The organism is Arthrobacter sp. UYCu723 (assembly GCF_054059215.1).
The window spans coordinates 4,029,018-4,489,043 of sequence record NZ_JBSSBW010000001.1 but is presented as its reverse complement, the minus strand read 5'-3'; the positions used below and the strand labels follow the sequence as shown (position 1 = coordinate 4,489,043).

The following is a 460,026-nucleotide window of genomic DNA, read 5'->3' as shown; positions in this document are numbered from 1 at the left end:
ACGACGGCGGTCCGCCAGTACCCGGCGCTGCGCACCGTGCTGCGGCGGATCAGCGAGGCCGGCGTCCTGGACAAGCCCGACCGCGCTGCCGACGGAGCCAGCGGGCTCGTGCCGGTACCGGCGCGGCCTGGCGCCACACCGGGGGTCGAACTCCAGGAGCTCTCCGCTGCCTGGCCCGGCGGAGGTGCCGTCTTCACCGGGCTCAGTGCCACCGCGGAACCCGGACGCTGGCTCACAGTGACCGGGGCATCAGGCTCGGGTAAATCCACCCTGCTGGCCGTGCTCCTGGGCTTCCTGCCGCCGCGGAGCGGGCAGATCTTCGTCAGCGGCCGTGCCGCCTGGTGCCCGCAGGAAGCGCACCTTTTCGACTCCACGATCCGCGGCAACCTCATGCTCGGACTTCCGGACAGCCGGTCGGACAGCCGGTCGGACAGCCGGCGGGACGGGCAGCTTGGGCAGCTGGAGCAGCAATTGCAGGAGGCTCTCGCCGCGGTGGGCCTCGGGCCCCTCGTTGCCCGGCTCGGCAGTGGCCTGGACGGTGGCCTGGACGGTGGCCTGGACGGTGGCCTGGACACCAGGATCGGTCCGGGCGGCGCCTACCTCAGCGGCGGCGAGCGGCAGCGCCTGGCCGTCGCCCGCACGCTGCTGACTGGCGCGGACGTGATCCTGCTCGATGAGCCCACTGCCCACCTGGACGCGGAGTCCGGCCGGGCCCTGCTGGCCGAGCTCCGGAAAGGCCTCAAGGACCGCACCGTGGTCCTCGTCACGCACAACCCTGAGGATATCGACGCCGGCGACAGCCGCCTGGATCTGGACAACACGGCTGCCACCGCCCTCGGCGCGGCTGCAGCCACGGCCGGCGCGGTGCTGGCGCGGCGCTGAGCCGGAGGCTAGCCTGTCCCCATGATTGGACAAGCATGATTGGACAAGCATGATTGGACAAGCATGATTGGACACGCATGATTGGACACGCATGATTGGACACGCATGATTGGACACGCATGATTGGACACGCATGATTGGACAAAGGGGGACCGACGCCCGCGCCTGCCTCAACCCCAGGCTTACGTGGCGGTCCGCAGGGACCGCGGACCTTGACGGCTGGGCCGCCCTGATCGCCCGGGCGGCCGCCGTCGAACAGCCTGTCTGGTTCGAGCGGCGCGCCGACCTGGCGCAGATCCTCGACTCGACGAACAACCCGGCCGCCGCGAACACCATCCTCGGCGTCGACGGTGACGGCGTTGCCCGCGCCTACGGCCGGATCACCAAGAACCGCGACGGTGACAAAGCGCTCGGCTTCGGCTGCGTCGATCCCGGGTGGCAGGGCCAGGGGATCGGGAGCGGGCTGCTGGGCTGGATGGAACAGCGGACCCGCGAACGGTTTGCCGGGGATGCCGCGTCCGGGCAGCCGGAGGCGGGCCCCGCACCCAGGCTGCGACTCCACATGGAGCAGCAGCACAGGCACCAGGCGGCGCTCTTTGAGGGCGCGGGCTACCGGATGGTCCGCTACTACAACGAGATGCACCGGCCGTTAGCCATCGGGATCCCCGAGGCCGAGCTGGAGGCGGGGCTGGAGCTGGTGGCGTTCGGCCCGGAACTGCACGAGGCGGTCCGCCTGGCCCACAACGACGCCTTCCGGGACCACTGGGGCAGCGAACCCCGCGACGAGGAAGCCTGGGGCTTTGTGGTGCATGATCCGCTGGCCCGCCCGGACCTGAGCGCGGTGGTCCTGGAGCGGTCCAGCGGCACAGTGGCCGGCTACCAGCTCGCCAGCCACGACGCCGAGGGCGCAGCGTCCCGCGGCTTCAGCGAGGGCTACACGGACCTGCTGGGCGTACCGCGGGAGTTCCGCGGCCGCGGGATAGCGCAGGCGCTGCTCGCCGATGCGATGCGCCGCTTCGCCGCGGCCGGGATGGACAAGGCCTCGCTCGACGTCGACTCGGAGAACCCGACCGGAGCCCTGGCGCTCTACACCAAGATGGGCTACGTCACCGTCAACCGCAGCATGGCCTGGGACAAGGAACTGTAGCTACTCATCCACGCGCTATCCGCACGCGCTAGCCATCCACGCGCTATCCGCACGCGCTAGCCATCCACGCGCTATCCGCACGCGCTAGCCATCCACGCGCTAATGGGCATTTTCGTTGGTTCGTCGGGGGGTTAGGTCCAGGCGGTGGGGTCGTTGGGGTAGAGGCCGCGGGCGGTGTCGCGCCAGGCCATCACCGGCGGCGGTTTCAAGGGCCTCGGCCAGCCGGCCGGGTCGACCGGAATGCACCAACGGCCTCAGCGACTAGCTGCTACGCCTGAGCAGCCACGGGCACGCACCGGCAGCCTGACCCCGACGTCCTCAGCGAAAATGAGCACCGGACAGGACATGCCCCGCGCCGGGGCCGGCCGATGGACATATTCCGGTTATGCCCGGTCCCCGGGGCGAAGACTGGGCATGTCCTCCGGGGGAAGTGGCCCGACGCCCCCAGCGGAGCCACTGCACGTGCTCCCGGGTCAGGACATGCCCCGCGCCGGGGCCGGCGCATGGACATATTCCGGTCATGCCCTGTCCCGGGCGCGAACACTGGACATGTCCTCCCCAGGGGTGGCACGATGCCACGCGCTATCCATCCGCGCGCTGATATGTAGGCCCGGTTGTCAAGAGGCAGAGGTGAGCGGCTCCTGGCTTTGTGGTTCCGGGGGCCGCTCATCGTGTGCCGGCCGATTGTGGTGACAGGTGTTGGCGAGTCTTTTCTCGACTGCAGTGTCAGGCTGATATTCGCGGGGTTGGTTACCGCATGACGATTTGTTCGGCTGGAGCGTATCGGTGTCTAGTATCGGGCGTCGACGGTTTGACCCGTCTGCTCATAGCGCGGTCTCGAGTTAGCTCCGTGTGCTGCCATCGCACTTGCACCACGTCCCGGGGGCACGTTCGGGTCAGGCCGCGTTCATGCGTTCTCCTTGCTGGAGCGGGGCGGCCAGTGACCAGCACCAGCCCGCGAGTTCGCGGGCGATCGCGGTGTTGGCCTTGACTGACATTTTGTGCCGTTCATCGAAGTGTTCCCACTTGTGGTGGAGCCTGTGGTTTCCTTCCAGGGCGCGGATGCGGGTGGCCGGGGCGACGAGATCGAGTTGGCGCAGCAGCCGTTCCCCGGGCCGGGCGTAGGGGCGCCGGTGCTGCCAGGCGGCTTCGATGAGGAGTTTGCGGGCATAGGTGTTTCCGGCCTTGGTGATCGGTCCCTGGTGCCGGGATTGGCCGGAGGATTCCTCGCTGGGGACCAGCCCGAGATAGGAGCCGATGGACGAGCCGGTGAAGCGGGTCCAATCCCCGATCTCCACGGCCAGCCCGAACCCGGTCGTGATCTGGATGCCGCGCAGACACATCAACGCGTCAATCACCGGGCCGTAGCGGCAGGCAGCGGCCGTGGCGGCGACGTGCTTGTCGATCCGTGCCAGTTGCCCGGCGAGGAGTTCGGCCTGCTCGACATCGGCTTCGTAGGTGAACTGCAGCGGCGGTTCGTCAAAGCGTTGGCGGTGCAGCCACAGCCCGTGTTCTTTCGTCCATCTTGCGTCTTTGGGGTAGCGGATGCCGTGGCGCAGCAGGATGCCGTTCACGTGCTGGCGGGCGTGCGCGAGGTCCTTGGCCGTGCCGGAGCGCAGCCGGGACAGGTCCCGCAGGGCTTCTTCCTCCGGGTCCGGGATCCGCACCTCGGTGACCGAGCCGACCGCGAGCATCTCGGCCAACACCCGGGCGTCGCGCCGGTCGGTTTTAATCCGGTCCCCAGGGGCGCGGAGCAGCTTCGAGGACGCCGTGATCACGCAGTTGATGCCCGCGGCCCGCAGGTAGCGGGCCAGGACGAACCCGGTCGGGCCCGATTCGTAGACGACCTTGACCGGCGGCTCGAACCGCCGGACCCACTCCAGCACCATGGCCGGGTCAGCGACCATGGTGTGGGCGGTGATTTCCCCGGTGGCCGGATTCAGCGCATGGCCCACGACGTTGACCGCGTGAACATCCAGACCAATGAAAGTATGCTCAAACATAGCCGGGACCTCCCAAACCTCACATGTGGCACTACCATTGCACCCCCGACGAGCCGGCAGGCCAAGGGGAGCCGCCAATGGCAACCCACGGACCCTGTGAAACAGAAGGCCCCGGCCTCTTGCCGTTACCTGGCCCGTCCGGGATAAAGGACATCACCGCCGGGATCAGGCCCCGCAGCGCCGCCCACCACACAGAGGCACGGATTACACCCCAGCCGGCGCAGCGGGACCGCCCCGGCGATAATGGCTGACCCCGGAGGGGCCAGGACCTGCCACCCCTCATTTCATATCGTCTAGCCATCCACGCGCTACCCATCCACATCGTGGAGGTGATGCACGACGTCGTGCAGGAAGTACTGCGCCAAGGTCAGCACGGTGAACTCCGAACCGTTGCTGCGGGTCCCTTTGCGGCCCCAGCGCTCCTCCGGAACCCCGGCGAAGGCCGCGGCGATCTGCTCGCCCCCGGCGGTCAGTTCGGCGCTGACCCCGGCCGGATCGGCGTTGGCGTAGTCCTTCTCGATCGCAGTGAGGTCCTGGTCCCAGTCGTCGAAGCGTGCCTCGTCCCCGGCAAGCATGAGCGACAGCCGGTGGTCGAACAAGGTGAAGACATCGCGGACATGGCAGGCGTACTCGAGCACGGACCAGGTGTCCTCACCGGGACGGTCTGCGACGTCCGGACGCCGCAGGGCGGCCCGCCACCGTGGCAGCATGCTGGTCACGATTCCTGGCGCCGTCGCGGGGGTGGCCGTGGCGGCGTCGAAACCGCACTCCGGGCAGGGCCGCTGCAGCACCCAGGTCCAGTCCTTGTGATCGGGGATGATAGGCATTCCGGCAGTCTATGTGCCTTTCTGCCCGGCCCGCTGAAGGACGTTGATCCGCCGCCGGCATCGCCTGGGAAACCGGGCACTGTTTGGCGGGTACGTGCCCTTCCCAAAGGAGTAAGATTCCTTCCGGGGGGCGGGCCTGGAAAGGGAATAGCCATGCTCAAGGATAAGCAAGTCGGCGCTGTGCTGCCGGCGGCGGACATCGCCCGTGCGCGTGATTTCTACCGTGACAAGCTCGGGCTCGAACCCGAGAACCCGGATGCCGAGGACAACCTGCAGTACAAATGCGGCTCCGGAACCGGGTTCCTCCTCTACCAGACGCCCAATGCCGGGACTGCGAAGAATACGCAGATCGGCTGGATGGTCGATGACCTTCCCGCTGCCATGGCCGAGCTCCGGGCCAGGGGAATCACCTTTGAGGAGTACGATTTCCCGGGCCTGAAAACCGAAGACGGCATTGCCACCGAGCCGGACGGGAGCTCGGCTGCGTGGTTCCTGGACACCGAGGGCAACATTTTGAGCCTTAACCACATGTCCTAGGGTGCCAGCCCGAAGAGTGCCGGGACACCAAGCCCGGGCGCCCGCGGAAGCGCGGCCCGCCCGGGCTCCGTGCGTCCCGGGGGAGCCTGACCTTCCTTAGGGGGCGGCAGCCCCGTCGGCGTCTTCCGCGGTCCAGGCCATGCTGGGCCCGATCGCGTCTATGGCCTGCGAGAGCGGAATCCCGGAACCGTCGCGGCGGCCGTGCTCCCCGGGCAGGGAACGTGCCACCCCGGCCAGCGAGGATGCCTTCGCCGGACCATGCCCGGCCCACGCAAGCAGGAGGGTGTCCTCGCCCTTCAGGAAGCGGTGCGCCCGGACCCCGGCCGTGGCGCGGCCCTTCGCCGGATACTCGGACAGTGCGGTGACCTTGGCGGCCCCGGGAGCGGTGCCGGGGAGGGCCCCCTCCGTGCCGGCGACGGTCACGACGACGGCGGCCGCGTCGGCCGCGTCGGCGGCGCCGAAGAATTGCACCTTGTCCCCGGCGGCCAGCTTGATCCCGGCCATGCCGCCGGCCGTGCGGCCCTGCGGACGGACCGCCGAGGCGCCGAAACGCAGCAACTGGGCCTGCTGCGTCACGAAGACGAGGTCGACGTCGTCGGACCCCGCGGGAGCCACGCCGATCACGGTGTCCTGGTCCTTGAGCACGATGACTTCCCAGTCCTCGCGGTTCAGCGGGTAGTCCGGCTGGACCCGCTTGACCACGCCCTGCGCCGTGCCGACCGCCAGTACCTCGTCCAACGGGGCGAAGGCGACGAGTGATTCGTTCTTCAGCAGCGTGATGAAGTCCTTGGCCGGCACCCCGCCTGCCATATTCGGGGTGCCCGAGGTCGGCGGCAGCACCGGCATATCCATCACCTGCAGGCGCAGCATGCGCCCCTGGGAGGTGACGGCGGCGATCTCGCCGCGCGCCGAGGTCCTGATCGCGGACTGGAACACATCGTGCCGCGTCCGCGGGCCGGACTCGGCGAGGCTGTCCTGGTTCGCGGTGCGGGCGATCTGCCCGGACACGGTGAGAATGGCCCAGCACGGGTCGTCGGCGATCTCGAGCACCAGCGGGGCGGCCTTGCCCTTGACTCCCGGGGCTGCGGCAAGGGCAGCGGCGACGGTGGGCGAGACGGCCTCGGACTCGAGCAGCACGGTCCGTCGCGGGGTGCCAAACTTCTCGGCGATCTCGGCGAGTTCGGAAGACACGAGGGCGCGGAGCCGCTCGCTGGAACCGAGGATGGCCTCAAGTTCGGCGATTTCCCGGCGCAGCTCGTCCTGCTCCTTTTCGAGCTCGATCCGGGAGTACTTGGTCAGCTGCCGGAGCCGGAGCTCCAGGATGTAGTTGGCCTGGATCTCGGAGAGGTCGTAGATGGACATCAGGCGGGTCCTGGCGGCGGCTGCCTCGTCCGAGGAACGGATGATCTGAATGACCTCGTCGATGTCAACGATGGCGATGAGGAGGCCCTCGACCAGGTGCAGCCGGTCCTTTTTCTTGCCCAGGCGGTAGGCCGTGCGGCGCCGGACGACGGTGATGCGGTGCTCGACGTAGACGGAAAGCAGCTGCAGCAAGCCCAGGGTCTGCGGCTGGCCGTCCACGAGCGTGACGTTGTTGATGCCGAAGGAGTCCTCCATCGGCGAGTAGCGGTAGAGCTGCTGCAGCACGGCGGTCGGGTTGAAGCCGTTCTTCAGCTCGATCACGAGGCGCAGGCCGTGTTTGCGGTCCGTCAGGTCCACGATGTCGCTGATGCCGGTCAGCTTCTTGCCGTTGACCGCGTCCTTGATCTTCTCGATCACCTTCTCCGGGCCCACCATGTACGGCAGTTCCGTGACCACCAGGCCGGTGCGGCGGGCCGAGAGCTGCTCGATCTCCACCTTGGCCCGGGTCCTGAAGGAGCCGCGGCCGGTGGCGTAGGCGTCCCGGATGCCGTCCAGGCCCACGATCCGGCCGCCGGTGGGCAGATCCGGGCCCGGGACGAACTTCATGATGTCCTCGAGCGTGGCGTCCGGGTTGTCGATCAGGTGCCGGGCGGCGGCGATCACTTCCACCAGGTTGTGCGGGGCCATGTTCGTGGCCATGCCGACGGCGATTCCGGTGGCGCCGTTGACCAAAAGGTTCGGGAACGCGGCCGGCAGCACATCCGGCTGGGTCAGCTGGTTGTCGTAGTTGGGCACGAAGTCGACGACGTCCTCGTCGAGGTGGTCCGTCATTGTCAGCGCCGCCGCCGCAAGGCGTGCCTCGGTGTACCGCGGGGCCGCCGGGCCGTCGTCGAGCGAGCCGAAGTTGCCGTGCCCGTCGATCAGCGGCAGCCGCAGCGAGAAGTCCTGCGCCATGCGCACCATGGCGTCGTAGATCGCTGTGTCGCCGTGCGGGTGCAGCTTGCCCATCACCTCGCCCACCACACGCGCGCTCTTGACGTGGCCGCGGTCCGGGCGCAGGCCCATGTCGCTCATCATGTACAGGATGCGCCGCTGGACCGGCTTCAGGCCGTCGCGGGCGTCCGGAAGGGCCCTCGAGTAGATCACCGAATAGGCGTACTCGAGGAACGATCCCTCCATCTCGGAAGTGACGTCGATATCGACGATGTTCTCGACGAATTTCCCTGCGGAATCAGTGTTGGCTTCCCCTGCCGGGGGCGTGGTTTGGCGGCGTGCCATGAGGCTGGTGGGTCCTTCTGAGGGGTGCTGGGCGGGTGCTGCGGAGGTTTATGACTAGGCTAAGCCTATGGTGGATCAGCCCGCGGACGGCGTATATCCGGAATATTGGGAAGCCGATGTTGTCCTGCGCGACGGCGGGACCGCCCACCTTCGCCCGATCCATCCGGCCGATGCCGACGCCGTGCAGGCCTTCCACGTGGGCCAGTCGCAGACGTCCATCTATATGCGGTTCTTCGCGTTCAAGTCCAGACTCTCCAGCAAAGAACTCAAGCGTTTCACCGAAGTGGACTACCGGGACCGGGTGGCCCTGGTGATCACGATCGGCGGGGAGATCATGGGCATCGGCCGCTACGACCGGCTGGACGATCCGGAAGAAGCGGAAGTGGCCTTCAACATCGCCGACGCCCACCAGGGCCGCGGCATCGGGTCCATCCTGCTGGAACACCTGGCCGCCGCCGCCCGCGAAAACGGCATCCGCAAATTCAGCGCCGAGGTGCTCCCGGAGAACCGCAAGATGTTGATGGTTTTCTCGGACGCCGGGTACGACGTCAAGCGCCACTTCGACGACGGCGTGGTCAGCCTCGAGTTCAACATCGACCCCACCGAGAAGTCCCGCGCCGTGATGGAATCCCGCGAGCACCGCGCGGAGGCGCGCAGCATCCAGGAACTGCTCGCTCCGTCCTCCGTGGCCGTGATCGGGGCCAGCCGCAGGTGGGGCACCGTGGGCTACCAGCTGCTCGAACACGTCATCGAAGGCGGTTTCACCGGCCCGGTCTACGCCATCAACCCGGAGGCCCTGGAGCTCGCCGGGATGCTGTCTTTCGCCAGGCTCGCCGAGGTCCCGGGCCCCGTGAAGCTCGCCGTCATCGCCGTCCCGTACGACGAGGTGCCCAAGGTGGTCGAGGAGTGCGGTGCCGCCGGCGTCAAGGGGATCGTCGTCGCGACGGCCGGCTACGCGGACGACGGCGAACGCGGACTGGCCAGGCAGCGCGAGCTCGTGCGGCAGGCCCGCGCCAACGGCATGCGCGTGATCGGCCCGGCATCGCTGGGCATCGTCAACACCAGCCCGGCGGTCTCGCTCAACGCCTCGATGGCACCCTCGCTGGCCCGCCGCGGCGGCCTGGGGCTGTTCAGCCAGTCGGCCGCGATCGGGGTCTCCCTCTACGCCGCCTCGAGCCGCCGCCGCGTCGGCATCTCCACTTTCCTCTCGGCCGGGAACCGCGCCGACGTCTCCGGCAACGACATGATGCAGTTCTGGGAAGACAACGCCGACACCACTGCGGTGGGCCTATACCTCGAATCGATCGGCAACCCGCGCAAGTTCTCCCGCCTGGCCCGGCGGCTGGCCCGGACAAAGCCCGTCATCGTGGCCAAGTCCGACGCGATGGGACTGCATCTGCCCCCTGGCCACGCCGTCCGGACCACCCAGGCCCCGCCCGAGGCGGTCGACGCGATGATGCGCCAGGCCGGAGTGATCCGGGTCGAGACCATCGAACAGCTCATGGACGTCGCCCAGATCGTCTCGAGCCAGGCCTTGCCAACGGGCCCCGGCGTTGCCGTCTTCAGTAACTCCCGGGCCCTTGGAAAGGTCGTCGCGGACAGCGCCGCCGTCCAGGGGCTCGGCGTGGAACGCATCGTCACCGACGTCGACCTCGACGCCGGGATGTCGCGGGCGCTGCCGGCGCTGCGGCGCAGCCTGCAGGAAACGCTCACGATCGACGCTGTCCACGCCGTCGTCGTGGCACTGCTCCCGGCCCGCGGGCTGACCGTGGAGAAGATCGCCGCAGTGCTGGCCGAATGCTCGGCGGCCGCCGGGAAGCCGGTGGTCGCCGCCTTCAGCGGCATCCTGGATCCCTCCGTGTATGTGGAGGGCATGGTCGGCGCAGATGCCGGAGATGCCGCAGCGCCAGCGGCCAGGACCACGGTGCCGTGTTATTCCAACCCCGGGGCCGCCGTCGCAGCCCTCGGCGCCGTCGTCCGCTACGCCCAATGGCTGGACCGGGACCAGGGACTCTTCGTGGAACCCGCGGGCTGCGACCCGGAGGGCACCCGCGCGGAGCTGGAAGAGCTGCTCCGCAGCGTGGGCGGCGAGCACCTGCGCAGACTCGACCAGTCGACGGCTGCCGGGCTCCTGGCGCGCTACGGCATCCAGGTGGTGCCCTCCGTGGGCTTCGAGACCGCCGAGGAAGCCGTGGCCGCGGCGGACAAGCTCGGCTGGCCGGTGGCCCTGAAGACCACGGACCCGGCGCTGCGGCACCGGCTGGACCTCGGCGGGGTGCGGCTGGACATCCAGGACGCCGCATCGCTGCGGCTGAACGTGTTGCAGATGCGCAAGTCGCTGGAACGTTATGGCTCGCCTTCGCTTGAAGTGCAAACCATGGCGCCGGTGGGGCAGGCCTGCACCTTCCGCGCCGTCGAGGACCCGCTGCTGGGCCCGGTGATCTCCTTCGGCCTGGCCGGGGATGCGGTCAATTTGCTCGATGACTGGGCGCACCGGGTCCCGCCGCTGTCCGGCTCCGACGTCCACGACTTCATCCGGGGTCCGCGCGCCTCGCGGAAACTGTTCGGCTACCAGGGGCTGCCGCCCGTGGACGTTCCAGCCCTCGAGGATCTGGCCGCCCGGCTGACCAGGCTCAAGGACAACCATCCGGAGATCGCCCTCGTGGAGTTCAATCCCGTCCTGGCCGGACCCGACGGCGCCTCGATCCTCGCCGCGGACGTCCGGATCGCCAATGCCGCTCAGCGCACCGACAGCGCGCGCCGGGCGATGCGCAGCTGAGCGCTGCGGACGGTCCGCCGCCCAGTCACTGCCGGCTGGCCGCTTCCGCGCGGCTGGCCCTGCCGGCTGGCCGCTTCCGCGCGGCTGGCCGGTGCGTGCCGCCGTGCAGTTAGCATGTCCCCAGCCGATCTGTGAAAATGGAGACCATGAGCTCCCAGTCTCCGACACCCAAGTCCCCGGCGCCCGTCTCCGGACGCCAGGGCGCACCGCACCACGGCCTGCATGACCACAGTGAGCAGGGTCAAAGCCTCGAGGGGGCCCTTCAGCAGTCCGGTTTCTACCCCCGGCTCGTGGCCGACGTGGTCGCTGACGCCCTGGACGGCCGCGACTGCGTGGCGCACCTGGTCCATCTCGAGACGCATTTCGACCGGGCCGAGGTCCGCCGCCACATCACCGTGCTGGTGCTGACCGATGACATGCTGGTCATCACCCACGTGGATGACCAGCAGCTCGATGACGCCGGCGAACAGACCGTCGCGCAGGTCTCCACGGAATCCGTCCCCGTGACCCAGATCCGCTCCGTCGTGCTCAGCTACGTGTACGCCCAGCCGCAGGACTACAAGTCCTCGGACCCGGTCCGCGAGCTGACCCTGTCCATCGCCTGGTCCGGCGGGCAGCGGCTCGACATGGGCCCGGCCAGCTGCGGCGATCCGCAATGCGAAGCGGACCACGGCTACAGCGGCACCATCGCCCAGGAGGACATTGTGCTCCGGATCAGCGCCGAAGCCGACGGGCTACAGGCCGTCCAGGACGCCAAACTCTTCGCCCGCGCCCTCCGGGCCGTGAACACCGGGTCCTCGGCCCCCACACCGCACACCGGCCCCGGTCTGCCGCCCCGCGCCCGCATGGGTGTCTTCGGAAACCGCCTCAGCCGCGGCCACCAGCGCTGAGATGGCGCCGGTCCGCGTGCCCGAGCCGCTCTCTGTGCCTTCCGCACCGTCCCTGCCCCTGACGCTCCCCACCGCACTGCCGGCCGCGCCGGCGTTCGGCCACCGCTCCATCGCCGAGGTGCTCAGCAGCGCCGCGGCCAGCATCGGGGTCCCCGGATTCGAAAACCGGCTGGATCTGCCCGCTGGCAAGCGGATCTGCGTCGTGCTGGCCGACGGGCTGGGACGGAACCTGCTGAAGCAGAAGTCGGCGCACACTCCGTTCCTGCGCTCCGTCATGCAGGCAGGCCAGGGGCGGGTGCCGGTGTCGCTGGATTCCGCCTTCCCCTCGACCACGGCAGCCTCGCTGGCCAGCTTCGGCACGGGTCTGGCCGCAGGGCAGCACGGCATGGTGGGCTACGACGTGCTGGACCCGGACCAGGACCGCGTGGTCAACATGCTGGGTAACTGGGACGCCGGGGTGGATCCGCAGAAATGGCAGCCCTTCCCCACGGTGTTTGAGCGGGCCGCGGAGCACGCGGACGTCACCACCCTGGGCCTGCCCCAGTTCAGCAACTCCGCCATGACCCGGGCGTCGCTCCGGGGCGGCCGCTACGTCACGGCCACCACCTCGCACGCCAGGACCGCCGCTGCCGCCGAGGCCATGGCCGGTGCGGGGAACTCGCTGATGTACTTCTACATTAACGAGCTGGACAAGGCCGGGCACCGGCACGGCTGCCAGTCACCGCAGTGGGAGTACCAGCTCGAAGAACTTGACGCCACCGTGCGCCGGCTCAGCTCCACCCTTCCGGCCGGCACCACGGTATTGCTCACGGCAGACCACGGCATGCTTGACGTCCCGGAATCCCAGCGGATCGACTATTCGGCGGAACCGGCCCTCATCGCCGGCGTCCGGCACACCGCGGGGGAGCCGCGGATGGTCCATCTCTATCTGGAGGACGGGACGGACGACGCCGGTCGCGCCCGGCTGCTGGCGGCCTGGCGTGCCCGCTTCGGCGACCGGATCTGGGCGTTCACCCGTGAAGAGGCCGTCGCCGCGGGGCTGTTCGGTGAGGTCCGCGCCGAGGTTGCCCCGCGGATCGGCGACGTCATGATCGCCGCCCGGGACGCCCTGGCACTCTATGACACCCGGCGGGTGCGGCCGACTGCCCTGGAGGTGGTGGGCCAGCACGGTTCCCTGACCAAGGCGGAACGCGACGTCCCGCTGCTGTGCTTCACGGCCGACGGGGCCAAGGCGCCACGCCGCTGAAAGAGTGCCGCTGGGACAGTGCCGCTGTCGACTCGCGGTTAGTCGCCGCGGGTGCCGAAGACTATTTCGTCCCAGCTGGGGACGCTGGAACGCTTGGGTTTGGCGGGCTGGCGCTCCGGCTGCTCGGACTCCCGTTCGGTGCGGACGTCGGCTCCGGCGTCACGGTGCTGGCGGCGCGGGCTCCCGCCGCCGAGGAGTTCGTCCAGGCCTTTGCTCTGGGTGGGGCCCTGCTGGCCGGCCGGACGGAGCTGGGACGCCGCAAGGGTGATCTCCCGGGTCTCCGTGCTCACACCGTCGTGCAGTTTGAGGGCGTCGTCGTCCGCGTCGTCATGCCGGGGGGCCAAGGTGAGCCGGGACATGATGGAGGGCCGGCCGTCGCGGCGGCGTCCCCAGGTGTCCGCGCCGGGCTGCTCTGTGTCCGCACCGGGCTGTTCTGCCGCTTCCGCCGCTGCTACTGCTTCCGCCGGTGCGTCCGGGCGGTCCGCTTCCGGGGCCGCGGGCAGCTCCTCGGCGGAATCCGTTTCCGGCTCAGCTTCGGCTTCGGCCGGAACTTCGGACGGCCGCGGGTGGGCCGCCGGGACTCCGTTGGTCAGGAGCAAGGCGAGGGCGTCGTCGGCGTCTTCGTCGACGCCGAGGCGCTGGCCCCGGCGGGAGCGCAGCATGTCGAGCAGCCCGTCCGCTTCCTGATCCTGCTGGAGCTGGAGTTGCTGGATGGCGTTGTGCTGGGCAGTCGCTGTCCGGGCCGCCGCATCGGCGTCGGTCTCAAAGTCAAAGGGCCGGTCCGAAACGGCCGAGAGCCGGCGTGCCGGGACGGGCCCGTCGAGCGGTTCCAGTTCGCTGAGCTGCTGCGCCCAGCGGTTGGCGTTCTGCAGGGATTTGCGGGCGGGATTGAACGTCCACATCGCCGGCGGCTCCTCGCCGATGCCGGAATGGCCGGGCTTCGGTTCGAAGCGGGCCACCACGTTCCAGCTGCCGTCCGTGCGCCGCCAGGAGTCCCACTCGACCGTCGAAGGATCGATGCCGTGCGCCGGCAGGCGGTGCGTCACCATGTCGCTCAGGGAGGCCGGGTTGTCACCGAACACCGAGCGGTATATGTCCTGGCCGGGGGCGGGGGAGGCAACTTCCACCTTGCGGGCCTGCAGCGCGATGTACTCGCGCTCGGCAAGTACCGGACCCTCATAGCGCTGGACTTTGGCGAGCGGGATGCCCGAGAGCTCCGCCACCTCCGCCGCCGTCGACCCACTGCGGATCCGGGCCTGGATATCGCGCGGAGACATGGCAATAGGCGTGGTGCCTGCGCCGGAAGCGGCCTTCGCCGACGCCCGGCTGGCCGCCACCCGAAGTGCTTCATCGATTGGCAGCTGGAACATCTCGCCGCCGGCGCCGCTCAACAGGAGATGCTCCCCGTCGTCGTGGACGCCTACAAGCCGTAGATCCTGCATACAAATCCTCCACCCTGGCATTACTAACAATCGAAACTCTGCCACCCGGAGGGGACTTTTCGGGTGAGGACAGAGGGCGCGCCGCGAATTTCCGCGACTTTCCGGCACTTTTCGGCCCGTCAAGGACCGTCCGGCGGGCCGTGTACCACTCGCCTCTGGTTTTCACCAGACGCTTAAGCAAAAATGACCCGACATCGGGCACAAAAACCGCGTGCCCGGCGTTGTCATCGGTGAACCGGGCCCGGAGGGGTCCCGGGCTTCAAGCCCGGTAGGACCAGCCGGGGCTCGGCGAACCAATCGAACCAGCGGAGTGTGAGCAACAAATAATGGCGACAGACTACGATGCGCCACGCAAGTCCGAAGAGGACCTCAACGAGGACTCAATCGAGGAGCTGAAAGCGCGGCGTACGGACAAGCCTTCCGCAGTGGTGGATGAAGATGAATCCGAGCTGGCTGAAGGCTACGAACTCCCCGGGGCAGACCTGTCCGGGGAGGAGCTCCTGGTCCGGGTGATGCCGGCCCAGGCGGATGAATTCACCTGTGCCTCCTGTTTCCTCGTCCGCCACCGTTCCCAGATCGCCCGCGAAAAGGATGGGCTCAAGTACTGCAAGGAGTGCGAGGGCTAGGCTGCGAGGGCTAAAAAAGCGGCCGGAGAGCCTCAGTTCCGTGACTGCAGGGCGGCGAGCAGCTGATCCGGGTGCCTGGTGGACGTCAGCCAGTACGGCGTGCGGTCCGAGGGGTCCGTGATCTCGATCCGGACCACCGGATCCACCCAGCCCCGGATGCACATGAACGCCAGGCCGTTGAGCCGGGTGCCGCGCTCCGCCGTCGCTTCCTTTCCCCGGTAGGCCTCCGCGGTCCCGAGGAAGCGGCGTTCGATCGTGGCCCGGCCGACGCGCAGGGTCGAACCCGTCACCGTGATGGCCGGCGTGGAGACTATCAGCAGTACGGAGATGATGACGAAGAGCACGACGGCGGCCGTGATCCCGGCGGCGATGCTGATGGGTGCGAAGACCAGGATCCCGGCGCTGGACAGTCCCGCCGACACCAGCCAGATCCAAAAATTCGGCCAGATCTTCTCCCGATAAAGAACGGCGGCGTCACTGGGGGTGTTGGAGGCAGGCACAGCTGCACTGGATTCGGGCATGAGCCCAGCCTTCCACTTTTCCCGGGCTATTTCATCTTGCCCGCCGGGCTTGGTCCGGTCCGGCACACCCACTGCCCGTTGCTGTGCCGGCCGAAGGCCGCTGCGGATAGGCCGAAACCACCGCCGGGCGTTAGAGTGAGGGATTGTGACTGAAGAAAAAACCGCCGTGACCACCCGCCCGGACGAGCCAGCGGAAACCGGCGCCGGGGAGTACGGAAACCCCACCCTGACCGTGCAGTTGAAGATGCTCGACGCCGGGCTGGAACCGCCGTCGTACGCGCACCCGGGGGACGCCGGCGCGGACCTGCGCGCCCGCGAGGACGTCGTGCTGAAGCCGGGGGAGCGCAGACTGGTGCCGACCGGCGTGTCCATCGCCCTCCCGGACGGCGTCGTGGCCCTGATCCACCCGCGGTCCGGCCTGGCCACCAAGCACGGGCTGACGGTCGTGAACGCGCCCGGAACCGTTGATGCGGGCTACCGGGGCGAAATTGCCGTGACACTGCTGAATACTGACCGGCATGAGGCGATCGAACTCAAGCGCGGCGATAGAATTGCACAAATGGTTATCCAGCGCGTCGAGTACGCACGGTTCCTCGCCGTCGAGGAACTGGGCGACTCGGTTCGCGGCGGCGGTGGCTTCGGATCCACTGGTGGCTTCGGCGCCGCCACGGCCTGAACCAGAGAAGAGCGACCCGCAGCACTGCGCAGCGGGCATTGCACAGGGGGCCTTGGGCAGTGGACCTTCGGCAACGGGCCTTGGGCAGCGGGCATTGGATAGTGGCAAAGATCCGTGGCATACGGTTCTGCGGCACGAATTCAGGATTTTGAGCAGGTACCCTAAACCGGCGGTGCCGAGGGAACGGGCAGACGCCACGCGGACGCAAAGCGTCGCGGCGGCACATCACAACGAAGGAGACAACCCGATGGTTTTTGGGCGTGGCAGGAAAGCCAAACAGGAACAGCTGAGCGAGACCGGGGACACCCTGGAGAGCGCAGCTGAAGGCTCCGCCGCGGATTCCGCGGACGGTGCAGCCCGCGGCGCCACCGGTCCCTTCGACGTCTCGGAAATCGAGAACCACGACGGGTATGTGGACCTCGGTGCGCTCCTGATCGCCCCCCAGGAAGGCCTTCAGCTCCGGCTCGAGGTCGAGGAGGCCACCCAGCGCGTCGTCGCTGTCACCATGGACCTGGACGGCTCAAGCCTTCAGCTGCAGGCGTTTGCCGCGCCCCGGTCCGAAGGTCTCTGGGACGAAATCCGCGAACAGATCGGACAGTCCGTCGGAAGCCAGGGTGGCCAGGTCGAGGAGATCCAGGGCAACTTCGGCACCGAACTCGTCGCCAAGCTTCCCGCCAGCGGCTCGGACGAAAGCCAGGGTTACCGCGTGGCACGCTTCATCGGCGTCGACGGTCCGCGCTGGTTCCTCAGGGGCGTCCTGGGCGGAGAGGCTGCAGTGGACCGCGACGCCGCCGCCGGACTTGAAGGGCTGTTCCGTCGGATCGTCGTCGTCCGGGGCGAGAACCCCATGCCGCCGCGCGACCTGCTGCAGCTGCGCCTCCCCAAGGACTCCGCCGCCCCGTCACCCAAGGCTGCTCCGGACCTCGAACAGCCTGAGCGTGGACCGGAGATCACCCAGATTGGCTGATGCCGCCCGCAAGGGAACCGCCGCCTCGCTCTCCATCAGGGGACTGCCGAACCGCGGCCGCGTGCTGTGCCACGGCTTTATCGAGGCGGTAACCTACGCGCCGGCAAGCCAGGTGGCGGCCTTCACCGCCATCGTTGCCGATCACGACGCTCCGCCGGCGAAGTCCAAGTCCACCCGCAAAGGCGCCCCGGCCCGTTTGCGGGTCATCTGGCTGGGGCGGCGGCGGATCTCCGGGGTCGCCGCCGGCACGGAGCTGCGGCTCGAAGGCATGGTCACCATGCGTGACGGCATGCCCACCATGTTCAATCCCCGCTACGAGATACTCTCCCGCCAGGAGGAGCAATGACCTTGCCCGAGAAGTCCGAGCCCCCTGCTGAACAGAACACTGCTGACCAGCCCCCTGCTGACCAGGGCACTGCTGAACAGGGCACTGCTGAACAGAACACTGCTGACCAGCCCACCATGGCACAGCTTGCCGAGGGATACGCGAGCAAGGCCGGCCTGCACCGTTCCGGGAACGGCAACATCGACGTGCTCAAGAGCGCCGGCGGCATCCAGGGCATTGCCGAAAGCATCCTGCCCGGACTGGTCTTCCTCATCGCCTTCACCATCACCCGGGAACTGCCGCCGGCACTCATCTCCTCGCTGGCCGCCGCCGCAGCCTTCACCGTCGCCCGGCTGGTGCAGCGGAAGCCGCTGACGCAGGCCCTGGCGGGGATCGTCGGCGTCGGCCTCTCTGCGTGGATAGCCAACTCCACCGGCAAGGCGGAAGACTTCTACGTCCTCGGTTTCTTCACCAACATCGCGTACATCCTGGCGATGTCCCTCTCGATTGCCTTCCGCTGGCCCTTCGCCGGGCTGCTTTTCGGGTTCATCCGGAACGAGGGCCTGGAGTGGCGCAAGCACCCTGCCCGGGTGAAGGCGTACCAGATCGGTACCTGGGTGATCGTCTCCGTGCTCGTGCTGCGGCTGCTGGTCCAGGTTCCGCTGTACTTCATGGGGGAGCAGGGCCTTGCAGGCTTGGCCACGACCCGGCTCCTGATGGGGGCGCCGCTCTACGTCCTCGGCGTCTGGGTGGCCTGGCTCCTGACCCGGCCCGCCCGATGAGCTATCAGCAAACGTCGTTCCCAGCCTTCAGAACGATGCTTGCTGATAGCGCAACCGTGGACTAGCCGTCGAAGCCCTCGTTCTCTGTCGGCTGGTTCCCGGCGCCGTGCCGTTCAGAGGTGACCGGGTGCTGTTCCTCGAGCGTTGATTCCGGCGAGAGCAGGGCACGCAGCTGGTCCTCGGCGGCGATCGTGGTCACGAAGAACAGTTCATCTCCGCCGTCAATCACGTCGTCACGGCTCGGGGTGATCGGCGCCTGGTCCCGCAGGATCGCCACGAGGGTGGCGTCCTCAGGCCACTCGATGTCGCCGACGGTCAGTCCGATGACGTGCGAGTCGTGCGGGACGGTGAACTCGACCAGCGATGACACCCCCGTGTGGAGGGTGAGGAGCCGGACAAGGTCGCCGATCTCCACCGCCTCCTCGACAAGGGCCGTCATCAGCTGCGGCGTGTTGACTGCGACGTCGACACCCCAGGAATCGTCGAACATCCAGTCGTTCTTGGGATTGTTGACCCGCCCCACCGTCCTGCCCACGCCGAACTCCGTCTTTGCCAGCAGCGAGACCACGAGGTTGACCTTGTCGTCACCGGTGGCGGACACCACGACGTCGGCGTCCTCCAGTTTCGCGTCCTTGAGCGTGCTCAGTTCGCAGGCGTCGCCGACAAGCCAGTGGGCGCCCCGCAGGCCGCTGCGTCCGATCACCTCGGGCTTGAGATCGATCAGCAGGATTTCATGTTTGTGGGCCAGCAGCTCGCGGGCGATCGACGAACCGACACTTCCCGCCCCGACGATGACAACTTTCACTTAGGACTCCTTGGCGGGGGACTTGGCAAGAATATGGGCGACTTCGGTGCTGCGGTCCACATCCAGCATCGCGTGGACCGTGTCGCCGTCCTGGTAAGAGGTGCCGGCCCCGGGCAGCATTCCCTCGCCGAAACGGGTCAGGTAGGCCACCCGGATGCCCGCAGCCTTCTCGATCGCGCTCACGGGGTGCCCGATCCAGCCGGCTTCCAGGTCCACCTCGGCGAGCACGAGCCGGCCGGAGGGGTCGCGGAAATCGCCGGCGATGTGCTGCTCCGGCAGGATCCGGCGGAGCACCTGGTCGGCGCTCCAGCGAACGGCCGCGACCGTGGGGATGCCGAGCCGCTGGTAGATCTCCGCGCGGCCCGGATCGTAAATCCTGGCCACGACGTGCGGGACGTGGAAGGTCTCCCGGGCCACCCGGGTGGCCAGGATGTTGGAATTGTCGCCGCTGGAGACGGCGGCGAAGGCGTAGGCCTCCTCGACGCCGGCCTGCTTCATCGTTTCCCGGTCAAAGCCGACGCCCGTGACTTTGCGCCCGGTGAAACCGGGGCGGAGCCGCCGGAAGGCACGGTCGTCCTGGTCGATGATGGCCACCGAATGACCGGCGTCCTCGAGAGTGTGCGCCAGGGTTGCCCCCACCCGGCCACAACCCATGATGACGAAGTGCGCCACACGTGCCTCCTAATGCTTCGCGGTCTGCTGCTGCGTAAAACTCTACCGGCCATGCGGCGCCCCGCAGCCAGTGCCGCAGCCAGTGCCGCGCCCCGCCGCCGGGCGGGGGAGGCTTGCCGCCACGACTCAGCGGACGAAGCCGTCATGACATCGCGTGCGAATGCGACTAGCTTTGTCTGGTGCTGACAATTTTCAATGCCGTGAAGCGGGTGCTGGTAGGCAAGCCCTTCCGGAACGAGAGTCTGGCCCACACCCTGCTCCCGAAGCGGATCGCGCTGCCCATTTTCGCCTCCGATGCGTTGTCCTCCGTGGCATACGCGCCGGACGAAATCCTCCTGACGCTGGCCCTGGCCGGGGTCAGCGCCGTGGCGTTTTCACCCTGGGTGGGGCTGGCCGTCATGGTGGTGCTGCTGACGGTCGTCGCCTCCTACCGCCAGAACGTCCACGCCTACCCGTCCGGCGGCGGCGACTACGAGATCGCCAACGTAAACCTGGGCAAGTACGCCGGCCTCACTGTCGCCGCAGCGCTGCTCGTTGACTACGTGCTGACAGTGGCCGTGTCGATGTCCTCCGCCGCCGCGTACCTGACCACCGCCGTCCCCTCGCTGCACGGCCAGCAGGCCGCCATCGCCACCATCGGCGTCGTGATCCTGGCCCTCGTCAACCTGCGCGGCATCCGCGAAGCCGGCAGCGTCTTCGCCGTCCCCACCTACATCTTCATGGCCTCCATCCTCGGCATGACGGCCGTCGGCATCTTCCAGGCCGCCACCGGGCAGCTGGGCGAGGCGCCCTCGGCGGCCTTCACCATCGTGCCGGAGCAGGGCTTCGACGAAGGACTCGTCGGGCTGGCGGGCGCCTTCCTGCTGCTGCGCGCGTTCTCCTCCGGCGCCGCCGCCCTGACCGGCGTCGAGGCGATCAGCAACGGCGTGCCGAACTTCCAGAAGCCCAAGAGCAAGAACGCGGCTACCACGCTGCTGCTGCTTGGCGTGATTGCCGCCTCCATGCTGGCCGGCATCATCTACCTCGCCAACGCCACCAAGGTGCACATCGTGCTGGACCCGGCAAAGGAATTCCTGCTGGACGGCAAGCCGGTGGCGGAGGACTATATCCAGAGCCCCGCGATCAGCCAGATCGCGCAGACCATCTTCGGCGCCGGATCGATCCCGTTCTACCTCGTGGTCGCCGCGACCGGCGTGATCCTGGTGTTCGCCTCCAACACGGCCTTCAACGGGTTCCCGGTCCTCGGCTCGATCCTGGCCCAGGACGGCTATCTGCCCCGCCAGCTGCGCACCCGCGGGGACCGCCTGGCCTTCAGCAACGGTGTGCTGGCGCTGGCCGCCGGCGCCCTGGTGCTGATCATCGCCTTCAACGCGGACGTCACAAAACTCATCCAGCTCTACATCGTGGGCGTCTTCATCTCCTTCACCATGAGCCAGCTCGGCATGATCCGGCACTGGGGCCGGGAACTGAAGCTTGCCAAGGACCCGGCGGCGAAGCTGCGGATGGTCAAGTCCCGGACCATCAACACGATCGGCTTCGGCATGACCGCCCTGGTCCTGGTGATTGTGCTGATCACGAAGTTCGAACAGGGCGCCTGGATCGCGCTGCTGGCGATGTTTGTGCTGTTCCTCATCATGTGGAGCATCCGGGCGCACTACGACAACGTGGCCAAGGAACTCGCCGTGGATGAGGACTCCTCGCCGCGCGCCCTGCCCACCCGCGTGCACGCCGTCCTGCTCGTCTCGCACGTCCGCAAGCCTGTGCTGCGTGCGCTGGCCTACGCCCGGGCCTCGCGCCCCTCCCGGCTCGACGCCATCACCGTGGACATCAGCCCGGAGGAGACCGAGCAGACCGTCGCCGACTGGGAGAAACTGGAAATCCCGGTACCGTTGACGGTGCTGGCCAGCCCGTTCCGCGAAACGGTGACGCCCATCATGGAGTACGTCAAGAACATGCGGCGCGACTCCCCCCGGGACCTGATCGTCGTGTACATCCCGGAGTACGTCGTCGGCAAATGGTGGGAGCAGCTGGTCCACAACCAGACCGCGCTGCGCATCAAGACCCGGCTCCACTTCGAGCCGGGAGTCATGGTTGCCAGCGTGCCCTGGCAGCTGAAATCGTCCGAAGAAGCCAAGAAACTGCAGGATATCCAATGAGCCCCGAAACAGCCACGCAATCCCACACCGACCTCGTGGTCGACGTCGGGCCGGTGGCCCATGGCGGTCACTGCGTTGCCCGGCATGAGGGACGCGTGGTGTTCGTCCGGCACGGGATCCCGGGCGAGAAGGTCCGGGTCCGCCTGACCGAGTCGGCTCCGGACGCCAAGTTCTGGCGCGGCGACGTGGTGGAGGTCCTGGCGGCATCCCCGGACCGGGTGGAGCACTTCTGGGACTTTGCCGACTCCCGCCGCTCCTGGTCCCACCGCCACCCGCCCCTCGGCGGGGCGGAGCTGGGCCACATTTCACTGGCACGCCAGCGCAGCCTCAAGGCCGAGGTGCTGGCCGAACAGCTCAAGCGCCTGGCCGGCGTCGAGCGCGTGACCGAAGTCGAGGCCGTGGACGGCCCCGCGGCGGCAGGAACGGCCGACGGCCTGGCCTGGCGGACCCGGGCCGGCTTCGCCGTAACACCCGGCGGGAAACTCGGCATGCACGCACACCGCTCCGACACTGTCCTGCCGGTCCGGGAGATGCCGCTGGCGGTGGACGGCATCAACGCCCTCCGGCTCTGGGAGATCGATCTGCAGGGCATCGAACGTGTGGAGGTCGCGGCCCCGGCCAACGGTTCCCGCCCGCTCGTACTCCTGGTCCCGGCCCCGGGTACCCGGGCCAAGCGCCTCAGCGCCATCCTTGCGCAGCTTCCCGAGGACGTCTCGGTGGCCAGCTTTGACCCGGCCAAGGGCGAGGCCCTGCAGCTGCGCGGGCGGACCTACGTCCAGGAGACCGCGGCCGGCCATGACTACCGTGTCACGGGCGACGGGTTCTGGCAGATCCACCGCGCCGGCCCGGACACCCTCGTCGGGGCCATGACCGGCTTCCTGCGCGACGGCGGTTTCCTGGACGCGGGGGCGGTGGTCGCGGACCTCTATGCCGGGGCCGGACTCTTCACGGCGCCCCTCGCCGACGCCGTGGGCGTGACCGGATCGGTGCTGTCCGTGGAAGGATCACCCGGCACCAGCCGGGACGCCCGCAAGAACCTGCACGGCGCCTCCCAGGTCGAAATTGTCCAGGGCCGGGTGGAACGGGTGCTGCGCCAGAGCCAGCGCAATTTCGACGCCATCCTGCTGGACCCGCCCCGGGCCGGCGCCGGCAAAGCCGTCGTGAACCAGCTGATCGGCACGGGCCCCCGCGCCGTCGCCTACGTCTCGTGCGATCCGGCGTCGTTCGCACGCGACCTTGGCTACTTCCAGCAGGGCGGCTGGGAACTCTCCGGGCTGCGGGCCTTCGACCTGTATCCGCACACCCACCACATGGAGACTGTGGCGCTGCTGACTCCCCGGCGCTGATCCCACTAGGATGGGCGGAGTAGTCCGACGTCGCGCTCCGTAATCACGGCTGACCTCATGCAATACATGCTGATCCTTGTCCTGACGACTTGTCCTGACGAGTCTCAGTACCAGTTAGGTTGACCTAACTAGCATGGGGTCTGCGGCGCGACAAAGATGAAACTGTTGCGAGAGGAGTCCTGCGATGAGCATTGTGGACAGCTTCGGTTCAAAAGGCAAACTTAATGTAGCCGGTACCGAATACGAAATTTTCCGGTTGAACTCCGTTGAAGGTGCAGAAAACCTTCCGTTCAGCCTCAAGGTATTGCTTGAAAACCTGTTGAGGACCGAGGACGGCGCCAACATCACGGCCGACCACGTCCGAGCACTGGCCGGCTGGGACCCCAGCGCGGAGCCCGACACTGAAATCCAGTTCACGCCGGCGCGCGTGATCATGCAGGACTTCACTGGCGTGCCCTGCGTTGTGGACCTTGCCACCATGCGCGAGGCCGTCAAGGAACTCGGTGGAGACCCCAAGCGGGTCAACCCGCTGGCACCGGCGGAAATGGTGATCGACCACTCCGTGCAGATCGATGCCTTCGGCAACTCCGGCGCGCTGGAGCGCAACATGGAGATCGAGTACCAGCGCAACGGCGAGCGGTACCAGTTCCTGCGGTGGGGCCAGACCGCGTTTGACGACTTCAAGGTCGTCCCGCCGGGAACCGGCATCGTGCACCAGGTCAACATCGAGTACCTGGCCCGCACCGTCATGACCCGCGAGGTGGACACCGAGACAGGCACAGTCGTCCGGGCCTACCCGGACACCTGCGTCGGCACCGACTCACACACCACCATGGTCAACGGCCTGGGCGTGCTGGGCTGGGGCGTGGGCGGCATCGAGGCCGAGGCCGCCATGCTCGGCCAGCCCGTCTCCATGCTGATCCCGCGCGTCGTGGGCTTCAAGCTGACCGGATCCATTCCGGCCGGCGCCACCGCCACCGACGTCGTCCTGACCATCACCGAACAGCTGCGCAAGCACGGTGTGGTCGGCAAGTTCGTCGAGTTCTACGGCGAAGGCGTCGCGGCTGTGCCGCTGGCCAACCGCGCCACGATCGGCAACATGAGCCCGGAGTTCGGTTCCACCGCCGCCATGTTCCCGATCGACGACGTCACGCTCGAGTACCTGCGCCTCACCGGCCGGTCCGACGAGAACGTGGCCCTCGTTGAGTCCTACGCGAAGGAACAGGGCCTCTGGCACGATCCCTCCCGCGAGATCAAGTTCTCCGAGTACCTCGAGCTGGACCTGTCCACGGTTGTTCCCTCCATCTCCGGCCCGAAGCGTCCCCAGGACCGCATCGAGCTCACGGATGCCAAGGAACAGTTCCGCAAGGACATCCACAACTACGTGTCGCTCGAAGACGGCAGCGTGGACGAGTCCCTGGACGAGTCCTTCCCCGCCTCGGACCCGCCCTCGTTCACCCACGCCGATTCCCACCCCACGGAAATCGCCCGCGTGGAGTCCGCGGCGAACGGCGCCCACGGGCGTCCGAGCAACCCGGTGCACATCAAGACCGAAGACGGCCGCGAGTTCGAGCTGGACCACGGAGCGGTCTCCATCGCCTCGATCACGTCCTGCACCAACACGTCCAACCCTTCGGTGATGCTGGCCGCCGCACTGCTGGCCCGCAACGCCGTCGACAAGGGCCTGATGTCCAAGCCCTGGGTCAAGACGTCCGTGGCCCCCGGTTCCAAGGTCGTCACCGACTACTACAACAAGTCGGGCCTGACGCCGTACCTGGAGAAGCTTGGCTTCTACATCGTCGGCTACGGCTGCGCTACCTGCATCGGCAACTCCGGTCCGCTCGACGCCGAAATCTCCGAGGCCATCCAGGCCAACGACCTTTCGGTCACTGCGGTGCTGTCCGGTAACCGCAACTTCGAAGGCCGGATCAACCCGGACGTGAAGATGAACTATCTGGCCTCCCCGCCGCTGGTCATCGCCTACGCCTTGGCCGGTTCCATGGACTTCGACTTTGACACCGATTCACTCGGCAAGGACGAGGCCGGAAACGACGTTTTCCTGAAGGACATCTGGCCGAACCCGGTCGAGGTCCAGCAGGTCATCGATTCCTCCATCGACAAGGACATGTTCGCCCGCGGCTACGAGGGCGTCTTCGACGGCGACGCACGCTGGAAGGCGCTCGACACCCCGGCCGGCGACACCTTCGCCTGGGACCCGAAGTCCACCTACGTGCGGAAGCCCCCGTACTTCGACGGCATGAAGGCTGAGCCGGATGCTGTCACCGACATCACCGGCGCCCGTGTGCTGCTGAAGCTCGGCGATTCGGTGACCACCGACCACATCTCCCCGGCCGGCTCCTTCAAGTCGGACACCCCGGCCGGCCAGTACCTGCTGGCCAACGGCGTGGAGCGCAAGGACTTCAACTCCTACGGCTCACGCCGTGGCAACCACGAGGTCATGATCCGCGGCACCTTCGCCAATATCCGGATCAAGAACCAGCTGCTCGCTGACTTCAACGATGGCGCGGGCGTCGAGGGTGGCTTCACCCGGGACTTCACGCAGGCAGACGGGGCGCAGGCCTACGTCTACGACGCCGCGCAGAACTACCAGGCAGCCGGCACCCCGCTGGTGGTCCTGGCGGGTAAGGAGTACGGCTCCGGCTCGTCACGTGACTGGGCAGCCAAGGGCACGGCTCTGCTGGGCGTAAAGGCTGTGGTGGCCGAAAGCTACGAGCGGATCCACCGCTCCAACCTGATCGGCATGGGTGTCCTGCCCCTGCAGTACCCGGCTGGCGAATCCGCTGCCACCCTGGGCCTGACCGGTACGGAAGCCTTCGCCGTCGAGGGCGTCACCGCCCTCAACGAAGGCACCACGCCGAAGACGCTCAAGGTCACGGCAACGGCCGAAGACGGCTCAGTCAAGTCCTTCGATGCCGTCCTGCGCATCGATACTCCGGGCGAGGCGGACTACTACCGCAACGGCGGCATCCTGCAGTACGTGCTGCGCCAGATCTCCGCCAACTAGGGGAGAATCCCTCTCCCTGCGGGAGGAACAGCACCAGTGAAGGCCCCGGCCGGTCAATGACCGGCCGGGGCCTTCACGTTCCGGCACCCGGGCACCTCCGGAGGCGTTAGAGTTAAAAGGTATGTCTACCACTCGAAGGAGGGGCCGTTGGGAATCTTGGAGACCATCCGGAATCCGCAGGACCTGAGCAAGTTGTCCGAGGCGCAGCTGGATAAGCTGGCAGCGGAGGTCAGGGACTTCCTGATCGGCAACGTCTCCCAGACCGGAGGCCACCTCGGCCCGAACCTCGGCGTCGTTGAGCTGACCATCGCGGTGCACCGGATCTTCGACTCGCCCCGCGACAGCATCGTCTTCGACACCGGCCACCAGTCCTACGTCCACAAACTCCTGACAGGCCGGCAGGACTTCAGCACCCTCCGCCAGCAGGGCGGACTGTCCGGCTACCCGGACCGCGCCGAGTCCGAGCACGACATCGTCGAAAGCTCGCACGCCTCCTCCTCCCTGTCCTGGGCTGACGGGATCTCCCGGGCCCGGGCGCTGACTGGCGACGGCGACCGCTACGTCATCGCCGTCGTGGGCGACGGTGCCCTGACCGGGGGCATGGCCTGGGAGGCCATCAACAACATTGCCGCGGACAAGAAGCGCCGCGTCGTGATCGTCGTCAACGACAACGGCCGCTCCTACGCCCCGACGGTCGGCGGCTTCGCGGACTATCTTGCCTCGCTGCGCCCCACCATCGATTCCTTCCGCGCCGCGCCCGCCTACGAAGGCACCCTGGACTGGTGGCGTCGGAAGCTGCAGAGCGGCGGACCCGCGGGCCAGTTCACCTACCGCAGCCTCCATGCCATGAAGAAGGGCATCAAGGACTGGTGGGCGCCTCAGGGCATGTTCGAGGACCTCGGGATGAAGTACATCGGCCCGGTGGACGGCCACAACCTCCAGGCCATGGAACATGCCCTCTCCACCGCGAAGAACTACGCCGGACCCGTGATTGTCCACGCCATGACGGAGAAGGGCCACGGCTACGCGCCGGCCCGGGCGCACGAGGCGGACCAGTTCCACGCCGTCGGCATCATCGACCCGGAGACGGGCGAGCCCACCGAGGCCGGCGGCGCGAAATCCTGGACTTCCGTCTTCGCGGACGAGATCGCGGACATCGCGGACGAACGCAAGGACATCGTCGGCATCACCGGCGCCATGCTGATCCCGGTCGGGCTGCACAAGTTCGCCGCACGTCACCCCGAGCGGGTGTTCGACGTCGGCATCGCCGAACAGCACGCGCTCACCTCCGCCGCCGGCATGGCTTTTGGGGGACTGCACCCGGTGGTCAGCCTTTACGCGACTTTCCTCAACCGCGCCTTCGACCAGCTGCTCATGGATGTGGCCTTGCACAAAGCCGGTGTGACAATGGTCCTGGACCGCGCCGGGGTCACGGGGCCCGACGGCGCCAGCCATCACGGCATGTGGGACATGGCCATGGTCCAGATCGTCCCGGGACTGCACCTTGCTGCCCCGCGCGACGCCAGCCGGCTGCGCGAGGAACTCCGCGAGGCCGTCGCGATCGAGAACGCGCCCAGCGTGATCCGCTATTCCAAGGGCAGCGTCGGGGCCGAGGTGGAAGCCATCGAGCGGCTCAGCGACGGCGTGGACGTACTGGCACGCCGCCCCGCCGGTTCGACCGAAAACGACGTGCTGATTGTCAGCGTCGGGGCGATGTCCGAACTCGCCCTGGACGTCTCCAACCGGCTCGGCGCCCAGGGCATCAGCTCCACCGTGGTGGACCCCCGCTGGCTGCTGCCCGTCCGCAAGTCCATCATCGCCCTCGCCTCGCACCACCGCCTGGTCATCTGCATCGAGGACGGGGTGCGCGCCGGCGGCGTTGGCTCCCGGATCCGGCAGGAGATGCGGGCCGCCGGGGTGGACACCGCACTGAACGAGGTGGGGCTTCCGGTGGAATTCCTGGACCACGGAACCCGCAGCCAGGTGCTGGAGCGGGTTGGATTGACCGCCCAGAGGGTCACGCACGACGTCGTCGCCCAGGTCCTTGGGACCAAGGTGCCGTTCGCCCGCCCCCTGCCCGGGCAGGAACACCCCAGCACCGGCAGCCTGCCGCTGCTTTAACCAGCATGTCTGAACAGCAACCGTCCGAACAGCAACACCGTCCGACGGCGCCCCAGTGGTGCCGTTGCGGCACGGTCCAGGAAGGAACTGGCACATGAGCGGAATTATCCGGGTCTACAAACGCAACGAAGAAGGGGTCCTTGAGTTCAGGGAAGCCTGGTTTGACGAGGACTACAGCCAGTTTGTGATGAATCACGGCGTCGTCGGGCACCAAAGCAAAACCGATGAGACCGACTTCGCCGACGCCGCCGCTGCCGAGGGGCTCATGGACGCCTTCGCGGTGCAGTGCGCCGAGGACGGCTACGCCGAAATCCCCGAGGAGGAGCAGTTCTGGGTGGTGGCCCAGTACGCACTGAAGACCAAGGACGGCACCGACCGCGACCGTTACCTGGAAGAAAAAGCCAAGGACGCGCTCATCAGCCATCTGGCCTGGCGCGGGCTGGGGATCGTGGACCGCTCCGAATTTTCCGACGCCAAACTCAACATCTTCTGTCTCACCCCGGACGTCAACAAGGCCGTCAACGCCATTAAGGTGTGCATCCGCGGCGAGGATCTCGACTTCACCAAGCTGAGCATCGGCGCCGCGCCGTTCGGTGAGACGTCCTTCAAGCTCAAGCACTCACCGAAGCCCGCCAACGGTTTCAGCCTGTAGTCCACTCCACTAGTCCACACCTGTAGTCCACACCCGTAGTCCACTCCACTGGTTCGCACCGCTCGTCAGTTCACACCGTAAGGGTCACATCAGTTTGGGGGCAACCAACTGGAAGGTAACCGCAATGACGCCCAAATCCTTTGAATCGAAATCCTTTGAACCGGGCCGCACCCCGCTTCCACGCGGGATTGCGGCACCGGCCCGCAGATCCCTTGCGCACGCCGGGGTGGAAACCCTGGAGCAACTGGTGCAGCTGGGCGAACGCCAACTCGCCGGCATGGCAGGGGTCTGCCCGCGCACCATGGCCCAGCTGCAGGACGCCCTGGACGACCACGGACTGGAACTCTCGGCCGGCTGAGGCGGGGCGGCGCCGGGCCGTTATAGGCTGAATCCCATGACTGAATACCGCCGAGTGGGAAATTCCGGACTGACCGTCTCCGTCGTAGGGCTTGGCTGTAACAACCTTGGCCGGTCCAATACGGCCACCGAGTCGCAGGAGGGGACCGACGCCGTCGTGCATGCCGCGCTGGACGCCGGCATCACCTTCTTCGACGTCGCCGACAGCTACGGCCGGGAACCCGGCCTCAGCGAGACGATGCTGGGCAAGGCCCTCGCCGGCCGCCGCGACGACGCCGTCATCGGCACCAAGTTCGGCATGGACATGCGCGGAACGAACGGCAACGACTTCGGCGCCCGCGGATCCCGCCGCTACATCATCAAGGCCGCCGAGGCCTCCCTGCGCCGGCTGGACACGGACTGGATCGACCTATACCAGTTCCACACGCCGGACCCGCTGACACCCATCGACGAGACGCTCGCAGCCCTGGACGAGCTGGTGACGAGCGGCAAGGTCCGCTACGTCGGCCACTCGAACCGGGCCGGCTGGCAGATCGCCGAGGCCGAATTCGTGGCGCGGGCCCGCGGGGGAGCACGCTTCATCTCCAGCCAGAACCACTACAACCTGCTGGACCGCCGCGCCGAACTTGAGGTCACCCCCGCAGCGGTTGCCTACGGACTGGGGGTGCTGCCGTACTTCCCGCTGGCCAACGGCCTGCTGACCGGCAAGTACGCCCCGGGCAAGGCGCCGGCCGGCTCGCGGCTGAGCCACACCCGGACCAACCTCGTCCACGACGCCGACTGGGAGCAGCTGGACAGCTTCAGCGCCTTCGCCCTTGAGCGGGGCTTCAACGAGATCCAGGTCGCGTTCTCCTGGCTTGCGGCCCAGCCGTCCGTCAGCAGCATCATCGCCGGCGCCACCCGGCCCGAGCAGGTCCGGCAGAACGCCGCGGCCGTGGCCTGGATCCCGAGTGCCGCGGAACTGGCAGAACTCGACGACCTCTTCCCGCGGACGCCGAAGGTCGCCCTGTTCTAAGTGGGATTGCTCTGGGTGGGACTGTTCTTACTGGTGAAACCCTTACTGGTGAATCCGTGCTGACGCATTCCGTGCTGATGGACGTCGACACCGGAATCGACGACGCGCTGGCCCTCGTGTACCTGCTGTCCCGCCCGGAGGTGCACGTCCAGGCCGTCACCTGCACCGCCGGCAATGTGGGCGCCCGCCAGGTGGCGCTGAATAACCTGGCCCTGCTGGAGCTGTGCGGCCGCCCCGGCGTGGAGGTCGCCATCGGTGCCGAGGTGCCCCTGGAGATCCCGCTGGTGACCACCGAGGAAACGCACGGGCCGCAGGGGATCGGCTACGCCGAACTGCCGCCGGCCGCCCAGCAGATCTCGGCCCGGCACGCCGTCGACGTCTGGGTACAGGAAGCCCGGGCACACCCGGGGGAGCTGACCGGGCTCATCACCGGGCCGTTGACCAACTTCGCCCTGGCCCTGCGCCGGGAACCGGAACTGCCGCGGCTGCTCAAGGGACTCGTCATCATGGGCGGGAGCTTCTACTACCAGGGCAACACCACCCCGACGGCCGAGTGGAACGTCTCGGTGGACCCGCACGCCGCCCGGGAAGTCTTCGCGGCCTACCGCGGCCTGCCCGAGGACAAGCTCCCGCTGGTGTGCGCGCTGGAAACCACGGAGCGGATCGAAATGCGGCCGGAGCACCTGCGCCGGCTCGCCGAAGCCGCCGGCGCCGACGGCCCGGAACTGGTCCTGCCGGGCCAGCCTGAGGGGCTCCGCAGCACCTCCAGCAGCCCGCTCGTCGCCTGCCTGTCCGACGCGATCCGGTTCTACATGGAGTTCCACCGCCTCTACGATCAGGGCTACGTGGCGCACATGCATGACGCCTTCGCGGCCTGCGCCGCCGTCGGCCGCACCGAGCTCACGGCGCGGCTGGCAACGGTCGACGTCGAAACCTCCTCGCCGCTGCTCATCGGCACCACGGTGGCCGACTACCGGGGACTCTGGGGACTGCCGCCAAACGCACGGATCGTGGCCTCCAACGATCCGGAGCAATGTTTTGCCGAGCTGATCTCCTCGGTCGGCGCCCTGGCCCGCCGGCTCGGCGGCCGGTAGCGGGCACTCCGCCGCGACACCCGTTCACAGCACGGTCCGCTGCTCGCTAGGATGGTAGCTGCGCCGAGGTGACATAGGCGGATGTTGCAGCTACCCAGCCGAAGGACCATCCCCATGTCACCGCAGTCCCTGACCATCCCCGGCTCCGGCCCCGGATCTGACCCCTACTCCGGGCACCCGGCCGGCCGACGCCGCCTGCTGGAACTGGCCGGGGCTGCCGCCATCGCGGCCACGTACATCTTCCTTGTCCTCACCCAGCCGGCGGACATCGCCAACGGCCCGGCGAGCTTCTCCGCGCTCGTGGCGCTCGGCGGATTCCTGCTCGGCGCCGTGCTGCTGATCGTCGCCGTGCTGCCGGTCCTCCCTACCTCCACCGTGGTCCTGATGCCCGTGGCGCTGATCTTGAACGTGGTCCTCGGCCAGCTCATGGGCAGCACCGGGCTGCCGTTCTACTTCGACGCGATCGGCACGGTCCTGATCGCCGTCCTGGCCGGTCCCGCTGCCGGTGCCGCCACCGGAGCGCTCAGCAGCGTCGTGTGGTCCTTCTTCAACCCCACTGTCCTGCCCTTCGCCGCCGGCGCGGCCCTGATCGGCTTCCTGGCCGGCGTGGCCGCGCGCAGCGGACTGTTCCGCCGCTTCTACCTGGCACCGGTCGCGGGGTTCATTACCGGCATCCTCGCCGGCGTCGTCTCCGCACCGATCGCCGCCTTCGTCTTCGGCGGCACCTCCGGCGTGGGCACCGGTGCGATCGTCAGCGCCTTCCGCGCCATGGGCGACACCCTGCTCGCGGCCATCACCAAGCAGGCGCTGATCTCGGACCCGATGGACAAGGCGATCGTCTTCGTCATCGCCGCGCTGCTCGTCTATGCCCTGCCGCGACGCACCGCCTTCCAGTTCCCCTTCGTCCGGCGCTTCCGCGTGCTTGCCGGCAAGGCCCCGGGAACGCCCGAAGCCTGAGCCGTGCCCGCCGGAAGAATGCGCTCCACCCTGCACCCGCTCACCGCACTGACTGCGGCCGGCTGCACCGCGGTCATCACGACGGCGGCAGCAAGCTGGCCGCTGTCCGTCGCCGTCGCCCTCGGGGCGGCGCTGCTGGCCGTCCGCGCCGGGGTCGGGACCCGGGTGCTGACGGCGGCAGCCGTGATCCTGGCCCCCCTGTGGCTGTCCCTCCTGGTCCTGCACGGGCTGTTCTTTCCCGAAGGGCACACCGTCCTTGCCGCCTGGGGTCCGGCACGGGTGACGGCGGAAGGGCTGAGCTTCGCCCTGGAGCTGGGTACGCGCACGGCCGCCTGCGTGCTGGTCCTGCTGCTGTTCTCTTGCACGGTCAGTATTCCTGACCTCGTTGCCGCACTCTCGGCGCGGCGGGTGCCGCCGCAGCTTAACTTCGTCCTGGCATCCACCCTGACGCTGCTGCCGGCCATCGCAGGCCGGCTCGACCGCATCCGGCAGGCGCAGGAAGCCCGCGGGCTGGTCCTCCGCGGCGGGGTGCTGTCCCGGCTCGGGGCCGTGCGGCTGCAGATGGTTCCGCTGGTCCTGGGGCTGATCGAGGATGCCGGCACCCGTTCCCAGGCCCTCGACGCCCGGGGCTTCGGCAGCACCGGTCCGCGGACCAGCTACCGCGAGGTCGCGGACCCGCCCGGCCAACGGCTGGTCCGGGCGGCGGCCCTGCTGCTCGCTGCCGCCGCCGTCGCCCTGCGGTTCGCCGCCTCATGGCCGGCCGGGTGGACGTCGTGACTGCCGCCGCCTGGCCGGCCCTGGGCGCGAGCCTCGAATCGTTCACTTTCCACGGGGACACCGCCCCCGTGCTCCGCGGGATCGGGCTGGTTGCCACCCCGGGTACGCTGACAGCGGTCCTGGGCGGCTCCGGCAGCGGAAAGACGACGCTGGGAAAGCTGCTGGCCGGCTGGCTGCGGCCTGGCCCTGCGGGCAGCCTCCGGGGCAGCCTGCAGCTCGGTGCGACGTGCCTGGAGTTCCGCGGCGCCGGGGACGATCCCCGGATCGATTCCTGCGCGTGGGCACGGCGGGTGGGCTTCGTTCCGCAGGACGCCGCCGCCATGCTGTCCTCGGTGCGCTCCACCGTGGCGGAGGAACTCGCCTTCGGGCTTGAGAACCACGGCACGCCGCGGGACGAGATGCTCCGCGGGGTGGCCAGCACGGCCGCGCGCACCGGCCTGGCAGGTCTGCTGGACCGGGACCCCGCCACGCTCTCCGGCGGGGAACTGCGGCGCCTTGCCCTGGGCTGCGCCGTGATTGCCGGCCCGGAAGTGCTGGTGCTCGACGAGCCGCTGGCCTCCCTCGATCCGTCAGGCGAGGCCCAGATCCAGGAGCTCATCAGGGGACTGCTCGACGCCGGCACCGCCGTCGTGCTGCTGAGCCAGACCGCTGACTGGCTGGCCCGTACCGCAGCACACTGGATCATCCTCGACGGCGGCACCATCACGGCCCAGGGCGCACCGGTGGCGCTGCAGGAAGCGCCCGTGCTGGCCCTGGCAGGCATCGTTGTAGCGGACATGCCCTCCCCGAAGGCGCCCCGGAGGGACATGTCCAGCCGCGGGCCCCGCAACACCACCCCGGCTTTGGAGCTGCGCGGCATCGGCTTCGGCTACGCGGACCCCCACGGATCGTCGGGAACCGAGCCGCGGACGGCTGTGCTGCGGGACCTCGAGCTGACGGTCCGGCCGGGGGAGATCGTTGCCATCACCGGCCCGAACGGCGCAGGAAAGTCAACCCTGCTGCGCCATTTCAACGGTCTGCTGAGCCCGGAGGCCGGGGAGGTCCGGGTTTCCGGGAGCAGCATCGCCGGCATCCCGACCGGCCGGGTTGCCGCGTCCGTCGGGCTGCTGTTCCAGCAGCCGCGGGACCAGCTCTTTGAACGGACGGTTCGCCGGGAGGTGAGCTTCGGGCTCCGCAAGCTGTTCGGAGCGGAGCGGGCCGCAACCCGCGCGGAAGCGGCGCTGGCCGCCGTCGGACTGGCCGATGCCGCGGAGACCCACCCGGCGGAGCTGCCGGCCTCACAACAGCGCTTGCTTGCCCTGGCCACGGTGCTGGCCCGCGAACCGGCCGTACTGGCCCTGGACGAGCCAACCGTGGGGCTGGACCGGTACGGGCTTGAGCGGCTGCGGCAGGCCCTCGAGGACACGACGGCCCGGGGCGGCGCGGTTGTGCTGGTCACTCACGACCTCAGCTACGCGCGAGCCGGCGCACACCGCATCCTGCGGCTCGACGGCGGCCGGCTGCGCGAGATCTGACGCACGACGGCGACGCCCGGCGCCAGGACAGTGACTCCGGCGCTGGCGCCAGGACAGTAACTGCGGCGCCACCAAACGCGGCGGCACCCCCGTCCGCACTGGCAATCAACAGTGCGGACGGGGGTGCTGGCGGGCAACGCCGGGGGCTGATCAGGCAGCGGGCCCGGACGCCACGCCGGCGGCCAGGAACTTCCTGCCGTTGACCCGCTCCGATGCCCCCACCCGGTCCAGGTAAGGGGTGATACCGCCAAGGAACATCGGCCAGCCGGCGCCGAGGATCATGCACAGGTCGATGTCTTCGGGGCCGGCCACGACGCCCTCGTCCAGCATCAGGCCGATTTCCTCTGCCAGCGCGTCCTGTGTCCGGCGCAGCACGTCCTCGCCGGTGGACGGGCTGGTGCCGAAGGACAGCAGCGCCAGGGTTTCGGCCGGAATGAACGGATTGCCGTCGGGACCTTTTTCGGGCGCCCAGATGGACTTCACGCCGTTGTCGATCAGCGTCTGCAGGTTTTGGGACACCGGGAAACGGTCGCCGAAGGCGGTGTGCAGGGATTCCTGGACATGCTGCGCCACCGGCAGGCCAACCATGGCGCCAAGGACGAACGGCGTCATCGGCAGGCCCATCGGGCGCAGCGCATTGTCCGCCATCCCGGCGGGCGTGCCCTCGTCGAAGGCCGCCGTCACTTCGCCCATCAGGCGCAGCAGGATGCGGTTGACCACGAACGCCGGGGCGTCCTTGACCAGCACGGCGGACTTCTTGAGGCCCTTCGCGAGCTCAAACGCCGTGGCCAGCACGGCGTCGTCGGTCTTGGGCGCCCGGACGATCTCCAGCAGCGGCATGACGGCCACCGGGTTAAAGAAGTGGAAACCCACGAGACGTTCCGGGTGCTCGAGGTCTTCGGCCATCGCGGTGACGGACAGTGAGGAGGTGTTGGTGGCGAGGATGCACTCGGGGGAGACGATCGCCTCCACCTCCTTGAAGACCTGCTTCTTCACGTTGAGTTCTTCAAAGACCGCCTCGATGACGAAGTCGGCGTCGGCGAAGGCCTCCTTGGACACGGAGCCGGTCACGAGTGCCCGGGTCCGGTTGGCGGCGTCGGGGCTGATCCGTTGCTTTGCCAGGAGCTTGTCCACCTCGGCGTGGACGTAACCCACGCCCTTGTCCACGCGGGCCTGGTCAATGTCCGTCAGCACAACAGGAACCTTGAACTGGCGGGCGAAGAGCAGGGCCAGCTGGCTCGCCATCAGCCCGGCGCCCACGACGCCGATCTTCGTCACCGGGCGGGCGAGCTTGCGGTCCGGGGCGCCGGCTGGACGCTTGGAGCGCCGCTGCACGAGGTCCAGGAACGCGTAGACGGTGGAGCGGAACTCGTCGGTCTGCATGAGATCCGCGAGCGTCTCGCATTCGAGCTCCGCGGATTCCGCCTGCGTCAGGGTGCGGTTGGCTTCCATGACGTCCAGGACCTTCGCCGGTGCCGGGGAGGCGTTGGAGGTCTTGCCTTCCACGAACTCGCGGCCGGCGGCGACGGCGTCCGCCCAGCGGGCGGCGACCTCCGGAGCGGCGGGGTCGACGGCATTGGCCCGCTCCGGCGTCACGGCACCGGAGATGACCTTGGCGGCCCAGGCGACGGACTGCTCGATGAAGTCTGCGGGCTCAAACATCGCGTCGGCCATGCCCAGCTGGTAGGCCTGCGGCCCGGTGAGGGTGCGGTTGTTGCTCAGCGGGTTCTCAATCATCACCTTAAGGGCGTTCTCGGGGCCGATGAGCCGCGGCAGGAGGTAGACGCCGCCCCAGCCGGGGATCAGGCCGATGAAGGCCTCGGGCAACGCCAGTGCGCCGGCGCCGGTGGACACCGTGCGGTAGGTGGACTGGAGCGCGATCTCCAGCCCACCGCCCAGGGCGAGGCCGTTGATGAAGGCGAAGCTGGGGACGCCGAGGTTCGCCAGGGTGGAGTAGACCTCGTGGCCCAGCTGGGCCATCCAGAGCCCGTGTTCGCGGCCGCTGATGGACTTGACCGTGGACAGGTCCGCCCCGGCTACCAGGAAGTACGGCTTGCCGGTGACGCCCACGCCCATGATCTCGCCGCGGGCGGCGCGTTCCTTCAGCCCCTCCAGGACGAGGCCGAGTTCGATCAGGGTGTTGGGGCCCAGGGTGGTCGGCTTGGAGTGGTCCAGCCCGTTGTCCAGGGTGACCAGCGCGAAGGTGCCGGGGCCGGTGCCGTCCACGGCGGGCAGCTGGATGTCCTGGACGTAGGAGTGGGTGACCGTCTCGTTCGGGAAGAGATCGGCAAGCTTGCGGAAATCTGCGGCACTCATGCTGCGGCTCCAGTCTTGGTGGTGGTGTCTGCCTGAATTGCATCTGTGTCAACGGCTTCTGTGTCAACGGCTCTGCCGTATTCGGCGTGGTGCGGGTTTTCCCAGATCACGCTGGCGCCCATCCCCAGCCCGATACACATCGTGGTCATGCCGAAGCGGACCGAGGGGTCCTCCTCGAACTGCCGCGCCAGCTGGTTCATCAGGCGGACGCCGGAGGAGGCGAGCGGGTGTCCGACGGCGATCGCGCCGCCGTAGCGGTTGACCCGGGGGTCGTCGTCGGCGATGCCGAAGTGGTCCAGGAAGCTGAGCACCTGGACGGCGAAGGCCTCGTTGATTTCGAAGAGCCCGATGTCCCCGATGCCGAGTCCGGCGTTCTTCAGGGCCTTTTCGGTGGCGGGAACCGGGCCGATGCCCATCACCTCGGGTTCCACGCCGGCGAAGGCGTAGCTGACCAGGCGCATCTTGACCGCCAGGCCGAGCTCCTCGGCGGCTTCCGCGGAGGCAAGCAGGGCGGCCGTGGCGCCGTCGTTCAATCCCGCCGCATTGCCCGCGGTGACCCGGCCGTGGGCACGGAACGGGGTCTTGAGAGTGGCGAGGTCCTCAACCGAGGTGCCCGGGCGCGGGGGCTCGTCCACGGTGTTGACGGTCCAGCCCCGGCCCGGCTTCATGGTGGCCACGGGTACCAGGTCCGGCTGGATCTGGCCGTTGGCGTAGGCGGCGGCCAGCTTGTCCTGGGACGCGACGGCGTACGCGTCGGTGCGGTCCCTGGTGACGGCGGGGAAGCGGTCGTGCAGGTTCTCGGCGGTGTTTCCCATGTTCAGGGCGGCAGGGTCCACGATCCGTTCGGACATGAAGCGCGGGTTGGGGTCCGCGCCGACGCCCATCGGGTGGTTGCCCATGTGTTCGACGCCTCCCGCGATCACGACGTCGTACGCGCCGAAGCCGATGCCGCTCGCCGTCGTGGTCACGGCGGTCATGGCGCCGGCGCACATCCGGTCGATCGCGAAGCCGGGCACCGTGAGGGGCAGGCCGGCCAGCAGCGCCGCGGTGCGGCCGATGGTCAGGCCCTGGTCGCCGGTCTGCGTGGTGGCCGCGATGGCGACCTCGTCGATCCGTTCGGCGGGCAGGGACGGGTTGCGGCGCATCAGTTCGCGGATGCACTTGACCACGAGGTCGTCGGCGCGGGTTCCGGCATAGATGCCCTTCTCGCCGGCGCGGCCGAACGGGGTGCGGACGCCGTCGACGAAGACGACCTCGCGTACGGTGCGGGGATTCGCGCTGCTGGGTTTTCCGCTGCTGTGTTTTCCGCTGCTCGGGGCTTGGCTCACGTGGTACTCCTCATTGAGACATGGATGCCGGATCCACGCCGCTGGCGAAACAGCCACAGGCAGCGTGGATCCGGGCGACAACAATCAACATGTTACTCGTCAGTAACATTGCTGGCAAGGAGCGTGGGGAATGCCCGTCAGGGGGCCGAGTCGGCCGCCGATTCGGGAACGGCCTTGGCTTCCTTGACCGGCAGCGGCTCGGGGTGCAGGAAGGCCTCGGTGATCAGCGGGGCGGTGATTTCGATCTGCCACTGCCTCGCGCCGAGGTTCTGGAGTTCCTCGGCCACGCCTTCCTCGCTGAGCTCGGCCGGCGGACGCCAGGTCACCCGCCGCAGGTAGTCGGGGGTCAGCAGGTTCTCCACTGGCAGGTTCAGTTCCTCGGCCTTCGCCTGCAGCTTCGGCCGGGCGGTGGCAAGCCGTGCGGCAGCCTCCGGGTCCCGGTCGGCCCAGACGCGCGGCGGCGGGGGAGCGTTGGTGGGCAGGTGCAGGGGAGGAAGATCCTCGAGGCTCCTGGCGGTGCTGATGCAACGCAGCCAGCGCGGCGCCTCGCGCTGGGCCGCGCGGCCATGGAATCCCTTCGTGCCGAGCAGTTGCGGCACGGTGGTCGGCATCGCCTTGGCCGCCGCCACGAGGGAGGAGTCGGGGATGAGCCGGCCCGGGGCGACGTCGCGCTTCTGCGCCAGCGAGTCGCGTTCCAGCCAGAGTTCCCGGACGGCGGCCAGCTGGCGCCGGTCCCGGATCTGGTGGAGGCCGGACGTCTTGCGCCAGGGGTCGACGCGGGGCAGGGCCTGGCCGCCCTCGAGGATGGCGGCGAACTCCTGTTCGGCGAAGTCCAGTTTGCCGTCAGCCACGAGCAGTTCGATGAGTTCCTCGCGCAGTTCGGTAAGGACCTCGACGTCGAGGGCCGCGTAGCGCAGCCAGGGCTCAGGGAGCGGGCGGGTGGACCAGTCGGCGGCGGAGTGTTCCTTCGCCAGGCCGAAGCCCAGGAGCTGTTCGATCACGGCGGCGAGGCCGACGCGCGGCAGGCCGGCGAGCCGGGCGGCGAGTTCGGTGTCAAAGAGCTTGTCCGGCCACATGCCGAGCTCGGATAGGCAGGGCAGGTCCTGGCTGGCCGCGTGCAGGATCCATTCGACCCCCTTGAGGGCCTCGTTGACGATTCGCAGGTCCCCGAAGGCTTCCGGGTCGATCAGCCAAGTGCCCGAGCCTTCACGGCGGATCTGCACAAGGAAGGCGCGCTGGCCGTAGCGGAAGCCGGAGGCACGTTCGGCATCCACTCCCGCGGGGCCGTGGCCTGCGGCAAGAGCCGCAGCGCAGCGTTCCAGGCCGGACTGGGTTTCGATCACCAGCGGCACGCCGTCGCGGGGGGCATCGAGGTCGATTACCTCGGGGACCAGGCTGTCGAAGCCCTCCACGGTGATATGGGCTGTGATGTCAGCGGCCTCTGTCTTACTTTGAACGGCGCCGGCCGTGGTCATTTCCGGTATTTGAGAGGTCATGGTGACTTCAGTTTACCGACAAGTTAGCGACAACACGGCGTAGCGGACCGCGCATTCGGCAAAACCGGGCCGATTCGGCGCGGACTCATGACTGCTCCCGCCGTCGGTGCGGCAGCAGGGTGACGCCGTCGGGCAGCGGTGGAAGCCCCGCGAAGGTGCAGACCATGTCAGACCATGCTTCCAGGTGTGAGGTGATGTCCGGGCTGGCCGGGGTCCAGGAGGCGCGGAGTTCGATGTCGATCGAATTGGGCCGGTCGGAGAGCGTGCCAAAGCTTTCAGACAGCACCCTCGTTGCGGTGCCGCCGGCCGAACGGTAGGGCGCGGCGTGGTTGTCGAGTGCTTCCACGAGCCAGGTCCAGGCGACCGAGCCCAGCATTTCGTCGTTGCCCATCTCGGCCTCGAGCTGGGCGCGGATATAGGTCACCACCCTGAACTCCCCGTCCCAGACAGCGGAGCCGTCGGGATCGTGGAGCAGGATGAAGCGGCCGGTGGCCAGTTCGGCGTCGTCACTCCCGGAAGCGGGTTCCAGCCCCGCCGCTGCCGGACCGTGTACGGCGCCTGCCGCGTCACCAGGGGCAATGACTTCTGCTCCGAGTGCCACGGCGAAGGGTGCCAGCCGTGAGGGCGCCGGAATCTCCTCCAGGTGCAGCTCACTGCGGCACCGTGCTTGGCGAAGGGTCCCCAAAGCGAAGAGAAAATCTGCCGGAACCTGGTCGAGTGCGTTCACAATGGAAGATTATGCAACGCGGGCTCCGAAGCCCGGCAGGCTCGCCGCCTGCCGGGCGGAAACGGGCCTGGCCCCGGGCGGGCCGGACTAGCCGGCAGCGAGTTCGCGCTTGATGGCTGCGATGAAGGAGTCAACGTCGTCCTCGGTGGTGTCGAAGGAGCACATCCAGCGGACCTCGCGGGCCGCCTCATTCCAGTCGTAGAAGCGGAAGGACGTGCGCAGCCGGTCAGCCACACCGGCAGGCAGGATCGCGAAGACTCCGTTGGATTCGGTCTTCTGGCTCAGCTCGACGCCCGGGATCGACTCGACGCCGGCGCGCAGCCGGGCTGCCATCGCGTTGGCGTGCGAGGCCGAGCGCAGCCACAGGTCACCTTCGAGCAGGGCGATGAACTGTGCGGACATGAACCGCATCTTGGAAGCCAGCTGCATGTTCATCTTGCGCAGGTAGATCAGGCCGTGGGCGGCTTCCGGGTTCAGCGCCACCACGACCTCGCCGAAGAGGAGCCCGTTCTTGGTGCCGCCGAAGGAGAGGATGTCCACGCCCGCGTCGCGGGTGAAGGCCCGCAGCGGCACCTGAAGGTGCGCGGCGGCGTTGGCCAGCCGGGCGCCGTCCATGTGCAGCTTCATGCCCTTGGCGTGGACGTGCTCGGCGATGGCCCGGACTTCCTCCGGCGTGTAGCAGGTGCCGAGTTCGGTGGTCTGCGTGATGGAAGCGGCCAGCGGCTGGGCGCGGTGCTCGTCGCCCCACCCCCAGGCTTCCTTGTCGATCAGCTCGGGGGTGAGCTTGCCGTCCTCCGTGTGCACCTGGAGCAGCTTGATGCCGCCGATGCGCTCCGGGGCGCCGTTCTCGTCCATGTTGATGTGGGCCGTGGAGGCGCAGATGACCGCCCCCCAGCGCGGCAGCAGGGACTGCAGTGAGAGCACGTTGGCGCCGGTGCCGTTGAAGACCGGGAAGCATTCGATCCCCTCGCCGAAGTGCCCCTCCATCAGCTGCTGCAGCCGGGCGGTGTAGTCGTCCTCGCCGTACGAGACCTGGTGTCCCTCGTTGGCGGCGGCGAGGGCCGCCAGCACCTCGGGGTGGACGCCGGAGTAGTTGTCCGAGGCGAAGCCCCGGACGGACGGATCATGGAGCCGCCCCGCGGTGCCGGCAGGGGAAGTCTCAACTGTGCTTGTCATCGATTTGCTCACGCTTTCAGTCTAGGGAGGTCCGGGCCCAGGGGCTAAGTCCAGGGTTTGGGTTCAACGGCTCAGGAGCAGCCGTTGCCCGTTCAGCTTCGCCGCAGGGGTGGTGAAGAGCCCGACGGCGGCGGCGGCCAGCTCCTCCACATCGGTGAAGCCCGGGAACTTCCGCTCGGGGGACTTGGCCCGCATGGCCGGGTCGACGAGCGCCTTGACCACGAGCACGACGGCGGCGCTGCGCTGCTCCACCGGATTGCCGGAACTGCCCGGATCTTTTGTACCCCCGGAGTAGGCGGTCGCCGACTGGTCCCGCCGGAAGCCGTCAGCCACCGCGAGGGTCCACGCCTCGGCCGCGGCCTTGGCCGCCACATAACTGGCGGTGGCCGCCGTCGGGCTGCCGACGGCGGTGGAGGAGACCATGGCGAAGCGGCCACTGTCCGAGGCTGCGAGGTCGTCATAGAAGACCCGGGTGACGTTCCGCACCGTGGTGATGGCGCCGCGTTCCAAAAAGTCCCAGTCCTCGTCGCTCTGGTCGGTGATGCCCTTCGCGCCGCGCCAGCCGCCGACCAGGTGCACGACGCCGTCGACGGCCCCCACCTTCGCGGCGATCGTGGCGTGCAGCGCCCGGACGTCGGCAAGGGACGCGAGGTCGCACACGAGCGGCGTGACGCCGGTGCCGGCCGCCGCGGCGGCGGCCCCGATCCGGGGCCCGTCGGAGCCGACCGTGAAGACCGTATGCCCGGCGTCGTGCAGGGCGCGCGCCGTGGCGATCCCGGACGGCCCGCTGCCGCCCGTGACCACCACGTTCAGGGCGCGTCGAGCGCTCATCCGGCGTTAAGGGCTGTGGTTGCCGTGCCGGTGTCCGAGGACCCGATGATCCCCGCCGTCGATTCGATGACCGGCCGCATCTTCTTCTCCAGCGCCTCGTAGAACATGGACAGCGGGAACTCGTCGTCGAGCACCTGGTCCGTGAGGCCGCGCGGCGGGCCGTCCAGCGGGAGCGCGCCGGGGCCCTTGGCCCAGACGGAGGCCGGGTTGGGGGTGACGGTCCCGGAGATCAGCTCGTAAGCGGCGAGCCAGTGCGCCATCTTGGGGCGGTCGATCGAGCGCCAGTACAGTTCCTCGATCCGGGCGCCGAGTTCCACGACGACGCCGGCAGCCTCGTCCCAGTCGATGCTGAGCTTGCTGTCGGTCCAGTGCAGGACGTGGTGCTGGTGCATCCAGGCGAAGAGCAGTTGCCCGCCGAGGCCGTCGTAGTTGCGGACGCGGCTGCCGGTGATGGCGAAGCGGAAGATCCGGTCGAAGATGACGGCGTACTGGACGAGCTTGGCGTGCCGCCGTGCCTCCGGGTCCGCGTCCTCGTCCTTTTCGATTTTCACGGATTCGCGGAAGGCGGTCAGGTCGCAGCGCAGTTCCTCGAGGGAGTAGAGGAAGAACGGCATGCGCTGCTTGATCATGAAGGGATCGAACGGCAGGTCGCCGCGCATGTGGGTGCGGTCGTGGATGAGGTCCCACATGACGAAGGTTTTCTGGCTCAGCTCCTGGTCCTCGAGCAGGCCGGCGGCGTCCTCGGGCAGCTGCAGGGAAGTGATGTCCGCGGCGGCCCGCAGCACGCGGCGGAAGCGGGCCGCCTCACGGTCGGCGAAGATCGCGCCCCAGGTGAAGGTGGGGGTCTCGCGGACAGCGACGGATTCCGGGAAAAGGACGGCGGAGTTGGTGTTGTAGCCGGGGGTGAAGTCGAGGAATCGGATCGGGACGAAGAGTTTGTTGGAGTACTCGCCCTGTTCCAGCCCGGCGATGAACTCGGGCCAGATGACCTCGATCAGCACGGCTTCGACCAGGCGGTTGCTGCTGCCGTTCTGCGTGTACATCGGGAAGACCACGAGGTGCTGCAGCCCGTTGGCCCGGTGCTGCTGCGGCTGGAAGGCCTGCAGGGAGTCCAGGAAGTCGGGGACGCCGAAGCCGGCGTCGGCCCAGCGGCCGAAGTCGGTGACGAGGAGGCCGAGGTATTCCGCGTCGTGCGGGAAGGCGGGGGAGAGGGCACCGATCGCTGCAGTGATGGTTTCGACATGACCGGCCGCGGCCGCATGGTCGGCAGCCTCGGGCACGGATCCGTCCTGCACCTGGAGGCCCTGCAGCGCGGTGGCCGCAGCCTTGAGCCGCAGCCAGTCCGGGGAGTTGGAGGTGATGGGGGCGGGGGCGGTGATAGCGGTGGTAGTCATCGTCAGGCGCCTTTCTGTTTGCCGGGAGCATCGCTCGTCAGTATCTATGGCGAGCGTAGCAAGCAAACAGCATCCCTAATGCAAAATTGCATCGAGCATAAGAAACTCTGTGGCAATCGGGCCGAGGAGCCCGTCCCAGCCAAAGCCCGGACGGGGCTGCCCGGCGGGGCTGCCCGGACCAGGCGTGAGGCTACTTGCCGGCGTCGTCCGCCGAGACGAGCTTCAGCGAAACGGAATTGATGCAGAAGCGCTGGTCGGTGGGGGTTCCGTAGCCCTCGCCGTCGAACACATGGCCCAGATGGGAATCGCAGGTGGCGCAGCGGACTTCCACACGTTCCATGCCCAGCGTGCGGTCGTGGATGTAGCGGACGGTGCCCTCCGCGAGCGGCGCCCAGAAGGAGGGCCAGCCGCAGTGGGAGTCGAACTTCTCGTTGCTCGTGAAGAGTTCGGTGCCGCAGGCCCGGCACTGGTAGACGCCCGCGGTATGGGTGTCCCAGTACTCTCCGGTGTACGGGCGCTCGGTTCCGGCCTGGCGCAGCACCCGGTACTCTCCCGGCGTCAGCTCCTGGCGCCACTGCTCATCTGACTTTTCAACCGCTGTGCTGGCCGTTTCTGCGGCAGCCCCGGCGGCGGGAGCTGCTACGGGCGTGACTTTGGGCCTGTGGTTAAAGATGCTCATAGCCTCAATAACGCTCAGGAGTCCCCGATAAATCCCGATCCGGCGTACAGATGCAGGACCGGCAGGCCCAGCTTGTCCTGTGCCTTGTTGGCCCAGTCGGTGTGGAAGGTGTCGGCGACGGCGTGCGGGCGGGTGATCACCACAGCCTGTCCGGCGCCGAGTTCTTTGACCTTGGCGACGAGGCCGTCGACGGCCCTGCCTTCGACGATTTCGCCCGAGACGCCACCGCCCAGCCCGGCCAGGGCCGCGAGCGAGACCGCCAGCGTTTCGGCGGCTTCAGCCCGTTCCCCGGCAGGGTCGGAGTGTGCCGTCAGTTCACGGAAGGCCTTGGAGATTTCCAGCAGGGAAAGGTTTTCCAGGAAGTCCACCAGCAGGTGCCGCTCGGTATTGGCCGGAACCAGGACTACCAGGGGAGCGTCACCGCCGGCAACCAGGGATTTGATGTTGACGCGGTCATCCGCGCCGAGGGGCTCTTCTGTCAAAATGACGATTGGATCACTCATGCCCCCAGCCTAGTCGGGCCCCGCTGGCCCCGCACGAATTTGCCCGTGTCCGAGCCTGCCTCGCCTGGCGCGGCCCACGCAGCCGGGTCTCGGAACGGCCCGGATGCCGCTGTGAGCGTCGCGTTCGGTAAGAATGGTGGCATGGCTTCCTCCCAGCGCCTCCTGCCGGACCCGCCCCGGATACCCACCGCCCGCGTCCCCACCGCCCGCGGCAAGGCGGTCACCGCCGCGGCAGCACCCCGGACCGAGGCATCTTTGCCCGGCAGTGCAAAGTGGGTCGTGGGGGGCATCATCGGCGGGAGCGCCGCGGCCGGACTGCTCGCCGCCGGATCCTCCGCCCTGGCCTTGTACTTCGCCCGCCGGGTGATTACCCCGGACCGGGTCCGCGAGGAGGACCAGGAAATCCTCGCCGTGATCCGCGGCGGGCACGGGCTGCAGGTCATCCTCGCGGCCACCCCCGATAACACCGTTGAGGGCGTCTACGGCTTCTTTTTCGACGGCGGCCGGGGGCATGCGCGGATCGGCCGGATCGTGTCCTACTCGCCGGCGGAGCGCACGGTGCTGCGGGAAGTCGAGGCGGTCTACAGCGGCGACCTCACCACGGCGCGGCGCGGCTGGTGGAGCGGCGCCGCGCACCCGGACGCCGCCAGCATCGGCCTCGCCTCGGAAGAGGTGCAGATCGACGTCGACGGCGGGACCGCACCGGCGTGGCTCATCCGGGCACCCGAGGCGGAAACCTGGGCGATCATGGTCCACGGTCGCGGGGCGAATCGGCTGGAAGGCCTGCGGGCCGTCCCCACGGCACACGAACTGGGCATGTCCAGCCTGCTGATCTCCTACCGCAATGACGGGCTCGCGCCATCAGCCCTGGACGGACGCTACGGCCTCGGTTCCACCGAATGGCGGGACGTCGAGGCGGCCATCGGCTACGCCCTGGAGCAGGGCGCCCGCGAGGTGGTGTTGTTCGGCTGGTCGATGGGCGGCGCCATCTGCCTGCAGACTGCGGACCTCTCCCGCTATCACCACCTGATCCGGGCCATGGTGCTCGACGCCCCGGTGATCAACTGGGTGAACGTGCTGGCGCACCATGCGGAGCTCAACCGGATCCCGTCGGCCGTCGGCCGCTACGGGCAGCTGATGATGAGCCACAAACTGGGCCGCCGGCTGACCGGCCTCGCCGCGCCGGTGGACCTGAAGACGATGGATTGGGTCTCGCGGGCCGTGGAACTAAGGACGCCGACGCTGATCCTCCACAGCGTCGACGACGAGTACGTCCCGTATGGCCCGTCGGCGGTCCTGGCCGAGAAGAACCCTGAGATGGTCACCTTCGAGAAGTTCGACCGCGCCCTGCATACCAAGGAATGGAACGTGGACCCGGGGCGCTGGGAAGGGCTCGTGTCGGCCTGGCTGGGGCGGCAGCTCGCTCCGCGGCCCAACCCGGGCCAGTCCAGCCCGGACTAGCTCATGCTGGTTCCGATCCGGGCCGTGCGGGCGCCGGTGAGCCGGATCAGTTCGGCCGGGCTGAGCTCGATGTCCAGGCCGCGCCGTCCGCCCGAGACCAGGATCGTGTCCAGGCCCAGGGCGCTGTCGTCCACCACCGTGGGGGAGGACTGCCGCTGCCCCAGCGGCGAGATCCCGCCGAGCACATAGCCTGTCCGGCGTTCGGCGGCGGCGGGGTCCGCCATCGCGGCTCTCTTGGCGCCCAGGGCCGCGGCCATCGCCTTGAGGTCCAGGTTGCCGCTCACCGGAACCACCCCGACGGCGAGCCGGCCGTCGACGTCGACCATCAGGGTCTTGAACACCCGGGCGGGATCAACGCCAAGGACCTCCGCGGCCTCCAGCCCGTAGCTGGCCGCGGCGGGGTCATGGCTGTACGGGTGCGAGACAAAAGGAACCCCGGCCGCCGCGAGGGCCGCGGTGGCCGGAGTTCCCTGTGACGCCTGTTTGCGGGCCATCAGCAGTTGCCGGACGTCAGGAGTGCTGCGGAAGCGCGGCAACCTTGCGCTTGATCCGGCCCAGCATCGCCGTCATGCCGCGCATGCGCAGGGGGGTGATGGCGCGGGTGAGGCCCAGCAGCTCCGGCATGTCGTCCGGGACGGCCAGGATCTCGGCCGGGCTGAGCCCGTCGAGTCCTTCGTGCAGCACACTGGCGAAGCCCCGGGTGGTCGGAGCCTCCGGTGGCGCCTGGAAGAAAAGGCGCACGCTTTCCGGGGCGCCGCCGTCGTGCTGTTCCGTCTCGATGGTGAGGAACAGCGGCGACTGGCACTCGACCACCTGTTCCATCAGCTCGGGGTGGTCCTTGAGCCGGTCCGGCAGTTCCGGCAGTCCGCGCGAGAACTCGAGCAGCAGCTGCAGCCGGTCGGGTTCCGTCAGGGCCTGGAAGTCGTCAACAATTTCCGCCAGCGCGGCGGGGAGGGCAGAAGTATTCATCACTCCCAGCTTACGCACGGCAGCCGATTGTGTCCCGGTCCGGCCATACTGAGCTTCAGTTGGCAGCCGGAACCGTGCCGCGTTCGGTGCCCTTGGTGATCGGGACGCGCACGGCGTTGCCCCACTCGGTCCAGGAGCCGTCGTAGTTGCGGACGGTGTCGAAGCCCAGGAGGTACTTCAGCGCAAACCAGGTGTGGCTGGAACGCTCGCCGATGCGGCAGTAGGCCACGACGTCGTCGCCGGCCTTCAGGCCCGCTTCGCCGAGGTAGAGCGCCTCAAGTTCGGGGCGGTTGCGGTAGGTGCCGTCGCCGGCGGCCGCGCGGGCCCACGGGATGGAGGCAGCCGTCGGGATGTGGCCGCCGCGCAGGGCACCTTCCTCAGGGTAGGCGGGCATGTGCGTGCGCTGGCCGGTGTATTCCTCGGGGGAGCGGACATCGATCAGCGGCTTGCCGAAGTGCGCCAGGACATCGTCCTTGAAGGCCCGGATCGGGGCGTCGTTGCGCTCAACGACGGGGTACTCGCCGGGAACCGGCACGGTGGTCTCGGTGGTGAGGGCACGGTCCTCGGCGATCCACTTGTCGCGGCCGCCGTCCAGGAGCCGGACGTCCTCGTGGCCGAAGAGCGTGAACACCCACAGGGCGTAGGCTGCCCACCAGTTCGATTTGTCGCCGTAGATCACCACGGTGCTGTCGCGGGAGATCCCCTTGGCCGCTGCCAGGGCGGCAAACGCCTGGCCGTCCACGTAGTCGCGGGTGACCTCATCGTTCAGGTCGGTGTGCCAGTCGACTTTCACCGCACCGGGGATGTGGCCGGTCTCGTAGACCAACACATCCTCGTCGGATTCCACCACCACCAGCTTGCCGCCGTCGAGGGCGCCAGCTTCGATTTCAGTGGCCAGCCACTCGGTGGAGACCAGCCGCTCCGGGTGGGCGTAGGCGGCAAACTTTTCGTTCTGCTCAACGGGATAGGGCATGGTGATGGCCTTTCACTGAAACGGTCAGGGCCGGGCCACGGACGGATCGATGGCGGCGCCGGGTCTCCTACAACACTAGCCACGCACCGCCGGGAATGTCCCGCCCCCGTTCACACTCGGAAATATGGCCTTCGTCACGTGGGCCGGCCCCTCCCGCGTCCGCTCGCGGGCAGGACCTGCAGTGCCGGTATTCTTGCTGGGGACAAGTGACCAGCAGAACGGACCACCTTGGTACAGATCGAACAGCTCGCCGCCCGCACCCCGGCAGTTTCAGTGGATGAACTCCTCCACGGTTTTTATCCCTCGCCGCGCTTCGGTGAGGTGTCGTTTTCCAGCTACCGGCCGGATCATTCCCAGCCCAGCCAGGCCGCGGCGGTCCGGGCGCTCGAGGGTTTCGCTGCGGGCGTTGGCGCGCGCGACGGCGACGGACTCTTCAAGCGGCTCTTCGGGAAGAAGGACACCTCGCGCGCCGGGATCTACCTCGACGGCGGATTCGGCGTCGGCAAGACCCACCTGCTTGCCTCCCTGTGGCACGCCGCCCCCGGGCCCAAGGCCTTCGGCACCTTCGTCGAATACACCAACCTGGTCGGCGCGTTGTCCTTCCGCAAGACGGTGGAGGCGCTGAGCCACTACAAGCTTGTCTGCATCGACGAATTCGAGCTCGACGATCCGGGCGACACGGTGCTGATGTCCCGGCTGATGCGCGAACTGGCCGACGCCGGCGTCAAGCTGGCGGCCACTTCCAACACCCTGCCGGGCTCCCTGGGCGACGGCCGCTTTGCGGCCGTCGACTTTGCCCGTGAAATCCAGGTGCTGGCGGACCAGTTCGACGTCGTCCGGATCGACGGCGAGGACTTCAGGCACCGCGGCCTGCCGGCCGCTCCGTTGCCGCTGCGCAACGATGACCTGACGCACCACATGCATGCAGAATTCGACGGCAAGACGGTGGCTCGCGACGAATTCAGCACCCTGATTAACCACCTGGCGGGTGTCCACCCGAGCCGCTACCGCCAGCTGCTGGACGGCATCGAGGGCGTGGTGTGGAAGAACGTCCACACCATCACGGAACAGGCTGTCGCGCTGCGCTTTGTGGTGCTGGCGGACCGGCTTTATGACAAGGATGTCCCGATCCTCGCCAGCGGTGTGCCGTTCGATCAGCTGTTCACCGAGGAAATGATGACCGGCGGGTACACGAAAAAGTATTTCCGGGCGGTGTCCCGGCTCACCGCGCTGGCCCGCGAGGGCCAGAACCACGAACCCTCCTAGACGCCCGGAGCAACGCGGCGTCACTTGGCGCCCATCCTGAGGCCTCGGATGGGCGCCAAGTGTGTCAGCGTCGTGTGTTAAGGCGCCGTTAAACGCCGAAGGTGCCGGCGCCGCCTCTCGGCGGGACCGGCACCTCGCTGACGTACCTGGGTCAGAGGCCCTGCTGCCGGGGTTCCCCGGCGACAGGGGGCTCAACGTTGACGGGAGGCTGTCCGGCCACAGGAGGCTCTCCGGCCGCCGGCGCAGTGCCTGGCGTGCCGTTCTGCTTGTCCACGAAGTCGGAAGCGCCCCGCTGGACGGAATCGATCTTGTCGGCGTGCTTTCCGCCGGTCTTGGAGTCGACGAAGTCGCCTGCCTTTTCGATGCCGTCCTTGATGGCCTGTTGATTGCCACCAATTACTTTCTGAGCCTTGCCCTTCAGATCGTCAAGAATACCCACGGGCACCTCCCTTCGGTCGCGGAGCCAGATCGCTCCTAGCGATTTCTACCCTAGCCGCCGCTGGGGGGAGTGCCAAGGATGTCCGCCCACAGGGGAATAGGGCCACAGGGCAATAGGGCCACGGACACGGCACAAAAAAAGCAGCTCCGGGGAGCTGCTTTCATGGTGGGCGATACTGGGATCGAACCAGTGACCTCTTCCGTGTCAGGGAAGCGCGCTACCGCTGCGCCAATCGCCCGCAACCGGAAGGATCCGGAGTGGAGTCATAAACAGAGAGCGGACGACGAGATTCGAACTCGCGACATCCACCTTGGCAAGGTGGTGCTCTACCAGCTGAGCTACGTCCGCAGTTGTAGTACGTTCCGGTATGACCGGGTGGTTCCTACGTCAAGCAAGTTGCCTTGCCTTGGTGGGCGATACTGGGATCGAACCAGTGACCTCTTCCGTGTCAGGGAAGCGCGCTACCGCTGCGCCAATCGCCCCTTGCATCCGGCCGGAACCGGAAACCAGGGTTTTCACCGAGGTGGGTACGGGATTCGAACCCGTGTATACGGCTTTGCAGGCCGCTGCCTCGCCTCTCGGCCAACCCACCGTGTAGACAGGATTCCGAAGAACCTTTGCCGTGACAGTGTCCTGCGAGCGGACGACGAGATTCGAACTCGCGACATCCACCTTGGCAAGGTGGTGCTCTACCAGCTGAGCTACGTCCGCATTATTGTCTGCAATTCCGCGCCGCAATTCGGCATTTCCTCGCGTTCCAACGAGTAAGAACTCTATAGGAGGTTCAGGGAATCTACAAATCGCGACGTCGCGTGGGGCCGCGGAGCCCCGCGCATCCTTGGATTCTAGGGCTTTTTGCTAATTACAGTCGTGTAATTCGTCCCTGTCAGGCGGATGACTTTGGTGGCGGGCAGACGTTCGACGGCGGCTGGCCGTCGGATCCGCGATCGACGCATTCCGGCGGACGAGAGGCCGATTTCTAAAATCCGCCGGGGTGGGCTAGCATTCAATGGCATTGGGGCGATTGGCGCAGTGGTAGCGCGCTTCGTTCACACCGAAGAGGTCACTGGTTCGAACCCAGTATCGCCCACCCAATAGATGGTCCGTTCCGCTCACTGAGTGGGGCGGACCATTTTGTTTCCAGCCCGCTGATCCGGCAGCTTGTTGGGCCCGCTCTTGTACTTCCACTGTCAGTCCCTTGTGAAAGAGTCTTTCCATGACCGCTCCACTTCTTGCCCACGCCACGGACCATGGCCGGATGTACGCACGTTCCACGTCCGAGCAGTTTTCGGTGCCCTCCATCACCACCGTGATCGGGCAGCAGCCCCACGGCCTGGACGGCTGGTTCGGGTACATGGGCGCCAACAGCCTTGCCCAGGACCCCACGCTGCCCGGCATCCTCGGCAGCCCGGCCAAGGTGCGCCAGGCCGTCAGCCGCGCCGCCAAGGCGGCCGAGACTTACCGCGACGACGCCGCGAAGCGCGGGGACCGGGTCCACAACTACTGCGAGCAGGTGGCCCTGCGTGCCCTCGGCCGGCCGCACCAGATGAAGGAAACCAGGGAGTTGCTGGCCGCCAACGGAGAGGAAGCCTTCGCGGCCCGCTTCGACGAGTGGTGGGAGCTCTTCCAGGTGGAGCCGATCGCGCCCGAGATCACGGTCTGGAACAAGACGGTCGGCTACGCCGGAACCTTGGACCTCGTCGCTAAGATCAACGGCCGCATCTGCCTCATCGACTACAAGACCAAGGGCACCAGCAGGGACGGCACGGTCAAGCCCCTCGATGACAAAGTGGTCATGCAGCTCGTGGCCGGCATGAAGGCCGAAGAAAGCCTTGTGGATCCGGCGGCCGGGGAATGGGAGGCCTGGAAACACGGCGAATCCCCGATCCTGCTGGCCGTTGCCGTCGGCGAGACGGAAGTGCGTCCCCTGCGGGCCAACCCGGACGTCCTGAAACACCACTGGTGGAAGTTTTGCGCCCTGCGTCGTGTCTGGGAGATGTCCGCCGACACCGCTGTCGCCGGAACGGCTCTGCTCCCGCTTGCCCCGCCTCCGCAGCGCTGAACCTGCTGCGCTGAACCCGCAGCGCTGAACCTGCTGCGCTGAACCCGCACCGTGCCGAAGGGCCACAGTATTCCGATAACAACGGTGGCCGAGAGCAGCGTGGGCCGAGTGGGTGGCCGCCAGGACGGCACCGGTGACGAGCAGAATCCAGAGCGGAACCGTGATCGGCGCTCTGCCCTGAGGGCACCGCTCGTGTGTGTGGGACGGCGGAGTTCAAGGCTGCCTACCTCAGGACGGTTGACACCGGCGACGGGGGCTGCGGACCTCGGCGACGGTGGATTCAGCGGCTCTTCTGCGCCGGCTTGGGGCTCGGGACCTGGGGCTTCCATCGGGACATCAGGGTGGACGGCAGCTGTCGGGTTATCGAGACCGAACGGCATCGCGTCGGTCACAACGCGATCAGATCTCCGCCATGGAGATATCTGGGCCATCGGAGCAGCGCTTTGATGGAATTCACGCAATCACACGCCGGCGCGGTTACTCCGCACCGCCCTCACCCGCGGCCGCCGTCATGCGGGCGTTACGTGACCGTGCCGAGATCTGAGGGTCGGAAGTAGTGGTTGCGGCGGGGTCTTTGGCTCGGGTCGAGGTGTGGTGGCGGGATGAACCAGGGGATCCCGGTTTTGACCTGGATGGTCCATTGTTCCTTGTGGATTACGTGGTGGTGGTGCGAGCAGAGCAGGGTTCCGTTGTCCGTTCCGGAGGTTCCGCCGCGGGACCAGTAGGTGATGTGGTGGGCTTCGCACCATGGTGCCGGGATGGTGCAGGCGGGGAAGGCGCAGCCCTGGTCGCGTGCGGTGAGGGCTTTGCGGATGTGGGGCGGGAAGACCCTTGAGGCCCGGCCGATGTCCAGAATCCTGCCCTCGCCGCCGAGGAGGACCGGGATGATGTCTGCGTCGCACGCGATCTTCCGGACGGTGGAGGCCGTGACCGGGCCGGTGAACAGCAGCGTTCCGGTCCGGGCCGCCGGCCGGCCGGGGAATCCGGGACCTTCTGCCGGGCCGTCCGGGCCGTCTCCGAGCCGGGAAAGCAGGTCCCGGTAGTCGATGGTGACCATGACCTGCGGGCGGAGTCCGCCGGCGGCGGGCAGGGAGCCCGCGGCGAGGGCGATTCGACAGGCACCGATGAGGCCGTCGAGCAGCTTCTGCGGCCGCGAGCGGAGATCCAGGACCGGCAGCGCCGGGTCCTCCACCGGACCGGCCGCAGCGGCAGCGGCACTCGAAACACCGGCAGCAGCCGGAACACCCGCAGCACTCGCAGCGGCGGCAACACTCGTGACGCCCGCAGCACTCGCAACGGTGGCGGACACTCCGGCGGCAGGGCTGTCCCCAGCGGCGGGGCGGTCGACGGAACCCTCACCCGCTGACGCGGCTCCCGCTGCCGTGGCTCCGGGTGTCTGCGTGACGGTGGTGCGGGGGTTGGTGGCGGTGTTCATGACGGTGAGGAGGTGTTCGAACTGTTCGGTGGTCGCGAAGATTTCGAGGTGCTGGAGTCCGTGGCGCGGCCGGCGGATGAAGGCGCCCGGGAGCTGGCGTAGCAGTTCCTCCGAGGGCTCGGCGCCGTCCTGGTCCAGCGCGTCGGTCCAGCTCCGTGCGACGCGGGCCAGGAAGTCCGGGTCGTTCTCGGCGGCGGTGCGCGTCAGGGCGTGCTCCATCTGGGCGGCTGACTCGGCGTCGCAGGTGTGCCGGACGCGGTCCAGCGCGGCGGTGATGATCGTCGCGGCCCGGGACGCGACGTCTCCAGAGGCCACGGCGGCGCCGAGTTCCTCGTGCGCGGGAGGCACTTGCCGTCCGGCAAGGCCCAGCCGTGGCAGGAGGTTCCCGGCCAGGGAGAGCCGGTTCCGGGCCTCGGAGGCGCTGATCCGCAGCCGCGCCCGCAGGAACTCCGTGGTGTTCCGGTAGCCGTCGTCCACGGCAACCGAGGGATCCACCGCCCCGGGCATACCGTCCACCGCGCCGTACGTTGCCACGGCACCGGTCGCATCGACGGCCCCGGGTGCGCCGACCGGGCCGTCGTCGCCGCCGGAGGTGTCGCGCCAGCCGGTGGTCCAGGTGGTGCTGCCCCTCGCAGGAGCCGCGGCGGACTGTTTCCGGGTCCGGTCCACGGCGGCGGCGGCCACGAGCTGCAGGTACTCCACCGTCCGCGAGAGTTCCTCCACCCGGCCGGCGAAGTCAGACGCAGTCCGGAATCCCCAGTCCGCCGGCGTCCCCTGCCGCCGTCGAGCCCACCTCTTGGAGCCCGGCGAGAGCGCTGTCCAGACCAGGCTGCAGGGCCCGGGCTGGACCACGGCCTGTGACCCGGCCCGCATCCTGCTCTGTGTCCTGGAAGGGAATGAAATCCCCGATGGCTTCCATAGCTACACTCTTCCAGAGGGCTCCGACATTATTGGCCACTCCGCGTCCCGCGGCGCCGGAGTCCCCGCCGTCAGGCGTTCCGCGCTTCGTGAACCGGCGCACCGCATACTCGCCGGTCGGGCCAGTCGCGTCTGCGGGATCCCAACGCACCCCGCCAGGGCGACAGCACGCGTTCCGTAGGCCAGCCGGGAGCCGAGATGCCCGTTGATCTCGTTGAAGCTCCCGAAAACGGGATGTCCGCCCCCACTGCGGCATCCCTCAGCCGAACCGCCCCACCGAGGCGGATCCGGCGAAGACGTTCGGGACGCGGGCCGGGGCAACTAAACTGGATTGGATCCCGTAGCCGCCCATCGTAAGGACAGATTGCACATGGCCATTTTGAATATCCGCATCATCGGTGATCCTGTGCTGCGCACAGTTGCCGATCCCGTGACGGAATTCGGGCCTGAACTGGCGAAGCTCGTGGCGGACATGACAGAGACCATGGAGGACGTCGACGGCGCAGGCCTGGCCGCGCCCCAGGTCGGTGTGAGCCGGCGCGTCTTCACCTACCGCATCGGCGGCGTCGAGGGACACATCATCAACCCGGTGCTGGAAAACAGCGATGACTTCCAGCCGGACGAGGGCGAGGGCTGCCTCTCCATCCCCGGCCTGGGCTTCCCGGTCCGGCGCCGCCGGCACACCCGTGTCACCGGCGTCGACCTCCACGGCAACCCCGTCGCGGTGGAGGGTGAGGGCATGCTGGCCCGCTGCTTCCAGCACGAGACCGACCACCTGGACGGCATCCTCTTCACCGACCGGCTCGAAGGCGAAGACCGCAAGGCCGCGCTGCGGGCGATCCGGAACGCCAACTACGACTCGATCGCCGAGCAGACGACGGCGAAGCGCGCCAGGACGGTCGGCTCCAGTTTCGGCGCCGGCAGCTTCGGAACTGGAGCCGGCGCAACCGGCTCCTTCGGAAACCCCCAGTGAGGGTACTCTTCGCGGGGACGCCTGCCGTCGCCGTGCCGTCCCTGGACGCGCTCGTCGAGGCCGGGTTCGACGTCGTCGCCGTTCTCACCCGCCCGGACGCGCCGCTGGGACGCAAGCGCGTTCTGACGCCGTCACCGGTGGCCGCCCGGGCCGCCGAACTCGGCATCGAGGTCATCCATGCGGCCAAGGTCGACGCCGACGTCACCGCCCGGATTGCCGCCGCCGCCCCCGACGTCGCCGCGATCGTGGCATACGGCGGGCTCATTCCGCGGGCCGCCCTGGACATCCCCCGCCACGGCTGGATCAACCTGCACTTCTCCCTGCTGCCGGCCTGGCGCGGAGCCGCACCGGTGCAGCGGGCCCTCATCGCCGGCGACGACGTCACCGGCGCCGTCACCTTCCTCCTTGAAGAGGGGCTGGACACCGGTCCGGTGTTCGGCACGCTGACCGAAGCCGTCCGCCCCGATGACACGGCCGGGGTCCTGCTCGAGCGGCTCTCCCACAGCGGCTCCGTGCTGCTCACCCAGACGCTGTCCGCCGTCGACGCCGGCAAGGCAGCGGCCGTGCCGCAGCAGGGAGACGTCAGTCTGGCCCCCAAGCTGACCCTCGACGACGGCCGGCTCGACTGGCTGCAACCTGCCCTCGCGATCGGGCGGCGGGCGCGAGGCGTCACGCCCGAGCCGGGCGCTTGGACCACCCTGGATGGGCAGCGGGTCAAGGTGGAACCGGTGCTGCTCCGGCCCGAAGCCGCGGCGCTGCAGCCCGGACAGTTGGCCGTGGACGGCAGGAGCGTGCTGGTGGGAACCGGCTCACACCCGGTTGAACTCACCCGGGTCCAGCCTTCGGGCAAGAAAATGATGACCGCCGCCGATTGGGCGCGCGGGCAGGCAACACTTGAAAGCGTGGTATTCGAATGAGCGAGTCCGGGACTAGCGGCAGCGGCCGTGGCAGGGGCCCCCAGCGCGGCGGAGCGGATGGCGGCGGCCAGCGCGGCGGGGCGGGTGGCGGTGGCCAGCGCGGTACCGGGCAGAGTGGGGGCCCGGGCGGCCGGGGACGCGACGGCAGCCAGCGCGACGCGCAGGGCCGGGAACGCAACCGCGGCCCCCAGCGCGGCTTCACCGAGAACGCCCCCTCCCAGCGCACCCGCCGTGCGGATCCGGCAAGGTTGGTCGCCTTCGAGGTGCTGCGCGCCGTCGCGTCCGAGGACGCGTATGCGAACCTCGTGCTGCCTGCCCGGATCCGGCACCACGGACTGGACAAGCGCGACGCCGGCTTCGCCACCGAGCTGAGCTACGGCGCGCTGCGCGGCCAGGGCACCTACGACGCGATCCTGTCCCGCTGCGTGGACCGGCCGCTGGACCAGCTGGATCCGGCCATCCTCGATGCGCTGCGGATCGGCGTCCATCAGCTGGTGGCCATGCGCGTCCCCGCGCACGCCGCCCTGGACCAGACGGTCGGCCTCGCCCGCGCCGTCATCGGCGCCGGGCCATCGGCCCTCATCAACGCCGTCCTGCGGAAGGTCTCCGCGCACACCCTTGAGGAGTGGCTGGAGCTGCTGCTCAGCGATGAGACGGACGAAACCAGGATCGCCTCGATCCGCTACGCCCACCCGGAATGGATCGTCCGTGCGTTGCGGCAGTCCCTCGTGGCCCACGGCCGTCCGGTCACTGAAATCAGTGAGCTCCTCGAGGCGGACAACGCCGCCCCGGTGGTCAACCTCGTGGCGCTGCCCGGGCTGGGAAGCCTGGACGAGGCCCTCGAAGGCGGCGCGACGCCCGGCGAACTCGTCGAAGGCTCGGCCCTTTCCAGTGGAGGTGACCTCGGCCGGCTCGCCTCGGTGCGCGAGGGCAGCACCCGGGTCCAGGACGTCGGCTCGCAACTCGTGGCCCGCGCCATGGCCGCCGTCGATCTTGGGACTGGCGGTACCGGCCGCCTCGCCGCCGGCGGCACCGCCGGCGATGGGACTGGTACTGACAGAACCGGCACTGACAGAAACGGTGAACGCTGGCTTGATCTGTGTGCCGGTCCCGGCGGCAAGGCGGCGCTGCTCGGTGCCCTCGCCCGTCAGCAGGGCGCCACTCTGCTGGCCAACGAGCCCGCACCGCACCGCGCGAAGCTGGTCCGGCAGGCCCTTGCGGCGGTTCCGCACGAGGTCTGGCAGGTCCGGACCGGCGACGGCCGTGAGGTCGGCTCGGAAATGGCGGAAACTTTCGACCGCGTCCTGGTCGATGCGCCCTGCACCGGGCTCGGCGCCCTGCGCCGCCGCCCGGAATCACGCTGGCGGCGCACGCCCAAGGACCTGACGGACCTCGGCCCGCTGCAGCGCGAACTGCTCAAGTCCGCGCTGGCAGCCGTCAAGCCCGGCGGCGTCGTGGCCTATGTGACGTGCTCGCCGCACCCGGCGGAGACCACCGCCGTCGTCAGCGATGTGCTGCGCAAACGTGACGACCTCGAACTGCTCGACGCCGGTGCCGCACTGGACAGCGTCAGCCTCACCGGCCATCTTGGGGCCGGGCACGAACTCACCGCCCAGCTCTGGCCGCATGTGCACCGGACGGACGCCATGTTCCTGGCGCTCATCCACAAAAAGGCCTGAGTTTCAGGACACACTTGGTCACTGGAAACCATGCCCAGCAGACCACCCAGCAGAAACGTAAAGGAATTTCATGGCCCAGTGCTGCATCAACCCGAGCATCCTTTCAGCCGACTTCGCGAACCTGGAAGCCGAACTTCGCAGAATCAGTAACGCGGATGCCGTGCACGTCGACGTCATGGACAACCACTTCGTGCCCAACCTGACGATCGGGCTGCCCGTTGTCCAGCGGATCCAGGCCGTCAGCCCGGTGCCGTTGGATGCCCACCTCATGATCGCCGACGCCGACCGCTGGGCTCCGGGCTACGCCGACGCCGGCGTTGCCTCCGTGACTTTCCACGCGGAAGCCTCGATTGCGCCGATCAAACTGGCCCGCGAGCTACGCGCCCGCGGGGCGAAGGCAGGAATGGCACTCCGGCCCGGTACTCCGGTGGAACCCTATCTGGACATGCTTTCCGAACTGGACCTGCTGCTGATCATGACGGTGGAGCCGGGCTTCGGCGGACAGTCCTTCCTTGACCTCACGCTGCCGAAGATCCGGCGGGCCCGGGCAGCGATTGACGGCTCCGGCGTCGGAGTGGCGCTGCAGGTCGACGGCGGCATCACCGAGGAGACGATCGTGCGTGCCGCCGAGGCGGGAGCGAATGTCTTCGTGGCGGGGTCCGCCGTCTACGGGGCCGCGGATCCCGCGGAGGCCATCGAACGGCTCCGCGCCGCCGGCAGCCGCTGACGCTCCGGCCGCCGCCGAGCCGCCGGCCGGGACGAAAATGACGCCCTACGTAACATCGGCTGTGGGGAATAGCCGGAGCTACCCGGCAGTTGTGTCAGAATAACAACACACATACGTGCTCCGGGGTCGGTGTAAGTCCGAACCGGCGGTTATAGTCCGCGACCCGCGAGCCGGCGTTTTCCTTCGGGAAGGAGCCGGCGGACGGTTGAACCGGTGGAACTCCGGTACCGACAGTTAAAGTCTGGATGAGAGAAGCACGTACAGCTGTTACTGCGGCGCCTTTTGGTGCCGCGGAATTGCGCTGTCGTATACCCCCGGAGCCATCGCGGTTCTTGAGGGAAGGAACGACACACGCATGGACCTCTTGCGATGGCTCTTCGAAGCGCAGATCCCGGTTGGTGGATCTGTCCTGATTCTTCGTGAAGTGCTAGGCAACATTTTTGGGCTCGCCAGCGCCCTGGGCGGCATGCGCCGCCGGGTCTGGGCCTGGCCGGTGGGCATCGCCGGCAACCTCCTGCTCTTGACGGTCTTTCTGGGCAACGTCTTCGGCTCTGCCATTCCAGCCACGCTCTGGGGCCAGGCCGGACGCCAGGTCATGTTCGTCGGCGTCGCTGTTTATGGCTGGTACCGCTGGCAGCAGAGCCGGCAGTCCTCCGCCGGTGGCGCAGCTATCGCGCCACGCTGGGCCAGTAACAAGACCCGGGTCATCCTGGCTCTTAGCCTCGTGGCCGGAACCGCTGCCCTCACCCCGGTATTCGACTCGCTCGGCTCCTACCCACCGGTGTGGGCCGACGCGTGGACATTCATGGGCTCGCTGCTGGCGACCTACGGCATGGCCCGCGGCTGGACCGAATTCTGGCTGATCTGGGTGGCGGTGGACATCGTCGGTGTACCGCTGCTGTTCAGCGCCGGCTACTACGCCAGCGCCTTTATGTACCTGTTCTACGGCTTCTTCACGCTCGCCGGATTCTTCGTCTGGTGGCGCGCCTCGAAGCAGCTGGACAATCCCGTGACGGTGGAAACGGCCTTCCCTGACCCGTTGGTGGCCAAATGAGCGCCCCCGACGTTGCGAGGCTGACTGCCGGTTTCAGCGCTGCCGGCTTCAGCGCTGCCGAGATCGCCGCCATGGACTCGGCCGTCGAAGCGGCTCTGCAGGGGCCGCGGGGGGCGAACCCACTGGTGGGCGCCGTCGTCATCGCTGCCGACGGAACCCGGCTGGTCACCGGCTACCACCGCGGCGCCGGCACGGCCCACGCGGAAGCGGACGCGATCGCCCAGGCTGCCGCGGCCGGCCACGACCTCGGCGGCACCACCATGCTGGTCACTCTGGAGCCCTGCAACCACTGCGGACGGACGGGCCCCTGTGCGCAGGCGATCATCGACGCCGGTATCACCGACGTCGTCTACGCCGTCGATGACCCGCACGACCCGGCCGCCGGCGGCGCGGCCACACTGCGTGCGGCGGGGGTCCGGGTCCGTTCCGGGCTCGGGGCAGTCCCCGCGCTGGACATGAACCGTCGCTGGTTCGACGCCGTCGCCTCCCAGCGGCCCTTCGTCACCCTCCACATCGCGCAGACCCTCGACAGCCGGATCGCCGCCGGCGACGGCACCAGCCAGTGGATTTCCAGCCCGGAATCCCTCGCCGACAACCACGACCTGCGCGGCCGCATCGACGCCATCCTGGTCGGAACCCAGACGGTCCTCGTCGATAATCCGCGCCTCACAGCCCGCAACCCAGACGGCGAGCCGGCCGGCAAGCAGCCGCTGCGCGCCGTGATGGGTTACCGCGGGATTCCCGACGGCGCGGCCATCAACGGCGACGACGGCAAGGTGCTGCACCTGCCGACGCGCGATCCGCGTGAGGCTCTCGACGAGCTGTTCGCGGCCGGCGTGCGCCACCTCATGGTCGAAGGCGGCTCCCGGATCCTGAGCGCCTTCCTCGCCGCAGGGCTCGTGGATGAACTCATCGTCTACCTCGCCCCGACGCTCCTCGGCTCAGGTACCCCGGCGCTGGAGGACCTCGGCATCACCACCCTGGCCGACGCACAGCCTTGGGAATGGGACCCCGCGTCCGGAGGGGCGGTCCGGATGCTCGGCCGCGACCTGCGGCTGCATCTGCGCCCCGCCCCGGCGACCGGTTCTGCACCGGCCGCCCCCACCACTTCATCCGATTCCACCCCGCGCCGCACCGGCGCGGACACCGCCGCAGGAGGCAATTGATGTTCACCGGAATTATCGCCGAGCAGGGGAAGGTGTTGTCCGTTGAGCGCAACGGGGACATCAGCGCCACCGTCCGGCTCCGCGCACCCGGCACCACCGAGGGACTCGCCCTGGGCGGCTCGATCGCCGTCAACGGCGTCTGCCTCACCGCCACCGAGATCGACGGCAAGGATTTCAGCGTCGATGTCATGGGGGAGACGCTGACCCGCAGCACCATTGGCGAACTCACCGCGGGGGACCCTGTCAACCTGGAGCGTTGCGTTCCGGCGGGCGGCCGCCTCGACGGCCACGTCGTCCAGGGCCACGTCGACGGCGTCGGCGAACTGCGGGAGCGCGAGGCGCTCGGTAATTGGGACCGCCTCCGCTTTGGCGTGCCGGCCGGGCTGGCCCGCTACATTGCGGAAAAAGGATCAATCGCCGTCGACGGCGTGTCCCTCACCGTAACGGCCGTGAGCCCGGCACCGGAGCCTGCGCCGTGGTTCGAGGTGGGGCTGATCCCCACCACGCTGGCCGAAACCGGGCTGGGTGCAAAACGCCCCGGCGGCCGGGTCAACCTCGAAGTGGACGTACTGGCGAAGTACACTGAGCGCCTGCTCGCATTTTCCAGCGGAGCAGCCGGGGGAGCAGTACGCGGGGAGGTGGCGGGACAGTGAATCACCTCAAGGACCTGTCCGCCGCAACGGACAACGCCACGCGCTCTGGCCTCGATCCGATCGAAGACGCGGTCCGCGCCATGGCGGCCGGCCGTCCCGTCCTCGTGGTCGACAACGAGGACCGCGAAAACGAAGGCGACATCATTTTCGCCGCCCAGCATGCCACGCCCGCCCTGATGGGCTGGACGGTGCGCTACAGCTCCGGAGTGATCTGTGTGCCGCTCGACGCCGGCCGGGCCGACGCGCTGGCGCTCCCACCGATGGTGGAAATCAACCAGGACTCCAAAGGCACGGCCTACACGGTGTCCTGCGACGCCGCGGCGGGCGTCAGCACCGGAATATCCGCAACCGACCGGGCCCTGACGGCCCGGATCCTCGCGGACCCGGGCAGCACGCCGTCGGCCCTGACCCGGCCCGGGCATGTTTTTCCCCTCCGCGCCGTTAACGGTGGAGTGCGGGAACGTCCCGGCCACACAGAGGCGGCAGTGGACCTGTGCCGGCTGGCCGGCCTGGAGCCCGTGGGTGTGATTGCAGAGCTGGTGTACGACGACGGGGAAATGATGCGGCTGGACGGACTTCGTGGTTTCGCCCTGGAGCACGGTTGCCCCCTGATCTCGATTGCGGACCTGGTGGCCTACCTGGACGCCGGGCAGCCTGCCGGCCGCGCAGCGGACACCATCTGATAGCCGTTTGATGAAGGAGAGACGATGACGACGTCGGAAGCACAAGAGATCAGCACGGGACGCCAGCCGCATCCGGTCAGCGCGGGACCCATCGTGCAGCTGCCCACGGGCTTCGGCGACTTTGTGGCGCAGGCCTGGACCGATCTGGCCACCGGAGCCGAACACCTCGCGGTCAGTTCGCCGCTGCCTCCTGTTGACGGCAAGGCACCGCTGGTGCGCCTCCATTCGGAGTGCCTCACCGGCGATGTGTTCGGCTCCTACCGCTGCGACTGCGGCGAACAGCTGGCCTACGCCCTCGAGATGATCAACGAATTCGGCGGCACGCTGCTGTACTTGCGCGGGCAGGAAGGCCGCGGGATCGGCCTGGCGAACAAGATGAAGGCCTACGCCCTACAGGAAGCCGGCTTCGACACGGTGGAGGCCAACGAGCAGCTGGGCCTGCCGGTGGACGCTCGCTGCTACAAGGCCGCGGCCCAGATCCTCGCCGAGATGGGACTACACGAGGTCCGCCTGCTGAGCAACAACCCAGATAAGCAGGACCGCCTCGCCCAGGCCGGTGTCCGCGTGGTGGAGATGGTTCCCACCGAGGTCCCCTCCCGGGAGCAGAACATCCGCTACCTGCAGACCAAGAAGGACCGGATGGACCACCGGCTGGTCCTGGACATGGAGCCGGCAGCGCCGGCAGCGGGCCTGCGCGGATTCGAATACGAACAAGACTGACCAAGTACCACCCCATTAGACACCGCAAAAGACTTAGCAGAACAAGGAATCCCAGATGAGCGGACACGGCGCACCACAGATTGACCTCAGCACCTTCAAACCGGAGGAGACCTCCCGGCTGAAACTGGCCATCGTGGCAGCCAGCTGGCATACCCAGATCATGGACGGGCTGCTTGACGGCGCCCTCCGTGCGGCCAAGGACGCCGGCATCAGCGAACCCACCGTGCTGCGCGTTCCCGGCACCTTCGAACTTCCCGTCGCCGCCGCCCGGCTGGCGCCGCACTTCGACGCCGTCGTGGCGCTCGGCGTCGTGATCCGCGGCGGAACCCCGCACTTCGAGTACGTCTGTGAGGCCGCCACCCTGGGCCTCACCGAAGTCTCGGTGCGCACCGGCGTGCCGGTCGGCTTCGGCGTGCTGACCTGCGACACCGAACAGCAGGGCATCGACCGGGCGGGGCTGCCCGGCTCCACAGAGGACAAGGGCCACGAGGCGGCCACCGCTGCCCTCGCCACCGCCGTGACCCTCCAGCAGTACAGCTGACGGGGAGGGCCTCGGCGCCGGTCATGGTGGAATCGGAGTCGCGGAATCGGCGTGGTGGAATCGCCGTCGTGGAATGGGCACTGTGGAATCGCTCACATCCCGGCCGTCATGCAAGGGCCCCGCAGGCGCTGCCCGGCAGCGAGCAAGTAGGCTGGAGGGTGTGAAGAATTTCGAGTCGCTGTTCGCAGAACTGAGTGAGAAGGCAGCCGTCCGCCCGGAGGGCTCCCGCACCGTCGCCGAACTGGATTCCGGAGTCCACGGCATCGGTAAGAAAGTCGTGGAAGAAGCGGCCGAGGTCTGGATGGCTGCCGAGTATGAATCCGATGAAGCCGCCGCGGAAGAAATTTCCCAGCTCCTCTATCACCTGCAGGTTCTGATGCTCGCCAAAGGACTCAGCCTGGAGGACGTCTACAAGCATCTCTAGCCACGTCCGCGCCGGAGCCCGCCTGAATATTTCACGCGGATCCGGTGCATTGCGTGGCCCGCTGTGCCTGAACCGACTGTTCCTGAACGGACTGTTCCTGAACGGACTTCGTCCTGACCAAGAAAGACCTCCCCAATGCTGAGAGTTGCCGTCCCGAACAAGGGATCCCTGTCCGAAGCCGCCTCCGCCATGCTTGCCGAGGCAGGCTACCGCCAGCGCCGCGACACCCGCGAGCTCGTGATGGTGGACCAGGACAACGACATTGAATTCTTCTTCCTCCGCCCGCGCGACATCGCCGTGTACGTCGGCCAGGGCACGCTCGACGTCGGCATCACCGGCCGCGACCTGCTGCTCGACGCCGAGGTTGAAGCCGAAGAACTGCTGCCGCTGGGCTTCGCCGCCTCCACGTTCCGCTTCGCCGGCCCGGTGGGCGACTTCAGCTCAGTCGAACAGCTCGAGGGCAAGCGCCTCGCCACCAGCTACGACGGCCTGCTCCGCGGCTACCTCGCCGAGCGCGGCATCAAGGCCAAGGTCGTCCGGCTCGACGGCGCCGTCGAATCCTCGGTCCGGCTCGGTGTCGCGGACGCGATCGCCGACGTCGTCGAAACCGGCAGCACTCTCAAGGCCGCCGGCATGGAGATCTTCGGGGAACCGATCCTCAAGTCCGAGGCCGTGCTGATCCGCCGCACCGGCCAGGGCGGCGCCGCGAACGGAACCGTCAAGGAAATCGAGGTGCTGATCCGCCGCCTCCAGGGTGTCCTCGTGGCGCGGCAGTACGTGTTGATGGACTACGACATCCGCAAGGAACTCGTCGAAGAGGCCGCCGCACTGACGCCGGGCCTCGAGTCACCCACGGTCTCCCCGTTGCGCGATTCGGACTGGGTTGCCGTCCGTTCCATGGTGCCCAAAAGGGAAACCAACCGGATCATGGACGAGCTGTACGACCTGGGCGCCCGGGCCATCCTGGTCAGCACAATCCACGCCTGCCGCATCTGACAAACGGCGCGTCCGTGACTCAATTTTCCGTGAGTGAATCTTTCGTGAGCGAATACCAGGAGAAGCCATGACTGTAGCCGTGCGCGTCATCCCGTGCCTCGACGTCGACGCCGGCCGCGTGGTCAAGGGCATCAACTTCGAAGGACTGCGCGACGCCGGTGACCCGGTGGAACTCGCGCACCGCTATGACAACGGCGGCGCCGACGAACTGACGTTCCTCGACGTCACCGCGTCCTCCGGCAACCGGGAGACGACCTTCGACGTCGTCCGCCGCACCGCCGAGGAAGTCTTCATCCCGCTGACGGTGGGCGGCGGTGTCCGCTGTGTGGCCGAGGTGGACAAGCTCCTGCGCTTCGGCGCGGACAAGGCTGCCATCAACACCGCGGCCGTGGCCCGGCCGGACGTGATCGATGAGATCACCCGGCACTTCGGCTCCCAGGTCCTCGTGCTGTCCCTCGACGCGCGCCGCACCCGCCCGGGATCGCAGCCCACCGCCTCCGGCTTCGAGGTCACCACCCATGGCGGACGCCAGGGGACCGGGATCGACGCCATCGCCTGGGCGCGTGAAGCGGCGGACCGGGGCGTGGGCGAAATCCTGCTCAACTCGATCGACGCCGACGGCACCAAGGACGGCTTCGACCTGGAACTGATCCGCCTCGCGCGGGCGGCGGTCAAAGTGCCGCTGATTGCCTCCGGCGGCGCCGGCAAACCCGAGCACTTCCCCCCGGCGGTGGCGGCGGGCGCCGACGCCGTCCTTGCGGCCTCGGTCTTCCACTTCGGTCCGCTCGACATGATCGCCCAGGTCAAGGCCGCCATCCGCGAGGCAGGCTTCGAGGTCCGCTAGGCCCACTAGTTGGCATTTTCGTTGGTTCGTCGGGGGGTTAGGTCCAGGCGGTGGGGTTGTTGGGGTAGAGGCCGCAGGCGGTGTCGCGCCAGGCCATCGCCGGCGGCGGTTTCAAGGGCCTCGGCCAGCCGGCCGGGTCGACCGGAATGCACCACCGGCCTCAACGACCAGCTGCTCTACGCGTGAGCAGCCACGTGCACGCACCGGCAGCCTGACCCCGACGGCCTCAGCGAAAATGAGCACCGGACAGGACATGCCCCGCGCCGGGGCCAGCGGATGGACATATTCGGGTCATGCCCGGTCCCCGGGGCGAAGACTGGGCGGTGTCCTCCCGGGGAAGTGGCCCGACGCCCCCAGCGGAGCCACTGCACGTGCTCCCGGGTCAGGACATGCCCCGCGCCGGGGCCGGCGCATGGACATATTCCGGTTATGCCCGGTCCCCGGGGCGAAGGCTGGGCATGTCCTCCCGGGGAAGTGGCCCGACGCCCCCCAGCGGAGCCACGGCACGTGCCCCCGGGTCAGGACATGCCCCGCGCCGGGGCCGGCGCATGGACATATTCCGGTCATGCCCTGTCCCGGGCGCGAAGAATGGGCCTCAACCCCCGACGAATTAACGAAAATGACCGCTAGGCCCACTGGGTCCGCTGCACAGCAACGCGGGGTCACTTACCGCCCATCCCGCCGGGAATTATGGGCGGTAAGTGACCCCGCGTTGCTTGGCTTTGGGTGGTGCCTTAGAGGCCGACTTCGGCGGACTGCAGCAGCGCGACGGCGTCCGGCTGTCCCTCGAAGGTCACGAGGGCGTGGCGGGTGCGGCCATGGGCGTGCATCAACAGTTCGCCCGGTTCGCCCACGATGGCCACGGACACCGGAGCACGTTTGGCCACGTGGCGGGGCCCGGAGGGACGCACCAGTACGATGCCCAGATCCACGCCGCGGTACAGGATCGCGGCGCGCTTGATCAGCTCATCCCAGAGCGCGTCCGAGTACTCCTCGTCCAGGGCGCGCGGCGCCCAGCGGTCCACCGCCCGGCGGACATCCTCGGTGTGGACGAAGTACTCGATCAGGTTGGAGCTCTCATCCAGGGCCTTGATCTTCATCGGCGAGAGCGCGGGCGGGCCGGCGCGGAAGGCGGTGACCAGCTTGTTGTAGTCCTCCGGCGTCTTCAGCTTGGCCGCCAGTTTGGCCGTGGCCTGGTCCGAGGCCTTGGACAGCCGCTTGATCAGGAGCCCCAGTCCGACGGCGGCTTTACGCTCGCGCAGGTACAGGTGGGCGGCAAGGTGGCGGGTGAGCCAGCCCTTGCAGAGCGTGGGGGAGTCAGGGCCGGCCGCCAGCAGGGTTTCGGCCAAGACTTCTCGGGACGGATCGGCGAAATGCATCACTTGTGAAACTAGCACGAGACGGCGCGGCGTGTGCACTGGAACCGCCGCCGTTTGGATGCCCGCAGGCTTTCCACGGCTCGTTGGCTCCGATGTTAAGCGCCGGTGCTGAGGAGAAAGCCCCCGCCCCCTTGGAGGCACTAGACTTGATCTGATGTCTGAGCAGCCCGCCCCCGCCCCTTTCCCGAGTTCGACGGCCCCGAATGTGACGGCCCCGGGCCCGACGCCGCCGGGCAGCCCCCTCCCCGCCGGTCTTGCTGAGGCTCTCAAGCGGGATAGTGCAGGCCTGGTCGCGGCGATCGTCCAGCAGTTCGACACCCATGAGGTGCTCATGCTGGGCTGGATGGACGACGAGGCGCTGCACCGCACTATGACAACCGGACGCGTGACGTTCTATTCGCGCTCCCGCCAGGAATACTGGCGCAAGGGTGACACCTCCGGCCACGTGCAGTGGGTCAAGTCCCTCGCGATGGATTGCGACGGCGATGCCTTGCTGGTCCGCGTCGACCAGGTCGGCGCGGCCTGCCACACCGGGACCCGGACCTGCTTCGACGGCCGCGAGCTCGACGCCGTGACCGGCCACGCGGACTGACCCCGCGGCCCCGGCACACACCGCGCATACACCAGCCGCACTTCCGGGCACAGCCCGGCACTTGAATCTCCGGGCAGAAATTGAACCTTCAGGACCACCGAAAGAACAGGCGGAAATCACAGCCATGCAGGACCTTGGAATCATCAGCCCGGGCCTGGAGGAGTTCCGCGAACTCGCAGGCCACAGCCGCGTCATTCCCGTCCGGCTGAAGGTGCTGGCCGACGCCGAAACCCCGATCGGGCTGTACCGCAAGCTCGCGCAGGGCCAGCCCGGCACCTTCCTGATGGAATCCGCCGCTGTCGGCGGCGCCTGGTCCCGCTACTCCTTCATCGGCGCCCGTTCCCGGGCCACCTTGACCACCAAGGACGGGCAGGCGCACTGGCTCGGCGAGCCGCCCGTCGGCGTGCCGCTGGACGGCAGCCCGGTGGACGCGATCCGTGACACCATCGAGGCGCTCCGCACCGAACGGTTCGAAGGACTGCCGCCGTTCACCTCCGGCCTCGTCGGATTCCTCGGCTGGGAAACAGTCCGGCACTGGGAGAAGCTCACCAGCCCGCCGGACGACGACCTGGACCTGCCGGAGATGGCCCTGAACCTGGTCACGGACATGGCGGTGCACGACAACATGGACGGCACCGTCCTGCTGATCGCCAACGCCATCAACTTCGACAACAGCTCCGAACGGGTCGATGAGGCCTGGCACGACGCCGTCGCCCGCGTGAAGGCGCTGCTGGCCAAGGTCAGTACCCCCGTGGAGCAGCCCGTCTCGGTGCTGGAGACCGCCGCCCTGGACTTCGCCTCGAGCGTGCAGGAACGCTGGGACGAGACGGAGTACCTGGCCGCCCTGGACCGCGGCAAGGAGGCGATCGTCGACGGCGAAGTCTTCCAGGTGGTGATCTCCCGCCGTTTCGAAATGGAATGCGGCGCCGACCCGCTGGACGTCTACCGGGTGCTCCGGAACACGAACCCCAGCCCCTACATGTACATCTTCAGCCTCGAGGACGCCGCCGGCCGCCAGTACTCGATCGTCGGCTCCTCCCCGGAGGCGCTGGTGACCGTGACCGGCGAGGAAGTCATCACGCACCCCATCGCCGGCTCCAGGCCGCGCGGCAAGACCATCGAGGCGGACAAGGCCCTGGCCGAGGAACTGCTGGCGGACCAGAAGGAACGCGCCGAGCACCTGATGCTGGTCGATCTCTCCCGCAACGATCTGTCCAAGGTCTGCGTGGCCGGGACGGTGGACGTCACCCAGTTCATGGAAGTGGAGCGCTTCAGCCACATCATGCACCTCGTCTCCACCGTCGTCGGCAAGCTCGCCCCGGACGCCAAGGCCTACGACGTCCTGAAGGCCACTTTCCCGGCCGGGACGCTCTCCGGAGCCCCCAAGCCGCGGGCGCTGCGCCTCCTGGACGAGCTGGAACCCCACCGCCGCGGCATCTACGGCGGCGTGGTGGGCTATCTGGACTTCGCCGGTGACATGGACATGGCGATCGCGATCCGTTCGGCACTGCTCCGGGAAGGCCGCGCCTATGTGCAGGCCGGCGGCGGGATCGTGGCGGACTCGGTCAACCCCACCGAAGCCCAGGAAACCGTCAACAAGGCCGCCGCCCCGCTCCGCGCCGTCCACACCGCGGGCTCCCTGCACAACATCACTGCCGATTCCATCCAGGCTTCCGGGACGGAGAAGTCATGAGCAACGGGACCGCGCCCCAGGAACCCGCGCCCCAAAAACCCGCACCTCGGGAACCAACGGTCAAGAGCACCAGCCCGGTGGTCCCGCGCTGGGCGCGGAAATCCACCCTGGTCCTGGTCATGGCCGCCGTGTCCCTGGCGGTCTTCGGCACCACCACGCAGACCTGGCTCACGGTCCACCTCGACCCCACGCAGCTGGGCCAGGCCGTCAGCAGCCAGGACGGCCTGCAGGTGCAGGGCAGCAAGGCCGCCACCACCGTGACGGCACTGGCGCTCGTGGCCCTCGCCGGCGGACTCGCCGCCTCGATTGCGGGACGGGTGGCGCGCTGGATCATCACAGCGATCATCCTGCTCGCGGCCGCCGGCATTGTCAGCGCGGCCGCCGTCGTACTGGCGGATCCGCTGGCGGCAGCCCAGGGCTCCATCGCCGCCGCCACCGGGATCAGCGGCAGCAGCGTCCAGGTGGGCGTCACCGCCTTCCCCGCCCTCGCCGTCGTCGCCGGCGCCCTGCTGGGGCTCAGCGCGCTGGCGATCGTCCCGGCGGGACGCTACTGGAAAGCACGCACGAAATACGACACCGCCGCCGGCGCGGGCGCGGCGCCGACCGGGCCCGCGGACGAGATCGACAGCTGGGACCGGCTGTCACGCGGCGACGACCCCACCTGAGCCGATGCCCGCGGCACGGCCAATAAATGGCAGAATGTAACAAGTATTCATCCTGAGGAGATTTCAATGAGCAAAGCCACCGTTTCCGCCCCCAAGCCTGCCGCCGGAACGTACAACTACGACGACGTCGACCACAGAGAACCCACCGGCCACGGCAACAGCCCCGCCGCCTGGACCACCGTGTTTGTCATGCTCCTCGGCGGCCTCGTCATGTCCATCGCCTTTGTCATCGCCAACACCCCGATCTTCATTGCGGGCGGCGCCGTGATGGTGCTCGGCCTGCTGATCGGCTTCGGCATGCGCAAGGCCGGCTACGGCGTCGGCGGCAGCAAGCTGAAGAACTCCGGCCACTAAGCGTGACTGTTCTCGATGACATCAACGCCGGTGTCAAGGAGGATATGGAGGCCCGCCAGCGCCTCGTCACGCTTGCGGAACTGAAGGAACGTGCCGCCGCAGCCTCGCCCGCACGTGACGCCTGGGCCGCTCTCGGCGGCGCCTCCGCCGCGCGCGACGAGCTGAAGGTGATCGCCGAAATCAAGCGGCGCAGCCCGTCCAAGGGCGACCTCGCCAGCATCGCGGACCCCGCTTCCCTCGCCGTGCAGTACGCCGACGGCGGCGCGGCTGCGATCAGCGTCCTGACCGAACAGCGCCGCTTTAACGGCTCGCTGGCCGATTTCGATGCCGTCCGGGCAGCCGTGGACATCCCGCTGCTGCGCAAGGACTTCATGATCGACGAGTACCAGATCTGGGAAGCCCGCGCACACGGCGCCGACCTCATCCTGCTGATCGTGGCCTCCCTTTCCGACGCGCAACTGCGCGAGTTCAGCGACCTCAGCCGCGGACTCGGCATGAACGTGCTGGTAGAGACGCATACGGCGGAGGAAATCGAGAGGGCAGTCGCCGCCGAGGCCCGGATCATCGGCGTCAACGTGCGCAACCTCAAGACACTCGACGTCGACCGCTCCGTCTTCGCGGAACTCGCCGGGGGCATCCCCGCGGGCGCGCTTGTGATCGCGGAGTCCGGTGTGCGCGGCGTCGACGACGTCCGGCACTACGCGGCGAACGGCGCCAACGCCGTCCTGGTGGGCGAAGCCCTGGTCAGCGATGCCACCCCGCGCGAGCGGATCGCCGAATTCATGGCGGCCGGAGCGGAAGAAATCGCCGCCCGCTCCTGAGGGGCGTGCCGGACGGTCGCGTACCCTACGGGGCCGTCCCGGCACCCAGGGTCGGGTGCCGGGCGCGCGGCGCCTGCAAAACTTTTGAGGCTTTACTAGCTAGCAGTGGAACAGGATGGTGAGATTGATGGTCGATGCGCCAGCAGCCGGCTCAGACGAAAGCGCCGTGGACGCGTTCCTGCAGGGTGGAGAATCCCTGCGGCACGCCCCCGGGCCCTACTTCGGCTCCTACGGCGGCCGATGGATGCCGGAGTCGCTCATCGCGGCCCTGGATGAGCTCGAGGAGACCTTCGAGAAGGCCAAGGCCGATCCTGACTTCACCGCGCAGATCGCCGAGCTGAACAAAAACTACTCCGGCCGGCCCTCGCTGCTGACCGAGGCGAAGCGCTTCGCCGAGCACGCCGGGGGAGTGCGCATCTTCCTCAAGCGCGAGGACCTGAACCACACCGGCTCGCACAAGATCAACAACGTCCTGGGCCAGGCGCTGCTCGCCAAGCGGATGGGCAAGACCCGCGTCATCGCCGAAACCGGCGCCGGACAGCACGGCGTTGCCAGCGCCACGGCCGCCGCCCTGATGGGCCTGGAATGCGTCGTCTACATGGGCGCCGAGGACTGCCGCCGGCAGGCCCTCAACGTGGCCCGGATGGAGCTTCTCGGGGCCAAGGTCATCCCGGTGACCAACGGTTCCCAGACGCTCAAGGACGCCATTAACGAGGCGCTCCGCGACTGGGTCGCCAATGTGGACAACACCCACTACCTGCTGGGCACCGCCGCCGGCGCCCACCCCTTCCCGGCGATGGTCCGCTACTTCCACGAGGTCATCGGCGAGGAGGCCCGCGCCCAGATCCTGGACCAGGCCGGCCGCCTGCCCGACGCCGTGTGCGCCTGCATCGGCGGCGGCTCCAACGCCATCGGCATTTTCCACGGCTTCCTGGATGATCCGTCCGTGAAGATCTATGGCTTCGAAGCCGGCGGCGAGGGCGTCGAAACCGGACGCCACGCGGCGACCATCACGCTCGGCAAGCCCGGCGTGCTGCACGGGGCCCGCTCCTACCTGATGCAGGACGACGACGGCCAGACCATCGAGTCGCACTCCATCTCGGCAGGCCTGGACTACCCGGGCGTTGGCCCGGAGCACTCCTACCTTGCAGACATCGGACGGGTCAGCTATGAGCCCATCACGGACAGCGAGGCCATGGACGCGTTCCGGCTGCTCTGCCGCACCGAGGGCATCATCCCGGCCATCGAGTCCGCACACGCTCTCGCCGGCGCGATCAAGGTGGGCCAGCGGCTCGCCGCCGCGGGCAAAACATCAGGCAGCGCCGCAGGCCAGGCCGCAGGTAAGACTTCAGAAAAGATCGTGATCGTGAACCTGTCCGGCCGCGGCGACAAGGACGTGGCCACCGCCGCGGAATGGTTCGACCTACTGGACAAGGACTCACCCGAGTCGGAGATCGCCAAAGAGGGGGAGCAACTGTGAGCAGCGTCGAATCGTCCAGCAGCCGGGACATCACCAGCACCAGCAAGTCGGCGGCCGCGATTGACCGCGCCAAGGCGCAGGGCCGCGCGGCCCTCATCGGCTACCTGCCCGCCGGCTACCCCAGCGTTGCGGACACCATCGCAGCAGGGATCGCCCTTGCGGAGAACGGCGCCGACCTGATCGAGATCGGCGTCCCGTATTCCGACCCCGTCATGGACGGCCAGGTCATCCAGGCCGCCACCGTGGAGGCCCTCGACAACGGGTTCCGCGTCCAAGAGGTGTTCGACGTCGTCCGTGGCATCACGAGCAAGACCGACGCTGCCGTACTGGTCATGACCTACTGGAATCCCGTGGTGCGGATGGGCGTGGACGAGTTCTCCCGCCGCCTGACCGAGGCCGGCGGAGCCGGGCTCATCACCCCCGACCTGATCCCGGACGAAGCCTCCGAATGGATGGCGGCCTCGGACAAGTACGGCCTGGACCGGGTGTTCCTTGTGGCGCCCTCGTCCTCCCCGGAACGGATGAAGCGGACCGTGGACGCGAGCCGCGGCTTCGTCTACGCCGTCTCCATCATGGGCGTCACGGGCGCCCGGTCCTCCGTCAGTTCGGCAGCCGAGGGCGTCGTCGCCGCCGCGCATGCCGCCGGCGCCGAACGCGTCTGCGTCGGCCTCGGAGTGTCCAACGCGGACCAGGTCCGCGAGATCGCCGCCTACGCCGACGGCGTGATCGTGGGCACCGCCCTCGTCGCGGCGATCCGCGACGGCGGGGTGGATGCGGTAGCGTCCTTGACGAAAGACCTCAGCACCGGCCTCACCAAGGAAGAAGTGTAAGCAATGCAGTCAGTCCTCCACATGGCGGCGATGGTTCCCGCGAGCATTCCGAGCCCGGACTGGTCCGGATTCGACATCCCGCTCCCGTGGGGTTCCCTGCGCATCCACGCTTACGCGCTGTGCATCCTGGCCGGCATCATCGCCGGCCTCTGGCTCACGTCCGTCCGCTGGGCGCGGCGCGGCGCACCTGAGGGGAGCGTCTGGGACATCGCCATCTGGGCCATTCCCTTCGGCATCATCGGCGGCCGGCTCTACCATGTGGTGTCCTCACCGGACGCGTATTTCGGCCCGGGCTTCGACGGCACCGGTGACCTCTCGCTGATCCCGCAGATCCAGCGCGGTGGCCTGGGCATCTGGGGTGCCGTGCTGCTCGGGGCGGTGGGCGCCTGGATCGGCTGCCGCCGTGCCGGCGTCAAACTCACCGTCTTCGTGGACGCCGCCGCGCCTGGACTGCTGCTGGCCCAGGCGATCGGCCGCTGGGGCAATTACTTCAACCAGGAACTCTTCGGCGGCCCCACCACGCTGCCGTGGGGACTGCAGATTGACGCTGACAACCCGAACTTCCCGCCCGGCATGCCGGCGGACACGCTCTTCCACCCGACGTTCCTCTACGAGTCGCTCTGGAACCTGGCCGGCGTCGCCATCCTGCTGGTGCTGGACCGGCGCTTCTCCTTCCGCCGCGGGCGCCTGTTCTGGCTCTACGCGGTCTATTACACGCTGGGCCGGGTCTGGATCGAAGCGATGCGGATCGACGACGCCGAGCAGATCAACCTCTTCGGCATCACCACCAGGCTCAACGTGTGGACCAGCATCTTCGTCCTTCTTGCAGCGCTGGTCGCCTTCATCGTCCTGGGGCGGCGCAAGCCCGAGGTACCCGACACGCCGTTCCTGCCGGGCCGCGCACCCAAGGACTGGGTGGCCGACGCCGGCGACGGCGGGAAGGCTGCCGCCGTCGCGGTGACGGCTGACGCTGACGCCGGGGACGCCGCCATCGAGAAGTCCAACGCGAAAAAGACGGACGTCGAGAAGTCCGACGGCGACCATGCCGCCGTCGTCCAGGCCAGCGTCGACACCTCAGCCGCCGAGGCCAGGAGCGACGCCGAAAGCAAGGAACCCGCGACGGTTCCGGCCGGCACTGTTCCGGCCTACAGCGGACCCGTCCGCCATTCGGACTCTGCTGTCTCAGATAGTGAATCGCGTGGTAATCTCCCTGATAACCAAAGCGGTCCCGGTGACGCGTCTGCCCCAGCTGCTGCATCAAAGGAATCCACCGGCGGCACCACCGCCACCGGAGCACCGGCCACGGGAGCACCGGCGGCCGGAGCACCCGGCCACCATGCCCCCGGATCCGCGCCGGAAGCTGGCGGCACCAAGTAGCCCAGCAGCGGCACACCGGGCCGCAGAGCCACCGCTCGCCGGGCCCGTGTCCACAACGTCGTGGCAGCAGGGAATGCTGCGGACTGCAGACCGTTGCCGTCCGCGCAAGCCCGGGCCAGCAGGCCGCGTAACTGTTCGTACAGGACGCCGGGCTGGCCTACAATTCCAGTTAGAAACTCTTTGTTGTGCCCGTCACACCGGCGCACCGATCCGGGCCAATGTTGTCCCTCCCATACGCACGATCAGGAGGAAGGACGTCTCCCATGACCCAAACCCTGCACAGCCCCAGTTGGTCCGAGCCGAACCAGGCGCCGGCCGCCATGTCGCCGTTCAAGCGGTTCGCGGCACTGCCGGAAGCCGCCGGTTTGTACAACCCGGAGAACGAAAAGGACGCCTGCGGCCTCGCCATCATCGCCACGCTCCGCGGGGAGCCAGGCTACGACATCGTTGAAGCCGCCCTGACCGCCCTGCGCAACCTCGAGCACCGCGGCGCCGTGGGCGCCGATGAGGGGACCGGCGACGGCGCCGGGCTGCTCATGCAGGTGCCGGACGAATTCTTCCGCGCCGTCAGCGACTTCGAACTCCCCGCTCCCGGCCAGTACGTCGTGGGCACGGCCTTCCTGCCGGCCGAGCAGCGCGAAGCCGAGGCAGCCAAGGCCGGGATCGAGGGCCTCGCCGCCGACGAGGGCCTGACCGTCCTGGGCTGGCGCGAAGTCCCGGTCATGGCAGACCTCGTCGGCGCCATGGCCCGGGCCTGCATGCCGTATTTCTCGCAGCCGTTCTTCGCCTCCAGCACCGGGGAAACCCTCGAGCGGAACGAACTCGACTCGCGCGCCTGGCGGCTCCGCAAGCGCGCGCAGAACAAGTTCGGCGTGTACTTCCCGTCGCTGTCCTCCCGGACCATCGTCTACAAGGGCATGCTGACCACGGCCCAGCTGGAGCCGTTCTACCCGGACCTGTCGGACAAGCGCTTCAAGACCAAGCTTGCGATCGTCCACTCGCGCTTCTCCACCAACACCTTCCCGTCCTGGCCGCTGGCCCAGCCCTTCCGCACCATCGCGCACAACGGCGAGATCAACACCGTCAAGGGCAACCGCAACTGGATGCGCGCCCGGCAGTCCCAGCTGGCCAACCCGCTGCTGGGGGACTCGCCCGAAGAGCTGTACCCGATCTGCACCCCGGGCGCCTCGGACTCCGCGTCCTTCGACGAGGTCGCGGAGCTGCTCTGGCTTTCCGGACGGCCCATCACGCACTCGATCATGATGATGATCCCCGAGGCCTGGGAAAACCACGCCACGATGGATCCTGCCCGCCGGGCCTTCTACGAGTACCACTCGCTGCTGATGGAACCGTGGGACGGCCCCGCGGCCGTCTCCTTCACCGACGGCAACCTGGTCGGCGCCACCCTGGACCGCAATGGTCTGCGCCCGGGCCGGTACTGGATCACCGAAGACGGCCTGGTCGTCTTCGCCTCCGAGGTCGGCGTGATCGACGTCGAACCCTCCAAAGTGGTCAAGAAGGGCCGCGTCTCGCCGGGCAAGATGTTCCTGGTGGACACCGAGGCCGGCCGGATCATCGATGACGCCGAGGTCAAGGCCGAGGTGGCGGCGGCCAACCCGTGGGCCGAGTGGGTCAAGGACAACCTGATCGACCTCAATGACCTGCCCGAACGTGAGCACGTCGTGCACACCGCGGCCTCGGTCAACATCCGCCAGCGGACCTTCGGCTACACCACGGAGGAACTGAAGATCCTGCTGGGCCCGATGGCCCGCACCGGCGCCGAACCGCTCGGCGCGATGGGATCGGACACCCCCGTCGCGGTGCTCTCCAAGCGCCCGCGGCTGCTCTTCGACTACTTCGTGCAGTCCTTCGCGCAGGTCACCAACCCGCCGCTGGACGCCATCCGCGAGGAGCTCGTCACCTCCCTGATGTGCGCGATCGGCCCCAACGGCAACCTGCTGGACACCAAGCAGGTCCGCCAGCCGCAGGTCGCGCTGCCGTTCCCCGTGATCAACAATGACCAGCTCGCCAAGATCGCCAACATCGAGAACGCCGACGGCGACAGGGTCGCCATGAAGGTCCGCGGCCTCTACCGCCCCGAAGGCGGCGAGAACGCCCTGCGCGCCCGGCTCACCGAAATCTGCGAGCAGGTCTCCGGCGCCATCAACCGCGGTGTCCAGTACGTCGTGCTCTCGGACCGTGATTCGAACGCCCAGTGGGCGCCGATCCCGTCCCTGCTGCTCGTCAGCGCCGTGCACCACCACCTGCTCCGCAGCGCCAACCGCACCAAGACCGCGCTTGTGGTCGAGGCCGGCGACGTCCGCGAGACCCACCACGTGGCCGTGCTGATCGGCTACGGCGCCTCCGCCGTGAACCCGTACCTGGCGATGGAATCCGTGGAACAGCTCATCAGTTCCGGCGACGTCCTCGGGGTCACCCCGCAGGACGGTGTCTACAACCTGATCAAGGGCCTGGGCAAGGGCGTCCTGAAGATCATGTCGAAGATGGGCATCTCCACTGTGGCCTCCTACACGGGCGCCCAGACCTTCGAGGCCCTTGGCCTGGGCCAGGACCTCGTGGACGAGTACTTCGCCGGCACGCACTCGCAGCTCGGCGGCGTCGGCCTCGACGTCATTGCCGCCGAAGTGGCGGCACGCCACCAGATGGCGTACCCCGAGAATGGCATCGAGCAGCCGCACCGTCCGCTCCTGGGCGGCGGCGAGTACCAGTGGCGCCGCGACGGCGAGCCGCACCTGTTCAACCCGGAGACCGTTTTCCGGCTGCAGCACGCCACCCGTGAGCGCCGCTACGACATCTTCAAGGAGTACACCCGCGGCGTCGACGACCAGTCCGAGAACCTGATGACCCTGCGCGGGCTGCTGAAGTTCAAGTCAGGGCTGCGCCCCGCGGTGCCGCTGGAGGAAGTGGAGTCCGTCTCCAGCGTCGTCAAGCGCTTCTCCACCGGCGCCATGAGCTACGGCTCCATCTCGCAGGAAGCCCACGAGACCCTCGCGATCGCCATGAACCGGCTGGGCGGCAAGTCCAATACCGGTGAGGGCGGCGAGGACGTGGACCGGCTGCTGGATCCCGAGCGCCGCTCCGCGGTCAAGCAGATCGCCTCCGGCCGCTTCGGCGTCACGAGCCTGTACCTGAGCAACGCCGATGACATCCAGATCAAGATGGCGCAGGGCGCCAAGCCCGGCGAAGGCGGCCAGTTGATGGCGCAGAAGGTCTACCCCTGGGTGGCCCGGACACGGCACTCGACGCCCGGCGTCGGACTGATCTCCCCGCCGCCGCACCACGACATCTACTCGATCGAGGATCTCGCGCAGCTGATCTACGACGCCAAGCGGGCCAACCCGTCGGCCCGGGTGCACGTCAAGCTCGTCTCCGAGGTCGGGATCGGCACGGTGGCCGCCGGTGTCACGAAGGCGAAGGCCGACGTCGTGCTGGTCTCCGGCCACGACGGCGGTACCGGCGCCTCGCCGCTGAACTCGCTGAAGCACGCCGGTGTTCCGTGGGAGCTGGGCCTCGCCGAGACGCAGCAGACCCTGATGCTCAACGGCCTGCGCGACCGTGTGGTGGTGCAGGTGGACGGCCAGCTCAAGACCGGCCGCGACGTCGTCATCGCGGCGCTGCTGGGCGGTGAAGAGTTCGGATTCGCCACCGCCCCGCTGGTGGTCTCCGGCTGCATCATGATGCGCGTCTGCCACCTGGACACCTGCCCGGTGGGCGTCGCCACGCAGAACCCGGAGCTGCGCTCCCGCTTCAACGGCAAGCCCGAGTTCGTGGTCAACTTCTTCGAATTCCTTGCCGAGGAAGTCCGCGAGATCCTTGCCGAGCTTGGCTTCCGGACCATCGAGGAAGCGATCGGCCACGCCGAAATGCTCGACACCCGTGAGGCGATCAACCACTGGAAGGCCGAAGGGCTGGACCTGGACCCCATCCTGCACGGACTCGAGTTCGACGACGACGCCCCGCTGCGCAACCTGACCGGCCAGAACCACGAGCTGGACAAGCACTTCGACCAACGCCTGATCGCCATGGCCGCGGAAGCCCTGAGCGACCGCAGCCCGGTCAAGATCGCCGTCGACGTCATCAACACGGACCGCTCCGTCGGCACGATGCTGGGCCACGTGGTCACCAAGACCTTCAGCACGGACGTGCTGGCGACGGACACCATCGACATCACACTGACCGGCACCGCCGGCCAGTCGCTCGGTGCGTTCCTGCCGGCCGGCATCACCCTGCGGATGTTCGGTGACTCCAACGACTACGTCGGCAAGGGCCTGTCCGGCGGGCGCATCATCGTCCGGCCGGACCGCACCAACGTCTTCCCGGCGGAACGCAACGTGATCGCCGGAAACGTGATCGGCTACGGCGCCACGAGCGGGGAGATGTTCCTGCGCGGCCAGGTCGGCGAACGCTTTATGGTCCGCAACTCCGGAGCCACCGCGGTGGTCGAAGGAATCGGCGACCACGGCTGCGAGTACATGACCGGTGGCCAGGCGCTCATCATCGGGCGCACCGGCCGCAACTTCGGTGCCGGCATGTCCGGCGGCACGGCCTACGTGCTGGACCTGCAGACCGAACGCGTCAACAAGCAGGCCCTGGAGTCCGGCGAGCTGCAGCTGCGCGAACTGGACGCCGAGGACCGCGACATTGTCCACGGACTGCTCGTCAGGCACCTCGAGGAAACGGAATCGCTGCTCGCGGCCCGGCTGCTCGAGAACTTCGACGACACCGCGGCCCGCATAACCAAGGTGCTGCCGCGGGACTACGCGGCCGTACTGCAAACCCGTCTTGACGCCATCGAAGAGGGCCTGGACCCCGACGGCGAAGAAGTTTGGTCTCGAATCCTGGAGGTGACCGGTGGCTGATCCACGCGGATTTCTGAAAGTACGTCAGCGCGAAACCCAGCCCCGCCGTCCCGTTCCGGTCCGCATCATGGACTGGAAGGAAGTCTATGAGGCCCAGGAAAAGGGTGTCCTCAAGTCCCAGGCCGGCCGCTGCATGGACTGCGGCGTGCCGTTCTGCCACCAGGGCTGCCCGCTGGGCAACCTCATTCCGGAGTGGAATGACCTCATCTGGCGGGACAAGGGTGAGGAAGCGATGGAGCGGCTGCACGCCACCAACAACTTCCCCGAATTCACCGGGCGCCTCTGCCCGGCCCCCTGCGAGGCGTCCTGCGTTCTGGGTATCAACCAGCCCGCGGTGACCATCAAGCAGGTCGAGGTTTCGATCGTGGACCAGGCGTTCGAGAACGGCTGGGTCAACCCGCTGCCGCCTGCCCGCCTCAGCGGCAAGACGGTCGCCGTCGTCGGCTCCGGCCCCGCCGGGCTCGCCGTCGCGCAGCAGCTGACCCGGGTGGGCCACACGGTTGCCGTCTACGAGCGCGATGACAAGATCGGCGGCCTCCTGCGGTACGGGATCCCCGACTTCAAGATGGAAAAGGAGCACGTGGACCGCCGGCTGGAGCAGATGAAGGCCGAGGGCACCCGCTTCCGGACCGGAGTCGCCGTCGGCACCGACGTGACGTGGGAGCAGCTGCGCCGCCGGTACGACGCCGTCGTGGTCGCCACCGGCGCCACCGTCCCGCGTGACCTGCCCATTCCGGGCCGTGAACTCGAGGGCGTCCACTTTGCGATGGACTACCTCGTCCCGTCCAACCGCGTCGTCGCGGGGGAGACTGTCGAGAACCAGATCAATGCCGCCGGCAAGCACGTCGTCATCCTCGGCGGCGGCGACACTGGCGCGGACTGCCTCGGCACCGCGCACCGCCACCAGGCCGCCTCCGTGACCACCCTGGCGATCGGCAAGCAGCCCCCGGCGGAGCGCGCCGGCCACCAGCCCTGGCCGACGTTCCCCACCCTGTTCGAGGTTGCCAGCGCCCACGAGGAAGGCGGCGAACGCACCTACCTCGCCTCCACCGTGGAATTCGTCGGCGAAAAGGGCAAACTGACCGGCGTGAAGGTTGCCGAGACGGAGTTCGTGGACGGCAAGCGCCTTCCGAAGGCCGGCACCGAGCGGATCATCCCCGCTGACCTGGTGTTCCTGTCGCTCGGTTTCACCGGCGCCGAGCCCGCCGGGATCACCGAGCAGGTCAGCGCCGAGTTCGACGGCCGCGGCAACGTGGCCCGTGACGGCTACTACATGACCAACACGGAAGGCATCTTCGTGGCCGGAGACGCCGGCCGCGGACAGTCGCTCATCGTCTGGGCCATCGCCGAGGGCCGCGCGTGCGCGGCCGCGGTGGACAAGTTCCTGATGGGCAGCACCATTCTTCCGGCCCCCGTGGCGCCGACCGACCGGGCGATGGCCGTCCTGTAGCCCGCAGCTCCTGCACCCCCAGGGACTGCTCCCGCCGGACCCCGACCGTTCACTTCCGCAACAACTTAATCCATGCAATCGACTACTAGGGTAGGTATATGAGACGCGCTAAGATAGTGGCCACGTTCGGACCGGCAATCGCGAGCTTTGAGAACACGCTCGCCGTGCTGGAAGCCGGCGTCGACGTCGCCCGCATGAACATGAGCCACGGCGATTACGCCGTGCATGACACCACATACGAGAACGTCCGCAAGGCCGCAGGCCAGCTCGGCAAGCCCGTCGCCATCATGGCGGACCTGCAGGGGCCGAAGATCCGCCTCGGCCGCTTCGTTGACGGACCGCACCTCCTGGCCGTCGGTGACACCTTCACCATCACCACCGAGGACGTCCCGGGCACCAAGGACATCGCCTCCACGACGCTCAAGAGCCTCACCGATGACGTCAATCCCGGCGACGCCCTGCTGATCGACGACGGCAAGGTGGCCCTCCGGGCGATCGACGTCGACGACGTCAAGGTGGTCGCCCAGGTGATTGTCGGCGGGTACGTCTCGAACAACAAGGGCATCAACCTGCCCGGCGTTGCGGTCAACGTTCCGGCGCTGAGCGAGAAGGACGAGGACGATCTCCGCTGGGCCATGCGCCGCGGTGTGGACATGGTTGCCCTCTCCTTCGTCCGCGACGCCTCGGACATCAAGCGCGTCCACGAGATCATGGACGAGGAAGGCCGCCGCGTGCCGGTGATCGCCAAGATCGAAAAGCCGCAGGCCGTGGAGCAGCTCTCCGAGATCATCGACGCCTTCGACGCCATCATGGTGGCCCGTGGCGACCTCGGTGTGGAACTTCCCCTCGAGGAAGTGCCGATCGTGCAGAAGCGAGCCATTGAACTGGCACGCCGCTGGGCCAAGCCGGTCATCGTGGCCACCCAGGTGCTTGAGTCCATGATCGACAACCCCCGCCCGACGCGGGCCGAGGCCTCCGACTGCGCCAACGCCGTGCTCGACGGCGCCGACGCCGTCATGCTCTCCGGCGAGACCAGCGTGGGCAAGTTCCCGATCGAGACCGTCAAGGTCATGGCCCGGATCATTGAATCCACCGAGGTCCACGGCCTGGAGCGCGTCCCCCCGCTGGGCACCAAGCCCAAGACCCGCGGCGGCGCCATCACCCGCGCCGCCGTCGAGATCGCCGACCAGCTGGATGCGAAGTACATCTGTACCTTCACCCAGTCCGGCGACTCCGCGCGGCGCCTGTCCCGGCTGCGGCCGATCCGTCCGGTCTTCGCGTTCACCCCGGTGGAGCACGTCTGGAACCAGCTGGCACTGACCTGGGGCATCATGCCGGTGCTCGTCCCGATGGTGGGCCACACCGACGAGATGACCGCCCAGGTCGACCGCAGCCTGCTGGACATGGACGTCGTCGCGGACGGCGACCTGGTGGTTATCGCCGCCGGTTCGCCTCCCGGAAAAGCCGGTTCCACGAACATGCTGAAGGTCCACAAGGTGGGCGACCTGGCAGACGCCGGCAGCCACGGCGAGGCAGCGGTGGCCAGGGACAAGCTTGGCCCGTGGCCGGAAAATAAGAAAAACGGGGCCCAGGACTAGTTCCTGTGCACCACGCAAAAGGGAGGGTCCCCGCCACGCGGTTTACGCGGCGGGGACCCTCCCTTTTTTGGCTTCTTTGTTTGCATCTAACCTGCCGGGGCTAGTTGACCTGGTTGATGATGGTCTCGGCAACCTCGCGCATGCTAAGGCGGCGGTCCATGGAGGTTTTCTGGATCCAGCGGAAGGCTTCCGGCTCGGTGAGGCCCATCTTGGTGGTCAGGAGGCTCTTGGCGCGCTCCACGAGCTTGCGGGTGGCGAACTGCTCCTGCAGGTCCGTCACTTCGCTTTCGAGGGCCTTGATTTCCTCGTGGCGGGAGAGCGCGATTTCGAGGGCGGGGATGAGGTCCGCCGGGGTGAAGGGCTTGACGACGTAGGCCATGGCACCGGCGTCGCGGGCCCGCTCCACCAGTTCCTTCTGGCTGAAGGCGGTCAGCAGGACCACAGGGGCGATCCGGGCCTTGACGATCTTCTCGGCGGCGGTGATGCCGTCCATGACCGGCATCTTGACGTCCATCAGGACCAGGTCCGGCTTCAGTTCTTCGGCGAGCTGCACGGCCTTTTCGCCGTTGTCCGCCTCGCCGACGACGTCGTAGCCCTCGCCCCGCAGGATCTCGATGATGTCCAGGCGGATGAGGGTCTCATCCTCGGCGACGACAACGCGGCGCGCAGGCTTGGAAGTGGGGGTTGACTCCGTCTGTTCTGACACGGGAACTCCTTGGAAAGGTACGGCGGGAACTAAACCATCATAGGTTTTATCGGCTGGTGTACTGGGGACCGGTTTGGGTTCGATGCGGCGTCACTGGCGCGATTCTGGAATTCAGCCTATCTGCATGTAGAGTAATTTCGCGCACTGGAAGCGATCGCGTTGCTCACAGCACTGTGGTTCAGCGATTGTTACACCGGTGCACTCCGCGCCCGAGTGGCGGAATTGGCAGACGCGCCGCACTCAAAATGCGGTATCGAAAGGTGTGTGGGTTCGAGTCCCACCTCGGGCACAGTGTTTCCGCAGGTCAGATGCGTTTTTCTCTGAAACTGGTGCTTTTCCGTGTGGACAGTGTCCACACTCCGGCCTCTGACCTGGTTCTCCGGGGTGTGTGGGTGAACCGTCCCGGGAATCATGCCGCCTGTTTGTTGGCGGCGTCGTCGGGTAACGAGCCGATTTCTCGAGCATAGTATGCCTGCTCGAATTCCTCCGGCGGCTGGTGATCCAGGGCGGAATGTAATCTGTTCTCTGGGGGTCGTTGACTTTTTAGCTGCCTTATTCCGGTATCGTCGCAGTTCAGGGGCGTATTGGGTTGCGCCGTCGTGCACCGTTGATGTGGTGCACGTGGGCCGGTGGACGCTTATTTTGCCGTGTTGAGCCGGGTCATGAGTTCCCTGTTCGCCGCGCGGGATGCGTTCAGGTCCTGGTTGCGTTCCTCGAGTTGCAGCCTCAGATCGAGGCTTTGCTGTTCCAGCGCGGTGATGCGGTGGTTCAGCTCGTCGAGGTCTTGGGGCGCTCCGAGTCCGGATTCGCGCCAGACGTGTTCGCCGAGCGTTTGGGATAAGCGCCGTTCCAGTGTCCGGATGTGGGTTGCGAGGCGGTTGCCGCGCTCGTGGGCCGCGAGGAAGTCCGTGTGCAGGGAGGCCAGGCTGACTGCTGCACCCTGTGTGGAATCGTGGGACGGCTGCGCCTGAATTGTGTGCAGTTGCGCCAGGAGGTCGCGGTGGCGGTATAGGAAGGTGCGGTCAACGCAGGCGGTGCGGGCGATGGTGGCGACGCTGATCTCCAGGCCGGAGGAATGTGCCTGGGAGAGGGCGGCAAGGACGCGTTCGCGGCGCCGGGCGGTGTCGGCGCGGCGGCCTTCAATGGCGGCGGCTGTTTTCCTGGCCGCGGGGGTCTCGGGCAGGGTCATGTCGCGGGCTGTGGATGGATATCGGGTACGGGCTGTCGGATCCGGGGCATACCCAGAGCGGTCGTGCGGTGACGGCGCACGAGGGCTACGGCCTGCTCGATCTCTGTCCGGTCGGCGGGTGCCAACTGGTCCAGCCCGGCTTCGACTTTGGAGATCAGCCGGCGGATGCGGGTGATCTCATTCTCTGACGGCAGGGCTTCAGCGCGGGCCCATTCCTCCAGGTCCTGGGTGGCGAGGAGTTTCTCGCGGTTGCGGAGCAGGTCATCGAGGTGGGCCTGCAGGTCGGGCAGGTAGGAGACATCGGTGCGGAAGTGGTCACAGCCGGCGCAGCGGAACCGGTAGGGGCAGGCCTTTCCGCCGGCCTGGACGTTGGACGGTTCGGTGCAGAGGCCGAATGGAACGACGACCTCCCCGACAGCCCGGCGGGCGTGGTCGGAGTCCAGCAGTTCCTGGGTCTGGCGCCAGATGCGTTCGCCGTGCCGGTTGAACTGCATTGCTGTGACCCGGTCCACGGCCTCGCGGCGGCGGCCCTGGCCGACCTGGTAGTAGCCGCCGGTGGTATCGAGTTTGCGGTGGTCCATGAGCTCGCGCAGCACATCGATGGGCACGCCGGCGTCGGCGTGCCGTTGGGCGTATGTGTGCCGGTAGGCATAAAGAACGATGAGTGCCTTGTCGAATTCGGTGTCATCAGCGGTTCTCAGCACCGGCATGTTCGTAATCCAGGTGCGGTGGTGGAACGCGAGACTGAACGCGGTGAGCGACCTGTCACCACGGGGATTGCGCCGGTCGGTGGGCAGCAGTTTCAGCTCACCGACCGGGGTGTGGGGGTAGCGGGCCCGCACCCACTGCTGCTGGGCGGTAATCACGTCGGCGGTGTTCGCGCTGATGGGAAGCCGGCGGCCGAGACGGCCGGCCTTGTGATTATCGAAGACCAGCACCGCAGATTCGTCGGCATCACGGGCCAGGCAGTCGAACGCCAGGGCCGCGATCTCCTCGGGCCTTCGGCCGGTGTCGATGGCCAACTCGATTCCGGCCCTCATGGGCGGCGATGTCAGCCGGTCGAGGTGGGAACAGATCTGCCGCATGATTTCCGGCGGCAGGTCCCGTCCGGATTCGGCGGCTTCGGGTTCATCGGGGATGTCGGCGGCGCCGATGGTGAAGTCCTCACCGAGGCCGGCGGCCAGGGTGCCGGCACGGGTCAGGCCCAGGGCCCGGATCGTGGAGAGCACCTGCCTGACCTCACGGACGGTACGGAGCCGGGCATCGGTGCTGATCTGGCCCGTCGAGGCCAGATAGGCGAGCCGGTTCAGGAATGTCTCGATGTCGGCGCGGCCAAGGCCGGAGGGGATCCGGCCCTGGTCCGGGCGCATCCGCAAGGTCTCCGAGAGCCGCACCAGGGCGTTCACGTGGTGGCGCACCGACAGGCCCGTGGTGCTCCGCCGGCCGGGGCGGATCCGTCTTCTGGGCAGGTCATCGATGGCCCAGCGCTTGGCGGCGTCGCGCAGCCACGGCTGGCTCAGGCCGGTGAATGAAACTGTGCCGCTGTTGCCGAAGACCGCCAGGTCCCACTGGTCAAGCATGGCCTCGGCGGCCGGAGTGCTTAACGCGCGCCGGGCATGTCTTGCCAGGGCGTTAAATACCCCGGCGAACGCCAGGGAACGGGTGGCTGAAAGGTGGTAATCATTGATCGTGCGGACCTGTTGGCGTCGCAGGTCATCACATACCGAACGCAGGTCTGCCTCCTTGGTCCGCACCTGGTCCAGGCGGCACCGTTGCTGCAGTCCGAGAAGCACCTCGATCACCACCAACGGTGCCAGCCCGCGCAGGCTCACCTGCCCGCCGGTCCCGATCGGCGGCTCGACCTGCCGCCACCGGCCCTCATCGGTCCCGGGGTTCCTGGCCATGAGAACCCGCAGGCGCATCTGGTGGGCCTCGCAGTAGCGGCCCTGAAGGCGGCGGCGCTGTCTCGGGCAGGCAGCCACCGCGCAGGGCGGGCAGGCCTCCAGCGCCCGTGCCCGCGGACCGGTGAGGAACTCTGCCAGACCCAAACCCAGGCTCTGCTGCTGATCGAGGTGCCGGCGGCATAACCGGGCCGGTCCCGAGGCCCATTCCCGGGCGCACCCTGCCACCAGGCATGTGCCGATGCCGCGGTCGGGGCGGTCCCTGGCCGGAAGCAGGGCGATGTCCTCAAGGCCCAGCCCGAGCCGGACGAGCCTGTGGCGGCAGCCGGCGCAGATTCTGCCGCGGTTCGGGGCCGTGACCGCGCAGCCGGCTGCCACGCAGACCGGACGCCCCAGCAGCCGGTGCGCCGGTGGAAGGAACATGACCAGGGAAACCGGATCCCAGCCGATCTCAGCCAGGAATTCCGGTGTGATCAGATGTGCGAGTTCAACGGCGGACTGCCCCAACCGGTACGGGCCGGTGAACACATGCCCGGTGCCGCCGGAAATGTCCTGCGGGCCAGGCGTCGTTGCCACCCTGATTGCAGCCGTCACTTGTTTTTCCCTGTCTGTGTCCCGCGGGGGCCGGGCACCCGGTCTACTGCTTCGCGTAGCCTGGCCGGATCCGGATGCAGGTAGACCTGTGAGGAGCTCATCGAAGCATGCCCGAGCAGTGCGGCGATCTCATCCAGGGTGCCGCCGGCATCGGCCAGATTGCTGCCGAAGGCGTGCCGCAGCTGGTGCGGGGTAACGTGACGGCGCAGGCCGGCGCGCCGTCCTGCGGCAGTGACCAGCACATTGACTGCATCCGGCGGCATCGGAGCACCGATCGGGGCGCGGAACAGGTTGACCAGCAGGAAATCGCTGCCGGACGCCTCGCTGACGGCCAGCCGCTCGAATACATAGGCATCAACAGCCCGGACGACCAAAGAATCCAACGGCACCACACGTGTCCGGCGGGACTTCGCCCAGGCCCCGTTCACGTTGTCGCGGCGCAGCACGTGCAGATGCGCCTTCGGAACCGGGCAGCCCAGAAGCCTTGAATCAGCGAGCATGTGCGCATCCGAACGGCGCAGCCCGCAGAGCTCGCCGCGGCGCAGGCCCGCCCGCGCCATCAGCAGCACGACCAGCCGGTCCCGGGCCGAGAGGCAGGCCCCGATCAGTGCCACAATCTCCGCGTCGCTGGCCCGGTCCACACCGGCATCGGGCTCATGGAGGCGGTGACGGGCGCGCATCCGCCAGGCCATGGCCCGATCCTCGCCCCGCGCCTGTCCGGGCAGGTCACGGTCATCGGCAAGTTCGTAGATCAGAGGCAACAAGGAGCCAGGGGCATCGCCACTGGTCACCGCATGCACCACGAACCCGCGGACCGCGGTCAATAGCGTATTGATCCGGCGTTCCCCGCGGACCGGACGGTGGCCCGGACCGGCCAGCACCACCGCGTTCCGCCCGCCATCCCCGCAAACCGCAACACCGGCATGCGCCCCGGAATGACGCAGCCAGATGATGAACAAACCAAGCTGCCCGACGCCGGCATGCCAATGAAGGCCTCTGGCCAGGCACCAACGCAGGAACAGCGCGATCCCTCCCGCATACGAACGGGTGGTCAGCTCCGAGCCGTCACGACCCAGGCGCAGATACCGCAAGAACGCGTCCGCCTCCGGCACGGCAACCAGATCATCATCGAGGACAGTCCAGTATCGAATACCCGAAGGCAGAAGCACCGCGAAGGCCCGCACGATTGTCCTTCCAGAGAACTGGAATACCTAAACGCGACTATGCGCCACGTGCACCGCACCCCCGGGGATCTGTGGCGCCACGGCGCGGCGTATCCCTCTATGCAACGTCCTGCAACACATCAATGACCCGCTGAGAAAAGCGTTGGTTGTTGTACGAGTGGACCCACTCGAAAACGATCTCCACAACGTCGGTTTCGGTTTTCAGCGCCCCGGCGCGGAACGGTGAATCCTTCGCGACGGCCTCGTTCTTGAACAGCCCCATTACGGTCTCGGCGGCGGCATTGTCATAAGCGTCACCCACGCTGCCGATGGATGGCTGCAGGCCCTCCAGTGCAAGGGTGTCGGTGTAACGGATGGAGGTGTACTGGGCGGTTTCAAGTGGTCGTCGCAACACCTCTATCTGGCGGTGCTGAAATGGGACGACCATTGGGATGGGTGGCTGCTGCGACGGGGAGGCCGGCGATGCGTTCGCCAGGCCGGCCCGCCAGTTTCGCGGAGCGAGCATCGGCAGCGTTTCTGGGAGGCGATCGCTCGAGGTGTCACGAGCGAGGAGGCCGGCGTCGTGGCGGGCGTGTCATCAGCGGTGGGAACGCGCTGGTTCCGTGACGCTGGGGGATGCCACCGTCGAAGTTCGAGCCTGCCACAGGCCGCTATTTGTCCTTCCTTGAGCGCGAGGAGATCGCGATCTGTCGCGCTTACGGGCACGGCGTACGGGAGATCGCCCGGCACCTGGGGCGTTCTCCGTCAGCAGTCTCTCGAGAGTTACGCCGGAACGCTGCGACCCGAGGCGGGCAAATAGAATATCGCGCAGTGACCGCGCAGTGGCATCGGGATCGTCGCGCTACCCGCCCGAAGATTGCGAAGCTGGCTGCCAACGACCGGCTGCGACAGTATGTTCAGGACCGTCTCGCTGGGACGATCACAGATGCCGATGGCAGGCCGATTCCTGGACCGAATGTGCCGTGGGCAGGGCGTCGTCACGGCCGTCGCAAGGACCGGCGCTGGGGAACTGCTTGGAGCCCCGAACAGATCAGCAACCGGCTCCGCCTCGACTTCCCCAACGATGGTTCCATGCGGATCTCACACGAGGCCATCTACCAAGCCCTCTACATCAAGGGCCGTGGTGGGCTGCATCGGGAGTTGTCGGCGTGTCTGCGGAGCGGACGAGCGCTGCGGGTGCCGCAGGCGCGTACCCGCGGCCGCGGTAAGAAGTTCATCACGGCCGAGGTGATGATCGGTATCCGACCGGCCGAGGTTGACGACCGGGTTGAGGCCGGCCACTGGGAACGGGACCTGATAATCGGGCTTGAGAGCTCGGCGATCGGCACGCTCGTCGAACGCACGACGAGATTCACGAAGCTGCTACATCTACCCCGAATGACCACTCACGGAGAAGAGGCTCAGGTCAAGAATGGTCCGCCATTAGCCGGCCATGGTGCCGAAGCTGTTCGCAAAGCGATTGCCTTCCAGCTCGGCACCCTGCCCGAGCAGTTGCGTCGGACTTTGACGTGGGATCAGGGTGCCGAGTTGGCCCAGCACGTCCAGCTACGGGCCGATGTTGGACTCCCGATCTACTTCTGCGAGCCGCACAGCCCTTGGCAGCGAGGCACCAACGAGAACACGAACGGGTTGCTCCGCCAGTACTTTCCCAAAGGCACTGACCTCGCCAGACACAGCAGTATCGATCTCGAAGCCGTCGCCGCCACGCTCAACAACCGGCCCCGGTGGTCCCTTGGATGGAAAACACCAGCCGAGGCAATGCACGATCAGCTAGTCTCGGTCACACAAGCCGGTGTTGCGACGACCCCTTGAACCTAAGCTGGCTGCCAGCATCTGAATGATGGATCAGTCCCGCCTGTGCCGGCCGGCCGGCCGGTGTGTTGGCGTCGCCACAGGGCCATTCTCAGGCAATGTTCGACGAACGCGGTGTCCTTGACAGTTGAGGTTTCCCAGCCGACGATCGCGCGGGAGTACAGGTCGATGACCAAGGCAACTTAGACGAATCCCGAGTAGACCGGGACATAGGTGAAATCCGTCGTCCGCCGCGTCGGAGAGGTCGACGGCGACCGCCTCGTCCCCTTGGCCGCACTCACCGAAATCGGGGCCGGCACGCCCACCAATGTGCTCGCCGAGTCCACACGCCTGCCTGACGAATCCGTCGAGATCGCCGCGGTGACGCTGCGCCCGATCTCCCCGGCCGCTGGCAAGATCATCTGCGTGGGCTTGAATTACAAGGCCCACATCGAAGAGTCCCATCGGGAGCTGCCCACCTATCCCGTGCTGTTCCCCAAGTACGCCTCCAGCCTCATCGGGCCCACCGACGACATCCTCCTGCCCCCCGAAGCCACCCAAGCCGATTACGAGGGCGAGCTGGCCGTCATCATCGGCCGGTCCGGCCGGCGCATCAGCGAAGAGGACGCCCTGGATCACGTTCTGGGGTATTCGGTCTGCAACGACGTGACCATGCGCGACTACCAGTACAAAACCCACCAATGGATGCAGGGCAAGGCCTGGGACAATTCCACTCCCATCGGTCCCTACGTCATCACCCCCGACGAAGTGGACCTGGCCAGCGCAGGCATCCGAACCATCCTCAACGGCGAGGTCGTCCAGGACTCAGACCTGTCCTACCTGATCTTCAGCATCCCGAAACTGATCGCGACTATCTCGGAATTCACCACTCTGCAGCCCGGCGACGTCATCCTGACCGGAACCCCCGCCGGCATCGGTTACCGCCGAACCCCGCAACTGTTCCTCAATGACGGTGACACTGTCACCGTCGAGATCGATGGTGTCGGGTCCATCACCAACAAAGTGACCACAGAAGCCGCCTGACAGGCTTCCATACGTGAAGCGGGCGCCTCGACCATCTGGATCCAGGCGCCTGCTTCACCACCAAACACGGGGTCCCGTCCTGCGGCCGGGGAGTGTCTGAATAACGGTGGATCCGTGGTTGGCCTGACACGCCGGGCTGTGGCTGGCGGGAAGGACCGATCATGAGCGAAACACTGGATCCCATGGCGACTGATGAGGATCAGCAAGAGTTGGCGCAGCAGCTCCTGGCCCAGGCCAGAGAACAGGGTACCGACCTCGTGGGCCCGGGTGGGTTGTTGAACCGACTCACGAAGAACGTTTCGGAGACCGCTCTGGAAGCGGAAATGGACGAGCATCTCGGTTATGGAAAGCACGACGTGGCCGGGCGCGGAAGCGGGAATTCCCGTAACGGCACCCGCACGAAAACCGTGTTGACGGAGATCGGGCCGGTGGAGATTGATGTGCCGCGGGACACCGGCTCCACGTTCGACCCGCAGACGGTCAAGATGCGGCAGCGAAGGCTGACCGGCGTGGATGAGATTGTGTTGTCGCTGAGCGCGAAGGGCCTCACGACCGGCGAGATCGCCGCCCATTTCGGGGAGGTGCTCGGTGCCAGGGTATCGAAAGACACGATCTCCCGGATCACCGAAAAGGTGATCGGTGAAATGACCGAGTGGCAGAACCGGCCCCTTGACCGGGTGTTCCCGGTGGTGTTCATCGATGCAATCCACGTCAAGGTCCGCGACGGGCAGGTCACGAACCGGCCGGTCTACGTCGCGATCGGCGTCAGCGTCAACGGCGAACGCGACATCCTCGGGCTGTGGGCCGGGGACGGCGGGGAAGGCGCGAAGCTCTGGCTCTCCGTCCTGACGGAAATCAAGAACGGCGGCGTGGAGTACGTCTGCATCACCGTCTGCGACGGGCTCAAGGGCCTACCGGAGGCCATCAACACGGCCTGGACCGCGCCGTGGTCCAGGCCTGCATCGTCCACCTGATCCGGAACACCTTCCGGTTCGCGGCCCTGCAGTACTGGGACGAAATGTCCCGGGACCTGCGCCCGGTCTACACCGCTCCGTCCGAGGCCGCGGCGAAGGAACGGTTCGTCGACTTCTCGGGCAAATGGGGCCAACGGTACCCGGCGATCACGCGGCTCTGGGAGAACGCGTGGAGCGAGTTCGTGCCCTTCCTGGACTACGACGTGGAAATCCGGCGGGTCATCTGCAGTACCAACGCCATTGAATCCGTCAATGCCCGCTACCGGCGCGCGATCCGCGCCCGGGGACATTTCCCCACCGACCAAGCCGCACTGAAATGCCTCTACCTCGCCACCCGGGCACTGGACCCGACCGGCAAAGGCAGGGCACGATGGGCAACAAGGTGGAAGCCGGCCCTGAACGCCTTCGCCATCCCCTTCGAAGGAAGAATCAACTAAATGCCAGCCACGGTTCCGCCGTTAAACGGATACTCCCTTCGGCCATGAATGTCGAGCAATGGTTGCCCGACAGCTGAAGCAATTTACACGGGAACGGCTCATTGAAACAAGGGCGACGAGGTGCACCGCCCCCGGTTTTGTTGAACCTTGACCTTGCGAGCTGGTGCTAGTAGAAGAATGTTCACCATATGGGGCGGAGTTCCGCCACGATGTTATTGATGTGGGTGTGGAGTCCAAGTCGATGTGGGCATAAGGACGCGGTACCGCCTTGGTACCATGTTGATATGGCTATGAATTTGCGCGTTCCCGAAGATCTCGACCGTCGGCTCGATGAGCTTGCTGCCGAGGAACATACGTCCAAGTCCGCGCTGCTGCTTCAGGGAGCCGAGCTGGTTCTCCAGCGCCACCGCCGTAGCCGCGACGTTAGCGCTGGGATGGCGTTCGTCATGAATCACGATGCGGAGCTGCTGAAGCGACTTGAGGATGCATGAGTACCTCGAAATAGAAGATGCTCTGCACGTCGTTGATCGGTATGGATTTCATGTTCGGGACATTGGGCTTCTTGCCTCGGCCCTGGTCCGCCCGGCCACAACCGTTATGGGTGTCGAAGCCTATCCTGAATTGGACATGAAGGCGGCTGCCTTGATGGAGTCGGTGGCCCGTTTTCATCCTCTTATTGACGGCAACAAGCGCACAGCCTGGACGCTCATGGTGCTGATGCTGTGGATCAACGGATATCGCCATGACTTCACGACTGATGAGGGTTTTGACCTGGTAGTGGGTGTTGCTGCCGGCAGCGTGGAAATTCAGGATGCTGCGTCCTTGATTTCCCGGCACATGATCCCACGCTAGCCTCGGCCTTTCATGAGGGTGTGCCGCTGGCCGCGTGGTTAAACGACGAAAAGTGCTCCTGAACTGGGAAAATGATGGTGTCTAAGCCGCACTATACCCAGTTCAAAGGAGCACCTTTCTGGTGAGTAACTCTACCGGGTTCTACCCTTCTGTCCGCGTTGATTCTGCTGGTGGGGGTGTGGTGTCCCAGGCTGGCGGGCTGGTATTGGCCCGGACGGTGCACGTATCCGGTCTCGGCGCCGGGCTTTCGGAAGTTTTGGGGCCGTGGCGGAAGCCTTTTGCTCGCCATGATCCGGGCAAGATCCTCACGGACGTGGCTTTGTCGCTGGCTACCGGCGGGGACTGTGTCTCTGATGTTGACCGGCTTCGTTCCCAGCCCCAGGTCTATGGATTGGTGGCGTCGGACCCCACGATCAGCCGGCTGATCAGGACCCTCTCCACGGCCGGTCCGGGCAAGGCCCTGGCAGCAATCAATACCGCCCGGGCCGCTGCCCGCGCCCACGTCTGGGCTGCGGCCGGGGACGACTCGCCCCTGCACGGTGTCACCGGTAAGAGCCCGCTCATCGTGGATCTTGACGCGACACTCATCGCCTCTCATTCGGAGAAAGAGGACGCCCGGCCGACATGGAAGAAAGGCTTCGGGTTCCACCCGCTGGCCGCGTTCATCGACCACGGGGCCACCGGGACAGGGGAACCTCTGGCCATGTTACTGCGCCCGGGTAACGCCGGGTCGAACACCGCCGCCGACCACATCAGCGTGGTCAGGGACGCACTGAAGCAACTGCCCGCAGGGTACCGTTCGGGCCGGAAAGTCATGATCCGCACCGATTCGGCCGGCGGCACCCAGGGTTTCCTGCGCTGGCTCACCGCCCCGTCCCGGAACCTGGGCTACTCGGTGGTGTGTTTCGTCAACTTTAAGTAGGCCATTTCGGGCTCTCCTGACGTACGTGTGGGTCAGGGTTTGTGTGCTATGAGGGCATGGGTAGCCCGGTAGATTTGGGAGTTCTCACACTGTCCAAATTTCGGAGCTACCCATGCGTGCTACTACTCTACTCAACCGCGTCTTGAACCTGACGGGGGTCCGGGTTGTTGATGTTGATCCCGGCTCCGGTGGTCCCATGCTGGTGCGGGTGGCGTTGAAGGCCCGCAAGCGCCTTGACTGCCCGCACTGCAGTTACTCAACGATGGCGGGATATGACACCCGCTGGGCGGAATCCACGTGGCGGCATCTGGATTTCTCCGGCAGGGTCCTGGTGCTCACAATGCTCCGCCGGCGCCTGGTCTGCCCCGGCCACGGCGTCGTGGTGCAGGGCGTGCCGTTCGCCCGGCCCGGCTCCCGGTTCAGCACGGACTTTGAGGACATGATCGCCTGGCTGGTCATCCGGGCGGACAAGACCACCGTCTCCCAGTTCGCCCGGATAGCGTGGCGGACCGTCGGGGCGATCTGTGAACGCGTCGTGGCCGAACAGCTCGACGAGGGCCGCTTCGAAGGCCTGCTCAATATCGGGGTGGATGAGATTTCCTGGCGCAAACACCACCGCTACCTCACCCTCGTCTCCGACCACTCCACCTCGAAGATCGTCTGGGGTGCACCGGGGAAAAACGCGGCGACACTGGATGGATTCTTCAAAGAAATCGGACCGGTGAACACGACGGCCATCGAGGCCGTCAGCATGGACATGGGGCCCGCTTTTGCCAAGTCCGTGAAGACCAACGCCCCGGACGCGGTCATCTGCTACGACCCGTTCCACGTCATCCAGCTAGCCACGAACGCGCTGGAATCCTTCCGCCGTTCCATCTGGCAACGCGCCCGTGAACTGCCCGATCAGCACATCGCGAAGAAGTTCAAGGGAACCCGCTGGGTGCTGCTGAAAAACCCGCAGAACCTGACCGAAAAGCAACAAGTCACCTTGGCCGGGCTCGAACGCACCGGAGGGCTGCTCTGGGACGCCTACCAGCTCAAGGAATCCCTCCGGGAAGTCTTCGCCGGCGACCTCAACCCCAATGACGTGATGGAGATGATCACCACCTGGTGCGACCTCGCCGCCAAATCCAACATCCGCGAGTTCGCCAGGGCCGCCGCCACGATCCGATCCCACACCGAAGGGATCTACGCCGCCGTCACCAGGAAACTCTCCAACGGCCGCCACGAAGGACTGAACAACAAGATCCGCACCATGACCCGCCGCTCCTACGGATTCCACACACCCGAAGCCGCCCTCGCCCTGATAATGCTCGCCTGCGGCCCCGTCGAGATCGAACTCCCATACCAGAAATAACCGAACCCACATTCACGTCAGGAGAGCCCCATTTCGGCGCTAAGGATTAGGCCACCGCGGCACGTTTTTAGTCCATTTCAGCAGTTGGCTATTTCATGAGGGCGTTCTTGACCCGGTAGGACTCTCCGCGGAATTGCAGGAGGCGTCCGTGGTGGACCAAGCGGTCGATGACAGCGGCGGCCATGTTGTCATCTCCGAACACCGTTCCCCAGCGGGAAAACTCCAGGTTGGTGGTGATGATGAGGCTGCGTTTTTCATACCCGTCCGCGATCACCTGGAACAACAGCCGGGCCCCTTCGGTGTCGATCGGCAGGTAGCCCAGTTCGTCAATCGCGATCAGCTGGTTCTTGGCCAGGGATGCCAGCTCCTTGTCCAGCCGGTCCTCGTCCTTGGCCCTGCGCAGCATCATGACCAGGGCGGAGGTGGTGAAGAACCTTGCTTGGATGCCCTGCCGGCAGGCGGCTGCCACCAGGGCGGATGCCATGTGGGTTTTACCGGTGCCTACGTCCCCGTAGAGGACCAGGTCCTGGGCCCGGTTGATGAACTCCAGGGATGCCAGGGCCTCCCGTCCGTAGTCCTCGGGGAACCTGACGCTGGTGTAATCGAATCCCGTGAGTGTTTTCATGGCCGGGAGCCTCGCGGATTTCAACAGCCGCTGGCGTCGTGATTCGAGCCGGGATTCGTGTTCGGCGAGCAGTACCCCGTGCAGGTATTCGCGTTGTTTCGGGGTGCCTTTCTCGGCCCATTCGGTCAGCACGCTGCCGGTCAGGGAGGCGTGCTTGCCCGCTTCGATGATGTCCTGGACGGTGATCGGGTTCATGCGACTTCTCCCGTGCTGGTGTTCAGGGTGGTGAAGGTGTCATAGACACTCAAATCCACGTTGGCGGGCGCCGGTTCGGTGCCGTGGGCCAGTCGGCGTGCCAGCATTCCCAGGGCGGCCATGTCCGGGGTATCCCCGCGCCGGATCAGGGTGTCGGCGGCCTGGACTGCGGCATCGAAACCGGCGGATCCGGACGCGGCATCCACCGCGTTGAGCAGGCGGCGCCGATCGGTGGCAGTGGCTTTATCCAGCCAGTCGCGCACCGGATCGGTGACCAGGGCCCGCAGCGGGGAATGGGACCACGCACCGGGCTTGGTCACCAGCAGCGGCAACAAGGAAGCTGGTTCAAAGATCGTCTCGGTTTGCCGGCCGAAAGCCCGCGGGAAGGACCGGACCGGTTCGGAATGCTCGTCAAGGATCTGGATGACGTCGTGGCGCAATCCCACGGTGAGGTTCCGACTATGGAAGGCGGACCCGGCAGCGTAGGTGTTCCCGTCAATGAGCAGGTTCCCGGTCTTATCAGCCTTCCGGGATTCGTAGCGCACCGGGTCGAACCCGGCCCCCGGCAACTCCAGGGACGCCGCCACGTCTTGGGTGAACAGCTCACCCAACGGGAGGCCCTTGCGGTAATGGGTGGTGCTGGCCAAGGCATCGCACCGCGCCAACAAAACCTCGTTGAGGCCGGCCAACGTGGCAGCCTCCGGTTCGGGGACCATGAAATTGCGGCGCAGGAATCCAACCGCGTTCTCCACGTTGCCTTTCTCGTGTCCCGAGTACGGGTTGCAGTAGCGGGACTCGGCGCGGTAGTGCAGCTTGAACGCACCAAACAGCTTCGTCTCCACGACCTTGGTCCCTACCCGGCGTCCAATGCCCGTGGCATTGTCAAAGACCATGTGCCGGGGCACGGCCCCGATATGTTCAAACACCCTCCGCAGCCCGTGGCAGACACATTCGGCGGTCTCGCCACGATACGCCTGCACGAAGCGCATGTTCGAGAACGGGAAGGTCACCACCAGGATGTGCAGGATCTGCCGGATCCCGGCGATGATGGCCTCGGCCTGCCCGAAGTCGACCTGCACCGTGCCGGCCGGCCACACCAGCTCGGTGAAACCCTCCCCAGCCTGCCGGTTCCGGGCCGTCCACTTCTTCACATGGCGTTGCACCGGTGAATACGTCCCGGTGAAACCATGCTCGGCCACCAGCCGATCGAAGACGCGTTTGGCCGTATGCCGCTGCTTGCGCGGCCTACGCTGGTCCTCGCCCAGCCACCGCTCAATGATGTGCTCAAACCCGGTCAACACCGAGGCCCCAGGCCGCACCAAGGGTGTTGGCGGTGACGGGGAATAGTCCTCCTGCTCGGCGTACTTGGCCACCGAGGCCCGGCTGACACCCAGCCTGCGGGCGATCTCACGCACTGGGACTCCCTGGGAGTCCAGTCTTCTGATATTTTCTTGAACGGACATGGGTACCGTCATCTGCTTTCCAGCCCTCCCGGCGCACACGCTTCGCAATGGCAGCGCCGTAAGGAACCTATCTGGGGGGTGACGGGCCCATGTCCCTGACACTCTGGGCAGGGCCCCGAACCACCGGGTGATCTCTATCTCCAGGCCAGCCCCCGAAACCACGATTTCGGGAGGAAAGGACTGGCCTGATTCTTACCGCTCTTTTGGCCTGAAACGAGCCACCAACTTGGCTGAATTCCTAGGCTGAAACGGCCTACAGATAGTCGATCACACACAGGTGGGGTTCCCGATCCACGGCGCCGTTGAAGTGGCCCTGCCACGGATCCCGAAGAAGGCCTGGACCCGTGCCTACAACAGTGACGGCATTGAACGCGACGGTGCCTGGGTCGCGGAAATCACCGGCATGCTGGACCTTGCGCCCTGGCCTGCAGGAATGCGGGTCATCGTCCGGAAGGAAGAACCCCACCCCGGCGCGCAGTTGCGTATTACGGACATCGACGGGATGCGCTACACAGCGTTCGCCACCAACGAGAAAGGCGGCCAACTCGCCGACCTCGAAGTACGGCACCGGCTCCGTGCCCGGTGTGAGGACCGGATCCGTAACGCCAAGGACACCGGGCTGGCCAACCTGCCCCTGCATTCCTTCGCAGCGAACACGCTCTGGTGCCACCTGGTCATGATGGCCGCCGAGCTCATGGCCTGGACCCAGATGCTCGCGTTCACCGGCACCAAAGCACGCAGGTGGGAACCCAAGAAACTCCGTGCCCGGATCTTTGAAATCGCCGCCAAGATCAGCCGTCACGCCCGCGCAGTCACCGTTCACCTGGCAGCGAAAGCACCCGAAACGGGACTGCTCCTCAAGGCCCTGACACGGCTCGCGGCGCTCAGCCCACCATAGCCGCGCACATCCGGCACCCACCAAAGGAAGAACCATAAGAACGATGGACGTGGAACCATCACGCCCAGCCGCCACCGGTCAGCGGTCAAATTGTCATACCCACCCGCAAAAATCAGCAGCGTCAGGCAGCCGGTAAGCCCTGAAACCTCAGAAACCAGCCCTCATGAAAGATCGAGGCTAGGTGTGCTCGGAGGGCCAAAAAAAAGGGCTCTCCTGACGTGAATGTGGGTTCGGTTATTTCTGGTATGGGAGTTTGATCTCGACGGGGCCGCAGGCGAGCATTATCAGGGCGAGGGCGGCTTCGGGTGTGTGGAATCCGTAGGAGCGGCGGGTCATGGTGCGGATCTTGTTGTTCAGTCCTTCGTGGCGGCCGTTGGAGAGTTTCCTGGTGACGGCGGCGTAGATCCCTTCGGTGTGGGATCGGATCGTGGCGGCGGCCCTGGCGAACTCGCGGATGTTGGATTTGGCGGCGAGGTCGCACCAGGTGGTGATCATCTCCATCACGTCATTGGGGTTGAGGTCGCCGGCGAAGACTTCCCGGAGGGATTCCTTGAGCTGGTAGGCGTCCCAGAGCAGCCCTCCGGTGCGTTCGAGCCCGGCCAAGGTGACTTGTTGCTTTTCGGTGAGGTTCTGCGGGTTTTTCAGCAGCACCCAGCGGGTTCCCTTGAACTTCTTCGCGATGTGCTGATCGGGCAGTTCACGGGTGCGTTGCCAGATGGAACGGCGGAAGGATTCCAGCGCGTTCGTGGCTAGCTGGATGACGTGGAACGGGTCGTAGCAGATGACCGCGTCCGGGGCGTTGGTCTTCACGGACTTGGCAAAAGCGGGCCCCATGTCCATGCTGACGGCCTCGATGGCCGTCGTGTTCACCGGTCCGATTTCTTTGAAGAATCCATCCAGTGTCGCCGCGTTTTTCCCCGGTGCACCCCAGACGATCTTCGAGGTGGAGTGGTCGGAGACGAGGGTGAGGTAGCGGTGGTGTTTGCGCCAGGAAATCTCATCCACCCCGATATTGAGCAGGCCTTCGAAGCGGCTCTCGTCGAGCTGTTCGGCCACGACGCGTTCACAGATCGCCCCGACGGTCCGCCACGCTATCCGGGCGAACTGGGAGACGGTGGTCTTGTCCGCCCGGATGACCAGCCAGGCGATCATGTCCTCAAAGTCTGTGCTGAACCGGGAGCCGGGCCGGGCGAACGGCACGCCCTGCACCACGACGCCGTGGCCGGGGCAGACCAGGCGCCGGCGGAGCATTGTGAGCACCAGGACCCTGCCGGAGAAATCCAGATGCCGCCACGTGGATTCCGCCCAGCGGGTGTCATATCCCGCCATCGTTGAGTAACTGCAGTGCGGGCAGTCAAGGCGCTTGCGGGCCTTCAACGCCACCCGCACCAGCATGGGACCACCGGAGCCGGGATCAACATCAACAACCCGGACCCCCGTCAGGTTCAAGACGCGGTTGAGTAGAGTAGTAGCACGCATGGGTAGCTCCGAAATTTGGACAGTGTGAGAACTCCCAAATCTACCGGGCTACCCATGCCCTCATAGCACACAAACCCTGACCCACACGTACGTCAGGAGAGCCTCCTTCTGGCATGTTCTGGTGGCCGTGGTTGGTCTTGTACCTATTCATGCTCTGGGGTCCGGTTGACGACATGACCTGCGAGGATTTCTTGAAGTTTTTGTATCCCGGTTCGCTGCTTCCTATGGGCTTGGGGGGAGGGGCTGGTTCCCGTTTGTCCGGCCAAGAGGGGTGTGCACATTGTCCACACCGGAGTGAGTGTTCTGCCGTTGATCCTTTGTGGCTCCCTCCTTGCATACTTCTGCTGACACGCATTCATGGGGCCGCGAGTTCTGTGTGACCTGACCGCCAAACCCCGCCATCTGCTCACCGAGGCGGGCATCGGATACCGGTTCATGCCTTAGAGACACGCGGGCGCGGACGCCCGGATCAGCATCTCAAATCCTTTGGGACAGGCGCCGGATATGGTGGGTTCTACGGCCAGGAGGGACCGTTGCCCGCATTTGGTCCGGCACCCGGCGGGAATTTTCGGTCGGGGCCGGCGTTGGGTCTGAGTATGAAAGCAATCGTGTACCGTGCCACCGGCGATCCGTCTGTTCTCGAGCTCGTCGACCGCGAGATCCGCGACCCGGGGCGCGGGGAGGCGCGCGTGCGGATCATGGTCTCCGCGGTGAACCCCACCGACTGGAAGTCGCGCCGCGGCGCCAAACCGGGCGAGCCCTTGCCCTTCGCGGAGGTCGTGCCGAACCAAGACGGCGCCGGAGTGGTGGACGCCGTCGGACCCGGCGTCGAGCATCTCCACGTCGGTGACAGGGTCTGGCTGGCCTTGGCCGCCCACCAGCGCGCCGACGGCGGGACAGCGCAGGAGTTCGCCGTCCTGCCGGCCGAGCGGGTCTTTCCGCTGCCGGAGAACGCCGGGTTCGACCTCGGCGCAAGCCTGGGCGTTCCCGCGATCACCGCCCACCGGGCCCTGACCATCGCCGAGGACGGCCCGCGGCGGCTGCACCCGGGAACCTTGGACGGCAAAGTAGTTCTCGTCGCTGGAGGGGCCGGCGCCGTGGGCCATGCGGCGATCCAGCTCGCCAAGTGGGCCGGCGCCGTTGTGATCACGACCGTGAGCGGACCGGCGAAGGCTGCGCTGGTCACGGCTGCCGGCGCCGATCACGTCGTCAATTACCGGGAAACCCACGCGGCCGCGGAGATCCGCCGGATCGCTCCCAACGGCGTCGACCAGATCGTGGAGGTGGCACCCGCGCAGAACGAGGAACTCGACCTGGCAGTGATCCGCAACCGCGGCTCCGTCGCCGTCTACGCCAACAACGGCGGCGATCAGGTGAGCCTGGACGTGCGCAGGCATTTCAGCCTCAACGTCCGCTACCAGTTCGTGCTGCTCTACACCGTTGGCATGGCGGCGGTGCAAGCCGCCGCCGAGGACATCAATGCGGCCATCGCCGACGGCGCCCTTCCGGTGGGAGAAGCCGCAGGCCTGCCGCTGCATCGCTTTGACCTGGCTGACACGGCTGGGGCCCACGCGGCGGTGGAAGAGAGCATCGTCGGCAAGGTGCTGATCGATGTGTCAGCGGGCTAGCCGATAACGCGTCGGGAGCCTCGCGGGGATCATCACGCGGTGCAGCCGCGGGACTGAGCGGGCCGAGCAGTCCGGACTGCGCACCGTGATGGATCAATATGGCGCTACTTTTGGGCCAACTCAGCGGACGGTCAGATATCGCGGCTTCACCCCGTGGATCATCAACGACAGTGAGAGGCAACCGTGCCGGGACCAACAGGCCAGCACACCCCAATCCTGCACCAGAACGAGGGTCCAGAAAACGGTAACGAGGGAGGGCCCGAATTGGGCTGGGCGTAGGGTGGAAGTTAGACGAAAGGAACACGTCATGAAGAAAATCCTCATGTTACTGACCAGCGTTTCCGAGATCGGCGATACCGGCGAGAAGACCGGCTACAACGTGGCCGAAGCTGCACATCCCTGGAAGGTCTTCAAGGATTCCGGGCACTTCGTCGACTTCGCGTCGATCCAGGGCGGCCAGCCCCCGCGCGACGAGGTGGACTCAGAAGATCCCATCCAGGTCGCCTTCACGGAGGACGAGACCACGCGCGCCGGTCTCTACAACACTGCCCGCGTCGACGTCGTTGATCCCGAACAGTACGACGCCGTCTTCCTCGTGGGAGGCCACGGCACCATGTGGGACTTCCCGGACAGCGAAGGCTTGCAGAATCTGGTGGCCAGCGTCTACAACGCCGGCGGCTTGGTGGGCGCGGTCTGCCACGGACCGGCCGGCCTGCTGAACGTGGAATTGGAGAACGGGCTTCGCCTCGTCGAGGGCCGGAAGGTGGCCGCCTTCACCAACGACGAGGAGGTTGCCGCAGGGAAGGACAAGGTCATCCCGTTCTTTTTGGCAGACCGACTTGAGGAACAGGGCGCCACCCACGTCTCCGCTGGTGTCTTTGAGGAGAAGGTCGTGGTTGACGACCGGCTGGTGACCGGCCAGAACCCGGCCTCAGCCGCCGGCGTGGCCAAGGAGATGGAGAAGCTCTTCGCAGAGGTCATCCACAAGGAAAAAGCCGAGGAACAGCACGAGACGGAGGCTCTGCGCGCCGAGAAGGACGCCGAGAAGAACGCCAAGAAGGCTGCTGCGGCAGGCACCGAGCACTAACGCCCGCAGCGCACTGAAACTGGCGGCCGCCCCGACGACGGGGCTGTCGCCAGCCCGCGTACGTGCGCCGGCAACCACACTGTCCAACGCATCGCCGACCTGCTTCAGGTTCCGCGCTCCACGATCTACGGCCACCTCAACAAATCAAGCATCGGACGACGAATCACGCACCACCGGCCAGCTGGCCATCACCCTGTCGGGCATTCTGCTCAGTGCTGCGGCCTGCGCCGTCCCGCAGGGGCACATTGAGCCGAACGCTACGCCACTGACGGCGTCGGCCACACCCGTGAATCCTTTGCCCAGTGCCACAACCACGGCAACCGCAGCCCCGGCACCGGCAGCCAGTGAGACGGCGGCGGCACCTGCTCCGGAGACCCGCCAATCTGCACCGATGGAGACGTTCACGTTCCCGGACGCCCACATTTTCCTTCGCCCGCCCGGCCGGCTGGACCGTCACGGTCAAGCCCGGTCCGGTAAACAACGCTGAAGAGCAGAAAATCTCCTTCGAGGCGACCATCTCGGACGAGTAGTGCTGCCTCATAGCGCTGCCGCCCTCAGGCTGTTAGTGGGCTTGAGCCTAGCAGGCGGCGTCGACGCTGCACGGCTGGCAGAGGCGCAGTCGCCAGGCCGCGCTTGTCGTTACTCCAGCCCGGCACGGCCGCGTAGCGAACCGGCATGCCTTCAGTCCCCGGACTTCCGTTTCCGGGCACGGCGCACAGCCCGGACGGCCAGGACGATGAAGACCGCGAAGAACGCGACCGGCAGGAGCGACAGCGGGTTCCAGCCCTCAATGCTCATCGAATTCCCCTTCCAGTTCGGATGCTTTTGAGCCGACTCTACCGGGCCGGACGTGCAGCCGCCCGTAGCCGCTAGGACCATGCGGGGCCTGGTTGACTCCCATCGTAAGAATCAGGGCATGGGCGCCAGAGATAGGAAGCAGCCGACCAAAGCCCAAGCCTTCTTTATGGGCGTTCTGGCTTTGTTCCTTTTGATCGACATCTTATGGCGGTGCTGGTGGAGGGTCGCCTTGCGACGGTCTTCTATTGGCTTGTCGTGGCAATGGACGTAGCCCTCCTTGTAGTGAGCGCGTGGTTGTACCGTCGAGCCGTGAAGAGCCCACCCACACGCGACTAGCACGCACGATACTGCCGGTTATCGCGCAGCGGGCAACGGAGGAGATCTGCCCCTTCTTCTCACTGCTCGCCGCTGAGCCTTCCGGATCGTCTTGGCGGGCTGGTCCATTGGCTACGTCGTGGCGCCTGGGCTGATGTTCACCTGGCACGTGCCCAAATCCTCTGGCGCGGACCCTGGATGTGCCGGATCGTTAGGTCTATGCATTCGTTGAGGCCAAAGCGCTGATCAACGCCCGAAGTTCCACTGTCTGGGACATCATCACCGATGCCGGCAATTTCGGTGGGGCCGGACGCCCGCCATGGGTTGCGCGGACTGCGTGAGAAGCGTCTGCTGCAGGGCGTTGTGCGGGACCGGAGCGTTAGACCGGGGCCTGAACGTGTGTGCAACGTCTGATATTCATTGCCGGGGTCCGCGCAACCGATCGACAAACGTATCGGAACCCTTTGGTTCATGCCATTCTTATCAGCGCTCGGATGCCTTCGCGGCTTTGATGGCGGCCTTGGCAGCCTGCTTGCTGGCGCGCACTTTTTTCAGCGACTCGGGATCCACGATGTCGGCGACAGAAAGAAACGCACTCTCGTGGCCATAGGGGTCAGCAGCCTCACGCCAGCCTTGTGCCTGGAGTCCGCACTGCTTGCCGAGTAGTGCGAGGAAGATTTTTGCCTTTTGCTCTCCGAAGCCGGGCAGTCCCTTCAGCCTGCGTAGCACTTCCTGGCCGTCCGGGTCGTCCTGGTTCCAGATGGCAGTTGCATCCCCTTTCCAATCGCGCTGTACGGTCGCGGCGAGGTCCTGGACGCGGCTGGCCATCGAGCTAGGGAAGCGGTGGATGGACGGACGCTCCTTGAAGATCTCAACGAAGCCTGCCGGGTCATGTTCGGCGATTGCGGCAGGGGCCATGGACCCGATGCGCCTCCGGATTTTTTCGGGTCCGGCAAACGCAGACTCCATGGTCACCTGCTGGTCAAGCAGCATGCCGATTAGGAGTGCGAACTCGTCATTGCTGAGCAGTTGGTCGGCGGCGGGGTCGCCAGTGATGTGCAGTTCCATGCGCCCATCCTCCCACCTGCTCCGAGTCGCGTCATGCCACCTACGACAGCAGGGCGTTGCCGTCCGCGCCGCCACGTCCCACGAACTCGGCAAGCGGGATGCTGAAGCTCCGTCCCACCGAACGCATCGGACTTTGACGCCTTGGTGCTCCCCGGTGGAGTGGATAAACGCCGACCACCTCCGTGTGGATAAGGACTCGCAGACGTTCGCACGCATCTGGTTTGAGCAGGACAAAACCGGTGGCCGCGATCTGCCGCGGACCGTGGGGGCTGATGAATGCCGGTGTTGGTCAGCGGTCGAAAAGTTGCCTCCGACCACACGCTCCAGAAGGAAGTATAGAACGCAGGCGCCAACTGGATCGATGAGGAGGTGGCGGTCGACCAAGGCTTGGTGACCAGCCGTAACCCGGATGATCTTCGGACCTTTAAGCAAACTGTTGGAGGAAATCTCGGAGGGCATTCCGACGGCACCCGAGAGGAAGCGAATGGACCAAAGTCTGATGCCGGTGGCTCTTGAAGGCACCGGGCTATTCGCCGGGTTCGGGATTGAGAGTTGTTGCTGCGTCGAGGGCGTCGTCGACCACGATGAGGTAGTTGTCCCGGCCCGCGGAGAGCGGGATGGAGTGTTCGCCGTACTTGCGGTAGGCGAGATTCACGGCGTCGTCGGCGTTAGTGATGTTGAGGCGGCGCAGGAGGCGGGCGATATCGAGCATATCCTTGTCCCGCTCGGCGGCGATTTTCATGGCCAGGAGTGTTTCTGTGTCCGCTGCGCGGATGGTGAGCCCGTCCAGTTGCTCCAGTTCGACCCAGGTGGCGTTGTCCGGAACGAAGGCCGCTGCGTTGGAGTTTAGCCATTCGGGCGCAAGGTCATAGTCCGCGGCCATCTCGGTGACAACGGCGTTGACCGTGGCCTGGTCGGCGTAGCTGGCGTCGATGTCGGCGGTGGGGCGGTTGCCGATTCCTTGCAGGATGAGCGCGGCACCGCCCACGAGTTTGACGTCGCCGTGTATGCCGCGGGCCTTTAGGCGTCGGCCGAGTTCTTGGAGGAGGGCGCGGATTTGTGCGGCGGTGAGTTCTCCGCCGGTCATATGGTGGCCAGGCTGCGTTCGCGGATGAAGACGTTCATGGCGGCGAGTTCCGGTGGTGTTTCGGACATGGCGAGTTTCTTCATGGGTTCCCGGACGCTCCGGTAGGACTCTGCCGGCATCCATGCCTCATTGAGGGGCCTGATGCGTCTGGTCCAGGGCGGGGCGGGTTGCCCGAGCCGGTGTGCGGTGTAGTTCGTGATGCCGGCCAGGGCTGCGGACCAGTGTGGTTCCTTGAGCCGGGGGCTGCGCTGGAGTAGTGGCCTTCCCGCTTTGAGGGATGCGGTGGCGTAGTCGGCGAGCATCTTGATGGCGAACTCGAAGTCTCGTGAGTCAATCAGTTGTGTGAAGGTTTCGGCGTAGTCGCGCCTTGCAGGGTCGTAGTCACTGCCGCGGGGGATGGGCTCGGTGGCGGTCAGCGACAGCCCAAGGGTGTGGAGGACGGCCATAGTCTTTCCGAGCTCGGCTCGTTCGTGACCGGCCTCGAGATCGACGATGAACTTACGTGAGACACCGGTGGCCTCTGCGAGGGACTGCTGCGAGAGCCCGCGCTCTTGGCGTCGGGCGCGGATAATGGCGCCGGCTGCCGCGGGCGTGTCGATGCTGGTCGTACGTGTCAATAGTCCCTCCTTCGCCGGTTCCATTATGTCACCGAACGGTGACAGTCGCACTTTGTCTCTTGCGCGCCCGATTCTGATGGTGGCGATCAGCTAGGTGCGCCTGTCTCAGGGGTGCGATAGCTGATGAAGGGGAATGTGGGGTGTGTACTGCGGCCGTATGGTTTTGTGAGACAGCTTGTTAGGAGCCCTTTCTCGCATGACCGATCGTAAGAAGTACACGCAGCAGTTCAAGGACGAAGCCGTTGAGCTGGTGATCTCCTCGGGCCGTCCGATCGCACAGGTGTGCCTCGATATAGGCGTCCTGGAAGGCACGCTGGGGAACTGGGTGCGCAAGTACCGGGAGGATCATCCGGAACGGTTCACCGCTGGCGAGGAGAAGGCGCCGGTGTCCTGGGAAGAGCACCAGAAGGCGCTGGCTGAGATTGCCAAGCTGAAGCAGGACGTCGATTTTTTGGGAAAAGTCAGCGCCTTCTTTGCAGCGAAGCAACGGTAGAGGATTTCTACGAGTTCATCGAAGCAGAGAAGGCGAACCACCCGATCGTCTGGTTGTGCCGGGCCCTGAAGGTCTCCCGGGCCTCGTTCTACCGGTGGCGCAGCCCCGAGGGCCCGTCTCCGCGGGCCCTCCGGCACCAGCGCCTGGTTGCCGAGGTGACTGACCTGTTCGAGCAGGAAAAGGGCCGTGCCGGCCGTGACCAGCTGACCCTGATGCTCAATGCCAAGGGCGTGCAGGTCGCCATCGAAGGACGGAGACATCAAAATGACGGCAACCCCTCCAGGCACTTCTCCGCAACCCTGGATCTTCTCCGCAAACGGGGTCCTCGAAGCACTCACCTGGCCCCAGGCCGTTGACGCGCTCGAATCAACACTGGCCGCTGGCTTCGATCCGGAAACCGATCCCGACCGGCACTCCATCGGCGCTGCCGGCGGCCACATGCTCCTCATGCCGTCGTCGACAGGACAACGGGTTGGCGTCAAAGTCCTTACAGTCCGCAACGGGCCGGACGCCACCGGTGCACTGCCCATGATCCAAGGCGCATACGTCCTGTTCGACGGCGATTCCATGGCACCGCTCGCCATTCTGGACGGAGCCGCGCTGACCAAGGTGCGCACAGCCGCGACCTCCGCCCTGGCCATCCGACACCTCACAGACCACCCGCTCCCGCGCCTCGTGGTATTCGGCACCGGCAGCCAGGCCCACGGGCACGCCTCGGCGCTGCACGCTACCGCCGGGGTTGAACACGTCGACGTAGTCGCCCGCGACCCCGCCAGAGGCGAAGCCTTCGTCCGGAAACTGCGCTCCGAAGGCATCCCTGCTTCCGTGGCCACTCCAGCCGCGGTGTCCTCAGTGGAGATCATCGCCTGCACCTCCAGCACGGGCGCCCCGCTCTTTTCAGGTGACGCTGTAAGGACCATGCCCTTGTCCTCGCCATCGGAAGTCACACCCCAACAACGACCAGGGACATCGACTCCGCGCTGGTCTCTCGCGGCATCGTCGTCGTCGAATCACACCGAAGCGCACAACGCGAAGCCGGCACAGTCCTTATCCCTCAGGGCGAGAACCTCTTGTACGTCCAGGATCTTCCGACCCTCTCCGATCTCGTCCAAGGCCGATTCATCCCCGCAGGAACAGGACCACGGACATTCGTCGGCACCGGCATGGCGTGGCAAGACCTCGCCATTGCCGGAGCCGTATTGGCTGCAGCCCAAGAGCAGATACCCCGGCACGGAAAACATCTGCGGGACAACCCGGAACTGAACGCATCCCGCGATAGCCCACCTCGGAATGGCCCGCCGGACCGAAGATGGGGGGGGGGGGTGGCTGTGGACAACTACGGCCAGCCGGTAGCCACAATTTGGTCACCCTATCTTGGGCGCCCAGACACCTTCCGCTGCGATCCGCTGCCCCACGCGCGCTACGTCGACGCCATAGAGGCAGACGACTTCACAGCGGTCCTCGACTACGCACTAAACAACTTCAGCCCGGCACATTGACCCTGTCGAGGGACGGTCCGTGAAACCCTGGCGGACGGGACAGCGCACGGTGCAGGGAACGCATCGCAGCCACCGTGACACATCAAAGGATCTTGCTCTGCCTGGGTTGACCCAATATCCGCTATCGGTTGATGTATTCCGATGGCAAACCAGTCGCACACCATTCACGTTAGGTTGCTGAGCAAACGGCGGCGCCGCAGCGGGCTAGCACCGTTGCCTGTCGCTAAGGACTGAATGCCGAAGAACTGGTTTCGGCGGAGCTCCCTCCAGTGTGCTTCTTTGGCACTGAATTCACTGGCTTCGTAGTCGGTGCCGTCGGCCAGGCTCAGGGCGCGTTTCACAGTTGCTCCTGTCTGCGGGGGTCTGCCGCTTCAGCGCGGCAGCGTCCCGGGGGCGATCTTGGTTGTGCTAGCGGGAGACAGGTTCTTTTGTCTCCAGCAGTGGCAGTTCGCTGCGGCGCGGGAACCCTTCCCAGTCTCCGGCGACGAGGCATGCGAAGGCTCCGGTTGCCGCTGCTGTCCTGAGACGGGTGGTTGGACTGTTTCCGCCCACGAATTCGGCCAGGTAGCCGGCGACGAAGGCGTCGCCGGCCCCGACGGTGTCCACCGCGTCCACGGGGACCGCCTGCTGTCGGTAGAGTTCGCCGTCGATCAGGGCGAGGGCGCCGTCCGGGCCGAGCTTGATAACCGCCTGCTTCGGGCCCATGGCCGCTATGCGCCTTGCGAGCTCCTCCGGTTCGGCGTCGCCGACCGCAGTGGCTGCTTCGTCCTCGCCGGCGAACACGATGTCCGCCAGGGGGATGATGCTTCGGTAGATGTTTCCGGCCCCTTCGGGGGACCAGAGATTGCTCCGGTAGTTCAAGTCGAAGGACACCGGCACGTCCGCGGCCCGGGCCACGCCGATGGCGTACGTGAGGGTCGCTGCGGCCTGCTCCGAAAGTGCCGCGGTGATTCCGCTGACGTGGAGCACCGCGGCGCCGGACAGGAGTTGCTCGTCGACGTCGGCCGGAGCGATCCGGGAGCCTGCGCTGCCGGCGCGGTAGTAGCTGACGCGTTGCGTGGCGGGGGTCCGTCGTTCTTTGATCATGAGGCCCGTGGGCGCCGCACGGTCCACGGCGGCGCGCACGTCGACGCCTTCGGCCCGGATTTCGCGTTCCACCAGTTGGCCGAGCGAGTCCTCACCGATCCGGCCGCACCAGACGGCCTGCACGCCGAGCCGCTGGAGGCCGATGGCGACGTTGGACTCGGAGCCGCCGATGCCCAGGCTGAGGGTGGAGGCGTGGGCCAGCGGGCCGGTCTGGTCTGCCCGCATCAGCGCCATGGTCTCACCAAAAGTCAGTACGTATGGTGCCACGCTCACTTGTTTTCACCGATCTGGTCTGCTGTTTGGTCGGCCAGGCTGCGGACGCGCCGTGCCCTGGCCGTGAGTTCATGCAGGTTTCCGCCTTTGAAGGCGTCACCGAGCAGCGGTCCGCCGAGGCTGACAGCCAGGGCTCCTGCCTTGATCCAGCCGGGAACGTCCTCGACGTCTACTCCACCGGAAGGAATCACCTGGAGGTCCGGGAACGGGCCGCGTAGCTGGGACACATAGCCCGCGCCGACGGTGGACGCAGGGAAGACCTTGACGGCGGTGGCGCCCAGCTTCCAGCCGGCGTGCAGTTCGGTGGGAGTGAGTCCGCCCGGGAAGACGGGCGTGCCTCGCCGGACGCAGGCGGCGATGACCTCCGGCTCGGTGATGGGGGTGACGATGTAGGCGGCCCCCAGGTCCAGGGCTGTTTCTGCTTCCTCAGCTGTGGTCACCGTACCGACCCCGATTTCCAGGGCATTGCCGAATCGTTCCTGGAGCCGGGGGAGTTCGTCCCACGCTCCCGGCGTGCTCAGCGTCAGTTCGATGCTGAGCACGCCTCCCCGCTGCAGCGCCTCGATGACCGGAGCATATTCCGTGGCGTGCCTGGCCCGGAGGACGGCCACCACCCGGGTTTCGCGGAGGACGGCGGACGGAGCCGGGCGGGAAAGGGTGCCCTGTTGATCGAGGCGCAGCATGGAGTTCCTTCTTCGGAGTAGTTGGCCGGGCGGGTTTTACTTGGCGACGCGGGCGTCGAACAGTTCGCCGGCGACGACTGAATCCCTGACCTGCAATCGGGTGGTGACGGCGTCGTTGGGATCTGTCAGGTCCCTGTTGAGGGTCTCCGGCGAAAGCCGGGTTGCGATGAAGCTAACGAGCATGACGAAGGACATATAGATGGCCACCGGGATCCACGAGTTGCTGAAAAGTGCCAGGAGGCCGGCGCAGACCATCGGTGCGATGCCGCCGCCGATGATGGAGGAGAATTCACGTCCCAGTGTCACGCCGGCGTAGCGGTAGCGGCTGCCGAAGATTTCCGGGAAGTAGCTCATGTGGACGCCCACGACTCCCTGGCAGGCCAGCATGAATCCGACGATGATCACGAGCAGGATGGCGATGGGTGAACCTGTGGTGAGCAGCATGAAGGCGGGGGCCGGGAAAAGGACCAGCGCTCCAGTGATGATGGAAACCACCCGGCGTCGTCCGATCTTGTCGGAGAGCATGCCGAAACCGACTGCTGCACAGCCGCCGCAGATTGCGCCAATGAGAAGTACCTGCGGGATGAACTTGGGGTCGGTGCCCACCACCGTGATCAGGTATGAGGCCATGAAGACCTGGATGGTGTAGGACTGCGTGCTGACGCCGAAATTCATCAGGATGACGCGCAGGACGTTGGCCTTGCCGAACTTCGCGACTTCCCGGAGGGGCGCTGGGGGCTCAGTGCGGGCCTGCTTGATTTCTTCAAAGACGGGTGATTCGTCCAGCTTGCGGCGGATGATCAGCGCTGCGATGGTGACGAAGATGCTGGAGAGGAACACGAGGCGCCAACCCCACGTCATCATGTCGTTTGGAGCCAGGGACTGTGCGGCGATCCACACGAGGGCTCCCAGTGCGGTGCCTGCCGCGGCGCCAACCATGATCAGGGAGGCAAGCTTGCCGCGGGTGCCCGGTGCTGCCGATTCGGTCAGCAGAGTGGCGCCGCCCGACTGCTCAGCGCCTGCCCCGAAACCCTGGGCCGCACGGCAGACGCACAGCAGGACCGGGGCGAGGACGCCCACCTGATCGAATGTTGGCAGAAGGCCGATGACGAGTGTGGCGCCGCCCATCAGCAGGAGTGTCACCACGAGGATCCACTTGCGGCCGAGACGGTCGCCGAAGTGGGAGAAGAAGATTCCGCCGAGGGGTCGGAAGAGGAAGCCGACGGCGAAAGTGCTGAAGCTGGCCAGCAGAGCGGCGGCCGGTGAGATGTTGGGGAAGAACAGGTGGCTGAAGACCAGCGCCGAAGCCGTCCCGTAGATGACGAAGTCGTAGAGCTCAAGCGTGGTGCCGATGAGTCCGGCCAGGGCCGCCTTCCGCACCTTTTTCTGGTCGACTGCTGTGGGCTGGGGGTGTGCTGCTGTCATTTCCATACTCCTTTGAATGGATGTGCTGCGTGGACGGTCTCTCGGGCCGCGGGGCGGTCGGGACCGGGTGGATCGGTGGGGCGTGGATCAGTAGGTGATGAGGACTTTGAGGTTGGTGGGGTCGGTCACGGGGGCGGTCAGGGCGGTCGCGGCCTCCGCCAGCGGATAGGTGCTGGTGATGATGGATCGGAGGTCCACGTTCCCGGAGGAGGCGAGTTCGATCGCAGTCGGGAACGCGTGGGCGTACCGGAAGGCGGTCACGAGGTCGATTTCGTAGCGCTGGAGGAAGCCGAGCGGGAGGCCGTCGACGGTGGGCCGGGCCTGGCCCACCACGGTGGCACGGGCTGCCGGTGCCAGGGTCTGGATGCCGTCGGCAAGAGCCCTCGTGTTGCCGGAGCATTCGATCAGCCGGTCCATGTTTGTCAGGTCCAGGGCCGTGGCTGCGGTGTTGATGGTGCGGGTGGCCCCGAACTTCGCTGCGGCCGCCAGGCGGTCGCCGTTGACGTCCGTGACCACTATTTCGGACGCGCCGCGTGCGGCCGCTACCTGGGCGACCAGCAGCCCGATGGGCCCTGCGCCGGTGATCAGCACGCGCTGGCCCTTTTCCACCTGGGCGCGTTCGACGGCCCAGACGGCGACGGCGAGGGGCTCGATTGCGGCCCCGATTTCGGCCGGGATGGTGTCCGGCAGCTGATGGAGGGCCGCTTCGGGAACCACTACGTGGCGGGCAAACAGGCCGTCCGTGGGCGGGGAGCCGAAGCATGTACCTGAGGGGCAAAGGTTGTAGCGCCCGGAAAGGCAGGTGGGGCACGTCCGGCAGGGGAGGGCCGGTTCGATGACGACGGCGGTGCCCGCGGCAATTCTTGCCCCGGTGCCGGCGGCGATGACTATTCCGGCGCCTTCGTGCCCGAGGACCGTGGGCTGGCGGAGGACGTTGGTGCCGTTGCGTCCGTCGGCGAAGTAGTGCATGTCCGAGCCGCAAATGCCGCCGGAGCGCATCTCGACCAGGACGTCGTTCGGGCCGAGGGCCTTGAGGGGTTTCTGCTCAATGCGGATGTCACGTGCGCCGTGCAGGACGGCGGCTTCGGTGGTGTGCGGCAGCGCCGGTAGATCCGGGCGGTGCATGGATTGCGCGGTCATTGGATGCTCCGGCTCTGTGCGGGAAGAAGGGCGGTTGACCCGGCCGCCGCCTGGGCGGCGGCCATGGGTCCTTGCTGGTGGATGATGTCGATCAGTTCACCCGTTCGGTGGATGAAGGCGTCGCGGGTGGCGAGTTCATCACCCAGGAGATGGAGCTGGCCGATGACCATACGGGCGAGCTCCCTGCCGGAGGCCGACCCTGCAGCGAGACTTTGCAGTGATTCCCTGGCGGAGTCTTGCATCTCATGGGCGTGAATGCCCGGGTTGAAGCCGTGCAGCGGCGCGATGCACGAAAGGTACGCCGCGGTGGTGAGGGCAAGATAGTGGGGCATGACACCGCCGTCCAGCAGTTGCAGCGCGGGGAGCGGTATCCGCTGGCGGAGCTTGACGGATCCGTCAGAGCCGACCTGGCTGGTCCGGTGCCCCAACGCCGAATTCCGCCACCGCGAGAAGAGCTGGGCTTCGTAGGCATCGACGTCGACGGCGGCCGGCACCGTCACGCTGGGCAGGTATTCCTGCCGCAGGATGGTCCGGGCCGCCGTCTCGATGTAGTCCAAAGCCGTGGAATCCGGAATCGTGGCAGCACCGGACAGCGCGCCGAGGTAGGCGATCAGTGAATGGGTGCCGTTCAGGAGCCTGACCTTGAGCTGCTCGTAGCCCGCGACGTCATCGGTGAAGATGGCGCCGCCTGCTTCCCAGGCCGGGCGGCCTGCAATGAAGTTGTCCTCAAGGATCCACATTGTGAACGGCTCCGCGGGGACGGGGATCCGGTCTGTGTAGCCGCGCCGCTGCGCCACGAGGTTGCGGTAGTGGTCGGTGGTGGCGGGCACGATTCTGTCCACCATGGAGGAAGGAAACGTCACGTTAGCGTCGATCCATTGAAGTGTCTCGGAGGCTTCGGCGGCCGGCAGCAGTGAGGTGAATTCGCGGACAAGCCGGCGGGTGTGGTGCCCGTTGTCGGCGAGGTTGTCGCAGCTAAGGATGGTGACCGGTTCGCCGTGCGTCCGGCAGCGCTGCTGGAGGCCGCGCACGATCTGGCCGATCGGCGTGCGGGGGGCCGCGGCTTGGGCCAGGTCGTGCTGTACATCGGCGTCAGCAACATTCAGCGAGCCGGTTGCGGGGCTGTAGGTGTAGCCGTTTTCCGTGACAGTGAGGGACACGATGCGGGTTGTAGCTGCGCCGATTTCCGCGACAACGCGTCCGGGGTTTTGCGCCGCGACGAAAGCATCCGAATGCACGCGCGGCGTGGAGAAGGTCGAGCCTTCGGGGGATATCTCCACGACCGTGTAGGTCATGTCCTGGGCGTGCATGGCGTCCGTGACCGCACTTGAGCGACTGGATACTCCGATGATGCCCCAGTCGCCGCCATGGGCGGTGATGGCGGCGTCAGTGTAGACGGCCTGGTGGGCGCGGTGGAAGTTGCCAAGGCCGAGGTGGACGATGCCGGGGGCAGGGGCTGAGGGTCGGCGCAGGATACCGGGGGTCCTCGCCGACAGTGGGGGAACAGGGGAGGAGGCCACGGTTACCAGTCCTTCATGGAGCCGTCGAGCTCCCGGGCGATGGGCAGGTACGCCTGTTTGTACGGGAACCGGGCGGCGGCCTGTTCGTCCACCTGCACGCCGAGGCCGGGTTCGTCGCCGGGGTGCAGGTAGCCGTCCTCGAAGCGGAAGCTGGACCGGAAGACCTCGGAGACCAGCGGGTCGTAGCCCATGTATTCCTGGATGGCGAAGTTGCTCGTGGCCAGGCCGAGGTGCAGCGAGGCGGAGAGGTTGATCGGGGAGACATCCGAGGGCCCGTGCGGGGCGCCCTTGATCTGGTAGACCTCGGCCAGGGCCAGGATCTTGCGGACGTGGGAGATGCCTCCGGCGTGGACCACGGCGGTGCGGATGAAGTCGATGAGCCGTTCGGTGATGAGCTGCTCACAGTCCCAGACGGTGTTGAAGACCTCGCCGATGGCCAGCGGGATGGTGGTCTGCTGCCGCAGCGTGCGGAGCAGCCGCTGGTTTTCGGCCGGGGTCACGTCTTCGAGCCAGAGCAGGTCCACGTCCTCCAAGGACCTGGCAAGGCGGGCCGCTTCGGTGGGGTTGAGCCGGTGATGGACGTCGTGGAGCAGTTTCAGCTCCGGGCCCACGTGCTCGCGCACAGCGGAGAGGATTTTCGGGGCGTGACGCAGGTAGGCAGAGGTGTCCCAGTCCTCTTCGACCGGTCCGGCGCCGCGCCCGGCCGGTTCGTAGCTGGCGGCACCCTTGGTGACGCCGTAGACCTTGTCCAGGCCGGGAACGCCCGACTGGGCGCGGACTGCTCGGAATCCCTGTTCGCGGCGCTGTTCCACGGAGTCCAGGAGTTCGGGGAGGTCCCAGCCGGTGGCGTGCGTGTAGGTGAGGATCTTGTCGCGGGCGGCGCCGCCGAGGAGCTGGTAAACGGGGACGCCCAGGGCCTTGCCCTTGATGTCCCACAGCGCCAGGTCGATGGCGCCGATAGCTGCCATGGTCACCGGCCCGCGCCGCCAGTAGGCGCCGCGGTAGAAGTACTGCCAGGTGTCTTCGATGCGGTCCGCATCGCGGCCAAGCAGGGCGGGGGCGAGATGATCGCGAAGGTAGCTGGCGACGGAGAGTTCGCGGCCGTTCAGCGTCGCGTCTCCCCAGCCGACGATGCCGTCGTCCGTGGTGATCTTGAGCGTGACGAAGTTGCGGCTGGGGCTGGTTACGAGGACGTCGACGTCGACGATTTTGCGGGTCATCTGGAAATCACTACATTCTTCAGCGGTTCGTTCGTGGACAGGCGCGTGATGTTGTCGGCGATCTCCAGGGCACGGCCGCGGAAGGTCTCTGCCGTGACACCGGAGGAGTGCGGGGTCATGATGATGTTGTCCAGGCGGCCGAACGGGAGCGCGGAGGGTTCGCCCCGCCCGTCGGATGCCGGATATTGGTACCAGACATCGACGGCGGCGCCGGCGATCCGCCGGTCCTTCAAGGCTTCGTAGAGCGCAGCTTCGTCGACCACGGGACCCCGGGCGACGTTGACGAGCTGTCCGTCCGGGCCCAGGTCATCTAGTTCGGAGGCGCCGACCAGTGCCGTGGTTTCGGCGGTGAGGGGGATGCTGATGACCAGGATGTCCGATTCGCTGAGTGCATCGCCGAGCCGGTCTGTGGTCCCGGCCCAGCGCAGCGAGTTCGCCCGGGCGTCCACGGTGCCGCTGCGGGTGATGGCGATGCCTTCGGAGCCGAAGGCCTGCAGCAGGTTCCAGGCGGCGCTGCCGATGTGGCCAAATCCGAGGAAAGTCACCACGGCTCCGCGGAGCGTTTCCGGCTGGCGGATCTCCGGGGAGTAGACCGAGGAGGCCCAGACCCCGGAGCGGAGGGCGGCGTCCTGGCCGAGCAGGTTTCGGCGGAGGGCCACGAGGACCGTGGCGATGTGTTCGGCGATGGAGCCTTCATGATGGAACGTATTGGCGCACGACGCTCCGGCCGGCAGTGCGTCGGCGTCGATGCCGTCGTAGCCTGCGCCGGCAACGTGCACGAGGCGGAGGTTGCGGGCCGCGGCTCCCATGGCGCCGGTGAAACGGGGGCCCACGTAGACGTCGGCGTCCTTGAGGTCGGTCAGGACGGCATGTTCATTCCAGCTGTCGTGCCAGGACGTGGCGGCGCCGGCGGGAAGGGCCGCCTCAAGTGTGGCCCGCTGAGGCATCAGGTTGGGGTCTGCGATAACGATTCTCATGGTTACTTTCCCTGGAGGGCTTGATCTGCGGTACGGGCGGCAAAGGTAGAGCCGCGCACTATGAGCTGTGAACTGAGGTGGACGGCCTCGGTGGCCGTGGGCTTTCCCGCCACCTGTTCGAGGAGGAGTTCGAGTGCGAGTGCGCCGCTTCGTTGGATCGGCACCCTCACCGACGTGAGGCCGGGCTCTGCCGCGGCTGCGATGTCCAGGTCATCGATACCCACGACGCTGATGTCCTCGGGGCAGTGGTAGCCGAGCGTCCGGGCGCCGGCGAGCATTCCAATTGCCACGAGGTCGTTGTAGGTAATCACCGCGGTGGCGCCGCTTGCGACGACGGATGCCGCCGCAGCAAGGCCGCCGTCGACCGTTGCGTTCTGGTTTCCCACGGTGACGAGTTCGATGCCCCACTCCTGGCAGAAGGTGCTGATGGCAGCGATGCGCTGACCATTCGCCCACGACGAAGCGGGGCCTGGGATGTAGGCAAGCTTGCGGTGGCCCAAGGCGTAGAGGTGCTCGACGGCCTGGCGCAGTCCTTCGCCCGCTTCCATCAGCACGCGGGCTGCGTGGTCCGCTTCCCCGTTGATCACGACCAGCGGTGCATTGCCCGCAAGCTGGTGGATCTGATCGGGGGGAAGACGCGGTGAGCAGAGGATGATGCCGTCCACACCGGTAGTCAGTGACGCAAGATGCTCGCGCTCCCGGGAGGAGGACTCGGCGGTGTCGGCCAGCACCATGCGGTGGCGGCCGTGCCACGCCTGATCCTGGATAGCCTTGATGAGGGCCGCGAAAACGGCGTTGGAGATATCCGGAACAATGACGCCGAACGTCCGGCTGCCCGTGAGTCCCGGGACGTCGTAGCCCAGCTGTTCAGCCGCCGCCATGACTCTCTGGCGGGTATCGGATGCCAGCCGGCCGGGATCGCTGAACGCCCGCGAGGCCGTTGCCAGGGACACGCCCGCCAGCTTCGCGACGTCCGTGAGTTTTGCCGACATCAGTCCTCCAGTTGCTTGGTTGAAACTCTTCCACCCCAGTATGGAAAAACTTGTACAAGTTTGTCAAGGACTTTCCATGAGTTGCGTCACAGATGGCCGGATTGCCCAGACGACACCGAGGGCCGCATCGTCGAAGAGAACACGCCGCAGGAGTTCGTCACAGAATGCAGGGCCGACCGGGCCCGGTCCTGAGCACGGCCCTGTGGGCGGCAGCCTCTAAACGCACGTTGGCGGAGTCGATCGATCTCGTGTGCCCGGGTGCCGTTGTGTCACCTCACCGACTGACCCATGCCGCCAGGAGCTCCATGATTCACGCTTCGCACTCCCACCGGGGGCCGATGATGCCCACCGTTCGGGCGTCAACCGAGCGGGCAGGAAGCGGTCAGCGCCTTCAACGAAAACCCTGGCGCCGCGCCTCCGGTCCGATCTCGGAAATGGCTCTCGAAAAGCATTGGCCGAATGAGGTCTGCGGACATGAGTATTGAATTAGGGTCAGCGAAGTCACGAGGGTGACAGGATGGCCATGCCAAGGGCCTGTCATTTTCAGCAGACCATTGTGCTGGTTGACAGAAGCCTGCGGCACGGCTGACGTTAGTTGGTGCGCACGACCCCATAAGCTGGTCCGCAGGCATAATCTACGAGAGAACGCTTTCTTCCAACGCCGGGGAGCTCATCATGGACACCGAATTCGCTGATGTCATCGATCATGACGTCACCACCATCACCTGCGTATGCGGCAATACCGTCAGCAAGGAGGGATTGATTCAGGCCAACTCACAAGGCACCCCCGTTCACATCGGCGGAAACACGCCAGTGCCCGCGGGGCTGGCTACGTGGCCTGAGGACGAGGATCTCTACACCCTGTGTCCCTCATGCGGCCGTGTTTACCATGACATGGTCATCGAAGAGACAGGGACCGCGCCCGTTGCTTTCCGAGTCGATATCACTGCTGGACCGATTGCAGAGGCAATCCGTGTCCACTGGGACCTCAACACGTAGCCCTGTGACCGTGTCCAGGATCAGTAACGGTATGCCGGGCACCGGTGCGGGGAACCTGGAGACCACCGCCTCCCAGGATCTGTACACGTTTCACCGTTCCGGCCGGCGGGCAGTCGCTGTATCTGGATCTTGGGACCTGCCCGCGCACGGTCTGCGGGAAGTTTGCGGTCCTTGACGGCTTGCCTCGAGCTTGGCATGGTGGAAATCGGATCGAGGAGGCGAGCACCATGCAAGAGAAGAGCTGGTCGGTGAACATCGTTATCGACGAACATGAAAACCAAACGCGGGCCACGGCGCGTTTGAGGGCCGAGAACCGGGCCGAACTGGAAGGTGTCGGGTTGGCCAGGCTGAATCCGGTAGATTCCGATGTCCCCGAGATCGGGGACGAGCTGGCGACCGCACGCGCCTTGGCGGACTTGGCGCATCAGCTGATCGAAGTCACCGCGGCCGATATCGAGAAAGTCACTAAAGAACCTCCGCATCTCCGCGCTTAGCCCTGCCATGCTGAGCGTTAGTCCTGCTGGCCGGCTGGAATCCCCGTGATGAACTCGGCGGCGCACTCGGCGATCATGATGGCCGGAGCGTTAGTGTTCCCGGTGGGCGCCAGCATGCCCACACGAGCCCTCGCACCTTCGCTCGACGTTTCCGCGACGAAACAGGCCTTCCGCCTCGGCAGTGGCTCATCAAGCAGCGCATTGACCGTGCCCACCACCTGCTCGAATCCAGCGAACTAACCGTCGACCAGATCGGGGTGACGTCGGCTTCGCCACCGCCGCCTCACTGCGCCAGCACTTCGCGACTGAACTCGGCGTCTCACCGGTCGCCTACCGCCGAACCTTCCAAGCCGCCCACGCATCCCCGATCGGCAAGTAGGAGTAAGAGATTGCGCCGATAGGCGGCCACCGACCTGAGGTAATCGCGGCGTGGCGGTGCTTTTAAAGCAGGCACAAGCCCTGTTAAACATGTGTTTGTCGAGAACGCATCGTTGAACAGGAAACTTGTGCCTGCCGTTAAATCTTGCATCATTGAACCCCTCTGGAGCCAATTCGAGGCGCTGATCCCGCCCGTGGCCGACGCCCACCCACTGGGGTGCCACCGGCCCCGGGTGCCGGACCGGATCGTCTTCGACAAACTTGTCCAGGTCCTCGTCCTCGGTGCCGCCTACGAGAAAGTCGCCGACACCAGCTGCTCGGCGACCACGATCCGCCGGCGCAGGGATGAATGGATGCAAGCCGGCATCTTTGAACAGCTCGAACAGATATGTCTGGACTCCTATGACCGGGTGGTCGGCATTGATTTCGATGACCTCGCCGTGGACGGGTGCATCGTCAAGGCACCCTGTGGCGGCGAAGCCGCCGGAAGGTCCCCGGTGGACCGCGGCAAACAGGGCACCAAACGCTCCCTGCTCGTTGATGGGAAAGGCATCCCGCTCCATACGGAAGTTGCACCAGCGAACCGCCATGACTCGCCCCTGCTGCGCCCCACCCTGGAGGGACTGTCCCGGTTCGGTTTTCACCTTCCCGAAGACATCACCGTGCACCTGGACGCCGGCTACGACTCGGCGAAAACCCGCGACCTGCTCACGGAACTTGGCTGCGACGCAGAGGTCGCTACCAAGGGAATCCCATCCCCGATCCAGGTCGGAAAACGGTGGGTCGTGGAGAGAACCAACTCCTGGCACAACCGCGGCTTCCGGAAGCTGGCCATCTGTACCGAGAAACGCGGAACAGTCATCCGGGCGTTCATCGCCCTGGCCAACGCCGTCATCATCCCGCGGCGACTCCTACGAGAAGCCTGGACCACGCACCGTTGGGACAGCCGCCCCAACCGCCGCCCCTGACCTATTGGCGCAATCTCTAAGCCTGAATCCACCGGTTGGGTTTGGGCCGGTCCGGCGTTTTAAACCGGAAATGCCCTTCTGATCAGGGAAAATAGGACTTGTCTAGAGTTCCGTTTTCGCCTTGCAGAGGAGCATTCCGTAGATGCAACTTTTCCATACCCCGTCGGCTATTTCCAGCGCTTTTGATGATCCGAATCTCGTGTCGGCCGCGGGGCTGGTCCCGGTCATGGGTCTGGCCGGGAAAACCGGGCTCGGGGAACTGGTCGATGAGCATCTGAAACTGCCGGACTATTTCGGTGCCAACGCGGGGTTGAAGGTCACGGCCCTGGTCGCCGGGATGGTTGCCGGCGCCGATTCCATCGATGATATGGGACTGCTGCGCCACGGTGGGATGGGGAAACTGTTCAAGGGCGCCTACGCGCCTTCGACGCTGGGCTCGTTTCTGCGGACGTTCACTTTCGGCCATGTCCGCCAGCTCGACGCGGGTCGCCTCCCGCTGGCTGCCCGCATTGGCCAGGGCCGCCCCGGTCACGGCCGGGATCGACGCTCTGGCACTGGTCGATATCGACGACACGGTCAAGGCGACCTACGGCTATCAGAAGCAGGGCGCCGGTTACGGGTACAACGGCGTCAAGGGCCTGAACGCGCTGATCGGGACCGTCACCACCAACGAGGCCGCACCGGTCATCACCGGGGCGCGGCTGCGCAAAGGCGCCACCAGTTCGGCGCGCGGGGCCGGCAAATTCGTGGCCGACACCCTCGCCACCGTGAATCGGCTGCGTTCGGCGGACGCGGACGGCATGGTGCTGCTGCGCGCGGACAGCGCGTTCTACAACCACGCGGTTGTCACCGCCGCGGCACGGGCCGGCGCGAAAGTCTCGATCACGGCCCGGATGGACCCGCACGTGAAGAAAGCCATCGCGAAGATCCCGGACTCCGCGTGGGAGAAGATCAAATACACCAATGCGATCTTCGACGAGGAATCCAACACCTGGATCTCCGATGCCGAGGTCGCCGAAATCGGGTTCACCGCGTTCATTTCCAAGAAAAAGGAAGACCGCGTTGCCGGCAGGCTGGTGGTCCGCAGGGTTCCGGAACTGAACCCCAAGGCCGTCACGGGTCAGGAAACCCTGTTCGACACCCACCGGTTTCACGCGTTCTTCACCACCGTCGCCGCAGACGTCCTGGACACCGTCAAGGCGGATAAGACCCACCGCGCCCACGCGGTGATCGAGCAGGTCCATTCCGATCTGCGCGCCGGTCCGCTGGCCCACCTACCCTCAGGAAAGTTCAACGCCAACGCCGCCTGGCTCGCCGCCGCGGCCATGGCGTTCAACCTCACCCGCGCCGCGGGCACCCTCGCCGGAGGGCATTTCGCCAAAGCCACCACCGTGACGATCCGGACCAAAATCATCAACGTCGCCGCCCGGACCGCATCTTCGGCCCGGCGTATCAGACTGCATCTGCCCGAAAACTGGCCGTGGCAGGACGGTTGGGAAAAGCTCTTCGACACGATCTTCCCGCCGCCCAAACCGGCCTGAACCCTGTCAATCCAGCCGATACGGCGCAACCGAAAGAAACAGTGGAACACCACCGGACAGCGAGGTCCTGCCATCCACCCTGCCCCCGGCCCGAAAACAAGACTGAATCAGAATCCGGCCATCAGCGACAGCCGACCGGTGGATTCAGGCTAAGGCGTCAGGGCACGCTGACGGCCAACGAGCAGTGGAGCCAAACCCCGGCCGGGTGAATCAGCAGACGACAAACCCCGGGCGTCCGGTCATGCGAGTTTCCGCGTTTCAGCCATGAGATGTCTGAAGGGCCCCCGTGGAGGCCGCGAACAAGGCCCTCGCGAAGGCCGGCATGGGCTGGGACCAGGTAGGCGCCGTCGACTCAACGAGGCGTTTGCCGAACCGCTGCTGCGTGGAACCAGCTGGCCGGCTTCGCCCTGGCGTCAGAGATTGAATGGCCCGTTTCGATGGGGTTGGGAGCCGTTGTGCTAAGTGCGGGATTGGCTGCGGCCCTGGCCTTCCTCAGCTCTTGGAACTCCAAGAGCGTCCCGGGGACGACAGCGCTGCGATGACAGTTATACGGGACAGCGACCAGGTGACGATGCCATATGCCAGATGGGGGATGATGTCGCTGGCCCGGTCAGTGTGAGACCAATGACCCTTTGCGCGAGTCTTCGGGAACGTCAAAACGCCACCCGAGTCAGACCTAGCAGTGGGGGCTAAATATGCGTATGCGCGGTCGAAGAGCTCCCCCAGGGGTTAGCTTGCTGAAGACTTTCCGCACCTCGACCCGCTCCAGTCAGTCGCCTTGTTGGACGGATGGCCGACCAACCTTCGTGCCGGGCCTCCCTCACCATGGAATCGAAGTCCGCGACCACCTGGCGTCGGCAGGCTGCGTGCGCGGCGGATCAAGCGCAGTGGACAAAAACTTTGTCGTTGGCGATTCTCTCCTGTCAGGAACCCGGGGGCGAGAGGGTCTGGCCAAGCGACATTGCTGACAGTGTCGCCCGTATCCTTGATAGATGAGTGACATCGCGCATTCAACCGTCACATTTGATGGCCGCTTCGCCCGGGAGTTCAAGGAGATGGCCATTCCTTGGCGCGCGGAGGAGGCTCCCGACCCGCACCTTCTGGTGCTCAACGAGCACCTCGCCACCGAGCTAGGTCTCGATCCGGCCTTTCTCCGGAGCCCTGAGGGTCTGCTTCTGCTGATCGGCAATGCCATCCCTGCGGAGGCCAGTCCGGTGGCGCAGGCCTACGCCGGCCACCAGTTTGGCTGGTACGCACCCCGTCTCGGCGACGGGCGCGCACTCCTGCTCGGCGAGATCGGGCACGCGGACGGGCAGCTCCGCGACATCCACCTCAAGGGATCAGGACGCACGCCGTTTGCGCGAAACGGCGACGGCCAGGCAGTGGTCGGTCCTATGCTGCGCGAATACATCGTGAGCGAGTCGATGCACGCGCTGAACATCCCCACCACACGATCCCTCGCCGTCGTCGCGACGGGGCGTTCCGTGCAGCGCGAGACGCTCCTGCCTGGCGCCGTTCTTACCCGGGTTGCCAGCAGCCACCTGCGTGTGGGCAGCTTCCAGTACGCCCGGTCCAAGGGCGACATCGGCCTCCTTCGCCGCCTCGCCGAATACGCACTAACCCGTCACCACCGGGCCGCCGCGGAGGCCGAGAACCGTTATCTCGCACTATTCCAAGCGGTCATATCAGCCCAGGCTTCACTGGTGGCCCAGTGGATGCTCGTAGGGTTCGTTCACGGGGTCATGAACACCGACAACATGACGATCTCGGGCGAAACCCTCGACTACGGGCCGTGTGCCTTCATGGAAGGCTTCGACCCCGCCGCCGTCTACAGTTCGATCGACGAGACCGGACGCTACGCCTACCGCAATCAGCCGGTGGTGGCGGAGTGGAACCTTGCCCGGCTCGCGGAGTCTCTCCTGCCTCTGCTCCACGATGACCAGGAGCAGGCGGTGGACCTCGCGGTGGAAGCACTCAGCGAGTTCCGCCGGCAGTACAGTGAAGCCTGGTCGGCAGGCATGAGGGCCAAACTGGGGTTCCGTGAAGGGCTCGACGATGAAGTGACCTCGCCTCTTGTGGACGAGCTTGTGGCTCTGATTCAGGAGTCACGGGCGGACTGCACATCGTTTTTCCGGCACCTCGGCAAAGCCGCCCGCGGCCAGGCTGAACCTGCGCGGGGCCAGGTTCTGGACCCGGCAGGGTTCGATGCCTGGGTAAGGCGCTGGCGCGCCTTGGCGCCGGATGCTGACGCCATGGACGGGGTCAACCCCGTCTACATCCCGCGGAACCACCTGGTGGAGGAGGCCCTGACTGCCGCTACCGCCGGGAACACGGGTCCGCTGGAACGGTTGATGGACGCGGTAGCCTCACCCTTCGACGAGCGGCCCGGTCTCGAGCATTACGCCGCTGCCGCCCCGGAAAGCTTCGGCCCTTACCGGACCTTCTGCGGAACCTGAGCCGCTGAGGCAGGTTGCGGCGGGAGTGCTCGAGCACATAGACGCGCTACAACCACGACTTTCCCCTCGCCCGGCTCCTCCAGGACGCGCTCGGGCTGCCCATTTTCGACGGCGGCAACATGGGTGTCCGGCGGCGCCAACTCCACAAACTGCTCGCGGCCCCCGGCTACGACCCGCTCGCGGCACCGTACGAATAACCCATGAATGCACGTCCGGGACAACTCAGCGAGACCGGCCGCCGTCGCAAACGGTCAATTCAGCCACATGCGGGAGTTGTCGCATCAAACGGAACTCCCGTATTTTCAACGCCGATAGCGGAACGTTTCGTCGCCCTGTCATCTAGGCAAGTCCAAGACGGTTTGCCTTCTGGCACCCCTCCAAGCCGCTCAGTGGTTTGGTGGTCGCGGAGGCCGACTGGAGACGAAGGGGTCGAAAAGGGGGTGTGTACACTGATGCTCCTATTGTTGTCAATGGTCACTGAGCCACGTGCAGCACAGGCTACCGGGGCCGGCTTCTCCAGCCTCAAGGGTCTGCGATCGCTGCGCGACGGCCTGCGGCCGCCTTTGACCCCGGAGCCTCCGCGGCCCCGGTCTTGTAGTCAGCGCACGGGGCGCGCCAAGGCCGCCCCCTGGCGCGCGGCGCTACGCCAAGATTCGGGCCGACCCGCAATGCGGAGTTTCTACGCTTTCAGGGGATTGAGAGTTGAGCCACGTTTCGTAGCGTTTGTGGAAGTCGTTGTCGTGGGTGAGTCCGCGTTCGAGGCGGGACAGTGCGGTGGGCCAGACGTGGAGGGCGTCTGCGGCTTGTTGAAGGGTCAGTTGCTTGGCTGTGCGTACCGTCCGGAGGGTTCCGGCGTCGGGGCCGGGGCGCGGGTGGAGAAGCTGGTCGTAGATTTCCCGGGCGACGTAGCGCTTGAGGCAGCGCATGATTTCCTTGGTGCTCTTGCCCTCCTGGTGTCGCCTGGCCACATAGTCCTTGGTCCTGCTGTCGTACCTCATTCGCACGAGGACCACGCGGTGGATGGCTTTGTTGGCCTGCCGGTCGCCTGCCCGGCTGAGCCGGTGCCGGGAGGTCTTTCCCGATGATGCGGGGATCGGGGCGACGCGGACCAGTGCGGCGAACTTCGCTTCGGTGGTGACGCGCTCGGGGTTGTCTCCCACGGTCACGAGGAGCTGGCTGGCGACGTCGGTGCCCACGCCCTGCAGATCGCGCAGCATGGGTGCGTGGAGGGCGAGGATGGCGTCGAGTTCGGCATCGATCAGTGCCAGCTCCTGGTGCAGGTGCCGGTAGCGGACGGCGAGCCGTTTCAGCACGGTCGCGGTGCTGGTCAGCGGCTCGGACGGCGCTCCGGCGGGCCGTGTCTTCTCCAGTGCGGCCATCAAAGCGGGACTGGTCATGGCCCGGTATCTGGCGCGGATGGTCTCCGGTGCTGTTACCAGGATCGCCCTGACCTGGGCCATCACGGCGACCCGGGCCCGCATTGCCGTGGCGCGCTCCGCGCGCAGCACCCGCAACGATTCCACCGCCCCGTCCCGGGATTTCGGGGTGGCGCCGGCGCGGCCGGCCAGCACCGATTCGGCGGCCTGATAGGCATCGATCGGATCGGATTTTCCCTGCAGCCGACGGGCCTGCCGGTTCGGGCGCATCACCTCCACGACGTGAATGCCCTCACGGACGAGCACGCGGGAGAGCTCGGCACCGTAGCTGCCGGTCCCTTCCACGCCCGCGGCGAGGACCGGACCGAACTCTGCGATGAACTCGATGATGCCCTGGTAGCCGGAGCCCGCGGCAGGGAATTCCCGGTCGGCCACGTGCCGGCCGGTATCGGTGATGAGGGCGACGTGGTGGGTATCGGCGTGGGTATCGATCCCGGCGATGACTTTCACATGTTCCTTTGCCATGATGAAACTGCCCTGACCTTTGCATGCGATGAGAAAAGGGCACGCCGGCCGGGTGGGCAGACAAGACAGTAATGGGACTCTTCGGAACAGGCTCCTATAAGGTCATGTCCACCTGGCCGCCGTTACTGCGGTCGTGCCGCGGCGGACAGATCAATGTCAAGACAAACCCCTCACAGGGCGTCAGCCACACTTGGAGCCACGCCGCGACACAACCAATTCCATCATTACTGTCCACGCTTTGGGCTTCGTATCGGGCCGGGTCGGAGCTACATGACTTGGTTGGATTGGGAGAGCGGGCCTGCCGGAACTTCAGTCACATGTTCTGAGAAGCCCGGGGCCGAAGAAAGCTACTGCCAGCCCGCCGATTAGTGTCGAGGCTGACGTCCAAGGACCATGGCCTCGGGTGCGTCGTCGACGCTCTGCTACGGCCGATCCATGTCGCACAGATGAACCGCAGTCGCCGGCAGGGAGAATCAACATTGTCGGTGCCGCTTGCGACCATGGGAAGTGACAAATTAGCGGCCGGTGCATGAAGGAGTTGGCAAGGATCGTGATCGATTTCATCAGGTCCTGGATGGAACTGGGGAAGGGGTGGCGCTCGAAAGCCGACGCCCCCTATCAGGTGACTGCATCGGTGCTGGCCGTGCTGACCATTGCGGCCATCGCTGCGGACAAGACTCCGGCAGCGATTGTGTCGGTGCTGTTTGCCGCAACCGGGTGGCGGAGTGGGTCCGAATGGCTGATCACGTCGGCGCCACCATTCCTCGAGTTCCATGATCAGGGACTTTCGCACGCAGCTGCGTATGCGTTCTTCTTCGCCGTTGGAATCCTTTGGGTGCTGCCGGTGATCCGAAACCGCCTTGATGTCGTCGACACTTTCTATGATTCGGCGCGGTTGGTGTGGAGCCGGGCGGCAGCATCGTGCTGGCTCATCCTTCTGTTCGCGGCGCAGACCGGGAACGTCCAAGTCTTCTTGGGCAGGATCGTCTCCGAAACAGGTACGACGGTGGCGAGCGTTCTGGGCTGGGCGCTGGGCTCTGTCGCCGTGGTTTGGCTGTTCGGCTTGCGGTTCGCTTTTCTCGCCTCACTCGGATCGCTGCTCGCGCAAGTGTTGACCGCTGGCTTCAATGCCGGCGCCAATGTCGGCCTTGCCATACTCGCCGTGCCGGTCTCTGTGCCATGGGCGGTGTGCTCATGGCTGTTCACCACCGAATCCCAGGCTTCCATCGAAGCCGAGGAAGAATCCGCAAGGATCCGACCGGAGAACTCCTTGGTGGCGAGTGGCGCCATCCCAATCACCAGGGCGACGGCCCCGAATTTTGGCCAACGCTAATACCTCTTGAGGAACTGCCGTGAACGACAAGCAATCTGTGCACGGGATTTCGTTCGTTCCCGTGGGTCAAAGCGGCACCTAAGTACTTGACGTACGTGGTGTACGTGGGATGATAGGAGACATGAGCACCCCCACGCACGAGACCCTCGGCGGCCGCACCTACGGGTTTACGCAGGCGCGGGATTCGTTGAAGGCAATCCTTGATTCCAGCGAGCGGGGAGGGCTGTCCACGATCCGCCGCCCCGACCGCGCCCCGGCCGCCGTCGTCAACGGTGAGAGCCTGCGCCGGTATCTGGAATTGACGGTCGTGGCGAATGTTCAGGTCGTGCACGAGGACGGCGCCTGGGCGGTCTTCATGCCGGGGCGGCCATTTGCCGCCGAGGCCACGGAGCTAGGGGAGGCCCTGGCGGACTTTGTGGATGCGTTGCGCGACTACGCCGCGGATTGGGAAGACCACTTGCATGCCGCGCCCAACCACCGCGAGAACTGGGCGCTGGTCCAGCTCATCGACCTGTCCACCGATGAGCAGTTGACCGCCTGGCTCACCGGCTCCGTCGCGTGAGCGTCCGCCGCCTGGGTGGACGGGACGACCACGAGAAGTTCTGTCTGACCGAGCACTGGGAGTTGGTGGTCAATGCCCGGGGGAAGCCGGTGCAGCACCACGCAACCTACCGGCTGGTTCTGCCCGACGGGAGGATCCTCCGGACCCGGATTTCACGGCCGGTGAACCGGACCACGTATTCGCCCTCGATTTGGAACCACATTCTCCAAGACCAGCTCGTGGTCGGCGACGATGAGTTCCGGTCCTGCGTAGATGACGGTGTACTGCCGGCCCGCGGAACGGCACGTGTGCCCGCCACGGCCCTTCCCCTGGCACTGGTCTGGCAGCTCACCCACACCGTCGGGCTTGACGAGAGAGAGGTTGCGCGGATGACGAAGGAGCAGGCCGTGCAGGCCATCAATGACTACTGGATGTCCCAAGGGAGCGGAACGGGCGGCTGACGCCTCGGCCTGGTCGGGCGGTCGGGCCTGCTCTGCGTCCGCTACCCATCCACTGGGTGCCATTGCAATTCTGCGATGGGGCAGAGCTGCATACGGGAATTTCGCCATCACCCAGCGGTCACGCTTAGCCTCACCACCGTTCAGTTAAGGTTTTTGAATTTTGATTTTGGGATCGTGTTCGGGCTGCTGATGGTGGGCGTGGCGGGAACGTTTGCGGAGCCGACCCTGTTGGGCGTGCCGTGAAAGCCCCAACGCTGCTGAAGGCCGCCGCTTTCCGTGCGGTGGCACATAAAAAACGCACGCCGGAGCTTCCGCATGCACGTTGGGCTACGTGGGCAAGGCGCAAGTCGCTGAACGGCACCAAGATTTGCGCAAAGATTCGGAAATATGAGGTTCTGCCGACCACAATGGTAGCTGGGACCGGACGTTGGATTGGCCCGGGGACTAACCGGATTGCTGCCAACACTGCTCGTCGCGGCAGGACAAAGCGCGCCGTCGTTCACTGGCCGGTCCGCTCGAGATTCCAGACCGTCGACAGCTGTAGTGTTGCTGGATGGAAAGAACAGGGATTGCCCGGCCATGCCAGATTGCCAAAGGCCGGCGGAGGTGAAGGACGTCTCGTATCCGCACCTGCGGCTCGACCGAGATGCACTCGATCACAACATCGCAGTCATGGCCGACTGGTGTGAGAGCAGGAATGTGCTGCTCGCCCCGCACGTCAAAACGACCATGTCTGCCCCGATTGTTAGACGCCAAGCGGACGCGGGCGCGGAAGGGGTCACCGTTGCCACCGTTGACCAGGCCGGCACGCTTCTCGACTGGGGTTATCGCAACATCCTCATCGCCAATCAGGTGGTTGACCGCCACGGGCTCAACCGTATTCAAGCGTGGCTCACGGAGGATCCGGCTCGGCAGATCCGTATTTTCGTGGATTCCAAGGAAGGAGTCACCGCTGCCGCCAGCGTCTTCGGCACTTCTGCCGTTGCCCTGGAAGTTCTCCTGGACGTAGGCGCCCAGGGAGGCCGGACCGGGGTAAGAAGCCTCCGCGCGGCCCGGTCTCTTGCCGAACTGGTCGGCTCAACTGACGGACTGCGCCTCATCGGTGTAGCAGGCTACGAAGGTGTGGTTGCCAACAGCCGTGACAAAGAGATCGTGGCCGCCGTCGATGATCACTGCCGGAAGGTGCGAGACGTATACCTCTCCGTCGCGGACTTGTTCGACACGCCGACGCCGGTCTACTCCATGGGCGGTTCCGCGTTCCCCGACCGCGTTATCGAGTTCCTTCCCACAGACTCCGACGTGCCCGGCACTGTCCGGTTGCTGCGCTCGGGCTGCTATGCGACGCACGACCACGGCACCTACGCGGGCGTCAGCCCCGTCCCCGGGCTCATCCCCGCACTCGCGGTCCGGGCGGTGGTGCTGTCCGCCCCGGAGGACGGCATGGTCATCGTTGGTGCAGGCAAACGCGACCTGCCCTACGACGCCGGCCTACCACCCCTGCTGACAGTTCGGACCGCGGACGGCGCCATCAAACCAGACGCGACCGGCTGCGTCGCAAAACTCTTTGACCACCATGCCGTCCTGACCGGGGCCACGGGAATCAACGTGACCGATATCGTGGAGTTTGGCATCTCTCATCCCTGCTCCGCGTTCGATCGGTGGCCCGAATACATCGTCACTGACAACACTGGTAAGACGGACGTGTGGCACACCGACTTCCACCGGGAATCGATACAGCAAACCATAATCGAGAACTAGAGCCAGCGGGCCCTCCATGCGGTCCTCCGCCAAGCTGCGGGAGTATCATGCGTAGAACAGCGCCAACGGCGGATGCTGCCATGGCGCATCGGACCCGCAGAACGGTGGTGGTGTTGTGTCCTGGACACACGTAACTGATGTTGTGCAGCTCAATGAGGCGCTGGCGTCGGGCGCCACGGAAATAGAAATCTCCGGCACGCTGAAGGGAATGGCCTCGGTGACCCTGCCGCCCGGGGTGGCTCTGCGCGGCGGCGAGCTGGTCTTCGGGGCCAAGGGCCTGCGGCTGACCAGCAACAACACCCTGGAGAACGTCACGGTGCGAACCTCGGCGCACGAACTCGCCATCTACAACGACCACACCGTGGCGGACCTGGGCACGCTGCGGCTGGCCAACGTCACCAGCTACGGCCAGGTCTACCTCAGCGCGGAGGGCAGCATCCGCGCCGGCCGCATCGAGGCCGACGGCGTGCACGTGGCCGAGGCGGACACCCGGGGGCGGGCGGACCGGCCCACCGGGTTCGGCGTCGAGGCGCTGCAGGGCGCCTTCACCCTCTGGAACCGGCAGCCGGACACCGCCGTCGTGCTCACCGCACGGCTGGAGAACATCTCCGCGGGCAGCGCCGGGGCCCCGGTGCGCGGCGGCGGCGTGTTTGTCGGCGGGCACGGGGATAAAGCCGGCAAGGCCGACGGCGGCGCCGTCACGCTCGAGCTGCTCTCCACCGGGAACGTCTTCTCCGACGGCGGCGCGTCACCCTCGAGCTGCTCTCCACCGGGAACGTCTTCTCCGACGGCGGCATCGCCCCGGGCACCCCGGACCTGATCAGCGGCGGCGTCTTCATCATCAGCGGCGCCAATGCCGCGGAGGTGGTGAACCTGGGCACCACCACCACGTTCGGCCAGAACGACATGGTGCTGGACAACTGGGGTGCGGTGGAGAACTGGACGGCCAAGGCGAAGGTCACCTCGCACGGCCCCAGCGGCATAGGCTTCGTCAACTTTGGCGACATCGGCGTGCTCACGGTGGAGGCACCCATCGAAACCACCGGCCTGGGTGCCCGCGGATTCAACGTCTATGACGGCTCCTTGAACGAGGCCGTCTTCGACTCGATCACCACCCACGGGGACGGGTCCGTGGGGGTGCAGGTCAGCCGCGAACTGCCCAAGCTGACCGTCAAGGGCTCCCTGTCCACCTCCGGGGGCAGCGGCGAAAGCCTGGTCAAGGGCGTCCTGATGCCGCTGGCGGCCATCGCCCTGAGCGTGAAGCCCACCGGGCGCATCGGCTCCGTGGACATCGGGGCGGACATCTCCACCGACGGCGACGGGCTGGCCACTGTGGATCTGGAGGGGCCAGTCGGATCGCTGGCCGTGGGCGGCAAGATCATCGCCAACGGCGCCGGCGCCACTGCGGTGCGGATTGCCGGCGTGGCGGGGCCAAGCCTGGACGGCCTGGTGCTGCAGGCCCCCAACGGCCGGGACCTGGCCACCGGATGAGGCACGGGAACGGCAAAGGCGGCGCGTGCCCTTCCAGCTGGAAGGGCACGGGCCGCGACACTTTTGCGCCTCAGCTGTTGAGAGCTAGAAGAGCGTAAGCCTGCCGGGGTACCAGCAGATCGAAGCTCAAGGTTTCGGCGTAGTCGGGCCGTGCCTCTTCGGTGTGGCTGCGCCTGCCACCCGTCCATGTGGAGGGAGCTGGCTGACCACGGTGCGGGGCACGCCTGGCGCCTCCGTCAGCTCTGTGACGGTCAGGGGCCCGCGCACAGTTGTCACAGCAGGTGAAAGCGGGTGGTTCGGCGAGCATCCGCAGTGGTTCGCTGGCGGCCGCCAAAGCTCGGAAGGCAGCCGCGAGGGAAGCCGCGTAGGCCCGGAGTGTGGGAGTGGTCAGGGGTTGGCGCCCGGGGTGAAGTAATTGTGGGTGTCCAGGTACCTTATCTTGGGTGGGCCGGGGAACCCTGCCTCGGCGGTGAAGGGTCCGATCTGCTCTTTCGCGAAGGTGTCGTAGAGCTCCCTCGTCTGCCAGAGGTCCGTGACGAGGATCCCGTCGTCGGTAGCCGCCACCCAGTGTCCGAGGGCGCCGGCGGGCGCCGGCCCTCCCGGGGTGAGGCCCATTTTGCCGATTACCTGGTCGTATTGCTCCAAAGTGGCTCCGGCAAATTCCATGATGACTGCGACGGCCATGTCCCTCTCCTTACAGGAGGCAGGCCGCAGGGCAGCGGCCCGCAATTGATTTGATACGGCATGGTCTACGCTCAACCACTGGGTTCGTCAACAGATGCCGGAATGCCAGCTGTGAGAGGGCCAGGCCCCGCTGTCCCGAATGCAGCTGCCGGAGATGCCCCACACGAACGGTGAATGATGGACGGTTGGGACCAGAGCGGCCCCGTTCCATCTTGCGTGCAGCTGCGAGCGCCCCATCGCGTGTCGCCTGCCGGCAGGCCAGTCGCTTCCCTGCATGCAGCGGACGGAGAAGTCCTCGGATCGGGTCTTCACAGTGTGGCCAGGAGTCCGGACGCCCGTTCCAGCGCGCCCGGCACCAGGGAGTAGTAGGCCCAGGTGCCGCGCTTTTCACGGTGAAGCAACCCCGCCTCGACCAAAATCTTGAGATGGTGGGACACCGTCGGCTGGCCCAGATCCAAGGGCTCGGTGAGGTCGCATACGCATGCCTCCCCGGACTCGCCGGCCTTGACGATGGAAAGCAGGCGCAGGCGGTTCGGGTCGGCCAGTGCCTTGAAAACCAGAGCTCTCCGCTGGGCTTCTTCTGCGCTCATTGCCCGTGTGTCCGAGGGCGCGCAGCACGAAGGGTCGGCCAGCGGCTCGAGAGCTTGCAGAGAATTCATGAACCCATTATGCACACAGATTGACATTCATCGATATAGGTGATGATACTTCACATATCGACATTCATCAATCTTGACTGAAGCACAGGAGCACCGTGAGTACCCAGACTCAATCAACGCCGCCCGCCACCGGAGAGGCTGCCGTGATCGGCAAACTCTCCGCCCTGGACCGGTTCCTCCCGGTCTGGATCGTGGCGGCCATGCTGCTGGGACTGGCCTTGGGCAGCCTGATCCCCGGTCTGAACACCGCGCTGGAAGCGGTGAAGATCGGCGAAGTCTCCCTGCCCATCGCTATCGGCTTGCTGGTGATGATGTACCCGGTGCTGGCCAAAGTCCGCTATGACCAGGCGCACCGGGCCATCGCGGACCGCAAACTCATGATCACCTCGCTGGTCCTGAACTGGGTCCTGGCCCCGGCTTTCATGTTCGCACTGGCCTGGATCTTCATCCCTGACCTCCCGGAGTACCGCACGGGGCTGATCATCGTGGGCCTGGCCCGTTGTATTGCGATGGTGCTGATCTGGAACGACCTCGCCTGCGGCGACCGCGAAGCAGCGGCGGTGCTCGTGGCCATCAACTCCGTCTTCCAGGTCATTGCGTTCGGCGCCCTCGGCTGGTTCTACCTCCAGCTCCTGCCTTCGATGCTGGGCCTGCCGACCACCAGCGCGGACTTCTCCTTCTGGGCTATCACGCTCTCCGTGCTCATCTTCTTGGGCATCCCGCTGTTGGCAGGCTTCCTCACCCGGACCATCGGCGAAAAGGCCAAGGGCCGCGACTGGTACGAAGGCGCGCTCCTTCCGAAGCTCGGGCCGTGGGCGCTGTACGGCCTGCTTTTCACCATCACGCTGCTGTTCGCACTCCAGGGCGGCAGCATCACGGCCCGGCCGCTGGACGTCGCCCGGATCACCCTGCCCCTGCTGGTGTACTTCCTGGTGGTGTTCAGCGCCGGTATGCTGATCGGAAAATGGCTGGACCTTGGCTACGCCAAAACCACCACGCTTGCCTTCACCGCGGCGGGCAACAACTTCGAACTGGCCATCGCCGTGGCGATCGGAACCTTCGGGGTCACCTCCGGTCAGGCGCTGGCCGGCGTCGTCGGACCCCTGATCGAAGTCCCCGCCCTGGTTGCCCTTGTCTACGCGGCACTGTGGGCCCGCAAACGCTACTTCACCGCCGTCCCCGCTGCCCTCTGATCACCACTACACCCCCAGGAGAACATCATGACCACCGAAACGACGAAGAAGCCGTCCGTCCTGTTCGCCTGCGTGCACAACGCGGGACGCTCCCAGATGGCCGCCGCGTTCCTCACCACCCTCGGCGAAGGCCGCATCGAGGTCCGCTCCGCTGGCTCCCAGCCCGCGGACAAGATCAACCCCGCCGCCGTCGAGGCCATGGCCGAACTCGGCATCGACATGTCCGCGGAGATCCCCAAGGTCCTGACCACGGAAGCCGTGAAGGAATCCGACGTTGTCATCACGATGGGCTGCGGCGATGAGTGCCCGTACTTCCCCGGCAAGCGCTACGAGGACTGGGTGCTCGAGGATCCCGCAGGCCAGGGCGTGGACGCGGTCCGACCGATCCGCGACGAGATCAGGACCCGCATCGAGGGCCTGATCAATTCCCTCGCCCCCTCCGACAAGTAACCACCACGGACCAGGAGAGTTCCATGAGCACTGAACAACTGATCATCATCGGGTCCGGCCCCGCCGGCTACACCGCGGCTATCTACGCCGCCCGGGCGGGGCTGAAGCCTCTGGTCCTGGCCGGCTCCGTCACGGCCGGCGGCGCCCTGATGAACACCACCGAGGTGGAAAACTTCCCCGGCTTCCCCTCCGGGATCCAGGGGCCCGAGCTCATGGACGGCCTGCAGCAGCAGGCAGAAAAGTTCGGCGCGCAGGTGGTGTTCGACGACGCCACTGAAGTCACGCTGACCGGGCACCTGAAGCGTGTGGTCACCGGCGCCGGCGAGACCCATGAGGCGCCGGCCGTCATTCTGGCCACCGGCTCCGCCTACAAGGAACTGGGCCTGCCGGAGGAGAAGAAGTTCAGCGGCCACGGCGTCTCCTGGTGCGCCACCTGCGACGGCTTCTTCTTCCGCGACCAGGACATCATCGTCGTCGGCGGCGGCGACTCCGCCATGGAGGAAGCCACCTTCCTGACCCGCTTCGGGAAAACCGTGACCGTGGTGGTCCGCAAGGGCGAACTTCGGGCTTCCCGGATCATGGCTCAGCGCGCCAAGGACAACCCGAAGATCCGCTTCGCGTGGAACTCGGCCATCACCGCGATCCACGGCGACGCCAAGGTGACCGGCGTGACCCTGAAGGACACCGTCACCGGCCAGACCCGCGAGCAGGCCGCCACCGGCCTCTTCGTAGCCATCGGGCATGTGCCGCGCACCGAACTCGTGGCCGGCCAGGTGGAGCTGGACGCCGAGGGCTACATCCAGGTGGACTCGCCCGCCACGGTCACCAACCTCTCCGGCGTGTTCGCCTGCGGCGACGCCGTGGACCACCGGTACCGCCAGGCCATCACCGCCGCCGGCACCGGCTGCGCCGCCGCGCTCGACGCTGAACGCTACCTCGCCGCGTTAGATGATGCGGACAGCATTGCCACCGCGCTGGTGGAGGAACCCACCCACGCCTGACTTCGAACGGAGAGGGGGTGAGCTGAATGAATACAGGATGCTGCGGCGACGGTTGCTGCGACGACGATCAGGACTGCTGCTGACACCCTCCCGCCTGCCGGCCCCACAGGGACCGGCAGGCGCGTCCAAACAGAACCGCCACACGTACGGATGAAACAGAGGACACCTTGGATTCAGCGAAGAACCTTCCCGTTGCCGTGATCGGCGCCGGCCCGGTGGGCCTGGCCGCCGCGGCCCACCTGATCGAACGCGGCCTGGAACCGCTGATCTTTGAGGCAGGCCCGACGGCGGGCGCTGCCATCGAGCAGTGGCGCCACATCCGGCTGTTCTCACCGTGGCGGTACAACATCGATGCCGCCGCCGTCCGCCTGCTCGAAGCCGACGGATGGAAAGCGCCCCGGCCCACGGCCCTTCCCTACGGCGGGGAACTCATCGACAATTACCTGGCCCCGCTGGCCGCAATTCCGGCCATCAGTTCCCGGCTGCAGACCGGCGCCAGGGTTGTCTCCGTGACTCGCGCCGGCATGGACAAGACCCACACCCGCAACCGCGAGACCACACCGTTCGTCGTCCGGGTCGAGCACGAGGGCGGCGAAACCCGCGACCACACGGTTGCAAGTGTCATTGATGCCTCCGGCACCTGGTCCACCCGCAACCCGCTGGGCACCTCGGGCCTGCCCGCCATCGGCGAAGGCGCCGCCGCGGAGCGGATATCCTCGCCTCTTCCCGACGTCACAGGCCGGGACCGCACGTCACTCGCAGGACGCCGCGTACTGGTCGTTGGCGCCGGCCACTCCGCAGCCAACACCCTGATCAGCCTCGCGGACCTCGCCAAGGACGCCCCGGACACCCGGATCCTGTGGGCCGTCCGTGGCGCCTCCGCGGAGAAGGTCTACGGCGGCGGCGACGCCGACGGGCTGCCCGCCCGCGGCCAGCTCGGCTCCCGCCTGCGCCGCCTCGTCGAGGCAGGCACCATCGAACTGCACACCGGCTTCGGCATCAGCTCGCTGAAATCCCTCGACTCGCAGGTGACCATCGAAGCCGTGGACGGCCGGACCCTGGAGGCCGACATCGTTGTCCCCTGCACCGGCTTCCGGCCGGACCTGAAGATCCTGCGCGAACTCCGCCTCAACCTCGATCCCGCCGTCGAAGCACCCCGGGAACTGGGCCCGCTGATCGACCCCGAATTCCACTCCTGCGGCACCGTCCCCCCGCACGGCGCGAAGCTGCTGGCCCACCCGGACAAGGACTTCTACATTGTGGGCATGAAGTCCTACGGCCGGGCACCGACCTTCCTGCTCGCTACCGGCTACGAACAAGTCCGCTCCGTCGTGGCCGCCCTGGCCGGGGACCGTGCCGCCGCTGACACCGTCCAGCTTGAACTCCCTGAGACCGGAGTCTGCTCCAGCGACGCCGGTACTAGCTGCGACGTTCCTGCGGCAGCCGTCGTCGCGTCCGAGTCTTCGTGCTGTGGCACTCCGGAGCCCGTGCTGGTCGGCCTCCCCACTGGGCTGTCCCATGGCCGCTCCCGCGAGTACTAAGCCTGTGTTCCACTAACCACACGCCTTGAGCACTGATGACTGAATCCGGCGAAAATGACCGGAGCGAAAGTCCTCGACAGGGTCAGGACCCTGGCCGCTTCACACCGTCACGGTTCACTCGGCAGGGACCGGACCCGGTAAATCGCTGAACCCCCAGTTTGTAGAGTCCCTGGCCGAACTCGGCATCGACATCACCGGCGAGCACCCCAAGCCGTCACCGACGAAGTGCTGGACGCAGTCGACGTCGTCATCGTCCTGGGGAACGATGCAAAACTCGAGTCCCGCGAGGGCACGTGGTTCGAAGTCTGGGACACGGACGAGCCCTCCACGCGCGGCATCGAAGGCACGGAGCGCATGCGCCTGGTCAGGGATGACCTCAAGGCCCGTGTCCAGAAGCTGTATACGGAGCTGACCAGGAACTAAGCCCCCACTTCGGGACTCTCCGACCCCGGCTCTGCGCCGCCATCATGGACCGTCCAACGTTCGGCGGGATCACCCTCGAAACCGGCACCGTGTGCTACCGCCCCCATATCCGGACGCACCACCAGCCGGACTGAATCGGCTTCCAAGCGTCCCGGAACCGTTGTGGATCAGGGACGAAGTGGATTAGCATAAGACGTGCACACGTAAGCACCTATTGATGCATTCTGATGGTTCCGAGGAGTCCCGTTGATTGAAGTCTTGGCCGTTCCGGCATACCGGAAGCTTTTTTCGGCCCAGATCGTTGCACTGCTGGGCACCGGCCTGTTGACGGTGGCACTGGGACTGCTGGCCTTTGACCTGGCCGGCGGTCAGGCTGGGGCCGTTCTGGGGACCGCGCTGACGGTCAAGATGCTCGCCTACGTGTTCGTTGCCCCGCTGATGGCGGCCGTGGTCGAGCGGCTGCCGAAGAAAGCTGTACTTGTCGGAGCGGACCTGATCCGCGCGGGTATCGCACTGATGCTGCCGATGGTGGACCAGAGCTGGCAAATCTATGTCCTGGTTTTCGTGCTGCAGAGTGCTTCGGCAACTTTCACTCCGGCGTTCCAGGCACTGATCCCCGTGGTGCTGCCTGCAGAACGGCACTACACGCGGGCACTCTCACTCTCGCGGCTGGCCTACGACCTGGAATCCCTGGTCAGCCCGGCGCTGGCGGCGGCGCTCCTGACGGTGCTGTCCTTCCATGAGCTGTTCCTCGGGACCGTGGCCGGTTTCCTGTTCTCAGCCGCTCTGGTGATCACGACCAGACTGCCCGCAGCCCCTGCGGCCCGGCAGGAAGGGACGCTGTGGCACCGGACCACCCTGGGCTCCCGGATCTTCGTGAAAACACCTGAGCTGCGCGGGCTGATGGCCCTGAACGTGGCCGTCGCCGCAGCCACGGCACTGGTGCTGGTGAATACTGTCGTCTACGCCCGAGACCTGTTCGGCGGGTCCAACGCCGACGTCGCGATCGCTCTGGCCTGCTACGGCGCCGGATCCATGGCCGTGGCCCTCACGGCACCCGGAATCCTGGACCGGCTACCGGACCGGGTCTTCATGAGGGCAGGGGCAGTGCTGCTTTCGCTCGGGCTCGCCGGGGCGTTCGCGCTGCTCGCCGTTCCCGGGACCTGGCCGGTCCTGCTGGGACTGTGGGTGCTGCTCGGCGTCGGGACCTCTATGATCGACACACCCTCGGCGCGGCTGCTGCGCCGCGCCGCGACCGACAGTACCCGGTCCTACATTTTCACCGCCCAGTTCTCTCTCTCCCATGCCTGTTTCATCGTCACCTATCCCGTCGCTGGCTGGATCGGAGCGTCTGCCGGCCAGCCCGCGGCCGCCGCCGTGCTGGCCGTGGTGGCTACAATCAGTACAGCAGCGGCCTTCAAGTTCTGGCCCGCGGCCTCCAGTTCCGGCTCCGTGCCGGCGAGCATGAAAGGGTAAGCCGGTGGAAAACGCACAGCACATCCCGGCCGCCAGCCTCCACCACCCGGATGCCCCGGACGCCCGCCGTCTGGACGCGGCCACGGCCACGTTCCGGATGCTCTCGGACACGACACGGCTGCAGATCCTCTGGCTCCTGGCCCAGGAGCCCTCGGACGTGGGCTCCCTGGTGGAGCGGACCGGAGCCTCCCGGACCTCGGTCAGCCAGCATCTGGCCAAGCTGCGCTTCAGCGGACTCGTCACCACCCGTAAAAACAGCCGGCACGTTGTCTACAGCATCTCTGACGGTCACCTGACCCGCCTCGTCATGGAAGGCCTGAACCACGCGGACCACAAAGTCACCGGTGAGCCCGCCCATGACTGACCCTCGGGCCCGAAACTCCTTGGGGCACCCCCCAGAAGAAGCCACGGCGTGAACTGGTGGGATGCGGCGATCGCGGTCGCGGGTGGGGTCGTCCTCATCTATGCCGTACTGCTGGTTCTATTGGCCCTGTACGCCCGCCGTCACCCGGAAACGGTGGGCATGAAGGAAGCGCTGCTGCTGCTGCCGGACCTGCTGACCCTGCTGCGCCGGCTGGCCGCGGATCGGACCCTGCCGCGCGGGATCCGGGTCCGCCTGGTCCTGCTGCTGGTCTACCTTGCCTCGCCCATTGATCTGGTCCCGGACTTTCTTCCGGTCATCGGATACGCCGATGACGTCGTCATCGTGGCCCTGGTTCTTCGCTCGGTCATCCGTAAGGCGGGCAACGGACCATTGGAACAGCACTGGCCCGGGACACCCGCCGGCCTCGCGCTGATCCAACGCCTGGCCGGGACTGCGACAACCACCCCATGAGTGGCCCACGGCTCACCAGCACCCTGGCATGTCCGGCCTGCGGCAGCCAGTAATTACGGGACATGCCGACAGACGTGGCGTCTACCCACCGGTGCCGCCTGCGGTGGGACCGCAACCGCGGCCCGGGAACTGCTGCGTCTTCTGCTCCTGCGGAGACACTCGGTGCTCGCCGATGAAGTCTCTGGCCAGCTTGTAGGTTCCGGGGCTCCGGTCAGCGACGTGCGTAGAAAGCGTCGAGCCGTAGACGGCCACCTTGCCGTCACTGACGGGTTGCCGGCGCCATCTGTGACGTTGACGGTACTGAGGTTCAGGTTCTTGGGATCGGCTGGCGGCGCCGACGGCGCCAGGGACACAGTTTGGGGCCCTTATCGCGACCGCGTCCGGGGCCGGGCCGGTGGACGACAGGGAGTCAGGCGTGTCCGCTCATAGGTGCTTTTCCGGAGCCGCGCCGGTCAAGCTCACCGTCTGCCCTCCGGGCACGGAACCGCACCCCTGGCAGCAGCCGACGGCGGAGCTCGGCTCCGGGCGGGATTTTCCGGCGCCGGTCGCCTCAACGGTGTGCGGGACGGTGCAGCAGACATCGCCGCGCCATGCGCTGATGCCTTCACGGGCGGCGACCACGGCGATGACCAAGCCTGCCCCGGCGTCGGCCCACCACCAACCTAGCGTGCTGTTGAGGACCAGGCCGATAAGGAGGACCGCGGAGAGGTAGGTACACAAAAGGGTCTGCTTGGAGTCGGCAACCGCGGTCTTGGAACCGAGTTCCCGGCCGGCACGGCGCTGCAGCCAGGACAGGACGGGCATGATGGCCAGGCTCAGTGCCGCAATCACGATGCCCGGGGTGGAGTGCTGGGCTTCGCCGCCCCCGGTCAGCGACCGGATGGCATCGGCGGCTACGAACGCTGCCAGGGCGAAAAAGGAGACCGCGATGATCCGTAGGGTCAGGTGCTCACGCCGCTCAGGATCCTTGGCCGAAAACTGCCAGGACAATGCGAGGGCGGAAGCCACCTCGATCACTGAATCCAGTCCGAACCCGATCAGTGCCGAAGAGTCCGCGACGCCGCCGGCCCAGAGAGCCACGATGGCTTCAATGACGTTGTAGGTGATGGTCGCCACGGCGAACAACCGGATCCTGCGGCTCAGAACCGCGCGTCGGGCGGGCGTCGGTGCGAGCTGGCGCGCGGTCATGCCAGGCACGTCCCGTCCGGTGCGCAGCAGGACGGATCCACCGCGAGCACAACGCCGATCAGGTCCCCGATCGCATGGCCCAGCCGGGCATCCGCGAGCTCATACCGGCTCCGACGCCCGTCCGGAACAGCCACCACGAGGCCGCAGCCGCGAAGACACGTCAGATGGTTGGAGATGCTCTGCCGCGACACTTCAAGAAAATCCGCAAGGTCGGACGGGTACGCGGGCGCATCCGCGAGGGCCAAAAGGATGCGCGCGCGGGTGGGGTCAGAGACGGCGTAGCCGAACCGTGCCAGCACAGGCGCGTGGGTGAGGGCTTCCATGCCTTCAAAGTACATGGTCGGATGTATCCATGCAATTCTGTACTCTCAGGACGCGGCCGGTCACCGCCTGTCTATCAACATTCACGGTCCGAGGCAGGCAGGGCACTTGCGTTCCTGAGCTACCAAAATGGAATGGCGATGGTCAGGGCGCCGGAGGTCACCGGATGCGAAGAATCCGGTGATGTCCATCGGTTCAGTCCGCGTCGGAGGGCCGGAACGTGGCCCCGCCGTCGGTGGAAACCACCAGGCCGGTGGAGGTGGCGGCCCAGATCCAGGGGTTCCCGTCCGCGCCTTCGGTTGCGGCGACGGCCTGGACCTCCCCGGTGACTTGACCCTTCCGGGCCCACGTGGCGCCACTGTCAGCGGAGTAGTGAACCACGCCGTCGGGTGCGACGCCGACGGCTTCCTTGGCGCTGGCGAAGGCGGCGAACTGGATCACCGGGGAGGATTTGTCCAGCGTCCAGGTGGCGCCGCCGTCGGTCGAGCGCTGCACGCCGTCCCGGGTGGTGGCGAGAACGGTGTCGCTGTAGGGGCTCCCGGCCAGAACTGCCGGGATGAACCCTGTGGCGACGGTTTTCCAGGTCCTACCCGTCGGTGCTGGTGCGCAGGGTCCCGTCGAAGGCCACGATCCCGGACTTCGTCGTCGTGAGCGCATGGAAGTCGGATTCGTTCTGCCGGGAGAGCTGTTCCCAGGATTTGCCGCCGTCGCTGGTTTTGATCAGCCCGAGCGGGTTGGGCAGCGAAGAGTCTTTGCCCGGGTGGCCGGAGGCGTAGAAGACCCCTTCGTCCATGGCGGCGGTGAAGCCCATCAAGTCGTTAGTGGGGCCGATTTTGACGGCTGGGTTTTTGGACACGTCGAACAGGCCATCGTGCGTGGCCAAGAGCACGCGGCCGGTTTCGCCGTTGACGCTGAGGCCATGGATATGCGCACTGGGAAGACCGTTGCTGGCGCTTTGGCGTGGGGCAGGGTCGGCCGGGACCGAGGCCGGAATGCAGGCAGACAAGCTCAGGACAAGGCCGGCGGCCGCGGTGAGGGCGGCAATTCGCGGACGCGGGAAGGATGGGAAGGGCATGGATAACTCCAGGTATCGGGGCGGAAGGAAAGGGTGGGACGGCACCGGCCCGCAGAGGACCGGTGCCGCTGGCCGCAGGCCGCAGGCTACAGGGCGCCCAGCAGGTCCTGCATTTCCCGGATTTCCGCTTGCTGGGAAATCACGATGTTCTTGCTGAGTGCGACGGCATCGGTGTTCTGCCCTCCGGCTTCCTCTGACTTGGCCATCATCACGGCCCCCTGATGGTGGGCGATCATCTGGGTCAGGAATAACCTGGCCGCTACGGCGCCCTGCGCCGACTGGAGCTTGCCCATGTCATCGGCGCCCATCATCCCGGACATGCTGTGGCCGGCGGACACCTGCGCCGATTCGTTCCAGGTCTTGAGCCAGCCGGTCATGGTGCTGATCTCAGGGGCCTGTTCCGCTTTGATCCTGGTGGCCAGGGCAGCCACCTTCGGGTCGATGCCCTGTTTGGTGAGCATCAGCTCGCTCATCTCCACCGCCTGGGTGTGGTGGGGGATCATTCCTTGGACGAACATCGTGTCGGCTGCGTTGTGGTCCCCGGCAGCAACCGGGGCGGAGCTCGGGGACATTCCGGTGCTGTCGTGGTTCATACCGGGCGTGCTACCGCCGCTGGAATCGGTGGAGCCGGCGGAGCATCCGGCCAGGGCAATCGCGGCGGCGATGGCTGCGGTGGAGAGGGTTAGAATTTTTTTCATGGGAATCGGGGTCCTTCAATCATCAACCGGCGCCGGGCGCCGTGGCTGGTGACGCGCATGACTATGAAGTCGGCGGAGACGCGTCAGGGTAAGGGCTTGTGCGCCGGGCAGGACACGGCGCAGCTCAGCCGTTTACGTCCGGCTGATGCAGAGTTGGCCCGGTGAAGGACTTTCCGGAAGGTAGGAGTATGTGGCGGCCGGGGTCGGCGCGTCGGCATCGTTGTGGGCCGCAAAAGGGGTGCTGCCGGGCAGCGGCGCTGCCAGCGATGTGTTGCCGGAGGACGGGATGCAGGACGCATCCATGGCGGACATTGCCGCGCACCCGCCCGGGTGAGCGCACGACGGCCCGGGCATCGACGTCGTGTCCGGTGCTGGTGGACTGTCCGCGGCCGAGACGGCCCCGGCGGCATGGGCTGTGTGTCCCGTCGCTGGTGGCTGCATCACCTGCATCATGTCCGCGGCCGGGGCGGCGGGGGAATTATGCATGCTGTGGGAACCGGTGATGATGTGCATCCCAAGAATCCCGGCGATGACGGCCAGCATTCCGGCCAGCAGGGCCGTCCGGAGGAGGAAGGCCATGGCACGCCCGGACAGGGTTGCGGTCATGGTGTTCCTCCTTTCCTGCGGAGCATGTTCGTTCAAGAGTACCGGCCCGGGATGCTCCGGGTGTCTGCCGGGTTCACTGGACCTGCGAAGGGTTCAGTTTCAGCCGGCGCAGCAGCTGCGCGTTCAGGGCAACAACGATCGTGGAGACGGACATCAGCACGGCACCCGCAGCGGGGGACAGCACGACGCCGGCGAAGGCCAGCACTCCGGCGGCCAGTGGGACGGAGATGATGTTGTAGCCCGTGGCCCAGATCAGGTTCTGCCACATTTTCCGGTAGCTGGCCCGCGACAGGTCCAGCATGGACAGCACGGCCCGCGGGTCGTTTCCGGCCAGGACGACACCGGCGGATTCCATCGCCACGTCGGTGCCGGCGCCGATTGCGATGCCGACTTCGGCCCTGGCCAGGGCGGGGGAGTCGTTGACGCCGTCACCGACCATGGCCACCTTCAGGCCGCGTCTCTGCAGCTCGGCGACCTTCTTGTCCTTGTCCGCCGGCAGGACCTCGGCGAACACCTCGTCGATGTTGAGGTCTTCGGCCACGGCGCGGGCGACCTGTTTGGCGTCGCCGGTGATCATGGCCACCTTGATGCCGCGCTTCTGCAGGGCGGCGACGGCCTGGCCGGACTCCGGGCGTACCGCGTCCTCGAGGCTCACGGCACCGAGGATCCGGTGCCCGTCAATGATGTGCAGGACGGCTGCGCCGCGGTCCAGCCAGGCCTTTGTGGTCGCGGCCAGTGCCGGCGGTTCTTCTGTTCCGAGGTCACGGAGCATCGCGGGTCCGCCGACCTGTAAGGTTCTGCCGTCGACCGTGGCGCGGACGCCGCGGCCAGTCAGCGATGTGAAGCCGCCGGCCGGCGGAATGGTCAGGCCCTGCTCCCGGGCCGCCCGGACGATGGCGCGGGCCACCGGGTGTTCGCTGTCCGCTTCGACGGCTGCTGCCAGCGCCAGGAGTTCGTCCCGGTCCACACCCTCGGCGCCTGCGACGTCCTTGAGTTCGGGTTCGCCCTTGGTGAGGGTCCCGGTCTTGTCGAAGAGCACGACGTCGATGGTCCGCATGCGCTCCAGGGCCATCCGGTTCTTGATCAGCACACCGGCCCGGGCTGCCTGTTCCGTGGAGATGGCAATCACCAGCGGGATGGCCAGGCCCAGGGCATGCGGGCAGGCGATCACGAGCACGGTGACGGTCCGGGTGACGGCGTCTGGGACGCTGCCCAGCAGCGACCAGACGATGAACGTGATGACTCCCGCGCCGGCGGCGAAGTAGAACAGGAACGCGGCCGCCCGGTCGGCCAGGGCCTGGGCCCTGGAGGACGAGGCCTGCGCTTCGGCGACCAGGCGCTGGATCCCGGCGAGGGCGGTGTCTTCCCCGACGGCGGTGACCTGGACGCGGACGGTGTTGTCCGTCGCGACCGTTCCGGCGATGACCCGGTCGCCGGGTGAGCGGAGCACAGTCTTGGATTCACCGGTGATCATCGATTCATCGAACTCCGCCTGCCCGTCGACAACCGTGCCGTCGGCTGGCATCCGGGACCCGGAGCGGACCAGCACCGTGTCCCCTGCCACGAGCTCGCTGACTTTGACCGTTTCCGTGCCCGCACCGGATATCCGCTCCGCCTCGTCTGGCAACAGGGCGGCCAGAGCGTCGAGGGCCCCTCGGGCGGAGCCGAGGGCGCGCATCTCGATCCAGTGCCCCAGCAGCATGATCGCCACCAACAGGGCCAGTTCCCACCAGAAGTCCAGGTCAAAACCGCCGATCCGGAGGCTCGTGACCCAGGATGCGACGAAAGCGACACTGATCGCCATGGCGATCAGCAGCATCATCGCCGGTTTCCTGCTCTTCAGCTCGTCCAGGCCACCTCTGAGGAAGGGCTGCCCGCCGTGAAGGAAGATGATGGTGCCCAGGACCGGAGGGATCCAGGCCGAGCCGGGGAATACCGGGGGCATGTAGCCGAGCAGATGCCCGAACATCGGGCTGAAGTAGACCACCGGTACGGACAGGGCCAGCGTCAGCCAGAACCTGTTTTTGAACATTGCGGTGCTGTGCCGGGCGTGCTGGCCGTGGGTGTGAACCATGTGATCGTCGTCGCCCCCGGCGCCGTGGGCATGGCCGGCGTGGGGGTCTGGTGCATTTGCTATTGCGGACCCGCTGCGGGGGGCGCTTGGCGCGTTCTGCTGGGCGGCCGGTCCGTTGTGGTGGTTGTTGTCCATTGGTGCGCTCCTTGGGAAATTCCTCCGGTGACCGGTGACCGGTGACCGGCCTGTCATTATGTGTGCCGCGGGACTACCTGCTGGCCGCGACGCTGTACCCGGCGAAGGTTACAGCGTCCCGGACCGCTTCGACGCTGGCTGTTCCGGCTACCGTCAGGCGGGACGTCCCGCCGGCAACGAGCTCGACGGTCGCGGATTCCACCCCGTCAACTAAGGTGGCGGCTTTTTCAACGGTCTGAACGCAGTGCGCGCAGGCGAGGCCCTCGAGCGAGTACTCGAAGCCCTCGACGAGGGACGCCGGGTGTGTCCGGGCGCCGGTCGAACAGCAGCTGCAGCCGGACGTGTTCGGGGCGGTGAGGGGAAGTTCGGTCCGGCAGTTGTATCGCACATGTCAGTCTTCCTTTATGAGAAGGAGCTATGGGGTGCTGGGGTTGAACGGCTGTGACGGCTCGATGAACTACTGGGCCTGGACAAACCACTTCACTGACAACACCACCAACATACCCCTAGGGGGTATTTCGTGCAAGCATGGTGCCGTGGGAGGCCCGTTCCAACAGGCCGTCGGCGTCACGCCTCCGGTCTGACATCTGCTCTGGCGCGCGCCGGCAGGGGAGACGAGAATGGGCTCGTGCTCCCTCCTCGCCCCGGCGGGGACGGCGACGCGATGAACGCCGCCGCCCGAAAGATTCAGCGCATCTATCTCACGTTGACGCTGGGCAATACCCTTGCGGCCTCGTTCATCTGGGGGATCAACACCCTCTTCCTGCTGGATGCCGGACTCAGTAACCTCGAGGCGTTTGCCGCGAACGCCTTCTTCACGGCCGGTATGGTGCTGTTCGAGGTGCCCACCGGGGTGGTTGCCGACAGTTGGGGGCGGCGCGTATCGTTCCTGCTCGGCACCGTGACCCTCGCCGTATCCACCTACCTCTACTACCTGCTCTGGCAGTTTTCCGCCCCGTTCTGGTGGTGGGCAGTGGTGTCGGTCCTGCTCGGCCTGGGCTTCACCTTCTTCTCTGGAGCGGTCGAGGCCTGGCTCGTGGATGCGTTGCGCTTCGCGGGGTATGAAGGCGGGATGGAGACGGTGCTGGGGCGGGGCCAGATGGTGTCCGGCGTCGCGATGCTTGCCGGCTCTGCGGCCGGCGGCGTGATCGCGCAGGCCACCAACCTGGGCGTGCCGTTTCTGCTGCGCGTGGGTGTGCTGCTGGCCATGTTCGCGGTGGCCTTTGGGCTCATGCGCGACGTCGGATTCACCCCCGAACGCTCGACCCATCCTCTTCAGGCGACCCGAGCGGTGCTCGCCGCCTCGATCGAGAACGGCTTGAAGAATCCGCCCGTTCGTTACGTGATGCTGGCCGCGCCGTTCAGCGCCGGCGTCGTGATCTATGTGTTTTACGCTCTGCAGCCGTACCTGCTTGATCTTTTCGGGGATCCTCACGCGTATTCCGTCGCGGGCCTGGCGGCGGCAATCGTGGCCGGAGCGCAGGTGCTCGGCGGCTGGATGGCACCCCGCGTCCGGCGCCTCGTCCGCAGACGCACCACCGTGTTGATCCTGAGCAGCATCATGGGCGCAGTGGTCCTGGTGGTGCTCGGGTTCACCCAGGTGTTCTGGGTGGCCCTGGTGCTTTTGGCGCTCTGGGCATTGGTATCGTCGGCGGGAATCCCGGTCCGGCAGGCGTACTTGAACGACATGATCGCCTCGAAGCAACGGGCAACAGTGCTCAGCTTCGATTCACTCATGGGCTCAAGCGGTGGCGTGGTAGTGCAGCCGCTGCTCGGTCGGGCGGCCGATGTGTACAGTTACCCGGCCTCGCTGGCGATCGGCGGCGTGATTGAGTTGATCGCGGTGCCTTTCCTGCTGGCGAGCCGCCGGCAACGCCACCAGGCCGATCAGGCCAACGCCCCGACCAGCACCTCGGACGCCGAATCCCAGCCGTAGTAGACGATGTCGTCACCCGTTGACGGGTGATGGCCTGCCGACTTCCGCAAGCGGCGTGAAAAAGATTCTTCGGCCACCCATCCGTGACACGGATCACAACGAACCTTCAGTGTCACCATTGTGAGCACGCCCATAGCCAGCGGTTTGGGCTGGCTCTTCTGGCTGGCGACCCGGCGGGAGCACCCTCCGGATGTCATGGTCTCAAAAACGCACTCATGACAGGAGCACACCCATGTTCGACCAGAAATTCATCACCGATGCAATGAGCCGCAGCGCGGAAGACCCGATGGACCGGCGTCTGTTGTTCCGGGCCGCAGGGATCGCGGGGATCGGCGGCGCTGCGGCTTTGCTCGCCAGTTCGCCGGCCCAGGCATCATCCGAATCGGAAAAATCCGGCCACGGACCCAGCGACGGGGCCATCTTGAACTTCGCCCTCAACCTGGAATACCTCGAGGCGGAGTTCTACCTGCGTGCCGTCACGGGCCGGGGCCTGAGCGACGGGCTCACGGACGGCAAGGGACGCAAGGGCGGCGTCACTGGCGGCGCGCAGGTCCCGTTCAAGTCCGGCAGCCTGATCGAAAAATACGCCAAGGAAATAGCCGCCGACGAGGAATCCCACGTCAAGTTCCTCCGCACCGCGCTGGGCAAAGCCGCGGTTTCCCGGCCCCAGATTGATCTGGAAGCTAGCTTCACCGCCGCGGCAAAGGCCGCCGGCCTGATCAAGGCAGGCCAGACATTCAACCCTTTCGCCGATGAAACCAGCTTCCTCCTGGGCGCCTTCATCTTCGAGGACGTCGGTGTCACCGCCTACAAAGGAGCCGCCCCGCTGATCGACAACAAAACCTACCTCGAAGCCGCCGCCGGCATCCTGGCCGTCGAGGCCTACCACGCCGGCATCATCAGAACCACCCTCTACGCCCGCGACCTGCAGATGCCCGCCCAGGCCATCTCCGATGCCCGGGACAGCCTCGACGGATCCGCCGACCTCGACCAGGGAATCGGCACCAAAGGCACCGCCAACCTCGTGCCCACCGACGGGAACGGCATCGCCTTCAGCCGCAGCGCCGGACAGGTCCTCAACATCGCCTACCTCACCCCCAAGGCAGTACGCGAAGGCGGGTTCTTCCCCAAGGGCGTCAACGGCGACATCAACACCAGCGCCGCCAACTCATAACACCACGCCAACCGCAGAGAGGGCGCGGGTCCACGGGAGCCGCACCCTCTCTTGCAGCGTGGACATTGTCCACACCTGGGGCTTCGAACCGATTGTGGACCCATATGGGCCATGCCGCAGTCCCAGCTAAACGCTTGTTCGCGGCCGAGCGAACGGTTCATCCCGAACCCTGATGAGCGTATCGTCGAATCCATCGGCACGTGGGTGGCCCGTAATGGGGGCTCGCGCACCTGTGGACAATAAGAGGGGCGTTTCGGTGGCTCAGTTCGTTGAAGGAATCCTTAACGTCCCGCCGCTCCTTGCCTACGTGTTCGTAGTGACCCTGGTCTTGCCGAAGATGCACTGTTCGTCGGTTTTCTTCTGCCAGGAGAAACAGCGGCCGTTCTGGGCGGGGTTGTTGCCAGCCGCGGCAACGTGCAGCTGTGGCTCATGATCGTGCTGGTCGTTTTGGCCGCGGTCCTGGGGGATTCGGTCGGTTACGAAGTTGGCAAGCATCTCGGCCCACGATTCCTTGATCTCGGGGTCTTCCGGAAGAGGCGAACGAAGCTGGAGGAGGCACAGGACTTTCTCCGCCGCAAAGGCGGCGCCGCCGTCTTCCTCGGACGCTTCGTAGCGTTCTTCCGTGCCCCCGTCATGCCTGCCTTAGCGGGCTCAGCACACATGCCGTACCGGCGGTTTCTGGCCTTCAACGTCGCTGGGGGCGCCACCTGGGGTGCAGGTTTCGTCCTCCTGGGCTTCCTGGCGGGCAACTCCTATGACACCGTCGCCAAGGCTGCCGGGCGCGATATCGCCGCCATCGCCGGAGCTGTCACGGTGGTCGGCCTCATCATCTGGAGGGTCGGGACGGCCCGCAGAGAGCCCCGCCGCCGGGAAGCGTCGAACGCCGAATGACACTTACGGACGGCGGTGCCTTGTCGGCGTCTGAGTTGCAATTCCGTTCTGACGAGGCGGACGTGACCCGAAGGGCCGATTGGCTACCAGGTGAGGTCCTGTGCCTTGATCTCGTAGTGGCCGTCACGTTGGGTGAAGGTCGCCAGGTACCCTCGTTTGACCCCGTTGACAACCATCTGGCAATCGGTATGCGTGGCAACCTTGATATCGGGAAAGTTCTTGCACTCCACGGCGGAAATAGTTACTTCGGGTGTCTTAGGCCGCGCTCGGGCCAAGATTCGGTCTGCCAGGAATTTGCCACTGGTCTGGGGGTCAAATACGACTAAGGACGGCGGGCTGGTGGCCGTGACGGTGGCCGTGGCTATCGGCGTGGCGGTCGTGGAAGCGCATCCTGTGAGTATCAGGAGTCCAACAAGGGACGAACCCAGACCACCTCTCATCCAGGGCCCCGCGGGCCGATTCTCGCCGACGCCCCGGCGCCAAATGGCATGAATGTTAATCCTTGGACGGTGAATATGATCGGTGGCCATGAAAATGTCCCCTCAAACAGTTGCCCTGACCGGACCGCGGGTTTCAGAGCTGAGTTGGAACCCTCGTGGACCCGATGCCCCTTCCCAGATGGTGCCCTCCTGAGCTTGGGGAATCCTTGGCTGCAGGCGAAGGCCGATCGCCGGACGTATTGCCTTTGCGATAGGCGGAGCTGTGGTCCGCAGCCCGAGGGTGGCCGGTCACCTAAAGATCCTCGACGACCTCCGCGACGACGGCGAGACGTTCTCCCGCAAGTCCGTCGCCAAGCCATGCGCAGGCTCGGCCTGGTCCGTATCTGCCTGAAGCGGTGGAAGACGACCACGGTCATCGACCATGCCGACGCCCACCACCAGGCCAGCGAGGTGAAACGGCAGTGGGGCACTCGCGGCACCGGCGAGACCGCCCGTATTCCGTGCAGCGCCCCGGTTCATCGAGGGCGGCGACGCAAGCAAAGCTGGAGCCGCTCATCACTGCCTCTTGACAAACGAACCTACATATCAGTCATCGGGCGGCCACGGCGGAAGCGTCGTCGTCGGGATACTGTCTGGCACTCGTGCCGGGGGGACATTCGCTTCCCGCGGAGTGGGTATGTACTGCTCGCGATCCCAGAGGTGTTGCAACAAGACCGTCTCCGGTTCCCAGGGATGCTCTTTGACACGCCGCCGCAGACGGGCCCGGAGCTCTTCCAGTTGAGGCCCGGTACTGTTGAGGAGGCTGTCTATGATTTCAAGTACCTGTAGCCGCAGGGACGTGCCTGCATACTCGTCGGACCCGGTCTCAGGGGACGGTGACGGCGGCGCCGCACCGTTGCCACAGGCGGGGAGCGGGCCGGGTTCGCGGGACGCGTCTTCCCCCCGGATCATGTCGCTTCTCCGTGTCCCCGCGAACGGCCGGCGGTCCGAGCGGTAGACAACGGCGCCCCTGCGACCGCTGTTCGTGCTCCGTTCATCGAGAATCACCGGTCTCCTATCCGGGCCAGGACGTCAGGGGCGCGTGCCCGACCAGACAAAATTGACGGTCGCTGTCCAGCCGGGCCGGAAGCCAGAGCGTGAACCTGTTTCCGCCCCTGGGCGCAGAATGCACATGGACACTTCCCGCGTGCGCCTCAGCGATTGCCTTGACGATCGGCAACCCGAGACGCTGTCTCCCGCTCACGGAGTTCGGACTGGAGACCGCGAACCGTTCAAATATTCGCTGATGCTCCTCGGCAGGAATCCCCGAACCAGTGTCAGAGACAAACAGTTCCAATCCTCCGATCAGGGCAGACGCACGCCCTGCGGCAGACGGGCTGTTGCGCATCGCTGCGGCGGGCGGATCAGCCCAGACGCCGCCGAGCGAGATCACGTCTAGTTCAGAGGTGGATTGCACGGCATTGGCGGCGAGCTGATCGACTGCCTGGGCCAAGCGCTCGGGATCGGCAAGGACCCAGCCGCCCGGCTTGACGCTGAGGATCCAGCGCCGGCGGCCCAGGCTGCTGGCCCGCTGCATGGCGTCATGCAGGAATTGATCTACGTCGATCCATTCGGCGTGGATGAAGTCCGGGCGTCCGCTTCCGGCCAGAACCTGGAAGCCGCTGACCAGGAGCTGCATGCGGTCCAGCTCCTTGAGGACCAGATGTCGCGTTCGCGCGACGTAGGCGACGTCGCCGCCGTCGTGGGCACTGAGTAGCTCGATGTGCCTTCTGACGACAGCAACGGGAATCCCCAGCTGATGACTGGCATCGTCGAGAATTTGGCGGATGTCGGCGCCGCCACGTTCGAGCCGATCGATCATAACGTTGAAGCTGGCGGCGAGCATGGCTACGTCGTCGTCAGCGGAGGAAGGCAACGGGACTCGTTGACCACAATCAGCGAGCGACAGACGTTCTGCGGCGTATCGGAGACTCCGGAGGGGGCGGAGCAGCCGAGCTACAACCACATACGCAACGAGGCTTGCCGCAAGGAGGGCCAGGAGGGAAATGGCGCCGTACGCGCCGAGCGACTGTAGGATCTCGCCCCGTTGAAGACCGGCGTCGCCCCTCGCTAGGACCGGGCCTCCTGGGCCGGACGTGGCGAGCTCGCCGGTGGAGACGGCGAGCCGCACGGCCCGGTCGTCCACGGTGAACGGCTCTCGGTTGGCGCGGTTGTCCAGCAGCCCCAACTGGACGGCGTGGGTGGCGACCCCGGAGACCAGCATTCCGGAGGCCATGAGGGTTACCAGGGTTGTCACCATGCGCGCCTTGACGGACCCTAGCGCACCTTTGAGTGCACCAGGCCACGCACCGGCAGTTTGCCTGGCGCCGGGGTCCCGGGGAGCGGCCGGCCTGACGGCCGCCCCCCGGGGTCCAGCGCCAGGATAGTTACTGGACACGGACGGCAAAGCCGGTTGCGGTGCCGCCCAGCGCAGACTCAACGCTCACGCTCTGACCCGCCCGGCCGACAACAGTCGATGTAACTCGTATGGCAAACGATCCCGCAGGGTCCACCACGGCCGTACCCAGGACGGTTCCCTCCAAGCCGCCGAGGTGTACGGTGACCGCCTGACCGGCCGGGATGGAGCTGGTGCCGTCAACCCGCCATTCGCGCTTGCTGGCCGTATAGCGGGCGGACGTAACCGCCACGGTGTCCGCCCGCGGGGTGACAGTCACCTGGGCGTCGCTGGAGGACCCGTCCGGGCTTCCGACCGTCAGTTTGAAGGTCAGCGCGCCCGGACTTGCAGGGAACTTGTAATGCGGGAAGGTGAACGTGGGACGGGCGGAATTGGCGCCGGTGAGGATGACCGTAGGATCACCCGGGCCCACAATCTGCGTCCAGGAATAGGTGGCCGCGCCGGTGGAGCCGCTGCCATCCAAGGTGACCTTGGTTCCGCGTTGCACGTTTTGCTGGTTTGGTCCGGCGTTGGCTGCTGCCGGGGCGGTGGCTGTGACCGTCACCGTGACAGTTGCCGTGCTCGGACCGCCCGGCCCGTTGACCGTCAGGGAGAAGACATATTCACCCGGTGCGGGTGCAGTGAAGCTGGGCCGGACCGCGTTGGGGTCGCTGAGGATCACTCCGGCAGGACTGCTCCACGAGTAGGTGGACACCGGACCGCTGGAGGCGGATCCGTCCAGTTGTACGTTCTGGCCTTCCGTGACCGTTTGATCTGCGCCGGCCTGGGCGGCCACCGGGATCGGAGCGCGGGCGTTGCCCGTCACCTCGACAGGCAACACGACTTCGCCCTTGGCATCTGACCTCACGGTGACAGAAACCGGAGGAGCCGCGAGGGGGCCCGATGCCAGGGAGCCCGATGCGAGCTCGCCGAACCCCACGGCGGTCAGGGTCCGCGCACCTGCTGTGTCGCTGGACACCGCTTCAACCGAGAGGACACCGGTGTCGGTGTTGAAGGTGGCCTTGCCGCTGACCTTGTCAACGACGTCGATCTTCTTCGCTGACGCCGGAACGTCGCTCGAGTTCGTGACAGTGACCGTGGCTGGCGGCTGGGGCCCCTCAAAGGCGATCCTGGCGAAGTAGTGGCCGCCGGATCCCTCCAGTGCCGTGGGGCTGAAGACCGCGTTGCCGGCTAAAGCATCAGAGAGCTGAATTGACTGCGGTCCGGATTCGCTTGACGCGAAGACGTCCACCGTCCCTGAGCCGAGCGATGACCTTGAATACGTCGCCCGCTCGGCGGCCACCCCGCTGTTGGTCGCGAGTTTTCCCTGCACGGTAAAGAGATCGGTCTCTACGCAGTCCGCCACGGGGCCTGGAACGGAAGGGCATGCATCCGCCGTGGCGCTCGGATTGATCCCCGGACCCTCGATGCGGAAGATATTGGACCCGTACGGGCTGCCGGTGATCTTGTGGGGGGTGGTGCCATCGCCGACGTAGGTGTTCTTGCCGGTCGCGTCCGGCTTGAGCGCGGGGTCGGTGGGGTAGGTGTCCCAGGTCAGGAACGGTCCGACCCTTCCTCCCAAGGCGCCCGAGAAGTCCCCCTTTCCGCCGATGCCGATGTCCTCGGTATCGAAGACGATGCCCGGCTTGGATGTCCGGACGGTCTTGGTGCCGGCCGGTGTGGTGAATTTGTAGTCGACGCCGTCCCTGACATTCGTGATTTTCAGTCGAAGCCGCGCAAAGGTGACCTGGTCGCCGTCGGCAACGGGCCCGCTGCCGAACGCCTGCTCCAAGGCGATGACGGCGAGCGCTTTTCCTCCGCCGGCCGTGTCCATCGTGCCGCTGGTGAGGGAATAGAAGCCTTCATCCGGGTAGTTCCCGGGGAAGGAAACCGGCTCTCCAGCTCGCCCAGCTGCCGCCGGCTGTCAGGCTGGCCCGTGGGATTCAGGACCATCAGGTGACCCGGAACCGGCTGCTCAAGCGTGCTGTTGAAGCCTCCGATCTGGAGCGCCGAAGAATCGCCCGTGATCTGCACGATGAGGTTATCCAGGACCTCTCGGGGCTGGGCTACGCCCTTGAGTCCGAAGAGCTCCACGGACCACCCGAGCAACGGCCTGTGCTTGGCGGGGCCCGCAAGATTCTTCAGCAGACCGTCCACTCTTTGCGGGCCATGACAAGGGAACTATATCCGCCCGACCTTGAACGACTGGGGCTCAAGACTTCCCTGGAACGGCTCGTGGAACCACATCAGGAACGCGGCCTCACCGTGCGCCTCTTGATCCCGGACGATGGAGGGATGGACCGCGGATTGTCGGCTTTGCTCTTCCGTGTGGTCAGGGAAGCGCTGTCAAACAGTGCCAAACATTCCGGTGCAACGATGGTGGTGGTTTCGCTGCGGACAGACCAGCGAGGCTCGGAAATAAGCATCTCGAACAACGGCAAGGGATTCGACACGGCACGGGGCGCCGGCGACGGCCATCTGGGCCTGCGGATACTCAAGGACACCATCCGTGAAGCCGGCGGAGACCTGGAAATTCTCAGCGTCCCAGGCGCGGGCACGACGGTGACAGCGCGGTTGCAGTCCCGCCTCGCGGCGACTCACTGACTCGTACGGGGATACTCAGGTTTCCTCCAAGGTCCGTGACTCCGGCGCAGGATATCTCCAAGCTGGGTGCGGCAAAGTCGGGTTACCGAACAAAAGGAGACCGGCTATGTCCCTATCACGTCGTCAGGTCCTGTTGATCGGGGGATTGGGCGTTCTCGGAGCCGGTGGCGCCATGTTGCCGGTCGGCTCGGTCGAGGCCAAGTCGGCCAGCCGGCTCAGCTCCAGCGAGATGCCGCGGCCATTCCAGTCAGCCTTTGTCCAGGCTCCGATCCTTCAGCCCTACGCCAGCGGTATCGATTCCGCGGACGGCTTGCCCGTCAATTACTACAGGCTGACTCAGAAGGCCGCCATGGCAAACATACTGCCACGGCTGCGCACACCCATCCTTGGTTACAACGGCTTGTTCCCCGGACCGACGCTCAGCGTGGATCAGGGCACAAAAGCCGTGCTGAGGATGCGGAACCAGCTGCCGGCCGCGCATGCGCTGGACGGGCACGCATTGTCCACGTCCACCCACCTGCATGGTTCTGCTTCGAAGCCGCAATTCGACGGGTACGCCAGCGACATCACCCACCCGGGGTTCTACAAGGACTACCACTACCCCAACTTCCAGCCGGCCCGCACGCTCTGGTACCACGACCACGGCGTCCACTTCACGGCCCTGAACGCCTATTCCGGGCTCGCCGCGCAGTACCACATGCACGATCCCATAGAACGGAAGCTCCTCCCGCAGGGCAACTTCGACGTCGCGCTGACGGTCAGCGATGCCATGTTCGCCGCGGACGGATCGCTGGGTTATGACGACAACAGCCACTCGGGACTCTGGGGGGACGTGATCCTGGTCAACGGCAAGCCCTGGCCTGTCATGAAGGTGCAGAAACGCGTCTACCGGTTTCGGATCCTGAACGGTTCCATCTCCCGTTCTTTGCGGCCCACGCTCAGCACCGGTGATCCAGTCGTGGTGGTGGCTACCGACGGCGGCCTGGTCCCTGTGGCGCAGGCCGTGGCCAGCTGGCGCCATGGTGGAGCGGAGCGGTACGAGATCCTCATCGACTTCCGGAGGTACAAGACGGGGCAGCGGATTGAAATCCGCAACTTGTCCAACAAGAACAACGTGGACTACGACTTCACCAGCAAGATCATGGCCTTTGACGTCACGGACGAGCCGGTGGACACCTCGGACCCCACCTGGAACCGGATTCCGACCACGCTCGTCAACAGCGAGGCCATGTCGCTGCAGAGCGGGCAGTCCGTGAAGACGCGTAAATTCCGGGTCAAGAGGAACGACAGTACCCAAATGTGGACCATCAACGACGACAGCTGGCAGGATGTGATCGCGAGCGGTTACAAGAAAGTCGTTGCCGACCCCGAACTCAACTCGGTGGAGATCTGGGAAATCGAGAATAAGTCCGGCGGCTGGTTCCACCCCCTCCACATCCACCTGGTGGATTTCCAGGTCCTCAGCCGCAACGGCCGGCCGCCCTTGGCCCACGAGCGCGGGCCCAAGGACGTCGTGTACGTCGGTGAAGGCGAGACTGTCCGGCTCCTCATGAAGTTCACCCCGCACAAGGGCCTCTATATGATGCACTGCCACAACTTGCCGCACGAGGACCACGACATGATGACCCAGTTCAGGGTGGGCCTGAAGGAAAACGACTTGGATGTCGATGATCCCATGACCGCTGCGAAAGCGGCCTGGGACGATGATCCGGAGTGAACACGGGAGAACGGACCGGCCATGGCAGGCGGTCGCGCCCGCGCCGCCGTCCGCCACGGCCAACCGTCGGGACGAACAGCGTCAGCGGGCGGACCCGGCTGCTCGTGGCGGCGTTGATTCCGGTCCTGGCTGTTCTGGCCATTCGCACCTGGCTGGTGGAACCTGTCGCAGTCTCCTCGGACAGCATGGCGCCGACTGTTCCCTCGGGCGCCGTCGTGTTCCTGTACAAGCCGGCAGCAGCTACGGGCTGGATCCGGAATGGCGTCGTCGTCGCGTTTGCCAGCCCGGTCGATGGCCGGACGGCCATCAAGCGCGTCATCGCGGGGGAGGGGCAAATCGTAGCCATCCGGGACTCGGAACTGTTCGTCGATGAAGTTGCCGTCCCGGAGCCATTTATCGACCACAGCCGGATAGACGGCACCTACTTCGGGCCCACGACGGTGCCCGCCGGCAGTGTCTTCGTTCTTGGGGACAACCGCGGCGTGTCAATCGATTCCAGGGACTTCGGGGCCGTGCCCTTGACGGCGATTCAAGGCACCCTGTTGACCGGCCAGAAATAGACGCCGTCCATAACGCCGCACGTGCGGCGTTGGCTCCAAGTTTTCCCGAGGTCGTATGTGGAGGATGGGCTTACCGATTTGCCAATTTGGGGGAACGATTTTGAATCCGATTCCGCGCATTGTTTCCAGCCCGGTTCTCAGCCGTCGCCAGTTCGGACTAGTGGTGGGTGGCGGGGCCTTCCTGCTGGTGGCCGGCGGGACTTACGGGGTCATATCCCGCAGTCTGCCTGGCAACGGGACGGGTCTGGCTACGGCCTTCGGAGCACTGTCCGTGGTCAAGGCGGGCCGCCTGACCAGACTTGATGCGCAGGGAAGGCCCGCCTCCAAGTCACTGTCAGCCGCGGTTGCACAGGTCAGCGCCGGAGCGGGAGCAGTCGCTGCGGCCGCCAGCGTGCCCCGATCCCAGCGGGAAGACAAGGCCCAGCGCGCCTCCGTCGCCACCCATTCGCACGACGGCGGCGAACTACCGGATTCGGACTGGCCGCAACCTGGAAACTTCACGTGGGGCGACGTCGTCGTGCTGGAAGTGGCCTTGAAGAATGACCGGCAGGTACCTGTGCTTTTCGGCCCAGGACAGCTCCGTTTGAAGCTGATCCCGAGTGGCATCACCGTCACCCCGCAGGACTTCGACAGGGTCCCGGGAACCATCGCCGCCGGCGCAACAGAGCATGTCTGGATCAGCTACCTGGCACCCCGCGATGCGGGTGATATGGAGCTGGAGTACTCGGAGCCCGAACGCGACGGACTGCTGAGCCTTGCGCTGCCACATTTGACCGTTAGCCAGGTGAAGTCATGAGCACTCTGGACATTCACATCAACGAGGGATTCCTCCCCATGGTGGACGGCTCGTTTGTATACCACCGGGGCTTCGGCGACCGGCCGACATTGGCCAGTGATCCCAAGCCGAGCCTCGCGGTGAGCCCCCGGGTGTTCCTCCGCAACGGGTCCGTGGTGGCGAGCCGCACCTACCCCCTGAGAGCCGCCGTCCCGCCGCGGGGACGTCCGGCGCCCGCTGCCAAGGATCCGGCCAAAGCCGGGGAATTCCTGGTCCGCCGGGCGTACTGGGCCAGCTTCTTCCCGGATCGGACCCTCATCGCCGAAACCGGCAGCACCATCAGCATCCGCGTGACCAACCACTTGGCCCAAGATCATTCGCTGCAGTTCCTCAACGCCGGGCCGCGAAACGGGAATGTTGGTACCGGCGTGATCAAGCCGGGCCAGAGCAAAATTCTGGAATTCAAGGCCCCCAAGGAGGGTACCTACCTCTATTGCGATCCCGGGGCTGATCCGGCTGATCCCACGGCCGACCCGGTCCAGCGGGTTCTTGGCCTCTTCGGGGCTCTGCTGGTGACGGATCCTGCCTCACCGTGGCGTCCCATGCCGAGCGGGCCGGAATTCGAGCGCCAATGGTTGTGGTTGCTCCACAACGTAGACCCTGTGTGGGCGGCCATCGCGTCCCGCAACGGAACCGTGGATCCGGACAAGACTCCCGTGTATCCCAGGTATTTCACCCTCAACGGTCGCAGCGGATTCCAGTCTCTGGCCGCTTCCACGGATGTGGCCCTCAACAGGCTCCGTGAAGAAGATACGCTGATGTCCGGTTCCGCCCGACAGGTCGATGTCCGCGATTTCAGCCGGGGGGCTACGGTTGGCACCGTCGGGACGGGCCAGCTCATGCGCTTCCTCAACGCCGGGATCGTGCATCACCAGCTCCATTTTCACGGAAACCATCTCTGGACCGCAGGCCGCAACGGCGAGATGTTCCCCCGCTCAGGCGGGAGGGTGGATGCCGATGGCCACGTTGTGCTCCAGCATTGGGAAGACGTGGTGGAGATGCACCCCCTTGACCGGAAGGACTCGCTGCTTCCGCTGTATCGCCCCCCGGAGGCAATTGATGAGGTGTGGAATGCCCGGAACGAGGACTGGGGGTACCCGATGCATTGCCACGCCGAACCGTCCCAGGTGGCCAGGGGTGGAATGTATCCAGGCGGACTGGTGGGCCACTGGTCAGTCGCTGCCCCCGGCCCAGCCACGGGTGGCTCGGACGCGCACCAGCTGTACCGCAGCCAGGTCGACTTCAGCTCGGATCAGATGAATGAGGGAAGCCCGGCGACGGAGTTCCGCCAGAAGCCGGATGTTGCCCATGAGTTTAAGTTCTTTAACCGCAAGATGAAATTCGACGACGGCGGCGAATTCGAGATGTGGACGTTCGAGACCGAGGACTCAGGACGGGTCTTCCCCGCCCCTCTAGTGCGGCTCACGGAGGGGCAGCTGTTCCAGGGCACGATCCACCCGAGCAAGAGGGTCCATACGATCCACTGGCACGGCATCGAACCGGATCCACGGAACGACGGCGTCGGCCACACCTCATTTGAGGTCTCCGGCTCTTACACCTACCAGTGGCGGCCGGATCGCGGACAACCAGGGAATCCGAATGTGGGGTCGGCAGGCACGTACTTCTACCACTGCCACGTTAATACCACCCTGCACGTACAGATGGGGATGTTCGGTGCGCTGATCGTCGACCCGGCGATCCATCCGGACTTCCCGGTGACTAAAGGGGCCCGCAGAGCCTTCGTCGACGGGCCCGAATATGACATCGATACTGAAACTATCCTGGTCCCGTACTCGGTGGATCCCCGCTGGCACGAACTCAACCATGCCGCCGGGCTCTCGGGCGACGACGCGGGGCTGGACAAATTCGAGCCGAAACACTTTTATCTGTTGGGCGGAGAGCTGGCACGTTCCTCCGGCAAAGAGGGCCCAGCCTTCCTCACCCGGATCCGCGCTCGCGTGACCACCGGAGGCACTGCCAAGCCCACACTGCTCCGCCTGCTCAACGCAAACTACTTCCCGGTGAACGCCTATTTCACCGATGCTGCCGGAAAGCGGGTTGCCATGGCTGAACTGATAGGGCACGACGGACGGCCCTTCCGCGACACGTCAAGTCCCTCAGGACCCGCGAAGCCGATTTCCGCCACGGGTCCCCTGCGGACAGCCATCATCAATTTCGGTGCCGCCGAGCGGTTTGACATCCTCCTCTACCCGCCTGCGGCCGGAACCTACAAGCTCACCGTCGACCTGCTGGACTGGATCACCGGAAAGGTCGTTGCAACCCGTCAGATTCCGGTCGTCGCCAGCTGACCTGGAGTCACTGCGCCGTTGCAGCTTTCCGGGAAGACATCCGATCCGCTCTGCTGTTCAGTCCGAAGGCCGCGGACGCGTGTCCTGGCTGGTCCCGCGCAGCGGGAAGGGTGACGGTCGCGGCATCAGACGGCGAACTCGCAGTCGAATACCGCGGCAGACACCCGGAACCGGCGACAACCCTGAACAACTCCAACCGGTGTGCCCCTCCTGCCCGTAGCCTTACTTGGGGCGGCCTACAGGGCCTATGGTTGGGCGTATAGAACCGTCGACAGGAGCACCGCATGATTACCCTGCAGATCGAACACCAGGTCCGGGACTTCGGCATGTGGAGGAGGGCATTCGACAGTGACCCGCTGGACCGCGCCGCTTCGGGAGTACGGTCCTACCGGATCTCTCGTCCGCTCGACCAGGAGGACTACGTGATGCTGGAGATGGATTTCGATACGCAGGAGGCCGCCGTGGACTTTCTGGGCCGGCTGCAGAACGACACGTGGAAAACCGGTGTGACGGCGCCGGTGCTGGTCGGTGAGCCATCGACCAGGATCATCGAGACGGTCGCCATCGAGAAGGTGGCAACCTAATAGCTCCTGCACTCCGCTGTTGGGTCGCGATCTCCGGATTCAGTCGGGCAAGGTCCACAGCCACGAAGTTCCATCGCGAGCAGTGCGCGGGGAGTTGCGCCAATCATCTGCCGCTGTCCCGGAGGTGCTGGATGAGCGCGTCGAGGATCGGCAGTTGTCCACGTACCAGCTTGGTGCGGGCTTCGGCCTCTCTGGCCCAAGCGGCGTCGTCGATCTCGGGGTAGCTTCTGACTGTTCCGGATCCCCTCGGCCATTCCAGTGAAAAGGTGTTGCTCACGATTCGGTCGGGTTCAAAGTCCGACTCCGCCATGAAGACCGTGATGATCTTGCCCGAGGGTTGCCGGAAAATGCCCAGCGGGATGTAGTCCGCGGAAGGTGGTGCAGGAGTGCCCATTTCCTCTGCGAACTCACGCTGCGCGGCCACCAGCGGGTCCTCGTCTTCCAGGTATTCACCCTTGGGAATGGACCAGGAGCGAGCATCCTTATGGGCCCAGAACGGTCCGCCCATATGGGCTATCCAAACTTCCAACTCCGATGTAGGGCTCCGCCGGTGAAGCAGAATACCTGCGCTCCGAACCGTCATTTGACCTCCACTTCCCTAGATTATCCCTGCGCCGGCTGACGTGGGGAGACGGGGATTTCGTGATTAAAACGCCGAGGACGATCCAAATCTCATCGGTGATCACGGCTCAGCCTATGCCCGCTGCCAAGACCTCTCGTCGGACCCGGGCAGTCCGCCCGGACATGCGGCGCTCCAGGTAACGCGCCAAATGGGAGATGAGGACGTTGGTGACCACGTACACCGCGGCGATGATCAAGTACGTCTGGATCAGGTGGTTGGTGTAGGCCGTGAGATTGTTGGAGGTCTTCATCAGCTCCGGATAGCTGACGGCGTACCCCAGGGTGGTGTCTTTGAGCAGAACCACCAGTTGGGCCACCATGGACGGCACCACGATCCTGATCGCCTGTGGAAGCACGACGCTGCGCATGACCTGGCCCTGGGACAGGCCCAGGCTCAGCCCGGCCTCGCTCTGACCGGCCGGAAGGGCCTTGATGCCGGCCCGGAAGATTTCGGCCATCACGGCCGAACTGCACAGGATGATGGGGATGACCAGCTTCCAGAAGATGTCGGGGTTAATCCCGTATTGGGGGAGTCCGCTGACGAAGATATAGACCACCAGCAGAAGCGGAACGGAGCGGAAGAACTCGATCCAGCCCGTGGCGATCCGCCGCAGGTTCGGGCGCACCGACAGCCGGCCGAGGGCGAGGACAAGTCCCAGCGGCAAAGCAAAAACCGCGGACGCCGCCGCCGCTGCGACCGTGTTGCCCAGGCCGGCAAGCAGGAAGAGCAGGTACGGCACCTGGGTGAATTCAACCCAGCGGTCGGCCGCGAGTTGGCCTGCCTGCCCGAACCGCAGGAGTGTCACGGCCGCGAGGCCGGCTATGCCGAGCAGGCTGAGCACGGTGAGGACCCGGATCCGACGTCGCGCCCTGGGCCCGGCGGCGTCGAAGAGACTGTCCTGTGTACTCACGGCTGGAACCCCTTCATCGTTGGACCCTCAGCCGTTCTTCCAGCCGGGCTCCCAGTCCGCCAGCCAGCAGTGAAATGACCACATAGGCGACGGCGGCCATCAGATAGGTGGTCAGGCCAAGGGCCGCTTCGTTATTGATCTCCGAAACCTGCAGGGTGAGGTCCTTCACGCCGATGACGCCGGCCAGCGAGGAGCTGAGCAGTATGCCGATGAACACGTTGACGATCGGCTGGATCACGCTGCGGAAGGCCTGGGGGAAAAGCACAAAGCGCAGCACTCCGAAGAAGTCCAGGCCGATGGAGCGGGCGGCCTCAACCTGGCCCACCGACACCGCATTGACCCCTGTTCTGATGGCCTCGCACGTGAACGCGCCGCCCAGCAGGATCATGGAGATGGCGGCGCAGGTGAACAGGTCGAACGTGATGCCGATGTCCGGGAGTCCGAAGGTCACCACCACCAACAGGCTGATCAGCGGGATGTTGACGAAGAGTTCCACGTACAGCCGCCCCACAGCGCGCAACGGCAGTATGGGGCTGACCCGGCAGGCGGCGATAACGGTCCCGACAGCGAGCGACCCGAAAAAGGCGACGGCGGTCAGCCGCACCGTCATCCAGAGGCCCGCCAGCAGTTCGTCGAGGTAGGTGGTGAATAGTTGGTCCATAGGCCCGGCCTCAGGCTTCGATGGCGGGCGGCTTCGGCGGGTCGGTCTTGAGCACCTGACCCACGGTGGCTTTCCACAGTGCGTCCCAGGAGCCGTCTGATTCAACGATATTCAGCCATGCATTGACGAAGGCCAGTGCGTCCGTGCCTTTGTGGAGTCCGATTCCGTATTTGTCACTGTTGCCAAAAGTTTCGCCGACGATCTTCACGTCCTTGTTCCTGGCCGCATTGGACAACAGGATGGACTGATCAATTACGTAGGCCTCCACCCGGCCCTGCTGGACTGCGGCGAGGCACTTGGGGTTGTCATCGAATGTTTGCACGTTCGCTTCCGGGGCCACCTCCTTCAGGAGGGTGACGCCGGTGGACGCGCTCTGCGTTGCCACCGTTTTGCCTGCGAGATCAGCGACGGACTTGATGGAGGTGTTGTCTGCCTTCACCAGGATGGCCGATTTGGACTCATAGTAGGGGCCGCCGAAATCCACTTTTTCGGCGCGCTTGGGGGTGATGGAGTAGGTGGCAAAGATGACATCCACCGAGTTGTTCTGCAGCAATGTCTCACGCGTATCCACGGTGACCTGAGAAAGGTTCTCCTTCGGCTCGCCGATGATGTACTTGGCGAGGAGCTGTGACAGGCCGGCATCGAACCCCGACACTTTGCCGGTGCCAGGATCCCGCAGTGAAAAGAGCGTGGAGGTGTCAGTGCCGCCGCGCACCAACTGGCCCTTGGCCTTGATCGCCTGGGCCCAGGCGCTGGCCTGCACGATTGAGTCCTGGGCCACGGCGCCCTTGGCCAGCACAGCGTCGAACGCGGCCAGGTCGATGACCGAACCGGCTGCCGCCCCGCTGGCGCTGGCAGAACCGGATGCGACCGGCAGCGTCGGTGAGCCGCCACAGCCCGCGAGTGCACCGGCACCCAAGGCACCAAGCCCCAGCGCAAGCGCTCCCCGCCGGCTTAACAGCCGGGACGAAAACCTCTTAAGTTCTGACATAAGTTGGTCCTCTCGTGGCCGGCGACACCCAACCGATCGCCGTCGTCGGTTCCAACCTATGACTGAATCCCGATCGAATTGGCGAATGCCACAGAAAACAGTCCCGGATCGTAACAATGGTAGTGGGTATCCGGTTAGCTCAGGTTGTGCTTTTCGATCCCGGACCGTGGGCGACGATTTGGCGATAGGTGGCTGGCGCCTGCTGTGCGCCGAGACCGAGCAGGGATTGGAAGGCCGCCATGGGTGTGCTGCGCCGGTTGTAGCGGAACGTTAACTCGTCGAGGTACACCTGCAGGTGTTCATTGCCCACGGAGCGGTGGGTTCCCCGCAGCCATGTCTTGAAGTTGCTGATGGCGCGCGGTGCACGCGGGGAAGGACAGGGTCGGGGTCGCCGGCTCTTTTGGCGGCCCGCTGGGATCGCGGGCGGTGGTCGTAGCCTTTGTTCCTCAACGGGACGTACCCCATCCAGCCGTCGGTGTGCACGATGGCGCCGGGAGCCACAGTGTCTGTCACGAAAGTGCCCAACGTGTCGCCGGACGCGTTGGGGATCACCTTCATCCGGACGCGTCCGGAGCCCTGACCACGCACCTCCACCGCCACGACTATCTGCGCGGCCCGGGCCGTGAGATTTCTGCCGCCGCGCCGGCCCACCTCCGGGCCGCCGACTTCGCATTCGTCCACCTCTACCTCGCCGGTCAGCAGGGTGCGTTCGGGGTTGACCATGGCGCGGCGCAGTTTGTGGAGCATGGTCCAGGCCGTCTCGTAGCGGCTGAGTCCGAGCTGGCGCTGCAGCTGCCTGGCCGAGATCCCCGGAGTTCCCGTCGTCATCAGGTAGGCCGCCCAGAACCACAAATGCAGTGCAGTGTGGGTCTTGTGGAGCACGGTACCGGCTGTCAGCGAAACCTGGTAACGGCATGCGGCGCATTCCCACAGCCCCCGCGCCGCCACGGGCCAGGCGGACTCGCCCTTGCACCGGGGACACGAATAGCCATCCGGCCAGCGGCACTCAAACAGATAGCCCAGGCAAGCCTGCTCGTCGCCGAATCTCGCCTGGAACTCCAGAATCGTCTTCGGAAAGTCCGGTCTCGACATTTACGCAGTCTACCTGAGCTAACCGGATACCCACTACAATGGTTTTGCGCTGGCGTGACGGGCCTATGCGCTCTCAGCAGCGACCTGAAGGCCCAACTCCGCCTTGAGTGCGGCCACATGGCCCTTGGCGGTGACGTGGTACTTCGCCAAGGTGACCGCGCCGTCGGGATCGAGAACGACGGTTGAGCGCACAATCCCCTCCTCGATTTGCCCGTCGACGAGCTTTTCGCCCCAGGCGCCGTATGCGAGGGCCACGGAATGGTCCTCGTCAGAGAGGAGGGGGAAGGTGAGGGTGAAGTCGCCGGTGAAGTCCTTGAGGGACTGGGGTGCGTCGGGGGAGATGCCGAGCACTTCGTAGCCGGAGGCTTTCAGTGAGGCAAGGTTGTCGCGGAAATCGCACGCCTCTGTGGTGCAGCCGGGCGTCGCAGCCTGCGGGTAGAAGTACACGATGACGTTCTTGCCGCGATAGTCGGCAACGGAAACCTGCTTGCCAGCGGCGTCCGGCAGGGTGAACTCCGGCGCCTGCGTGCCGGGCTGGAGCTTGGTGGTCAGCTGGGGGCTCATGGGGTTCCTTTTGGGTCTGTGGGGGTCTGTTTACTGACAATGGTTACTGACAATGAGAGTCTGCGGTTGCACTATTGCGGACTCAGATACTGTACTCCGCGGGTCCTCGCACCTTGGCATAGTGCCCGGGAACGAACCGGTAGCCTCCGCCGCGCACCGTGGCGATGGCGTGCCGCGCCCGCCGCAGCTTGCGCCGCACCCGGCCGACATAGACGTCGATGGAGCGCGATGCCGCCGCCGGGGAATCGAACGATTCCAGGAAACGTCGGAGCTCATCGCGGCCGACGGTGCGGGAGCAATTCTCCACCAGGTACCGCAGCAGCTTGAACTCGATGCCGGTCAGTGGCACGGGCTTCCCGTCCAGCAAGACCTGAGCGGCGGCAAGATCCACGCACACCAGACTGGGGTGACCCGCCGTCGGCGGGAGGTGGGGGGCGCCGTCGTCGTCCTCTTGCGGGGAGTCCTCCGAAGCGGACGACGACGGTACCGGGTTTCCGCCGTCGGCGGAAGTTGCAGCCCCGGGGGCAGGCCAAACCTGGGCTTCCGCCTCCGGGGCAATGCTCCAAACATGTTCCAGCAGCAGTTGTGCGGCGCGGGCCATCACTGCGTCCTCTATCTCCTGCCCGCGGCCCGGGGTGACCCAGACGGCCACGCCATGTGCCCTGAGCCGCGGACCGGATTCCGGAACCGGGGCCGGATGCGCATACATGCCTCGCGGGGAATGGATTTCGGCTGCCATGGAGGCCGTCATATGCCGCCGCGGCGGAGGAGGTTGCCGGTGGGGGTGTGGTCGTTGATCAGGGTGCCGCGGAGGTAGGTTTTGCGGACCACGCCGGAGAGGGCCTTGCCGTCGTAGGGGGTGATGGGGTTTTTGTGCTTGAGTTTGGTGACGTCGACGACATAGGCCTGGTCGGGGGCGAAGACGGAGAAGTCGGCGTCGTAGCCGAGCGCGAGCTGGCCCTTGTTGGTCAGGCGGGCCAGTTCTGCGGGTTTGGCGGCCATCCAGGACAGGACCTGTTCCAGGGTGATGCCGCGGTGCCGGGCCTCGGTCCAGATCAGGGACAGGCCCAGCTGGAGCGAGGACACCCCGCCCCAGGCGACGGCGAAGTCGCCGTTTTCCAGGTCCTTCAGATCCAGGGTGGACGGGGAGTGGTCCGAGACGATGCAGTCGATGGTGCCCTCCTGCAGGCCCTTCCAGAGCAGTTCCCGGTTGGAGGCCTCGCGGATCGGCGGGCAGCACTTGTAGGCGGTGGCGCCGTTGGGGATTTCCTCGGCCATCAGGGTGAGGTAGTGCGGGCAGGTTTCCACGGTGAGGTGGACGCCGTCGCGCTTGGCGGTGGCGATCATGGGCAGGGCGTCCGAGGAGGAGAGGTGCAGGATGTGGGCGCGGGCGCCGGTCCAGCGGGCGCGTTCGATGACCTCGGCGATGGCCTTGTTCTCGGCCCCGCGCGGGCGGGAGGCCAGGAACTTCCCGTACTGGTCGCCCTCGGCGGACGGTGCGTGGTCGATCGCGTGGGAGTCCTCGGCGTGGACGATCATGAGCGAATCGAAGGACTTCAGCGCGGCCATGTCCTCCTCCATCTCGTCCGCCTCCAGGTGCGGGAACTCGTCCACGCCGGAGTGCAGCAGGAAGCACTTGAACCCGAACACGCCCTCGTCGTGCAGGGGGCGCAGGTCCGCCTGGTTTCCCGGGATGGCGCCGCCCCAGAAGCCGACGTCCACGAACGCCTGGTCCGCGGCGACTTCCCGCTTGAGTTTGAGGTTTGCCACCGTGGTGGTGGGCGGGATGCTGTTCAGCGGCATGTCGATGATGGTGGTCACCCCGCCGGCCGCGGCGGCCCGTGTCGCGGAGGCGAACCCCTCCCACTCGGTCCGGCCGGGCTCGTTGACATGGACATGGGTGTCCACCAGCCCGGGGATCAGGGTCTCGTCGTCCGCGAGCTCGATGGTCTCGGCGCCGGCCAGGCCGTTGCCCAGCGGCTCGATCGCCACGATCTTCCCGCCCCGGACCCCGACCTCCCGGGCCGCGATGCCGGCGGTGGTGAGGATGTGCCGGCCGCGGATGACCAGGTCAAATGTCTCTTCAGGCATGGATGGCCTCCTTCGTGTCGGCGTTCGTTGCCGGAGCCAGGGCCGCCAGCTGCTCGCCGATGCGCCGCCCGAGGCGTTCCAGCAGCGATCCCGCTTCCGCTATACATGTGTCTACATTGCTTTCCAGCTCCGTCAAAGCATGAACGTCCCGGAAGCCGGACCGCCGGAGCTGTTCCGCGCCCAGCGTGGTGCGTCCGCAGACCGCGATGACGGGGACTCCGGCGCGTCCGGCTGCCCGGGCAACACCCATGGGAGTCTTGCCGAGCAGGCTTTGTTCATCCAGGCTGCCTTCGCCGGTGATCACCAGATCCGCACCGGCAAGCCGCTGCCCGAGTTCGGTGAATTCAAGCACGACGTCGATGCCCGGCCTGCGCGTCGCGGCCAGGACCGCGATGGCGGCGTAGCCCGCGCCTCCCGCGGCCCCGGCGCCCGGGGCTTCCGCTGCCTTTACGGCGCGGGGGCCGATCTCCTTCGCGAGCACGTCGACAAAGCGGGACAGCGCGGCGTCGAGCGCGGCGACGTCCGAAGGGGTGGCGCCCTTCTGGGGACCGAAGATGGCGGGGGCGCCTTCGGGGCCGAGCAGCGGGTTGTCCACGTCGCTGGCCAGGATGAAGCGGGCCTCGTCCAGGCGGGTGTCGAACCCGGAGAAATCGATCTGGTGTAGCCCGGCCAGGGCGCCGCCGCCGGGCGGGAGTTCCCGTCCGTCGGCGGCGAGGAGTTTGGCGCCGAGTCCCTGGAGGATCCCGGCGCCGCCGTCGGTGTTGGCGCTCCCGCCGACGCCCAAAATGATCTGCCGGCACCCGGCGTCGAGCGCTGCGCGGATCAGTTCACCGGTGCCCAGGCTGGTGGCCCCGGTGGCGTCCTTGATGCCGTCCGGCAGTACGGCGAGCCCGGACGCGGCGGCCATTTCAATCACGGCTTCGCGTCCGCGGACCGCGAACTCGGCCCGGAGCGGCTGCCCGGTAGGGCCGCTGACCAGGGCGCTCCGGCGGGTGAAGCCGGAGCCGACGGCGGCATCGAGGGTGCCCTCGCCGCCGTCGGCCACGGGAATCCGGAGGACATCCAGCTCACCGCGGGAGCCTGCGGTTCCCCATGCTGCCCGCAGCCCTGCTTCCAGGTGACGGGCGACGTCGGGGGCGGACAGGGAGCCCTTGAACTTGTCGGGGGCGATGACCACGCGCATGCTGGTTCCTCCTTCCATTGTTTGCGTTAGGCCAGCGAGGAGAGGATGGCGGTAGGAGCGTCCTCGCGGGTTTCGGCCAGGTCCTCGAACTCGTTGACGGCGTTGATTTCGGTGCCCATGGAGATGTTGGTGATTTTTTCCAGGATCACTTCGACCACGACGGGGACGTTGAACTCGCCCATGAGTGCCTTGGCCTTGCCGAATGCCGCGGGCAGGTCGTCCGGGTTTTGCACCCGGATGGCCTTGCAGCCCAGGCCCTCGGCGACCTTGATGTGGTCCACGCCGTAGCCGTTGGTCTCGGGGGAGTTGATGTTCTCGAAGGCCAGGGACACGTTCTGTTCCATCTTGAAGCCGCGCTGGGACTGCCGGATCAGGCCCAGGTAGGAGTTGTTCACCACCACGTGGATGTAGGGGAGGTTGAACTGTGCGCCGACGGCCAGTTCCTCGATCATGAACTGGAAGTCGTAGTCGCCGGACAGGGCCACGACGGTCTCGTCCGGCTTGCCGCGGACCACGCCCAGGGCGGCCGGGCCGGTCCAGCCCAGGGGACCGGCCTGGCCGGCGTTGATCCACTTCCGCGGGCCGAAGACGTGCAGCATCTGGGCGCCGGCGATCTGGGACAGGCCGATGGTGGACACGTAGGTGGTGTCCTTCCCGAAGGAGCGGTTCATTTCCTCGTAGACGCGCTGCGGCTTGATGGGGATGTTCTCGAAGTGGGTCTTGCGCTGCAGGGAACCCTTGCGTTCGGTGCATTCGGCGACCCAGCCGGAGTAGTCCGGCAGTGTGTCTGCCGTCTTGCGTTCCCGGGCCAGCTCAATCAGGCCCTCCAGTGCCGCGCCGGCGTCGGAGGCGATGCCCAGGTCCGGGGAGAATACCCGGCCGATCTGGGTGGGTTCGATGTCGATGTGCACGAACGTGCGGCCGGCAGTGTAGGTGTCCAGGCCGCCGGTGTGGCGGTTGGCCCAGCGGTTGCCGATCCCGATCACGAAGTCCGCGGCCAGCATGGTCTCGTTGCCGTAGCGGTGCGAGGTCTGCAGGCCCACCATGCCGGCCATCAGCGGGTGGTCATCCGCGATGGCGCCCCAGCCCATCAGGGTCGGGATGACCGGGACGTTCAGCAGCTCGGCGAGCTCCACCAGCTGCGCGGACGCGCCGGCGTTGATGATGCCGCCACCGGCGACGATCAGCGGGTGCTTCGCTGCGGTCAGCATGTCCAGGGCCTTTTCCAGCTGCTTGCGGCTGGCCTTGGGCTTCTCGACGGCCAGCGGCTCGTAGGTGTCGATGTCGAATTCGATCTCGGCCATCTGCACGTCGATGGGCAGGTCCAGCAGCACGGGGCCGGGGCGGCCGGAGCGCATCAGCTGGAAGGCCTTCTGGAAGGCGCCCGGAACCTGGCCCGGTTCCAGGACGGTCATGGCCATCTTGGTGACCGGCTTGGCGATGGTTTCGATGTCCACGGCCTGGAAGTCTTCCTTGTGCAGCTTGGCCACGGGAGCCTGGCCGGTGATGCAGAGCATCGGGATGGAGTCCGCCCAGGCGGCGTACAGTCCGGTGATCATGTCGGTGCCGGCGGGCCCGGAGGTGCCGACGCAGATGCCGATGTTGCCGTCCTTGGCCCGGGAGTAGCCGTCAGCCATGTGGCTGGCGCCTTCCACGTGCCGGGCGAGGGTGTGGCGGATCCCGCCGTGCTCCCGCATGGCCGAGTAGAACGGGTTGATCGCCGCGCCTGGCAGGCCGAACGCCTCGGTGGCGCCCTCCTTTTCCAGGATGGCGACGGCTGCGTCTACGGTGCGCATCTTCGTCATGGTGTACTCCTTGAAAGTCAGTGGGAAAGTCTGTTTTTGGGTGTGCTGATGGAGGCCCGCGAACCGTCGCGGGGCACTTTGGGGGAGTCGCCGTCGTAAATCACGACGGCGGCCGGCATGTTCGTGTCGAAGTGCCCCTTGGCGGGGCGGCCTGGCCGCTTAGTTGCGGCCGCTGAGCTTCAGGACCTGCTTGAAGAGTCCGGAGTGGTCCAGTCCGCCGTCGCCCTGGTTGACGGTCGCGGCGACGAGCTGGGCTGCGATGGCGCCGAGGGGGATGGAGACGTTGGCTTCGCGGGCTGCGGAGGTGACGATGCCCATGTCCTTGTGGTGCAGGGCAAGGCGGAAGCCGGGCTCGAAGTCGCGGTCGAGCATCTTCTGGCCCTTCTGGTCCAGGACCTTGGAGCCGGCAAGCCCGCCGCCGAGGACCTTGAGGGCGGCGTCGGTGTCGACGCCGTAGGCCTCGAGGAAGGCGATGGCCTCGCCCAGGACCTGGATGTTGACGGCCACGATGAGCTGGTTGGCTGCCTTGACGGTCTGGCCGGAGCCGGACGGGCCGACGTGGACGATCGTTTTGCCGACAGCGTTGAGGACGTCCTGTGCTGCCTCGAAGTCGGCTGCCTCGCCGCCCACCATGATGGAGAGTGCGGCGTTGATGGCGCCCTGCTCGCCGCCGGACACGGGGGCGTCGAGGGCGCGGAGGCCGGCTGCCTTGGCGTCGTCGGCCAGCCGCTTGGCGACGTCCGGGCGGATGCTGCTGGCATCGATCCACAAGGTGCCCTGCTTGGCGTTGACGAACAGTCCGTCCGGGCCGCCGACTACGCCTTCGACGTCCGGGGAGTCCGGCACCATGGTGATGACGACGTCGGCGTCCTTGACGGCGTCCGCGATGCTCGTGGCGCCCTGGCCGCCTTCGGAGACCAGCTTGTCGATCTTGTCCTGGCTGCGGTTGAAGCCGGTGACGGTGTGGCCGGCCTTGACGAGGTTGATGGCCATGGGCAGGCCCATGATTCCGAGTCCGATGACTGCAACGTTGCTCACGATGGTTCCTTATCTGAAGTCTGGTGGTGGTGCGTAGGGCGGGATCGAGGGGTTAGCTGGCGACGCGCTGGCGGATCGCCCAGTTGAAGGCGGTCTCGGCCGGTTCCTTGTATTCGAGGCCGATGTAGCCTTCGTAGCCGAGTTGGCGGCTGCGGGTGATCCATTGGCCGAGGGGGAGCTCACCGGTTCCGGGAGCCCCGCGGCCGGGGTTGTCGGCGATCTGGATGTGGCCGAAGTCCTTGGCGTGGTTCTCGATGACGGCCGCGACGTCGTCCCCGTTGACCGCCAGATGGTAGAAGTCGGCGAGCAGCTTGATGTTCTCCACGCCGGATTCGGCCTTGACCCGGGAGATGACCCGGAGGGCATCGTCGGCGGTCAGGAGCGGGTACTTGGGGGCGCCGCTGACCGGCTCGAGCAGGACGGTGCCGCCGATCCGGGCGACGCCGGCGGCCGCGGTCGCGAGGTTTTCGGCGCCGATGGCGTCCTGCTTGTCGGCGGACTCGCCGTCGATCCGGTTGCCGTAGAGGGCATTGAACGCCTTGCAGCCCAGGCGTTCGCCGATGCCGGCGACAACATCGATGTTGTCCAGGAACTCGGCCGAGCGGGCAGGCCAGGACACCAGGCCCCGGTCCCCTCCCGGCATGTTGCCGGCATTGAAGTTCAGGCCGGTGAGCTGGACTCCGGCGTCGGTGATGGCCCGCTCGAAGCCGGTGATCTCGGCGTCGCCGGGGACGGAGGTCTCAAAGGGCCACCAGAATTCGACGGCGTCAAAGCCGGCAGCCTTCGCCGCGGCGGGACGCTCCAGCAGGGGCAGCTCCGTCAGCAGAATGGAGCAGTTCACGGAATACGTCATTGTGGGTTCCTTCGGGCTCTGCACCGGATCGGGTCCGGTGTTTTCTTGCTTATTTCGTATGATGGAAACTATATCTTGCTCTGTGAAAAGTTTAGGTTGTCACGGGGGAGCAGTCAACCCCCGGAACGTCGAACAGCCGTTAAACACCTGCGCCCCGGCCAGGGGCCGGGGCGCAGGGGAGGCAACAACGGGCTCAGGTGAGGCGGATCTGCCTGTTCATGTCCTTGTACAGCAAGTAACGGAACTGGCCGGGACCACCGGCGTAGCAGGCCTGCGGGCAGAAGGCGCGCAGCCACATGAAGTCGCCTGCCTCCACCTCAACCCAGTCGTTGTTGAGCAGGTACATGGCCTTGCCCTCCAGGACGTACAGGCCGTGCTCCATGACGTGGGTCTCCGGGAACGGGATGACCCCGCCCGGCTGGAACGTCACAATGTTCACCTGCATGTCGTGGGCCAGGTCGCTGGAATCCGTGAAGCGGGTGGTCTTCCAGGCGCCGTCGGTATCCGGCATCGCGGTGGGTTCCACCTCGGCATCACTGGTGACGAAGGACTTTGCCTCGTAACCCTCGAGCCGCTCGTAGGCCTTGCGGATCCATTGGAAGGAGACAATGTCATCCGAGACGTTCTCCAGGCCCCAGGTGGCACCGGCGGCCATGTAGGCGTAGCCGCCTTCCTCAAGCTGGTGCAGTTCGCCGTCGAGGGTCAGGTTGACCTTGCCCTTAGTGACGAAGACAACGCCCTCAACACCGGGCTCAAACTCGGCCTTCGGAGCGCCGCCGCCGGGGCCGATCTCCACGATCAGCTGCGAGAACGTGGTGGCAAACCCGGAGATCGGGCGGGCCAGGATCCAGGAGCGGGTGTTGGAGAAACCCGGCAGGGTGCTGGTCACAATGTCGGTCATGACGCCCTTGGGGATGACCGTGTAGGCCTCCGTGACGATGGCCCGCTCCGTGGTGAGGTGGGTCTGCGGCGGCAGTCCGCCCTGGGGGTAGTAGTACTTGCCCATCATTGGATCCTTACTTCGAAGTGGAGTGTGCCAGCCGCGGGTGCGCCAGTGCGGTCAGCTGGGAAAGTTCGACGCCGGCAAGCGCCTGGACCTCTTCGGTCCCCACGGCGCCGCACTGGACGCCGCGCAGGACGAAGGCGGCCAGGGCCCGGGCGGTGGCGGGTTCGTCCATGACCCCGCCTTCGGTGCGCTCAACGTAGTTGCGCAGGCGCGCCGCTGCGGCGGGAAGGCCCTCACGGTAGAACGCGTAGGTGGCGGCGAAGCGGCTGGGCAGCTGGGCCGGGTGCAGGTCCCAGCCCTGGTAGTAGCCACGCTCAAGCGAGCGGCGGACCAGCCGGCCGTGGATCCGCCAGGCATCCTCGACACCATCGCCCACCGGGATGATGTTCGTGGAACCGTCGGAGAGCCGGATCCCGGTGCCGGCCACGGCGAGCTGCATGACCTCCTTGGCGAAGTCCGCCACAGGGTGCTCCATGGACTGGTATTCCGCCGAGATCTGCAGGGACGCCGAGTAGTCGTAGGTGCCGTAGTGCAGGGCGCTGATCCGGCCGGGAACAGCGTGTGGCAGCTGCGCCACAGGGGAGGTGCCGTCTGGGCCCAGGATGAGCTGCGGCGTTTCCACCTGGACCTCAAAACGGAGCCGGCCGGCGGGAAGCCCGTGGACTTCCTCCAGCCGGGACACTGCGAAGTCCATCGCCTGCACCTGGGCCACCGTGGTGACCTTGGGCAGTGTCAGGATGAGCCCGGCAGGTAGTTCCCCGGCGGCCGCGAGGGTGGAGACGAACAGGTCCAGGGTCCGCAGGCCGCGGGCCCGGGTGGCTGCCTCGAAGCACTTGAAGCGGATACCGATGAACGGCGGGGCGGTGCCGGCGGCAACTGCCGCGGCCACCGCGTTGGCGGCAGCAACGGCGTCGGCGTCCTCCGCGTCGTCGCCGCGGTCACCGTAGCCATCCTCGAAGTCCAGGCGCAGGTCCTCGATCGGCTCGCTGGCGAGCTTCGCGGCAACCCGCTCCGCAACGGCGGAAGCGAGTCCGCTGTCCTGGCCGAGCAGGGAACCCAGGCGGGCCAGCCCACCGTGGGCTTCCGCCGTCGCGAGCGCCTGCGCGCCCCATTCGGCGGCGAGGGACGGCGTGAAACGGTCCGCCGGCACGTACACGGTGTGCACGGGCTGGCGGCTGCCGTCGTCGCCGGGGTAGCTCTGGTCAAGGAGCTGGTCGGTGGCGGCCAGCTGTTCCTCGATCCGAGCAAGATCGGCCGTGCTGAAGGATGACTCTGCCATGCCTCAGCCCACCAGTTCGTAGGCCGGGGTGGTGAGGAAATCGGTGTATTCCTCGGAGAGGCAGATCTCCCCGATCAGCTTGCTGGCCGGCTCGTAGTAGCGGCGGAAGGCTTCGTCGCCGAACTCGGTCCGCAGGCGCTCGGTTTCCTCGCCCAGAATGCGTTCCACCAGTTCGCGGGTCGCGGTATTGCCCGTGTCCGCGAGCACCGACTTGTTGCGGATCTGCTGCCAGACCTGGGAGCGGGAGATCTCGGCCGTAGCGGCGTCCTCCATGAGGTTGTGGATGGCTACCGCGCCGGTTCCCGACAGCCACACCGCGGTGTAAGCGACAGCGACATACAGGTTCAGGCGCATTCCGCCTTCGGTGACCTGGCCTTTGGCCGAGGCAATGTCCAGCAGCTGGCGTGCGGTCACGGAGACCTCGGGGCGCTGTTTGTCCAGCTGGTTCGGGCGTTCGCCGAGGACTGCGTCGAACGCTTCCCGGCACGTGGATACAAGGTCAGGGTGGGCCACCCACGAGCCGTCGAAGCCGTCGTTGGCCTCGCGGGTCTTGTCCGCGCGGACCTTCTCGAAGGCCGCCTCGGTGACCTCGGGGTGGCGCCGGTTGGGGATGACCGCGGCCATGCCTCCCATGGCAAAAGCGCCTCGGCGGTGGCACGTCTTGACGAGCAGCTCCGTGTAGGCACGCATGAACGGTGCAGTCATGGCCACCGTGGCACGGTCCGGCAGTACAAATTCCTCGCCGGCGTCGCGGAAGTACTTGATGATGCTGAACAGGTAGTCCCAGCGGCCGGCGTTCAGGCCCGCCGCATGGTCGCGCAGCTCGTAGAGGATCTCGTCCATCTCAAAAGCGGCCGGGATAGTCTCGATCAGCACCGTGGCGCGGACCATGCCCTGCCCGAGGCCCAGGAAATCCTGCGCGAACACAAACACGTCGTTCCAGAGACGCGCTTCAAGGTGGCTCTCCAACTTGGGCAGGTAGTAGTACGGGCCCTGGCCATTCATGACCAGCTGCTTGGCGGTATGGAAGAAGTGCAGGCCGAAGTCCACCAGCGCCCCTACGGCGGGTTCGCCGTCGATCAGCAGGTGGGTTTCCGGCATGTGCCAGCCGCGGGGACGGGCCACCACAACGGCCAGCGGAGCGTCTGTGCGGAGCGTGTACTCCTTACCTTCCGGTGAGGTGTAGCTGAGTCTGCCCGTAGCGGCGTCACGAAGGTTCAGGAGGGCGTCGATGACGTTGGCCCACGTGGGGGTGCTGGCATCCTCCAGGTCGGCGAGCCAGACCTTGGCGCCAGAGTTCAGCGCGTTGATGGCCATCTTGGCCGGAGTGGCCGGGCCGGTCATTTCGACCCGGCGGTCCTGCAAAGCTGCCGGTGCCGGCGCAACTTTCCAGTCCCCGTTGCGCACGTCCTGCGTTTCCGGCAGGAAATCGAGCTTGCCGGTATCGGCGGCCCGCTGGCGTTTGACGACCCGGGCGGCCAGCAGCTCGTTGCGGGTGCCGGCGAAACGCTTGTGGAGTTCCTCCACAAAGGCCAGTGCCTTGGGGGTAAGTATCTCCTCCGCACGATCGATCGGCCGGGGGTCTGTGACGGTGATAGCCATTTTGAATCCTTTTCTTGGCTGCGGATCAGGCGGTGGCGCGGGCGGCGACTGCGGGCTCTGGGTTCGTTGCGCTCGCGCTAGCGGTAGCCGCGTGGGCTGCAGCAGCCACTGCGGATGCGACGTCGGCTGCAACATGCGGATCGAAGACGCTGGGGATAATGTAACTGGCATTGAGCTCGTCGTCACCTACCCGGTTGGCAATTGCCTCGGCAGCGGCCACCAGCATCTCGGGCGTGATGTCGGATGCACCGGCATCCAGGAGCCCGCGGAAGAAGCCCGGGAACGCCAGCACATTGTTGATCTGGTTCGGGAAGTCGCTGCGGCCGGTGGCCACCACCGCTGCGTGCTTGGACGCGATGGACGGATCGATTTCCGGCGTCGGGTTGGCCATGGCAAACACAATCGCTTTGTCTGCCATGGAGGCAACCTGCTCCTCGCCGATCACATTCGGGGCACTGACACCGATAAACACGTCTGCGCCCTTGAGCGCCTCGTGCAGCGTCCCGGAGAAACCCTCTTCATTGGTGTTCGCGGCGATCCAGCTGCGGTGCTCATCGGTGTATTCCTCGCCGGAGTGGATGGCGCCGGAGCGGCCGGCGGCCACGATGTGCCGTGCACCCTGGGCCTTGAGCAGCTGGATGATGGCCGAGCCTGCCGCGCCCACGCCGGACACCACAATGCGGACCTCGGAGAGCTTCTTGCCCACCACACGCAGGGCATTGACGAGGGCCGCGAGGGTGACGATCGCCGTGCCGTGCTGGTCATCGTGGAATACCGGGATGTCGAGTTCCGCACGGAGCCGGTTCTCGATTTCGAAGCAGCGCGGGGCCGCAATGTCCTCGAGGTTCACGCCGCCGTAGACGGGCGCCAGTGCCTTGACGATCATGATGATCTCCTCGGTGTCCTGCGTATCAAGGCAGACCGGCCAGGCATCGACGTTGGCGAACTGCTTGAACAGGGCAGCCTTGCCTTCCATCACGGGAAGCGCGGCAGCCGGGCCGATGTTGCCCAGGCCCAGGACCGCTGAACCGTCGGTGACGACGGCGATGGTGTTCCGCTTGACGGTCAGGTTCCGGGCGGCTGCCGGGTCCTCGGCGATGGCCATGCAGACACGGGCGACGCCGGGAGTGTAGGCGCGGGAGAGGTCGTCGCGGTTGCGCAGGGCTACTTTGGGGACCACCTCAAGCTTGCCGCCAAGGTGCATCAGGAAGGTGCGGTCCGAAACGTGCTGGACCTTGACGCCGTCAAGCGCATTGAGGGCGTCCTTGACGCGGACGGCGTGCTCGTCGTCGGTGGTGTTGCAGGTGACGTCCACAACCAGGGTTTCGTGGTGGGACTCGGTGACGTCCAGCGCGGTGATCGCCGCGCCGGCAGCTCCCACGGCAGCGGCAAGCTCGCTGGTGGCGGAGAAGCTGGACGGCGCCTCCACGCGCAAAGTGATCGAATTTCCGGGGCTCGGGTTCGCCATTGAATATTCCTCCTGGTAGGGCCCGTCCCCGGGCCTTCGGTCAAACCGAATGTTTTCGTATTATGGATATTATTATCTACGTTGTGGAAACACAACCCCTCGCTGGTCATCGCACCCAGGCCAGTTGTGCTGTATCTTGAGAGTTCTAAGCAATTCTTTCACGATGTGGATAAGAGTTGTCGGAATCTGAGTCATTGGAGACAACGGAATGGCTGAAAAGCCCTCGGGAGGCGTGCAGTCCGTCGAGCGCGTGTTCGAACTGCTGGAACTCATCACGGATGCCGGCGGAGACGTCACGCTGAGCGAGCTGTCGTCGTCGACCGATCTGCCGCTACCCACCATCCACCGGCTCCTGCGCACCCTGGTCACGCTGGGCTACATCCGCCAGTTGCCCAACCGCCGGTACGCTCTGGGACCCCGGCTGATTCGGCTTGGCGAAGGCGCCAACAAGCAGCTCGGTGCCTTGGCCCGGCCGCAGCTCAAGTCACTGGTGGACCGGCTGGGGGAGACCGCCAACATGGCGGTGCTGGACTCGGACATGGTCATCTATGTCGCGCAGGTGCCCTCCCTGCACTCCATGCGGATGTTCACCGAGGTGGGGCGCCGCGCCCACACCCATGCCACTGGCGTCGGCAAAGCCATCCTGGCGCAGCTGGACGACGAGACCGTCCGCGGGATCGTCAACCGCAGCGGGATGCCCGTCGCCACGCCCAAGAGCATCGGCGACATCGACTCCCTCCTGGCTGACCTGAAGCTGATCCGGGAACGCGGCTACTCCATTGACGAGGAAGAGCAGGAGATCGGCGTCCGCTGCTTCGCCATGGCGGTTCCCAATGCACCTACACCCTCGGCCATTTCCGTGTCCGGGCCGGTGTCCCGCGTGGACCAGTCCTTCGCGGACCGCGCTGTGCCGCTGCTGCGCGCAGCAGCGCTGGCGATTTCCGCGGAGCTGAACCAGAACTAGTAGTGCCCTATCCCTGCGCGAGCTGGCAGTTGTTGCCCCTTTTTCCGCGGAAATAGGGGCAACAACTGCCGGTTCGGTGGGGGATCAGCTCGGCGGTGAGATCAGTGGCTCAGCGTGCCGTCGTTGGCCTCGACGCCGTTCGGTTCCAGGTTGATCATCGGGGAGCTCTTCTCCAGGTACCAGAAGGTCGCCAGACCCAGCGCGCAGCCGAGGAACCAGCTGTAGTTGCCGATCCAGGTGGCGTTTACGTCGGTGGCGCCGGAATCCAGCAGCACCTTGGGGATCAGGACCGAAGCGATCGAGATGGCGCCGCTGATGGCCACGGCCTTGACCGCGTTGGGGTTGTAGCCGTTCCGGAACCAGTACTTTCCGGTGGTCTTCATGGTGTACATGTCCTCCACCCACACCTTCTGCTTGCCCACAAGGTAGTACCCGGCGATCAGGATGCCGAACAGCGGGCCGATCAGGGCGCCCAGCACTCCGAGGGTGTAGTGGATGGCGTCGTTGTTGGAGTACCAGTTCCACGGGGTCAGGATGACAGAGCCGACGGCGGCGATCATGCCGCCCATGCGCCAGCTGATCTTCTGCGGGCTGACGTTGGAGAAATCGAAAGCCGGCGAGATGAAGTTGGCCACGATGTTGATGCCCACGGTGGCGATGACGAAGGTCATCCCGCCCAGCAGCACCGCGAACACCGAGTCGATCTCCTGGACCGTCTTCACCGGGTCCGTGATGAGGTGCCCGAACACCGGGATGGTGGCCGACGCGGTGATGACGGTCAGCAGGGAGAAGAACAGGAAGTTGACTGGCAGGCCGAGCAGGTTTCCCTTCTTGACCGCCTTGAAGCTCTTGCCGTAGCGGGCGAAGTCGCCGAAGTTGAGCATGGGGCCGGAGAAGTAGGACACCACAAGGGCGATCGCCGAGATCATGACCGGGATGGAGGCACCAAAGTCGAGTGGTTCACCGGCGGACAGGTTGAGGCTGATGTTGCCGATGCCGGCCTTGGAGACCAGGTAGATGGCCAGTACAAGCATCACAACGTAGACGGCGGGGCCGGCGAAGTCGATGAACTTGCGGATGCTTTCCATGCCGTTCCAGAAGAGCGCGGCCTGGGCCACCCAGAGGATGCCGTAGCAGATCCAGCCCAACGCAGACAGGCCCAGGAATCCGTATTGCTGGACGTCGTAGAGCGGCGCCATGGCCGGGAAGAACTTGAGGAACACGATCACGAGGGCTTCGGAGGCCAGGAAGGTCTGCACCCCGTACCAGGCGACGGCAATCAGGCCGCGGATGATGGCGGGGATGTTGGCGCCCTTGACGCCGAAGACTGCGCGGTTGATCACAGGATACGGAACGCCCGTCTGCTGGCTGGGCTTGGCCACGAGATTGCAGAAAACCTGCACGATCACGATGCCCACCAGCAGCGCCACGAGCACCTGCCAGCTGGCCAGGCCAAGGGCGAAAAGACTGCCCGCCGTGACGTAGCCGCCGATGCTGTGCACGTCCGACATCCAGAAGGCGAACAGGTTGTAGCTACTCCAACGCTGGTTCTTCAGCGGTTCCAGGTCCTCGTTGCTCAGCCGTGGATCACGTTCGACGGCTGTGCTGACGACGGCAGTCTGCCTCACGGCGCTGGCTTGAATCTCGCCCATGATTTTCCTCACTTCGGTTCGCGTCCACGGCCGGTCCAGCCGTTTCATGACCCTAAATGAATGGAACGTGTGTTTCAAGACTTTTTCGGCGGCGAGAAATTCTGGTTCAGGGTTTCGAATTTGACTCGGGGCTTAGCCTTGATCCACCGATGTTGATTGGGGCTACGTCGGCGTTTTAAACCGAGAATGGCCGCCTTTTCAAGGAAAATGAAGTTTGTCTAGAACTCATTTTTCACCGAAAAGAGGCCATCTCGTAGATGCAAGTTTCCCACAAACCATCCGCGGTGTCGGTTTCCTTTGACGAGCCCAATCTCGTGTCGGCTGCCGGGCTGCTGCCGGTCATGACGCTGGCCCGGGACGCCGGGCTGCACGAGCTCGCCCAGGACTGGCTGACGGTGCCGACGGATAAGGGCGCGAACGCCGGGCTGAAAGTCGCTTCCCTGGTCGCCGGGATGGTCGCCGGGGCAGACTCGATTGATGACATGACCCTGTTGCGCCACGGCGGGATGAAGCGGCTCTTCACCGCCTGCTACGCGCCCTCGACCCTGGGCTCGTTCCTGCGGTCCTTCACGTTCGGGCACGTGCGCCAACTGGACGCTGTCGCCTCCCGTTTCCTGGCCGGCCTGGGGACCCGGGCCCCGCTGCTCGGGAGCCCCGGGGCGGAGGACTTCGTGTTCGTCGATGTTGACGACACGATCATCGAGGTCCACGGCTACGCCAAGCAGGGTTCCGGCTACGGGTACTCCGGGGTCCGCGGCCTGAACGCCCTGCTGGCCACGGTCTCCACCAAAGACACCGCCCCGGTAATCGCGGCCCAGCGGCTGCGCAAGGGCGCGGCGAACTCGGCCCGCGGAGCCAAACGCCTGATCACCGATGCCCTGTCCACGCTCAAAGGCCTCCAGACCGGAGGGCAGAGTCGCGGGCGGGTGCTCTGCCGGTTCGATTCGGCCTTCTATGGCCATGCAGCGGTTTCCGCCGCGCTGGCCGGCGGGGCCGAGGTCTCGGTGACCGTGCGCATGGACCCGGCCGTCAAACGGGCTATCGCCGGGATCCCGGAGACGGCATGGGAAATGATCGAATACACCGACGCGGTCTTCGACGAGACCACCAACACCTGGGTCTCGAAGGCTGAGGTCGCCGAAACCGTGTTCACCGCGTTCTCCTCCCGGAAAAAGGCCGAGCAGGTCACCGGCCGGCTGGTGGTGCGCCGCATCCCGGAACTGAACAAGAAAGCCAGCGACGGACAACCCACCTTGTTTGAAACCCATCGGCACCACGCGTTCTTCACCACCGTGGACGCCAAGGTTCTGGACACTGTCGCCGCGGACCAAACCCACCGCAAACACGCTCAGATCGAGCAGGTGAACGCCGATCTGAAGGACAGTGCGCTGGCTCATATGCCCTCAGGTGTTTTCGCGGCGAACTCCGCCTGGCTGGTTGCCGCGGTCATGGCCTATAACCTCACCCGCGCCGCCGGGCTCCTCGCCGCAGGCCCCTTCGGCAAGGCCCGGACCGGCACGATCCGCCGCAAACTCATCCACGTCCCGGCCCGCATCGCCACCAGCGCCCGGAAAATCCGGCTTCATCTCCCCGAAGCCTGGCCCTGGCAAACAGCATGGCAGGGCCTCTTCGAGCACCTCTACCCGCCGCCACAACCGGCCTGAACCCACACCAACCAGCCACACGGCGCAACCAGGACCACCAGTGGAACACCCCGACAGCGAGGCCGGATGATCCACCATGCCCAAACACCTCACCGCAGCCAGCCCGGAATTACGCCCGGGACCGGCTGCCGATCGGTGGATCAAGGCTTAGGCTTCGATCTCTCCCAGTGCGTCGAAGACGCCCGTGATTTTCCTGATGCGGTCCCGTCCCGGCCGGCCCCGCTCGGCGAGCACCCCGTTGGCCAGGACACTCATGAGGCTCATCGCGCAGGCGTAGCTATCGAACGCTGCACTTCCCTCCACCGGGCATTCAATCCACGTTGAGGCCCCTGCAGCGAGCCAACGGGCGCTTGGATCGCCGATCAGGATTGTGGTTGCGCCGGTGGCCGTCGCGGCTTTGAGGACGTTATGGAAACCGTTGGGCCGACGGCGGAAGCCAAGCAGGACGACGACGTCGCCTTCTCCCAGCCCCGCGAGTTCTTCCCCCACGCTTTGCCCTGGCTGGGGCGCCAGATTGACCGCGGCACGGCACTGGACGAGTTGTTGCCTGAGGTGCAAAGCTACGGGGAAGCTGTTGCGGAAGCCGATCAGGAGGACATTCCGGGCGTCGGCCAGCTGCTGGGTAGCCTTCCGAAGCCGCGCGTCGTCGAGCGTCTCGAAGAGCCGCTGCAGGTTCTGCTGCTCCACTGCCAGGTGCAGCGGCAGGCCGCCGTCGGCATCCTGGGTGGCGAGCGGCACCCCGCTGGATCTCAAGGACCTGGTGTGTTCCTTGACCTCGTTGAAATCGGCGAATCCCAGGCGGCGGAAGAGCCTGCTCATGGTGGCCTTGGAGACGCCGCTCAGCTGGGCGAGTTCGGCGGCGTTGTACACGGCCAGGTCGCCCAGACGATCCAGCAAGGTGTCGGCGGCCTTCTGTTCCTGGGGCCCCAGCTCCGGATAGTGCCGTTCGATTCGTTCATCGATCCTCATGAAACAACCGTCTCACGCCGGGACCGGTGGAAAACACATTGGCGGCGCCCCGCCGCAGTACAAAGGCGCCGGACCCATGGTCCGGCGCCTTTGTGATCCAAGGGACGACGACGGCGTCAGTGGCCGTCCATCGTCAGTGCTCCATGGCTGCCTTGAGCGGCACTTCCTTGCCGTCGGCGTCGATCAGCTTGCCGTTCTCGAAGCGGTCGCCGTGTGCGAGGCAGGCGATGTCCGTCTCGCTGACAACACGGGCCGTGCCGGCCACGAACACCGACTGGTTGTCCGAGTTGCCCGCCTTGAAGTGGTTGAAGAGCACGTTCAGCACGATCGCCATGAGAGCGGCCGAGCTGATGCCCGAGTGGAAGATGGTGGAGAACCAGGCCGGGAACTGGTTGTAGAACGCCGGGGCGGCAATCGGAATCATGCCGAAGCCGATGGACGCTGCCACGATGATCAGGTTCATGTTGTTGCGGTATTCCACCTTGGACAGCGTCCGGATGCCGCTGGCAGCCACCGTTCCAAAGAGTACGACGCCGGCGCCGCCCAGGACGGGTGTCGGCACCGCTGCGACAACGCGGCCAAGCACGGGCAGCAGGCCCAGGACCACCAGGATGAGGCCGCCGGCACTGACCACGAAGCGGCTCTTGATCCCGGTGATGGCCACCAGACCGACGTTCTGGGCGAAGGCGCTCTGGGTGAAGGAGTTGAAGATGGGGGAGATCGCACTGGAGAGCATGTCCGCGCGGAGGCCGTCACCGATGCGGCGGGAGTCCACCTTGGTGTCGACGATCTCGCCGACGGCGATGATGTCAGCGGAGGTCTCGGTAAGCGTGACCAGGATGACGATCAGCATGGAGATGATCGAGGCAATCTCAAAGGTGGGCATGCCGAACGCGAAAGGAGTGGGGAAGGCCAGGATGTCTCCCTGGCCCACTTTGGAGAAGTCTGCCATGCCGGCGACGAGGGCGATGACGGTGCCAACCACCATGGCGAGCAGGATGGACAGGCGCGAGATTGCGGCGTTGCCGACCTTGCTGAGCAGCAGAACCACCACAAACGTGGCTGCGGCCAGGCCGATGTTGGCCATGCTCCCGTAGTTGGGCGCCTTCGCGTTGCCGCCCATGGCCCAGTTGGCCGCGACGGGCATGAGGGTCAGGCCGATGGTGGTGATGACCGTTCCGGTGACCACCGGCGGGAAGAACCTGATGATCTTGGAGAAGAGCGGCGTGATGGCCAGCCCGATCAGCGATGCCACCATGACCGATCCGAAGACCGCCTGGATGCCTCCGCCGCCGTTGACGATCGCCACCATGGTGGAGACCCCGGCGAACGAGACGCCCTGGACCAGCGGGAGCTGCGATCCGAAGAACGGGATGCCGACGGTCTGCAGGATCGTGGCGAGGCCGCCGACGAACAGACACGCGGCGATCAGCAGGCCGATGTCCTGGGGCTTCATTCCTGCAGCGGCCCCGATGATGAGCGGCGGGGCGATGATGCCGCCGTACATGGTCAGGACGTGCTGGAACCCGTAGGCGAACGTGCTTCCGATCGAGAGTCGCTTGTCCTCGGGGCGGGTAGAGGGCTGGCGGCTTGCCCTGGCTTCCGAAGTGCGGGATTTTTTCTTAATGTTCATGGCAGACTTTCTTGGTTCATGGCAGACGCCTTCGTCTGGCTAACAATGTCTGGCTAACAATTTGAGGCTTTTGGGTACTTTGAGGGTGCCCCGGAGTTGCTGCGCCTGTGGGTGCAGCAACTCCGGGGTGTTGCGGTGTTGATTTATTCGAGGATGCGGCGGTCTAGCAGAAACCGGCGATGCCGCTCCAGGCGATGTCCGCCGGGGTGGCGTCATCACGCTGGACGGTGGCCTCGATCAGGCCATAGGGGCGGTCCGCAGCGAAGAAGACCTCGTTCGGGTTGTCGAGGCCGAACGGCGAGAGGTCCACCAGGAAGTGATGCTTGTTGGGCATGGAGAACTTGATTTCGTCGATCTCCGTGTGTGCTTCGAGGACCTTGGTGCCCATGTCGAACAGGGTCTGCTGCAGGGCGTGGGAGTAGTTCTCTGTGAAGCCTTCGAGCAGGAGGCCCTTGACGTCTTCGTAGCTCTTGTTGAAGTCCAGCGAGCTGAAGTCAGTGCCGGCGTTGAAGCGCCAGCGCGCCGTGACGTCGGTGGCCAGGATGCGGTCCGTGGTCTCCGGGAGAGTGGTGTACTTGTCCTTGGGGTAGCCCACGAAGCCGGACTGGGTGGACTTCAGGACAGTAAGGTCGGTCAGCCCGGAGATGACGTGGGTGGCTGCGCCGTCCCGGACCACCACCGCGGTGCGGACTTCCTGGCCGCTGCGGACGAACGAGTGATTGTGCGCGCTGCCGTGGGCCTGGATCCGGTCCCAGCTATAGGACTCGGCTTCCCAGCGGCCGCCGGTCACCCAGTCAAAGCTGGACGTGAAGTGCTCGCCGAGACGCAGCAGGAAGGCTTCGGGAGACCCGATACCTTCCCGGGCGAAGGCGTAGACGGTGTTCTTCTGGGTGTCCGTGGCCACCACGTGGGCGTTATCGCCTTCGAGGTGGGCGGCGGCGAAATCGCCGCGCAGCTGCGAGGTGACGTTCAGGTCTTCGATCTCGTGGCGCTCCGTGTCGCGGGTGATCTTGACGACGCGGACCTCCGCTTTGCCGTACTGGTTGTGTCCAAGGACGATCTTGTTGCTCATGGTAGGTTCCCAACTTCCGGTATGTGGAATCAAACTCCCACATAGAAATTTCGTACGCGTTCCGCGTGCGTTTTCTTTTACCGTCGACCCAACAAAAAATGAGCCGACGTCGATTGACGCCAGCTCATTACGACCCTGCCTGCTGCTCCCAGGTTACGTGACCTGCGCCACGAGTTGTGTTAAAGCGTAGCGCGGGAATCCGGTGGTGTACATCACATTTCTGAAAAATCCGATTGTGACTGACGCGGAGCCTGTGCCGGCGCCCGCTCCAGAACAGACCCTTGACGACGCCAGCACAGGCGAACTATGATTTCCACACAACAATATTTCTTTTCCGCATAGCGAAAATATACACTGCGAAAAGATTCACTCCGAAAATTTGAAGTACCCGCGAAAGTCCAGATGAGGAGGATCAGATGACCCCGCAGGAGCAGGAACATGTCACGCCGGCCCGAGCCGCAGCACCAGCCCAGGAGTTCTACCTCCCCATCGGCGGCGGGACGGACCCGGACTTCTTCATCCCGGCCGACCGCGGGCATGGCCCCGGTCCGTTCTCGCGCTGGATGCACCGCCTCCCGCTTGTGGGCCGGCTGCGTTCCTAGGGCGCACCCCTTCCTGGCGTGACCCCTGGCGCGACACCGGAGCGGCGCGGGGTCACTTTGAGCCCATCCCACCGGGTTGGGCTCAAAGTGACACCGCGTTGCTTTGGTTACCCGGAGATCAGTTTCCTGGCCGCGGCCGAGTGTTCCGCGATCAGCCCGGCAACATCGAGGCCCGGGATCTGGCCATCCACGACGCGCCACGCCCCGCCCACCATGACCCGGTCGGCGCGGTCGGCAGCGCACAGGAGCAGCGCAGCAATGGGATCGTGGCTTCCGGAGAACCGCAAGTCATCGAGTTTGAACAGGGCCAGATCCGCCTGCATCCCCGGTGCCAGCTGGCCAAGATCTGGCCGGCCCAGCACGGCGGCGGAGCCGCGTGTTGCCCAGCCCAGCGCCCGCTCCACCGGGACCTGCGCCCCGTAGCGCAGCCGCTGCAGGTACAGCGCCTGCCGTGCCTCGAGGATCATGTTGGAGGCATCGTTCGACGCCGATCCGTCCACTCCCAGCCCCACCGGCACGCCTGCATCCTCCAGCTCCAGGATCCGCGCGGTGCCGGATCCCAGCCGCATGTTTGAGGTGGGGCAATGTGCGACGGCGGTGCCGGCGGCTCCCAGCCGGGCGATCTCGTCATCGCTGAAGTGAATGCCGTGGCCCAGCCAGGTCCGGTCCGTCAGCCAGCCGACGCTCTCCAGATAGTCCACGGTGCGCAGCCCGAACATTTCCCGGCAGAAATCTTCCTCGTCCAGGGTCTCGGCGAGGTGGGTGTGCAGCCTGACGTCCAGACGCCCTGCCATCAAAGCGCTCTCGGCCATGATCTCCTTGGTCACGGAAAAAGGCGAGCACGGGGCCAGTGCAATCTGGATCGTGGCCCCGTCGCCGCGCTCGTGGTATTCGCCGATCAGCCTCTCGCTGTCCGCCAGAATCACCTCAGGCGCCTGCACTGTGGACTGCGGCGGCAGGCCGCCGTCGTCCTCTCCCAGGGTCATGGAACCGCGGGTGAGTGTTGCCCGCATTCCCAGTCTGCGGACCGCCTCCACCTCGATGTCGATGGCATCTTCCATGCCGTCCGGGAAGAGGTAGTGGTGGTCAGCGGCGGTGGTGCAGCCGGACAACAGAAGTTCGGCCAGGGCCACCGTGGTGGCCAGCTCGAGACCGCGCGGCGTGAGCCTGGCCCACACGGGGTACAGGTTCTGCAGCCAGGGGAACAGCGGCGCGTTGGCCACCGGCCCCCAGGCCCGGGTGAGCGTCTGGTAAAAGTGGTGGTGGGTGTTGATCAGGCCGGGGAGCAGGACGTGATTTCCGGCGTCGAACGTCTCCTCACAGGGTGCGGAAGGCCGCTGTCCGGCGGCCAGCACCTCCGCTATTTTGCCGCCGCTGACCACGATGCCGCCCGAGGCGTCGAGGCCATTCGCGGTGAATGCCGCCTGTGGATTTCTGATCCAGAGCCGGGTTGCGGAGCGATGCGGATGAGTGGGGGCCATGTCTGGTTCCTTGTCTGATGGTTCCGGGTCTGCTCGTTCCGGTGACCCGGTGGCAAATGTTCCAGCTCAGTGAGGCCCTGTCTGCTGATCCAGGTTGGCCGGCACTGCGAACAGCGGCGGCCCGGGATCAGCGTAAGGTAGCCGGCAAATGCCCGTCAACGCCCGCGGAATGCGACCATGCGGAAAATCAGATTTCATACTGCGGTATTAAAATTCCAGAAAACTATGGCGCGCGCCACATCCCGGTGCTAGTCTCGATCTTGCCAAAGGCGGGCACCCGGACTCCGGGGAAGCTATCTACCAGGCGCAACTTAACCTTCAAAAGCACATGCTGAAGCCTGGTAACCGTCGCATCTGGCCCTTCCGTCTCACCTCGGTATACCGGCTTCCCAGCAAAGGGAGTCGCATCATGAGCAGCACCGTCACGGCCGAACACTTTCTGGCCAGATCCATCCAGTTGGCCACGGCCAACGTCCTGAACAGCGGCGGGCCGTTCGGCGCCGTCGTTGTCACCGCGGACGGTCAAGCGTTCGACGGCGTCAACCGCGTCACCGCTACGAACGATCCCACGGCCCACGCCGAGGTCACGGCCATCCGGCGGGCCTGCGCCGAACTCGCAACGTTCGACCTGCGCGGATCCACCCTCTACAGCAGCTGCGAGCCATGCCCCATGTGCCTTGCTTCCGCGCTCTGGGCCCGCATTGACCGCGTGGTTTTCGCCGCAGACCGGCACGACGCCGCTTCGGTAGGCTTCGACGACGCCGTCTTCTACGAGTACTTCGAGAACGAGAACCGGGATGTCCTGATGCCGGTGTCCAAGCTGGAGCTGGGTGATCCCCAGGCCCCCGCAGTACTGGAACCGTTCAACACCTGGAACACGCTCGACTCCAGGATTGACTACTAGGGCCGGTGGCTGACATGACAATCCTCGATCAGTCCCACGAAGGACCGCAACCGGCAATGAAGCCGGCCCCCAACGCCGCAGCCCACGCCAAGCGACAGGCCCGCAACACCCGGCCACCGGCGTCGAACGCTTTCCTGGACCGCTTCTTCCAGATCACCGAGCGTGGTTCAACACTTGCCCGCGAATTCCGCGGCGGCCTGGTCACGTTCTTCACCATGGCCTACATCGTCATCCTGAATCCGCTGATCCTGGGCGGCTTCAGCGCGGACAACGCCCCCACCGATGTGGCCGGTGGCTGGCTGTCGGCCGCGCAGGTCGGCGCGGTCACCGGACTCACCGCCGGTGTGATGACCATTCTTTTCGGGCTGGTGGCCAATCTGCCGTTCGGCCTGGCAGCGGGGCTGGGCATCAACTCCTTCCTCGCGGTCTCAGTGATCCACGAGGTCACGTGGCCCGAGGCCATGGGCCTGGTGGTCGTCAACGGCATCCTGATCGTCCTGTTCGGCATCACCGGAGCCCGGACCGCGATTTTCCGGGCCGTCCCCAAGGAACTCAAGGCTGCCATCACCGTGGGCATCGGCCTGTTTATCGCATTCATCGGCTTTGTGGATTCCGGCTTCGTCCGTGCCACCAAGGGCGGCCCGCCGGTGCAGCTCGGCAATGACGGCTCCATTACGTCGATCCCGACTCTCGTCTTTGTTGTGGGCCTGCTGGCCATGGGCATCCTCGTGGCACGCAAGGTCCAGGGCGGTCTGCTGATCGGCATCGTGGCCACCACCGTGCTGGCAGCTGTTGTGGAAGCCATCCTGCACATCGGTCCTTCGAGCGCCACCAACCCCGGCGGCTGGCACCTGAACACGCCCGTGCTGTCGGGCCAGCTGGTCTCCGCACCGGATCTGGGCCTCGTGGGTCAGTTCGACATGTTCGGCGCCTTCGGCCGGATCGGCGGACTCGCGGCAACCATGCTGGTGTTCACACTGGTGTTCACGAACTTCTTCGACGCCATGGGTACCATGACCGGCCTCGCCAAGAGCGCCGGCCTGGCGCACAAGGACGGCACCTTCCCGCGGCTGAAATCCGCATTCATCGTTGAGGGCTTCGGTGCAATTGCCGGCGGGGCCACCTCGGGATCCTCGAACACCGTATATATCGATTCCGCGGCAGGCATCGGCGAAGGTGCCCGCACCGGGCTGGCCTCCGTGGTCACCGGTGTCCTGTTCCTTGGCTCCATGTTCCTTACCCCGCTCACCAGCGTGGTTCCGCTGGAAGTGGCCGCCGCCGCCCTGGTGGTGGTGGGCGCCATGATGATGGCACAGATCCGCGAGATCAAGTTCACCAAGTTTGCCGTAGCCCTGCCGGCATTCCTGACCATCGTCACGATGCCGCTGAGCTACTCGATCGCCAACGGCATCGGCGTCGGCTTTGTCTCCTGGTCAATCATCGGGGCAGCGTCCGGCAAGGCCAAGAAGATCCATCCGCTGATGTGGGTGGTGAGCGTGGGATTCCTGGTGTACTTCGCGCGCGGACCGATCAGCCTGCTGCTGGGCGGTTAGCCCGGTTCTCCGGGACGGAGTGCGGGCCCGGCGTGCGGCGGCCGGATCCGCTCAGGACGCGGGCAGGAGCGTGAAGCCTGCCCGCGTCCATCACGCTGAAACGAAATTGACACGGGAAACCGAATTGACGCAGGTGCCACCCCTGCTGATGCTTCCCACTGCTCACGATAGGAACGAGAATATGGGCACGAGAGCACTCGGCCCGGACCTGGAAATCCGGCTGAAGAGTCAGAAGGACTGCCTCCCTGAAACCAGGGACAGGACCCCGCGGGAAAGGGCTGTGCCGCCATGCTGGACCTGATGCCTTCACTGAACGAATGGCGCCCCGCGGATTCCGGGCAGCAGTGCGCCGTGGCCACCATCGTTTCGGCGAGCGGGTCCGTGCCGCGGCCGTTGGGCACGTCCATGGTGGTGTCCGAATCCGGCGAGGTGCTGGGCAGCTTGTCCGGCGGCTGTGTTGAAGGCGCCGTGGTGGGGGCGGCGCTGGAAGCCATGCGCGACGGCGGTTCGCGCCTTGAAACTTTCGGGTACAGCGCCGAGGACGCATTCGCCGTCGGACTCAGCTGCGGGGGAGAGATTGTTGTGCACATCCAGCCACTCGGGTCCCGCTCCGGCGCCCTGCAGCTGGGGGCGCTCCGGGGTTTCCCGGCCAACGCTGACGGCGCGCTGGCGCTGATCCGGAGGGTGGATGCGCACGGCGGAGGCGCCATGGTAGTTCCCGATCCGGCCGCCTTTTCCGCGGCGCACTCCACCGAACTCGCGGCGCTGCTGGGACTCAGCGTGCACGGCGACGCTTCCGCAATGTTGGCTGCAGCGGCTCAGCTTGAACCCCTCCTGCGGGGAGGGGACACGGGCCTGGTGTGGCTGGCGCCTGCGGATGGTTGCGCCAGCCGGGTAGTTGGCATGGGGGAGCCGGATGCGGTGGCCCCGGTGTTCACCCTGCCGCACACCGAGCCCGTCACGTTACTGGTGGAAAGCCGTCTGCCGCCTGCGCGCCTGCTGGTTTTCGGCGCCAACGACTTCGGCGCCGCGTTGCTTCCCGCCGCGAAGCTGTTGGGCTACCGCGTGACCCTGTGCGATGCCCGGCCAGCCTTCGCGGCGCAGCAGCGGTTCAGTGTGGCAGACGAGGTGGTCACCGACTGGCCACACCGCTACCTTGCCGCCGAAGCTGCGGCCGGCCGGGTGGACGGCAGATCCGTGGTATGCGTCCTCACCCACGACCCCAAGTTCGACGTCCCCTTGCTCAGGACCGCCCTCGGCCTGGAGCTGGCGTACGTGGGGGCCATGGGATCCCGGCGGAGCCACCGCCAGCGGGTCGACTCGCTGCTCGAAGCGGGGGTTGTGCCGGAGCGGCTGGCACGGCTGCATTCGCCGATCGGCCTTGATCTCGGAGCCGTCACCCCCGCTGAAGTCGCCGTCTCCATCACGGCCGAGCTGATAGCCGGCCGCAACCAGAGGGCCGGCGGTTCACCTTCCGCCGCCTGCGCTCCGCTGAAAGACGGGAGCGGCCCCATCCACCGCTCCGCCGGACGCAGCACCGCTGCCAAGCACAAAGAAGCCAAGCGCAAAGAAGCCGGGCACTCAGAAGCCGGGCACTCAGAAACAGCACATCAGGAGATCGCATGGACATGAACACCATTGAGGCCGTTGTCCCCACCGCGGACCCGGCCGAATGGCGCGACGGCGATGCCTGGCTCGCCGGCGGCACGGTCCTGTTCTCCTACGGCAGCTACGCGTTCGGCCAGCAACCGCTGAAGCGCCTGCTGGACCTGGGCTCCACCGGATGGCCTGCCGTCACGGTCACCGGGGAGGGCCTCGAGCTCGCGGCAACGTGCACCGTCGCGGAACTGTATGCAATCCCGGATGATCCCGGGCTAGGGATTTACACCGGATCCTGGCCCGCCCTTGCCCTCATCCGCCCCTGCTGCGACTCGTTCGTGGCCTCCTTCAAGGTCTGGAACATGTCCACCGTCGGCGGCAACCTCTGCACCGCACTGCCCGCCGGACCCATGATTTCACTGTGCGCCGCGCTGGACGGCCGGGCCACCGTCCTGGGCCCGGGCGGCGCCAGCCGCACTGTTCCGGTGACGGAGTTCGTGACGGGGGACGGGCGGAACGCACTGGCTCCCGGCGAGCTGCTGCGCAGCGTGCACCTTCCGGCGTCGGCCCTCGCCTCGCGGGCGGCGTTCCGCCGGCTCTCCCTCAGCAACCTGGGACGGTCCGGGGTGCTGCTGATCGGAAGGCTCGACGCCGACGGAAACCTGACGCTCACCGTCACCGCAGCGACCAAGCGGCCGATTCAGCTGCGGTTCGATGCGCAACCGGACGCCGCCGCATTGGCCTCTGCCCTCGATACCGCGATCCCGGAGGCGCTCTATCACGACGACATCCACGGGCTCCCTGCCTGGCGGCGGGACATGACGTACCGGCTGGCCGAAGAAATCCGCGCCGAACTTTCAGCCCCGGCCGGCGACACGCCTCTGCACGTTTCCGGCGACTTCTGGCCTCCGCAGGCATCAATCCCTCAGGCTCCTGCCCTGAATTCGTTTGTGAATCCGACCCTGAATGCGTCCCCGGCCGCATCCCCGAAGGAAAGGGCCTGAGCATGGCCATCGAAATCAACGGCGCCCCGGCCCAGGCCGAACCCCGCCCGGGCCAATGCCTGCGCACGTTCCTGCGGGAGCAGGGCAACTTCGGCGTCAAAAAGGGCTGCGACGGCGGCGACTGCGGGGCGTGCACCGTCCACGTGGACGGCACCCCTGTGCACAGCTGCATCTATCCGGCCGTCCGGGCGGAAGGCCATGCCGTCACCACCGTGGAGGGACTGGCCAACACTGAAGCAGCCGCCGGTGCCGACCTCCATCCGATGCAGCAGCAGTTCCTGGACCGGCAAGGCTTCCAGTGCGGTTTCTGCACCGCGGGCATGGTGATGACGGTGGCCACCTTCGATGACGAACAGATGGCGAACCTGCCGCGGAACCTCAAGGGGAATCTGTGCCGCTGCACCGGCTACCGGGCTATCGAGGACGCCGTCTGCGGGGACTCCGTCTGCGGTCGTGAAGGGCACGGCGATTCCAGCCACCCGGACCCCAGGGGGCCGGGATCCAGGATCGTGGGTGGTGGGCAGCCCGATCCGCGTCCCGGCCAGCTCGGCGACGACGTCCAGGCTCCCGCCAGCCGGGCGATCGTCACCGGCACGGCGCGCTACACGCTCGACGTTCCCGCGGACGAGCTCCCCGGGCTTCTTCATCTGAAGCTGCTGCGCTCGCCGCACGCCCACGCCCGGGTGGTCTCCATCGACGCAACGGCTGCCCTGCAGATTCCCGGAGTGGAAGCCGTCTTCACCCACGAGGATGCCCCGGCTCAGCTCTTCTCCACGGCCCAGCACGAGCTCTACACGGACGACCCGGACGATACCCGCGTGCTGGATAACGTGGTGCGGTTCATCGGACAGCGGGTTGCCGCCGTCGTCGCCCAATCCGTGAGCGCAGCGGAAGCCGGCGTCCGCGCGCTGGCCGTTGAGTACGAGGTGCTGGACGCCGTCTTCACGCCGGAAGAGGCCCTGCGGCCCGGAGCCCCGGCCATTCACGGGGACAAGGATGCGGCAATGGCGCGCATCGGCCGGCCGGAGCGGAACGTCGTGGCGGAGCTGCATTCCGAGCTGGGGGACGTGGCCGCCGGCTTTGCCGGGTCGGATTTCGTCCACGAGCAGACGTACCGTACCCAGCGCGTGCAGCATGTGGCGCTGGAGACGCACGCCTCCATCGCGTCGATCGACGACGACGGCCGGCTGCAGGTCCGTACCTCCAGCCAGGTGCCGTTCCTGGTCCGCCGGACGCTGTGCAGGGTTTTTGGGCTGTCCGAGAACCAGGTCCACGTTGTGGCCGGCAGGGTTGGCGGCGGCTTCGGCGGCAAACAGGAGGTGCTCACAGAGGACATCGTGGCGCTCGCCGCGTTGAAACTGCGCCGTCCCGTGCAGCTGGAGTTCACCCGGACCGAACAGTTCACGGCGGCCACCACGCGGCATCCGTTCACCATCCGGCTCAAGGCCGGTGCCAGCCGGGACGGCCGGCTCACTGCCCTGCAGCTGGACGTGCTGACCAACACCGGCGCCTACGGCAACCACGCTGTGGGAGTGATGTTCCACGGCTGCGGCGAATCCCTGAGTGTGTATAAATGTGCCAACAAAAAGGTGGACGCCCATGCCGTCTACACCAACACTGTGCCGTCCGGGGCCTTCCGTGGCTACGGGCTGAGTCAGATGATCTTTGCCATCGAGTCAGCCATCGATGAGCTGGCTGCCGGACTCGGCCTTGACCCGATGGAGTTCCGGCGCCGCAACATGGTCCGCGAAGGCGATGACATGCTGTCCACGCATCCGGAACCCGAGGAGGACGTGCACTACGGCAGCTACGGGCTGGACCAGTGCCTGCGGCTCGTCGCGGACGCCCTGGACCGGGGCCGCGAACGCTACCGCGCGGCAGGTCTGGACGACCTTGGCCCGGACTGGGTCACCGGGGAGGGCTCGGCGCTGTCCATGATCGACACCGTCCCGCCGCGAGGTCATTTCGCCCATTCGAAGCTCCGGCTCCTGCCGGACGGCACGTATGCGGCCGACGTCGGGACCGCCGAATTCGGCAACGGCACCACCACGGTGCACGCCCAGCTCGCGGCGACGGCCCTGGCCACGACGGCCGGCCGGATCCGTGTCCGGCAGTCGGACACGGATCTGGTCGAGCACGATACCGGAGCCTTCGGCTCCGCCGGTACCGTGGTGGCCGGTAAGGCCACACTCGCTGCCGCCGAGGAACTTGCGGTGCGGATCCGGGCGTTCGCCGCCGGCGTCCGCAAGATCCAGGCTTCCGGCTGCACGCTGGACGGCGACGCGGTCCTCTGCGAGGGGACCAGGGTGCCGCTGCCCGAAATCCATGACGCCGCCGCCCGCGCCGGCGTCGAACTCGCCGCCGAAGGGCGCTGGGGCGGGACGCCGCGTTCGGTGGCGTTCAACGTCCACGGTTTCCGGGTGGCCGTGAACACCGGGACGGGCGAGCTGCGGATCCTGCAGAGCGTCCAGGCTGCCGACGCCGGGGTGGTGGTCAACCCGCGGCAGTGCCGCGGGCAGATCGAAGGCGGCATCGCGCAGGCGCTGGGCGCCGCGCTGTATGAGGAGGTCAGGGTGGACGACGGCGGACGGGTCACCACGGACATCCTCCGGCAGTACCACATCCCGTCCTTCGCGGACGTGCCGCGCAGCGAGGTGTACTTCGCCGATACCAGCGACAAACTGGGCCCGCTGGGTGCGAAGTCCATGAGCGAAAGCCCGTTCAATCCGGTGGCGCCGGCACTGGCCAACGCCATCCGCAACGCCACGGGGGTCCGGTTCGCGGAGCTGCCGATCGCCCGGGACAAGATCTATCTGGGCCTGAAGGAGGCAGGGCTGGTCCGCTCCCGCTAAGGTGCTGCTGTCCCGGCAGGGATTCTTTGTGGGGCAGACAACGGGCTGCCTGGGGGTCGACCCAACCGTTTGTGACAGGCCGTGATCCGGCGATCCTTGACTGAGGCGTGACCCAGGTCATACCGTGATTTCACTACTCGATATCCATCTTCCGCATTGTGGAATAAATGCAATGACGCTCCTGCCGGTAGTTTCCGGCATGGATCCCAATGCGGAATGCATGGAAGACATCTTCAAGAAGCGAGATCACGATGCAGATGACCCCGTTGACCGAGGTCGACCCGGCTACCGAGACCGCAGTTGACTTGACCAAAGCAGCCCACCCCTCCATGGGTGTGGACGCGCTTTGCGATGCAGCCAGCGCCGCCTCCGGCCGAACGATCAGCCCCACCCTTTACAACATCGACCTTGCCCCGACGAGGCGGGAAGGTCGCCGCTGGACCAGTTACAGCATTTTCACCCTCTGGGCCAACGACGTCCACAGCCTCGGAAACTACGCCTTTGCCATCGGACTCTTCGCCCTCGGGCTGGGCGGCTGGCAGATCCTTCTCGCCCTGGGAGTCGGAGCCGTCCTCCTGTTTGCGCTTCTCAGCCTCTCCGGCTTCATGGGCGTAAAGACCGGCGTCCCGTTCCCTGTCATGAGCCGGATCAGCTTCGGCATCAGGGGAGCCCAGATCGCCAGCCTCCTGCGCGGGGCAGTGGCCGTGGCATGGTTCGGCATCCAGACCTACCTGGCGTCGGTTGTGCTCCGCGTCATGCTCGTGGCCATGGTTCCCTCGCTGCGGGAGCTGGACGCCGACTCCATCCTCGGCCTCTCCACGTTGGGCTGGGCCTCGTTCGTGTCCCTGTGGATCGTGCAGCTGGTCATCGTCAGTTTCGGCATGGAAATGATCCGCAAGTACGAGGCCTTCGCCGGGCCCATCATCCTGGTGACCATGGCGGCAATCGCCATCTGGATCTTCGTGGAAGCCGGGGGCTCCATCGCCTGGGCCGCGGACAACGCCCTCGAAGGCGCCGAAATGTGGCGCACCATCTTTGCCGGCGGTGCGCTGTGGGTGGCCATTTACGGAACGTTCGTGTTGAACTTCTGTGACTTCACCCGGTCCGCTGTTTCCAAGAAGGCCGTGGTGCGCGGCAACTTCTGGGGCATCCCCATCAACATGCTCCTCTTCGGCGCGATCGTGGTGGTGATGGCCGGTGGCCAGTTCAAGATCAACGGCACGGTCATCCAGAGCCCGTCGGATATTGTCCAGACCATCCCGAACACGCTGTTCCTTGTCCTGGCCTGCCTTGCGCTGTTGATCCTGACCGTCGCCGTGAACCTGATGGCCAACTTTGTGGCCCCCGTCTATGCCCTGACCAACCTCTTCCCGAAGCACCTGAATTTCCGCAAGGCGGCCTGGGTCAGCGGCACGATCGGCCTCATCATCCTGCCGTGGAACCTGTACAACAACCCGCTGGTGATCGTGTACTTCCTGGGTGGACTCGGAGCGCTGCTCGGCCCGCTGTTCGGCGTCGTGATGGCCGATTACTGGCTGCTGCGCCGCGGCAAAGTCAACGTGATTGAGCTCTACACCGAGGACCCGGCGGGAGCCTACTACTACAAGAAGGGCGTCAACCCCCGGGCGATCATCGCCATGGTGCCTGCCGCCTGCGTCGCGCTGCTGATCGCCTTTGTTCCGGCGCTGGAAGCCGCCGCCCCATTCGCGTGGTTCGTCGCGGCCGGCATCGCCGCAGTGGTCTACTACGTCGTCTCGGACCGGTCCCAGCGGCTCGACGACGTCGACGGCGAGGCAATCGCCGTCGCCAGCACGCACTGACCTACCCGTCCCGAAATACGTGTCCCGAAAGGGCAAGCACCATGCGCATCCTTGTAGCCAACGTCAACACCACGCAGTCCATGACCGACTCCATTGCCGCGCAGGCACGCCAGGTTGCGCTTCCGGATACGGAGATCGTGGGACTCACTCCGCGCTTCGGCGCGGACTCCTGCGAGGGAAGCTTTGAAAGTTACCTCGCGGCGATCGCCGTTATGGACAAGGTCCTGTCCTATCCGGAGCCGTTCGATGCAGTGATCCAGGCCGGCTATGGCGAGCACGGCCGCGAAGGGCTCCAGGAGCTCCTCGACGTTCCGGTGGTGGACATCACCGAGGCGGCCGCGAGCACCGCGATGTTCCTGGGCCACAAGTACTCCGTGATCACCACCCTGGACCGTGCCGTTCCGCTGATCGAGGACCGGCTGAAGCTGGCCGGCCTCGACGCCCGGTGCGCCTCGGTCCGGGCCAGTGGAATGGCGGTCCTGGAACTGGAGGAGGAGCCGGAGCGCGCAGTGGAAGCCATCATCGAACAGGCGCTGCTGGCTGTCCGCGAGGACAAGGCGGAAGTCATTGTCCTTGGGTGCGGCGGCATGGCCGGTCTGGACGAGGAGATCCGGAAGCGTGCCGGCGTCCCCGTGGTGGACGGTGTGGCGGCTGCCGTCACCATCGCTGAAGCGCTGGTCCGGCTGCGGCTGAGCACCTCAAAGGTCCGGACCTATGCCACCCCGCGCCCCAAGACGGTCATCGGCTGGCCGCTGGCTGCTGCCCCCGCACCGGCCACCCCGTGAGCCGGACCTAACGGTTCCCGACGGCGTCGAGCGGCTTTCGTGTCCACCCTCCCACTGGGGAGGGTGGACATGCTCTTTGGCAGGGCACCCGGCCACGATTTCAGGCACACACCGGATGCTGGAAGGAGCGCCCTGAATGGCCGATCCAGCGATCCGGGCCTTCGTCGATCGGCTGGCGTCCGTGGAGACCGGGCCGGGTGCCACAACTTCTTTGATTCTGCCGTTGCCGGAAATGCCCAGCGCCGCCGGAACCTGGAGCTCTATCTGCAGGAAATGCTGGACTGGCGCCCGAAGGTGCTGCTGCTCGGCGAAGCGCCCGGTTTCCGGGGCATGGGCATCACCGTGATTCCCTTCACCAACCGCTCCATTCTCGAAGGCCCCGCCAACGAGTTTGGGTTGTTCGGGCCGGGGAAGGGCTACGTGCTTCCGCCCGGGTCCGAAGACATAGAGCGTCGGAACCGACGGCCACCGTGATGTGGCAGGTCCTGGCGGAGCTTGACTTCCTGCCGCTGCTGTGGAACGCCTGCCCCTTCCACACCCATGCCCCCGGGAACTCTTCGATATCCGGACGGTGGTGGCGGTGGAAAACGTGGCGCACCGGAGCCTGCAGAGAACCGGCCTGGCGGCGCCGAAAATCAGGCATCCCGCTCACGGCGGCAGGGCCGGGTTCAAGCCCGGCCTGCAGGAGCTGTTGGCCCCCGGCCTGGAGCATTAGGCCGCGGCCCCGGACGCGGGCGAACCGGCGGGGCGGCTAAGCTTGACCCTAATCGAGGAGGTGCAGCTGTTCGGGGGAGTCGAGGTCCTCGCCGCCGGAGAGGTCGCTGCAGTCCACGAAGACGATCGGTCCCGGGTGGGCCCGGAGGAAAAGCGCGCTCCGGCGTCGCCCGTTGCCCTGGCGCGGACCGTTGCCGCGTCCGCGCCGGGCACCGTCACGACTTCCCGGCAGCCGCCCGCGAGCAGCACGTCTGCCAGCACTTCAACGAGTGTGCGGCCGTGGAACCGGAGCAAGGCCTTGGGCCCGAGCCCCAGCCGCGCCCCGGCGCCGGCAGCAAGGAGCACCGCCGTCGTGCGTCATGCTCCCGTATCGCTCCGGTCAGGAGTCGCCTCCCGCGCCGCCGGTGGTCCCGGCATTGACGTCCAGGAGCTTGTAGCGGTCCATCGCGTAGGCGGGCACTCCGCCGTCCACCTCTCCGCGCGAGGCCAGCAGCTGAAGGGTCTTCACCACAATCGAGTGGGTGTCGTTCTTGAAGAAGCGGCGGGCCGCGGCGCGGGTGTCGGAGAAGCCGAAGCCGTCGGCGCCGAGCGAGGCGAACTGGTGCGGGAGGAACTGGCGGATCTGGTCCGGCACGGCCTTCATGTAGTCGGTGACTGCCACGATCGGACCGGTCGCGGCGGAGAGCTGCTGGGTGACGAAGGGCACGCGGGCGGGCTGGCCCGGGTTCAGGAAGGCGTCCTCCTCTGCGGCGAGCCCGTCGCGTCGCAGTTCGTTCCAGGACGTCACGGACCAGACGTCGGCGGAGACGCCCCAGTCCTCGGCGAGGATCCGCTGGGCATCGAGGGCCCAGGGGACGGAGACGCCGGAGGCCAGGATCTGGCTCTTGGGCCCTTCAATGTCCGACGCCGACACCCGGTAGATGCCTTTCAGCACACCGTTGACGTCGAGGTTCTCAGGTTCGGCCGGCTGGAAGATCGGCTCGTTGTAGACCGTGAGGTAGTACATCAGGTTCCGGTCGGTGGAGTCCGGGCCGTACATCCGCTCCAGGCCGTCCCGGATGATGTGGCCGATCTCGTACCCAAACGCCGGGTCGTAGGTGAGGACGGCCGGGTTGGTGGAGGCCAGGATGGGCGAGTGGCCGTCGGCGTGCTGCAGGCCTTCGCCGGTCAGTGTGGTGCGGCCGGCGGTGGCGCCGATGATGAAGCCGCGGGTCATCTGGTCCGCCGCGGCCCAGAAGGAATCGCCGGTGCGCTGGAACCCGAACATGGAGTAGAAGACGTAGATCGGGATCAGCGGTTCGCCGTGCGTGGCGTAGGAGGTGCCCGCGGCGGTGAAGGCCGCTACCGCTCCGGCCTCATTGATGCCCGGGTGGATCAGTTGACCCTGCGCCGATTCCTTATAGGCGAGGACCAGGTCCCGGTCCACGGAGAGATAGCCCTGGCCGTCCGGGTTGTAGATCTTCGCCGAGGGGAAGAACGCGTCCATCCCGAAGGTGCGGGATTCATCCGGAACGATCGGGACAATGCGGTGTCCGAACTTCTTATCCCGGAGCAGGTCCTTGAGCAGGCGCACGAAAGTCATGGTGGTGGCTGCCTGCTGCTTCCCGGAACCGCGCTTGGCCACCTCATAGGTTTTGGGGTCTGGCAGCTCCACCGGAGCGTGGTCCGGCCGGCGCTCGGGGACGAAGCCGCCGAGTTCCTTCCGGCGGCCCATCAGGTACTGGATCTCCGGGGAGTCCATGCCGGGGTGGTAGTACGGCGGCCGGTAGAGGTCGGCTTCGAGCTGTTCGTCGGTGACCGGGATGCGCAGGTGGTCGCGGAAGGCCTTGAGGTCCGCGAGGGTGAGCTTCTTCATCTGGTGGGTCGCGTTGCGGCCCTCGAAGTGGGTGCCCAGGCCGTAGCCCTTGACCGTGTGGGCCAGGATGACGGTGGGCTTGCCCTTGAACTCGGTGGCGGCCTTGTACGCGGCGTAGACCTTGTTGTAGTCGTGGCCGCCGCGCTTGAGGTTCCAGATCTCGTCGTCGGTGAGGTCCTGGACCATTTCCTTGGTCTGCGGGGTCTGGCCGAAGAAGTGCTCGCGGACGAACGCGCCGGATTCGGCCTTGTACGTCTGGTAGTCGCCGTCGACGGTCTCGTTCATGATCTTCACGAGCGAGCCGTCCTCGTCCTTGGCCAGGAGCGTGTCCCACTCCCGGCCCCAGACGACCTTGATGACGTTCCAGCCGGCGCCGCGGAAGAAGGCCTCGAGTTCCTGCATGATCTTGCCGTTGCCGCGGACCGGTCCGTCGAGGCGCTGGAGGTTGCAGTTGATGACGAAGTTGAGGTTGTCCAGTTTGTCGTTCGCGGCGAGCTGGAGCAGGCCGCGGGACTCGGGCTCGTCCATTTCGCCGTCGCCCAGGAACGCCCAGACCTGCTGGTCCGAGGTGTCCTTGATGCCGCGGTTCTGCAGGTAGCGGTTGGACTGCGCCTGGTAGATCGCGTTCATCGGGCCGATGCCCATGGACACGGTGGGGAATTCCCAGAACTCCGGCATGAGGCGCGGGTGCGGGTAGGAGGAGAGGGCATGTCCTGCCTTGGACTTCTCCTGCCGGAAGCCGTCCAGGTCCTCCTCGGAGAGCCGGCCCTCCATGAAGGCCCGCGCGTACATGCCGGGGGAGGCGTGGCCCTGGAAGAAGACCTGGTCCCCGCCGCCGGGGTGGTCCTTGCCGCGGAAGAAGTGGTTGAAGCCGACCTCGTAGAGGGTCGCCGCGCCCGCGTAGGTCGAGATGTGGCCGCCGACGCCGATATCCGCGCGCTGCGCCCGGTGCACCATGACCGCGGCGTTCCAGCGCAGCCAGGCCCGGTACTTCCGCTCGATCTCCTCGTCGCCGGGGAACGGGGCTTCCTGGTCCACCGGGATCGTGTTGACGTAGTCCGTGGTGGTGACCATCGGAACGCCCACACTCTGTGCGCCGGCCCGCTGGAGCAGACTGCGCATGATGTACTGGGCACGCTCGGTGCCCTGTTCCTGAATCAGGTCATCCAGGGACTCCAGCCATTCGGCGGTCTCTTCCGGATCACGATCAGGCAGCTGGTTTGTCAACCCGCTGAGGATATGGGAGGTATCTTCTCCTGCAGCCACGTCCAACCTCGTTTCATCTTTGAATGTCTGGGCCAGTTGTTTTCATATTGTGAGAAAACATTCTTGCAGTTCGAGATTATCTGGGTGACGATCCGCACGTCAAGGCGGGCGGACGGTCACAATCGGCTGCCAGGTCCTCCGGGACCCGGCAGCCGACGGGGACTGCCTGAAGCGCCGGCTCAGGCAGAGGTGAGGAGCCTGCCCCAGCGCGGGTCCAGCCCCGGGGCGCCCGCCATCTTGAGGCAATGCCACAGCGTGACGGCCACCGAGTCCAGAACGGGAACGCCCGTCTCGGCCTCAATTTCCGCGGTGATGTTGGCGCCGTAGAGGTTGGTGCAGAGGTAGATGATGGCGTCCGGCCTGGACGCCGCAAGCTCCAGCGATCCCGGACGCATCTCGTCATCTGCCACGCGGGCGAACGACTCGTTGTCGCTCAGGCCCAGGAACCGGTGGTCGAGGGTCTTGATGCCGTCACGTTGGTAGGACGCCACGATCTGTTCGTTGACGTCCCCGGTGTACGGAGTGAAGAGCCCGATGCGTTCGGTGCCGAAGGTCTTGAACGCCTCCATGTACGCCAGGGTGGACGTGGTGGCCGGGATGCCCGTGGCGTTGGTGATTTCCTCGACGAGCTGGCGGTCATGATCGGCGCCGAGCCAGGAGCCTGAGGTGCCGTTCCAGGCGATGACGTCCACATCGGCGGTGGCGAGGAGTTCGGCGGCCGAGCGCATAACGGCGGCATCGAATTGCTTGTCCGAGGACTTGTCCAGGGCAATCCGCGTGACCGGTATCCGGGCGAAGTGGATGGTGACGTCGTCCCGGTCGCCAAGGATCCGGTAACTTTGCGGTTCGAGGCAGGTGTTGGAGGACGGCACGATCATGCCGATGCGGGTGGCGCGGGTTACGGAAGGCATGCTGGCTCCTAGCTGGTGGCCTGGGCGGCGGGGGTGAAGACAGTCGTGGTGCCGGGCGCGGCGGCTTGGTGCTCGCGGAAACCGTCGCGCGGCACGAACCGGCCAACGGGGCCGGGGTCGTGGAAGCCGTCGCTGTCCAGCACCACGCGTCCGGCGGAGACGACGACGGCGGGCCAGCCCGTGAGTTTGCGGCCGTCGAACGGGGAGAAATCCGTGCCCATGTGCAGTGCGTTGCCTGCCACGGTGCGTGCCTCGGCCGGATCGAAGATGACCAGATCGGCGTCGAACCCGGGGGTGATGCTTCCCTTGCGGGGAAGGGCGTTGATGCGGGCCGGGCCGGCCGCGAACACCTCCACGAAGTCCTCCACCCGGGCCTCGCCGCCGCTGGCAGCATCCATCATGGCCGTGAACGTGACCGGCATGCGGGTTTCCACCCCCGGCAGGCCGTGGGGCATGGCGCGGATGTCATCGGACCGTTCGCGCTTCTGCGAGAGGTCGTAGCAGGAATGGTCCGAGGCGACGGTGTGGATGGCGCCGTTGGCCAGCCGTTCCCGGAGCGCGGCCACCGTTTGTGGGCTCCGCATGGGCGGGCAGCAGGCATACCACTCCGGCATCGCCGAGCCGTAGACCGTGTCGTCAAGAGTGATGTAGTGGGGGCAGGTCTCGGAGTAGGCCTCCTGGCCTTGGCGGCGGGCCTCGGTGACCAGATCCACGGCTCCCGGCGTCGACTGATGCACAAAGTAGACCGGCGCATTGGTGTATGCCGCCATGGCCAGAGTTTCCTTGACGGAGATTTCCTCGGCCAGCTCCGGCCGGGTCTGGTGCAGGTGCTCAATCCCGATCCGGCCGTCGTCGGCGTGCTGCTGGGTGCAGTCCGCGATGATGGGGTCGTGCTCGGCGTGGATGTAGGTGAGGCCGTCCAGCCGGACCATTTCGCGCATGACCTTCAGGATAGTGTCCCCGTCCGCCATGGTGCTGCCGCGGTTGGTGGTGTACATCTTCACGGACCGGACACCCTCGGCGGCGAGCTGTTCCAGCTGCCAGGGAACGGTTTCATCCCAGCTGACCACGGACCCGTGCAGTGCCACGTCGCAGCGTGAGTCCTGGGCGAGTTCCTTCTTATGGAGGACTGCCTCCAGCGGCGTTTCCTGGGCGTCGCGGGGGATGCCGAAATCGATGATGGTGGTGGTACCGCCCCAAAGGGCGGCAGTGGAAGTGGTCCGGTAGTCGTCCAGGGTGCGGAAGCGCCCGGTTACCTGGGCCACGTGGCAGTGTCCGTCGACGCCGCCGGGGATGACCAGCTTGCCGGCGGCATCGATGACGCGAGTGGCGGGGGGAACCGGTTCGGAGGCGTCAACAAGCTGGTCGATACGGCCCTCCCGGACCACAACGTGGGCGTGCCGCCGGCCGAAGCTGTTGACCACGGTGCCGTAGGTGATGACGAGTTCTGGGGTGTCGGACATCGGTGTCCTCCTCAAGTAGAAGTAATTAGTTGGACGGCGCGGGCGAGACAGGCTGGCCGGCGGCGCCGCGGGTTGCGTCCTGAGCGGCCGTCAGGGCGGCGTCGAGGTTCGCGGAGAGGCCGCGCCGGGCCTTGAGCGGCGGCGGCGCGAAGCCGCCGGCGCGGTGCCGGCCGGATTGGAGCCCGACCACGGCTTCTGCCATCCGGATGCCGGCGGAGATGCCGTCCACCACGGGGACCGGGATCTGCCCTCGAAGTTCGCGCGCCAGCCCGGCGAGGGGTGCGCCGGCGAGGATCACGACGTCGGCCCCGTCCTCGGTGACGGCCTGCTGGCTGAGTGCCAGCAGGGTTGCCTTGAAGTCCTGCTGCACGGAGGCGATGCCGTTGAGGCTCTCGTTGATGGAACGGATGGAAGCCAGCCGGCCGCCGAGGCCGAACCTCTCGACGCAGTCCTGGTACCAGGGCCGGATCCCGTCCGAGATCGCGATGATGGAGAACCGGTGGCCCTGCAGGGCAGCTGCGCAGAGGGCCGCCTCGGTGATGCCGATGATGGGGACGTCGGTGAGTTCCTTCAGTGCGGGCATTCCGGGGTCGCCGAATGCGGCCACCACAACGCCGTCGACGCTGGCGCCGTCGCGGGTATACTCGGCGACGATTTCGGCGACGGCTCCCGCCGCGATCAGGGACTCAAAGCGGGTTTCGATGTACTCGACGCCATACCCGGCGGTCCGGACCGCGAGTTCGGTTCCGGGGGAAGCGGAGCGGAGCGCCTCCGCTTCGATCATGGCTGTAACCTCGTCGCTGATATTGGGGTTGATGACAAGAAGTTTCATGACTTCTTCCGATGAAGGGCGGGTTCTGTCCGGCTGAAATCCTCCGGAAACTGTTCGCGGTATTTGCCGATGTGCGACGCCGACTGGGCGGCTGCCCGTTCCGGGTCGCCGCTGGCGATCGCGGCGTAGAGGGCGCGGTGTTCTTCGATGAGCTCCGGCAGGTCGCTGACGTGGCGGAAGAGCCAGTGCATGCGGCCCTGGAGCGGTTCCAGCGCGGACTTGAGGAAACCGTTGTCCGCGATCCGGGTGATGGCATCGTGGAATTCGCTGTTGGCCCGGTGGGCTTCCATGACGGCACCCTTGGCCAGGCACCGGTCTGCCTCGTCCAGCAGCCCTTTGAGGCTGCTGCGGTCTGCAGGGGTGGCGCGGGTGGCGGCCAGGCGGCAGGCAAGCACCTCGAGGGACTGCCTGACGTCGAACAGATCCTCGACGTCTTTCGGACTCAGTGTGCTGACCTCGGCTCCGCGGGCGCCGCGGTCGCTGATGAGGTCTTCCTGGCGTAGCCTGCGGAGCGCTTCGCGGACGGGAAGGCGGGACACATTGAATTCAGCGGCGAGGTCGCGTTCCACCAGCCTGGTGCCGGGAACGTAGTGCCCTTCAAAGATCCTGTTGCGGAGGGTGTCCCGGACAGCCTCCCGAAGGGGGCGTTCCTTGTCCTGGGTCTCTTCTGCGTTATGAATGGTTCTCCACTTTCGGTTCTTGTCTGGCATTGCGTTCCCGGCTTCAGGAACAGGTGCGTGGCTAGCTTAGACAGGTAGCCGCTTGTTGTAGTTCAGGGTCAGCACGGATACGCCCATGATGACGGCGGATCCGACGAAGTACAGCAGCGCCCAGGTGTAGGAGCCGGTGGCACCCACGATCAGGCCGACAGCAATCGGGGTGACGAAGCCGGAGATGTTGCCGCTGAAGTTCATCGCGCCGCCCAGGACGCCGGCATTGGTCCGGCCGCCCAGGATGGAGGGGATGCTCCAGAAGAGGCCCACCCAGCGGAGGAAGAACATGACCACGGACAGGAGCACCACGGCGGTGGTGGGATCGGCCACGACCGTGACGCCGATCAGGCCGCCGATCACAACAACACTGGACGTGCCCAGGAGCGTGCGCATCACGCGGTTGGCGGAGGCGCCGGTGGACTGCCACTTGTCGGCGATCGTGCCGCCGAGGATTTCCCCGACAAAGCCGGCGCCGAAGATGACGAACGTGGACCAGCCGATGGTCTTGAGGTCGAAGCCCTTGGCCTGGGCCAGGTAGAGCGGGCCCCAGGTCAGCAGTCCGTAGAAGACGCCGTTGAAGCCCAGCCAGCCGAAGCACATGGCCCAGAAGGAACGGAATTTCAGGTAGGGCAGGAGGGCGCGCTTGCCCTTGCTGCCGTCGAGCTTCGCCTCGGCGTCTTCTGCAGCGTGGGAGGCTTCGATGTAATCGGCCTCGGCATCGTTGACGCCGCGGTGCTGGCGGGGGTTGTCGCGGACGTACCACCAGACGGCAAGGCCCATCAGTACTGTGGCGGCCCCGGCGATCATGAACGAGAGGCGCCAGCTGCCGGTGGAAGCGATGAGACCGGCGATGAGGATGCCGCCCAGGCCGGCGCCCAGCGGTGCCCCGGCGTCGAGGATGGTGGCACCGCGTCCGCGCTCTGACTTGTGCATCCAGATCGCGTTGAGCTTGCCGCCGGCCGGCATGACGCCGGCTTCCGTGACGCCGATGCCCAGGCGGGCGATGAACATGCTGAGGAAGCCGCCTGCCAGGCCGGAGGCTGCCGTGGCAGCGCCCCAGCCGACGCAGGAGGCCGTCATGACCTTGCGGGGACCGAACTTATCGATCAGGAGGCCCACCGGGACCTGCATCAGCGCGTAGGTCCAGAAGAACGCGGAGAGCAGCAGGCCCACGAGCTCGGGGGCGAGGTTGAATTCTTTCTGGATGATCGGGAGGGCCACCGAGATGGAGCCCCTGTCGATGTAGTTGACGGCGACGAGGACCAGCAGGAGCAGGAACATTTTCCAGCGGACGTTGGTGCGACGTTGCACGCCGTCCTTGCCGGTCTTGTCGTCGGGGAGCGGTACTGCGGTTTCAGTATTTTGAAGAGACACAACTTCTCCTTTACAGAGAGGAAGATTGCAGACGGGGAAAAGACGTGGGTGTTCGCGGGGCAGGAGGCCGGCTGGTGGGGCGAAGCGCCCCCAGGAACCAATCCGGAGGAGCCGGGCAATGAACTACGGCGGCCGAATCCGTAACGCGGACTTTTGGGATCCCAAGTTGGGATCCCAAAATTGAGAATAGAAGTGACCCGTGCCACTGTCAATAGGTTTCCGCGCGTTGTGGCTCTCGAGCGTCAAAAAACCGATTGTGACTGCTTCGCGATGTGGTTAATACACCGGGAGACATGGCTGCGGGCCCCGGCTATCCCGCCGGAACTGCTGACAGGCACAGGAAAGGCCCGCGGGTTTGAACCGCGAGCCCTGGCCTGTCTATTCAGTTCTTGGCGGCTTAGCTGCCCCGGTAGGTCGAGTAGGCGAAGGGGCTCAGCAGCAGCGGAACATGGTAGTGCGCCTGCGCCGCGTCCACCAGGAACGTGAGAGTCACCTCGGGAAAGAAGGTCCCGGTTTCGGTCGCAGCGAAGTATGCCCCGGTGTTAAAGCCCAGCCGGTAGGTTCCGGAGGGAAGCCTGTCGGGGCCGAGTTCTTTGATCCGCCCGTCAGCATCCGTGGAGCCGGTGGCGATCCGGACCCATTGCTCGCCGTCCAGGAGGTGAAGTGTTACGGCGATTCCGGCGGCAGGCTTACCGGAGCCGGTATCCAGTACATGGGTGGTTACGTGGGAGACGCTCACTTCAGCAGTCCTTCGAGTCGGAGCACTGCGATCTCGCGCAGTTGCTCGCCGATGATTAGTTCTTCCTGCTCGGGCGTGTGGTCGAGCCTGGAGTTGAGGGCCGCCAGGATCTCCTCCCGGCTGCGGCCCGCCGCGCGGATCAGGAACACCTGGCCGAACTTCGCCTCGTAGGCGCGGTTACCGTCTGCCAGGGCTTTGTCAACGGCTACGTCCGGTGCACCGAGTCCCGCCTGTTCCGACTGGGATAGCCGGGCCTCCGTACTGTTGCCCGCCGCGCGTTCCCCGATCCGGGGGTGGTGGGCCAGGGCAGATTCCAGCTCCGCTGACGTGAACGGGGCGGCTGCCCGGCGGCCGGCATCGAGGAGGGAGCCGACGTCGGAATACGGGCGCGCGTTGGCGAGGCTGTCAATCCAGCGCTGGATGTCCAGGCAAGGCCGCAGTAGCGCAACAGCCTCCGGTCGCTTGGCCGCGTTAAACTGTTCGATTTGCATGGGACGGGTCCTCATGTGTCAATGCTGGCATCCACGGTGTAGGGCTATACGGAGCATGTTACAGAGCACTGTTCCGTATCGTGGAACTGTTATTTCAGCATGTGCAAAAGTCAACCCTACGGTCTTGCGGGTGTCAACTACCCGCCGGTAGGCGACAGCTCTTACAGTTCCTGTACAAGGAAGGCCAACCATTGGAGCCTACGAAACGGGGAACGCCACATCTGTCAGGTTAACCGACGATCGCGGCCAAGCGCGCGATTTCTTCGACGAACGCTGAACAACAGTGGCCGGCGTGGAGCTGCGGGGCCCTATGTGACTAGGGCGTGCAGATCGACCCCAAAGATGGCCACAAGCGGCCATAGCACAATCGCCGCGAGGCCTTCCAGAATGTTGCCGGGAACGTTCCACGCCACGAGATAGCCGTGGGTGGCTGCGACAACTATGCCGATCGCCAGATACACGGCCCCGATCAGACCAATTCCGCGCCTGCCCGTTTGGCGCCTGTCAAATCCGCGTATCATCGCTCATCTCCCGATGTGGGGTGTGAACCACATTATAGTAGCGTCCGGGCCATTCGGGGAGGCATACACTCCGTTCAGTTGGTTGCCCCGGGGACGGCTCGAGCCGGCCCGGTCCATGGGAAGCAGCGGCCGTGCGGGAGCGTTTAACCAGGTAGGGAGCCTTATTCATAAGGGGAGGCGCGGCTTCATGCTTAATATCGCTGTCGTGCTCGGAAGCACTCGACCGGGCCGCAGAGGGAAGGCCGTCGCAGACTGGGTCTTTGAGCAGGCGGCAAATCGTACCGATGCGACGTTCGAACTTGTCGATGTGGCCGACTTCGATCTCCCGCTGCTCGATGAACCCCTCCCGCGGTCACTGGGGCACTACCGTCACGAACACACGAAGGCCTGGGCGAAAGCCATCGGGTCCTTCGACGGATACATCATTGTCACCGCAGAGTACAACCACTCCGTGCCCGGAGCACTGAAAAATGCCCTGGATTTTCTCTACGGGGAGTGGAACAACAAAGCGGTGGGCTTCGTCAGTTACGGCAGCACCGGCGGGACCCGTGCGGTGGAACATCTACGGCTCATCGCCGCGGAACTGCAGATGGCCGACGTCCGTGCGCAGGTCACCTTGCCTTGGGCCACGGAGTTTGAAAATTACACCACCTTCACACCGTCGGACCGGGCCGTGAAGGGCCTGGGTACGGTCTTCGATCAAGTCATCGCCTGGGCCGGGGCCCTCAGACCACTGCGCCAGTGACACGGCGCAGCGCGTCGTCAATCCGGCCCGACGACGGGCCGCCGGAGCCGGCGCGGGCGGGAGGCGCCATCAAGCCTGACCGTTTTCATCGGCGGCCGGCAGGAGCTGGCGGTTCCTGATCCGTGATTCGCCGAAAACGACCGGCAGCGCTCCAATCTCCCAGGGTCCGCGGTCCCTGGTCTTCGGGCGACCCACGGCAATGTGGGGTGTCCAGCGGGGGTAGCGGAAGCCGAGGGCGCGTGAGCCGAGAATGAAGTCGTCGACGTTGTCCACGAGGAGCTCGTCGAGCAGTTCGTGCAACGACTGCACGAGGCCGACCTGAAAGTCGTGAACCCGCTGCGGGACGTCCACTTCAAGTCCGCACACGCTTCCGCCGCCCAGCACGATCAGCCTTTCGGCGCTTCCGGAAAAGCCTTCCAGCACTGGCAGCGCCTGAAGCCAGGCAACCGTCGTGCGGGAGGCTTCCGCGGTACCGGTGATGCCTTTGGTCCAATCCGCGACGTCCCGGGAGAAGTCCTCCAAGACGCCGATGTGCAGCAGGGTCAGGTGCAGTCCTTGTCGCCTGCGCAGCGCATGGGCGTAGCTGCCCAGTTCCTCGTAGTCCGTGGGCTCTGATCCGATGCTGAGGACCGGCACTTCCACCGTGATGCGCGGAAGCGTATGCATCCGGACCCCCTCTTGTTGCCGAACCTTGAGGCCGGAGACCCTATTTCGCGTGACGCGAATACGCCTGGGCGCTGTCACGGGGCACGCCGGACGGCCAAACCCGACCTCCTGTCAGCCCTCGGGCTTGGGCTCAGTGGTCCCTTCACCCACCCAGACGACCTGAACCCACCGTTGGCCCTCGTCATCCCACGACTCGGAGTGCCCCAGCCGGGCGATGTCTTCAAAGGCGACGTCGATGCCCTGGCTCTGCAGGGTTTCGCTCAGCTCTTTGGTGGCGGCCCGGACTGCGGCGGCGATGTCATCGGGAGTATCGGACGAGACGGGACGGGATGCTTCATATGTTGAACTCATGGGCACCATACTTCACGTTCGGTCCGTCGATTGGAACAGCCCGTGGTCCAATTTCGCCTGCCTCGATGATCCGGGCTGGCGAATCCAGGTTCACCGGCAGCCGCCGGCGGCCGGCGGTCACGGCGCCGGACGGGGCGGCAGGTTCTTGGTGGCCGGGCCCTGGATGACGGCGCCGTCGGGCGCGAAGCGGGAACCGTGACAGGGGCAATCCCAGGTGAGGTCGGCGGGATTGAAGCCGACGGTGCAGCCAAGGTGGGTGCAGACGGCAGAGACGGCGTGGACCTGACCATCTGCGTCTTTGTAGACGGCAGTGCTCTCCCCGTTCACGTCGATGACCGTTCCGTCTCCCGGGGCCAGGGCCGGGGCCACATGGCCGGGGCGGCCGCCGAGCTTGCCGGCCAGAAGGGTTGCCGCAGTTTTCATGTTCTCCTGTACGAACCGCCGGGCGCTGGCTACGGGAGTGATCCTGTTGCTGTTGAAGACGGGGGCCCAGCGGTTCGGCCGGCCGTTGAGGGTGTCGGTCAGAATGAGGGCGGCGGCGGTTCCGTTGGACAGGCCCCATTTGCGCAGGCCGGTGATCACGAAGACATGCTTGGCGGCGGGGGACATGCGTCCGACGTAAGGTAGCCCGTCAAGCGGGATGCCGTCCTGCGTTGACCAGCGGTAGGCGACCTCGCCGACGCCGAGGCGGTCTTGGGCGAAGGCGGCGAGTCTGCGGTAACGTCCCGCTGTGTCGAAGGCCTCGGACGCGCGATGGCCTTCGCCGCCGACAAGCACGTAACTCGCGCCGCCGGCGTCCGCGGTCAGGATGGAGCGCACGGGTTCATCGGCGCTGATAAACGTGGCGTCCAGCGGCTGGGTGCCCACCCGTCCGGCCACGAGGTAGGAGCGGTGCGGATGACACCGCAGCTCGAACAGGCCCTGACCGCCGAAGGGTACATTCGTGGCGACGATGATGTCCCGGGCACGGACTGTTCCACTCCCGGCGTCGACCACGCACGGTGAGCCGTCGTGGATCCTTTGGGCACGCGTCTCCTCGTACACAAAACTACCGTTGCCATCGACCGCCCGGGCGAGGCCCTGCAGGTATTTCACGGTATGAATTTGGGCCTGTCCGTCGAACCGGACGGCTCCTTTGACGGCGAATGGAAGCGGCACATCGGTGGTGAAGGCGGCGGGAAGACCGAGCCGGGAGGCAAGAGCGGCTTCAGCGCGGACGAGGCCCAGCGCGTCGTCGCTCTCGGCGTAGGTGTAGTTGTCCACGCGGCGGAAATCACAGTCGATGCCTTCCCGAGCCACCACTTCCGCAACGTGTTCGAGCCCGGCCTGGTTGGCCTGCCCGTAGGCGCGGGCAGTGTCGGCGTTGTGGCGGCCTTGGAGTTCGGTATAGGCGAGGCGGTGCAGGGATGTGACCTTTCCTGTCGTGTGGCCGGTGACGCCGGTTCCGACGCGTCCGGTCTCGATCACCGCGACGGTTCGGCCCGCGCGTTTGAGTGCCAGTGCGGCGGTCAGCCCGGCAATGCCGCCGCCGACGACGGCGACGTCCACCTCCACATCCCCGCGCAGAGCCGGGTAGCCTGTGGTCCCGGCGCTGGCCACCCAGAGGGACATGGGCTCGCCCTCGAGCCGTCCACCCGGCGGCCCGGCCGTCACGGCGTCACCTCAGCACCCCGCAGTTGCATGCGGGCGCTCCCGCCGGTACGTCCGAATGGCGCCGTCTAGTCGCAAGCATGTGCTGATCATCCCGCCTTGTGGGTGGTTTATCAACGCCCCCGAGGTTGTTCCAGGGCCCTCGGCATCCCACAAATACACGTCACGACCCAGGTTGCGAGTTGGACGGCGACCGTGCTGTCGGCAGCGACAGGACACGTCTTAGTGCCCTGCTGTAGGGTCGGTTGGCCGCGGGGCGTTGGGCCGCCTGGCGCTGCGACGGACCGCCGACGACTGCCGTAACGAATCCGGCCGGGGCAGGCCGCCGTCGGGTTTCTTGTCCGAAGTTCCGGTGTTCCTCGAGGGTCAGGCCGAAAGCCCCGACGAATTCCGCGGCGCGCGCCCGGGCCGGGGGAGTGTTGTCGATCCCGAAGGTGAGCGGCTCGCCGGCGAATTTCGTCGCGGCCCGGGCGTAGCGCATATACGGCGACCGGGACGCGATGATCTCCGCGGAGAAGTAGTCGAAGGCGACGACGCTGCCGGGGGCCGTCCCCGCGATCCGCCGAAGCGTTCTCTCGACCGAATCGCGGTCCAGGTACATGGTCACCGCTTCCCAGAGGAAGAACGCGGGCCGGGCCGGGTCGAAGCCAGAGGCCACGAGCTTCTCGAACCAGTCTTCCGCCTGGAAATCGGCGGCCACGTACGTGGCGAGATGCGCGGCGAGACCTGCGTCCCTCAACATCCGGAGCTTGAAGGCCTGGGTCCGGGGCTGATCGATCTCGAAGCACCGCACGTTCGCTTCCGGGGGCAGCCGGTAGGCGCGGGTGTCGAACCCGGCGCCGAGGATCACCAGCTGCTCGATGCCGGGGAGGTGCCGGTGGAGGGCGGCGTCGTAGAAGCTTGTCCGTGCGGTCTGCTGATGGCGCATCGGGGGCACGCCCTCGTACGGATAGCGGTAGATCCAGGGAACACGGCCCGTCACGAGATGGGCCGTCATCGTCGGGATGGTCTCCAGGCGGAACCCCTCCCGGGAGACATTGGGCATAACCATCATGAGCCGCGCAGCGGACTCATCGGGCCGGGTCCCCAGCCGGTGCTGCATGTAGCGGGTGTAGAGCGAAGCGAGCAGGGTCGCCGATATGCCTGTCCGCCGGCTGTAGAGGAGCAGCTGCGGTACGGCCCGCAGATAACCGACCATTCCCACCGGGAGGAGCGCCACCTGGATCACGCGAAACAAACCAGCCGCCGCCATTCCTCGCATTCGCCGCATCTCGCCCGACTCCTCCTGCCACGCCCTTGCCCGTCCATGCTCCTCCGGCGGGTACCGGGGGTCAACACGTCTCCGGCCGGCAGCGGGGAAGCCTCTCCGATGAGGGCCCGGGGCTGGTGCCTGGCCGCCAGCCGATGCGCCACGGGGCGCCCTGCCATGGAACCGTCATGTCCTTGACCGCGGGGCCCGTGGCGATCATGCTGGGTTCCTGTTCGCTCCGCCCGACGGGAAGGCCGGCCATGTCCGCCATCAACTCAGCCACCCCCGCTGCGCGTTTCCGGCATGTGTTGGCCGCAGCCGCCGCAGCAGCCGTTGCCCTGCTGATGCTCCTTGCCCCAGCGGCTGAGGCAGCCACCACTGCCGCCCCCGGCAACGATGTGTCTTGGCCCCAGTGCGGTCAGGCCTTGCCGAAAGGCCAGACCTTCGCCATCATCGGCGTGAACAACGGCCTGGCGAACGCCACAAACCCCTGTCTGGACACCCAGCTGACGTGGGCCCGCACATCCAAGGGCGGGACGGGCCAGGCGCCGGTCGCCCTGTATGTGAACACCGCCAACCCGGGCAAAGCCGGATCGTGGTGGCCCACCAGCAACACATACGGCGGGACTACCGTGCACTCCCCGTATGGCGAGTGCACCAGTGGTTCCTACGGCGCGGCCTGCTCATACATGTACGGGTACGCCAAGGCTTATGACGATGCGAACATCCGCGGCGTGAGCAACCCCGCGTCCTACACCTGGTGGCTTGATGTGGAGACCGGCAACAGCTGGTCAACGGACACGGTGGCGAACAGGGCCGATCTCGAGGGCATGACAGCCTACTTCGCGAGCATCGGAGCCCGCACGGGCCTTTACTCCACCAGAACGCAGTGGGCCCAGATAGTGGGGACTGTGCCGTCTTCAAGCAATCTGTACTCGCTGCCCAGCTGGTTGGCCGGAGCAAACTCTCTCGCCCTGGCGAAACGCAAATGCTCGGACGCCGCACTGACCGGCGGCGGCAAGGTCACGCTGGGCCAGTACGTTTCGGGCGGATTCGACTACGACTATTCCTGCATCTGAGGCACGCGCCCCGTCAACCGCAACGGGTTCCGCGCTGGCGTCAGCGACACCCTGACACGTTGGCCGGAGGTCCCAGGTGTAGGGTTTGCCTCAACTGACGAAGGGGTCAACATGAGCTACAAATATCGCACCGTCCGGGTTCGCGGCACCGAGCTGATCGGAACCATTGCGCGCAAACACGGCGGTGCTCCGGAGATCTACGAAACCTCGAAGGACCCAAGCACCTCAGTGGTTCCGGTGTTCTTCCAGGCAACGGGCGAGCTCCGGTTTTTCGATAGGGCAATGCTGGAAGACGTCGTGGCACCCGCCGGTTAGCCGCGATGACGCATCCTCGGACCTGACACGAGGACGGGTCAGGGCCGCTTTGCCCCACCCCGGACAGCTGCTCATTCTGTACCGCGCTGGAGGTCTGGCATGGACAATAGATTCATGAGGATTGAATTGCTCCATATCGATGATTGTCCAAACTCGGCCGTAGCACGTGAGCGTCTGGAAGCAGCCCTGATCGCCCGGGGGCACAACGACATGGAAGTACACATGCGGCTTCTGAAGTCCGCATCCGATACAAAAGACACCGGATTCGCCGGATCTCCGACGATCACCGTCAACGGAACCGATATCTTCCCAACCGGAGCGCCGGCGGGCGAGCTGGCGTGCCGGATCTACATGACTCCCAGCGGTCTTTCGGGCCTGCCTACCGTTGATCAGTTGACGGAAGCACTCAAGAGCAATGGACTCTGACGCCGACTACACCTGCTGGAACACCTCCTCGGCGATGAGGCCGCCCAGGTTGCGGTACTTAGCCAGCCGACGCGGCAGCAGTTCGTTGATCCCGGCGCAGGACAGGGTGGCCAGTTCGTATTCGATGGCCTGCCCCATGCGCTGGCAGAAGGCCTTTGCCTCCCGGGCGGCGTCGCCGCGTTCGTCCACGATGTGTTCCACAAGTCCGTTGGCGTAGAGCGAGGCCACGTTGACGCCTTGGGCCTCGGACATGGCCGGTGCAAGGTCGGTGCTTCGGTGGACGATGGCACTGGCGCCCTCCGGCGGCAGCGGGGACAGCCATGCATGCTGAGCGGCGATCGTGCGGTCCGCGGGCAGAAGGGCCAGCGCCCCGCCGCCGGCGCCCTGTCCGAGCAATACGGACACTGTGGGCGAGTTCAGCCCGATCAGGTCGTGCAGCGACCGGGCGATCTCGCCGGCCAGTCCGCCTTCCTCGGCCTCTTTGGAGAGGGCGGCGCCGCCTGTGTCGATGACGGTGAGCAGCGGCAGGCCAAGTTCCTCGGCCAGGCGCATGCCGCGCCGGGCCTCGCGGAGCGACGCGGGGCCCATTGCCGTCTGCTGCGAGGGCCGGGGACGGGTGTGGCCGATGACCACGCAGGATTCCTGCCCGAAGCGGGCCAGGGCAAGCTGAAGGCCGGGGTCTTTTTCCCCCTGGCCGGTGCCGTTGAGCGGCAGCACGTCCCGGGCCCCGTGCGCCAGCAGTTGGCGCAGGTCCGGCCGGCGCGGATTGCGGGACATTCCGATCGATTCCCAGGCGCCGGCGTCGGACGGTCTGACGGAAAGTGTCCTGGGCGGGTCGAGCCGGGAATGCGGACCGGTGACCAGGATGCTGAGGGCGCGGTCGACGACGCCGGACAGTTGCCAGGGCGGCACCACGGCGTCCACGAGCCCCTTGTCGAAGAGGTTTTCGGCCACCTGGACGTTCTCGGGGAACTGGGTGCCGTGGAGGGCCTCGAAGACCCGTGGTCCGAGGAATCCGAGCAGGGCGCCGGGCTCGGCCACAGTGATATGGCCCAGTGAACCCCAGGACGCCATCACTCCGCCCGTGGTGGGATGCCGCAGGTAGACGAGGTAGGGCAGCCCGGCCTGGCGGTGTGCCCGGACGGCCGCGGTGATTTTCACCATGGACAGGAACGCGATGGTCCCCTCCTGCATCCGGGTGCCACCCGACGCCGGGCCCGCGAGGAGGGGAAGTCCTTCCCGGGTGGCCCGCTCGACGGCGCTGACGATGCGTTCCGCTGCCGCGAGCCCGATGGAACCGGCCAGGAAGCGGAACTCGCTGACGACCACCGCAACGCGGCGGCCGCGGATAAGGCCCTCGCCGGTGAGGACGGATTCGTCCGCACCGGTTTTTGCGCGGGCCGCCGCCAGTTCCTGCCGGTACTCGGGTCCCGGATCTGGGTCCACCACCGGGGCGTCCCAGCTCCGGTACGATCCGGGATCGAGCACGGCGTCGAGGAGTTCGGTAGCGTCCAGGTGCCGGACTTTCTGCTCCGTCAGCATGCCTGGTGACCTTCCGGGTCCGTAACTGCCTGCTCTGTGCCGCCTCGACCGGCGGGCACCAGCCCAAGCCACTGCCGGATCTGGTCCCCGTCCTGGTCCAGCAGCGGCGGGGCGGTGTGCGCCTTCAGCGTCGTTTCTGCGGTGTCGGCCGGGCTGAAGAACCGCAGCGGCGGACCCGGGAGGCTCACGTTGCCGAGGATTTTGTGGTCGACGTCGATCACGAGCCCCTGCGAGTGGACCTGTTCCCATTCGTACACCTCGTCCAAGGTTCTGACCTTGCCGGCCGGGATGCCGGCCTCGTTCAGTTTGGCGAGCAGCGGTTCGGCCTCGAAATCGGAGAACACCCGCTCCACTTCCTCGATGACTTTCTCGCGGTTGCGTACGCGGTCCGCGTTGCTGGCGAATTCCGGCCGCGTGGTGTCGATCCCGAATGTGGAGGCGAACGTGCCCCAGAGCTTCTCGCTCCCCACGCTGATCTGTACCCGGCCCCGCTGGCAGTGGAACAGGCCGTAGGGGGCGATGGAGGGATGGTGGTTGCCCTGGGCCTTCGGAACCTCGCCGGCGACCGTGGCCCTGGTGCCCTGGAAGGCGTGGACGCCGATAATCGCCGCGAGCAGTGACGTGCGGACGATCTGTCCCTGACCGGTCCGCTCACGCTGCAGCAAGGCGGCGAGGGTGCCGAACGCCCCGTACATGCCGGAGAGGAGGTCCGCGATGGGCACGCCCACCCGCTGCGGATCGTCCGGCCCGGAACCGGTCAGGGACATCAGCCCGGCCTCACCCTGCAGGATCTGGTCGTAACCGCTCCGCTGGGATTCCGGCCCGTCGTGTCCGAAACCCGTGATTGACAGGACCACGAGTGCCGGATTGAGGGCATGCATCTCCGCGGCCGGGAATCCCAGACGGTCCAGTACCCCGGGGCGGAAGTTCTCGATCACGACGTCGGCGCGCCCCAGCAGTTCGCGCAGAACTGTCCGCCCGTCGTCGCTCTTCAGGTCCAGGGCAATGGATTCCTTGTTGCGGTTGCAGGACAGGAAGTAGGTGGCCTGGGGATCGTCCTCGGGGCCCACGAAGGGGGGACCCCAGCCGCGGGTATCGTCTCCGGTGCCGGGGTTCTCTATCTTGATCACCCGCGCGCCCAGGTCAGCGAGCATCATCCCGGCGTGCGGGCCGGCGAGGGCACGGCTCAGGTCCACCACGAGGTAGCCCGTGAGGGGACCCTCGGTTTGCGGCGTGGATTCAGTGCTCATCGTGATGTTCCTTCTCTTGCTTGTCGTTGCTGCTGCACGTTGGTGATGCGGCTGTTCGCCGCCTTGCCGGCTACATCCAGCCCGGGACCACCATGACCAGCCAGGCGATGGCGGGTCCGACGGCGACGACGATGCCGCTGTAGGCGAGGATCTGTTTGTAGAACCTTTCCTTGTCCACGTCTTCCGGCGCGTTGGCCAGCACCAGGGCGCCGTTGGTGGAGAAGGGGGAAACATCCACGATCGTGGAGGCCACGGCCAGGGCGGCGATAACCCCGACGGCGCCGATCTCTCCGGTGGCCAGGAACGGCACCGCCAGGGGAATGAGGGCCGCGAGAATTGCGGTGGAGGAGGCGAAGGCCGAGACGATGGCGCCGATGTAGCAGATCAGCAGGGCGGCCAGCAGCGGCATGCCCAGGTGGGCCACGCCGTCGGACACGAACTTGATGGTGCCGGCTTCCTCGAGGACGCCCACGAACGTGAGCATGCCGCAGATGAGCAGGACAGTGGACCAGCTGATCTTGTTGACGGCGCCCTTCTGGGCTGCCGGGGACACGAGGGCCAGGACGATGGCGATGGTGATGGAGACGAAGCCGACGTCCACCTTGAAGCCCAGCGAGATGACGGCGAGGGCGATCAGGCCCAGGATGGTCACGACCTGGGGCACGGAGGCGCGGGCACCGTTGCCTGCCTGCCCTCCGGCCGCGGAGGAACCGGTTGCCGATGCCCCGGAGGCGGCCGAGGTGCCTTTCGAGGAGACGCCGGCGGAGGAAAGGTCGGATCCGGAGCCCTGCAGCGTCACGCCGGCCACGCGGGCACCCACACTGACGGACATGCGCTTTTCAGCGGCCTGCTCCACCAGGCGCCCGCCCGGGGTGGACAGCAGCTTGCTGCCGCCGAGGACGATGAACAGCACCAGCGCAATGGCGAGGTTGAAGAAGAAGCTGGCCAGGAAGATCGCCATGGGGCTGGCTTCCAGTTCCGTCTTGGCGATGATGCCGTTGACGGTGACGCCGTAGACGGCGATGGGGGAGAAGCCGCCGGCCTGCGCGCCGTGGACCACCATCATGCCCATCATGAGCGGATTGATCTTGTGCTTGGCGGCGAAGCTCAGCGCGATCGGCGCGATGATGGCGACGGCGGCCGGGGAGAGGGCGCCGACGGCGGTAATCACCGCAGTGATGGCGAACATGACCCAGGGGATGAGGGCCACCTTGCTGCCCACCATCCGGACGGCACCCCGGACCAGGAGGTCAATGGTGCCGTTGTTCTGCGCGATGGCGAACAGGTAGGTGACCCCGACGATCGTCAGGAACAGGCCGCCGGGGAAGTTGGCGAGGATGTCGTTGGTGGACATTCCCAGCACGACCGAGCCCAGCAGGAATGCACCCACGAAGGCCAGGGCTCCCATGTTGAGGGGCAGCACCGTGGCCAGCAGGAACATCACCGCCAGGATGACGATTGACAGGACAGGAGCGGACATCTTTGTTCCTCCGGAATAGAAGTAGGGTGATGAACTGGCTTAGTGGCCTAGCCTCCTAGACACTAGGTGACTTTGTCAATAGTTCTCCGGTAGGCTGACTGCCAAGGACGTCGCCGGAAGGACGCGCATGGCAAAGCAGGCAGCAACGCATCAGATTTCCCGCGTCTCGCGGCCCCGGCTCTATGAGCAGCTCGTGGAGCAGCTCATGGACTTCATCGAGTCCGCCCAGCTGGGCCCGGGAGACACTTTGCCGGCTGAACGGGAACTTGCCGAACGGCTGGGAGTTTCGCGGGCAACCCTTGCCCAGGCCCTCGTGGCCCTAGAAGTGCTCGGCGTGATAGACGTCCAGCACGGCACCGGCGCGGTGCTGGTCTACCGGCCCAACGTTCCGTCCGTGATCAAGGGCCTCCGCGAGTACCGCAGCCGGCTGCCCGAGATCGTGGAGGCGCGAAGCACGCTCGAGGTAAAACTTGCCGAGCTCGCTGCCGCCCGGCGCACCGACGACGACATGAAAGCCATCGACAAGGCACTCGACGCGATGGCTGAAGAGGTTGCCTCGGGAGCCAGGGGAGCACGCGGCGACGAGCTGTTCCACCAGGCCGTGACGGCCGCGGCGCACTCGGCGGTACTGGCCCAGCTGATGACGTTCATTGCCGGCATGGTCCTGGAAACGCGTTTGGAATCGCTGGGGCAGCCCGGCCGCCCGGAGCAGTCGCTCGCTTCGCACCGCAAGATCGCCGCCGCGATCCGGGCCCAGGATTCCGTGGCGGCAGCCTCGGCAATGCTGGAGCACATCGACCTTGTCTCCGACGTCGCCCTCCTGAAGAACGGCTGATTAGAAGGTCCAGCTACGCCGGTCCTGCCAGCCGGACGCTCCTGCGCTCGGGCGTTGTTGATCGGGGAGCGGGGTGTGTCCCGCCGGAATAACAACGGCGACGGATGCCCGCCAGCTAGAATTCAGGTGTGAAAGCAGACGTGTTGGCGGTGGCGGCGTGAGCGAGAACGCCGCGAAAGAGTTTAGGCGCCCTCCCACCGCCCAGGCTTTCGTCCTTACCGAGCTGCGGCGCGGAATTATCGCAGGGGAGTTCCTGCCCGGCCAGCCGCTTCGTCAAAACACTCTCGCCGAGCGGTTCGGCGTCAGCCGCGTTCCAGTCCGCGAAGCATTCAAGGTCCTCGAAAGCGAGGGCCAGGTGGTCTACGAGCCTCACCGTGGGCACAAAGTCGCCACCCTATCGCTCACGGACCTCTTGGAGGTCTACCGGCTCAGGCAGCTGCTGGAAGCCGAAGCCGCCCGGGTTGCGGTCGGGAAACGGAGCGAGGGTGTCCTCGCCGCGATGAGGGCGGCCGCCAGGGACGTTGAAACGGCCAGTGCCGCCGGTGATCTGCTCAAGATGACCGAGGCGAACCGGCGGTTCCACTTCGCACTGTTGACAGCGGCCCGCATGCCGCGCCTGGAACGGATCGTGCAGGTCCTGTGGGACGCGACTGAGGCCTACCGGTTCGTGTACTACGGCGCGGAGGACAACCGGGCCAGAGTGGAGCGGGAACATACCCGCATCATCGAGGCCTACGCGGAGGGGGACGCGGAGCTGCTGATCACCCTGCTGGACGAGCACCGGGAGCATGCCGTGGATGCCCTGCGAACCTTCCTGGACGTCCCCTAACCGCCGGATAACATAACGATTGTGTGACACGGGTTACTGCGGGCCACAATATTGGATACATTATCCAAATGGTCTTCCCAGCAACCCGCAATGATGCGGCCTTCAACACAGGCGTGGCACAACCGCCCACCGGAACGTCGTGGCGCCCGTGAACGACTGGCTCGGGTTGAGCGGTGCCCGAGTACTGGTTGCAGGCGCCGGAGGAATCGGGAGCGCCTGCATTGAGGAAATCGTGGCAGCCGGGGCGAGGGTGCTCGCGGTTGACCGCGATGACTCCCGGCTGGCTGCCCTTGGTCAGGGGGTGGCCACCGAACAGGCCGACCTCACGTCGACCCAGGGCTGCGAGGATGCCGTTGCCGCAGCCCAGGAAGGGCTCGGCGGGCTGGACGTTCTGGTGCACTCCATTGGCGTGAACCACCGGGTGCCGATTCTCGAAACTGCGGATGAGGACTGGAACCGCATCCTGGAGCTCAACCTCACCAGCGCCTTCCGGCTGGGCCGCGCAGCCGGTCGCGTCATGGTGGAAGCCGGCTTCGGGCGCCAGATCTACTGCTCGTCGGTCTCCGGCATCCTGGCCCATCCTGACCACGGTCCCTACGCAGCCAGCAAAGGCGGCATCAACCAGCTGGTCCGGGTCATGGCCCGCGAGTGGGCCTCCCGCGGAGTAACGGTTAACGCCATCGCCCCCGGCTACGTGGATACGGACCTGACCAGGACGCACCTGGACCGCCCCGGAGTGCGCGACCACTACACCTCGATGGTCCCGGCCGGACGGCTCGGTACAGTCAACGACCTGACCGGCCCAGTTCTCTACCTGGCCTCCCGCCAGGCGGCCTTCGTCACCGGACATGTCATGTATGTGGACGGGGGCAGGACCCTTGTCTAGGACCTCCCACGGAGAAGCGGGGCCCGCAGGAGCCCCCCGGGGAGGCCGCTTTCCGCTCCTCGCTCCGGACGAGCTCTCGGATCAGCAGCATGATCTGTATGGCGCCATCGCAGGCCCGCCGCGGGGAAACGGGCCGTTTTCCATTGTCGACGGATCCGGCCGCCTGGCCGGCCCCTTCAATGCGCTGCTGCACTCGCCCGCGATCGGCAACGCGGTGCAGGCCTTGGGAGCCGTCCTGCGCTTTGGCGGATCGCTGCCGGACCGCACGCGGGAACTGGTCATCTGCGCCGTCGCCGCGGAACTGGAGTCCGCCTACGAGTGGTACGCGCACAGCCGGGTCGCCACGAGCATGGGCATCAGCGGCACCGAGCTGAAGAAGCTGCACGACGGCGAAATCCCGGACACCCTGACCGCGGACGAGAGCGCGGCGCTGGGCCTGACGCGTGCCCTGCTGCGCGGCACCGTTGTCGGCCAGGAAATACATGCGACCGCCCTTGAACACTTTGGACACGGAGGGATTACGGAGCTTTCGGTGCTGGTGGGCTACTACCGCCTGCTGGCAGGCATCCTCGCCGCCGGAGATGTTCCCGTTCCCCCAACCGCCACCGGAGAACCCGCACACCGGGCCGACTGACGCCCAACCAGCCATCGCTACACCATCATCACCACTTAGGGAGATTAACCATGACCGCTATGACCATCCCTGCCCGGAGGCGCATGCAGCGTCTGTGTGCAGCAGCAATCCTTGTACCGGCCGTTTTTCTTTCCGCGTGCGGCAGCCCCGCTGTCAGCGGCAGTGACGGGGCCGGGAGTGCGGCAGGCCAGGGCGGCACGTTGTCTATCGCCACGGGCGGCACCGGCGGGGTCTACTATCCGCTGGGCGGAGGCTTCTCCACCGTGATCCGGGACAACGTCAAGGGCTATGACGCCACCGTCCAGGAAACGAACGCGTCCGTGGACAACATGCTGCTGCTCGAAAACGGGTCGGCCCAGATCGCCTTCGGTGTGGGCGACGTGGTTTCCGATGCTGTCGAAGGCGCAGGCGAATTCAAGGGAAAGCCCCTGGCTCTCTGCTCCCTCGGCAACATCTACAACAATTTCATGCAGGCAGTCACCGTCGACGGCCCGGGGATCCACAATGTGAAGGACATGGCGGGCAAAGTCATCTCGGTCGGCGCGCCCAGCTCCGCCACCGAGGTCGCGGCGCTGCGCATCCTCGAGGCCGCCGGAATTGACCCGAAGACGGGCATCGAGCGCCGCCAGCTCGGCGCGGCGGAGACCGTCGCAGCGCTGCGCGACGGAACGATCGACGCCGGATTCTGGTCCGGAGGGCTGCCCACCGGCGCGTTGATTGACCTGGCGAGCGACGGCGACATGAAGCTGCTTTCGATCGGCGAGTACGCGGACCCGCTCGCGCAGAAATACGGCGCGTACTACGTGAAGCAGGACATCCCGGCCAACACCTACGAAGGGCAGGGCGAGGCCGTCTCCGCGATCGCTTCGCCGAACATCCTGGTTGCCAGCAAGAAGATGGGAACACAGCTTCAGCAGGACATCACCACCGCCCTCTTTGACCACAAGGACGCCTTGGTCAAGGTGCATCCCGCAGCCGGCGAGATGGATCGGGCCACCGCCGGTGACGTTTCCTTCGTGGAGACGTGCCCCGGGTCGAAGGCCTACTTCGACAAGTCCGGAAGCTAGGCCCCCATGCCTAGGCCAGCCGCCGCCGTCGTCGGCCTCGTATGCCTCGGCATGCTGGGAGCGGGTGGAATTGCCGTGGCCGGCGCGCCGGCGGAATCTCACCGTAGCCGCGCCATTGTGATCAGCAATGACGGCGGCGAACTGGCGAGCGTTCCCCTTGCCGGGGACACGTTCGCGGTGAGCTACCGCAACTCGATTTACGGCACTGTCGCTGAAGAGCGGTACACCGCCCAGGACGATGGAAGCTACCGCCTGGCGCAGCTGGCCGCCGACCAGCTGGCGGTGCTTGAAGAGTACTACGCCGTTCCCGGACCGCCGTCCGCGGCCGGGGACACCGACCGCAGGGAATGGGTGACCGACCCTGATCCGGGGCACCCTGCGGAGTTTAGCCGGCTGTCGCTGGCAGCAACGGATCTAGGCCGCCGCACCGTGTACGTCCCGGGTGCCCCGCCGCTTGAACTATGGAAGTTAGTCGAAGACAGCGACCCGTTCGTTGTGCTATCCCTCAAGGAGACCCCATGACCGAGATACCCAACGGCAACGGCGCCGTTCAGGCACGTACCTCACCTGTTTCCCCGGGACGCTCCGTGCGGACGGACGCGGACGGTGATGTCGCCGTCAACCCCACGGATAAGGACGGGGTGATTGATGAAGAGGCGCTGATCGCGGAGTTCGAGGCGGAGAAACCTGCCCGCCACTTGAGCGGGATCCCCGGCACCGTGGTGAAGGCCATCGGTGTGGCATTGTCCCTGTTTGCGCTGTATTGGGTCCTCAACCCGATGCCCACCCAGTTCTACCTGCCCGCGTTCCTGATGATCGGGCTGTCCATGACGTTCCTGGTCTACCGGGGGTGGGGCCGCTCGGCCGGGGCCAAGGAGTCCGGACGCTCGGACAACCCGCACATACTGGACTGGCTGCTCGCCGCAATTGCCGTGGTTCCGTTCGCCTACATCATCTCGGACTGGGACGGCTTTTTCCGCCGCGCGATCACGCCGACCTACCTTGACCTGATCATGGGCGTGATCGCGATCCTGGTCACGCTTGAGGCATCCCGCCGGACGGTGGGCATCCTCGTCCCGCTGGTGGTGATGGGCTTCTTCGCGTATGCGGCGTTCGGTTCCTTCGTCCCTGCTCCGTTCAACACGTCGTCCTTTAACTGGATCCGGCTCGTTGGCCACAACGTCATGGGGACGCAAGGGCTGTTTGGAGTTCCCACCGACGTCGCGGCGTCGTACATCATTCTTTTCACCATCTACGGCGCCGTTCTGGGCGCCTCCGGCGCCACCAAGTTCTTCATCGACCTCTCGTTCTCCGCCTTCGGACAGTCGAAGTCGGGTCCCGGCCGTACCGTGACCCTTGCCGGCTTCCTGCTGGGCACCGTGTCGGGTTCCGGCGTAGCCACCACCGTGACCCTGGGCGGCATCTCCTGGCCGCTGCTGCGCAAGGCAGGCTACCCGAAGGAACACGGCGGCGCCATCCTGGCGGCTGCCGGTATCGGCGCCATCATGTCCCCGCCCACGCTCGGTGCCGCAGCCTTCATCATCGCCGCGCTGCTTGGAGTCTCGTACCTTCAGGTGCTCATCTGGGCCACCATCCCCACGGTCCTGTACTACTTCGGCATCATCCTCGCGATCGAAATGGATGCCCGGCGGTTCAAGACCAAGGCCGTGGACTTCGACGTCAAGCCGGTCGGGAAACTGCTGCTGCGGTTCGGGTACCACTTCAGTTCCCTCATCGCGATCGTGGTGTTCATGGCCATGGGTATGACACCTTTCCGCGCCGTGGTGTTCGCCACCGGTCTCGCATTTGTGTTCAGTTTCCTGGACCGCCAGTCCTGGCTGACGCCCAAGCGCATCTGGGACGCGCTTGCCACCGGCGCCATGGGCGCCCTGTCCGTGATCCCCGTCATGGCGGCCGCCGGGCTCATCGTCGGAATCATGACCCTCACCGGCCTGGGCCTGAAGCTAGCGAACATCATCGTGGACTTTGCCGGCGGGAACCTGCTGCTGACCGCCATCTTCTCCGCCATCTCCGTCACCCTCCTGGGACTTGCGGTGCCGGTAACGGCAAGCTTCATCATTTCGTGGGTGATTATCGGACCCGCCCTGCAGGATGTCGGTGTTCCGGCATTCGCGGCCGCGATGTTCATCTTCTACTACTCGGTGCTCAGCGAGGTGTCACCGCCGACCGCACTGTCGCCGTTCGCGGCGTCGGCCATTACCGGCGGAAAACCCATCAAGACGATGTGGCTGACCTGGCGGTACACGCTGTCGGCCTTCCTGGTCCCGTTCATCTTTGTGCTGTCCGATGACGGCGTCGGGCTGCTCCTGCAGGGCGGTCCAGGGTCGATCGCACTGGCGTTCACCGTCTCGCTCCTGGCTGTGGCCTCCCTTGCCGTGGCAACCGGGGCTTGGCTCTTCGGCCCGGCCCGCTGGCCCGAACGGGTTCTGCTGGGCGCCGGGTCACTGCCCATGCTGGTCATGGAGCCCCTCTACATCGGCATCGGGGCAGTCATCATTGCCCTGGGCGTCCTGGTACATGTCCTCGGGCTGCGCCGGTATCGCCGGGACGAAGCGGTGGGAGCCCCCGCCGTGTCCGCGTCCCGGGAGAAGAGGGCAGCGCGGACGTGACCTCCGCAGGCGCCGGACCCGGCGTCCGCAAAGCCCCGGCCGCAACATCGTCGCTGGCCAGCGCTGAACACGTAGTTTCCATGGCCCTTGGCCGAATTGGCCCTTGACCGAAAGGACAGCATCACTATGACGACACCGATCCCGCACCTCGCCGCCGGCCTCTGGGGAGTTCTGGCCACACCGTTCAGCGGAACGCATTTTGCCGTGGACACCGATTCCCTGCGCCGCGAAGTGCAGCTTTACACCGCAATACCGGCCACCGGAATGGTGGTGCTTGGCGTCTTCGGCGAGGGGGCATCCCTGGATGCCGGGGAGCAGGCCCTGATTGTGCGGACCGTCTCAGAGGAGGGGGAAGACGCACCTCTCGTGGTGGGCCTTTCGGCCCGGTCAACGGCAGTGGCGCTGGAACAAGCCCGTGCCGCGGTTAAAGCGGCGGGCAGCAACCTTGCAGCCCTCATGGTGCAGGCCAACAGCTCCGATCCGGAGGTGCTCGCGGCCCACCTGACCGCCGTGCACCGGGCAACGGGCGCGGGAATCGTGCTGCAGGACTACCCCGTGGCGTCCGGCGTGAACATCAGTGCGGTGCAGATCCTTGAGGTGCTGGCGCGGTGCCCGTTCATCGTGGCCGTCAAGTCGGAGGCACCGCCGACCGCCTCCGCCATTGCCAGGCTGACGGGCGCCACGTCCGTGCCCGTGTACGGCGGACTCGGGGGAGTGGGGCTGCTGGATGAGCTGGCCGCCGGCGCGGCCGGTGCCATGACCGGATTCTCGCATCCCGAGGGTCTTCAGGCCGCGTTGACAGCATGGGCCGACGGCGGCTTCCGCGCCGCCCGCGAGGCCTTCGCCCCGTGGCTGCCCCTGGTGAACTTCGAGGCCCAGCCCGGCGTAGGACTGGCCCTGCGCAAGGAAGTGCTGCGCCGCCGCGGCATCATCTCTGAATCCATCGTGAGGCCGCCCGCTCCGAAACTGCCGCCAGCGCTGGCGGACCTGATCGATGCCCACCTCGAAGCTGTTCGGATGGTGATTGCCTGATGGAGACCGGTTTGAAGGGAAAGAACGTTCTGGTTCCGGGCGCAAGCTCGGGGATAGGCCTCGCCATCGCCCGGGCGTTGGCCGAGGAAGGCGCCAACGTGGTGCTGGCTGCGCGACGCGGGGACCTGGTCCGGGCGGAAGCTGCGCGTCTGGATTCCGCCGTCGGCATCGGCATCGACCTCACGGACGGCGGCGCCCCGTCGGCCCTGGTGGAGGCGGCGGTGGAGGCCTTTGGCCCCATCGATGTGCTCATCCTCAACAGCGGCGGACCGCCTCCCGGTGGCGCCGCGGATGTCTCGGATGAACAGGCCCTTGACGCCGTGCACCAGCTGCTGCTGCAACACATTCGACTCACCGCCCTGGTGCTTCCCGGCATGCGGGACCGCGGCTGGGGGCGCGTAGTGGCAGTGGGCTCCAGCGGGGTGCAGCAGCCGCTGCCCAACCTGGCGTTGTCCAACATCGGGCGGGCCGGGCTCGCCGGTTACCTCAAGACCCTGGCGGCGGAGGTGGCAAAGGACGGCGTGACCGTCAATATGGTGCTCCCAGGCCGCATCGACACCGACCGCGTCGGATCACTTGACGCAGCGGCGGCCAAACGCACCGGCCGCTCGCCGGAGGAAACGAGGGCGGACTCGGAAGCCTCGATCCCTGCCGGCCGGTACGGCAAGCCCGAGGAATTCGCCGCAGTCGTGGCCTTCCTGGCGAGCGGACCTGCATCCTACGTGACCGGGGAACAGATCCGCTGCGACGGCGGACTCGTCCGTTCCTACTAACCGAAAGAACAATTCCATGACTTCCCGAATCCTTCATCTCTGCTCCATCCGCGACGGTTCCGTTCCCGCCGGAGCCAACCCCGACGGATCCGTTCCCGGGCAGGCCCGCGAAGAGGCGGCCGTCGTCCACCCGCGACGCGGAGCCGCGCTGGTCCGCGACTTGCTCCCGGGCTTTACCGGCGACATCCTCGACGTCCTCACCGGGGACCTGCTCGGGGAACTGGAAACGGCCGCAGCCAACGCCGACGACGCCGTCTTCCGCGATCCGGAGCACGTCACCTACGGCGCCCCGTACCGTCGCCCCCGCATGCTGTGGGGGATCGGCCTGAACTACGTGGAGCACGCCTCCGACCTCACCGAGGCGGTGCCCGACGAGCCGGCCTCGTTCATCAAAGGCGACCACACGGTCATCGGCCCGGACGAGAACATTCCGATCCCGGAACAGAGCCAGCGCACCACCACCGAAGCGGAGATCGCCGTCGGGATCGGCCGATACTGCCGCAATGTCGAACCTGAGGATGCGCTGTCCTATCTGGCCGGAGTTGTACCGGTACTGGACCAGACGGCGGAGGACATCCTGCAGCGCAATCCGCGGTTCCTCACCCGCTCCAAGAACTTTCCGGGATTCTTTTCCTTCGGCCCCCGGATCGTGCCCCTCGCCGAGGTGGAGGATGCCGCCGGCTCCCTGGCCGAGGTCACGGTATCCACCGTGGTCAATGGGGAGGTGCGCCGCAGCAATACGGTGTCGCACATGCGCTACGACCCGGCATACCTGATCAGTTTCCACAGCAAGGTAATGCCGCTCTTCCCCGGTGACATTATCTCCACGGGAACGCCCGGAGCAGTGCATATCGAACCGGGGGACATCGCCGAATGCCGCGTGACGGGGCTCGGAACCCTCAGTAATCCCGTGACCTCCTCCAGCTGAGACTGCAGAACCATAACCAAAGGAGGCTGACTCTCGTTGAACAGCACACAATCTTTCCCTACTGGCCCTCCCGCCGCCGCACCCTTGGACGGAATCAAGGTGGCGGATTTCTCCCGGGTCCTCGCCGGACCCTTTGCAACCATGATGCTCGCTGATTTCGGCGCCGATGTGATCAAGGTGGAGAGCCCGGCCGGCGACGACACCCGAGCCTGGGTGCCGCCCGTGGACGAACACGGCGCGGGCACGTACTTCTCCAGCGTCAACCGGAACAAGCGCTCGGTGGTGTGCGACCTGCGCACCGAGGAAGGGCTCGCGCGGGCGCTGGACATAGCGCTGACCGCCGACGTCGTTATTGAAAATTTCCGGCCCGGCGTCATGCAGCGGTTCGGCCTGGACTATGAAACGCTCCGGGCGGAGCGCCCGGACCTGGTCTACTGCTCCATCACGGGATTCGGAAGCAAGGGTGGGGCGCACCTGCCCGGATACGACCTCCTGGTCCAGGCCGTGGGGGGACTGATGAGCGTCACCGGATCCCCGGAGTCGGAACCGAGCAAGGTGGGGGTGGCACTGGTGGACGTGGTGACCGGCCAAAACGCGGTGGTAGGCATCCTTGCCGCGCTGCGAAGCCGCGACCATACCGGCAGGGGCCAGCGGGTTGACGTCAACCTGCTGTCCTCGCTGCTTGCCGGGCTCGTCAACCAGGCATCCAGCACCCTGGCCACCGGCGAATCCCCGCAGCGCATGGGCAACGCTCATCCCAGCATTGCGCCGTACGAGACGCTGCACACCGCGGACGGGCCCCTAGCCCTGGCGGTCGGAACGGACAAGCAGTTTGCCGCCCTGACACGGGTGCTGGGCGTTCCCGAACTGTCGGACGACAGCAGGTTCCGCGGCAACGCGAACAGGGTAGCCCACCGGGTCGAGCTGAAGACGTTGCTTGAGGAGCAGCTTCGGAAAAAGCCGGCGTTGGAATGGTCGGGCCGGCTGAGCGAGGCGGGCGTACCCGCCGGCAAGGTCAACTCCATCGTGGAAGCGATCCAGCTGGCCGCCGATCTGGGGCTGGAGCCCGTGGTGGAGATTGCGGACGGGTCCAGCCCCCGAACCTCCCGACAGGTCGCCAACCCCATCCAGCTCTCGGAAACGCCCGCCACGTACCGGCGGCTGCCGCCGCTGCTCGGCGAACACAGCGGCGCGACCTTCCCGGAGCGGAACAACCGGGCAGCCCTCCAACCCACACCCACCGGAAAGTAGAACCATGACTGACACTTCAGACCTCATCGGCATCGACACACTGCTCACGCCGGAGGAACTCACCCTGCGGGAGAAAGTCCGCGGATTCGTGGACTCCGTCATCAAACCAAATATCGCCGACTGGTACGAGCGCGCGGAGTTCCCGCTGGAGATTGTGCCGCGCATGGCGGAACTGGGCCTGCTCGGCATGCACATCAAGGGCTACGGATGCCCCGGCCGGACCTCGGTGGAGTATGGTCTGGCCGCCCTGGAGCTGGAAGCCGGCGACTCGGGTCTGCGGACGTTTGTCAGCGTCCAGGGTTCGCTGGCCATGAGCGCCATAGCCAAGCACGGATCGGAAGAGCAGAAGAACGAGTGGCTTCCGCGCATGGCCGCCGGAACAGCCATCGGCTGCTTCGGCCTCACCGAGCCCTCCGCCGGGTCCGACCCCGGAAACATGCTGACCTTCGCAAAGCGCGACGGCGACGACTGGATCCTCAACGGCAGCAAGCGCTGGATCGGGCTGGCCTCGGTGGCGCAGGTGGCCATCATCTGGGCCATGACCGACGACGGCGTCCGCGGATTCGTCGTCCCCACCGGCACTCCCGGCTTCAAGGCCACGCCCATCCAGCAGAAACTCTCCATGCGCGCGTCCATTCAGTGCGATATCGAACTGACGGACATCCGGTTGCCGGCGAGTGCCATGCTGCCCAACGCCAAGGGCCTCCGCGGCCCGTTCGAGTGCCTCAATGAGGCCCGGTACGGCATCATCTGGGGCGCCATGGGAGCGGCACGTGACAGTTACCTCACCGTCCGGGACTATTCGCAGCAGCGCCTGCAGTTCGGCAAGCCGCTCGCCGGCTACCAGCTGACCCAGGAGAAGCTGGTCAACATGGCACTGGAAATCAACAAGGGCACGCTCCTGGCACTGCAGCTGGGCCGGCTGAAGGACGCCGGAGTCCTCCAGCCGCACCAAATCTCCGTGGGCAAGCTGAACAACTGCCGCGAAGCGATCAAGATCTGCCGCGATGCCCGCGCCATGCTCGGCGGCAACGGCATCACCCTGGACTATTCCCCGCTGCGCCACGCCGACAACCTCGAGAGCGTGCGCACCTACGAGGGAACGGATGAGGTGCACACGCTGATACTGGGCAACCACATCACCGGGATTCCGGCCTTCCGATGAGTAGCTTGTGACTGAACCGGCGGCCGAGCCGACGCGCGGCATCCGGCGGGGGCTGACGGACTACGGAGATGCGGGATTCTCCCTGTTTCTGCGGAAGCCCTTCGTCATCGGGATCATCAACACCGGCAGCGGCCACTGGATACGGTGCCGTTGCCGGTGCTGGGCGAGCTCCCGGGCCCGGGATCTGGCCCAAGGGCGCCTGCACAGGCCGCGGACAGGTCAGAGGATACCCACTACGACCGCTATTGCATTCAGCGCGGTTCAAAGCCGACGATGGCTGTTCATTCGCGGAATATCCGGGCGGTTTCTTTCTGCCGTGGATCAGCGTACGGGAGTGGCTAACCGTGCAGCGAATCGAATGAGATACCCATCGGGGTCCTGGACCAGGAATTGTGAAACTCCGGCCTCTGTGTCGCCCGTTTGGTACCACGTGTTTTCCGGGGCCATGAAGAGCGGCCAGCCGGCCGCCGAAAGACGTTCCACCAAGGTGTTATCGCAGGTACACCGACTTGGAAATTAACACCGCGGCCCAGCGGACTCTCAAGAGTGCCAGGGACCCAATTTCGACCGACCCCGATCTGCTCGAGCATGACGTGCGCCGTTCCCGAGTGAAGATACGCGAACCCCTCCTCCGGTCGGTCGTAGAGAATCTCGAAACCGCAGAGTGTGACCCAAAAGTGGAGGCTCGTGACGAGATCGGTGATCAGGAGTTCTGGCACAAGGCCTGGGGCTATGGGGGCTCCTTCGCCCGATGCGGATGTCATGTCCCCCATTATGGTGCCGTTCCGTCCCTCGGTCCGGCCCGCAAGGGTGTGACTATTCGCGGACGATTGGGGTTATATATCGCAGGATTGGTTGGCCGTTTAGGCGCCCGCAGGGAACCCCTGTCGGGCACCTAGCTGGACTCCGAGCACCGTACGGACGGCGATAGCGCCGCCGTGGTCGTCCGCGATACGTTGCATGCCGATCTTTTCGGCCACCCGACGTGAAGAAACGTTTTCTGGATGGATGATTGCGATGAGCCGTTGAACGTGCAGTTCATCGCGCGCAAAATCCTTGCAGGCTGCGGCGGCTTCGGTCGCGTATCCGCGTCCCTGGACGTCGGTGCGCATGTGGTAGCCGACCTCCAGCTCGGAGCGGCCGTTGACTTCCTGCCACGTCAGGCCACAGTCACCCAGAAACATGCCGTCGTGGGTTTCCACGATCCATAGCCCGTAGCCGTGCTCGGCGTAGTTGGATTCATTCCACGCTATCCACAACGCAGCTTCGTCCCTGGACTTGGGCGCGGGGTAATACGTCATCACCGCCGGATCACCCAGCAGCTCGCTCATGCTGTCGAGGTCCGCTGAAGTCATCTGACGGAATCGTAGTCGAGCAGTCTCGGTGGGAAGCACTCACAAAGCTTACAGATTCCCGTAAGCCGGTCCCTTCAACAGGCATCCCGGCGAGGCCTTTGAGTGGAACAACCGGTATCAATGACCGTAAGGAAGGGGACCGGGCCGCGTGTTTGCGGCGCGAACCATGGCTTGCGGGTCGGCCAGCCGTTCACCACCCGAAGCAGCGTTGTGCGTCAGACGGCGGCCCGTTCAGGGGTTCGGAGGAAACAGCTGACCAGAACGGCGGCGACAAGGCAGAGGGCTGCGTTGACGCCGATGGCCGGAAGAACGCCGTCGAGAACCTGTGCCGGGGAGTGTTCGGCAGTCCGGTGGGAGAGGGATGCGGCGATGATGCTGCTCATGGCGGGGATGCCCATGGTGATGCCGACCTGTTGGCTCATGGTGGTGAGTCCGGTGGCGAGGCCTTGTTCGGTGTCGGGAAGCCCGGTGGTGGCGGTGACCATGAAGCCGACGATGGCGGCGAGGTTGGCCACCCCGCCGATGAAGGTTCCAATCAGCACGATGATGAGCGAGGCCGGGCTGGTGTTGATGAAGAGCAGGGACCCGGTGGCTGCTGCCTGGATGCCGAGTCCGGTGATGATGGTGGTCTTGGCGCCGAGCCTGCCGATGAGTTTCGGCGCGATGAGGCCGCCGACGACGGTGCCGACGCCGAGCACGGCAAACGCCAGTCCTGCCCCCAGCGGGGTGTAGCCGAGGACCTGCTGGAGGTAGAGGGTGAGGACAAAGACCAGTGAGGTTCCCCGCCGCACATCTCGTTGGAGTGTCGACTCACAAACTTTCAATGGGCGGTGGCCTGATAATTTGTGGCGGCCAGAATACCGTTGAAGCTATGATGGAGTGCTGCTTCAGCGCTCCGCCCCGTTCCGGAAGCTGGCCGCCAGTTCGCTGCGGGAACGGATCCCGAGTTTTGAGTAGATCCTGGTGAGGTGGTACTGCACGGTTTTGACGGACACATAGAGTTCCGAGGCGGCCTCTTTGTTGCTTAAGCCGCCGGATACCAGTTTGGCCACGGCCTGTTCCTGGGCCGTGAGCCCGCTGAAGTCCAAACCTTCGCGCCGGGCGGAACTCAGGCCGCCGGCCCGCAGCTCGCGTTCACAGCGTTCAACATAGGCGTGTGCCCCTAGGAGCCCGCTGATTTAGGCGGATCTTTAGGGTCCGGGTTTTGCGGAGGGCCGTTTTTTGCATCGGTGCCGGGCGTTGGTTGTGGCGTTGTGGGGCTGAAATCCTGTTCGGTGGTCAGTCTTAAACGCTTCGTGGGGCTTCTGTCGGCCGTTCAGGCTGGTCTCTATGTGGCGGTCCTGGTCCGGGGTGTTATCCAAGTGCCCAGGCCCCCTCGTGGTTGGTGAGTCCGAGGTTGAGGAGTCGTTTGAGGTTGATTGCGGCGGCGCGGGTGAGCCACCAGGCATGATTTTTGGTCACGCCGCGGTAAGGGACGCGTCTTGCTCCGCGGGTCATCCACGCGATTGAGCGTTCGACCATCGGCCGGTGCCGGCGGTAGTCGGCCTGGAAGCCCGGGTCAGTAGCCTTGGCCCGGTGTTCGCGGCGGAGCCGGTCGTGCGGGTGGATCAGCATTTTCCGCCCGTTCCTGGCCGTCGTGCACCGGCTCATCAGCGGGCAACCCCCGCAGGCACTGCCGAAACTGGCCCGTCCTTTCGCGCTGATCGGGCGGCTGATTTTCGCCGGACAGGTCACGGTGTTCGCGGCATCGTCGATGCTGAAGTCATCGATGGTGAACCCGTCGGGGACGGCACGGCCCAGCGGCATCGGTTTGATGACCGGGGTGTGCCCGGCGGCCGTGAGCGCGGCCAGCAGTTCGCCGCTGCCATAGGCTGAATCGCCCAGCACCTGGACCTGTTGCGTTCCGATGCTGGTGTCAGCGGCAACGAGTTCGGCACCGCGGGCCGCGTCGCTGTTCTCCGGCCCGGCCGCTTTCGTCAGGGCCGCGGCGGTGACCAGGCCGGTCTCGGGCTCGATCACGACGTGGCTTTTGAATCCGTCGATCTTCTTCTGCCGGCTCTTATGCGCGTGCCGGGCTTCCGGGTCAACGGTGGAGATCACCCGGTCCGGGGCGACCTTGCGGGCGATCCTCCACCGACCGTCCGTGCCATCGGAGCCCTCGGCGGGCTCGACGTCCTGCCCGGCAACCAACGCCAGGAGTGCAAGTATTTCCTGCTGCCCATCATCCAGGGATTCGGCATCGATACTGCCCAGCAGGGTCAGGGCGTCGGTAACCAGCGCGGACACGAGATCATCCCGGGCACCCTTGTCATCCCAGGCGATATCCGGCTTCCCGGGCTTGGCATAATCATGGCCCCTCAGACCCGCGACCACCCCGTCCGCGCCGGGGATGTCCCGACCGACCCGGCGGATCTGCGCGATCAGCTGGGTGACCGTGTCCTGCCGGGCCACCGCGTCCTCAAGGATCGTCGAATCAACCGCCCGGCGCCTGCGCCCGGAGAGCGCACCCGAGCCGGCGATGACCTCGGTGACGGCCTCGAAAATCCGGTGCGGACGGTCACTTTTGGCCAGGCGCCGACGCCAATACGTCAACACCGTCGGATGGAACGCGCCCTGGTCCAGGCCGAACCCGCACGCCGCCTTCCACCGCAGATCAAACGTCAACGCCTCAGCAGTTTCGCGGTCCGAGAGATTATGCAGGGTCTGCAGGACCATGACCGAAGCGATCACGTCCGCCGGGGTCGACGGGCGGCCGCGCCCGGAAGGAAACAGGTCCTCGAACGCATCGTCAGGGAACAGCTCGTGCCGGTGCTCGGCAAGGAACCTGAACACCGACCCGACCGGGAGCATATGCCCGGCCAGGGCACCGACATCCAAAAGCTGACGCTGACCATCATCACGACCCTGCATACACCAAGTCTTAACCAGACCCACGAATCCGCAAGGAGGCGCGCCTTAAGGTGCCGGATTAATCAGCGCCGTCCTAGAACGGTGAACGCGTCTTTGGCATCCTGCATCTGTGCGGAAGCTTCGCGGCGTTTGCCGGCCCGCCGAAGTGTCTGCCCGTAGGCGAATTTCACCCTTGCCCGGCAGTAGGGCATGGGGAGTCCGTCCAGCTGCGCCAAACCGTGCTCGAAGGACATCTTCGCAGCCTCGATGTCCCCTTCGGCGCCGAATATGCGACCCCGGACATACGCGAGACGGGCGATGGTCGAGCGGTGTCCGCGGAGCAGCGCGAGTTTCTCGTGCGGCACCAGGAACTCGTGCGCGTCCTGCATCCGGTCCGTCATGACCAGCGCATTGGCATACACATCGTGCCATTGCCAGAAGCCGGGTTCATCTATCCCCTGGCGTGGCTGGAGAAGCTCCAGCGGTTGCAGGGCGCGGACCACTGCTTCGTAGTCGCCCTGGACTTGGGCAAACTGGGCCCGCGCCAGGCAGGCCGGAATGAACATCATCTCGTAGTTGCCGGAGGTGGCCGATGCTCTGCGCAGATGTTCCGAGGCCGCTTCCCAGTCCCCCCGGAGGGCGTAGATTTCGGTGGCGGTCCAAGGCGCCAGGGGGCGCAGGAGTTCAATCCCCGAACTCTCCGCGAGGGAGGCTGCACGGGTGGACATGTGCAGCGCCGCGTCCCAGTTGCCGAGCACAAATTCTGTTCGGGCAAGCCAGGACCGGGCAAAGAGGGAGATCCGCGCGGATCCCATCTGATACTCGGTGGGAACGGCGCTTTCCAGCTCTACTCGGGCGGATTCAGGCCGATCGAGTGCCAGGAGCAGCCAGCCTCTGCCCATCCTGACGCGTTGGGACTGGGCGCCCGGATTGTCCTGGGAACAGTACCGGTCATACGTGTCCAGGGCCTCCTGGGTCTCGCCGGCGGCGCCCAGTCCAAGCCCCACGATGGCCTGGGACTCGGTCCTTGACGGATCGCCCGGTTTGGCCAGCTCCGTTGCCTGCTCCGCCCAGCGGACCATGGCCGGTCCGCGCCATTGAGCGAGGGAATGGAGCACGCGGCGCTGGGCAATGCGGGCGGAAACCTCCGGAGGGTCTGTTGGGCTGCGCAGCTGCCAGGCGCTGGTCAACAGCTGCTCGGCTTCGTTGGGGCGTCCGCGCAGAATAGCGAGATAGCCCAGCACGGCGTCGCGTAGCGGACTGGGATCGAAGCTTTCCACCTCCGGAATCAACGCACTGGCCGAGTCCAGGTCCCCGGCTCCAATCAAGGCATCGACGGCCAGCAGCAAGCGGGACTGACGGTCCTCTTTGGACAAGCTGAGCCGGCTGGCTTTGATGAGGGCATCGGCGACGGCGGACCACGCGCCGGAAGCTGCCTGCCGGGCAGCAAAAGCATCAAGGTCGCCGGCTAACCCCTGATCCGGTAGTGGAGTTGCGGCCACGCGATGCAAGAGCCTTTGGCCTTCGTCGTCCATGATGTCCGCAGCCCGGCGATGCAACAGCGCGCGCCGAAGCGGTCCCAGGCTCTCATAGATGGCCGCCCGCACCAGGGGATGCGGGAAACTCAGCGTGTAGAGGCCTCCGCTCTGTGAGCGGGCCAACAGACCCGCGGTGCAGGCCTCTTCGAACGCGCCCAGAGGCTCGTCGAGGTCCGCTAGGGCGGCAGCATCAGCAAGGCGTGCCGTCAGACCCAAGGTCGCCACGGCCTCAGTGAAGGCCCTCGTCGAGGGGCTGCAGGAGGCCAGGTTCTGCAGGACCGTCGCTGCGAACGCGCGGGGCGCCGGCAGCCCGGCCTGCCATTGCAGCCACATTGAGGCCGGACACTCCTGAAGAAGTTGCCGGATATACAGCGGATTGCCCTGGGTATGCTCCAGCAATTGCCGGGCGGCCGGCAGGGACAGGACGGGACCTGCGGTTGCCGCCATGCGCTGTATATCCGGCGCAGTGAGAGGGCCCAGCGTCATGACCTCTCCACCGAAGTCGGCCATGAACTCCGGAACTCCTGCGGGCAGTTCCCCGGGATGGTTTGTGTTGCCAAGGAGAATGAGCAGAACACGGCCGGTGGTCATCCGCCGCAGTGCCGAAGATACGGCCTGCAGGGATTCGATGTCCGCCCAGTGCACGTCGTCGACGATGATCACGAGCGGCGCCGTCTGCTGAACTTCGCCCAGCAGTTGCATGAAGTCGATGCCGGCGGTGAGCGGATCCTGCCAGGGTTCCGACGGCCCATCCGGTGCGAGCGGCGTCCCCTGCCCTGCGCTGGAGCGCAGCTGCTGCAGGACGCCGTACGCCTCGCCGGATTCCCAGTGGACCCCGCTGGCGCGCAGAACCAGTAGCTCGGGGTGCCGGGACAGGAAACCACTGATCAGGGCGGATTTTCCTATTCCGGATGGTCCGTCAACGAGCGCCGTCATGCGGCGCCCGGCCAGAGCCGCAGACAGGAACGTCTCCAGTGATGCGAGCTCCCGGCTGCGGCCTACGAGGCTTCGTTGCGGCTCCCAGTCATTCATTCCCATTGATGCTAGTGGATTTCTCGGCTACGGCTGCCGTCTGCCCGCTCCACGGTTCGCTAACGAAGCCTTCAGTAACTGCGCGGGATGGCGCAGCGTCACTTTCGGGAGTGGGTTCCATGGCCGCATCCGTGGGCTTCCCGGGTACGAAGAACGTCACCAGGCCCCCGAGGACGGCGATGCTGCCGAAGACGTAGAACGCGACGTGGGTTTCCACGCCGGCGCTGATCAGCAAGCCACCAATGAGCGGTCCGAAGATTCCACCCAGCCGTCCGAATCCGGCACACCAGGCCACGCCTGCAGCACGTGCCGAGGTGACGTAGTAATTGGATACGAATCCGTAAATGAGTACCTGGGTGCCCAGCGTGCCCACACCGGCGATGGCGACGCAGAGCAGAAGCACGGGCAGCGGGAAACCGAGCGTGAGCAGGACCAGGCTCAGTGCTGCCAGCCCGAACGTTGTGGCGATGACCCGCTGGGCGCCCAGTCTGTCCGCGCCCCGCGAGGCCAGGAGCCCGCCGATGATCGCCCCAAAATTGAGTGTCAGGAGGAACATCAGCGAGTAGGTCTTGTCATAGCCGTATTGCGCCATGATCTGCGGCAGCCAGGTGTTCAGGCCATAGGTCAGCAGCAGTCCGCAGAAGCTCATCATCCCCAGCAGTGTGGTGGGGAGCCGGTAGCGTTTGCCGGCCAGGGCCCGGAAGCCAACTCGTTCGCCCGCTGCCGGACGTCCGCGGGACAAGAGCCACAGCGGGGATTCGGGGAGCTTCACCAGGGCCGGGGGGAAGAGGAACAGGATGGGGAGCGCGCCGATCCAGAAGAGCCCGCGCCAGGTCACCGCGTCACTGAGGATGATGGCCAGGACAGACGCCAGCACGCCGCCGGCCGGCACGCCGCTGTAGACGACGGCGTTGTAGAAGTTGCGTTTGCCCGCCGGGGCGAACTCCGCGATCATTGCGCCGGCTGTCGCCACCAGCGCGCCGACGCCGAGGCCGGTCACAAAGCGCCAGACGCCGAACGTCGCAGCATCGTGGGCCATCGCCGTGGCGGCCATGCCGACGGAAAACCAGACGATGTTGATGAGCATCATGCGCCTGCGGCCCAGGCGGTCCCCGATGGCGCCCGCGGTGAGGGCTCCCACCATCACACCCATCAGGGCGTAGCTGCCGAGTGCGCCGAGCTGCGCCGCGGAGAGCTGGCCGAGCTGGCTCGGATCCTGCATAAAGGTCGAGACGACCGTCCCGTAGACCACAAGATCGTAACCATCGAAAAGCAGTGCCAGGGCCGCAATGGCCACAACCCACCGGACGGTCCGTCGCTGCCGGTCAGGGGCGTCGCCGTTTTGTAAAGTGCTGTTCTGTAGGATGCTGTTCGGGAAAGTTGGCATAGCTGTACTCCATTGCTTCGTCGAAATGGGAGGTGGTGCGTTCAAGCAGGATTGTCAGCCGAGATCTCCGCCAGCCACCGGCAGGATGGTGCCGGTGATGTAGGATGCCTCATCCGAGGCGAGGAATACGATGGCGGCGGCCTGTTCATCGAGGGTTCCGTACCGCTTCAGCAGCGAGGATTCGACCGTCTGATCGACGACGCCCTGATACCACGCTTCCTCCTGCGCGTCCTGGGCGGCCGGTCCCCTGGCAACTTTGCGCTGGGGTGCCTCTGTTCCGCCTGGTGCGGTGCCGACCACACGGATGCCGTGTGGAGCCGCTTCCATGGCCAACGCAGCGGTCAGCGCGTTCACCCCACCCTTGGAAGCGGAGTACGGTACCCGGTGGACGCCGCGCGTGGCCACCGAGGAGACGTTGACAATCACGCCGTGCTGCTGTTCCACCAGGTACGGGAGAACCGCTCGGCAGCACCACAGGGTGGGGAACAACGACCGCTGCACCTCTGCCTGGATCTGTTCCGGTTCGAAATATTGGAAGGGCTTGGCCCAGATCGTGCCGCCCACGTTGTTGATCAGGACGTCGATCCGGCCAAAATGCTGCTTGGCTTCGGCCATCACAGCGTCGCAGTCCGCGTACTGTTCTAGGTCCGCCACGACGCCGTGGGCGTTGCCGCCGCCGTCGTTCAGATCCTTGGCCACCTCGTACACCAGCTCGGAGCGGTCCACCAGGACGACGGCGGCCGACTCGGCTACCAGCCGTTTGGCGACGGTGAGGCCGATCCCCTGCACTGCTCCGGTGACCACAACATTTTTCCCGGCGAAACGGCCGGCCAGCACTGTTCCGCTCATCCTTCGTGGCTCGCTTCGATGGAGGAGCGCATGGTGGCCTTGGCGCGCGCGGAGTGCGAGACGACGATGTTGCGCGCTGCGGACAGATCCTTGCGCTCGAAGGCCTGGACCAGCTCGAGGTGATCCGAGGGCACACTCTCGTCCACCCACTGGCCACTGCGCAGAACCCGGGTCATGTAGCTCTTCACATCGAGGCGCTGGTACGCCTGAAGCAGGAACTCATTGCCGGTGCAGTTGAACAGGTATTCGTGGAAGGCGGCGTTGGTGTCGGTGAATGCCGCCGCGTCGAGAAACCGGTCGGCGCTGATCGTGGCGGAGGACAATTCGGCCAGGATCCGGTACTCGGTCAGCTGCTCCGGAGTCAGGCGCCCCATGGTCAGTTCGACGGCGCCCAGTTCCAGTGCCATCCGGGCGTCAAACTGTGCGTCCGAATCGGCCAGGGAAAGGTGTTCCTCACCGATCTCATAGGTGCCGGAGGCGGCTGCTTCCGCAGGCTCGGCGGCGGCAGGCTCGGCGGCGGGCTCGGCGGCGGCGGGAACGGCCAGCGCAAACTTCTCGTAGTAGAAATTCGTCGGTGTGATGTCCTCGGTCTTCAGCCACTGGCGCACTGCCTCCACCATGGCGGGCGGCCCGCAGAGATAGACATCGACGTCGCCCTCGTTGACATGCTCCGGCCCGATCAGCCCGGTGACGTAACCCTTGTTCGGTGCGCTGCTGGCCTGGTCCGCCACGCAGTAATCGAAGGTGAACCGGTCGATCACGGAAGCATAGTGTTCTAGCTTGTCCAGCTCCACCAGATCCGTGTCCGTTGAGACGCCGTAGACCAGGTGCACCGGGTGCTCGAGCTCCACGGTGGTCAGTCTCTCCAGGATGGACAGCAGCGGGGCGAGCCCGGTGCCGCCGGCCAGAAGCAGTGCCGGCCGTTTCGGTTCGCGCAGGAAGAAGCTCCCCATGGGGCCGGTGAAATCGAGTTGGTCGCCCACCCGGGCGGTGTCCCGCAGGTAGGAGGACATGGCTCCCTGGTCCGTGATCCGGATCAGGAAGGAGACATCCTGGTCAGCGGGCCCTGAACTGAATGAGTAGGAGCGTGCGACCTCGGTGCCCGGTACGGCGATGTTGACGTACTGGCCGGGCAGAAACGCCAGCGCATCCCGGTCCGCCAGCTTCAGGGTGAAACGGAACGTGGTCCCGGAATGGCGCCGGATCTCCGTGATGGTGGAGGCATGGGTGCCGGCTTCGGTCTTGGCCACGTCCGAGGTCGTCGGGATCTGCAGGACCAGGTCGCTGAGCGGACGCATCTGGCAGGGCAGCGCGAAGCCGGCCGCGGCCTCGTCCTCGGTCAGCGCTTCGTCAATGTAGTCGCCCCCGTCGAACGTCCCGGACTCGCACAAGGACTTGCAGGTGCCGCACGCGCCGTCGCGGCAGTCCAGCGGAATGTTGATGCGGGCCCGGTAGGACGCGTCGGCAACCGTTTCATCGGGGGAGCACTTGATGAACCGGGTGACCCCGTCCTCAAAACTCAGGGCAATCTGATGACTCATGGAAACTCTCTTTTCAGGCTCAGGGCCGGACAAATCAGATGTGGTAGATGTCCACGATGTGGTGAATGTAGTCGTTCTTCAGAACGACCTTCTTTTTGGTGATCACCGGCTGAGTTCCGGAGTAATCGATGGTGTAGAACGACGTGCCGAAATACGGGTCGATGTTCTGATAGCGGTAGTACAACGTGAACCAGTTGAAGCGGATATCAACAACGTCACCGCGCTGCCCGATGATTTCCACGTTGGTGATGTTGTGCCCGGTGCGGGGTTCGGGCAGGCTGGTGGCGCTGGAGCGGTCCGTCTTGATGCGGAAGACGCGGTCCTCGAGGCCTCCGCGGTTGGAGTAGTAGATCAGCGAGATCTCGCGCTGCGGGTCCCCGGTGAGCCTGTCATCGTCTGCCCATGCCGGCATCCAGAATTCGGCGTCCGGGTGGTAGCAGTCCAGCCATTTGTCGAATTCCCTGTCATCCAGGAAACGGGCTTCGCGGTACAGGAAGTCTTCAACGGCGTGCCGGGTGATGACGGCGCTGATGGTGGCGGTGTTCATGGTCTTCTCCCGCTAGCCGCAGTTGCTGTGGTTGTGGTGGTCCGGGGCGTGGCCGTCTCCGGGCTGTCCGCTGGTGTTTGCCTGCTCGGCGGCGGCGCGCATGGTTTGCAGCCAGTAGCCGTGCTGGATGGGGTACAGACCCTCGTCCTCGGTCTTGGTGCCGCTGGAGATCGGCTTGAGGCCGATCTTGTCGGCGTTCTCGTCCGGGCCGGTCAGCTGATGGGTTGCACCGCGGCTCAGATCGTTCCACGGGGAGCCCGTAGCCAGGTAGGTCTTTTGGCAGGAACGGAATTCCTCCAGATCATCCGGGGTGGCCATGCCCGAGGCGTTGAAGAAGTCCTCGTACTGGCGGATGCGGTTGGTGCGGTTCGCGTCGCTTTCACCCTTGGGCGCGATGCAGTAGATGGTGACCTCCGTCTTGTCCACCGAGATGGGGCGGAAGTGGCGGATCTGGGAGCCGAACTGGTCCATTAGGTAGACATTGGGGTAGAGGCAGAGGTTGCGGGAGATATTGATCATCCAGTCCGCCTTGGCCTCGCCGTTCGACCAGCTCGTCGCGGCGGTCGAACAGGGGGCGATTGGACGGGTCCAGCCATTCCGTCCACAGCAGCAGGTGGCCGTGGTCGAACGAGTAGTAGCCGCCCTTCTGCTTGGCCCAGCCGCCGGCATCCATGGCCTTGGTCTCGTTGGTGGACTCGCCGGTGGTGCGCCGGGCGGTGGTGGCCGCATAGTTCCAGTGCGTCGCCGATACATGGTAGCCGTCCGCGCCGTTCTCGGCCTGCAGCTTCCAGTTGCCGTCATAGGTGTAGGTGGAGGCGCCGCGCAGGACTTCGAGTCCGTCCGGGGACTGGTCCACGATCATGTCGATGATCTTGGTGGTTTCGCCCAGGTGCTCTTCAAGCGTTTTGACGTCCGGGTTGATGCTGCCGAAGAGGAAGCCCCGGTAGCTCTCGAACCGGGCCACCTTGGTCAGGTCGTGGGAGCCGTCCTTGTTGAACTGTTCCGGGTAGCCGGCATCGCGGGGGTCCTTGACCTTGAGCAGTTTCCCGGAGTTGTTGAAGGTCCAGCCGTGGAAGGGGCAGGTGAAGGTGGTGCGGTTGTCCGTCTTGCGGCGGCACAGCATGGCGCCGCGGTGGCTGCACGCGTTGATGAGGGCGTTAAGGTCGCCTTCCTTGTTGCGGGAGATGACGATCGGCTGGCGGCCGATGTACGTGGTGAAGTAGTCGCCCACATTGGGGATCTGGCTGTCGTGCGCCAGGTACACCCAGTTGCCTTCGAAAATGTGCTTCATTTCGAGTTCGAAAATATCTTCGTCGGTGAAGATGCCCCTGTCTACACGGTAAATGCCGTTGATTTCGTCTTCCACCAGCGCGCCTTCGAGCCTGGTGTGGACGTTGTCCAGAGTTTTACTCACGGTTCCTCCAATAAGGGTTGAAATAGGCGCCGAATAGGATCGGCAATTCACGGGTCTCGTTTCAGTGTCACAGGGGGTGGCGTGCATCACACTGGGGTTATGCCTAGGGTCGACCAAGGGTTTTATTGAGATGCAGGAAGTATCAATTCTGCATTTATGAGTATTTGTTTAACCTCAATGACTGCTCGTACGCTGGGAGCCGGGCATGAGTGTGTCCCGTAGCACACAAGATTTGGGAGTGAGGCAATGGAGCTAAGGCATCTGCGTTATTTTGTTGCTGTCGCCGAGCTGCTCCACTTCGGCCAGGCCGCCGAGCGCCTGCACATGGCCCAGCCCCCGCTGTCACAGCAAATCCGGGCCCTTGAGGCGGAAATCGGTGTTGAGCTTCTGGCCCGCACCACCCGCAATGTCAGCCTCACCCCCGCCGGCGCCGTGTTTTACGACGACGCCCTGCGGATCCTGAAGTCCGTGGATGAGGCGGTAGACCGAGTCAAGAGGTTCGGCGACGGCCAGCTGGGCGGGCTCCGGGTCGGATTCACCGGCTCGGCGTCGTACCGGCAGCTGCCGGAGTTCGTCCGCATCGTCAAGGCCGAAATGCCGGGTGTTTCCCTGGACATCCACACCGAGATGCTCACACCGGAGCAGGAGGAGGCGCTGGCCAATTCCGAGCTGGACGTAGCCTTCCTCCGGCCGCCAACGCGGACCCCGGGGATTTCCTCCCGGCTCGTCGGCCGGGAGCCGCTGGTGCTGATCGTCTCTGCTCAGCACCGGTTGTCCCGGCGGGAATCCGTGAGCATGGCGGAGCTGAGGGACGAAGGTTTCATCATGTACCCCGCCGGTTCGGGGTCCGTGGTCAATGACGCGGTGGTGCACGCCTGCCTCAAAGCAGGGTTCGTTGTCCGCAGTGAGCATGAGGCGACCAAGACTTCCACTGTCCTGTCCCTGGTTGCCGGCGGTCTTGGGGTGGCGCTCGTGCCGGATTCCGTCCGCTCGTTCCGGCTCGACGGCGTCGCGTTCGTAGCTGTGGATGATGCACCCATGATTGACCTCGCGCTGGCCTGGCGGGAAAACGACCCCTTGCCGCTGCTGGCCAGACTCCTGGAAGTCCTGGCGTCAAGCAATGTTTTTATGTCCAACCACAGCATCGGGGAAACCGCGTGAAAATCACCAAAATTGAGGCGATTCCGTTCGCCATCCCATACAAGAAGCCGCTGCGCTTTGCCAGCGGTGAGGTCCGCGTAGCGGAGCATGTTCTGGTCCGCGTGCACACGGAGGACGGTCTGGTCGGCGAGGCCGAGGCACCGCCGAGGCCCTTCACCTACGGCGAAACACAGGCCTCCATCATCGACGTCGTCGGCAATATCATTGCGCCCGCCATCATCGGCTTGTCCTGCCTGCAGCGTGAAGTCATTCACGAGCGGATGAACCGCACGGTGGGCAACCCGACGGCAAAGTCCGCGGTAGACATGGCCATCTGGGACATCCTGGGCAAGTCCCTGAACCGTCCGGTCACGGAACTGCTGGGCGGTTACACGGACCACATGAGGGTTGCGCACATGGTCGGCTTTGCCCCGCCGGCGGAGATGGTGGCCGAAGCCGAGCGGATCCGCTCCGAGTACGGCATCACCACCTTCAAGGTCAAGGTCGGCCGCAAGCCGTTCATGCTCGACGTCGAGGTCTGCCGGGCGCTGCGTGCGGGGCTCGGGGACGACGTCGAACTGTATGTCGACGGCAACCGCGGCTGGACGGCATCCGAGGCTGCCCGGGCACTGCGGGCGATGGATGATCTGGACCTGACCCTGGCAGAGGAATTGTGCCCCGCCGATGATGTTCTGGGACGCCGCTGGCTGGTCACCCAGAGCCGTATCCCGTTTGTGGCCGATGAGAGCGCAGTGCGGCCGGGGGAGGTCACCAAGGAACTGCTGGGCGGATCCGCAACCGCGATCAGCATCAAAACGGCACGGACGGGATTCACCTATTCCCAGCGCGTCCTGTACCAGTGCGAGGGACTCGGCGTAGAAGTGGTTATCGGCAACCAGATTGACAGCCAGATCGGCACTGCGTGCGCGGTGGCCTTCGGCTCTGCGTTCAAACTGACCACCCAGCGTGCCGGCGAACTGTCCAACTTCCTGGACATGCAGGACGATCTGCTGGCCGAACCGCTTCAGATCACGGACGGAATCCTGGCCATCAGTCAAAAGCCCGGTCTGGGCATCGAAATTGACCCGGAAAAACTCACCAAATACCGCCAGGACACTTAGCCCTGGCGCCACCCAAATAATCCCGTCCCGACGGAACCGCCGGGAACAGCACAGAAATTAGGAGCAATGAAATGACACAGGAACTCAGCGAGCAGCAGGCAACCGCCGCGGCTTCGGGCGCGTCGGCGACTGAACGATTCAGGGAAAACAAGAAGGTCGGCGTTCAGGCCAGCAAGGAGCGTGTCAACCTGCTCGCCTCCGGGGTGATCAACGCCGTCAATGACACGATCCGGCGCCACAAGGTGACGTACGACGAATACAACGCCTTGAAGGCGTGGCTAATCCAGGTCGGCCAGGACGGGGAATGGCCGCTGTTCCTTGACGTCTGGATAGAACACTCCGTCGAGGAAGTCGCCAACGAGAACCGCCACGGCAGCAAGGGAACCATCGAAGGCCCGTACTACGTGCCGAACGCCCCCGAGCTGCCCGCGGTGGCGACCCTGCCGATGCGCGGGGACGAGGCCGGCACACCGCTGTCCTTCCAAGGCCAGGTCACGAACCTGTCCGGTCAGCCGCTGGCCGGAGCGCACGTGGAGATCTGGCACGCCGACGACGCCGGTTTCTACTCCCAGTACGCCCCGGGTCTGCCCGAATGGAACCTCCGCGGGACCGTTGTCGCCGACGGTCAGGGCAGCTTCAACATCCGCACGATGCAGCCCGCGCCATACCAGATCCCCACCGACGGCGCCTGCGGGCAGCTCATCGCCGCGGCCGGGTGGCACGCCTGGCGCCCAGCGCACCTGCACCTGATCGTGTCCGCGCCCGGCCACCTGCCCATCACCACACAGCTCTATTTCAAGGGCGACGAGCACATCTCTGACGACATCGCTTCCGCGGTGAAGCCCGAGCTCATCCTTGATCCGACGCCCGCCGCCGGCGGCGGGGGCAACGAGGTCACGTACAACTTCGTCCTGGACCCCGCCTAATCAGGCTGGCTGGCCCTGTACATACGCAGGGCCAGCCGCCTGGCTCCTGCCAACAAGAAAGTAAAAGGTACTCAAGTGCTCTTCGCTGTGAAAATGGATGTAAACATACCCGTGGAGATGGATCCACAGGTCAAAACCGACACCCTTGCGCGCGAGAAGGCCTACTCACAGGAGCTGCAACGCTCCGGCGTCTGGGTGCACATCTGGCGCTGCGTCGGCCAATACTCCAACCTGAGCATCTTCGACGCCAAGGACAACGAGCACCTGCATGAAATCCTCTGGCGGCTGCCGCTCTTCCCATACATGAAGATCGAGGTAACACCCCTGGCCATGCATCCCTCGGATATCGCCCTCGTCTAACGCCCCGGCTGCCGCCTCCGCCCGGTCATCGACCTTCGGGGCCGACGTGGCGGGGGCGAGTTCATCGGGGCATGTCAGCGGCGGGCGGGCTTCGGCGCTCGTCCCTTGACGCCCTTGAAACTACGGTCGGGAAGCCCGTGAAGTGTGAGTCCCGCAGCAGCACGAGGCGAACGTGTGTCGATCAGCAGGAACATCGGGATGGCCCAGAGTGTTCAACAGAATGCGGCTTTCCCTAGCACCCTCCCATTGACAAGTGTACGCCGTACACCTACGGTTGGGCTCATAAGGTGTACGCCGTACATCACCGAAGCGGAGGGCCCGCCATGCCAACGGAATCCATCATCGTCCGCACGCCCGCAGGTCCTCGATCGAGGCGCCGGGCCCAGTGGCCGGTACCCACCGCGTTGATCCTCCTAAGCCTTATCCCGGTGATATTCGGGGCAATGCGTTTGACCGAGTTATCGGGCGGCGCCGCGATCACACCGCAGAACGCGCGGTTCTTCGCCTCTCCCGTCCCCGTGGTGACGCACATTGTCTGTGTCACCGTCTACAGCATGCTCGGGGCGTTCCAGTTCGTTCCCTCTCTTCGAGGCCGACGCGGCTGGCACCGCATCGCCGGAGGCATCCTCATCCCCGCCGGCCTGCTTGCCGCCCTCTCCGGCTTATGGATGGCGGTCTTCTACCCCCTCCCGGCCGGCGACGGCGTCATACTCCTGGTCCTGCGGCTGATCTTCGGTTCGGCAATGGTGGCGAGCATCGTTCTGGGGCTCGTTGCGATCCGGCGCCGGGACTTCGTGCGGCACAGCGCGTGGATGACCCGCGGCTATGCAATCGGCGTCGCGGCGGGGACGCAGGCCCTCGTGAGCATCCCCTGGCTGCTGCTTGTCGGCCCAACTGACGAGCTGACACGGGCTGTCCTCCTGGGCACGGCCTGGTTGATCAATCTGGCAGTGGCCGAGTATGTCATCTACCGGCGCTCCCACCCGGCTTCGAGGGCGTCCCGCACCCGCGGTCTCCAACCGGGACTTCAGTCCGCGGTGCCCGGCGTCGGACATCGCGGGCCCTAAAACATTGGGGAAACGGATCAGGGGGCGAGCGGGGGCTTCTTCCCTGAGTCAACGCGCCGCCCTTGAGTTCTTCGGCGACTGTTCATGGTTAGGGGCAGCCGAGAACCTGACCGCGGCTCTCCCCGGACACACGGCCGTCATTACTAACCGTGGTCATGGCGAAGGCCACGGGTCGCGCGGACTTTCAGGTAAACAAGGGAAAGCCTCCGCCCGCCGGAGGCGGCTGCGGGTGATCGACCGGAAACCGGCGCGGCACGAAATGCTGGACGCAACCAGCGGGATTGGCTATCGGCGACAGAGCCGGAACAGGAGGAGGCGGCCGAAGTGGACCGCAGATTCCAGCCGGCACGGACCGTTCCAGATGATGAAGTTGGAGAACCGGTGTGCGCCCGGCCGGTTGGCAACCGCGGCGGCCGCGTCCCTGATCGCGTGCAGATCCCGGACCGTCAGTGGCAGGGGAGCCTCGTCAGGGTGCCAGGTCGAGCCGAGCGGAAAGTCGCCGAACGGCTGGGTCGGCATTTCGATGTGTGCACCAAGGACAGCTTTCACCGGATGCTCCGCACTGAACGCGCAGAGGGTGTCGATGGAGGCCTCAAAGGACGGAAAGTCCCGGACATAGAGCCGGCCCGGGTAGACCGTGTCTCCGGTCAGTAGGGCTCCGGTTATCGCATCGTAGATGGTGACTGAGGAGGGATGGTGCCCCGGCGTCGGGATCACATCCAGTACGCGGCCGCCGAGGTCCAACTCCGCCGCCCCGTGCGGCCAGTCGTCCAGGCCGAAGAACCCGGCAACGTCCCCGACCGAATGGCCCACCACCCGGGTGCCATGCCGATCAGCGAACTGCCCGTCCCCGGCGACATGATCACCGTGGGCGTGCGAGTGGGCGACGATGAGTTCGAAGGCCGCGTTGGGTTGGTCCAGAAGCCACGCCTCGATGAGCGCGTCGACTGTCTCCCGCAGCGGAAACGTCGTGGCGTCCGCCGTCGCACCGGTGTCCAGAAGCAAGGCACGGTCCTTGCCGAACAACAGGTAGAGGAACGGCGCTTCGTAATTGTCCGTGATGCTCTGCCGGAGAATGACGGTATCCGGCGCCGCCCTGTGGACCTGGATCGGGGAGGCGCCCCTGCCCCGGCGGGACCGGGCGCCGGCAAACCAGCGGACATCAAGGTCAAGATCAGTCACAACGCGATTCTCTCATTCGGAAGTGCTGCGGAATCATTCTCTGGGATCGGACTCTACGGGACGTCGGACAGTGACGATTTCGGTGGCGTGCTCGGCTATCCAAGTGACCAGCGGGAGCAGCAGGGCGACAAGTTCGTGGCCACGGCCGGTGAGGCTGTAGTCAACCCTGGGAGGGATGACGGGCTGGGCATCGCGGCGGATGAACCCGTCACCTTCCAGAGTCTTAAGGGTCTGGGCCAGCATCTTCTCGCTGATGCCCTCGGCCCGGCGGCGAAGCTCGCTCCAGCGGTGTGGGCCTTTCGACAGCGCCACCAGGATCAGCACGCCCCATTTGCTGGAAACGTGGTCAAGGACCGTCCGGCTGGGACAACCAGCGGGAAAGATCTCATCTAACCCCGGGCCAGCTGATGGGGTGGGCGCTGTACTTACTTTCATATCAGTACCTTACCTGAAAGTGCGTACTCTCTTTTGGGAAGCAAAGGGCTTGCGGTGCAGTTGCCATGGGTATCAGCCTCCCATCGGTGAAAGGACCACCATGACTATCGTTATCACCGGCGCCACCGGACAGCTCGGCCGCCTTGTCGTTGAAGCACTCCTGAATCACAACGTCCCTGCCGGACAGCTCGTGGCCGCGGGCAGGAACGTCGCCAAGCTCGCCGACCTCGCAGACCGCGGCGTCCAGGTCTGGCCGATCGATTTCGACGACCCGGCTTCCCTGCGCCAGGCGTTCGCGGGCGCGGACAAGGTACTGCTCGTTTCCGGCACCGCGGTCGGCCAGCGCGTTGAGCAGCACCGGAATGCGATCGAGGCCGCAAAGCAGGCCAGCGTGGGCCTGATCGCCTACACCAGTATCGCGAACGCCGACCGGGCCGGGATGAAGCTGGCAGCCGAGCATCAGGACACGGAAATGGCCCTGCAGAATTCTGGTGTTCCGTTCACGTTGCTTCGCAACAGCTGGTACCTGGAGAACTACACCGGACAACTTGCCACCTACCTCCAGCACGGAGCCGTGCTCGGCAGCTCCGGGGACGGCCGGGTCAGTGCCGCTACCCGTGCCGACTACGCCCAGGCTGCCGCTTCTGTACTGCTGCTGGAGGACCAAGCCGGAAAGGTTTACGAGCTCGGAGGCGACCAGTCGTTCACCCTGACCGAGCTGGCCGCGGAAGTCAGTGCGGCCACCCAACGCCCAGTGCAGTACCAGGATCTGCCGGTGCAGCAGTATACGGAGGTGCTGGTGGGTGCCGGGCTGCCGGAGGCCTATGCAGCCATCCTGGCCGACAGCGACCTCGGCATCGCGCGCAGTGAGCTGCTGGTGACCAGTGGAGACCTCAGCAAGCTCATTGGCCGGCCAGCCACGCCTATGCGCGAAGCCGTGCGTGCGGCCGCCGCTGGGTGTTAAGTGTCCGGAGCGCCGGCCTATGGAGGGAGCGGGATCCTGGTATCAGCTCACCGGTCAGGCTGGTGGTTGCGCTCGGTGGTGCGTCCGAATGAGGTCAGTGCCTCGACGACAAGATCGTGGTCCGCTTTCTGCGGCAGCCCGGAAACCGTGACTGTTGCCACGGGTCCTGTTCCCCTCACATAGAGGGGGAATGCTCCACCGTGTGCGGCATAGCGCGACTGATCGAACCAGCCGTTGTCCTCGATTCTCCCGCCGCCGAGTCGTCCTCGCAGGCCGACCAGAAGCGATGGCTCTGCGTACTGTTCCGCTGTTCGGCTTTTTCGTTCGACCCAGATCTCGTTGTCCGGGGTTGCTCCGGCCAGGGAAGCGTGGAAGAGAATGTGTGCACTTCTGCGGATGTCGATCGCTATCGCGAGGTTTCGTGCGGTGCCTATCTCCACGAGGAGCAGTCCAAGGGCGAGCGCCTCGGTCTGGCTGAAGCTGCTGAACTGCAGGGTCGCCATTTCGTCTTCGATGCGGTCGATCAAGGGACCTGAGGGAGGATTCCGGCTGTTCCGCGGGGGAGTCCGGATCAAATTCTGATTCCGGTCCGGACCTCGGCCCGGGCTGTTCCTGGATCATGAGTGGCGACTTTCATGTTGGTGGATGGGACCGGTTGGGAGCGGCCGCGGGCAGCGGAGGGTCCTCCTGCCGGAGGGACCCCCCGCTGCCCGCGGCGGGTGCTACTTCATGCCGTATTCCTTGTCGCTGACATGCTCGCCCCATTGGGTTTCCTGCCCCTGGCCCTCACCCAGGGCTTCCCACATCGCCAGGTGGGTCATGAGGTGATCCGGTGCGGCGCCGTGCCAGTGCCATTCACCTGGCGGGGTGTAGATGGTGTCGCCGGGCTTCATCACGACGACGTCGCCGCCGCGGGACTGGACCAGTCCGACGCCCTCGGTGACGTGCAGGGTCTGGCCGACAGCATGGGAGTGCCAGGCGGTGCGTGCGCACGGGGCGAAGTGCACCGCGTTGACGCGCATACGGGACGGTTCGGGCTGCTGGGCGGCAATGACGTCGAACCAGACATCGCCGGTGAACATTGCGGCCGGGCCCTTGACACTCGGCTGCTTGGGCTCGATTTCCAATGTGTCTCCTTCTGGGTTGATATGCGGGCGGGTGTTTGCCGCTAGTTCAGCGTCGAGGCGTCGATCACGAAGCGGTACCGCACGTCGGAGGCCAGGACGCGTTCGTAGGCGTCGTTGATCTTGCTGGCCGGGATGACTTCGATTTCTGCGCCGAGGTGGTGTTCGGCGCAGAAATCAAGCATTTCCTGGGTTTCGCGGATGCCGCCGATCGCGGATCCGGCGAAGGACCGGCGGCCCATGATGAGGGAGAACACGTTCACCGGGAGTGGCTCCGCCGGCGCTCCCACGTTCACCAGGGCGCCGTCGAGGGTGAGCAGCTGCAGGTAGGAGCTGATGTCGATGGGGGCGCTGACGGTGTTCACGATGAGGTCGAAGGTTCCCGCGAGCGTCTCGAAGGTCCCGGCGTCGCTCGTGGCGTGGTAGTGGTCCGCGCCCAGGCGCAGTCCGTCTTCCTGCTTCTTCAGGGACTGGGACAGGACGGTGACCTCGGCGCCCATGGCGTGGGCGAGTTTGACGGCCATGTGCCCGAGGCCGCCGAGGCCGACGACGGCGACCTTCTTGCCGGGGCCGGCGCCCCAGTGGCGCAGCGGGGAGTAGGTGGTGATGCCCGCGCACAGCAGCGGCGCGGCGACGTCGAGCTCGATTCCGTCGGGGATGGCGACGACGAAATCTTCGGTCACGACGGCGTGGGTGGAGTAGCCGCCCTGGGTGATCGTTCCGTCACGGTCGACAGCACCATAGGTGCCGGTGTTCCCCGCGAGGCAGTACTGTTCCTCGCCGGCACGGCAGTTGACGCATTCACGGCAGGAATTGACCATGCAGCCGACGCCGACGCGGTCGCCGACCGCGTGCCTGGTGACCTTGGGGCCGGCCTCGGTGACGATGCCGGCGATCTCGTGGCCGGGAACGAGCGGGTAGGACTGGGGGCCCCAGTCGCCGCGGACGGTATGGATGTCCGAGTGGCAGATGCCGGCGAACTTGATCTCGATCAGGACGTCGTGCGGGCCGACGTCCCGGCGGTTGATGGTGGTCGGGATGAGGGCTTCAGTCGCGGAGGGGGCGGCGTAAGCGTTGACGGTAAACAATGATTCTCCAGTGTTGGTTGATTGGTTCATAGGTTAGGTGATTCGGGGGCGCGGCTATTCCGGAAGGGTCAGGGGCGAACGAGGACCTTGAGTGCCTCGCGGCTGGCCATGGCGCGGTAGCCGGGGTGCACGCCGTCGCCCGGTTCCTTGATGGCCGCGCCGGGCACATCTTCCACGCGCACGTCTCCGGCGCCGTACATGACTGTCACTCGCATGAGAATCCTTTGCAGTCGTCTGAGTGGGGATCGGCGGACGTTGGTTCCAGCTGCCGTCGGCGGCCCGCGTGGCTTCCTATCCAGTAAACAGGCACAAGAGCGCGGGCGGGAGTCCCTGCTGATACGGGTACTGGCAGTACCCCTCCCGAGCGGCAGCCGGTATCCGCCCCGCCGTCGTGGCCGGTTACCCGGCTTTCGCGGGATGCTGCCGGGCAGGAACGATGAGCACCATGACGGGCAGGGCGGCCAGGGCGAGCATGACGCTGCCAACGGTGCAGGCGGCCGATGTGCCCTGGGCCAGGGAAGCGGGGCCGTGGATGCCGAGCCGGCAGGTGCGGCGACGGCAACGAGGATGCCGAGGGTGCCGCCGAGTTGATGGGCGGCGTTCACCACGCCCGAGGCTGCACCGGCGTCGCGCGGCCCCACACGGACTATTCCGGAGGACGTGAGCGGTCCCAGCGCGGCGCCCTGTCCCATGCCGATGAGGATCATCGGGAGGGCGACGCCGGTGAGGTAGGGCGTGTCGGCGTTAAGGCGGCTGAGCCAGAACATGCCGATCAGGGCCACGGCAAGGCCACCGGCCAGCAGGGGCGCATTGCCGAACCGCCGTGTCAGCCGGGGGACACCGGTGGCCGCCGCGAAGTTCACCAGCGTTGTCGGCAGAAACGCGACCCCGGCGAGCAGCGGGCTGAATCCGCTCACGTTCTGGAGGAACTGCGAGGTGAAGAACCAGAAGGCGACCATCGCCCCCAGGAACAACACACGGACCGCGTAGGCTCCGGCCCGCTCGCGGTCGGCGACGAGCCACAGCGGCATGATCGGCTGTTTCGCCCGCCACTCGACCAGTACGAAGAGCGCGAGCAGGACGACGCCGGCAACTACCGCGGTGAGGGTCTCAGGCTCGGTCCATCCCGCCGTTGCGGACCGGACGATGCCGTAGACGAGCGCGCTCATGCCGAGGGTGGAGGTGACAGCGCCGCCGATATCAACTTTGCCGGACGCCCTTCGGTTTCAGGGAGGAAGCGCGGTCCGGCGATCAACAGGACGACGCCGATGGGCACGTTGATAAGAACCCGACGCGCCACGAGAGCAGATCGGTCAGCATTCCGCCGAGGACGAGGCCGAGGCTGGCACCGATGCCCGCGACGGAGGCACAAGCGGCGACGGCGCGGGTGCGTTCCGGTCCTTCGGCGAACTCCGTCGAGAGCAGGGCGAGCGTCGGGGGACGAGGGTGGCAGCGCCGACGCCTTGCAGCACACGGGCCGTCAGCAGCCAGGCGGGGGAGAGCGCAAGACCGACGGCCAGTGAGGCGACGGTAAACAGCGCCAGCCCGAGCACGAACATGCGGCGCCGCCCGAGGATGTCACCGGCCCGGGCCCCCAGCAGCAGCAATCCGCCGAAGGCGAGGGTGTAGGCGTTCTGGATCCAGGACAAGTCTGTGGTCGAGAACCCCAGCTCCGCGCGGATCTCCGGCAGTGCGGCAATGACGATCGAGATGTCGACGTCGATCATCAAGTAGCTGGCGAGGATGATGGCGAGGACCGGCTTCTGGCGTGCCTCGTTGAAGCGGCGGTTTGGGTGCTCATCGCGACACCACCGTGAGGGCCAGGGAGGGGGACACCTTGTCGGTCATGTGTTTCCAGATCCTTCGTTGGGGACGAATCGGCCCGCACTGCGCCGCTACTATGGGCGACTGCCTGGTTCAGGTACGGGCTGGCCTGTATCCGGAAAACCGAGAATTTTCCTTGCGCGGGAGATCCTGTTGATCCGGTTACGGGCAGTACCTCCCAGATGCAGTGTCAGTCGGCAGGCTGCGGACGGGGACTTGCTGCTCCTCCGTCTGTGCTCGTCGTACCGGAGGATACATCCCTCCGGAGCGCGGCGGCCTCATCGTCATCGGTCGCCGCCCAGCTGGCGAGGAGGCGCAACGCGTCCTGTGAGGCGGAACCCGGCTCGGTGCCGCCCACCGCGTGCGGAACTCCTCACTGCGGGTGGAGAGTTCGCCGACGAGGTCCGAGAGGGCGCGGCCGGGCGGGTTTCGGCCGGCCTCCGTGCGCAGGTTGGCCACGAGACCGTTTGCAGAGCCCTCCCAGTCCTGGAAGAAGTCACGCGAACGTGGGAGGCCCTGCCGGTACCTGTCTATCCCCACTGCTGCGCTAGGGCATGACCTTGTAGAGATCGATGACAGTCTCTTCGGGCGGAGAGGCGAAGCCGCCCTCGATGCCCTGCTGCATCCGGGGCATGAGGATCGTGTCGCGGAATTTCTCCCAGCTCTCCTTCGTTTCATGGACGGCCATGATCGTCCATCCACCCGCGGACGAGCCGCCGGCGTGAAAGATCTGGCCCTCCGGCAGGAGCCCCTCGCCTGGATGGACAGCGGCAAGTGACGCCTCGTACTGCTCCTTGGTGCCTCCCGGGAAGAAGTGCACAATTCCGTAGGCCGTGGTCTCCATGTCTGCTCCTAGGCTGGTGGTTGGACTCGAACAAGGCAAGTCCTAGCCTCTGCCAGCTGGGGTGTCAAGTGGCGGTGTAGTCGAAGCGTTCCAGGACGGCGCTGCCTCGGTTGACCGATACGCCGACCACCCGTCCGGTGAGCCCGCCTGCGACTTCGCTGAAGAGCTACCGGCCGTCCAGCCGGGCAATGCTAGCCAACTGTTGACCCTGCCGAAAACGGAGGGAGACTTCATCGGGCCCGGTGTTCTTTCCTGGCTGGGCGGTTTCCAACCATCGTCGCAACAGGTTCGATTTGAAGGTATCAGAATCCCCTGTTTAGCCTTCGAAGGCGCTGCCGGCGTGCGCCAAACGATCGAGGGGTTCAACCGAATGCTGCGTCATCGTCAGACGTTTCTAGAGCCCTGAAAGGTGTCCGCGGGATTCTGTTGATCGAAGCAACACCTTCTTTCAAGGTGGTTCGACATGTATCTCAGTTCCTCGTCAGCAGCAGGCATCCGGTTTCTTGCCTCGGTAAAGCACGGGCATGGTCTCAAACCGTCCGCCCGCCAAGCTGGCATTGATAAAGAGGTCGGCTACCGCTTGCTGCGCGAGGAATACTTGCAACGGCGTCGCGACGGCAAGACTCCTAGCGAGACGACAGCGGAGCTTGGGTTCACCACGTCCCGGCTCGTGGCGTGGGAAGCGGACGTCGGCCAGGTCAAAGACCGCCATCATCTTCGAGTTAACGTCGACGAGGAGGCCAGCTTTTGGGCGGCGTTTGATCGCGGGAAAAGCCCTGGGGAGGCAGCTAAGACAGCGGGAGTGAGCCGTTCAACGGCGTATCGGTGGATGCACAATCGCTTCGACCAGCTACGTCAGTCCAAAGTGACCGTTAGGCGGTGCCAGCGCCAATTGCGCCTGACGGACCGCCTCAGCCTGAACTTCGAACGCGAACGACTATCGCGACAATCGAAAGAGCGGAATGCGGCGACGGCGGCGCAGCACGCCGCTGTTCTCTCCTCCAGCCGTTATGCAGACCAGATGCTCGGTGCGGTGCTCTCAGAGGCGCAGCAACACCGCGCGGCACGGGCCGGGAAGTATTGGCAGCTGATGCGCAACGGGGTAAGCAACGCAGAAGCATGCAGACTTCTTGGTATGCACAGAAGAACGGGGACGCAGTTACGTCGAGCCAGCAATTTCCAGATCCCACCCATCAGAGTTCCATCCGTAACCGCGGGCCGCTACCTGGATGCGCGGGAGCGGTTGCGGATCGCGGACCTGCTGCGGCTGGGGCACTCGATGCGGCGCATCGCGGTGGAACTGGGCCGTCACGCCTCCACGATCAAACGGGAACTGGACCGTCATCGGGACGCTCAGGGCCTCTACCTGCCCCGCACTGCCGATCACGACGCCCGGCTGCAACGGGCCCGACCGAAAGTGCATAAGCTCGTTGCCAACGCCCGGCTGCGCACCCTCGTGCAACGCAAACTCAACCGTTTCTGGTCGCCGGACGAAATATGCGGGTGGATGAAGAAGACATACCCCGATGACCAGGCGATGCGGTTATGCCCAGAAACGATCTACCGGGCATTGCTGCTGCGTGAGGGCCACGGCCTGCACCAGCGGTATGCCACGAAGCTGCGCACCGGTCGTCGGATCCGCAAGACGCGCTGGCGCACCCGCACCGGGCAGGGATCACGGATCCGCAACATGACCATGATCGACCAACGGCCTGCCGAGGTCGAAACCCGTCTAGAGGCCGGCCACTGGGAAGGGGACCTCATCGTCGGTGTCGGGTCAGTCTCGGCGATGATGACACTCAGGGAAAGGAAAACCCAGTACGGCATCATCGTGAATCTGCCCCTGGATCACACCGCTGCGAGCGTCAACGCGGCCGCCATCAGCGCGTTCGCGACGCTGCCACCTCATCTGAAGCGAACACTCACTTGGGACCAGGGCGTGGAAATGGCCTGGCACGAGGAACTAACGAAGAAGACCGGGGTTGCGGTCTACTTTGCCGAACGCTCCAGCCCCTGGCAGCGCGGCGCGAACGAGAACTTCAACGGGCTGGCCCGCCAATATTTCCCCAAGGGCACCAACCTCGCCGTTCACAGCGTTGAGCACGTCTCTTACGTGATGCGTGAACTCAACGAACGGCCACGGAAGACCCTCGCCTACGACACCCCGGCAGCACGATTCAAAGCCGAACGTACCGCGCCGTCCGCCGCTTTGCGGTAGCCTCAAAACACCGGGAAAACGTCCCGATATCACGCATCTGTTGCGTCGACCTGCGGCCGTATGGTTTTGTGAGACAGCTTGTTAGGAGCCCTTTCTCGCATGACCGATCGTAAGAAGTACACGCAGCAGTTCAAGGACGAAGCCGTTGAGCTGGTGATCTCCTCGGGCCGTCCGATCGCACAGGTGTGCCTCGATATAGGCGTCCTGGAAGGCACGCTGGGGAACTGGGTGCGCAAGTACCGGGAGGATCATCCGGAACGGTTCACCGCTGGCGAGGAGAAGGCGCCGGTGTCCTGGGAAGAGCACCAGAAGGCGCTGGCTGAGATTGCCAAGCTGAAGCAGGACGTCGATTTTTTGGGAAAAGTCAGCGCCTTCTTTGCAGCGAAGCAACGGTAGAGGATTTCTACGAGTTCATCGAAGCAGAGAAGGCGAACCACCCGATCGTCTGGTTGTGCCGGGCCCTGAAGGTCTCCCGGGCCTCGTTCTACCGGTGGCGCAGCCCCGAGGGCCCGTCTCCGCGGGCCCTCCGGCACCAGCGCCTGGTTGCCGAGGTGACTGACCTGTTCGAGCAGGAAAAGGGCCGTGCCGGCCGTGACCAGCTGACCCTGATGCTCAATGCCAAGGGCGTGCAGGTCGCCGCTCCGACGGTCGGGGCGATCATGCGCGAGCAGGGCCTGCGGGCCGTACGCACCAGGGCGTGGAAGCAGACCACCGTGCAGGACCCACAGGCGAAGACCGCGCACATCCGCAATCACATGCTCGACCAAAAGGGGAAACGGGACTTCACCTCCTTGGTGCCCGGGACCCGGCTCTGCGGGGACATCACGTATCTGCGCACCGGCGAGGGCTGGCTCTACCTGGCCACCGTGATCGACCTGTGCACGGGCATGGTCATCGGCTGGGCCATGGCCGATCACATGCGCGCCAGGCTGTGTACCGACGCGCTGGGAATGGCCCGTGACCACGGGTACTTCGCCGGGGGAACAGTCGTTTTTCATTCAGATCGCGGCCCCCAATACTCCTCTGACGAATTCCAGAAATGGTGTGGAGGGAACCGTGTTACCCAGTCCATGGGAGCCGTCGGGGTGTGCTGGGACAACGCTGTCGCCGAAAATTTCTTCTCGCATCTGAAGACCGAGATGTACCACCAGCACACCTTCGGCAGCAGGCTTGCCGCGAGGACCGCTGTCATGGAATACATCGAGGGCTGGTACAACCGCCGTCGGCCAAACCGAAGGGCCGGCGGCATCCCTCCGACAGCGGCCCTTGCTACCCATCAAACCTGCGACCCGGAAACCCTGGCCGCGTAACCCGAATCAACTACGAAACTGTCTCAAAAACTTGACGACCGCAACCCTTAGAATCCGCCTCCCGTATAGGGCCCCTTCACCGGACGCGTCTTACGGGACGGGGTTGTAATTTCTACAGTATTTGGCGTGTATTTGGCGGCGTTATGTGGCGCGTTCAGGTGCCGATGAGCAGGGTTTCGCGGGCTGCTTCGACGACTTCTTTGGTGATGCTGTTGAGCTGGTTGATGTCTCGGATTCGCGTGATTTGGGTGAAGAGGCATTGGATGAGCCGGAAGTTGCCGTTGGTGATGTGGGCGACGGCAGCGATGGCTTCGGCTTCGGTGAAGTCGTGGGGGTCGATGGTCTGCGGCGAACTGCTCCGGGAGACACACGATGGTTCCCACGTTCACTGTTTACCGATTGGCAGGTGAGGCGCCCAGCTATGCCCCTGCGATATCGCCACGGCTACGCCGCAGGCCTTCACCGTGGCCTCGAATGCCAACGACCTTAACCGACATCCAAGTTCCCGCGCCGTAATGAGGGGGCGGTGCGCATCGCAGGCCAGCCCATATCCACCGAATTTGAGCTGGCGGGAGACTTGAGGAGCTTTAGCACTGGTTCCTCTCGTACACCTTCCTGCCTTGCTTGCCGGACCCGACCCATTCAGTAGTGCTGGTCCGTCCCGGCGTTGTCGGGGCTGCTTGCCACCCTTCCCGGTGTTTCCTCGGGTCAGGCTGCCCCCAGCTTCTTCATGCTGCTGCGACAGCACAAAGGCGAAGGTCTTCCACCTCCGCTCGGTAAAACAGCGCCTCGTGGCGCACGAGGTCCCCTTCCCAATGGCCCCCTTCCTCTCGTGTGGCAATATCGGCCGGCCGATCGCCGATCTTGAGGGCATCGCTGATGTAGTTGGGCGGCTTGACCTTGGTACGCGAGCGTGGCCGCCTATTGAACTTTCCGGAACGCAACAGCCGGGCGGAGCCGGACGGAACGGGCTGAATGCTCAGTTTGTCGAGCGCACGATAGATCGTTTCATGGGCCAGATGCCTGATCGGCTCACCGGGAAACCGCTTCTTCAGTGCTTGGCAGACTTGTTGCGGGCTCCACCGCTGCGCCAGGCGTTCTACAACAAACTCCCGCAGATCGCCGTCACCGGCCAATTTGGACAGTCGAGGTCTTGGGCGTCTGCCCTGGGCCATCTTCTGAGCACGAAAGGGGTGATAGCGTCTCGCGTCAGGGCGATTGCGGGCCAGCTCCCTGAGGACAGTTGATGGGGAGCGCCCCAGCTCCCGGGCAATGGACCGAAGGCTTGACCGTGCCAGCAAACGGTCCGCGATGAACACTCGTTCGTCTTCTGACAGGTAACGGCTGGACCCACTTGCTGCGGGAACAGGAAGCCGCCGCCGAGGATCCAGACCTTGCTGCCGCAAGCCGGCTACGCCGTCGCGTCCGTTCAGCCACCGACTCCCCGTGTTCCGGCTGATACCGAGGATCCTGCATGCCGCTAAGTTCGAATGCCCGTCTTTCATGAGCTGAACATATCCGGGCCGCTTATCAACCAAGCCTGCGGGCCCCATTTTTCGCAAACGACGCGCCGAACGTCCCATAAAAAGCACCTTTTTCAGTCGGGTGTTGCGACGTTGGTGAGAAACCGCGCTGTCCGGCAAGGGGTGCATCGGTGCGGGCAATCTCAAGCTGCAATGGGCCCGCGGACGGCTCCCAGGGCATCGTTCCCAGTTCCTGTTGCAGTTGTCCGATCCGCGCTACTGCCGGTACGTGGCGCTGGTCGGCCTCGACGGCATACCAGTGTGAGTCGTCGACCCGGAGCAAGAGCCGCACGATCGCGTCCGGCGAGGGGTTGATCGTCGCGCGGGCACTCCACAGAAAGTCAGGGACCCTGGTTGCCAGGATGGGGGCGGTATCAGTGCCGCCACCGGTGATGAGGGAGCCTTCGGGGCGTTTGGCGGGTGAGTTCGTTGCCCGGTGATATCCAGCGCACGTGGGGAAGTCCGGAGGCGAAGTCCTCGGAATATATGACGTGTCCGGGGGAGGGACTGCGTATCGGTTCCCATCGAACCGCGGCCAGCTATGCTCTCACGTGATGCCGGAGACAAACGTTTCCCGCCTCGCCCGGCAGCGCATTCGTGATCGATCAGGCGGGTGCCTCGCGGAGCCGGGACCGGCATCGCCTCAAGCAAGGGTGGATGCCCGGACTACCAGCTCCGGCGGGAACACCACCTGGCTGGGTTCAAACCCGGGCTCGGCGACGGCCTCCCGCAGCAGCAGCTCCAAAGCTGTGGAGCCAATCAGGGCGCTCGGCTGCCGGATGGACGAGAGCGGCACGACGGCGGCGGCCGCGAACTCGATGTCGTCGTAACCGATCAGGGCTATCTCCTCGGGCACGCGCACACCGCCCATGAGCATCAGGCCCTGGAGGACTCCTACGGCGAGGAGGTCGTTGGCCGCGAAGATCGCGTCCGGGCGGTCGGCCGCGGGCCGGTGGCGGATGGCCTCGCCCGCGGCCCGGCCCGAGAGCACCGTCAGCGATTCTGTTTCGACGACCTCCATGGTTGCATCGCTGACCATTTCCATGGCTTTAAGTGCCCCGGACAGGCGGTCCGTCACCTGTCGGATGCTGACCGGTCCGGCGACGAACGCGATCCGCCGGCGGCCGAGGGAGAGCAGGTGCGCAACGGCCATTTCTCCACCGGCCAGATCATCCACAGCGACGGAGGAAAAGCTCAGGTTGTCAGTCTGGCGGTCCACGAGCACTGTGGGGATGCCCCTCCTCCGCATCTGTTCCAGCCGAGGGATCACGTTCCCCACGGGTGAGAGCAGGACCCCGCGGACGCGTTGCTGTTCAAAGAGATCCAGATAGGCAGATTCCCGTTCCACGTCCTCATTGCTGTTGCCCACCAGTACGGTGAAATGCTCCTGGGCGGCGCGGTCCTCGGCGCCCCTGGCCAGGTCCGTGAAGAAGGGGTTTGCGGCGTCGAGCACCACCAAGCCGATGCTGTGGCTCATCCCGGCCCGGAGCTGGCGGGCGGCGTCGTTTCGTACGAAGCCCAGTTTGTCGATGGCTGACTGGACCCGGACCATGACGTCGGCAGAGACCTTTTCCGGCCGGTTCAGGACGTTGGAGACCGTCCCGACGGAGACGCCGGCCAGTGCCGCGACGTCCTTGACGCTGGCTGAAACCATTTCGTGAGCTCCTGAAAGTGGACCCCGCCGCCGCGAAAGAGGGACGGGCGGGGCGGAAGTGCGCAAAATACTCTCTTCAGGATACCGTCCGAAGCCAGTTTTGAACCCTTTCAAATGAAACGAATCAAAATGATGCGATGCGGACGGTTGAGCCCTGTTGACGACACCGGTCCGAACCCCTATGATTCAAATCACAGCACGTTATGAAACGATTCATTGCGTTGTTCACTAAGCCCCAAAGGTGCGGTTAATCTATGCAGCAGACAAACAGTTCCCGATCCGGTCCCGCTGGGGATTCATCCGGGCCGGTCCTCTCCCTCTCCCACGCCGCCAAGACCTTCGGCCCCGTGGTCGCCCTGGCCGACGGCACCATTGAAATCCAGGCCGGCGAAGTACACGCGCTGGTCGGGGAGAACGGCGCCGGGAAGTCCACCCTGGTCAAAATCCTGGCAGGCCTGCACCACCCGGACTCTGGGGACTTCCGGGTTGGCGGGGAGAGCGTCCAGTTCCGCAATGTCGGCGAGAGCAAGGCCGCCGGGATCTCCGTGATCTACCAGGAGCCCACGCTCTTTCCCGACCTCAGCGTCGCCGAGAACATTTTCATCGGCCGCCAGCCCAAGGGACGGTTTGGACTGATCAGCAAGGCCACCATGGTCAGGGAGGCGCACAAGCTGTTCGACCGGCTCGGTGTCCCCATCGACCCCAAACGCATCGCCGAGGGCCTGTCCATCGCGGACCAGCAGATCATCGAAATTGCCAAGGCCATCTCGCTGGACGCGAAAGTCCTGGTCATGGACGAACCCACCGCCGCCCTCAGCGGCGTGGAAGTGGAGCGGCTGTTTGCCGTAGCTCGCAGCCTCCGGGACAAGGGGACCGGGATCCTCTTCATCTCACACCGCTTCGACGAGGTTTTTGACTTGTGCGACCGGATCACCGTGATGCGGGACGGCCGGTACATCTCCACCCACCGGACCGCAGACGTGACGGTGGAGCAGATCGTCCGGGAGATGGTTGGCCGCGACATCGGAGCCCTGTTCCCCAAGACAGCGGCGGAGATCGGGGATGTGGTCCTGAAGGTGGACGGGCTCAGCCGTGCCGGTGTCTTCCGGGACATCAGCTTCGAGGTCCGTGCAGGAGAGATCGTCGCGCTGGCCGGCCTCGTCGGAGCCGGGCGCACCGAGGTGGCGCGCGCCGTGTTCGGCATCGATCCCTACGACGCCGGCGAGATCAGCTTCGAGGGCCGGAAACTCAAGCCACGGGATCCGCAGGCGGCGATCACCGCTGGGATGGGCTTCGTTCCCGAGGACCGCCGCAAGCAGGGCCTCGTCATGAACCTGTCCGTGGCCCGGAACGTCACCCTCACCCTGCGCAACAAGTTTGCGACGGCGGGCCTGATCAACGGCGCAGCGGAGCGCCGTGCAGCCCAGGACTGGAGCAAGCGGCTCCAGGTCAAGACCGGCTCGCAGGAGCACGCCGTTTCCACGCTCTCCGGCGGAAACCAGCAAAAGGTAGTGCTTGCCAAATGGCTGGCCACCGACCCCCGGCTGCTCATCATCGACGAACCCACCCGCGGGATCGACGTCGGGACCAAGAGCGAGGTCCACCGGCTCATATCCGACCTCGCCGGCCGGGGCATCGCCATTCTGATGATCTCGTCCGAACTGCCGGAGGTCCTCGGCATGGCGGACCGGGTCCTGGTCATGCGGGAGGGCCGCATCACCGCGGAACTTGACCGGGCAGGCGCGAATCCCGAGTCGGTCATGCACGCAGCAACGTCTTCCGCAGGAGGAACCCCGTGAGCTCAGCTCTGGACCATAAGAAAGCAACGACGACGGCGCCCGCCGCCGCCAGCGCGCGGGGCACCATGGCTTCGGTGCTGCGGCTGCGCGAACTGCCGGTGCTGATCGCGCTGGCGCTCCTGGTGCTCGTCACCTACCTGATCAACCCGCTGTTCCTCACGCCCCAGGGTGTGAAGGACCTCCTCCTGAACGCCACCATCATCATGATCCTGGCAGCGGGGCAGACCCTGCTCATCATCACGCGGAACATCGACCTCTCCGTCGGCTCCATGCTGGGCCTGGTGGCCTTCGGCACCGGCTTCGTTTTCTCGGCCATGCCTGATCTGCCGATCGTCGCCGTCTTCGGCATCGGGATGGCCTTCGGGGCACTGCTGGGCGCAGTGAACGGCCTGCTGGTGACGGTGGCCAAGGTCCCCGCCCTCGTCATCAGCCTCGGCACCCTCTACGTGTTCCGCGGTCTCAACAACGCCTGGGCCGGCGGCAAGCAGTTCTTCGCCGGCGACCGGCCGGACGCCTTCGGCGCCCTCTCGGTGGACACCGTGCTCGGGTTCCCCATCATCACGCTCCTCGCCATCGTCGTCGTCATCGCCGTGGCGGTCTACATGGCCGGCACCCGTCCGGGCCGGGACCTGTACGCCATCGGCTCGGAGAACCCGGATGCGGCTACCGCCTTCGGGATCAAGGTCTCCAAGCGGGTATTCCTGGCCTTCCTGGCCAACGGGGCGCTGGCCGGCCTGGCCGGCGTGCTGTACGCCAGCCGCTTCAACTCGGTCGGCGCCACCACTGGCACCGGCATGGAACTGACGGTAGTTGCCGCCGCCGTCGTCGGGGGCGTGGCCATCTTCGGCGGCAGCGGGTCCGTGGCGGGGGCCGCCCTCGGCGCCGTGCTCCTGACCACGATCACCAGCTCCCTGACCGCACTGCGGGTCGACAAGTTCTGGCAGCAGGCCATCGTCGGCGTGCTGATCCTCACCGCCATCATCATCGACCGCGTGGCCAGCCTGCGCACAGCCAGGAAACTGCGGATAAGCGAGGCTCGCAATGTCTGAGACCACATCGACCACCAGCGCGGCCCCGGCTCCCGTGGCTGACAGTACCAAGCCGCTGGCCAGCGAACCCAAGGGCCGGACAGGCGCCGCGCGGATCCTGACCGGCCGCGACGCCATCACCATCTACGCCCTGGCCGCGTTCCTGATCTACGCAGCTATCGCCATCCCGCGCTTCGCCTCACCGGTCACCACCGGATTCCTGCTCCTGGATGTGATCCCGGTCCTGCTGATAGCGATGCCCATGACGCTGGTCATCATTACCGGCGAAATCGACCTTTCCGTCGCCAGCACCGCTGGCCTGACCAGCGCCCTGATGGGTGTCCTCTGGGCCGGCGGCATGGACATCTGGCTGGTGCTCGCCATCAGCCTGCTGGCCGGAATAGCGGCCGGAATGTTCAACGGTTTCCTGATCGCCGTCCTTGGCTTGCCGTCGCTGGCGGTCACCATCGGCACCCTGGCCTTGTTCCGGGGCCTGGCTCTCGTGATCATCGGAGACAACGCCGTGGCCAACTTCCCGAAGCCCCTCACGACGTTCTTCACCTCCAAACTCGGCGGCACCGGCATCCCGACAGTCATGATCGGCGTCGTGCTGGTGATGATCTTCTTCGGGGTCCTGCTCCACTTCACGCCCTTCGGTCGCGGGCTCTTCGCGATGGGCTACAGCAAGGAAGCCGCCGGTTTTGTGGGCATCAACGTGGCCCGCAGCAAATTCTGGCTCTACGTAGCGTCCGGCGCCGTTTCGGCAATGGCGGGCATCTACTGGACGCTGCGCTACACCAGCGCGCGCAGCGACAACGCCTCCGGCCTGGAACTGGCAGTCATCGCCGCTGTGCTCCTTGGCGGCGTGTCGATCTTCGGCGGCAAGGGGTCCATCCCCGGTGTCATCGCCGGCGTTCTGCTGATCGGGACACTCAACTACGCCCTCCGGCTGGCCCGCGTGTCGGACGTTGTGCTGATCACCGTGACCGGGCTGCTCCTGATCCTCTCCGTGGTGGCCCCAAGCGTCGGCTCGGCCATCAAACAATGGCGGCACACCCGGCGGGTCCGCCGAAGTTTCGCCCGCAAGACCCCCTAAAAACCTGCCCACCCGCAACCGTGCCCACCCGGGACCGGATTTACCTACCGATCGAGGAAAAGGGAAGAACAATGATGTTGAACCGCAAGAACACAGGCCGGACCGGCCGTTTGGCGACCTTGGCGGCCATTACCGCCGTGGCCGCGCTGGCGCTGACAGCCTGCAACAGCGGCTCGGGATCTGCCGGTGGCAGCAGCCCGGCAGCGGGCGGGGACCTGAAAATCACGTTCATCCCCAAGCAGCTGAACAACCCGTACACCGACGTTGTCCTGGGCGGCGGGAAGAAGGGCGCCACCGATGCGGGCTTCGCCTCCTCCCAGGTCGTCGGACCGCTCGAAGCGTCCGCGTCCAGCCAGGTGTCCTTCATCAATGCCGAGACGCAGGCCGGCACCAACGTCATTGTGATCGCGGCGAATGACCCGGACGCCGTCTGCACGGCCCTGGGGGAAGCCCGGACACCCGGCGCCAAGATTGTCGCCTTCGACTCGGACGCCAACCCCGACTGCCGCGACGTGTTCATTAGCCAGGTGGTGGCCAAGGACGTGGCCCTGATCCAAACCAAACTGATTTCCGAGCAGATTGGCGGCAGCGGTGAAATCGCCATCCTGTCGGCTACTGCAAACGCCACGAATCAGAACGCGTGGATCAAGTTCATGGAGGAGGAGCTGGCATCCAACCCGGCGTACAAGGACATCAAACTCGTGGCCAAGGTCTACGGCGATGACAACGACACCAAGTCCTTCCAGGAGGCGCAGGGACTCATGCAGGCGCACCCGAACCTGAAGGGCATCATTTCCCCGACCACGGTCGGCATCGCGGCCACCGCCCGGTACCTCTCGACGTCCGCCTACAAGGGCAACGTAGCCCTCACCGGACTGGGCCTGCCCAATGAAATGCGCCCGTTCGTCAAGGACGGAACCGTCAAGGAATTCGCACTGTGGGATCCCGCCCAGCTCGGCTATGTTGCGGCGTTCGCCGGCAAGGCTCTGCAGGACGGCAAGATGACCGGCGCCGAAGGAGACACCTTCACGGCCGGCGAACTCGGCGAACGCAAAGTCGAAAAAGGCGGACTCGTGATCGTCGGTCCGCCGACCGTCTTCAACACGGAGAACATCGACAAGTACAACTTCTAACCGAAACCAGGCAGCCGGGCGGGCCGCTGAAAGTCCGCCCGGCACCTCCACTCCTTCACTCCCCGCTTCAGAGACCAGAGTTCCCTTTTTCATGCCGGAAGGCCCCCTCACATGAACGCGAAACAATCGGCCGCCCGGCTGCTGCAGCCGCACCGGCGCCGCCCTACCCGCATCGGACTGGTCTCCGGCGGCCTGGGCGCCTACTGGCCGCAGTTCCCTGAACTGCTGCCGCAGCTGCAGGACTCCGTCCGGTACGTCACCGGCCGGTTCCAGGGGCTCGACGCCGACGTCATCGACACCGGCTTTATCTCCGACGCCGAGGAAGCGGCCGCGGCAGGCGAAAAACTGCGCGTGGCCGACTGCGACCTGATCGTCATCTTCCTGACGACGTACCTGACATCGTCCATGGTGCTGCCCATCGCCCAGCGCGCCAAGACCCCGGTCCTGGTGATCGACCTGCAGCCGACCGAGGCGATGGACCACACCAACTTCGACACCGGCAAGTGGCTGGCTTACTGCGGCCAATGCCCCGTACCGGAGGTCGCCAACGTCTTCCGCCGCGCCGGAATCGACTTCCGCTCCGTGTCCGGACACCTTAAGCAGGAATCCGCGTGGGAACGGATCGCCCAGTGGGTCCACGCCGCCGGCGTCCGGGCCCGGCTGCGCAACGCCCGCCACGGGCTCATGGGCCACCTCTATCCCGGCATGCTGGATGTCGCCACTGACCTGACCACGGTCTCGACCACGTTCGGCTCCCATGTTGAGGTGCTGGAATTCGATGACCTGCGCGAACGCGTGAACGCGGTGACCGGGTCCGAGGTGGCCGAACGGCTTGACCTGGCCCGCGAACTGTTTGTGCTGGACGACTCCGTGAACGACGACGACTTCGCGTGGGGCGCAAAGGTCTCCGTCGGGCTGGACCGCCTGGTGGAGGACTTCGATCTCGATTCCGTGGCGTACTACCACCGAGGACTCGCCGGTGAACAGCACGAACGGCTCGGAGCCGGGATGATCCTGGGCTCCTCCATCCTCACGGCCCGGGGGATCCCGATGGCCGGGGAATTCGAACTGCGGACCTCCATCGCCATGCTGGCCTCGCAGGCCATCGGCGCCGGCGGGTCGTTCACCGAGATCCAGGCCCTGAACTTCTTCGACAACGTCGTCGAAATGGGCCACGACGGTCCGGCGCACCTGGCCGTCTCGGCGCAGGAACCCCTGCTGCGCGGGCTCGGAGTCTTCCACGGCAAACGCGGCTGGGGCGTCTCGGTGGAGTTCGATGTCCGGCAGGGGCCGGTCACCACGTTCGGCCTCGGCCAGGACCCGGACGGCAGCTACGTCTTCGTCACTTCCGAGGGCGCTGTGGTGCCCGGACCGCTCCTGGCGATCGGCAACACCACTTCCCGCGTGGACTTCGGCGGAGACCCGGGCGTCTGGGTGGACGAATGGAGCCAGACGGGCATCGGCCACCACTGGGCCCTGTGCATCGGCCACCGCGCCGCTGACATCAAAGCGGCAGCATCCCTGCTGGGCATCGAACACCGGCATGTGGTGCTGTCATGAGCACCCGGCGCGTCTGCTTCCAGCTCCAGGTGAAACCCGGCCTCATCCCGGAATACACCCGCCGGCACGCCGCCGTCTGGCCGGAGATGCTTCAGGCGTTGAAGTCCTCCGGCTGGTCCAACTACTCACTCTTCCTCCGCGCTGACGGCCTGCTGATCGGCTACTTCGAAACCGACAACCTGCCGGAAGCCCAGGCGCGGATGGCAGCCACGGACGTCAACGCCCGCTGGCAGAACGAAATGTCCGGCTTCTTCGAAGACCTCGACGGTGCCCCGGATACGGGCTTCCTCCAACTGACTGAAGTTTTCAACCTCGAGGACCAGCTGGCCGCCGCCGCGGCCGTCCTCACCCAGACCAACTCCAAAGGAGACTGACGTGTCCATCCCGACCGACGTTTTAACCACGCTCGAACATCAGAGCATCGAACTGCCTTCCTGGGCGTTCGGCAATTCCGGCACCCGCTTCAAGGTGTTCGCCACGCCGGGCACCCCGCGCACCATCGAGGAAAAACTCGGCGACGCCGCCAAGGTCAACGAACTGACCGGTCTGGCCCCTTCCGTGGCCCTGCACATCCCGTGGGACAAAGCCGATGACTACCAGGCACTGGCGGACTATGCGGCCGGGCTGGGCGTGAAACTCGGAACCATCAACAGCAATACCTTCCAGGACGATGACTACAAGTTCGGCAGCCTCACGCACAGCGACCCCGCCGTCCGCCAAAAGGCCGTGGACCACATGTATGAGTGCCTTGAAGTCATGAACATGACCGGCTCACAGGACCTGAAGATCTGGCTGGCTGACGGCACCAACTACCCGGGCCAGGGCAACATGCGTGCCCGCCAGGACTGGCTGGCGGAGTCTCTGCGCAAGGTCTACGACCGGCTCGGCGACGACCAGCGCCTGGTGCTCGAATACAAGTTCTTCGAACCGGCTTTTTACCACACAGACGTCCCGGACTGGGGCACCTCCTACGTGCACTGTGCGGCCCTGGGCGAGAAGGCCAAGGTCTGCCTGGACACCGGACACCACGCGCCCGGCACCAACATCGAGTTCATCGTTGCGCAGCTCCTGCGCCTCGGGAAGCTCGGCTCGTTCGACTTCAACTCCCGGTTCTACGCGGACGATGACCTGATTGTCGGCGCCGCGGACCCGTTCCAGTTGTTCCGGATCATGACCGAAGTGGTTCGGGGAGGCGGCCTGGAGCCGGCCGCCGGGGTGGCGTTCATGCTGGACCAGTGCCACAACATTGAGGGGAAGATCCCGGGCCAGATCCGCTCGGTGCTCAACGTCCAGGAAATGACGGCACGGGCGCTCCTTGTGGATACCGCGGCTTTGGACGCCGCGCAGAACGCCGGCGACGTTTTGGCAGCGAACGCGGTGCTGATGGACGCGTTCTATTCCGATGTCCGCCCCGGCCTGGCGGAATGGCGGGAATCCCGCGGACTGCCCGCGGATCCCATGGCCGCCTTCGCGGCCAGCGGATACCAGGAGAAAATCAATGCCGACCGCCAAGGCGGCCACCAGGCCGGATGGGGAGCCTAAGACCATGACAAACCCAACAGTTGAACAGCTCGTAGCCCGCTCCAACCGCCTCGGCGCGGACAAGCGGAACACCAACTACGCCGGCGGAAACACCTCCGCCAAAGGCACCGAACAAGATCCCGTCACGGGCGAGGACGTCCAGCTCCTGTGGGTCAAAGGCTCCGGGGGGGATCTCGGCACGCTGACCGAATCCGGGCTCGCGGTCCTCCGGCTGGACCGGCTGAACGCGCTGAAAAACGTCTACCCGGGCGTCGAGCGTGAAGACGAGATGGTGGCCGCCTTCGATTACTGCCTGCACGGGAAGGGCGGCGCCTCACCCTCGATCGACACCGCCTTGCACGGTCTGGTCGACGCAGCACACGTCGACCACCTGCACCCCGATTCCGGCATCGCGATCGCCACCGCCGCCGACGGTGAGGAACTGACGAGGAAGATTTTCGGCGGCAAGGTGGTCTGGGTCCCGTGGCGGCGCCCCGGCTTCCAGCTGGGCCTGGACATCGCCGCGATCAAGGACGCCAACCCGCACGCCATCGGCACTATCCTGGGCGGGCACGGCATCACCGCCTGGGGTGACACCAGTGAAGAAGCCGAGGCCAACTCGCTCTGGATCATCGAGGAAGCCGAGAAGTACATCGCCGAAAACGGCCGTCCGGAGCCTTTCGGCCCGAAGCTCCCGGGCTACGCCGCAATTCCGGAGGCAGAGCGGCTGGCGAAGGCCGCGGCCCTCGCCCCGGTGATCCGCGGTCTGGCGTCCTCGGACAAGCCGGTCGTCGGGCACTTTAGCGATGATGCCGTCGTCCTGGACTTCCTCGAAGGTGCCGAGCACCCGCGGCTCGGTGCGCTGGGCACGTCCTGTCCGGACCATTTCCTGCGCACCAAGGTCAAGCCTTTGGTCCTGGACCTGCCCGCGGACGCGTCCGTCGAGGACTCTATCACCCGGCTGAAGGAACTCCACGCCGCGTACCGGGAGGATTACCAGGCCTACTACGACCGCCACGCGGACGCGGACAGCCCGGCCCTGCGCGGCGCGGACCCGGCCATCATCCTCGTCCCGGGGGTGGGCATGTTCTCCTACGGCGCCACCAAGCAGACCGCCCGCGTAGCCGGGGAGTTCTACCTCAACGCCATCAACGTCATGCGCGGCGCCGAGGCCATCTCCAGCTACGCGCCGATCGAGGAATCCGAGAAATTCCGGATCGAATACTGGGCGCTCGAGGAAGCCAAGCTGGCCCGGCTGCCCAAGCCCAAGTCGCACGCCACCAGGATCGCCCTGGTGACCGGTGCCGCCTCCGGGATCGGCAAGGCCATTGCCACCCGGCTCGCCGCCGAAGGCGCGTGTGTTGTCATCGCAGACCTGAACCTCGGGAACGCCCAGGCCGTCGCCACTGAACTCGGCGGTAACGATGTCGCCCTCGGCGTCCAGGCCGACGTCACCGACGAGGCCCAGGTGCAGGCCGCCATCCAGGAAGCGGTGCTGGCTTTCGGCGGCCTGGACCTGGTGGTCAACAACGCCGGACTTTCCATCTCCAAACCGCTCCTGGAAACCACCGAGAAGGACTGGGACCTGCAGCACAACGTCATGGCCAAGGGCTCCTTCCTGGTCTCCAAGGCCGCCGCGAAGGTCATGATCGAACAGGAGATGGGCGGGGACATCGTGTACATCTCCTCCAAAAACTCCGTCTTCGCCGGACCGAACAACATCGCCTACTCCGCCACCAAGGCCGACCAGGCCCACCAGGTCCGGCTCCTCGCGGCCGAACTCGGCGAGTACGGCATCCGGGTCAACGGCATCAACCCCGACGGCGTGGTCCGCGGCTCCGGCATCTTCGCCGGCGGCTGGGGCGCCAAGCGCGCCGCCGTGTACGGCGTCGACGAGCAGGAGCTGGGCAAGTACTACGCCCAGCGCACCCTCCTCAAGCGCGAGGTCCTGCCGGAGAACGTGGCAAACGCCGCAGCCGTGCTCACCAGCGCCGAGCTCTCCCACACCACCGGCCTGCACATCCCCGTGGACGCCGGCGTCGCGGCGGCATTCCTGCGATGACCGGGGAAGCAGCATCGGCGCCTGCCGGGGATACGGCCGCCGCCAGTGTCTTCGCCGCGGTTGATATTGGCGCGTCCTCCGGCCGGGTCATCCTCGGCAGGATGACCCGCCGCGGTGAGGGCGGCATCGCCGGTGGTGTGGCGCTGGAGGTCATGCACCGCTTTCCGAATGGTGTGGTGGAGTCCGACGGCGGCCTGCGCTGGGACTTCGACGCCCTCTTCGCCGAAGTGCTCACCGGACTCGCGGCCGCCGCGGCGGCTGCCACGAGTCGGGGCGAGCGGATCGAGAGCATCGGGATTGACACCTGGGCCGTGGACTACGGGCTCGTCGACGCCGCCGGGGAGCTGGCAGGACAGCCTTACAGTTACCGGGATGACCGCAGCCGGGCCGCGGTTTCCAGGGTTCACGCGCTGCTGGATCCCGCCAGGCTCTACGCCACCTCCGGGCTGCAGTTCCTGCAGTTCAACACGATCTACCAGCTCGCCAGCGAACGGGACCTGGACGGCCTCCAGGCACTCCTGATTCCCGATCTGATCGCGTTCTTCCTGACCGGACATCGCCGCACGGAGGCCACCAATGCCTCCACCACGGGGCTGTTCGACGCTGTGGCGGGGGAGTGGGCAACCGAGTTCCTGGCGGTCCTGGGCCTGCCCGACACGTTGTTTCCGCCGCTGGTGCAGCCGGGTGAGACCGTGGGCACTCTGCTCCCGGCCGTTGCGGATCGGACCGGGCTGCCGGAGGCTACGAAGGTGGTCGCCGTCGGCTCGCATGACACCGCCTCGGCCGTCGTCGCCGTCCCGGCGGACCAGGAAAACTTCGCCTACATCTCCTCGGGCACCTGGTCCCTCGTCGGCGTCGAACTGAACCATCCCGTTCTCACCGAAGCCAGCCGGCAGGCCAACTTCACCAACGAACGCGGCGTGGACTCGACCATCCGCTACCTTCGCAATGCGGGCGGGCTGTGGCTGCTCAGCGAATGTCAGCGCGCCTGGGCCGAGCAAGGGTGGACGGTCTCCTTGGCCGAGTTGCTCGACGCAGCCGAGGCCTTGCCGGGCGGCGGACCGCGAATCAACGCCGATGACCCATCGTTCACGGCACCCGGGAACATGCCCGAACGGATCCGCGCCGCCGTGGGCAACACAGGTGAACTCCTCCCTGCCCAGCCCGCCGCAGTGGTCCGGTGCATCCTCGACAGCCTCGCTGCCGGGTATGCCCGCACCCTCGCCGACGCGGAGCGGCTCGCGGACCGAAGCATCGACGTTGTCCATATTGTGGGCGGCGGCTCGCAGAATCGGCTCCTGTGCCAGCTCACGGCGGATGCCACGGGCAGGCGCATCGTGGCCGGCCCGGTGGAGGCCACGGCCCTGGGCAATGTCCTGGTCCAGGCCCGCGCAGCAGGCACCGTCACGGGAACCCTTGCGGACCTGCGCCGGAACCTGGCGGCGAGCCAGGCAACCCGCAGCTACGTACCCGGGGCGCGTGTTCCGGCGCAGCCGGCGGGTTGAAAGGGCAGGTACCCGCGACCCATCGACAAGCACATTGGCCAGGAATACCCTTAGTTCGTTCGAGACTGACCCGACATCGATGACGGAGAGGTGGCCCAAATGGCAACCGTGGAGAATGCTGAACTGGTCCGCAGGGGATATGAGGCGTTCAGTGCGGGGGATATGGCGACCCTTAGCGAAATAATCGCTGAGGACGCGGTCTGGCATGTCGCAGGAAACGGCGTGCTTTCAGGCAGGAAACAGGGGCGCGACGCCATCCTGGCGTACTTCGGTGAACTGGCTACGCGCTCGGAAGGCACCTTGAAGGTGACCGTGCAGGAGATCGTCGGCGGCGAAAACCACACTGTCGCCCTGCAGCACAACAATGGTGAGAGCAACGGCAGGACCCTGGACTTGGACGGCGCCATCGCCTTCCAGGTTCGCGACGGAAAGATCACGGAGGGCCGCGAGTTCTTTGCCGACACGGCGCAGGGCGACGCGTTCTGGGCCTAGCCCGGCGGCTACTTTGACACGAGGAGTTCCGGGGCGCCCTCGTCAGCCGGAGCTTCGGATTCACGTCCGGTTCTTCCAAGGTTCTGGATCGACTCTCAGCGAACCATAGCGCCAGTCGGAGTTGTGCAGACGACTTCGTGTGATTGTTAGTTGGGAATGGCGTTTTTTCACTGTTCGAATGGCGGTTCACGAGGGACGATAACAGACGTCGGTCTATCCCTCTGACGTCCCCGGGACCCGCGCAGGCAGTCGGATCAACTGAAGGGACAGACACTTGACTATTTTAGTCAAGTGCCTGTGACCGATGAGTGATACAGTTCACGATACGTCCCCCAATATCTTGGGAGCGGGGTAAGACACGCAGATCAGCGCCACAAAATTGGGCTCTCCTGACGTACGTGTGGGTCAGGGTTTGTGTGCTATGAGGGCATGGGTAGCCCGGTAGATTTGGGAGTTCTCACACTGTCCAAATTTCGGAGCTACCCATGCGTGCTACTACTCTACTCAACCGCGTCTTGAACCTGACGGGGGTCCGGGTTGTTGATGTTGATCCCGGCTCCGGTGGTCCCATGCTGGTGCGGGTGGCGTTGAAGGCCCGCAAGCGCCTTGACTGCCCGCACTGCAGTTACTCAACGATGGCGGGATATGACACCCGCTGGGCGGAATCCACGTGGCGGCATCTGGATTTCTCCGGCAGGGTCCTGGTGCTCACAATGCTCCGCCGGCGCCTGGTCTGCCCCGGCCACGGCGTCGTGGTGCAGGGCGTGCCGTTCGCCCGGCCCGGCTCCCGGTTCAGCACGGACTTTGAGGACATGATCGCCTGGCTGGTCATCCGGGCGGACAAGACCACCGTCTCCCAGTTCGCCCGGATAGCGTGGCGGACCGTCGGGGCGATCTGTGAACGCGTCGTGGCCGAACAGCTCGACGAGAGCCGCTTCGAAGGCCTGCTCAATATCGGGGTGGATGAGATTTCCTGGCGCAAACACCACCGCTACCTCACCCTCGTCTCCGACCACTCCACCTCGAAGATCGTCTGGGGTGCACCGGGGAAAAACGCGGCGACACTGGATGGATTCTTCAAAGAAATCGGGCTCTCCTGACGTGAATGTGGGTTCGGTTATTTCTGGTATGGGAGTTCGATCTCGACGGGGCCGCAGGCGAGCATTATCAGGGCGAGGGCGGCTTCGGGTGTGTGGAATCCGTAGGAGCGGCGGGTCATGGTGCGGATCTTGTTGTTCAGTCCTTCGTGGCGGCCGTTGGAGAGTTTCCTGGTGACGGCGGCGTAGATCCCTTCGGTGTGGGATCGGATCGTGGCGGCGGCCCTGGCGAACTCGCGGATGTTGGATTTGGCGGCGAGGTCGCACCAGGTGGTGATCATCTCCATCACGTCATTGGGGTTGAGGTCGCCGGCGAAGACTTCCCGGAGGGATTCCTTGAGCTGGTAGGCGTCCCAGAGCAGCCCTCCGGTGCGTTCGAGCCCGGCCAAGGTGACTTGTTGCTTTTCGGTCAGGTTCTGCGGGTTTTTCAGCAGCACCCAGCGGGTTCCCTTGAACTTCTTCGCGATGTGCTGATCGGGCAGTTCACGGGCGCGTTGCCAGATGGAACGGCGGAAGGATTCCAGCGCGTTCGTGGCTAGCTGGATGACGTGGAACGGGTCGTAGCAGATGACCGCGTCCGGGGCGTTGGTCTTCACGGACTTGGCAAAAGCGGGCCCCATGTCCATGCTGACGGCCTCGATGGCCGTCGTGTTCACCGGTCCGATTTCTTTGAAGAATCCATCCAGTGTCGCCGCGTTTTTCCCCGGTGCACCCCAGACGATCTTCGAGGTGGAGTGGTCGGAGACGAGGGTGAGGTAGCGGTGGTGTTTGCGCCAGGAAATCTCATCCACCCCGATATTGAGCAGGCCTTCGAAGCGGCTCTCGTCGAGCTGTTCGGCCACGACGCGTTCACAGATCGCCCCGACGGTCCGCCACGCTATCCGGGCGAACTGGGAGACGGTGGTCTTGTCCGCCCGGATGACCAGCCAGGCGATCATGTCCTCAAAGTCCGTGCTGAACCGGGAGCCGGGCCGGGCGAACGGCACGCCCTGCACCACGACGCCGTGGCCGGGGCAGACCAGGCGCCGGCGGAGCATTGTGAGCACCAGGACCCTGCCGGAGAAATCCAGATGCCGCCACGTGGATTCCGCCCAGCGGGTGTCATATCCCGCCATCGTTGAGTAACTGCAGTGCGGGCAGTCAAGGCGCTTGCGGGCCTTCAACGCCACCCGCACCAGCATGGGACCACCGGAGCCGGGATCAACATCAACAACCCGGACCCCCGTCAGGTTCAAGACGCGGTTGAGTAGAGTAGTAGCACGCATGGGTAGCTCCGAAATTTGGACAGTGTGAGAACTCCCAAATCTACCGGGCTACCCATGCCCTCATAGCACACAAACCCTGACCCACACGTACGTCAGGAGAGCCAGAAATCGGACCGGTGAACACGACGGCCATCGAGGCCGTCAGCATGGACATGGGGCCCGCTTTTGCCAAGTCCGTGAAGACCAACGCCCCGGACGCGGTCATCTGCTACGACCCGTTCCACGTCATCCAGCTAGCCACGAACGCGCTGGAATCCTTCCGCCGTTCCATCTGGCAACGCGCCCGTGAACTGCCCGATCAGCACATCGCGAAGAAGTTCAAGGGAACCCGCTGGGTGCTGCTGAAAAACCCGCAGAACCTGACCGAAAAGCAACAAGTCACCTTGGCCGGGCTCGAACGCACCGGAGGGCTGCTCTGGGACGCCTACCAGCTCAAGGAATCCCTCCGGGAAGTCTTCGCCGGCGACCTCAACCCCAATGACGTGATGGAGATGATCACCACCTGGTGCGACCTCGCCGCCAAATCCAACATCCGCGAGTTCGCCAGGGCCGCCGCCACGATCCGATCCCACACCGAAGGGATCTACGCCGCCGTCACCAGGAAACTCTCCAACGGCCGCCACGAAGGACTGAACAACAAGATCCGCACCATGACCCGCCGCTCCTACGGATTCCACACACCCGAAGCCGCCCTCGCCCTGATAATGCTCGCCTGCGGCCCCGTCGAGATCGAACTCCCATACCAGAAATAACCGAACCCACATTCACGTCAGGAGAGCCCAAAATTGCCTCCAGCCCTCATACGGGACGGGTGGTCTCTCCGTTCTCTTATGCCCCCTGGACTAGGTCTCAAACCTAATGGGGTACATCGTGGCAAAGAAAAAGTTCAGCAAGAAGACAATTGCGTCCCTTACGGCCGCATTCCTCATCATCGGCGGCGGCGCATATGCGTTCTGGACCACCACCGGCGGGGGAACCGGAGCGGCCCCCAACGCCGCGTCCAACGGCACGGTCACCCTGACCGCCACGTTCGCCCCCGGGCTTACGCCCGGCGCCAGCGAAGTGGTGACCTACACGGCGACCAACGCCGGAACATCGGGCCTGCGGGTCGGGACCATCAGCCACGTCGTGAGCACGACCCCTACGGGCTGCCTCGCGGCAGACTTCACGATTGCCAATGTCGTCTCCAACACCACTGTGCCCGCGGCCAGCACCAACTTCCCGCTGGCAGGCACCGGAACGTTGACCTTCGCCGACACCGGCCTCAACCAGGACACCTGCAAGAGCGCCACCGTCACCCTGACACTGACGTCCAACTAGTGGTGTGTCTCCAAAATAATCTATGAGACTTCCGTTAAACTGAAGGTATGTCGAATCCAGCTCCTGCTTTGGTGGTCTCCGATGGTCAGCGTGCCGCGTTGGAGGTGCTGTCGAAATCGCAGACGGCGTCCCATCGTGAGGTGCAGCGGGCACAGGTCTTGTTGTTGGCCGCGGAGGGGCTGGCCAATGAATCGATCGCGAAGGTCGCCGGGACAAGCCCGGGGACGGTGCGTGCGTGGCGGGCCCGGTTCGAGGATGAGGGCCTGGCGAAGCTGGGGAAGGTCCGTGCCGGGCGGGGCCGTAAGCCCTCGATTCCGCAGTCGAAGATCGATGAGATCGTTGAGCTGACGCGGAACTCCAGGCCGGAAGGGCATACGCACTGGTCGGTGCGGACCATGGCCGCGAAGGTCGGGGTGTCCCCGGCGCAGGTGCAGCGGATCTGGGCCGCGCGGGGGCTGAAGCCGCACCGGGTGGAGGCGTTCAAGCTTTCCACCGATCCGCGGTTCGAGGAGAAACTCATCGATGTGGTGGGCCTGTATCTGAACCCGCCCGAGCAGGCGATCGTGTTGTGCATGGATGAGAAGTCCTCGATCCAGGCCCTGGACCGGACCCAGCCGTCACTGCCGATGAAGAAGGGCCGGGGCGAAACGATGACCCATGACTACAAGCGCAACGGCACGACCACCTTGTTCGCCGCCCTCGATGTGGCCACCGGCAAGGTCATCGGTTCCTGTCTGCCCAAACACCGGCACAACGAGTTCCTGACGTTCCTGAAGACACTCGAGAGGGAAGTCCCGGACGGACTGGAGGTGCACCTGATACTGGACAACTACGCGACACACAAACATGCCAACGTGAAGGCCTGGCTGGAGAAACATCCCCGGTTCCACCTGCATTTCACGCCCACCTCCTCGTCCTGGCTGAACCTGGTCGAGCGGTGGTTCCGGGAACTGACGGACAAGGCCCTGCGGCGCGGAGCGTTCCACTCAGTCCCGGACCTGATCACGGCGATCGAGGGATACCTCGCCGCCCACAACGATGAGCCCAAGCCCTTGGTGTGGACGGCGACAGCGGAATCCATCCTCGAAAAAGTCGCCCGCGGCCGCGTCGCACTCCAAGCCGTCAAGCAAAACTGAGACACACCACTAGCAGAACCGGCAGCGGCGATCCCCGCCGGGCAGGGAACCCGCCGGCTATTGGAGGACTGACGTGCAGTACCTGCACCCCCGCGCAGCGGGAGGGATCCACCGCGCGCAGCGAGCCATCACGGTCATCATCCTTGCCCTCGCGACCCTCCTCGCGCCGGGCGCAGGGGCCGCATGGCCGTACTCCACCGGTCCGGGTTCCGGCACCGGTTCCTCCGCGCTGGGCACGCTGCAGCCCCCCACGAACGTCATTGTCCCCGCCACGAGCACCGGAAAGGTGCATCTGAGCTGGACCGCGGCCACCGGAACACCCAAGCCCACCGGCTACTACGTACGTCACCCGCACGCTGACAAGCGACGGCTCCACCGCGGCAGCCTGCGGCACCAGCAAAACCGCCACCACGACCGGCCTCTCATGCGATGACCTCACCGTGCCGGTCGGGACCTACCGCTATACCGTCACCTCGGTCTACCGCACCTGGACCGCTTCGACCGCCCTGAGCACCAGCGTGGGAGTCACGCCGCCGGGCACCGCGACGAAACTGGTCTTCCTCACCCAGCCCGCAAACTCCACCACCGGCGTCGCGCTGCCGACCCAGCCCGTTGTCGCCGTGATCGACGTCAACGGCAGCATCGTCACCACCCAGTTACCCACGCTCGTAACCCTCACAGTCTCAGGCGGCGGCCTTACCGGCTGCCTGTCCGCCGCCGCCGCCGTGAATGGCGTGGCGACGTTCACCGGCTGCACCGTCACCGGCGCCGGCAGCTACATGCTGACCGCCACCTCGGCGCCGCTGACCAGCGCCGTCAGCACAACGTTCACCGTCGCCGGCCCGGCCGCCCAGCTTGCCTTCACCTCTTCACCGTCGAACGCCGGCGGCGGCGCGGTCTTCGACACCCAGCCGGCCGTGGTCGTGCAGGACAGTTCCGGGCGGACCGTCACCACCAGCACCAGCCCCGTCACCCTGACTATCCCCGGCTCCCCGGCCGACGCAGCACTGGCGTGCGCCGCGAACCCCGTGACGGCCACCTCCGGAAGAGCGGCCTTCACCGGCTGCAGCGTCAACAAGGCCGGAACCTACACCCTGACCGCCACAGGCGCCGGCTTCACCACGGCCAGCACCAGCTTCGCCATCAGCACCGGACCGGCCACCAAACTGGGCTTCACCACCCAGCCCTCCGGATCGACCGGCAGCGTACCGTTCGGCACCCAACCCGCCGTCAGCATCCAGGATGCGGGCGGGAACACCGTCACCACCTCCACCCACACCGTGGACCTGACACTCACCGGCAGCTCGGGTGCGGTCCTGAGCTGCGCCGCCTCCGCCGTGGCGGCCGTTAACGGCGTCGCCGCCTTCACGGGCTGCAGCATCGACAAAACCGGCACCTACACACTCACCGCCACCTCCGCCGGACTCATCTTCACGGTCAGTAACACCACCGTCATCGCCGCCGGCGCGGCCACCAAACTGGGATTCACCGCCCAGCCTTCCGGCTCCAACGGCGGCACACCCTTCGCCACCCAGCCCGTAGTGGCCGTCCAGGACGCCGGCGGCAACACCACCACCAGCACCGCCCCCGTCACCCTGAGCATCACCGGCTCCCCGGCCGGTGCGGTCCTGAGCTGCGCCGCGAACCCCGTCACCGCCGCCGCCGGCATCGCAGCCTTCTCCGGCTGCAGCATCAACACGACCGGAACGTACACCCTGACCGCCACCGGCGCCGGGTTTAACACGGCCAGCCTGAACTTCACCATCTCCCTGGGACCGGCCACAAAGCTGGGCTTCACCACCAACCCCTCAGGCTCCACCGGCGGCATCGCCTTCAGCGCCCAGCCGGTGGTGGCCGTCCAGGACGCCGGCGGCAACACCTCCACCAGCACCGCGACCGTCACCCTCACCATCACCACCCCCGCCGGCGCCGCGCTCACCTGCACCACGAACCCCGTCACCACCATCTCCGGTGTGGCCGCATTTTCCGGCTGCAGTATCAACAAATCCGGCACGTTCACCCTGACTGCGGCCACCGGTTCCCTCACCAGCGCCGTCAGCACCAGCATTACCGTCACGGCCGGACCGGCCGCCAAACTGGCCTTCACCACACAGCCTTCCGGCGCCGCGGCCAACAGTGTGTTCGCCGCCCAGCCCGTGGTGACCATCCAGGACGCCGGCGGAAACACCGTCACCACCAGCACCGCAGCAGTAACCCTGAGCATCACGCAACCACAAGGGGCCAATTTGATTTGCACTGCAAGCCCCAAAGCGCCGTCTCAAGAAGGATAAATAGCGCTGCGAAAATCAGGACATTTACCGCTGAAGTCACACCCCCCGGCGGTGCAACACCGCAGATCAGTCGGCGGTATGTCGGGTGAAGGACCGGCTTGCGGGCAGCTTGGCACCGGGTGCCGAGAACAAGACGTGTCCGCTGCCGACGTCCTCAAAGTCCGTCTCCCGCGCGTTCTCGAACCTCATGAACCGCTTCGGGTCCAGAGAACGGGCTGCATGACGGAAACTAACATCAACATGAAACCTTGCTCAGCCTTGCGGTATAGGTCTGGAGCGCAGTCGGCTCATCGGGTCAATCCGTTGGCCGGCGAGCCTGGTTCGCCTCACGGATGACCGCCCAGGCGTCCGCCACCGGGCCCAGGTGCCCGAGCTTGTCGGGGTTGATCACCGTGCGGATCGCCTGGATCCGCCCGTCGAGCACGTCAAGCGTCCAGGTGTTGAGCACGTTGTTGTTCCGATCGCGGAAGATCGCGCCCGGCTGACCGTTCACCACGTGTGGCTCTAACTTCCCCCCGATCCGGACGAACCAGGGGAAGGTCGAGGCAAGAACCTGGGCCACCTTCTCGGCGCCGATGACGCCCCCGCCCCACTGCGGGGCCTTGCCGCCGCTGTCCCCGACCATCTGGACGTCAGCGGCGAGCAGTTCCCGGAGGCCCTCGACGTCGCCTTCCCGGAGCGCATCCAAGAAACGTGCCGCCAGCTCATCCCGCTCCCTGCGGTCCGCCTCAAACCGAGGACGTCCCGCGTCCATGTGGCGCCGCGCCCGCACCGCGAGTTGGCGGCACGCCGCCTCTGACCGCCCCACCGCCGACGCGATCTCGGGGAAGTCGAACGCGAACACCTCGCGCAGCACGAAGACCGCTCGCTCGAGCGGGCTGAGCCGCTCGAGCAGCAACAGGGCTGCCATCGACACCGAGTCGGCCAGCTCCGCCGACCGTGCGGGATCCTCATAGGGGTCGGTGACCAGCGGCTCGGGGAACCATTGCCCGACGTACTGCTCCCGCCGGACGCGGGCCGAGCGCAGCACGTCGATCGAGATCCGGGTCACCACGGTCGAGAGGAAGGCCTTGGTCGATGTGGGTGGCGTCGAGGAGGAGTCGTAGCGCAGCCAGGTCTCCTGGACCGCGTCCTTGGCCTCGCTCACGCTGCCGAGGATCCGGTAGGCGATCGCGAACAGCAGCGGCCGAAGCTCCTCGAACTCCTCGGCGCGGGTCACGCCAGCTCTTCCTTGAAGCCCTGGCGCCATGAGGGGTAGCGCAGCTCCCAGCCGAGCTCCCGCTTGGCCTTGGCGTTGGAGAAGCCGCGTCCCTTGGTCATCATGATCACAGCCACGTCCCCGGCCAGCGGCCGCGCCAGCCACGTGGGAACGCGCATAGGTGGCTTTGCGCCCGCGCACTGTGCCAGATAGGGCAGCCACTCCTTGGCAGGGGCCGGCTCGTCGTCGACGATGTTGAAAACGCCCGTTGCCTTCTGCTCCACAGCCAAGACGGTAGCGCTTGCTGCGTCGTCGAGGTGCACCCATGAGCTGTGCCCGGCACCGTCCCCAACGAGGGGGTACTGCCGCTTGCGCACGAGCTCGACCTGATCGTCGATGGCACCCGGCCCGTAGAGCGCGCCAAATCGCAGAGCCGCGCCACCAGCCTTGACGACCACATCCTCGAGGTAGCGGATCGCCGCCATCCCTTTTTCCGCCGCCGTCCCCCGCGTGCAAGTCCAGCGGGTCCTCCTCGGTCTTCACCCATCCGCCCTCGCCGATCCCGTTCCAGCTGGCATAACTCTGCGTGACGAAGTGGGACACACCGGTCGCCTCGGCCGCAGCCAGCAGATGGTCCGTTCCCTCGGTGCGCAGCCGAATAGTCGGGGCGAACCACCGATCCATGTGCTTGATATCGGGCTTGCCAGCGTACGTCGGGGAAATTGCGGTCATCTGGTGCACGATCACATCCGGCTGCGCTGCGGCCAAAGCCTCACCGACCCACACCGCATCCAAGCCGTCCATCACGACCGCCTCAGCGCCCAACTGCTCCAGCAAGCCCAACTTGCCCGAGCCCGTCGTCGTAGCCGTCACCCGATGGCCTCGGGCCACGAGCTGCAGCACCACCCGCCGCCCCACAACCCCGGTCCCGCCTGCCACGAACACCCGCATAACCATCACCTTCCTGATTCCAGAGTCGGTCTCCTAAACCTGAGACGAGACAACCCGGCCGTCTGTGACATAGGAGGGAAATGAGCAAAACCCGGATCCGCCTGCCCGCTTGGGGGACCGGCTTACGACGCGTCCGACACACTGAATTTGAGTGTGTCTACCGCGACTAGCATTCAACCCTGGAACAACAATTGCACTTCATCACGTTCGCGACCGAAAATCTCGACCGCGCCCGCGCGTTCTACAAGGACGCGCTCGGCTGGGATCGGCTGGCAGATGTTCCCGGCGAAATCATATTCTTCCAAGTCGCGCCCGGACTGGTGCTTGGGTTGTTCGAGGCGAAGAAGTTCGACGAAGACCTGAATAACCAACACCGAACTTCTGGTGTGAGCGGCGTCACCCTCTCGCACAATGTCGCTAGTGTTCCGTGTTAATGGTTTGTTTGCGTTTCATCTTGCCCAGGAGATACTCCGCTGATTTGGTCCAGGTGAATGGTTTGGCGTCCTGGTTGTAGTTCTCGATGTAGCGTTCCAGGGTTTCTTCCAGCTCTTTCACGGAGCTGAATGCCCCGCGTTTGAGGCACTGGCGGGTGATGATCCCGAAGAAGATCTCCACCATGTTCAGCCAGGAACAGCTGGTCGGGGTGAAATGCAGGGTGACCCGCGGGTTGTTGGCCAGCCAGTCCTTGACGTTCTGGTGCTTATGGGTCGCGTAGTTGTCGCAGATGACATGCAGCTCAACCCCGGGGTGGGCGTCGGTTACCCGGCCCAGGAAATCGACGAACTCGATGTTGGTGTGCTTTGGGTAGAAGGCGTTCGCGGTGAGTTTGCCGGTGAGGACCTCCAGTGCGGCGAACAAGGTGGTGGTGCCGTTGCGCTTGTAGTCGTGGGTCTGCTGCAGCGGGTGCGTCGGGGACAACGGCTGGTCCGGGCCGGTGCGGGACAGGGCCTGGATTTGGGTTTTCTCATCGATGCTCACCACCACCGCGTTTTCCGGCGGGGACATGTACAGGCCCACCACGTCCCGGAGCTTGAACTCCAGGGCGGGGTCGGTGGAGAACTTGAACGTCTCGATCCGGTGCGGCTGGATTTTCCAACGGCGCCAGATGCGGGCCACAGAGGAAAAGGAGACTCCGTGGCGTTCGGCCATGATGCGGGCGGACCAGTGCGAGATCCCCAGCTCGGCCGGCGGCTTCCCGTCGTTGGTCAGGGTGTCCGCGATCAGTGCGAGCTCGTCGATTTCCCGCTCCCGACCCGGACGCTGGACATCGGACAGGGCCTCGATCCCGCCCTCGGCATAGCGGTTGCGCCACTTCAAAACAGTGGGTGCCGAAAACCCCGTGATCTTCTCGATCTGGATATTCGGCAGCCCGTCGGCAGCCAACAAGACCGTGCGCGCCCGCAGGGCCACTGTCGCGGTGGATGCTTTCCCACGAGTCAGCGCCTCCAGAGCTCCCCGGTCCCCGTCACGCAACTCCAATGCCCTTGCCAGATAAACCATGGATCAAGTCTGACAAACACTCAAACCAAAAGGAATCAACGACACGCTACACTAGCGCGGCCGAAGTGACCGTCACCATCGAGAAACTTGCGTCAGCCGGCGCCACCGTACTGAAGCCAGCACAGGCTGGTGCGTTCGGCGGCATCTTCCACGGTCACGTTGTCGATCCGAATGGCATTGTTTGGGAAATTGCGCACAATCCTGGCTGGCGTATCGATGAGGACGGCAAGGTGGCTTTCGGCTGAGTTGCCCTCCGGGCGTTCGCTGACAACAGCGCGGGCCAGGTGCCGCGCGACTCTGTTCCATCGCCTTCGTTCAAGATACCGTAGGGGCCAATGAGAGTGGACGCCACCGGATCCGGAAGGGAGAAAGCAATGACTGGGAAGTATGTCGCGACCTCGACGATCACGATCGATGCCCCAACAGATCGGGTGTGGGCCGTACTCACCGACCGTGACGCGATCAAGGAGTTCATGTTCGGCACGGATGTCGAAACCGATTGGACTATCGGCGCCCCGATCGTCTGGCGCGGCGTTTGGGACGGTAAGGAGTATGAGGACAAGGGTGTGGTCCTCGAGCTCGAACCCGGACGGCGACGCGTGAACACGCATTTCAGTCCGCTGAGCGGCCAGGATGACATGCCCGAGAATTACCACACGCTCACGTGGACGCTGGAGGGTGAGGCCGGCATGACAGAGCTGACGTTGTCGCAGGATAACAACGCGAGCGTTGAAGGAGCCGAGCACTCGAAGGGTATGTGGGACAGCCTTGTGAAGGGCGTGAAGGCGATCGCCGAGCGAGACTAGGCAATATGCCGGTTCCGGAAGTGACCGCTCAGGGTTCCTCTATCGGACAGGGCCTTGGCAACCCAGGCGCAGGCTCAACGTAGGAAATCGGGACGTCTACTGCTGAGAATTGCTCCCTAACGCGCAGCGCAGGCGACTTTGGACATTCCGTGCATTAGAGGAAAATGACACCGATGCCGCACGAATGTTGTAGCGGAAACGAAGGTTTTGGACACTTGTAGGAAACCCAAAGACATTGCCATTGGTCCGTCAAGGCTCTGCGGAGGCTTCCGGGGCGGTGAACCCGATGTTACGCAATTGTGACCTGCGTCATGGCGTGTCGGGTATTCTGAAAGCGGTCAGGCAGACGGCCATTCGTGCTTCACCGTGGGTTAGTGTCTATGAGCAGCAAACGCGGAACAACGGTCCCATGACCCGGCGTACAGAACCGGCTTCCGTGGCGCCAGCAGCCGCAAGGGTGACGCAGGAACGCCCGGCATGAGCTGGGAATTCGCCGTCGTCCATGCCAATGGGCTGCCCCGGATCTTAGATTCCTTCCGGCGATGGCCTTTGGTGCCCTAATCCCAGCTGCTGCGGCTGCGCTCGGCGCTGCTGCAGTGTATGGAACTGTCCGGCCCGGAGACGGGTCGCGAACTCTCCGACTCCGCACGACGGCTGTTGCGGCTCGTCACCGATGAATTGGAGCGCCGCCACCGCCCGCTGGAGCCTACCGGCACACGTAGGCGCCGTCATACGTAGACAGTCGGGATAGCGGGTTCGCCCCGCTGCAGCCTGTTCACGACGGGCGGCAGTTCCGCCATCGTATCGGCGTGCCTCCGGCGGCCCCGCGCCACGGCCTCCGGGCCGGTCCAGCCCGGCAGCAGCCCGCCATCCTTCATGAACTGGTGGAGCAGCGGCCGTCCGTTCGGCTCGGCGGGAAGCTGTCCGACCCCCACCACCTCGTGCGTGGCTACGCCGTTCCCGTCGAGCCTTCGCAGCGCGTATTTGCGGCCGCCCGGGTTGATCTTGTTCCTGGAGGCCTTGGCCACGGGAACGAATTCGCCTGCGTCGTTGGTCCGGCTCACCAGTTTGTAGACCATGCCGGCGGTTGGGGCGCCGGAACCGGTCACCAGGGAGGTGCCGATCCCGTACGAATCGGCCGGGGCGGAGCGGAGCGCGGCGAGGGAGTACTCGTCCAGATCGGAGGTCACCACGATCTTGGTATGGATGTTGCCCAGCTGGTCCAGCAGTTCCCGCACCTGCTTGGCCTGCGCCACGAGGTCGCCGGAATCGAGCCGGACCGCTCCCAACTTGTCGCCCGCCAGTTCGACGGCCGTCCGGACGGCCGCTTCGACGTCGTAAGTGTCCACGAGCAGTGTGGTGCCCGCCCCGAGCGAGTCCAGCTGCGCCCGGAACGCGTCGCGCTCGGAATCATGGAGGAGTGTGAAGGAATGTGCAGCCGTGCCGACGGTCTTCAGGCCGAAGCGCCGGCCGGCCGCCAGGTTCGACGTCGCTGCGAAGCCCGCGATGACGGCGGCCCGGGCGGCAGCCGGAGCCGCTTCCTCGTGCGCGCGGCGCGAGCCCATTTCGATGCAGGGCCTGCCGGCGGCGGCGCTGGTCATCCGGGATGCCGCCGAGGCAATGGCACTGTCGTGATTCAGGACGGACAGGACATACGTCTCCAGGATGCCGGCTTCGGCAAAGCTCGACTCCACCATGAGGACAGGGGAGTGTGGGAAGTACGCCTCGCCCTCGGGATAGCCCCAGATATCACCGGAAAACCGGTAGCCTTCGAGCTGGGTCAGCGTCGCGTCGTTGACAACCCCGGTGTCGGCGAGGAAGTCCAGCTCGGCCTGGCCGAAACGGAACTGCGCGATGCCCTCCAGCAGGCGGCCGGTCCCGGCCACGATGCCGTACCGCCGGCCCTCCGGCAGGGCCCGGGCGAAGGCCTCGAAGATGGTTCTGCGGTGCGCCGCGCCGGACTGCAGGGCGGCCTGGAACATGGTGAGTTCATAGTGGTCGGTGTAGAGGGATGTCCGTGGACGTTCCCAGCCGGCGGGGGTATCCATAATTCACTCTAGACCGCATCCGCTGCGCGGTACGGTGTGCGGTACGGTGCGCTTCCGGAGCCGCCTGCCCGGGGCGAATCGGCGGCCCCGGACGGTGCAGGCATGACTTTGTCGGCACAATGGAGTGGTGCCTTCTTCCCCGTTCGTCCCCCTTGACCCCGCCGTCGCCCGCGGGCCCTTCGATCTGGGTGCGATCGGAGCCGGGCTGACCTTTGCGGAGTCACTGGCGGAGCTCGCTGCCGCGCTGCTGGCTGCAGGCCCGGCGGGCACCGCGGTGGTGCAGGCCCCGCCGGGCACGGGCAAGACGACGCTGGTACCCCCGCTGCTCGCCAATATCGGCTCCGCCATGAAGGAAGGACGGGACAACGCCGCCGCACCGCGCGTGGTGGTGACCCAGCCGCGGCGCGTCGCCGCCCGCTCGGCAGCCCGCCGCCTGGCCGCCCTGGACGGCAGCCGGCTCGGGGACAGGGTCGGCTACACGGTCCGCGGGGAACGCCAGACGGGCCCCGGGACCCTGATCGAGTTCGTTACTCCGGGGATCCTGCTGCGCCGGCTGCTCGCGGACCCGGGGCTGGAGACCACCGGCGCTGTCATCCTCGACGAGGTGCACGAACGCGGGCTGGAGACCGATCTGCTCGTCGGCCTGCTCGGTGAAGTCCGGCAACTGCGCGGTGACCTTACCCTCGTCGCCATGTCCGCCACCCTGGATGCGCCGCGCTTCGCCGCCCTGATCGGGGGCGGGATCGGGGCCGGCGGGGAGCCCGACGGCGGCGGGCCGGCTCCCGTCGTCGACTGCCCGTCCGCGCTTTACCCGCTGGACGTCGAATGGGCGCCCGCGGCGGGGGCACGGCTGGATCATCGGGGAGTGACGCGGGCGTTCCTGGACCACGTGGCGGACACGGCCGCGGCGTCGCACGCCAAAGCCTGTGCATCCGGACAGGACCTCGACGCCCTGGTGTTCGTCCCGGGAGCGTGGGAAGTCTCCTACGTCGCGGCCCGAATACGCGGCCGGACCGGTGCGGAAGTATTGGAACTTCACGGCCAGATCGGCCCTGCGGAGCAGGACCGTGTGGTTTCGGGGCGGGAACCGGGCGGGCCCGCCCGGATCATTGTGTCCACGGGCCTGGCCGAATCCTCGCTGACGGTTCCGGGAGTCCGGCTCGTCATTGACTCCGGGCTGTCCCGTGAACCGCGCCGGGACGCCAGCCGCGGCATGTCCGGCCTGGTCACCGTGTCCTGCTCCCGGGCGTCGGCCGAACAGCGCGCCGGACGTGCGGCCCGCCAGGGGCCCGGGAAGGTGGTGCGCTGTTACGACCAGAAAACCTTCGGCGCCGCCCCGGCCCACCAAACCCCGGAGATCGTGGTGGCGGACTTGACGGCCGCCGCCCTGATCCTGGCGTGCTGGGGCTCGCCCGGCGGCCAGGGGCTGGCTCTTCCGGACGCTCCGCCCCGGGCGGCGATGGCGGAGGCCGTGGAGGTACTGCGGGAACTCGGCGCGGTCCAACCGGACGGCCTCGCCACGGATCTGGGCCGGACCCTTGCCCGGGTGCCCGCCGACCCGCGCCTGGCCCGCGCCCTGCTGGACGGCGCCGCGGCCGTCGGCCACCGCACCGCGGCGGAGGCCGTCGCCCTCGTGGCCGGGGACCAGCGTGCCCCCGGCGCCGATCTCACAAGACTTTTGGCCGGGCTGCGGACGGGCGGGGAACTGGCGTCCCGGCGCTGGAACGAGGACGTCCGGCGGATGGAGGCGATCGCGCGCCAGGAGAAGTCCGGCGTCGTGGCCGCTTCACTGGCTGCCCCGCCGGCGCCCGCGGCGGCGGTTGGTTTCGTCGTCGCCCTCGCGTTCCCGGACCGCGTGGCTCGCCGGGTCTCCGGTGAGGGGCCGGAGCGCTACCTCCTCTCGTCCGGTACCCGGGCAGGGCTGCCTGCCGGCAGCTCACTGTCCGGTCATGAGTGGCTGGCCGTCGCCGAAGTCTCCCGCGCCCAGGGGCGGGATGCGGCGGGGACCGGTGCCGTGATCCGTTCCGCGGCGCCACTGACGGCGGATACCGCGGAGGCCGCCGCCGGGCAGTTGCTGACTGACACTGTGGAGGCGCGGTTCAGCCAGGGCCGCGTCACGGCCCGGCGGGAACGGCGGCTGGGCGCGATCGTGCTGTCCTCCACACCCGTTCGGCCGTCCGCCGCGGAAGGACGTGCGGCGGTGGCCCTCGCGCTGGAGCAGGAAGGACTCGGGATGATCGGGTGGTCTCCGGCGGCGGACGCGTTGCGCCGGCGCCTTGCCCTGCTGCACCGGGAATTGGGCAGCCCCTGGCCGGATGTTTCCGATCCGGCGCTGCTGGCCCGCCTGCAAGAGTGGCTGGAACCCGAACTGGACCGCCTGGCCGGCGGCGCCGCGACGAGCGGCATCGACCTGGCGGATCCCTTGCGGAGGCTGCTGCCATGGCCCGAGGCGTCGCGGCTGGGTGAGCTGGTGCCGGAGCGACTGGAAGTACCCAGCGGTTCCTGGGTGAAAATCGATTACCCGGACGTGGATGACGACGGCGGCCGCCCGGTGGTGGCGGTCAAACTGCAGGAGTGCTTCGGCTGGGACCAGACGCCGCGGCTGGTGCGCGGAAGGGTTCCGGTGCTTTTCCATCTGCTCTCGCCGGCCCGCCGGCCGCTGGCCGTGACGGACGACCTGGCGTCCTTCTGGTCGGGACCCTATGCGCAGGTCCGTGCGGAGATGCGGGGCCGCTATCCCAGGCACCCGTGGCCGGAGGACCCGTGGACGGCACCGGCGACGGCGCGGACGAAGGGCAGGATGTGAGTCCGGTTGCCGGAGCCCTGGCCCGGAAGTCTTATTTCGACACGTTTATCTTCGACGATGCAGTCCCCTCCGTAACATTGAAGCAAGTACAGGCGCCAGCTTGCCAAGTTCACTGAAAAGGACTAAGACGTTGCCACTCGAATCATTGCCCATCCTTGACTTTTCCCGTTTGAACGCAGGTGCGGAAGAAGCGGCGCAATTCCGGAACGAGCTTCGTGAGGCGATGCATGAAGTCGGGTTCTTCTATCTGGCGGGGCACGGGGTTCCTGAGCAGCTGACCGAGGCGATTCTGGAGGTCTCACGCAGGTTCTTTGACCTGCCGGAGGAGCAGAAGCTCGCCGTCGAAAACGTTTTCAGCCCTCAGTTCCGGGGCTACACCCGGGTAGGCGGCGAACTCACGGACGGCGCCGTCGACTGGCGCGAGCAGATCGACGTCGGCGTCGAGCGCGGCGCTGTGCAGCCGGGCCCCGGAGTTGCGGATTACTGGCGCCTGGAGGGGCCCAACCTGTGGCCGGAGGCGTTGCCCGAGATGCGGGAGATTGTCTCGGAATGGACCGAGCAGCTGAGTGCCATCTCGCTCACACTCCTGCGGGCCGTGGCTGTGTCGCTGGGGGCGGCCGAGGACACCTTCGACGACGCATTCGCCGCACGCGCTTTCCCCTTGCTGAAGATCGTGCGGTATCCCGGGGAGTCCAACCCGGAACCCAGGCAGGGTGTGGGCTCCCACCGCGACGGCGGGGTGCTGACCCTGCTTCTGGTGGAGCCCGGAAAAGGCGGCCTCCAGGTTGAACATGAGGGCCGCTGGATCGACGCGCCGCAGGTACCGGGAACCTTCGTGGTCAACATCGGCGAGATGCTTGAACTGGCCACGAACGGTTACCTTAAAGCCACCCTGCACCGGGTGATCTCGCCGCTCCGCGGCACTGACCGGATCTCGCTGCCGTTCTTCTACAACCCGGCCTTGGATGCGACCATGCCACAGCTGGCCGTGGCCCCCGAATTCCAGGCGAAGGCCCGCGGCCTGTCGGTTGACCCAACGAACAGCCCCATCCTGGAAACCTATGGAGACAACGCCCTCCGCTACCGGCTGCGGGCGCACCCGAACGTCGTCGCGGAGCACCACGCGGACCTGCTGAAACGTTGACGCCGGCGGCCTGATCCGACGGGGGGCTGATCGGCCGGTGGGGGCCACGATTCCGCTACGCAAATAGCCGTATGACGCGGAAACGGCCCGGCGCTACGGGTATCCCATGCTCGGGCTGCATTTCTACTACCCGGCGCAATAGAGACACTCCGCTGGTCCCACCGGCCACACAGACATCTGGTTCGGTTGCAACCGGACAGCGCCGCAGACTGACTTCCTGGCCGGTGATCTCCTCGCCGCGCCCCCTGAGGGGTGTCCGTAGTACTCGCCGAAAATCGGGCGGATATGGCTGGGTAGACTTCTGAGCGGGGATCTGTGGGGCTGGTTGGAGGTCGTATTGGCGACGCGGGTGTTCGCGGACGGGGAGTTGGAGGGTCTGCGGGGGTTCCTGGAGATCGGCCGGGACGAGTTGTTCCGGTTCTTCACCCTGTCCCCGGCCGATGTCGCGTTCGTCGATCCTGGCCGGGGGCGTGGGCCGGCGGATCGGCTCGGCCTGGCGGTGGCGCTGTGCACGTTGCCGTGGTTGGGGTTCGTGCCGGACAAGGTGTCGGGGGCATTGTCGGTGGCGGTGGCCAGGCTGGCCGATCGGTTGGGCGTCGATCCGGGCGGGTTGCGGGGCACCGAGCCCAGGGGCCGGACACAGCACCACGAGTGTGCTGTGTCCGGCCCCTGGCCACCGTTAAGAGCAGGGCAGCTTGTTACTCGACCGGCTCGAGCTCGGCCTCCAGTTCTGCCGGGATAACGACGGGCTTTGTGGACCCACCCATTGCGAAGAAGTAGCCAACCCCCGCGGTCACCAGCCCTGCAGGCCAGGCAAACGCTGCCACCGATTCAAGTCCCGGCACAAGCGCCATGATGGCGGCGAGGATGGCTGTCGGGACAAAGACGGCGATGGCCTTAGGGTTGAATCCCTTCCGGAAGAAGTACTCACCCGTTTCATCTGAGCGGTACAGGTCCTTGATGTTGATGACTCCGCGGTTGATCAAGAAGTAGTCGGCGGCCATGATTCCGAACAGCGGGCCGAGGAAGGCTCCCAGGCCGCCCAGGAAGTAGTTGACCACGACGGGGTTCGAATACAGGTTCCAAGGCATGACGAGCAGTGCCAGCACAGCGCTGATGATGCCGCCGCGGCGGAAGTTTATGTGCTTGGGCCACACATTGGCGAGGTCGTATGCGGGTGAGACGAAGTTCAGGACCACGTTCACCCCAATGGTGGCGACGATGAACATGACTGCGCCGATGACAAGGACGGTGGTGTCGGGGACCCTGGCCAGGATCAGCGCGGGGTCGGTGATGGCTTCCCCGAACACGACAACGGTGCCGATGGTCATGGTGATGCTGATTGCGGCGAATGCCGCGAAGTTGACCGGGATGCCCCAGAAATTACCGCGCACCACGGACCGTGCCGACTTGGCGAAGCGTGTGAAGTCGCAGTAGTTCAGCAGCATGGTGGCGTAGGTGGCGACGAGGAGGAAAGCTCCAGTCAGCACGCCACGGAACGCATCTCCGCCGGCCATCGGCTTGATCGACAGGTCCATCGGGATGTTCCAGCCAGCCATGGCGAAGAGCCATACGGCCATCCCCAGCATGACGGCCCAGACAATGGGCCCGGCCCAGTCTTGGAAGCGGCGCACGGCTTCCATTCCACGGGTGATGACCAGAAGCTGCAGAATCCACAGCAGAATGAAGCAGGCCCAGCCCAGCAGGGACAAGCCCAGGAAACTCTGGTTCTGCCATTGCTGCAGGTCCGGGTCGATCCGCAGTAGGAGGACGACGACGGCCATCGAGGCGAGATAGGTCTGGATGCCGTACCAGCAAATGGCGATGACCGCGCGGATCAGGGCGGGGATGTTGGCTCCCCAGATGCCGAAGCTGATTCTGGCCATGACCGGGAAGGGAACGCCGGTGCGCTGGCCCATCTTGCCGGCCCAGTTCATGCCGAAGAAGAGAATCCCGGTACCGATCAATATCGCCGCAAGGACCTGCCAGCCCGTGAGGCCGATGACGAACAGGCCAGCAACGAAGGTGTAGGTGCCGATGTTGTGGATTGCCGACATCCATACGGCGAAGAAACTGTACGAGGTCCATTTCCGCTCCGTGGCGGGAGCTAGGTCTTCGTTGTAGAGCCGGCCCGTTGGGTCGAGCGCGGCCAAGGACTTATGGTCCGTATCCATGGTGACTCCTTTGTCATTCTTTCGGGGTGGGGTGGGGTGGAGCTGGGATCGAGGGTTGGGATGGCGTTAGGAACCAGGACTTGCTGCCTGCTGTCTCCAGCTCCGCAGGCAGGCCTGCTCCTTCCCGGAATCCGTGGCGCTCAATGAAGCGGCCAACTGGTCCCGGGTCGTGGAAGCCGTTTCCGTCCAGGACGATCCGGCCGGCGGAGACCACCAGCTGCGGCCATCCACGCAGGTTTTTGCCGTCGAACGGAGAGAAGTCCGTGCCCATGTGCAGCCCGGCACCGGACACCGTTCGAACCTCGGCCGGGTCCACAAGAACCAAGTCGGCGTCGTATCCGGGTGCGATGACGCCCTTCCCAGGAACGGCGTTGATTCGGGCAGGGCCTGCAGCGAAGACCTCCGCGAAACGTTCGGCACCGCGGCCGTCGGGCGAGACCATTTCCGTAAATGTGACCGGCATCCGGGTCTCAACACCGGGGAGCCCGTGCGGCATCTGGCGGATGTCGTCGCTCCGTTCGAGCTTTTGCGAAAGGTCATAGCAAGAGTGGTCCGAAGAAATGGTGTGAACTGCGCCGGAGAGCATGCGTTCCCGCAACGCTGAAACCGTCTCCGGGCTGCGCATCGGCGGACAGCAGGCGTACCATTCGGGGAACCGCTCGCCGTATACGGACTCATCCAGGGCCAGGTAGTGCGGGCACGTCTCCGAGTACGCAGCGATTCCCCTCAACCGGGCTGCAGTAACCAAGTCCACTGCGCCGGGGGTGGACTGATGGACGAAGTACACCGGAGCGCCTGTGTATTCGGCCATGGCCAGCGCTTCCTTGACCGAAACTTCTTCGGCAAGTTCAGGCCGGGTCTCGTGCAAGTGCCGGATGCCGATAGCTCCCGAAGTGGCGTGGTCCTCGGTGCAGTCGACGATGATCGCATCATGCTCGGCATGAATGTAGGTAAGTCCGTCCAGGCGGACCATCTGCTTCATCACCTGCAGGATTGTGTCGTTGTCCGCCAGGGTGGATCCACGATTGGTCGTGTACATCTTCACCGAGCGGATTCCCAGCGATGCGAGTTCCTCGAGCTGGGCGGGTATTGTCTCATCCCAGTTGACGACCGATCCGTGCAGTCCGACGCCGCAGCGCGATTCGCGTGCCAGCGCGATCATGTTATGGGCTGCCTCCAGCGGCGTTTCCGAGCTGTCCCTGGGGATGCCGAAGTCCAGGATTGTAGTGGTGCCGCCCCACAGCGCAGCCATCGACGTCACAGCGTAGTCATCAATGGTGCGGAACTTGCCGGTCACCTGCGCCACGTGGCAGTGACCGTCCACGCCGCCCGGAAGCAGCAGGCGCCCGCCGGCGTCGACGGTGACGTCCGCTGGCGGCACTGGGTGATCGACGTCAACCAGGTCCGCTATTTTGCCGTCATGGATGACCACATGGGCGTTGCGGCGGCCGTCTGCGTTGACGACCACGGCATTGGAGATAACAAGGTCTGGAAGATTCTCCATTGAAATTCCTGTTCCTGGTACACGGTTTCTCCTGCACCTATCGGATTTTGGGTGCACTGACGGAAGGGCTCCGTCCGCCGATGGCAGCAGACAGTCCCAGGCCGTTTGGCTGAGGTCAGTGCGTTTGGTAGTAGTCCTTGCGGTACTTCTGAATGTGGCTGCTGGACGCGAGTCCTGCGTGCTCCGGGTCACCACTGGCGATGGCCATGTATAGCCGGCGGTGTTCCCTGATCAGTTCCGGCAGATCGGACACATGACGAAAGAGCCAGTGCATCCTGCCCTGCAGCGGTTCCAAGGCCGCACGGAGGAAATCATTTCTCGCAATGGTTGTGATGGCGTCGTGGAATTCATTGTTGGCTGCGTGCGCCTCAAAGATCGACCCGTTCTCGAGGCAGCTCTGCGCCCGTTCCAGAAGGGCATCGAGGCCTTTGAGGTCGGCAGGCGTCGCCCTCGCCGCCGCCAGCTGGCTGGCAAGCACCTCCAGAGCCAGGCGCACATCGAAAAGGTCGGCAACGTCCTCCGGGGTCAGGCTACTGACAATCGTGCCCCGCGACTTCGCTTTGTCGCTGACCAGGCCTTCCTGCCGCAGCATGCGCAGTGCTTCCCGGACCGGCAATCTGGAAACGCCGAACTCGTCTGCGAGATCACGTTCCACCAGGCGGACACCTGGAGCATAGTGACCCTCGAAGATCCTGTTGCGGATCGTGTCGCGCACGCTCTCCCGCAGAGGACGGTCGTCGGTCTTCACTGAACTCTCCACGATGGGTCCTTTGTTTGGAGTCCGTTCAAAGTCTCGTTGGGGATACTTTGCGGGATCCCGGTTTGGGATCCCAAAAAGAGTGTGCGGGATCATACTGGCAAAAGTCAACAGTTTTTCGAGTCGCCACTTTATGGGTCCAGTCCGGGCCGCCGGAGGAGGTCTACAACCACCCGCTGACCGACTGGGTGGCCAGTTTCCTGGGCGACACCAACCTCATCCCCTGCAGCATTGTTGAGCGAAACGGGGACGAGGCTGTGGTGGATCTCGGCGGCCTGGGCCTGGCCAGGGTCCGGGACCGCGGAGCCGACGGCGAGAACTACGCCGTCTCCATCCGTCCGGAGCACCTCAAATTCAGCACACAGGCCGCGGGCAACGGCTGCGCCGCAACGCTGGTGTCCTCCACGAATCTGGGGGCCACGGCGCGTCACCGGCTCCGGGCCGGCGGCCATGAGCTCCAGCTGCGTGAGCTCAGTTCTGACCGGGCCGCCGGATTCCTGCCGGATGAGGAGCTGTGGGTGGGCTGGGACGCGGACAAGGCCCAGCTGCTGGTTCTCGAGTCCTGAGCGGCACCGCCGGGGGATAAGAGCCACACCTTGGCGTGGGGCAGGCTATTCTTTTGCGACTGCTGCGGAGTAGCTTGTCCCCATGGCCAAGGAAGAAGCCCACGTCACTGTCAGCTCCCCGCACGGCACCCGGGAGATCCGGATTTCGAGTCCCGGGAGGGTGCTGTGGCCGAAGCTCGGGCTGACGAAGCTTGATCTCGCCCACTATATGGTCGCCGTCGGGGATGCGTTCCTGGCCGCGAACGGGGACCGTCCGGTGACGCTCCAGCGGTTTTCGGACAACATCGACGGCGAACAGTTCTTCTCGAAGAATCCGCCCAAGGGCGCCCCGGACTATGTGCGGTCGGTGACCGTGGTCTATCCGAGCGGCCGTTCGCATCCGCAGCTGGTGTTTGACGAAATCGCGGCCGCGGTCTGGGCCGTCCAGATGAACACCATCGTGTTCCATCCCTGGCCGTCGCGGGCCGGCAATCCGGACAACCCGGACCAGCTGCGCATCGATCTGGACCCTCAGCCCGGCACCGGGTTCGAGGACGCCATCCCGGCAGCCCAGGAGCTGCGGTCCGTGCTGGCCGAGGCGGGGCTGACGCCGTTCATCAAGACGTCCGGAAACCGCGGGCTGCACGTTTTCGCCCCTATCGAGCCCGGCCACGAATTCCTGGAGGTCCGGCACGCCGTGATCGCCGCCGCCCGCGAACTTGAACGGCGGATGCCCGAGAAGGTCACCACGGCCTGGTGGAAGGAGGAACGCGGCGCGCGGATCTTCGTTGACTTCAACCAGGCCAACCGCGACCGCACCATGGCTGGGGCCTACAGCCCACGCGCCCTGGAGAACGCCACTGTGTGCTGCCCCATCGGCTGGGAAGAACTCGAGAGTACCGAGCCAACGGATTTCACCATCGCCACTGTGCCGGACCGGCTCAAGACCACCGGGGACCCGTGGGCGGAGATGCACGCCACGGCCGGCACCATCGACGTCCTCATGGGCTGGTGGGAACGGGACGTCGCCGCCGGACTGGGGGAGCTGCCCTTCCCGCCGGACTACCCGAAGATGCCGGGCGAACCGCCGCGGGTACAACCGAGCCGGGCCCGCAGCAAGGGCTAGGGACGCCCGTGCCGGCTACACGCCGAGCAGCCGTTCACCGTTGAACCAGCAGACGGCGCGCAACCAGTCGTCGTCGAGCCGCGGTTCCTTGTCGCGCAGGCGTTCGAGAGCCTCAAGCTGGTGGGCATAGGGATAGGGGATGTTGGGGAAGTCGCTGCCGAGCACAACCCGGTCTGCTAGATCCGCGAGCCGCGGCAGCAGCTCGGGCGGGAACGGGGCGGCCGCCTCAAAGAAGTCCGTGAAGGCCATCGTGGTGTCCAGGTGAACGCGAGGGTACGTCTCGGCCAGGGCCAGGAACTCCGCATACTCCGGTGCCCCCAGATGGGCGACGACGGCGGTCAGCCCGGGATGCCGGCGCATCACGCCCTCAAGCTACCGGGCCCGGTGAAGCCCGCCCGCGGAACCGGCCCGCTGCCCACGTGTAGGACCACCGGAACCTCTGCGTCCGCCAGCAGCCCCCAGACCGGGTCGAGGACCGGCTCGCGGAGGTCAAACCCGCCGACCTGCGCGTGGACCTTGAACACCCGGGCGCCGCGCTCGAGGGCTGATTGGACCTGGTCCAGGACGCCGTCCTCGGGGTAGAACGTCGCGCTGGGGACGCAGTCCGCTTCGGCTGCTGCCAGCTTCAGGGCGTAGTCGGTGAGGTCCGCCGCCATGCCCGGCCGGTGCGCATAAGTCAGCGCGGTGAAGCGCCGGATTCCCAGTTCACGCAGCCGGGCCAGCCGGCTCGCTTCGTCCCAGCGGTAGGTGATCGGCCACGGCCGGCCGACCAGCGGGCCGGCCTCGTCGAAGTGCGCCCAGACCCGCTTCATCATCCGTTCCGGCAGGAAATGTGTGTGGATATCGATCAGGCCCGGCAGACCCAGCCGTTCCCACCACCGGGGCACGTCACTATCGCTCAGCGGTTCCGCACGGCTTCTTCCGTGGCGTGCGTCCAGCTCGGGCGTCTCTTCATCCATCCCTGCAAACTACCATCACCGGATTCGCCGAGGAGGTGGCGGGCGGCTGAAGAGCAGCACCTCAAGGCGCGGGGATCCCGAGGGCAGTGACTCACAGGGAATACTGAGCAACTATGGGGGCAGCCCTGATCCGCGTGTGGGAGAGTTCCAGCACTGGGCTGTTTGCCCCCGCCGGGTCGGTCAACGAGAAAGCCGGAAACAATGAGCCGGAATGCCGCAAAAACTCTGGGGTTCAATGTCACGGGACGTGCCGCGTGGCTGACTTTCGCCGTGATCCTCGCCCTGGCAACAGCCGCCTGTACCCCGACACCGCCGGACGGTGGTGGCCCGCCCGGCACGGGCTCGGCGACGGCCGCCCCCAGTACCGGCGCTCCTAGTACCGGCACCCCCAGCAACGGCGCCTCCGCCCGGCCACAGTCCCCGACGGCGGCGCCAGGGACCGGGAAGCCCGGGCATGTGTTCGTGATCAACCTGGAGAACAAGGGCTACGAGAAGGTCTGGGGTGCGGGCTCGGAAGCGCCGTACCTTGCCAAGACTCTTCGCGCCAACGGCGTGCTGCTGTCCGATTACTACGGGATCGCCCACCACTCCAACGCGAACTACCTGGCGCAGATTTCGGGACAGGCATCAAACGCCATGACCCGGGACGATTGCCCGACGTACGCCCCGTTCACGCAGACCGGGAGCGCCGGCCAGGGGCAAGTGCAGGGCACGGGCTGCGTCTATCCGGCGTCGGTTCCCACCGTGGCGGGCCAACTCAGTTCGGCAGGAAAGACCTGGAAAGGCTACATGGAGGACATGAAAACCCCCTGCCGCCATCCCGAGCTCGGTGCCAAAGATGATGACCAGAAGGCGAAGGTGGATGACCAATACGCAACCCGCCACAACCCGTTTGTGTATTTTGAAGAGATCACGTCGTCCCCGGAGTGCCAGAACAATGTCGTCGACTTCACCGAGCTCGCCGGGGACCTGCAGTCCATCGCGACGACGCCGGCCCTGTCCTATATCACGCCCAACTTGTGTAACGACGGGCACGACGCCCCGTGCGTCGATGGAAGTCCTGGTGGCCTTGCCAGCGCCGACAGCTGGCTCCGACAGCAGATTCCGGCCATCCTGGAATCGCCCGCCTTCAAGAAAGACGGGGTGCTGGTCATCACGTTCGACGAATCTGAAGGCAACACCGGCGGGCCTTCGGGAATACCGGGTGGAACGGCAGGGGGCAAGATCGGCGCACTGGTGCTCTCGCCTTTCACCAAGGGGGGCACGACGTCGGATAAGCCCTACAACCACTTCAGTCTCCTCGGCAGCATAGAAGACATCTTTTCCCTGCCGCATCTCGGATATGCCGGGGCGCCGGGGCTGAACCGTTTCGGGGCCGACGTCTTCAACGCCCGGTCCTGATCGAACCTGAGCGAACCCTGAGGGAGGCTCCGAGCGGGACTCTTCTACTACCCGCCGCCATGCAATAAATTGGGACTCATACGCCGGTACGGCAGCCTACCTACCAGTCGAAGACTGCAGCGAGCACCGGCTGGAGTCCAGGATGACGACACCGCTTGCCCACACGAAGCGCACGACGCTCACGCGCCGCTCACTCACCACCCTCTGTACGGCCGCTGCGGCCCTGCTGCCGGCAACAGCGTGCGCCGCACTTGTCCCTCCCCAATCCGAATCAACGGCAACGGCAAGCGCGACGCCAAGCGCAACGGCGGCGGCAACCGTGAATTCCGCAGCTTCGACAGCTCTCCTGCCGCTGGACAAGGCAAGGTTGCGGGAGACCTTTGAAACCCAGGCGGACCAGTTGCTCGTGCCCGGCGCCGTGATGTTCTTGCGCACGCCCGAGGGGGACTTCAGCCTCAGCTATGGCGTCAAGAGACTGGGAGGAAGCAGCCCCGTATCGTTGGCCGACCACATCAGGATCGGTTCCATCACGAAGACCTGGACCGGCGCCGTCATCCTGCAGCTCGTGCAGGAAGGCCGGCTGAAGCTCGGTGACCCGGTGTCGAAATACCGGCCGGACGTTCCTAACGGGGACAGCATCACCATCGAACAAATGCTTAGCATGCGCAGCGGCCTGTACAACTACTCTGAATCGTACGAGCTCAACCTGGCCATGGACACGAGGCCGCAACGGGTCTGGACGCCCGAGGACCTGGTGGCAATCGCCCTTCCTCTTCCGGTGTACTTCGCCCCGGGTGAGGGATTCCACTACTCGAACACGAACACCGTTCTGCTGGGGCTCATAGCGGAGAAGCTCGAAGGCAAACCGCTGGGCGAGATCATCCGGAAGCGGATACTCCGGCCGCTGGGCCTGACGCAGACATCGTTCCCGCCGTCGGAATCGAATGAGCTGCCCGCGCCGCATCCGCGCGGCTACATGTTCATGAACAACGTCCTGACGATCGCCACGGCAAAGCTGCCGGCCGACTTGATCGCCCGGGCCCAGGCCGGAACCCTGTTGCCGAACGACTACACGAATTCGAACCCGTCGTGGACCTGGGCGGCCGGCCACGGCATCTCGACCGCCGGCGACCTCGCCAGCTGGGCCGAGGCCATCACCGCCGGCAAAGTCCTGAACCCGGAGATGCAGAAGATCTGGCTGGACAGCCCCCGGCCGGTCAACCCAGGCGACCCCGGCGGGGCGCTGTACGGACTGGCCCTGGCGAAGTTCGGAAACCTCTACGGACACACGGGCGAACTGCCCGGTTTCAACACTTTCATGGGCAGCGACCCGGTCAACAAGGTGACGCTCGTGGTGTGGACGAACCTCGCGCCCTCGGCCGACGGACGCGACCCCGCGGCGACGATCTCCAAGGCACTGCTTGGGGAGCTTTACGCCCCGGCGGCCGCACCACCGCCCACGCCGTCGCAATCTCCTGGGCCTGCGGCAATGGCGGAGAGCGGACCCTAAAGGTTTCCCCCTCGTGGGGTCAACGGCGCAGCGTGCGGATCACGCCGCGTACGGAGAAGCCAACGGCGCAGACCAAGGGCGCCAGCCCGGCGAGCAGCGCAATGGTGTTGGGCCGGAACACCACGTGTCCGCTCCCGCCACGGCAATAGACGCCGAGCGGGAGCACGAAGCCGCCGCCCCCGCCACCGGACGCGCCGCCGTCGGCAGCAGCAGTGCCGCCGGCTTCGGAACCGCCACCGAAACCGAAGGACACCAGCGCCACCGGGACCAGTTCCTCGCCGTCCACCTGCACGGCAGCCCCGTAGGCCCTGGCCACACCCACATTCTTGAACGTCTCTGCGAGAGACGGGAGAGCATCTGTCATGACAACCACCGTAGGCATCCCGCCGGGGGAGCACCAGAGGCGCCGGGATCCCGTCCCGGGCCGCGCCGAGGATTCAGGGCCGTCCGGCCCCTGTTCGAACGCGCGGACTGCGCATAGATTTGGCCAAGGAAACCACTGGACGAGAGGTTAGGGACATGACGACAACGACGGGTGTGGCAGCACGGCTGGCCGGAGCGCTGGCCATTATCCTTGGCACCCAGGAGATCCCGCTGCGGCTGCAGGCCTGGGACGGCTCGGAAGCGGGGCCAGCAGACGCCCCGCTGATTGTATTCCGGTCACGGCGGGCCTTGCGCCGGATGCTGTGGTCGCCCGGGCAGTTGGGCCTCAGCCGTGCGTACGTTTCCGGAGATATCGATGCTCCCGGCGATGTCTTTGCCAGCTTCGCCGCGCTGAGCTCCGGCGGCAAATTCGCCGAACCCGGCCCCTTCCGACGACCCGCTCTCGGCGAGCTCGGAACGATTCTCAGAACCGCCGTGCGGCTCGGCGCGCTCGGGCCGAATCCGGCGCCCCCGCCGGAGGAGGCAAAGATCGTCCGGGCCGGCCGCCGGCACTCGAAGAAGCGCGACGCCGCCGCGATCTCACACCACTACGACGTGGGCAACGACTTCTACGCCCTCGTCCTTGGCCCGTCGATGGTTTACTCCTGCGCGGTCTGGGATGACCAGCGCACCGGCCTGTACGCCGCCCAGGAAGCCAAGATCGACCTCGTCTGCCGCAAACTGGGACTCCAGCCGGGCATGAAGGTGCTGGATGTCGGCTGCGGCTGGGGCAGCTTTGCCCTGCATGCCGCCCAGCGTTACGGGGTCGACGTCGTCGGTGTCACCCTCTCCACGGAACAGGCGGCGCTCGCCGGCAAACGGGTGGCCGACGCCGGGCTGACCGAGCGGGTGGACATCCGGGTCCAGGACTACCGCGACGTCGGCGACGTCGGCGACGGGCCGTTCGACGCGATCAGCTCCATCGGGATGTCCGAGCATGTCGGCCGCGAGCAGATGCCAACATACGTCTCACAGCTGCATGGGCTCCTGCGTCCGGGCGGCCGGCTGCTCAACCACGCCATCTCCTGGAACGCCGGCCCCACGGACCCCGACCCGGATTCCTTCATTCCCCGCTACGTCTTTCCCGACGGCGAGATGCTCAGCCTCGCGGAGACAATCGGCGCGCTGGAAGCCGGCGGCCTTGAGGTGCTCGACGTGGAGGCGCTGCGCCGGCACTACGCGCTGACGCTGCGGGCGTGGGTCCGGAACCTGGAGGAACACTGGAGCGAGGCCGTGCAGTCCGCCGGCGAAGGGCGGGCCAGGGTGTGGCGCCTCTACATGGCCGCGAGCGCCTTGGGCTTCGAGGCCGGTATTACGGGCGTGAACCAGGTGCTCGTCCAGCGCCCAGGGGGCACCGAACCGCCACTGCGCCGGACTGCCTGGACCTAGGCTCGCCCTTTCATGAATGCCACGACCGGGCCCGCCAGCGATGCCCCCACCTCCTCCGTGCTGCGCTTCCTGCCCGCGACGTCGAAGGTGTGACCGCCGCCCTCGCACCACTCCAGGGTTGCGGACGGTCCGATCCGGGCAACCACGGCCTCGAGCAGCTCCGGGGTCGCAAACGGGTCGCGCGTGCCCTGCAGGAAGAGCATCGGCAGGGTCAGCCCGTAGAGGTGCTCATCGCGGAGCTTGTCCGGCTTCCCCGGCGGATGGAGCGGGTAGCCGAGGTAGACGAGCCCGGCGGCAGGCATTCCCTCAGCCACCGCCATCGAGGCCATGCGCCCGCCGAAGGATTTGCCGGCGGCCCATAGTGGTTCCCCGTCCGAGCGTGCAGCGGCCTCATCCAGGGCGGCCCGCCACGCAGCGGTGGCCGCCGGCGGCCTGTCCGGGAACTTCCGCCCGGCCTCGCGGTACGGGAAGTTGAAGCGCAGCGTCGCCACAGACTCCTCGTTCAGGGCCCGGGTGAAGCCGGCGAGGAACGGATGCTCCATCCCGGCCCCTGCGCCATGGGCGACCACGAGCGTGGCGAAGGGGTTGCCGGGCCGGGCGTAGACACCGGACACGGACGACTCGCCGACGGTGATGGTGACGGGGGACTCGGGAGTGGGCATGACTCCATGATGCCGCCTGTGTGGACCGGGCGGTAATCACTAGGCTGTCCTCATGAGCAGTACCGAGGTTGCGCCTCAGGAAATCCTCTGCGAAGCCGACACGAGCTGGGCAGGGGTGGAAATACTGGTCCCGCGGGACGTCCCGCTGGGCGGGCCCCGGGCGATGGACGTCCGGCGGGACCCTTCCCCAACGCCAGCGCAGCCTCATCGGCGCCTGGTGCTTCCTGGACCACTACGGGGCCCGGACCGCGTGGCCGAAAGCGGTGGGATGAGGGTTCCACGGCACCCTCACACCGGGCTGCAGACCGTCAGCTGGCTGTTCGCCGGCGAGATCGAACACCGCGACTCGGCGGGCTTCCACGCCGCCGTGCGGCCGGGCGAAGTCAACCTGATGACCGCCGGCCGCGGAATCAGCCACTCGGAGTTCTCCATGCCCGGCACCGATGTCCTGCACGGCGCGCAGCTCTGGATCGCCCTGCCGGACAGCGCCCGCCGCATGGAACCCACCTTCGAGCATTACCGCCCCGAGCCGATCAGGGGCGACGGCTCGGCACTGCGGGTCTTCCTGGGATCACTCGCCGGCTCAACCTCGCCGGTCACCACCCATACGCCCCTGCTGGGCGCGGAGATCGTCCTCGACGCCGGGGCGACGTTGTCGCTCCACATTGACCCGGGCTTCGAACACGGACTGCTGGTGGATGAGGGAACCCTCGGCCTGGACGGGCGCCCCGTCCCGAAGGACCACCTGTCCTACCTGCCGACCGGACGCGCATCGCTGACACTGACCGCCGGCCCGGAACCGCTGCGCGTCCTGATGATCGGCGGCCAACCGCTGGGCGAAAAAATCGTGATGTGGTGGAATTTCGTGGGCCGAAGCCACGAGGAAATCGTCGGGTACCGGGCCCAATGGCAGGCCGAGATCGGCGCCGAAATCCGGGCCGAAGCCGGCGGGGGAGACGAACGCCCGCGCTTCGGCGCCTTCCCCGCCGGGGAACCCGCACCGCTGCCGGCCCCGGTTCTGCCGGCCACCCGCATGCGCCCCCGCGGCTGACCGACCCCACGCGACGAGAAGCGAGAGAGCGATGAGCCCGATCATCATCCGCCAGAATCCGGAGCGCAGCCGCTTTGAAGTGCTCGACGCCGGCACCGTGATCGGGCGGGCATACTATGTGGATCGCGAGGACGACGGGCTTCGGATCTTTTATGGCTCTCCTGACGTACGTGTGGGTCAGGGTTTGTGTGCTATGAGGGCATGGGTAGCCCGGTAGATTTGGGAGTTCTCACACTGTCCAAATTTCGGAGCTACCCATGCGTGCTACTACTCTACTCAACCGCGTCTTGAACCTGACGGGGGTCCGGGTTGTTGATGTTGATCCCGGCTCCGGTGGTCCCATGCTGGTGCGGGTGGCGTTGAAGGCCCGCAAGCGCCTTGACTGCCCGCACTGCAGTTACTCAACGATGGCGGGATATGACACCCGCTGGGCGGAATCCACGTGGCGGCATCTGGATTTCTCCGGCAGGGTCCTGGTGCTCACAATGCTCCGCCGGCGCCTGGTCTGCCCCGGCCACGGCGTCGTGGTGCAGGGCGTGCCGTTCGCCCGGCCCGGCTCCCGGTTCAGCACGGACTTTGAGGACATGATCGCCTGGCTGGTCATCCGGGCGGACAAGACCACCGTCTCCCAGTTCGCCCGGATAGCGTGGCGGACCGTCGGGGCGATCTGTGAACGCGTCGTGGCCGAACAGCTCGACGAGAGCCGCTTCGAAGGCCTGCTCAATATCGGGGTGGATGAGATTTCCTGGCGCAAACACCACCGCTACCTCACCCTCGTCTCCGACCACTCCACCTCGAAGATCGTCTGGGGTGCACCGGGGAAAAACGCGGCGACACTGGATGGATTCTTCAAAGAAATCGGACCGGTGAACACGACGGCCATCGAGGCCGTCAGCATGGACATGGGGCCCGCTTTTGCCAAGTCCGTGAAGACCAACGCCCCGGACGCGGTCATCTGCTACGACCCGTTCCACGTCATCCAGCTAGCCACGAACGCGCTGGAATCCTTCCGCCGTTCCATCTGGCAACGCGCCCGTGAACTGCCCGATCAGCACATCGCGAAGAAGTTCAAGGGAACCCGCTGGGTGCTGCTGAAAAACCCGCAGAACCTGACCGAAAAGCAACAAGTCACCTTGGCCGGGCTCGAACGCACCGGAGGGCTGCTCTGGGACGCCTACCAGCTCAAGGAATCCCTCCGGGAAGTCTTCGCCGGCGACCTCAACCCCAATGACGTGATGGAGATGATCACCACCTGGTGCGACCTCGCCGCCAAATCCAACATCCGCGAGTTCGCCAGGGCCGCCGCCACGATCCGATCCCACACCGAAGGGATCTACGCCGCCGTCACCAGGAAACTCTCCAACGGCCGCCACGAAGGACTGAACAACAAGATCCGCACCATGACCCGCCGCTCCTACGGATTCCACACACCCGAAGCCGCCCTCGCCCTGATAATGCTCGCCTGCGGCCCCGTCGAGATCGAACTCCCATACCAGAAATAACCGAACCCACATTCACGTCAGGAGAGCCTCTTTTATCACACCGTCATTGATGACGAATATTCGGGCAGGGGCCTCGCGGGCAGGCTGGCAGCCCAAGCCCTCAACGAGACCGTGGCTGCCGGCTCCACGATCGTCCCTGTCTGCCCGTACATCAAGAAGTATCTCGAAAAACACCCCGGCTACTCGGCAAATGTTAAGAGGCCGAACCCTGCCATCCGGGAGTTTCTGAGCGGGTACCTGGCGCAGCGCACCGGGCGCTGAGCAGGGCCGCTAGCCCCTGGATTCAGGGCTGCTGGAATCGGGGCTGGTGGATTGCCCGTGGGGCTCAGAGCCGTGTGTGAGGAAGCGCTCGACGCGGCGGTCCGGGATGAGCCACATTGCCGCCACGCCTGAGTACACGCCGAGGCCCAGGGCGGGGTGTACGAGGCTGAGGCCCATTCCCAGAAGATAGAGGATAGGGGAGCCCTTCCCCTTCCAGTCCCTGCCCAGAGCTACGTCGAGGGGGCCGCCCCGTCCCTGCCGGCGGATCAGTGCTGACTTGAGAACGTAGAAGGCGATGGCGGCGAGGAGCAGATTCAATCCGTACACCAGCACCGGGACCTCCGCCAGGTCCGCGCTGTTCATCCAGCGGGTGGTGAAAGGGAACAGAGACAACCAGAACAGCAGATGCAGGTTGGCCCAGAGTATCCCGCCGCTGATCCTTCCGGCCAGGTGAAGCATGTGGTGGTGGTTGTTCCAGTAGATCCCCACGTAGACAAAGCTCAGTACATAGCTGAGGAGTGTCGGCATCTCCTCGAGGAGCGAGTGCCAGGTCGGTTCCGCGGGGACGTGGAGCTCCAGGACCATGATGGTGATGATGATGGCCAGCACGCCGTCGCTGAAGGCCTCGAGCCGGTTCTTGTTCATCAGGTGGCTTTCATCGAGCGTAAGTGCGAGGAGTCTACGCCCGGGGAACGACGGCGGCCAGATCGTCGCGGCGCAGCCGTTCCAGTTCAACGATGTCGCGGCCGAAGGAAAAGCCGAGCAACATGAAGGCCACCGCGACCGCTGTCCTGCCCAGGGCAGGCGGGACACCGGGGATCAGGGCCAACAGCAGCGCGGCTGGCTGGAAGGCACCGATGACTTTGCGGGCCATATTCGGTGGCAGGGGTTCCCTCAGCGACGGCCGGAACCAGCCGGCGGCGAGGAAGGCGTAGTACATGAGCCCGAGGCCCAGGGTCCAGGGGCCGGTGGTTCCCGCGGTGGCGCAGGAGAGCACGAGGACGAGGGCGCCGTCGGTGTCTGTATCCAGGCGCGAACCCGCCGCGGACGCGGTGCCGGTGAACCGGGCTACCCGCCCGTCGACGGCGTCGAGCAGAAAAGCGGTAGTGCCGAGCACGGCGATGATGCCGCCCGGAACGGAACCGGCCATCAATCCGGCGACGGTCAGTGCCGCGCAGCATGCCACCAGCACGGCCCGGACCAGCGTGACGCGGTCCGCGGGGGTGCACAGCGGGGGATCGCGACGGAGAACGGACGCGGCCGCGCCGCCGATCACGCCCGCGCCGGCGGCAAGGGCGGCGGCGAGGGTCAGGTGCTGCGGAGCGGCGTCGGGGAGGGTGGTCAGGCAGAGCCAGGTGCCGGCGGCCAGGAATGCACCCATCGCAGCCGTCACGTCAGCCACCGCCCGATGCGCCGTCCTGCTGTCCATGAACCACCTCGCCGCCATGTTAGCAAGAAGCGCAGGCCCCGGCTTCAGCACGCCGGCGGGACACGCCGGGACACTGTGGCTCCGCTGGCGGAGTCAGGCCGTCGGCCGCGGGGCGCGGGTCCCGTCAGCGCGCACGGTCCGTCCGGCCCGGATGAATCCAATGCCGGCCAGCACTGCCCCGGCCGCTTCAGCCACCGCGCTGAGTGACTTTTCGAAGAACCAGGTGGGGTCGTACATGGCGGGGAACGGTCCGAACGCCGGGATGTCGACATAGCGGTAAAGGACCACGGCCGCAAAGGCACTCAGGGCCACCAGCAGGGCTACCGAATAGGCTGCCCGGCTCCCGCGCAGCAGGACATACAGCGCGGCCAGAATGGCCGCGGCGGCCTCGAGCAGGAAGAGGGTGCCCTGGCCGATTCCGGCCGAACTCCCGGCCTGGTAGCCGGGTGCCAGGTGAATATGGACGCCCGCGTCGATGACGAGGGCGAGGGCGATCAGCCCCCGCAGGGGCAGGTCGTTTCCCCGTACTCGGGCGGCACTGCCGGTCCTACTTGGCGCGCTCACTTGACCGTCAGCGTCCCGTGCATGCCCGGATGGAAGGTGCAGTGGTAGGCGTAGCTTCCAGGCTGCATTGGGGCGGTAAAGGTGCCGGCCCCGCCGCTGCCCTTGACGTCCACATCAAACGCGGACCCCTCGTCTGCCGTCACCGTATGCGCGGCGCTGTCCATATTGGTAACGGTCACCGTGGCACCCGGGGAGACGGTGACCGGCGCGCCGTACCCGAAGTCCTTGATGGTGATGGACGCCGCCGCATTCGCCGGACTGCCCGTGCCCTGGCTCACCGTTGCAGTGGCACCCGGGGGCGCCGACGACGCCGGGGCCGGGCTCCCGCCACCGCCCGCGCAACCTGCTGTGCCGGCCAGGATCAGGGCCAGCACCGGGACCAGCAAGCCAGCCCGGACCTTGCGAGTATTCATGGCGCACCATCCGCTGCGGTGGAATGACAGTTACAGGAGGACTTACTACGCTCCATTGTGCGCCCGCCGCGACGAAATAGCACCGGAGTTCCGATGTTGTCCGGCCGGGTCGGCGGGGACGACCTCGCTTTCAGTCGCCTCCGGCCATGTGCCGGCGGGCGCCGCATCATCAAAGAAGAGGAGCCTATCGAACCGCGCCGCGCACAGCATGCCCGGCGCGGTCCTGGCGCTATTTTGAAGCGGTCAGGCTAGCTGAGGCAGTCTGCGCAGTACGCGTGACCCGCTTTTTCGCGCGCGAGCTGTGAGCGGTGCCGGACGAGGAAGCATGAGTAGCAGGTGAACTCGTCTTCCTTCTGCGGGATGACCGTGACGGTCAGTTCCTCGCCTGAGAGGTCGGCGCCGGGCAGTTCCACACCCTCTGAGGTGTCGGCCTCATCGAGGTCACGGGCTACGCTGCGTGCATCCGGAGCATTTGCAGAGCGAAGGGCCTCCAGAGAGGCGTTGCGTGATTCCGCGACGTCGGATCGTACTTCGTCATAATCGGTTGCCACCTGGTTGATACTCGATTCTGTTGTTCGGGGTTTCCCGGGATTGAACCGTACAGCATCCAACCGTTAATTAGCTGGCTGTATTGGGCGTCCGTGCAGTGACCCTCGCGACACCGGCTGCCGGGACAGGATTGCCAGCCCTGCCAAGTCTCCTGACACTACCCCCGCCGGAGGCCTATTCTTGTGCTACCGGCACTTCACTGCGCGAAGCAGTGACGGGAGGTTGTGGAAGGTCGCGGTCACCGTGGTCAAGCTACCGTTCGGGCATTCCGAGAATGCCCACGAGACTACTCCAAAGGCCCACGAGCACCGAGCGACTGCGTGGCTGAAAAGGGAGAGCCAGAGGACCAGCCAGAGGATGGGCGGATTGTTCATCGGCTCCCATGAGGCTCCCTTGCCGCCATGCGTGACGTGTCTCCAGGGGCATGAGGTCCGCTCCGGCGAAACCACATGCGACCACGGGCACCCTGTCGGCTGACAGCGCTGCGCGAGAGCGCTGAGGCTTCCTTTGCCACGGTCCCAATTGTGACATCCTGCTCTGTTCGCTGATCGTCGCCCGGATTTCACGTGCCGTTAATTCTGGAGTCTTAGGCTGGATTCCTGAAGCACCACCCGCCAGAAGGGATTCATCATGGCCGACATTGCTGCGGTGCTGGGACGGCTCACACCTGAGGAACTGGACGGACTCCGATCCCTCGGCCCCCGAGGGCACCTGAGCAGGCAGCTCACCGATGCCTTGGACCGTGCGGCCGGCGGCCCGGGTGCGGGACGCGGCTACTACGTTCCGAGCGGCAGCGTGAGTCCCACCGGCGGACCCCATCTTGTCCTGCGCAGCGACGTCTCCGGCTGGCTCTTCGGAGCCGCATCGCAGCTACCGCTGAAGGAACCTCCCAGCTGAGGGGTTCCTCCCGTTAGGCCGCTGCGCCGCGCCTCGGGTTGGGCGAACAGGAGAACGCAGGATCGCTGGCCCTTCAGCGTGGAGGTGGGCGATTCCAGGTCAGGCGCCGATCAGGCTGCGGGCTGCGGCAACGATGTGGTGTGCGGAGATGCCGGCGGCGTCGAGCAGGTCCTGGGGTTCTCCGGACGTGGGCAGCCCCTTCACTGCGAGCAATGCAATGTGGAGTTCTGGGGTGTTTGTGCTGGCGAGGGCTTCGAGTACGGCTGAGCCGATGCCGCCTTGGGGGTAGTGGTCTTCGGCGACGACGATCCTGCCCCCGGTCTCGAGGCAGGTCCGGCGCAGGGTGTCGACGTCGATGGGTTTGATGGAGTAGAGGTCGATGACGCGGGCCTTGATTCCGGCGTCGGCCAGGTGCCCGGCGGCGGTGAGGCATTCGTGCAGGGTCACGCCGGCGCCGATGAGTGCCACCTCGTCGTCGGGGCCGGCGTTGTGGATTTTGCACCCGCCGAGCGGGAACGTCTCGTCGGGCCCGTAGATCACCGGGTAGGCTCCGCGGGTGGCGCGCAGGTAGGAGATTCCGGCGGTGTCGGCCATGGTGTGAACGAGCCGGGCGGTGGCGGGGGCGTCGGCCGGATACAGCACGGTGGAGGTGTGCACGGCGCGCATGGCGGCAATGTCCTCCAGCGCCATTTGCGAGGGGCCGTCCTGGCCGATTTCGACGCCGGCGTGGGTGCCGACGAGCCGGATGCTGGCCTCCGATACTCCTGCCATCCGGATGAAGTCGAAGGGCCGCGAAATCAGGAAGGCGGCGAAACTTGAGGCGAAGGCCACGTAGCCGCGGACCGAGAGCCCCACGGCGGAGGCGATGAGCTGCTGTTCGGCGATGAACATTTCGAAGTATCGTTCCGGGGCGGCGTTTTTGAATTCTCCGGCGTGGGTCGAGTTTCCCACTTCGCCGTCCAGAACGACGACTTCGGGGCGGGCGGCCAGCGCGGACACGGCGGCGCCAAAGGCGGCCCGGGTCGCCACCTTGTCGCCCACCTCCCAGCGGGGCAGGGTGACCGCAGCCTGGGGGTCGGGTGTGATCGCGGGTGTGCCGGGTTCGGGGAGAGCCGTGGTGATCTGCAGGCTGCCGGGCCCGCCGAGGCCGGCCACGGCGCGTTCGGCCATATCCGGGGGGAGGGCTTTGCCGTGCCAGCCGTTCTTGTCCTCCACTTCGGGCACACCCTTGCCCTTGATGGTTTTGGCCAGAATGACCGTCGGTTGGTCGGGATCGGACCGCGCCCGGGTGAGCGCCTCATCGATGGCGGCAAGGTCGTGGCCGTCGATGACAAGGGCGTGGGCGCCGAAGGCCTCCACACGCCTGGCGTAGCGGTCCATGTCCCATTGGAGTTCGGTGGGCCCGTCCTGTCCGAGCCGGTTGACGTCCACGACGGCGGTGAGGTTGCCGAGCCTGTAGTAGGCGGCCTTGTCCAGGGCTTCCCAGATGGAGCCTTCGGCCAGTTCGCTGTCCCCGCACAGCACCCACGTGTGATAGGGCAGCCGGTCCAGGTACCGTCCGGCCAGGCATACTCCCACCGCGTCAGGAAGTCCCTGGCCCAGCGATCCGGTGGCCACATCGACCCAGGGGAGGGCGGGCGTGGGGTGGCCTTCGAGCCGGCTGCCGAACTGCCGGTAGGTATTGATCAGTTCGTCCTCCCCGACCACGCCGACGGCCCGGTACATGGAGTACAGCAGCGGGGAGGCATGGCCCTTGGAAAAAATGAGGTGGTCATTGTTAGGCAGTGACGGCCGGTCCCAGTCGTAGCGGAGGTGCCGCTCGAGCAGGACGGCCATGAGATCCGCAGCCGACAGTGACGAGGTGGGGTGTCCGGATCCGGCCCGGGTGCTGCACCGAATGGAGTCCACCCGCAGCTGTGTGGCCAGCGCGCTGATGACACCGGCCTGTCCTGTGGTCATCGGCACCGGGGTTTGTCGCTGATGATCGGTCATGTCAAGTGCCTTTCATGCGCTGGAGACTCGTCCTGTCCGGGCCGGTCTACCCCTGCCATGCCCGCACTTCCCGGAGTTCCGGAAGATTCACCTGGGAACAGCCCCCAAAGGCTCGGAGCACTTGTGCGGTCGACTTATAGGCCGGTGAACCGTTCAAACGTGTCTTCGGTGCCGCGGCCTGTCCTGAGCCGGGTATTACACCCGTACAGCCGCCGGCGGCGACCGGAACCAAGACCCGCGCACCGGCCACACCGATCTGTCGGCCCCAGTCAGCCCGTCGTTCTTCCCCAACAGACCTGATGCGGGGTTACTCCTTGTCGGTTCCGGCCTTGCGTTTGGGATCCACCGTTCCGCCCTTACCGTAGTCACCCTCGGAGTACTGGCCGATTTCCGACTCGGCGGTACGGCCCGGAACCATCCCGGCATCGCCGACGTCGCCCTTAACATAGCGCCCGGACTCCTTGGCCTTGTCGCCCAGCGGTTCGGGCACACCGCCCTCGCTGCCAGCCGCACCGTAATCACCTTCGATGTACTGGCCTTCCTCATCGTCCGTGTGGCGGCCGCCCTGCCTGCCGGCCTTGCCGTAGCTGCCTTCGACATACCTGCCCCGGAGCTCGGGTTCCTCGCGATTTTCCGCACCGCCCGCGTCCTCCGCGGGCTCTTCGAACTTGCTGCTGTCGGTCATGATCTTGCCTTTCCCGCGACGAACTGATGCGTCTGCTCCGGCGCATTTCAAGTCTAGCGAGGGCAGCTGCGCCGCAACAGGGCAACCGCGTCAGTACGGACGGCCGGCCTCGACCTCCCCGACCTTGTCGTGGACGGCTGCATAGTGAAGAGGGCGACGGCGTAAGGGTGTAACGCCGTCGCCGCACCTATGCTGGTACCCGGGGCGCCATACTGTCTCTCAGGAGAGGAGGCGGGCAATGAGGATCCTGCTGGTCGAGGACGAGAAGGTGCTGGCCGACACGGTGCGCCGCGGACTGTCGAATGAGGGCTTCGTCGTGGACGTCACCCATGACGGCGTCAGCGGGCTGTCAGCCGCGACGGAGAACGCCTACGACGTGATCCTGCTCGATCTTATGCTGCCGCTCAAGAACGGCTATGACGTCCTGCGCGAACTGCGGCAGCGCCGGATCTGGACTCCGGTGCTGATGCTGACGGCGAAGGACGGCGAGTACGACCAAACCGATGCCTTCGACCTGGGTGCCGATGACTATCTGACTAAACCGTTCAGTTTCCTGGTGCTGGTCGCCCGGATCAGGGCATTGATCCGCAGGGGAGCGCCGGAGCGGCCTGTCGTCCTGACGCTCGGGACCCTGACGATGGACCCGGTCAACCGCCGTGTCCGGCGGGGCGAAACGCTCATCAGCCTCACGCCAAGGGAGTATGGGCTCCTGCACTACCTCATGCGCCGCCATGACCAGATCGTGTCAAAGGCGGACATTCTCGACAACGTCTGGGATTCTGCCTTCGAAGGCAGAGACAACGTCGTGGAGGTCTACATCGGTTACCTGAGGCGGAAGATCGATGCCCCGTTCGGCGTCCAGACCCTGGCCACGGTGCGCGGCATGGGCTACCTGCTCAGCGCCGACCGGATCCCTGAGTCCGCGTCCGCACCACCGCCCCGGGAGTGACCGGAGCAGGAGCCCAGGGGTCCGCTTGCGGGAAGAGAATTTCAAAGCGGCATTCTCCAGTGGGGCTCTCCGTGGCACGGATGGAGCCGTGGTGCGCCGCCATGATGCCGGCGGCTATGGCCAGGCCGAGGCCGCTGCCGCCGCCCTCCCGGGACCGGCTTTCATCCAGCCGGACAAACCGCTCGAAGATCCGTTGCCGGTCCGCTTCAGCTACCGGCTCTCCGTCATTGTCGACCCACACCACGGCCCCGTCGCCGTCGGAGTGCAGGCTGATCCGGATCCGGGACACGGCATGCCGGTCCGCGTTGTCCAGTACGTTCCGCAGCACCTGCGCCAGCCGCCGGGCATCGCCCTGGATCCGGACGGGAGTGAGATTGGCCGTGACCTTGTGCCGGCTGACCGCGCGCAGCCGGCGGACTTCCTGATCCACCACATCGTCAAGGTCCACATCGGCGTCCTCCGGAGCGAGGCCGCCGTCGTTCGTCCGGGCCAGGGTCAGCAGGTCATCCACCAGGTAGCGCATCCGGACAGTTTCGCCAGCCAGATCATCCTTCAGTTGAAGCCACATCGCGCCGGACGGATCCGACGCCGCGATCTCCACGCCGGCGCTCAGGGTCGCAAGGGGACTGCGCAGCTCGTGGCTGGCGTCGGAGACGAACTGCCGCTGCTCACGGTCCGAGGCCTGCAGACGGTCCAGCATGGTGTTCATGGTCAGCGCGAGGGCCTCAAGCTCGTCCCTTGTGGGCGGGACGTCGACGCGACCGTCCAGGCGTTCGGCGTTGATCCGGGCCACCTGCCCCCGGATTCTTTCAACCTGGCGGAGCGATCGACCAACCAGAAGCCACACGGAAACAGCCACGACGGCCAGCAGCGGTGGCGTCGCCCCCAACATGAGCCACGCCACCGTGGAGACGGTGTCCGCTTGGACCTGCACGGACGAGGCGACGACGACCACCACTTCCTGGCTGCCCACCCGCGCGCCGGTCGCGACTATGTGGAAGTCGTCGTCGTTGCCGATGTTCGGCAGGCTGGAGACGTCCTGGATCACCGTGTGGCCGGGTGCTGGCCGAAGTGCCGACAAGGGCTGGTCGACGGCCTTGGGCTCCGAGCCGGCCAGCACAGTACCGGCGGCATCGACGAGCTGCACGTACTGGCCAGCGTATCCGGTTGAAGTGACGTATTCGATCGCGTCCTCGATGTCCTGGTCCACAGCCAGTTGTGCGATGACATCCTGGGTTTTCTGCCGTGCCGCCGACTCCGTCGCGGCGGTCAGGGTCGTCTCCAGCAGCGCGAGTAGGACCAGCCCGCCGACCAGCAGCGCCATGGCCACGACGGCGACGGCGGCCGCGGTGGACCGCTTGCGCACTCCCCAGCGGGTCCGGCGACGGCGGGAGCGGCTGGCCCTGGAATCGGACGGGACCTGTTCCATGTTCCAAGAATGGGGCAACCGAGCGCCCCGGACAACCACAAGCCAACTTTTCTCCGGGCCCGGCGCCCCGGGATGCGACTTCTCAGCGTCCTCTCAGGTGCTTTGAGGGACAGTGGGTGCAGGACGAAATTCAATAGGGGAGGGACGGGGAAGGACCCGCTCCCGAACCACCGCCCGGGCCACGAGCCGCGGGCCCCGACAGGCTACCGGCCGCACGCTCTCCTCAACCAGTGTGCGGCCGGTCATCGTGTGCAGTTGCTGCAAATCAGGCAGCCGGTCCCGGCCACCCCCGCGGTGCTGGAACGGACCGAAATCATCCTCTGGACGTACCCTTATGCGGCGACCCGGATGAACAGCGGGTCCATCGGCTGCCCGGAGGCGTACTGGCCGTCGAAGAGTTCCGATCCTTCGGGCGAAATCACGACGTCAACGTGTTCCCAGAAGAGCGACCCGCCCACGTTCCTGGGCGCCCCGGACCGCAGTAGTGCCACTGCGGTGCGGTCCTGCCCGTCGTCGTCGCCCGTACTGATGGAGAGGATCCCGCGTCCGCCGGTGAATGCTATCCACGGGTCCAGCAGCCGGACAAACATCATGCCATGGTGGCCGGCGAGACGGACGTCGCCCCTGAATCGCAGGATGCCGGTGCCACGGACGGCGTCGTAGTCGGCAGCGCCGGGGGCGAAGCGGAACAGACCGGCTTCGTCAACGGTTGCGCCGTTGACCGCCGATACCGCGCCGTCCGGCAGGCTGTTGATGTAGTCGATGAAGCTGCGTTTGATGCCCCAGCTAAGGCCCAGCGGGGGCAGCGGATCGGGCGAAGCGGTCGCTGGACTCACGAAGTTCTCCTGTGGCTGAGAGGCTGGTCTGCTTCTGAGCCTAGCGGCGGATCGCCGGGTGCATGAACTGCTGGCCTTCGACCGCGACGCGCCGCGTAGTCCGCAGCGGATTTCTCTGACGGCGTACGGTGCCCAGGACTATGGGCACGGTGCCGGTGGTTGACTTAGATAAGCACGAGTCAAGGGAGGTGCGCCGTGGCAACTGCGATCAGAAGGGTTGGTCCTGGACCGGAGGCGTCCGAGGACCCGCTGGATTCCTATTCAGCGACCGTGGTCCGGGTGGCCGCGACCGTCACTCCGCACGTTGCCGCGATCGAAATGACCGGCAACGGACGCGGTGGCAGGTTCCGGGTGGGGGCCGGCTCGGCCGTCCTGTTCACCTCCGACGGTTTTCTCGTCACAAACGCCCACGTGGTGGCCGGCACCCAGGGCGGACACGCTGTTTTTGCCGACGGTACCCGGACGGCCGTGGACGTAGTGGGCGCCGATCCGCTCTCGGATCTCGCCGTCGTCCATGGCAAGGCCCCCACTGCAGCGCCAGCAGAGTTGGGCGACGCGGAGACGCTCAGGGTCGGGCAATTGGTCATCGCCGTAGGCAATCCGCTCGGACTGTCGGGCTCGGTGACGGCCGGCGTGGTCAGCGGGCTGGGCCGTTCCATTCCGGTGTGGTCCGGGCGCAACCGTCGCATGATCGAGGATGTTATCCAGACCGATGCCGCACTGAACGCGGGCAGCTCCGGTGGCGCGCTCGCGGACGCCCGGGGTCGGATCGTCGGCATCAATACCGCCGTGGCCGGCGCCGGACTTGGCCTGGCCGTCCCGGTCAACGCCACCTCGCGCAGGATCATCGCCTCGCTGCTCAAGGACGGGCGGGTCAGGCGCGCCTACCTCGGCCTCGTCAACACGCCTGTCCGGCTGCAGGCCAGCGCCGTGGTCCGCACCGGGCGCAGGGAGGGCTTGCTCGTCGTCGAAGTCCTCACGGGGTCACCCGCCGAGCGTGCCGGACTCCGTGCCGGAGACATCCTCCTGAGCGTCGGCCTGAAAGCCGTCTCGAACGCCGAGAGCCTGCAGAAGCTGCTCTTCGCGGAGGCCATCGGGGCGCCGCTGGAGCTGGCGCTGATGCGCGATGGCACCGAAATGCGTGTCATTGCGGTTCCCGAGGAGATGACGGAAAAAAACTAAGCAGGAGGGAGGTCCGGTAATTGCGGCAAATTGCGGCCGTGGCGTCCCTGCAGTGGACAATTTGATGGCTTTGAATTCCTGCTTTGCTATTGGCGGCAATGGATGCAGGAAACTCCGCGGCGTTCACTCGCTGTCAGGCCGCTGCCGTGAAGGGTCCCCGGGCTCCGGCCCGACGCCCCACACGCATCCGCCCGCCACCGCGCCCCAGCCCTGCCGACGGATCAGACAGTGGGAACATAAGATGAGTTGCCCGTAGGTCGACTCGAGGGGGTCGGCGTCCGTGACCGACTCGAAAGCGCGGGCTGGAGCGTGCGTCATTCCAATACCTCGCACTCGCATGCACACCCGGACGCTCCGACCGTAGGAGCAGGAACTTCCGAAAATCTTGTGCTGCGGAAACCGGCAAGGACCCGCGCTTGACTCGGCTCGGCGGATGCCGGCGCCCACCCGCGCGCCTGGGCTGTCCGGTGTCCAGGAAGTACCGCCACTGGGTACCGGACACCTGCACTATGCACGAGATACTTGGAAAAACCTTTAAGCGATTACTTGGCCATACTTACCGTGGTACTCGACTTTCTCCGGGCGCCAAGTCGGGTAGCTTCGTTGCTTGTTGTGGCAGGTTGGGCGTGTCACGGTTTTCTTAGAAAGCCGGAAGGAACACAGTCTCGTCACTTCATTGTTCCGCGTTTATTCCGATCTTTCGAAGAGTGGTTGAGATCTTCACAGCTGGGGAAATCGGAGAACATCGTGGAAAATTCAGCGGGACCTTCACCGTCAATTTCTGTTCGTCTATTCGGAACCTTTGAAATACGCCGTAACGGTGCAACGCTCACAGCGACTGACCTGGGCGGATGCAAGCCGCGGCACATTCTGGAAATACTTCTGCTGAACCTGGGGACGCCGGTCTCGAAGACCCGCTTGATCGAAATTCTCTGGGGCGCGAGTGCCAGCGAAGGGGCCGTGGCCACCTTGGAAAGCTACGTCAGCGGCATCCGCCGGGCCATCCAGCCTGGGCAGACCAAGACGGGGCCGCTGCGGACCGCCAACAGTGGCTATGTGCTGGATCCGCAGCTCGTGGATCTGGACCTTTGGGACTTCCGGCAGCTGGTCCGTTCCGCCGGCCAGGCCTCGCCTGCCGACGCCTACCCCCTGTTGCTCAAGGCGCTGGAGGTGTCCGCCGAGCCGCTGCTGGGGTTCGAGCTCGTCGCCGATTGGGCCGACGAGGCAAGGACGCGCCATTCAGCCGAAAAGGTAGCGGCGCAAATCTTCGCAGCAGAAACCGCCGCAGTCCTGGACAAGACGGACGAGGCCATCCACTGGGCGCAGGCAGCCATCCGCTCCGAGCCGCTCAACGAAAGGGCCTGGACCGTCCTCGTGACGGCGTACGAACGGGCTGGGCTGCCGGTTGAAGGCCTGTCAGCGTATGACCGGTGCCGTCGCCTCTTCGACCACGATCTGGGATGTGCACCCGGCCCCGCCCTGCAGGCCGCACACCTGAGGCTCCTCCGCCAGCGCGCCGAAGGAAACGCCGAGCTCTCGGAAGTCCTGGCAGCGCTGCTCTACCTCGGCGAACGGCTCGATGGACCCAAGCGCCAGCCGCACGCTGCGGCGGAGTCCCGGCGGATGCACGAGAACGCCGGCAGGGTCCTTGATTCATTCCTGCAGCGGGTCCGCGCCGCCGTCTGACCCACGAACGCGCCGCCGTCTGACCCACGAACGCGCCGCCGTCTGACCCACGAACGCTGACCGCAGCACCTGCGCAGTTAGCTTGATCACGTGGCGTGCGTTCTTCGTAAATCCGGGCGTGTCTGGCCCCATACTTGGAAGGACCCCGGCGGACTTCCCCGACCGCCAGGCATGAGGAGGGTCGATGAAAACCTTGAGAAACGTCGCCAACAACGAGTATTTCCTCGCGGCGAAAAATGTCGTCACCAACGAATACTTTCCCGCTGCGGCGGTGCTGTTCGGCGTGGTCCTGTTCTGGACCCTCGGACTGTTCGGCGGGTTGTCGCTGTTGAGCAGCAACCAGACACTCTTGACCACGCTCAGCTGGTTGCTGTTCGTCTACACTGCAGCGGTGCTCTCGCCCCTCGCGGGACTTCTGGCCGTCCTCGATTTGGCCCGCCGGTGGCGGCGGAACCGACGGCACGAAGCGGAGCATACCGGCGGCCAGGCCTCAGTCTAAGCGGCTGCCGCCAGCGGTTGCCGGACCGAGACCCGCCGCGCGTGCGGCCCCAAGGCAGGCCTATTCGAACCGGGAAGGGTCACCCATTCCGCGACGGACGATTTCCGCGGCGCCGCTGGAGTAGTCGATGACCGTCGTCGGCTCGGCCCCGCAGTCGCCGGAATCGATCACGGCGTCCACCACATGGTCCAGCCTCTCCTTGATCTCCCAGCCCTGGGTCAGCGGCTCTTCCTCGTCCGGCAGGAGCAGCGTGCTGGACAGCAGGGGTTCGCCGAGCTCGGTCAGCAGCGCCTGGACCACCCTGTTGTCCGGGATGCGCACGCCCACGGTCTTCTTCTTCGGGTGCAGCAGCCGCCGCGGAACCTCTTTGGTGGCAGGCAGGATGAAGGTGTAGCTACCCGGCGTGACGGCCTTGATGCTGCGGAACACGTCGTTGTCGATCTGGACCAACTGGCCCAGCTGCCCGAAGTCCTTGCAGACCAGTGTGAAGTGGTGCTTGCTATCGAGGTGGCGGATCATCCGGATCCGGTCCAGAGCGTCCTTGTTCCCCAACTGCGCGCCAAGGGCGTAACAGGAGTCCGTGGGATAGGCGATCAAGCCGCCGGAACGCACGATTTCAACCGCCTGCTGAACCGAACGCTGCTGGGGGTTTTCGGGGTGCACATCGAAGTATCTCGCCATGCCACGAGCTTACGCCCGGCCGCGGCCCGGCCGCCTGCGGCGCGAACAGGAGTCCGCTCATCTGCTGGAGCCGGCCATCGTCGAATTCTGCCTCAAAGTCTGCCCGAAGGCGCCGTGTTCCTAACGCACGTGCCCCTCACGCTGGATGCGTAGTGGATCAGGACCTTTCGCCCGAGAACCACAACGGGCGGACCGTTTACGAACGGAGCAGGACGCAATATGGGTACCCGACGTCGAGGCACTGCCTGCCTCGTTTTGGTCCTCCTGCTCGGCGTTGCAGCCTGTGGCCCCGGTATCCCCGGGCCCACTGAATCCCCTTCGTCGCCCACCCCCACGTCCGCTCCGCAGACGTCCGGAACCCCGTCGCCCACCCAGTCCACTGAGTCGCCCGGTCCGTCGCCCACCCAGTCCACTGAGTCGCCCGGTCCGTCGCCCACCCAGTCCAGCGAGTCACCAAGTCCGTCGCCCACCCAGTCCAGCGAGTCACCAAGTCCGTCGCCCGATACGTCTCCAAAACCTCCGGGACCGACCTGTACGTCGTCCCCGGGGACCGGGATCGGGTGCGACGCCGTCGCCGTGCGTGATCTGTGTTTCGACGTCGCCGGCGGGACCGGGTGCGACGCCGTCGCCGTGCGTGACATGTGCGCCGGCGGGACCGGGCGCGTCGCCGTCGCCGTGCGTGATCTGTGTTTCGACGTCGCCGGCGGGACCGGGCGCGACGCCGTCGCCGTGCGTGACGCCCGTCGAATTGCAGGCGGGGACATGCGACCCCACAGGCACGGCGGTGACGCCGACAATGATGGCGACACCGGGTGTGACTCCGTCGCAGGCTCAGCCGTCATGCCCGTCCCTGGCCGCCGCTCCCTCGCCATGAGTGTCCGGGGCGGATCAGTCATCCGCCGATGATGACGGTGGGACACCCGGGGCCCGGCGCGATGGGTGTGCCGTGGAGACTCAGGTCACTCACCCGGGCGGCAGGAAAACCGCCGATCAGGACGGTCAGGCTGCCGCTCGCGATTCCGTTCGGTGCCGGCGAGACGCAGACGATGCCACCGGGCATGGAATTGGCGACGGCCGCCGGCATCCCGCCGATGAGAACGGTGACCACGGCCGCGGCGGCTGTGACGGGCCCACCGCCATGGGGTTTGGGGCCGTCGAACATTGGACACATCGCCGTGTCTCCGGCGCGAAGGGCAGGCCCGGTGGGCATGGGGAACCTATGACCGAGCCTGCACGGGGACGACGTAGTGGCTTCCGGGGACGGCAGCCGGCGCTGTGGGTTCCGCTGCAAACCTGAGCACCAGGAACCAAAGGGCCGCCAGGCCGAGGACCAGGAGCACGAGCAGGAGGACGGCTTTGAAGATCCAGGCAGGCAGTACCGGCTCCTGTACGTGGGTTCCGTCGAGCACCACCGGAGGTCCGTCCAGGGGTTGCGCAGCCACCGCGAAGGCGTGCGTCTCGGACCTGCCGCGCCAGATGGCTCTGAGCGCGCGCACCCGCACACGGGCAAATTCCACTGTTCCGGGCTGCACGGTAAGGACCGGCTCCCGCGAGGATATGTCCAACAGATCGCCGGGATCGGAACCCGTGAAGGTGACGGTGATGGGCACATTGCCGCGGTTGTCCACGGCCACCCGATGACTGGCGCCAAGCCGGCCCCGAGACGAACGGGGCATCAGCTCCGCCGTCGTCTCGTAGAACGGCAGAAGCTGGAGAACCCCTTCGGGCACAACGGCGTCTTCCGGATGTTCGGTCGGCACCACCTGAACCCCGTAGGGGAACTCGCCGGCCGGGACGGCGGCGGACCGCGGGGGCCGGAACTCCACCGAGGCGGTGGCTGCCTGGCCGGGGTAGATCGACACGAAGCCGGGCACGACTTCGGTCCATGAGCCGCTCGGGCCCACCACCCGGAGCCTGTACTCCTCCACGATTTCGCCGTCATTGCGGATGTGCAACGGGACGAACGCCTCACCGCCGGCCTCGAGGCTCACCACGCGCGAATCCAGCGTTGCAGTGGTGCTCACTGATCCTCCTCGCGAAACTGCGCTGCGTCCACCGGTGCACGGCGCCGTCGTCCAGCGCCGGTCGGTACTCCGAGGCTACGGCGGAAACCCACTGACACAGCACAGCGGTGGGCCGGACTTCCGGGCACCGCTGCTGCCCGTTGAGCCTGTGTTGACTGCACGAAGAGCACCGTTCGCTATGGTCATCGCAGTGGGACAGAACGGGCAGACACGGCACCACCGTGCAGCCGCCCATGGCAGTCCCGGAGCCTAGATGGGAGGATTCATGGAACCAATAACTGTCCGCGTGCACGCACGTGACCCGATCTCCGAAGCCGGTGTCGCCAGCGAGTTGCGCGCCCGCCCAGAAGTCCGCGTAGTCAGGGCAGCCGAGGACGAGCATGCGCGGGTCGTCGTCGTCGTGTCGGACTCTGTGGACGACGACGCGCTGACGCTGCTCCGCATTGTGCAGCGGCGCGGCTTGTCCCGGGCCGTCCTCGTGGCGGGGCGTCTCGACGACGGCGATCTCGTCAAGGCTGTGGAAACCGGCGTGGTGGGCCTGGTCCGTCGCAGCGAAGCGACGCCGGACCGCCTGGTGTCCGTCATCATGGCCGCCGCTTCCGGTGAAGGCAGCGTGCCTCCGGATCTGCTCGGCAGGCTCCTGGACCAGGTCGGCAAACTCCAGCGGCATGTCCTGGGTCCGCGCGGAATCATGTTCACCGGACTGGCCCCGCGGGAAGTGGAGGTACTGCGGCTGCTGGCGGACGGGCTGGATACGTCCGAGATTGCGCACCAGCTCGCGTACTCGGAGCGAACGGTGAAAAACGTGGTCCACGATGTGACGACGCGTCTCCAGCTTCGCAACCGCTCCCACGCCGTTGCCTATGCACTCCGGGAGGGGCTGATTTAGGCCGTTGCCCCAAGAGCCCGCATCCGGTTCCCCTACCTGTGCCCGGCCCCGGCTGCGGGCGGCGCCTCCTGCCACCACAGTGGAAAGTGTCGTGTGCCGTGAGGCCCGCCGTGGTCCCTTGACGCCGGCGCCCAGGGGGAGGCCCAGTGCACCGACCAATAGGGCAGTACCGCTTAGGCAGGGAGACAGGCAGTGATAGCTCAGATTGACGACGCCCTGCGCGCCCTGGTCAGGAACGAAGCCCTGGGCGCCTCCGAAGTGGAAGTGGTCTTCGACGCGCCCACCAAGGACTGGGCCGCCCGGCGCAACGCGCCCACGGTCAACCTGTACCTCTATGACATCCGCGAGGACGTCCGCCGCCGGGAGCGCGGCTTTTCCGAACAGCGCGGAGACAACGGGTACGTCCGGACCCGGCGGCCCGCCCCGCGCCATTTCAAGCTGTCCTATCTCGTCACGGCCTGGACGCAGCGCCCGGAAGACGAGCACCGGCTGCTCGACCAGCTGCTGCGCTGCTTCCTCAAGCACGACGCGCTTCCGGATGACCTCGTGGTGGGTCCGCTCGCAGAGACCGGGCTCGTGGTGCCCGTGACTGTGGGACTTCCCCCGCCCGAAGACCGCGCATTCGCCGACGTCTGGTCCGCCCTGGGCGGAGAGCTGAAGCCGTCCCTGGACATCGTGGTCATCGCCCCGGTGGACACCGGCATTGTCTACGAGGCCGGGCCGCCGGCCTCGAAGGGCACCCATGTTGACATGGCGGACCTGACGGGCGGCGCTGCCGATGTGGGCCGCCACCAGCACACCGCTCCGTCTTCCCCGGTCCGCGGCCCGCTCCACCGGCCGGCACGGTGAAATTCCGGTGACAGTCCGGTGACGGCAAGATGACGGCGAACCCCAGCCTCGCGCACCTGCTCGGACGCGTCGGCGTGGTGGAGGAACGCATCCGCCTCCTGGTGGCGGCCCGGCGGGCCGAAGACCCCCAGCCCGATGATCCGTTCCGCGGGCTCTACCTCAGCGACGAGGCCGTGGACCGCCTGCTCGGCAGGGAACGTCTGTCCCCGGAGGGGGACGGGCAGGGAGACGGACTCGACGGGGCATCGCCCCGACAGCTGCGCTGCGAAGACCTTGCGGACACGGCGCAGACTGCAGGGCAACGGCTCCGGCTCCGGGAGCTGGCGTCCACGTTTGGCCTGACGCCCCTCGATATCGATCTGCTGCTGGTAGCGCTCGCGGCCGATCTCGACCCGCGCTTCGAGCAGCTCTTCGGCTACCTGAACGACGACGTCACGCGGCACCGCCCGTCGGCCGCCGTCGCGCTGGCGCTCTGCGGCACACCGCTGTCCGCGGCGGACGGCAGGGCCCGGCTGCTGTCCGGCCCGCTCATCAGCGGTGGCCTGCTGGCGGTGGAGGATCCCGACCGCCCGCTGCCCGGACGGGCGCTGCGGGTGCCGGACCGCGTCGTCGGACATCTCCTGGGCGACGACACCCCCGAGCCTGCCCTCCTGGCCGTTCTGGCCGAGCCTCCAGCCGTGATCTGGGGAGATGCTGCGCCGCTGGCCCGGGCCCTCGGGACGGGTATCCTGCTGGCCTATCTGAGGGAACCTGCCACGGGTTCGGGCCGTGTGCTGGCCGCTGGTGCGTTGCGCTCCGCGGGCTATGAGGCCGTATTTGTGGACCTGACCCGCCTGGCCGCCGAACGGGAACCGCTCCGGCTGGTGGAACTTGCGGTGCGGGAAGCAAGGCTCCGGGGCGCCGGGCTGGTGGCTGGGCCGATTGCCGCGGTGCCGGACCGTCCCGCGGTGCTGGCGGCACTGCACGCCGAACCGTTGCCTGTGCTGCTCACCGGCGAGGCCGCGTGGGATCCGGCGTGGACCAAGCGGCCGCCCCTGCTGGTGGACGTCCCGGCCAGCTCATCAGCCGAGAGATCGGAGCTGTGGCGGACAGCGCTCGGGCCCCTCAACGGGTTCGACGTCGGGGCAGCCACTTCGGCGTTCCGCCTGCGTCCGGAGCAGGTTGCCCGGGCTGCGGGCTCCGCGCAGGTGCAGGCCACCCTCAGCGCAGACGGCCGGATCACCGCCGCGCATCTCGCGGCGGGGGCGCGCGCCGAAAACGGTTCCGCGCTTGACCGCCTGGCCCGGCGGGTGGAACCGGTGGTGGGCTGGGATGACCTGGTCCTGCCCGATGCCGTGCTGCTGGCCCTGAAGGAGGTGGCACTGCGGGCCAGGCACCGGGAGCGGGTCCTCGGCGACTGGGCCATGCGTCCGGGGGCCGGCCGCGGACACGGGGTGGCGGCCCTCTTCGCAGGGGACTCGGGAACCGGCAAAACGATGTCCGCCGAAGTCGTGGCGCGGGAACTTGGACTGGACCTTTACGTGGTGGACCTGGCCACGGTCGTCGACAAATACGTGGGGGAGACGGAGAAGAATTTGGAGCGGATCTTCACCGCCGCTGCCGGCGTCAACGGGGTGCTGCTCTTCGACGAGGCCGACGCCGTCTTCGGGCGCCGCTCCGAGGTCAAGGACGCCCACGACCGCTACGCCAACATTGAGAGCGCCTACCTGTTGCAGCGGATGGAGACCTTCGACGGCCTGGCCATCCTGGCGACCAACCTGAGGGCGAACATCGACGAGGCCTTCACCCGGCGGCTGGACGTCGTCGTGGATTTCCCGCTGCCTGATGCCGAGCACCGGACCGTGCTGTGGGACCGGTGCCTCGGCCGGACACTGGAACGCGCCGGTGACATTGACCTTGCGTTCCTGGGCCGCGCCTTTGAACTGGCCGGCGGGGCCATCCGCTCTGCCGCAGTCACCGCCGCCTATCTCGCCGCGGACGACGGCGGGACGGTGACCATGGCGCACCTTGTCACCGCCGTGCAGCGCGAGTACCGCAAGCTCGGGCGCCTGACGCTCGAGAGTGAGTTCGGCCCGTACTGGGGAATGCTGGCCGCGTCGCGCCGGTTGAGCGGCTAGCACCGTGGCTGAGCCGGCGCAGTGCCCATTCGGGCAGGAGCGGCTGCCCTTTCCGGCGCCGGGCCGGCGCTTGCGGGGCGGCACCGCGGAGCGCATCGTCGGTGTAGGTCTGATGAAAGGGGTGCACCTTGCACAGCCACGACCACGACCAGTTCGACGCCGACAGACTGAGCTCCAAGCCAGCCCGGCCCGAAGCCAACGACACCGCCGTGCTGTACCGGGCGGCCGCGGCCGGCCGCACCGACGTCGTCGGATCCCGCGGCCTCCTGGCGCTGCAGCGCGCGGTCGGCAACAGCGGCGCCCGCGGTCTCGCCGAGGAGGAACGGTCGCCCGTGCTCGACGTCGTCTCTTCCGGCGGCGGCCAGCGGCTGGAGGAGCCGGTGCGGGCCGATATGGAGGGCCGCCTGGGCCACAGTTTCGCGGATGTACGCGTCCATACCGGGGAATCGGCGCACAATTCCGCAGCATCGGTGAACGCCCACGCCTACACGGTCGGATCCAACATCGTCTTCCAGCGAGGCAGGTATGATCCCGGATCGGACAGCGGCCGGACGATGCTCGCCCACGAACTCACCCATGTGGTCCAGCAGCGGAGCGGGCCGGTGGACGGGACCGCGACGGGAACCGGCGTGCGGGTCAGCGATCCGTCCGACCGGTTTGAACGTGAGGCAGCGGCCACGGCCGAGCGGGCCATGTCCGAACCCGCGGCTCCGGTAACCGCGCAGCGCTCCCCGGTGGGCGCCGTCGTCGTCCAGCGCGATGCTGGCGCGGACACCGCGCCGGGGACTTTCGTGGAAGGCGCCGCCGTCCAGCGCGCCGAGGCGGAAGAGGAGGAAACCGCCCAAGGGTCCTTCGTTGACGGGCAGGCGGTGCAGCGCGCAGAGGCGGAAGAGGAAGAGCCGGGCTGATCCCGGCCGGTGCGGCCCATGGCCACGACTTTCCAGAGCGGACCCGGTAAGGTTCCGGCGCAACGCGCCGGGCCCGCCGTAGCGCGCCAGGCTGCTGCCTGGAGTGACGTCACCGACGTCCTCGCCGCGGGCAGGCGGCGGGCCGGCGGCTATCCGCGGGCCGGCGTCGATCCTCGTGCCATGCTGGCGTTGCAGCGGCAGGCCGGCAACGCCGCCGTCGGTGCACTCATGGCGGCGAAGCTGAAATTCCCCGGGGAGCAGGCCGGCGCCGAGCTCGATGCAGCCCTGAAGGAGATCCGCAAGGACGAGCCCGCCGTCGCCACGGTCGAGAAGGGGCTCAAGGCCGCCCAAGCGGCCGGCGTGCCCGTTGACCTCGAGGGTCCCAAGCCCTCAGCCTCGGCACTGGCGGTTGCGAAGACGGGATTCGGACCCGGGCAGGTAGCCGGGAAGAAGCCGGTTCCACCCGCCAAGCCCGTCCCTGCCGTCAGCCCCCTGGGGAAAGCTGCAGGGGCGAAAATCGGCGGGCCGGGCAAGGGCTCCGTGGGAGGGAAGATTCCCGCTGCCGCGCACGCCGGGGCCAGCGGGGGAGCGGCCACCCTGGCCCCCGGTGCCCTGCCCGCCGACAAACTCTTACAGCCCCCGGTGGCACCCGTTACGGTGCGGCCCGAGGATGATCCGGCCTTCCGTCAGGTCACGGGCACCATCACGGGCTTCGCGCAGTCACGAAGGGCCCACCCTCCGGCTGCCGCCAAGGCCAAGGAAGCCCAGGCGGCCGCGCTTCCGCCGTCCGATGACGTCGCCGGTCAGGCGAAGGCGGCCAAGGTCGACACGATGGACGCCCAGCAGGCCGGTGTCTTCGACAAGAAGGCGTTCATCGCAGCCGTCAAGACGGCGATCGAGGCGAAGTCGCCAAAGACCCTTCAAGAGGCCGACGACTACAAGAAGTCCGGCAAGGCCGGTGAAGCCAAGGGAGAAGTCAAGGGCCTGGTCGGCCAGGGCAAGGAGGGCCAGGCCAAGGACATCGAGGCCGCCACCAGTGCCCCGCCGGACCAGTCCAAGGCCGTCCCGAAGCCGGTCACCCCGATGGCCCAGGAGCAGCCGGGTCAGGCGATGCCGGTCCCAGCCGCAGGCGCCGTGCCCAAGCCGGCTCCGGCCGAGCAGGTCAACCTCGCTGCCGGACAGCATCAGGCCAACCAGGAGATGGCCGACGCCGAGGTCAGCGAACAGCAATTGGCGCAGTCAAACGAACCTGAGTTCCAGCAGGGACTGGCCGGCAAGCACGCCGCCGCCGAGCATGCCCAGACCGCACCCGCGGAGTTCCGCCAGCAGGAGCAGCAGGTCCTTCAGCAGGGCAAAGCCGAGGCCGGGGCGGAGACCACGGCGGGGGTGACGGGGATGCAAAGCGCCAAGGCGACGGCGCTGGCCAACCTGGTCGCGGACAAGGGCAAGGCCAAGTCCAAGGACGAATCAAAACGCGCCGAGGTCACGGCGAAAGTGCAGGGCATCTTCGCCGCAACCGAGGCCGACGTAAAAAAGACCCTCGACGGAATCGACCCGAAGGTGGATGCTGCCTTCACCGAGGGCGAGGCCCGGGCGCGGTCGGTGTTCGAAGCCTACGTCGAGGCAAAGATGTCGGCGTACAAGAAGGACCGGTACGGCGGCTGGCTCGGAGGGTACCGCTGGCTCCGGGACAAGATCGCGGGCATGCCCGCGAAGGTCAACGAGTTTTACGAGGCCGGCCGCGAGCTTTATCTCCAGCAGATGGACGGCGTCATCTCGAACGTGGCGAACATTGTCGGGACCGAGCTGGACAAGGCCAAGCAGCGCATCGCCAGGGGCAGGGCCGAGATCGCCTCGTACGTCAAGAGCCTGCCCGCCGACCTCCAGAAGGTCGGCTCCGAGGCGACGAAGGAAATCGGTGACAAGTTCGAGGCGCTCGAGGGCGACGTCAACGCCAAGCAGGAGTCTGTGGTGGACGCCCTCGCCACGAAGTACGTCGAGGCGCGCAAGGGCCTCGACGAGCGGATCGAGGCACTGCAGGCGGAGAACAAGGGGTTGGTGGACAAGGCGATCGGCGCGATCAAGGCGATCATCAACACCATCCGCGAGCTCGCCACGATGCTCAAGAACGTGCTCTCCCGCGCGGCGGGCGTCGTGGGGGACATTATCAAGAACCCCGTCGCTTTCCTGGGCAACCTGATCGAGGGTGTGAAGGGCGGCATCCTCAAGTTCAAGGACAACATCCTTGGCCACCTCAAGAAGGGCCTGATGGGCTGGCTGTTCGGCGCCCTGGCGGAGGGCGGCGTCGAGCTCCCGGACACCTTCGATATCAAGGGCATCATCAAACTGCTCGCCTCGATCTTCGGGCTGACATGGGCCAACATCCGCAACCGGCTCGTCAAGCAGATCGGCGAAAAGGCGATGGCCGCCGTGGAGAAGGGCGTCGAGATCTTCCAGGTCATCGCCAGCCAGGGCGTTGCGGGCCTGTGGCAGATGCTCCTGGAGAAACTCGGCAACATCAAGGACATGATCCTCGAGCAGGTCAAGGACTTCGTGATCACCAAGGTAATCACCGCCGGCATCACCTGGCTCATCGGCCTGCTCAACCCTGCCGCGGCGTTCATCAAGGCCTGCAAGCTGATCTACGACGTCGTGATGTTCTTCGTGAACAACGCCGAGCGGATCATGAAGTTCGTCAACACCATCATCGACTCGGTTGCCGACATCGTGCGCGGCAACGTCAGCAGCGTGGTGAACAAGATCAACGATGTCCTGGGCCAGATGGTCCCGATCCTCATCGGCTTCCTCGCCAGCGTGATCGGCATCGGCGGCATCGGCCAGAAGATCCGGCAGATCATCGAGACGCTGCAGAAGCCGGTCAACAAGGCCCTCGACTTCGTGATCAAGACCGGCCTCAAGCTGGCAGGGCCGATCATCCGGGGGATCAAGGGATTCGCCGGGAAGGTGAAGGCGAAGGTCGCCGCGGGGAAGGCGTGGGTGAAGGGGAAGGCGGCGGCTGGGAAGGCCAAAGTCCTGGCCGGAGCGAGGGCAGTGGGCGAAAAGCTAAAGCTCATTCGGCGACCGTTCCGTCTCGGCTCCGAAGTGCACACGCTGACCCTTCGCCCGGGGCCGCAACCGTCACTCATGATGGCTTCCAGCACCGAACATCTCGTCACGAAGCTGCGTCGCGAGATCGCGCTTACCGCCGGGCACCCCGAGCAGACGACTGCTGCAGGGACTCTGCTCGCCCAGGCCGAGAGTCATGTCGAGCTCAGCAAGAGTGCTCAGCCAGAAGATCTGACCCTCCAGACTGGACTCGACTCATTAGTACGCAATCTGGGTACCTACGGCCGGACCTACGGTGTGTCTGATATCGGAAGTCGCGTGACTCCGGCGACGGCCCAGGCGGTCGACGAGGCGTCGATCAAGGCCGCGATAGCGACCGCCGAGTCCGAGAAACGGAAGGCCGTGGCACGTCACAAGAAGGAGGGCGGAGACCGCGGGGAGGTCTGGGCCAGCGGCGGGGGCGACCTCGTTCCACAGGGCGCGGGCGAGGCACCTGCGGAAGGGGAGACAGTGGGACGCATGACTCCGTACGTCGCAGCGGAGATGGCGAAGTTCACCGAACTAGCGCCCGCCCACGACATTGACGCGATGACCATCCTGACACCGGCTGCCCAGAAAGAACTAAAGAGCCTGGAGGCGCGAGCCGAGGCTGCTAAGACGGACAAGACACGCGAGAAGCGGGAGACGGAGATTAAGAGCCTGCTGCGCCGCACGGGAAGCTACGTCCACGGGCAAAGCTACGAGGGGCGTAACAAGGAGCTGCGGGAGGCACACAGCCTAGAGACCAATGAGTGGCTGCCTCGTCGAAGTCCTCGCGACCAAGGCATCCCAGGCCGTGCCGACCTGGTGCACGCAGAGAAGAACATCTACCGCATGAACGGCGCACAGGCCATCGGGGTCTCTACCCTGCCTCAATGCGCTCAGTGCATCTTGTGGTTCAAGGACCAGGCTGTCAGCGGCAAGAAGTTCATAGTCGTGGCCTCAGACCACGTGCGCGTGTTCATGCCCGATGGAGCCATCAAGAGCACGAAAGACTTCAAGTAGACCCACTGAATGGGACGTCAGGCCACGCTGTTCTACGTCGAGGATGTCGACGCCGGAGCTCGCGCCGGCACCGGAGGCGGTCATCGGAGGCGGTCATCGGTTCGCCAGCACTTGAGGGCGAGGCGCCCCCGACTGCCGTGCGACCAATAATTGCCTAACGGAAGGCGACCAGTTCCGCCACGAGGTCCACCTTGAATGGGCGCGGATTCCTGCCGGCTCCAAAGCCGAAACGCCGCTGGCCAAATGCGGCTTCGTCAACGGCTTCCTCAAGGACGTCGAAGACATCCAGGGCGTCGACCGGTCCAAGATTGTCGCCGTCGCAGTGGAGGTCCTCACGGGTCTGGCTGACTCCATGCCGGACCGGGACATGCACCGCCTCCGCGGCGGACTCCCGGGGCGTCCAACTTCATCGAGCATGCCGTCTATGGAACGGCCTGGCGGGTCGCCCTGAAGATCAAGACCGGATCCGCGCGCCGCATGCACTTCTGGCGCGCCACGGACGGGATGATCCGTTTCGCCACCGTCGGCGTCCACGACGACATGGGCATTTGATGGCTTCGGCAGAAGGCTACCCGGCCTGTGAAAGTCGCCCCGGGCGGAGATACAAAGCTCGGGTCGGATTGGCCAGCTCACCCGCATCGCCTCTGGCGTAGTCCGCGCAATTCCAGAAATGGAATTACTTCAGCATGGACAAAGCTCCGCTCACGGGTCCACCATTAGTTTCCAACAGGTGTAGTGAGCGAAGAACACGATGCCAGGAGGCGAATCCAATGGCGGACTCCGCTGAGAAAAAGCCAAACCACAAGCTCGAACCGCAAACTCATGCCGAGGCCGTGAGTAAACTCCACGGAGGCGGGCGCTTTGAGGAACTCAAAGAAATTCAACCGAATAGTCAATCCGAGGAGACGGCCGGCACATTTTCTCCCAAGGGCAAAGGCGAGAAGGGCAGATAGATGCCTTTCGTCCACATACCCGCCGTCTACGCGGCTGACCCGGGGGACATATGGACACCCAAGGAGTCCTTTGTCTCATCTGATCCATTCGCAATAGTCATACGGGCCCAAGTGTCCAGTGACCTAGTAAAGGCGGGACTGTCGTACGACGCTGTCTTCCAAATGGTCAATCCGAGACAGGACCCCTACCGGGGAAGCTGGTTTACATATACGGGCAACTCCATATTTGACATGGTGACCCGGGATTACCACTGGAACGGTGTGCCCTTCCAATGGACCGACTTCGCTGCATGGGTATCGTGGGGGCACTACGCGGACGCGGTGAGTCAAGTCCTCGGCGGGGAGAAGCTGAAGGGGCTCTTCATCGTTCGCGGCACCATCGATGTCGTGGGCAGCAGTCTATTCGCCCACTCTGAGGGCTCCTGGTACAAAGTCGTCCCGTAGCCCGGGGTTTTCATCGTGGGTGGCCTGAACTGGTGTGTTTAAACGATGAATGGGTGCTCTTTTGGTGACGCTTTCGGCGAGTGAGGGCACAAGGGATAGGTTACCCAGCGCGGCGCCTCTATCTCCTCAGGACCGTGCGGGTTAGCCGCGTTGCTCAGAACGGCGGTAACGCCCCAGGGCGGACGAACGACGCGACTGACGACGCATACGCGACCGCCGACCGACGTCGGCGGCGCCGCGTGAAAGGTCGGCCAGCATTGAGGCCCAGGCAGTGTCGTCGCCTCGTTCTTGGCGGCGCTAGTGTCGTTGTCGACGTACTCGCGGGCGCCGATCCGGCCCTAGCCTCGACCAGGGCGCGGCACCTGGCGATCTTACGCTGGACACTCTCAAGGACGTCCTCGGACTGACGGGCGTATATGGCGACATTGTGTAAACGGGTCATACATTTAATGTCCGTTTCAGCCACAAGAATCGCTCTGTGGCCCGCGCTGCTGGGTTCACCTGACATTGCCACGCGTGCGTCAGTTTCCAGGCCGTCATCAGCGTCTATGAGCAGTCATTTCATTTCCTGCCCCTTCGTGCACACCATCCTTCCCGTCAGCGCATCCGCATAGCCGTGCCGCCCCACTCCACCCCGCGGGACCCTTGAACCACGTTTTGGGTTCAACGAGGAGACAAAATGCCAAGCTATCTTTCGCCAGGAGTCTACGTAAACGAGGTCGCGGCGGGCACTCGTCCCATCGAGGGTGTAGGCACAGCAGTCGCTGCCTTCGTCGGGCTGGCGTCGAAGGGTCCGGATAACCAGCCGACTCTCGTGTCCAACTGGACCCAATTCTCCGAAACCTTTGGAGACTTCGTGCCAGGTTCGTATCTTGCCCACGCGGTCTACGGCTACTTCCTCAATGGGGGAGGGAACTGCTACGTGGTGCGCATCGGCGCCGACGGAGCACGGGAAGATAAGCCGAAGCAACAGCAGAAAGCCGTGACGGCCGCCCCGACGGCTGAACTCGGCGGATACCGGCTGACGGCTAAATCCACGGCGGCTAACCCCAAGACCGTGACGGTCGAAATCGCCGACCCGGGCGGCGAGAATCCATCCGAGGACCAGTTCAGGATTGTCATCACGGCAGAGGGCAAGCCGCCTGAGGTGTGGGACAACGTCACCACCAAGCGCGGCAACAATAACGCTGCCACCAAGATCAGTGCTGAATCCAAGATCGTCACCATCGAGGAGGTCGCCACTGGCGGTGCCCTGGTCAAACCCGACAAGGGGACGGTCCAGCTGGTCGCCCCGGAGCCGGAGCCTGAGCCGCCAACCACGGACGAGCTGAACGTGAACGATTACGTGGGCGACGCAGCGGACCGCACCGGGTTCAGCGGCCTCGAAGCCGTCGACGAAGTAACGATGGTCGCGGTGCCGGACCTGATGGCCGCCTTTGAGCAGGGCTCCATCGATCTTGAAACCGTCAAGGCCGTGCAACTGGCCGCCATTGCCCATTGCGAGCTGATGGGGGACCGGATCGCCATCATCGACCCGCCGCCCAACCTCAACGCCCAGCAGATCAAGAACTGGCGTATGGACGGCGGCGGCTACGACTCGAAGTTCGCCGCCCTCTACTGGCCGTGGGTGAAGGCCTTCGACCCCAGCACCGGAACGAACAGGTTCATCCCGCCGTCGGGTCACATGGCCGGTGTTTGGGCGCGGAACGACGACACCCGCGGCGTCCACAAGGCGCCCGCCAACGAGGTGATCCGCGGCGTCACCAGCCTGCAGACCCAGATCACGAAAACGGAACAGGAACTGCTGAACCCCATCGGCGTCAACTGCATCCGTACCTTCCCGGGCCGCGGCATCCGCGTCTGGGGGGCGCGCACCATGTCCAGCGACGCCGAATGGCGCTACCTGAACGTCCGCCGCCTCTTCAACTATCTGGAGGAGTCCATCCTGCAGGGAACCCAGTGGGCGGTCTTCGAACCGAACGACCCTGCCCTGTGGGCGCGCATCCGCCGCACCATCAGTGCCTTCCTGACCAACGAATGGCGCAAGGGGGCGCTCTTCGGGCTCACGCCCGAACAGGCATTCTTCGTCAAGTGTGATTCGGAGACCAACCCGGCCGAGGGTATCGACGCCGGCCAGGTGGTCTGCCAGATCGGTGTTGCTCCGGTGAAGCCGGCCGAGTTCGTCATTTTCCAGCTGTCCCAGTTCTCCGGCGGCACCAGCCTCGTGAGCGAGTAATCCCAGTTCAAAAGGAGCAAGACCATGGCCCTCGGCGATTTTGACAATTCACCGGCCAATGCGTTCACGGTCACGATCGACGGCATTGAAGTGCCGAGGGTGATCGAAGTGAGCGGCCTCAAGTCCGAGGTCGACAAGATCGAGCTGAAGCAGCAGACCAAGGACGGAAAATATGTTGTCCGCCAGCTGATTGGCCGGCCGAAACCTGGGGAGCTGACTGTCACCAGGGGACTTACCGAGAGCAAGACCGTGACGGACTGGCTCAAGACGGTCATGGAGGGCGACGTCGCCGGGGCACGCAAGACTGCCGCCGTCTCGCTCCTTGACTACAAGGGGGACACGCTGAAGACCTACAACTTCGTCAATTGCTGGGTGAAGAGCATCGAACTGAATTCCCTGAAGGCCGGTGCCACGGAGCAGGCCACGGAGAAGTTCGTCATCTGCTACGACGAAGCCACCATCTCGTGATGCAGCGGACCCATGGCGGGGCGGTGCTGCCGGAGCCGGAAGCGGATGCCTCCGGGGCTCCGGCCGGCCGGGGGCCGGAGAATGGGCGTCAGCCGCTCCGCACCGAGTTCAGCTTTGAGCTTCCACGCGGCTACGTGGACCAGGACGGGACCGTGCACAAATCTGGAGTCATGCGTTTGGCAACGGCCCGGGACGAACTGCTGCCGCTCTATGACGCACGGGTCCAGGAGAACGCTGCCTACACGACCGTGGTCCTGCTCGGCAGGGTCATCACCTCCCTCGGCACGCTGGGAGCCGTCACGTCCGCCGTCGTGGAAAACATGTTCGCCTCCGACGTTGCCTTCCTGCAGGACTTCTACCGGCGGATCAACGCCGAGGGCCACACCCGGATTGCCGTAACGTGCCCGGAATGCTCCCACCGCTTCACCGCCGACCTCGCCGGTGGCCGCCTGGGGGAATCATGACGTACGCGCCGGACCGGATCTACGAGGAGGTGTCGTACGTGGCTTATCACTTCCACTGGCCACTCGATGACATCCTGGATCTGGAACACGGGCAGCGGCTTCGCTATGTCCGTGAAATCGCGGCCATCAACACGCGCCTCTCCCAGGAGCGGTGAACCATGCGGTGGCCGTGGCAGCGCGGGGCGCCCGAGGCCCGGGCGGATGAGGCACCGCGCGAGCCGGTGACATCGGCAACGGTTGAGGACCGGGTTCCCCCCAGCGGCTGGGCCTTCCTGCCGCCGCTGCAACGCACTATCGGTAGCGTTCGGCTGACCTCGGATCCTGAACATTTCGCCGGTGCGCTCTCCTCCTGGGGCGACCCCTCCTTCACCGGCCCCATGGCCCACCTGATCAGCGCACAGGCGCCACCGGGCGTCATCGACGTCGACGGCGGCGGCCCGGCCCCGGGCAACGACGGGTACACCACGGCACCCATGGAGATGACGCTGCTGCCGCCTCCGGCGCCCCGTGTCCGTCCGATGCCGGACAGGCACAGCGGCGCGCCGGAGACCGCTCAACGCGTCGAGTCCGACGGCGGCGGCTCCCTGCTCGCGGCGGAAGCCGGCTCCTTTCAGGTGCTGTACGTCGATGCTCTGCCGCTGGAGCCTTCTGCTTCACTGCCCGCGGAGCTGCAGTCTTCTGATTCCTCCCCGCGTGCCGGGGTGTCCGCCCCGGCTTCGGGCGTGGATTTCTCCGGGCCGGGACGGTCCCGGCATACCGACGGCAGCACGTCCGACGGAAGCGCCACGTATGTCCCGCTGCCCTCCGCACCGGCTGTGCAGCGGGCAGCGGCCGGGCCGGCGGACTTCTCGCCGGGCTTCCGGCAGGCGCCCCCCATGTCCAAGCTGGGAATCGGTATGCCCCTGTCTTTTTCGGAAGCTGCCTTTTCGGAACCGGCATCTTCGGAAGCTGGCTTTTCGAAGCCGGCGGCGCCGGCGGGACCGTCCGCCGGAACGTCTCCCGGATCCTTCCCATTACCGGTGCAGCGGGCGTCCGCCCCCGAATCTTCCGGCTCGCTCCGGCCTCTCCCGGCGGTTGACGGGGGCGACCGTGACGCCGACGATGCAGCCGTTCCGGACGCCGGAGCGGGGAGCGCCAACGAGTCATCCGAGGGGCAAACCGTTCCATCAACAGGGTCTTCGGATCCGTCGCGGCCGGATCCCGCACCGGCGATGGATGCCGGGGTGGACGAGCCAGTCCACGCGGTTGCCGCCTGGCCCGCGGAAGCCAGGCTTTCCCCGCCTTCCGAGGATCGGACGGCGCCGCTGCCCTCGGCCGTTGTTCCTGCCGCGCGTCCAGAGCAGCCAGGCCGCGACGGGTCCGCGGCGGAGAGTCCCTCGCTCTCCACCCACGATGGCGGCACACCCAATATGTCCGCCGTTTCCCGCTCCGGCCCAGACGTCACCCCGCTGTCCGACGTCGCGTATTCCGGTGACGGTCCAGATGTCCACGGTCCAGAACTCCACGGTGCAGATGTCGACGGTCCAGATGTCGCGGCGGCAATCACCGAACAGCCGGGAATTGCAGGCTCCTTAGCGGCCATTGCCACGCCCACCCAGACTGCACACTCGGACACCGGGCCGGCTCGTGAACGGCCTGCCGTCGAAGCCACTCCATCTCCGCCGCTGGTCCTTGGCCCCGCTTCCATAGGCCAATCCCCGCCGGCGGCAAACCCGCAGGGCAGCACGCCGCAGCACAGCACTGGGGTCGGCAGCCAGAGCTCGAGCAGTCCAGTCGCGAGCAGCCGAAGCAGCGGGGAGAGCCCGGGGGTTGGCGGGCCCGCGTTTGCGCCCGCCGCCCTCCAGCTCCAGCGAGCCTCCCGGTCATTAGCTGACGTGCCGGCCCGGGCAATCCCCAAACCAGTCGGTCCGGTTGTCATGCGGGTTGTCCGGACTGCCACGGCAGGTACAACTCCGGAGACCTGGCAGCGGCTGACGGCGTTGCCACCGGCGGCGGCTCGGCCGCCGGTCCCGGCGCGCGAGCCACCTTTGGCGGCCGTTCCGTTGCTCCTTGAGTCTGCCTCGGCTCCGGCAGCACAGGCAGCGTACTCCGACGTCACTCAGGTCAGTCCTACTGCCGGCACTACTGCCGGGATTGAGGGCCATGCAGTGCCAGCACCAACGTCAGCTCCAGCGCCACACCCAGTGATCGGCGGAATCGACAGCATTTTAGGCGGTGACTTCGGCTTCGCCGCTGGCTTTAATACTGAAGCCGGCGCGGGAACCAGCGCCCCCTTCGACGGGGGGCCCGGCGCCCCGCCAGAACCGACTGCCGCCGTCGGAAGGGTCATTCAGCGGACAATTTCTGTACAGGGTGCCGGCCCAGTGGACAGCGCAGACAGGGTGGCCGGCGCATCGTCAAGGTCTCCAGTGCGCATGTCCAACCTCCCGGGCACGTCTGCGCCTCAATCTGCCGAACCCCCATCCGCCGGCTTGCAACGCTGGAGCGCGTCCACGGCCTCGGCCCGCGGGCCGGCCCTGCCGGCTCAGGTGCATGCGGCGGCTGGGTCTAGCCTCGCAAACGCAGCCTCACCCGGATTCGCCGCGGGGCCAAGGGTTCCGGCCGGAACGGGGTCTTTGTCGGAGACCCCGCCTCCCTTGATCCTGAGCCTCGCCGCCGCGTCCTCGGATCCAGGGAAAAGCGATGATGTCATTCAGCGGGAGGACGGGTTCTCCGCTGCTGATTTTGCAGCGGCTGCCCGCGGGCCGGCTGCCCCGGGTCCTTCCGCACCGTCCAGCGCCATGCCGAAGGCGGCTGATGGCGGTTCTTCTGTTCAGCCCGGCGCGGAGCCCGCTCCCCCCGGGCCAGCGCCGCAGGGGCCGGCAGCGAGGGGGGCAGCGGTGCCGGGCGGCGCAACCGCGGCGACTCCGGAACAGCTTGAGGATCTGGCCAAACGGCTCGCGGGGCCGCTGATCCGCCGGATCAAGGCCGAAATGCTGCTGGACCGCGAGCGCCGCGGTCTGCGGACCGACGCGAACTGAGGAAGATCATGCTGGAGGATGTGGAGACTGCGGTCAGCGTCCGCTACACCGTGGCTCTGGACAATCTGGATCTGGGGACGTTCACCACGTGCGAGGGGCTCGGCTGTGAGGTGGTGATCGAATCCCGCGAGGAGGGCGGCAACAACGCCTTCATCTGGCAGCTGCCCACACGGCTCAAATATCCCAACATCACGTTGAGCCGGCCGCTGGGGCGGGACACCGAGAAGATTGCCAAGTGGTTCGCGGACATGGCCTCCGGATACACCCGCTGCACGGGAATTATCGAGGCAATGACAGCAAGTGGACGCAAGATCGCCGGCTGGGAACTTTACGACGTCGTCCCGGTGCGGTGGAAGGGACCGTCCCTCAACCCGGACCAGCCGAAGGTCATCATGGAGACGCTCGAGATCGCCCATCACGGGTTTGTCTCGAAGACGCGGTAGCTGGAGGAACCGGATATGACCACGAACGCAGTGGCGGCCCGTCCGCCGAGCGCGGCCAGCGCGGCCGGCCCGGCGGCAGCCGCCGCCAGTGCCGGCGGCGAGGCGGCACTGAAACTGTCCCACGCGTACCTGGAATTGTACGAGCCGTCCAAGGACGGCTCCTTGGACAAGGCCGGACCGCAGCTGGGACGGATTGACTTCCAGTTCAACCCGAAGGAGCTGACCCTGGGCAAGACGGCTTCGTGGACCCGGCAGACCGCCAAGGCCAACAAGAAGGCGGGCCCGCCGCAATACAACGGCCCGATGCCGTCCAAACTCGCCCTGGAGATGTTCTTTGACGCATCCGGGAAGCAGGATGATGCCGTGGTCCAGCGGGTGGAAAAGTTGTTCTCCTGCTGCGCCCCCACCGCGGCGTCCCTGAAGCAGAACAAGGGCTCGCCGCCGTGGGTGCTGTTCCGGTGGGGGAAGCTGACGGGGTTCCTGGCCTATGTGGCCAGCGTGCAGGTCAAGTACACCCTGTTCACGGCCGCCGGAGTCCCGGTGCGCGCTACATGCACCGTCTCGCTTGAAGAGATAGCAGGGGATCCGCCGAAGCAGAACCCGACGTCCGGCGGCCTCGTGCCGCGGCGGGTGCACGTCGTTGTGGAAGGGGACACCCTTGCGGGAATCGCCTACAACGAATACGGCAACGCTTCCCTGTGGCGGGCGGTGGCGGCAGCGAACCGGATTGATGATCCGATGCGTCTGCGCTCCGGCACATCCGTGCTGTTGCCGGCAGTGAATGAGCTGCCATCCGTGGCACTGCAGGATGACCCGGCACGGGGCCGGGAGGTGATCCGTGGCTCACGGTGAAGAGTTCAGCAACATGCTGCTGGTGGAAGTCGCCGGACAGCCGCTTCCGCCGGACACCGCCGCACGGCTCGTGTCCGGCTACGTCGATGACAGCAGCAACGTTCCGGACCTGTTTGTGCTCCGCTTCAGCGATGAATATTCCTCCGTCCTGGACAAGGCAGGGATCAGCATCGGCGTGCCCGTCAAGCTGCTCGTCCAACAGAGCGGACCCGGAGGCCCGGAGCCGCTGCTGTCCGGCGAAGTCACCGCCCTCGAGACGGAGATGGACCACGACGGCCTGTATACGATCGTCCGCGGCCTGGATCATTCCCACCGCCTGTTCCGCGGGCGCCGGGTTGAAGCATATCTGCAGAGCACCGCGGCGGACATCGTCCGGAAGGTGGCCCAGCGCGCCGGAATCAAGGCCGGGACCATCGATGCGAAAGGCCCCGTGATGCAGCACGTGGCACAGGACGGCATCAGCGACTGGGACTTCCTGCACAGGCTGGCCATAGAAGCCGGCGTGGTCCTGTCCGTGTCCGGCGGCGCCCTGCACTTCACAGCCTCCACGGATGCGGCGACGGCACCGCCGGATGCCGGCGGGGCGAGAACCGAGCCCCTGGTGATCCAACGGGGCGTGAACCTCGTGTCCCTGCGGGGAACAGTCACCTCCGCTGACCAAGTGCCTGACGTCGAGGTCAGGGGCTGGGACGTCAATGCGAAGCGCGCCATTGTCGCCGTCGCACCGGCCAAGACGCGCAGCGCCAAGCTGTCCGAGGTGAATCCCGCGGCGCTTGCCAAGAAGTTTGACAGCCCGCGGTACATCGCGCCGGGAACGGCCTTTGACCAAGCGGCCCAATGCGAGGCCACCGCAGCTGCCCTCGCGTCCCGCCTGAGCGGGGCGTTTGCGGAGCTGGAGGGGGTGGCCCGCGGAAATCCCAAACTTCGGTCCGGTGCCGCCGTGTCGCTGAAAGGGGCCGGGAAGCCCTTTGACGGAAGCTACACGCTGAGCGCGTCCCGGCACGATTTCAGCCCGGACAGCGGCTACCTCACAACGTTTTCCGTGAGCCATGAATCCGAGCGGTCACTTTACGGAGTCGCAGCCGGCGCGAACGGCAGGGCCGCCGCCGTGCCCGGCGTTGTCAACGCCGTGGTGACTGCTGCGAAGGATCCGGAGAACCAGGGCAGGGTCAAGGTCAAGTTTCCGGTCCTGTCCGACAATTACGAAAGCTGGTGGGCGCGCACGGTCCAGGCGGGTGCAGGCGCCTCCCGTGGCGCCGTCGTACTCCCCGAGGTCGGGGACGAGGTCCTCGTCGCCTTCGGGCACGGCAGCTTCCAGCAGCCGTTCGTCCTGGGCGGCCTCTTCAATGGCAAGGACAAGCCCGACAAACCCTGGGCGGACCACATCGGTTCCACCGACGGCGCCGTGCAGCGGCGCGCGTTCGTCTCCCGTTCGGGCATGTTGGTTGAGTTCCTGGAATCGCCCGACGGCGAACAACTCACCGTCAGCACGCACGCCGGCAAGCAAAAGATCTCGCTCAGACAGAAACCGGACGCGGGAATCGAGATCCTTTCCGAAGGCCCCGTGAACATTACGGCCAAGAAGGATGTTTCGGTCACAACGCAGACGGGCGAGGTGGTCATCAAGGGCAAGAACGTGACAGTGGAAGCGGCCTCCGGCCTGGAGCTGAAGGGCGTCACCGTGAAGATCACGGGCAGCGGCTCAGCCGAAGTGAAGGCACCGAACGTCTTGGTGGCCGGAGACGCGACGGCTGAACTGTCCGGCGGAGCCACGACCACGGTCAAGGGCGGTCTGGTCCGCATCAACTGAGCCGGGAAGCAAAGGGCAGTCCACCGGGCGAGAGGAGGCAGTGACGTGGGTCAGGAGTTCATTGGTGCCGGCTGGGCGTTCCCGCTGCGCACCGACCGGACGGGCAGCATCGCGCTGGTTCACGATCAGCGAGAGATCGAGGAGAGCATCCACCTCATCCTGGCGACGTCTCCGGGCGAGCGGCCCATGCGGCCGGAATTCGGCTGCGCCGTCCACGACTATGTCTTCGCCCCTGCCGACGCGGCAACAGGAGGCGACATCGCCTACGCCGTCCGGGTGGCGCTCGACCGCTGGGAGCCCCGGATCGACGTCGAAAACGTGCTGGTCCATTTTGACGGGGCCGCCGATGGAATGCTGCTGATCGATGTGCAGTACACGATCAGGGGTACTAACGACCCCCGGAACCTCGTCTTCCCCTTCTACGTCATTCCGCGCAGCGGCGAGGAGGCTGCTTACTAATGCTCCCATCACCCAACCTCGATGACCGGCGGTTCCAGGACCTTGTGGACGACGCGAAACGCATGGTCGCGAACTATTGCCCGGAGTGGACCGACCACAACGTCTCCGATCCGGGCGTGACCCTCATCGAAACGTTCGCGTTCATGGTGGACCAGCTTTTCTACCGGCTGAACCGGGTACCGGACCGGCTGTACATCGCTTTCCTGGAGCTGCTCGGAGTGACCCTGCACCCGCCGACAGCCGCCTCCGTCGAGCTCCTGATGTGGTTGTCCGCTCCGCAGCCCGACGCCGTCTTCATTCCGCAGGGAACGGAGGCCTCGACGCGGCGCACGGAGGAGGAGGAGGCGGTGGTTTTCGCCACGACGAGGGAGCTGACAGTGCCGCCCCGCAGGCTGGCGCAAGTCATGACGCAGGCGGGCGGCGGAGCCCCGGTGCCGCATACCGAGTTCTTGCACGGGGACGGCGGCTTCGCCTGCTTCGGGACGCCGCCGGTGCCCGGGGACGCGCTGCTGCTCGGCTTGAACGATCAGGCACCCTCCTGCGCGGTGGCCCTGCGGTTCGAGTGCGAGGTCAGGGGAGTGGGAGTGAACCCCAGCAACCCACCGCTGGTGTGGGAGGCGTGGAACGGCGCCGGGTGGGCATCATGCGAGCTCGACTCCGACGGGACGGGCGGGTTGAACCGGCCCGGCGACGTCGTGATCCATGTGCCGCACACCCACACGGCCTCGCTTCTTGGAGGAGTCCGGGCGGGCTGGCTGCGATGCCGTGTGGTGGACCCGGTTGCCGGTTACCCGCCCTACAGCGCGTCCCCCACGGTGCACTTGGCGAGCGCCTTCACGATCGGCGGGTCCGTTCCGGCCGTCCACGCCGAAACGATATCCGGTGAGGTGATCGGAATGTCCGAGGGCGTCCCGGGGCAGTCGTTTGAATTGGGTCGCCGCCCCGTGGTGCCCGGCGGCGAGGACTTCGTGGTTGAGATCGCCGCCGGCTCCGGCTGGGATTCCTGGACCGAAGTGGACTCGTTCGCGGGATGCAGCCCGGACGACCGGGTCATCGCGATCGACCGCACAGCGGGCATCGTCCACTTCCCACCCGCAGTACGCGAGCCCGACGGGTCCCTGCACCACTACGGGGCCGTGCCGCCGGCCGGCAGCCCCGTCCGCGTTCCGCGGTACCGCACCGGCGGGGGGCCCAACGGAAACGTTGCAGCCCGGGCCCTGTCGGTGCTGCGGTCCAGCATTCCCTTCGTCAACAGCGTTGAGAACCGCCGCGCTGCCCACGGCGGGGTAGCTCCGGAGACCATTGAACAGGCCAAGGAGCGCGGGCCGCTGGCATTGCGAACCCGTGACCGCGCGATCACGGCCGAGGACTACGAACAGCTTGCGAAGCGCGCCGCGCCTGCCATTGCCCGGGTCCGCTGCATCCCGGCCGCGGGGCCCGATGAGGCTGGCGGGGTCAGGGTGCTGGTGGTTCCGGCGGCCGTCCCGGACAAAGAGCAGCGGCTGAAGTTCGAGGATCTGGTGCCGGATGACGTAACGCTCTCGGTGGTTGCGGAGTACCTTGACGCACGCCGTCCGGTGGGTGCCCGGGTCCTGGTTGAGCCGCCCTTCTACCGCGGCGTGACAGTCGTCGCCCAGCTCACCGCACGCCCCAGGACGTCGCGTGAGGCGCTGAAGCGCGATGCTCTGCGGGCGCTCTATAAGTACTTTGATCCGATCCGTGGCGGCCCGGACGGCGAAGGATGGCCGTTCGGCCGTCCCGTGCACGCCGGCGAGGTGCATGCGGTGCTGCAGAGGCTGGCCGGAACCGAGATCGTCGACGAGGTGCTGGTTTTCGCTGCCGATCCCATCACGGGACGGCGTGGTGAGCCGCTGCAGCGGGTCGAAGTGGAACGGAACGCACTGGTTTTTTCCTTTGACCACAGAGTCCGTGTGACGGAAGGGAGCTGAGATGCGCGGCATGGTGCCGGGGCTCAGCAGCGCGGTGCCCCTGGGCGTCCGGTTGCCGGCAGTCCTGCAGGAGGACGCGTTCCTCCAACGGTTCCTGCTGGCGTTCGACGACGCCCTCGCGCCGGTCTTCACGACGCTGGACGGGCTCGCCTCTTACCTTGACCCACGGTTGGCACCCGAGGATTTCCTGGACTGGCTGGCGGAGTGGGTGGGCGTGCGGCTGGACGAATCGTGGTCCGCCGCCCGGCGCCGTGACGTGGTTGCGCACGCGGCAACGATCCACCGGCGCCGCGGCACCGTCCCGGGACTGGCCGACGCCGTAAAGCTCGCCGTCGGCGGTGTCGTGGACGTCGAGGTTGCAGACAGCGGTGGTGCCGCATGGTCCTCGAGCCCGGGCGCGGAACTGCCGGGCCGGGCCGACGCGATGCTGCACATCCGCGTATCCGCCGCGGCGAGAGAGGACGTCGACCTCCGTCGCCTGGAGGGCATTATCAATTCCGTGAAGCCGGCCCACGTTCCCCACACCCTGGAGATAGTGCCCGGAGTTGCCCCTCGCGTTGATGATCCCTGAGGAGTCAAGGTGCTGATTTGTGGAGATTGCAGTGCCCGCAACAATGACGGCGAAAGCTTCTGCAGCAACTGTGGAGCGTATCTGGTCTGGCAGCGGCCAGCCGCCGCGGCGGAGGCAAAACGCCCGCCGCTGACGGCAGGCTCGGGCTCGGGAGCCAGCCCAGCCGTGACAACGGCACCCCTTCCCGTAATCCCTGGTCCGCCGGGGCTCGCGCCGGGTCCGCCGTCCGGTGTCCGGTCAGGTTCGGCGCCGGGCACGCCGTCCGGGGCTTCCACGGTCCGGCGCGGCGCCGGACCGGCCGAGGTCAGGCCCGGCCAGCCGGAAGTTCGGGCGCCGAGCCAGGTCCCGTTGCCCGATGAACGTCCGCCGCTTCCGGGAGAGCTGATCTGCGGCCGGTGCGGGGCCGGCAACAAGCGGGACCGGAGCTTCTGCCGGCGTTGCGCGGCCAGCCTCAAGGAGGCCGCCGCTGTGCCTGCGCCGCCATGGTGGCGGCGGTTGCTGAGCCGCCCCCAGCGGCAGGCGCTGCCGGCAGGAAGCCGGCCCAAGTGGCGGAAGCCATGGCGCTTCCCGGTGCGCTCGGTGTCGCTCCTCGCGGTTGTCGGGCTTTTTGGCGGCGCCGCCTACTTTGGCAGGGACGTGATCGCGGCGGGCGTGGCCCGCGTCCAGGATGAACTCGGAGATTCGGAAGAGCCGGCCCAGAGGATGACAGCGACGAGTAAGGCGATGAACCGGGGTCCGGAACTGGCCATAGACCATTTCTCCAACCGCTCGTGGGCTGCGGGAGCTCCGGGTAATGTCAGTGCTGCACTTGAGGCAGGCTTCGACAGGCCGTTCCGCCTGTCATACGTGGTCATCAGCGCCGGCGCGTCGAACGTGCGGGAAGTCTTCCTCAAGGAGCGGCGGCCGGTCAGGGTGGAGATCACCGCGATCCGCCCGGACGGGGGACAGGCTTCCCGGACCGTAGACCTCAAGGACGACTCCGCTCCCCAGAGCTTCTATATCGGGGCGGACCAGGCCTCCGCGGTGCGGTTTAAGATCCTGGACTCGACCGGTCCGGAGGGGGCACCCGTGTCCGTCGCCGAGGTCCAGTTCGCCGGCCGGCGGTAGCCGAGCCGTCCGGGACGGAAAGCCCGGCTGCGGCCGGTACGCCCAGGGAGTGCAGTATGAGGTGGTAGCGCCGTTGCGCGCGTTCCGCGGCCGCCGGATCCCCGAGGCGCCGGAAGGTCTCCACCAGGGTCCGCCAGGATTCGTCCCGCCAGGGATCAATCTCGACACTCCGGGTGGCGGCGGCGGCGGCATCGGCCGGGTTTCCCAGGACCAGCTCCAGGCTTGCCAGCGACGCCGCAGCTTCGGCTGCCCGCAGCCGGTACCTCTCACGGGTGTCGGTCACCCACTCCGCCGGACCGTCTTCCGGGAGCACCTCGCCGGTATACAGCTGGACGGCGCGGCGCAGCTCTTCGGCCGCGCCGAGGTGGTCTCCGGCCGACCGTGCCAGCGACGCATCATGCAGGGTCCGGTCGAAATCCGCCAGATCGAAGGCCGAGCCTTCGCCAAGCACCAGGGCGTAGGCCTCGCCCTGCCGGACGAGGAGCTGTTGGCCCTCGGGTTTGCCCGGAGGCTGGAGGGCTCCGCGCAGGCTGGACACGCTCACCTGCAGGGCATGCAGTGCCGAGGCAGTGTCCAGATCTGCCCACAATAACCCCGCCAGCCGTTCCCGGTGAACCGGGCGGCCAGCATTCAGGGAAAGAATCCGGAGTACAGTCCTGGCCTGGGGCCGCACTCTGGTCAGATCAACGCCAACACCGTCGCTGTGCAGTGCAAAACCACCGAAACAGCCCACCTTCAGCGATGGCGGCGGCGCACCGTCCGCTACCTCGACGGCGCGGCTAGCCGGTGCAAGGCCGGCAGCGTCAGCCGGGCCGGTCACTGACCGGCGCTTCGGGGCGTGCTGAGCGTCCGGGGCCTGGGGTTCCGCCGCGACCCACGTCCACGGCCGGCACACCAAACCCGCCGAGGTTCCGGTCTCTTGGGCCACCTGCATCAGTTCGCCATAGTGCACAGGCCATTGCAGGGCCATGGCCGCAAAAGCGATTGCAAGTGCTCCGGGAACTCCCGCCGCCCGCGCGAACGCCTCCGCTGACCGGGCCTCTTCGGCGGCTCCAGGCAAGTCCACAGCGGCACTCACGAGGGCCTGCGCGGAATGAGCCCACGCTTCCAGGGCACCTGCCTCGAGTCTGCGGAAGCGGACCGCCAATGCGCCGAACTCCCGGGCATCCGGGCGGCCCGCACGCAGCCGCACGAGGGCGGCGGAGGCTGCGACAAGTGCCGCTCCCCACTCGTCGCCCCGCTGCTCACAGCTGTCAATGATGGACCGAACGGACTCCTGACAGCCTGAGGTTCCGGGGAGGGCGGCCTGGACACCCTGGGCCAGGCGGGCCAGCCAGGTGAAACCGCGCCGTTCAGCCTGCCGCTGCACGGCGTCCAATTCCGCGGCCGCACCGTCAGGGTTGGACACCGAGGATTCCGGACCAAAAACAGCGAGTACAAGCTGGGCCGCGAGTGCAGCGGCCGGTTCCTCGTCCAGTAGCTCCGCACACCGCCGCAGCGCCGGCATGGAGGAGCGCTGATCTCCAGAAAGCAGACGCGACAAGCCATTGGCGAGGAATTCCCGGGGGCGGTGAGGATCGCCCATCGAGCGGGCGACGCCGGCGGGGTTCCCCTGGGTGGCCTCCCGAAGGCGGCCCGCCGGGCCCGGCCCCTGGGCGGCCGCGTCCCCGGCCCACACAGCCGCTTCCAGTTGAAGGTCTCTGGCCAATGCGAGCCACTCGGGATCGCTGGTCAGCGCGGGGACCCCGGCGGCGGTTCTGCAGGCGGCCGCGACGCATCCGTCATCGAGCAGTTGCCGCGACGCGGCCACGGCGCAACCGGCGTCATCCTGCAGCGCAGGCCCTGGAATCAGGGCAGCCCACCCGCAGGCACCCGGTTGCACGGCGTGCTTCCCCGCCCGTTCCAGAAGGCTCCGCACCTTGTCCCAGTCCTGGCCTTCGGCCAGCACCCCCAAGGCGGCGCCGAAGTCTCCCTCCTGTTCAAGGACAGTCGCTGTGCACTCACGGGTGCCACCGGCTCGGCTGTGCTGCGTGGCATCCAGCGTGCTAGCAAAGTAGTGTCGAAGCACCTCCGGGGCCCGCAGCGATGCGCCGTCCCCCTCACGCGAGATGACGCCGAGCTGTTCGAGGCGGTGCAGCAATTGCCGGCTGTCACGGCCCTCCAGGAGCGCGTCGCAGCGGGACGGTGTCAGTACGTCGAAAAGGCAGCTGCGGCGAAGCAGCAATTCCATGTCCTCGGAGGCTCCGGCGAGGACATGGTGCGTCAGGTAGTCCTGGACGTGGCGGGACGTCGGGCTGGGGGACTCAGCTGCCCGACGCCGTTCCACTGTGGAACGGCTTGTCGTCGCGAGGTGGAAGAGGTGCAGGGCCGCGGCCCAGCCGTCCGTCCTGGACGTCAGATTCAAAGTGCCGGCGGGACTCAGGGGCTGCCTATATGTGTTCCGGAAGAGCTGATCAACCTCATTCGCGCGAAAACGCAGGTCGTCACCGCCCACGGTAACGGCAGCAGGCAGCTCGGACCTGGCCAGATTAAAGTGCGGGGGGCGGCGGCTGCCCACGAGGAAATGCAGCTGCGGTGAATTGAGTGCAAGAAGACGCTCGAGTTCGGACTCCGCACACGAATGCGCCATCGCATGCAGGTCATCCACGACAAAAACGAACGGCTTTTCAAGCCGCCCCGCCAGGCTCTCCAGCTCGGCGAAGGAGCGGGGGGATTCCTGGTCGGCAGCCGTGCCGAGCGCCGCGGCAAAGCTGGTGAGCATTCGGCCGGGCTTTGCGTCCCCCGGAACGGACCGGTACCAGGCCACGGCGGTGGACCGTTGGGCCGCCCATTGCGCCAGGAGAGTCGTTTTGCCGGTCCCGGGCGGTGCGACTACGAGGCCAAGCCGCGCGTTGGAAGTGCCGTCAGAGCGGGGGATCAGGCGGGGCCGAAGGAGGCCTTTGACTTCCGGACCCCTCAGGGAATTCCCATGCCGTGTGGCTGCCATACCGTCCTGCTTCCCCCGGAAGGATTGCGTCCCAGCCTGGCTTAAAGTGTAGGGCTCATTCGTGCAGCGAATCGAGCATTTGCCGGCCTTCTTCCAAAAATCGACGGACTCTTGGTCACAACTCCAGACCAGACGGCTTCGGCCCGATGCTCAAGCACTACGGCCTGGACCGGGGTTCCGATTCCGGGGTGCCGGAGCGCAACATCGGCCTGTACGACGTCGGGGCCGTCTACAGTGCCACGGACAACGGTGTGTGTACCCTCGGCGAGGTTTTCGCCACGGACGGCCGGATCGACGCGTTGGCCTGACGGTGCTCACCGATGACAAGAAGTTCTTCCCCGCCTACAACGTGGCGCCGGTGTTCTATTCCAGGACCCTGGCTGCCCACCCGGAGCTTGAAGGGATTTTCGCGCAAATTTCTCCGCTGCTGACGGATACGACGATGCGCGGACTCAACTTGAAGGTCGACGTCGACGGCAAGGAGCCCGCGGATGTCGCCTTCGAATGGATGAAGGAACAAGGGTTCCTCACTGGGGCGCCATAGGCCGGGATCATTGCCGCGGGAACGTCACGTATCGGCCGTCTTCAGAGCCTGCACCTCATCCCTCAGGCAGTCTCCACCCCGCAGACACCGCTGGGTCCGTTCCGTGAGTAGGCACCGGAGCGGGCCCCGGTGAGTGCCCTGGCAAGGGCCTCGAGGGACACATCCTGCAACACGCCAATCAATCACGCGAAGTTGAAGTACCGCTCCGTAGTGTCACACCGCGAGCGCCGCGAACATGACTGCCATCGATGCCGCGCCTACGAGTTCCAGGACTGCGTCGCCGCGGCCCCGGTTGGTGTGGGGGCGGAGCCGCCGGACCAGGAGCAAGCCCCACACGGCTCCGGCCACCCCGAAGGCAACCGCCAGGACGAGGGCGGGCCGGGTGCTCCAGTCCGGCAGGGAGTCCGGCAAGGAGTCCGGCCAGGACCGGGGCAGCAGCAGCCCCGCAGCGGGCCCGCCGTGGTGCGCCGTCTGGCCCGGAAGCCCCGCGGCCCCCAGACCGGCCAGCGCGCCGTGGTTCCCGCGGACGTCCATCGCCGCCAGCATGTACGCCATGGCGGCCATCGTCAGCGCGTTGTAGAGCAAACTACCGAGGCCGTCTCGTCCCGGAAGTCGACCGTTCCCCGGCCCTGTGAATGGCACAGGCAGCCGGGAGACGGCGCGGAGGACGAACCACCACGCGGCCAGGCCGAAGAAGAAGATCTGGGGGAGTGCGGGCCACTGGAGCCCGGGGGAAGCATCAGCACCATGGCCGTCATCATGGCGGCGTGGAGTCCGAAACCGACCCGGGTGGCCGCTGGCGACTTGCGGCTGGCGCGGAACGCCGCGTACAGCGACGCTGCCAGCAGCAGTGCCGTCAGCCCCCAGCGCAGGAAATCGTTCTCGATCAACGGTGCCCTGTCAATGCTGCTCGTCGTGGTGGATCCGCTCGTCGAGCCGGTGGAGCGGCTCCCCGCTGCCGCTCCACTGCTTCGCGATAATCTCGGCGGCGATGGACACTGCAGTCTCCTCCGGTGTGCGGGCACCCAGATCCAGCCCCACCGGGCTGTGCAGCCGCGCCAGCTCTTCCTCGCCCAGGCCCGCCTCGCGCAGCCGGGCGATCCGGTCAGCGTGGGTCCGACGGGAACCCATGGCTCCGATGAAGGCAACGGGGCTTCCGCGCAGGGCTACCTCCAGCAGTGGTATATCGAATTTCGGGTCATGCGTGAGGACACAGATGACCGTCCGCTGGTCCACCAGACCCTTCTCCAGCTGCTCGGCCAGATAGCGGTGCGGCCACGCGTTGACGACTTCGGCCGCATCGGGGAACCGGGCGGGGGTGGCGAAGATGGCCCGGGCATCGCACACGGTGACTCGGTAGCCCAGGAAGGCTCCCAGCCGAGCCAGTGCCGAGGCGAAGTCGATCGCCCCGAAAACCAGCATCCGCGGCGGCGGGGCGTAGCTTGAGAAGAACACCCGCATGCCGGAGTCAAGCCGTTCGCCGTCGGGGCCGTAGGTCAGGATGCCGGAGCGGCCGGCGGCGAGCAGGCCTTGGGTGTCATCGCCGACGGCGTGATTGGCCCGCTCGGACCCAAGGTCGCCCTCGAACCCCCTGGGCCGCACGATCAGGTGCCGTCCCAGCCGGCTGCTGTCCGGGTGCTCGATGACGGTGGCGACCCCCACCCGGCGCTCGGCGGCGATGTCCCGCCCGACGGCGTCGAGCTCGGCGAAGCTCTGCCGTGAAACCGGCTCGACGAAAATGTCGATGATTCCGCCGCAGGTCAGGCCCACAGCGTAGGCGTCGTCGTCGCTGATCCCGTAGCGCACCAGGACCGGCGTGCCGTCCTCCCTGACCTGCGTGGCCAGCTCATAGACGGCGCCCTCGACGCAACCTCCGGAGACGGAGCCGACGGCCTCCCCCTCGGCTGTGACCAGCATGGACGCGCCCGGGAGCCGCGGGGCCGACTTGAAGGTGCTCACGACGGTGGCCAGACCGGCGATACGGCCCTTCTGCCAGCCCGGCATCATGGCTGCCAGCACATCACGCACGGAACTCCCTCAGCCTCCCGTACATCCGGATCATCCGGAACGCTGACCGCCGGCCGGCCCAGTAGGCGATACAAGCCACGACGGCCAGCAGCGCCAGGACCTTCCCGGGGCTGGCGAGCTGGTCCGCCACCACGCCTTTCGCGAGGCTCAGAGCGTCCAGGCTGCCGGTCCCGGGTGCGATTGGCGCCGCTGCTGCGGGTGCGGCTGGTGTGGGCGGATTGGGTGCGGTGGGCGCGGCTGCTGCGGGTGCGGAGGCAGCGGCCATGGCGCTCGACGGCAGGCCCGGAAGCTCCGAGGACTGTGCCGGGGCCGCCGGGGCAGCGACTTGGCCGGCGGCGGATTCGGCGGCGGCTTCAGCCGCGGGGACTGGGCCCGGCACCTTGGTTCCGGCGGCGGACGCCTGCGCCGTCACAGGCTCGGCGAGCATGGCTTGCAGATTGCTGGCGAAGAGGCGCATCATCTGCTCCGTGACGCTGCCGATCACCGCCTTGCCCATCGCGGCCGCCTTGCCCGAGAGCGCCAGGTCGGCGTCAACGGTGCCCCGAGTAGTGCCGCCGGGCACTTCGGTCAGGATCATGGTCACGGTGGCCTCGGCGGTGCCCTGCCCCCGGATCTCCTGCGCCTTTCCGCCAAGAACGGCGCGGTGCTCGGCCGCATTGCGCTCGACGACGTTCAGCAGACCCTTGTACTGCATGTTCACCGGCCCCAACTTGACCGTCATGCCGACCTGATAGGCGTCGTCAGAGAGTTTGTTCAGGATCTTGGCCCCGGGCAGGCAGCCCGCGACCCGTTCGAAATCCATCAGGGTGTCCCAGACCTCGTCGATGGGTGCGACCACCGAGAATGTGCTGTCGATCTGCATTAGCTCGTCCTTCTCTCGAGTGATGACCGGCCGTCGCCGCGGATGGCAGCCGCCATCTCTGCCAAAGCCGTGAAGCTGTGTCCGCTGACGAAGGCATCGCAGTACGGCAGGGCAGCCGCCATTCCGCCCGCCAGCGGCCGGTAGCCGGGGGCCGCCTTCCGGGGATTGACCCACACCATCCGGTAAGCCAGCCTACGCAGCCTCGCCATCTGGGCTGCGACCTGAGCGGGATCCTCCTGGGCCCAGCCGTCCGAGAAGATCACCACGACGGCGCCGCGGGCCAGCCCGCGGCGGCCGTGTTCGTCGACGAACCGGCGGAGGCTATCGGCGATCCTGGTGCCCCCGGCCCAATCGGGCGCCGTGGCGGCGGCCCGGGCCAGCGCCACGTCGGGATCGCGCAGCGATAGCTGCCGCGTCAGCCGAGTCAGGCGTGTGGAGAACACGAACGCCTCGGCCCCGGCAGAGGCCACCGCCCCCTGCAGCAGCGACACGAAGACCCGCGCATAGGGTTCCATCGAGCCGGAGACGTCGCACAGCAGCACCAGTTTGCGCCGCTGTTCACGCCGCCGGGCGTACAGCAGCCGGGTGGTGTCGGAGCCGGAACGCCGGGCCGCGCGGACCGTGGCGCGCACGTCCAGCCGGGCGCTGCTGTGGGCGGATTTTCGGGTGCGGCGGCTCAGGCGCGACGGAGTTGCGAGCAGCATCCGGAATGCCAACCGCCGGATGTCCTGGACTTCCTCGGAGGACAGCTCGGCGAAGGACATCCCGTGCAGGTGTTCCTCGGTTGAGGCCATGGCCAGGACGGCTTCATGGGCGGCCGCGTCGTGGTCCCCGGAACTGGTGGGCGCGGCCGAGGCTACGGCGGAACGGGGCTGCTTACGGGGCGGCGCACTCCGGGTAGACCGGTTGTCGGCCGCGGCGGGTCGGGTGCGGGCTTCTTCCGGGCCGGCCGACGGCGGGCTTCCTGGCCCACGCGGGCCGGCAAGCCGCGCGGCGGGGTCGAAGTCGCTGCGGAACACGGTGGTGAAGACGGCGTCGAAGACCGGGAGCTGTTCGCGCGCGGTCACCAGCACCACCCGGGACGTCCAGTAGAGCCTTTCGACGTCGTCTGGCGGTACCAGCCGGAGGGCTTCGGCCAGCCGGACCGCCCGGTCCGGGGAGCAGGAGAGACCGGCCCGGCGCAGGGCGGTGACGAAGGCAGCGGACAGGGCGGCCGCCTCCACCGTCGGGAGAGTGATGGCCTCAACCATCGGTGCCGTCCACGAGCCAAGCCGCCCCGCGGGCGCCGACCAACTCCAGGTCGTCACGGTTCTTGACGATCGAGCCCCAGGTCTGTTCCGCCGTCGCGGCGTCGATGCGTTCGATGCCCAGCACGGCGAGGGCGGACACCCAGTCGATGGCCTCCGAGATCCCCGGAGGCTTGGCAAGATCCAGGCTGCGCAGCTTCGTGATGACGGCTGCCGCCTGCAGCGCCAGCGGGCCGCTGCTCGCCGGCACCCGGCGGCGCACGATTTCCGCGATCCGGTCCGGTCCCGGGTAGTCGATCCAGTGGTAGAGGCAGCGGCGCGTGAGGGCATCGTGCAGGTCCCTGGTCCGGTTTGAGGTCAGGATCACGATCGGGGGATGGGTGGCCCGTATGGTGCCGAGCTCCGGGATGGTGACCGCGGCCTCGGCGAGCAGCTCAAAGGTGAACGCCTCGAATTCGGCGTCGGCGCGGTCGATCTCGTCCAGCAGCAGCACCGCCGGGCGCGGGCCGGGATGCTCGATCGCCTGCAGCAGGGGGCGCCGCAGCAGGTACTCCGGGCTGAAGAGGTCGGCTTCTGTGACGGAGGCGTCCCGCACCTCGGCCAGGCGGATCCCGAGGAGCTGCCGCTGGTGGTTCCACTCGTAGAGGGCCTCGCCGGCGTCGATCCCCTCGTAGCACTGCAGCCGGTACAGCGGCGTGTCCAGCAGCTCCGCCAGGGCCTTCGCCGCCTCCGTCTTGCCCACCCCGGCCTCACCCTCCAGCAGGATCGGCTGCGGCAGCCGGACGGCGAGGAACAGCGCCGTGGCCAGGCCGACATCGGCCAGGTAATCGCCCCGGTCCAGCGCCGCCATCAGCGACGGGACATCGGGCACCCTGCGCTGCACGTCTTCCTCCGCGCCGGTTCGCGCCGCCGTGTTCACCGGGAGCCTCCGGCTGCCAGGATCAGCCCGGCGGTCCTGCGGTGAGTGGGGGAGGGCTCAGGTAGTAAGGGCATAGCGCTCCGGATCCTTGCGGAAGGCGGCACGGCAGCCGGGTGAGCAGAAGTACACGGTGACGCCGTTGTGTTCAAGATGCAATGACGTCTCCACCGCTGCGACGGTCATGCCACAGACCGGATCGATCGCGGTTCCCGGGGCCGCGTCCGGCATCCCTGCGGGCGTGGCAGCGGGTGCGACGGGCGGCGGGTGATGCCGGGCCCTGGACCGTTCCTGGATGAGCTGGGCGAGAATCGACAGGGCGATCTCGCCAGGGGAGCGGGCCCCTAGCTGCAGCCCGGCCGGCGTGAAGACCCGCGCGCGCTGCTCTGCGTTGATCTCGAGGGAGTCCAGCACGGCGGCGCCCCGCGTCTCGCTGGCCACCAGCGCGACGTAGGGCACGCCGGCGCGCAGGGCCGCCTCGAGGGCTACTTCCTCCGCCTTGCCGTGCGAGGCCACGATCAGCGCCGCGTCGTCTGCCCGGGGTTCCGCGGACTCCCCGTCCGTGAGCTCCATGGCCAGGCCGACGCCGGAGCCGAGCGTCGCGAGGGCCTGGGCTACCGGCGTCGTGCCCACCACCAGGACCCGGGGCTCCGGGATGCGCGGCTGCAGGAAGATCTCGATGGCGCCGCCGCTGAGGCAGAGGTTGGAGACCTCGACGGCGCCCTCTTCAGCGCTGCGCGACGGCTCGCTGGGGAGCACGCGCAGCAGCAGAGGCTCCCCGGACGCCAGGACCTGAAGGCCGTACTCCCGTACCGAGGACTCGACGCAGTTTCCGCCCACGAAGCCCTGGATTTCACCGGTGGGCAGTACCAGCGCGGTGTCCCCGGCGTGGGCGCTGGTAGGCCGCTGGGCGCGTACCACCGTGGCGTGGACGAACGGCTCACGGCGGGAGGCGAGATCATTCGCCCGGGCCGTAAGGGACTCCGCGGCCGTGGTCATGTCAGATCGGTGGCCTTGCGCGGCCCTGCATCGCGGCCCAGACCCGGGCCGGCGTGCACGGCATGTCCATGTGCACCACCCCGTAAGGCGCGAGGGCATCGACGACGGCGTTCACGATCGCCGGCGGCGAGCCGACTGTGGCGGACTCTCCGATGCCTTTCGCGCCGATCGGGTGGTGCGGGGACGGGGTGACGGTGAAACCGGTCTCCCAGTCCGGCACTTCCATGGCAGTGGGGATCAGGTAGTCCATGAAGGACCCGCCGAGGCAGTTGCCGTCGGCGTCGAACTCGATGATCTCCATCAGCGCCATCCCGACGCCGTCGGTCAGTCCGCCGTGCACCTGGCCTTCGATGATCATCGGGTTGATCCGGGTGCCGCAGTCGTCCACCGCGATGAAGCGGCGCACCTTGACGTGGCCGGTGCCCGGATCGACGTCGACGACGCAGATGTAGGCGCCGAACGGGAACGTCAGGTTCGGGGGATCGTAGGTGACCTCGGCGTCGAGGTTGCCGTCAACGCCCGCCGGCAGGGCCACTGTGCCGTGCGCGCCCATGGCAATTTCGGCGATGGTCTTTCCGGCGCTGGGATCGCCCTTCACGAACCAGCGCCCTTTCTCCCATTCCAGGTCTTCCGGCCGGGTTTCCAGCATGGCGGCGGCGACGAGCTTCGCCTTCTCGCGCACCTTTCGGGCCACGAGGGCGACGGCGCCGCCGCTGACCGGCGTCGAGCGGCTGCCGTAAGTGCCCAGCCCGAACGGTGTCTGGTCCGTGTCGCCGTGGACCACATCGATGTCTTCCGGCGGGATGCCGAGTTCCTCGGCGACGATCTGCGCGAAGGTCGTCTCGTGGCCCTGGCCCTGGCTCTGCACCGAGATCCGGACCACGGCCTTGCCGGTGGGGTGGACGCGCAGTTCCGCGCCGTCCGCCATGCCCAGGCCCACGATGTCGAAGTGCTTGCGGGGTCCGGCGCCCACCGTTTCGGTGAAGAAGGAGACCCCAATCCCCATCAGCTCACCGCGCTCGCGTTTCTCCTTCTGCTCGCGCCGGAGCTCGTCGTAGCCGGCCATCTGCATGGACAGCCGCATGGCGGGTTCGTAGTTGCCGGAGTCATAGACCCAGCCGGTCTTGTTGGCATACGGGAACTGTTCCGGCTTGATGAAGTTCTTCAGCCGCAGCTCGGCCGGATCCATTTCCAGCTTACGGGCCAGGATGTCCACCATCCGTTCGACCAGGTAGACCGCCTCCGTGACGCGGAAAGAACACGCGTAGGCGACACCGCCCGGCGCCTTGTTCGTGTAGACGCCGGTGACACTGCAGTACGCGGCCTTGAGGTCGTAGCTGCCGGTGAAGATGGAGAAGAAGCCGGCCGGGGTCTTGGTGGGCTGGGCGGTGGCGTTGAACGCGCCGTGGTCCGCGAGCACATTGGTCCGAACGGCGAGGATCTTGCCGTCCTTGGTGGCCGCGATCTCGCCCTGCATGATGTAGTCACGGGCGAAGGAGGTGGACATCAGGTTCTCGGAGCGGTCCTCCACCCACTTCACCGGCCGGCCGGTGACGATCGAGCCGACCACGGCCAGGACGTACCCGGGGTAGATGCCCACCTTGTTGCCGAAGCCACCGCCGATGTCCGGGGACACCACCCGGATCTTGTGCTCGGGAATCCCGGCGACGATCGCGAAGAGGGTGCGGTGGGCGTGAGGGGCCTGGGTTGTCTCGTAGAGGGTCAGCTTCCCGTTGACGGCGTCGAAGTCCGCGACGGCGCCGCAGGTTTCCATAGGGGCCGGGTGCACCCGCGGGTAGACGATCTCCTGCGACACGACGACGTCGGCGGAGGCGAACACCGCCTCGGTCTCCGCCCTGTCGCCGATTTCCCAGTCGAAGATCCGGTTGTCCTTCCGGCCCTCAATGTCGTCACGGATCACGGGGGCGTCCGCATCGAGGGCCTTGCGGGCGTCAATGACCGGGGGGAGGACGTCGTATTCAACTTCGATGAGTTCCAGTGCGTCCCGGGCCGCGTAGCGGTCCTCGGCCACGACGAACGCGACCTCCTGCCCCTGGAAGCGGACCTTGTCGGTCACCAGTACGGCCTGGACGTCCGCGGAGAGCGTCGGGGCCCAGGCCAGCTTGAGTCCCAGGAGATCCTTTCCGGTGATGACGGCCAAGACCTTGGGATGGGCCAGGGCATTGGTGGTGTCGATGGAGACCAGCCGGGCGTGCGCTACCGGGGCGCGCAGAATGGCGCCGTGGAGCATTCCGGGCAGGACGATGTCGTCGAGGTAGTGGCCCTTGCCGCGCACGAAGCGTGGATCTTCCTTGCGCTGGATACGGCCAAAGCCGATGGGGCGGTCCTCATCGCCGGCCGCGGGGTTGCCGGGCCGCTCGTGGATGACGGTCATGCCTTCACCTCCGTGTCCTCTAGCTCCGTCGCACTTTCCGGGACTGCTGTGTCCGTGCCGTCGACTTCGTCTGCTGCGGCGTCGCTGTCGGCGCCTGCCGGGTGGGCCGCGGCCCACTGCACTGAACGGACGATCGTGGCGTAACCGGTGCACCGGCAGATTTGGCCCGAAATGGCCTGCCGGATCTCGGTGGGGTCCGGATGCGGATTCTTGTCCAGCAGGGCACGGGCGGTGAGCATCATGCCGGGGGTGCAGAAGCCGCACTGCAGCCCGTGCTCCTCCATGAAGCCCTGCTGGACGGGGTCCAGGGTTCCGCCGCTCGCGAGCCCCTCGACGGTGCGGATGTCGTGCCCGGCGGCCATGGCGGCCAGGACGGTGCAGGATTTCACGGGCTGCCCGTCCATGAGGACCACGCAGGTCCCGCAGTTGCTGGTGTCGCAGCCCCAATGCGTGCCGGTCAGGCCGAGGACCTCGCGGATGTAGTGGACAAGGAGCACCCGGGGTTCAATGTCGCTCGTGACTTCGCTGCCGTTCACGGTCATGCTGATCTGCATCCGCTTCAGCCTTCCTGGGTCCGGGCGGCGCGGGTGCAGGCAAGCCGCAACACCCGCCGCGTGAGTTCGTCGGCGAGGTGCCGCTTGTAGTCGATCGGGCCGCGCTGGTCATCCACCGGATCACAGGCCGCCGCAGCGAGGCGTCCGGCCTCGGCGAACAGTTCCTCCGTGGGCCGCTGGCCCCGCAACACCGCGGCGGCCTCCGCAACGGTATGGTCCAGGCCGAGGGCGGTAAGTCCGACGGCGGCGTCGGCGATGCTGCCGTCCGCCGCGAGCGTGACGGCGGCACCGGCCGCTCCCACGGCCCAGTCGCCCACCCGGCGTTCGACCTTCTCGTAGGCGCTGCCCGAGCCCGGGCGGATGGGGAAGCGGAGCTCGCACAGCAGCTCATCCTGGCCCACGGCCGTTTCGTAGGGGCCGCGGTGGAAGTCGGCCATGGTCAGGATGCGCTCGCCGCCTGGTCCGCGGATGACTGCTTCCGCGGCCAGGACATTGCACACTGTGGACAGGTCCTCCGCCGGGTCTGCCTGGCAGAGTGAGCCGCCGATGGTGCCGCGGTTGCGCACCACCGGATCGGCGATTACGGACTCGGCGTCCCGGACGATGGGGAAGAGCCCGTTAATTTCATCGGACTCGAACAGCGTGGTGTGGCGGGTCAGGGCGCCGATCCGCAGCTTGTCGCCGTCGCGGAGGATGAAGTCGAGCTCGTAGAGGTCGTTGATGTCGATGAGCCAATCCGGCCGGGACAGCCGGAGCTTCATCATCGGCAGGAGGCTGTGACCCCCGGCGACCACCCGTGACTCCGGGCCGTGGCGCGAGAGGAGTGCCAGCGCGTGGTCCACCGAGGTGGCCCGCACATAGTCGAACGGAGCCGGAATCTGCATAGTCCCTACCTCACTCCCGGGCGCTGGCAAACGTCGCGCAGCACCGATTTGAGGAAAGTGTTGCTCCGGCTGATACGGAGTGTCAATATCGTCATAAGCGAAAGGTTATGACGCCGTGTCGATGACATTGAGCCAACTCCGCGCGTTCGCCCTCGTGGCCCGGCTGGGCTCGCTTCATGCTGCGGCGGAAACCCTGGAGGTCAGCGAACCGGCCGTGTCCTCCGCCCTGGCCGCGCTCCGGCAGGACCTCGGCGACCCGCTCTTCGTGCGCGCCGGAGGCGGGATTGCCTTGACGCCCGGCGGCCGGGCCTTGACCGACTACGCCCAGGACATCATCGGTCTGGCGGATCAGGCCCGGTGGGAGGTCTCCAACGCCAAGAACGACGCCGGGCGGCTCAAGATCGTTGCGACCGCACCTTTTGCCGAGCATGCGGCCGGCCGGCTGCTCGACGTCTTCACGAAACGGGTGCCGGGCGCGTCGGTCGACGTGGTGGTCGAGTCCGCGGAGGACCTTTGCTCCCTTCTGAAGGAGCGTGCGTACGACATCGCCCTGGGCGCACGGCCGACGGCGCCCGCCGGCACCGCGGTGACGGAGCTCGGCCTGGAGTCGGTTGCGTTCCTGCGCTACCAGCGCGCTGTTATTGCCGCGCCATCCCATCCTCTGGGCCGGCTGCACGGACCGGTTTCCGTGCAGCAGCTGATGGGCCGGCCGTGGTTTGCCGGCCCGGCCGGGATCCAGGACAGCACGGAGGAAGGACGCTGGCTGGCCTCCACGGGCGTGGGGCCGGACATCATCCGGCTCAGCAGCGAGACTGACGCCCTCGCCGCCGTCCGGGCGGGGGAGGGCATCATGCTGGCGCTTGGCCACATTGTCCGGGCTGAACTCCACAGCGGGACGCTGGTTCGCGTGCCCGTCGTCGGGACCCCGGTCTCTGGCCTCTGGTGGGCCAGCACGCTGGACCACCGACGGACCACAACGGTGGCGCAGACGCTGCAGCGATTCGTCGGTACCGCGGATGCGACCGCCGCGATGGTCGCCCCGGGAGGTTCGCGCGGACTTGAGCGCCGGGGGTCGAAGTTCCACGTCGCCTTGTGGAGTTAGTGGCAGTGAGCCGGCCGAAAATGCCCTGTGCAGCATTGCACATGGCCGGTGTCGGTGCTAACCCTTGAGGCGTAGCCGTTCGACTCACGCAGTTTACGAAGGGAAGTACCAATGACTCTGACCCGAGATGAAGACAGCTCGCTGCGGCATTGGAGCGGCCGCCTGATCCAGGCACTGCAGATACTCGATCTGGAAGTCGACCACGAGAAGATCATCCAGGTCGCGGAGGAATCGGCGAAGGCCGTCGGACCGCACGCGGACGCCATCAGCGCGTTCATCGTGGGCTATGCGGCCGGCACCGCGTCCACTAGCGGTCGCAAGAGCACCCAGGCGGCTGTTCACGCCGCCTCCAACAAGGTCCTTGAGCTGTGCGAGCACGGCGAGTCCGGCGGCCCCGACGAAAAGGGCTGGGCCAAGAGGGCCCAATAACGGCCGGTGACTCGTTCGGGCTGGTTGTCGACATGACTCTTGGCGCCGGCGACGCCTCCTGACGGGCCCCCGGGCCCCCGGGACCGTGGAACAGAGGGCCCGGGGGTTTCTGCAGGGGCGTCGCCTGTACGCGGTTGTTTACGCGGTTACCGGCACCAGCGCCGCCCGCTCCTTCTTTGACTTGGCGAAGCGGAGATAGAGCGACGGAACAATGAACAGGTTAAGCAGGGTGGATGTGACGAGACCGCCCAGGATGACGACGGCCATGGGGTGCTCGATCTCGTGGCCCGGGACTGTGCCCATGACGACTAGGGGCACCAGGGCCAGTCCGGTGGCCAGGGTGGTCATGAGGATCGGCGAGAGCCGTTCCCCCGCTCCGCGCAGCACGAGGGCTCGGCCGAAGGTGTCGCCCTCATTTTTTTCCAGGTGCTGGCAGTGGTTGATGAGCAGGATGCCGTTACGCGCCGCGATCCCCATGACCGTGAGGAACCCGACGACCGACCCCAAGGACAGGACCCCGCCGGAGATGTACGCGGCAATGACCCCACCGACCAGGGCGATCGGCAGCGTCAACAGCGAGAGTATTGCCAGCCGCCAGCTCCGGAAAGAGGTCTGCAGCAGCAGCAGGATCAGGGCAAGGGCCGCCACCGCGAAGATCATGAGGCGGTTCGTCGCCGCCTCGCGCTCGGTGTACTCACCCAGCAGCTGGACGCTGTAGCCGGGCGGCAGCACCAGGGCGTCCAGCCGATTCTGCAATTGGCCAACCACGACCCCCAGATCGGCGCCCTTGTCGAGGAACGATCCCACTTCAACCCGGCGGGACCCGTTCGTGCGGTCGATCTGGTTCGGCGTCGCCTGCAGTTTGACGGCCGCGACGTCGGCGAGGCGGACTTGCTGGCCGCTGGGGGTGTCGATCGGCAGATCCTCGATGCTGGTCACGCTGGAGCGGGTTGCTGGGGTGCTCCAGACCTGGACGTCATAGGCCCGTCCGTCCCGGAAGACGTCGCCGACCTCTTCCCCGGCGACCAGCGTCGCGGCGGCGCGCCGCACGTCGCCGGGTTTGAGCCCGTATTTTTGTGCCGCGGGAAGATCCACAGTGACGGTAATCTGCGGCACCTCCACCTCGAGGGACACATGGGCGTCATCGGTGCCCTGAATGTCATCGAGGATCGTCTTGACCCTTTGGGCCTGTTCCCGCAGCACGTTGAGATCATCACCGTAGACACGGACCACAATGGGCTCGCTGGCCCCTGTCAGGACTTCCTCGATCCGCTCCTTCAGATAGGTCTGGACGTCGCGGTGAAGGCCCGGGTAGCCGTCCACCACTTCCTGGACCGCGGCCAGTGTCTGGTCATAGTCGGCGTGGCGGTCGATGCTGATCCAGTGCTCGCCGGCATTGACACCCACGATCTCGTCCGCCGCGAACGCCTGCCCGATGTGCGTCCCGCAGTTCAGCACGCCTGGCACCTTGAGGAATTCCTCGCAGCCGCGCTGCGAGATCCGGTACTCCTCCTCCGCCGAGGTTCCCGGCTGCGAGATCCAGTGCATCAGGAAGTCCCGTTCCTTGAACGTGGGGAACAGCGACGAGCCCATCAGGGGGGTGATCGCCAGGCCCACGACGGCGAGGACGCCGAAGCCGGCATAGCCGTAGCGGGGACGGTTCATGATCCGGGACAGCACGGCGTGGTAGCCGCGCTTGAGCACCCTGACCAGCGGCGGGTCCCGCTCCTCAAGCTTCGCATTACCCAGCAGGATCAGAGCCAGGGCCGGCGTGACAGTCAGTGCTACCAGCATGGAGGCGAGGACTGCCAGGGTGTAGGTGATGGCCAGCGGCCGGAAGAAGACGCCGGTCAGTCCGTCCAGGAAGAAGATCGGCACGGCGGCGACCACAATGATCAGGGTCGCGTACACGATCGGACTTCGCATCTCGAGCGAGGCCTTCAGGACCACCGAGGCCGCCGATTCGTCGCTGCCCCGGGCGCGGTGCTGCCTCAGCCGGCGCATGATGTTTTCGACGTCGATGATGGCGTCATCCACCACCACGCCCACAGCGATGACCAGCCCCGCGAGGACCATCGTGTTGATCGAACTGGACGTGAAATAGAGGACCAGCGCGGCAGTGAGCAGCGAGAGCGGAATAGCAATCAGGCTGATCAGGGCCGTGCGCCATTGGAAGAGGAAGGCGCCGAGGATCATGACGACGAGCAGGCAGCCCAGCAGCAGGGCGATGCTGAGGTTGGAGATGGACTCCTCGACAAAGCTTGCCGGGCGGAAGATCGTGGTGTCAAAGCTGATCCCGCTCATCCCCGGCTGGAGCTCGTGCAGGGCTTCCTCAACGCCCTTGGTCACGTCCAGGGTGTTGCCCCAGGGCAGCTTCTCGACGATCAGCATGAGCCCGTGCCCGTTGTTGATGACGGCATCACCAATGAGCGGCTGGTGGTCCTCCACGACCTGGGCGATGTCGCCCAGGTGCAGTGCCACACCGTCCTTTTCCCGGATGGTCACCTGGGCCAGATCCGCAGGCGTCTGGATAGGCTGGACGTGCCGGACACCCATTCTCTGGGTCGGACTGTCGATGAAGCCGCCCGTGCCGATGAACCTTCCCGGCGAGTACTTCAGCAGCCCGGCGTCGAGGGCTCCGGCGGTGACCTCCATGACCTGGTTGAGCGACACGTTTTGGGCCTTGAGCTTGTCCGGCTCCACCTGGACCTGCAGCATCTGGAGCCGTTCGCCCCAGATGGCTACATTGGCCACGCCCGGCACGCGGAGTAGCCGGGCCCGGATGGTCCAGTAGGACAGCATGGACATCTCGATCAGGGACCGGTTGGGCGAGGTCATCCCGATCTTCATGACCCGGCTCGTCGCGGACAGCGGCTGCAGCATCACGGGCGGGGCCGCCCAGGTAGGCAGCGCCGCAGTCACGGCCGCCATCCGCTCTGACACCAGCTGGCGGGCGTCGAGCAGTTCGGTACCCTGATGGAATATCAGCACGATCGAGGACAACTGCGGCACGGACTTCGACCGCAGCTCGTCCAGGCCCGGCATGCCGCCCACCGCCGCCTCGATCGGGACGCTGACCAGCTCTTCGACTTCCTGCGCGGTCAAACCCAGGCAGGCGGTTTGGATTTCCACACGGGGCGGCGCGAATTCGGGGAAGACGTCCACGGACGCGGAGCCCAGCTGCAGGGAACCGAGCAGCATTACCGCGCACGCGAGGGCGACGACGATGGTTCTGAACTTCAGGCTGATGCCTATGAGCCAGCGCATGTCAGCGCGCCGTATCGAATTCGGCGCCGTACAGTTCCTCGGCCCCCGTGGTGACCACAACGGTGCCGGGTGGCGGCCCGTCCGTCAGGAAGGCGACGGCGCCGCTGATGCGTTCGACGGTGACGGCCTGGCGGACGAAGACCCGGGGCTCGGGATTCGTGTAGACCCAGGTCTTGCCCGTGCTGTCGTACAGGATGGCCCAGTAGGGCACGGTCAACTTCTGGGTCTGCGGATCCGTGGCCGTGACGTCGGTCTGGAGCCCGGTCCGTTCGACGGCGTGCTCCGTCAGGGTGATGCGGTGGAGATCCGTTCCCGGGACCTCGGCAAGGACCGCAGGGTCGGCCCCGGACGGGGCCGCTTCCGGCGTCGGGCCGCAGCCCGCAACGCACAGGGCCAGGAAGGCCGCGATGATGAGGGCCATGGTCCTGCTGCCCCGCAAAGATGTCGCGTTCATGATGCATCCTGACTTTCCGGCCGGGCCAGGGGATGATCCTTGACCGCATGGTTCATCGCTGCTTCCGGTCCGAACCGGAGCAACACGGCGGGTACAACGAACAGAATGAAGAGGGTCGAGGTGAGCAGTCCACCGCAGATGATCACCGCGAGCGGCTGAATGATTTCCGTTCCGATCACGCCGCCGAACAGCACGAGCGGCAGCAGCGCCAGTGCCGTCATCACAGCCGAGATCAGGACCGGCCCCACCCGCTCCCTCGCGCCGCGGATTACACTGGCGGACCCGGAGGCGGTGCTGTCCTCTGCCCGCAGGCTCCGGACATGGCTGACCAGCAGGATGGCACCGCGGGCGGCGACGCCGAGGATGACGGCGAATGCGACAAAGGAAATCAGCGAGTTGACCGCGCCGGTGGCCATGGCAGCCAGCACGCCGCCGGACAGGGCTACGGCCAGGCCCAGGAAGACCGGGGCGGCGAGCCGCCAGCTTCCCAGGGCCGTCTGCAACAGGACCAGGATGCCTGCTGCGGCGATCGCCGCCAGCACCCACAGCCACTGGAAGTTGCTCTGCTGCTGCGCATACTGGGTGAGGATCTCCGCGTGGTAGGCCAGCGGGAACTGAATCTGCTGAAGTTTCATGTCGATTTCCTGCTGGACCTCGCCCAGCGCGCGGCCCTGGATTTCGGCCTTCACATCGATGCGGCGGGACGTGTCGTCGTGCAGGATCACCGCCTCATTCCCGACCATGGTGACCTGGGCGACGTCGCCGAGGCGCACGTGCCCTCCGTTGGGAGTGTCGATGATCAGGTTCCGGACGCTGTCCAGGCTGTTCCGGGTGGACGCCGCACCCTTCACGATCACCGAGAAGACCTTCTGTTGTTCGTAGAGGTTGCCGACTTCGATGCCCTGCAGCAGGGCTGCCGCCGCGCGTCGGATGTCGCCGGGTACGACGCCGGCCTTCTGGGCTAAGGCCAGATCCACCTTGACCTCCGCGATGGGTTGTTCATTGGGTGCATCGACCCGGGGATTCACGACGCCGGCCGTGTGTTCCAGTATCTGCTGCACCTCGCCGGCTTTCTGCCGCAGGGTTGCCATGTCCAGCCCGTAGACCCGGACCGCGAATCCGCTGTCGCCGGCCTCCCGGATCTCGTCGATCTGCTGCTGCGGATAGGTGGATACCTTGCTGGACAGGCCGGGATACCCGTGGACCACCTGCTCGATAGCAGCGGCAGTGTCGCTGTACGAGGCGTCCGGGGCCACCGTGATCCACAGTTCGCCTGAACTGACGTCACCGATCTGGTCCGAAGTGACTGCGCGTCCCACGTGCCCGCCCACGTTGGCTACACCGGACACGGTTCGGAGTTCGTCGGCGGCCGCCTCAGTAATGCGGCTCATTTCCTGGTCCGAGGTACCGGCTACCGCGCTCCAGTGCACCACGAGGGTCTTGTCGGCCAGTACCGGCACGATCGGACGGTTGCTGGCCAACTGGGGCACCAGTGCAAGTCCGGCCAGGGCGATCACTGCCGAGGCGGCGAAGACCCAGCGGGTCTTCCCGGCCAAACGCGAGACGAGCCGGCCGTATCCGCTTTCCAGCCGCTTGGCGGCGCGGACGTCCCGCCGCGGCGCTGAGCCGCCGGGGAGGACAGATGACAGCGCCGCGGTAACGGTCAGTCCCACGATCATCGAGACGGCCATGGCGAGCAGGTAGGAGAGCACGAGGGGCCCGAACAGCGCACCGTTTTCGCCTGCGACGAAGAGCGCGGGCACGAGGGCCAGCGCCATGATGAGCAGGGAATAGAGAATGGGGGTGCGAACCGCCCGCAGGGCTCCGGTGATCAGGCCTTCCCGTGCTTCCCTCGCCTCCTGGGCCGTGGCCCCGGCGTCGGTAGTCTCCTTGCCTCCGGTTGCGGTGGAGGCCCGGACTGCCCGGGCGGCCCCCGTGAGGTCTTCGGCGACGTCGCCCACGATGACGGCGAAGGCAAGGACCATTCCGGCCAGGACCATGGTGTTCATGCCGGTCCCGCGCGCGTAGAGCACCAGAGCGGCCGCGGTCAGCGATACCGGGATGGTGATCAGGCTGATGAGAGCCGCGCGCCAGGACCGGAAGAACGCCCCGAACAGTGCCACGATGAGCAGCAAGGTGATGAGCAGCGCTGCGCCGACCGTGCCGACCTCTTCCTCGATGAAGGACGCCTGCCGGTAGACGGTGGTGTCTACCTTGATTCCCGGCAAACCGGGCTGGAGTGCGCGCAGGGCCTCGTCGACGCCCTTCGTCACGTCCATGGTGTTGGTCTCGGGGAACTTCTCAATGACCAGCAAAAGCTCGGCTTCCTTGCTCAGGAGGGCATCGCCGATCAACGGCTGGTGGTCAGTCTCAACCGTGGCGACATCCTTCAGGAGTAGGTTCCCGGCCGGCCCCTCGATCGGAACCTGACCCAGATCCTGGGGAGTGGTGATCGGCAGGACGTGCTGGACACCGATCCGCTGGTGTCCCGTCTCGAAGAAGCCGCCGGTGCCCGGGGTAGAAGCTTCGAGGTAGCTCAGCGGGGAGACCCAGACCGAATTTCCGGTGGTCTTGATGACCTGGTCAAGCGTCACACCTTTGGCCTGGAGCTGTCCCGGATCAACCAGGACCTGCAGTTGCTGGTCGCGCTGGCCCCAAATGGCGACGTTCGCAACGCCGGGCACCGCCAGGAGCCCGGGCTTCATGGTCCATCGTGCCAGGACGGACATGTCGATGGCCGACATGTCTTTCGAGGTGAGCCTGATCATCATCACCCGGCTGGTCGATGACAGCGGTTGCATGAGCACCGGTGCCGCCGAAACATTCGGCAGCGCGCGCGCCTGGGTCAGGCGCTCCGCGACAAGCTGGCGGGCCCGGAAAAGATCGGTTCCCGGCTTGAAGACCATTTGGATCGAGGAAAGACCCGGGACGGACTTGGAGCGGATGGCCTCCACCCAGGCAACGCCGTTCAGCAGATCGGCCTCCATCGGGGAGGTGATCAGCTGTTCGACTTCAGCGGCGGACAGCCCCAGTGCCTCAGTCTGGATCTCGACCTGGGGCGGAGCGAATTCCGGGAACGCATCCACCGGCATGTTGGGCAGGCTAGTGAGTCCAAAGCCCAGGACCCCGACCGCCAGGGCCAGCACCAATAGCCTGAACTGCAGGACCCAATGGAGTGCCGCGCTCATCATGGCCGGTACCCCGCCGGCGCCGGAGCCGCAGCCGATACGGGGATGCCATTGTGGCGCCGTCGGTGTCGTCGGTGGCGGGGCCCTTCGGGGTTGCCGGCCGCCTCCGGGGTACTGTGGCGAGGATGTGCCTGGGAATTATTTTCCGGAAAATGAACGGGCCTGCTGAATTCCTGTGCTGCTGAGTAGCTATCCACGGCGCGGCTCCTTGGTTGCCTTAGCGCCCCCCAGCCGTCAAGGGCAATAATGATCTCCGAGGACGCGCGCGTCAATCCTTCGCCGGGCACTTCTTTCCGCCGCTGCCGGAGGGGAAGAACATGACGTCAAGTACATGTCCTCTTGACGGCCTGGCCGGCGGGGTTCAGGATGGCGGGGTCCAGGTTGCCCGGGCATTGACTCCCGCGGCTGGAAGCCGATGATGCACATCAGCACCCTTTGGAGAAGGAGACGTTCGATGTCTATCGCCGATGTTGAGCGAATTGATGACCAGGGAATGGCGGCATGGGACAGCCATGATGCGGCCGGGTTCGTCGCCCTACTGGCAGACGTTTTTACGTTTTCTGATATATCACTACCGGAGCCAATGAATTCACCTGACCAGGTAAAGGCATATATGGAGACGTGGTTTACGGCATTCCCGGACATGCGCGTCACCACGACCAACCGGGTCCTCAGCGAGAGCCAGGTTGCAGCCGAAGTGGCGTTCACAGGAATCCACACCGGGCCGCTGGCGATGGGGGGCCAGCAGATCCCGGCGACCGGACGGGCGATTACCGGAACCGGTACCTATTTCGCCTCGATCAGGGACGGAAAGATCATCTCGTTCAGGGCGCACCCTGATGCCGCGAACCTGATGGGGCAACTGGGACTGCTCCCCGGAACATGAGCGCACTGCAGCCGCGAAGGCTGGTGGCGAAGCAGGATCCGGGCGGGCCGGAATTCCGGCGCCAGCCGTCAGCGGGCACCACAAACGTCTTCGCTGGCGCGGCTTCCTGATCCGTCCTGCTCCAGCTCAGCGGGTCGTACAGGCGGGAGAGATGTGGGCATACCGGCATACCAATGAAGCGATATCCGACCGGCAGTACTGTGTCGGCGGAGAGAGGGGAGATCTGATGATCGCTGTTCGTTTCGTGGTGCGGTCCCAGGCTGGCATGGCGGAAGAGATCATGGCCGCGCTGAAAGATGTGGTCCCGCCCAGCCGCGCTCTGGACGGTGTCATCAGCTTCGACATCGGCCGCGACGTGACCGATCCTGACGTGTTCATCGCGACTGAGGTGTTCGAGGACCGCGAAGCGCTCGACCGCCAGGAGTCGTTTCCCGAAGTCGTGAGGGCGCTCGGGGTCCTTGAGCAGGCCATCAACGGGGAACCCGAAGCAACGATCTTCCGCATCTCATCCACGGAGCCATACGGGGACTGAGCAACGCCACGTCCCGACCGGTTCCGGCCCCTTCAACAATGGGCCAAGGACATTTGAACTGTTCAACCGCCCGGGACACCTGCTCCATATGAAGACATCCCGCCTGCAGAAGCGCAAAGTCTTACAAATACTCCGAGTCACAGGTTCAAATAGCCGTTGCCCTGGTCCATACGTCGTTGGTGATCTCGCAATGCCTTGGCCACATCGGGATTCCGATGCTCCATGGCGTCCGCGCGCCTCTCCAAGTTGCGGAAGAACGCTGTCAAAACTCCAAGCCCGCACAGTGCCGCAGCGACAATGCCGATGAAACCAATATCCATGGCCACGACCTCTTCCGAGTAGCTGGCTACAGCAAAATTGTAGTCCCGCGGGCACGGACCGGAGCCTCGCTTTCGTTGCAGGCTGCCGCGCGCAGCATCGCGTCTGTGCAGGGTACCGGACCACTTGGGGGCTTCTTTGGGACTGCCTTCTCCGACCGGCGGTTTCCGGTATCAGCCATCCTGACATTCCCCGGGATGGCCGGCCCGCGCCAGCCCTCTCCTTTCACCCGTGCAGATATTCCGTCGGCCGAGCATGGCAGGCATTGGGGGACCGGCGTGGTGCCGTCGGAAACTTCAAGGAGTTTGCCCGGCCTATTGCCCACGATCGGGCAGGCTCCTAGCATTGGGCTATTCGGGGCGCGACCCGAAGCCCCGCCCGGCCTGCAAAGGGGGTCCGCTATGAAACAACGATCAAAACGAATTGCACTCACCGCCACTGTGCTTGGCATATTGCTGCTCCCCTTGAGTGCTGCGCCGGCGACGGCCGCACCGACAGGCTGCTGGGCGAATGATGGCGTCTGGTTCCCCTACGCCACTGCTTACTGTTCCGGCGGGACGGGCTCCTACCAAGCCTGGGCCGTGTGCAAGCAGAATTTCTGGCCGTACAACCGTGCGTTCGTCGAGAGCGACTGGATGCGCGCCGGGAGTCAGCAGACGGCATGGGTTTGGTGCCAACCCGGCTTTACAGTGGTGAACTACGGCGTGGGGCTCAGAAGCTGAAACGGCAAGGTGCCAGTACAAGCTACCCAAAACCGTTATTTACATAATCTCGGCAATCGGCTCGTCATCCTGCACGCCTTTCCGGGTGCCCGCCGGCCTGATCATTGTTCATGTCAGCAGGGCATGGCGGCTGACCGCCAACGAGACGGCACTGCTAATTTGCCCAGCGCTTGGAGCCAGGCCGACTTGTGCGACGACGCATCCAATATCTGGCCCCCAGATACCCGGAGTAGCTTATGGGCCGATTCTTGGAGTCGTTTTGTGAAAGGGGCCGCATCGGGCTCGGGTTGATCGGCAGCGTGCTCCACCGAGCCGTGTATGTCCCAGATGAGCCGTCATCGCTTCTTCCGCCGCGCTCTCGTCGCCGGCGCGGATCGCTTCAAGCTCGACGCTGTGAGCCCTCGACGATGGACTCAAAGTCCCTCAGCCACTCCATGTTGGCTTTGGCCGACGGGTGCTCTGCGAAGCTGCCGCCGCGGTCAATATGCGACCAAATCACAAGAGGCTTCCCAAATAAGCTCCCTAGTGGGTATCCGGTTAGCTCAGGTAGACTGCGTAAATGTCGAGACCGGACTTTCCGAAGACGATTCTGGAGTTCCAGGCGAGATTCGGCGACGAGCAGGCTTGCCTGGGCTATCTGTTTGAGTGCCGCTGGCCGGATGGCTATTCGTGTCCCCGGTGCAAGGGGGAGTCCGCCTGGCCCGTGGCGGCGCGGGGGCTGTGGGAATGCGCCGCATGCCGTTACCAGGTTTCGCTGACAGCCGGTACCGTGCTCCACAAGACCCACACTGCACTGCATTTGTGGTTCTGGGCGGCCTACCTGATGACGACGGGAACTCCGGGGATCTCGGCCAGGCAGCTGCAGCGCCAGCTCGGACTCAGCCGCTACGAGACGGCCTGGACCATGCTCCACAAACTGCGCCGCGCCATGGTCAACCCCGAACGCACCCTGCTGACCGGCGAGGTAGAGGTGGACGAATGCGAAGTCGGCGGCCCGGAGGTGGGCCGGCGCGGCGGCAGAAATCTCACGGCCCGGGCCGCGCAGATAGTCGTGGCGGTGGAGGTGCGTGGTCAGGGCTCCGGACGCGTCCGGATGAAGGTGATCCCCAACGCGTCCGGCGACACGTTGGGCACTTTCGTGACAGACACTGTGGCTCCCGGCGCCATCGTGCACACCGACGGCTGGATGGGGTACGTCCCGTTGAGGAACAAAGGCTACGACCACCGCCCGCGATCCCAGCGGGCCGCCAAAAGAGCCGGCGACCCCGACCCTGTCCTTCCCCGCGTGCACCGCGCCATCAGCAACTTCAAGACATGGCTGCGGGGAACCCACCGCTCCGTGGGCAATGAACACCTGCAGGTGTACCTCGACGAGTTCACGTTCCGCTACAACCGGCGCAGCACACCCATGGCGGCCTTCCAATCCCTGCTCGGTCTCGGCGCGCAGCAGGCGCCAGCCACCTATCGCCAAATCGTCGCCCACGGTCCGGGATCGAAAAGCACAACCTGAGCTAACCGGATACCCACTAGCCGCCAAATAACGCAGTTGGAAAGCGGGATAGGCGTGGCCTTGTTCGAACGCCATCCCCGGGGGATGACGCTCACTGACGCGGGCCTGCTGTTGTTGTCCCACGCCCGGCGCAGCGCAGCTGAAGCGGATGCCCTGGTGACGGAGCTTCGGGACCTTCATTCACGGTCGAACCGCGTGGTCAAGGTTGTGAGCACCGAGGGGCTGGCTCGATGCCGTGTTCCCGAAGCCATTGCGAAGTTCAGCGCTAGGCATGCCGACGTGGTGTTTGATCTTGACGTTGTCTCCTCCGCCGAGGCGAGTAGAAGGGTTGTCGAAGGCACTGCAGATGTCGGCGTTGTCTATGCGCTGGGGATGCAGCGTGACGTGACTGTTGAATTCAGCACCGCGTCGCCCGCGCATGCGGTCTTGGGGGCCGGCAGCCACCTTGCCGATCGCCGATCCATTGGGGTCCGCGAGCTGTGCGGTTTTCCCCTGGCGTTGCCGCCTAAAGGCGTTGGTCAGAGGGAATTCTTTGACATTGCCGCCCAGATGGAAAATGTCCGGCCGTCCATTCGGCTCATGACAGTCCATGTCAGTCCAGCCCTGGAGTTTGTGCGGGCGGGCGCCGGGGCAACCTTGTTGAGCCATTTGGCGGTCCATGCCGACACCGAGGTGGGGTTGGCGTTTATTCCCGTGGATCATCCATTGTTCCAGCAACGCCAAGCGCAGATTCAAACGATGATTGGTCGGCGGAGGTCATCGGCCGTTGCGGCGTTTATTGATGTCCTCCGCGACTCGCTCTCGGAACCGTGACCCCGCCCGCGATCAGCCCGCGTCGGGCTTGGCCGTCCCCAGTGAGAGCCAGTTTTCGCGGCTGGCCAGCGCCGCGCCGTCGGCGTCGCCCATGCCGGCGAGCCGGATGATCTCCGCATGCACCGTCACTGAGTGCCGCCCGGAACGCGAGCCGAACCGCTGACGTTCCACGCGGCGCAGCAGGGGAAGGGCCTGCTCAAGGACGTCCGGGATCATTTCATTGCCGCACGCGCCGATGAAGACTGAGTGAAAGTCGTCGTCGGCAGCCAGGGCGAGCTCGACGTTTTCGTCCCCCAGGGCAGTCTCAAACCTGCTGTTGGCCTCGGCCATGGCGGCTAGCTGATGGCCCGTCACCGAGGGCACGGCGAGCCGGGCCGCCAGTTCATGCATGGCCGCCACTACCTGCTGGGCGCTGATGGTCGATGCTGGGTCCACGGGTGTCACGATGGTGGCCCGTCCGGGCTGGGCAATAATCAGTCCCGCCCGCTCCAGCCGCAGCAGGGCCTCGCGGATGGGGGTCCGGCTCACGCCAAGCCACGCCTCGAGCTCCGGGTCCTTCAGACGCTCCCCGGGCCCAAAGGTGCCGTCGACTATTGCGTCCCGAATGGATTCGTATACGTCGTCGCGCAGCAGGGAGCGCTTGTGGATGCCATCGGGGGCAGGTGTGGGCATACAACTGATCGTATCCCGCCACGAGGTCCAGTTCGGAAGGCTTGACACCACGCGTCTCTGGCATGCAATATATTGCATAACGGCACGCGGTGTGATCCGCGGCACTCCCACCAAAGTTGAGGACCAGCAAAATGGCAATCACCGATTTTGAGCGTTACCCGCTGACCTTTGGCCCCAGCCCCATCCACGACCTGCCCCGCGTTACCGAGCACCTTGGCGGCGCCCAGATCTGGGCCAAGCGCGAGGACTGCAACAGCGGCCTGGCCTTTGGCGGCAACAAGACCCGCAAGCTTGAATACATCATCCCGGATGCAATTGCCCAGGGTGCGGACACGCTGGTATCCATCGGCGGGCACCAGTCCAACCACACCCGCCAGGTGGCTGCCGTCGCCGCCAAGATCGGCATGAAGGCCCGTCTGGTCCAGGAAAGCTGGGTTGATTGGCCGGACCCGCTGAGCGACCGCGTGGGCAACATCCAGCTTTCACGCATCATGGGCGCTGACGTCCGCATGGACAAGGCCGGCTTTGACATTGGCATCCGCAGCAGCTGGGAACAGGCCATCAAGGACGTGGAGGACGCAGGCGGCAAGCCCTACCCCATCCCGGCCGGCGCCTCCGAGCACCATCTGGGCGGCCTGGGCTTTGCCAACTGGGCCTACGAGGTGGAGCAGCAGGAAAAGGAAATGGGCGTCTTCTTCGACACCATTGTCGTCTGCACCGTCACCGGATCCACGCACGCCGGCATGATCGCCGGGTTCGCCGGGCAGGAGCGTCCCCGCCGTGTGATCGGCATCGACGCCTCCGCCACAATCGAGAAAACCCGCGACCAGGTGGCAAGGATCGCCCGCCACACCGCGGACCTGATCGGTCTGGGCCGCGAGCTGCGCGACGACGAGATCAACGTCATGGAAGGCTGGGCCGGCGACTTCTACGGCATCCCCGTGGAATCCACCATGGAGGCCATCCGCCTCTCGGGCTCCCTGGAGGGCATGATCATTGACCCGGTTTACGAGGGCAAGTCCATGGCCGGGCTCATCGACCTGGTGCGCACCAAGGAGATTCCCGAGACCAGCAACGTCCTGTACGCCCACCTTGGCGGCCAACTGGCCTTGAACGCCTACAGCGGCCTGTTCCGCTAAAGCAAACCTGCCCCGTGCCGACGGCGCCGCGGGGCAAACGACCACAACAGAACCTGCTGGAGGGATGGATCATGACTGCACTGACCGACGTCGAACCCGGGGCCGAAGAACCCACGGTGAACGGCCGCCCGCTCTCGGCCGCGGCCACCTTGGACGGGGACGTCCTTGATTCCATCGCCCAGCGGGTCCTCTGGCTCTCCTCCGCCATGATCGATGCCGCCAACCGCGGCCGGGCCAACACGTCCGGTGTGAAGGTGGGAGGCCACCAGTCCTCCAGTGCGTCCATGGTGGGCATCATGACCTCGCTGTGGTTTTCCGAACTGACTGCCCTGGACCGGGTGTCGGTGAAGCCGCACGCCTCGCCCGTATTGCACTCCATCAACTACCTCCTGGGGAAGCTGGATGAGAAGTACATGGGCACCCTGCGCGCCAAGGGCGGCCTGCAAAGCTACCCGAGCCGCGCGAAGGACCCGGACGCCATCGACTTTTCCACCGGAAGCGTGGGCATTGGCGCCACCGCACCCCTGTGGGCTGCCATGTCGCACCGCTACCTGCGCGACACTTTCCCGGAAACGCCTAAGGCCGGCCGCTTCATCAGCCTGCTTGGCGACGCGGAACTGGACGAGGGCGCCATCTGGGAGGCCATCACCGACCCAGGCGCGCGCCAGCTCGGCGAGCTGCTGTGGATCGTTGACCTGAACCGCCAGTCCCTGGACCGTGTGATCCCCGACGTCCAGATTGAGCGGCTCCAGGGCATGTTTGCGGCCGCCGATTGGCAGGTCCTCACTTGCAAGTGGGGCCGCCGCCTGCAATCGCTGTTCCTGCAGCCCGGCGGGGAACAGTTGCGCGGGCGCCTTGAGGACATGCCCAATGAGGAATTCCAGCGCCTTTTGCGCACCCCTCCCCAGGATGTAAGACGCCGGCTGCTCGGGGAAGCGCCGGACCCCCGCCTTGACCAGTTGGTCGCCACCCTGGGCGACCGCGAACTCTCGGCCGCCATCCGCGACCTCGGCGGACACGACATCGGCATGCTGCTGGAAACGTACAAGCAGATCGACCCGGGCCGGCCCACTGTCCTGTTTGCCTATACCGTCAAGGGCCGCGGCCTGGCCACCGAGGGCCATCCCAACAACCATTCCGCCCAACTGACACGCTTGCAGATGGAGGAGCTGGCCGAGCTTTCCGGCATGGGCCTGGATGCGCCGTGGCAGCGCTTTGCCAAGGGCACCGAGGAAGCCGCTGCGTGCACCGCCGCAGCAAAGAGGCTGGAACGCGGGGAACCGGCGACTAACACCATCAAGAAGCTGCCGGACTCGCTGCCGTGGGCGTACAAGGCACAACTGTCCACCCAGGCGGCGCTCGGCCGGTTCCTTTCCGACATCAAGCGCGGCGCCCCGGAAGCGGCCGAACGCATTGTCACACTCAGCCCGGACGTAGCCTCCTCCACGAACCTGGGCGGCTGGATCAACAAGTCGGGCGTGTGGAGCGTAGGGGAGCGCCGCGACTGGTTTGCCGACGACGCCGACCGGCTCCTGAAGTGGACCGAAGGGTCTCAGGGCCAGCACATTGAACTGGGCATCGCCGAGGTGAACCTGGTGTGCCTGGCCGGCGAGCTGGGCGCAACTTGGAGCCGGTGGGGCCAGCCGCTGATCCCCATCGCCACCATCTACGACCCCTTCGTCAGCCGCGCCCTGGAGCCGTGGTCGTACGGAATTTACGCCGGCGGCCAGTCGATCCTCATCGGCACCCCGTCCGGTGTCACGCTCGCCCCGGAGGGCGGCGCGCACCAGTCCATCACGACGCCGTCGATCGGCCTGGAGCAGCCTGGCTGCACGGCCTGGGAGCCGGCCTTTGCGCAGGACCTTGAATGGTGCCTGCTGCACGCCATGAACCAGATCGGGCGCCCCGGCGGCCGCAGCGCGTACTTCCGGCTTTCCACCAAGCCGGTGGACCAGTCTCTGGCCGCCCTGCCGGCGGACCCGCTTTTGTTGGAACGACGCCGGCAGCAGGCTCTGGCGGGCGGCTACCGGATCACCTCGCACCAGGCCGGCACGGAGCAGGTGACGCTGGTGGGCGTGGGCGCCATGATGCCCGAGGTGCTGACCGCAGCCGCAAAGCTGGAAGGGCTGGGCATCGCGGCCGGCGTGGTGTGCCTGACCAGCCCTGAACTGGTCTTTGCGTCAATGCAGGAGCGGCACTCCGTGGGGGATTCAACACGCAGCGCCATTGTGGACACCTTGTTCCCAGCCGCACACCCCGCCCCGCTGGTCACTGTCCTGGACGGGCACCCGCACACGCTGGCCTTCCTGGCCGGCGCCCGAGGGGACCGGACCCGCAACCTGGGCGTGACCGAATTTGGCCAATCCTCCAGCCTTGAGGAGGCGTACGGGATCCACGGGATCGACGTCGACTCCATCGCGTCTGCCGCCCTGGACCTCCTCGACAGGTAATGCCACCTTGGACCAGCGGGCCGATGATCCTGGCTCCGGGAACGCTCATCTAACGGTGAATTCGGCGTTGGCATTAGATGATTCCTCACGGAGCAGAATAGTAGGTTCCTTCGAGGGGTCTGTCCGGAGATGACGCGTCGCTGGGGCAGCCTGTCCTGGGGGATGCGGCTGCCCCGCGACTGTGTCTGAATTGTTGGCCGTAGGGCGGTGTGGTTTAGCCTTGATCCACCGATGTTGATTGGGGCTACGTCGGCGTTTTAAACCGAGAATGGCCGCCTTTTCAAGGAAAATGAAGTTTGTCTAGAACTCATTTTTCACCGAAAAGAGGCCATCTCGTAGATGCAAGTTTCCCACAAACCATCCGCGGTGTCGGTTTCCTTTGACGAGCCCAATCTCGTGTCGGCTGCCGGGCTGCTGCCGGTCATGACGCTGGCCCGGGACGCCGGGCTGCACGAGCTCGCCCAGGACTGGCTGACGGTGCCGACGGATAAGGGCGCGAACGCCGGGCTGAAAGTCGCTTCCCTGGTCGCCGGGATGGTCGCCGGGGCAGACTCGATTGATGACATGACCCTGTTGCGCCACGGCGGGATGAAGCGGCTCTTCACCGCCTGCTACGCGCCCTCGACCCTGGGCTCGTTCCTGCGGTCCTTCACGTTCGGGCACGTGCGCCAACTGGACGCTGTCGCCTCCCGTTTCCTGGCCGGCCTGGGGACCCGGGCCCCGCTGCTCGGGAGCCCCGGGGCGGAGGACTTCGTGTTCGTCGATGTTGACGACACGATCATCGAGGTCCACGGCTACGCCAAGCAGGGTTCCGGCTACGGGTACTCCGGGGTCCGCGGCCTGAACGCCCTGCTGGCCACGGTCTCCACCAAAGACACCGCCCCGGTAATCGCGGCCCAGCGGCTGCGCAAGGGCGCGGCGAACTCGGCCCGCGGAGCCAAACGCCTGATCACCGATGCCCTGTCCACGCTCAAAGGCCTCCAGACCGGAGGGCAGAGTCGCGGGCGGGTGCTCTGCCGGTTCGATTCGGCCTTCTATGGCCATGCAGCGGTTTCCGCCGCGCTGGCCGGCGGGGCCGAGGTCTCGGTGACCGTGCGCATGGACCCGGCCGTCAAACGGGCTATCGCCGGGATCCCGGAGACGGCATGGGAAATGATCGAATACACCGACGCGGTCTTCGACGAGACCACCAACACCTGGGTCTCGAAGGCTGAGGTCGCCGAAACCGTGTTCACCGCGTTCTCCTCCCGGAAAAAGGCCGAGCAGGTCACCGGCCGGCTGGTGGTGCGCCGCATCCCGGAACTGAACAAGAAAGCCAGCGACGGACAACCCACCTTGTTTGAAACCCATCGGCACCACGCGTTCTTCACCACCGTGGACGCCAAGGTTCTGGACACTGTCGCCGCGGACCAAACCCACCGCAAACACGCTCAGATCGAGCAGGTGAACGCCGATCTGAAGGACAGTGCGCTGGCTCATATGCCCTCAGGTGTTTTCGCGGCGAACTCCGCCTGGCTGGTTGCCGCGGTCATGGCCTATAACCTCACCCGCGCCGCCGGGCTCCTCGCCGCAGGCCCCTTCGGCAAGGCCCGGACCGGCACGATCCGCCGCAAACTCATCCACGTCCCGGCCCGCATCGCCACCAGCGCCCGGAAAATCCGGCTTCATCTCCCCGAAGCCTGGCCCTGGCAAACAGCATGGCAGGGCCTCTTCGAGCACCTCTACCCGCCGCCACAACCGGCCTGAACCCACACCAACCAGCCACACGGCGCAACCAGGACCACCAGTGGAACACCCCGACAGCGAGGCCGGATGATCCACCATGCCCAAACACCTCACCGCAGCCAGCCCGGAATTACGCCCGGGACCGGCTGCCGATCGGTGGATCAAGGTTTAGGCGTGGAGCGCGGCTGCTTCTTCGAGGTTCTGGCCTTTGGTTTCGGGGGCCATGAAGTAGCTTGCTGCTGCTCCGACAAGTGCGATGCCTGCGGCGATCCACATGGTTCCTGAGAGTCCCAGGTGGGTGAGCGCCAGCGGGGTGGCGAAAGTGCCGATTGCGGCGCCGATGCGGCTGGTTCCGGTGCACAGGCCTACCGCTGTGGCGCGGACTTTGGTGGGGAAGAGTTCGTTGGGGTAGATCCATTCCAGGATGGAGGGGCCGCCGTTGAAGATGGCATAGAAGGCGAAGGCGAGGGCGATCAGGGCCAGGGGCGCGTTGGGGAAGAGGGCCAGGAATACCAGCCCGACACCGGAGAGGATGAATCCCCAGATGAGTACCGGGCGGCGGCCGAGTTTGTCCACGACGAGGAGGGCCACGACGTTGCCGACGAGGAAGAACAGGTTGATCAGGCCGTAGCCTATGTTGGCTTCGTCGCCGGACTGGAGGTTGAAGAGGGCCAGGATCTGGGGTCCGAAGGCGTAGATGGAGAACAGGGTCACGATGGTGCAGGTCCAGAAGATGGAGATGAAGACGACGCGGTGCAGGTATCCGCCGGTGAGGACCAGTCCGAAGGCTTTTTTGGTGCTGAGTTTGGCTGCGTTGGGGTCATGGGCGGTGATTCCGTCCAGTGTTGCGCCTTCACCGATGGTTTTGCGCAGGATGTCCAGGGCTTCCTGGTGGCGGCCTTTGCCGACGAGCCAGTGCGGGGATTCGGGGATGGTGGCGCGGGCGATGAGGATCATCACGGCCGGTACGGCGGAGGACAGGAGCATCCAGCGCCATCCGTCCTCGAGTGAGAGCAGCCAGTAGCCGACGAAGGCCGCCACTGTGGCGCCGACGAACCACATGGCGTTCAGGCCCCCCAGGAGCCGGGCCCGCCAGTTGGCGGGGACGAATTCGGCGACGAGGGCTGTGGCGATGGGGTAGTCGGCGCCGACGGCGATTCCGATGAGGAGCCGCAGGAGGAACAGCTGCCAGGGTTCTTGGACGAAGAACTGCATGATCGAGAAGACGATGATGGCGACCAGGTCGATGGTGTACATGAGCTTGCGGCCGATTTTGTCCGTGATGTTTCCGAAGATGAGGCCGCCGAGGAAGACGCCGATCAGTGCGGAGGCGCCGATGAGTCCGTTCCACCAGTCATTCATCTGCCAGCTGGGAATGATCTGGACCAGGGCGATTCCGATGATCGCCAGGATGTAGCCGTCGAGAAAGGGTCCGCCGGAGCTGAAGAGGGTCAGGCGTTTATGGAAAGAGTTCAGCGGTGCTGAATCGATGGTCATGTGGGAGGAAGGGGCTGGTGCTTGGGAGAGCATGATGGTTCCGATCTGAGAAGAGGGAAAGCGACGTTGGTTACCCAACAGATCCGTGACCGTTGTCCGGTTAGGCTGTTACGGCTGCGACTGCATCGATCTCGATGCGTTTCTCGCCTCGGAATCGGGCAACCTGCACGGTCGTCCTCGGAGGCAGGGGGTGGCCGCTGAGCCGGGTGAGGTAGGCGGCGTTGTAGTCCTCGAACTCGTCCAGGTCCGCGAGGTAGACGGTGAGTTTGAGCAGGCTGGACAGGTCTGATTGTGCGGCGGTGAGGGCCTGTTCCAGGTTTTCGAAGACCTGCCTTACCTGTCCGGTGATGTCCGGCGGGCAGGTCCCGTCGGGGCCGGTTGGGACCTGGCCGCAGAGAAAGATGATGCCGTTGGTGGCGGCGGAGGCTGAGTAGGGGCGGGGTTTGCCGTCGGAGAACTGGGTGCGGGCGATGCGGTTCATGCGCCCGGCACCAGGAACGTCCGGGACAACTGATACATCTGATGCCATTGGTCTTCTCGTACTTTCAGGGGTTTCGAGGGAACGGAGATGTCTTGCGGGTCGGGCTGGGAGCCGCCTGGGAGGCTGATGACAACCGTTGCGCGCGGGTCTGCCGGTTGGGACAGCAGCGTCGTGAGCGCTTCGGAGGGCAGGGTGGCGGTGGCGGTGACGGTGACGGTGCCGTTCCGGACGGTCAGAGAGTTGGTGCCGGCTTCGACGTCGGGGTTGCCATTGGCGGGCGCGACGACGATTCGGCGTTGAAGTTCAGCGGTCCGGCGGAGGAGCAGGTCGTTCCACAGGCTGCGGGGGATGGGAGCTCTGGTGCGGACCACGGATATTTCGTCGGCCGGCCCGTCGCAGGCCAGGTCCAGCAGCTGAAGCGCTGTCCGCAGCCCTGGCTGTTCCGGGGGGCAGAGGTCGCGGACGGTGCCGCCGTCCCAGGAACTGGACTCTGCAATGGCAGGGTGGTGCGGTTGTGTCCAGTCCCCCTCGAGGAGTTGCAGCAAGAGGCTCAGGCCAGTCTGTCCGTCGGCTTCGGCGCGCAGGACCGCGAGGGCTCCATCCTGTGCTTCTGCCGGGTCGGCGCCGGCTGCGCACAGGGCCCGGAAGGCCGCTTCGGTGATTTCCCGGGGCTGGACGGTGACTGGTGCGGAGAGCCTGGTTGCGTTGGCGCGGTGGTTCCCGGTGATGGTGTCAGACATGGGCGTGTTCCTTCGTGGTGTCCATGACCTCGGTAAAGAGGCGGGTCCAGTTTCCGCCCAGCACCGCTGAGATGGTGTGGTCGTTGAGGCCGGCGGTGACAAGTCCGTCGGTGAGTCGGGGGAAGTCCAGGGGGCCGGTGAACCAGTTGGGCCATGCGGGCCATGCGGGTGTATTCCGGGGGTCGGTGGGCTGCCAGCGGCCGTTGCGAAGCCAGCCGACGAATTCCTGGTCCCAGCCCCTGGTGCAGTCGCTGCCTATGCCGACGTGGGAGGGCCCGTACTGGTCGACCATGCGCGTGATCATTCCGCAGAATTTTTCGATGGTGACGTGTTCGCCGCCGCTGACGGTGGGGTAGAGGCAGCAGCCGATAACGCCGCCCCTGTCCACGAGCGGCTGGATCACTTCGTGGGGTTTGTTCCGGGGGGTGTCGTGGAACCAGAGCGGATTGGAGTGGGTGACCGATACAGGGACGGCGGAGGCCTCGATCGCGTCGCGGCTGGTCCGGTACCCGACGTGGGAGAGGTCGATGAGCATGCCGACGCGGTTCATCTCTTCCACTACCACCTGGCCGTAGCGGGTAAGTCCGGCGTCCGTCGTTTCGAAGCACCCGCCGCCGATGAGGTTCTGGTTGTTGTAGGTCAGTTGGGCTATCCGGACCCCGAGGCGGTGGAAGACTTCCACGTACCGGTAGTCGTCTTCGAAGGGGCTGGCGTTTTGGAATCCGAGGAATACGGCGATTCTGTTCTGTGCTTTGGCGGCCTCGATGTCGGCGCCTGAGGTGGCGAGAAATACAAGGTCCGGGTTGCGGTTGGCCACTTCAAGCCATTGGCCGATGGAGCGGAGTGTGTCTGCGGCGTTTTCCCAGACGGCGCACGTGGCGTTGACGGCGCTCACCCCGCCGGTGCGAAGTTCCTCCAGGACCGGGCGGCTCCAGTTACTGATCTGGAGTCCGTCCACGACGGTTGTTTTTTCGTGGAGGCTCATTGTTTTGGTCCTTCCGGTGCGAGGGGGAAGAGCCAGTCGTCGTCGTCGGTTCCCTGATTGATGTCCGCGGCGCGCGGGGCGCCGCTGAACAGGGTGACCCGAAGCCAGTCCGTTGACTGGGGGCTGAAGTTATTCATGCCGTACGTGGCCAACTGGAAGCGCTGGGTGCTCAGGGGCAGGAAGTTCGCGTCGAGCAGGTTGTCCCGGAGTTCGCCGTAGAGGTAGGGACGGGTCTGCTGGATGCGGACTGCAGCAAACCGGTGGATGGGGTGTGCCAGGAGGAAGTCAGCGAGCGTGCGGTGGGCAGGGAACCGCTCCAGATCGGCGGCGAGGGCGTTGATCCGGCGTGCAATGTCGGTGCAGTGCTCAGTGGCGCCGGGGGCCAGACCGGTTCGCAGCGCCCGGCGGGGTTCCTCGTTGGCTGCAGATGAGTACCAGTAGTAGCTCGTGCGCTCCGGGTTCGTGAAGTCGTAGCTTCGCGCCCAGCCGTAGTTCTGCTCCAGAATGTTCTGCAGTTCATGGCAGCGCATGGCAGGATCGAACGGTGCGTAGCCGGTGAGGGTGAGCAGGGCCTCAGCTTCATCGTCGAAGTCGGTACGGAGTTCGATGACGATGGAGGCAAAGATGCCGCGGATTTCCGGGCTGAGTCCGGCGGCGTTTTCATGCAGTCGAGCCAGCACAGGGCCCGGTTCCTCCCCGGACGCCATGAAGGACTGAAGTTCGCCCAGGAGCTGCTGCAGCTGGGGCCGGATCCGATCTGTTGGCAGGAACGGGGCTGTGCTGAGCCCGTTTTTTTCTTCCAGATGCCGGTCTGCTTTGACGAGCAGTTCCGCGATGCGGCAAAGATCCGGGTGGTCCGGCGCGTAGCTGGTGCTGAGCCCTGCGGCGAGGGGAACCTCGCGGAGCCGGCACCAGGCATCGAGATAGCCGGGGTGGTTGATGACGAACGGGACCATGCCTAGGCCGGTGGCGTTGCCCAGCCCGAGGTAGGTACCCCAGTTCCTGTCGAGGGGTACCGCGAGGGTGCCGGCGGCTGCGGCCTTGGCCCCTGCGACGTGTTCGACCATATCCATGCTGAGTTCGCGCAGTAGCCATGCCGTGAGCATCTGGGAACGGTAGGGAACGGAGAGGGGGTGCCCGGCGGGGATGTCGGCGAATTCCTTGAGCCCGAATTTTCCGTTGCCGTAAAAGGCTGTGCTGCGGATCAGGTAGGGGCTGGGGCCGATCTTTGCGACGTCGGGTTGGGATCCGGTGGCGAGGCAGTCGCTGACATAGTCGAAGAAGCGGGCGCTCCGGTTGGCCCGGGTCAGGATGATGGTGTCCGGATCGACGCGGCCGCGTTCCTGGACCGGAACGTTGCGGCGCAGGTCTGCTTCGCGCTCAGGGGTCAGTTCGCCCTCGATGAGGGCGGCCGTGACGTCCCAGGCGTCGGCGATGACCCGGTCGGTGCGTTCGCTTTCATCCAACGTCCGGGAGAAGGCGATGAAGTTCAGCTCCGTGCCTTCGGCGTGGACGGTGTAGACCGCCGTTCCGCACCCTTGCTCGTCGAGGTCCAGACGCGTCCTGGCAACAGTCCAGCGGTGTGAGGCTGCACGGCGGAGCATCGAGCGCGCAAACGAGTGCCGTGTCGCCCAGGCGCCGTTCATGTCCGTGCCGGAGAGCACGTCGTGGGGGGACCGGAGTGTGTCCATGGTTCGTTCGTCCTGGAGAGTCATGATCATGCCTTTTCCGGGGCCAGGCGCAGGTACGCGGTTTTTTCGTGGGTGAAGAAGGCGGCAGCGACGGCGCTGTTCTGTTCCCGCGGCCCGGCAAAGGTTGAGTCCTTCATGCCGCCGAAGGGTGCGTGCAGCTCGGAGCCGGTCGAGGGTGCGTTGATTTTCACCAGCCCCGCGTCCAGGTGGGTGACACACCGCCTGGCGGCGCGCTCATCGCTGGTGAACACTGCCGCGGTCAGTCCGAAGTCCGTGCTGTTGGCCAGCTCGATGGCCTCATCGAGGGTGGCTGCCCGGAGGACGGTGACGACGGGCCCGAACACTTCTTCCCTGCAGATGGTCATGGACGCCGGGCCGGTGAGCACCGTCGGTGGAACATAGTGTCCGCCGCCGGCCGGCACCGTGGCCTGGGCCAGAATGTCGGCGCCTTCGGCGACGGCCTGGCTGATTGCGGAGGTGATTTCATCCCGTGCCGAGCCGGAAACGACAGGACCGATCTGGACTGCCGGGTCCGTGCCCGGACCCAGGACCAGTGCTGAGACCTTTTCCTTCAGCCGCGCGAGGAAGTCCTCGTGGCCGTCTCCGACAAGGATGATGCGCCGCGTGGCGGTGCACTTCTGCCCGGTGGAGCCCATGGCAGCGTTGACGGCACTGCTGGCCGCCAGCTCGACGTCGGCGTCGGGAAGGACGAGTGTCGCGTTGTGTCCGCCGAGCTCCATCTGCAGCTTGGCTCCGCGGCCGCAGACGATGGAGCGGATGTGATGTCCGACCGGCACGGACCCGGTGAACGTCACGCCGGCTACCATCGGATGTGAAACCAGTTCAGAGCCCAGCGGGCCAGGTCCCAGCAGCAGGTTTGCTACGCCGGCCGGAACACCCGCGGCGGCAAGGATTTCCATGAGCAGGACGGAGACGCCGGGGGTGTGGCTGGCGGACTTCCAGACCACCGTGTTGCCGTGCAGCAGCGCCGGTGCGATCTTCCAGGCGGGGATCTGCAGCGGAAAGTTCCAGGGCGTGATCACACCGACGATACCCAGGGGCCTGCGGACGGTGAGGATCCGCTCGTCAGGATGGCTGGAAGGGTATTCAGTGCCGACAGGGTTCCGGGCAGATCCGGCGTGGTAGTCGAACGTATCGGCGGAGGCTTCGACCTCCATCCTGGACTCCGCCAGTGTCTTGCCGTGTTCTGCTGTCATGACCCGGGCAATGTCTTCGGCCCGTTCCCGGATCAGCGCCGCAGCAGTTGACAGGATCCGGCCCCGGGCCAAAATGCCCAGAGCGTCCCACGCCGGGGCCGCTGCAGCAGCAGCCTGAATCGCCTCTTCCAGCTCGGGGGAACCGGCCTGGCGGTAAGTGGTGACCGTTTCATCCGGTGCCGCCGGGTTGAAACGGGACGCGGACGCGCCGGTCCCCTCCACCCATGCGCCGTTGATGAAACTACTGGCGGTCTTGGTCATTACGGGCATTCTCTAACCTCTTGTTGCGTTGATCTGTGACTGTCCTCACGATCAACGGTAGACCCGCGAGCCTGTTCACTGAAGTATCTATTTGACGCCTATCAATATTCGTTTAGTCTTGGTCGTATGAACCTGAGGCGTCTGGAGCTTTTCGTCGTAGTGGCGGAAGAGCTGCACTTTAACCGCGCTGCCGAACGGCTGCACATGGCCCAGCCGCCGCTGAGCCAGCAGATCCGCAAGTTGGAAGAGGAATGCAAACTCCAGCTGTTCGTGCGCAACTCGCGAAACGTGGCGCTCACCGCGGACGGCGAACTTCTTCTGAAGCACGCCAGGAAAGTCCTGGGTCAGTACGGGGCCATGACGGCCGCACTTCGGCAGGCCCGTGACGGGGAAATCGGCCGGCTTCGGCTCGGCTTCGTTTCCTCGGCAGCTATCTCGGCCGTGCCGCCGGTGGTCCGGTATCTCCGAGCGCTATGGCCCGGCATCGACCTTGAGCTGCGTGAAGAAACAACGGATGCACAGGTTGACCTCATTGCCGCCGGCACACTGGACGCCGGAATAGCCCGGGAAGTGCGGAACGCTCCGGGCCTCAGCGCGACACTCCTTCAAAACGAACGCCTCGTTGTGGCCGTCGCCACTGACCACCATCTGGCGTCCCGCACGTCGGTCGGGCTTGAAGAGCTGAAGGGGGAGAAGTTCATCGCTTTCCCAAGAGACCGGATATCGCGGCTTTTCGACCACATCGCTGCACTGTTCCATGCCGTCGATGTCGAGTTCGACATCGTCCAGCAGGCCGTCCAGTTCCCCACGATCCTCGGGCTCGTGGCCGCGCACCTGGGCATCGCGGTGGTCCCCGAATCCCTCCGCGCCTTTGTCATCCCCGGACTGGCATATCTGGATATCCAAGACACCAACGCCATCTCCCGCCTCAGCCTGATCTGCAGCAACGAAATGACCGATTCACTGCTCGTGGCCAAAGTCAGGGAAGCCTGCCTCCAAACCATGGGGCACCCTGGGGAGGACCAGCAGGGCGCCGGCTGAAGCAAAAGACGACGTCAGCTGTCGCAACCTCACGCACACCCCAAGACCACCGCCACGCGCATACGCCGAGGGGAGAGCGCGAGTTCTGGCGCTCTGCTGTTGAAGCGCGATACCGCCGTTACGGCCGGTCCCCTCGGGGGCGTTCGAACGTGCCGGACGCTGTAGGGAGGTTCGTCGGCCGCCAGATCGGCGCGGATAGTTCAGAGCAGGATCTTTACGAGTGGTCTGGAATGACCCTCCGGTGGGTTAGAGGCTTCTGCCGGTGCTGTTCCATCCGCGTGCGGAGTCGCCGGGGGCTTCCCAGCCGTCGTCGGTCACGATCAATGTGTCCTCGAGCTTGATGAATCCGGAGTCGTGGTCCTCGAACCACGACTCGATGGAGACGACCATGCCGGACTTCAACGGATCATTCGCGTGCGCCCCGAAATAGGGAACGGGTCCGGACACACACCTGTTACCTGTCTGGTTTGTCCGTGCCTCGCGGGCGCCGACGGCTTACGCCAGCGGGGGCGTCCGTGGGGGAGCTGTTCGGCGAGAACCTGTCGCCTCAAACGCGGCGGCCAGTGTCAGCAGTGAGGTGTCGTCGAAGCGGCGGTGCACCGCAGAATGTCGGAGCATCACGTTCGGCAGTCGCGCTGTTCCGTGTAGCCGAAGGGGACGAGCTCGCTCAGCCCGACGCGGAAGAGCCTGTCATCGAGGCGGGTCACCAGGATGCCATGGGTGGCAAGCCGGACAGCGACTTCCGTCATTTGTTCCACGGCGGCATTGAGGCCGCGGTCCATCGACTCCCGATCCTGGGCCACGACATCAATACTCAGTGTGGTTTCGGCATGGGCTAAGACCTTCACGGCGCCGCCTCGCACACCGGTTTGGCAGAATAGCCGTCCGCTTTTTGATAGAGCGCCCGCCCTTCCACGCCGTGGCCTTCGAGCCAAAGGGCACCGGCAGCCTGGGCGACGTCGTCCACATGGCCGGTCCGGATGAGGTGCCCGCCCTTCCACACTTGCACCGGCCGGCCGATCAGGTTGTTCCACTCGTACTCTGTGCCGCCACTCATGATGTCGCCCTTCTTCGAGGAATTCGTAGGTTTTCAGTGCGAGTACAAGCACGATGATGCCCGTCTCGGGGCGTGGGCGTGCCTCTTGCAGCCAACGCATTGTCGCCGTTGATGGGGCTCTGGCTCTGATGGCAAGACCGCGACGCCGTTTTGCGGGTGCCGGCATGAGAGGAGCGCCACTATAATGAATAGCATTCATTATTGGTTTAAGACCATTGGATTGTCAACCGGAGTGCGTGCAGAAACGCCGCACATCAGGTACGACTGGAGGACGAGGCATAACGGCAGGGGCACTTTTGACGCCGCGCATGTCTGCAAGGCCGCGTACAGAGCAAGGCCTATACGGGGGCACAGGGGACGAATTCGCAAAGTTTGGACATTTTCGAGGTCTTCATGAACGGACAGGTTCTCGAACCACGTGAGGAGTCGCTGGTGTATTTGAGCTTATCGGCGGTTTCCCGACCCCGGGTCGGCATGCCTGACCGACACCCAAGAACGGAGATGACCGCGCTGTCCCCTATTCCCGCAGGTTACTGCCGCAGTGCCCCGAGTCCAGAGATCAGCGCCTCGAGCCCGAGTGTGAACGCCACATTGGCCGGATTCTCGTGGCCCTGCGTGGCCAGGCTGCGCACCGCGCCGGTGAAGCTTGGGGTCGCCTCGGCCATGGAGCCGGAGTCAAAGATGTCCGCGGGCGCGGTCACGTCGTAGGCCGAGCCGAAGATGAACGACTCCAGTGCCACGATGGAGGAGACGATCCGCCCTGCCGGGAAACCTGCCTCGCGGAAGCCTGCGCTAACGGTCTCGTACATCGCGAGTGTTTGCGGGGCATCGGTTACGGGCAGTACGGCGATGACCGGAATCAGCGGGGTGTGCCGCGAAAACACGTCGCGGTAGCTCCACGCCCATTTCCGCACAGCTTCCTCCCAGGGCCCGGAGCCGAAGGCTGAGACATCAACTAGTGCGGTGAGGTGGTCCTCCACGAGGAGTAGCACGTCGCGTTTGGATTCCACATGGTTATAAAGGGCCGACGGCGCCACATTCAGTGAGCGGGCCAGCGCGGCCATCGTGAGACCGTCATAGCCCTTCCTTTCAATGAGCTGCAGTGCGGCGGCGGTGATGCCCGCCTTGTCAAGGACCGCCGCCATTGGCCGGCCCGCGCGGCGTTTCCCCCCGGCCTCGGCTTTCGGCACCCGCTCGGCGGCGTCGTCCCGCTGGGCAGCGTCCCGCTGGGCGGCGTTCGCCGGGGCAGGGCCTCCCAGAGTGTTACCGAGGGTGGAGCTTCCGGAAGCGGCGGGTGGTGCCGGCATGGCTGGCCTTTCTGCGGGCGGTCTCCATCAGTATTCCATCAGCATCTTCCGGCACTCCGGCAAACAGCCATAGTTCTCGTAAATGAATAGCGTTCATTTAGCGGTCCGCCTCACTCGGCGGCCACAGAGAGAGGACATCATGCTGGAACTTGACCGCGACGTCGTCATCGTCGGAGCAGGCCCCGCGGAGCTCACGGCCGCCCGCGAACTGAAGAAAGCCGGCCTGAGTGTGGCCGTAGTGGAGGCGCGGGTCCGTGTCGGCGGCCGGACCTGGACCGACACCATTGACGGCGCCATGCTCGAAATCGGCGGCCAGTGGGTTTCCCCGGACCAGACCGCCCTGCTGGCGCTCCTGGGCGAGCTCGGCCTGCAGACCTACTCGCGATACCGCGACGGCCAGTCCGTCTACATCGGCGCCGACGGAAAGCGCACGCTGTACACCGGCGAGACCTTCCCGGCCAGCGAGACAACCGCCGCAGAAATGGACAAGCTCACCGGACTGCTTGACGCCTGGGCCGCCAAGATGGGGCCCACCGAACCGTGGGCACACCCGAAGGCCCGCGAGCTGGACACCATCTCCTTCCACCACTGGCTGCGCCAGCACTCCCCGGACGAGGAAGCCTGCAACAACATCGGCCTCTTCATCGCCGGCGGCATCCTCACCAAGCCCGCCCACGCCTTCTCCGCCCTGCAGGCGGTGCTGATGGCGGCGTCCGCAGGATCCTTCACCCACCTGACCGATGAGGACTTCATCCTGGACAAGCGGGTTGTCGGCGGCATGCAGCAGGTCTCCCTGCTGCGGGCAGCGGAACTGGGGGACGACGTCGTCCTAAATAGCCCGGGGCGCACCATCAAAGGGGAGGAAGATGCGGACGGCGGCCACCGCGTCACCGCTGTTGCCGAGCGGGCCACCGTGAACGCCCGCTTCGGGATCATGGCCGTGCCGCCCAATCTGTACTCGCGCGTTTCTTCAACCCGCCGCTGCCGCGCCGCCAGCACCAGATGCACCAGCACCAGTCGCTCGGCCTGGTCATCAAGGTGCACGCCGTGTACAGCACGCCGCCCTGGCGGGAAGCCGGCCTCTCCGGCACCGGCTTCGGCGCCGAATCCCTCGTCCAGGAGGTGTACGACAACACCAACCACGGCAATGCCCGCGGCACCCTCGGTCGGTTTCATCTCCGACGAAAAGGCCGACGCCGTGTTCGAGCTGAGTGCCGAAGACCGCAAGCGGGCCGTCCTGGAATCCATCGCGGGCTTCCTGGGGGAGAAGGCGCTCGAGCCTGAGGCCTACTACGGGGCGCTTCAGAAAACGGAAAAAATACCACGCTAAGCCTTGGAAGGTGATCGTAAGGGGCCTGAGTTTGCCCGTGCCGATCCTGTGCGGCCTGCAGGACAATGAGGTGAGACACCGGATTTCAGCCCGCCTCGGCGGTGGCCAGCGGCGGTTTTCCGTTTAGCTCGCGGCGGGCAGTGCGTCCGGGATGCGGGGCTTGGTGTTGCCGGCGAAGGTGAACCTGGCGTCGTCGCCTTTGCCGTCCACATCCACCACAACGATGTCGCCGGCGTGCAGCTCGCCGAAGAGGATCTTCTCGGAGAGCTGGTCCTCGATCTCGCGCTGGATGGTGCGGCGCAGCGGCCGGGCGCCCATCGCGGGATCGTAGCCGCGGGTTGCCAGCAGCACCTTGGCCGCGGTGGTGAGCTCGATGCCCATGTCCTTGTCCGCAAGGCGCTGCTCCAGCCGGCCCACGAACATGTCCACGATCTCGATGATCTCGTCCTGGGTCAGCTGCGGGAACACCACAACGTCGTCAACCCGGTTCAGGAACTCGGGGCGGAAGTGGGCCTTGAGCTCCTCCGTGACGCGGGCGCGCATCCGGTTGTAGCCGGTCCGCGTATCCGTGCCGGACTGGAAGCCGGCGGCAACGCTCTTGGAGATGTCGCGGGTGCCGAGATTGGTGGTCATGATGATCACCGTGTTCTTGAAGTCCACCAGCCGGCCATGGCTGTCGGTCAGGCGGCCGTCCTCCATGATCTGCAGCAGCGAGTTGAAGAGGTCCGCGTGGGCCTTCTCGACTTCGTCGAAGAGAATCACGGAGAACGGACGACGGCGGACCTTCTCGGTCAGCTGTCCGCCCTCGTCGTAGCCCACGTACCCGGGAGGGGCACCGAACAGACGCGACACGGTGTGCTGCTCCGAGTACTCGGACATGTCCAGGGTGATCAGGGCGTCCTCCTCGCCGAACAGGAACTCCGCCAAGGCCTTGGCCAGCTCGGTCTTGCCGACGCCCGTGGGGCCGGCGAAGATGAACGACCCGCCCGGACGCTTCGGGTCCTTCAGGCCTGCACGGGTGCGGCGGATGGCCCGCGAGACCGACTTTATCGCCTCCTCCTGGCCCACAACACGCTGGTGCAGCTCATCTTCCATCTTCAGCAGTCGCGAGGATTCTTCCTCGGTGAGCTTGAAGACCGGGATACCGGTGGAGTTCGCCAGCACCTCGGCGATCAGATCCTCATCGACTTCGGAGATGTCGTCCATGCCGCCCGCCTTCCATCGGCGCTCCCTCTCTTTGCGCACCGTGATCAGCTTCTGCTCCTCGTCGCGCAACGCCGCGGCCCCCTCGTAGTCCTCCGCATCCAACGCGGACTCCTTCGCCGTCTTCATCGCGGCGATGCGCTCGTCCATGACCTTGAGCTCCGGCGGGGCCGTCATCCGGCGGATGCGCAGCCGTGCACCGGCCTCATCGATCAGGTCGATCGCCTTGTCCGGCAGGAAACGGTCCGAGATGTAACGATCCGAGAGTTGCGCCGCCGAGGCGAGGGCGCCGTCGGTGATGGTGACCCGGTGGTGCGCCTCATACCGGTCACGCAGGCCCTTGAGGATCTCGATGGTGTCAGCCACGGAGGGTTCCTTGACCTGGATCGGCTGGAAGCGGCGCTCCAGGGCGGCATCCTTCTCGATGTGCTTGCGGTACTCATCCAGCGTGGTCGCACCGATGGTCTGGAGCTCGCCCCGGGCCAGCAACGGCTTCAAGATCGAGGCCGCATCGATGGCACCCTCGGCCGCGCCGGCACCTACCAGGGTGTGGATCTCATCAATAAACAAAAGAATGTCGCCGCGGGTGCGGATCTCCTTCAGGACCTTCTTCAGCCGCTCCTCGAAGTCCCCACGGTACCGGGAACCCGCGATCACGGACCCGAGGTCCAGGGTGTACAGCTGCTTGTCCTTGAGAGTCTCCGGGACGTCGCCGCGGACAATCGCCTGGGCCAGGCCCTCGACGACGGCCGTCTTGCCGACGCCCGGCTCACCGATCAGCACCGGGTTGTTCTTGGTGCGGCGGGACAGCACCTGCATGACCCGTTCCATTTCGGATTCGCGCCCGATCACCGGGTCCAGCTTGTTCTCCCGCGCAGCCTGCGTCAGGTTGCGGCCGAACTGGTCCAGGACCACGGAACCGGCCGGAGTCGCTTCAGCCTGGCCCGGGCCGACGCCGGCACCGGTGGTTTCCTTGCCCTGATAACCGGACAGCAGCTGGATGACCTGCTGGCGGACCCGGCCCAGGTCAGCGCCGAGCTTGACCAGCACCTGGGCGGCAACGCCCTCACCCTCGCGGATGAGACCGAGCAGGATATGCTCGGTGCCGATGTAGTTGTGTCCCAGCTGCAGGGCCTCGCGCAGCGAGAGCTCCAGCACCTTCTTGGCACGCGGCGTGAAGGGGATGTGCCCGGACGGGGACTGCTGGCCCGGGCCGATGATCTCCTGCACCTGCTCGCGGACGCCGTCGAGCGAAATGCCCAACGACTCGAGGGCTTTGGCGGCAACACCCTCACCCTCATGGATCAGACCCAAGAGGATGTGTTCGGTACCAATGTAACCGTGGTTCAGCATGCGTGCCTCTTCCTGGGCAAGCACAACCACGCGACGGGCACGGTCCGTAAATCGCTCAAACATTTCGCCACACTCCTGGCTGCCGCCTACCTTGATGCTACGTCGCCTCAGGCCCCCTTGGGGTATTCGCGGCAGATCCAGGCCCTTTGCGCAGAGCTCCTGACGGTGACCACGGCCAAACAGGGCCCGAAACCTCAGCCGGCTATCCGGGCAAAACCAAATGATTCCACGAAACAGCCCAGGCGGGCATCTTGACGGTGATGATTCTCGGGCGCTCCATGGCTGTCGCCAAGGGACCCGATGGCAGCTCCCGCGCCGGGGTGGACGGACGACTGCTGCATCATCGCCCGCAAAATGGGCAATTTCGAACTCGAAATAGCCCTCATGGAACGCTGGGCGTCGAACGTGCCGCCCGAGTTCAGGGAGCAGGCCTTGGAGCGATCCGGATTCGCCAAACGGCTGGCCAAGGCCCGGATGCTGCTGGAAAAGGTCACCGTCCAGGGTGGGGTCGTCCGCGAAGTCCGTCCTCCCACCTGAGGATCCGAATTCCGTCTCCGCCGGTACCGCGGGGATGCGCGTCGTAGCCGTTTTGAATGAGTTCGTGAAGAAACCTCCCGCGATACTCCTTTCAAAGAATTTCCGGGCCTGAACGGAGATCCTCCATTCGGTGGCATGTCATCGCTGGTCATTGCATTTAGTTGGAAAAGGTGAGTAAAACGTGAGTGACCGTGGCCTACTGTCAATCTGTCCTGCCTATTTGGGCGGGGGACAGGTTCTTGACGGTCGTCGGCTGCTGCGACGATGTCGCGTCGGAAAGCACGTGCGCATAAGGCGGATCGCCAGCCTAACGGCGTCGGCGAGCCAGCCAGACGATGAGCACCAGTACAGCGACGACGCAGAGCGCGACAGGACCAAAACGGCGCACCAGTATCGGCCACATGGTCGAGCCAAGGTCCAATTCGGCCGCCGGCACGGACTGGGGTTTGAACGGAGGCTCTCCCGCCGAAGGCCGGGTTACCGGTGGCGCGGCCCGCGGGCCCGTGGAGGCGGGCTCGGCCGGTTCCACGGTGTCCTGTGCTGTCGCCGAAGGTCCCGTGGTCGTCCCGGGTGCCGGTTCCGCGGTCTGCCCGGCGTCCCCGCCGCCCGCTTTCCCGACCACACACTGGACAAATTGGGCCAGCAATTTGTCCGAGATGTCCTGGATGACACCCCGGCCGAACTGGGCCGGTTTGCCGGTGACGTTCATGTCGGTGGTCACGTCCACGGCGGTGCCGTCGCCCTCCCGCGTCAGCACCGCTGTCACCGTGGCACCTGCCGTGCCATTGCCGCGCTTGTCCTTCCCAGTCGCGGCAATGACCACGGTGTGCGAATCCTCGTTGCGTTCAACGAACTCACCGGTGCCGGCATACAGCATGGCTATCGGCCCGAGCTTGACCTTGACCGTACCGGCGAAGTGGTCGCCGCTGACGGACGTGAGGGCCGCTCCGGGGAAGCAGGGCGCGATATCTTCCAATTGGTTGAAGGAATGCCAGGTGTCCTCCAGCGAACTCGGAACCACGAAATGATGTTTGAGTTCCACGTCTTCCTCTCGCCGTGTCCGCTAGAGCCCAGCGGCCGTGACGACCGCCCGCCTGGTCAAAACCTCCGCCAGGTGGCGCCGGTAGGCTGCGTCGCCATTGAGATCACTGGCCGGATCGGTCCCCTCGGCTGCGTGTGCGCTGGCGGCGGCGATCGCGTCCCGCGTCAACGGAGCCCCCGCCAGCGCCTGCTCGACGGCGGTGGCCCGCACCGGTGTGCTGGCCATGTTGGTCAACCCGATCCGGGCCTCGGCGATGGTGCCGCCCTCCACCCGGACCATAGCGGCCACGGCGACGATGGACCACTGCTGGGCCACCCGGGTGAACTTCTCGTAGTGCGCACCCCAGCCGGTGTACTTCGGCACCCGCACGTGGGTGAGGATCTCGCCCTCGGCTACGGCGGTGGTGAAGTAGCCCAGGAAGAAGTCCGCCGCTGCCACCCGGCGTTCCCCGTCCGGTCCGGCCAGGATGAAGGTCGCGTCGGCTGCCAGCACGGGTGCGGGCAGGTCGCCCGCCGGGTCTGCGTGCACCAGGGCGCCGCCGAAGGTGCCGCGGTGGCGGACCTGCGGATCCGCCACCGTTGCCGCGGCCTTTGCCAGCAACGGCACATGGGTGGCGACAAGCGGGTCGGTGGCCACCTGGTGGTGTGTGGTCATGGCGCCGATCAGCAGGGCATCTCCGTCCTCGCGCACCCCGGCCAGCCCTTCAATCCGGCCCAGGTCGATCACCATCTGCGGGTCGGCCAGTCGCAGCTTCATCACCGGGATCAGGCTTTGGCCCCCGGCCAGCAGCTTCACGTCGTCGCCAGCCGAGGCCAGCAGGCCCAGCGCCTCCGCGACGGTATTGGGCGCGGCGTAGTCGAATGCGCTCGGAATCATTGGACACCTCCGGTCGTCTTGGCTTCTTCAAGTGCGGCCCACACGCGGGACGGCGAACAGGGCATCCTGATGTCCTTCACGCCCATGTGCCGCACCGCGTCCAGCACGCCGTTGACGATGGCGGGCGTCGAGGCGATGGTACCCGCCTCCCCGACTCCCTTGGCTCCCAGCTGGTTGGTGGTCGAGGGCGTCTCGGTGCGCGCCGTGGTGTAGTGCGGCAGGTCGGGTGCGCCGGGAACCAGATAGTCCACAAACGAGCCCGTGACCAAGGTGCCGGCGTCGTCGTACACAGCCTCTTCATAGAGGGCCTGCGCGATTCCCTGTGCCAGACCGCCGTGCACCTGGCCCTCCACAATCAGCGGATTGACCACAACCCCGACGTCGTCCACGCAGACGTACTTGCGGATCGCGACCCGTCCGGTCTCGGTGTCCACCTCAATGGCCGCCAGATGGGTGCCGTGCGGGAAGGAGAAATTCTGCGGGTCGAAGGTCGCGTCGGAATCCAGGTTCGGCTCAAACCCGTCCGGCAGGTTGTGTGCCGAAAAAGTCGCCAGCGCGATTTCGCCCAGCGCCGTCGACTGATCGGTGCCCTTCACGCTGAACCTGCCATCGGCGAACTCGATGTCGTCTTCGCTGGCCTCCATGAGGTGAGCGGCCACGACCTTGGCCTTCTCGATCACCTTGTCCGCAGCGGCCAGCACCGCCATGCCGCCGACTGTCAGCGACCTGGATCCGTAGGTATCCAGGCCCCGCTGGGAGATCTGCGTGTCGCCGTGCAGCACTTCGACGTTCTCGAACGGCACGCCGAGCTTGTCCGCCACGAGCTGGCTCCACGCGGTTTCGTGGCCCTGGCCGTGGGAGGAGGACCCGGTGACCACCTCGATGTTGCCGGTGGGGAGCACGCGCACCTGGGCGTGCTCCCAGCCGCCGGCGCCGTAATTGAGCGCACCGAGCACCCGGGACGGCGCCAGGCCGCACATTTCGGTGAAGGTGGAGATGCCGATGCCAAGCTGGACTGTGTCGTTCGTTTCGCGGCGCCGGGCCTGCTCAGCCCGGAGCGCATCGTAGCCGAAGAGCTCCAGCGCCTTCGCGGTGGCCGCCTCATAGTTGCCGCTGTCGTATTCGAGCCCGGCAACGGTGGTGAACGGGAATTCCTCGTGTTTGATCCAGTTCCTTTCCCGCAGCTCCAGCGGGTCCAGCCCCAGTTCGGCGGCGAGTTCGTCCATCATCCGCTCGATCGCAAAAGTGGCTTCCGGACGCCCGGCACCGCGATATGCGTCGGTCCACGCCTTGTTGGTGAACAGATTCGTGCATTCGAACCGGTAGGCCGGGAACTTGTAGATCGAGTTGTACATGAAGGCGCCCAGGATCGGGATGCCGGAGGTGACCAGGCCCAGATAGGCTCCCATGTCCGCCAGCAGGTTAACGTCCAGTCCTGTGACGATCCCCTCCTTGGTGGCCGAGAGCTTCAGCCGCTGTACCTGGGCCCGGCCGTGGTGGGCCGCCATCAGGGATTCGCTGCGGGTCTCGGTGTATTTGCACGGCTTGCCGGTGTGCCGGGCCGCCAGCACGGTGATGGCCTCCTCTGGGGTCACCTGCAATTTTCCGCCGAAGCCGCCACCCACGTCGGGGGCGATCACGCGCACCTTGCTTTCCGGGATGGCCAGGGTCAGCGCCAGCATCAGCCGCAGAATGTGCGGCACCTGGGTGGCCGACCACACAATGATCTGTTCACCGGTGGGGTCCACCACGGTGGAGCGGGGCTCCATGAAGGACGGGATGAGCCGCTGCTGGTAGAACGTGCGTTCGATGAGGACCTCGGCGCCCTCCAGCGCCTCAGCGATCGGTTTGCCGGTGCCGGCCTCGCCCGAGTCAAAGACCCACGTGGCCGATTTGTTGGTGCCCAGGCCCGGGTGGGCCAGCACCTGGTCCTTCGCCGCTTCCTCCAGATCCAGGACAACGGGCAGCTCTTCGTAGTTGACGTCGACCAGCTCGACAGCGTCGCGGGCGGCGGCGGCGCTGCGGGCGATGATGCAGGCAACCACCTCGCCGGCGAAGGCAACCTCATCCACGGCGATCGCGGGGTGCGCGGGGGCCTTTTGGTCGGGCGTAATCGGCCACGCGTTGGGCAGGCTGCCCTGCTCGGCGGCCACGTCGGCTCCGGTGAGCACCGCAACGACGCCGGGGGAAGACTTCGCGGCGGCGACGTCGACCGAGGTGATCTTCGCGTGGGCGAACGGACTGCGCACCATCGCCAGATGCAGCATGCCGGGCAGCGTGATGTTGTCGGTGTATCTGGAGCGCCCGGTGATCAGATGGGCATCTTCCTTGCGGAGGCGGGCCCTGCCGACTTCGGCGGTGGTCATGCCACACCTGCCGTTTCCGTTTCGTCGCTGTCCGAGGACACGGTGCCCTCGGCGACGGCCCGGACCGCGGCAACAATGTTCTGGTACCCGGTGCACCGGCACAGGTTCCCCTCCAGACCGTCCCGGATTTCCTGTTCGGACGGGTGAGGGTTTTCTTCCAGCAGGGACGCCGACTGCATGATCATGCCCGGCGTGCAGAAGCCGCATTGCAGCGCATGGCATTGGTGGAAGGCCCGCTGCAGCGGGGCGAGTTTCCCGTCCCGGGCCAAGCCTTCGATGGTGGTGACCCGGTGGCCATCGGCCTGGACAGCGAACATGGTGCAGGACTTCACGCTGACGCCGTCCAGATGGACGGTGCAGGCGCCGCAGTTGCTGGTGTCGCAGCCAATCAATGTGCCGGTCTTCCCTAGCCGTTCGCGCAGGTATTGAACCAGCAGCAGCCGCGGCTCGACGTCGTCGGTATAGCTCACATTGTCGACTTCGACGGTGATCATTTTGGAACTCGCCATTGAGATCTCCTCTCGCTGGGAGGACGGGCACGGCTGCCCGGCTTCCAGTCTTGATGTGTCACAGGTTACATCAAGCCGAAGGGTTGCGGGTCAGGGATTTCTAAGTTCCTACCCTGCGTCCTCGTGGTCGGCGTCTGCCATGGGCTCGTGGTGGATCCGCGCGTCCATGCTGCTCAATCGTCCGCCTTCCCCGCCCCAGTGCAGCGCAATGATTTCGGCGGCGATCGAGACGGCCGTCTCCTCGGGCGTCCGGGACCCCAGGTCCAGACCGATGGGGCTGGAAAGTTTGGACAATTCGGCCTCGGTCAGGCCAGCCTCGCGCAGCCGCTCCAGCCGGTCGTGGTGGGTGCGCCGGGACCCCATCGCCCCCACGTAGGCCACGTTGTGGCGCAGCGCCACCTCAAGCAGCGGCACGTCGAATTTCGGATCATGGGTGAGCACGCAGATCACCGTGCGGTCATCCACGTGGCCGGCGCCGATCTGCGCCTGCAGGTAGCGGTGCGGCCATTCCACCACCACCTCGTCCGCCTGAGGGAAACGCGCAGCCGTTGCGAATACCGGACGCGCGTCACAGACCGTGACCCGGTAGCCGAGAAAGCTGCCCTGTTTGGCGACGGCGGCAGCAAAGTCGATCGCGCCGAACACCAGCATCCGCGGCTGCGGGGCGAAACTGACCGCGAACACGCGCATCCCCTCGCCTCGCCGCTGGCCGGCCGGCCCATAGCTAAGGGTGGCATTGCGGCCGGCAGCCAGCAGGCCCTGCACGTCGTCGCAGACCGCGTGGTCGGCGCGGTCGCTGCCCAGGGAGCCGCTGAATCCGTCCGGGCGGACCACCAAGTGTCGGCCGAGCCAGGCCGGATCCGGGTGTTCGATCACGGTGACCACGGCCACCGGCCGGCCGGCGCCGACGTCGTCGGCCACCTGCGGCAACTGCGGGAAGGTCTCGGTCGAGACCGGTTCGACGAAGACGTCCAGGATCCCCCCGCAGGTCAGGCCGACCTCGAACGCATCGTCGTCGGTGATGCCGTACCGCTGCAGCACCGGCCGGCCGTCGTGGGCGACCTCGGTGGCCAACTCGTAGAGCGCACCTTCGACACAGCCGCCGGACACCGACCCGACCGCGCGGCCGTCGGCGTCGACCATCATTGCTGCCCCCGCCGGCCGCGGCGCGGACCGGAAGGTACGCACCACCGTACCCAGTCCCACGGTGTGGCCGGCCCGTATCGCGGTAACCAGATCATCCAAGACCTCACGCATTGGCAAGCACGTCCAACAATTCCTCGAAACTTTTCATTGAGTGCCCCCCAATAAAGAAGTCAACGTGCGGCAGCACCGCCGTAATTCCCCGCTGTATGGGCTCGTATCCCACTTTGCCCCGATGCGGGTTCGACCAAATAATGCGCCTCGCCACGTGATGCAGCCGCTCGGTCTGGCGTCCCAGTAGGGCGGGGTCGCCCCGCTCCCAACCGTCGCTGGCAATGACGACGACGGCGCCGCGTGCCACCACGCGCTGGCCCCAGCGGTCGTTGAAGGCCCGCAACACTTCCCCCAGCCGGGTTCCGCCCGACCAGTCGGGTACGGCGCGGCCCGCGAGGGCAAGGGCTTTTTCGGGGTCCGGCACGCGCAGAGCGCCGGTCACCCGGGTCAGCCGCGTGCCCAGCGTGAAGACCTCCACCTGATGCGGGGCGGCCTCGACTACCCGGTGGGCGAGCCGCAGCAGGCTGTCCGCATAGGGTGCCATCGAGCCCGAAACATCGATCAGCCAGACAACCCGGCGTGGTTTGCGCGGCGCCCGGGCACGGCGCAGCGGACCCGGTTCCCCGCCGCGGCGCAGCTGGTCGCGCAGGGTCCGCACCCGATCGACGTCGCCGTGCCGGTCCGGGCGTTTGCGCCGGGTCTGCCGGGTCGGCAACCGCACCGGCAGCTCCTCGAACATCCGGTGCAGCAGCGCCCGCTCGGTGTCATCCAGCGTCGCCACGTCCCGGTGCCTCAGCCGCTCCCGGCGGCTGGCAAGCGCCCTCAGTTGGTTCCGGCCGTCCTGCCGGCCGCCGTCGTCGTCCAAAGAGGCCTCGCTGACGGACGTTGCGGACGGCGAGTCGCGGGTGGCGGAGGAATGCTCCACCGAGAACCAGGCCTCAAAGGTCCGCTGATAGGTCGGCAAGTCGTCCGGCGAGGCGCACAGAGTTGCCCGGCCGGCCCAGAAAACGCTGGCGCGGCGGTCCAGGGCGAGCCTGCCTACGGCATCGACGAAGCTGCGCGCCCGGTCCGCGGTCACCCTCACCCCGGCCGACCGCACCGCAGCGGCAAATGCCAGGAGGATCTCCTCGGCGCTGTGCTCCACGGCCGCCATCAGTCAGCCGAGCATCCGGGCCAGGGCTGCCGATACCCGCTCGGTGTCTTCACGGTACTTGCAAAGCGCGCCGATGCTCGCCGCGGCCGAGGCCAGGTCGAGCTCGGCCCGGCCGAGCTGGTGCAGAGCCCGGGCCCAATCCAGAGTTTCGGCCACGCCGGGAGGCTTGAGTACGTCGTCGGAAGCCCGGATCTGCTGGACCACGCGCACCACCTGCTCGGCCAGCAGCGGGGGGACTTCCGGCAGCCGCGTGCGCACGATCTCCACCTCGCGGGCCAGCCCCGGGTGGTCAATCCAGTGATAGAGGCATCGCCGTTTGAGTGCATCGTGGACGTCACGGGTCCGGTTGGAGGTGAGCACGACAATCGGCGCGGTGTCTGCCTTGACCGTGCCGAACTCGGGGATGGAGACCTGGTAGGTGGAGAGCACTTCCAAGAGGAATGCCTCGAACTCGTCGTCGGCACGGTCGATTTCGTCGATCAGCAGCACGGCAGGGCTCTGCTGCAGCGCCTTCAGGATCGGCCGCGCAAGCAGGAATCGCTTGTCGTAGAGCGAGTGCTCCAGCTCGGCCACGCTCAACCCCGCGCCACCGCCGGCCTCCACGCTGCGCAGATGCAGAATTTGAGCGGTGAAGTCCCAGTCGTACAGCGCCTGCGTGGCATCGATTCCCTCGTAACACTGCAGCCGAATCAGCGGCAGCCCAAGGGCCTGCGCGAGGGCCTCGGCCAGGGAGGTCTTGCCGGTACCGGGTTCCCCCTCGAGCAGCAGCGGGCGTTCCATGCTCAGGGCGAGGTAGCCGATCGTGGCCAGGCCTTCATCGGCGAGGTAGCCGGTGGAGGCCAGCATTTCGGCCAGTGCTGCGGCGGAGCTGATCGACGTCTGCGTCATTGCACCAGCATAGGGCCAGGGATCGACGGGGGCCGGGGATTCGAGGCCAGTCGCCAGTGGGGAAACTCCTCATGCGGCGGCCGCGTTGTCACGGAGACGAGGCCGATTACGACGAAGTTCATCACGGCGGCAACCCAAAGCTGCCTGACGACCTAGGACCACTCGCCGGCGACACGGCCGACGATTTCGGCCCTATCCGATGATCCGGGCGATCCTGGACACCAGCGTTTTCATCGCTCTGGAATCCGGGCGCCCGCTCGACCGAAATAACCTGGCGGAGGAGGGTTATATCTGCATCATCACTATCGCCGAGCTCAACGCACGGGTGAATGCGGCAACCGACACAGACTCCCGCGCCCGCCGGTTGGAAACCGTGGAAGCCCTGACCGCCACGACTGTGCTACCCGTCAATGAGGCCGTCGACCGTCAATACACGGTGTTCCGGATCCTTGGAGTGAGACGACGACGCCCGCAGCGGTGTCAGGTGTCCGCGGGTCCGGTCCTGGCGTTCAGGCAACCCCGTTCAGGCTCCGCGTGCGGCCACTGCGCGGCGGGGAATCGGCGGATCACAAGGGTGAACCGGTGCCGTGGCACGCCGCAGCCTGGCGGTGGAATGGCTGTTCGGGGAAGGCCGGACGATTTGTCCGGTGCCGGGAGCTGCGGGCCGGGATTCCTGCTGCTGGGCAGACGGTTTCGGACAGAGGTCCGTGATCAGGCCCATTCCCGCATACTCGCGCACCGCACTGATGCCGCTCACGGCAGCCCGCTTGTCCGGGAACGACCTGGAGAGGGCCATCACGGTTCCGTCGGGGGCTTTCAGCGTGAACCTATAGCCAAAATCCTCGTCAACGAAGAGTTCGAAAGTTCCGGTCATTGCGGTCCTCCTGGAGGCGGGCACACAAGCCCACGTTCAACAAGCTGTCTCCCGGGGCCGGAACGCCACGCTGCGTTCCTTCCCCGCCGGTCTGGCAACTCAATCAGTTGTTCAATGAACGAAAATGTGAAACGCGCCACAGCGCGTCCCCAACCAACATACGCGGAAGAACCGTCTATTTCCAGCCAACAGAACCGCCGCCTGAAACCGTCTGGCCGGTTCCCGTGGAACGACGCGCCCGACCGACCCCGCAGCCGGACGTGGATGGCCCCCGCACCACATTTTCCCCGCTGTCCCGCACCGGACAGTCAAAAGGTGCAGCCTGCCCCGTACGCCCTTCCGATGCCCAGGCGTCCGGGATAGGCTGGATACCTGCCCCCAGGGGCGCTGACACGCAGTGACTCGAACGGCGGGAACACGGCATTCTCCCGCCGCATTGGTTGCGTGGTTCGACGATGACCACGGGACATAGCCAGAGGCAACGGCAACGGCCGGAACGCAGCACGCATACCCGCACGCGGACCGGCCCCGGCACCGGCACCAACGAAGGTGGCAACACTGTGACCGTGACTCAACCGCGCGGCCGGGGACACCGCACAACCGAAGCCGGTCCGACCCCGGACCTGGCTGCGCCGTACTGCACCGCCTGCGGCACGGACAGGCTTCTGATCTTTGACGTATTTGTCCCACCCCGGGTGTTGCCCGACGGCCGGCCGCTGCCGGCCACCGTCAGCTACACCTGCGGCAAATGCGGCCGGTTCAGCAGCCACACAGTCCCGCCGGCATGGACGCCTCCCGGCTGGCAATGGTACGTCTGAGGCTCAACCACGGACAGGACGGAACGGACCATGGGTTCAATGGAGCAGTGGTGGGATCAGCTCGATTCCAGCACCCGGCAGTGGCTGGTGGAGAACCCCGGGTGCGTTACTCTGCCCCGGACCGTGGTCCACGCCATCAATACGGTCATTCACGGGAACCTTGGCGAGGATCAGCACGGGCAGCTCGAACTCTCCGACGAGGACCGGCAGTTTATTCGGTCCAGGGCCGGACAGGAACAAGCCGACGGGCCCGGGATCGATAGGTAACAGCCACGATCGGTACCGCACCGAAAGCGTATAATGTGCTTACGGCCTTGATCCGCTTAACGCGCCACATCGTCGCGGACATTCATGGATCGGCACGCGCTACTTTCCACGAGAAACGTGGCCAGCGCCGCCCCGGCGGGACCGGGTGAGCGTCAGTCCGTGAGCCGGGGACAATTGCTTCGTCGCCGCGTGTGCGGCGTTCCCTCCGTTGACTGTTACGCAGCGCTCCCGCGGGAGTTACCGGACCCTGTTCCCCGGCATTCGCGGGACAGGGACTGCTGAACAGCCACCCGGTCGAGTCCGGCCGGGGGCCGGCACTGCGGTCTGACGACCGGCGGATGCCCCGGATTCCTGACAGCTCCCCTCAGCCGACGCCGGTCCCCGGCCACGTGGTGAGTGCCTCCACCGGTGCCGGGCTGATAGTGCATGCAGTTGAAGAAAGAGGCGTTGCGATGATTGATATTGCGGGTCCGCCCGCTGATGCCATGGTCCGGGCGATCCACACCGGCGACCCGCTGACGGTGAGGCGGCTGTTGCGTGAGAACCCCGCCCTGGCCGGCGCCAGATTTGGCACCGGAGACCCGCACGGGGTGGCACGCACACTCCTGCATGTGGCCACCGACCTCCCGGGCCACTACCCCCACAGTGCCGAGACTGTCACGATACTCGCCGAAGCCGGGGCTGACGTCAGCGCCCCGTGCACCGGGCCGTACGCCGAGACCCCGCTGCACTGGGCCGCGAGCAGCAACGATGTCGAGGCCCTCGACGCCCTGCTGGACGCCGGCGCGGACATTGAAGCCCCGGGAGCGGTGTTCGGAGACGGCACACCACTGGCGGATGCCATCGGCTTCGGGCAGTGGCAGGCGGCCCGGCACCTGATCGACCGCGGTGCACGCACGACGCTGTGGCAGGCGGCGGCTACGGGACTACGATCCCGCATCCTCGAGGGCTTCCCCGACGCGGCGCCGCCGTCGCCGGAAGAGCTCAATGCCGCGTTCTGGTACGCCTGCCACGGCGGGCAGTTCAATGCCGCGATTTACCTTCATGGCCGGGGGGCCGACCTGAACCGGATACCGGCGCGGGAAGAGCTGACGCCTCTGGACGCGGCGCGGCGCAACGGTGCCGCCGACCTCGTCCGGTGGCTTCACACCCACGGTGCCCGGTCGGCCACGGAACCGCGGTTCCCCCGGTAACGGCGCATTGGTTCCTCATTTCCCCGCGGATCGCATTCGATGTTCCGGCTGGTTCCGGCCGGGTCACGGACACTGAACCGGCTGCCTCAGGAACAGGCCGCAGCAGCGGTACATCACGGCTGCTGCCAGGTCCGAGGCTCAGCTGACCCTCACGATGTACTTCCCGAGCCCGTGTCCCTGTTCGCTTTTCGCGTGGGCGGCCGCGATGTTTTCCAGCGTGAACGTCTCCGCGACCGGCGGCCTGAACTTTCCCCGCGCGAACAGCTCCGCGGCTTCGGCACGTGCTTCCGGCGCGCGGCCCACGCCGCCGGAAGCGAACCCTACACCGTACCGGGCGGCATCACTGTCGGCGATGGTGATGACCTTATCGGCACTGCCCGTGAGCCGAGTAAGGTCCAGCAGCACGCCGGAGCCGACCGTGTCCAAGGCGACATCGACACCCTGCGGGGCGAGCTCGCGCACACGGTCCACGAGACCCCCGCCGTAAGTCGTCGAGATCACCCCGAGTGACCGCAGGTACTCGTGGTTCTTGTCGCTGGCGGTACCGATCACGGTCACTCCGCCGCGGCCAGACCCACCCCGCCGGCGGCACCATTGACAACCAGTGTCTGTCCCGGACTCATGGGCAGCAGGTTCAGCGCCCGCCGCGCCGTTTCAGTGGCCATCGGGAAACCCGCAGCCTCTTCAAAGGACAGGCCGCCGGGCTTCCGCGCCCATTCCGCCAGCACGGCGTAATCAGCGGCGGCACCCGAAACCGCGGTGCCGAACACCGCGTCGCCGATGACGACGCCACCAACACCCTCACCGACCTCGTCCACGACGCCCGATGCGTCCATCCCCACCCCCGAGGGAAGCCTCATGGGCATCATGGCCGCCAGGGCCCCGCTGCGGGTCTTCCAGTCGATCGGGTTCACGCCGGCCGCCCGGACGGCTATGCGGATCTGGCCGGGCCCGGCATGCGGCTCCTCAACCTCGACGACCTTGAGGACCTCCGGACCTCCGTACTCGGCGAACTGGACAGCTTTCACGACATCCTCCTCATGGTGAACCCGGCCAATGCGGGTGCCGCGGCATTTCACGCATCTGACCGGCCTGCCCCCCGGAACCGGTGCCACAGCTCGCGCTTGCTCTCCGCTAGAGCATCGATGACGTCCTGCTTGGACCCGGCAGCCTCGGCTACTCCAAGAACCCGGCCGATGTCACGCCACGGGGTTCCAGCGGCGACAGCCGCATGGATCGTCTCGCCAAGGGCCTTGTCAATGGCCGTGGAAGCGCGGCAGCATTCGCGCAGGTCCTCCACCGGGTCCTTTCCCCAATGGCCGCGCCGCCGCACGCGCAGCCGGGCCCCCTGCCTTGACGGGCGTACCCGCTGACGGTGCGTGGACACGGCTGCCGCCTCTCCCGGGGTGCCTTTCACTTCAGGCTAAGCCGCGCGGTGGAACTGCGCCAGTGGCCAAAGGCTTCCGACAGGGGCCGGCACGCCCCCAGCACCCGCACGCGCGGACCCGCCACCTTCACCACGGAGAAGAACAGAACCCGCCGGCCAAGGACCGGCTCCGCCGCGCACCGTCGGACCCGGCCGTCGAACGTCTCGACGTGATTCCATGCCGAGTCTCGTCAGGGCCGACGGTGAAAGCACCCTCTGAGAGTCGGCCAATTCGAACTGCGACTAATGGCCAACGAAAGCCGACGGACAGCCGGGCATGATCGACTTCATCGCCTCGGCAGCTATCTCTGGAGACATGAATCGGGTCGGACTCTTGAACCGGGCTTTAGGAACACCTTTCTGGGCGATTTCGGACGTTTCCTCGCTTCATCTCCTGACGTTCCCCTTCCCAGTATCTGAGACACCGCAAACGTGCTGTGCAGTCCGCCGGGTCCGGTGATGGCTCCAGCGACCGTCTCAGGGGAAGAAGCGCCCTTCCCACAGTGTTTTAACGGGCACAGGTTGCCGTGGAAGCAGGGGAGATGAGGTGCCATGGTGAGGATAGCCATCGTGCTGGGAAGCACCCGCCCGGGCAGGGTCGGGAAAGCGGTCGCGGACTGGGTCTATGAGCAGGCGAAGAAGCGTTCTGATGCACAGTTCGAACTTGTCGATGTGGCTGACTTCTCTCTACCGCTGCTGGATGAACCGCTCCCGCCCTCCCGCGGGCAGTACCGGAACGAGCATACGAAGGCATGGGCGCAGATCATCGCCTCCTTCGACGGATACATCATCGTCACCGGCGAATACAACCACTCCGTGCCGGGGGCACTGAAGAACGCCATCGATTACCTGTACCGGGAGTGGAACAACAAAGCCGTCGGTTTCGTCAGCTACGGCAGCGCCGGCGGGACCCGGGCGGTGGAACATCTGCGGCAGATCGCCGCCGAAGTGCAGATGGCCGATGTCCGCGCCCAGGTCTCCCTGCCACTGGCCACGGAGTTCGAAAACTACACCACGTTCACCCCGTCGCCCCTGGCGGTGCAGGGCCTGGGACCGGTCTTCGACCAGGTCATCGCGTGGGCCGTCGCCCTCAAAACGCTGCGCCCCTGAAGGAAAAAGCGGCTAAAACACGGCAGGAACCTCCCGGAGCATCCGCCGGCGGGATGCGGCCGGCAGGTAGCAACGGTTCCCTCGTCGGCGCCGCCTGCCACGACGACGGGATGTCACCACTGGACGCTGCTGTAACTGTGGATTCGGCACCGCCCCCCAAGCGAGGACTTCATCCAGCACTACAATCACCACAGGCCCCACACGGCACTCAAAGGCGCCTCACCCACCAAACGCGTCACCAACGTACCGGGTTGGGACATCCGGGCGGGCAGCTTCTAAAGCGCCAGGCGGTGGTAGGCGGAGGCAAAATGTATGAGCGGGTCCGGTACCTCCGACCCCGGAGCGTCACCGCCCAACGCCACTACCTCTCCTACGACGAGCAGATGTGTAGCCGCCGGATGGATGGCAACCGTTCTCAGCTCGAAGTACGCGATCGATCCGTCAAGGATCACCGATCCGGTGGCCGGGCCACGGCGGTACGGGACCCGGGCCAGCAGGCCCTCAACCGGGGTCCCTGGACTGGCCAGCCAGTCCGCCGCGCCTTGGTGCCTGCTGCGCAGCAGACTCAACGCCCATGTACCCGTCGCGGCGACCGCTTCGCCGATGCGTGAGCCCGCGTAGAGGCTGACCAGCATCGTAGGAGGGTCATAGGAGACGGAGAGAAAAGCAGTCACCGTTGCCGCGTAGTCGCGCCTGCGCAGGGATGTGGAAACCACAGCGACGCCGGCGGAGATGTCCGCGCTGAGCACGCGGTACAGATCGATGTCCGCCTGGGAAGGCTGTTCGCCGTCAAGGCGGTGCGCGTCCAACGTCCCTGGACTCTCCATAAAGTACATCGTTTCACGCGCCGAACCATAGGAGTGCTGTTATTCCCTGCACTGGACATCCCCGCATCAACCTTCTGCGTTGAGCGCCGCTTTTCCCTGTGGCTGCATCGTGGGACCATGCCTGCATGAGCGAAAGTGAAAACAATGGTCCGGCGCCCCCCGCCACTGATGGAGCGGGAAGGAATGACCGGGCGCCGGCAAGCAGAGAACATCAGGCAGCGCCGCCCACCCAGGGGATGCGCACCGTGGGCCAGCGTCGCCGGGATGCGGAACAGAAGCTTGAGGAGCATCAGCAGGAGGCCCGCCACAAGACCGAAGCCGAAGACGGCCCCGAGGAACCCCCGGCGAGCCAGTAACGGCCCTTGAGCGGCTTGAGGCGGGCTTTCCGTCAACGGTGCGTCGGCGCTTGAGGAACCGGAGCGAGGAAGTCCGGGCGTTGATTGGCCCCGGACTCATCGCCTGAACGCTCGTAACCGCATACGGTGAACGGCGGCACGTCCTTCAAACCTTGCTGGGAGCAGACAACGACCGCGACCGGAGGAGTCCTGCCGACGCGGCCACCCACAGCCCGCCGCGCAGCGGACGACCCTCTTGACCCCGGCGTGGGGTCCGTGCATTGCCCGCGGGTGGGGTCCACGTCCGGGGTTTTCACAAGGAGTTTCGACCAGACTTGCCCCGTCCTGATGTTGCACGGTGTCCGCGCACTTCGGGTCTGGTCACCGGGCGCGGCCCCCAGCATTGCCGGGCCCGGTGACTATCCCCGGGCGGCAGCGCCCGGCCGGTGACGGCCCTGCTGCGCGGCGGCTCACAGGCAGGTGTGAGACCTTATCGATCCGGGACGGTAGCGGCACAGCGAAGCGCCTGAGAACCGCCATCGGTGGGACAGATGCGTTTCATGGAGTGCCGCGTCGGTGCCCTTGACGGCGCATCAGGAACAGTCAACCAACCCGATGCTGTGTCTATGTCAATCTCATCCGGTCCGCTGTGGCGGCTTGAATCAGGTCCACCGCTGGGCCCTTCAGGGGGCGCTTACTGGAAACGGAAAAAATCGCACGCTAAGCCCTGCCCCGACTCGGCACCCAGGGCTGGTGCAAAGTCGTGTGCGGGGTTGTGGTGCGGATGCCGGCATGCCCGGTGCAAGTGCTCTTAATGCAGGGGAACCCCCGGTAAACAGGTGATCGTTCAAAATCGCCTTTCAACAGGCGTTCCGTCATGACGTCTTCGCCCATCCAGACCCTTGTTGGCCGGCTGGGGCAGCTGGCTGGTGAGAATGGACCCGGGCGTCACGCTGGCGACGCTGCTGGACGCGCTCTCCTGCGTTCCGGCCCCAACACAAGCTCTTGGGCCTGGGCACTGTCCTGACGACGACGAGGGCTGGGCGGGTAGGCTCGACGGCCGTTGCCGAGCAATGGCACATCGGTGGAGTGTCTTGCAAAGCTTTTACTTGTTGAGACATCCGATCCGACCCCAGGAAGACAGGGCACTTTCGCACTGCGGCACGGAACGGCAATGTCTCGACAAGTCGTCTCATAGCATAGCGTGTCTCAGGTACTTTCTTAGGGGTTTATGGGGCAGACTACGGTCATGGCACTTCTCGGATACACCCGGATCAGCACCGCCGGCCAGGACGACCAGCTCCAACGTGACTCCCTCACCGCGGCAGGCGTCCAGGCCCGGGACATCTACTCCGATGTGACCTCCGGAAGTAAGGAGGCCACGAGCCGCCCCGGGATGCAGAGGCTCCTGGGCTACGCCCAAAGCGGTGACACGATCGTGGTATGGCGCATCGACCGGCTCGGCCGATCCCTGCTCGATGTCCTGAACACCGTCAACGGGCTCCGGCACAAGGGAATCATGGTCCGCTCGATCGCCGACGGCATTGACCCGGAAACAACCACGGGGCGCCTGATGCTGAACATGCTCGCCACCTTGGCCGAGTACGAACGCGAACTCATCGTCGAACGCGTCAATGCCGGCATCACCGCCGCCCGCGCCGCCGGGACCATCTTCGGCCGCCCCGTGACCGACCCCGCCCTCACCGCCGAAAAGCTCCGGATCGTCGCCGCGGCCCGTGCCGAGGGAAAAACCGCACAACAGGCCGCCCAACTCGTCGGCTGGAGCCGGGCCACCCTGTACCGGCACCAGCAAGCCAACGTCCGGCTGAAGGACTGAGAGGGACCGGCATGGAACTGGGAAGGCCAGACCTCCATCCACGACTGCCTCGATCCCGTCGGCCCCAGAGCCATCGGCGCAGATGCCCAGACCGTCCGACGTTCAAAACAACGCCGGAGGAGCCCGCGCGTGCGGCCCCGGAACCGCAGTCCGGACGCCGGGAAAACCGTCGACGCGGGCTACCAGTGGCAAATGTGAATGACTTGATTCTCCGTGTCCGATGGGTGGCATGGCCGGGCTTATCGAGAACCCAGGATTTCAGAAGGAGGACCGATGCCCCGTCGTTCAATCCTGTCCGCCGCCGAGCGGCACACCCTGCTCGCCCTGCCCGAGGGCCAGGAAGAGCTGATCCGGCACTACACCCTCAATGACGCCGATCTGGCCCTCATTCGCCAGCGTCGCAAGCCGGAGAATCGGTTGGGCTTTGCCATCCAACTTTGCTACCTGCGATTTCCCGGCACCATCCTTGGCACCGACCAAACACCGGACCCACCGGTGTTGGCCATGGTGGCCGCGCAGCTCGGCGTTCCGGTCGAGAGCTGGGACGAGTACGGCCGGCGCGAACAGACCCGGCACGAGCATCTCATCGAGCTGCAAACGGGTTTCGGATTCAAACTATTCGGACTGAGCCAGTACCGGGCGGCGGTCCATGAGCTGGTTGAGCTGGCGTTGCAAACGGACAAAGGCATCGTGCTGGCCGGCGCCCTGGTGGAAAGCCTGCGCCGCCAGCGCATCGTCGTCCCGGCAGTGGATGTCATCGAGCGGGTTTGTGCCGAGGCGATCACCAAAGCCAACCGGCGCATCTACGCGGCATTGACCGGTGACCTTTCAGCTGATCACAAACACCGGTTGGATGGTCTGCTCAAGCGCAGGGAGGAAGGCAAGTCCACCCGGCTTGCCTGGTTGCGCCAGCCGCCGGTCAAACCGAACTCGCGGCACATGCTCGAACATATTGAGCGACTCAAAGCCTGGCAGGCGCTGGAGCTGCCCGCCGGCATCGAACGCCAGGTCCATCAGAACCGTCTGCTCAAGATCGCCCGCGAGGGCGGGCAGATGACGCCGGCTGATCTGGCCAAGTTCGAGCCGCAGCGCCGCTACGCGACTCTGGTCGCGGTGGCCGTAGAAAGCACGGCCACCGTCACCGATGAAATCATCGACCTGCACGACCGCATCATCGGCAAGATGTTCAACACCGCCAAAAACCGGCACCAGCAACAATTCCAGGCGTCCGGCAAGGCGATCAACGACAAGGTGCGCCTGTACGGGAGCATCGGCAAGGCGCTGCTGGAAGCCAAGGGGGCGGCACCGACCCCTTCGCTGCCATCGAGTCCGTCCTGTCGTGGGATGCCTTCACGACCAGCGTGACCGAGGCGCAAAAGCTTGCCCGGCCCGGGGACTTCGACTTCCTGCACCGCGTGGGCGAAAGCTACGCCACGCTGCGCCGCTATGCCCCCGAATTCCTGGCCGTGCTCAAGTTCCGGGCGGCACCGGCCGCCAAGGATATGCTCAAGGCCATCGAGGTGCTGCGTACCATGAACGCGGATAGCGCCCGTAAGGTGCCGGACGATGCGCCACGGGGATTCGTCAAGCCGCGCTGGGCAAAACTGGTCTTCACCGAAGGCGGGGTCGACCGGCGGTATTACGAGCTGTGTGCGCTGTCGGAGTTGAAGAATGCGCTGCGCTCGGGCGATGTCTGGGTGCAGGGCTCGCGCCAGTTCAAGGACTTCGAGGAATACCTGGTCCCGGCGGGGGTGTTCAGCGATCTGAAGGCGTCCGGCGGCTTGCCGTTGGCCGTGGCCACCGATTGCGACCAGTACCTGCGCGGCCGGCTTTCGCTGCTGGAGCAGCAGTTGGCGGTGGTCAACCGGATGGCCGCAGCCAACGACCTGCCCGACGCCATCATCACCGGGTCCGGGTTGAAGATCACCCCGCTCGACGCGGCCGTCCCCGACGCGGCGCAAACACTGATTGATCAGACGGCGATGCAGCTGCCGCACGTCAAGATCACCGAAATGCTCATGGAGGTCGACGAATGGACCGGGTTCACCCGCCACTTCACGCACCTGAAGACCGGCGACAGCGCGAAGGACAAGAAACTCCTGCTGACAACGATCCTGGCCGACGGCATCAACCTCGGGCTGACCAAGATGGCCGAGTCCTGCCCCGGCACGACCTACGCCAAACTGTCCTGGCTGCAGGCCTGGCACATCCGCGACGAAACCTACTCAACCGCCCTGGCCGAACTGGTCAACGCCCAATTCCGGCAACCTCTCGCCGGGAACTGGGGCGACGGGACCACCTCGTCATCCGACGGCCAGCGGTTCAAGGCCGGCGGCAGGGCCCAAAGCACCGGCCACGTCAACCCCAAGTACGGCACGGATCCCGGGCGGATGTTCTACACCCACGTCTCGGACCAGTACTCTCCCTTCAGCGCCAAGGTCGTCAACGTCGGCGTCCGCGACTCAACCTATGTTCTGGATGGCCTGCTGTATCACGAGTCGGATCTGCGCATCGAGGAGCACTACACCGACACGAACGGGTTCACCGATCATGTCTTCGGCCTGATGCATCTGCTGGGATTCCGCTTCGCACCCCGGATCCGCGACCTGGGCGAGACCAAGCTGTACATCCCCAAAGGGGACACCCCCTACGGCGCACTCAAGCCCCTGATTGGTGGCGCCCTCAATACCAAGGCCATCCGCGCCCATTGGGACGAGATCCTGCGGCTATCCACCTCGATTAAACAAGGCACCGTGACGGCCTCACTGATGCTGCGCAAGCTCGGCAGCTACCCCCGCCAGAACGGCCTGGCGGTGGCTCTGCGCGAGCTGGGCCGGATCGAACGCACCCTGTTCATCCTGGACTGGCTCCAAAGCGTCGAACTCCGGCGCCGGGTAAACGCCGGGCTCAACAAGGGCGAGGCACGTAACGCCCTCGCCAGGGCCGTGTTCTTCAACCGGCTCGGCGAAATCCGGGACCGTGGATTCGAGCAGCAACGCTATCGCGCCAGTGGCCTCAATCTCCTCACCGCCGCCATCGTGCTCTGGAACACCGTCTACCTCGAACGAGCCGCAAACGCGCGACGCGACCAGGACCCGGAATCCCACGACGCGCTCCTGCAATACCTGTCACCACTGGGTTGGGAACACATCAACCTCACCGGCGACTACACCTGGCGCAGCAGCGCCAGGATCGGCACGGGCAAATTCAGGCCCCTACGATCACCTTCCAAGGCTTAGCGTGGTATTTTTTTCCGTTTTCTGAAGCGCCCCCTACTACGAATCCGACTGGGGCTCGGAGGAATGGACCCGCGGCGCCTACGCCGCCAGCTACGACCTCGGCGGACTGCACCGCTACGGCAAGGACCAACACACGGGCCTGGCCATTCATGGGAAATCAGTCACCTCTCTGACCTGTACGGACTTAGGACTGCCCCTAAAGAAACGGCCAGCTAATCGAAGGGCCCGGTGGGCAGCCGCGACCAGCCCCGATCGCAATACACCTCGGCCTCCGTGGGTAAGACACCTACAGAGGCCCAGACGCGGCCGCGGCGGACCGTCGGCCGGGTGGGCGCCGGGGCGCAGCCGCTACAGGGCCAGCACGACCATCTCCTCGAAGCACATGGCGCTCCGCCAACCGTCGAGCCCCTCCCGGCTGCCGGCGGGCGCCATCCATCTGGCTGTTGCCGCCATTTCACAGGGAATAGGGGCCGTGCCGTCAGTGGCGGCTATAGGGAACTCATCTCGGTCTGAAGACCACGTCCTGAACTCCCAGGCCATCCGGCTTCGGGGCAGGCGGAGCCGGGACCTTCCCCGCAAAATATGAATAGTGGGTATCCGGTTAGCTCAGGTAGACTGCGTAAATGTCGAGACCGGACTTTCCGAAGACGATTCTGGAGTTCCAGGCGAGATTCGGCGACGAGCAGGCTTGCCTGGGCTATCTGTTTGAGTGCCGCTGGCCGGATGGCTATTCGTGTCCCCGGTGCAAGGGGGAGTCCGCCTGGCCCGTGGCGGCGCGGGGGCTGTGGGAATGCGCCGCATGCCGTTACCAGGTTTCGCTGACAGCCGGTACCGTGCTCCACAAGACCCACACTGCACTGCATTTGTGGTTCTGGGCGGCCTACCTGATGACGACGGGAACTCCGGGGATCTCGGCCAGGCAGCTGCAGCGCCAGCTCGGACTCAGCCGCTACGAGACGGCCTGGACCATGCTCCACAAACTGCGCCGCGCCATGGTCAACCCCGAACGCACCCTGCTGACCGGCGAGGTAGAGGTGGACGAATGCGAAGTCGGCGGCCCGGAGGTGGGCCGGCGCGGCGGCAGAAATCTCACGGCCCGGGCCGCGCAGATAGTCGTGGCGGTGGAGGTGCGTGGTCAGGGCTCCGGACGCGTCCGGATGAAGGTGATCCCCAACGCGTCCGGCGACACGTTGGGCACTTTCGTGACAGACACTGTGGCTCCCGGCGCCATCGTGCACACCGACGGCTGGATGGGGTACGTCCCGTTGAGGAACAAAGGCTACGACCACCGCCCGCGATCCCAGCGGGCCGCCAAAAGAGCCGGCGACCCCGACCCTGTCCTTCCCCGCGTGCACCGCGCGCCATCAGCAACTTCAAGACATGGCTGCGGGGAACCCACCGCTCCCTGGGCAATGAACACCTGCAGGTGTACCTCGACGAGTTAACGTTCCGCTACAACCGGCGCAGCACACCCATGGCGGCCTTCCAATCCCTGCTCGGTCTCGGCGCACAGCAGGCGCCAGCCACCTATCGCCAAATCGTCGCCCACGGTCCGGGATCGAAAAGCACAACCTGAGCTAACCGGATACCCACTATATGAATAATGTTGGTTTCCCCCTTGCGTAGGTGTTGGTGCAGACCCCATACTAAATGAATTCCATTCATTTTGTGATCCACAACTCACCTAGTAATCACGCTTGAACTGACAAAACCGGATCCGCCGATATCGTGCCCAGGTCCGGGAATCGGGTCCATCTGCTGGATCCCGGACGCGGCCGCGCTGGACCCCGAGCCGCCCGAGGGGACGAGGAAGGATATGTGGACTACAGCTCATTAACCACCTCGTCGTCACCAAGGGCGTCATCGCCTGCAGCTTCGAAGATCCAAAGGATGACAGGTACTTGCCGTTCCCGCCGAGCCCAGCCGGGCCGCCGCGCAGTCCGTGTGGACGCGTGCAAACTATTTGCCCGCGGCGGAGGCATCCGCTGTACCACCCAGCAGGAACCGCTGCTGGATTCACCGCCTGCCTAGAAAGGCCAGCTCATGAGTCGAATGACCAGCCAAGATCAGCCGCGGGACGCTCCCGTCGCGGACCAGTTCACGCCGGACCGGCGTGCTCCGGCGGGGCGCCACCATCAGCCCGAGCCGCACGACCCGGCCGACACCAAACACGGCATCACAGGGAAGGGACTCAAGGGTGGCCAACTGGGTCTGCTCGCCGTCGTCGTCCTGGGCATCTCCTCGGTGGCGCCCGCCTACAGCCTGACCAGCTCCCTGGGCCCAACCGTCAACGCTGTCGGCCTGCAGCTGCCGGCCATCTTCATCGTCGCGTTCATCCCCATGATCCTGGTGGCCTTCGCCTACCGCGAACTGAACGCCGATTCACCGGACAGCGGCACCACCTTCACCTGGACCACCAAGGCCTTCGGCCCGTTCCTCGGCTGGATGGGCGGCTGGGGACTGCTGGCGGCGAACATCATTGTGCTCTCCAACCTGGCTGGCGTCGCGGTGGACTTCTTCTACCTCTTCCTGGCCCAGGTGTTCAACGATCCCGCGCTGGCTGACCTGACCGGCAACAAGGCGCTGAACATCGCCACGTGTCTGGCCTTCGTGGCGCTGGCGGTCTGGGTCAGCTACCGCGGCCTGCACGCGACCAAGCTGGTGCAGTACTCCATGGTGGGCTTCCAGGTGCTGGTGCTGGGCCTGTTCATTGTCATGGCCCTCACTCACGCGGTCTCTGGCGACACCCCCACGGCCATCGGCTTCAGCTGGGACTGGTTCAATCCGGCCAAGATTTCCGGGTTCGACCAGTTTGCCGCCGGCATGTCGCTGGCGGTCTTCGTGTACTGGGGCTGGGACGTGTGCCTGACGGTCAATGAGGAGACCAAGGGCGGCAAGGGCACAGCAGGCAAGGCTGGGACGACGACGGCAGTCGCTGTCCTGGGCCTGTATATCGCCGTAATTGTGGCCACCATGATGGTGGCCGGTGTGGGCGGGACCGGCATCGGCCTGAACAACCCGGACAACCAGTCGAACGCCTTCGCTGCCCTCGCCTCGCCGGTGATGGGTCCGCTGGCCATCCTGATGTCCCTGGCGGTGCTCGCCGGCACGGCGTCCTCGCTACAATCCACCATGGCTTCCCCGGCCCGCAGTCTGCTGGCCATGGGCCACTACGGCGCACTGCCGCCGCGCTTTGCGACGGTGAGCAAGAAGTTCGGCTCCCCTGGTTACGCAACCATCATGGCCGGCGCCATCTCCGGCGGCTTCTACGCGATCATGAAGGTGGCCAGCGAGAACGTGCTCAATGACACCATCCTGGCGCTGGGACTGATGATCTGCTTCTACTACGCGATGACGGCCTTCGCCTGCACTTGGTACTTCCGGCACAGCCTTTTTGCCAGCGTCCGGAACTTCTTCATGCGGATGCTCTTCCCGGTGCTCGGGGGCCTGGTCCTCACTGTGGTCTTCATCCAGACCGCGGTGGACAGCTGGAGCCCGGAGTTCGGCAGCGGCTCTGAGCTGTTCGGGATCGGGCTGGTGTTCCTGATCGGGATTGGTCTGCTGGCGTTGGGCCTGGTGGTCATGGCCATCACGTACTTGCGCCGGCCGGGCTTCTTCCGGGGCGAAACGCTGCGCAAGGACACCCCGGCGCTGGTGGTCCCGGAGTAGGCCGGCCCCCACCCGACGGATCCTTGGACGCTGTTCCGCAATTAAGAGCCGTCGAAGGTTCGATATAGTCAAACAGTCTTGAGGCGGCAACAATGGCCTGGCTTTGGCCATGCCGCGGCTGGTCCCCGGCCAGTGGTCGTAGATTTCCATGGCGTGGGTGAAGTGGTTGAACTGGTCGTACCAGCGCCAGTTGATGACGCTGGACGTGTGGAATGCCCTGCGAACGCGGGAGTGGCCATGCCGGGAGATGAGGTTCCTGTGGTGATGTCCGGACAGGCCATCATCGAGAACTGGTCCAATCGATGGCAGGCGGTGCCGCTCGTGTGACGGTCGGGGCGGCCTGCCAACCTGTCGTGGCGTCGGCCGAGCCGAGCTGCACGCCGGATACCGGCGCCCCGGCATTCACCTCACAGCTGTTGGTGCCGGTGTAAAGAGGCGCTCGAATCAGTGTTTTCTCGGAGAGTCTTTGGCTAGGCAGAGGCGATGGCTTCCTTGAGAGCCCCCAGCACCAGAGTCACTGACGCGGCATTTGCGTTGGGGCCCATCATTCCGATCCGCCAGACGCTGGAAGCATAGCTGCCCGCCCCAGAGCCAATCTCGATGCTGAAATGCTCCAGAAGATATCGCCGTACGGCCGCTGAGTCGACACCGTCTGGGACCTTGACGGTGGTAAGGCTGGGCAGCCGGTGGCCCTCGGCCGCGAACAGCTCAAGACCCATCTCCTGGAGCCCCGCCTGCAACGCAGCCCCTGCCGCGCGGTGGCGCGCCTGGACCGCATCCATTCCCTCGGCCAGGATCCTGCGCAAGCCCGCCTCGAGACCGGCGATCATGGTAAACCGGCGCCGTGTGATGGTAGGTCCGACCGCTGCCGCTGGCGGCCCCGACGTAACCGCCCAGCAGACCGATATCCAAGTACCAGGAGCGGGGATTCTCAATCCTTCGCTCGAAGGCTCTACCCGACACTGTGAAGGGCGATAACCCCGGCGGCAAGCCGAGGCATTTCTGAGTGCAGGCGTAGCCGACGTCGATTCCCCAGTCGTCCGCAAGGAGTTCCAGCCCGCCGATGGACGTCACGGCGTCTACTATTAGCAGCGCATCTCCCTTGTTCTGCCCGAGCGATGCGACGTCGGACAGTACTCCAGTTGAGGTTTCGGCGTGGACGGCCGCAATCACCTTCGGTCGCGGGTGAGCCGTCAGAACGCGTTCGACGTCGATGGGCGTGCCCCAGTCATGGTCTACACGAACCACGGTCGCGCCGCAGCGGCGGGCCACCTCACACATGCGCTCACCGAACAGACCGTTGACGGCGATCACTGCCACATCGCCGTCAACCACTGTGTTCACGAAAGCCGCCTCCATGCCGCCGGAACCGGTGGCGCTCAATGGCAGCGTGCAGGCATTTTTAGTCCCCCAGACCGTGCGGAGGCTCTCGCAGGTGTTGTCCAGCAGTTCGATGAAGACCGGATCCAGGTGTCCAATCACCGGATGCGCCAACGCGGCGGTCACTTCCGGGTAGCAGTTGCTCGGTCCCGGACCCAACAGGAACCGTGAGGTCAAAATGTCTGGCATTGGAACTCCTTCGTTCCGGCGGACCTGCCTGCTTCCCGGCTCAACCCACTACCCGAATAGAGGTCGATGAAATTTCCGCGCAGGATCTTGATGATGTCATTCTCGTCCCACGCCGCGCCATCAGCTCACGCGTGATGTTGGGAAAACCGTCGTAGCCGATGCGAATCCGCCCAGGCGCGCAGGCTGTACTCTCTGCAGCCGGAGCGGCGGAAGTGGGCGGTTGAGCAGTTGAGCCGGGACACGGTACAAGGATCCGGAGAATTTGAAGCACCATCAGCCGTATTTGGCAGATTTCATAACGCCGACAACCGGCGTTCTGTCGCGTTGCTTAACCAATCTTGGGGTACGCCGTCTTGCATGTCCGGTCTCAACGTAGTTGTCAGTTTTATAATTGAATCGGAGCCTACGGGGTTCTTCTCCCTGTCTCAGTTGACTTGTCAGCGTTGTTCAGAGTGGTCGCCTATGAACTCGACAGGATCCGAGCGCGTGCTGGGCACGGTCGGAGGCAGGGCCAGGCATACGGAACTGACAACTCGGATGAGACAGATCGGGCGACTTGTCGTCTCATTCAACCTGTCAGTTCCCACGTCGACACTGTCGGGTTGAATGAGACAGGAAATTGCATGCCGAGGGATGCGAGACGAGACAGACCCATGAGACGTTGATAATGAACGTGACCGAGTTGATCGGATATGGCCATGTCTCGACCGGGGTGCAGGACACGGGCCGCCAGATACCGGACCTACTTTTCGTCCGGCGTGCGGGAAGATCTCTACGCCGACAGGCGCGCATTCGTGACGTCGCGGCTGCGGTCGAGGTTCTGCACTTCGCTGCACGGCAAGCCCGCTATGGCCTAGAGCAGCGAAGTGCGGTGCCTGGCCCATCCGGCAAGCCCGAGTTGGGTGCGTTAGCTCTGGCCCCGGCGCAGGAGTTTGCCGGTGGGCGTTTTGCCGTCCACGATGGTGCCGCGCAGGTAGGTTTTGCGGACCACACCGGAGAGGGCTTTGCCGTCGTAGGGCGTGATGGGGTTTTTGTGCTTGAGCTTGGAGACGTCCACCACGTAGGCCTCGTCCGGCGCAAAGACCGAGAAGTCCGCGTCGTAGCCCAAGGCCAGCTGGCCCTTACGCACCAGCCGCGCCAGTTGCGCCGGCCGGGTGGACATCCACTCCAGTACCTGCTCCAGCGGGATGCCGCGGTGCCGGGCCTCGGTCCAGATCAGGGACAGGCCCAGCTGCAGCGAGGAGACGCCGCCCCAGGCGACGGCGAAGTCGCCGTTTTCCAGGTCCTTCAGGTCAAGGGTGCTGGGGGAGTGGTCCGAGACGATGCAGTCGATGGTCCCGTCCTGGAGTCCCTTCCACAGCAGTTCCCGGTTGGAGGCCTCGCGGATCGGCGGGCAGCACTTGTAGGCGGTGGCGCCGTTGGGGATTTCCTCGGCCATGAGCGTGAGGTAGTGCGGGCAGGTCTCCACGGTGAGGTGGACGCCGTCGCGCTTGGCGGTGGCGATCATGGGCAGCGCGTCGGAGGAGCTGAGGTGCAGGATGTGGGCGCGGGCGCCGGTCCAGCGGGCGCGTTCGATGACCTCGGCGATGGCCTTGTTCTCGGCCCCGCGGGGGCGGGAGGCCAGGAACCTGTCGTAGTGATCGCCCCCGGCGGAGGGGGCGCGGTCGATGGCCCGGGAGTCCTCGGCGTGGACGATCATGAGCGAATCGAAGGACTTGAGCTCGGCCATGTCCTTTTCCATTTCCTCGGCGTCCAGGTGCGGGAACTCGTCCACGCCGGAGTGCAGCAGGAAGCACTTGAAGCCGAATACGCCCTCATCGTGCAGACCGCGCAGATCTCCGGTATTTCCCGGGATCGCTCCGCCCCAGAACCCCACATCGACGAACGCCTGATCGCGGGCCACGCCGCGCTTGAGATCCAGCGCCTGAACGGTGGTGGTGGGCGGGATGCTGTTCAGCGGCATGTCGATGATGGTGGTAACGCCGCCGGCTGCGGCGGCCCGGGTGGCGGAGGCGAAGCCCTCCCATTCGGTGCGGCCTGGTTCGTTGACGTGGACGTGGGTGTCCACCAGGCCCGGGATCAGGGTTTCGTCGTCCGCGAGTTCTATGACCTCGGTGCCGGTGAGTCTGTTGCCTAGGGGCTCGATGGCCACGATCACGCCGTCCCGCACGCCCACTTCACGCGCGGCGATGCCGGCGGTGGTGAGGACGCGCTGGCCGCGGATGACCAGATCATAACGTGCGCCGGTTTGAATCGATGTCGTTGGTTCTTCAATCATGGAGATTCTCCTAGTCTTCGGATTCAGGCGTCTTCGTCTGAAACTGACCATCGTGTTGCAGTATTTTTGCCCAATAATTCGAGAAGCGGTCCTGCTTCGGCTATACATTTGTCTACATTGGCTTCCAGATCCGTCAAGGCATAGACCTGGGCGAAGCCGGCGTCGCTGAGCTGTTTACGGCTCAGTGTAGTGCGCCCGCAGACGGCGATCACGGGCACGCCTGCGTTGGACGCGGCCCGGGCAATGCCCATGGGTGTTTTGCCGAGGAGGCTTTGTTCGTCCAGGCTGCCTTCGCCGGTGATCACCATCCGGTCGGCCCAGTTCGGTGAATTCAAGTACGACGTCGATGCCCGGCCTGCGGGTCGCGGCCAGTACCGCTATGGCTGCGTAGCCAACACCGCCGGCCGCTCCGGCGCCCGGCGCGGCCGCGGCTTTCACAGCGCGGGGGCCGATTTCGTTGGCGAGGACCTGCACGAAGTTGGCCAGGGCGTTGTCCAGCGTGCTGACGTCCCGTCCGTCGGCGTCGAGGAGTTTGGCGCCGAGTCCCTGGAGGACTCCTGCGCCGCCGTCAGTGTTGGCGCTGCCGCCGATGCCCAGGATGTTCTGGCGGCAGCCGGCGTCGAGTGCTGCCCGGATCAGTTCCCCGGTGCCCAGGCTGGTGGCTCTGTTGGCGCTTGTGGAGTCCGGGCCGCCGCCCGGGAGGACGGCGAGCCCGGACGCGGCGGCCATTTCAATCACGGCTTCGCGTCCGCGGACCGCGAACTCGGCCCGGAGCGGCTGCCCGGTGGGTCCGCTGACCAGGGCGCTGCGGCGGGTGAAGCCGGAGCCGACGGCGGCGTCGAGGGTGCCCTCGCCGCCGTCGGCCACGGGAATCCGGATTACCTCGAGATCGGTGCCGGTCGGGACTTCGGTGTGGACCGCGTAGCCAGCCTGCAGCCCGGCTTCCAAGTGCCAGGCAACGTTCGGGGCGGAGGGTGAGCCCTTGAACTTGTCGGGGGCAATGACAACGCGCATTCCGGAGCCTCCTATCAATGGACTAGTCCAGCAGCGCGATGATCGCTGTGGGGGCGTCCTCGCCGTGTTCGGCCAGGTCCTCGAACTCGGTTACGGCGTTGATTTCGGTGCCCATGGAGATGTTGGTGATTTTTTCCAGGATCACTTCCACCACGACGGGGACGTTGAACTCGCCCATGAGTGCCTTGGCCGTGTCGAACGCTGCGGGCAGGTCGTTGGGGTCCTCCACGCGGAGGGCCTTGCAGCCCAGGCCCTCGGCGACCTTGATGTGGTCCACGCCGTAGCCACTTGCGTTCGCCGAGAGATCAGTGGAGTTGATGTTCTCGAAGGCCAGGGACACGTTCTGTTCCATCTTGAAGCCGCGCTGGGACTGCCGGATCAGGCCCAGATAGGAGTTGTTCACCACCACGTGGATGTAGGGCAGGTTGAACTGTGCGCCGACGGCCAGTTCCTCGATCATGAACTGGAAATCGTAGTCACCGGACAGGGCAACAACGGTCTCGTCCGGCTTGCCGCGGACCACGCCCAGCGCGGCCGGACCGGTCCAGCCCAGCGGGCCGGCCTGGCCGGCGTTGATCCACTTCCGCGGGCCGAAGACGTGCAGCAGCTGGGCGCCGGCGATCTGGGACAGGCCGATCGTGGACACGTAGGTGGTGTCCTGCCCGAAGGAGCGGTTCATTTCCTCGTAGACGCGCTGCGGCTTGATCGGGATGTTCTCGAAGTGGGTCTTGCGCTGCAGGGAGCCTTTGCGCTCGGTGCATTCGGCGACCCAGCCGGAGTAGTCCGGCAGTGTGTCTGCCGTCTTGCGTTCCCGGGCCAGCTCAATCAGGCCCTCCAGTGCCGCGCCGGCGTCGGAGGTGATGCCCAGGTCCGGGGAGAAAACCCGGCCGATCTGGGTGGGTTCGATGTCGATGTGCACGAACGTGCGGCCGGCCGTGTACGTATCCAGGCCGCCGGTGTGGCGGTTGGCCCAGCGGTTGCCGATGCCGATCACGAAGTCCGCGGCCAGCATGGTCTCGTTGCCGTAGCGGTGCGAGGTCTGCAGGCCCACCATGCCGGCCATCAGCGGGTGGTCATCCGCGATGGCGCCCCAGCCCATCAGGGTCGGGATGACCGGGACGTTGACCAGCTCGGCCAGTTCAACCAGCTGCGCGGAGGCACCGGCGTTGATGATGCCGCCACCGGCGACGATCAGCGGGTGCTGGGCGGCGGTCAGCATGTCCAGGGCCTTTTCCAGCTGCTTGCGGCTGGCCCGGGGCTTCTCGACGGCCAGCGGCTCGTAGGTGTCGATGTCGAATTCGATCTCCGCCATCTGCACGTCGAACGGCAGGTCCAGCAGCACGGGGCCAGGGCGGCCGGAGCGCATCAGCTGGAACGCCTTCTGGAACGCGCCCGGAACCTGGCCCGGTTCCAGGACGGTCATGGCCATCTTGGTGACCGGCTTGGCGATGGTTTCGATGTCCACGGCCTGGAAGTCTTCCTTGTGCAGCTTGGCCACGGGAGCCTGGCCGGTGATGCAGAGCATCGGGATGGAGTCCGCCCAGGCGGCGTACAGTCCGGTGATCATGTCGGTGCCGGCGGGGCCGGAGGTGCCGACGCAGATGCCGATGTTGCCGTCCTTGGCCCGGGAGTAGCCGTCAGCCATGTGGCTGGCGCCTTCCACGTGCCGGGCGAGGGTGTGGCGGATGCCGCCGTGCTCCCGCATGGCCGAGTAGAAGGGGTTGATCGCCGCGCCTGGCAGGCCGAACGCCTCGGTGGCGCCCTCCTTTTCTAGGATGGCGATAGCAGCGTCTACGGTGCGCATCTTGGTCATTCTGTGCTCCTTGAAAGTCTGCTGTGGTGCCCGGCGCGGGGCTCTGAATGCCCTGTGACGAGGGGTGTTTGGCTGCGCGTTAGCTTGTTCCCGGCAGCTGGCTGGCCTGCCCGTCAGCTTACTTGCGGCCGGAAAGTTGGAGGACCTGCTTGAAGAGTCCGGAGTGGTCCAGTCCGCCGTCGCCCTGGTTGACGGTCGCGGCGACGAGCTGGGCTGCGATGGCGCCGAGGGGGATGGAGACGTTGGCTTCGCGGGCTGCGGAGGTGACGATGCCCATGTCCTTGTGGTGCAGGGCAAGGCGGAAGCCGGGCTCGAAGTCGCGGTCGAGCATCTTCTGGCCCTTCTGGTCCAGGACCTTGGAGCCGGCAAGCCCGCCGCCGAGGACCTTGAGGGCGGCGTCGGTGTCGACGCCGTAGGCCTCGAGGAAGGCGATGGCCTCGCCCAGGACCTGGATGTTGACGGCCACGATGAGCTGGTTGGCTGCCTTGACGGTCTGGCCGGAGCCGGACGGGCCGACGTGGACGATGGTCTTGCCGACAGCGGTCAGGACCGGCTGTGCTGCCTCGAAGTCGGTGGCCTCGCCGCCCACCATGATGGAGAGTGCGGCATCGATGGCACCCTGCTCGCCGCCGGACACCGGAGCGTCCAGGGCGCGGATCCCGGCCGCCGCGGCGTCCCCGGCAAGGCGCTTGGCGACGTCCGGGCGGATGCTGCTGGCATCGATCCACAGGGCTCCCGGCTTGGCGTTGGCGAACAGTCCGTCCGGGCCGCCGACTACGCCCTCGACGTCCGGGGAGTCCGGCACCATGGTGATGACGACGTCGGCGTCCGTGACGGCGTCGGCGATGCTCGTGGCGCCCTGGCCGCCTTCGGCGATGAGCGCGTCGATCCGGTCCTGGCTGCGGTTGAAGCCGGTGACGGTGTGGCCGGCCTTGACGAGGTTGATGGCCATGGGCAGGCCCATGATTCCGAGTCCGATGACTGCAACATTGCTCATTGTGGTTCCTTTACTGAAGTCCCGTTAGCTCAGGAGCTGTGGGGTTTGGCGGGTCGTTAGTGGGCGGCGGGGCGTTCGGGGAGGGCCCAGGCGAAGGCGGTTTCCGCCGGTTCCTTGTATTCGAGGCCGATGTAGCCCCCGTAGCCGAGTTCGCGGCTGCGGGTGATCCATTGGCCGAGGGGGAGCTCACCGGTTCCGGGAGCCCCGCGGCCGGGGTTGTCGGCGATCTGGACGTGGCCGAAGTCCTTGGCGTGGTTCTCGATGACGGCCGCGACGTCGTCCCCGTTGACCGCCAGATGGTAGAAGTCCGCGAGGAGCCGGATGTTCCCCGCACCGGATTCATCCCTGACCCGGGCGATCACTTTCAGAGCATCGGCGGCGGTGAGAAGCGGGTACTTGGGGGCGCCGCTGACCGGCTCGAGCAGGACGGTGCCGCCGATCCGGGCGACGCCGGCGGCCGCGGTCGCGAGGTTTTCGGCGCCGATGGCGTCCTGTTTTTCTGCGGACTCGCCGTCGATCCGGTTGCCGTAGAGGGCATTGAAGGCCTTGCAGCCGAGACGCTCGCCGATGCCGGCAACAACATCGATGTTGTCCAGGAACTCTGCGGAGCGGGCAGGCCAGGACACCAGGCCCCGGTCCCCGCCGGGCATGTTGCCCGCGTTAAAGTTCAGGCCGGTGAGCTGGACTCCGGCGTCGGTCACGGCGCGCTCAAACTTGGTGACGTCCGCGTCGCCGGGGACGGAAGTTTCAAAGGGCCACCAGAATTCGACGGCGTCAAAGCCGGCAGCCTTCGCTGCGGCGGCGCGCTCCAGGATCGGCAGTTCCGTCAGCAGGATGGAGCAGTTCACTGTATAGGTCATTGCGTTTTTCTCCTGGGTTCATTCAGTTTCATAGTGCGGATGCAAACGTATGGATCTGAACGTGAAGGCGGATTGGGTTGAGCTGCCGCCAACTGCACATCACGATTGCACTGACTCTAGCCAGTCATTGCGTGGATATCGACGGCCTCCGTCAAAGTTCTCCGGGGCCCAGGATGAGCTGCGGCGTTTCCACCTGCACCTCAAAACGCAGCCGGCTGGCGGGAATGGCATGGCGCTGTCCGGGTAAGCCGGGTAAGTACGCAAGACCTATCTGCGGGGCGGGGTGGACTTCGACTCACCCCGGGGCAGGCTCATCCGGCGCGGGGAGAGTTGAGCGACCCCCGGGACAGCGAACGGCGCACTGCGAAGTCGAACCCCGCACGCCTGGAACTCTTGACTGTGACCTGCACCACAGCTACATTTGTTTCACGAAACGAAAGCTGTTTTCCGCAATGCGAAATTCAGCTTTCGTGAGCGCCACTCCGACAAGGTCGGCGTTCCCGCAGCGGCAGCACGGTTCCCGTCCAACACCAGCCCAAACCCGGGCAACGCTCTTTTCCGCCACACGGAGGTCTGCACCATGTCCCACCAGCACGGTCCCAGCTCGCGCGACGAGCACGGACATCCGCATCTGATTGACCCGGAGCCGTGGGGCACCGGTGACCCCGAGGTCGAGGAGATCGCCAGGGGAGGGCCAGCGGTCCCGGACCAAATGCCTGCGGGCGTGAGCCCCCGACTCTACAACGAGGACCTAGCGCCCACCATGCGCAAGGGCCGCACGTGGCACGCCTACAGCATCTTCACGCTCTGGGCGAACGACGTGCACTCGCTGGGTAACTACGTGTTCGCCATGGGACTGTTCGCCCTGGGACTGGGCGCCTGGCAGATCATGCTCGCCTTCCTGCTCGGCGCCGTCCTGCTGTTCCTGCTCCTGAACCTCTCCGGGTTCATGGGCGAGCGGACGGGTGTGCCGTTCCCGGTCATGAGCCGGATCGCGTTCGGCATCCGGGGCTCCAACATCCCCGCCATCGTCCGCGGCGCCGTGGCCGTGGCCTGGTTCGGCATCCAGACCTACCTGGCCTCGGTTGTGCTCCGGGTGCTCATCTTGGCCCTCGCGCCGTCCCTGGCGCCGCTCGATACGAACTCGTTCCTCGGACTCTCGACGCTGGGCTGGATCTCGTTCCTTGCGCTGTGGGCGGTGCAGACGGTGATCGTAAGCTTCGGCATGGAGATGATCCGCAAGTACGAGGCCTTCGCCGGCCCCATCATCCTGGTCACCATGCTCGCGCTGGCCGTCTGGATGTTGTTGGAGGCCGGCGGGTCCATCGCCTGGTCCACCGCCGATTCGCTGACCGGCACCGAGATGTGGGTGCGGATTTTCCAGTCCGCGGCGCTATGGGTGGTCGTCTACGGGACGTTCGTGCTGAACTTCTGCGACTTCACCCGGGGCGCGCCCTCAGAGCGGTCGGTGGTGCGCGGCAACTTCTTCGGCATCCCTATCAACATGCTATTCTTCGCCGCCATCGTCGTCGTCCTCTCCGGCGCCCGGTACAAGATCGACGGGACGGTCATCGAGTCGCCCACCGACGTCGTCAACGCCATCCCGAACACATTCCTGCTGGTGCTGGCCTGCCTGGCCCTGATCATCCTGACGGTGGCCGTGAATCTCATGGCCAACTTCGTGGCGCCCATCTACACGCTGGCCCATCTTTTTCCGCGGACCCTGGACTTCCGCAGGGCAGCCATCATCTCCGCGGCGATCGGCCTGGTGATCCTGCCGTGGAACCTGTACAACTCGCCCGTGGTCATCGTCTACTTCCTCGGCGGGCTGGGTGCCCTCCTGGGGCCGCTGTTCGGCGTGATCATGGCCGACTACTGGCTGGTCCGGAAGGGCAGGGTCAACATTCCGGACCTGTACTCGGAGTCCCCCGACGGGGAGTATGCGTACACCCGTGGCATCAACCGGAAGGCTGTCATCGCAGGTACACCGGCTGCGATCGTCGCCCTGGTGCTGGCTCTCGTCCCTGCGTTCACCTACATCTCCGGCTTCTCCTGGTTCGTCGGCGCGATCCTGGCCGCCGTCATCTACCTGCTGATCATGGACCGCCACGCGCCGTTTCTCGCCGTCGACGGCGAGGAGATCGCCGTCGCCCCCAGGCACTGACCGGCCCGACGATCTGCTGGCCGTCGCGGCTTTGGAGGTGGGCCCAGACATGGTGTCCTCTCATCTAAGGTGACCCACGAAAACCCCGGAATCTAGCGGATTTAGGCAACTAACCTGAGGCAGATTTCTTGCGTATTTATCACTTGAGTTGACTCAAACCGTCGAATCCGTCCGTCGGTTGGGTGCAAACGGCAGACTTACAGAGGCCGCGTCACCTTGTCCCGTTTGAGCAACGCTCAGGCGTGCGCCGGGACGTACGTTGCGAGAATCGCTCCCGTGGATGTTTGCTGGCTTTCGATGAGTCGCAGTGGCCTGGCCTGGCCGTCAGTGTGGAAGAGTCGCTTGCCGCTGCCGAGAAGTAGCGGGTCGATCATCAGCCGGAACTCATCGACCAGGTCCTCTTCGAGTAGGCTTTGCACGAGGTCAGGGCTCCCGATCACCAGCAGTTCGCCGTTCCCCGTTTGTTTCAAGGTGCGCACCGAAGTGCCGAGATCACCGCGCAGCAGGGTCGAGTTCCGCCACCCGAGTGGTTCGGCGAGAGTGGTAGAGGCCACGTACTTGGGACGTGAGTTCAGCGGTTGCGCTAGCGTCTGTTCCTCGGCGGATGCGTGTGGCCAGTGGGCGGCGAACACTTCATAAGTCCGGCGGCCGAGCAGGTAGCTGTCGGCCGTCGTCACGCTCGCGACGACGCGACTCGTCGACATATTGGGCGTGCCATCCGCCGTGTGCGAAACCGCCCTCGGTGTCTTCGTCTGGGTAGATGGGGGACTGGACGACGCCGTCGAGTGTCATCCATTCAGTCACGATCAGAGTGCGCATATTCGTCTCCTTCTTGTAGCGTGCCCACCAGCCGGCGTCAACGAGCGTGGCGAGCTTGTCGAGAACATCGGTCCAGCCTGGACCGACGTTGTCAGCGACGTCGGGCATCGCTGCGTAGAGGTCATCGAGGTGTTCTTGGACGAGCGTCAACGCTGTTGTGCCATCCCGTTCTTCGGTGAACGTGAGCGTGCGTCGCGAATCGAAGGTGGGGCCGTCGAGCCGATCCGGCCCGACGAAACCCCAGTTGAAAACGATTCGCGTATAGGGATCGAGCTCGAGGATCTCGCATTCGGATCCAGCTGCATCTCCTTTGCACGGTGATCTCAGCCGCATCCCTCACCGGGCGATCTGGGACTTTCCCAGGTAATCCCCCAGGGAAAAGAGCACCTCCTGCCATCCGTCGTAGAAATACCCATCGCCCTTGCTCCCGTCGACGCCGCGCAGATCGAATGTCATGCGCGTGCCTTCGTGAACCGGCTCGAGGGTGACGGTAATGACTGGAGTGTCATCCGGGTCGCCGTTCGGGTGGCCCCAGGTGAACACGAGGCGCTCGAACGGCGCGACTTCGCGGTATACACCGCCGGTGATTACCTTGTCGCCGGTGGCGTCGTTCACCATCGTGTACGTGTAGCGGCCACCCTCCCGTGCGTCGATTTCTACTTTTTCTCGAGGTGTGCTCGCTCCCCGTGGATGCCACCACTGCGCTGCGGAGTCTGGGTCGGTCCACGCCTTCCAGATCTCCTCGGGGGTCGCTTCGAACCTTCGGACGAGGGTGAAGCCCTTGGACGCGTCGATCATCGTTATTCTCCTTCGCTATGGTTGTCGGTCGCGCGGCCGTGTTCACGGCGGTTCCTGAGATGCTCGTCGAGCAGGTCGAACCGTTCAATCCAGTCAGCGCGCTGCTGTTCGATCCACGCGGCCGCCTCATCCAAGCTGGCAGTCGCGAGCGAGCAGTCGTTCCACTGCGCCCTCCGATCTCGTGCCACGAGCCCCGCCTTCTCGAGCACCGTCAGATGCTGAGAAACGGCGGGTCTGCTCATCGGATAGTGCACCGCCAGATCGCTCACGGTGAGGGGGCCGCTTCGAAGTCGCATTAGGATGTCGCGGCGCGTCGGATCCGCCAAAGCGGCGAACGCCGTACTGAGTCGGTCCTGCGCGACCATGTAAGCACCTTCTTACGTAAGCGATAACTTACACGCTAGATCGATGAGTGGGGCCTGTCAAGAGGCGGCCCGTTTTCGCGTAGCGGTCTGCCGACGCTGGATTCGGCGTAAGGCCCTTGGTTGCCTGGAAAGTTCTGATCTGCTGGCTTCACGCGGGTGTCCGGGCGGACGTCGAGCACAACAGCGGACCCGTCGCCACGGCGGACGGAATAATCCGGGACGTGCGAATCCCGGGGGAGCGGTGCAGGCCAGGCGATGCGGAAGGGCTGGGATGAGATACCGACAACGTCCGGGTCAAAGTCCATGCACATCAGGTGATCACGTTCGCACCAGGATTCGAACGTTGCGTTGCCCTTGAATGCTGCCGGCGAACGGATGGGCCGGACAAGCTCAAACGGAACCATCCGGCAATCCGCCAGGAAGGCGGTTATTGGGGCGCCGTTGACAGTGCTGCCCGGCAAGAGTGTCAGACGCCGCCGTCGAGCGTCCCATAGCCCGGAGTCTAGCCATCCCAGCGGCCAGGATGCGTCACCTAAAGTGAGGCACGCCGGGGCAAATGCTCCAACTAACTCGAGACAGACCGGCCGGATGCGTCACCTAAAGTGAGACGCGTCGGGCCATTGGTTCAACTAACTTGAGACAAGGCAGCATGATTCATCAGATGAGATACGCAGAGTACTACTTTACATAATGTTGATTATCGGCGTAGAAAGCACGGGAGTAGAAGCAGCTGCGAGAACTCCCGTTCCGTGACGAATTCGGCGTTTCCGCAGGTCAAGCTATTTTTCTGGGGCTGACTGCATTCGGACGCCGGTGCGTGAATTTGCCCTTGGTCGCTTGCCGCTGTAGGTTTCCTGCATCTAATGCATGTTTCCATGGTTTAGGGGTTGCAGTGAGTGGTGCCGTTCCGGGTTTCGTCCCGCGGATGCTGGTGGATCCGGGTGTCGGGCTTTTTAGAGCTGACGAGCGGGTTTTCACGGCCATGCTGGATGGCTGGCGTGCGCAGATGCTGGCCCGTGGGCTCACGACGCAGACCATCAAGCAGCGCTGCCAGCTGCTGGAACGGTTTCAGGAGTTCACGGGCGAATTTCCGTGGCAATGGCGTCCGGTGGACATTGAGGAATTCCTGGCCGGACTGCGCTCCGGTGAAAAGCCGATCAGCCTGAAGACGCTGCGCTCGTACAGCAATGCCGTGGCGATGTTCTGCTCCTACCTGACGCACCCTGGCTACGGTTGGGGTGAGTTCTGCGAACGCACGTTCGGCGATATTCCAAGCCAGATCTGCTTTGAATGGAACACGCCCAGGCACACGACCGATGACGCCGTCCCGGCAGCGCGGCGGGCGTTCACCAAGGCGGAACTGCAACGGATTTTCGATCACATCGACGATCTGGTTGACCGTGAGTACGCGGCCGGGAGCAAGCGCTGGCTGCCCCTGTTCCGTGATTCGGTGGCGTTCAAAGTCTGTTATGCCTATGGGCTTCGCCGGCGCGAGATGACGATGCTGGATCTGGAGGACTTCGGCCCGAATCCACACGTGAGTGAGTATGGCCGTTTCGGTGCCATCCAGGTGCGGTTCGCCAAAGGCACTGCAGGTTCAGGGCCCAGACGCCGCACCGTACTGACCGTGCCGGAATTCGACTGGGTCGTCGATCAGCTGAGGACCTGGACCTCCGGAGGAATGCGGGCAATGTTCCCCACGGCGGACCGGTCATCGGCTCTCTGGCCAAGCGAACGGGGCGCCCGGATGTCCCTTGGGTCTTTCGGGGATGCCTTCGCAGCTGCACGGGACGCCGTTGGGCTGCCCAAGGAACTGGGGCTGCACTGCCTCAGACATTCCTATGTGACCCACCTGATCGAAGCCGGCTACGACCCGGCATTCGTGCAGACACAGGTCGGCCACTCGTACGCCTCGACCACCGGCCTCTACACATCAGTATCGTCGGACTTCAAGCAGAAAACCGTGCAGCAGATGATCGCACGCCGCATCGCTACCCTGGAGGACCCAGATGCCTGAACAGCGCCGGATCGGCTACCGCTGGAACCTGCGTGCCCTCATGGCCAAACGCAACCTCTGGAAGACCACCGAACTGATGCCCCTTCTGAGGTCCCGCGGAATCAACCTCTCCGAGAGCCAGGTTTACAGGCTGGTCACGGCCACGCCGGAACGCATCCCTGCCAGAACGTTCGCAGCGCTCTGCGACATCCTGGACTGCACCCCGAACGACCTGTTCGAACCATTCATTGAGATGCGCGCCGCGGCAACAGCCAACGCACCCCAGCGCAGCGAAGACCTCGGAATCCAACCAGGGAACCCGATCGCCAAACGCATCCGCCTCGTCACACCCGAGGACGGTGAGTAGGCCACGCAAAGCAGAGGACCCCATCCGCTGGCCGGTCCCCTGCAACCGCTGCGGCCAGCACCACCAAACCGTCGCACGATGGCCCGACGGCGGAGTCTGCGGCTACTGCTACCAACAAGCCAAACGCACCCGCGGCACCTGCGCCTGCGGACACGAAGGCGTCCTCCCCGGCCTCATCGACAGCCAACCCGCGTGCCGTCGATGCTCAGGCATCCGACTCAACATCGACTGCCGGACCTGCGGAGCCGAGGACGAACTTCACAGCGGCGGCCGCTGCTGGACCTGCGTCCTCGGAACTGTCGTAGATGACCTGCTCACCGACCCGGCCACGGGATCCGTCGCCAACGATCTGATCCCGCTTGCGGCGGCGCTGAAGTCGATGAAACGGGCCAACAGCGGCCTGACCTGGATCCGCCAAAAGCACGTCACCGCGTTCCTCCGAAACCTCGCGGTCGCACCAAAAATCACGCACGAAACCTTCGACGAACTTCCCGACTCACGCACCCGCGAGTACGTCCGCGGCCTCCTTACCGAACACGGGGTGCTCCCCCAACGCGACGAACTCCGAACGCGCTACGACAGCTGGGCCGCACAAGCCCTCGAACGCGTGAGGGATCCTCAGAACCTTGACGTGATCCGCCGCTACATCCGCTGGCACCATCAACGACGGATGAACCACATGGACGAAGTCGCCCGCGGCACCTTCCTACGCGCCAAACAGGAAGTCACCGTGGCCATCGATCTGCTCAACTGGCTCACTGCGCATGACATCAAACTGCCCGAGCTGCAGCAATCCCACCTCGACGTATGGCAAGCCGAAGGGCCCACAACCCGGCGCATCGCCGAGCGCTTCCTCAAATGGGCCATCAAGACCAAAGCCGCCCCAGCCGGTCTCATCATCGTTCCGCACCACCGCGGCACCAGCCCAAGACTCGCCAAGCCCGGACAGGACGAAGCGCTCAAACGAGTCATCCACGAAGACGGACTCGAGGCACGTGACAGGGCCGCCGCGATCCTCATCCTCGTCTTCGGACAACAGGCTGAAAAAATCGCACAACTAACCTGGAACGACGTGACCATCACCGAACAACTGGTCACCATCCAGCTCGGGACCACCCAGATCGCACTGCCGGATCCACTGGACAAGCCCTGGCGCGAACTCGCCGCAAACCCAATGCACGACCTGACCGCCTCACATCCCAATACCAAGTGGGTATTCCGCGGAGCCTCTCCCGGGCGTCACATCCACCCCGGACATCTCACAACACGCCTCAGCAAGCTCTTCAGCACCCGTGCCGCGCGGCTCGGAACCCTCCACGAACTCACCAAACTCGCACCCGTGGCCATCATCGCCGAAACCCTCGGCTACTCCCCCACAACCATCGAACGCCACGCCACCGACTCAGCCGCGGCCTACGCTCAATACATTGCAGCGGCGAAAATGTCGCTTGGCAGATTTGAGAGCGCCCACCGCTAACGGCATTGGCGGCTTATGGCGCCCCAGACAGACAGTTGCGCATGTGTCTTACTGCCTGCTGTGGTCCCTTGGCTCCCGCCTGCTCCGTCGCCATACTCTGGCCATATTCACGGCCAGCACCAGCGACACGAGCCCGGATATTAGAAGAAGAACCGTGATCCCAGCGCCACCCGCATACGTCGCTGCAATGATGAACAGGATGAGAGCGGACGCAGCAAAAACCACGCCAAGTGCAGGAATGAGCCATGGGGGCGTCCCAGGCGGAATAACAGGATGACCGATGCCGGAATCTTTCTGCGCCATCACGGATCTACCTTTCGCCCCAAAAGAAAGTGCGCCCAGGCCCTTACGGGCCACATGAAGCGCCCCGACATGCTGCCAGTGCATAAGGATGCGACGTCCGGTCAACGCTCTACCCGAATCTCGCCATGAACTTCTCCAAGTCCTCTTCCGACAATCATCAGCGACTCTCCAGTCCCGACGCTAAGCCCACTTCGTGAAATCAGCAACGGAGGCCCAACTCCCGTCTCACGAATATCCGTGCATGCCAGTTTGGGTATCCGGTTAGCTCAGGTTGTGCTGTTCGATCCCGGACCGTGGGCGACGATTTGGCGATAGGTGGCTGGCGCCTGCTGTGCGCCGAGACCGAGCAGGGATTGGAAGGCCGCCATGGGTGTGCTGCGCCGGTTGTAGCGGAACGTGAACTCGTCGAGGTACACCTGCAGGTGTTCATTGCCCACGGAGCGGTGGGTTCCCCGCAGCCATGTCTTGAAGTTGCTGATGGCGCGGTGCACGCGGGGAAGGACAGGGTCGGGGTCGCCGGCTCTTTTGGCGGCCCGCTGGGATCGCGGGCGGTGGTCGTAGCCTTTGTTCCTCAACGGGACGTACCCCATCCAGCCGTCGGTGTGCACGATGGCGCCGGGAGCCACAGTGTCTGTCACGAAAGTGCCCAAGGTGTCGCCGGACGCGTTGGGGATCACCTTCCTCCGGACGCGTCCGGAGCCCTGACCACGCACCTCCACCGCCACGACTATCTGCGCGGCCCGGGCCGTGAGATTTCTGCCGCCGCGCCGGCCCACCTCCGGGCCGCCGACTTCGCATTCGTCCACCTCTACCTCGCCGGTCAGCAGGGTGCGTTCGGGGTTGACCATGGCGCGGCGCAGTTTGTGGAGCATGGTCCAGGCCGTCTCGTAGCGGCTGAGTCCGAGCTGGCGCTGCAGCTGCCTGGCCGAGATCCCCGGAGTTCCCGTCGTCATCAGGTAGGCCGCCCAGAACCACAAATGCAGTGCAGTGTGGGTCTTGTGGAGCACGGTACCGGCTGTCAGCGAAACCTGGTAACGGCATGCGGCGCATTCCCACAGCCCCCGCGCCGCCACGGGCCAGGCGGACTCCCCCTTGCACCGGGGACACGAATAGCCATCCGGCCAGCGGCACTCAAACAGATAGCCCAGGCAAGCCTGCTCGTCGCCGAATCTCGCCTGGAACTCCAGAATCGTCTTCGGAAAGTCCGGTCTCGACATTTACGCAGTCTACCTGAGCTAACCGGATACCCACTATCGGCGTTATGGGAGCGTGCGCGGGCGGGGCTGGACAACCGGGGCGGATCCTGATGGTCCGATGCGGATTGTCCCGGCCTTTGCCTCGGCGATTCCATTGTCTTAAGCGCTGGCCTCACTGAGAATGAACCATGACGGTCTACCTGAGGTCCCTGGAAACTGCTGTTCCGCCAACTGTCCTGATCCAAACCGAAGCCCGCGACGTGTTTGCGGCCCAGCCCGGGCTGACCCGACTCGGCACCCGGCTTGTCAGCACCTGTTTTGACTCGGCAGCCATTGACACCCGGTATACGGCCGTTGCGGAAATGACCCTCGACAGCCGGGCGGAGAATCCCCGGTTTTTTGATTCCGCCACCGGCCTGCTCCTCAGTCCCAGCACCAAGGTGCGGAACGATATTTTCGCTACCGAGGCCACGAAACTCTTTGTTGAGGCGGCGCAAAAGGCCCTGGACGCCTGCCCGGGAATAGATCTACTTGACATAACTCACCTGGTCACGGTTTCCTGCACCGGATTCTTCAACCCAGGTCCCGACTACAAGATCGTCCGCGCCCTCGGGCTGAACCCGGCCGTGCAGCGGTACCACCTCGGCTTCATGGGCTGCTACGCGGCGTTTCCCGCGCTGCGGGCCGCCAAGTCCTTCTGCGAGGCGGCCCCGGACGCCGTGGTGCTCGTGGTCTGCGCGGAACTTTGCTCACTCCATGTCCGGACATCCAACGATCCGGACACCATCATGGGATCTGCCCTGTTTGCCGACGGTGCGGCTGCGGCAATCGTCAGCGCGCGGGACATCCCCGGCGAAGCTCCGCTCCTGCAGCTGGACCACTTCGAAACGGTCCTGACGCCCGTCGGTGAGGAATCCATGGCCTGGAACATCGGCGACGAAGGGTTCGAGATGGTCCTCGGCAACTACGTCCCGCACATCATCGACGACCACATCATCGGCGCCCTGGAACCGCTGCTGTCCCGGGAGAGTTCCCTGCTCGGACTCCCCTACCGCGACATCCGGCACTGGGCCATCCACCCCGGCGGCCGCAGCATCCTGGACAAGGTGCAGTCCCGGCTGGACCTCAGCGACGAGCAGCTGGTGCCGGCCCGTGAAACGCTCCGGAACTTCGGCAATATGAGCAGCGCGACGGTGCTGTTCGTGATCAAGCACATCCTGGATCTTCCGGCCGAAGACGGCGACGGGCGGATTTGTTCAATGGCGTTCGGGCCCGGGCTGACGGTGGAGACGGCGCTGTTCACGAAGCTCCGCGACCACCGCTCGGCGGAGTCCTGCCGGCCGGAGCGAAGCGCCGCCTCCGCGCAGCCGGAATCCGCGCTGGCCTGAGGGGCGCCACGTGCAGCTCCTGCGGGAACGTGCGGCTGACGCCGTCGAGGAAATGGATCTGCCCGGCTGCGACCCGGCACGGCTGGACCGCACCTACGCGCAGTTCGCGCTGGTCAACCGGGCCGTCTCCGGCTGGCGGGACATCTACCTGCGCCAACTCAGGCCACGGCTCCGTGCCGGCTCGGCCACCACGCTGCTGGACATCGGCTGCGGCGGCGGCGACGTGCCGGTGATGCTGTCCCGCTGGGCCACCCGGGACGGCCTCAGACTCGAGATCACCGCCATTGACCCGGATCCGCGCGCCAGCCGATTCGCCATGGAACGGCACCGGACCGCCCGCGTGACGTTCCGGCAGGCGACGGCATCCGGACTGGCCCGCGAGGGCTGCAGCTATGACTTTGTTGTGTCCAATCACGTGCTCCACCATCTGGCCGCAGACGAGCTGCCCGATTTCCTGGCAGAGTCGGCGAAGCTGTGCCACGGACAGGTGATCCACAACGACCTTCGCCGCAGCGCCCTCGCCTATGCGCTGTTCTTTGCCGGCTCCTGGCCCTTCACCGGCTCCTACATCCGGAAGGACGGCCTGACCTCCATCCGGCGGAGCTATACCGCGGCGGAGCTGCGCGCCGCCGCTCCCCCGGGCTGGAACGTGGCCCGCCACTCCCCCTACCGGAATCTGCTGATCCTCGAGAAAAACGCCGACACCAGCACCGACAAAGGCGCCGCGGGTGGCTGAGGTCCTGATCGTCGGCGCCGGGCCGGTGGGATTGTTCATGGCCGCCCTGCTGCTGCAAAGCGGCGTGCGGGTCCGGGTGCTCGAACAGCGAACGGAGCGGGACCAGCACTCCCGGGCCATCGGCATCCATCCCCCGGCGCTGGACGTGCTGCGGCGGATCGGCGTCGCGCAGGAGCTGGTGGCACAGGGGGTCCCGATCCGTCGCGGCATCGCCCTAGGCGGCGGCCGGCAACTCGCCCAGATGAGCTTTGCCGGCGTGTCGTACAGATTCCCTTTCGTCCTGTCCCTGCCGCAGAGCCGTACCGAGGCTGTCCTCGAACAGCGCGTCAGGGAGCTCGATCCCGGCGCCCTGCACCGCGGTGTCCGGCTCACCGGCCTGCACGACGACGGCGGACGGGTCGGGGTGGAGGGCAGCTCACCCGCCGGTCCGGTGCGGCATTCGGCGGCCCTCGTGATCGCCGCCGACGGCGTCCGCTCTGCGGTGCGGACCCTGCAGGGAACGGCCGTGAGGGCCAAGCACTATCCCGACAGCTACCTGATGGGCGACTTTGCCGACAGCACATGCTTCGGCCCGGATGCGGCCCTCTTCCTGGCCCCGGAGGGGATCGTCGAGTCCTTTCCCCTGCCCGGCGGGCTGCGCCGCTGGGTCATCCGGCTGGACCGTACGATGCCCGCCTGGAACCCCGAAACGAACCCCGGACCTAACAACCTGCCTGGCGCCTGCTGGCTGGCGGAGCAGGTCCGGGAACGGACAGGCATCGACGTCGACGCCGGCAGCAACAGCATGCTCAGCAGCTTCGGAGTGCGGTCCAGGCTGGCCCGCCGGATGGTGACCGGCCGGACGGTGCTGATCGGCGATGCCGCCCATGAGGTCAGCCCCATCGGAGGCCAGGGCATGAACCTGGGCTGGCTCGACGCGGTGGCGCTGGCCCCGCTCGTGCTCGCCGCCCTGCAGGGTGACGGCGTGGGAGCGCAGCTGCGCAGTTTCGAACGGAGCCGGATGACGGCAGCAGCCAGGGCGGTACGGCAGTCCGAGCTCAACATGGCGCTGGGCAGGCCCTTCGGCGGCGGACTCCTCAACATCCGCAGTTACGCCATCGCGGCGGCCGCCGCCGTTCCTGCCGTGAATTCGTTTGTGGCCCGCCGGTTCACGATGCAGTGAGCAGGGAGGGCGCGGTCAGGGGGTCTGCTCAGTCATAGAAAAGGCCAGCCGAACGGTCCCGGCCGGGCACCCGGTGGCACCATTGGGGAGGATTAGACTGACCGCATGGCTTGCCTCCCCGCGAAGCACCGGCGCACAGCAATTCCAGCAACACTGCCAACAGCCCTCCGAACTGCGCTCCCAGCAACCGCGTTGGCGGCAGTGCTGGCCGTCATGACGGCGTGCAGCGCGGGCGGCGGAAGTGCAGCCGGCACCGGCGAGACACCGCAGGCCTTCCCTATTAGTGCCGAGATCAACCAGCTCCGCGACAACTACAGCAAGCAGATCGTCTCGATCCAGCTCACCAACAACTCCGAAGGCGTGTTGACCGTGTTGGGTGCCCGGCTGGGGAGTGCCCTGTTCACGGCGGAGATCGGCTGGCAGGCGCCGCCCGGCGGGATCGAGCTCCCGCCGGGCCAGACCAAGAGTCTCCCGGCCCAGTTGCCGGCGCCGGTCTGCGGCCCGGCGGACGGCCCGGCGGACGACGCCCCGACAGTATCCCTCCGGATGGCCCGGGCCCCGCAAACGACGCCGATGGCCGCCTCGCCCGGCGAAACGGTAGCGGTGGCCGCGGCCGACCCCTTCGGCGTCCTGAGCCGGAAGAACACCGAAATGTGTCTCGCGCAGGCGGCAGCCGCGGTCGCCGGATTCCAGCTGGATCCGGCACTGGAGGTCGCCGCGGACGGCCGGACCGCCGTCGTGCGCCTCCTCATTACACCCCGCGACGCCGGCCCGGCGGCTGACCCGGCTTCCTTGACGATCGACCGGATTGAAGGCACCACGCTGCTGGCAGAGGACCAGTCCGCCCCGTGGCCCCGCGCCATTCCGGTGCCCGCCGGCGGGGAGCGCCGGGAGCTCCGGCTGCGTATCAGGCCAGCCCGCTGCGACCCGCACGCGGTGGCGGAGGACAAAATCGGGACGCTGCTTCCGCTCCGGGTGACCGTGGGAGGACGGGACGGGCTGCTGAAGGTCGACGCCGGCGCCCTCCTGCGGGGACGCATCTACGACTTTGTGACGACGGCATGCGGACGCCAGTAGTCTGTTGCCATGTCACCAGACGCCAAGCCCACGGACTTCAGCGCCGCACGTATTCACGAAACCGTCCAGCAGATTCTTACCGCCGGGATGCTTCCGACGATTGTCCAGGCGGGCCACCCGGTTCTCCGGCACGTGGCCGCGCCCTTCGACGGCCAATTGACTTCGGCGGAACTGGGCCAGCTGATCGACCTCATGCGCAGCGTCATGCACAAAGCACCAGGCGTCGGCCTCGCCGCCCCACAGCTCGGCATTCCGCTGCAGCTGGCTGTTCTCGAGGACCAGTTCGACGTTGACCCCGAGGTGGCCGCCGTCCGCGGGCGGGAGCCGTTGCCATTCTTCGCCATGCTGAACCCTTCCTACCGCCCGCTCGGCGCCTCGACAGTGGCGTTTTACGAAGGATGCCTGTCCCTCAACGGCCTGCAGGCCGCCGTGTCCCGGCCCGCATCCGTCCGGCTTGACTTCATGGCGCCGGACGGAACCGCCCGGCAGCGGGACTTCAGCGGCTGGCAAGCGCGGATCGTCCAGCACGAGACTGACCACGTACACGGGATCCTGTACTTGGACAGGGCGGAGCTCCGATCCATCAGCAACACTGCCGAGTACTCCGCCCGGTGGGCCCAGCCGGACATCGGCCTCGCCCGGCAGGAACTCGGGTTTCTGCCGGACGCGCCGGCTGCAGCCAGCGCCTCGTCCGCCAGCGCCTCGTCCGCCAGCGCCTCGTCCGCCAGCGCCTCGTCCGCCAGCGCCTCGTCCGCCAGCGCCTCGTCCGCCGGAGCCGGGTCCGCCGGAGCCGGGTTTGCGGCCGTCGGGAGGTGACGGGCCCACCACCGCAGGATCTCCTCGAAGCGCTGCTTCCGGTGGTGCGGCGTTCCGGAGCGTGAGAGGCCAGTACGTCCTGCATGTCCAGCCTGCCCATCTTTTCCTTGATGGCCCGCCCGTGCGCAGCGCCGCAGAGAAGGCCGCAGAGAAGTCAGTCAGCAGCCGCCGCTCGCCCGGCGCCCGCACGCCGGCACGGGGCCGCCCTAGGATGGACAGTATGCTTCCCGCGTCCGTTGCCTCCGCCTTGCTGTGCCCGGTCTGCCGGAACAGCCTGAAGTTCGGTGACGGCTCCGGCCGGACCCTGGTATGCCCGGCGGGCCACAGTTTCGACGCCGCCAAACAGGGCTACTTCAACTTCCTGGTCGGCAAGGGCACCGTCTTCGAAGCGGACGCGGCTGACATGGTGGCAGCCCGCTTTGAGTTCCTCTCCGCCGGGCACTACCGGCCGCTCGCCGCTGCGGTGGCTGAACTGTCCGCTCCGGTCCTCGCAGGCGGTCCCGGCGGCAGGCCGGCCACGGTGCTCGACGCCGGAACCGGGACCGGCCACTACCTTCGGGCCGTGCTGGACAGGATGCTGCTGGACGGGGCACCCGCCACCGCCATCGGAGTGGACATTTCGAAATTTGCGCTCCGCCGTGCGGCCAAATTGAACCCGGAAGCGGTGAACCTGGTCAGCGATGTGTGGCAGCCGCTGCCGGTCGCGGACGACGCCGTCGACGTCGTCACCGTAGTCTTCGCGCCGCGCAACGCGGCAGAGTTCGCCCGAGTACTGCGCCCCGGCGGACGTCTTGTGGTGGTGACGCCCCGGCCCGGTCATCTCGCGGAGGTCGCCGGGCAGACCGGCATGCTCGGCATCGAACCGGCGAAAGATGAACGTCTCGCGGCCTCGCTGGAGGGGCATTTCTCCGCCTCTACCTCCCAAGACCTGGACGTGCCGCTGGCCCTTTCCCCTGCCGACGCTGCGAGACTGGCCCTGATGGGCCCGGCCGGACACCATCTGGACCGCGTCGCCCTCGCCACGCTTTCTGCGGGGCTTCCGCCGGTGACCGCGGTGTCCGCCCGGTTCAGGATCAGCGTCTTCACACCCCGGTCCTGAGCCCGGTTCCTTACCCCTGCCGGGAGAAGCCAAAGTAACGAGTTGGCCACGTTGCCGAACAGTCTTCCGCTGCCCCCCGCTGCCCGCAACCTTCGGCTTAGGATGGAATGACAGTTACTGAGGGTCTGCGCCGGCAGCCCCCGGGGCGAAGGGGGAAAAGATGTTTGACTGGCTGGCCGAAAACTGGTGGGCATTGTGGCTCACCGGCTTCCTGGCGTTCGCCGTCGTGGAGATGATCACTCTCGACCTTTTCTTCATCATGCTCGGCGGTGGCGCCCTGGCCGGGCTGCTGGCCGACTTCGCCGGCGCAGACTTCTGGCTCCAGATCGTGGCCTTCTGCGTGGTCTCCCTTCTCATGATCGGCTTCGTGCGGCCCGTCGCCCTCAAGCATCTCCACCGGGGCCCGGCGGAGCAGCGCAGCAATATCGAACGCCTGATCGGCGAATCCGCGCTGGTCATGGAACCCGTCAGCGAGAGCGGCGGACTGGTCAAGATCGGCGGGGACGTCTGGAGCGCCCGCTCCGAGACCGGTGTCCTCGCGCCCGGCCAGCACGCCGTCGTGAGCGCCATTGACGGTGCAACGGCCGTCGTGGCCCCGCAGCCGGAAATTTCAAGTCAGTAGGCGCAGGTCAGTACACGCTGGTCGGCGGACGCTGGTCGGCAGACGCAATGCAGCGGGCGTCCCGTTGGCCGGGAAACAGACTTCCAGCCGCCGTCACCGGCGGCAGGACACGCGGCAGGCAGCCGGCCGCAGCCATAGCAGGAACACATAACTGGGGAAAAGGTGATGTATGGATATCGCAGTCGCAATCGTGCTGCTGGTTCTCGTTGCGTTCGTAATAATTGTGCTGGTGCGTTCGGTGCGGATTGTCCCGCAGGCCCGGGCCGGCGTCGTCGAACGGCTTGGCAAGTACCAGCGCACGCTCAACCCCGGCCTCACCATCCTGATCCCCTTCGTGGACCGGCTGCTCCCGCTGCTGGACCTTCGTGAACAGGTGGTCTCGTTCCCGCCGCAGCCTGTCATCACCGAAGACAACCTAGTGGTCTCGATCGACACCGTAGTCTACTTCCAGGTCACCGATGCCCGCGCCGCGACCTACGAGATCGCCAACTACATCCAGGCCGTCGAGCAGCTCACCACCACCACACTGCGCAACGTCGTCGGCGGCCTGAACCTCGAAGAAGCGTTGACGTCCCGCGACCAGATCAACGGGCAGCTCCGCGGCGTGCTGGATGAAGCGACGGGCCGCTGGGGGATCCGCGTCTCCCGGGTGGAGCTCAAGGCGATCGATCCGCCCCATTCGATCCAGGACTCGATGGAAAAGCAAATGCGCGCCGAGCGTGACCGCCGCGCCGCCATCCTGACCGCGGAAGGGACCAAGCAGTCCGCCATCCTCACCGCCGAAGGCCAGCGCCAGTCCTCCATCCTGAAGGCGGAAGGCGACGCCAAGGCCGCGATCCTCCGGGCCGACGGCGAGGCCCAGGCGATCCAGAAGGTGTTCGACGCCATCCACAAGGGGAACCCGGACCAGAAGCTGCTTGCCTACCAGTACCTGCAGGTACTCCCGAAGATCGCGGAGGGCTCGGCGAACAAGCTCTGGATCATTCCGAGTGAGGTCGGCGAAGCGCTCAAGGGAATCGGCAACGCCCTGGGTGGGGCGGTTTCCGGCCAGGCATCCGTTGGCCTGTTCGGCCCGGACGCGGACGGCAGGGCTCCCGCAGCCCCGGCATCGGGCACAGCGGCGGGCGCCGTGGGCACGGAAGCCGTCGCTCCGTCTGCCGGCCCGACTCCCCCTGCACGGCCGCCGATCTAGGCGCACACGGGACAATGGAGGCATCCGCCTGGGCGGGTGCCTCCTTGTTTGTGCTGCGGGCTTTGTGTTGCGGGCTTTGTGTTGCCCGATGGCCCCTGCCGGCCGTGCGGAACCGCCGCAAAGACTTTACCCCAGGCGTGTCCTTCCCGTATACTTGAATATTTGTCCGGCTGGTTCAGCCCGTCGGAACAATTATGCTTCGCAAAGCGTTGAATCCAGTGACGATTTAGCCAGTATTTGTCCAGTGGTTGGCCACTCAAAGCAACGCAATGCACCCAGTAGTCCGGCGAGGCCCCTGGCCCCCGGATCACGCAGGGCACGATCCTGCGAACCGAATAGAGGGAGAAAAGATGAGCGATCGCAGCCTGCGGGGTATGCGCCTTGGCGCACAGAGCATGGAGACCGAATCCGGCGTCGAACCGGCTCCGCGCCAGCGGGTTGAGTACCGCTGCGCGGACGGCGAGCAGGTATTCGTGACCTTCTCCTCCGAAGCGGAGATCCCCCCGGTCTGGGTTTCGAAGACGGGCAAGGAAGCCTTGCTGGTCAACGGCGAACGTCCCGTGAACAGCAACGAGAAGGCAGTCCGCACGCACTGGGACATGCTGCTGGAACGCCGCTCCCTCCCCGAGCTCGAGCAGATCCTCGACGACCGCCTCACGATCCTGCGTGAACGCCGGGGCGAACGCCGCTCGGCCTAGGCAGCCGGCGCACCAGCCATAGCAAAGGGCCGGGCCCGCACCATCAGGAATGATGGTGCGGGCCCGGCCCTTTGCTTTACGGCGGCAATCTGCCGGCGCATCCGGCCTGTGGACGGGCTACTAGAGGGCCTTCTTGCCGGTGAGCTTGTTCCAGCGGGCCGTGAGGCCCCATTTAGTGACGTTGATCATGGCTTCGACAACAATGTTGCCGCTCATCTTGGAGGCTCCAAGTTCACGCTCAACGAAGGTGATCGGCCGTTCCACAATGGTCAGTCCGAGCTTCGCCACCCGCCAGGCGAGATCCACCTGGAAGCCATAGCCGACAGAGTCGACGGCGTCGAGGTTGAGTTTCTCCAGGGTGCCGCGGCGGAACGCCCGGAAGCCTCCGGTCACGTCCCTGATCTTGACGCCGAGCATGATCCGCGCGTAGGTGCTGCCGACCCGGGAGATCGCCTGACGGTAGAGCGGCCAGTTGACCACGCTGCCCCCGGGGACCCAGCGCGAACCCATCGCAAGGTCGGCGCCCTGGTCCACGGCCTCAAGCAGCTGGGGAAGCTGCTCCGGCTGATGCGAACCGTCGGCGTCCATTTCCACGAGGACGTCATAGCCGGCGTCGAGGCCCCACCTGAAACCGGCGATGTAGGCGGCTCCGAGACCCGCCTTGCCTTCCCGGTGCAGCACGTGGACCTGGCTGTCCTCGGCCGCGAAACGGTCCGCGAGCTGCCCGGTCCCGTCCGGGCTGTTGTCGTCGACCACCAGGACGTCGGAGGCTGGCACAGCGGTGCGCAGGCGCCCGAGGGTCTTGGGCAACGATTCCAGCTCGTTGTAGGTCGGGATGATCGTGAGGACACGCACAGCGAGGCCTTTCCTTGGAGGGAGCGGTCGGTGCGCCGCAGAGTCTGCTGATAGCTGGCAGTAGGCGCAACTCTCCATTATAGGGAATCGCCGGAGCCTCGAAGGCCGGGTCCCCTCCCCGGGGCAGGTCCACCCTGAGCTGTCAACCGGACGGTGACCTGCCGTTTCGTTCTTCGCCGCAGGTCAGGAGCATCTGGCGGCGTTCTATCTTTCCGGCCGGATGCCTCGTCGGTCAGCCGCCGAGGGTCCCGTTCGAGAACAGTTCGCGTCCGTCGCGGACGGTCAGCAGGCAGTCCGGCTCGGAGCCCGTGTCCAGTGCAGGCAGCAGAGGGGTGCGGGCCCGGGGATCCGTGCTCCATGACTGCACCCTGCCGTCGGCCACCTGGACCATGAGTTCCTCGATCTCCCACACGGCGAAGCTGGCCGGAGCGCCCGGGACCAGCTGGCCGGCCATCGGGTTCCGGTAGCGGGCTGCCCGCCAGCCGGCCCGGGTGTGCCCCAGGAACGCGGCGCGGGCCGAGATCTGTTCCGCGGGGTTGCTGTGCTCGAGGCAGGCGCGGACGCTGGACCACGGCCGCAGCGGCGTAACCGGGCTATCACTGCCGAAGCAGATCGGGACCCCGGCAGCGTAGAAGGAGGCGAAGGGGTTCATCCCGACGTGCCGTGAGCCGAGCCGCTGCTCATAGAGCTTGCCAGCCCCTCCCCAGAGGGCGTCGAAGACCGGCTGGGCACTGACCGTCACCGAATACTTGGCCAGCCGGCCGATGGCGTCGGCGTCTGCCAGCTCGACATGTTCAAAGCGGTGCCCGGCGGCCCGGACCTTCTGTTCACCGACCTCCGCCGCGGCCGCGTCCAGGGCGTTCAGGGCCGCGTCCAGTCCGGCGTCGCCGATCACGTGGAAGCCGGCCTGGATGCCCAGCAGCGAGCAGGCGGCCAGATGCGCGGCGGCTTCCTCCACCGAGAGGTACAGGCTGCCCCGCTCCCCCGCGGCGTCGCCGTAGTCCGAGCGCAGGGCCGCGGTCCGCGAACCGATCGAGCCGTCGATGTTGAGATCGCCGGCGAGGCCCAGCACGGACACGCCCAGGCCGTCGAGGATGGACTGGGCATGTTCCGCGGAACGTGCCAGCTGGCCCCAGTACGGCAGGACCTCGGGGACGGCGGGACCGTCGTGGGTCCCGTCGTTCCAGGCCACCGCGAACTGCAGGTCCTCAACGCTGCCGATATGTGGTGCCGCCATCTCAGCCAGGGCCACGTAGCCGTTGGCTGCCGCTTCGGTCAGGGCCTTTTGCTGGTAGCCCCGGAGCGCGGCGGCGGGCATCTGCCGCGTTGCCAGCCGGGCGGCTGTGTGCGCGGCGCGTTTCACTTGGCTGCCGGCGGACAGGCCATCGAGACCCGCCAAGCCGGCCGACGCCGCCAGAGCAGGGGAAACCAGTGCCGAGTGCACATCGACCCGGGACAGGTAGACCTTGCGGCCGCCGGCTGCCCGTTCGAGTTCCGACAGGGACGGCAGGGTGGGATCGGCCCACAGGGTCTCGTCCCAGCCGTGGCCCAGCACGGTGCCTTCCGCGGCGTCGCCGGCCACGGCGTCGAGCAGTTCCCGCGCGGAGCTGACGCCGCCGAGCTGCACCGAGTCCAGCGCAATCCCCGTTTCGGTCAGGTGGACGTGGGAGTCGACGAAGCCGGGGGCCAGGAGCGCCCCTCGCAGGTCCACGACGTCCATCGAGGAATCAGCGATGGACGTGGCGGCCTGTTCGGAGCCAACCCAGGCGACGGTGTCGCCGTCGACCAGCATCGCCGTCGCAAAGGGATCGGCGGCCGTGTAGACGGAACCGTTGCGGTACATCGTCACCTTGCGGGGCGCGGGGGTGGCCGGTGAATCGGTCATGGTGCGGGAGCTCCTTGCAGCTGGTGGCCGGCGCGCCGGTCGTGTTCAAAGAAGGTGTCGTGTTCAAAGAAGGTGTCGTGTTCGAAAGAAGGATCGTGCTCGAAGGAAGGGCGGTCAAAGGTGCAGGGAAGGGTGTGCCGGCGGGAATCATCGGGTCAGGCGCGCACTACGCCACCGAGGAATACGCGACGACGCCGCGCTTGATGAGTTTGATCGCGTCCCCGCACAGCCGGGAAATACGCGGGTCCAGGCCGGGGATTTTGGCCAGCTGGTCCAGCAGGTCAATGACCTGCTTCACCCAGCGGACAAAGTCCCCCGCGGCGAGGTCCGTGCCGCTGAGGACTTCCTGAAGGTGCCGGCCCTTGGCCCATTTGAAGATCGGCCAGACGAGTCCCAGCTCGGGTTCGCCGGTCAGCGGCAGTTTGCTGGCTTCCTCCACGTCTTCGAGGGCAGACCACTCCCGCACCACCGTGTCGACGGCGGATTCCAGCGAGACGCTGGGCATCTTGGGCCGCAGCCCCCGGTCTTCGCGCTTGGCCTGGTACACCAGGACGCTGGCGATGGCCGCGACTTCCGCGGCGTCGAGGTCGCTGAAGGCGCCCATCCGGAGGGCCTGGGAAATGAGCAGGTCCTTCTCCCCATAGATCCGGCGCAGCCGCTGACCGTCCCGGCTGATGGTGAGCACGCCGGAGTCGGAGGTTTCCAGATACCCGTAGCTGGCCAGCACGCCGCATACCCGGTCGAAGGTCTTGGCGATGGTGTTCGTGCGGCCCTGGATCTGGCGGACCAGCCCGTCCGTCTCCTGGCGAAGCTTCCACCAGCGTTCGGACCAGCGCGCGTGGTCTTCGCGTTCACTGCAGCCGTGGCACGGGTGGGCGCGCAGTTCGCGCCGCAGTTCCGCGATCCGCTTTTCCTGGTTCGGCAGGGCTGCGGCGCGGCCGAAGTCGTCGTTCCGGCTCGGCGGCGCCGGCGGCCGGTTCTCCCGGATGGCGTTGCGGACGGAGGACGCCAGGTCGCGCCGCGATTTGGGCACTTTGGCGTTGAAGGACTTCGGGATCCGGATCCGTGTGATCGGCGAGAGCGGGCCCTCGACGTCGTGGAGGCCGATCCTGCGCAGCTGGTTGTCCAGGGTCATGACGGCCGGGCGGGGTTCCCGGGCGTCGTGGTCCGAGCTGAGGACGACGGCGAGGCCAGGCGACCTGCCGCTGGGCACGTCCACCACGTCGCCGGGCAGCAACCGGCTCAGGGAGTCCTCGGTGAGAGATTTTTTCGCCCGCGAGCCGCTCTTGGAGGCGTTCTTCTCCGCGTCTGAGAGCGCCCGCAGCAGCCGGGAGTACTCGGTGAAGTCGCCCAGGTGGCAAGTCATCGCCTTGCTGAACCCGGCGAGGGATTCTTCCCGGCCCCGGACCTGCTTGGCCAGCCCGACGACGGAACGGTCCGCCTGGAACTGGGCAAAGGAAGACTCGAGGATCTCACGGGCCCGTGGCCTGCCGAACTGGGCCAGCAGGTTGATGGACATGTTGTAGGTGGGCCGGAAGCTTGAGTTCAGCGGGTAGGTCCGCCTCGACGCGAGGCCGGCGACGGCGGCCGGATCGGTGCCGGGCTGCCACAGGACGACGGCGTGGCCTTCGACGTCGATCCCGCGCCGGCCCGCGCGGCCGGTCAGCTGGGTGTACTCCCCCGCCGTGATGTTGACGTGCGCCTCGCCGTTGAACTTGTCGAGCTTCTCCAGTACGACGCAGCGGGCGGGCATGTTGATGCCGAGCGCGAGGGTTTCGGTGGCGAAGACGGCCTTGACCAAGCCGTCGACGAAGAGCTTTTCCACCACTTCCTTGAAGGTGGGCAGCATGCCGGCGTGGTGGGCGGCAAGGCCCCGGAGCAGCCCGTCGCGCCAGCTCCAGAACCCGAGGACGTCGAGGTCATCCGAGGGTATGTCCTGGGTGGATTCATCGACCCGCTGGGCGATGATCAGCTGTTCCCGCTCCGTCGTCAGCCAGAGCCCGGCGGAGACGCACTGCGCCACGGCGGCGTCGCAGCCGGCGCGGGAGAAGATGAAGGTGATCGCGGGCAGCAGGTCCTGCCGATCCAGGCTGGCAATGACCTGCGGGCGGCCGGCCTTGCGGACCGGGCTGCGCGCCTCGCCCTGCGGGGCGTCGTCGCGCTGGCTCTGTTGGTCGCGCTGCCGCCGCTGGCTGCGGCCGCCGTGGCCGAAGCGTCCGCGGAAGTTCATCTGGCTTTCGGCCCGCGCCATGGAGAGCAGCTCGGGATTGACCTCGAAGCCCGGGCGGGTGCCGGGGTCGGCAGTTACCGCGGTGGCGGAGACATCGGCCTCCCCGGCGGGGGCGATCTCATCGAAGCTCGTGTCGCCGGCGAAGAGATCCACGATCTTCCGGCCCACCATGACGTGCTGCCAGAGCGGCACTGGGCGGTGTTCGGAGACGATCACGTCGGTCTGACCGCGCACGGTGTCCAGCCAGGCGCCGAACTCTTCGGCGTTGGAGACGGTGGCGCTGAGCGAGGCCACCTGGACCTCGCTGGGCAGGTGGATGATCACTTCTTCCCAGACGGCGCCGCGGAAGCGGTCGGCGAGATAGTGGACCTCGTCCATGATGACGAAGCCCAGATCGTCGAGTGTGTCGGAGTCCGAGTACAGCATGTTGCGGAGCACCTCGGTGGTCATCACCACAACTGGCGCGTCACCGTTGATGCTGGTGTCGCCCGTCAGCAGGCCCACCTGGGCCGCACCGTACTTTGCGGCCAGTTCGGAGTACTTCTGGTTGCTGAGTGCCTTGATCGGGGTGGTGTAGAACGCTTTGAGGCCACGCTGGAGGGCGAGGTAGATGGCGAACTCCCCCACGATTGTTTTGCCCGCCCCCGTGGGCGCCGCCACCAGCACGCCGCGGCCGGCCTGAAGCGTCAGGCATGCCTCACGTTGAAAGTCATCGAGTTCGAATTCCAGCGTCCGGATGAACCCGCCCAGATAGGTTTTGGCTTCTGCGGCCCGTTCGGCGCTGGCGCGGTAGCGGTCAGCCGGCGACTCCGGCCCGGGTAGTGAGGACATGATTCCAGCCTAGTGCGCGAACGGCTAGAGATTCTCCAGCTCGGAGCTGGGAGTTGCCTGGTCCGCGGTGGCCTCGGTTTCAGCGGCGCGCTTGACGGCGCGCCGTTCCCGGCGGCGGTCGTTGAGCAGGCAGAGCCCGATGGCGGCGAAGAAGAGGGCCAGCATGGGCCCGGCCAGATAGAACATGCTCATGGCGTCGGCCCCGGGTGCGGCCATGGCGGCGAACAGGCAGACCAGGAACACGGTGATGCGCCAGCTCTTGACGAGCTGCTTGCCCTTCACCAGCCCGGCGAGGTTCAGGCCGAACAGGATCACCGGCAACAGGAAGGCGATGCCGAAAGCCAGCAGCAGGCGCAGCACAAAGGACAGGTAGATCTGGGCGCTGATGAAGTTGGATCCCCCGGACGGGGTGAAATCGGTCAGCACGCGGACGGCGTTCGGGAGCACGAGCCAGGCCAGCAGCACGCCGCCGACAAACAGCGGCACGGCGGCGGCGACGAAGGACAAGGCCAGCCGGCGTTCCTTCTTGTGCAGGCCGGGCACAATGAACGCCCAGAGTTGGTACAGCCAGACGGGACTGGCCACGATGAGGCCCAGGAAGACGGACACCTGGATCATCAGGTCGAAGGAGCTCGCCACGCCGTCGAAATTCAAGGTGGCTTGCCGGCCCTCATGTTCGTTCAGGTCGCGGATCGGTTTGATCAGCGCCGCCAGCATCGGCTGGTAGACGAGGAATCCGACGACGGTTCCCAGCACGACGGCGATCGCTGACTTGAAGAGGCGGTTCCGCAGCTCTTTCAGGTGATCGAGCAGCGCCATCCGCCCCTCGGGGTTGGATCGACGGCCCATGATTACTGCCATGTGGACTTAGGCGCGGTTCGGGGGCGGAACGTCGGTTCCTTCGGCCGGGTGGCTTTCCGTGCCGGCAGTCCGCGGGTGGTTTACGACCCGGCCCTCGACGGCGTCGGGATCATCCTTGGCGTCGGTGTTGCCGTCCTTCTTCATTTCGCGGACTTCCGACTTGAAGATGCGCATCGACTGGCCCAGGCTGCGGGCCATGCCGGGGAGCTTCGGCGCGGCGAAAAGCACCAATGCCAGAACGATGATGATGATGAGATGCCAGCCTTCAAGCCTCATGACAAGAGGTCCTTTCGTTTGAGTACATCCTATGTCTAACTGAGTCCGATGTCGTGCAGCCGCTGGGGCTGGCCGCGGTCCGTCTTACGCCGGACGCGGCGCAGGCGGCGTCCCTCCTGCCGGGACAGTTTGGATGCGTGGTAATCGTGGCGCATCCGGGCGGGCGAGGCAAAAACGGCGGAGCCGGGCTCCGCGGGCGGACCGGATGCTGCCGCCGCCTCGGCACCGTTGGAGTCTACGGCGTCACGATGAACGGCGGCTGAACCGGGGGCAACGGGGCTGGACGGCAGGTGGCTGAACCGCGCGCCCGCTTCGCCGGCTTCCCTGGCTGTCGTCATGAACTGCCGGAACAAGCGCACGCCGAGCACGACGAAGAACAACAGGGAGAGCGCGACAAGCGCTATCCAGATTACGATCCAGGACCACCAAGGCATGCTGAGTAGTCTAGCTGGCGTACTGCTCAGTCTTCATATTGGGCTCGTGCGGCATCGACCCAGTCCCGTGCACTGTCCGCCAGAGCCTCCGGTTGGAGGATCCGGGCGGCCCCGCCGTGCTGGGCCTCGAACATCGGCAGCCAGTCGGGACTCCCGAAGCGGATCTCGGCCAGCAGGCCGCCGTCCGGCAGCGGCGCGGTTCGTTCGGCGTAGTAGTCATCGGCGAGGCCGACGCCCCGGCGGGTCAGTTCCACGACGACCACCGTGTCGTCGTCGTTCGGGGTGAAAAGCTTCACCGGGAAACTGCCGGCCGGCTTGGCCGTCGCTGACACCGGGCTGCCGTTGGGGTGCAGTTCCTCGATCCGGTCCAGCCGGAAGTTGCGCAGGCCCCGGGCGGAGTGGCAGTAGGCCTCGAGATACCAGGTGTTGTCCAGCGAATAGAGCCGCAGCGGATCCACGTCGCGTTCCGAGACCGAGTCGTTCTGCGGGGAAAAATACCGGAGCCGCAGCTGCGCGCCCGTCCTGATGGCTTCCCGCGCCGTATCAAGGGTCGCCGCGTTGTCCGGGCCCACCTCGGGGCCGGACAGTGACGCTGCCTTCAGCCCCTCCTCCCCTGCCGCGGCCATGAGCTTGACCGTCACGGACTCCAGGGCACTGCCCTCGGCGAGCTCGGGCAGTCCGTTGAGAGTCTCCAGGCCGGTCAGCAGCGCACAGGCCTCCTCCACGGTGAAGCGCACAGGCCTGTTGAGGTCCAGGTCCTGGGTGATGAAGACGTGGTCGTCGTCCCACTGGATATCCAGCAGATCGTCCGGATACCCCTCCGGCAGGCCGGAGCAGATCAGGATCCGCAGGTCCTCCTCGAGTTCCTTGCGGGTGATGCCGAAGCGTGCAGCGACCTCGCTGATGTGCAGGCCCTGGTTGTGCACCAGGAACGGGACCAGCTGGAGCATCCGCTTGAGCTGGTCCTCGGAGGTGCGTTTGCGTCGGTGCTTGGCGTTACCGGCGCCGGCGGCCGGGAAGATGACCGGCGGGACGGGTGCGGCGGCGAAGTCCGCGGCGGCGGACAGGCGGCGCCGCACGGCGGTGACAAGCTCGGGCGGGGACACAACCTTCACCCGGGGGCCATAGGAGGCGAGTTCCTCGCCGAGGGTCTCAGCGTCCCGGAACGGCACCATGAGCCGGTCCCTCGCCCCGGGCTGCTGCGCACCGGCCACGGCCGACGGCGTGTCGGACGAACCGGCCACGGCCCGTTTGCGCAGTCCCAGCAGCCTGCCGTGCTGGACGTCGACGACGGCGGTGCGGACCGGCAGCTCCGCCAGCCCCGCAAGTTCGGCGCGGACGTTGAATCCGGACGGCGGGGTGAAGGCTTCCTTCTCGAGCACGGTCACAGCCGAGGCCAGTCGGGAGAGCCGGAAGAAGCGCTTGTCCCCGCGGGTCCTGTCGTGTCCGACGAGATACCACTGGCCGAAGCGGCTGCCGATTCCCCAGGGCTCCACCAGCCGTTCCTCTTCCTTGCCGGTGCTGCCGGCGAGGTAGCGGAAGCCGACCGGGTGCTGGGCATGCATGGCGGCAACGAGGTCCTCGAAGGCCTGCCCGGCGGGACGGATGCGTGGCTGGACCCCGGCCGGAAGTTCGGCGTAGAGCAGTCCGCCGGCTGCCTGGAGTTTGCGCACCGCGTCCAGGGCGGCGGAGCCGAGGGCGGCGTGTTCCCAGAGCTGGGCCGCCAGGATCAGGACCGTGCACTCTTCGGGCGTGAGGCTGACGTCCGGCAGGCGGTTGGATTCCTTGCCGATCCGGTACCGGGTGGTGGCCGGGTCGTCCGAGCCCCAGCCCCTGTCCGTCAACGTCTCGACCTCGAAGCCGAACTGGCGCAGCTCGCCCTTGTCGCGCTCGAACATCCGACCGAAGGCGACGTCGCTGCTCGTGGTGTCGTGGTAGACCTTTTCGCGCAGCTCCCTGCGGCGCAGCCCGTACTCGGTGTTGAGCAGGGCGATGAGCAGGTTCAGGAGGCGTTCTGTACGTGAGGCGGACACCCCGCAAGGCTACTAAAGTCCCTGCGGGAAAATGACAAAAGCGCGGTAACAGCCGGAAAGTGGATTCCGATTGTTACCGCGCTCTGTTGTTTTATTGCGGTCCGGTTCCCCGGACCGGCGCTGCCTGGCTAGCGGACGGCGACGAGGTCGACGACGAAGATCAGGGCTTCGTTCGGGCCGATCGCCCCGCCGGCGCCCCGGGAACCGTAGGCCAGTTCGGAGGGGATTTCCAGCCGGCGGCGGCCGCCGACTTTCATGCCCAGCAGGCCCTGGTCCCAGCCCTGGATGACCTGGCCGACGCCGACGCGGAAGTCCAGCGGTGCGCCGCGGCCCCAGGAGGCGTCGAATTCTTCGCCGGTGGACCAGGCCACCCCGACGTAGTGGGCGGAGACGGTGTCGCCGGACTTGGCCTCGGCGCCGTCGCCCTCGATCAGGTCGGTGATGACGAGTTCGGTGGGAACGTCGCCCTGGGGGAAGTCGATTTCCGGCTTCTGGCGGTCGATGTTGCGCTGTCCAAATGACATGGGTGCTCCTTCTTGCGTGGCTTGGGCTGGAGTGTTGTGGGGAAGGCGGCGGGTTACTTGACGCCGAGGATGTCGACGACGAAGACGAGGTCGCCCTTGGCGTCGCCCTGGCCTTCGTCGCCGTAGGCGAGGTCCTTGGGGATGACCAGGAGGACGCGGGAGCCCACGGTCTTGCCGCTCAGGCCCTGGGTCCAGCCCTTGATGACGCCCGTGAGCGGGAAGGTGGCCTTCTCACCGCGGTCGAAGCTCGAATCGAACACCTTGCCCTCGGTAAGGGTCACACCAACGTAGTTGACGGTGAGGGTATCGGATTCCTTGACCTCGGGGCCAGTGCCCTTGATGAGCTCCTGGGAAATGAGGGCGGTCGGGGCGGCGACGCCGGCGACCGAGATCTCCGGGGTGCCCTTGTCGTTGTCCTTCACGGTCGGCAGTCCTGCCGGCGGGGTCACGGCTTCGCCCTCGGGCTTGTCCAGCACCTTCGGAGCCTCCTTGGCGGAGAGCACCTTGACGACGAGGAGCTGGCTGGGCTGGGCTTCGGCACCCTCGGCGGCGGCCTTGCCCGGGACGGCCAGGGCCAGGTGGGAGCCGATCTTCGCGCCGACAAAGGCGTTGTAGATGACGGCGCTGCTGGTCTTGAGCTCGTCGTTCAGTTCGAGCGGCTCCGGGTCACCGGCATAGGTGTCTTCCAGGGTGGTGCCATCCGTGCCGTTGAGGGCGAGGATGGAGATTTCCGCGATCTGGTTGGCCTTGACCCGCTCGCCGCTGCCCTCCGTGATCACCTTGACGGTGGGTTCGGCGACTTCCAGGGGCTTGGTGAACTCAACACCAGGCGCCTCCTTGTCGCCCTTCTCTGTCACCTTGATGGAGTCGAGCTTTGCGGTCTCACCAGCGGACTGGCTGGTGGGCTCCGGCGCGGGAGGCTCGCCGCCGCCGCAAGCGGTCAGCATCAGCAGTCCGGGCAGAAGAATTGCTAGTAGTCGGCGCACTTAAAAACTTTCGTCGAGGCAGGGTGGACGCGATGCCGCATGGTTTCCCGCGGCAAAGAAAGCACTGGCCGCCTGGCGGCCTCTACCAGAATAACGTGGAAAGCTGGATATCAGCCCATAGAGTCCAACAAGGCATCCACCCGCTCGTCCACGCTGCGGAACGGGTCCTTGCAGAGAATGGTCTGGTGGGCGCGGTCGTTGAGCTTCAGGTGCACCCAGTCCACCGTATAGTCACGGCCGAGTTCCTGCGCCCTCCGGACGAAGTCGCCGCGGAGTTTGGCCCGGGTGGTCTGAGGCGGGGCATCCACCGCATCCTTGACCGCAGTGTCATCCACCACCCGGCGCACCGCGCCCCGGGACTGCAGCAGGTAATAGAGCCCGCGGGTGCGGGAGATGTCGTGATACGTCAGGTCCAGCTGCGCGATCCGTGGCGCGTCGAGCCCCAGTCCGTGCCGTTCGCGGTAGTTATCCATCAGCTTCTTCTTGATGGCCCAGTCCACCTCGGTGTCGATGGTGCTGGTGTTGCCGCTTTCGATGGCGTCCAGGGTGCGTTCCCACAGGTCCAGGATCAGCGGCACATGCGCATTGTGGGCACCCTGCTCGGCGACGAACGCCGTGACCTTGTTCAGGTATTCGCGCTGGATCTCCAGGGCGGTGAGCTGCCTGCCGTTGGCGAGCCGGACCAGGGCACGGCCGGTCAGGTCGTGGGATATTTCGCGGATGCTGCGGATCGGGTTCTCCATCCGCATGTCGCGCATGATCACCCCGGCCTCGATCATTCGCAGGATCAGGTCCACGGTGCCCACCTTGAGCAGCGCCGTCGTCTCGGACATGTTGGAATCGCCCACAATAACGTGCAGCCGCCGGTAGAACTCGGCGTCGGCATGCGGCTCGTCCCGGGTGTTGATGATGGGCCGGGACCGGGTGGTGGCCGAGGAGACGCCCTCCCAGATGTGGTCGGCGCGCTGCGAGAAGGCGAACGTGGCGCCATGCGGGGTCTTCAGGATCTTCCCTGCCCCCGCGATGAGCTGGCGCGTCACCAGGAACGGGATCAGGATTTCCGCAAGCCGGGAGAATTCCCCGCGGCGCGGTATCAGGTAGTTCTCGTGGCTGCCATAGGAGTTGCCCGCGGAGTCCGTGTTGTTTTTGAAGAGGTACACGGTGCCGTTGAAGCCTTCGGCCGCAAGCCGTTCCTGCGCCTCGTCCACGAGGTCGTCCAGGATCA

General features: G+C 66.1%; 401 protein-coding genes, 7 tRNA genes, 22 pseudogenes and 1 riboswitch (2 of these 431 running past the window's edge). Of the genes and pseudogenes, 224 read left to right on the top strand and 206 right to left on the bottom strand.

The genetic code is table 11. The features are described from left to right. Both cydD and ACVWZ8_RS20950 read left to right on the top strand, forming a co-directional pair. Window positions 1–882 carry the end of a thiol reductant ABC exporter subunit CydD gene (gene cydD / locus ACVWZ8_RS20955; protein ID WP_456505710.1) on the top strand. Its footprint begins 2,688 nt before the window's first position, so the window shows 882 of its 3,570 coding nt (coding positions 2,689–3,570); its start codon lies beyond the left edge, outside the window; it ends in the stop codon at window positions 880–882. 133 nt (window positions 883–1,015) lie between these two features. After that, window positions 1,016–2,029 carry a GNAT family N-acetyltransferase gene (locus tag ACVWZ8_RS20950; protein ID WP_456505709.1) on the top strand — a complete coding sequence of 338 codons (1,014 nt, stop codon included), beginning with the start codon at window positions 1,016–1,018 and terminating at the stop codon, window positions 2,027–2,029. A gap of 896 nt (window positions 2,030–2,925) precedes the next feature. On the opposite strand, the gene ACVWZ8_RS20945 is transcribed toward ACVWZ8_RS20950, so the two are convergent. Beyond that, a complete protein-coding gene (locus ACVWZ8_RS20945; protein WP_456505708.1) occupies window positions 2,926–4,032 on the bottom strand; it encodes an IS110 family RNA-guided transposase in 1,107 nt (368 codons plus the stop codon). A 308-nt stretch (window positions 4,033–4,340) separates the two neighbouring features. Next, window positions 4,341–4,859, bottom strand: a complete 519-nt coding sequence (locus ACVWZ8_RS20940) for a DinB family protein (protein ID WP_456505707.1) — start codon at window positions 4,857–4,859, stop codon at window positions 4,341–4,343. 153 nt (window positions 4,860–5,012) lie between these two features. Here ACVWZ8_RS20940 and ACVWZ8_RS20935 point away from each other — a divergent pair, with 153 nt between their 5' ends. Further along, a complete protein-coding gene (locus tag ACVWZ8_RS20935) occupies window positions 5,013–5,396 on the top strand; it encodes a VOC family protein (RefSeq protein WP_426977131.1) in 384 nt (127 codons plus the stop codon). Window positions 5,397–5,492: 96 nt separating this feature from the next. Here ACVWZ8_RS20935 and ACVWZ8_RS20930 read toward each other — a convergent pair whose 3' ends face one another. Further along, window positions 5,493–8,036 carry a DNA gyrase/topoisomerase IV subunit A gene (locus ACVWZ8_RS20930; RefSeq protein WP_456505706.1) on the bottom strand — a complete coding sequence of 848 codons (2,544 nt, stop codon included), beginning with the start codon at window positions 8,034–8,036 and terminating at the stop codon, window positions 5,493–5,495. 67 nt (window positions 8,037–8,103) lie between these two features. Here ACVWZ8_RS20930 and ACVWZ8_RS20925 point away from each other — a divergent pair, with 67 nt between their 5' ends. From ACVWZ8_RS20925 to ACVWZ8_RS20915, 3 genes are all read left to right on the top strand, one after another. Further along, window positions 8,104–10,815: a bifunctional acetate--CoA ligase family protein/GNAT family N-acetyltransferase gene (locus ACVWZ8_RS20925; protein ID WP_456505705.1), complete on the top strand. Its 2,712-nt coding sequence runs from the start codon at window positions 8,104–8,106 to the stop codon at window positions 10,813–10,815. Between the two features lie 146 nt (window positions 10,816–10,961). Next, window positions 10,962–11,705 (top strand): DUF5998 family protein, encoded by a 744-nt coding sequence (locus ACVWZ8_RS20920; protein WP_426977135.1) that lies wholly within the window; start codon window positions 10,962–10,964, stop codon window positions 11,703–11,705. A gap of 1 nt (window position 11,706) precedes the next feature. Further along, the gene (locus ACVWZ8_RS20915; protein ID WP_456505992.1) at window positions 11,707–12,951 is read left to right on the top strand and encodes an alkaline phosphatase family protein; all 1,245 of its coding nucleotides are present in this window, start codon (window positions 11,707–11,709) and stop codon (window positions 12,949–12,951) included. A gap of 38 nt (window positions 12,952–12,989) precedes the next feature. Here the strand turns inward: ACVWZ8_RS20915 and sepH are convergent, their stop codons facing one another. Further along, complete coding sequence (sepH, locus tag ACVWZ8_RS20910) at window positions 12,990–14,393, bottom strand: septation protein SepH (protein ID WP_456505704.1); 1,404 nt, start codon at window positions 14,391–14,393, stop codon at window positions 12,990–12,992. Between the two features lie 326 nt (window positions 14,394–14,719). Between sepH and ACVWZ8_RS20905 the strand changes: the two genes are divergently transcribed. After that, on the top strand, window positions 14,720–15,019 hold the full coding sequence (locus ACVWZ8_RS20905; protein ID WP_426977139.1) for a DUF4193 domain-containing protein: 300 nt from the start codon (window positions 14,720–14,722) through the stop codon (window positions 15,017–15,019). Window positions 15,020–15,051: 32 nt separating this feature from the next. Here ACVWZ8_RS20905 and ACVWZ8_RS20900 read toward each other — a convergent pair whose 3' ends face one another. Continuing rightward, the gene (locus ACVWZ8_RS20900) at window positions 15,052–15,540 is read right to left on the bottom strand and encodes a DUF3093 domain-containing protein (RefSeq protein ID WP_456505703.1); all 489 of its coding nucleotides are present in this window, start codon (window positions 15,538–15,540) and stop codon (window positions 15,052–15,054) included. 145 nt (window positions 15,541–15,685) lie between these two features. Here ACVWZ8_RS20900 and dut point away from each other — a divergent pair, with 145 nt between their 5' ends. The 4 genes from dut to ACVWZ8_RS20880 all read left to right on the top strand — a co-directional run bounded on the left by dut (window position 15,686) and on the right by ACVWZ8_RS20880 (window position 18,290). Further along, a complete protein-coding gene (gene dut / locus ACVWZ8_RS20895) occupies window positions 15,686–16,216 on the top strand; it encodes a dUTP diphosphatase (RefSeq protein ID WP_456505702.1) in 531 nt (176 codons plus the stop codon). A 247-nt stretch (window positions 16,217–16,463) separates the two neighbouring features. Further along, window positions 16,464–17,183 carry a DUF3710 domain-containing protein gene (locus tag ACVWZ8_RS20890; protein WP_426977143.1) on the top strand — a complete coding sequence of 240 codons (720 nt, stop codon included), beginning with the start codon at window positions 16,464–16,466 and terminating at the stop codon, window positions 17,181–17,183. After that, on the top strand, window positions 17,176–17,529 hold the full coding sequence (locus ACVWZ8_RS20885) for a hypothetical protein (protein ID WP_456505701.1): 354 nt from the start codon (window positions 17,176–17,178) through the stop codon (window positions 17,527–17,529). The genes ACVWZ8_RS20890 and ACVWZ8_RS20885 overlap by 8 nt, the downstream gene beginning before the upstream one ends. Next, window positions 17,526–18,290 (top strand): DUF3159 domain-containing protein, encoded by a 765-nt coding sequence (locus ACVWZ8_RS20880; RefSeq protein WP_456505700.1) that lies wholly within the window; start codon window positions 17,526–17,528, stop codon window positions 18,288–18,290. The genes ACVWZ8_RS20885 and ACVWZ8_RS20880 overlap by 4 nt, the downstream gene beginning before the upstream one ends. Window positions 18,291–18,351: 61 nt before the next feature. On the opposite strand, the gene ACVWZ8_RS20875 is transcribed toward ACVWZ8_RS20880, so the two are convergent. Next, the gene (locus tag ACVWZ8_RS20875; protein ID WP_426977148.1) at window positions 18,352–19,095 is read right to left on the bottom strand and encodes a potassium channel family protein; all 744 of its coding nucleotides are present in this window, start codon (window positions 19,093–19,095) and stop codon (window positions 18,352–18,354) included. Beyond that, complete coding sequence (locus tag ACVWZ8_RS20870; protein ID WP_426977150.1) at window positions 19,096–19,767, bottom strand: potassium channel family protein; 672 nt, start codon at window positions 19,765–19,767, stop codon at window positions 19,096–19,098. It lies immediately after the preceding gene. A gap of 179 nt (window positions 19,768–19,946) precedes the next feature. Between ACVWZ8_RS20870 and ACVWZ8_RS20865 the strand changes: the two genes are divergently transcribed. The 11 genes from ACVWZ8_RS20865 to ACVWZ8_RS20815 all read left to right on the top strand — a co-directional run bounded on the left by ACVWZ8_RS20865 (window position 19,947) and on the right by ACVWZ8_RS20815 (window position 34,781). Further along, window positions 19,947–21,923 (top strand): APC family permease, encoded by a 1,977-nt coding sequence (locus tag ACVWZ8_RS20865; RefSeq protein WP_456505699.1) that lies wholly within the window; start codon window positions 19,947–19,949, stop codon window positions 21,921–21,923. Further along, window positions 21,920–23,269 (top strand): class I SAM-dependent RNA methyltransferase, encoded by a 1,350-nt coding sequence (locus ACVWZ8_RS20860; RefSeq protein WP_456505698.1) that lies wholly within the window; start codon window positions 21,920–21,922, stop codon window positions 23,267–23,269. Before ACVWZ8_RS20865 ends, ACVWZ8_RS20860 begins: the two co-directional genes overlap by 4 nt. Before the next feature lie 184 nt (window positions 23,270–23,453). Continuing rightward, entirely contained in the window at window positions 23,454–26,294 is a 2,841-nt protein-coding gene (acnA, locus tag ACVWZ8_RS20855) for an aconitate hydratase AcnA (RefSeq protein WP_456505697.1), read from the top strand. 147 nt (window positions 26,295–26,441) lie between these two features. Beyond that, a complete protein-coding gene (gene dxs / locus ACVWZ8_RS20850) occupies window positions 26,442–28,415 on the top strand; it encodes a 1-deoxy-D-xylulose-5-phosphate synthase (RefSeq protein ID WP_426977155.1) in 1,974 nt (657 codons plus the stop codon). Between the two features lie 94 nt (window positions 28,416–28,509). Continuing rightward, window positions 28,510–29,067: a hypothetical protein gene (locus ACVWZ8_RS20845; RefSeq protein ID WP_456505696.1), complete on the top strand. Its 558-nt coding sequence runs from the start codon at window positions 28,510–28,512 to the stop codon at window positions 29,065–29,067. Between the two features lie 124 nt (window positions 29,068–29,191). Then, window positions 29,192–29,425 carry a helix-hairpin-helix domain-containing protein gene (locus ACVWZ8_RS20840; protein WP_426977158.1) on the top strand — a complete coding sequence of 78 codons (234 nt, stop codon included), beginning with the start codon at window positions 29,192–29,194 and terminating at the stop codon, window positions 29,423–29,425. Window positions 29,426–29,461: 36 nt separating this feature from the next. Next, window positions 29,462–30,439 carry an aldo/keto reductase gene (locus tag ACVWZ8_RS20835; protein WP_426977160.1) on the top strand — a complete coding sequence of 326 codons (978 nt, stop codon included), beginning with the start codon at window positions 29,462–29,464 and terminating at the stop codon, window positions 30,437–30,439. A 77-nt stretch (window positions 30,440–30,516) separates the two neighbouring features. Then, a complete protein-coding gene (locus tag ACVWZ8_RS20830) occupies window positions 30,517–31,533 on the top strand; it encodes a nucleoside hydrolase (RefSeq protein WP_456505991.1) in 1,017 nt (338 codons plus the stop codon). A gap of 114 nt (window positions 31,534–31,647) precedes the next feature. Next, window positions 31,648–32,490, top strand: a complete 843-nt coding sequence (locus ACVWZ8_RS20825; protein ID WP_426977161.1) for an ECF transporter S component — start codon at window positions 31,648–31,650, stop codon at window positions 32,488–32,490. 18 nt (window positions 32,491–32,508) lie between these two features. Continuing rightward, the gene (locus ACVWZ8_RS20820) at window positions 32,509–33,267 is read left to right on the top strand and encodes an energy-coupling factor transporter transmembrane component T (protein ID WP_456505990.1); all 759 of its coding nucleotides are present in this window, start codon (window positions 32,509–32,511) and stop codon (window positions 33,265–33,267) included. Continuing rightward, on the top strand, window positions 33,264–34,781 hold the full coding sequence (locus ACVWZ8_RS20815; RefSeq protein WP_456505695.1) for an ABC transporter ATP-binding protein: 1,518 nt from the start codon (window positions 33,264–33,266) through the stop codon (window positions 34,779–34,781). The genes ACVWZ8_RS20820 and ACVWZ8_RS20815 overlap by 4 nt, the downstream gene beginning before the upstream one ends. A 150-nt stretch (window positions 34,782–34,931) precedes the next feature. Here ACVWZ8_RS20815 and ACVWZ8_RS20810 read toward each other — a convergent pair whose 3' ends face one another. The 9 genes from ACVWZ8_RS20810 to ACVWZ8_RS20770 all read right to left on the bottom strand — a co-directional run bounded on the left by ACVWZ8_RS20810 (window position 34,932) and on the right by ACVWZ8_RS20770 (window position 45,231). Then, complete coding sequence (locus ACVWZ8_RS20810) at window positions 34,932–37,097, bottom strand: 3-hydroxyacyl-CoA dehydrogenase NAD-binding domain-containing protein (protein WP_456505694.1); 2,166 nt, start codon at window positions 37,095–37,097, stop codon at window positions 34,932–34,934. After that, window positions 37,094–38,425 carry a thiolase family protein gene (locus ACVWZ8_RS20805; protein ID WP_456505693.1) on the bottom strand — a complete coding sequence of 444 codons (1,332 nt, stop codon included), beginning with the start codon at window positions 38,423–38,425 and terminating at the stop codon, window positions 37,094–37,096. The genes ACVWZ8_RS20810 and ACVWZ8_RS20805 overlap by 4 nt, the downstream gene beginning before the upstream one ends. A 137-nt stretch (window positions 38,426–38,562) precedes the next feature. Beyond that, the gene (locus tag ACVWZ8_RS20800) at window positions 38,563–39,921 is read right to left on the bottom strand and encodes an HRDC domain-containing protein (protein ID WP_456505692.1); all 1,359 of its coding nucleotides are present in this window, start codon (window positions 39,919–39,921) and stop codon (window positions 38,563–38,565) included. Window positions 39,922–40,006: 85 nt separating this feature from the next. Next, complete coding sequence (locus ACVWZ8_RS20795; RefSeq protein WP_456505989.1) at window positions 40,007–40,651, bottom strand: DUF3000 domain-containing protein; 645 nt, start codon at window positions 40,649–40,651, stop codon at window positions 40,007–40,009. 84 nt (window positions 40,652–40,735) lie between these two features. After that, window positions 40,736–41,824: a threonine aldolase family protein gene (locus ACVWZ8_RS20790; RefSeq protein WP_426979880.1), complete on the bottom strand. Its 1,089-nt coding sequence runs from the start codon at window positions 41,822–41,824 to the stop codon at window positions 40,736–40,738. A 63-nt stretch (window positions 41,825–41,887) separates the two neighbouring features. After that, window positions 41,888–42,655, bottom strand: coding sequence for an SDR family oxidoreductase (locus ACVWZ8_RS20785; RefSeq protein WP_426977170.1), 768 nt, complete (start codon window positions 42,653–42,655; stop codon window positions 41,888–41,890). Then, window positions 42,652–44,049, bottom strand: a complete 1,398-nt coding sequence (locus ACVWZ8_RS20780; RefSeq protein ID WP_456505691.1) for a DUF6421 family protein — start codon at window positions 44,047–44,049, stop codon at window positions 42,652–42,654. The genes ACVWZ8_RS20785 and ACVWZ8_RS20780 overlap by 4 nt, the downstream gene beginning before the upstream one ends. A 190-nt stretch (window positions 44,050–44,239) precedes the next feature. After that, window positions 44,240–44,728: a peptide-methionine (R)-S-oxide reductase MsrB gene (msrB, locus tag ACVWZ8_RS20775; RefSeq protein ID WP_426977173.1), complete on the bottom strand. Its 489-nt coding sequence runs from the start codon at window positions 44,726–44,728 to the stop codon at window positions 44,240–44,242. Between the two features lie 14 nt (window positions 44,729–44,742). After that, window positions 44,743–45,231 (bottom strand): hypothetical protein, encoded by a 489-nt coding sequence (locus ACVWZ8_RS20770; protein ID WP_456505690.1) that lies wholly within the window; start codon window positions 45,229–45,231, stop codon window positions 44,743–44,745. Between the two features lie 141 nt (window positions 45,232–45,372). Between ACVWZ8_RS20770 and ACVWZ8_RS20765 the strand changes: the two genes are divergently transcribed. After that, window positions 45,373–46,692 (top strand): alpha/beta hydrolase family protein, encoded by a 1,320-nt coding sequence (locus ACVWZ8_RS20765; RefSeq protein ID WP_456505689.1) that lies wholly within the window; start codon window positions 45,373–45,375, stop codon window positions 46,690–46,692. Here the strand turns inward: ACVWZ8_RS20765 and ybaK are convergent. From ybaK to ACVWZ8_RS20750, 3 genes are read right to left on the bottom strand one after another with little or no spacing between them, the layout of a single operon-like run. Then, entirely contained in the window at window positions 46,689–47,186 is a 498-nt protein-coding gene (gene ybaK, locus ACVWZ8_RS20760; protein ID WP_426977179.1) for a Cys-tRNA(Pro) deacylase, read from the bottom strand. The genes ACVWZ8_RS20765 and ybaK overlap by 4 nt on opposite strands. A 16-nt stretch (window positions 47,187–47,202) precedes the next feature. Then, on the bottom strand, window positions 47,203–47,661 hold the full coding sequence (locus ACVWZ8_RS20755; RefSeq protein ID WP_426977181.1) for a SufE family protein: 459 nt from the start codon (window positions 47,659–47,661) through the stop codon (window positions 47,203–47,205). Window positions 47,662–47,716: 55 nt separating this feature from the next. After that, the gene (locus ACVWZ8_RS20750; protein WP_456505688.1) at window positions 47,717–48,634 is read right to left on the bottom strand and encodes a sulfurtransferase; all 918 of its coding nucleotides are present in this window, start codon (window positions 48,632–48,634) and stop codon (window positions 47,717–47,719) included. 228 nt (window positions 48,635–48,862) lie between these two features. Between ACVWZ8_RS20750 and zapE the strand changes: the two genes are divergently transcribed. Continuing rightward, window positions 48,863–49,900, top strand: coding sequence for a cell division protein ZapE (gene zapE, locus ACVWZ8_RS20745; RefSeq protein ID WP_426977184.1), 1,038 nt, complete (start codon window positions 48,863–48,865; stop codon window positions 49,898–49,900). 151 nt (window positions 49,901–50,051) lie between these two features. Here zapE and ACVWZ8_RS20740 read toward each other — a convergent pair whose 3' ends face one another. The 6 genes from ACVWZ8_RS20740 to ACVWZ8_RS20715 all read right to left on the bottom strand — a co-directional run bounded on the left by ACVWZ8_RS20740 (window position 50,052) and on the right by ACVWZ8_RS20715 (window position 51,050). Beyond that, on the bottom strand, window positions 50,052–50,339 hold the full coding sequence (locus tag ACVWZ8_RS20740) for an antitoxin (RefSeq protein ID WP_426977186.1): 288 nt from the start codon (window positions 50,337–50,339) through the stop codon (window positions 50,052–50,054). Window positions 50,340–50,502: 163 nt separating this feature from the next. Then, window positions 50,503–50,577: transfer RNA gene (locus tag ACVWZ8_RS20735), tRNA-Val, on the bottom strand. Window positions 50,578–50,614: 37 nt separating this feature from the next. Then, window positions 50,615–50,687 (bottom strand) — tRNA-Gly (locus ACVWZ8_RS20730). Between the two features lie 59 nt (window positions 50,688–50,746). Next, window positions 50,747–50,821: transfer RNA gene (locus ACVWZ8_RS20725), tRNA-Val, on the bottom strand. A 39-nt stretch (window positions 50,822–50,860) separates the two neighbouring features. Continuing rightward, window positions 50,861–50,931, bottom strand: a tRNA-Cys gene (locus tag ACVWZ8_RS20720). 46 nt (window positions 50,932–50,977) lie between these two features. Beyond that, window positions 50,978–51,050: transfer RNA gene (locus ACVWZ8_RS20715), tRNA-Gly, on the bottom strand. Between the two features lie 307 nt (window positions 51,051–51,357). Here ACVWZ8_RS20715 and ACVWZ8_RS20710 point away from each other — a divergent pair. Both ACVWZ8_RS20710 and ACVWZ8_RS20705 read left to right on the top strand, forming a co-directional pair. Then, window positions 51,358–51,429, top strand: a tRNA-Val gene (locus ACVWZ8_RS20710). 126 nt (window positions 51,430–51,555) lie between these two features. After that, window positions 51,556–52,401 (top strand): cytochrome, encoded by an 846-nt coding sequence (locus ACVWZ8_RS20705; RefSeq protein WP_456505687.1) that lies wholly within the window; start codon window positions 51,556–51,558, stop codon window positions 52,399–52,401. A gap of 520 nt (window positions 52,402–52,921) precedes the next feature. On the opposite strand, the gene ACVWZ8_RS20700 is transcribed toward ACVWZ8_RS20705, so the two are convergent. Both ACVWZ8_RS20700 and ACVWZ8_RS20695 read right to left on the bottom strand, forming a co-directional pair. Then, window positions 52,922–54,559: a DUF222 domain-containing protein gene (locus ACVWZ8_RS20700; protein ID WP_456505686.1), complete on the bottom strand. Its 1,638-nt coding sequence runs from the start codon at window positions 54,557–54,559 to the stop codon at window positions 52,922–52,924. Window positions 54,560–54,572: 13 nt separating this feature from the next. Further along, a complete protein-coding gene (locus ACVWZ8_RS20695) occupies window positions 54,573–54,755 on the bottom strand; it encodes a hypothetical protein (RefSeq protein WP_456505685.1) in 183 nt (60 codons plus the stop codon). A gap of 369 nt (window positions 54,756–55,124) precedes the next feature. On the opposite strand from ACVWZ8_RS20695, the gene def reads away from it, so the two are divergent. The 13 genes from def to hisF all read left to right on the top strand — a co-directional run bounded on the left by def (window position 55,125) and on the right by hisF (window position 66,131). Next, window positions 55,125–55,727 carry a peptide deformylase gene (gene def, locus ACVWZ8_RS20690; protein ID WP_456505684.1) on the top strand — a complete coding sequence of 201 codons (603 nt, stop codon included), beginning with the start codon at window positions 55,125–55,127 and terminating at the stop codon, window positions 55,725–55,727. After that, entirely contained in the window at window positions 55,724–56,644 is a 921-nt protein-coding gene (fmt, locus tag ACVWZ8_RS20685; protein ID WP_426977193.1) for a methionyl-tRNA formyltransferase, read from the top strand. Before def ends, fmt begins: the two co-directional genes overlap by 4 nt. Beyond that, window positions 56,641–58,323, top strand: coding sequence for an RsmB/NOP family class I SAM-dependent RNA methyltransferase (locus ACVWZ8_RS20680; protein WP_456505683.1), 1,683 nt, complete (start codon window positions 56,641–56,643; stop codon window positions 58,321–58,323). Before fmt ends, ACVWZ8_RS20680 begins: the two co-directional genes overlap by 4 nt. A gap of 70 nt (window positions 58,324–58,393) precedes the next feature. Further along, window positions 58,394–59,050, top strand: coding sequence for a ribulose-phosphate 3-epimerase (gene rpe, locus ACVWZ8_RS20675; protein ID WP_426977196.1), 657 nt, complete (start codon window positions 58,394–58,396; stop codon window positions 59,048–59,050). A 111-nt stretch (window positions 59,051–59,161) separates the two neighbouring features. Beyond that, window positions 59,162–59,312: riboswitch (FMN riboswitch) on the top strand. A 93-nt stretch (window positions 59,313–59,405) separates the two neighbouring features. After that, the gene (pnuC, locus tag ACVWZ8_RS20670; RefSeq protein WP_456505682.1) at window positions 59,406–60,104 is read left to right on the top strand and encodes a nicotinamide riboside transporter PnuC; all 699 of its coding nucleotides are present in this window, start codon (window positions 59,406–59,408) and stop codon (window positions 60,102–60,104) included. Then, window positions 60,101–61,270 (top strand): bifunctional diaminohydroxyphosphoribosylaminopyrimidine deaminase/5-amino-6-(5-phosphoribosylamino)uracil reductase RibD, encoded by a 1,170-nt coding sequence (gene ribD, locus ACVWZ8_RS20665; RefSeq protein ID WP_456505681.1) that lies wholly within the window; start codon window positions 60,101–60,103, stop codon window positions 61,268–61,270. The genes pnuC and ribD overlap by 4 nt, the downstream gene beginning before the upstream one ends. Next, a complete protein-coding gene (locus ACVWZ8_RS20660) occupies window positions 61,270–61,923 on the top strand; it encodes a riboflavin synthase (RefSeq protein WP_426977200.1) in 654 nt (217 codons plus the stop codon). The genes ribD and ACVWZ8_RS20660 overlap by 1 nt, the downstream gene beginning before the upstream one ends. Further along, the gene (ribB, locus tag ACVWZ8_RS20655) at window positions 61,920–62,606 is read left to right on the top strand and encodes a 3,4-dihydroxy-2-butanone-4-phosphate synthase (RefSeq protein ID WP_456505680.1); all 687 of its coding nucleotides are present in this window, start codon (window positions 61,920–61,922) and stop codon (window positions 62,604–62,606) included. The genes ACVWZ8_RS20660 and ribB overlap by 4 nt, the downstream gene beginning before the upstream one ends. A 24-nt stretch (window positions 62,607–62,630) precedes the next feature. Next, window positions 62,631–63,326: a GTP cyclohydrolase II gene (gene ribA, locus ACVWZ8_RS20650; RefSeq protein WP_426977202.1), complete on the top strand. Its 696-nt coding sequence runs from the start codon at window positions 62,631–62,633 to the stop codon at window positions 63,324–63,326. A gap of 55 nt (window positions 63,327–63,381) precedes the next feature. Further along, window positions 63,382–63,867, top strand: a complete 486-nt coding sequence (gene ribH / locus ACVWZ8_RS20645) for a 6,7-dimethyl-8-ribityllumazine synthase (protein ID WP_426977203.1) — start codon at window positions 63,382–63,384, stop codon at window positions 63,865–63,867. A gap of 160 nt (window positions 63,868–64,027) precedes the next feature. Next, window positions 64,028–64,291 carry a phosphoribosyl-ATP diphosphatase gene (locus ACVWZ8_RS20640; protein ID WP_024367461.1) on the top strand — a complete coding sequence of 88 codons (264 nt, stop codon included), beginning with the start codon at window positions 64,028–64,030 and terminating at the stop codon, window positions 64,289–64,291. Window positions 64,292–64,426: 135 nt separating this feature from the next. Further along, entirely contained in the window at window positions 64,427–65,287 is an 861-nt protein-coding gene (gene hisG / locus ACVWZ8_RS20635) for an ATP phosphoribosyltransferase (RefSeq protein WP_456505679.1), read from the top strand. Window positions 65,288–65,354: 67 nt separating this feature from the next. Continuing rightward, a complete protein-coding gene (gene hisF / locus ACVWZ8_RS20630) occupies window positions 65,355–66,131 on the top strand; it encodes an imidazole glycerol phosphate synthase subunit HisF (RefSeq protein ID WP_456505678.1) in 777 nt (258 codons plus the stop codon). Between the two features lie 734 nt (window positions 66,132–66,865). Here hisF and ACVWZ8_RS20625 read toward each other — a convergent pair. Beyond that, on the bottom strand, window positions 66,866–67,510 hold the full coding sequence (locus ACVWZ8_RS20625; RefSeq protein WP_426979882.1) for a TIGR03085 family metal-binding protein: 645 nt from the start codon (window positions 67,508–67,510) through the stop codon (window positions 66,866–66,868). A 154-nt stretch (window positions 67,511–67,664) separates the two neighbouring features. Here ACVWZ8_RS20625 and hisI point away from each other — a divergent pair, with 154 nt between their 5' ends. The 11 genes from hisI (at window position 67,665) to pyk (ending at window position 83,250) form a co-directional block, all read left to right on the top strand. Continuing rightward, complete coding sequence (gene hisI, locus ACVWZ8_RS20620) at window positions 67,665–68,102, top strand: phosphoribosyl-AMP cyclohydrolase (RefSeq protein ID WP_456505677.1); 438 nt, start codon at window positions 67,665–67,667, stop codon at window positions 68,100–68,102. A 124-nt stretch (window positions 68,103–68,226) separates the two neighbouring features. Then, a complete protein-coding gene (locus tag ACVWZ8_RS20615) occupies window positions 68,227–69,795 on the top strand; it encodes an anthranilate synthase component I (protein ID WP_456505676.1) in 1,569 nt (522 codons plus the stop codon). Then, window positions 69,792–70,460: a Trp biosynthesis-associated membrane protein gene (locus tag ACVWZ8_RS20610; RefSeq protein WP_426977212.1), complete on the top strand. Its 669-nt coding sequence runs from the start codon at window positions 69,792–69,794 to the stop codon at window positions 70,458–70,460. The genes ACVWZ8_RS20615 and ACVWZ8_RS20610 overlap by 4 nt, the downstream gene beginning before the upstream one ends. A gap of 66 nt (window positions 70,461–70,526) precedes the next feature. After that, window positions 70,527–70,814: an HGxxPAAW family protein gene (locus ACVWZ8_RS20605; protein WP_426977213.1), complete on the top strand. Its 288-nt coding sequence runs from the start codon at window positions 70,527–70,529 to the stop codon at window positions 70,812–70,814. A gap of 2 nt (window positions 70,815–70,816) precedes the next feature. Continuing rightward, window positions 70,817–71,635 (top strand): indole-3-glycerol phosphate synthase TrpC, encoded by an 819-nt coding sequence (gene trpC / locus ACVWZ8_RS20600; protein ID WP_456505675.1) that lies wholly within the window; start codon window positions 70,817–70,819, stop codon window positions 71,633–71,635. A 127-nt stretch (window positions 71,636–71,762) separates the two neighbouring features. Further along, entirely contained in the window at window positions 71,763–73,115 is a 1,353-nt protein-coding gene (gene trpB / locus ACVWZ8_RS20595; RefSeq protein ID WP_426977216.1) for a tryptophan synthase subunit beta, read from the top strand. Next, complete coding sequence (gene trpA / locus ACVWZ8_RS20590; RefSeq protein WP_456505674.1) at window positions 73,112–73,945, top strand: tryptophan synthase subunit alpha; 834 nt, start codon at window positions 73,112–73,114, stop codon at window positions 73,943–73,945. The genes trpB and trpA overlap by 4 nt, the downstream gene beginning before the upstream one ends. Window positions 73,946–73,948: 3 nt before the next feature. Further along, window positions 73,949–75,322 (top strand): prolipoprotein diacylglyceryl transferase, encoded by a 1,374-nt coding sequence (lgt, locus tag ACVWZ8_RS20585; protein ID WP_456505673.1) that lies wholly within the window; start codon window positions 73,949–73,951, stop codon window positions 75,320–75,322. Window positions 75,323–75,585: 263 nt separating this feature from the next. Beyond that, the gene (gltB, locus tag ACVWZ8_RS20580) at window positions 75,586–80,202 is read left to right on the top strand and encodes a glutamate synthase large subunit (RefSeq protein WP_426977221.1); all 4,617 of its coding nucleotides are present in this window, start codon (window positions 75,586–75,588) and stop codon (window positions 80,200–80,202) included. Next, window positions 80,195–81,652 carry a glutamate synthase subunit beta gene (locus ACVWZ8_RS20575; RefSeq protein WP_426977223.1) on the top strand — a complete coding sequence of 486 codons (1,458 nt, stop codon included), beginning with the start codon at window positions 80,195–80,197 and terminating at the stop codon, window positions 81,650–81,652. The genes gltB and ACVWZ8_RS20575 overlap by 8 nt, the downstream gene beginning before the upstream one ends. 98 nt (window positions 81,653–81,750) lie before the next feature. Beyond that, entirely contained in the window at window positions 81,751–83,250 is a 1,500-nt protein-coding gene (gene pyk / locus ACVWZ8_RS20570) for a pyruvate kinase (protein ID WP_456505672.1), read from the top strand. 100 nt (window positions 83,251–83,350) lie between these two features. Here pyk and ACVWZ8_RS20565 read toward each other — a convergent pair whose 3' ends face one another. Beyond that, on the bottom strand, window positions 83,351–83,956 hold the full coding sequence (locus tag ACVWZ8_RS20565; RefSeq protein WP_426977227.1) for an ANTAR domain-containing response regulator: 606 nt from the start codon (window positions 83,954–83,956) through the stop codon (window positions 83,351–83,353). 207 nt (window positions 83,957–84,163) lie between these two features. Here ACVWZ8_RS20565 and ACVWZ8_RS20560 point away from each other — a divergent pair. After that, window positions 84,164–84,245, top strand: a tRNA-Leu gene (locus tag ACVWZ8_RS20560). Window positions 84,246–84,593: 348 nt separating this feature from the next. Here the strand turns inward: ACVWZ8_RS20560 and ACVWZ8_RS20555 are convergent. The 4 genes and pseudogenes from ACVWZ8_RS20555 to ACVWZ8_RS20540 form a co-directional block, all read right to left on the bottom strand. Then, window positions 84,594–85,145, bottom strand: a complete 552-nt coding sequence (locus ACVWZ8_RS20555; protein ID WP_456505671.1) for a hypothetical protein — start codon at window positions 85,143–85,145, stop codon at window positions 84,594–84,596. Then, entirely contained in the window at window positions 85,142–87,640 is a 2,499-nt protein-coding gene (locus tag ACVWZ8_RS20550) for a hypothetical protein (protein WP_456505670.1), read from the bottom strand. The genes ACVWZ8_RS20555 and ACVWZ8_RS20550 overlap by 4 nt, the downstream gene beginning before the upstream one ends. Further along, a complete protein-coding gene (locus ACVWZ8_RS20545; protein WP_456505669.1) occupies window positions 87,637–88,824 on the bottom strand; it encodes a tyrosine-type recombinase/integrase in 1,188 nt (395 codons plus the stop codon). The genes ACVWZ8_RS20550 and ACVWZ8_RS20545 overlap by 4 nt, the downstream gene beginning before the upstream one ends. A 234-nt stretch (window positions 88,825–89,058) precedes the next feature. After that, window positions 89,059–89,191: pseudogene (locus ACVWZ8_RS20540) on the bottom strand (IS3-like element ISMysp3 family transposase); the annotation flags it as partial. 47 nt (window positions 89,192–89,238) lie between these two features. On the opposite strand from ACVWZ8_RS20540, the pseudogene ACVWZ8_RS20535 reads away from it, so the two are divergent. From ACVWZ8_RS20535 to ACVWZ8_RS20505, 7 genes and pseudogenes are all read left to right on the top strand, one after another. Next, window positions 89,239–90,636 (top strand): annotated as a pseudogene (locus ACVWZ8_RS20535) (IS30 family transposase). A 213-nt stretch (window positions 90,637–90,849) separates the two neighbouring features. Continuing rightward, window positions 90,850–91,659, top strand: coding sequence for a fumarylacetoacetate hydrolase family protein (locus ACVWZ8_RS20530; protein ID WP_456505668.1), 810 nt, complete (start codon window positions 90,850–90,852; stop codon window positions 91,657–91,659). A gap of 161 nt (window positions 91,660–91,820) precedes the next feature. Next, window positions 91,821–93,070, top strand: a pseudogene (locus ACVWZ8_RS20525) (IS256 family transposase). 284 nt (window positions 93,071–93,354) lie between these two features. Further along, the gene (locus ACVWZ8_RS20520; RefSeq protein WP_456505667.1) at window positions 93,355–93,561 is read left to right on the top strand and encodes a ribbon-helix-helix protein, CopG family; all 207 of its coding nucleotides are present in this window, start codon (window positions 93,355–93,357) and stop codon (window positions 93,559–93,561) included. After that, complete coding sequence (locus ACVWZ8_RS20515) at window positions 93,554–93,922, top strand: type II toxin-antitoxin system death-on-curing family toxin (RefSeq protein WP_426977269.1); 369 nt, start codon at window positions 93,554–93,556, stop codon at window positions 93,920–93,922. The genes ACVWZ8_RS20520 and ACVWZ8_RS20515 overlap by 8 nt, the downstream gene beginning before the upstream one ends. A 121-nt stretch (window positions 93,923–94,043) precedes the next feature. Further along, window positions 94,044–94,820, top strand: a pseudogene (locus ACVWZ8_RS20510) (transposase); the annotation flags it as partial. Between the two features lie 136 nt (window positions 94,821–94,956). Then, the gene (locus ACVWZ8_RS20505; RefSeq protein ID WP_456505666.1) at window positions 94,957–96,201 is read left to right on the top strand and encodes an ISL3 family transposase; all 1,245 of its coding nucleotides are present in this window, start codon (window positions 94,957–94,959) and stop codon (window positions 96,199–96,201) included. A gap of 88 nt (window positions 96,202–96,289) precedes the next feature. On the opposite strand, the gene istB is transcribed toward ACVWZ8_RS20505, so the two are convergent. Further along, entirely contained in the window at window positions 96,290–97,021 is a 732-nt protein-coding gene (gene istB, locus ACVWZ8_RS20500; RefSeq protein WP_456505665.1) for an IS21-like element helper ATPase IstB, read from the bottom strand. After that, window positions 97,018–98,484: an IS21 family transposase gene (gene istA / locus ACVWZ8_RS20495; RefSeq protein WP_456505664.1), complete on the bottom strand. Its 1,467-nt coding sequence runs from the start codon at window positions 98,482–98,484 to the stop codon at window positions 97,018–97,020. The genes istB and istA overlap by 4 nt, the downstream gene beginning before the upstream one ends. 277 nt (window positions 98,485–98,761) lie before the next feature. On the opposite strand from istA, the pseudogene ACVWZ8_RS20490 reads away from it, so the two are divergent. Next, window positions 98,762–99,382, top strand: a pseudogene (locus tag ACVWZ8_RS20490) (transposase); the annotation flags it as partial. Window positions 99,383–99,616: 234 nt separating this feature from the next. Here ACVWZ8_RS20490 and ACVWZ8_RS20485 read toward each other — a convergent pair. After that, entirely contained in the window at window positions 99,617–100,861 is a 1,245-nt protein-coding gene (locus ACVWZ8_RS20485; RefSeq protein ID WP_456505663.1) for an ISL3 family transposase, read from the bottom strand. Window positions 100,862–101,457: 596 nt separating this feature from the next. Between ACVWZ8_RS20485 and ACVWZ8_RS20480 the strand changes: the two genes are divergently transcribed. Continuing rightward, the gene (locus ACVWZ8_RS20480; RefSeq protein WP_456505662.1) at window positions 101,458–102,489 is read left to right on the top strand and encodes an NADPH:quinone reductase; all 1,032 of its coding nucleotides are present in this window, start codon (window positions 101,458–101,460) and stop codon (window positions 102,487–102,489) included. Between the two features lie 307 nt (window positions 102,490–102,796). Then, on the top strand, window positions 102,797–103,576 hold the full coding sequence (locus tag ACVWZ8_RS20475; protein ID WP_456505661.1) for a type 1 glutamine amidotransferase domain-containing protein: 780 nt from the start codon (window positions 102,797–102,799) through the stop codon (window positions 103,574–103,576). A gap of 144 nt (window positions 103,577–103,720) precedes the next feature. On the opposite strand, the gene ACVWZ8_RS20470 is transcribed toward ACVWZ8_RS20475, so the two are convergent. Beyond that, window positions 103,721–103,981, bottom strand: coding sequence for a hypothetical protein (locus ACVWZ8_RS20470; protein WP_456505660.1), 261 nt, complete (start codon window positions 103,979–103,981; stop codon window positions 103,721–103,723). A 1,191-nt stretch (window positions 103,982–105,172) separates the two neighbouring features. Next, window positions 105,173–105,757 (bottom strand): HhH-GPD-type base excision DNA repair protein, encoded by a 585-nt coding sequence (locus tag ACVWZ8_RS20465; RefSeq protein ID WP_456505659.1) that lies wholly within the window; start codon window positions 105,755–105,757, stop codon window positions 105,173–105,175. A 120-nt stretch (window positions 105,758–105,877) separates the two neighbouring features. On the opposite strand from ACVWZ8_RS20465, the pseudogene ACVWZ8_RS20460 reads away from it, so the two are divergent. Beyond that, a pseudogene (locus tag ACVWZ8_RS20460) lies at window positions 105,878–106,214 on the top strand (DJ-1/PfpI family protein); the annotation flags it as partial. Window positions 106,215–106,283: 69 nt separating this feature from the next. On the opposite strand, the gene ACVWZ8_RS20455 reads toward ACVWZ8_RS20460, so the two are convergent. Further along, window positions 106,284–106,844 carry a DUF6036 family nucleotidyltransferase gene (locus ACVWZ8_RS20455; protein WP_426977363.1) on the bottom strand — a complete coding sequence of 187 codons (561 nt, stop codon included), beginning with the start codon at window positions 106,842–106,844 and terminating at the stop codon, window positions 106,284–106,286. After that, window positions 106,841–107,461 carry a helix-turn-helix domain-containing protein gene (locus tag ACVWZ8_RS20450; protein ID WP_456505658.1) on the bottom strand — a complete coding sequence of 207 codons (621 nt, stop codon included), beginning with the start codon at window positions 107,459–107,461 and terminating at the stop codon, window positions 106,841–106,843. Before ACVWZ8_RS20450 ends, ACVWZ8_RS20455 begins: the two co-directional genes overlap by 4 nt. Before the next feature lie 196 nt (window positions 107,462–107,657). Between ACVWZ8_RS20450 and ACVWZ8_RS20445 the strand changes: the two genes are divergently transcribed. Beyond that, the gene (locus tag ACVWZ8_RS20445) at window positions 107,658–107,954 is read left to right on the top strand and encodes a transposase (protein WP_456505657.1); all 297 of its coding nucleotides are present in this window, start codon (window positions 107,658–107,660) and stop codon (window positions 107,952–107,954) included. 264 nt (window positions 107,955–108,218) lie between these two features. Next, window positions 108,219–109,217 carry a hypothetical protein gene (locus ACVWZ8_RS20440; protein ID WP_456505656.1) on the top strand — a complete coding sequence of 333 codons (999 nt, stop codon included), beginning with the start codon at window positions 108,219–108,221 and terminating at the stop codon, window positions 109,215–109,217. Window positions 109,218–109,617: 400 nt separating this feature from the next. Here the strand turns inward: ACVWZ8_RS20440 and ACVWZ8_RS20435 are convergent, their stop codons facing one another. The 9 genes from ACVWZ8_RS20435 to ACVWZ8_RS20395 all read right to left on the bottom strand — a co-directional run bounded on the left by ACVWZ8_RS20435 (window position 109,618) and on the right by ACVWZ8_RS20395 (window position 118,769). Next, entirely contained in the window at window positions 109,618–109,794 is a 177-nt protein-coding gene (locus ACVWZ8_RS20435; protein ID WP_456505655.1) for a hypothetical protein, read from the bottom strand. 67 nt (window positions 109,795–109,861) lie between these two features. Continuing rightward, window positions 109,862–110,806, bottom strand: coding sequence for a sugar kinase (locus ACVWZ8_RS20430; RefSeq protein ID WP_426977369.1), 945 nt, complete (start codon window positions 110,804–110,806; stop codon window positions 109,862–109,864). 2 nt (window positions 110,807–110,808) lie between these two features. Beyond that, window positions 110,809–111,495: a bifunctional 4-hydroxy-2-oxoglutarate aldolase/2-dehydro-3-deoxy-phosphogluconate aldolase gene (locus ACVWZ8_RS20425; RefSeq protein ID WP_426977371.1), complete on the bottom strand. Its 687-nt coding sequence runs from the start codon at window positions 111,493–111,495 to the stop codon at window positions 110,809–110,811. A 36-nt stretch (window positions 111,496–111,531) separates the two neighbouring features. Continuing rightward, window positions 111,532–112,920, bottom strand: coding sequence for an MFS transporter (locus ACVWZ8_RS20420; protein WP_426977372.1), 1,389 nt, complete (start codon window positions 112,918–112,920; stop codon window positions 111,532–111,534). Between the two features lie 87 nt (window positions 112,921–113,007). Continuing rightward, window positions 113,008–114,060, bottom strand: a complete 1,053-nt coding sequence (locus tag ACVWZ8_RS20415) for an NAD(P)-dependent alcohol dehydrogenase (RefSeq protein ID WP_426977374.1) — start codon at window positions 114,058–114,060, stop codon at window positions 113,008–113,010. Further along, window positions 114,057–115,580 (bottom strand): mannitol dehydrogenase family protein, encoded by a 1,524-nt coding sequence (locus tag ACVWZ8_RS20410; RefSeq protein WP_456505654.1) that lies wholly within the window; start codon window positions 115,578–115,580, stop codon window positions 114,057–114,059. Before ACVWZ8_RS20410 ends, ACVWZ8_RS20415 begins: the two co-directional genes overlap by 4 nt. A gap of 2 nt (window positions 115,581–115,582) precedes the next feature. After that, window positions 115,583–116,800, bottom strand: coding sequence for a D-mannonate dehydratase ManD (gene manD, locus ACVWZ8_RS20405; protein ID WP_426977377.1), 1,218 nt, complete (start codon window positions 116,798–116,800; stop codon window positions 115,583–115,585). Beyond that, a complete protein-coding gene (locus ACVWZ8_RS20400) occupies window positions 116,797–117,777 on the bottom strand; it encodes a 2-hydroxyacid dehydrogenase (protein WP_426977379.1) in 981 nt (326 codons plus the stop codon). The genes manD and ACVWZ8_RS20400 overlap by 4 nt, the downstream gene beginning before the upstream one ends. 2 nt (window positions 117,778–117,779) lie before the next feature. Then, window positions 117,780–118,769: a LacI family DNA-binding transcriptional regulator gene (locus ACVWZ8_RS20395; protein ID WP_456505653.1), complete on the bottom strand. Its 990-nt coding sequence runs from the start codon at window positions 118,767–118,769 to the stop codon at window positions 117,780–117,782. Between the two features lie 675 nt (window positions 118,770–119,444). Here ACVWZ8_RS20395 and ACVWZ8_RS20390 point away from each other — a divergent pair. The 7 genes and pseudogenes from ACVWZ8_RS20390 to ACVWZ8_RS20360 all read left to right on the top strand — a co-directional run bounded on the left by ACVWZ8_RS20390 (window position 119,445) and on the right by ACVWZ8_RS20360 (window position 125,605). Then, complete coding sequence (locus ACVWZ8_RS20390) at window positions 119,445–119,768, top strand: hypothetical protein (protein ID WP_426977382.1); 324 nt, start codon at window positions 119,445–119,447, stop codon at window positions 119,766–119,768. Window positions 119,769–119,995: 227 nt separating this feature from the next. After that, complete coding sequence (locus ACVWZ8_RS20385; RefSeq protein WP_426977384.1) at window positions 119,996–120,262, top strand: DUF1876 domain-containing protein; 267 nt, start codon at window positions 119,996–119,998, stop codon at window positions 120,260–120,262. Window positions 120,263–120,435: 173 nt separating this feature from the next. Then, a pseudogene (locus tag ACVWZ8_RS20380) lies at window positions 120,436–120,663 on the top strand (hypothetical protein); the annotation flags it as partial. A gap of 105 nt (window positions 120,664–120,768) precedes the next feature. Further along, on the top strand, window positions 120,769–121,608 hold the full coding sequence (locus ACVWZ8_RS20375) for an IS5 family transposase (protein WP_456505652.1): 840 nt from the start codon (window positions 120,769–120,771) through the stop codon (window positions 121,606–121,608). Between the two features lie 142 nt (window positions 121,609–121,750). After that, a pseudogene (locus tag ACVWZ8_RS20370) lies at window positions 121,751–123,149 on the top strand (IS1380 family transposase). Between the two features lie 280 nt (window positions 123,150–123,429). Continuing rightward, window positions 123,430–123,557 (top strand): annotated as a pseudogene (locus ACVWZ8_RS20365) (3-oxoadipyl-CoA thiolase); the annotation flags it as partial. A 584-nt stretch (window positions 123,558–124,141) separates the two neighbouring features. After that, complete coding sequence (locus ACVWZ8_RS20360) at window positions 124,142–125,605, top strand: protein adenylyltransferase SelO (protein ID WP_456505651.1); 1,464 nt, start codon at window positions 124,142–124,144, stop codon at window positions 125,603–125,605. Window positions 125,606–126,246: 641 nt separating this feature from the next. Here the strand turns inward: ACVWZ8_RS20360 and ACVWZ8_RS20355 are convergent. Then, window positions 126,247–127,506: an IS110 family RNA-guided transposase gene (locus ACVWZ8_RS20355; RefSeq protein WP_456505650.1), complete on the bottom strand. Its 1,260-nt coding sequence runs from the start codon at window positions 127,504–127,506 to the stop codon at window positions 126,247–126,249. A gap of 550 nt (window positions 127,507–128,056) precedes the next feature. Here ACVWZ8_RS20355 and ACVWZ8_RS20350 point away from each other — a divergent pair. The 6 genes from ACVWZ8_RS20350 (at window position 128,057) to ACVWZ8_RS20325 (ending at window position 133,090) form a co-directional block, all read left to right on the top strand. Further along, entirely contained in the window at window positions 128,057–128,839 is a 783-nt protein-coding gene (locus ACVWZ8_RS20350) for a hypothetical protein (RefSeq protein WP_456505649.1), read from the top strand. A gap of 121 nt (window positions 128,840–128,960) precedes the next feature. Beyond that, a complete protein-coding gene (locus tag ACVWZ8_RS20345) occupies window positions 128,961–129,401 on the top strand; it encodes a hypothetical protein (protein ID WP_456505648.1) in 441 nt (146 codons plus the stop codon). Continuing rightward, on the top strand, window positions 129,398–129,841 hold the full coding sequence (locus tag ACVWZ8_RS20340; RefSeq protein WP_456505647.1) for a cytotoxic translational repressor of toxin-antitoxin stability system: 444 nt from the start codon (window positions 129,398–129,400) through the stop codon (window positions 129,839–129,841). The genes ACVWZ8_RS20345 and ACVWZ8_RS20340 overlap by 4 nt, the downstream gene beginning before the upstream one ends. A 606-nt stretch (window positions 129,842–130,447) precedes the next feature. After that, on the top strand, window positions 130,448–131,599 hold the full coding sequence (locus ACVWZ8_RS20335) for an alanine racemase (RefSeq protein WP_456505646.1): 1,152 nt from the start codon (window positions 130,448–130,450) through the stop codon (window positions 131,597–131,599). A gap of 142 nt (window positions 131,600–131,741) precedes the next feature. Beyond that, window positions 131,742–132,419, top strand: coding sequence for a hypothetical protein (locus tag ACVWZ8_RS20330; protein ID WP_456505645.1), 678 nt, complete (start codon window positions 131,742–131,744; stop codon window positions 132,417–132,419). Between the two features lie 44 nt (window positions 132,420–132,463). Further along, on the top strand, window positions 132,464–133,090 hold the full coding sequence (locus tag ACVWZ8_RS20325) for a hypothetical protein (protein ID WP_456505644.1): 627 nt from the start codon (window positions 132,464–132,466) through the stop codon (window positions 133,088–133,090). Window positions 133,091–133,477: 387 nt separating this feature from the next. Here the strand turns inward: ACVWZ8_RS20325 and ACVWZ8_RS20320 are convergent, their stop codons facing one another. Continuing rightward, a complete protein-coding gene (locus ACVWZ8_RS20320) occupies window positions 133,478–133,774 on the bottom strand; it encodes a hypothetical protein (RefSeq protein ID WP_426977410.1) in 297 nt (98 codons plus the stop codon). Window positions 133,775–134,082: 308 nt separating this feature from the next. After that, window positions 134,083–134,433 (bottom strand): ArsR/SmtB family transcription factor, encoded by a 351-nt coding sequence (locus tag ACVWZ8_RS20315; protein ID WP_426977412.1) that lies wholly within the window; start codon window positions 134,431–134,433, stop codon window positions 134,083–134,085. Between the two features lie 95 nt (window positions 134,434–134,528). On the opposite strand from ACVWZ8_RS20315, the gene arsB reads away from it, so the two are divergent. The 8 genes and pseudogenes from arsB to ACVWZ8_RS20275 all read left to right on the top strand — a co-directional run bounded on the left by arsB (window position 134,529) and on the right by ACVWZ8_RS20275 (window position 141,352). Next, the gene (arsB, locus tag ACVWZ8_RS20310; protein ID WP_456505643.1) at window positions 134,529–135,626 is read left to right on the top strand and encodes an ACR3 family arsenite efflux transporter; all 1,098 of its coding nucleotides are present in this window, start codon (window positions 134,529–134,531) and stop codon (window positions 135,624–135,626) included. 27 nt (window positions 135,627–135,653) lie between these two features. Further along, entirely contained in the window at window positions 135,654–136,076 is a 423-nt protein-coding gene (locus ACVWZ8_RS20305) for an arsenate reductase ArsC (protein ID WP_456505642.1), read from the top strand. 23 nt (window positions 136,077–136,099) lie between these two features. Then, window positions 136,100–137,077, top strand: coding sequence for a thioredoxin-disulfide reductase (gene trxB, locus ACVWZ8_RS20300; protein WP_426977418.1), 978 nt, complete (start codon window positions 136,100–136,102; stop codon window positions 137,075–137,077). 167 nt (window positions 137,078–137,244) lie between these two features. Further along, window positions 137,245–138,618: an FAD-dependent oxidoreductase gene (locus ACVWZ8_RS20295; protein ID WP_456505641.1), complete on the top strand. Its 1,374-nt coding sequence runs from the start codon at window positions 137,245–137,247 to the stop codon at window positions 138,616–138,618. A 106-nt stretch (window positions 138,619–138,724) separates the two neighbouring features. Then, window positions 138,725–139,041, top strand: a pseudogene (locus tag ACVWZ8_RS20290) (arsenate-mycothiol transferase ArsC); the annotation flags it as partial. A 246-nt stretch (window positions 139,042–139,287) separates the two neighbouring features. Then, complete coding sequence (locus tag ACVWZ8_RS20285; RefSeq protein ID WP_426977422.1) at window positions 139,288–140,517, top strand: MFS transporter; 1,230 nt, start codon at window positions 139,288–139,290, stop codon at window positions 140,515–140,517. 4 nt (window positions 140,518–140,521) lie between these two features. Beyond that, window positions 140,522–140,881, top strand: coding sequence for an ArsR/SmtB family transcription factor (locus tag ACVWZ8_RS20280; RefSeq protein WP_426977424.1), 360 nt, complete (start codon window positions 140,522–140,524; stop codon window positions 140,879–140,881). A gap of 48 nt (window positions 140,882–140,929) precedes the next feature. Next, on the top strand, window positions 140,930–141,352 hold the full coding sequence (locus ACVWZ8_RS20275; protein WP_426977426.1) for a YkvA family protein: 423 nt from the start codon (window positions 140,930–140,932) through the stop codon (window positions 141,350–141,352). 423 nt (window positions 141,353–141,775) lie between these two features. Here ACVWZ8_RS20275 and ACVWZ8_RS20270 read toward each other — a convergent pair whose 3' ends face one another. The 8 genes from ACVWZ8_RS20270 to ACVWZ8_RS20235 all read right to left on the bottom strand — a co-directional run bounded on the left by ACVWZ8_RS20270 (window position 141,776) and on the right by ACVWZ8_RS20235 (window position 147,837). Beyond that, complete coding sequence (locus ACVWZ8_RS20270; RefSeq protein ID WP_426977428.1) at window positions 141,776–142,540, bottom strand: cation transporter; 765 nt, start codon at window positions 142,538–142,540, stop codon at window positions 141,776–141,778. After that, entirely contained in the window at window positions 142,537–142,863 is a 327-nt protein-coding gene (locus tag ACVWZ8_RS20265) for an ArsR/SmtB family transcription factor (protein WP_426979892.1), read from the bottom strand. Before ACVWZ8_RS20265 ends, ACVWZ8_RS20270 begins: the two co-directional genes overlap by 4 nt. A 193-nt stretch (window positions 142,864–143,056) precedes the next feature. Then, entirely contained in the window at window positions 143,057–143,356 is a 300-nt protein-coding gene (locus tag ACVWZ8_RS20260; RefSeq protein WP_456505640.1) for a WD40/YVTN/BNR-like repeat-containing protein, read from the bottom strand. A 91-nt stretch (window positions 143,357–143,447) separates the two neighbouring features. Continuing rightward, entirely contained in the window at window positions 143,448–143,936 is a 489-nt protein-coding gene (locus ACVWZ8_RS20255; RefSeq protein ID WP_456505639.1) for a WD40/YVTN/BNR-like repeat-containing protein, read from the bottom strand. An 86-nt stretch (window positions 143,937–144,022) separates the two neighbouring features. Then, window positions 144,023–144,634 (bottom strand): DUF305 domain-containing protein, encoded by a 612-nt coding sequence (locus ACVWZ8_RS20250; RefSeq protein WP_456505638.1) that lies wholly within the window; start codon window positions 144,632–144,634, stop codon window positions 144,023–144,025. A 132-nt stretch (window positions 144,635–144,766) separates the two neighbouring features. Beyond that, a complete protein-coding gene (locus ACVWZ8_RS20245) occupies window positions 144,767–145,240 on the bottom strand; it encodes a hypothetical protein (RefSeq protein ID WP_456505637.1) in 474 nt (157 codons plus the stop codon). Window positions 145,241–145,313: 73 nt separating this feature from the next. Next, window positions 145,314–147,449: a copper-translocating P-type ATPase gene (locus ACVWZ8_RS20240; RefSeq protein WP_456505636.1), complete on the bottom strand. Its 2,136-nt coding sequence runs from the start codon at window positions 147,447–147,449 to the stop codon at window positions 145,314–145,316. A gap of 73 nt (window positions 147,450–147,522) precedes the next feature. Continuing rightward, entirely contained in the window at window positions 147,523–147,837 is a 315-nt protein-coding gene (locus tag ACVWZ8_RS20235) for a heavy-metal-associated domain-containing protein (protein WP_456505635.1), read from the bottom strand. A gap of 276 nt (window positions 147,838–148,113) precedes the next feature. Here ACVWZ8_RS20235 and ACVWZ8_RS20230 point away from each other — a divergent pair, with 276 nt between their 5' ends. From ACVWZ8_RS20230 to ACVWZ8_RS20215, 4 genes are all read left to right on the top strand, one after another. Then, window positions 148,114–149,385 (top strand): MFS transporter, encoded by a 1,272-nt coding sequence (locus ACVWZ8_RS20230; protein ID WP_426977438.1) that lies wholly within the window; start codon window positions 148,114–148,116, stop codon window positions 149,383–149,385. A 232-nt stretch (window positions 149,386–149,617) separates the two neighbouring features. Next, window positions 149,618–150,559: a ferritin-like domain-containing protein gene (locus ACVWZ8_RS20225; RefSeq protein WP_456505634.1), complete on the top strand. Its 942-nt coding sequence runs from the start codon at window positions 149,618–149,620 to the stop codon at window positions 150,557–150,559. Window positions 150,560–150,973: 414 nt separating this feature from the next. Next, window positions 150,974–151,450 carry a DedA family protein gene (locus tag ACVWZ8_RS20220; RefSeq protein WP_456505633.1) on the top strand — a complete coding sequence of 159 codons (477 nt, stop codon included), beginning with the start codon at window positions 150,974–150,976 and terminating at the stop codon, window positions 151,448–151,450. 702 nt (window positions 151,451–152,152) lie between these two features. Beyond that, entirely contained in the window at window positions 152,153–152,281 is a 129-nt protein-coding gene (locus ACVWZ8_RS20215) for a hypothetical protein (protein WP_456505632.1), read from the top strand. A 663-nt stretch (window positions 152,282–152,944) separates the two neighbouring features. On the opposite strand, the gene ACVWZ8_RS20210 is transcribed toward ACVWZ8_RS20215, so the two are convergent. Both ACVWZ8_RS20210 and ACVWZ8_RS20205 read right to left on the bottom strand, forming a co-directional pair. Further along, on the bottom strand, window positions 152,945–154,186 hold the full coding sequence (locus ACVWZ8_RS20210) for a sensor histidine kinase (RefSeq protein ID WP_456505631.1): 1,242 nt from the start codon (window positions 154,184–154,186) through the stop codon (window positions 152,945–152,947). Window positions 154,187–154,316: 130 nt separating this feature from the next. Further along, window positions 154,317–156,158, bottom strand: a complete 1,842-nt coding sequence (locus ACVWZ8_RS20205) for a PKD domain-containing protein (protein ID WP_456505630.1) — start codon at window positions 156,156–156,158, stop codon at window positions 154,317–154,319. 122 nt (window positions 156,159–156,280) lie between these two features. On the opposite strand from ACVWZ8_RS20205, the gene ACVWZ8_RS20200 reads away from it, so the two are divergent. From ACVWZ8_RS20200 to ACVWZ8_RS20175, 6 genes are all read left to right on the top strand, one after another. Beyond that, the gene (locus ACVWZ8_RS20200) at window positions 156,281–156,928 is read left to right on the top strand and encodes a sensor histidine kinase (RefSeq protein ID WP_456505629.1); all 648 of its coding nucleotides are present in this window, start codon (window positions 156,281–156,283) and stop codon (window positions 156,926–156,928) included. A gap of 106 nt (window positions 156,929–157,034) precedes the next feature. Next, window positions 157,035–158,645 carry a multicopper oxidase family protein gene (locus ACVWZ8_RS20195; RefSeq protein ID WP_456505628.1) on the top strand — a complete coding sequence of 537 codons (1,611 nt, stop codon included), beginning with the start codon at window positions 157,035–157,037 and terminating at the stop codon, window positions 158,643–158,645. Further along, window positions 158,642–159,205 carry a signal peptidase I gene (lepB, locus tag ACVWZ8_RS20190; protein WP_456505627.1) on the top strand — a complete coding sequence of 188 codons (564 nt, stop codon included), beginning with the start codon at window positions 158,642–158,644 and terminating at the stop codon, window positions 159,203–159,205. Before ACVWZ8_RS20195 ends, lepB begins: the two co-directional genes overlap by 4 nt. Before the next feature lie 100 nt (window positions 159,206–159,305). Next, entirely contained in the window at window positions 159,306–160,001 is a 696-nt protein-coding gene (locus tag ACVWZ8_RS20185) for a hypothetical protein (protein WP_456505626.1), read from the top strand. Next, entirely contained in the window at window positions 159,998–162,349 is a 2,352-nt protein-coding gene (locus tag ACVWZ8_RS20180) for a multicopper oxidase domain-containing protein (protein ID WP_456505625.1), read from the top strand. Before ACVWZ8_RS20185 ends, ACVWZ8_RS20180 begins: the two co-directional genes overlap by 4 nt. Window positions 162,350–162,633: 284 nt before the next feature. Continuing rightward, the gene (locus ACVWZ8_RS20175; protein ID WP_426977455.1) at window positions 162,634–162,933 is read left to right on the top strand and encodes a hypothetical protein; all 300 of its coding nucleotides are present in this window, start codon (window positions 162,634–162,636) and stop codon (window positions 162,931–162,933) included. A 103-nt stretch (window positions 162,934–163,036) separates the two neighbouring features. On the opposite strand, the gene ACVWZ8_RS20170 is transcribed toward ACVWZ8_RS20175, so the two are convergent. The 16 genes and pseudogenes from ACVWZ8_RS20170 to ACVWZ8_RS20095 form a co-directional block, all read right to left on the bottom strand. Beyond that, window positions 163,037–163,516 (bottom strand): NUDIX domain-containing protein, encoded by a 480-nt coding sequence (locus ACVWZ8_RS20170; RefSeq protein WP_456505624.1) that lies wholly within the window; start codon window positions 163,514–163,516, stop codon window positions 163,037–163,039. A gap of 106 nt (window positions 163,517–163,622) precedes the next feature. Next, on the bottom strand, window positions 163,623–164,465 hold the full coding sequence (locus tag ACVWZ8_RS20165; protein ID WP_456505623.1) for an amino acid ABC transporter permease: 843 nt from the start codon (window positions 164,463–164,465) through the stop codon (window positions 163,623–163,625). Window positions 164,466–164,478: 13 nt separating this feature from the next. Next, entirely contained in the window at window positions 164,479–165,126 is a 648-nt protein-coding gene (locus ACVWZ8_RS20160) for an amino acid ABC transporter permease (protein ID WP_426977460.1), read from the bottom strand. A gap of 10 nt (window positions 165,127–165,136) precedes the next feature. Then, window positions 165,137–166,117, bottom strand: a complete 981-nt coding sequence (locus tag ACVWZ8_RS20155) for a glutamate ABC transporter substrate-binding protein (protein WP_456505622.1) — start codon at window positions 166,115–166,117, stop codon at window positions 165,137–165,139. A gap of 139 nt (window positions 166,118–166,256) precedes the next feature. Then, window positions 166,257–167,209, bottom strand: a pseudogene (locus ACVWZ8_RS20150) (IS1595 family transposase). Between the two features lie 63 nt (window positions 167,210–167,272). Then, complete coding sequence (gene bcp / locus ACVWZ8_RS20145) at window positions 167,273–167,773, bottom strand: thioredoxin-dependent thiol peroxidase (RefSeq protein WP_426977464.1); 501 nt, start codon at window positions 167,771–167,773, stop codon at window positions 167,273–167,275. 82 nt (window positions 167,774–167,855) lie between these two features. After that, the gene (locus tag ACVWZ8_RS20140; RefSeq protein WP_456505621.1) at window positions 167,856–168,512 is read right to left on the bottom strand and encodes a winged helix-turn-helix domain-containing protein; all 657 of its coding nucleotides are present in this window, start codon (window positions 168,510–168,512) and stop codon (window positions 167,856–167,858) included. 8 nt (window positions 168,513–168,520) lie between these two features. Beyond that, on the bottom strand, window positions 168,521–169,864 hold the full coding sequence (gene allB / locus ACVWZ8_RS20135) for an allantoinase AllB (RefSeq protein WP_426977468.1): 1,344 nt from the start codon (window positions 169,862–169,864) through the stop codon (window positions 168,521–168,523). Then, the gene (locus tag ACVWZ8_RS20130; RefSeq protein ID WP_456505620.1) at window positions 169,857–171,047 is read right to left on the bottom strand and encodes a glycerate kinase; all 1,191 of its coding nucleotides are present in this window, start codon (window positions 171,045–171,047) and stop codon (window positions 169,857–169,859) included. Before ACVWZ8_RS20130 ends, allB (ACVWZ8_RS20135) begins: the two co-directional genes overlap by 8 nt. Window positions 171,048–171,073: 26 nt before the next feature. Beyond that, window positions 171,074–172,852 (bottom strand): glyoxylate carboligase, encoded by a 1,779-nt coding sequence (gene gcl, locus ACVWZ8_RS20125; protein WP_456505619.1) that lies wholly within the window; start codon window positions 172,850–172,852, stop codon window positions 171,074–171,076. 159 nt (window positions 172,853–173,011) lie between these two features. Beyond that, on the bottom strand, window positions 173,012–173,890 hold the full coding sequence (locus ACVWZ8_RS20120) for a 2-hydroxy-3-oxopropionate reductase (protein ID WP_456505618.1): 879 nt from the start codon (window positions 173,888–173,890) through the stop codon (window positions 173,012–173,014). A gap of 52 nt (window positions 173,891–173,942) precedes the next feature. Continuing rightward, window positions 173,943–174,743 (bottom strand): hydroxypyruvate isomerase family protein, encoded by an 801-nt coding sequence (locus ACVWZ8_RS20115; RefSeq protein WP_456505617.1) that lies wholly within the window; start codon window positions 174,741–174,743, stop codon window positions 173,943–173,945. A 193-nt stretch (window positions 174,744–174,936) separates the two neighbouring features. Continuing rightward, window positions 174,937–175,749: a bifunctional allantoicase/(S)-ureidoglycine aminohydrolase gene (locus tag ACVWZ8_RS20110; protein WP_426977475.1), complete on the bottom strand. Its 813-nt coding sequence runs from the start codon at window positions 175,747–175,749 to the stop codon at window positions 174,937–174,939. Between the two features lie 10 nt (window positions 175,750–175,759). After that, window positions 175,760–177,028: a DUF6986 family protein gene (locus ACVWZ8_RS20105; protein ID WP_456505616.1), complete on the bottom strand. Its 1,269-nt coding sequence runs from the start codon at window positions 177,026–177,028 to the stop codon at window positions 175,760–175,762. 3 nt (window positions 177,029–177,031) lie between these two features. Then, entirely contained in the window at window positions 177,032–178,630 is a 1,599-nt protein-coding gene (aceB, locus tag ACVWZ8_RS20100; protein ID WP_456505615.1) for a malate synthase A, read from the bottom strand. Between the two features lie 25 nt (window positions 178,631–178,655). Beyond that, window positions 178,656–180,098 carry an NAD-dependent malic enzyme gene (locus ACVWZ8_RS20095; protein ID WP_426977481.1) on the bottom strand — a complete coding sequence of 481 codons (1,443 nt, stop codon included), beginning with the start codon at window positions 180,096–180,098 and terminating at the stop codon, window positions 178,656–178,658. A 208-nt stretch (window positions 180,099–180,306) separates the two neighbouring features. On the opposite strand from ACVWZ8_RS20095, the gene ACVWZ8_RS20090 reads away from it, so the two are divergent. Beyond that, on the top strand, window positions 180,307–181,062 hold the full coding sequence (locus ACVWZ8_RS20090; RefSeq protein WP_426977483.1) for an IclR family transcriptional regulator: 756 nt from the start codon (window positions 180,307–180,309) through the stop codon (window positions 181,060–181,062). A 101-nt stretch (window positions 181,063–181,163) separates the two neighbouring features. Here the strand turns inward: ACVWZ8_RS20090 and ACVWZ8_RS20085 are convergent, their stop codons facing one another. Further along, window positions 181,164–182,714 carry an NCS1 family nucleobase:cation symporter-1 gene (locus ACVWZ8_RS20085; protein WP_426977485.1) on the bottom strand — a complete coding sequence of 517 codons (1,551 nt, stop codon included), beginning with the start codon at window positions 182,712–182,714 and terminating at the stop codon, window positions 181,164–181,166. A gap of 257 nt (window positions 182,715–182,971) precedes the next feature. Here ACVWZ8_RS20085 and ACVWZ8_RS20080 point away from each other — a divergent pair, with 257 nt between their 5' ends. Further along, a complete protein-coding gene (locus ACVWZ8_RS20080) occupies window positions 182,972–184,378 on the top strand; it encodes an IS1380 family transposase (protein WP_456503408.1) in 1,407 nt (468 codons plus the stop codon). A 147-nt stretch (window positions 184,379–184,525) separates the two neighbouring features. On the opposite strand, the gene ACVWZ8_RS20075 is transcribed toward ACVWZ8_RS20080, so the two are convergent. The 3 genes from ACVWZ8_RS20075 to pucL form a co-directional block, all read right to left on the bottom strand. Continuing rightward, window positions 184,526–185,347, bottom strand: a complete 822-nt coding sequence (locus ACVWZ8_RS20075; protein ID WP_426977487.1) for a MurR/RpiR family transcriptional regulator — start codon at window positions 185,345–185,347, stop codon at window positions 184,526–184,528. A gap of 133 nt (window positions 185,348–185,480) precedes the next feature. Beyond that, on the bottom strand, window positions 185,481–186,980 hold the full coding sequence (locus ACVWZ8_RS20070) for a nucleobase:cation symporter-2 family protein (protein WP_456505614.1): 1,500 nt from the start codon (window positions 186,978–186,980) through the stop codon (window positions 185,481–185,483). A 163-nt stretch (window positions 186,981–187,143) separates the two neighbouring features. Next, complete coding sequence (pucL, locus tag ACVWZ8_RS20065; protein WP_426977491.1) at window positions 187,144–188,052, bottom strand: factor-independent urate hydroxylase; 909 nt, start codon at window positions 188,050–188,052, stop codon at window positions 187,144–187,146. 416 nt (window positions 188,053–188,468) lie between these two features. Between pucL and ACVWZ8_RS20060 the strand changes: the two genes are divergently transcribed. Then, on the top strand, window positions 188,469–188,654 hold the full coding sequence (locus ACVWZ8_RS20060) for a hypothetical protein (RefSeq protein ID WP_426977492.1): 186 nt from the start codon (window positions 188,469–188,471) through the stop codon (window positions 188,652–188,654). A gap of 107 nt (window positions 188,655–188,761) precedes the next feature. Here ACVWZ8_RS20060 and ACVWZ8_RS20055 read toward each other — a convergent pair whose 3' ends face one another. Beyond that, window positions 188,762–190,135, bottom strand: coding sequence for an 8-oxoguanine deaminase (locus ACVWZ8_RS20055; RefSeq protein WP_456505613.1), 1,374 nt, complete (start codon window positions 190,133–190,135; stop codon window positions 188,762–188,764). Between the two features lie 409 nt (window positions 190,136–190,544). Here ACVWZ8_RS20055 and ACVWZ8_RS20050 point away from each other — a divergent pair, with 409 nt between their 5' ends. From ACVWZ8_RS20050 to ACVWZ8_RS20015, 8 genes and pseudogenes are all read left to right on the top strand, one after another. Next, window positions 190,545–191,039: a nucleoside deaminase gene (locus ACVWZ8_RS20050; RefSeq protein WP_456505612.1), complete on the top strand. Its 495-nt coding sequence runs from the start codon at window positions 190,545–190,547 to the stop codon at window positions 191,037–191,039. A 14-nt stretch (window positions 191,040–191,053) separates the two neighbouring features. Next, window positions 191,054–192,592 carry an NCS2 family permease gene (locus ACVWZ8_RS20045; protein ID WP_456505611.1) on the top strand — a complete coding sequence of 513 codons (1,539 nt, stop codon included), beginning with the start codon at window positions 191,054–191,056 and terminating at the stop codon, window positions 192,590–192,592. 288 nt (window positions 192,593–192,880) lie between these two features. Then, on the top strand, window positions 192,881–194,224 hold the full coding sequence (locus ACVWZ8_RS20040) for an XdhC family protein (RefSeq protein WP_456505610.1): 1,344 nt from the start codon (window positions 192,881–192,883) through the stop codon (window positions 194,222–194,224). After that, a complete protein-coding gene (locus tag ACVWZ8_RS20035; protein WP_456505609.1) occupies window positions 194,215–195,195 on the top strand; it encodes an FAD binding domain-containing protein in 981 nt (326 codons plus the stop codon). The genes ACVWZ8_RS20040 and ACVWZ8_RS20035 overlap by 10 nt, the downstream gene beginning before the upstream one ends. Window positions 195,196–195,197: 2 nt before the next feature. Continuing rightward, window positions 195,198–198,047, top strand: coding sequence for a molybdopterin-dependent oxidoreductase (locus ACVWZ8_RS20030; protein ID WP_456505608.1), 2,850 nt, complete (start codon window positions 195,198–195,200; stop codon window positions 198,045–198,047). 257 nt (window positions 198,048–198,304) lie between these two features. Beyond that, window positions 198,305–199,867 (top strand): NCS1 family nucleobase:cation symporter-1, encoded by a 1,563-nt coding sequence (locus tag ACVWZ8_RS20025; RefSeq protein WP_456505988.1) that lies wholly within the window; start codon window positions 198,305–198,307, stop codon window positions 199,865–199,867. A 41-nt stretch (window positions 199,868–199,908) separates the two neighbouring features. After that, window positions 199,909–200,652 (top strand): aspartate/glutamate racemase family protein, encoded by a 744-nt coding sequence (locus ACVWZ8_RS20020; protein ID WP_426977505.1) that lies wholly within the window; start codon window positions 199,909–199,911, stop codon window positions 200,650–200,652. A 136-nt stretch (window positions 200,653–200,788) separates the two neighbouring features. Continuing rightward, window positions 200,789–201,367, top strand: a pseudogene (locus ACVWZ8_RS20015) (uracil-DNA glycosylase). Here ACVWZ8_RS20015 and ACVWZ8_RS20010 read toward each other — a convergent pair. From ACVWZ8_RS20010 to ACVWZ8_RS19965, 10 genes are all read right to left on the bottom strand, one after another. Further along, complete coding sequence (locus ACVWZ8_RS20010; RefSeq protein ID WP_426977507.1) at window positions 201,364–201,711, bottom strand: NTP transferase domain-containing protein; 348 nt, start codon at window positions 201,709–201,711, stop codon at window positions 201,364–201,366. The pseudogene ACVWZ8_RS20015 and the gene ACVWZ8_RS20010 overlap by 4 nt on opposite strands. Before the next feature lie 34 nt (window positions 201,712–201,745). After that, a complete protein-coding gene (gene aceE, locus ACVWZ8_RS20005) occupies window positions 201,746–204,487 on the bottom strand; it encodes a pyruvate dehydrogenase (acetyl-transferring), homodimeric type (protein WP_456505607.1) in 2,742 nt (913 codons plus the stop codon). Window positions 204,488–204,666: 179 nt separating this feature from the next. Continuing rightward, window positions 204,667–205,398, bottom strand: coding sequence for a maleate cis-trans isomerase family protein (locus tag ACVWZ8_RS20000; protein WP_456505606.1), 732 nt, complete (start codon window positions 205,396–205,398; stop codon window positions 204,667–204,669). A gap of 8 nt (window positions 205,399–205,406) precedes the next feature. Further along, on the bottom strand, window positions 205,407–206,861 hold the full coding sequence (locus ACVWZ8_RS19995; RefSeq protein ID WP_456505605.1) for an amidohydrolase family protein: 1,455 nt from the start codon (window positions 206,859–206,861) through the stop codon (window positions 205,407–205,409). A 25-nt stretch (window positions 206,862–206,886) separates the two neighbouring features. After that, a complete protein-coding gene (locus ACVWZ8_RS19990; protein WP_456505604.1) occupies window positions 206,887–207,693 on the bottom strand; it encodes an aspartate/glutamate racemase family protein in 807 nt (268 codons plus the stop codon). Beyond that, a complete protein-coding gene (locus ACVWZ8_RS19985) occupies window positions 207,690–208,403 on the bottom strand; it encodes a GntR family transcriptional regulator (RefSeq protein ID WP_456505603.1) in 714 nt (237 codons plus the stop codon). Before ACVWZ8_RS19985 ends, ACVWZ8_RS19990 begins: the two co-directional genes overlap by 4 nt. Before the next feature lie 36 nt (window positions 208,404–208,439). Further along, window positions 208,440–209,780 (bottom strand): MFS transporter, encoded by a 1,341-nt coding sequence (locus tag ACVWZ8_RS19980; RefSeq protein ID WP_456505602.1) that lies wholly within the window; start codon window positions 209,778–209,780, stop codon window positions 208,440–208,442. Window positions 209,781–210,177: 397 nt separating this feature from the next. Further along, complete coding sequence (uraH, locus tag ACVWZ8_RS19975; protein ID WP_426977519.1) at window positions 210,178–210,519, bottom strand: hydroxyisourate hydrolase; 342 nt, start codon at window positions 210,517–210,519, stop codon at window positions 210,178–210,180. Next, complete coding sequence (gene uraD, locus ACVWZ8_RS19970) at window positions 210,516–211,010, bottom strand: 2-oxo-4-hydroxy-4-carboxy-5-ureidoimidazoline decarboxylase (RefSeq protein WP_426977521.1); 495 nt, start codon at window positions 211,008–211,010, stop codon at window positions 210,516–210,518. Before uraD ends, uraH begins: the two co-directional genes overlap by 4 nt. Window positions 211,011–211,318: 308 nt before the next feature. Next, complete coding sequence (locus ACVWZ8_RS19965; RefSeq protein WP_426977523.1) at window positions 211,319–211,531, bottom strand: hypothetical protein; 213 nt, start codon at window positions 211,529–211,531, stop codon at window positions 211,319–211,321. 187 nt (window positions 211,532–211,718) lie between these two features. Between ACVWZ8_RS19965 and ACVWZ8_RS19960 the strand changes: the two genes are divergently transcribed. Then, on the top strand, window positions 211,719–212,276 hold the full coding sequence (locus ACVWZ8_RS19960) for an NADPH-dependent FMN reductase (protein WP_456505601.1): 558 nt from the start codon (window positions 211,719–211,721) through the stop codon (window positions 212,274–212,276). Between the two features lie 69 nt (window positions 212,277–212,345). Here ACVWZ8_RS19960 and ACVWZ8_RS19955 read toward each other — a convergent pair whose 3' ends face one another. From ACVWZ8_RS19955 to ACVWZ8_RS19940, 4 genes are all read right to left on the bottom strand, one after another. Next, window positions 212,346–212,942 (bottom strand): hypothetical protein, encoded by a 597-nt coding sequence (locus tag ACVWZ8_RS19955; protein WP_426977527.1) that lies wholly within the window; start codon window positions 212,940–212,942, stop codon window positions 212,346–212,348. Between the two features lie 111 nt (window positions 212,943–213,053). Beyond that, complete coding sequence (locus ACVWZ8_RS19950) at window positions 213,054–213,293, bottom strand: hypothetical protein (RefSeq protein ID WP_456505600.1); 240 nt, start codon at window positions 213,291–213,293, stop codon at window positions 213,054–213,056. A 117-nt stretch (window positions 213,294–213,410) separates the two neighbouring features. Beyond that, window positions 213,411–214,946, bottom strand: a complete 1,536-nt coding sequence (locus ACVWZ8_RS19945; RefSeq protein ID WP_426977530.1) for an FAD-dependent oxidoreductase — start codon at window positions 214,944–214,946, stop codon at window positions 213,411–213,413. A gap of 160 nt (window positions 214,947–215,106) precedes the next feature. Then, window positions 215,107–216,213, bottom strand: a complete 1,107-nt coding sequence (locus tag ACVWZ8_RS19940) for a class I SAM-dependent methyltransferase (RefSeq protein ID WP_456505599.1) — start codon at window positions 216,211–216,213, stop codon at window positions 215,107–215,109. Window positions 216,214–216,380: 167 nt separating this feature from the next. Here ACVWZ8_RS19940 and ACVWZ8_RS19935 point away from each other — a divergent pair, with 167 nt between their 5' ends. The 3 genes from ACVWZ8_RS19935 (at window position 216,381) to ACVWZ8_RS19925 (ending at window position 218,012) form a co-directional block, all read left to right on the top strand. Then, window positions 216,381–217,271 carry a hypothetical protein gene (locus tag ACVWZ8_RS19935; RefSeq protein ID WP_456505598.1) on the top strand — a complete coding sequence of 297 codons (891 nt, stop codon included), beginning with the start codon at window positions 216,381–216,383 and terminating at the stop codon, window positions 217,269–217,271. Between the two features lie 111 nt (window positions 217,272–217,382). After that, on the top strand, window positions 217,383–217,586 hold the full coding sequence (locus ACVWZ8_RS19930; protein WP_426977535.1) for a hypothetical protein: 204 nt from the start codon (window positions 217,383–217,385) through the stop codon (window positions 217,584–217,586). 114 nt (window positions 217,587–217,700) lie between these two features. Next, window positions 217,701–218,012 (top strand): thioredoxin family protein, encoded by a 312-nt coding sequence (locus tag ACVWZ8_RS19925; RefSeq protein WP_426977537.1) that lies wholly within the window; start codon window positions 217,701–217,703, stop codon window positions 218,010–218,012. Window positions 218,013–218,018: 6 nt separating this feature from the next. Here the strand turns inward: ACVWZ8_RS19925 and ACVWZ8_RS19920 are convergent, their stop codons facing one another. The 3 genes from ACVWZ8_RS19920 to ACVWZ8_RS19910 all read right to left on the bottom strand — a co-directional run bounded on the left by ACVWZ8_RS19920 (window position 218,019) and on the right by ACVWZ8_RS19910 (window position 222,284). Continuing rightward, on the bottom strand, window positions 218,019–219,554 hold the full coding sequence (locus tag ACVWZ8_RS19920) for a carboxyl transferase domain-containing protein (protein WP_456505597.1): 1,536 nt from the start codon (window positions 219,552–219,554) through the stop codon (window positions 218,019–218,021). Further along, window positions 219,548–220,804 carry a CaiB/BaiF CoA transferase family protein gene (locus tag ACVWZ8_RS19915; RefSeq protein WP_456505596.1) on the bottom strand — a complete coding sequence of 419 codons (1,257 nt, stop codon included), beginning with the start codon at window positions 220,802–220,804 and terminating at the stop codon, window positions 219,548–219,550. The genes ACVWZ8_RS19920 and ACVWZ8_RS19915 overlap by 7 nt, the downstream gene beginning before the upstream one ends. A gap of 70 nt (window positions 220,805–220,874) precedes the next feature. Continuing rightward, window positions 220,875–222,284 carry an SLC13 family permease gene (locus ACVWZ8_RS19910; RefSeq protein WP_456505595.1) on the bottom strand — a complete coding sequence of 470 codons (1,410 nt, stop codon included), beginning with the start codon at window positions 222,282–222,284 and terminating at the stop codon, window positions 220,875–220,877. A 127-nt stretch (window positions 222,285–222,411) separates the two neighbouring features. Between ACVWZ8_RS19910 and ACVWZ8_RS19905 the strand changes: the two genes are divergently transcribed. From ACVWZ8_RS19905 to ACVWZ8_RS19850, 12 genes are all read left to right on the top strand, one after another. After that, window positions 222,412–223,119 (top strand): FadR/GntR family transcriptional regulator, encoded by a 708-nt coding sequence (locus ACVWZ8_RS19905; protein ID WP_456505594.1) that lies wholly within the window; start codon window positions 222,412–222,414, stop codon window positions 223,117–223,119. Window positions 223,120–223,276: 157 nt separating this feature from the next. Further along, on the top strand, window positions 223,277–223,948 hold the full coding sequence (locus tag ACVWZ8_RS19900; protein ID WP_426977545.1) for a GntR family transcriptional regulator: 672 nt from the start codon (window positions 223,277–223,279) through the stop codon (window positions 223,946–223,948). Between the two features lie 148 nt (window positions 223,949–224,096). Then, entirely contained in the window at window positions 224,097–224,834 is a 738-nt protein-coding gene (locus tag ACVWZ8_RS19895) for an SDR family NAD(P)-dependent oxidoreductase (protein ID WP_456505593.1), read from the top strand. Further along, window positions 224,827–225,468: a carboxymuconolactone decarboxylase family protein gene (locus ACVWZ8_RS19890; protein ID WP_426977547.1), complete on the top strand. Its 642-nt coding sequence runs from the start codon at window positions 224,827–224,829 to the stop codon at window positions 225,466–225,468. Before ACVWZ8_RS19895 ends, ACVWZ8_RS19890 begins: the two co-directional genes overlap by 8 nt. Before the next feature lie 50 nt (window positions 225,469–225,518). Then, window positions 225,519–226,535 (top strand): TAXI family TRAP transporter solute-binding subunit, encoded by a 1,017-nt coding sequence (locus ACVWZ8_RS19885; RefSeq protein WP_426977548.1) that lies wholly within the window; start codon window positions 225,519–225,521, stop codon window positions 226,533–226,535. 6 nt (window positions 226,536–226,541) lie between these two features. Further along, window positions 226,542–227,057: a hypothetical protein gene (locus ACVWZ8_RS19880; protein WP_426977551.1), complete on the top strand. Its 516-nt coding sequence runs from the start codon at window positions 226,542–226,544 to the stop codon at window positions 227,055–227,057. Further along, a complete protein-coding gene (locus ACVWZ8_RS19875) occupies window positions 227,054–229,165 on the top strand; it encodes a TRAP transporter permease (RefSeq protein ID WP_456505592.1) in 2,112 nt (703 codons plus the stop codon). The genes ACVWZ8_RS19880 and ACVWZ8_RS19875 overlap by 4 nt, the downstream gene beginning before the upstream one ends. Before the next feature lie 126 nt (window positions 229,166–229,291). Then, entirely contained in the window at window positions 229,292–230,197 is a 906-nt protein-coding gene (locus ACVWZ8_RS19870; protein WP_426977553.1) for a dihydrodipicolinate synthase family protein, read from the top strand. Beyond that, window positions 230,197–230,970, top strand: coding sequence for an SDR family oxidoreductase (locus ACVWZ8_RS19865; RefSeq protein WP_426977554.1), 774 nt, complete (start codon window positions 230,197–230,199; stop codon window positions 230,968–230,970). The genes ACVWZ8_RS19870 and ACVWZ8_RS19865 overlap by 1 nt, the downstream gene beginning before the upstream one ends. 16 nt (window positions 230,971–230,986) lie before the next feature. Next, entirely contained in the window at window positions 230,987–231,898 is a 912-nt protein-coding gene (locus tag ACVWZ8_RS19860; protein WP_456505591.1) for a fumarylacetoacetate hydrolase family protein, read from the top strand. A gap of 84 nt (window positions 231,899–231,982) precedes the next feature. After that, the gene (locus ACVWZ8_RS19855) at window positions 231,983–233,149 is read left to right on the top strand and encodes a CaiB/BaiF CoA transferase family protein (protein WP_456505590.1); all 1,167 of its coding nucleotides are present in this window, start codon (window positions 231,983–231,985) and stop codon (window positions 233,147–233,149) included. Between the two features lie 4 nt (window positions 233,150–233,153). Further along, entirely contained in the window at window positions 233,154–234,314 is a 1,161-nt protein-coding gene (locus tag ACVWZ8_RS19850; RefSeq protein ID WP_456505589.1) for an acyl-CoA dehydrogenase family protein, read from the top strand. A gap of 863 nt (window positions 234,315–235,177) precedes the next feature. Here the strand turns inward: ACVWZ8_RS19850 and ACVWZ8_RS19845 are convergent. From ACVWZ8_RS19845 to ACVWZ8_RS19795, 11 genes are all read right to left on the bottom strand, one after another. Then, the gene (locus tag ACVWZ8_RS19845) at window positions 235,178–235,708 is read right to left on the bottom strand and encodes a GNAT family N-acetyltransferase (protein ID WP_456505588.1); all 531 of its coding nucleotides are present in this window, start codon (window positions 235,706–235,708) and stop codon (window positions 235,178–235,180) included. Between the two features lie 176 nt (window positions 235,709–235,884). Further along, window positions 235,885–236,460 carry an MFS transporter gene (locus ACVWZ8_RS19840; RefSeq protein ID WP_456505587.1) on the bottom strand — a complete coding sequence of 192 codons (576 nt, stop codon included), beginning with the start codon at window positions 236,458–236,460 and terminating at the stop codon, window positions 235,885–235,887. Window positions 236,461–236,556: 96 nt separating this feature from the next. Continuing rightward, a complete protein-coding gene (locus ACVWZ8_RS19835; protein WP_456505586.1) occupies window positions 236,557–236,757 on the bottom strand; it encodes a response regulator transcription factor in 201 nt (66 codons plus the stop codon). Window positions 236,758–237,022: 265 nt separating this feature from the next. Beyond that, window positions 237,023–238,579, bottom strand: a complete 1,557-nt coding sequence (locus ACVWZ8_RS19830; RefSeq protein WP_456505585.1) for an IS1182 family transposase — start codon at window positions 238,577–238,579, stop codon at window positions 237,023–237,025. Window positions 238,580–238,641: 62 nt separating this feature from the next. Further along, entirely contained in the window at window positions 238,642–241,128 is a 2,487-nt protein-coding gene (locus ACVWZ8_RS19825; protein ID WP_456505584.1) for an ATP-binding protein, read from the bottom strand. Continuing rightward, window positions 241,121–242,515 carry an MFS transporter gene (locus ACVWZ8_RS19820; RefSeq protein ID WP_456505583.1) on the bottom strand — a complete coding sequence of 465 codons (1,395 nt, stop codon included), beginning with the start codon at window positions 242,513–242,515 and terminating at the stop codon, window positions 241,121–241,123. Before ACVWZ8_RS19820 ends, ACVWZ8_RS19825 begins: the two co-directional genes overlap by 8 nt. Before the next feature lie 54 nt (window positions 242,516–242,569). Then, on the bottom strand, window positions 242,570–243,364 hold the full coding sequence (locus tag ACVWZ8_RS19815; RefSeq protein WP_456505582.1) for a 1,6-dihydroxycyclohexa-2,4-diene-1-carboxylate dehydrogenase: 795 nt from the start codon (window positions 243,362–243,364) through the stop codon (window positions 242,570–242,572). Continuing rightward, entirely contained in the window at window positions 243,361–244,905 is a 1,545-nt protein-coding gene (gene benC, locus ACVWZ8_RS19810) for a benzoate 1,2-dioxygenase electron transfer component BenC (protein WP_456505581.1), read from the bottom strand. Before benC ends, ACVWZ8_RS19815 begins: the two co-directional genes overlap by 4 nt. Before the next feature lie 34 nt (window positions 244,906–244,939). Continuing rightward, a complete protein-coding gene (benB, locus tag ACVWZ8_RS19805; RefSeq protein WP_426977576.1) occupies window positions 244,940–245,452 on the bottom strand; it encodes a benzoate 1,2-dioxygenase small subunit in 513 nt (170 codons plus the stop codon). Between the two features lie 12 nt (window positions 245,453–245,464). After that, on the bottom strand, window positions 245,465–245,923 hold the full coding sequence (locus ACVWZ8_RS19800) for a hypothetical protein (RefSeq protein ID WP_456505580.1): 459 nt from the start codon (window positions 245,921–245,923) through the stop codon (window positions 245,465–245,467). After that, complete coding sequence (locus ACVWZ8_RS19795) at window positions 245,832–246,866, bottom strand: Rieske 2Fe-2S domain-containing protein (protein ID WP_456505579.1); 1,035 nt, start codon at window positions 246,864–246,866, stop codon at window positions 245,832–245,834. The genes ACVWZ8_RS19800 and ACVWZ8_RS19795 overlap by 92 nt, the downstream gene beginning before the upstream one ends. A 246-nt stretch (window positions 246,867–247,112) precedes the next feature. Between ACVWZ8_RS19795 and ACVWZ8_RS19790 the strand changes: the two genes are divergently transcribed. The 5 genes from ACVWZ8_RS19790 to ACVWZ8_RS19770 all read left to right on the top strand — a co-directional run bounded on the left by ACVWZ8_RS19790 (window position 247,113) and on the right by ACVWZ8_RS19770 (window position 251,480). Further along, window positions 247,113–248,027, top strand: a complete 915-nt coding sequence (locus ACVWZ8_RS19790) for a LysR substrate-binding domain-containing protein (protein ID WP_456505578.1) — start codon at window positions 247,113–247,115, stop codon at window positions 248,025–248,027. Further along, on the top strand, window positions 248,024–249,127 hold the full coding sequence (locus ACVWZ8_RS19785; protein ID WP_426977579.1) for a mandelate racemase/muconate lactonizing enzyme family protein: 1,104 nt from the start codon (window positions 248,024–248,026) through the stop codon (window positions 249,125–249,127). The genes ACVWZ8_RS19790 and ACVWZ8_RS19785 overlap by 4 nt, the downstream gene beginning before the upstream one ends. Window positions 249,128–249,198: 71 nt before the next feature. Beyond that, the gene (catA, locus tag ACVWZ8_RS19780; protein ID WP_426977580.1) at window positions 249,199–250,053 is read left to right on the top strand and encodes a catechol 1,2-dioxygenase; all 855 of its coding nucleotides are present in this window, start codon (window positions 249,199–249,201) and stop codon (window positions 250,051–250,053) included. Between the two features lie 75 nt (window positions 250,054–250,128). Further along, on the top strand, window positions 250,129–250,413 hold the full coding sequence (catC, locus tag ACVWZ8_RS19775) for a muconolactone Delta-isomerase (RefSeq protein WP_456505577.1): 285 nt from the start codon (window positions 250,129–250,131) through the stop codon (window positions 250,411–250,413). A 323-nt stretch (window positions 250,414–250,736) separates the two neighbouring features. Beyond that, window positions 250,737–251,480 carry a DUF2306 domain-containing protein gene (locus tag ACVWZ8_RS19770; protein WP_456505576.1) on the top strand — a complete coding sequence of 248 codons (744 nt, stop codon included), beginning with the start codon at window positions 250,737–250,739 and terminating at the stop codon, window positions 251,478–251,480. A gap of 285 nt (window positions 251,481–251,765) precedes the next feature. Here the strand turns inward: ACVWZ8_RS19770 and ACVWZ8_RS19765 are convergent, their stop codons facing one another. Both ACVWZ8_RS19765 and ACVWZ8_RS19760 read right to left on the bottom strand, forming a co-directional pair. Beyond that, window positions 251,766–252,662: an MBL fold metallo-hydrolase gene (locus tag ACVWZ8_RS19765; protein WP_456505575.1), complete on the bottom strand. Its 897-nt coding sequence runs from the start codon at window positions 252,660–252,662 to the stop codon at window positions 251,766–251,768. Between the two features lie 33 nt (window positions 252,663–252,695). Then, window positions 252,696–253,097: a winged helix-turn-helix transcriptional regulator gene (locus ACVWZ8_RS19760; RefSeq protein ID WP_456505574.1), complete on the bottom strand. Its 402-nt coding sequence runs from the start codon at window positions 253,095–253,097 to the stop codon at window positions 252,696–252,698. Window positions 253,098–253,197: 100 nt separating this feature from the next. Between ACVWZ8_RS19760 and ACVWZ8_RS19755 the strand changes: the two genes are divergently transcribed. Continuing rightward, window positions 253,198–254,061 carry an SDR family oxidoreductase gene (locus ACVWZ8_RS19755; protein ID WP_456505573.1) on the top strand — a complete coding sequence of 288 codons (864 nt, stop codon included), beginning with the start codon at window positions 253,198–253,200 and terminating at the stop codon, window positions 254,059–254,061. Window positions 254,062–254,108: 47 nt separating this feature from the next. Here the strand turns inward: ACVWZ8_RS19755 and ACVWZ8_RS19750 are convergent, their stop codons facing one another. The 7 genes from ACVWZ8_RS19750 to ACVWZ8_RS19720 all read right to left on the bottom strand — a co-directional run bounded on the left by ACVWZ8_RS19750 (window position 254,109) and on the right by ACVWZ8_RS19720 (window position 258,941). Continuing rightward, window positions 254,109–254,588: a heme-degrading domain-containing protein gene (locus tag ACVWZ8_RS19750; RefSeq protein WP_456505572.1), complete on the bottom strand. Its 480-nt coding sequence runs from the start codon at window positions 254,586–254,588 to the stop codon at window positions 254,109–254,111. A 195-nt stretch (window positions 254,589–254,783) separates the two neighbouring features. Beyond that, window positions 254,784–255,188: a (R)-mandelonitrile lyase gene (locus ACVWZ8_RS19745; protein ID WP_456505571.1), complete on the bottom strand. Its 405-nt coding sequence runs from the start codon at window positions 255,186–255,188 to the stop codon at window positions 254,784–254,786. 41 nt (window positions 255,189–255,229) lie between these two features. Beyond that, complete coding sequence (locus tag ACVWZ8_RS19740; protein WP_456505987.1) at window positions 255,230–256,273, bottom strand: NAD(P)-dependent alcohol dehydrogenase; 1,044 nt, start codon at window positions 256,271–256,273, stop codon at window positions 255,230–255,232. A 68-nt stretch (window positions 256,274–256,341) separates the two neighbouring features. Beyond that, the gene (locus ACVWZ8_RS19735) at window positions 256,342–257,442 is read right to left on the bottom strand and encodes an MFS transporter (protein WP_456505570.1); all 1,101 of its coding nucleotides are present in this window, start codon (window positions 257,440–257,442) and stop codon (window positions 256,342–256,344) included. Between the two features lie 144 nt (window positions 257,443–257,586). Continuing rightward, window positions 257,587–258,000, bottom strand: a complete 414-nt coding sequence (locus tag ACVWZ8_RS19730) for an MFS transporter (protein ID WP_456505569.1) — start codon at window positions 257,998–258,000, stop codon at window positions 257,587–257,589. A gap of 259 nt (window positions 258,001–258,259) precedes the next feature. Beyond that, on the bottom strand, window positions 258,260–258,556 hold the full coding sequence (locus ACVWZ8_RS19725) for an MmyB family transcriptional regulator (protein ID WP_456505986.1): 297 nt from the start codon (window positions 258,554–258,556) through the stop codon (window positions 258,260–258,262). Between the two features lie 88 nt (window positions 258,557–258,644). Continuing rightward, entirely contained in the window at window positions 258,645–258,941 is a 297-nt protein-coding gene (locus tag ACVWZ8_RS19720) for a hypothetical protein (protein WP_456505568.1), read from the bottom strand. A gap of 463 nt (window positions 258,942–259,404) precedes the next feature. Here ACVWZ8_RS19720 and ACVWZ8_RS19715 point away from each other — a divergent pair, with 463 nt between their 5' ends. Then, window positions 259,405–261,159 carry an IS30 family transposase gene (locus ACVWZ8_RS19715; RefSeq protein WP_426975470.1) on the top strand — a complete coding sequence of 585 codons (1,755 nt, stop codon included), beginning with the start codon at window positions 259,405–259,407 and terminating at the stop codon, window positions 261,157–261,159. Window positions 261,160–261,258: 99 nt separating this feature from the next. Next, a protein-coding gene (locus ACVWZ8_RS19710; RefSeq protein ID WP_456505567.1) for an IS3 family transposase occupies window positions 261,259–262,469 on the top strand; the annotation gives its coding sequence in 2 pieces (ribosomal slippage) (window positions 261,259–261,505 and window positions 261,505–262,469; 1,212 coding nt in all). Between the two features lie 728 nt (window positions 262,470–263,197). Here ACVWZ8_RS19710 and ACVWZ8_RS19705 read toward each other — a convergent pair. After that, entirely contained in the window at window positions 263,198–263,974 is a 777-nt protein-coding gene (locus ACVWZ8_RS19705) for an IS30 family transposase (protein ID WP_456505985.1), read from the bottom strand. A 661-nt stretch (window positions 263,975–264,635) separates the two neighbouring features. Then, complete coding sequence (locus ACVWZ8_RS19700) at window positions 264,636–265,646, bottom strand: LacI family DNA-binding transcriptional regulator (RefSeq protein WP_456505566.1); 1,011 nt, start codon at window positions 265,644–265,646, stop codon at window positions 264,636–264,638. A gap of 254 nt (window positions 265,647–265,900) precedes the next feature. Between ACVWZ8_RS19700 and ACVWZ8_RS19695 the strand changes: the two genes are divergently transcribed. The 11 genes from ACVWZ8_RS19695 to ACVWZ8_RS19645 all read left to right on the top strand — a co-directional run bounded on the left by ACVWZ8_RS19695 (window position 265,901) and on the right by ACVWZ8_RS19645 (window position 278,942). Continuing rightward, entirely contained in the window at window positions 265,901–267,445 is a 1,545-nt protein-coding gene (locus tag ACVWZ8_RS19695) for a sugar ABC transporter ATP-binding protein (protein WP_456505565.1), read from the top strand. Further along, a complete protein-coding gene (locus ACVWZ8_RS19690) occupies window positions 267,442–268,494 on the top strand; it encodes an ABC transporter permease (protein ID WP_456505564.1) in 1,053 nt (350 codons plus the stop codon). Before ACVWZ8_RS19695 ends, ACVWZ8_RS19690 begins: the two co-directional genes overlap by 4 nt. Continuing rightward, on the top strand, window positions 268,487–269,569 hold the full coding sequence (locus ACVWZ8_RS19685; protein ID WP_456505563.1) for an ABC transporter permease: 1,083 nt from the start codon (window positions 268,487–268,489) through the stop codon (window positions 269,567–269,569). The genes ACVWZ8_RS19690 and ACVWZ8_RS19685 overlap by 8 nt, the downstream gene beginning before the upstream one ends. 71 nt (window positions 269,570–269,640) lie before the next feature. Continuing rightward, window positions 269,641–270,702 (top strand): rhamnose ABC transporter substrate-binding protein, encoded by a 1,062-nt coding sequence (rhaS, locus tag ACVWZ8_RS19680; RefSeq protein ID WP_456505562.1) that lies wholly within the window; start codon window positions 269,641–269,643, stop codon window positions 270,700–270,702. Between the two features lie 111 nt (window positions 270,703–270,813). Continuing rightward, window positions 270,814–272,262, top strand: coding sequence for an arabinose isomerase (locus tag ACVWZ8_RS19675; protein ID WP_456505561.1), 1,449 nt, complete (start codon window positions 270,814–270,816; stop codon window positions 272,260–272,262). Beyond that, window positions 272,259–272,636 carry an L-rhamnose mutarotase gene (locus tag ACVWZ8_RS19670; protein ID WP_426977604.1) on the top strand — a complete coding sequence of 126 codons (378 nt, stop codon included), beginning with the start codon at window positions 272,259–272,261 and terminating at the stop codon, window positions 272,634–272,636. Before ACVWZ8_RS19675 ends, ACVWZ8_RS19670 begins: the two co-directional genes overlap by 4 nt. A 1-nt stretch (window position 272,637) precedes the next feature. Then, complete coding sequence (gene rhaI / locus ACVWZ8_RS19665; protein WP_456505560.1) at window positions 272,638–273,804, top strand: L-rhamnose isomerase; 1,167 nt, start codon at window positions 272,638–272,640, stop codon at window positions 273,802–273,804. Between the two features lie 4 nt (window positions 273,805–273,808). Then, a complete protein-coding gene (locus tag ACVWZ8_RS19660; protein WP_426977607.1) occupies window positions 273,809–275,845 on the top strand; it encodes a bifunctional aldolase/short-chain dehydrogenase in 2,037 nt (678 codons plus the stop codon). Next, window positions 275,842–277,350, top strand: coding sequence for a rhamnulokinase (locus ACVWZ8_RS19655; protein WP_456505559.1), 1,509 nt, complete (start codon window positions 275,842–275,844; stop codon window positions 277,348–277,350). The genes ACVWZ8_RS19660 and ACVWZ8_RS19655 overlap by 4 nt, the downstream gene beginning before the upstream one ends. A gap of 99 nt (window positions 277,351–277,449) precedes the next feature. Continuing rightward, entirely contained in the window at window positions 277,450–277,842 is a 393-nt protein-coding gene (locus ACVWZ8_RS19650; protein ID WP_456505558.1) for a nuclear transport factor 2 family protein, read from the top strand. A gap of 485 nt (window positions 277,843–278,327) precedes the next feature. Then, on the top strand, window positions 278,328–278,942 hold the full coding sequence (locus tag ACVWZ8_RS19645) for a helix-turn-helix domain-containing protein (protein WP_456505557.1): 615 nt from the start codon (window positions 278,328–278,330) through the stop codon (window positions 278,940–278,942). Between the two features lie 17 nt (window positions 278,943–278,959). Here the strand turns inward: ACVWZ8_RS19645 and ACVWZ8_RS19640 are convergent, their stop codons facing one another. Continuing rightward, window positions 278,960–280,204: an ISL3 family transposase gene (locus ACVWZ8_RS19640; RefSeq protein ID WP_456503559.1), complete on the bottom strand. Its 1,245-nt coding sequence runs from the start codon at window positions 280,202–280,204 to the stop codon at window positions 278,960–278,962. 116 nt (window positions 280,205–280,320) lie between these two features. On the opposite strand from ACVWZ8_RS19640, the gene ACVWZ8_RS19635 reads away from it, so the two are divergent. The 5 genes from ACVWZ8_RS19635 to ACVWZ8_RS19615 all read left to right on the top strand — a co-directional run bounded on the left by ACVWZ8_RS19635 (window position 280,321) and on the right by ACVWZ8_RS19615 (window position 284,951). Further along, window positions 280,321–280,956, top strand: a complete 636-nt coding sequence (locus ACVWZ8_RS19635; protein WP_456505556.1) for an ISL3 family transposase — start codon at window positions 280,321–280,323, stop codon at window positions 280,954–280,956. A 118-nt stretch (window positions 280,957–281,074) separates the two neighbouring features. Beyond that, window positions 281,075–281,524, top strand: a complete 450-nt coding sequence (locus ACVWZ8_RS19630) for a hypothetical protein (protein ID WP_456505555.1) — start codon at window positions 281,075–281,077, stop codon at window positions 281,522–281,524. Window positions 281,525–281,571: 47 nt separating this feature from the next. Beyond that, on the top strand, window positions 281,572–282,660 hold the full coding sequence (locus tag ACVWZ8_RS19625; RefSeq protein WP_456505554.1) for an IS630 family transposase: 1,089 nt from the start codon (window positions 281,572–281,574) through the stop codon (window positions 282,658–282,660). A gap of 73 nt (window positions 282,661–282,733) precedes the next feature. After that, a complete protein-coding gene (locus tag ACVWZ8_RS19620; RefSeq protein ID WP_456505553.1) occupies window positions 282,734–283,093 on the top strand; it encodes a hypothetical protein in 360 nt (119 codons plus the stop codon). 7 nt (window positions 283,094–283,100) lie between these two features. Beyond that, window positions 283,101–284,951 (top strand): beta strand repeat-containing protein, encoded by a 1,851-nt coding sequence (locus ACVWZ8_RS19615; RefSeq protein WP_456505552.1) that lies wholly within the window; start codon window positions 283,101–283,103, stop codon window positions 284,949–284,951. A gap of 295 nt (window positions 284,952–285,246) precedes the next feature. On the opposite strand, the gene ACVWZ8_RS19610 is transcribed toward ACVWZ8_RS19615, so the two are convergent. The 3 genes and pseudogenes from ACVWZ8_RS19610 to ACVWZ8_RS19600 form a co-directional block, all read right to left on the bottom strand. Further along, window positions 285,247–286,170, bottom strand: a complete 924-nt coding sequence (locus ACVWZ8_RS19610; protein WP_456505984.1) for an RNA polymerase sigma-70 factor — start codon at window positions 286,168–286,170, stop codon at window positions 285,247–285,249. Further along, window positions 286,167–286,607 carry an NAD-dependent epimerase/dehydratase family protein gene (locus tag ACVWZ8_RS19605; protein ID WP_456506009.1) on the bottom strand — a complete coding sequence of 147 codons (441 nt, stop codon included), beginning with the start codon at window positions 286,605–286,607 and terminating at the stop codon, window positions 286,167–286,169. The genes ACVWZ8_RS19610 and ACVWZ8_RS19605 overlap by 4 nt, the downstream gene beginning before the upstream one ends. Before the next feature lie 151 nt (window positions 286,608–286,758). Next, window positions 286,759–287,100 (bottom strand): annotated as a pseudogene (locus tag ACVWZ8_RS19600) (NAD-dependent epimerase/dehydratase family protein); the annotation flags it as partial. Between the two features lie 191 nt (window positions 287,101–287,291). Here ACVWZ8_RS19600 and ACVWZ8_RS19595 point away from each other — a divergent pair. After that, entirely contained in the window at window positions 287,292–287,534 is a 243-nt protein-coding gene (locus tag ACVWZ8_RS19595; protein ID WP_456505551.1) for a VOC family protein, read from the top strand. On the opposite strand, the gene ACVWZ8_RS19590 is transcribed toward ACVWZ8_RS19595, so the two are convergent. Next, the gene (locus ACVWZ8_RS19590) at window positions 287,518–288,600 is read right to left on the bottom strand and encodes an IS630 family transposase (RefSeq protein WP_456503742.1); all 1,083 of its coding nucleotides are present in this window, start codon (window positions 288,598–288,600) and stop codon (window positions 287,518–287,520) included. The two genes, ACVWZ8_RS19595 and ACVWZ8_RS19590, sit on opposite strands and share 17 nt — an antisense overlap. 65 nt (window positions 288,601–288,665) lie before the next feature. Here ACVWZ8_RS19590 and ACVWZ8_RS19585 point away from each other — a divergent pair, with 65 nt between their 5' ends. Beyond that, entirely contained in the window at window positions 288,666–288,845 is a 180-nt protein-coding gene (locus tag ACVWZ8_RS19585) for a hypothetical protein (RefSeq protein WP_456505550.1), read from the top strand. Between the two features lie 129 nt (window positions 288,846–288,974). Next, window positions 288,975–289,406 carry an SRPBCC domain-containing protein gene (locus tag ACVWZ8_RS19580; protein WP_456505549.1) on the top strand — a complete coding sequence of 144 codons (432 nt, stop codon included), beginning with the start codon at window positions 288,975–288,977 and terminating at the stop codon, window positions 289,404–289,406. Window positions 289,407–290,134: 728 nt separating this feature from the next. Here ACVWZ8_RS19580 and ACVWZ8_RS19575 read toward each other — a convergent pair. Further along, entirely contained in the window at window positions 290,135–291,454 is a 1,320-nt protein-coding gene (locus tag ACVWZ8_RS19575; protein ID WP_456505548.1) for a nicotinate phosphoribosyltransferase, read from the bottom strand. A gap of 127 nt (window positions 291,455–291,581) precedes the next feature. Between ACVWZ8_RS19575 and hrpB the strand changes: the two genes are divergently transcribed. The 3 genes from hrpB (at window position 291,582) to ACVWZ8_RS19560 (ending at window position 296,146) form a co-directional block, all read left to right on the top strand. Further along, window positions 291,582–294,260, top strand: a complete 2,679-nt coding sequence (gene hrpB / locus ACVWZ8_RS19570; protein ID WP_456505547.1) for an ATP-dependent helicase HrpB — start codon at window positions 291,582–291,584, stop codon at window positions 294,258–294,260. Window positions 294,261–294,390: 130 nt separating this feature from the next. Continuing rightward, window positions 294,391–295,404, top strand: a complete 1,014-nt coding sequence (locus ACVWZ8_RS19565) for an isopenicillin N synthase family dioxygenase (RefSeq protein ID WP_456505546.1) — start codon at window positions 294,391–294,393, stop codon at window positions 295,402–295,404. Between the two features lie 349 nt (window positions 295,405–295,753). After that, window positions 295,754–296,146 (top strand): DUF4158 domain-containing protein, encoded by a 393-nt coding sequence (locus ACVWZ8_RS19560; RefSeq protein WP_426979895.1) that lies wholly within the window; start codon window positions 295,754–295,756, stop codon window positions 296,144–296,146. Here ACVWZ8_RS19560 and ACVWZ8_RS19555 read toward each other — a convergent pair. The 3 genes from ACVWZ8_RS19555 to ACVWZ8_RS19545 all read right to left on the bottom strand — a co-directional run bounded on the left by ACVWZ8_RS19555 (window position 296,103) and on the right by ACVWZ8_RS19545 (window position 299,830). Further along, complete coding sequence (locus ACVWZ8_RS19555) at window positions 296,103–297,578, bottom strand: NCS1 family nucleobase:cation symporter-1 (protein WP_456505545.1); 1,476 nt, start codon at window positions 297,576–297,578, stop codon at window positions 296,103–296,105. The genes ACVWZ8_RS19560 and ACVWZ8_RS19555 overlap by 44 nt on opposite strands. Window positions 297,579–297,591: 13 nt before the next feature. Beyond that, complete coding sequence (locus ACVWZ8_RS19550) at window positions 297,592–299,082, bottom strand: amidohydrolase family protein (RefSeq protein ID WP_456505544.1); 1,491 nt, start codon at window positions 299,080–299,082, stop codon at window positions 297,592–297,594. A 115-nt stretch (window positions 299,083–299,197) separates the two neighbouring features. Then, window positions 299,198–299,830, bottom strand: a complete 633-nt coding sequence (locus ACVWZ8_RS19545; protein ID WP_426977639.1) for a GntR family transcriptional regulator — start codon at window positions 299,828–299,830, stop codon at window positions 299,198–299,200. A 197-nt stretch (window positions 299,831–300,027) separates the two neighbouring features. Between ACVWZ8_RS19545 and ACVWZ8_RS19540 the strand changes: the two genes are divergently transcribed. Together ACVWZ8_RS19540 and ligD are read left to right on the top strand one after the other, a co-directional pair. Then, complete coding sequence (locus tag ACVWZ8_RS19540) at window positions 300,028–300,405, top strand: TOBE domain-containing protein (protein ID WP_456505543.1); 378 nt, start codon at window positions 300,028–300,030, stop codon at window positions 300,403–300,405. An 82-nt stretch (window positions 300,406–300,487) separates the two neighbouring features. Further along, window positions 300,488–301,510 carry a non-homologous end-joining DNA ligase gene (gene ligD, locus ACVWZ8_RS19535; RefSeq protein WP_456505542.1) on the top strand — a complete coding sequence of 341 codons (1,023 nt, stop codon included), beginning with the start codon at window positions 300,488–300,490 and terminating at the stop codon, window positions 301,508–301,510. A gap of 15 nt (window positions 301,511–301,525) precedes the next feature. Here the strand turns inward: ligD and ACVWZ8_RS19530 are convergent, their stop codons facing one another. Both ACVWZ8_RS19530 and ACVWZ8_RS19525 read right to left on the bottom strand, forming a co-directional pair. Beyond that, window positions 301,526–301,870, bottom strand: coding sequence for an amidohydrolase family protein (locus ACVWZ8_RS19530; RefSeq protein ID WP_456505983.1), 345 nt, complete (start codon window positions 301,868–301,870; stop codon window positions 301,526–301,528). Further along, window positions 301,870–302,469, bottom strand: coding sequence for an amidohydrolase family protein (locus tag ACVWZ8_RS19525; protein WP_456505541.1), 600 nt, complete (start codon window positions 302,467–302,469; stop codon window positions 301,870–301,872). Before ACVWZ8_RS19525 ends, ACVWZ8_RS19530 begins: the two co-directional genes overlap by 1 nt. 201 nt (window positions 302,470–302,670) lie before the next feature. Between ACVWZ8_RS19525 and ACVWZ8_RS19520 the strand changes: the two genes are divergently transcribed. Further along, window positions 302,671–303,870: an alkaline phosphatase family protein gene (locus ACVWZ8_RS19520; RefSeq protein WP_456505540.1), complete on the top strand. Its 1,200-nt coding sequence runs from the start codon at window positions 302,671–302,673 to the stop codon at window positions 303,868–303,870. A gap of 142 nt (window positions 303,871–304,012) precedes the next feature. Then, entirely contained in the window at window positions 304,013–305,380 is a 1,368-nt protein-coding gene (locus tag ACVWZ8_RS19515) for a serine hydrolase domain-containing protein (protein ID WP_456505539.1), read from the top strand. Window positions 305,381–305,399: 19 nt separating this feature from the next. On the opposite strand, the gene ACVWZ8_RS19510 is transcribed toward ACVWZ8_RS19515, so the two are convergent. Continuing rightward, complete coding sequence (locus ACVWZ8_RS19510) at window positions 305,400–305,744, bottom strand: hypothetical protein (protein ID WP_456505538.1); 345 nt, start codon at window positions 305,742–305,744, stop codon at window positions 305,400–305,402. Window positions 305,745–305,899: 155 nt separating this feature from the next. Between ACVWZ8_RS19510 and ACVWZ8_RS19505 the strand changes: the two genes are divergently transcribed. Further along, the gene (locus ACVWZ8_RS19505) at window positions 305,900–307,192 is read left to right on the top strand and encodes a class I SAM-dependent methyltransferase (protein WP_456505537.1); all 1,293 of its coding nucleotides are present in this window, start codon (window positions 305,900–305,902) and stop codon (window positions 307,190–307,192) included. Here the strand turns inward: ACVWZ8_RS19505 and ACVWZ8_RS19500 are convergent. Next, window positions 307,189–307,854 carry an alpha/beta hydrolase family protein gene (locus tag ACVWZ8_RS19500; protein ID WP_426977648.1) on the bottom strand — a complete coding sequence of 222 codons (666 nt, stop codon included), beginning with the start codon at window positions 307,852–307,854 and terminating at the stop codon, window positions 307,189–307,191. The genes ACVWZ8_RS19505 and ACVWZ8_RS19500 overlap by 4 nt on opposite strands. A 52-nt stretch (window positions 307,855–307,906) precedes the next feature. Between ACVWZ8_RS19500 and ACVWZ8_RS19495 the strand changes: the two are divergent. From ACVWZ8_RS19495 to ACVWZ8_RS19480, 4 genes and pseudogenes are all read left to right on the top strand, one after another. Further along, window positions 307,907–308,905 (top strand): annotated as a pseudogene (locus ACVWZ8_RS19495) (pirin family protein). A gap of 31 nt (window positions 308,906–308,936) precedes the next feature. Continuing rightward, window positions 308,937–309,122 carry a hypothetical protein gene (locus ACVWZ8_RS19490; RefSeq protein ID WP_456505536.1) on the top strand — a complete coding sequence of 62 codons (186 nt, stop codon included), beginning with the start codon at window positions 308,937–308,939 and terminating at the stop codon, window positions 309,120–309,122. Window positions 309,123–309,162: 40 nt separating this feature from the next. Then, on the top strand, window positions 309,163–310,407 hold the full coding sequence (locus ACVWZ8_RS19485) for an ISL3 family transposase (RefSeq protein WP_456503559.1): 1,245 nt from the start codon (window positions 309,163–309,165) through the stop codon (window positions 310,405–310,407). Between the two features lie 36 nt (window positions 310,408–310,443). Then, a pseudogene (locus ACVWZ8_RS19480) lies at window positions 310,444–310,668 on the top strand (GNAT family N-acetyltransferase); the annotation flags it as partial. A gap of 9 nt (window positions 310,669–310,677) precedes the next feature. Here the strand turns inward: ACVWZ8_RS19480 and ACVWZ8_RS19475 are convergent. The 5 genes from ACVWZ8_RS19475 to ACVWZ8_RS19455 form a co-directional block, all read right to left on the bottom strand. After that, on the bottom strand, window positions 310,678–311,313 hold the full coding sequence (locus ACVWZ8_RS19475; RefSeq protein WP_456505535.1) for a TMEM175 family protein: 636 nt from the start codon (window positions 311,311–311,313) through the stop codon (window positions 310,678–310,680). 34 nt (window positions 311,314–311,347) lie between these two features. Beyond that, window positions 311,348–312,097: a CDP-alcohol phosphatidyltransferase family protein gene (locus tag ACVWZ8_RS19470; RefSeq protein ID WP_456505534.1), complete on the bottom strand. Its 750-nt coding sequence runs from the start codon at window positions 312,095–312,097 to the stop codon at window positions 311,348–311,350. Between the two features lie 93 nt (window positions 312,098–312,190). Then, window positions 312,191–312,661 (bottom strand): hypothetical protein, encoded by a 471-nt coding sequence (locus tag ACVWZ8_RS19465; RefSeq protein WP_456505533.1) that lies wholly within the window; start codon window positions 312,659–312,661, stop codon window positions 312,191–312,193. Continuing rightward, complete coding sequence (locus ACVWZ8_RS19460; protein WP_456505532.1) at window positions 312,658–313,074, bottom strand: cupredoxin domain-containing protein; 417 nt, start codon at window positions 313,072–313,074, stop codon at window positions 312,658–312,660. The genes ACVWZ8_RS19465 and ACVWZ8_RS19460 overlap by 4 nt, the downstream gene beginning before the upstream one ends. A gap of 248 nt (window positions 313,075–313,322) precedes the next feature. After that, on the bottom strand, window positions 313,323–313,625 hold the full coding sequence (locus ACVWZ8_RS19455) for a DUF4193 domain-containing protein (RefSeq protein WP_354248109.1): 303 nt from the start codon (window positions 313,623–313,625) through the stop codon (window positions 313,323–313,325). 628 nt (window positions 313,626–314,253) lie between these two features. On the opposite strand from ACVWZ8_RS19455, the gene ACVWZ8_RS19450 reads away from it, so the two are divergent. After that, the gene (locus ACVWZ8_RS19450) at window positions 314,254–314,520 is read left to right on the top strand and encodes a hypothetical protein (protein ID WP_426977658.1); all 267 of its coding nucleotides are present in this window, start codon (window positions 314,254–314,256) and stop codon (window positions 314,518–314,520) included. A gap of 99 nt (window positions 314,521–314,619) precedes the next feature. On the opposite strand, the gene ACVWZ8_RS19445 is transcribed toward ACVWZ8_RS19450, so the two are convergent. Then, window positions 314,620–316,512 (bottom strand): transketolase, encoded by a 1,893-nt coding sequence (locus ACVWZ8_RS19445; protein ID WP_456505531.1) that lies wholly within the window; start codon window positions 316,510–316,512, stop codon window positions 314,620–314,622. 307 nt (window positions 316,513–316,819) lie between these two features. Beyond that, entirely contained in the window at window positions 316,820–317,197 is a 378-nt protein-coding gene (locus ACVWZ8_RS19440; protein WP_426977662.1) for a hypothetical protein, read from the bottom strand. 238 nt (window positions 317,198–317,435) lie between these two features. On the opposite strand from ACVWZ8_RS19440, the gene ACVWZ8_RS19435 reads away from it, so the two are divergent. Continuing rightward, a complete protein-coding gene (locus tag ACVWZ8_RS19435; RefSeq protein WP_426977664.1) occupies window positions 317,436–318,146 on the top strand; it encodes a response regulator transcription factor in 711 nt (236 codons plus the stop codon). Here ACVWZ8_RS19435 and ACVWZ8_RS19430 read toward each other — a convergent pair. Together ACVWZ8_RS19430 and ACVWZ8_RS19425 are read right to left on the bottom strand one after the other, a co-directional pair. Continuing rightward, window positions 318,094–319,575, bottom strand: a complete 1,482-nt coding sequence (locus tag ACVWZ8_RS19430) for a sensor histidine kinase (RefSeq protein WP_456505530.1) — start codon at window positions 319,573–319,575, stop codon at window positions 318,094–318,096. The genes ACVWZ8_RS19435 and ACVWZ8_RS19430 overlap by 53 nt on opposite strands. 332 nt (window positions 319,576–319,907) lie before the next feature. Further along, complete coding sequence (locus ACVWZ8_RS19425) at window positions 319,908–320,411, bottom strand: HtaA domain-containing protein (protein ID WP_426977668.1); 504 nt, start codon at window positions 320,409–320,411, stop codon at window positions 319,908–319,910. A gap of 195 nt (window positions 320,412–320,606) precedes the next feature. Between ACVWZ8_RS19425 and ACVWZ8_RS19420 the strand changes: the two genes are divergently transcribed. From ACVWZ8_RS19420 to ACVWZ8_RS19410, 3 genes are all read left to right on the top strand, one after another. Continuing rightward, on the top strand, window positions 320,607–321,593 hold the full coding sequence (locus ACVWZ8_RS19420; protein ID WP_426977669.1) for a S1C family serine protease: 987 nt from the start codon (window positions 320,607–320,609) through the stop codon (window positions 321,591–321,593). 747 nt (window positions 321,594–322,340) lie between these two features. Continuing rightward, window positions 322,341–323,279, top strand: coding sequence for an AfsR/SARP family transcriptional regulator (locus ACVWZ8_RS19415; protein WP_456505529.1), 939 nt, complete (start codon window positions 322,341–322,343; stop codon window positions 323,277–323,279). 184 nt (window positions 323,280–323,463) lie between these two features. Beyond that, a complete protein-coding gene (locus tag ACVWZ8_RS19410) occupies window positions 323,464–323,778 on the top strand; it encodes a hypothetical protein (protein WP_456505528.1) in 315 nt (104 codons plus the stop codon). 60 nt (window positions 323,779–323,838) lie between these two features. On the opposite strand, the gene ACVWZ8_RS19405 is transcribed toward ACVWZ8_RS19410, so the two are convergent. Then, entirely contained in the window at window positions 323,839–324,459 is a 621-nt protein-coding gene (locus ACVWZ8_RS19405) for an L-threonylcarbamoyladenylate synthase (RefSeq protein ID WP_426977674.1), read from the bottom strand. 576 nt (window positions 324,460–325,035) lie between these two features. Here ACVWZ8_RS19405 and ACVWZ8_RS19400 point away from each other — a divergent pair. Further along, window positions 325,036–325,365 (top strand): hypothetical protein, encoded by a 330-nt coding sequence (locus tag ACVWZ8_RS19400; protein ID WP_456505527.1) that lies wholly within the window; start codon window positions 325,036–325,038, stop codon window positions 325,363–325,365. Here ACVWZ8_RS19400 and ACVWZ8_RS19395 read toward each other — a convergent pair. Beyond that, window positions 325,352–325,669: a PAAR domain-containing protein gene (locus ACVWZ8_RS19395; protein WP_456505526.1), complete on the bottom strand. Its 318-nt coding sequence runs from the start codon at window positions 325,667–325,669 to the stop codon at window positions 325,352–325,354. The genes ACVWZ8_RS19400 and ACVWZ8_RS19395 overlap by 14 nt on opposite strands. 7 nt (window positions 325,670–325,676) lie before the next feature. After that, on the bottom strand, window positions 325,677–326,483 hold the full coding sequence (locus ACVWZ8_RS19390; protein WP_456505525.1) for a COG1470 family protein: 807 nt from the start codon (window positions 326,481–326,483) through the stop codon (window positions 325,677–325,679). A 265-nt stretch (window positions 326,484–326,748) separates the two neighbouring features. On the opposite strand from ACVWZ8_RS19390, the gene ACVWZ8_RS19385 reads away from it, so the two are divergent. From ACVWZ8_RS19385 to ACVWZ8_RS19365, 5 genes are all read left to right on the top strand, one after another. After that, a complete protein-coding gene (locus tag ACVWZ8_RS19385) occupies window positions 326,749–327,372 on the top strand; it encodes a LuxR C-terminal-related transcriptional regulator (protein ID WP_426977680.1) in 624 nt (207 codons plus the stop codon). 192 nt (window positions 327,373–327,564) lie between these two features. After that, window positions 327,565–328,221, top strand: a complete 657-nt coding sequence (locus ACVWZ8_RS19380) for a DUF4255 domain-containing protein (RefSeq protein WP_426977682.1) — start codon at window positions 327,565–327,567, stop codon at window positions 328,219–328,221. A gap of 29 nt (window positions 328,222–328,250) precedes the next feature. Then, complete coding sequence (locus ACVWZ8_RS19375; RefSeq protein WP_426977683.1) at window positions 328,251–330,338, top strand: ATP-binding protein; 2,088 nt, start codon at window positions 328,251–328,253, stop codon at window positions 330,336–330,338. Between the two features lie 128 nt (window positions 330,339–330,466). Then, complete coding sequence (locus ACVWZ8_RS19370; RefSeq protein WP_456505524.1) at window positions 330,467–331,246, top strand: eCIS core domain-containing protein; 780 nt, start codon at window positions 330,467–330,469, stop codon at window positions 331,244–331,246. Between the two features lie 18 nt (window positions 331,247–331,264). Then, window positions 331,265–335,356 carry a phage tail protein gene (locus ACVWZ8_RS19365; RefSeq protein WP_456505523.1) on the top strand — a complete coding sequence of 1,364 codons (4,092 nt, stop codon included), beginning with the start codon at window positions 331,265–331,267 and terminating at the stop codon, window positions 335,354–335,356. A 154-nt stretch (window positions 335,357–335,510) separates the two neighbouring features. Here the strand turns inward: ACVWZ8_RS19365 and ACVWZ8_RS19360 are convergent, their stop codons facing one another. Further along, window positions 335,511–335,729 carry a hypothetical protein gene (locus ACVWZ8_RS19360; protein ID WP_456505522.1) on the bottom strand — a complete coding sequence of 73 codons (219 nt, stop codon included), beginning with the start codon at window positions 335,727–335,729 and terminating at the stop codon, window positions 335,511–335,513. A gap of 397 nt (window positions 335,730–336,126) precedes the next feature. On the opposite strand from ACVWZ8_RS19360, the gene ACVWZ8_RS19355 reads away from it, so the two are divergent. The 14 genes from ACVWZ8_RS19355 to ACVWZ8_RS19290 all read left to right on the top strand — a co-directional run bounded on the left by ACVWZ8_RS19355 (window position 336,127) and on the right by ACVWZ8_RS19290 (window position 350,132). Then, window positions 336,127–336,309 carry a hypothetical protein gene (locus tag ACVWZ8_RS19355; protein ID WP_426977690.1) on the top strand — a complete coding sequence of 61 codons (183 nt, stop codon included), beginning with the start codon at window positions 336,127–336,129 and terminating at the stop codon, window positions 336,307–336,309. Next, the gene (locus ACVWZ8_RS19350; protein WP_426977692.1) at window positions 336,310–336,753 is read left to right on the top strand and encodes a hypothetical protein; all 444 of its coding nucleotides are present in this window, start codon (window positions 336,310–336,312) and stop codon (window positions 336,751–336,753) included. A gap of 679 nt (window positions 336,754–337,432) precedes the next feature. Next, window positions 337,433–338,989 carry a phage tail sheath family protein gene (locus ACVWZ8_RS19345; protein WP_456505521.1) on the top strand — a complete coding sequence of 519 codons (1,557 nt, stop codon included), beginning with the start codon at window positions 337,433–337,435 and terminating at the stop codon, window positions 338,987–338,989. Between the two features lie 24 nt (window positions 338,990–339,013). Beyond that, window positions 339,014–339,457 (top strand): phage tail protein, encoded by a 444-nt coding sequence (locus tag ACVWZ8_RS19340; RefSeq protein WP_426977696.1) that lies wholly within the window; start codon window positions 339,014–339,016, stop codon window positions 339,455–339,457. Beyond that, on the top strand, window positions 339,457–339,921 hold the full coding sequence (locus tag ACVWZ8_RS19335; RefSeq protein WP_426977697.1) for a hypothetical protein: 465 nt from the start codon (window positions 339,457–339,459) through the stop codon (window positions 339,919–339,921). The genes ACVWZ8_RS19340 and ACVWZ8_RS19335 overlap by 1 nt, the downstream gene beginning before the upstream one ends. Then, window positions 339,918–340,076, top strand: a complete 159-nt coding sequence (locus ACVWZ8_RS19330; RefSeq protein ID WP_223986865.1) for a DUF6760 family protein — start codon at window positions 339,918–339,920, stop codon at window positions 340,074–340,076. The genes ACVWZ8_RS19335 and ACVWZ8_RS19330 overlap by 4 nt, the downstream gene beginning before the upstream one ends. A 2,724-nt stretch (window positions 340,077–342,800) precedes the next feature. Next, window positions 342,801–342,941, top strand: coding sequence for a hypothetical protein (locus tag ACVWZ8_RS19325; protein ID WP_456505520.1), 141 nt, complete (start codon window positions 342,801–342,803; stop codon window positions 342,939–342,941). An 8-nt stretch (window positions 342,942–342,949) separates the two neighbouring features. After that, window positions 342,950–343,384: a phage tail protein gene (locus ACVWZ8_RS19320; RefSeq protein ID WP_426977698.1), complete on the top strand. Its 435-nt coding sequence runs from the start codon at window positions 342,950–342,952 to the stop codon at window positions 343,382–343,384. 15 nt (window positions 343,385–343,399) lie between these two features. Beyond that, window positions 343,400–344,236 carry a CIS tube protein gene (locus ACVWZ8_RS19315; RefSeq protein WP_426977700.1) on the top strand — a complete coding sequence of 279 codons (837 nt, stop codon included), beginning with the start codon at window positions 343,400–343,402 and terminating at the stop codon, window positions 344,234–344,236. Next, entirely contained in the window at window positions 344,223–346,046 is a 1,824-nt protein-coding gene (locus tag ACVWZ8_RS19310; protein WP_456505519.1) for a VgrG-related protein, read from the top strand. Before ACVWZ8_RS19315 ends, ACVWZ8_RS19310 begins: the two co-directional genes overlap by 14 nt. A 45-nt stretch (window positions 346,047–346,091) precedes the next feature. Further along, window positions 346,092–346,505, top strand: coding sequence for a GPW/gp25 family protein (locus ACVWZ8_RS19305; RefSeq protein WP_426977704.1), 414 nt, complete (start codon window positions 346,092–346,094; stop codon window positions 346,503–346,505). Further along, window positions 346,505–348,454, top strand: coding sequence for a putative baseplate assembly protein (locus ACVWZ8_RS19300; protein ID WP_456505518.1), 1,950 nt, complete (start codon window positions 346,505–346,507; stop codon window positions 348,452–348,454). The genes ACVWZ8_RS19305 and ACVWZ8_RS19300 overlap by 1 nt, the downstream gene beginning before the upstream one ends. 1 nt (window position 348,455) lies before the next feature. Then, complete coding sequence (locus tag ACVWZ8_RS19295; RefSeq protein WP_426977707.1) at window positions 348,456–349,025, top strand: phage tail protein I; 570 nt, start codon at window positions 348,456–348,458, stop codon at window positions 349,023–349,025. A gap of 468 nt (window positions 349,026–349,493) precedes the next feature. Beyond that, the gene (locus ACVWZ8_RS19290; RefSeq protein ID WP_426977708.1) at window positions 349,494–350,132 is read left to right on the top strand and encodes an NADase-type glycan-binding domain-containing protein; all 639 of its coding nucleotides are present in this window, start codon (window positions 349,494–349,496) and stop codon (window positions 350,130–350,132) included. Here the strand turns inward: ACVWZ8_RS19290 and ACVWZ8_RS19285 are convergent. Further along, window positions 350,056–353,118: a BTAD domain-containing putative transcriptional regulator gene (locus ACVWZ8_RS19285; RefSeq protein ID WP_456505517.1), complete on the bottom strand. Its 3,063-nt coding sequence runs from the start codon at window positions 353,116–353,118 to the stop codon at window positions 350,056–350,058. The two genes, ACVWZ8_RS19290 and ACVWZ8_RS19285, sit on opposite strands and share 77 nt — an antisense overlap. A 146-nt stretch (window positions 353,119–353,264) precedes the next feature. On the opposite strand from ACVWZ8_RS19285, the gene ACVWZ8_RS19280 reads away from it, so the two are divergent. Continuing rightward, the gene (locus tag ACVWZ8_RS19280; RefSeq protein ID WP_456505516.1) at window positions 353,265–353,426 is read left to right on the top strand and encodes a hypothetical protein; all 162 of its coding nucleotides are present in this window, start codon (window positions 353,265–353,267) and stop codon (window positions 353,424–353,426) included. 2 nt (window positions 353,427–353,428) lie between these two features. Further along, entirely contained in the window at window positions 353,429–353,662 is a 234-nt protein-coding gene (locus ACVWZ8_RS19275; protein ID WP_456505515.1) for a glycine betaine ABC transporter substrate-binding protein, read from the top strand. A 213-nt stretch (window positions 353,663–353,875) separates the two neighbouring features. Here ACVWZ8_RS19275 and ACVWZ8_RS19270 read toward each other — a convergent pair whose 3' ends face one another. The 9 genes from ACVWZ8_RS19270 to ACVWZ8_RS19230 all read right to left on the bottom strand — a co-directional run bounded on the left by ACVWZ8_RS19270 (window position 353,876) and on the right by ACVWZ8_RS19230 (window position 363,547). Continuing rightward, on the bottom strand, window positions 353,876–354,349 hold the full coding sequence (locus tag ACVWZ8_RS19270; protein ID WP_456505982.1) for a DUF5134 domain-containing protein: 474 nt from the start codon (window positions 354,347–354,349) through the stop codon (window positions 353,876–353,878). A 213-nt stretch (window positions 354,350–354,562) separates the two neighbouring features. Then, window positions 354,563–355,690 (bottom strand): XdhC family protein, encoded by a 1,128-nt coding sequence (locus ACVWZ8_RS19265; protein WP_426977712.1) that lies wholly within the window; start codon window positions 355,688–355,690, stop codon window positions 354,563–354,565. Beyond that, a complete protein-coding gene (locus tag ACVWZ8_RS19260; RefSeq protein ID WP_456505514.1) occupies window positions 355,683–356,552 on the bottom strand; it encodes an SRPBCC family protein in 870 nt (289 codons plus the stop codon). The genes ACVWZ8_RS19265 and ACVWZ8_RS19260 overlap by 8 nt, the downstream gene beginning before the upstream one ends. Then, window positions 356,552–357,802, bottom strand: a complete 1,251-nt coding sequence (locus tag ACVWZ8_RS19255) for a vWA domain-containing protein (protein ID WP_456505513.1) — start codon at window positions 357,800–357,802, stop codon at window positions 356,552–356,554. Before ACVWZ8_RS19255 ends, ACVWZ8_RS19260 begins: the two co-directional genes overlap by 1 nt. Then, a complete protein-coding gene (locus ACVWZ8_RS19250; protein WP_426977716.1) occupies window positions 357,795–358,718 on the bottom strand; it encodes an AAA family ATPase in 924 nt (307 codons plus the stop codon). Before ACVWZ8_RS19250 ends, ACVWZ8_RS19255 begins: the two co-directional genes overlap by 8 nt. Before the next feature lie 57 nt (window positions 358,719–358,775). Then, window positions 358,776–359,714: an XdhC family protein gene (locus tag ACVWZ8_RS19245; protein WP_456505512.1), complete on the bottom strand. Its 939-nt coding sequence runs from the start codon at window positions 359,712–359,714 to the stop codon at window positions 358,776–358,778. A gap of 1 nt (window position 359,715) precedes the next feature. Next, complete coding sequence (locus tag ACVWZ8_RS19240; protein ID WP_456505511.1) at window positions 359,716–362,109, bottom strand: aerobic carbon-monoxide dehydrogenase large subunit; 2,394 nt, start codon at window positions 362,107–362,109, stop codon at window positions 359,716–359,718. After that, window positions 362,106–362,663: a (2Fe-2S)-binding protein gene (locus ACVWZ8_RS19235; protein ID WP_426977721.1), complete on the bottom strand. Its 558-nt coding sequence runs from the start codon at window positions 362,661–362,663 to the stop codon at window positions 362,106–362,108. The genes ACVWZ8_RS19240 and ACVWZ8_RS19235 overlap by 4 nt, the downstream gene beginning before the upstream one ends. 5 nt (window positions 362,664–362,668) lie before the next feature. Next, entirely contained in the window at window positions 362,669–363,547 is an 879-nt protein-coding gene (locus ACVWZ8_RS19230; RefSeq protein WP_426977723.1) for an FAD binding domain-containing protein, read from the bottom strand. 121 nt (window positions 363,548–363,668) lie between these two features. On the opposite strand from ACVWZ8_RS19230, the gene ACVWZ8_RS19225 reads away from it, so the two are divergent. Together ACVWZ8_RS19225 and ACVWZ8_RS19220 are read left to right on the top strand one after the other, a co-directional pair. Beyond that, complete coding sequence (locus ACVWZ8_RS19225; protein ID WP_456505981.1) at window positions 363,669–364,649, top strand: LysR family transcriptional regulator; 981 nt, start codon at window positions 363,669–363,671, stop codon at window positions 364,647–364,649. A gap of 111 nt (window positions 364,650–364,760) precedes the next feature. Next, entirely contained in the window at window positions 364,761–365,078 is a 318-nt protein-coding gene (locus ACVWZ8_RS19220) for a DUF6457 domain-containing protein (protein WP_426977725.1), read from the top strand. A 138-nt stretch (window positions 365,079–365,216) separates the two neighbouring features. Here the strand turns inward: ACVWZ8_RS19220 and ACVWZ8_RS19215 are convergent, their stop codons facing one another. Genes ACVWZ8_RS19215 through ACVWZ8_RS19205 form a run of 3 tightly spaced genes read right to left on the bottom strand, consistent with a single transcriptional unit; the run spans window position 365,217 to window position 371,990 of the window. Beyond that, the gene (locus ACVWZ8_RS19215; RefSeq protein WP_426977726.1) at window positions 365,217–368,345 is read right to left on the bottom strand and encodes an efflux RND transporter permease subunit; all 3,129 of its coding nucleotides are present in this window, start codon (window positions 368,343–368,345) and stop codon (window positions 365,217–365,219) included. 1 nt (window position 368,346) lies between these two features. Next, a complete protein-coding gene (locus ACVWZ8_RS19210) occupies window positions 368,347–368,799 on the bottom strand; it encodes an efflux RND transporter periplasmic adaptor subunit (RefSeq protein WP_426977728.1) in 453 nt (150 codons plus the stop codon). Beyond that, window positions 368,796–371,990 (bottom strand): efflux RND transporter permease subunit, encoded by a 3,195-nt coding sequence (locus ACVWZ8_RS19205; RefSeq protein ID WP_456505510.1) that lies wholly within the window; start codon window positions 371,988–371,990, stop codon window positions 368,796–368,798. Before ACVWZ8_RS19205 ends, ACVWZ8_RS19210 begins: the two co-directional genes overlap by 4 nt. Window positions 371,991–372,441: 451 nt before the next feature. On the opposite strand from ACVWZ8_RS19205, the gene ACVWZ8_RS19200 reads away from it, so the two are divergent. Together ACVWZ8_RS19200 and ACVWZ8_RS19195 are read left to right on the top strand one after the other, a co-directional pair. Then, window positions 372,442–372,873 (top strand): ester cyclase, encoded by a 432-nt coding sequence (locus ACVWZ8_RS19200; RefSeq protein ID WP_426977731.1) that lies wholly within the window; start codon window positions 372,442–372,444, stop codon window positions 372,871–372,873. A 226-nt stretch (window positions 372,874–373,099) separates the two neighbouring features. Continuing rightward, on the top strand, window positions 373,100–373,405 hold the full coding sequence (locus tag ACVWZ8_RS19195) for a putative quinol monooxygenase (protein ID WP_456505509.1): 306 nt from the start codon (window positions 373,100–373,102) through the stop codon (window positions 373,403–373,405). Between the two features lie 137 nt (window positions 373,406–373,542). Here ACVWZ8_RS19195 and ACVWZ8_RS19190 read toward each other — a convergent pair whose 3' ends face one another. Continuing rightward, a complete protein-coding gene (locus tag ACVWZ8_RS19190; protein WP_426977735.1) occupies window positions 373,543–373,725 on the bottom strand; it encodes a hypothetical protein in 183 nt (60 codons plus the stop codon). Between the two features lie 399 nt (window positions 373,726–374,124). Here ACVWZ8_RS19190 and ACVWZ8_RS19185 point away from each other — a divergent pair, with 399 nt between their 5' ends. The 3 genes from ACVWZ8_RS19185 (at window position 374,125) to ACVWZ8_RS19175 (ending at window position 376,768) form a co-directional block, all read left to right on the top strand. After that, entirely contained in the window at window positions 374,125–374,445 is a 321-nt protein-coding gene (locus ACVWZ8_RS19185) for a hypothetical protein (RefSeq protein ID WP_426977736.1), read from the top strand. Between the two features lie 559 nt (window positions 374,446–375,004). Then, on the top strand, window positions 375,005–375,955 hold the full coding sequence (locus ACVWZ8_RS19180) for an IS1595 family transposase (RefSeq protein WP_456505508.1): 951 nt from the start codon (window positions 375,005–375,007) through the stop codon (window positions 375,953–375,955). 9 nt (window positions 375,956–375,964) lie between these two features. After that, entirely contained in the window at window positions 375,965–376,768 is an 804-nt protein-coding gene (locus ACVWZ8_RS19175; RefSeq protein WP_456505980.1) for a LysR substrate-binding domain-containing protein, read from the top strand. A 12-nt stretch (window positions 376,769–376,780) separates the two neighbouring features. Here ACVWZ8_RS19175 and ACVWZ8_RS19170 read toward each other — a convergent pair whose 3' ends face one another. Further along, a complete protein-coding gene (locus ACVWZ8_RS19170; protein WP_456505507.1) occupies window positions 376,781–377,440 on the bottom strand; it encodes a GntR family transcriptional regulator in 660 nt (219 codons plus the stop codon). A 131-nt stretch (window positions 377,441–377,571) separates the two neighbouring features. Between ACVWZ8_RS19170 and ACVWZ8_RS19165 the strand changes: the two genes are divergently transcribed. From ACVWZ8_RS19165 to ACVWZ8_RS19155, 3 genes are all read left to right on the top strand, one after another. Further along, window positions 377,572–378,579, top strand: coding sequence for a 1-aminocyclopropane-1-carboxylate deaminase (locus ACVWZ8_RS19165; RefSeq protein WP_456505506.1), 1,008 nt, complete (start codon window positions 377,572–377,574; stop codon window positions 378,577–378,579). A gap of 71 nt (window positions 378,580–378,650) precedes the next feature. Continuing rightward, on the top strand, window positions 378,651–381,029 hold the full coding sequence (locus ACVWZ8_RS19160) for a transketolase-like TK C-terminal-containing protein (protein WP_456505505.1): 2,379 nt from the start codon (window positions 378,651–378,653) through the stop codon (window positions 381,027–381,029). Window positions 381,030–381,368: 339 nt separating this feature from the next. After that, on the top strand, window positions 381,369–382,775 hold the full coding sequence (locus tag ACVWZ8_RS19155) for an IS1380 family transposase (RefSeq protein WP_456503408.1): 1,407 nt from the start codon (window positions 381,369–381,371) through the stop codon (window positions 382,773–382,775). 147 nt (window positions 382,776–382,922) lie between these two features. Here ACVWZ8_RS19155 and ACVWZ8_RS19150 read toward each other — a convergent pair whose 3' ends face one another. The 6 genes from ACVWZ8_RS19150 to ACVWZ8_RS19125 all read right to left on the bottom strand — a co-directional run bounded on the left by ACVWZ8_RS19150 (window position 382,923) and on the right by ACVWZ8_RS19125 (window position 389,626). Further along, on the bottom strand, window positions 382,923–384,251 hold the full coding sequence (locus tag ACVWZ8_RS19150; RefSeq protein ID WP_456505504.1) for an MFS transporter: 1,329 nt from the start codon (window positions 384,249–384,251) through the stop codon (window positions 382,923–382,925). Between the two features lie 100 nt (window positions 384,252–384,351). After that, complete coding sequence (locus ACVWZ8_RS19145) at window positions 384,352–384,732, bottom strand: RidA family protein (protein ID WP_456505503.1); 381 nt, start codon at window positions 384,730–384,732, stop codon at window positions 384,352–384,354. Beyond that, window positions 384,729–385,472, bottom strand: coding sequence for a hypothetical protein (locus ACVWZ8_RS19140; RefSeq protein WP_456505502.1), 744 nt, complete (start codon window positions 385,470–385,472; stop codon window positions 384,729–384,731). Before ACVWZ8_RS19140 ends, ACVWZ8_RS19145 begins: the two co-directional genes overlap by 4 nt. Next, a complete protein-coding gene (locus ACVWZ8_RS19135) occupies window positions 385,465–386,457 on the bottom strand; it encodes a membrane dipeptidase (RefSeq protein WP_456505501.1) in 993 nt (330 codons plus the stop codon). Before ACVWZ8_RS19135 ends, ACVWZ8_RS19140 begins: the two co-directional genes overlap by 8 nt. After that, a complete protein-coding gene (locus ACVWZ8_RS19130; RefSeq protein ID WP_456505500.1) occupies window positions 386,454–388,172 on the bottom strand; it encodes a hypothetical protein in 1,719 nt (572 codons plus the stop codon). The genes ACVWZ8_RS19135 and ACVWZ8_RS19130 overlap by 4 nt, the downstream gene beginning before the upstream one ends. Window positions 388,173–388,174: 2 nt before the next feature. Further along, window positions 388,175–389,626: an aldehyde dehydrogenase family protein gene (locus ACVWZ8_RS19125; protein ID WP_456505499.1), complete on the bottom strand. Its 1,452-nt coding sequence runs from the start codon at window positions 389,624–389,626 to the stop codon at window positions 388,175–388,177. A 126-nt stretch (window positions 389,627–389,752) separates the two neighbouring features. On the opposite strand from ACVWZ8_RS19125, the gene ACVWZ8_RS19120 reads away from it, so the two are divergent. Continuing rightward, complete coding sequence (locus ACVWZ8_RS19120) at window positions 389,753–390,667, top strand: LysR family transcriptional regulator (protein WP_456505498.1); 915 nt, start codon at window positions 389,753–389,755, stop codon at window positions 390,665–390,667. A gap of 246 nt (window positions 390,668–390,913) precedes the next feature. Here the strand turns inward: ACVWZ8_RS19120 and ACVWZ8_RS19115 are convergent, their stop codons facing one another. From ACVWZ8_RS19115 to ACVWZ8_RS19100, 4 genes are all read right to left on the bottom strand, one after another. Beyond that, window positions 390,914–391,114: a hypothetical protein gene (locus ACVWZ8_RS19115; RefSeq protein ID WP_456505497.1), complete on the bottom strand. Its 201-nt coding sequence runs from the start codon at window positions 391,112–391,114 to the stop codon at window positions 390,914–390,916. 170 nt (window positions 391,115–391,284) lie between these two features. Further along, on the bottom strand, window positions 391,285–391,515 hold the full coding sequence (locus tag ACVWZ8_RS19110; RefSeq protein ID WP_456505496.1) for a hypothetical protein: 231 nt from the start codon (window positions 391,513–391,515) through the stop codon (window positions 391,285–391,287). Next, window positions 391,512–391,724 carry a hypothetical protein gene (locus tag ACVWZ8_RS19105; RefSeq protein ID WP_456505495.1) on the bottom strand — a complete coding sequence of 71 codons (213 nt, stop codon included), beginning with the start codon at window positions 391,722–391,724 and terminating at the stop codon, window positions 391,512–391,514. Before ACVWZ8_RS19105 ends, ACVWZ8_RS19110 begins: the two co-directional genes overlap by 4 nt. A 530-nt stretch (window positions 391,725–392,254) precedes the next feature. Next, window positions 392,255–393,031 (bottom strand): TetR/AcrR family transcriptional regulator, encoded by a 777-nt coding sequence (locus ACVWZ8_RS19100; protein WP_456505494.1) that lies wholly within the window; start codon window positions 393,029–393,031, stop codon window positions 392,255–392,257. A 139-nt stretch (window positions 393,032–393,170) separates the two neighbouring features. Between ACVWZ8_RS19100 and ACVWZ8_RS19095 the strand changes: the two genes are divergently transcribed. Further along, a complete protein-coding gene (locus ACVWZ8_RS19095) occupies window positions 393,171–394,361 on the top strand; it encodes a flavin monoamine oxidase family protein (RefSeq protein ID WP_456505493.1) in 1,191 nt (396 codons plus the stop codon). Window positions 394,362–394,484: 123 nt separating this feature from the next. On the opposite strand, the gene ACVWZ8_RS19090 is transcribed toward ACVWZ8_RS19095, so the two are convergent. Next, complete coding sequence (locus tag ACVWZ8_RS19090) at window positions 394,485–396,980, bottom strand: ATP-dependent Clp protease ATP-binding subunit (protein WP_456505492.1); 2,496 nt, start codon at window positions 396,978–396,980, stop codon at window positions 394,485–394,487. A 237-nt stretch (window positions 396,981–397,217) separates the two neighbouring features. On the opposite strand from ACVWZ8_RS19090, the gene ACVWZ8_RS19085 reads away from it, so the two are divergent. Next, window positions 397,218–397,454, top strand: coding sequence for a hypothetical protein (locus tag ACVWZ8_RS19085; RefSeq protein ID WP_427131728.1), 237 nt, complete (start codon window positions 397,218–397,220; stop codon window positions 397,452–397,454). Between the two features lie 307 nt (window positions 397,455–397,761). Here the strand turns inward: ACVWZ8_RS19085 and ACVWZ8_RS19080 are convergent, their stop codons facing one another. From ACVWZ8_RS19080 to ACVWZ8_RS19050, 7 genes are all read right to left on the bottom strand, one after another. Beyond that, window positions 397,762–398,496, bottom strand: a complete 735-nt coding sequence (locus tag ACVWZ8_RS19080) for an SRPBCC domain-containing protein (protein WP_456505491.1) — start codon at window positions 398,494–398,496, stop codon at window positions 397,762–397,764. A 21-nt stretch (window positions 398,497–398,517) separates the two neighbouring features. Beyond that, a complete protein-coding gene (locus ACVWZ8_RS19075; RefSeq protein ID WP_456505490.1) occupies window positions 398,518–399,372 on the bottom strand; it encodes an FAD binding domain-containing protein in 855 nt (284 codons plus the stop codon). Further along, window positions 399,369–401,738: a xanthine dehydrogenase family protein molybdopterin-binding subunit gene (locus ACVWZ8_RS19070; protein ID WP_456505489.1), complete on the bottom strand. Its 2,370-nt coding sequence runs from the start codon at window positions 401,736–401,738 to the stop codon at window positions 399,369–399,371. Before ACVWZ8_RS19070 ends, ACVWZ8_RS19075 begins: the two co-directional genes overlap by 4 nt. Next, window positions 401,735–402,247: a (2Fe-2S)-binding protein gene (locus tag ACVWZ8_RS19065; protein WP_456505488.1), complete on the bottom strand. Its 513-nt coding sequence runs from the start codon at window positions 402,245–402,247 to the stop codon at window positions 401,735–401,737. The genes ACVWZ8_RS19070 and ACVWZ8_RS19065 overlap by 4 nt, the downstream gene beginning before the upstream one ends. A 108-nt stretch (window positions 402,248–402,355) precedes the next feature. Next, window positions 402,356–403,504 (bottom strand): XdhC family protein, encoded by a 1,149-nt coding sequence (locus ACVWZ8_RS19060; protein WP_456505979.1) that lies wholly within the window; start codon window positions 403,502–403,504, stop codon window positions 402,356–402,358. Next, window positions 403,497–404,597: a vWA domain-containing protein gene (locus ACVWZ8_RS19055; RefSeq protein WP_456505487.1), complete on the bottom strand. Its 1,101-nt coding sequence runs from the start codon at window positions 404,595–404,597 to the stop codon at window positions 403,497–403,499. The genes ACVWZ8_RS19060 and ACVWZ8_RS19055 overlap by 8 nt, the downstream gene beginning before the upstream one ends. Window positions 404,598–404,600: 3 nt before the next feature. Continuing rightward, the gene (locus tag ACVWZ8_RS19050) at window positions 404,601–405,485 is read right to left on the bottom strand and encodes an AAA family ATPase (protein ID WP_456505486.1); all 885 of its coding nucleotides are present in this window, start codon (window positions 405,483–405,485) and stop codon (window positions 404,601–404,603) included. 199 nt (window positions 405,486–405,684) lie between these two features. Between ACVWZ8_RS19050 and ACVWZ8_RS19045 the strand changes: the two are divergent. Continuing rightward, a pseudogene (locus tag ACVWZ8_RS19045) lies at window positions 405,685–405,906 on the top strand (PIN domain-containing protein); the annotation flags it as partial. Window positions 405,907–406,008: 102 nt separating this feature from the next. On the opposite strand, the gene ACVWZ8_RS19040 reads toward ACVWZ8_RS19045, so the two are convergent. Beyond that, a complete protein-coding gene (locus tag ACVWZ8_RS19040; protein WP_456505485.1) occupies window positions 406,009–406,359 on the bottom strand; it encodes a YegP family protein in 351 nt (116 codons plus the stop codon). Between the two features lie 566 nt (window positions 406,360–406,925). Between ACVWZ8_RS19040 and ACVWZ8_RS19035 the strand changes: the two genes are divergently transcribed. The 3 genes from ACVWZ8_RS19035 (at window position 406,926) to ACVWZ8_RS19025 (ending at window position 408,637) form a co-directional block, all read left to right on the top strand. Continuing rightward, window positions 406,926–407,177 carry a hypothetical protein gene (locus ACVWZ8_RS19035; RefSeq protein ID WP_456505484.1) on the top strand — a complete coding sequence of 84 codons (252 nt, stop codon included), beginning with the start codon at window positions 406,926–406,928 and terminating at the stop codon, window positions 407,175–407,177. A gap of 30 nt (window positions 407,178–407,207) precedes the next feature. Then, window positions 407,208–407,444, top strand: coding sequence for a hypothetical protein (locus tag ACVWZ8_RS19030; RefSeq protein ID WP_426975458.1), 237 nt, complete (start codon window positions 407,208–407,210; stop codon window positions 407,442–407,444). 452 nt (window positions 407,445–407,896) lie between these two features. Next, complete coding sequence (locus tag ACVWZ8_RS19025) at window positions 407,897–408,637, top strand: ankyrin repeat domain-containing protein (RefSeq protein WP_426975460.1); 741 nt, start codon at window positions 407,897–407,899, stop codon at window positions 408,635–408,637. 138 nt (window positions 408,638–408,775) lie between these two features. Here the strand turns inward: ACVWZ8_RS19025 and ACVWZ8_RS19020 are convergent. Together ACVWZ8_RS19020 and ACVWZ8_RS19015 are read right to left on the bottom strand one after the other, a co-directional pair. Next, window positions 408,776–409,665 (bottom strand): annotated as a pseudogene (locus tag ACVWZ8_RS19020) (NADP-dependent oxidoreductase). A 47-nt stretch (window positions 409,666–409,712) separates the two neighbouring features. Beyond that, window positions 409,713–410,024, bottom strand: coding sequence for a hypothetical protein (locus tag ACVWZ8_RS19015; RefSeq protein WP_456505483.1), 312 nt, complete (start codon window positions 410,022–410,024; stop codon window positions 409,713–409,715). Window positions 410,025–410,615: 591 nt separating this feature from the next. On the opposite strand from ACVWZ8_RS19015, the gene ACVWZ8_RS19010 reads away from it, so the two are divergent. Then, window positions 410,616–411,173 carry an NADPH-dependent FMN reductase gene (locus ACVWZ8_RS19010; RefSeq protein WP_456505482.1) on the top strand — a complete coding sequence of 186 codons (558 nt, stop codon included), beginning with the start codon at window positions 410,616–410,618 and terminating at the stop codon, window positions 411,171–411,173. Between the two features lie 275 nt (window positions 411,174–411,448). Here the strand turns inward: ACVWZ8_RS19010 and ACVWZ8_RS19005 are convergent, their stop codons facing one another. After that, a complete protein-coding gene (locus tag ACVWZ8_RS19005) occupies window positions 411,449–412,000 on the bottom strand; it encodes a flavin reductase family protein (RefSeq protein WP_456505481.1) in 552 nt (183 codons plus the stop codon). Between the two features lie 125 nt (window positions 412,001–412,125). On the opposite strand from ACVWZ8_RS19005, the gene ACVWZ8_RS19000 reads away from it, so the two are divergent. From ACVWZ8_RS19000 to ACVWZ8_RS18980, 5 genes and pseudogenes are all read left to right on the top strand, one after another. Next, window positions 412,126–412,356: a hypothetical protein gene (locus tag ACVWZ8_RS19000; protein ID WP_456505480.1), complete on the top strand. Its 231-nt coding sequence runs from the start codon at window positions 412,126–412,128 to the stop codon at window positions 412,354–412,356. Window positions 412,357–413,584: 1,228 nt separating this feature from the next. Then, the gene (locus tag ACVWZ8_RS18995; RefSeq protein ID WP_456505479.1) at window positions 413,585–414,172 is read left to right on the top strand and encodes a recombinase family protein; all 588 of its coding nucleotides are present in this window, start codon (window positions 413,585–413,587) and stop codon (window positions 414,170–414,172) included. A 273-nt stretch (window positions 414,173–414,445) separates the two neighbouring features. Then, window positions 414,446–417,411, top strand: a pseudogene (locus ACVWZ8_RS18990) (Tn3 family transposase). A 623-nt stretch (window positions 417,412–418,034) separates the two neighbouring features. Continuing rightward, window positions 418,035–418,987 (top strand): annotated as a pseudogene (locus ACVWZ8_RS18985) (IS1595 family transposase). 476 nt (window positions 418,988–419,463) lie between these two features. Then, window positions 419,464–421,080: an APC family permease gene (locus ACVWZ8_RS18980; RefSeq protein ID WP_426977779.1), complete on the top strand. Its 1,617-nt coding sequence runs from the start codon at window positions 419,464–419,466 to the stop codon at window positions 421,078–421,080. Window positions 421,081–421,550: 470 nt separating this feature from the next. On the opposite strand, the pseudogene ACVWZ8_RS18975 reads toward ACVWZ8_RS18980, so the two are convergent. From ACVWZ8_RS18975 to ACVWZ8_RS18950, 6 genes and pseudogenes are all read right to left on the bottom strand, one after another. Further along, window positions 421,551–422,649, bottom strand: a pseudogene (locus tag ACVWZ8_RS18975) (pyridoxal-phosphate-dependent aminotransferase family protein). Window positions 422,650–423,556: 907 nt separating this feature from the next. After that, window positions 423,557–424,927: an allantoinase AllB gene (gene allB, locus ACVWZ8_RS18970; protein ID WP_426977784.1), complete on the bottom strand. Its 1,371-nt coding sequence runs from the start codon at window positions 424,925–424,927 to the stop codon at window positions 423,557–423,559. Window positions 424,928–424,950: 23 nt separating this feature from the next. Beyond that, window positions 424,951–425,941, bottom strand: a pseudogene (locus ACVWZ8_RS18965) (glycerate kinase). 22 nt (window positions 425,942–425,963) lie between these two features. Continuing rightward, a complete protein-coding gene (gcl, locus tag ACVWZ8_RS18960) occupies window positions 425,964–427,754 on the bottom strand; it encodes a glyoxylate carboligase (protein WP_456505478.1) in 1,791 nt (596 codons plus the stop codon). A 118-nt stretch (window positions 427,755–427,872) separates the two neighbouring features. Next, the gene (locus ACVWZ8_RS18955) at window positions 427,873–428,751 is read right to left on the bottom strand and encodes a 2-hydroxy-3-oxopropionate reductase (protein ID WP_456505477.1); all 879 of its coding nucleotides are present in this window, start codon (window positions 428,749–428,751) and stop codon (window positions 427,873–427,875) included. A 56-nt stretch (window positions 428,752–428,807) separates the two neighbouring features. Next, on the bottom strand, window positions 428,808–429,611 hold the full coding sequence (locus tag ACVWZ8_RS18950; RefSeq protein ID WP_456505476.1) for a hydroxypyruvate isomerase family protein: 804 nt from the start codon (window positions 429,609–429,611) through the stop codon (window positions 428,808–428,810). Window positions 429,612–430,323: 712 nt separating this feature from the next. Here ACVWZ8_RS18950 and ACVWZ8_RS18945 point away from each other — a divergent pair. Then, window positions 430,324–431,775: an NCS1 family nucleobase:cation symporter-1 gene (locus tag ACVWZ8_RS18945; RefSeq protein WP_426979900.1), complete on the top strand. Its 1,452-nt coding sequence runs from the start codon at window positions 430,324–430,326 to the stop codon at window positions 431,773–431,775. A 236-nt stretch (window positions 431,776–432,011) separates the two neighbouring features. On the opposite strand, the gene ACVWZ8_RS18940 is transcribed toward ACVWZ8_RS18945, so the two are convergent. From ACVWZ8_RS18940 to ACVWZ8_RS18925, 4 genes are read right to left on the bottom strand one after another with little or no spacing between them, the layout of a single operon-like run. After that, the gene (locus tag ACVWZ8_RS18940) at window positions 432,012–432,479 is read right to left on the bottom strand and encodes a dihydrofolate reductase family protein (protein ID WP_456505475.1); all 468 of its coding nucleotides are present in this window, start codon (window positions 432,477–432,479) and stop codon (window positions 432,012–432,014) included. Further along, entirely contained in the window at window positions 432,409–432,927 is a 519-nt protein-coding gene (locus ACVWZ8_RS18935) for an SRPBCC family protein (RefSeq protein ID WP_456505474.1), read from the bottom strand. Before ACVWZ8_RS18935 ends, ACVWZ8_RS18940 begins: the two co-directional genes overlap by 71 nt. 3 nt (window positions 432,928–432,930) lie before the next feature. Beyond that, on the bottom strand, window positions 432,931–433,392 hold the full coding sequence (locus ACVWZ8_RS18930) for an SRPBCC family protein (protein ID WP_456505473.1): 462 nt from the start codon (window positions 433,390–433,392) through the stop codon (window positions 432,931–432,933). Between the two features lie 2 nt (window positions 433,393–433,394). Continuing rightward, a complete protein-coding gene (locus ACVWZ8_RS18925) occupies window positions 433,395–433,757 on the bottom strand; it encodes an ArsR/SmtB family transcription factor (RefSeq protein ID WP_426977793.1) in 363 nt (120 codons plus the stop codon). Window positions 433,758–434,649: 892 nt separating this feature from the next. On the opposite strand from ACVWZ8_RS18925, the gene ACVWZ8_RS18920 reads away from it, so the two are divergent. Genes ACVWZ8_RS18920 through ACVWZ8_RS18910 form a run of 3 tightly spaced genes read left to right on the top strand, consistent with a single transcriptional unit; the run spans window position 434,650 to window position 437,597 of the window. Continuing rightward, on the top strand, window positions 434,650–435,774 hold the full coding sequence (locus tag ACVWZ8_RS18920; RefSeq protein ID WP_456505472.1) for a tyrosine-type recombinase/integrase: 1,125 nt from the start codon (window positions 434,650–434,652) through the stop codon (window positions 435,772–435,774). Further along, window positions 435,767–436,120, top strand: a complete 354-nt coding sequence (locus tag ACVWZ8_RS18915; RefSeq protein ID WP_456505471.1) for a helix-turn-helix domain-containing protein — start codon at window positions 435,767–435,769, stop codon at window positions 436,118–436,120. The genes ACVWZ8_RS18920 and ACVWZ8_RS18915 overlap by 8 nt, the downstream gene beginning before the upstream one ends. Next, on the top strand, window positions 436,113–437,597 hold the full coding sequence (locus ACVWZ8_RS18910) for a Fis family transcriptional regulator (protein WP_456505470.1): 1,485 nt from the start codon (window positions 436,113–436,115) through the stop codon (window positions 437,595–437,597). Before ACVWZ8_RS18915 ends, ACVWZ8_RS18910 begins: the two co-directional genes overlap by 8 nt. A 569-nt stretch (window positions 437,598–438,166) precedes the next feature. On the opposite strand, the gene ACVWZ8_RS18905 is transcribed toward ACVWZ8_RS18910, so the two are convergent. Beyond that, complete coding sequence (locus ACVWZ8_RS18905) at window positions 438,167–439,117, bottom strand: IS1595 family transposase (RefSeq protein WP_456505469.1); 951 nt, start codon at window positions 439,115–439,117, stop codon at window positions 438,167–438,169. A gap of 167 nt (window positions 439,118–439,284) precedes the next feature. Here ACVWZ8_RS18905 and ACVWZ8_RS18900 point away from each other — a divergent pair, with 167 nt between their 5' ends. From ACVWZ8_RS18900 to ACVWZ8_RS18860, 9 genes and pseudogenes are all read left to right on the top strand, one after another. Further along, a complete protein-coding gene (locus ACVWZ8_RS18900) occupies window positions 439,285–440,484 on the top strand; it encodes a type III polyketide synthase (protein WP_426977804.1) in 1,200 nt (399 codons plus the stop codon). Between the two features lie 52 nt (window positions 440,485–440,536). Further along, complete coding sequence (locus tag ACVWZ8_RS18895; protein ID WP_426979904.1) at window positions 440,537–441,220, top strand: class I SAM-dependent methyltransferase; 684 nt, start codon at window positions 440,537–440,539, stop codon at window positions 441,218–441,220. Beyond that, on the top strand, window positions 441,213–442,382 hold the full coding sequence (locus ACVWZ8_RS18890) for an FAD-dependent oxidoreductase (protein ID WP_456505468.1): 1,170 nt from the start codon (window positions 441,213–441,215) through the stop codon (window positions 442,380–442,382). The genes ACVWZ8_RS18895 and ACVWZ8_RS18890 overlap by 8 nt, the downstream gene beginning before the upstream one ends. 105 nt (window positions 442,383–442,487) lie before the next feature. Next, window positions 442,488–443,459 carry a hypothetical protein gene (locus tag ACVWZ8_RS18885; protein ID WP_456505467.1) on the top strand — a complete coding sequence of 324 codons (972 nt, stop codon included), beginning with the start codon at window positions 442,488–442,490 and terminating at the stop codon, window positions 443,457–443,459. A 9-nt stretch (window positions 443,460–443,468) separates the two neighbouring features. After that, window positions 443,469–444,122: pseudogene (locus ACVWZ8_RS18880) on the top strand (peptide deformylase); the annotation flags it as partial. Between the two features lie 373 nt (window positions 444,123–444,495). Beyond that, window positions 444,496–445,374: a methyltransferase domain-containing protein gene (locus ACVWZ8_RS18875; RefSeq protein ID WP_456505466.1), complete on the top strand. Its 879-nt coding sequence runs from the start codon at window positions 444,496–444,498 to the stop codon at window positions 445,372–445,374. A 160-nt stretch (window positions 445,375–445,534) separates the two neighbouring features. Further along, window positions 445,535–445,996 (top strand): NfeD family protein, encoded by a 462-nt coding sequence (locus ACVWZ8_RS18870; RefSeq protein ID WP_426977809.1) that lies wholly within the window; start codon window positions 445,535–445,537, stop codon window positions 445,994–445,996. A gap of 169 nt (window positions 445,997–446,165) precedes the next feature. Next, the gene (locus ACVWZ8_RS18865; protein ID WP_456505465.1) at window positions 446,166–447,188 is read left to right on the top strand and encodes an SPFH domain-containing protein; all 1,023 of its coding nucleotides are present in this window, start codon (window positions 446,166–446,168) and stop codon (window positions 447,186–447,188) included. Window positions 447,189–447,538: 350 nt separating this feature from the next. Beyond that, complete coding sequence (locus tag ACVWZ8_RS18860) at window positions 447,539–447,886, top strand: RNA polymerase-binding protein RbpA (RefSeq protein ID WP_354245095.1); 348 nt, start codon at window positions 447,539–447,541, stop codon at window positions 447,884–447,886. 120 nt (window positions 447,887–448,006) lie between these two features. Here the strand turns inward: ACVWZ8_RS18860 and ACVWZ8_RS18855 are convergent, their stop codons facing one another. The 10 genes from ACVWZ8_RS18855 to pafA form a co-directional block, all read right to left on the bottom strand. Continuing rightward, window positions 448,007–448,741 carry a polyprenol monophosphomannose synthase gene (locus ACVWZ8_RS18855; protein ID WP_426977812.1) on the bottom strand — a complete coding sequence of 245 codons (735 nt, stop codon included), beginning with the start codon at window positions 448,739–448,741 and terminating at the stop codon, window positions 448,007–448,009. A gap of 232 nt (window positions 448,742–448,973) precedes the next feature. Then, window positions 448,974–450,626, bottom strand: a complete 1,653-nt coding sequence (locus ACVWZ8_RS18850) for an amidohydrolase (RefSeq protein ID WP_456505464.1) — start codon at window positions 450,624–450,626, stop codon at window positions 448,974–448,976. Between the two features lie 166 nt (window positions 450,627–450,792). After that, on the bottom strand, window positions 450,793–453,687 hold the full coding sequence (locus ACVWZ8_RS18845; RefSeq protein ID WP_426977814.1) for a DEAD/DEAH box helicase: 2,895 nt from the start codon (window positions 453,685–453,687) through the stop codon (window positions 450,793–450,795). Between the two features lie 24 nt (window positions 453,688–453,711). Next, window positions 453,712–454,506 (bottom strand): twin-arginine translocase subunit TatC, encoded by a 795-nt coding sequence (gene tatC / locus ACVWZ8_RS18840; protein WP_426979906.1) that lies wholly within the window; start codon window positions 454,504–454,506, stop codon window positions 453,712–453,714. A 48-nt stretch (window positions 454,507–454,554) separates the two neighbouring features. Further along, entirely contained in the window at window positions 454,555–454,824 is a 270-nt protein-coding gene (gene tatA / locus ACVWZ8_RS18835; RefSeq protein WP_426977815.1) for a Sec-independent protein translocase subunit TatA, read from the bottom strand. Window positions 454,825–454,859: 35 nt separating this feature from the next. Further along, complete coding sequence (locus ACVWZ8_RS18830) at window positions 454,860–455,258, bottom strand: Asp23/Gls24 family envelope stress response protein (protein ID WP_426977817.1); 399 nt, start codon at window positions 455,256–455,258, stop codon at window positions 454,860–454,862. Between the two features lie 26 nt (window positions 455,259–455,284). Continuing rightward, complete coding sequence (locus tag ACVWZ8_RS18825) at window positions 455,285–457,291, bottom strand: helix-turn-helix transcriptional regulator (protein ID WP_456505463.1); 2,007 nt, start codon at window positions 457,289–457,291, stop codon at window positions 455,285–455,287. A gap of 128 nt (window positions 457,292–457,419) precedes the next feature. Next, window positions 457,420–457,815, bottom strand: coding sequence for an FKBP-type peptidyl-prolyl cis-trans isomerase (locus ACVWZ8_RS18820; protein ID WP_426977819.1), 396 nt, complete (start codon window positions 457,813–457,815; stop codon window positions 457,420–457,422). Window positions 457,816–457,868: 53 nt separating this feature from the next. Continuing rightward, complete coding sequence (locus ACVWZ8_RS18815; RefSeq protein ID WP_456505462.1) at window positions 457,869–458,801, bottom strand: FKBP-type peptidyl-prolyl cis-trans isomerase; 933 nt, start codon at window positions 458,799–458,801, stop codon at window positions 457,869–457,871. A 110-nt stretch (window positions 458,802–458,911) separates the two neighbouring features. Beyond that, window positions 458,912–460,026, bottom strand: partial view of a Pup--protein ligase gene (gene pafA / locus ACVWZ8_RS18810; RefSeq protein ID WP_426977822.1) — the 3' portion only. 250 nt of this gene lie beyond the right edge of the window; the window shows 1,115 of its 1,365 coding nt (coding positions 251–1,365); its start codon lies beyond the right edge, outside the window; its stop codon occupies window positions 458,912–458,914.

Coding starts and splice junctions, on each gene's coding strand:
- ribD (WP_456505681.1), top strand. CDS start 60,101: ATGAGCGCCCCCGACGTTGCGAGGCTGACTGCCGGTTTCAGCGCTGCC.
- ACVWZ8_RS19575 (WP_456505548.1), bottom strand. CDS start 291,454: ATGGATACCCCCGCCGGCTGGGAACGTCCACGGACATCCCTCTACACC.
- ACVWZ8_RS19245 (WP_456505512.1), bottom strand. CDS start 359,714: ATGACCACGGCCGCGGAGTCCCTTACGGCCCGGGCGAATGATCTCGCC.
- ACVWZ8_RS18875 (WP_456505466.1), top strand. CDS start 444,496: ATGCTTCCCGCGTCCGTTGCCTCCGCCTTGCTGTGCCCGGTCTGCCGG.
- ACVWZ8_RS19960 (WP_456505601.1), top strand. CDS start 211,719: ATGCTTAATATCGCTGTCGTGCTCGGAAGCACTCGACCGGGCCGCAGA.
- ACVWZ8_RS19830 (WP_456505585.1), bottom strand. CDS start 238,579: ATGCAGGGTCGTGATGATGGTCAGCGTCAGCTTTTGGATGTCGGTGCC.
- ACVWZ8_RS19525 (WP_456505541.1), bottom strand. CDS start 302,469: ATGGATGAAGAGACGCCCGAGCTGGACGCACGCCACGGAAGAAGCCGT.
- ACVWZ8_RS20175 (WP_426977455.1), top strand. CDS start 162,634: ATGATTACCCTGCAGATCGAACACCAGGTCCGGGACTTCGGCATGTGG.
- ACVWZ8_RS20455 (WP_426977363.1), bottom strand. CDS start 106,844: ATGACCGGCGGAGAACTCACCGCCGCACAAATCCGCGCCCTCCTCCAA.
- ACVWZ8_RS20140 (WP_456505621.1), bottom strand. CDS start 168,512: ATGGCAGCCGAAATCCATTCCCCGCGAGGCATGTATGCGCATCCGGCC.
- ACVWZ8_RS19070 (WP_456505489.1), bottom strand. CDS start 401,738: ATGACCACCGCCGAAGTCGGCAGGGCCCGCCTCCGCAAGGAAGATGCC.
- ACVWZ8_RS19645 (WP_456505557.1), top strand. CDS start 278,328: ATGCGTGCTACTACTCTACTCAACCGCGTCTTGAACCTGACGGGGGTC.
- ACVWZ8_RS19520 (WP_456505540.1), top strand. CDS start 302,671: ATGAGCCGGAATGCCGCAAAAACTCTGGGGTTCAATGTCACGGGACGT.
- ACVWZ8_RS20270 (WP_426977428.1), bottom strand. CDS start 142,540: ATGACCGCGCGCCAGCTCGCACCGACGCCCGCCCGACGCGCGGTTCTG.
- ACVWZ8_RS20950 (WP_456505709.1), top strand. CDS start 1,016: ATGATTGGACAAAGGGGGACCGACGCCCGCGCCTGCCTCAACCCCAGG.
- ACVWZ8_RS19340 (WP_426977696.1), top strand. CDS start 339,014: ATGGCCCTCGGCGATTTTGACAATTCACCGGCCAATGCGTTCACGGTC.
- ACVWZ8_RS20090 (WP_426977483.1), top strand. CDS start 180,307: ATGGCTGAAAAGCCCTCGGGAGGCGTGCAGTCCGTCGAGCGCGTGTTC.
- ACVWZ8_RS19515 (WP_456505539.1), top strand. CDS start 304,013: ATGACGACACCGCTTGCCCACACGAAGCGCACGACGCTCACGCGCCGC.
- ACVWZ8_RS19030 (WP_426975458.1), top strand. CDS start 407,208: ATGGGTTCAATGGAGCAGTGGTGGGATCAGCTCGATTCCAGCACCCGG.
- ACVWZ8_RS20060 (WP_426977492.1), top strand. CDS start 188,469: ATGACCCCGCAGGAGCAGGAACATGTCACGCCGGCCCGAGCCGCAGCA.
- ACVWZ8_RS19885 (WP_426977548.1), top strand. CDS start 225,519: ATGACCGCTATGACCATCCCTGCCCGGAGGCGCATGCAGCGTCTGTGT.
- ACVWZ8_RS19000 (WP_456505480.1), top strand. CDS start 412,126: ATGAGCGAAAGTGAAAACAATGGTCCGGCGCCCCCCGCCACTGATGGA.
- ACVWZ8_RS19330 (WP_223986865.1), top strand. CDS start 339,918: ATGACGTACGCGCCGGACCGGATCTACGAGGAGGTGTCGTACGTGGCT.
- ACVWZ8_RS19395 (WP_456505526.1), bottom strand. CDS start 325,669: ATGCCCACCGGGCCTGCCCTTCGCGCCGGAGACACGGCGATGTGTCCA.
- ACVWZ8_RS18865 (WP_456505465.1), top strand. CDS start 446,166: ATGGATATCGCAGTCGCAATCGTGCTGCTGGTTCTCGTTGCGTTCGTA.
- ACVWZ8_RS20790 (WP_426979880.1), bottom strand. CDS start 41,824: ATGACAAGCACAGTTGAGACTTCCCCTGCCGGCACCGCGGGGCGGCTC.
- ACVWZ8_RS20315 (WP_426977412.1), bottom strand. CDS start 134,433: ATGAATTCTCTGCAAGCTCTCGAGCCGCTGGCCGACCCTTCGTGCTGC.
- ACVWZ8_RS19185 (WP_426977736.1), top strand. CDS start 374,125: ATGAAACAACGATCAAAACGAATTGCACTCACCGCCACTGTGCTTGGC.
- rhaS (WP_456505562.1), top strand. CDS start 269,641: ATGATGTTGAACCGCAAGAACACAGGCCGGACCGGCCGTTTGGCGACC.
- ACVWZ8_RS19435 (WP_426977664.1), top strand. CDS start 317,436: ATGAGGATCCTGCTGGTCGAGGACGAGAAGGTGCTGGCCGACACGGTG.
- ACVWZ8_RS20445 (WP_456505657.1), top strand. CDS start 107,658: ATGACCGATCGTAAGAAGTACACGCAGCAGTTCAAGGACGAAGCCGTT.
- trxB (WP_426977418.1), top strand. CDS start 136,100: ATGAGCACTGAACAACTGATCATCATCGGGTCCGGCCCCGCCGGCTAC.
- ACVWZ8_RS19935 (WP_456505598.1), top strand. CDS start 216,381: ATGTCCTTGACCGCGGGGCCCGTGGCGATCATGCTGGGTTCCTGTTCG.
- ACVWZ8_RS19460 (WP_456505532.1), bottom strand. CDS start 313,074: ATGAATACTCGCAAGGTCCGGGCTGGCTTGCTGGTCCCGGTGCTGGCC.
- ACVWZ8_RS18940 (WP_456505475.1), bottom strand. CDS start 432,479: ATGTCGACGAGTCGCGTCGTCGCGAGCGTGACGACGGCCGACAGCTAC.
- ACVWZ8_RS19130 (WP_456505500.1), bottom strand. CDS start 388,172: ATGACTCTCCAGGACGAACGAACCATGGACACACTCCGGTCCCCCCAC.
- ACVWZ8_RS20905 (WP_426977139.1), top strand. CDS start 14,720: ATGGCGACAGACTACGATGCGCCACGCAAGTCCGAAGAGGACCTCAAC.
- ACVWZ8_RS19770 (WP_456505576.1), top strand. CDS start 250,737: ATGCCAACGGAATCCATCATCGTCCGCACGCCCGCAGGTCCTCGATCG.
- ACVWZ8_RS19050 (WP_456505486.1), bottom strand. CDS start 405,485: ATGACGCAGACGTCGATCAGCTCCGCCGCAGCACTGGCCGAAATGCTG.
- ACVWZ8_RS19195 (WP_456505509.1), top strand. CDS start 373,100: ATGATCGCTGTTCGTTTCGTGGTGCGGTCCCAGGCTGGCATGGCGGAA.
- ACVWZ8_RS20465 (WP_456505659.1), bottom strand. CDS start 105,757: ATGGAACTGCACATCACTGGCGACCCCGCCGCCGACCAACTGCTCAGC.
- ACVWZ8_RS18895 (WP_426979904.1), top strand. CDS start 440,537: ATGGATCTGCCCGGCTGCGACCCGGCACGGCTGGACCGCACCTACGCG.
- istA (WP_456505664.1), bottom strand. CDS start 98,484: ATGTCCGTTCAAGAAAATATCAGAAGACTGGACTCCCAGGGAGTCCCA.
- rpe (WP_426977196.1), top strand. CDS start 58,394: ATGGCCCAGTGCTGCATCAACCCGAGCATCCTTTCAGCCGACTTCGCG.
- ACVWZ8_RS20940 (WP_456505707.1), bottom strand. CDS start 4,859: ATGCCTATCATCCCCGATCACAAGGACTGGACCTGGGTGCTGCAGCGG.
- ACVWZ8_RS20520 (WP_456505667.1), top strand. CDS start 93,355: ATGGCTATGAATTTGCGCGTTCCCGAAGATCTCGACCGTCGGCTCGAT.
- ACVWZ8_RS20835 (WP_426977160.1), top strand. CDS start 29,462: ATGACTGAATACCGCCGAGTGGGAAATTCCGGACTGACCGTCTCCGTC.
- ACVWZ8_RS20035 (WP_456505609.1), top strand. CDS start 194,215: ATGGACATGAACACCATTGAGGCCGTTGTCCCCACCGCGGACCCGGCC.
- ACVWZ8_RS19190 (WP_426977735.1), bottom strand. CDS start 373,725: ATGGATATTGGTTTCATCGGCATTGTCGCTGCGGCACTGTGCGGGCTT.
- ACVWZ8_RS19755 (WP_456505573.1), top strand. CDS start 253,198: ATGACTATCGTTATCACCGGCGCCACCGGACAGCTCGGCCGCCTTGTC.
- ACVWZ8_RS19300 (WP_456505518.1), top strand. CDS start 346,505: ATGCTCCCATCACCCAACCTCGATGACCGGCGGTTCCAGGACCTTGTG.
- tatC (WP_426979906.1), bottom strand. CDS start 454,506: ATGGCGCTGCTCGATCACCTGAAAGAGCTGCGGAACCGCCTCTTCAAG.
- acnA (WP_456505697.1), top strand. CDS start 23,454: ATGAGCATTGTGGACAGCTTCGGTTCAAAAGGCAAACTTAATGTAGCC.
- hisF (WP_456505678.1), top strand. CDS start 65,355: ATGACTGTAGCCGTGCGCGTCATCCCGTGCCTCGACGTCGACGCCGGC.
- ACVWZ8_RS20915 (WP_456505992.1), top strand. CDS start 11,707: ATGGCGCCGGTCCGCGTGCCCGAGCCGCTCTCTGTGCCTTCCGCACCG.
- ACVWZ8_RS19995 (WP_456505605.1), bottom strand. CDS start 206,861: ATGTCCGACACCCCAGAACTCGTCATCACCTACGGCACCGTGGTCAAC.
- pucL (WP_426977491.1), bottom strand. CDS start 188,052: ATGAGCAACAAGATCGTCCTTGGACACAACCAGTACGGCAAAGCGGAG.
- ACVWZ8_RS19165 (WP_456505506.1), top strand. CDS start 377,572: ATGGCAATCACCGATTTTGAGCGTTACCCGCTGACCTTTGGCCCCAGC.
- ACVWZ8_RS19880 (WP_426977551.1), top strand. CDS start 226,542: ATGCCTAGGCCAGCCGCCGCCGTCGTCGGCCTCGTATGCCTCGGCATG.
- ACVWZ8_RS19730 (WP_456505569.1), bottom strand. CDS start 258,000: ATGATCGACGTCGACATCTCGATCGTCATTGCCGCACTGCCGGAGATC.
- ACVWZ8_RS19965 (WP_426977523.1), bottom strand. CDS start 211,531: ATGATACGCGGATTTGACAGGCGCCAAACGGGCAGGCGCGGAATTGGT.
- ACVWZ8_RS19720 (WP_456505568.1), bottom strand. CDS start 258,941: ATGGAGACCACGGCCTACGGAATTGTGCACTTCTTCCCGGGAGGCACC.
- ACVWZ8_RS20475 (WP_456505661.1), top strand. CDS start 102,797: ATGAAGAAAATCCTCATGTTACTGACCAGCGTTTCCGAGATCGGCGAT.
- ACVWZ8_RS19505 (WP_456505537.1), top strand. CDS start 305,900: ATGACGACAACGACGGGTGTGGCAGCACGGCTGGCCGGAGCGCTGGCC.
- ACVWZ8_RS19180 (WP_456505508.1), top strand. CDS start 375,005: ATGTCGAGACCGGACTTTCCGAAGACGATTCTGGAGTTCCAGGCGAGA.
- ACVWZ8_RS19255 (WP_456505513.1), bottom strand. CDS start 357,802: ATGGTTGAGGCCATCACTCTCCCGACGGTGGAGGCGGCCGCCCTGTCC.
- ACVWZ8_RS19225 (WP_456505981.1), top strand. CDS start 363,669: ATGACATTGAGCCAACTCCGCGCGTTCGCCCTCGTGGCCCGGCTGGGC.
- ACVWZ8_RS19215 (WP_426977726.1), bottom strand. CDS start 368,345: ATGCGCTGGCTCATAGGCATCAGCCTGAAGTTCAGAACCATCGTCGTC.
- ACVWZ8_RS20415 (WP_426977374.1), bottom strand. CDS start 114,060: ATGACCGCGCAATCCATGCACCGCCCGGATCTACCGGCGCTGCCGCAC.
- ACVWZ8_RS20890 (WP_426977143.1), top strand. CDS start 16,464: ATGGTTTTTGGGCGTGGCAGGAAAGCCAAACAGGAACAGCTGAGCGAG.
- ACVWZ8_RS19850 (WP_456505589.1), top strand. CDS start 233,154: ATGACTGACACTTCAGACCTCATCGGCATCGACACACTGCTCACGCCG.
- gcl (WP_456505619.1), bottom strand. CDS start 172,852: ATGACGAAGATGCGCACCGTAGACGCAGCCGTCGCCATCCTGGAAAAG.
- ACVWZ8_RS19065 (WP_456505488.1), bottom strand. CDS start 402,247: ATGGCGAGTTCCAAAATGATCACCGTCGAAGTCGACAATGTGAGCTAT.
- ACVWZ8_RS19090 (WP_456505492.1), bottom strand. CDS start 396,980: ATGTTTGAGCGATTTACGGACCGTGCCCGTCGCGTGGTTGTGCTTGCC.
- ACVWZ8_RS19695 (WP_456505565.1), top strand. CDS start 265,901: ATGCAGCAGACAAACAGTTCCCGATCCGGTCCCGCTGGGGATTCATCC.
- ACVWZ8_RS20820 (WP_456505990.1), top strand. CDS start 32,509: ATGCGCTCCACCCTGCACCCGCTCACCGCACTGACTGCGGCCGGCTGC.
- ybaK (WP_426977179.1), bottom strand. CDS start 47,186: ATGGCCCGCAAACAGGCGTCACAGGGAACTCCGGCCACCGCGGCCCTC.
- ACVWZ8_RS20180 (WP_456505625.1), top strand. CDS start 159,998: ATGAGCACTCTGGACATTCACATCAACGAGGGATTCCTCCCCATGGTG.
- ACVWZ8_RS20195 (WP_456505628.1), top strand. CDS start 157,035: ATGTCCCTATCACGTCGTCAGGTCCTGTTGATCGGGGGATTGGGCGTT.
- ACVWZ8_RS20780 (WP_456505691.1), bottom strand. CDS start 44,049: ATGACTACCACCGCTATCACCGCCCCCGCCCCCATCACCTCCAACTCC.
- ACVWZ8_RS19335 (WP_426977697.1), top strand. CDS start 339,457: ATGCAGCGGACCCATGGCGGGGCGGTGCTGCCGGAGCCGGAAGCGGAT.
- ACVWZ8_RS19040 (WP_456505485.1), bottom strand. CDS start 406,359: ATGACCGGAACTTTCGAACTCTTCGTTGACGAGGATTTTGGCTATAGG.
- hisI (WP_456505677.1), top strand. CDS start 67,665: ATGTCTGAGCAGCCCGCCCCCGCCCCTTTCCCGAGTTCGACGGCCCCG.
- ACVWZ8_RS19285 (WP_456505517.1), bottom strand. CDS start 353,118: ATGGCAGCCACACGGCATGGGAATTCCCTGAGGGGTCCGGAAGTCAAA.
- manD (WP_426977377.1), bottom strand. CDS start 116,800: ATGACCCGCAAAATCGTCGACGTCGACGTCCTCGTAACCAGCCCCAGC.
- ACVWZ8_RS19925 (WP_426977537.1), top strand. CDS start 217,701: ATGAGGATTGAATTGCTCCATATCGATGATTGTCCAAACTCGGCCGTA.
- allB (WP_426977784.1), bottom strand. CDS start 424,927: ATGATTGAAGAACCAACGACATCGATTCAAACCGGCGCACGTTATGAT.
- ACVWZ8_RS18860 (WP_354245095.1), top strand. CDS start 447,539: ATGAGCGATCGCAGCCTGCGGGGTATGCGCCTTGGCGCACAGAGCATG.
- ACVWZ8_RS20695 (WP_456505685.1), bottom strand. CDS start 54,755: ATGGAAGCCATCGGGGATTTCATTCCCTTCCAGGACACAGAGCAGGAT.
- ACVWZ8_RS19990 (WP_456505604.1), bottom strand. CDS start 207,693: ATGAAACTTCTTGTCATCAACCCCAATATCAGCGACGAGGTTACAGCC.
- ACVWZ8_RS20480 (WP_456505662.1), top strand. CDS start 101,458: ATGAAAGCAATCGTGTACCGTGCCACCGGCGATCCGTCTGTTCTCGAG.
- ACVWZ8_RS19010 (WP_456505482.1), top strand. CDS start 410,616: ATGGTGAGGATAGCCATCGTGCTGGGAAGCACCCGCCCGGGCAGGGTC.
- pnuC (WP_456505682.1), top strand. CDS start 59,406: ATGGACCTCTTGCGATGGCTCTTCGAAGCGCAGATCCCGGTTGGTGGA.
- ACVWZ8_RS20080 (WP_456503408.1), top strand. CDS start 182,972: ATGCAAGTTTCCCACAAACCATCCGCGGTGTCGGTTTCCTTTGACGAG.
- ACVWZ8_RS18870 (WP_426977809.1), top strand. CDS start 445,535: ATGTTTGACTGGCTGGCCGAAAACTGGTGGGCATTGTGGCTCACCGGC.
- ACVWZ8_RS20155 (WP_456505622.1), bottom strand. CDS start 166,117: ATGTCAGAACTTAAGAGGTTTTCGTCCCGGCTGTTAAGCCGGCGGGGA.
- ACVWZ8_RS19430 (WP_456505530.1), bottom strand. CDS start 319,575: ATGGAACAGGTCCCGTCCGATTCCAGGGCCAGCCGCTCCCGCCGTCGC.
- ACVWZ8_RS19155 (WP_456503408.1), top strand. CDS start 381,369: ATGCAAGTTTCCCACAAACCATCCGCGGTGTCGGTTTCCTTTGACGAG.
- ACVWZ8_RS19760 (WP_456505574.1), bottom strand. CDS start 253,097: ATGAAAGTAAGTACAGCGCCCACCCCATCAGCTGGCCCGGGGTTAGAT.
- ACVWZ8_RS19060 (WP_456505979.1), bottom strand. CDS start 403,504: ATGCGTGAGGTCTTGGATGATCTGGTTACCGCGATACGGGCCGGCCAC.
- ACVWZ8_RS20075 (WP_426977487.1), bottom strand. CDS start 185,347: ATGAGGATCGATGAACGAATCGAACGGCACTATCCGGAGCTGGGGCCC.
- ACVWZ8_RS19655 (WP_456505559.1), top strand. CDS start 275,842: ATGACCGGGGAAGCAGCATCGGCGCCTGCCGGGGATACGGCCGCCGCC.
- ACVWZ8_RS19350 (WP_426977692.1), top strand. CDS start 336,310: ATGCCTTTCGTCCACATACCCGCCGTCTACGCGGCTGACCCGGGGGAC.
- ACVWZ8_RS20255 (WP_456505639.1), bottom strand. CDS start 143,936: ATGCCCTTCCCATCCTTCCCGCGTCCGCGAATTGCCGCCCTCACCGCG.
- ACVWZ8_RS20390 (WP_426977382.1), top strand. CDS start 119,445: ATGGACACCGAATTCGCTGATGTCATCGATCATGACGTCACCACCATC.
- benC (WP_456505581.1), bottom strand. CDS start 244,905: ATGAGTCATCAGATTGCCCTGAGTTTTGAGGACGGGGTCACCCGGTTC.
- ACVWZ8_RS19025 (WP_426975460.1), top strand. CDS start 407,897: ATGATTGATATTGCGGGTCCGCCCGCTGATGCCATGGTCCGGGCGATC.
- ACVWZ8_RS19280 (WP_456505516.1), top strand. CDS start 353,265: ATGCTCAAGCACTACGGCCTGGACCGGGGTTCCGATTCCGGGGTGCCG.
- ACVWZ8_RS19800 (WP_456505580.1), bottom strand. CDS start 245,923: ATGGACCAGTTCGGCTCCCAGATCCGCCACTTCCGCCCCATCTCGGTG.
- ACVWZ8_RS19985 (WP_456505603.1), bottom strand. CDS start 208,403: ATGCCAGACAAGAACCGAAAGTGGAGAACCATTCATAACGCAGAAGAG.
- ACVWZ8_RS19445 (WP_456505531.1), bottom strand. CDS start 316,512: ATGACCGATCATCAGCGACAAACCCCGGTGCCGATGACCACAGGACAG.
- ACVWZ8_RS19315 (WP_426977700.1), top strand. CDS start 343,400: ATGACCACGAACGCAGTGGCGGCCCGTCCGCCGAGCGCGGCCAGCGCG.
- ACVWZ8_RS19200 (WP_426977731.1), top strand. CDS start 372,442: ATGTCTATCGCCGATGTTGAGCGAATTGATGACCAGGGAATGGCGGCA.
- ACVWZ8_RS19650 (WP_456505558.1), top strand. CDS start 277,450: ATGGCAACCGTGGAGAATGCTGAACTGGTCCGCAGGGGATATGAGGCG.
- ACVWZ8_RS19910 (WP_456505595.1), bottom strand. CDS start 222,284: ATGTCCGCTCCTGTCCTGTCAATCGTCATCCTGGCGGTGATGTTCCTG.
- ACVWZ8_RS20900 (WP_456505703.1), bottom strand. CDS start 15,540: ATGCCCGAATCCAGTGCAGCTGTGCCTGCCTCCAACACCCCCAGTGAC.
- ACVWZ8_RS18850 (WP_456505464.1), bottom strand. CDS start 450,626: ATGACCGATTCACCGGCCACCCCCGCGCCCCGCAAGGTGACGATGTAC.
- ACVWZ8_RS19075 (WP_456505490.1), bottom strand. CDS start 399,372: ATGATTCCGAGCGCATTCGACTACGCCGCGCCCAATACCGTCGCGGAG.
- allB (WP_426977468.1), bottom strand. CDS start 169,864: ATGCCTGAAGAGACATTTGACCTGGTCATCCGCGGCCGGCACATCCTC.
- ACVWZ8_RS20485 (WP_456505663.1), bottom strand. CDS start 100,861: ATGCGTGCTACTACTCTACTCAACCGCGTCTTGAACCTGACGGGGGTC.
- ACVWZ8_RS18980 (WP_426977779.1), top strand. CDS start 419,464: ATGACCAGCCAAGATCAGCCGCGGGACGCTCCCGTCGCGGACCAGTTC.
- ACVWZ8_RS19490 (WP_456505536.1), top strand. CDS start 308,937: ATGAGCCCGATCATCATCCGCCAGAATCCGGAGCGCAGCCGCTTTGAA.
- ACVWZ8_RS19100 (WP_456505494.1), bottom strand. CDS start 393,031: ATGCCGGCACCACCCGCCGCTTCCGGAAGCTCCACCCTCGGTAACACT.
- ACVWZ8_RS19320 (WP_426977698.1), top strand. CDS start 342,950: ATGCTGGAGGATGTGGAGACTGCGGTCAGCGTCCGCTACACCGTGGCT.
- ACVWZ8_RS20800 (WP_456505692.1), bottom strand. CDS start 39,921: ATGACCTCTCAAATACCGGAAATGACCACGGCCGGCGCCGTTCAAAGT.
- ACVWZ8_RS19865 (WP_426977554.1), top strand. CDS start 230,197: ATGGAGACCGGTTTGAAGGGAAAGAACGTTCTGGTTCCGGGCGCAAGC.
- ACVWZ8_RS20755 (WP_426977181.1), bottom strand. CDS start 47,661: ATGAATACTTCTGCCCTCCCCGCCGCGCTGGCGGAAATTGTTGACGAC.
- ACVWZ8_RS20830 (WP_456505991.1), top strand. CDS start 30,517: ATGGACGTCGACACCGGAATCGACGACGCGCTGGCCCTCGTGTACCTG.
- ACVWZ8_RS20925 (WP_456505705.1), top strand. CDS start 8,104: ATGGTGGATCAGCCCGCGGACGGCGTATATCCGGAATATTGGGAAGCC.
- ACVWZ8_RS19660 (WP_426977607.1), top strand. CDS start 273,809: ATGACAAACCCAACAGTTGAACAGCTCGTAGCCCGCTCCAACCGCCTC.
- ACVWZ8_RS18930 (WP_456505473.1), bottom strand. CDS start 433,392: ATGATCGACGCGTCCAAGGGCTTCACCCTCGTCCGAAGGTTCGAAGCG.
- ACVWZ8_RS18885 (WP_456505467.1), top strand. CDS start 442,488: ATGGCTTGCCTCCCCGCGAAGCACCGGCGCACAGCAATTCCAGCAACA.
- ACVWZ8_RS20840 (WP_426977158.1), top strand. CDS start 29,192: ATGACGCCCAAATCCTTTGAATCGAAATCCTTTGAACCGGGCCGCACC.
- ACVWZ8_RS19375 (WP_426977683.1), top strand. CDS start 328,251: ATGACGGCGAACCCCAGCCTCGCGCACCTGCTCGGACGCGTCGGCGTG.
- ACVWZ8_RS18925 (WP_426977793.1), bottom strand. CDS start 433,757: ATGGTCGCGCAGGACCGACTCAGTACGGCGTTCGCCGCTTTGGCGGAT.
- ACVWZ8_RS20115 (WP_456505617.1), bottom strand. CDS start 174,743: ATGACGTATTCCGTGAACTGCTCCATTCTGCTGACGGAGCTGCCCCTG.
- ACVWZ8_RS19820 (WP_456505583.1), bottom strand. CDS start 242,515: ATGCCAACTTTCCCGAACAGCATCCTACAGAACAGCACTTTACAAAAC.
- ACVWZ8_RS20810 (WP_456505694.1), bottom strand. CDS start 37,097: ATGAGTGCCGCAGATTTCCGCAAGCTTGCCGATCTCTTCCCGAACGAG.
- ACVWZ8_RS20050 (WP_456505612.1), top strand. CDS start 190,545: ATGAGCAGCACCGTCACGGCCGAACACTTTCTGGCCAGATCCATCCAG.
- ACVWZ8_RS19085 (WP_427131728.1), top strand. CDS start 397,218: ATGGCAGCTCCCGCGCCGGGGTGGACGGACGACTGCTGCATCATCGCC.
- ACVWZ8_RS19355 (WP_426977690.1), top strand. CDS start 336,127: ATGGCGGACTCCGCTGAGAAAAAGCCAAACCACAAGCTCGAACCGCAA.
- ACVWZ8_RS20110 (WP_426977475.1), bottom strand. CDS start 175,749: ATGGGCAAGTACTACTACCCCCAGGGCGGACTGCCGCCGCAGACCCAC.
- ligD (WP_456505542.1), top strand. CDS start 300,488: ATGGCCAAGGAAGAAGCCCACGTCACTGTCAGCTCCCCGCACGGCACC.
- ACVWZ8_RS20935 (WP_426977131.1), top strand. CDS start 5,013: ATGCTCAAGGATAAGCAAGTCGGCGCTGTGCTGCCGGCGGCGGACATC.
- ACVWZ8_RS19790 (WP_456505578.1), top strand. CDS start 247,113: ATGGAGCTAAGGCATCTGCGTTATTTTGTTGCTGTCGCCGAGCTGCTC.
- ACVWZ8_RS20355 (WP_456505650.1), bottom strand. CDS start 127,506: ATGGCAAAGGAACATGTGAAAGTCATCGCCGGGATCGATACCCACGCC.
- ACVWZ8_RS19170 (WP_456505507.1), bottom strand. CDS start 377,440: ATGCCCACACCTGCCCCCGATGGCATCCACAAGCGCTCCCTGCTGCGC.
- ACVWZ8_RS19870 (WP_426977553.1), top strand. CDS start 229,292: ATGACGACACCGATCCCGCACCTCGCCGCCGGCCTCTGGGGAGTTCTG.
- ACVWZ8_RS20860 (WP_456505698.1), top strand. CDS start 21,920: ATGAGCCCCGAAACAGCCACGCAATCCCACACCGACCTCGTGGTCGAC.
- ACVWZ8_RS20250 (WP_456505638.1), bottom strand. CDS start 144,634: ATGAAAAAAATTCTAACCCTCTCCACCGCAGCCATCGCCGCCGCGATT.
- ACVWZ8_RS20785 (WP_426977170.1), bottom strand. CDS start 42,655: ATGAGCGCTCGACGCGCCCTGAACGTGGTGGTCACGGGCGGCAGCGGG.
- ACVWZ8_RS20555 (WP_456505671.1), bottom strand. CDS start 85,145: ATGACCCTGCCCGAGACCCCCGCGGCCAGGAAAACAGCCGCCGCCATT.
- ACVWZ8_RS18945 (WP_426979900.1), top strand. CDS start 430,324: ATGCCTGCGGGCGTGAGCCCCCGACTCTACAACGAGGACCTAGCGCCC.
- ACVWZ8_RS20515 (WP_426977269.1), top strand. CDS start 93,554: ATGCATGAGTACCTCGAAATAGAAGATGCTCTGCACGTCGTTGATCGG.
- ACVWZ8_RS19440 (WP_426977662.1), bottom strand. CDS start 317,197: ATGACCGACAGCAGCAAGTTCGAAGAGCCCGCGGAGGACGCGGGCGGT.
- ACVWZ8_RS19125 (WP_456505499.1), bottom strand. CDS start 389,626: ATGACCAAGACCGCCAGTAGTTTCATCAACGGCGCATGGGTGGAGGGG.
- ACVWZ8_RS20605 (WP_426977213.1), top strand. CDS start 70,527: ATGAGCAAAGCCACCGTTTCCGCCCCCAAGCCTGCCGCCGGAACGTAC.
- ACVWZ8_RS20040 (WP_456505610.1), top strand. CDS start 192,881: ATGCTGGACCTGATGCCTTCACTGAACGAATGGCGCCCCGCGGATTCC.
- ACVWZ8_RS20000 (WP_456505606.1), bottom strand. CDS start 205,398: ATGCCTTCCGTAACCCGCGCCACCCGCATCGGCATGATCGTGCCGTCC.
- ACVWZ8_RS19675 (WP_456505561.1), top strand. CDS start 270,814: ATGAACGCGAAACAATCGGCCGCCCGGCTGCTGCAGCCGCACCGGCGC.
- ACVWZ8_RS19735 (WP_456505570.1), bottom strand. CDS start 257,442: ATGAGCGCGCTCGTCTACGGCATCGTCCGGTCCGCAACGGCGGGATGG.
- ACVWZ8_RS19385 (WP_426977680.1), top strand. CDS start 326,749: ATGGAACCAATAACTGTCCGCGTGCACGCACGTGACCCGATCTCCGAA.
- ACVWZ8_RS18900 (WP_426977804.1), top strand. CDS start 439,285: ATGACGGTCTACCTGAGGTCCCTGGAAACTGCTGTTCCGCCAACTGTC.
- ACVWZ8_RS19005 (WP_456505481.1), bottom strand. CDS start 412,000: ATGGAGAGTCCAGGGACGTTGGACGCGCACCGCCTTGACGGCGAACAG.
- ACVWZ8_RS18830 (WP_426977817.1), bottom strand. CDS start 455,258: ATGCCTTGGTGGTCCTGGATCGTAATCTGGATAGCGCTTGTCGCGCTC.
- ACVWZ8_RS18915 (WP_456505471.1), top strand. CDS start 435,767: ATGCCTGAACAGCGCCGGATCGGCTACCGCTGGAACCTGCGTGCCCTC.
- ACVWZ8_RS19510 (WP_456505538.1), bottom strand. CDS start 305,744: ATGACAGATGCTCTCCCGTCTCTCGCAGAGACGTTCAAGAATGTGGGT.
- ACVWZ8_RS20385 (WP_426977384.1), top strand. CDS start 119,996: ATGCAAGAGAAGAGCTGGTCGGTGAACATCGTTATCGACGAACATGAA.
- ACVWZ8_RS18955 (WP_456505477.1), bottom strand. CDS start 428,751: ATGAGCAATGTTGCAGTCATCGGACTCGGAATCATGGGCCTGCCCATG.
- ACVWZ8_RS20345 (WP_456505648.1), top strand. CDS start 128,961: ATGAGCACCCCCACGCACGAGACCCTCGGCGGCCGCACCTACGGGTTT.
- ACVWZ8_RS19920 (WP_456505597.1), bottom strand. CDS start 219,554: ATGCTGACGGAGCAGAAAGTCCGGCACCTGGACGCTACCGAACTCCTC.
- ACVWZ8_RS20395 (WP_456505653.1), bottom strand. CDS start 118,769: ATGTCGGCAAAACTCACGGACGTCGCGAAGCTGGCGGGCGTGTCCCTG.
- ACVWZ8_RS20085 (WP_426977485.1), bottom strand. CDS start 182,714: ATGGGCGAGATTCAAGCCAGCGCCGTGAGGCAGACTGCCGTCGTCAGC.
- aceB (WP_456505615.1), bottom strand. CDS start 178,630: ATGGCTATCACCGTCACAGACCCCCGGCCGATCGATCGTGCGGAGGAG.
- ACVWZ8_RS19365 (WP_456505523.1), top strand. CDS start 331,265: ATGGCCACGACTTTCCAGAGCGGACCCGGTAAGGTTCCGGCGCAACGC.
- hisG (WP_456505679.1), top strand. CDS start 64,427: ATGCTGAGAGTTGCCGTCCCGAACAAGGGATCCCTGTCCGAAGCCGCC.
- trpB (WP_426977216.1), top strand. CDS start 71,763: ATGGTCGATGCGCCAGCAGCCGGCTCAGACGAAAGCGCCGTGGACGCG.
- ACVWZ8_RS19875 (WP_456505592.1), top strand. CDS start 227,054: ATGACCGAGATACCCAACGGCAACGGCGCCGTTCAGGCACGTACCTCA.
- ACVWZ8_RS19705 (WP_456505985.1), bottom strand. CDS start 263,974: ATGAAAGACGGGCATTCGAACTTAGCGGCATGCAGGATCCTCGGTATC.
- ACVWZ8_RS19055 (WP_456505487.1), bottom strand. CDS start 404,597: ATGGCGGCCGTGGAGCACAGCGCCGAGGAGATCCTCCTGGCATTTGCC.
- ACVWZ8_RS20610 (WP_426977212.1), top strand. CDS start 69,792: ATGAGCAACGGGACCGCGCCCCAGGAACCCGCGCCCCAAAAACCCGCA.
- benB (WP_426977576.1), bottom strand. CDS start 245,452: ATGAACACCGCCACCATCAGCGCCGTCATCACCCGGCACGCCGTTGAA.
- ACVWZ8_RS19955 (WP_426977527.1), bottom strand. CDS start 212,942: ATGCATACGCTTCCGCGCATCACGGTGGAAGTGCCGGTCCTCAGCATC.
- tatA (WP_426977815.1), bottom strand. CDS start 454,824: ATGAGGCTTGAAGGCTGGCATCTCATCATCATCATCGTTCTGGCATTG.
- ACVWZ8_RS19295 (WP_426977707.1), top strand. CDS start 348,456: ATGCGCGGCATGGTGCCGGGGCTCAGCAGCGCGGTGCCCCTGGGCGTC.
- ACVWZ8_RS20425 (WP_426977371.1), bottom strand. CDS start 111,495: ATGCTGCGCCTCGATCAACAGGGCACCCTTTCCCGCCCGGCTCCGTCC.
- ACVWZ8_RS19210 (WP_426977728.1), bottom strand. CDS start 368,799: ATGAACGCGACATCTTTGCGGGGCAGCAGGACCATGGCCCTCATCATC.
- gcl (WP_456505478.1), bottom strand. CDS start 427,754: ATGACCAAGATGCGCACCGTAGACGCTGCTATCGCCATCCTAGAAAAG.
- istB (WP_456505665.1), bottom strand. CDS start 97,021: ATGAACCCGATCACCGTCCAGGACATCATCGAAGCGGGCAAGCACGCC.
- ACVWZ8_RS19235 (WP_426977721.1), bottom strand. CDS start 362,663: ATGCAGATCAGCATGACCGTGAACGGCAGCGAAGTCACGAGCGACATT.
- ACVWZ8_RS19715 (WP_426975470.1), top strand. CDS start 259,405: ATGTATCTCAGTTCCTCGTCAGCAGCAGGCATCCGGTTTCTTGCCTCG.
- ACVWZ8_RS20230 (WP_426977438.1), top strand. CDS start 148,114: ATGAACGCCGCCGCCCGAAAGATTCAGCGCATCTATCTCACGTTGACG.
- ACVWZ8_RS20750 (WP_456505688.1), bottom strand. CDS start 48,634: ATGCCCTATCCCGTTGAGCAGAACGAAAAGTTTGCCGCCTACGCCCAC.
- uraD (WP_426977521.1), bottom strand. CDS start 211,010: ATGCAAATCGAACAGTTTAACGCGGCCAAGCGACCGGAGGCTGTTGCG.
- ACVWZ8_RS20025 (WP_456505988.1), top strand. CDS start 198,305: ATGACCCCGTTGACCGAGGTCGACCCGGCTACCGAGACCGCAGTTGAC.
- ACVWZ8_RS19905 (WP_456505594.1), top strand. CDS start 222,412: ATGGCAAAGCAGGCAGCAACGCATCAGATTTCCCGCGTCTCGCGGCCC.
- bcp (WP_426977464.1), bottom strand. CDS start 167,773: ATGAGCCCCCAGCTGACCACCAAGCTCCAGCCCGGCACGCAGGCGCCG.
- ACVWZ8_RS20045 (WP_456505611.1), top strand. CDS start 191,054: ATGACAATCCTCGATCAGTCCCACGAAGGACCGCAACCGGCAATGAAG.
- ACVWZ8_RS18905 (WP_456505469.1), bottom strand. CDS start 439,117: ATGTCGAGACCGGACTTTCCGAAGACGATTCTGGAGTTCCAGGCGAGA.
- ACVWZ8_RS19410 (WP_456505528.1), top strand. CDS start 323,464: ATGAAAACCTTGAGAAACGTCGCCAACAACGAGTATTTCCTCGCGGCG.
- ACVWZ8_RS18995 (WP_456505479.1), top strand. CDS start 413,585: ATGGCACTTCTCGGATACACCCGGATCAGCACCGCCGGCCAGGACGAC.
- ACVWZ8_RS20225 (WP_456505634.1), top strand. CDS start 149,618: ATGTTCGACCAGAAATTCATCACCGATGCAATGAGCCGCAGCGCGGAA.
- ACVWZ8_RS20245 (WP_456505637.1), bottom strand. CDS start 145,240: ATGACCGCAACCCTGTCCGGGCGTGCCATGGCCTTCCTCCTCCGGACG.
- ACVWZ8_RS19530 (WP_456505983.1), bottom strand. CDS start 301,870: ATGCGCCGGCATCCCGGGCTGACCGCCGTCGTCGCCCATCTGGGGGCA.
- ACVWZ8_RS20070 (WP_456505614.1), bottom strand. CDS start 186,980: ATGAACATTAAGAAAAAATCCCGCACTTCGGAAGCCAGGGCAAGCCGC.
- ACVWZ8_RS18935 (WP_456505474.1), bottom strand. CDS start 432,927: ATGCGGCTGAGATCACCGTGCAAAGGAGATGCAGCTGGATCCGAATGC.
- ACVWZ8_RS20945 (WP_456505708.1), bottom strand. CDS start 4,032: ATGTTTGAGCATACTTTCATTGGTCTGGATGTTCACGCGGTCAACGTC.
- ACVWZ8_RS19095 (WP_456505493.1), top strand. CDS start 393,171: ATGCTGGAACTTGACCGCGACGTCGTCATCGTCGGAGCAGGCCCCGCG.
- ACVWZ8_RS19550 (WP_456505544.1), bottom strand. CDS start 299,082: ATGGAGAATCTTCCAGACCTTGTTATCTCCAATGCCGTGGTCGTCAAC.
- ACVWZ8_RS20660 (WP_426977200.1), top strand. CDS start 61,270: ATGTTCACCGGAATTATCGCCGAGCAGGGGAAGGTGTTGTCCGTTGAG.
- ACVWZ8_RS20440 (WP_456505656.1), top strand. CDS start 108,219: ATGACGGCAACCCCTCCAGGCACTTCTCCGCAACCCTGGATCTTCTCC.
- ACVWZ8_RS19450 (WP_426977658.1), top strand. CDS start 314,254: ATGGCCGACATTGCTGCGGTGCTGGGACGGCTCACACCTGAGGAACTG.
- msrB (WP_426977173.1), bottom strand. CDS start 44,728: ATGAGCATCTTTAACCACAGGCCCAAAGTCACGCCCGTAGCAGCTCCC.
- ACVWZ8_RS20880 (WP_456505700.1), top strand. CDS start 17,526: ATGACCTTGCCCGAGAAGTCCGAGCCCCCTGCTGAACAGAACACTGCT.
- ribA (WP_426977202.1), top strand. CDS start 62,631: ATGACGACGTCGGAAGCACAAGAGATCAGCACGGGACGCCAGCCGCAT.
- ACVWZ8_RS19940 (WP_456505599.1), bottom strand. CDS start 216,213: ATGCGGCGAATGCGAGGAATGGCGGCGGCTGGTTTGTTTCGCGTGATC.
- ACVWZ8_RS19345 (WP_456505521.1), top strand. CDS start 337,433: ATGCCAAGCTATCTTTCGCCAGGAGTCTACGTAAACGAGGTCGCGGCG.
- ACVWZ8_RS19485 (WP_456503559.1), top strand. CDS start 309,163: ATGCGTGCTACTACTCTACTCAACCGCGTCTTGAACCTGACGGGGGTC.
- ACVWZ8_RS19140 (WP_456505502.1), bottom strand. CDS start 385,472: ATGTCTGACACCATCACCGGGAACCACCGCGCCAACGCAACCAGGCTC.
- ACVWZ8_RS19475 (WP_456505535.1), bottom strand. CDS start 311,313: ATGAACAAGAACCGGCTCGAGGCCTTCAGCGACGGCGTGCTGGCCATC.
- ACVWZ8_RS20105 (WP_456505616.1), bottom strand. CDS start 177,028: ATGGCAGAGTCATCCTTCAGCACGGCCGATCTTGCTCGGATCGAGGAA.
- ACVWZ8_RS20030 (WP_456505608.1), top strand. CDS start 195,198: ATGGCCATCGAAATCAACGGCGCCCCGGCCCAGGCCGAACCCCGCCCG.
- ACVWZ8_RS19240 (WP_456505511.1), bottom strand. CDS start 362,109: ATGACCGTCATCCACGAGCGGCCCGGCAACCCCGCGGCCGGCGATGAG.
- ACVWZ8_RS19150 (WP_456505504.1), bottom strand. CDS start 384,251: ATGACCATCGATTCAGCACCGCTGAACTCTTTCCATAAACGCCTGACC.
- ACVWZ8_RS20160 (WP_426977460.1), bottom strand. CDS start 165,126: ATGGACCAACTATTCACCACCTACCTCGACGAACTGCTGGCGGGCCTC.
- ACVWZ8_RS20615 (WP_456505676.1), top strand. CDS start 68,227: ATGCAGGACCTTGGAATCATCAGCCCGGGCCTGGAGGAGTTCCGCGAA.
- ACVWZ8_RS19685 (WP_456505563.1), top strand. CDS start 268,487: ATGTCTGAGACCACATCGACCACCAGCGCGGCCCCGGCTCCCGTGGCT.
- ACVWZ8_RS18820 (WP_426977819.1), bottom strand. CDS start 457,815: ATGTCATTTGGACAGCGCAACATCGACCGCCAGAAGCCGGAAATCGAC.
- ACVWZ8_RS20920 (WP_426977135.1), top strand. CDS start 10,962: ATGAGCTCCCAGTCTCCGACACCCAAGTCCCCGGCGCCCGTCTCCGGA.
- ACVWZ8_RS19500 (WP_426977648.1), bottom strand. CDS start 307,854: ATGCCCACTCCCGAGTCCCCCGTCACCATCACCGTCGGCGAGTCGTCC.
- ACVWZ8_RS20170 (WP_456505624.1), bottom strand. CDS start 163,516: ATGACGGTTCGGAGCGCAGGTATTCTGCTTCACCGGCGGAGCCCTACA.
- ACVWZ8_RS20360 (WP_456505651.1), top strand. CDS start 124,142: ATGAGTGACATCGCGCATTCAACCGTCACATTTGATGGCCGCTTCGCC.
- ACVWZ8_RS19405 (WP_426977674.1), bottom strand. CDS start 324,459: ATGGCGAGATACTTCGATGTGCACCCCGAAAACCCCCAGCAGCGTTCG.
- sepH (WP_456505704.1), bottom strand. CDS start 14,393: ATGCAGGATCTACGGCTTGTAGGCGTCCACGACGACGGGGAGCATCTC.
- ACVWZ8_RS20400 (WP_426977379.1), bottom strand. CDS start 117,777: ATGAGAATCGTTATCGCAGACCCCAACCTGATGCCTCAGCGGGCCACA.
- ACVWZ8_RS19815 (WP_456505582.1), bottom strand. CDS start 243,364: ATGAGCGGAACAGTGCTGGCCGGCCGTTTCGCCGGGAAAAATGTTGTG.
- ACVWZ8_RS19145 (WP_456505503.1), bottom strand. CDS start 384,732: ATGAACCGCATCGCCCGCACCCAGTTCTCCGACGGCAAACCCCGCCCC.
- ACVWZ8_RS20770 (WP_456505690.1), bottom strand. CDS start 45,231: ATGAGTGATCCAATCGTCATTTTGACAGAAGAGCCCCTCGGCGCGGAT.
- ACVWZ8_RS19700 (WP_456505566.1), bottom strand. CDS start 265,646: ATGGTTTCAGCCAGCGTCAAGGACGTCGCGGCACTGGCCGGCGTCTCC.
- ACVWZ8_RS19160 (WP_456505505.1), top strand. CDS start 378,651: ATGACTGCACTGACCGACGTCGAACCCGGGGCCGAAGAACCCACGGTG.
- ACVWZ8_RS19930 (WP_426977535.1), top strand. CDS start 217,383: ATGAGCTACAAATATCGCACCGTCCGGGTTCGCGGCACCGAGCTGATC.
- gltB (WP_426977221.1), top strand. CDS start 75,586: ATGACCCAAACCCTGCACAGCCCCAGTTGGTCCGAGCCGAACCAGGCG.
- ACVWZ8_RS20320 (WP_426977410.1), bottom strand. CDS start 133,774: ATGGCCGTCGCAGTCATCATGGAATTTGCCGGAGCCACTTTGGAGCAA.
- lgt (WP_456505673.1), top strand. CDS start 73,949: ATGCAGTCAGTCCTCCACATGGCGGCGATGGTTCCCGCGAGCATTCCG.
- ACVWZ8_RS19220 (WP_426977725.1), top strand. CDS start 364,761: ATGACTCTGACCCGAGATGAAGACAGCTCGCTGCGGCATTGGAGCGGC.
- ACVWZ8_RS20705 (WP_456505687.1), top strand. CDS start 51,556: ATGACCGCTCCACTTCTTGCCCACGCCACGGACCATGGCCGGATGTAC.
- ACVWZ8_RS19555 (WP_456505545.1), bottom strand. CDS start 297,578: ATGGATACGGACCATAAGTCCTTGGCCGCGCTCGACCCAACGGGCCGG.
- ACVWZ8_RS20765 (WP_456505689.1), top strand. CDS start 45,373: ATGGCTTCCTCCCAGCGCCTCCTGCCGGACCCGCCCCGGATACCCACC.
- ACVWZ8_RS19825 (WP_456505584.1), bottom strand. CDS start 241,128: ATGAATGACTGGGAGCCGCAACGAAGCCTCGTAGGCCGCAGCCGGGAG.
- ACVWZ8_RS20680 (WP_456505683.1), top strand. CDS start 56,641: ATGAGCGAGTCCGGGACTAGCGGCAGCGGCCGTGGCAGGGGCCCCCAG.
- ACVWZ8_RS20930 (WP_456505706.1), bottom strand. CDS start 8,036: ATGGCACGCCGCCAAACCACGCCCCCGGCAGGGGAAGCCAACACTGAT.
- ACVWZ8_RS20265 (WP_426979892.1), bottom strand. CDS start 142,863: ATGGAAGCCCTCACCCACGCGCCTGTGCTGGCACGGTTCGGCTACGCC.
- ACVWZ8_RS19590 (WP_456503742.1), bottom strand. CDS start 288,600: ATGGTTTATCTGGCAAGGGCATTGGAGTTGCGTGACGGGGACCGGGGA.
- ACVWZ8_RS18845 (WP_426977814.1), bottom strand. CDS start 453,687: ATGTCCTCACTACCCGGGCCGGAGTCGCCGGCTGACCGCTACCGCGCC.
- ACVWZ8_RS19860 (WP_456505591.1), top strand. CDS start 230,987: ATGACTTCCCGAATCCTTCATCTCTGCTCCATCCGCGACGGTTCCGTT.
- ACVWZ8_RS20825 (WP_426977161.1), top strand. CDS start 31,648: ATGTCACCGCAGTCCCTGACCATCCCCGGCTCCGGCCCCGGATCTGAC.
- ACVWZ8_RS19580 (WP_456505549.1), top strand. CDS start 288,975: ATGACTGGGAAGTATGTCGCGACCTCGACGATCACGATCGATGCCCCA.
- ACVWZ8_RS20845 (WP_456505696.1), top strand. CDS start 28,510: ATGAGCGGAATTATCCGGGTCTACAAACGCAACGAAGAAGGGGTCCTT.
- ACVWZ8_RS20130 (WP_456505620.1), bottom strand. CDS start 171,047: ATGCGCGTGGTCATCGCCCCCGACAAGTTCAAGGGCTCCCTGTCCGCC.
- ACVWZ8_RS19625 (WP_456505554.1), top strand. CDS start 281,572: ATGTCGAATCCAGCTCCTGCTTTGGTGGTCTCCGATGGTCAGCGTGCC.
- ACVWZ8_RS20055 (WP_456505613.1), bottom strand. CDS start 190,135: ATGGCCCCCACTCATCCGCATCGCTCCGCAACCCGGCTCTGGATCAGA.
- ACVWZ8_RS19670 (WP_426977604.1), top strand. CDS start 272,259: ATGAGCACCCGGCGCGTCTGCTTCCAGCTCCAGGTGAAACCCGGCCTC.
- ACVWZ8_RS19230 (WP_426977723.1), bottom strand. CDS start 363,547: ATGCAGATTCCGGCTCCGTTCGACTATGTGCGGGCCACCTCGGTGGAC.
- ACVWZ8_RS20095 (WP_426977481.1), bottom strand. CDS start 180,098: ATGGCGAACCCGAGCCCCGGAAATTCGATCACTTTGCGCGTGGAGGCG.
- ribH (WP_426977203.1), top strand. CDS start 63,382: ATGAGCGGACACGGCGCACCACAGATTGACCTCAGCACCTTCAAACCG.
- ACVWZ8_RS20240 (WP_456505636.1), bottom strand. CDS start 147,449: ATGGACAACAACCACCACAACGGACCGGCCGCCCAGCAGAACGCGCCA.
- ACVWZ8_RS20205 (WP_456505630.1), bottom strand. CDS start 156,158: ATGGACACGGCCGGCGGAGGAAAAGCGCTCGCCGTCATCGCCTTGGAG.
- ACVWZ8_RS19915 (WP_456505596.1), bottom strand. CDS start 220,804: ATGAGCACTGAATCCACGCCGCAAACCGAGGGTCCCCTCACGGGCTAC.
- ACVWZ8_RS19470 (WP_456505534.1), bottom strand. CDS start 312,097: ATGGACAGCAGGACGGCGCATCGGGCGGTGGCTGACGTGACGGCTGCG.
- ACVWZ8_RS20020 (WP_426977505.1), top strand. CDS start 199,909: ATGCGCATCCTTGTAGCCAACGTCAACACCACGCAGTCCATGACCGAC.
- ACVWZ8_RS19640 (WP_456503559.1), bottom strand. CDS start 280,204: ATGCGTGCTACTACTCTACTCAACCGCGTCTTGAACCTGACGGGGGTC.
- ACVWZ8_RS19950 (WP_456505600.1), bottom strand. CDS start 213,293: ATGAGTTCAACATATGAAGCATCCCGTCCCGTCTCGTCCGATACTCCC.
- ACVWZ8_RS19120 (WP_456505498.1), top strand. CDS start 389,753: ATGAACCTGAGGCGTCTGGAGCTTTTCGTCGTAGTGGCGGAAGAGCTG.
- pyk (WP_456505672.1), top strand. CDS start 81,751: ATGAGACGCGCTAAGATAGTGGCCACGTTCGGACCGGCAATCGCGAGC.
- ACVWZ8_RS18950 (WP_456505476.1), bottom strand. CDS start 429,611: ATGACCTATACAGTGAACTGCTCCATCCTGCTGACGGAACTGCCGATC.
- catA (WP_426977580.1), top strand. CDS start 249,199: ATGACACAGGAACTCAGCGAGCAGCAGGCAACCGCCGCGGCTTCGGGC.
- ACVWZ8_RS19205 (WP_456505510.1), bottom strand. CDS start 371,990: ATGATGAGCGCGGCACTCCATTGGGTCCTGCAGTTCAGGCTATTGGTG.
- ACVWZ8_RS20625 (WP_426979882.1), bottom strand. CDS start 67,510: ATGCATTTCGCCGATCCGTCCCGAGAAGTCTTGGCCGAAACCCTGCTG.
- ACVWZ8_RS20305 (WP_456505642.1), top strand. CDS start 135,654: ATGACCACCGAAACGACGAAGAAGCCGTCCGTCCTGTTCGCCTGCGTG.
- def (WP_456505684.1), top strand. CDS start 55,125: ATGGCCATTTTGAATATCCGCATCATCGGTGATCCTGTGCTGCGCACA.
- ACVWZ8_RS19105 (WP_456505495.1), bottom strand. CDS start 391,724: ATGAGTGGCGGCACAGAGTACGAGTGGAACAACCTGATCGGCCGGCCG.
- ACVWZ8_RS20505 (WP_456505666.1), top strand. CDS start 94,957: ATGCGTGCTACTACTCTACTCAACCGCGTCTTGAACCTGACGGGGGTC.
- ACVWZ8_RS20420 (WP_426977372.1), bottom strand. CDS start 112,920: ATGACAGCAGCACACCCCCAGCCCACAGCAGTCGACCAGAAAAAGGTG.
- ACVWZ8_RS19135 (WP_456505501.1), bottom strand. CDS start 386,457: ATGAGCCTCCACGAAAAAACAACCGTCGTGGACGGACTCCAGATCAGT.
- ACVWZ8_RS19260 (WP_456505514.1), bottom strand. CDS start 356,552: ATGCAGATCGACAGCACATTCTCGGTGGTCGCACCCATCGACGAGGTC.